Genomic DNA, 453671 nt, shown 5'->3' on the forward strand with positions numbered 1-453671 from the left:
GTAGCGGCGTTAAAAAACTGTCGCATAACTTCTAAGTTATGCGACGACTCACTCGGGCTTGACAGTAAAGGCTTTGTGATATCTCGTGACTCTGTCGCTGGTTCTCAATTATCTGCGACATGAAATGTGATAGATGTGACATTGAGAATGTTGGAATGTTAATCCGATATGCTCGTCCCCCACTCCAGGCAAAAATCTGGAGCCGCAGCAAGGCCTGCTGGCGAGTTTGTATCTGTCACGGTTGACCGGAAATGGCCGTTTTCAGCCGGCCGCGACCGACTGAAAACGCCCTATAGCAACCACTCGCAGTGGTGCGACAAATGTCCTGCGAGCTGTAATGCCTTACTGCTCCGCCTGCCCTTGCAGATGTCGGTACCCAGCCGCCTGAATGAAATCGGCCAAATGCCAAATCGCTCCGTTGGCTGCCCAGAAGCCATCTCTGACTTCATCAAGGATGATCGAAGTCATGATGATCCGCTGGTCGTCCGCTGCTTGCGACCGGGTTACTGCTTGATGCAAACGCTGCACATAGTCGCTTCGCATGGCCTCATTCAGCACACCGCCGGGGACCTTAACCTGCACAATGCAGGGGATGGCTTGAGCGCTGATATCCACTGCGCCGCATGTCCAGGAGCCAGAAGCCACTTCGTCAATGAGAGTCCAGCACAGGCCCCGTTGACGTGGATCGTCGCCGATTTGCTCGACCGCGATGGCCACTTTCGTAATCTCTTCGCACAGCAGTGCCCGTTGTTCGCAAGTAAAAGAACCTTGAGGCACCTTGATCAGGATATTTGGCATAAGGGTTAACGCTCGATGAAATGGAAGCGTTATTAAGTCAGCCCTCGACCACTGCAACCAGCGACCGATTTGACATCTTTCGTGCATAATCAGCCAATGAATGACTTCACGATTCTGGTAGTTCCAGGCGCCTTTGCCTCCAGTGTCGCACTGACTCTGGATATCCTTTCAACGGCGGCCGTACTCGCCCAGGGACTGGGCTCCGCTGTACCTCGCTGGCAAGTCTGTGGGGTGAACACGGATTGCGTGACGCTCGGCCACGGTATGCAGATTGCGGTTCAGCCCTTGGCTATCAACCCTGATGACCGCTCTTGCTGGATCATCCCCGGCATCGGAGTGGCTGACGCCCCCATGATCGAGCACCGATTACAACAGGCGGATATTGCTCTGCTGGTTCCGGCATTACGCGCGCACGTGCAGGCCGGGGGTAACGTAGCCGCATCATGTTCTGCGGTATTCGTGCTGCAGGCTGCAAACCTGCTCGCTGGGCACTGTGTAACCACTTCTTGGTGGATGGCACCCTTACTCCAGCAGTGGGCGCCGGAGTGCCAGGTAGATGCCGAGCGCATGGTAATCCTCGATCCGCCGTTGATTACTGCGGGTGCAGCGCTAGGTCATAGCGATCTGATGTTGCATCTTCTGCGAAGCCATTTCTCCCCAGCTTTGGCAGATGGCGTTGCTCGGGCGCTACTGATCGATGGTCGGCAACTGCAATCGCCTTTTATGGTTCCGGCAATGATGGCTCAGGGGAACGAATTGATCGCACAATTGACGGCTCATATTGAAGCCTCGCTACCGGCGATTATCAGCGTCAGCACACTCGCATCCGACTTTGGTCTGTCAGAGCGGACCTTGTCTCGACACATCCACAAGGCCACCGGATATAGCCCGTTGCGGCTGATCCAGCGTGTCCAGGCCAATAAAGCCCGGGAACTGCTGGCAAACAGTAAATACTCAATCGACACCATTGCCGAACAAGTTGGATACAGAGATCCCACATCCCTGCGGCGACTGATGAAAAAAATGCTGAACGCAACACCTCGGCAACTGCGTTAACTGCTGCGACGATTTTTTTTTAATTCAATTATCCGATTTGGCGCGCGACTCAGGCAGTTCAATATTGGCCGTTTGCTGCCAGTCGCGAAGGGCTGCAATTGGCCGTTACTTGCCTGTCACGACCGCAGCCGACTGCTGCTTGATGCGAAGAGCCACCCGAGCTTGTATTAATCGGAGATTGTTCATTATCGATGTGCCCGCGCGAGGCCGACTGACTCACCGGCATTGCCCCACAAGCCCTAAAACCTGAAATGGCATTTAAATTTCTGTGCCTGCCTCTCATCTCTAAAATCATCGACTCTTTGAAATCACACCACCCATGTATTCATTTAAATCGCGTAGATCTTTAATCCTCCAAGCGTACGGCGATAGCTTTACACCATTCTCTCGCAACGTTCTTGGAATCAAGTCTCCATTTGGACGAAGTATTATCGATGATACAATTACGCCCGGATAATCATTTAATCGCTTTTTGAAAGCGGATGTTGTTAGATCAGGCGTAGGAGGATTGCTTTTATTAGCCAATGGTCCTGTTGCTTTAAGATCTACTCCGTGGCACATGCTGCATCGCTGTAAATAGAGATTTTTTCCATTAACATTATCCGCGAAGGATAGTGATGCTTGAATTAGCGATGCAATTCCTAGCGAAGCGATGAGTAACACTTTCATTGTTTCTATCTTCCTTGATGGGATCAGCGCCGACTGGAGGCGATTTGGTGCGCAGGAAAGATATCAGCCATCGTGTCCGCACGCACTGTCATTTCTGATGCCCATTGAATCAACTCGTTTTCCAGGCGCATCCCGCTGACCGCTTCTGGCCGTTCTCTGCCGTACATGGTTGCAAAGCATGCTGCTCGAATCCGAAGCAATCGGTGGTCAGAACGAATGCAAATGACTGGTCAGGTCGATGCAAACGGGTGTTCAAGTGGAGTGCAATTTCGCATTCTCCACTGGGCGCCTTTATGCAAGGCATCCAAGCCTATAAAGTAGCCCCTCCAAACAAGGAGGATGGAACAGTGCTCACCAAAATTGAGCTGCTGGACGAACTGCTTCAGCGCTATGCCGGAAACCTCGGCAATGACTTCACCGGATACCGAAATCATGTGTACCGAGTCATCAACTTTTGTTGCTCGCTCAGTACGCTGGACGCTGTGAATCTAGAAAAGATAGTTTTGGCCGGGGTATTTCATGATCTTGGTATATGGACGGCCAAGACGTTTGATTATTTGCCCCCCTCAGAGCAATTGGCAGAAGACTTCCTTCAGGAAATCGACAAGCTGGATTGGGCGCAAGAAATTATCTTGATCATTCGCAACCACCATAAAATAACTCGGTCCCATCGCGATCCACAGAACCTAGCAGAGGTATTTCGCAAAGCCGATTGGGTCGACGTCTCCCGTGGTGCGGTTACTTTTGGACTCTCACGACAGAAGCGACGTGAGATATTCTCGGCCTTTCCTGATGCAGGATTTCACATTCGCTTAGTTCAGCTTTCGCTCAAACGACTGCTAACGAACCCATTGAGCCCACTGCCAATGATGCGGCTCTGAATTTAGTGAGCCCACCCAGGCTGTGGTGATCACAACGCTACCGGACTTGTGGTCGTTGCACGGCGCGCATTGCTTCCAGACATTGAGCGCTTTGGGGGGGACCGCCCATACGGGAACACCCATACCACATGATTATAGGAATACCGATTTGCAAGAGTATGGGAGCGCCCGTAATACTTCGCGGATGGAATTTAAAGAAAGACTCAAAATCGCCCGTCGCCATGCCGGTCTAAACCAGACCGAGCTTGCCGAGCGCGCCGGCCTCACGCAGACATCAATTTCCGACCTTGAGCGCGGCAAATCGAAGGCGACAGCCTTTGCTGCTCAGATTGCTTCGGTCTGTGGTGTCTCCCCTATGTGGCTCGCTGAAGGCAGTGGCGACATGCTCAAAGGTGTTGCAGTAACCGCTGAGCGCACTCAACCAAACGTGGCAATGTCAGACATTGAGACATGGGATGACGAAACCCCGCTCGATGACGACGAGGTTTACGTGCCATTTCTCCAGGAAGTGGAGTTAGCAGCGGGCTCCGGCCGATTCGCGATTGCCGAAAGCACCAGCGCCAGGCTGCGCTTCTTCAAGAAAGACCTTCGCCACAACAACGTTCAGTTCAGCAACGCGAAGTGCGTTGCGGTGAGCGGCAACAGCATGCTGCCGGTGCTGCGCGACGGCGCCACGGTTGGCGTGAACGTTGGCAAGAACACATTGAGCGATATCGTCGACGGCGAGATGTACGCGATCAACCACCACGGCCAGCTAAGGGTCAAACAGGTGTACCGCACGCCCACCGGAATTCGCCTGCGAAGCTTCAACCGAGACGAACATCCGGACGAGGACTACACGTTCCAGCAAATCCAGGAGCAGCAGATTTCAATTCTGGGGCATGTGTTCTGGTGGGCGATGTATTCGCGTTGAAGGGCTGAGTTGGCTCCAACGGTTGCAGCCTTGGCAGAACACACGCTCTGCTGGACGCCACTCCTCAATGCCTGGACGAGCTTGAGGCGTTCGTCGTACTGCGCGTGGCTGCACTCCCAAGAAGAATTTCAGCGCATCCAATCTCACCAAATACAGACCCCCTCTCCATAGGAATGTGGGAGCGGCTGAATTATGGGAATGCCCATTGACATAAATTACGGGAATACCTATATTTCAATTCAAGCCAACGCATCACTGGCCCAGCAGCACCAAACGTAAGGCTCAACTGAGCAAAGGGTGACATCAAATGAAATAGGGAAATGACCATGACCGTAGACATCAGCAACTACACAATCGCTACACCGCTTCCAATCTCCGACACCAACCCGATCGCGCTTGAATTGATCGGCTGGCGGGCACTGCTTGAATGCCCGGAAGTTGTTTCGATGCTTCCAGATGGCTCGCTGCAAATGACGGCGCCGACGCTCGGTGCTTCGAGCAAGAGCACCCTGCGGACGCGCTGCGAGTGGAAAGAGCCGGGCTATTGGTTGTTCGCCAGCGCTGCTGACCACTGGAACCGACAAGAAATGCGAGTCACGAAGGTCAACTCACTGCAGAAGGTTGTGATCAGCCAGATTCATGTTCAGGGTTCGGAAAGGCCACCTGTAAAAGTGTTTTGGAACAAAGGCCGAATCACGATGGGATTTCGGTCGAGCTATCTCCAGGAAGACCCGGTGAACACGACGATTCTGGAAGACGTGCCACTCGGTGCACTTTTCAAAATCAACATTCACGCCAATTCGAGCGGCGCTGTATCCGTCTCGGCGAGCTGTAATGGCGTCAAATCCACCTCTGCAATCATGCGCCTCGACAACACCTGGGACACGAAAACTCTCGCCTTCCACGGCGGTGTGTACAACCAGATCGATTACTCCGACACCACTGACCCGCAAGACGGTTCGGTCTGCATCATCAGCGACCTTTCCATCACCCACCTCTGAAATCGCGCATTTCGTGCGAGCAAGACAACCAGCGTCACGTCAGCCTGACGATAACTGCCCGCCCCTCTCAATGAGAGCGCATCGGAGTGTGATCTGTAGCAAAGCAGGCACCTGACCGGTAATCAGGCCAGCCACTGAGTACGCCGGGCAGAGACCGGCGCAGGCAGAGCCAGAGGTGACGACCTCGCGCAGATCCCCCCGATGCATACGGAACAGATGAGTGCAGCCGAGTGGTTTTGGATCAGTTCACGACCTGAATGCACGACTGGAAATACTGACATTATTTTGGTCTGGATCTTTGGCATTGGAAAAACTGTATCCCTCTGCCTCGTGTGTCGGGCCAAAAAGCAGCCCCTTTTCTGCAGAGGTCTCCTTGAAAGCCTGGACGTCATCCACGTCAAAAACGATTTTGACGCACGCCTGACCGTTCTTTAGGCCTTTGGCCGCCTTGTGCAGAAGTAGCTTGGCGCCACCTGCTGGCGAAGTCAGTTCTGTGATGCCATTGAGCTCCGGCAATGCGGTAAACCCAAAATGCCGAGTGTAGAAATCAGATGTTTTCGCGACATCCTTCGCATAAATGATCACCGCATTGATTGCTGGCTTCATATCACCCTCCCTGGTCGGTCTCTCAAAGCAACTAGCTATCCTAGACGTAAATCCTCAACTCGCCACCGTCCAACTCATCCCGTCACTCTGGAGGCGACCATGTCAGTACTACGCAGGCTCAGTTCCAATACGACAACCTTCTGCCGCCTCCGGAGAGCGACGACCTCTACGGCATTAAGTTCGCCACGACCACCGACGTACGCAACAAGCTGCGCAGGAAGCGCGAGAAGGAAGCAACCAAGAGCACCGCGCTGGGCGCCGAGAAGTTCTCGGTTGAGGCAGATATCCGAGCGCAATGCTCAACACGTCTCGAACTAAACAGACCACAAGAAGACTTCCCGGATGGGTCAATCATCCCGACCTTGAAACCGCAAACGATATTGCCCCGGGCTCTCCCCCGTCCATTTTTTGAAGGCGCGGTGAAACGCACTCGGCTCCTGAAACCCCAACTGTTCGGCAATATCACTGATGTTCGCCTTACTCTGGCGCAACCGTTCAAACGCCACCCCGCGCCGCACTTCATCCTTGATTTCCTGATACGAACAGCCCTCACGTCCCAGTTTCCGGCGAAAGGTACTGGGGCTCAGGTGCTGTTCCAGGGCGAAGTCCTGCAAGGTCGGCCATTCGCTGTAATGGCTATGGCGCAGGCGCTGATGAACCTGCGATGCCAGCCCATGCTGGTTTCGGAAGCGGATCACCAGCCATTGAGGTGCGGTGCGCAAAAACACTTTCAGCGAGGCAAGGTCCTGAACCACCGGCAGCCGCAAGTAGTGACTGGCGAACTCGATTTCGGTGTGTTCGGTACCAAAGGTCAGGTTGGGCCCCCAGAGCAAGGCGTCATCACGCAGCGACAAACGCTGATGACGAAAGTCCGCACGATCGATGGGAATTCGCCGCCCGCCCAGCCAACACAGCAGACTGATCATCAACACCAGAAACGTTTCTTCGCCCAGCCGGCTGACCTCGCTGTTCTGCGAGCGGGTCTGCAAGCTGATGACCGCACGCTTGCCACGCACACTCAACGTGCCGCGAAAATCACGCAGGAACAACGCGAAATTGGCCAGGCACTGACGCATGGCTTTTTCCAGCGTCGGCTCCTGAATCAATGCCCGACAGATCAAGGCAAAACTGCCCGGCGGCATACCATGGGAGTCCAACTGGAAAAATTCATCGTTCAACTCACGAATCTGCGCCAGCCACAACGCGGCGAAAGCCGTGGCCGGCACCCGTGCTGTCGGCTGATCCATCAGTGCCGGATCAATTCCCACCTGTTCAAGGAGTGACCGCAGACGCTGCGGCTTCTCACGCAACGCATGGATCATGGGATACATGAAGTAAACCGCCACCGAATCCGTTTCCCGCATTTGAATGCCTCTCTCCTCACATCTGAACATGGCAAAAAACGCCATCACCCTTGAACAGTTTTGGCATAGGCCAGTGGCGCTGCTGATTCTAGACTCGTGCTCAACAAAAAAGACCTGTTCAAGAGAGCCAACATGAACCATTCCGATATTTTTGTAGTGAGCGCCGTCCGTTCTGCCATCGGCAGCTTTGGCGGTTCACTCAAGGATGTACCGCCTATTCAGTTGGCAACCGATGTTTGCCGCGCCGCTATCGAACGATCTGGCCTGGCGCCCGAGCATATCGGCCACGCGGTGATGGGACATGTGATCCCGACCGAGGCACGCGATGCCTACATCTCCCGGGTCGTAGCGATGAATGCCGGCCTGACGAAAGAGACTCCCGCCTTCAACGTCAACCGTCTTTGCGGTTCGGGTTTGCAGGCGATTGTCAGTGCCGCGCAAAGTTTGATGCTGGGGGATGCGGGCGCTGCGCTGGCAGGTGGCGTCGAGTCCATGAGCCGCGGCGCGTACCTGTTGCCGCAGGCGCGCTGGGGCGCACGAATGGGCGACATGCAGGCCGTCGACTACATGCTTGGCGCACTGCAAGACCCGTTTGCCGGTTTCCATATGGGGATCACCGCTGAAAATATCGCCGAGCACTATGGCATCACGCGTCAGGCCCAGGATGAGTTGGCGCTTCTCAGCCAACAGCGTGCTGCCCGGGCGATTGCCGAGGGGCGTTTTTCCGGGCAGATCGTGCCGATCGAAGTCGCGACCCGCAAAGGGACGGTTTCCTTTGCGACGGATGAGCATGTACGGGCTGAGGTCAACGTCGAGCAATTGAGCCGCATGAAACCCGCCTTCAAAAAGGACGGTACCGTCACCGCCGGCAACGCGTCTGGTCTCAATGATGGTGCCGGCGCACTGATCATGGCCACCGGTCAAACTGTTCAGGAACAGGGTCTCAAGCCCATGGCTCGACTGGTGGGTTATGCCCACGCAGGCGTTGAGCCCTCAATGATGGGGCTGGGACCGATTCCCGCCACCCGTTTGGTGCTCAAGCGCGCCGGCCTGACCGTTGCCGACCTTGACGTGATCGAGTCCAACGAAGCCTTCGCCGCCCAGGCCTGTGCCGTAGCGCAAGAGCTGGGCTTCGATCCGCAGAAGGTCAACCCCAACGGTTCGGGCATCTCGCTGGGCCATCCGGTGGGCGCCACTGGCGCGATCATCGCCACCAAAGCCATTCATGAACTGCACCGCTGTCAGGGCCGTTATGCCCTGGCGACCATGTGCATCGGTGGCGGCCAAGGCATCGCCGTGTTGTTCGAACGGGTTTGATCACAAGGACATACGCATGAACCTACAGAACATTGGCGTTATCGGCGCCGGCACCATGGGCAATGGCATCGCGCAAGTCTGCGCCCTGGCCGGCTTCAACGTGACCTTGATCGACATTTCCGAGAGCGCTCTGCAAAAGGCAATCGCGACCGTCGATAAAAACCTTGATCGGCAGGTCGCCAAGGACGCGCTGACGCAGGAGCAAAAGCTCGCCGCCCTCGACAAGATTCGCACCAGTACCGATTACAACAGCCTGCAAAGCGTACAACTGGTGATCGAAGCCGCCACCGAAAACCTCGATCTGAAACTGCGCGTGTTGCAACAGATCGCCGCGCAGGTCAGCGCCGAGTGCGTGATCGCCTCCAACACGTCATCGCTGTCCATTACCCAACTGGCGGCCAGCGTGAGCCGGCCTGAACGCTTCATCGGCCTGCACTTTTTCAACCCGGTGCCGGTGATGGGCCTGATCGAAGTGATTCGTGGCCTGCAAACCAGCGATGCCACCCACGCCCTGGCGCTGGACATGGCAAAAACCCTCGGCAAGACCGCGATCACCGCGGGCAACCGTCCGGGCTTCGTGGTCAACCGGATTCTGGTGCCGATGATCAACGAAGCGATCCTGGTGTTTCAGGAAGGCCTGGCCAGCGCCGAAGACATCGACGCCGGCATGCGCCTGGGTTGCAACCAGCCGATCGGGCCACTGGCTCTGGCGGATCTGATCGGTCTGGACACGGTGCTGGCCATTCTCGAAGCGTTTTACGACGGCTTCAATGACAGCAAATATCGCCCTGCACCGCTGCTCAAGGAAATGGTCGCCGCCGGTTACCTGGGGCGTAAAACGGGACGTGGCTTCCATGCCTATGCCTGAGCGTTGCTCACGGTTTGCCGAGTACCGGGGCAAGGTGCTGGAGCTGTTTGCCAGCAAGGGTTTCGGTCAGGTCGGCATGCGTGAGCTGGCGACAAGCCTGGGGCTCACTCCAGGCTCGTTGTATCACCATTACCCCAGCAAACAGCACTTGCTGCTCGACTTGATCGAGGAGTTCTACGAAGAGCTGTTGGCAACCTTGGGGCGCCTTGAACAACAGGCGCCGGCAAAACGCGACAGGCTCAACAGCCTGATCCGCGCCCACCTGAATCTGCACCAGGAAATGCCCTGGCATTTTCGACTGGCGGAGCGCGACAGTGGCTGCCTCAACGAGGAGCAGCAGGAACAGGTTCGCCACTTGCGTGAGCAATACGAACGCAAATTGCTGCTGATGCTCGGAGCCAAACCCCGCGTGAGCGAACCGGCGCAACGGGCCGCGGGTCGAGCCATTGCAGCCTTGCTCAATAGCGCGCCCAGTTGGCTGATGCAACATTCGCTGGAGGAACAAGAGCGCGATAATTTGATGGAAAACATGGTGAGTGGCGCCATCGAGCGATTATTGGCGCCAAAGACGCGTAATTGGGCGACGACTGCCAACGCGGGCGACAGTACGAAGCAGCCAACTACGAAATAACAAGCCTACGCGGCTCTTCCTCGAACTGAGTCGTCAGCAGATTCCGTACGACAAAGCCCCGATTATTCGGGGCTTTGTCATTTCTGGGGATACCTGCTGGTTGAGCCGGCAGACGTCGGAACAGTCGAAGGCTGCGGTCTTTTGACCTTCCAGCGCCCTTTGTTTACTGGGTGACCACAATCTTCCCGATCATCTGCGGGTGCAGCGCACAAAAATACTCGAACTCTCCCGGTGTATTGAACACCCAGGAAAAACTGTCATTCGTATCCAGCGCCCCCGAGCGAAACACCTTGTGGGTTTCTGCCACCGTGTGCGGAATCTGGTCGTCATTCACCCACGTCACTTTGGTGCCCACGGCCACGGTCAAATCCTTGGGTGCAAACATGAACTCCTTGATATCGATCTTCACCTCCTGAGCCCACGCCGGCATCGACAGCATCAGGCACACCACCGCCAACAGTCGCGTTTTCATCTGACCGCCCTCCCCTAGACCAGTGTCGAATCAATCAGCGCCAGCGGATGATCGCCCTGTGTCGCTCGCACATCGGTGATCCCCAGGTAATTGCGCAATTGATCGGCGGCCACCATCATCGGCCCCGGTGCCGGCGCCGCACCCGGTGCAGGTTGTGGGTAAGCCGTGCCACGGGCGGTGTGGAAGGTGATGTTGCCTTCGACCTTCTGGATGACTTGATGGATGTGGCCGTTCAATACCGTCACTGAACCGTACTTGCGCAGCATCGCAATCGCTTGATCACCATCCTCGGTGCCCCAGCCCCACGGCTGATAAATCGTCCACAGCGGAATGTGGGTAAACACGACGATGGGTGTACTGGTCGTCACCGCCCGCAAATCATCGGCCAGCCAGGCCAGTTGATCGGCGCCAAGGGTGGCTTCGTGACCGGCCTGGAAGTTGAAGACGTTTACCAGTGCGATGAAATGCACGCCGTGGTCATCGAAGCTGTACCAGCCATTGCCTTTGGTGCCCTTGCCGTATCGCTCCAGGTAAAGCTTGCCGCCGCCCTCATCTAGGGTGTCGTGTTCACCCGGCACGTAATGCACGGTGGACGGCAGCCCCTTGAGCAACTGTGCCGCAGTGTCGAACTCCTCAGGCTTGGACAGGTGCGTGATGTCGCCGGTATGCAGAATCAGCGACGGTGGTTTTGGCAGCTTGATGACCTTGTCGATCGCCACCTGCAATGTCTTTGCCGGCTCCGGGTTGGCTTCCTTGTTGAAGCCGATGTGCGAGTCGCTGATCTGCACGAAGTGAAACGTGCTGGCCAGTGCCTTGGGGTCGGCGACGTTGCCTGCCTCATCCAGCGCAAAGGCCCGGGGAATGCCGCCGCTCAGGGCCCAGATAACCCCTGCCCCGGCCCACGCCGAGCACTTGAGCAGCGTTCGGCGGTCAGGGTTCAGCAAGTCGTCGGTGCGCAATGGGTGTTTTGATTGAATGTCCATCGGTATGTCCTCGCTGGCGGACTACAGTGATGTAGCTGACACGAGGTAAACCTTGCGGGATGAGTGTTTATTCCGTGCTGGAAAACAAATTCTTTTCAGGGAATAAAAGACCACGCACCACGGTTATAGGGGTGTGACAGTGCGGAAGCCACCATGAAGCGATTTGAGGACCTGATTGCGCCCCATCTGGACGCCGCTTACAACCTCGCGCGCTGGCTCACTGGCAACGACGCCGCCGCACGCGATGTCGTGCAGGAAAGTGCCCTGCGCGCCTTCAGGTTTTTGCAGCGTTTCGCCGATGGCAACGCCAAGGCCTGGTTTCTGACCATCGTACGCAATGAAAGCTACACCTGGCTCAAAGCCTCGGCCGGGCGCCATTGGGTTGCTTTCGATGACGACATTGGCGATGACGAAGGGGCACTGAGCCACAGCCAGACCCCGGAATTGCTGGCTATTCACACCGAAAACGCGGCGCTGATCCAGCAAGCGCTGTGCGCCCTGCCGCCAGTGTTTCGTGAGGTGATTGTGCTGAAAGAACTCGAAGACATGCCTTACAAGGACATCGCTTTGGTGGTCGATATCCCCATCGGCACCGTCATGTCGAGACTGGCCCGGGGGCGCGCGATGCTCAAGCTCGAACTACTGAAGTTGCACGATCATGAATGAACTCGACTGCACGGTTTGCCAGACACGGCTGCATGGTTATCTGGATCACGAACTCGATCCTGCGACGGCTGCGGATGTAGCTGCGCATCTGGCCGCATGCCCCGAGTGCGCGCGGCTGCATGATGAAGTGAAACTGCTGAAGGTCAGTGTGAAGCGCCAGGCGCCGTATTACCCGGCGCCGACATCGTTAGCGGCCAGCGTGTTTGCCACAGGTACTCCCGCGACTCGCGCCGTCGAGCGCTGGCAGAAATGGTTCGCACCGACGTTTTCCGCGGCGGCGCTGGCCTTGGCGGCAGTGCTTTATGTGATGACGCCGGGCAGCGAGCAACCTCTGATGGACGAGGCTGTCTCCAGCCATGTCCGCTCGTTGATGGGCGAGCATCTGAACGATGTGGTGTCCTCCGACCGCCACACCGTGAAGCCCTGGTTCACCGGCAAACTCGACTTCTCGCCGCCGGTGTTCGATTACTCGGCGCAGGGATTTCCATTACTGGGCGGACGGCTGGATTATCTGCAACACAAGACCACGGCAGCGCTGAGTTATGGGAGGGCCAAGCACATCATCAATGTGTTTATCCTGCCCGTGCCAGAGGCAGACAAGCCGCGGCAGACCCAGACGATTCGCGGCTTTAACGTGGTGTCCTGGCAAGCCAACCACATGCGTTTCGTGCTGGTTTCCGATGTGGAAAAAAGTGAACTGGAGGCGTTCAGCCAGTTGCTCAGGGACGGTGCCTGAAGGGAGCATGGTTTCGCGTACGCCGTCATTCTCTCTGTCGAGAACAATCAAAAATGGGTGCTCGCCCAACCAAGGCCTAGCACTCCGTGCCTGGTAAAGAACCGAAGCTGGGTGAGCGGTGAGAACTCTATCCAGAGTTGCGCCCTGTGTCCCGAACACAATTCTGAATAAACCTGAACAGCCTGCGTCCGGCATAATCAGGTTTTACTCACTGCCAGTGCGCGACCACTCATCATCCATAGCGCCTGCTGTGCTGGCGACTATCCACGCCACTGCACAAGCCACTAACGAGAACACGGCAAAAGCACCCATCACATGCAAGTAAGGCAGCACGTGATTCCACGCTCGAGCCACCCCCAGGAATGCGGCAAATAACCAGCCACTCATAGAGAGAGCGCCCAACAGTGCAAGGCGAGTCCGGGCGCAGCTGTGTAACAAAACAAAGGGGGCCTTCTGCAGCAGCGGAAAACCGATTCGATGCAACAAAGCGCCGTTGAGGCTAAGCAGCGCAACAACACTCACCTTGGCCCAGAGCTTTTGATTGAGCAGATACGTGGTCCCCTCATAGAGGTAACCCTGGAGCACCAGCAGCAAGCCACTTCCCCAAAGAGCCAATAGCGCGAGCGTGACGATTTTTTGAGTCTCGTCGAGATACTCACGTTGCACCTGGCTCAACACATCCTTGCGCCAGCTCCATAGCTTTTGATCTGCCTGCAGCACCCTCCCCAGAGCAATACAGGTGGCAATCAGATGACCGTACACGAGTAGCATTTTGAGCATTACCTGAACCTTATTTTTATGTGGGTAATGCACTCCCTCGCACCCTTTATTTGAAACTAAATGATACAGATTCATATTTGTATCGAGCAAGTTACAAACTCAACCATCCATCCGAAGCCGCCTGCCCTCTCGCACGTTTGCGGTGTTGCGCTGTTCCTTGAGCAACGCCCGAATACGAAAACGCCGCTCAATGAGCGGCGCTGGAGAATCCCGGTTCACCACGATGACGAGCGGAGACAAAACATTCTGAACCCTGTACATCCCCTCCAAGTCGAAAAATAGACAGTCAGTAATCACTGAAGCATCCCTTTAAAAGGAGTCTTTTTCATGAAGATCTCGGAAGTTATGACGAAAGATGTTTTAACAGCCAAACCAAGCCAGACGATCCAGGAGGCTGCAAGCATGATGGCCAGGATCGATAGCGGCGCCATTATGGTTGAAGAGCAAGAGCGCCTGATTGGCATGATCACGGACCGGGACATCGCCATCAGAGCAGTCGCCGAAGGACTCACCGGAACAACCCCTATCAGTAAAATAATGAGTGGCGGCATCCGCTATTGCTATGAGGATGAAGACATCGAGCATGTCGCTAGAAACATGGCGGACGTCCACCTCCGTCGCCTGCCCGTGCTTAACCGAGACAAGCGTCTGGTTGGCGTCGTGTCGCTGGGAAACATTGCCAGCACACGATCTCAGTCCGCCGCCGCGACTGTTTTGTGCGGCGTGGCACAGGCTCATTAACCGATTGGATAATGAGCCGTTCAAGTGTTCATCAGGATTACAGCCCCATGGATCCGACACGCTCGCCTGACCTGGAATCCGTTGGAAATTCGGCTTCAAGGCCAGGCGAGTCCTTCTGTAAATAGTCGCTGCCCCTTCCCCACGCAACGCACCCTTCGTTGAACTGCATTCGCGTTGCGCGACACGTTAGCCCGGCTCAATGAGTAGGTCTTTGTCTTCCGGGCCTAGCGCCGGCTCTTGATCCTCCAATTTGCCGGTTTCACGCTTCTTCTTCAGGCGGGTTCGAGCGAGCTCGGTGTCATAAGACTTTCCTTCAGCCAAGGCATGCAGGGTCGATGAAATTCGATAGAAACCACCACACGGTTCGCAATGAATGCGCAATCCGCCCCCGAACGAACGATCTTCCAGCGCATTAGTATTGCCACACAGCGGACAGTTCATAACCACCTCCTGAACATTCAGCTATAGCCGCTTTCAGCCCGCCATAAACGCTGACAACCTGGACAGGTGTGATGACGAATAGCGCGGATATGTTGATATCGACACGGGCGATCCAAGGAGGTTGCTTGTTTTTACATGACGGTCGAACGTTAGGCGTCGCTCGGCAGCTGCTGCATCTCTTGATCGTTCAGGAACCGCTGAAGATCAAAAGATCGCAGCCTTGGGCAGCGCCTACCGAGGGTGGCGTTACAACCGGGCGGAATCTAATCCGACGTCAGCGGTTGCCTGGAGCGACTCGGCGCGATGACCGACTTCTCCCCGGTGTCGCGATGCAACAAGGCAACGTTGTAGTCATAGCGGGATATCAACGGCACCGGCTCGTCATTGCGGGACATCTTGAGCCATTGTCTTGTGCGCTCGATGTCAAAGGATTCGTTCCTGCCCTTCATGCTTTTAATCAGGTTGGCCGAGACCCTGAAGCGTCCACATCCAGCCGAGCATGCAACTTCTGACCAGTCTTCAGCCACATGAACAGTGTTAGAGACAGCGTGACAAATTAAGCACTTCATGTTCGATCTCCGTATCCATGAATTACCAACTGTAGACGATCCACGAACAAAGAACTCAGCGCCCAAAAAAACCGGGGCAGTCCATCGCGCCACCCAGTGACAGCCTGGCCAGGTGACCTGTCAAAGGGGCGATAAGTGAAGAGCCCGGCCGCAATGGCCGGGCTCCGTTTTATCTTCTGTTTTCAAGCATCTTGTCGGCGAGCGCTTTGGCTCTTTGGATCAGCATGTTTTGCCTGTCTTCGTGGGTGGTTTCTCCTACCACCGGTGCCGTCAGATGGCTTTCGGCAATCAGCGCAGCACAGAAATATTGGTCCCAAACAGTGCTTTGCTCCGACGCCTGTCTAATCGTTTGGTCGGCGATCATATGCGGCTCCTTTTGATGAGGTAGCCTTTTCAGTTTACGCCCGAATCACCAACAACCTACGTTGTGCAGGACAGTCGGCACTGCCAATCGCTGGCGACAAATCGTTTCCTCGACTAGGATCTTTATCGCACAGGACTTCGCCCACTGTGTTGTCGGGCGACTCACAAGGGAGAGATAGATGACGCCTACTCGTATTACCGAGCAAACCTATCGTGGCTGGTCCAGCCCCATCTTGCTTGAACTCAAGGAGAGAGAACATCAACTGGATCCTTCGGCACGCCAGGCCCTGCGAAATGTCCTGGTCGAGAGAAGGCTTATAAACACTGGCAATCCTTCTGGCAGTGATCGGCGCAAGGCTGATCCGGCCGGGTAACAACTGGTTTTAGCAATAGCGCTTACCCACCTCATCACCTACGCTGCTGGCGCTCTGCCGGCAGCGTGCTTGTAAGCCATCCCTAAATGCCGGTGTCTAGTCCTGAAATAGGTTTACACCTGTTTCACCCTCAAAACGCCCGATGCACCGCATCGGGCGTTTTGCATTTCAACGATAGGTGCGGACGTTTGCTGTTGTAGATGCTTATCGACTCGTCGACCATTCGAATCGCCTCGGCCAGATCTCTAGGTCGGTGAAGCAGAAACTCTGTCTTCAAGATCCCGTTTACACGCTCCGCCAAAGCGTTCTGATAACAGTCGTACCCGTCGGTCATGGAGCACCTGACTCCATGCTTGGCATGCAACTTCTGGTAGAGATCAGAGCAGTATTGCGAGCCGCGATCTGAGTGGTGCACCAGCGCCTGATCCGTTCTTCTGTTCCTTAGAGCCTTGTTCATTGCCTGTATGACCGATTCGGTGTGCAGGGTTTCATGCACGTGATGGCCGACGATTTTGCGAGAGTAGGCATCGGTCACCAAGCTCACATAGGCAACGCTTTGTTGGGTCGGCAAATAGGTGATGTCCGCCACCCAGACCTGCTCGGGGCCCGTAGCAGTCACTTGATCAGGGCCAGGTTTTAACCGATTCGGATGTCGGCGGAAGCGATGATGGCTGTCAGTGGTCTTGTGATAGGCGCGCTTGCGAGGAACCAGTTGCCGATTGTCTCGCAAGATATCGAATAGCCGATCTCGACCTACCGTTTGCGTCAGCTCAGGCTCCGCCTGCATAAGGCCATGCAGCTTACGAGTGCCCAACCGGGGCATCTGAAGACGTGTTTCCAGGACAAAACCCAGCACTTTCTGAGCATGACTGGCTTGCGCGTCATGAGCCCGGTTTCGTTTGTAGTACGCCTGCCGGGATATACCCAGAAACTGGCAAGCCCTCTGAATGCTCAGGCCTTGGACTTGCCCTTGGGTGAGGACTTGCCGGATCGCTTTTTTACGATAGAAACCCCGTAATCGTTCTTCAACACGTCAACCACCGCTTCGAAGAATTGGGCTTTCTGATTGGCAAGGGCTAGCTTTTCCTCCAGCTCCTTGATTCGCTGCTCAGGCGTCAGAGGCAAACTTTGTTCGTCCATCGGTCGGCTCCTCTGGGTGCGAATAGAGGCGCCTTGGCTCCAGTCCTGCCGCCCATGCTTGCGTAACCACGCCAGCACAGTCGACCGCCCCTGAATCCCATAGCGCCGTTGAGCCTCTTTATAACTCAACTCGCCTTTTTCGACCTGATCGACGACTGCCAATTTAAAGCCCAGCGTGTAATCACGTTGGCTGCGCCTTTTTCCCGTATCCATTGGTTCCTCCTGAAGATAAGTCAGAAGGTGTAAACCTTATTCAGGACGAGACACGGACAAAAAAAAAGCCCAGGCAGCTGATGGACGCCTGGGCTTAAAAAATGCATAAACCGTGGTGGTGAACGCGGGGCAATATTACCCAATCAATTGATCTGTAACAAGATATTTTGATTCACTATCCAGTTACTAAATCTCGTAACTCATTAAATATCCACACTATTTTTGAGTCATCTACTGAAGAAGCCGTTACAGACAATCCCGAACAGCCTGGCGCAACGCTCCTGACTTGGCCCATGGCGGCCCTTGGTAAAGCGATACCCGGCTGCCATCCTTCGACTTCACGATATCCAGAATTTCGTCAGCTGTGATGACGCTCGGTGCAGTAATCCGATAGCCATTGGAAATCGCGGTTTGCGTCGTTCCCGCAATCTCCTGACGCCACAATGGCAATACACACCCGGCATATTCCTTGGGCGCCTTATCGCTGTATTTGCTGACATTGGGCTCACCGGGCACCAGGGATGCGGGCAATGAACAGCCCGCCAACGCAGCCACCGCTACTCCCGCTATCAACATCCGCATGATGCTTCTCTATCCTGAAAAACGGGAAATGTAGCCTGTACTTGGGCAGACATCCAGCAAACGCTGGCGTTACGCCGCTATAAAGGAGCTTTCTTATACAGAGGCTTCTATACAGAGGCCTCGCCCTGCCCCGGATCGACCCCCGAGCCGGAATCGGTATACGAACTCGCATTCAGATACTTCATCCACCGCTCGTACGCTTCATGCTGCCATTTCGTGACCCGTTCCCATTCCGGCCCACTGAGCTGATGGGCTGAAATCAACTTCATCATTTCCGTGGTGGCCGCATCCAGGTCCGCGATCAGTTCATGCGCATGGTGTCTGAAATCATCAGTCGCCGTCATTTGAGATACCTCGCCCCAGCGAATAGATCACTACCTCCATACGACAGCAGAGTTGTCCACTCCCGTTGACTTTCCCGACCAGCGGACCTCCCATCCCTACCCCTTCACGCACACCACCTGTCGCAACGTATGCAGCACTTCCACCAGATCACGCTGGGCGTGCATGACTTTGTCGATGTCCTTGTAGGCCATCGGGATCTCATCGATGACCGCCGCATCCTTGCGGCATTCCACATGGGCGGTCGCGCGGATCTGGTCGGCGACGGTGAAGGTGTTCTTGGCTTTGGTGCGGCTCATGGTGCGACCGGCGCCGTGGCTGCAGGAACAGAACGATTGCTCGTTGCCGAGGCCGCGAACGATGAAGCTTTTGGCCCCCATGGAACCGGGAATGATCCCCAGCTCGCCCTTCTTCGCCGACACCGCGCCTTTGCGGGTGACCAGGATGTCCTCGCCGAAATGCCGCTCTTTCTGCACGTAATTGTGGTGGCAGTTCACAGCCTCCAGCGCAACCTCGAAAGGTTTGCGGATCACCTGCCGCGCCGCGTGAATCACCGCTTGCATCATCAAGGCACGGTTCTGCCGGGCGAAGTCCTGAGCCCAACCCACCGCTTCGACGTAGTCATCGAAGTGCCGGCTGCCCTCCTTGAAGTAGGCCAGGTCACGGTCCGGCAGGTTGGCGATGTGCTGGCGCATGTCCGCCTGGGCCAATTGAATGAACAGAGTACCGATGGCATTGCCCACGCCGCGAGAGCCGCTGTGCAGCATGAACCACACGCGATTGGCCTCGTCCAGGCAGACCTCGATGAAGTGGTTACCGGTGCCGAGGGTCCCCAGGTGCTGGCGGTTGTTGGTGCTGGCGAGTTTCGGGTACTTGTCGGTGATCGCCTTGAACCGAGGGTTCAGCGCCGCCCAGGCCTGATCGGCCTGCTGTGGAACGTGTTCCCAGGCGCCTTCGTCACGGCGGCCATGGCTCAAGGTGCGGCCATGGGGCACGGCCTTTTCAATGGCAGTGCGCAGACCATGCAGGTTATCCGGCAAGTCGGCAGCGGTCAGCGAGGTGCGCGCGGCGATCATGCCGCAGCCGATGTCCACGCCCACGGCCGCCGGAATGATCGCGCCCACGGTGGGGATCACGCTGCCGATGGTGGAACCTTTGCCCAGGTGCACGTCCGGCATCACCGCCAGGTGCTTGAAGATGAACGGCATCTTCGCGGTATTGATCAGTTGCTGCCGGGCTTCGCTTTCAACCGGCACGCCTTCGGTCCAGAGTTTGATCGGCTTGCCGTTGGCGACTTCCAGCAGTTGGTAGGCAGGTTGTTGCATGATTTCGACTCTCTTTGGGTCAGACGAACATAACGCTCCATCGAGGTAAATGGGATTACTATTTCGTAGCGGGGAATTGCAGGAGGTCATCATGTGGCTTAACGAATATGAACAGCAACTACGGCGCGATCTGCAAGGTGTGGCGTCGGATCTGAGGTGGTCGGCGGTAGAGCTTTTGCGCATCGCAGAGCAGTTGCGCCTGGCCGGCAATGATGTGGACGCAGAGGCGACGCTCAGGCTGTGCTCCTTGTTCCAGGGCGATGAAGAGCGGCTGGCTGGCTATGCTGAAGAAGTGAAAGCAAAAACCATCACTCGAACGAAAGTTCACTAGAGAGCATTGCCATGAACAAGCCTCTATGCGCGCTGATCGCCGTGCTGGCGGCGACAGGTGGCTGTAACACGGAATCGCATATCTACCGGGACCAACCGCTGGTCGCCAAGGTCGAAGCCGGCATGACCAAGGATCAGGTCGAGCAGATTGGCGGCAAGCCGCTATCGATCACCGATCGCACGGTGGAGCCAGGCGCTTGCTTTGATTACAAGTTGACCCAGGCCGGCAATCAGCAGCCGTACAGCGTCAGTTTTGATGGCAGGGGCCAGGTCGACCATAAAGCCTTCATGACCTGCGCCGAGTGGAGTCGCGTCCAACAAAAAGCCAGAGCGTATTCCCCGTCCACGGGCGGGATGGGTGGTGGTTACTGAGCCCACGACTTTAATAACGAGAAGCCCCGGCGTACCGGGGCTTCAGGCACACTATTTGTCTGATTTGTGGCTACGCGATGATCTGCCCGACCGGGCTCTGTAGGCGGGAAGCGCAGCCGCATAGGCCAGTGCTTCTTCTCGGCTGCCAAAGGATCCAAGCCGGTCACCTTTGGTGCACACCCGCCACGGGCCACTGTTCACGCTGAGTACGTCATAGCCGTTCATGTGCATTTTGGTCAGCATCGGAACGCTCATTAGTCACCTCCATTTCGGCAGTGATAGTCCAGGGTCCACTCAGCTACCTTACACCCGACCTTCACTGAAGTGCCGACCAGACGTCGCGTCAGGATTCCGGCATTCCATTGCACTTTCAACCGCCCTGTCGACTCTAACCCTTGAAGCAGACACGTCTGCGGATTGCGGTCTGAATATTGCATTTTTATGACTGTTTTATGACAACCGGCAGTCAGGTAATCCATGAAAGTACGCGCAACCGTCATTTGCGAGCAGGACCGGCACATTCTCCTGGTGCGCAAACCCAGGGGGCGCTGGACCCTGCCGGGTGGAAAAATCGAGCCTGGCGAAACCATCGCGGGCGCGGCCACAAGAGAGCTTTATGAAGAAACCGGGCTTGGGGTCGACAGCCTGCTGTACTTGATGGAGTTGGACACGACCAGCACCAGGCATCATGTCTACGAGGCATCGGTCATAAACGTGGCCGAGGCGCGGCCCCAGAATGAAATCTTCGACTGCATCTGGTACCCGCTGGACGCCGTCCAGAACCTGAACACAAGCGACGCCACACTCAGAATCGTCAGAGCATTTCAGCGTCGCTTGTAGCTCAATACAGCCGACGCCCTCCTGAAAGGTCAGCCCAGATCGCCGCCACCGACCGGCATGACCATGCCGGTGATATAGGAGGCTTCGTCGCTGGCCAGAAACAGGATAGCGCTGGCCTGTTCATCCAGTGTGCCGTAGCGCTTCATCAAACTGCTGTCGAGGGTCTGGTCGACGATCTGCTGATACCACAGCTTTTCCTGAGCGCTTTGTTCCGCGGTGTTGCGCGGGATCAGCCGCGGCGGCGCTTCGGTGCCACCGGGAGCGGTCGCGTTGACCCGTACCCCACGGCCGGCGGTTTCGAACGCCAGGCACGCGGTCAACGCGTTGACCCCACCCTTCGCCGCACCGTAAGGCACGCGATTGACGCTGCGGGTGGCGATGGATGAAACGTTGACGATGGCGCCGTTGCCTTGCTCAAGCATGAACGGCAGCGCGGCATGGCAACACCACAGCGTCGGGAACAATGAACGTCGGACTTCGGCCTCGATCTGCGACTCTTCATAGTGCTCGAAAGGCTTGGCCCAGATCGTGCCGCCGACATTGTTGACCAACACATCGAGGCGCCCGAAGCGCTCGACGGCGGTGCGCATCACGCGGCTGCATTCGTTGTATTGCTCAAGGTCGGCGGTCAGGGCGAGCACCTGGCTGTCCCGCCCCAGTTCTTTCTGCAACTCGAACACCAGATCGGAGCGGTCGACCAGAATCAACCGCGCACCTTCAGCGGCCATGCGTTCCGCCACACGCCGGCCGATGCCTTGGGCGGCACCGGTAATCAGCGCGATTTTTTCGTGGAATCTGTTCATACATACCCTCGTTGCGAAATCGCTTTCGCGGGAAACACGATCTGTAGCAGCTGTCGCGGCTCAGGCCGCGCTGGCGGCAAATTTCTCGTAGTAGAAGTTCGCAGGCGCGATGCCTTGCTCGCGAATGAACTGGCTGACCGCTTCGACCATCGGCGGCGGGCCGCACAGGTAGACATCGACGTCGCCATCGTTCAGATGCCGTGGCTCGATGTGCTGGGTCACGTAGCCCTTGAGCGGGTGCCGACTGTCGGGGTTGGCCACGCAGGCGCTGAAGCTGAAGTTCGGGATTCGTGCGGCAAAGGCTTCCAGTCGATCGATTTCCACCAGGTCGAAATCGTTGGTCACGCCGTAGATCAAATGCAGCGGATGATCGCTGCCCTGCTCGGCGATTTTTTCCAGCATCGCGGTAAACGGCGCCAGACCGGTGCCACCGGCCAGCAGCAACAACGGCCGGCGAATATCGCGCAGATAGAAACTGCCCAACGGTCCGGCCAGGCTCATGCTGTCGCCGGCCTTGGCCATGCCGGTCAGGAAACTGCTCATCAAGCCGCCGGGCACGTTGCGAATCAGGAAACTGACTTCGCCGTCACGCTGCAACGAGCTGAACGAATACGCGCGGGTCTGCTCGCTGCCCGGAACCCCGAGGTTCACATACTGCCCCGGCAAAAACGCCAGTTTGCTCAGGGCTTCGCCCTTGATCGACAGTGCGATGGTGCTGTCGGACAGCTGACGCACGGCGCTGATGGTCGCGTCGTAACTGGCCTGACGAGTACGGCAGACATCCGATGAAACCGGCACCCGCACCACGCAATCGCTCTGCGCACGCATCTGGCAAGTCAGGACAAAACCCTGCTGCGCTTCGTCAGCGCTGAGGGCGTCTTCGATGTAGTCCTCGCCCAGGTCGTAGCGCCCGGCTTCGGCGAAACACTTGCAGGTGCCGCAAGCGCCGTCGCGGCAGTCCAGCGGAATATTGATGCCCTGGCGGTACGCAGCATCGGCCACGGTTTCGCCGGCGTTGGCGTCGATGAACCGGGTGACGCCGTCTTCGAAATTGAACGCAATGGAATGAGTCATGACGGCCGCCTCAGAGGTGGTAAACATCAATGACCTGGCGAACGTAGTCGTTCTTCAGGATCACTTTCTTGGCCAAGATCAGCGGGTTCTCGCCGCGCACATCCAGGGTGTAGAAACTGCTGCCGAAATAGCTGTCGACGGTCTTGTAGCGAAAGCTCAGGGTGTGCCAGTTGAAACGCACCTTGCACAGGCCGTCGGCCTGTTCGATCAGCTCGATGTTGCTGAGGTTGTGCGAGGTGCGGGTGTCCGGCACGCTGGCACTGGAACGCTCGGTCTTGATACGGAAGATGCGGTCTTCCAGGCCCGTGCGGTTGCCGTACCAGATCAGCGAGATTTCCCGCTGCGGATCGATGGTCAGCTCGTCGTTGTCATCCCAGGACGGCATCCAGAAAGTGGCGTCCGGTGCGTACAACTCCAGCCAGTCATCCCATTGCTTGTCGTCGAGGTAGCGCGCTTCGCGGTAGAGAAAATCGCGCACCGCGTCATAGGTCATGGTCATTGCACGGCCTCCACTGCAATCAGTTCGGACTGTTCGGCGGCCAGGGCCTTGAGCATGGTCTGCTGCCAATATTTGTGTTGCAGCACGAACAGGCCTTCGTCTTCGGTACGCACCCCGCTGAGCAATGGGTGCAGGCCAATTTCCTTGGCCGCGTCATCGGCGCCTTCAATCCAGTGTTCGGCACCACGGGACATGTCATTCCAGGTGGTGACGCTGCCCTGGTAACCGGTCTGGCAGGAGCGAAACTCTTCCAGATCGTCTGGAGTGGCCATGCCACTGACGTTGAAAAAGTCCTCGTACTGCCGAATGCGGCTCGATCGGGCGTGGTCGCTTTCACCTTTGGGGGCGATGCAGTAAATGGTGATTTCGGTGCGGTTGACCGAGATCGGCCGGGCGATGCGAATCTGCGAGCTGAACTGGTCCATCAGGTACACGTTCGGGTACAGGCACAGGTTGCGCGAGTTCTCGATCATCCAGTCGGCGCGAGCCTGGCCGAAGTCCCGGGCCAACTCGTCGCGACGCTCGTACAGCGGACGGTCCTCGGGGTTGGACCAACGGGTCCAGAGCAGCATGTGGCCCTTGTCGAAGGAATAGAAACCACCGCCCTGCTTGGCCCAGGTGCCGGCGCTCATGGTGCGGATGTCTTCGCCCGCTTCGCGCTGTTTGCGCTGATTCTGGGTGGCGGCGTAGTTCCAGTGCACGGAGCTGACGTGATAGCCGTCGGCGCCGTTTTCGGCGGTGAGTTTCCAGTTGCCTTCGTAGATGTAACTGGAGGAACCGCGCAGCACTTCCAGGCCATCGGCGGACTGGTCGACGATCATGTCGATGATCTTCGCCGACTCGCCCAGGTGCTCCACCAACGGCACCACGTCGGCCTTGAGACTGCCGAACAGGAAGCCGCGATAGGACTCGAAACGCGCGACTTTGGTCAGGTCGTGGGAGCCTTCGCAATTGAAGCTCGCCGGGTAGCCGGCCGCCGCCGGGTCCTTGACCTTGAGCAGCTTGCCGGAGTTGTTGAACGTCCAGCCGTGGAATGGGCAGGTGTACGAACTCTTGTTGCCGGTCTTGTGCCGGCAGAGCATCGCCCCGCGGTGGCTGCATGCGTTGATAAAGGCATTCAACACGCCATCCTTGTTGCGCGCGATGAAGATCGACTGGCGCCCCATGGTGGTGGTGTAGAAATCGTTGTTGTTGGGGATCTGGCTTTCGTGCGCCAGGTACAGCCAGTTGCCTTCGAAGATGTGTTCCATCTCGAGGTCGAACAGCCGCGGATCAGTGAACATCTCCCGCTTGCAGCGATAGATACCCTGTTCAGGGTCTTCTTCAAGCAGGGAGTGAAGGTATTCGGGTCGCAGGGACATGGCCGCCGCCTCCATTGTTTTTATTCAGGCAGGGCCATGCTAGGACGTGGGGATGGGGCGGACTATCCGCCGGGTGCAGACCTGTATCCGTTTTGTGCAAGGGGCGGTCGGTTGTTGATGATTGCCAATGTGGCGAGGGAGCTTGCTCCCGCTGGGCTGCGAAGCGGCCCCCGGCATTCTGTCAGGCACACCGCGTCGGCAGGATTTACGACTGCTGCGCAGCCGAACGGGGGCAAGCCCCCTCGCCACAGGTTATTCGTCAAACGTCTTGGCAATCAATGACGGCGCTTGAGGGTGTCCGAAGGCAATTCGCCGAACTGTTTGCGGTAGCTGTCGGAGAACCGGCCCAGGTGCAGGAAGCCGTAATCCATGGCCACCTCCGTGACGTTGCGCACATTGCAGGTCGGATCGCTCAGGTTGGCGTGAATGCGCTCGAGCTTCTTCTGCCGGATGTAGTTTTTCGGCGTGTCCCCCGCATTGCGTTCGAACAGCCCGTACAGCGAACGCAGGCTCATCCGCGCCTGGCGCGCCAGTTCTTCGCTGTCGATGTCTTGCTTGAGGTTGCAGGCGATGTAATCGACCAGCGCCTCGAACGTGGCCGAGGCTGAGCCGGGATCGGTGCGCATGACGTTGGTTTTCATCAGGCCCAGCATCTTGCTGACCACGATTTGCGCATAGTGCTCCTGCACGCGAGGAATCGGCTCGGAAGCCTCAGCTTCCTGGCAAATCATCGCCAGCAGACCGACGAAACCTTCCAGTTGATTGAGCTGATAACGGTTTTCCAGAAACCGCACGCCCTGCCCCGGATACCGCCAGCGCTGCTCCTCGCACACCGACTCCAGCAGCCGGGTGGGGACTTTCAGGATGAATTTTTCGCAATCACTGGAATAGGTCAGATCCACCGGATCGTCCGGGTTGATCAGCAGCAACTCCCCGGGCGCGAAGTAATGTTCCTGACCGTGGCCACGCCACAGGCAATTGCCGCGCAACAGCACTTGCAAGTGATAGATGCTGTCCAGCGCGCCAGAGGTAACCCGCACGCTGGCGCCATAACTGATGCGGCACAGATCAAGGCTGGCAAACTTGCGATGATCGAGGCTGGCCAGCGGCCGGCCGGCCCTGGGCATCTGCAGGCAATGGTTGCCGACATGCTGATTGACGTAGCCCGACACCGCATACGGGTCGGCATGGTCGAAGATTCTGCTGCGATGACTCAACAATTGCGCTTGCATCATCGGTTCACTCTCATTGTTGTTATCAGTGGCGCCGCCATTCTAGTGTCCTGCCCGAAACACAGAAGGCCACGAGATAAACGGTCGGTTATCTCGTGACCCGGTTCGGCTGCTCGAGAGGTATCAGTCCTCGAGCGCACGCACCCGCTCGTGGCGTTGCTGCTCCTCAGGTTGGGCGGACGACTGCAGGGTGAAGTCGAAATCGATTTCGGCAAAACGACCGCTCACGCCATGGGCCGCTGCACGCTGCGGATCGTCGCTGAAGGTGATCTTGGCGATCAGTTCGTCACGGGTGGCGTAGGCGAAATCGTCATGCAGGTACTGATCGCCATCGAGGTTGATCTGGGTGGTCAGGTGACGATGATCCGGTGCCGAAATGAAGAAGTGAATGTGCGCCGGCCGCTGGCCATGACGGCCCAGTTGATTGAGCAGTTGCTGGGTCGGACCATCCGGCGGGCAGCCGTAGCCCGACGGCACGATGCTACGGAAGCGATAACGACCCTCGGCATCGGTGACGATCCGGCGACGCAGGTTGAACTCGGACTGGGTGGTGTCGAAGTACGAATAGGTGCCGCCGGTGTTGGCGTGCCAGACATCCACCACCGCCCCGGCCAGCGGTTCGCCGGCGGTGTTGAACACCCGGCCCTGCATGAACAGAGTCACACCCGGATCGACGCCGTCATCGAGACGCGCTTCGCCTTGCGACAGCGGCGCACCCGCCACATACAACGGCCCCTCGATGGTTCGCGGGGTGCCGCCGGATTTGCCGGCCTGCTCGTCTTCGGCATCCATCAACAGGTCGAGGTAATGCTCAAGACCGAGCCCGGCAACCAACAGACCGGCCTCCTGCCGCGCGCCCAGCACGTTGAGGTAATTGACGGCTTTCCAGAATTCTTCCGGGGTCACGGCCAGGTCTTCGATGATGTTCACCGAATCACGCAGGATGCGGTAAACCAGCGCCTTGACCCGCGGATCGCCGGCTTCATTGAGCAGGCCGCTGGCTTCTTCGAGAAACTTCTGGACACTGGCGGTGTGGGAAATCTTGACGTTCATGGTGGATCCTCATCTTGTAATTATTAGCGTAGCGAACTGAACAGGCTGGGTTCAGCGGTCATCCTCGCGAATGGAAGAAGGATGCCGGCACAGCGCGTTGACCTCGATGGCCATGTACGGGTACAGCGGCAATTGCATCAGTAAGTCGTGCAGTTCCTGAACGCTGTCGACATCGAACACGCTGTAATTGGCATAGAGCCCGGCGATGCGCCACAGATGACGCCACTTGCCTTGCTCTTGCAGGCGCTGGGCCAGGGCTTTCTCGTCGGCCTTGAGTTGAGCGGCGCGCTCCGGGTTCATGTCGACCGGTAAATTCACGGTCATTTTTACGTGAAACAGCATGATGCCCTCCTCAGGCTTGATGAACGACAGTGGAACTTTTGTCCCGACGGAAAAACGCCAGGCGCTCTTCATCCAGGGTCAGGCCCAGCCCCGGTGTTGACGGGACGTGCAGTTGGAAATCGCGGTAGACCAAGGGCTCGCTGAGGATGTCTTCGGTCAGCAGCAGCGGGCCGAACAATTCGGTATCCCAGCTCAATGTATTCAGGGTGACAAAGGCATGGGCCGAGGCCAGCGTGCCGATTCCGCCTTCGAGCATGGTGCCGCCGTACAGGCCGATACCGGCCGCCTCGGCAATCGCGGCGGTTCGCAGCACGGCGCGCGGGCCGCCGTTCTTGGCGATTTTCAGAGCGAACACCGAAGCGGCGCCTTCCCGTGCCAGGTTAAAGGCATCTTCCACGCACTCGATGGATTCATCGGCCATGATCGGCGCCGGGCTCATGGCATTCAGGCGCACCATGCCGGCGCGGTTATTGCGCGAGATAGGTTGTTCGATCAGGTCGATGCCGTTGGTGCCGAGGATCCGGCAGGCCCGCAGAGCGACTGCTTCGTCCCAAGCCTGATTGACATCGACCCGCACGCTGGCGCGATCGCCCAAGGCCTTTTTGATCGCAATAACGTGAGCCAGGTCGCGGTTGACCTCGCCGGCGCCGATTTTCAGCTTGAAGATCCGGTGGCGGCGCAGGTCGAGCATTTTTTCCGCTTCGGCAATGTCCTTGGCGGTGTCGCCGCTGGCCAGGGTCCAGGCCACCGGCAATGCATCGCGAACCCGTCCACCCAACAGTTCGCTGACCGGCAGGCCAAGGCGCTTGCCCTGGGCGTCGAGCAAGGCGCTTTCGATACCCGATTTGGCGAAGGTGTTGCCACGAATGCTGCGCTCCAGGCGCAACATCACGGCATTCACATTGCCGCTGTCCTGGCTGATCAGCAGTGGCGCGAAGTGTTTGTCGATGTTGGTCTTGATGCTGTCCGGGCTTTCGTTGCCGTAGGCCAGGCCGCCGATGGTGGTCGACTCACCGATACCCTCAATGCCATCGGCACAGCGCACCCGAATGATCACCAGAGTCTGGTTCTGCATGGTGTGCATCGCCAGCTTGTGTGGGCGAATGGTCGGCAGATCGACGATGATCGTCTCGATCGATTCAATGGCTGTTGCAAGCATGTCGCGATACCCGTCAGGTTCTTAAAGTTCTGGAACCGATTCTGGTACGGCTTTTTTCGGGAAGCCAATATAGAATTGGTCTGACTCGATACCTTAAAGGTATTTAACAGATCGACGTCCGGAGGCCCCATGGAACTGCGTCACCTGCGATATTTTCAGGTGCTGGCTCAAACCCTCAACTTCACCCGCGCCGCCGAACTGCTGCACATCGCCCAACCGCCGCTGAGCCGGCAGATCCAGCAGCTGGAAGACGAACTCGGGGTACTGCTGCTGGAGCGCGGCCGACCGTTGAAGCTGACCGACGCCGGGCGTTTTTTCCATGAACACTCCACCGCCCTGCTCGAACAACTGGGCAAGGTCTGCGACAACACGCGGCGGATCGGCCTGGGCGAAAAGACCTGGCTGGGCATCGGCTTTGCGCCCTCGACCCTCTATGGCGTGCTGCCGGAACTGATTCGCCGGTTGCGCAGCGGCGAGCCTCTGGCGCTGGAGTTGGGGCTCTCGGAAATGACCACGTTGCAACAGGTGCAGGCGCTCAAGGCCGGGCGTATCGATGTCGGCTTCGGGCGCATCCGCATCGACGACCCGGCCATCCTGCAGACCGTGCTCACCGAAGACCGACTGGTGGCCGCCCTGCCCGCCGGCCATCCGCTCCTCGCCAGACCCATCAGCCTTCGGGAACTGGCCAAGGAACCCTTTGTGCTCTACCCCGGCAATCCGCGCCCGAGTTACGCCGACCACGTGATCGCATTGTTCGAAGCCAGTGGCGTGCACATCAAGGTGGCGCAATGGACCAACGAGCTGCAAACGGCGATTGGTCTGGTGGGGGCGGGAATCGGGGTGACGCTGGTACCGGCCTCGGTGCAGTTGCTGCACCGCGACGACATTGGCTTCACTCCGGTACTGGAAGACAACGCGATCTCGCCGATTATTCTCAGCAGGCGCGTGGGCGATGTGTCGCCGGGGTTGAATCATTGCTTGCAGATGATCGATGAACTGCTGCCGCGCGACAGTTGAGCCGTAAATGCAATCCGTAGCAGCTGTCGAGCCCCAGCGAGGCTGCGTAGCGGTCGTGAATCCGGCTAATGCGGTCTGCCTGATGTATCGCGATCTCCGATTTTACGACTGCTACGCAGCCGAACGCAGCCTTCGGCAGCTGCTACAAGAAGTCGCGGTTAGGCCACGACACCGGCGAACGCTCGGCGACCGGCACGCATTTCTGTGCGAAGTTCGCCGATCAGGTTGGAAATATCGCGAACACTGATCAGTTTGTCGGGGGATACGCCGGTGATCAACAATTCAATCCGCCCGGTGCTCTGATCGAAAACCTTGATCCGCAAGGTTTCATCATGGTTCACGGTGCATTCGCAGGAGAGCGGCTTGAAACCGGACTCGACAATCTGGCAAAGCTGCTCAATTGAAACCATGACAGACGCCCTCCCTGGACGGCCTCCCGATTGGATCCACTAAGATTAGTCCAGCTTGCGCAATGCGCCAGCGGGTTCAGTGAGCATCCCCATCCCATATCCAATTCCAGATCCCCGGCAAACGAACAGGCTCGGAACTCTGCTTGACGGTGCGCGCCATGGCCGCCCGCTGTAGCGCTGCCGTGTCGTCGTAAAACGGTTTCTGCGCCGTGGCCAGACCGGTGGCGTTGGCACTGTCGAGGAGGATTTGCAGGTATTCGCGGGCATGCCGGGCGGTGTAGCGGTTGAGGTCGTGAAAGGTCACCACCACCGGAATCACCCCATCCACCGTCGGCAACTCGCCAAGGGCTATGCGCTCGCGGACTTCGGACAGCTGCCGCAGCATATTGGCCCGCCGCCGAGGGCTGGCGTTGAAGCCCCAGATCTTGCCGTCATTGGCGCTCAGGTCGGTCAGCAGTACATGCATGCCATGCTGCTGATAAGCAGCGAAGGTGCGTTTGTCGTAGTTCCAGAACGGTGGACGCACCAGGATCGGCGAGGCGCCAGTGATCGCAGCAATGTCTGCGCTGCCGTTGGTCAGCGACTGTTCCAGTTGTTCTGGCTCCAGGGAGCGATGGTTCGTGTGGTGGGGAGTGGCCGTGTGGAAGCCCAGTAGATGCCCTTCGGCCTGTTCGCGCCGCATGAGTTGGCGCCCCACGTCACTGCCGCCGGCGCCCGAGGCTCGGGTCTGCACGAAGAACACGGCTTTGATGTCCGGTTGCAGCGGATTGTGCGCCAGGCTGTCGAGTACAGTGGCGGTCGGGTTGTAAAAACCGGACGCGCTGGGCCCGTCGTCGAAGGTCAGCAGAAAGCGGATCGGCGCCTGCGCTTGCAGACGCTGTTGCGTCTGCGGCGTCATTTCAATGGGCGCGGCGATGCAGCCAAACAGGCCGACAGCGATGGCGAATACGGATAGAACCTTGATCAACTGCTTCATGTTTTGCCTTGGGCCAGACCTTGCGACCGTCACGTTTAATGGCAAAAACCCCTCGCCCATTCATCCTTCGACCGGCCCGCCAATCGCTGCGAGCCGAGGTTGGATAAGGGTACACAGTGTTTGGTTCCAGCGCCTGCTCCCCAGGTGATTGCATTTCAAACTACAAAAACTAAAAAGCCCCGCCATCTATTGGCGGGGCTTTGGGGATGTGCAAACCGATCAGGGCTTCAGCGGGTGTTCCTGGTCGCGGTCCGACAGCTCTTTGCCGTCGTCGGGGTGCTTCCAGTCCGGCGTCGAACGCTTCTGCCGCTCGATTTCTTCCTCTGTCGGTTCATCGGTCTCATCATCCAGGTCCGGACGCTTTGGTTCAGTGGCCATGTCCACCTCCCGTCCTCAAGGGATCATCCGTTAAGCGTAGAACAGTTTCGCGCCGGACGACTCAGAGCCACCAGCGCAGCAAAAAGAAAAAGCCCATGCTCAACAACATGCTGAGCAGAGTATTGCGGGTGTAAAGCACCAGGCCCACGGCCGCCAGCGAACTGATCAGGTAGGGGTTGTCCCACTGCAGGTTCAACTGTTTGTCGGGCATGAACACAATCGGCCCGCAGATCGCGGTGAGCATGCCCGGCACCGCGAAACCGAGGAACTGCCGGGCATTGCTGCTCAAGCGCACCGGCAGCCGAGGTTCGAGAAATACGTAGCGGTTCAGGAACACCAGCAGGCCCATCCCGATAATCACAGCCCAGACCATCATGTGCGCCCCACGTAAAGTTTGTTGCAGATGAACCCTGCGGTCATGCCCGCCAATCCCGACAGCACCAGCGCCGAGCCCCATTGCCAATAGCTGAACAGCACCGAACAGAACAGCGAGACTGCCACGCAAACCACTGTCGGAACGTTGCGCACCACCGGCGTGATCAAGGCGATAAAGGTCGCGGCGATGGAGAAATCCAGCCCCAGGTGTTCAAGGCCCGGAATGCTGCTGCCCAGCACAATGCCCGCCAGGGTGAAGAGGTTCCATGCGATGTAAAACGTCAGGCCCACGCCGAGGGCGTACCAGCGATTGAACTGCTGTTTGTCATGCTGGCTGGTCAGGGCGAACAACTCGTCGGTGAGCAAAAAGCCCAGCCCGATACGCCAGCGGCCCGGCAACGGGGAAATCACCGAACGCATGCTCATCCCGTACAGCAAATGCTGGGAGGTCAGCAGCAACGTGGTCAACAGAATCGAAAAGACCCCGGCGCCGCCCTTGAGCATGCCGATGGCGACCAATTGCGCCGCGCCGGCAAACACGATGCTCGACAGCCCCTGGCCTTGCAGGGGCGTGAGGTTGGCCTCGATGGCCATGGAACCGGCCAGCAACCCCCAGGGCGCGGTCGCCAGGGACAACGGCATGATGGCCGCGGCGCCACGAAGGAATGCAGTACGCGGCATGAATGAGTTGGACATAACGCTCTACAATCAGGAAAAGACTTCAGACTGTGCCAGCAGTCATGGCCGATGGCTTGAACAATCTTGCGCACTTGCAACGACTTCACGATTGACAAATACCCCGTCGGCTTTTAAAACTGGGCGCCTCATTCAGGGTGTAAGCAACCATGTCCGCAACCTTCAACCTCAACACTGTCGTCATTGGCTTGATTGCCAAGGCGCAAGGTTGCGTTGCGCACGCCCCTAAATCGAAGAAACAGTCGCTCATGTGACCGGGGCGCGCTGTCCCGTCAGATGAGCTGACAGGACATTGAGCGCGACGGACACCCCTCCTCTTGCTGACTTCCTTCTACGCTTCTGACGGTGACGAAATCGGTCAACCTTCAGGAGAAAGTGCATGTCATCGTTTCAAGGTATCTGGGTTCCCATCGTTACGCCGTTTCACAATGGCGCGATCGACTTCGCCGGATTGCGGCGGCTGGTCAGTCATCTGCTGGAAAAAGGCGTCGATGGCATAGTGGTCTGCGGCACCACCGGGGAAGCCGCGGCGCTGGCCAAACATGAACAACTGGCGGTGCTCGATGCGGTGCTGGAACAGGTTCCACCAGAACGCGTGGTCATGGGCCTGGCCGGCAACAACCTCACCGAGTTGCTGCACTTTCAAAGCGAAATCCTGAAGCGTCCCCTGGCGGGCTTGCTGGTGCCGCCGCCCTACTACATCCGCCCTTCCCAGGCCGGCCTCGAAGCCTTTTTCAAGACCGTCGCCGATGCGTCCAGCGTCCCGATTATTCTCTACGACATCCCCTATCGCACCGGCATAGCCTTCGAGCAGGCGACCCTGCTCCGGATCGTCGCCCATGAGCGGATCGTCGCGATCAAGGACTGCGGCGGCAACCCAGCCAACACCTTGGCACTGCTCTCCAGCGGTAACGTCGACGTGCTGTGCGGCGAAGATAATCAGATCTTCGGCGCGCTATGCCTGGGGGCCAAAGGCGCAATTGCCGCCTCGGCCCATGTTCATCCCGAGCTGTTCGTGACGCTGTATCAACAGCTTCGCGACAACCGCTTAGCGGCCGGCCGAACGACCTTCTTCCAGTTGCTGCCGCTGATCCACAGCCTGTTCATCGAGCCCAATCCCGCCCCGGTGAAAACTGCCCTGGCCCTTGAAGGATTGATCCGCGACGAGCTGCGAGCGCCGATGCAACGCAGCAGTGAAAGCACGACGGTGCGTTTGAAAGAAGTACTGGCAGCGCTTGAAGGCGGCAATCGATAGAGCACAAGCGTCCAGCCCGAGTACCATGGAGCGATTCACCCAACACGTCAGGGAATCGACATGCTTTACCGAATCGCCGCCGACGGGCTGGTGCTGTCTCACTTGTTGTTCATTCTGTTCGTGCTGTTCGGCGGGCTGCTGGTGCTCAAATGGCGCCACCTGATCTGGTGGCACCTGCCCGCCGCTGCATGGGGTGTGATCGTGGAAGTCTTCCACCTGGCGTGCCCACTCACCGAATGGGAAAACCGCATGCGCCACGCGGCCGGGCAAACCGGTTACGGCGGCGGTTTTATCGAACACTACGTGTGGCCGATCATTTATCCGGCCGGGCTGACGCCCACGATTCAACTGGCACTGGGCAGTGTGGTGTTGGCGCTCAACGTGCTGATCTATGTGCGGTTGTTCCGGCACTGGAAGCATCCGACCCGTTCAGGCAGTAACCACCGGTCCGGTTGAACTCAGTTGGCGATAACACTCATGTTCCGGCCACTGGCCTTGGCCACATACAGCGCCTTGTCCGCGGCGCCGACAATGTCGTCGGGCTGGGCTTGCGAGGCCGGGTCGTAAGCGCAGACACCCACGCTGACCGTGACCACGCCCTCCACACCCTCAACGTGTTTGATGCCGGCCTGCTGAACCGCACGGCGGATGTTTTCCGCTACCAGAAACGCCCCCACGTAGTCGGTACCAGGCAGCACCACCGTAAACTCCTCACCACCGAAGCGAGCCGCGAGATCGCCGGGGCGTTTGATGTTTTCGGTGATGATCGTGCTGATTTTGCGCAAACACTCATCGCCCGCCAAATGACCGTAGTGATCATTGAAGTTCTTGAAGTGGTCGACATCGATCATCAACAGCGCAAGATGGGCCTGGCTACGCCTGGCGCGGCCCATTTCCGCGAGAATGAACAGGTCGAATTGACGCCGATTGGAAAGCCCGGTCAGTGCATCCTCCAGTGCCAGCAACTCCAGGCTGCGGTTGACCTCAATGAGTTTGTCCTGAGTCTCCAACAGATTGTTCTGAATATGATTCTGCTGCTTCATGAGGCGGATCAGGCGATAACCGAGAGCCCCCAGAAACCCCAGCAGCAACAGGACGATGCCCGCACTGAATATTGATTCCTGCCGCCAACTGGCCAGGACTTCATCCTTGTCGAGCCCGGCAAAGACGACAAGCGGATACCCCTCGACCCGTCGAAACCCCACGACCCGCACCACCCCGTCGACAAAGGACCTGACCGTTGCCGTACCGGAATCGCCCTTGGGCAACAGCTGGGTAAACAGCGGCCCTTTGGCAACACTGGTGCCAATATCGGCTTCGTTGAACGGGCGCCGAACGACAATGGTGGCGTCATCGGAGATCAGGTTGATCACGCCGTTATTGCCCATGTCGATGCTGTTGTACAAATCCAGGAAATGCTTGAGGTAGATCGATGCCACCACCACGCCGGCAAACCGGCCATCAGGGTGATTGATCCGGCGTGACACGGTCATGATCCACTCACCGGTCGAGCGACTTTTTATCGACGGACCGATATGAGGACCGCGGTCGGGATGATCACGGTGGTAGATAAAATATTCACGGTCGGAATTATTGGCATTGGGCGGTATGACGTTAATGGCGTTGGCGAGCCAGCGTCCTTCTTCGTCGAACACGAACAGCCCATGGATCTGTACCAACTCACTGCGCTGAGCCTGGAGCAAACGTTGCAGTCGGGGAAATTTTTCCGGTTGCATGCCATCGATTTCGAGGCGGTCCACCAGGGAGAACAGCAGCGTGTCGGCCTGTTTGATCGATGCCTGCGCCTGCGAGGCCAGGGTTTGCGCCAGGTTGGACATCGCCACTTCGCTCTCACGCAGATGGTACTGACGCGAGTTCCAGCTTTCACCGATCACAATGGCCATCAAGGACAGGCACACCGCAATCAGCAGAGAAACCGCGTATCGAACTTTGAGCGTTGTCTCAACCGGCTCGGGCACCCAAGGCGTGGCGAACCGGGTGTGTTCAATACGATCTTTGACGGACGGATGCCCCATGACGCTCCCTGAATCCCTTATGACATGGCGAATTTTCCCGTTCGCCCTTTTAGCGCCAGCCAGCCGTGACCGGCGCTCAAACCATTACAACCCGACACGATAGGTAATTTGCACGAAAACGGTCATCGCAATCATCCGCCGGATCAACGAGGATGATAGCACCCGTTACTTAAGGCTTCCCGCCAGAAACTGCTTCAACCGCTCGCGCCGAGGCTGCTCCAGCACACAGCTCGGTGCTCCCTGTTCCTCCACCCGTCCCTTGGTGGCCAGGGTGCCCGACAGGATTTGCGGGCCAAAGCCTTCCAGAAGCATTTCGCTCTCCTTGTTTTTATTAGTGAAGAGGATGGTCAAACAGAGCGGCCCGGACGGCCGCCCTGTTTCAGGTATCGAGAGGCGTCATTTCGCGCCGTAGACGTCGAAATCGAAGTACTTTTTGTTGATCCGTTCGTAAGTGCCGTTGGCCAGAATCGTCGCCAGCGCTTTGTTCAAGTCTTCGCGCAGCTCGACATCACTCTTGCGCAAGCCGATGCCATCACCGACGCCGAAAAAACCGGGGTCATCCAGGGTGGCACCCGCAAATTCATAGTCCTTTCCCCGCGCAGTGTTCAGAAACCCGTAACTGGCCTGGATCGCGCCCTGCAGCGAGGCATCGAGTCGCCCCACTACCAGGTCGGCGTACACCTGGTCCTGATTCTGATAGGAGAGAATGTCCACGCCCTTCGAACCCCAGACAGCTTTGGCATAAGCCTCCTGGGTCGACCCCTGCTCCACGCCAATACGCTTGCCCTTGAGCGACTCCAGGGAGGGCAGCAAGCCCGATCCACGCCTGACCACCAAACGCGCCGGCGCATTGGACACCTTGTCGGTAAACGCAATCTGCTCCAGGCGCTTGGGCGTAATGGTCATCGACGAAGCCACCGCGTCGAACTTGCGCGCCAGCAGGGCCGGGATCATGCCGTCCCAGCTGCTTTCAACCCAGACGCAGCGAGCATGCAACTCGGCGCAAAGCGCCTCGGCGATGTCGACCCCGAAGCCGGTCAGCGTGCCATCCTGGTTCTTGTATTCCAGCGGTGGGTAGGTCGGGTCGACGCCCAGCCTCAACACTTTGCCGGACCAGTCGGCCGCTCCGGCCAGGCCGGATGCCGTGAACAACACCAGTGATACAGCCGCGATCATTTTTTTCATTGTTATTTTTCCTCTATAGGCTCGCCGAGCCAGGTTACCGACAGCTTTTTGTACAGCCGCAGCGCTTGAAAACGCCGCCGCTCAACGCAGAAAACCCTCGACCAGCTTCACCCAATAACTCGCCCCGATCGGCAGGCAGGCATCATTGAAGTCATAGCCGGGGTTGTGCAGCAGACAGCCGCTGTCGCCCTGGCCATTGCCGATCACCAGATAGCTGCCCGGGCACTTTTCCAGGATGAAAGCGAAGTCCTCGCTGGCGGTGAAGGGGCGCAGGTCGTCAATCATTTGTCCTTCGCCCAGCCAGTCCTGCGCGACCTGACGGGCGAACGCTGTCTGCTCGGGATCATTGATCAACACCGGATGACAATGCTGATAGTCGATATGGGCCTGTGCGCCGAAACTGGCGGCCTGGCCCTCGACCAGCTCGGTAATTCTGAGTTCGAGCAGCCGGCGAACCTCAGGGGTCAACGCTCGCACGCTCAGACTCATTTCGGCGAACACGGGAATGACATTCGAAGCGCTTCCGGCATGTATGGAACCCACCGTGATAATTGCCATGTCCTGCGGATTGACGTTGCGCGACACGATGCTTTGCAAGGCAATCACGATCGAGGCGCACACCACCACCGGGTCGATGGCCTTGTGCGGCACAGCGCCGTGGCCGCCGTGACCGATGATTTTGATCGTCACCGTATCGGCAGACGCCATGAACGGGCCGCTGTAAAACCCCAGATGCCCGACGGGATAACCCGGTACGTTGTGCATGGCAAACACCGCATCACACGGGAACCGTTCGAGCAGGCCGTCTTCAAGCATTTTCCTGGCACCGCCCAGCCCTTCTTCGGCCGGCTGGAAAATCAGATGCAATGTGCCGTTGAACGCCCGGGTCTGTGCCAGGTATCGAGCGGCCGCCAACAGGGTTGCGGTATGCCCATCGTGGCCGCAGGCATGCATCACACCGTCAATCCGGCTGGCATACGGCAGGCCGGTGGTTTCCTGAATCGGCAGTGCATCCATGTCGGCGCGCAAGCCAACGGAGCGCCCCTCACCATTTTTCAGGGTGGCGACAACTCCGGTCCGGCCCACACCGGTGCTGACCTCAAACCCCCACTGCGTCAAAGACTGTGCAACCCGCTCACTGGTGGCGAATTCCTCAAAGCCCAACTCGGGGTGCGCGTGAATGCTGTGCCGCAAGGCGATCATTTCATCCTGGATCGCGGCAATACCAGGCAAGACAGGGCCGGCGTTCATCGTTGTATTCCCTCGATAGGTCTGGGCGGCTGTTGGGGTCGATCTTAGGGAACGGAGTCCGGGCTGGGGAGACGCAGTTTGGTTATGATGACAACCATTGGTTGTCGTCACGGTGAGCATATGAAACTGCATCAACTACAAGCACTGATCGCCAGCGCCGAAACCGGCAGCATCCGCGCGGCCGCTCGCTCGCTGGATATGTCCCAGGCCGCGGTAACCAAAGCACTTCGCGAACTGGAAACCAGCCAGCAGTTGCCGCTGTTCACCCGAACGCCCAACGGTCTGAACTTCACCGAGTACGGCAAAGTGCTGCTGACTCACGCCCGGCTCGTGATCAAGCAACTCGAACATGCGCAGACAGAGCTCGATCACCTGCGAGGCAAGGCTCAGGGGCGGCTCTGTGTCGGGATCACGCCATGGATTGCCTTGACCTTCTTGCCCGAAGTGGTACTGGCCTTTCGGGAGCGAATGCCGGAAATCCGGCTGGAATTGTTCGAAAGCCTGATGGCCGTGGCCCAACCGCTGCTGCGCGATGGCAGCATGGATTTTGCGATCGGCCAGCTTCACCCGACGCAATCAACCCAGGAATTTGCCTGCCAAACCCTGCTCGATTACCAAACGTCGGTGTTGGTCCGCCAGGGCCATGCACAACAGAATGCTCGGTCGATCCATGAGCTGCTGGAGCAGAACTGGACCTTGAACTATGCACCGGACGGTCACGATGGGCTGATGCAGGAGTTGTTCTGGAAACACGGAGCACAAATTGATGAGAGCCGAATCGTCCGCGCCCATTCACTGGCGATCCTGCAGATGATGGTCGAGCGGGCCGACATGTGCACCTGGGGCCCCTCCATTGTGAGTATCGCCCCGCCCTTTCTCGGCCGAGTGGTTTCCCTGGGGCTGACCGAACAATTCGAACCCAGGCAGTTGGGCATCGTGACACGCCGCAATGGTGCGCTGAGCAATCCGGCACTGTGCTTTACCGATTGCCTGTTGCAGGTCATTCGGCGTCATGCCCGCTCGGCCAAAAAGGAAGACCGACAACTCTTTGAAACGCTGCACCTGCGGGTTTGAGAGGGATCAGGCGCGCGTCTGTTTCAATGCCTCAAGCCAGGCCGGATTCAATTGCGTCTGCTCAGTATCGATGCCCAGTGCTTGCATCCGCGCCGCGTGTTGATCCATCTCTCGGGCCAGCTGACTATGGTCGCTGGAGTTGCCGTCCAACTGGTGCATCTGGCTCAGCCCCAAGTGATAAAAGCGCAGCAGCTTCATGGCGCTCGGATCGCTCTGCTCCACCGCCGTCGTCACCTGGTGCATGACGTTGGTGACGCTCATCAGGCTGCGCTTGAGCTGCCAACCATAGACCGCTGGCGCCATCCACTCCTGGCTCCAGAACTTGCCGCGCATCAGCGCCACCGTCAGCAACAACGCGGCAAACACACCGCCCACGTTGAACCGCAGATTATCGCCGCCGGGTTCACCGAACAACGTCACCGCCGCCGTCGACAGCACCATCGCCAGCGCCAGGAACATCAGGGCGATGATCACCGTGCTGCGCCGCGTCTGGCGTCGATAGGTTTCGGCATTCATTGGCTGGATTTCGAACATCGCGACGGGGTTCCTTGCATCGATGGTAAAAGGCGCTGTGACAAAAAGACTGCGAGGCATTATCGCCTCCCCGAAGGATTTAGCTATGCTGGAGCTCCTTTTCATCTTTTCATCGTCAAACGGGAGCATGGCGATACAGCGCAGTTCGTGCCATCTTCATCATGGATACACACTATTCGGATGCCATGCGCCGTTGCTGGCGGGTGACATCGTTTTAAGGATCATTGAATGACCCAACGACATGTAATCAACGCCTCGGTCAGCCCTAAAGGCAGCCTGGAAACGCTCTCCCAGCGTGAAGTGCAGCAACTGAGCGAAGCCTCATCCGGCATCACCTATACCCTCTTCCGCCAGTGCGCCCTGGCCATCCTCAATACCGGCGCCCATGTCGATAACGCCAAGACCATTCTGGAAGCCTATAAAGACTTCGAAATCCGCATTCACCAGCAAGACCGTGGCGTACGCCTGGAACTGCTGAATGCCCCCGCCGACGCTTTCGTCGATGGCGAAATGATTGCCAGCACCCGTGAAATGCTCTTTAGCGCCCTGCGCGACATCGTCTACACAGAAAACGAACTCGACGCCTTGAGCATCGACCTGAGCACCTCCCAGGGCATCAGCGACTACGTCTTCCACCTGCTGCGCAACGCCCGCACCCTGCGCCCCGGCGTCGAGCCGAAAATCGTGGTGTGCTGGGGCGGCCACTCGATCAACACCGAAGAATACAAATACACCAAGAAAGTCGGCCACGAACTCGGCCTGCGCAGCCTGGACATCTGCACCGGTTGTGGCCCTGGCGTGATGAAAGGCCCGATGAAAGGCGCGACCATCGCCCATGCCAAGCAACGCATCCACGGCGGCCGTTACCTCGGCTTGACCGAGCCGGGGATCATCGCCGCCGAAGCACCGAACCCGATCGTCAACGAACTGGTGATCCTGCCGGACATCGAGAAACGCCTGGAAGCGTTCGTGCGGGTTGGCCACGGCATCATCATTTTCCCGGGTGGCGCGGGCACGGCCGAGGAATTCCTGTACCTGCTCGGCATCCTGATGCACCCGGACAACCAGGACCTGCCGTTCCCGGTGGTCCTTACCGGGCCGAAAAGCGCCGCACCGTATCTGGAGCAACTGCACGCCTTCGTTGGCGCAACCCTCGGTGAAGAAGCGCAGCAGCACTACGAGATCATCATCGACGACCCGGCCGAAGTGGCGCGGCAGATGACTCAGGGCCTCAAAGCGGTCAAACAGTTCCGCCGCGAGCGCAACGACGCGTTCCATTTCAACTGGCTGCTGAAGATCGACGAAGGCTTCCAGCGCCCGTTCGACCCGACCCACGCCAACATGGCCAACCTGCAATTGAGCCGCAACCTGCCGCCCCACGAACTGGCCGCCAACCTGCGCCGCGCGTTCTCCGGCATCGTCGCCGGCAACGTCAAGGACAAGGGCATCCGCCTGATCGAAGAACACGGGCCGTACCAGATTCGCGGTGATGCCGAGGTCTTGCAGCCGCTGGACCACTTGCTCAAAGCCTTCGTCGCCCAGCACCGGATGAAACTGCCGGGCGGCGCAGCGTATGTGCCGTGTTACCAAGTAGTGGCTTGATACGCAAAACCCTGTGGAAGCGGGCTTGCCCGAGATGGCCCGCTTGCAGAACCACCGGAAACAAGAAACCCCGCGTGATGCGGGGTTTCTTGTTTTTGGGGACTGAGTCAGTGGAGCCCACTGTGGCGAGGGAGCTTGCTCCCGCTGGGTTGCGAAGCGACCCCAAATCCAGCAACCGCATTTTTCTGGCACACCGCATATGCCGGTTTTGCGACTGCTGCGCAGCCGAGCGGGACGGTGCGGCGATCCGACAAGCTCCCTCGCCACAATGGGTCACTCAGTTCTGAGTGATCGAGGTTATCCAGCACCCGGTTCACCGCCAACTCCCCAAGCATGACCACCGATTGAATCCCCAACATCACATTGCGATGTGGCATGTCCATCAGTCCGGCGAACTCACTGAGCATCATGCTCGCTGACGCCAGGGATTCGCAGGCGTTGACCAGCAGGGTTTCGTTATCGACCTTCGTACCCACATGGTAAATGGTGCTGGGTTTGCGCTTGGTGGCTTTGGGGATGGGTGGTTTGAGGTAGTGGTCGAGGGCGCGGTCGGCGGCTTCGTGGAGTTTTTTCGAATCGAGGGATTCGTAGGGGGAAATGTCGTCGGTTTCCGGAGGATTTGGTGTTGGTTTGAACATAAATGAAGCTCCTTGATCAGTGGAGCCGACATCTACCGCTGCTAAACGAAGAAGGTGGCGGCTGTACGCGGGTTAGCAGACCAGGGATCAAGGAACCCGGCGCACCGAAGTGCCCCACGCATAGCCGCCATAACGCGAATGGCGACACTGACGTGCCTTGATATTCATCGAGCTGCTAAACCCGATCGCTGATTCGTCAGCGACCCGGAAACGATAGAGCCCGGCCTCAAGGCGCACAAGCCGGCGGATTCTGGCGTAGTCGTAGGCAACGGCGCAAGGCTGTGTAGCCTGAGTGAGTATCTGGAGATGTCGATTAAACATCGCCTGTTTATTGGTCTTACTGTGGATTTTGCGGTGGATGGGCTGGCCTCTTCGCGAGCAAGAGACTTGGCCTGCCCGTAGCAGCAGCCTCGCGGGCTCGGCAGCTGCTACAACAGATCGCTTACTAATCGCGCCGCAAGAGACTTGGCCTGGCTCGCCACATCAGTTACCGCCGTGCTCTCCCACCACATGCCGCGCAACGGTGGCCCCATGGCGAACAAACGGCTGGCGACCTGCCCGTCGGCGCTGAGTACCGCGCCATCCACCGCCGCAGCAATGCCCAACGCCAACGGCCCCGGCCGTACCAGCCCGCGAGCGAGCAATTGCTGGGGCAACGGCCGCGCCACCCGGCGCCAGTCGTATTCGATGCCGCTGGAGTTGATCAGCGCCGCGCCATGCACCACGCAGGTTTGCGCCTCACCACGACGACGAATGCGGATGGTGGCCTCACCGTCCGACGCAGGCTCGAGCCCCTTGAACGATGCGGCATGAATCCGCAACCGCCCTTCCCCATGCAGCCGCGCCACCAACTCGGCACTCAACGGCGGCGAGCGATGGTGATGGCTTTCCCACCATGGCCGCACATGCCGCACAAATTGCCGGCGTTGCACATCGGTCGCCTGACTCCACAACCGCCCGATGTGCGCTCGCACCGTGTCCAGCGGCGCTTGCCAGTCGATGCCTTGAGCAATGGCATCGCGACAATGCCGGCGCAGTTCGCGCACCAGCTGACGCGGTGTGCGAATACTGTGGTCCTCGGCGAGAAAATCCACCCACGCCGGCGGTTGTCGGCGCACATGCGGCAGCAAACCATGACGGGAGAACACTTCGATCGGCCCACGATGCCCGGCCTGCTCCAGCGACACCACGGCATCGACCATGGTCAGGCCCGAGCCGATGATCAGCACCGTCGACTGTGGATCGAGTTGACGCATGGCGGCCACATCCCACGGGTCGAGTGCAGCTGCATTCAAACCGCTGGACTCGGTCTGCGGCGTGCGGGCGGCGGGAAACATTCCGGTCGCCAACACTGCGTAAGCGCCCTGCAATTGTTGCCCATCACTCAGGCTCAACCGCACCGAATCGCTCAACGTTTCCAGGTCCACCACCTCGGCCCGCACATGTTCGACACGCGCCCCCTTCAATGCGCCCACCGCCTGCGCTTCAGCCAGACGCTGCTGCACATAAACGCCAAACAACCCGCGCGGCGGAAACAGTTCACTGACCGGCACATGTTGCTCATCCGACTCCGGCCAGCCACCGGCGGCAATGTGTTCGGTCAGCCAGTGGGTCAGGTCATCGGCGTTGTCCGGGTCGACGCTCATCCGCGCCGCGTTACCGTTGAGCGTATGGCCCAGCTCCACCGCACTGTAGGCTTCGCCACGGCCCAGTTCTGCTCGCGGCTCGATCACCAGAACCCGGCGTTGACCGGGCAAGCGCAACAACTGCGCCGCCAGCATCGCGCCACTCAGGCCGCCACCGATGATCAGGATGTCAGCGTGGCGGATGGCGTCGCTCGCCTGTCCGCGTGGGGTCTCAGTCATGGCGTTCTCACTGGTCAATGTTTACCTGAATAGAAGTCGTGCGGATCGCCCCGTGTCAGTCACTCACCGGACGCTAGCCTGTGAAGCGTACTTGAGTGCCACGTTAATATTTTGCTCGGCCATCAGGAAGCTCACCTGCTCGTCTCGATGCCATCCCCACTGTTTCTCAGGAGCCGAACCTGAATATAATTTTCTTTTATTTCAACAGGTTGAATAATTATTCAAGAAACACTTGCAGCTTTAAAACAGCAAAGTGTTTATCCAGTGTTAGCCGGTAAACAGTCAAATCACCACATTACGCACAAACCGCGCCGCCACGTCCCCATCATTGCGATAAGAATGCGGTTGATGACTGGCAAACATAAAGAACTCGCCAGCCGCAATTTTCTGCGGCTGACCGCCAAGCATCAGGGTCAGGCAACCTTCGAACACATAAAGCTGTTCGCTGTAGCCTTCGGCATCCGGCTCCGAGGGGTAATGCTCGCCTGGTTCCAGGCGCCATTCCCAGAGTTCTACTTCGCGGGTGGCGGTGGCTTTGGCCAGCAGCACCGCTTTACTGCCCGGGATCGTACCGGCCCAGGCCAGTTCGTTGATGCGGCTCGGGTCGCGGGCGTCGGGGGCCTGGATCAGGTCGCTGAAGGCCACGTCCAGCGCTTCGGCCACGCGGTCGAGCGTGGTCAGGCTGACGTTCTTCTCGCCGGCCTCGATGGCCACCAGCATCCGGCGGCTGACCCCGGACTTTTCGGCCAGGGCGCTCTGGCTCATGTCGGCGGCGTGGCGCAGACGTCGCACGTTCAGGCTGACGTGCTGGAGGACTGAAGCCCGTTGGGTGGAATCTTTGTGCACTATATTGCTCACTGGGTGGCGTTGCGCAGTATACTGCCCAACTTCGGGCGCATTGTGCGTCTCCCTCAGATGGCGCGCAAGGTCATGACGTCAATGAACGCTTCTCATACTTCCCCCCGTTTCTCCCGGTTCAGCAAGGCCGAGTGCGTGCTGGTGCTGATTACCATGGTCTGGGGCGGGACCTTTTTGCTGGTGCAGCATGCGATGACCGTCAGCGGGCCGATGTTCTTCGTCGGGCTGCGTTTTGCCGCGGCGGCGAGCCTTGTGGCGCTGTTCTCCTGGCGCCATCTGCGTGAACTGACGCTGTTCGAACTCAAGGCCGGGGCGTTTATCGGTATGGCGATCATGCTTGGTTACGGCTTGCAGACCGTGGGTTTGCAGAGCATTCCCAGCAGTCAGTCGGCGTTTATTACCGCGCTGTATGTGCCGTTCGTGCCGCTGCTGCAATGGCTGGTGCTGGGGCGTCGTCCGGGGTTGATGCCGAGCATCGGGATCATGCTGGCCTTTACCGGGTTGATGTTGCTGTCGGGGCCTTCCGGCGCGTCGTTCAATTTCAGCCCCGGTGAAATCGCCACATTGATCAGCGCCGTGGCGATTGCCGCGGAAATCATTCTGATCAGCACCTATGCCGGCCAGGTCGACGTGCGCCGGGTGACGGTGGTGCAATTGGCGGTGACGTCGGTGCTGTCGTTCCTGATGGTGGTGCCGACCCAGGAAGTGATTCCCGACTTCTCGTGGTTGCTGTTGTGCAGCGCTTTGGGCCTGGGCGCGGCGAGTGCGGCGATCCAGGTGGCGATGAACTGGGCGCAGAAGAGTGTGTCGCCGACTCGGGCGACGTTGATCTATGCCGGGGAGCCGGTGTGGGCCGGGATTGCCGGGCGGCTCGCCGGGGAACGCTTGCCGGCGATTGCGCTGGTTGGGGCGGGGTTGATTGTGGCGGCGGTGATTGTCAGTGAGTTGAAGACCAACGGGAAAGTTGTTCCCGAGATCGAAGAAGATTCGGTACAGGAAACCGAACACTGATCGTTCCCACGCGTGGGAACGATCGCGATCTCCTTTGAAACAATGATAAACAGGGTTTCTGCGTCTATCTTGTAGGATTCTGCGACAGCTTGGCGTTTGGTGATCGGGGAGCTGGCACGTATGATGCCTCATAAACTTCCGCAGATTAGAAGCCTATGTCCCTGATAGTTCTACTGCTTCTGCCTTTTATCGGCAGCTGTCTGGCAGCCTTGCTGCCGCACAACGCGCGTAATACCGAATCGCTGTTGGCTGGTCTGGTTGCCTTGATCGGCACCGTCCAGGTCGCCCTCTTGTACCCGCAAATCGCCCATGGCGGCGTGATCCGTGAAGAGTTCTTCTGGCTCCCCAGCCTGGGCCTGAACTTCGTGCTGCGCATGGACGGTTTCGCCTGGTTGTTCTCGATGCTGGTACTGGGCATCGGCACGCTGGTTTCGTTGTACGCCCGTTATTACATGTCACCAGACGATCCGGTGCCGCGCTTCTTTGCGTTTTTCCTGGCGTTCATGGGCGCCATGCTGGGGTTGGTGATTTCCGGCAACCTGATCCAGATCGTGTTTTTCTGGGAGCTGACTAGCCTCTTCTCGTTCCTGTTGATCGGCTACTGGCACCACCGCGCCGATGCGCGACGGGGTGCTTATATGGCACTGATGGTCACCGGCGCGGGCGGTTTGTGTTTGCTGGCGGGGGTCATGCTGCTCGGCCATGTGGTGGGCAGCTATGACCTGGACAAGGTCCTGGCCGCCGGCGATCTGATTCGCGCGCATGCCCTCTACCCTATTCTGCTGCCCCTGATCCTGATCGGCGCCCTGAGCAAAAGTGCGCAATTTCCCTTCCACTTCTGGTTGCCCCACGCGATGGCGGCACCGACACCGGTCTCGGCGTATCTGCACTCGGCGACCATGGTCAAGGCCGGGGTGTTCCTGCTCGCGCGCCTGTGGCCGTCGCTGTCCGGCAGTGAAGAATGGTTCTACATCGTCAGCGGGGCCGGCGCCTGCACCCTGTTGCTCGGCGCTTATTGCGCGATGTTCCAGAACGATCTCAAGGGCCTGCTGGCCTACTCGACCATCAGCCACCTGGGTCTGATCACCCTGCTGCTGGGCCTGAACAGTCCGCTGGCCGCCGTGGCCGCGGTGTTCCACATTCTCAACCACGCCACGTTCAAGGCCTCGCTGTTCATGGCCGCCGGGATCATCGACCACGAAAGCGGCACCCGGGACATTCGCAAACTCAGCGGCCTGGTCAAACTGATCCCGTTCACCGCCACCCTGGCCATGGTTGCCAGCGCCTCCATGGCCGGCGTGCCGCTGCTCAACGGCTTCCTGTCGAAAGAGATGTTCTTCGCCGAAACCGTGTTCATCAACGCCACGGCCTGGATCGAGATGACCCTGCCGATCGTCGCGACCATCGCCGGGACGTTCAGCGTCGCCTACTCCCTGCGCTTCACCGTCGACGTGTTCTTCGGCCCGACCGCCACCGATCTGCCGCACACCCCGCACGAACCGCCGCGCTGGATGCGCGCGCCGGTGGAGTTGCTGGTGCTCACCTGTCTGGTGGTGGGGATTTTCCCCGCTCAAGTGGTCGGCTCGCTGCTCGCCGCCGCCGCATTGCCGGTGGTGGGCGGCACGCTGCCCGAGTACAGCCTGGCGATCTGGCACGGCTGGAACGCACCGATGTTCATGAGCCTGATTGCCATGTCCGGCGGCATCGTGCTTTACCTGTTGCTGCGTAATCAACTCAAGCAAGGACGCTTCACGCACCCGCCGGTGATCAGCCGTTTCAATGGCAAGCGGCTGTTCGAGCGCAGCCTGGTGGTCATGATGCGTCTGGCCCGACGGCTGGAGCGGCGGATCAGCACCCGGCGCCTGCAAACCCAACTGTTTCTGGTGGTGCTCGCCGCCGTACTGGCCGGGGTGATCCCGATGCTGCACAGCAGCCTGAGCTGGGGTGACCGGGCGAAAATTCCGGGCTCGATCGTGTTCGTGATCCTCTGGCTGCTGGCGATTGCCTGTGCCCTCGGCGCGGCGTGGCAAGCCAAGTATCACCGGCTCGCGGCCCTGACCATGGTCAGTGTCTGCGGCCTGATGACCTGCGTGACCTTCGTCTGGTTCTCGGCGCCGGACCTGGCCCTGACGCAACTGGTGGTCGAAGTGGTGACCATGGTGCTGATCCTGCTCGGCCTGCGCTGGTTGCCGCGACGGATCGAAGAGGTGTCACCGTTGCCGAGCAGCCTGCGCAAGGCGCGGGTACGGCGGGTTCGCGACTTGCTGCTATCGACAGCGGTCGGTGGCGGCATGGCGCTGTTGTCCTACGCGATGCTGACCCGCCAGACGCCCAACGACATTTCTTCGTTCTACCTCAGCCGCGCCCTACCCGAAGGCGGCGGCAGCAACGTGGTCAACGTAATGTTGGTGGATTTCCGTGGCTTCGACACCCTCGGCGAAATCACCGTGCTGGTGGCCGTGGCCCTGGCGGTGTTCGCCCTGCTGCGACGCTTCCGCCCTCCGAAAGAAAGCCTGCAGCTGCCGGCCCAACAGCGTCTGCTGGCGCCCGATGTGGTCACCGATCTGGTCAACCCGCGTCACGCCAGCGACACCGCGCTCGGTTTCATGATGGTGCCGGCGGTGCTGGTGCGCTTGCTGTTGCCGATCGCCCTGGTGATCTCCTTCTATCTGTTCCTGCGCGGGCACAACCAGCCGGGTGGCGGTTTCGTCGCCGGACTGGTGATGTCGGTGGCGTTCATCCTGCAATACATGGTCGCCGGCACCCAGTGGGTCGAGGCGCAAATGAGCTTGCGGCCGCTGCGCTGGATGGGCACCGGGCTGTTGTTCGCCACCGTTACCGGGCTCGGGGCGATGGCGGTCGGGTATCCGTTCCTGACCACCCACACCTGGCATTTCGAGCTGCCGCTGCTGGGTGACATTCATATCGCCAGCGCGCTGTTCTTCGATATTGGCGTGTACGCCGTGGTGGTCGGTTCGACGCTGTTGATCCTCACCGCCCTTGCCCACCAATCGGTACGCGGTCATAAAACCAGCGCGCAAATCAGGCCCGCGGCCAAAGCCGTTGTCACCCAAGGAGCCATCTGATGGAAGAAGTCATCGCAATCGCCATCGGTGTGCTGGCCGCGTCCGGCGTATGGCTGATCCTGCGGCCACGGACGTTCCAGGTGGTCATGGGCCTGTGCCTGCTGTCCTATGGCGTCAACCTGTTCATCTTCAGCATGGGCAGCCTGTTCATCGGCAAGGAGCCGAACATCAAGGACGGCGTGCCTCAGGATTTGCTGCACTACACCGACCCGCTGCCGCAGGCGCTGGTGCTGACCGCAATCGTCATCAGTTTCGCCATGACCGCGCTGTTTCTGGTGGTGCTGCTCGCCTCCCGGGGCCTGACCGGCACTGACCATGTGGATGGCCGGGAGCCTAAAGAATGATGGCGATGACTCACCTGATCGTTGCACCGATTCTGCTGCCACTGCTGACCGCCGCCGTGATGCTGATGCTGGGCGAGAAACACCGCCCGCTAAAGGCCAAGATCAATCTGTTCTCCAGCCTGCTGGGACTGGGCATTGCCGTAATGCTGCTGCAATGGACGCAGACCACCGGTGTGCCAGGCTCCATCGGCGTGTACCTGCCGGGCAACTGGCAGGCGCCGTTCGGCATTGTGCTGGTGGTTGATCGCCTGTCGGCGTTGATGCTGGTGCTGACCGGGATCATCGGCGTCAGCGCCCTGCTGTTCGCCATGGCCCGCTGGGACGGCGCCGGTTCGAGTTTCCACGCACTGTTCCAGATTCAGTTGATGGGCCTGTACGGCGCCTTCCTAACGGCGGACCTGTTCAACCTGTTCGTGTTTTTCGAAGTGCTGCTCGCCGCCTCTTACGGGCTGATGTTGCACGGTTCGGGCCGGCCGCGGGTGTCGTCGGGGTTGCATTACATCTCGATCAACCTGCTGGCCTCGTCGCTGTTCCTGATTGGCGCGGCGCTGATTTACGGCGTCACCGGCACGCTGAACATGGCCGACCTGGCGCTGAAAATCCCGCTGGTGCCGGAAGCCGATCGCGGCCTGCTGCATGCCGGCGCGGCGATTCTGGCAGTGGCGTTCCTGGCCAAGGCCGGCATGTGGCCGCTGAACTTCTGGCTGGTGCCGGCGTACTCCGCGGCCAGCGCGCCGGTAGCGGCGATGTTCGCGATCATGACCAAGGTCGGCGTCTACACCCTGCTACGCCTGTGGACGCTGCTGTTCTCCGGTCAGGCCGGGGCCTCCGCGTACTTCGGTGGCGACTGGCTGATCTATGGCGGCATGGCGACGATCGTCTGCGCCGCCGTGGCGATCCTCGCCGCGCAACGCCTGGAGCGCATGGCCAGCCTGAGCATCCTGGTGTCGGCAGGCATTTTGTTGTCGGCCATCGGTTTCGCCCAGCCGAACCTGATCGGCGCGGCGCTGTTTTACCTGGTCAGCTCGACCCTGGCCTTGAGCGCGCTGTTCCTGCTGGCGGAGTTGATCGAGCGTTCGCGTTCGGCCAACGAAATGCCACTGGACGATGACGGCGAGCTGCTGCCACGGCCCCTGGAATCCTTGCAGCCGCCCAAAGGCTTCAACCTCGATGACGACCAGAAAGCCGTGGTCGGTCAGGTGATTCCCTGGACCATGGCCTTCCTCGGCCTGAGCTTCATCGCCTGCGCTTTATTGATTATCGGCATGCCGCCGCTCTCCGGTTTTATCGGCAAACTCAGCCTGCTCAGCGCCCTGCTCAACCCGCTGGGCCTGGGTCATGGCAGCGACGAGCCGGTATCGAACGGCGCGTGGGGGTTGCTGGCGTTGTTGATCCTGTCCGGATTGGCCTCGTTGATCGCTTTCTCGCGTGTGGGTATCCAGCGTTTCTGGACCCCACAAGAGCGGCCATCGCCCTTGCTGCGTCGTCTAGAATGCGTGCCGATCATGGTTCTGCTGGGGCTGAGCATTGCGCTGACGTTCAAGGCTGAACCGCTGTTGCGCTACACCCAGGCCGCCGCTCAAGCATTGAATAACCCTCAGCAATACGTGATGGCGGTGCTCGGCACCCGTGCGGTGCCGAGCCCTGAAGCCAGGGCAGCACTGGTGGAGGTGCAACCATGAAGCGTCTGTTTCCTGCGCCGTGGTTGTCACTGTCCTTGTGGCTGCTGTGGCTGCTGTTGAACCTGTCGATGAGCCCCGGCAATGTGCTGTTGGGCGCGGTATTGGGCCTCTGTGCCCCACTGATGATGCGCAAGCTGCGGCCGTTGCCGATCCGCATTCGTCGCCCCGGGGTGATTTTGCGTTTGTTCTTGCTGGTCGGGCGCGATGTGCTGGTGTCCAACCTCGCCGTGGCCTGGGGCGTGCTCAATGCCGGGCGGCGTGCGCCTCGCTCGCGGTTCATCAAGGTGCCGCTGGACTTGCGCGATGCCAACGGTCTGGCGGCGCTGTCGATCATCTGCACGGTGATTCCCGGCACGGTCTGGTCGGAACTGGCGCTGGATCGCAGCATTCTGTTGCTGCACGTTTTCGATCTGGATGACGAAGGCCCATTCATCCAGCACTTCAAGGCGACCTACGAGCGCCCCTTGATGGAGATCTTCGAATGAGCGCATTGCTGTCGAACGCGATCCTGCTGAGCCTGTTCATCTTTTCGCTGGCGATGATTCTGACCCTGATCCGCCTGTTCAAGGGCCCGTCAGCCCAGGACCGGGTTCTGGCCCTGGATTACCTGTACATCATCGCCATGCTGATGATGCTCGCGCTGGGCATTCGTTATGCCAGTGACACTTACTTCGAGGCGGCGCTGCTGATCGCCCTGTTCGGCTTCGTCGGCTCGTTTGCCCTGGCCAAATTCCTGTTGCGTGGCGAGGTGATCGAATGAACGCTGAACTGTCTTTGTGGGTGGAAATTCCGGTGGCGATTCTGCTGGTGCTCAGCAGTCTGTTTGCACTGATCGGCGCGGTCGGGCTGCTGCGGATGAAGGATTACTTCCAGCGCATGCACCCACCGGCGCTGGCCTCGACTTTGGGCGCGTGGTGTGTGGCTCTGGCTTCGATCATTTACTTTTCGGCGCTCAAGTCGGGGCCGGTGTTGCATGCCTGGCTGATTCCGATTCTGTTATCGATCACGATGCCGGTGACCACGCTGCTGCTGGCCCGGGCAGCGCTGTTCCGCAAGCGCATGGCGGGGGATGATGTGCCGGCGGAAGTGAGTAGTCGGCGCACGGAACCCGGGAGTTAGTTCAGGGATTTGTGTTGATTGGCGGGATCTCTTCGCGGGCTTGCTCGCGAAAGCGATTGACCGCCCCCCTCAGATCCAGGCCACTGCCAGCAACCCGGCCCCCAACACCAAGCACAACGGCGAATACGCCCAAGTGTCGAGCCGGGCAAACTTCGAATCCTTGACCTGCTTGAAGAACCCCACCAGATTCGAATCGCCGATCGCCCGAGCGAACATCAGCAGAGCAATCGCGCTAATTACCCATTGCAACGACCAGTGATGCACCGTGGGCAGATACAGTCCGACCCGCAGGCACACCAGCATCGCTATCAGCAGCAAACCCACCGCCACCAGCAGCGTGCCAAAGCCCGATGGCTTGAACGCCGGCCTTGATGCCTCACCGTCCTCCCCGGGTACGCTCGGTACCACCGCCTCGCTACCCCACTTGCCACCCGCCGCCCAATACAGGTGGATCAGGCTGATGACCAGAAAGATTGCAGCAATCCATTGCGCGACCAAAAGGCTCATATTCAGACGTCCCGTGTGAAATGTTGCAGCAGAATGAACTTCCTTGCGCGATTTTAAAAGCGCCCGGCACAAGCTGGCGAAGCCTGCAATCTTTTGACTTTGCTTCCAACGGCAAAATCAAAAGATCGCAGGCTTCTACGAGTTTCATGTACACCCGAGCAGTTTATTTCAGCTGGGCAGCGACTTTATCCGCCACATCCTTGGGCACCCAGGCCTGCCACACCTGTGGGTTCGCCTTCATGAACGCCTCGGCCGCTTGACGTGGCGGAGTGTGTTTTTCACTCATCTCGGCCAGGGCCTTGTTCAACGCTTCGATCGGTAAATCGACCTTGCTGAAGAACTCGGTGAGCTGCGGGTACTGTTTCTGGAACGGCGCGGACACGCCGATGGACAGCTTCGAGGGCAGTGAGCGAGTCGGTTTCGGATTGGGGTTGTCAGCCTCGGTCAGGGTTTTCCAGGCTTCGGCGTCGAATGGCGGCTCTTGCAGTTGAATCAGCTTGAAACGGCCGAGCAATGGCGTCGGCGACCAGTAATAGAACAGGACTGGTTTGCCGCGACGAATCGACGAACTGATCTCCGCGTCCAACGCCGCCCCCGAACCACTGCGAAAGTTCACGTAGCTGTCGTTCAGCCCATAGGCCTTGAGCTTCTGCTTGTTGACCACCTCCGACGTCCAGCCGATCGGGCTGTTCAGGAAGCGCCCCTTGCTCGGGGTTTCCGGGTCTTTGAACACATCCTTGTAGCGCGGCAGATCACTGACACTGCGCAGCCCCGGCGCCAGCGGCTTGATGCCCTTGGCCGGGTCGCCCTTGATCACGTATTCCGGCACCCACCAGCCCTCGGTGGCGCCCTTGACCGTATCGCCCAGGCTCGCGACTTTGCCCTCGGCCTCAGCCTTGACCCAGACCGGACTGCGGCCCGCCCACTCTTCGCCAATGACCTGAATGTCATTGTTGGCCAAGGCGGTTTCCAGGGTAATGGTCGTTCCGGGCAAGGTATCGGTCGGCAAGCCGTAGCCCTGCTCGACGATGATCCGCAGAATCTCGGTGATCAGGCTGCCACTTTCCCAATTCAGGTCGGCAAAGTGAATCGGTGCCTGGGCAGCGAATACCGGAACGGGTGAAACCAACAAGCCGAACGTGGCCAGGGTAGCGGCCAGTAACCGTCGTAATCCCTTCATGCTCTTGCACCTCGTGCTGTTCACAGCAATAGCAGGATGGCCTGACAAAGAAGACCACAAGCCTCTGAATACTCAGTCAACTGACTGTAGTAGAGGTTTCTGCTTTCGAGGGGCGAGGATTATTTTTCGGAAGGTTCCTGCAAGCGCGCAAGCTCTCTTCTGACCATGCTGGCGTACGCCGCCGGGCGCAACATATAAATCTGTGACGCTACCCAACTCAGCCAGGCTCCCTGCAGAACGGCCTTTTCAGCCAACAGGCGCTGGGCCTCGGCGTGTGCACTGGCCTGGTTCTGTTCATGGAAATCGGCGCGGGTCTGGGTCATTACTCGCTGGCCTTGAAGGTCACCAGTTCGCCTTTGCGCCACTTGGCGGCCTTGGCAGTCACGGCTTTCAGTGTCTTGGTCAGGCCTTCCTGCAATTGTTGGTGGGCCGCAAACACCATCACCACGCTATGACCTTCCTTGAACACAATGCCGTGGCCGTCTGCGGTGGTCACGAACGCGTAATCCCCCAGTCCGTACACCGTCAATTTGATTTCGCGGAACTTGATATCCAGTTTTCCGCCTTCGCGGCTGGGCAATACGGAAGCGCTGAAATGATCGCCGACCTTGAGTTTCAGCCCGGGCTTGTCGTCTACCACCAGCGCGGCTTCGGTGTCGATCTCGGCAATGTAAATGCCTTCAGCGTTCTGTTCGGTGATGTAGACGAAACGTGACTGAAACTGTTTAACCAGCTTTGCGCGCAAATCACCCAGTACGAACAAAGCATGCATATCGAGATTACTTACTGCCAAGGAAACATCCCCACATCTGAAAATGATGCCGTACGCAGGAAACGCGCACAGCAGAAAAAAGCGGCAATGCCGAGGTTTAGCCAAATGACCCGGGTCGTAATCCTGGAACGAGCAGAGGGCTCATTCATCGCGAGGTTTGGGAAGATTACTGGAACATCCCCCGCGTCGTCTTGCCTGGCGGTCGTCAGAGGTTGAAGGAAAACGCCCTTCTGACGGCCAGAAAAACCGGATCACCAACTTTAGGGAAAAATCTCTTTAAAAAAAGCACTTTTCTGACATATCGCCAGTAAAAAATTGCTTTAGATGGGCAGCAATCGCCAACCAGTGAGAGCGATTCTAGAGCAGCCATGCTCACCGAGACTACCCAAAACAACGTACGCACGTCGGTAAAACCACGAAAAGGACTTCATATGTGCACACTGACTCACTTCGCCCAGCCTCACACACACCACACAAACGGCTCGTCACTTCTGCAATCGATAGTACTCCGCCAGCAGGATTTCCTCCCTGAGGCGCATCTGCTCCCGCGTTTTCAGGTGGTATTGGCCGGCAACGCCTTTTTCCACATCAGGGAAATATCCACCGGACGTGTCAGAGGTTTCCGCGCCGACCATAACGAAGCCTGCGCCCTTGCCCGCTCGCTCGAGTCTCGCAACTGACTCATCTTGCGGCATTCACATTTATAGACGTTTCGTCACGCCGGCGACTTAACTCAGCCGCCGGCAGGCAACTACTGCCATACTGCCCGCCCCATGAAACCCGTCTCCAGGGTGGACGGCGCTCAATACAACATAATATTTCAAAGGGAAGACTGCTACGTGACGGAATTTGATATCGGTGAATTTTTTATCCGGGGCGAAGCCAGAGAGGTCGACGGTGAATTCCAGGCAGTCATTATCATGCGCGCCAAACCACCGCTGACCACGGTGTCGTATCACCAGGTCGAAAAGGATCGCTGGTTCAAGACCGCGGAAGTCGCGACGATTGCCGCCCAGGAGTCCGCCAAAGCCCTGAAGCTTGCCGTCGATGAGGGTGCGTTGAAGGGCTGACCATCGGGTTTACAGTCTATGCTCATCCCTGCTTTGAACATCGTTATCGAACTCCCTGGCGCGCGGCTCCCTCAGATGCAATGAAGCCGCACCTCAGACCTCACGCCCGAGGCGATTGATTATCTGCAAGGAGATGAAGATGGATTCACCCACACATGACTTGAAAGGCTTGTTCGACCAGCTCGGCCTGGACTCCAGCGAAAAGGCCATCGACGATTTCATTGCCCTGCATTCACCGTTGCCCGATGACAAGAAACTCATCGATGCCGAGTTCTGGACTCCGCAACAAGCCGGCTTCCTCAAGGAACAACTGCGTGAAGACGCCGATTGGGCGCACGTGGTCGACGACCTGAACCTGCGCATGCACCAGATTCACTAGCTGAGGCTCAATGCAGGCTGTCGGGCATTTCGGCGTTCAATTGTGCCAACCAGGCAGCCCTGCACTCCTCGGCTTCATTACGACTGGAGAACACCGTCCCCCGGCGTTCACCGTTGAGCAGCACCACCCAACAGACGCTCTGCCCCATCGCTCGCAAACTGGCGGGCACGCCGCTGCCAATCATGACCGCGACATCGACTTTGCTTTGCATGCTGACCTCTCGAATTTCATTAGCGACCTAACTATGCAGGCATGTTAATGAGTTCATCCTCGAGGAAACAGCAACGGCGTTGCACAGCTTCGTTGCATATGCGGTAACAATTGCCAGGCTATCAGCGAGGCTTTTCCGGTTTGTAGCCCAACCGCAATCCACCCCAGTGGCGCCCCTTGAGCATGATCGGCACCGAGAGGTCGTGCATCAGTTCACCGGTGTCGCGGGTGTAGGTCTGCAACAGTACGGCCTGCTGGTGGCTGCCACAGCGAATCCCGGTGCGGTCGGCGAACTTGCGCTTGGTGCGGTTTTGCAGGGTATCGACCTGCACGTCGCCGGTCAGTGGCTGGCTGAACACCGTGTTGTGGGTCGGCACATACCCCTGCTGCGTGCAGGCAATGGCGAATACCAGGCCTTCGTGACGCGGCAGCAACGGTTCCTGAATCGCCGGCAAGACCTGATCGGTGTAACGGTCGAAGCGGGTCTGGTATTTGGTCGGGCTGGTGTTGGGGATCGTCTGATAATTGCGATCAAACAGGTCGTCGAGGCTGATCCGGCCCTGGTCGATATCCGCCTCGAAACGCGCCGCAATCTGACTCGCCCCTTCGCGGGCCAGGTCGTAAATCCGCTGATGATAGTCATCCAGCCCGACTTCGGCGAGACGTTCACTGATGGTTTCGGCCTGCCCTTCCATTTGCACCGCCGCCTGGGCCAGGCGCTGGGTTTGCTGGTCACTGATCGCCAGGTCGCTGCGCATTTGTTCGATGGCGTGGAACAGGCTGTCGAGTTGTTCGCGATTAGTGTCCGCGCCCAGAGCGATTTCCCCGACCTGCCTTTCAACACCGGCCGCCAGGCGCGCGATGTTTTCCAGGTGCTGCCCCGTGTGCTCGACCTGCGCAACGCCAGTATTGAGGTCGCTGGCCAACTGACGAATCTGCTCCACCACTTGCGCGGTGCGTTGTTGAATATCGGCGACCATCTCCCCGACTTCGCCGGTCGCCGTCGCCGTGCGCGCGGCCAGGCCACGAACCTCATCGGCCACCACCGCAAACCCGCGACCGTGTTCCCCGGCCCGCGCCGCTTCGATGGCCGCGTTCAGCGCCAACAGGTTGGTCTGGCTGGCGATGGACTGGATCACCAGCGTGACCCGCTGGATATCGTCACTGCGCAGGCTCAGGGCTTCGATCAACTCGCGGCTGTTGCTGGCACGCTGACTGAGTTGATGCATGCGCGCGATGGACTCGATCAGTTCCGTACGCCCTGCCGCGCTGCTCTGATGGGCTTCGCTCGCCGCGCTCAAGGCTTCCCGGCTGAGTGTCGAGGTAGCCTGTTCGGTGGCGATCATCACTTCAGCGCTGCTGACAATCTGTGCTGCGGCGCCGAGTTGCGATTGCAGCTTGTCGGCCAGCTGCTTGACCGAAAAGGCCACGCCGGCGGCCGACAAGGCGTTATGACTGGTGGTGTAGGAAAGATCGCGAGTCAAACCGGCGATGGCGCTGGCGTTGTCAGCCGGGGTTGCCTGCGGCAGCGTGCGCGAGCGCAGGCGCGGCAGCCAGATAATCAGCACAGCCAATGGCAGGCCAAGGTAAAGCGACCAGCCAGCCAATGCCATGCCACACAGCAAGAGCATCAGGGCGATGCTTTGCAGAGTCGGCGTGAGCCACTGGTTTTTCGGCAAAAGTACGGCTGCGGGCACTGCCCCAGCCAGAGACCCGTCTCGCATCATCGTTTGTCACCCCAGGCATCTTCTAATTGTTGTATCCGCATTAAACGCCACCACAAGGCCATTATCTATGGTCCGTTAGTAGTGGGGGGTTGCAGCAGATCAATAGAAGTGCACGGGTGTTTTCGCAGACGTCGAAAAGCAAAGATCGCAGCCTTCGGCGGCTCCTGCACGGGTTCACATAAACCTGTAGGAGCTGCCAAAGGCTGCGATCTTTTCAAGGCAGCCAGTTATTAGCTGGCTGCCTCACAGAATCAGGCCTGACGCTGGTGCTTGTCGATCTGCTCGTGACGTTCTTGAGCTTCGATGCAGTACTTGGTGGTCGGGCTGATCAGCAGGCGCTTGAGGCCAATTGGCTCGCCGCTGTCATCGCACCAGCCGAAGCTGTCTTCCTTGATGCGTTCCAGGGCCTGTTCCAACTGAGGCAGCATGCGCTGGTCGCGATCGATCGCGTTCACCAGCCAGGTGCGCTCTTCTTCGACAGAAGCTGCGTCAGCCGGATCGGCCGGGGTGTCCAGGCTCTCGATGGCGATGCGATTCTGTTCGATGCGCTCATGGGTTTCGACTTTCATGTTCTGCAACAGCTCAGAGAAAAAAGCATGTTGCTCGGCATTCATGTAGTCATCCGCCGGCATGGCCAGCAACTTGTCCTTTGTCATTGATATCTCTATAAAAAAACGTGCATTAAGGCGAATTAGGGAGCGTTCCGTTGAGCCTTGTGCGGTCATTGGAACGGCGCCGTTTATTCCAAGCGCCACCCGGCACTCAATTTACGAGGGGCGGCAGTCTAAGGCCGACTTGAGGCCTCAGCAACTGAAAAGACAGCAAATCTGTCCGACAAAGCCCTGAAAGTGCTCTATGGCGAGCTTTGAGGCGCTTATCGGAGTGCGTTTATAGCAAGAAATTCAGTCCAGCGGCTGTATATAGAAGACAAACGGCTGCGCCACGCGGGTCAGGCGTGGCGCAGTTTCGTCTTTCGTGTGGTTTAGCGCTTGAGTTTGCGCTTGTTGCGGTACTGGTCGATGACCACCGCCACCACAATAATCAGCCCCTTGATAATGTCTTGAATATAAGCGTCAACACCGACAAAGGTAAAGCCGCTGGCCATGACCCCGAGAATCAATGCCCCGATTACGGTGCCAGTGATGCGCCCAACGCCACCGGCCAGGCTGGTGCCGCCGATGACCGCCGCGGCAATCGCGTCCAGTTCATAAGACATGCCCATCCCGGCCTGCCCGGTCGCGGCCCGTGCCGACGCCACCACCCCGGCCAGGCCGGCAAGCAACCCGGCGATGCTGTAGACAATCACCAGATGCCGCTTGACGTTGATCCCGGAGGTACGCGCCGCCTGCATGTTGCCGCCAATGGCGTAGGTGTATTTACCGTACTTGGTGTAGCGCAGGGCAATGTGAAAGATCACTGCCACCACCAGAAAGATGATCACCGGCATCGCGCCGTGCCCTATGGCTGTGTAGGAATCCGAGAGCATGCTCACCGGCTGACCTTCGGTGTAGTAGCGCGCCAGACCGCGCGCCGAGACCATCATGCCGAGGGTGGCAATGAACGGTGGAATCCCGGTGATCGCAATGATGCTGCCGTTGATCGCCCCCGCCAGCAATCCCACCCCCAGCCCGGTGATCACTGGAATCCACACCGGCAAGTCAGTCAGGGACGGAAACACCGCCCGGGCAAAGTCCGAGGTCTGGGCCAGGCTGGCGGCAATCATCGCCGACAGCGCCAGCACCGAACCCGAGGAAAGGTCGATACCGGTGGTGATGATGACCTGGGTTACCCCGATTGCCAGCAGGCCGATGATCGACACTTGCAGGATCATCAGCACCAGGCGCTGAGAGTTCATCAGGAAGCTCTGGTCCCGCACGATCCAGCCGAACAGCTCGAAGACCAGGCCGATGCCGATCAGTACCAGGAAGATACTCAGCTCGGTCGGGAAGCGCCGGCGACTCTTGACCGGTGCCATTGCAGGCTTGTTTTCCAGTATCGCGTTCATAACCACTCACCCTTCTATTGCGTCGTCGACGGCGGCCACGGCCACCGCCAGCATCCATTAGTGAACCGCGGACATGCCCGAGGCCAGTTGCATCACTCGTTCCTGGGTCGCTTCGCTGCGGTCGAGGGTGCCCATCAGGTCGCCCTCGTGCATGACCATGACCCGGTCGCTCATGCCCAGCACTTCCGGCAGTTCCGAAGAAATCATGATCACCGCCATGCCTTCGCTGGCCAGGTACGAGATCAGCCGGTAGATCTCGGCCTTGGCGCCGACATCGATGCCCCGGGTCGGCTCGTCGAGAATCAGGATTCGCGGGTTGGTCATCAGCCAGCGCGCCAGCAAGGCCTTCTGCTGATTACCGCCGGACAAGGTATCGATGCACTGCTCCAGCGACGGCGTTTTCACCCGCAGCTTCTTGCACATGTCTTCACACAACGCGCGCAGGGCTTTCTGCTGGATGAAGCCGTTGCCGACGTAATGGGGCAATACCGCCATTTCCATGTTTTCCAGCACCGACAGGCACGGGAACAGGCCGCTGAGCTTGCGATCTTCGGTCAACAACGCGAAGCCCTTCTCGATGGCCATGTGCGGATCGGTGATGCGCACCACCTCGCCGTCGAGCCGGATCTCGCCACCGTCACTCGGAGTGATGCCGAAAATCGCCTCGGCGACATTGGTCCGCCCCGAGCCCATCAATCCGGCGATGCCCAGGATCTCCCCGGCATGCAGGTCGAAGGAGACGTCCTTGAAAATGCCGTCCAGCTTGAGGTCGCGTACCGACAGCAACAGATCGCCGATCGGCTTCTCGCGCACCGGGAACAACTGGCTCAGTTCGCGACCGACCATCATCGAAATCAGGCTGTCGCCGTCCATGCTGTCGGCCCGTTGCAGGCCGATGTAGGCGCCGTCGCGGAACACCGCCACTTCATCGGCGATGCTGAACACTTCGTTCATTTTGTGAGTGATGTAGATGATGCCTTTGCCCTGGCTCTTGAGGTCGGCAATGATCGAGAACAGGTGGGCGACTTCCTTATCGGTGATAGCCGAAGTCGGTTCGTCCATGATCAGGATGTCGGAGTCGTAGGACACCGCCTTGGCAATCTCGACCATCTGCCGTTCGGCGATGCTCAGGTTGCCCACCTGCTCTTCCGGGTCGAGATTGATCCGCAGCCGCTCCAGCAGTTTGGCGGTGCAGCGGTGCATTTCGCGGTGATCGATCATGTGCAGGCCGTTGAGCTGCTCCCGGCCGATCCAGATGTTCTCGGCGATGCTCATGTGTGGCATCAGGTTGAGTTCCTGGTGGATCATCGCAATCCCGGCCTGGAGCGCGGCCAGTGGCGTTTCGAAGACCACCGGCTTGCCCCGCAGGCGCAACTCGCCAGCGTCCGGCTGGTAGATGCCGGCAATGATTTTCATCAGGGTGGATTTGCCGGCACCGTTTTCGCCCATCAGCGCCAGCACGGAACCGGGACGCACCCGCAGCTGTACGTCGGACAAGGCCACCACACCGGGAAAACCCTTGCTGACGTTGATGATCTCCAGCAGGTACGGCTCATCGACAGATGTTGCGGTTGGCTGGATACCCACCAACGGGGTGCTCGAAGCAGTCGCTGAAGCGAACATGATCAGGTACTCCATCAGCAAGGTCGCATCGCAACCTTGCGTGCTTATTGTTGTTATCGAACGGACGGACTATTTGAACTGGTCAACGTTTTGCAACGTGATCAAGCGATACGGCACCCACACCGCCTGCTCGACCGGTTCATTCCTGGCCATTTTCACCGCGGTGTCGATCGAACCGTCCGCCTGCCCCTTGGCATCCTGGAACACCGAGACCAGCAGAGAGCCCTTCTTCACCGCGTTCAAGCCGTCGGGCGTACCGTCGACACCGGCGATCAGCACACTGCCTTTGGCGACACCCGCCTGTTGCAGGGCCATGGCCGCGCCAATCGCCATCTCGTCGTTGTTGGAGACGACCGCGTCGAACTTGCGGCCCTGGGTCAGCCAGTCGTTGACCAGGGTCATGCCCTTGTCCCGCGACCAGATGCCGCTCTGCTCTTGCTCGATCTTGATGTTCGGGTACTTGGCCAGCACCTCTTTTACGCCCTTGGTGCGGTTGGTGGTGGAGTTGTTGGCCAAATCACCGAGCAGAATCACGATGTCGCCCTTGCCGCCCATTTTTTCCGCCAGGTACTGCATCTGCATCTGACCGGCCTCCAGATCGTTGGAGGCGACAGTGACCACGCCTTTGGGCAGGTTCATGTCGTCGGGACGACGATTGACGTACACCAGCGGAATACCGGCCTTGACCGCTGCTTCAGTGATTTTCTTGGTGGCGGCGGTATCCACCGGGTTGACCACAATGGCGTCGACCTTCTGGCTGATGAAGCTTTCTACCTGGCTCAACTGCCTGACCACGTCGCTGCGCGCATCCTCGAACTGCAGCTTGACGCCATCGGGATAGGACTTGGCTTTGGTGTCCATGGATTCGCGCAGGTAGGTCAGCCAAGTGTCATCGAACTGCGCCATGCTGACGCCGATCTTCATGTCAGCGAGTGCGGCACCGCTGGCGAGCATCAGGGACAAGGCGAGTGAGGCGAAACGGGTCTTGGTCTTCATGAAAGGTCTTTCTCCACATTCTTGTTGGTTTTATGGATAAGGCGTGACGATTTCAGTAAGCGGGCAAGCGGACTATCGGCGCTCCCGGAATGCAGCAGACCAGGGCGCCCTTGCGTTCGACGCAAAGCAAGCGAGAGACGGAATGAAACGAGACGCGAGGCAGGTCGCGAGAGAGGTGCAGCGCGGAACGTAAAGCATGCAGAGTAGAGTTGAAGGTTTTCATCGACGGTACCTGGCTTTGTTTCTTGTTTTTGGTGCGTCCTTCACTCGTTCAAGGCCTGCTTGAGCGTGATCGGACGTTGATAGTCGGCAACCTGGAAACGACTTTATTGGAAAATAATTTCTATATCAACTCATTTTAGAATTTTATTCTGATTTTATTCCATGGCTTTCAAATGCGCTCAAAGTCACCACTTGATGGCGCTCGAAACTGAGCCGCGCAGCGTCTAGCACGCGGGTGGTCGCCAGTGCATCACGGGGCTCGACCGGCAGTGGGCCACCGCTCTGTAACGCGGTTTGTAGCTGCAAATAGAACTGGTTCCAGCAGCCTCGCTCGGACGGCACCCGCTCGCGCACCTCGCCCTGCTCGAACCAGCCCCAGCGACGATGCTCTTCGACGCCCCAGCGCTCGCCCTCGGATTTGGGTGTGAGCCCGGCCAGGGCCGACGCCTCTTGCCCGTCCAGACCGTCGACGCTGTAGCAGCCCTGGGTGCCGGTCACGCGAAAACGCGGGCCGGGGGTGTTTTGCAGGCAACTGCCACTCAGGTGCGAGATCACGCCACTGGCATGGGTCAGGGACATAAAGAAGCCGTTGTCGAAGGTCTGGCCTTTTTCGAGGTAATCCAGTTCGGCGTAAACCCGGGTGACGGGGCCAAACAACAGCAACGCCTGATCCACCAGATGGCTGCCCAGATCGCGCAGGAAACCACCGCCGCTGCCGTTGTTCACCGACTGTGGCGAGTAGCGTTCGATCCGCGACTCGAAACGGGTGACCTGGCCCAGGGCACCAGACCCGATGAGTTTGCGTACGGTGAGGAAATCCGAATCCCAGCGCCGGTTCTGGTAGACGCTCAAATGTACGCCCTGACGCTCGGCCATGGTGATCAGGGTTTGCGCCTGTTGCGTATCGGCGGCGAACGGCTTGTCGCTGACCACCGCCACCCCGTGTTCGATGGCGTCGAGCACCAACGCCGGACGACCTTTGAGCGGCGTGGACACCACCAGCACATCAACCCCGGCTTCGACCAGTTGGCCAATGCTGTCGAAGGCCGGCACACCGGGATGTTCCGTGGCCAGCAGTTGTCGGCGCTCGGCGGAACGGGTGACCACGCCCACAAACGTCGCCGCCGGCAAACTGCTGATCAGCGGCGCATGGAAAAACCGGCCGCCATGGCCGTAACCGACAAGTCCGATACGCATAATTAATTCCTGTGTTCACATGATCCGTAGGAGCGAGGCTTGCCCGCGAAGCTTTTAGCGATCTTGAGGGCCTCTTCGCGGGCAAGCCTCGCTCCTACAGGGGGTGGGGCTATTGGCAGAGTTCGCGGGTCACGCGTTCGAGCATCATTCGGTTGGACTCGTCCGGCCGGTCTTCCCAGGCGAATACCGAGACGGTGGCGATGCCATCGAACTTGATCTCGCGCAAGGTGCCGAAAAACGCTTCCCAGTCGACCTCGCCCTGGCCGATGTCCAGGTGCTGATGCACGGTGGCAGTGACACCTGGCGGGTTGACGATGTAGCGCAAGCCCGAGGAAGCCTTGTGGTTGTAGGTGTCGGCGATGATCAAGTGACTCAGCTTCGAGCCGGCGTACTTGAGCATCGAGGCGATGTCACCCACGCCATCGTCATAGAAAAACGTGTGCGGCGCGGCGTAGAGGTAGTTGATCCAGTCGCGGTCCAGACCGCGAATGATGTCCACCGACTCGTTGTTGCGCTCGCAGAAATCATAAGGATGGGCCTGGATATCGAGCTTGATGCCTTCGCGTTCGAACTCGGGGATCAGTTCGTCCATAGAACGCATGAACTGGTTCTCGCAGACCAACGGGTTGTCCGACTGACCGGTGAACTCGGTGTTGACCAGCTCGCAGTCCATCTCCACGGCAATCTGGATCGCCCGCTTCCAGTTGCGCACGGCGGCCACGCGCAAACCTTCATCGGCGGCGGCCCAATGGTACATGGGTAATAAGGAAGAGAGTTTGACCCCGGTATCGCTCAGGGCTTTGCGAAATTCCTTGATCCGCGCCTTGTCGACTCGCGGGGCTTTATAGAACGGCAGGAAATCTTCTCGGGGCGACAGCTCGATGTGTTCGTAACCGAGCTCGGCGACCTTGTCGACCATCTTGCCCAGGGACAGGTTGCGGTACATGTAGGGGTCTAGTGCGATGCGCATGTTTTTTTGTTCTCCTTAACCAGAAATCGACACCATCCCCTGTAAGAGCGAGGCTTGCCCGCGAAGACGGACCTTCAGCCGACATCAATGTTGAATGTGTCGACGTCTTCGCGGGCAAGCCTCGCTCCTACAGGGGTCAGTGGTTAACCGTAGAAGCGTGGGCGATCAGGGAGTGCGACTTTGACAATCTGGCCGCTGTTCTGCGCCTCGATGCAGGCATCCGCAGCGACGGCGGCGGCGAAACCGTCCCACGCCGATGGCCCGCCGACCTGCCCGGCGCGCACGCCATCGATGAACGCCTGCAACTCGACGTCGTACGCGGCGATGAACCGATCCTTCCAGTCCATCAGAATCGCATTGGACAGTTTCGCTCCGCTGCGCAGTTGAACCTGCGACGGCTCCGGCAGTTTGGCGATGCCGGTCTCCCCTACCACTTCGCACTGGATGTCGTAGCCGTACTGGCAGTTGACGAACACTTCCACGTCGATGCGCGTGCCCTTGGCGGTTTCCAGCAACACGATCTGCGGGTCTTTCAAATGGGCGTGGGCCTTGCTGGTCTTGCGCGGGAACACCACTTGCACCGACACATAGTCGTCGTCGAGCAACCAGCGCAACACGTCCAGCTCATGGATCAGCGTGTCGGTGATCGCCATGTCGGTCTTGTAGTTTTCACCTACGGTCGGGTTGCGGTGTGCGCAGTGCAGCATCAGCGGCTCGCCGATCTGGCCACTGTCGATCACCGATTTCAATGCCCGATAACCTTCATCGTACGGGCGCATGAAACCAACCTGCACCAGTCGCTTGCCGTGGGCCACTTCGGCCTCGACGATCTTGCGGCAGCCTTCGGCGGTGACCGCCAGCGGTTTCTCGCAGAACACCGGTTTGCCCGCCGCAATCGCCGCCAGCACGAACTCTTCGTGGCTCGGGCCCCAGGAGGTGACGAGGATTGCGTCGACGTCCGGCGCCTTGATCAGCGCGTGGCCATCGGGATAGACCTCCGCGGTCAGTTTCAGATCGGAGACGACCTTGGCCGCTTGCTGCAAATTGATGTCGGTGACCGCGACAACCTGACTGTTGAGCAAGGTCTGGCTGCAACGACGGATATGGTCCTGGCCGATGGCCCCGGTGCCGATGACGCCGATACGCAACGAATTGGAAAGCGAAGACATATAAACACTCCTGTTGTTCGTTTCAGGGCAATCAGTATTGACGGGCCTTGGCCAATCGTTCGTTGAGGGTCTTGGCCACTGCGTCAGTGCGTGCGCTGGTGGAGACTTGCGCCACACCGACCCGCCACCACGACAGGTATTTGTGAATCATGGTTTTGGGCAGGACCTTGATGTCGATCAGCGTCGACACCGTCTGCAACCGCCCATCCGCCAACGCGGCTCGCAGCTCTTCAACCGTGTTCACCTTGTAGGTCTTGCAGCCGTAAGCCGCCGCGCTCATGGCGAAATCCACCGGCACGAAACCGCCATCGAGCTTGCCGGTTTCAGGATTGCGGAAACGGAACTCGGTGCCGAAGCTGTCCATGCCGTGTTCCATTTGCAGGTTGTTGATGCAGCCGAAGGTCATGTTGTCCAGCAACACTACGTTGATCTTGCGGCGCTCCTGGATCGAGGTCGCCAGCTCCGAGTGCAGCATCATGTAGGAGCCGTCGCCCACCAGCGCATAGACCTCGCGCTCAGGCTCGGCGAGCTTCACCCCCAGTGCGGCGTTCACCTCATACCCCATGCACGAATAACCGTATTCGACGTGGTAGGTGTTCACGCCCTTGCTGCGCCAGCTGCGCTGCAAGTCGCCGGGCAGACTGCCGGCGGCGGCGACGATCACCGCATCATCGGCCAGGGTTTCATTGAGCACACCGAGCACCCGGCTCTGGGTCAGGCAGGAACCGGTCAGCTCGATGAATTCGCGCAGCACCGCCGGGTCCAGGTGATCGTTGATTTCCGGGACGAAGTCTTGAGTCTGGTATTCGACCTGATAGATTCGGTCGACTTCCTCGTCCAGCTGCGCCCGGGCCTGTCGGGGTTGATCGCCCCAGCCGGAGCGATAGTCGCCCAACACAGCGGCCAAGGCGTTCAAGCCGGTTCTGGCGTCCGCCAGCAGTTGCACGCCATCGAGTTTCAGGGCGTCGCAAGGGCTGATGTTGAGGTTGAGAAATTGCACGTCCGGGTGTTTGAACAAGGATTTCGACGCGGTGGTGAAATCGCTGTAGCGGGTGCCGATGCCGATGATCAAATCTGCGTCCCTGGCCAACAGGTTCGCCGCCAGGCAACCGGTTTCGCCGATCCCGCCGACGTTCAGCGGATGGCTCGACACCACCGCGCTCTTGCCGGCCTGGGTTTCGGCGAAAGGAATATCGAAGCGCTCGGCAAAGGCCTGCAACGCTGCATTGGCACCGGAATACTTGACCCCACCGCCGCAGATGATCAGCGGTTTGCGCTTGCCTTCAAACAACGCCACGGCATCGTCGAGCATCGCTTCGGTGGCCGGACGGCGCTCGATGCGGTGCACGCGTTTTTGCAGGAAGTAATCGGGATAGTCGTACGCCTCGGCCTGCACGTCTTGCGGCAAGGCCAGGGTCACGGCGCCGGTTTCGGCGGGGTCGGTGAGCACGCGCATGGCGTGGATCGCCGCAGTCATCAGTTGCTCGGGACGGTTGATCCGGTCCCAGTATTTGCTCACGGCCTTGAACGCATCGTTGGTGCTGATGCTCAGGTCGTGGAACTGCTCGATCTGTTGCAACACCGGGTCTGGTTGGCGGCAGGCGTAGACGTCGCCGGGCAACAGCAGCAAGGGAATACGGTTGGCGGTGGCCGTCGCGGCAGCAGTCAGCATGTTCGCCGCGCCCGGGCCCACCGATGAAGAGCAGGCGTAGATCTTGCGCCGCAGGTGTTGCTTGGCAAAACCAATGGCCGCGTGGGCCATGCCTTGCTCGTTGCGGCCCTGATGGACGATCAGGTCGCCGCTGTCCTGTTCCAGGGCTTGCCCCAGACCCAGCACATTGCCGTGGCCAAAAATGGTAAAGATCCCGGCGACGAATTTGCTCTGGACCCCATCGACCTCGATGTACTGGTTATCGAGGAATTTCACCAGGGCCTGGGCCATGGTCAGTCTTGTTGTGGTCATGCTCGCACCTTTTCCGTATGCAAATCCGATGTCAGCTCAGGGATTTCTGCAGGTGATCCATACTCGCGCCGATCGCCGTCTGGATATCCGCCAGGCCATGGACGCTGTCGGCAAACGGTTCGAACGACAGGTAGCCGCTATAGCCGCTACTGAGCAAGGTGTCGATCTGCGCCGCATTGCCGAGGATGTCGCCCTCGCCCACCAGCACCCGATGGCCGTCACGAATGGTCGCCAGTGGCGCCTCGGCATCTTCGACGCCGGAGATGTGCACCAACCCGGTCAGTTCAGGGAAGAATTCATGCTCGCTGGCCAGGTGATGGTGGAAGGTGTCATGCACCAGACGAAACACATCCAGCCCTCCGATGGCCTTGATCGCATCGACTGCCGTGCGTTTGCGCCGCAGCGAGCATTCTTCGAAACCCAGCGGTTCGATGAAGCCGAGAATGCCGTGATCGCGCAGGATCGGTGCCAGTTCACTCAACGCCGTGCGCAGGCCGGACGCACGCTGCGCTTCGGTTCGTGGATCGGCGCGGTCGTTCAATGGGCACATCACCAAGCCCCGTGCGCCACAGTCACGGGCATAAGCGGCAAGCTTCAGGGCATGTGCGCGGCGCTCGTCATTCCAGACATCGAACGGATACAGCGCGTTGATCGACAGCACAGTGATGCCTTTGGCCGCGCACAGCTCACGGACGTGTTCGGGTGCGGTGCCATCCTCGATCTCGACGCCTTTGAGGTCGTTGCGAATCTCGATGGCGTCGGCCTTGAGGGTCACCGCCAACTCGATGAACGCCGGCAGGGACAAACGTGGGGCGACCATACGGTTCAAGGCGAAACGCAGGGGTTTGCTCATTTTTTGTTGTTCTCCGCACACGTGAATTATTTGGCTGTCGGCATGCTGAATTCAGGGCCCTTGGCGATGCTGTCGGGCCAACGCTGCATCACGCTTTTGTAGCGGCTGTAGAAGCGAATGCCTTCTTCGCCATAAGCGTGGTGATCACCGAACAGCGAGCGCTTCCAGCCGCCGAACGAGTGCCAGGCCATGGGCACCGGAATCGGTACGTTGATGCCGACCATGCCGACCTTGATGCTGCGGGCAAACGAGCGGGCGATGCCGCCGTCGCTGGTGAAACAGGACACGCCGTTGCCGAATTCATGGGCGTTGATCAGCGCCACGGCGCTGGCGAAGTCCGGCACGCGCACAATGCCCAGCACCGGTCCGAAGATCTCTTGCTGGTAAATGCTCATCTCGGTCGTGACCTTGTCGAACAGCGTGGCGCCGACGAAGAAGCCTTTCTCGGCGCCCGGCACCTTGAAGTTGCGCCCATCGACAATCAGCTGCGCGCCCTGGGCCACGCCTTCGCCGATAAAACCCTCGACCTTGGCCTTGTGTTCGGCGGTCACCAGCGGCCCCATGTCGCTGTCGCCCTGCATACCGTTGCCGACCTTCAGTTGATCGATGCGCGGCAGCAGTTTGGCAATCAACTGGTCACCGACATCACCGACGGCCACGGCAATCGAAATCGCCATGCAACGTTCACCGGCCGAGCCGTACGCCGCGCCGATCAGCGCGTCCGCCGCCTGGTCCAGATCAGCATCGGGCATGACGATCATGTGGTTCTTCGCCCCGCCCAGCGCCTGTACACGCTTGCCACGCGAGGTGGCTTGCTGGTGGATGTACTCGGCAATCGGCGTCGAGCCGACAAAGGAAATCGCCTCGATGTCCGGGTGTTGCAGCAAGGCATCGACCGCCGCCTTGTCGCCCTGGACCACGTTGAACACACCGTCCGGCAACCCGGCTTCGGTGAGCAAACGAGCCATCAACAAACTGGCGGATGGATCACGTTCAGACGGTTTGAGGATGAAGCAGTTGCCGGTGACCAGCGCCAGCGGGATCATCCACAGTGGCACCATCACCGGGAAGTTGAACGGCGTAACGCCGGCGCAGACGCCCAATGGCTGGCGCAGGTTCCAGTTGTCGATGCCACCGCCGATGTTGTCGCTGAAATCGGTTTTCAGCAGGTTCGGCGCACCGCAGGCGTATTCGACGATTTCGATGCCACGGGTCACTTCGCCCTTGGCGTCGGAGAACACCTTGCCGTGTTCGCGGCTAATGATTTCGGCCAGTTCGTTGTGATGGCGGTCGAGCAATTCCTTGAACTTGAACATCACCCGCGAACGGCGCAGGGACGATTGCTCGGACCAGGCCGGGAACGCCTTCATGGCCGAAGCGACGGCCTCGTCCACGGTCTTCTGGCTGGCCAGCCCGACCCGCGCCTGAACGCTGCCAGTGGCCGGATTGAAGACATTGCTGAACCGCTCGCTACCGCTGTCCTGCACCTGACCGTCGATGTAATGACCTATGACCGGGGCGTCGCTCATTGTTCTTGTTCTCCCTTTGAATGTTGGAATTTAGAGATCCAGAAGCCAGCTGTGCTGCGGATCGTTATGGAACTGCCAGACGCGTTTCGGGCCGGCCATCACGTTCAGGTAATACGACTCATAGCCGTAGGGCACGCTGACCGGGTGATAACCCTTGGGCACCACCACCAGGTCGCTGTTTTCCACCGCCATGGCCTGATCGATACTGCGATCGTCGGTGTAGACCCGCTGGAACACGAAGCCCTGGGGCGGGTTGATCTGGTGGTAATAGGTTTCTTCGAGAAAGCTCTGGTGCGGCAGATCGTCGGTATCGTGCTTGTGCGGCGGGTAGCTCGACGAGTGACCGGACGGCGTACGCACTTCCACCACCAGCAGCGAATGGGCGGGCTCGGTGTCCGGCAAAATGTCGCAGACATAACGGGTGTTGGCACCCTTGCCGCGCACGCTGCGTTTCATGCTGTCGGGTTTGATCAGCCTTGGGACGAGGTTTTCGGTCGTCGAACCGGGGGCCGCGCACACGGCGATTTGCACGTCGCTCAACGCCACCACCTGGGCCTGGCTGCCGGGTGGCAAATACACGGCGAACGGTGATTTGTCTTCGAACACCGACTGACGATCGCCGATGTTGTCCCAGTCGAATGCGCCCTGCCCCGGTGCTTCACCCTTGATGCCGACCCGACCGCTGAGCAGTACCAGGCACAATTCCTTGTCGCCCGCGCTGACCGGTAGGGTTTCGCCAAGACTCAGGCGGTAAGCGGCAAAGCCGACGTATTCCAGCTCACCCTGCCCCAACTCGACCATGGTCCGGCCACGGGCATTGCTTTTGACCAGCAGGCTCATTGCGCGGTCCTCTCGTCGAGCAGCGCACGCAAGGTGTCGTAGCCTTTTTTCGCGTAGACGTAACTTGGTGCCACCGCCGGATCCTGCTCGGCTTCCACCACCAGCCAGCCGTGGTAGTCGGCGCCCAGCAGCACGTCGAGCAAGGTGCTGAAGTCGATGTCGCCATCGCCGGGCACGGTGAAGGTGCCGTTGATGATGCAGTCCGGGAAGCTCCAAAGATTGTTGCGCGCCAGTTGCACCACCGGTTTGCGCACGTCCTTGAAATGCACGTGGCAGACCCGTTCGATGTGTTTGCGCAATACCTGCAACGGCTCGCCGCCGCCCATGTAGCAGTGGCCCGAATCGAACAGCAGGCCGACTTCGCTGCCAGAAAACGCCATCAGTTTGTCGATGTCGGCCGGGGATTCGACGTAGGCCCCCATGTGATGGTGATAGGCCAGACGCACGCCCTGAGACAGGGTGAAGCGCGCCAGTTCGGTGAGTTTGTCGGCGTATTCTCGCCAGGCCTGCTCGGTGTGGAAACGTGGGCGCTCGACCAATGGAATGCGCTGGCCTTGAATGGAGTCGGCGACTTCGCCATAGACCAGCACCTTGGCGCCGTTCTTCGCCAGCAGCTCGACATGGCTGCCGATGGCGTCGATTTCCTCGGCCACGGAACGGCGGGCCAGACGGCTGGAATACCAACCGGACACCAGCGCCAGGTCATACGGGCGCAATACATCGCCGACGCCCTTGGCGTCCTTGGGAAACTTGCCGTTGAGTTCGAAGCCTTCGTAGCCGATGTCCTTGCCTTCACTGAGGGCGGTGCTCAACGGCGTCTCGCCACCGAGGGACGGCAGGTCGTCGTTGCTCCAGGAGATCGGGTTGATGCCAATTCGGATAGCGGGCATGGCTGCACCTTTTATTGTTTTCTCAAAAATGTTCAACCGATCACCTGTGGCGAGGGAGCTTGCTCCCGCTGGACTGCGAAGCAGTCCCGAATCAATCAGCCCGGTGTATCAGGTAAACCGCATTCACAGGTTTGCGACTGCTTCGCAGCCGAGCGGGAGCAAGCTCCCTCGCCACAAAAGCCTCATCAATCAGCTAATTTTTTCAGGCTCGGGCCGTGCGCCAGGCATCGATCAGTTCGACGAAGGTGCCCTGCACCTGGCGAATCAGTGCCTCGTCGTCGATTTCACCGGCCAGCCACGCGCGGCTCGGTTCCTGGAAGATCGTCCGGCCCACGGCGAAACCACGGCAGGTCTGGCTCTGGCTGGCCTGTTGGAACCCTTCGGCCAAGGTCGCCGCCGGGGCATTCAGGCCCAGCAGCACCACGCCACGGCAATACGGGTCGCGTTCCTGGATCAGCTCGTCGAGTTGTTTCCACTCCTCGGCGCTTTGCGCTTCGATCTTCCACCACGCCGGGTAGATGCCCAGGTTGTAGAGGCGTTTGAGGGCGCGATAGAGCACGTCTGGATGCGGTGATGGGTGATCCTTGGGCGGAATGATCTCCAGCAGCAATTCATGCCCGCTGACCTGCGAGGCCTGGTACAGGCCCTTGATCTGCGCCTCCTGCTCCAGACGCAGCAGAGGCTCGTCGTCGGGATGGAATTGCACCAGGCATTTGATGATCTGTTCTTGCGGCCAGGCGATCAGGTTGCTGCCGATCGAGCGCCCGTGTTCGAACGCCAATGGCCGCGAACCCTGCACTTCCACTGGCCGCGCCACCCACCAGCCACGACCGGTGGCGGCGTTCAGCGAGTCCTGACCGAAACGTTGATCGGCCAGCAAGCCGACATCGGCGTCGACGCCCTGCTCACGCAAATCCGCCTCGACCCGTTCCACGGCTTTGATAAAGAGTTGTTTGAGTTCGCAGATAGCGTTCAGGTCGCGCCCGCCCTTGTGGGCCAGCTCCACCAGTTGCCTGCGATGATCGAAGGCAAAGATGAACAGCTGCTTCCACTGTTTGCGCGGCACGCTGACCTGATGCAGACGCTGCAATGTCACGTCCTGATCCGGCCGGGTGATCGGCACCGGGCTGTTGAACAGGTAATCGAGTTCGGCGCGGGTCGGCATCGCCGGGGCGCAGGCATGGCGCGACACCACCAGACCGCCGCAGGCATTGGCCAACTGGCAGCAGCGCTCGTCGCTGGCGTCCTCCAGCCAGCCACTGAGGAAACCCGACATGAAGGCATCGCCGGCCCCCAGCACATTCAGCACTTCGACGCGCACACCGGGATAGATCGCGCCGTCTTCGAGACGCGCCGGGATCGCCCCGTGAATCACCGTGCAACCTTGCGGGCCGAGCTTGACCACCAGGGTTGCCGCGCTCAGGCGCCGGACATTGCGCAGCGCGGTAAGCAGATCCTCGGCGCCGCCGGCGATCAGGAATTCTTCTTCAGTGCCGACGATCAGGTCGAAACGCGGGAGGATTTTCTGCACGTGCTGGCTGACGTTCTGGTCGGCGACGAAACGGGTTTCGCCGTCCGCCTTGCCGGCCAGGCCCCAGAGCACCGGGCGGTAGTCGATGTCCAGGACCCGCTTGACGTTGTGCTTTTCGGCGTAGTCCAGCGCCTGAATGCTCGCCTTGTAGACACCGTCGGTGGAGAAATGGGTGCCGGTGATCAGCAGGGCTTTGCTGGAAGCGATAAAGGCTTCGCTGATGTCTTCGGCGCGCAACGCCATGTCGGCGCAGTTTTCGCGGTAGAACACCAGGGGAAAGGTTTCGCGATCCTTGAGGCCCAGCAGGACCATGGCGGTCAGGCGTTCCGGATCGACCTTGATGCCGCTGACGTCGCAGCCTTCACGGACCAGGGATTCAACGAGGAAACGGCCCATGTGGTCGTCCCCTACCCGGCTCAACATCGCCGACTTCAGCCCCAGTCGCGCGGTGCCGAAGGCAATGTTGGCGGACGAACCGCCCAGGTACTTGGCGAAGCTGCTCACATCCTCCAGCCGCGCCCCGACTTGTTGCGCATAAAGATCGACGCCAAGGCGTCCGAGGCAAATCAGATCCAATTGACGCCCACTGGCAAAACGAGTCTGGCCCATGCTGGCTCCTGTTATTTTTATCAGCCTGCGTCCGGGGCGATGAAGGCGCCGAACACTCTTGGTGGATGCAGACTAAAACGACCGGGACCGAACAATCAATATTTATTCTATATATTTTTTACGTGGAATATTTTTTCCAATAAACTTTGATACAAGCGTTCCAGACACCGTGCATCGTTTCAGCAGGCCCCAGGCCGATTGCAAGCTCAAGATTTTATTCCGGCCTACCCTGTAGACTGCGCACAGCCAACCTATTGTCAGGGGGTGACGAGAACCGTCATCCCTATAAGAACAAGCCAGAAGGATTTCTTATGTCCCGCACCGATCAGCCGGCTACGACCGAGAGCTCGCCCGACAGCGATCTCGCCAGCCCTCCGATCAATGCCGAGCGTCTGTTGCAGCTGATCACCGAGGAGTACGAAAGTCTGCCGCGCCAGCTCAAACGCATCGCCAGCTACATGAGCCAGCAGAGCGACCGGATCATGGTTGACCGCATCAGCGACATCGCTCGCGAGTGCGAAGTGCACCCGTCGGCCATCGTGCGCTTTTCCCAGCGCTTCGGCTTCAGCGGGTTCAGTGAAATGCAGGCGCTGTTCCGCGAGGCCTACACCCACAAGACCACGCCGGTGCAGAACTACCAGCAACGCATCCGCAGCATGATCGCCAACAAGTCACAGAAGGCCAGCGGCGGCGACCTGGCGCGCGAATGCATCAACGCCACCCTGTCAGGCATCGAACGATTGGGGCTGGAACTCGATGACCAGGCTTTCGACAAGGCCGTGGACCTGGTGGTGAATGCCGACAACATCTACGTGGTCGGGGTGCGCCGCTCGTTCGCGGTGGCCGATTACCTGGTCTACAACCTGCAACACACCAACAAGCGCATCCACCTGGTGTCGGGCCTTGGCGGCAGTTACCGCGAGCAGATGCGCAGCGTGCGCGCCAACGACCTGGTGATCGCCATCAGCTTCACGCCCTATGGCAAGGAAACCCAGCACTGCCTGCGCATCGCCCAGCACCATCAGGCGAAAACCCTGATCATCACCGACAGCAACCTCTCGCCATTGGCCAAGCGCGCCAACACCGTGCTGCTGGTCAACGAGGGCAGCTCGTTTGCCTTCCGTTCATTGAGTGCCACCTTGTGCCTGTGCCAGGCGCTGTTCATCGCCGTGGCTTATCGACTGGAATTGAAGGTCGATGAGATTCATGAGCAGGCAGGCTTTGAGGATTAGCCTTCGAGGATGAACGATAGGCCTGAGGATTAGCGCGAAACCGCTTGCAGGTCGCTGAACCTCGGCTAAGGTTGTCCATCCCCAAGGACCGTCTGTAAGGAGAGGCTCAATGAAACTGATCGGCATGCTGGATTCGCCCTACGTGCGGCGCGTCGCCATTTCCGCCAAATGCCTGGGCATCCCGCTGGAACACGCGTCGGTTTCGGTGTTCAGGCACTTCGAGCAGTTCCAGCAGATCAACCCGGTGGTGAAGGCGCCGACGCTGGTGCTGGATGACGGTGAGGTGTTGATGGATTCAACGCTGATCATCGATTACCTCGAAGCCTTGGCCGCTCCGGGTAAAAGCCTGATATCCGACAATCCGGTTCAACGCTTGCGCTCGCTGCGGCTGATCGGCCTGGCATTGGCGGCGTGCGAGAAGTCGGTACAGCTTTACTACGAACGCAACCTGCGGCCAGCGGAAATTCAGTACGCGCCTTGGGTGGAACGGGTCGAAGGACAATTGGCGGCAGCGTATTCGGCGCTGGAGCGGGAGCTGGAAAAGCAGCCGCTGAAGACCGATGGCTCGATTGCTCAGGATGGGATTAGCCTGGCGGTGGCCTGGAGTTTTACCAACCTGGTGGTGCCGGATCAGGTGGATGCTGCGCAGTTTCCACTGATCAACGCGTTCACGGCGTATGCCGAAGGGCTTGAGGTGTTTATCGATACACCGATCGAGTAGGCGGATGGGTTGCGCCTGAACTGCCGTCTTCGCGGGCAAGCCTCGCTCCTACAGGATTTTGCGCATAACTTGTAGGAGCGAGGCTTGCCTGCGAAGTTTGTCGATCAGCGGGCAGTGTGGCTTATTGCTTGGCCAATTCCATAATCATCCGCGACAGCAAATAAATCCGCGGCGCCACGCTTTCGACCTCGGCGTACTCTTCAGGCGTATGGATATTGCCGCCGACAATCCCGAACCCGTCCAGCGTCGGCGTGCCAACACCCGCGGACAAACTCGCATCTGCCGCCCCGCCGCTGCCTTCTTCCGTCAACTTGCGGCCAATTTCGCCGTAAATGCCTTGAGCCATGGCCATCAAGCGATCCGATTCCGCCGTTTGCGGCATCGGTGGCAAGCCGCGCTTGAGGCTGGTGGTGACTTGCGTATCGGCAATCAGTTTGTCCTTCGACACCCGCGCCAGGTCCTTTTCGATCCGGTCGAACTCCTCCGGCACCGCCGCCCGCACATCAGCCTTGGCCGTAGCCTGATCCGGAATCACGTTGGTGCGGTCGCCGGCCTTGAGCACAGTGAAGTTGATGGTGGTTTTCTTCGCTTCATCGCCCAGTTTGCCGAGTTGCAAAATCTGGTGCGCGGCTTCCATGGCAGCGTTACGCCCCAATTCCGGGGCAACGCCCGCATGCGCAGCCTTGCCTTTGACCTCGACCACGGCAGTGGCGCTGCCTTTGCGCCAGACCACCAGGCCATCGGCCGGGCGGCCCGGTTCGAGGTTGAGGGTCACATCGTGGGCCTTGGCGGTTTTCTTGATCAGGTCGGTGGCGACGTCCGAGCCGGTTTCTTCACTGGCATCGAGCAGGAAGGTGATCTGCGCGTAGTCCTTGAAGTCGAGGTTCTTGAGGACTTTCAGCGCGTAGATCCCGGCGACGACGCCGCCCTTGTCGTCCATCACGCCCGGCCCATAGGCGCGGCCGTCCTTGATGTGGAACGGGCGCTCGGCGGCGGAGCCTTCCTTGAACACAGTGTCCATGTGCGCCATCAGCAGAATTTTCGCCTTGCCGGTGCCTTTGAGGGTAGCCAGCACATGGTTGCTCTCGTCCGGGGTGTTGGCCACCAGTTCGATGGTGGCACCCAGTTTCTTCAACTCTTCGATGGCGATGTCACTCACCTGGGTCAGGCCCGGTTCATAGCCGGAGCCGGAGTCGATGTTCACCAGCCGTTCCAGCAGTTTCAGGGCTTCAGCCTTGTACTGTTCTGCATCGGCGAGGACTTGTTTGTGGGGTTCGGCGAAGGCTGCGGGGGTGAAGGCGCCGAGGGCGAGGGTCAGGCCAAGGCTGGTGGCCAGGAGGGAACGCGGGAGCTTGAACGTCATGAATCGATCCTTGTTTCGTGTCGGGGTCTTTAGACCCTACCTGACTACGACGCAAGGCTCTACACCGGATGCGACACATACAAACCTGCATGACCACACATTCCCTGTGGGAGCGGGCTTGTGTGGTTATTGGGTTACACAGAATCAAGCAACTCTTTACGCGGCTTTCCGTCGCCATGGCAAATGACGCGGTTACGGCCGGTGCTCTTGGCTTCGTAGAGCGCCTGGTCGGCGTCGTTGAGCCACAGGGTCGCTTCGTCGTGGGCCGGGTTGAAGGCCGCCAGGCCGATGCTCAAGCTGACCTTCAGCGCCGGGTTCTGCTCGTAACCCAACGTGGCGAAACGAGCACGCAGCGCATCCATCGCCACGGCGGCACGTTCCAGCGGCAGGTCCGGCAGCAGCACGCAGAATTCGTCGCCACCATAGCGGCCGGCGACATCGGCTGCCCGCAGGTTCTGCTTGAGGATTTTGCTCAGCTGACGCAAGACGATGTCCCCGGCGACATGGCCGTAGGTGTCGTTGATGGTCTTGAAATGGTCGATATCGATCAACGCAATCGCCCCGCCCTTCTGTTGGCGCCGGCAACGCTGAAACTCGATTTCCAGCTGGTCTTTCCAGGCGCCGTGATTCAGCAGGCCAGTCAGGCTGTCGGTGCGGCTCAGGGCCAGCAACTCGCGCTTGTGTCGGCCCAGAGTGTGGGCCTGACGGAAGCAGACCCAGCCCAGGGACATCGGATAAATCGACAGTAAAGGTAAACAGGCGTATAGCTGAAATGGACTGGTTTGCGGGACAAAAGCCGGCATGAACACCAGCAGCCCGAGGCCGATCCCGAGGATCTGCGCGACGGCGCCCGCCAACAGAAAACGCAAGCCACCGATGGCCACGTTGTGCATCGCCATCATCGACAGCGTAGCTGCGCTGGGCAGCGGATTGAACTGCATGGCGGCCACCCAGAAACCGCCGAGAAACGCGTCCACCAGAATGTTGCGGTGTTCGGCGTGATAAGGAATTTTCGCCCGACGCGCCCATTGATAGGCCACATGCGGCCAGATGACGCCGTTGAACAGCATCACCACCCAGACCCAGGGCGCGGGGTCGAGTGGATACATCCCTGCACCGACACACAATAGTCCAAGGGCCAGACCCAGGATGCGCGACCCATAAAGCCTCCTGGCCAATGAAAGTCCCTTTCCTCCCTTTTTTTCCATAGAGGCCTCTGTACTACTGAACCGAGCCTGACATCACATGGGTGAAAGTGATTGAAGTCTATCAGGGGAACGGCGAATAGCCATCACCGGATGACGGTCTGACAGCTGGTAGCTCCAATAGTGTGGTATCGCGATGAGGCGAGTGCCCAATGTTTGTCTATACATGAAGTAAGGGATCGATAAACCACGATAAACAGGAGGCCGCTGCAGAGGCTCCGCCAACCACCTTCCGTCCTGATCACTGCAAAAGGAATAGCCTGATGCTTTTGTTGGTTGTCGCTATCGCCGTTTTCGCGGCCTGGAGCTGGTTGAGCTACCCGGCCATCGGTTACTGGCTCTATGATTTGAACATGGCGCTGGAGGCCCGGCTGTATCGGTTGCACAAGCTTATTGTGCCGATCACCGAAATGACCGTCTCGACCTGGCAAGGCGGCCCCTACGAAGCCTCCAGCAACATACTGATGCTGCACGGCTACAGCGCCGACAAGAATATCTGGCTGCGCTTCGCCCGGCATTTCGTCAACGACTACCGGGTGATCATCCCCGACCTCGCCGGCCATGGCGAAACCGGCTTCAAGGCCGGTGGTGGCTACGACATTCCGGTCCAGGCCAAACGATTGATCCAGTTGCTCGATGTCTGCGGCGTCGAGAAGGTGCACGTGATCGGCAATTCCATGGGTGGCTACATCGCGGCATGGCTGGCGGTCAATTACCCCGAACGTATAGTCTCGCTGGCGCTGCTCGACCCGGCCGGCGTCACTGCCCCGGAACCCAGCGACATGGAGCGCCACCTGGCTCGCGGCCATAACCCGTTCCTGATTCATTCCCGTGAAGAGTTTCAGCATTTCTACGCCATGACCATGGCTTCGCCGCCATGGGTACCGGGGATCGTGCTGGACGCTGTCGCCCAGCGCTATGAACAGCAGCGCGACGAGCTGGAAGAAATCTTCAGGGACTTCCGGGCCAGCCCGCCGATGGAGCCAAAACTGCCCGATATCAAATGCCCGGCGCTGCTGCTGTGGGGGCGCAAGGACCGCTTGATCGACGTCAGCAGCGTGCCCGTCTGGAGCAAGGGCATCGCCGATCTGCGGGTGGAAATCTGGGACGGTGTCGGCCACATGCCGATGGTTGAGCAGCCGACCAAAACCGCACGCTTGTACCGGGAGTTTTTGCGGGCGCATCACATGACCCCCACCGCCTCATAGCAGCTGCTACGGGTTGGCAGATAATTCGGGGGGGATGCTCGGCGATTCATACGAGGCGCGATTGATGAACATTCTTTACGACGAACGCATCGACGGCGCCCTGCCCAATGTCGACAAGGCGGTGCTGCTCAAGGCCTTGCAACAGGAGGTGCCGGACCTGGACATTCTCTGGCGCGAGGAAGAACTCAAGCCCTACGAATGCGACGGTCTCTCGGCCTATCGCACCACGCCGATGCTGGTGGCCCTGCCCCGGCATCTTGAACAGGTGCAGGCACTGCTCAAGCTCTGCCATGCCCGGAACGTGCCGGTGGTGGCGCGCGGGGCCGGCACCGGGTTGTCCGGCGGTGCGCTGCCGCTGGACAAAGGCGTGTTGCTGGTGATGGTGCGATTCAACAACATCTTGCACATCGACCCCGCCGCCCGCACCGCACGGGTCCAGCCAGGGGTGCGCAACCTGGCGATTTCCCAGGCAGCGGCGCCCTTCGGGTTGTATTACGCACCGGACCCGTCCTCGCAAATCGCCTGTTCCATCGGCGGCAACGTCGCGGAAAACGCCGGTGGCGTGCATTGCCTCAAGTACGGCCTGACCGTGCACAACCTGCTGAAACTCGAAATCCTGACCCTTGAAGGCGAACACCTGACCCTCGGCGCCGACTCGCTGGACGCGCCGGGGTTTGACCTGCTGGCGCTGTTTACCGGCTCCGAAGGCTTGCTGGGGATCATCACCGAAGTCACGGTCAAACTGCTGCCCAAGCCTCAGGTCGCCAAAGTCCTGCTGGCCAGTTTCGATTCCGTGGAAAAGGCCGGTCGCGCGGTGGCCGAGATCATCGCCGCCGGGATCATTCCCGGTGGCCTGGAGATGATGGACAACCTGGCGATCCGCGCCGCCGAGGATTTCATCCACGCCGGTTACCCGGTGGAGGCCGAGGCGATCCTGCTGTGCGAACTGGACGGCGTCGAAGCCGATGTCCATGACGATTGCGAGCGAGTCCGCGAGGTGTTGCAACAGGCCGGCGCCAGCGAGGTGCGCCAGGCCCGGGACGAGGCCGAGCGCGTGCGGTTCTGGGCCGGGCGCAAAAACGCCTTCCCGGCCATCGGCCGTCTATCGCCGGACTACTACTGCATGGACGGCACCATCCCCCGTCGCGAACTGCCCGGCGTACTCAAGGGCATCGCCAACCTGGCGCAAGAATACGGCTTGCGGGTGGCCAACGTGTTCCATGCGGGTGACGGCAACATGCACCCGCTGATTCTGTTCGACGCCAACCAGCCCGGCGAACTGGAACGGGCCGAAGCCCTCGGCGGCAAGATCCTTGAACTGTGTGTGAAAGTCGGCGGCAGCATCACCGGCGAGCACGGCGTGGGCCGGGAGAAAATCAATCAGATGTGCGCGCAGTTCAACAGTGACGAGTTGACCTTGTTTCACGCGGTGAAAGCCGCGTTCGACCCCCAGGGTTTACTCAACCCAGGCAAGAACATCCCGACCCTGCACCGCTGCGCGGAGTTCGGTGCGATGCACATCCACGCCGGGCAATTGCCGTTCCCTGAGCTGGAGCGTTTCTGATGGCAGATTTCGATGCCAGTGCAACCCTGCTCGAGCAGGTCAGGCAGGCGCGGGAAAACGCCACGCCGCTGCGCATTCAGGGAGGGAACACCAAGGCGTTTCTCGGCCGTGAAGTGGCCGGCGAAGTGCTCGACACCCGCGCCCACTGCGGCATCGTCAGCTATGACCCGACGGAACTGGTGATCAGCGTTCGCGCCGGCACACCGCTGAGCGAACTGTTTGCCGCGCTGGATGCCGCGGGGCAAATGTTGCCCTGCGAGCCGCCGTCGTTCGGCGAAGGCGCCACCGTCGGCGGAATGATCACCGCGGGGCTGTCCGGGCCGCGGCGCCCGTGGTCCGGCGCGGTGCGGGATTTTGTCCTCGGTACGCGGGTGATCAGCGGTCTGGGCACTCACCTGCGCTTTGGCGGCGAAGTGATGAAAAACGTCGCCGGTTATGACCTGTCGCGCCTGATGGTCGGCAGCTACGGCTGCCTCGGCGTGCTGACTGAAGTCTCGCTCAAAGTGCTGCCCAAACCCCGGCAATGCCTGAGCATCAGCCTGGACATCGACTGCGCCCGCGCCTTGGCCAATCTGGCGCAATGGGGCCAGCAACCGCTGCCCATCAGCGCTGCCAGCCACGATGGCCAGCGTTTGTACCTGCGCCTGGAAGGTGGCGAAGGCTCGGTCGCGGCGGCCCATCAACGGCTCGGCGGCGAACCGTTGGACTCGGCCTATTGGTCCGACCTGAACGAACAACGACTAGACTTTTTCAATGAAGGCCTGCCGTTGTGGCGCTTGTCATTGCCCAATAACCTCGGGCCACTGGACTTGCCCGGCGAGCAGTTGATCGACTGGGGTGGCGCGCAACGCTGGTTGAAATCAGCAGCCGATAACATTCAATCACTGGCTCAGCAGCACGGCGGCCATGCCACCTGTTTCAGCCATGGCGTCACAGAAATGCCTTTCCAGCCCCTGGCCCCGGCGCTGCTGCGCTATCACCGGCAACTCAAGGCGCAACTGGACCCGCAAGGGTTGTTCAACCCTGGGCGGATGTACGCGGAGTTCTAGCATGCAAACCAACCTAAGCGAGCAGTCCAAATTACTGCCCCGCGCCGAAGAAGCGGACAAGATTCTGCGTACCTGCGTGCATTGCGGGTTCTGCAACGCGACGTGCCCGACCTACCAACTGCTCGGCGACGAACTGGACGGGCCGCGCGGGCGCATCTACCTGATCAAGCAAGTGCTCGAAGGCGCCCCCGCCACAGCCAAAGCCCAATTGCACCTGGATCGCTGCCTGACCTGCCGCAACTGCGAAACCACCTGCCCGTCCGGGGTGGATTATCACAACCTGCTGGACATTGGCCGCGCCGTGATCGATCAAGCGGTGCCACGCCCAGCCAGTCAACGACTGTTGCGTCAGGGCCTGCGGGCATTGGCGCCAAACCCGAACCTGTTCAAGACCCTGCTGCAGATCGGCGCCACTTTCCGGCCGTTGCTACCACGGGGGGTTGAGGCGAAGTTACCCCACGACCTCCCTGCTCCGGGCGAACGCCCCGTCCCTCGGCATGCGCGCCAGGTGTTGATGCTCGAAGGCTGCGTACAACCCGGTCTGTCACCGAACACCAACGCCGCGACGGCGCGGGTGCTGGATCGGCTGGGAATCAGTGTGATTGCGGTGCCGGAAGCCGGCTGCTGCGGTGCGCTGGACTATCACCTCGACGCCCAAGCCGTGGGCCTGGACCGCGCCCGACGCAACATCGACGCTTGGTGGCCGTACCTGGAAAGCGGCGCCGAAGCCATCGTGCAAACCGCCAGCGGCTGCGGCGCATTCATCAAGGACTACGGGCATCTGCTGGAGCGCGACCCGGTTTATGCGGCCAAGGCACGGCGAGTCAGCGAAATGGCCCTGGACCTGGTGCAAGTGCTGGCCGATGAGCCGTTGGAGCGAGTTTGCGCCGCCACCGACCGACGGATCGCCTTTCACTGCCCCTGCACCTTGCAGCACGCACAGAAACTCGGCGGCGCGGTCGAGGCCGTGTTGACGCGGTTGGGCTTCAATCTCACAGCTGTACCCGACAGTCATTTGTGTTGCGGCTCGGCGGGCACCTATTCGATCACCCAACCGGAGTTGGCCCGGCAACTGCGCGACAACAAACTCAACGCCCTGGAAAGCGGCCACCCAGAAGTCATCGCCACCGCCAACATCGGCTGCCAGAGCCACCTCAACAGCGCCGGGCGCACCCCAGTCAGGCACTGGATCGAATTGGTGGACCAAGTGCTGCGTTGACCGAGCAGCCTGAGTGGCAAGAACAGTCCTTGGCAGAATGAAGTTCGTCAGAAACTTCGTTTGTCGGCGCCGCCGAAGGCTGCGATCTTTTCCGGCATCCGTTACGTCACTGCGCCAGGAATTTTTTTCATGAGCCACCCGAATTTCGTCAGCCCTGACCTGATCCGCCAACGCTTCTCCAAAGCGATGTCCGACATGTACCGCGAAGAAGTGCCGCTGTACGGCGCGCTGATGGAACTGGTGGAACAGACCAACCGCCACGTGCTGGACAGCGACCCGCAAATCGCCCGCCAGCTGCACAGCACCGGGGAAATCCAGCGGCTGGACCTGGAGCGCCACGGTGCAATCCGCGTCGGCACCGCCACTGAACTGGCAACCCTCGCCCGCCTGTTCGCGGTGATGGGCATGCAACCGGTGGGCTATTACGACCTGACCCCGGCCGGCGTGCCGGTGCATTCCACTGCATTTCGTGCCGTGCATGAGGCGGCGTTGCAGGTCAGCCCGTTCCGGGTGTTCACCTCGCTACTGCGCCTGGAACTGATCGAAGACACCGAACTGCGGGCCTTTGCCCAGTCGGTACTGGACCAGCGTTCAATCTTCACCCCGGCCGCGCTGACGCTCATCGAACGCGCCGAAACCCAGGGCGGCCTGACCGAATACGAGGCGCAGGACTTCGTCGCACAAGCCCTGGAAACCTTCCGCTGGCACCACAGCGCCACCGTCACCGCCAAGCAGTACCAGCAACTCAGCGCCCAGCATCGACTGATCGCCGACGTGGTGGCGTTCAAAGGCCCGCACATTAACCACCTGACGCCGCGCACCCTGGACATCGACATCGTCCAGGCACAAATGCCCGCCCATGGCATTACCCCCAAAGCGGTGATCGAAGGCCCACCCCGCCGCCAATGCCCGATTCTGCTGCGTCAAACCAGCTTCAAGGCGCTGGACGAGCCGATTGCTTTTACCGATCAAGCCGAGATGCGTGGCAGCCACAGCGCCCGCTTCGGTGAAATCGAACAGCGCGGCGCAGCGCTCACGCCCAAGGGCCGGGCACTTTACGACCGTTTGCTCAACGCTGCCCGGGATGAGCTCAAGGAGTTCCCCAACGAAGCCAATGCCGCACGCTACAACGCGCTAATGACGCAGCATTTTGGCGAATTCCCTGACACCGTAGAAGAAATGCGCCAACAGGAACTGGCGTACTTTCGCTACTTCGTGACCGAAAAAGGCCTGGCGGCGGATGGGCTGAAAGACGCGTCGCTGGAGGATTTGCTCCGTGACGGGTATGTGCGGGTAGAACCGCTGGTGTACGAAGACTTCCTGCCGGTCAGTGCGGCGGGGATTTTTCAGTCGAACCTGGGGGACGCGGCGCAAACCCACTATGGTGTGCACTCGAACCAACAGGCGTTCGAAAAGGCGCTGGGACGGTCGACGATTGATGAGTTGGGCTTGTATGCCGAGACGCAGCGGCGATCGATCGAAGAGTGTTTTGCAGCATTGGGCTTGAAGGTGACCGATTAGGCGTTATGGCCGCGAAAAAGATCGTGGGCCTCGCCAGCTCCTGCAGAAATACGTATTTCATGCAGGAGGGGGGCCGCCCCGTCGTTCGTCGCGTCGTTGCCGGCACGGCACGTTTTCGACCTTTTAAGCCGCACCGCCCTTGGCCTGTTGCTCCAGGTGCAGTTGCAGCTCTGGATCGATCTTCAGCGCAGCGGCCAGTTCGTCCAGATAATTGCGCTCGGCATCCTGCTGATCGTCCACCAGCATCACGCTGGCCAGGTACATCTCGGCGGCCATGCCCGGGTCCTGGGCGGACTGCGCCACATCGGCGGCATCCAGCGGCCGGGCGACTTCGTCATCGAGCCATTGTTGCAGTTGCGGGTCGTCGGTATGGCGGCCGATTTCAGTGCTGATCATTTGTTTCTCGGCGTCGTCGATACGGCCGTCGGCCTTGGCGGCGGCGATCAAGGCGCGAAGGATGGCGTGGCTGTGGTCTTCGATTTCCGGACCGGACAACAGATCAACGGTACGCGGCGCCTGTTGGGGTGCCGAGGCCTGGCTGCGTTGCCATGCCTGATAGGCCTGGAACGCCATCATCCCCAAAGAGGCCAACGCCGCATAGTTGGTGCCGCCCGAGCGCGTTTGGCTTGAACCGCCCGAAGGGGAACCGCCGCCCAACAGACCACCGAGCAAACCTCCCAGACCTCCGCCGCCAGCACCTCCACCCGCACTGCCACCCAACAGGCCACCGAGCAAGCCACCCAAATCGCCCAAGCCGCCCAAGCCGCCTTGAGTCGACGCCGCACCACCACCTTGTTGCGACAACGAGCCCTGGCCGGCCCGCAGTAATTGCTCAAGCAAATCGCTGGTGTTCATGACGACGTCCTCATTGATGGGCAGAAACCAAGTCAGGCAACGATAGTCCTCGCCGGACATTCCGCCAACTCCGTCTGGCTGACGCCAAAAGGTGCCCCTTCACACTCCTGACAGAAACTGACAGCGCCTCCTTTTATGCTGCGTCCACCTTCTAATGGAGCAACCCCATGATCACTCCCCGTTTCATTTTGCTTTTCGTGGACAACCCCGCCGTCAGTGCACGGTTTTATGAGTTTCTGCTGGAGCGCAAGCCCGTGGAAGAATCGCCGACCTTCGCCCTGTTTGTCCTGGACGACGGCTATAAACTGGGGCTTTGGTCGCGGCATACCGCCGAACCTGCAACGACTGTAACGGGCGGCGGGACCGAGCTGGCGTTCCCGGTGGAGTCTGCCGAACAGGTCGATGCACTGTTTGCCAAGTGGAGCGCCCTGGGGCTGACCATGCTGCAAACACCGACCGAACTCGACTTCGGTCGGACCTTCGTCGCCCTTGACCCGGATAACCATCGGCTGCGTGTGTTCTTTCCTCATTAAGCTGACAACACTGGCATACAACGCTCATGACGTACCCCGGATATTTCCGGGGTATTTTTTTGCGCGGCGTCTAAGATTCAAAGGTGGTGAACCTTATCCCCGAAAATCCGGTCGATACCTGCAACCCGATCCGGTTTGCCGACGCCCTCAATAGCGGGGTGATAACTGGCTTGCTTCATTTTCTGGAGAACGCCCCCGTGATATCCACCGTACACATCGCCAGGCTCAAAGCATGGGGCGCCCATGGTTTTACCGCCACCGGCGTGGTCACTGCTTTCCTCGCGACCCTCGCCCTGCTGGAGAACCAGCCCACCCATTGCCTGCTGTGGCTGGGCGTGGCGCTGATCGTCGACGGGCTGGACGGCGCGCTGGCACGCAAGGTCAATGTGCAATCGGTGCTGCCAAGTTTCGACGGCTCGATCCTCGATCTGGTGATCGACTACCTGACGTATGTGTTTATCCCGGCGCTGTTCATCTACCGTTACATCCCGTTGCCGGACTACACCCTGCTGCTGACCGTGTCGCTGATTCTGGTGTCGTCGCTGTTCTGCTTCTGCAACGTCAACATGAAGAGCAAGGACAACTACTTCCAGGGCTTCCCCGCTGCGTGGAACGTGGTTGCGCTGTGCCTGTACATCATCGGTCCGTCGCCGTGGATCACGTTGCTCACCGTGATCGGCCTGGCGCTGTTGACCGTGACTCGAATGAAATTCCTGCACCCGTTCCGCGTGCGCCGCTTCATGCCGATCAACATTGCCGTGACGGCCATCTGGTTGCTGTGCAGCTTGTCGCTGGTGCTCAACCATCCGGTCATCAATCCACTGGTGATGGGCCTGTGGCTGCTGATGTCGGCGTACTTCCTGGGGATCTGCATCTGGCGCACGGCGCTGGAGTGGTTCGACGGCTCGCGGCTCAAATAGGCACTGCATTCATGCCCATCCATATCGTGCGACTCGGTTCGCCTCGCACCGCAAATGAAGGCCTGCGCCTGGGCACGGTACGCCGCCCGCCCCGTGGCGTACCGAAGGCCGAATTCGCCAGCCGTGATTTCTATGATGTGTGGCAACCGCTGCTGTCCCCCAGCCCCGAACTGGTGGCCGAAGCCAAGGCGGCAGAAGATGCCAAAGCCTGGGAGAGCTTCAAGCGCAAGTTCAAGGCCGAGATGAACCATCCCGCGCCCAGTCAGCTGCTGGACCTGCTGGCCGCCCTCTCCCATCAAACCTCACTGGCCGTGGGGTGTTATTGCGAAGACGAAGCGCACTGCCATCGCTCCGTATTACGGGAGTTGCTGGAGGCACGGGGCGCAAAAATTGTTTAGCCAAGATGCAGATTTGATCGCTCGCCCGAATGTTCACGGGCAAGCTGAATACACTTCATAGCCAGAATGGTCGTCGGGTCGATCAATGCCACTTGATGACCTTTGATCATGAAGGCCTCGCTATGCTGCAGCACCAGCGGCAACTCCGTGCATCCCAGGATAAGCACATCGGCGCCCAGTTCACACAAGTGCTCGGCGGCGATCAGGAGTTGGTCCCTGCAAAGGCCCTCGGTGAACCCGGCCTTGATCCCGAGCGACCCATAAATCGCTTCCATGACCAGCGCCTGGTAATCCACCCCGGGGGCGACTATGTGCAACCCGACTCGCCGGGCCGCCTCGTGGTAGACCTGACTCTTGATCGTGCCCGACGTCGCCAGCAGCCCCACTGTTTTCCCGGCGCCATACCGCTGAACGATGGCCTCTACCGTCTCGGCAAGCATGTTCACAATGGGTACGCGCAAGTGTGCCTGGATGCGCTCGACGAATGCGTGGGCGGTGTTGCACGGGATCGCAATGGCATTGGCTCCAGCGCTTTCAAGCCGCTTGCAGGTGGCATACATCGCCATCGTCGGATCAGTTTCGTCATTCAACAAATTGGCGGTGCGATCAGGAATCTGGGGGTTTTGTTCGACCACCATCTTGATGTGCTCCTGGTCACGGCCGGCCGGTGTATGCGCAACCACCTTGCCCATGAAATCGACCGTTGCCGCAGGCCCCACCCCGCCGACGATCCCAAGCTTGAAGGGTGGGCGATTCGACTGACCTTTCTGCTGAGTCGCGAAGCCGGCATAAATCTCATTGATATCCAGCACCGTGATGCCCCGACGCTGCAGGTCGCCGCAGACCAACGAGAGCTCGGTCATGCCCGGCAAGACCATCGTGGCCCCCTGCTCCTGAAGTGACAGGCAGGCCTGATACACGCATTCCAGCGGTACACCGTCAAGGTAGCCATCCTTGATGCCGTTGACGCCATACATCGCTTCCATCAACCCCGATTGTTCGTCGGCACCTGGATAAACGAGTTTGAAGTCGGAGCCGAAGTAGCGTTCGAACAAACCGGCGTGACGAACATAGTCTGAGGCGAGAATGCCCAATACCGTGCCGGGTTCAACAACATGGTCGATGTGCCTGCGCAATGCGGCCATCATGTCCAGAACCGGTATGCCTATCTCCTCCTGTATCTCTTCGCGGAAAGTGTGACTGGCAAAACACGGCAGTACGATCGCGCTGACCCCGCTGGCCTCGAAAGTCTGACAGACCTGGAAAACATAGAACTTTCTGGAGGTCATGCTCGCGCCCCGATCCAACGGCATCAGCACATCTTTGAACGGGTGCTGCTCGAACAGGAAGTGATAGCGGCCTTGATCCTCCAGTACCGCCCTGGACTTCACCAACTTATAGAAAAGATCGCCGCCGGCCAGTGAGCCAAGCCCGCCGACGATGCCCAGTTTGTGTACCAATGAAGACTCACGGGATGGCTTCGATTTCGTTTTCATGGTGATAGCGCTCAGACGGTGGCTACAGAGCGAACAGGCAGTGGGGACACCTCGGTTTGCGGCACGTCGTCCGGCTCTTCGAGAGGCTCGGATTTAGCGATCACGGCTGTTGCGATGCTGTTGCCCACCACATTGGTGGCCGTCCTGGCCATATCGAGGAACTGATCAATACCGATGATCAGCAAAATGCCAGCCTCTGGCAGATTGAACATGGGCAACGTCGCCGCCACGACCACCACCGAAGCCCGGGCAACACCCGCCATGCCCTTGCTGGTAATCATCAGCGTCAGCAAGATCAGCAGCTGCTGCGTAAAGCTCAAATCAATGTTGTAGGCCTGAGCGATGAACATAATGGCGAAGGCTTGATACATCATCGAGCCGTCGAGGTTGAATGAGTACCCCAGTGGCAGTACGAAGCTGGATACCCGCTTGGGTGCGCCGAACTTCTCCAGGGCTTCCATGGTTTTTGGATAGGCGGACTCACTACTGGCTGTCGAGAATGCCAGCAGAATGGGTTCGCGGATCAACTTGCCCAGGGTAAAGACTGAACGCCCCAGAAACAGGTAGCCGGCAGCGAACAACACACCCCATAGAATCACAATGCCCAGGTAGAACTCGGCAATCAGTTTTCCATAATCGACCAGCAAGCCGAGACCTTGGGTGGTGATGGCCGAAGCGATGGCGGCAAAGACACCGACTGGCGCAAAGGCCATGACATAGTCAGTGATCTTGAACATCACCTTGCCCAGTTCTTCAATGCTGTCGGTGATCTTCGTATAGCCAGCGCGCTTGATGCCTGCCAGCGCAAAGCCGAAAAACAAAGAGAACACTACAATTTGCAGAATCTCATTGTTGGCCATGGCTTCTGCGATGCTTCGAGGGAACACGTGACTGATGAATACCTTGAGGCTGAAGTCACCCGTGCTGACAACGGCCGTCGCCGCTGCGCCTTGAGTCACCTGCAGATCCAGACCCGCGCCAGGCTGGAACACATTCACCAGCAACATGCCAATGAACAGCGAAATGATTGAGGCCGACACGAACCAGATCATCGCCCTGGCGCCGATCCGCCCTACGGATCGGGAATTACCCATGCTGGCAATACCACCGACCAGTGTGGCGAACACCAAAGGCGCGATGATCATCTTGATCAACCGCAGGAAAATGTCCGTCACCATCGAGAAGTAGGAGGCGATCTCCCGGGCGGCTTTCTCATCCGCTGCGAAATGATGGCAGGCCCAACCTGCAAGGACGCCCAAGGCGATAGCCATCGCAATCTGGCGGGGTAGTCTGTTTCTTTTCACGGTGCATTTCCTCAAGTGGTTTTGTAGGTCTTTTTACTTGGCAGGAGACAAGATTGAAGTGCCCCGATGTTCTGCGGCAGCGGGGTTGTGGCACCGATTCTAAGGACGCCCTTCACGCCGGATGATGAGTAATCACCATAGGCTGATGCGTTTTTGGAATAGTTTGCGAAATTCCCTCAATGGCGCCATCGCACCGCAGTAAACTCTTCGCCAGAGACGCAATGAGGTGCCAGCATGCAAACCAAATGGTTGGACGATCTTCTGGCGATTGCCGAATGGAAGAACTTTTCCCGAGCGGCGGAAGTGCGTTGCGTCACGCAGTCCGCGTTGTCCCGGCGGATTCGTTCACTTGAAGAATGGGTGGGCGCCGAACTGGTGGATCGCGGCACTTATCCTGTCCAGCTGACTCAAGCGGGCCGCAGCTTCTGTGAAGAGGGGCGCGAGGCGCTGTCGGCGTTGCTGCAATTGCGCCTGGCCCTTCGCGAAGGCGAACGAATGCCGGGACGCTCGATTCAGGTCACTGCCGGGCACAGTCTTTCAATGACCTTTCTGCCTAAATGGCTCACCCAGTTTCAACAGCAGAATGAGCCCTTTAATGCTCGCGTGGTGGCCGCGAACATCCACGATGCGGTGATTGCGCTGGAGGAAGGCAGCTGCGATTTGATGATCGTCTACCACCATCCCCTCGCCCCGATCCAGCTCGACCCCGAGAAGTTCGGCAGCTTGACCCTGGGGCATGATTCGTTCGTTCCATTGTGCGCGCCGGACAATAACGGCAAACCGTTGCATCGGCTGCCGGGGACGGCCGCCAAGCCAGTGCCGCACCTGGCCTATACCGCGACCACTTTTTTGGGTCGCGTGGCCGATATCGTCATCAAGAATGCACCGACTGCTTGCGTGCTTGATCGTTGCTTTGAGGCGGACATGGCCATGTTGCTGATGAGAATGGCGATCGAGGGCTACGGCGTTGCCTGGCTGCCCCTGAGCGCCGTGACCGATGAGCTGGAGCGAGGGCAATTGGTGCTGGCCGGCGGCGATGAATGGAAGACCCGGCTGGAGATTCGTTCGTATTGTTCGATCGCCAATCAGAACCCGACGATGCGCGAGCTTTGGAAAACGCTTGAAGTCGCATCGCGAGCAGGCCCATTCGAGCGACCAGACGCCCCTTAGACTGATCATGGTCAATAATCAAAGGATTGAGATGTATCGAACGACCACCGTCTGCTCGCTTACCCACGGGAGGTTTGTCATGTCTGGTCAACCGCGCTTCATGCTGGTCGCCTCACCGCTGATGGAACACAGCCCCGCCTTCGACCGGGCCGCGATGCTGGCCAAGGCCGAGGGGGCGGCCCTGCACATCGTGGCCTTCGACTATCTGGAAGGCCTGGCGACCGCCAGCCTGGTCAACGAAAAGGCCATGGAGCAGATGCGCTTGGGCTATGTCGAGCGCCACCGCCAGTGGCTTGAAGAACAGGCCCACCCCTTGCGCAAGATAGGTGTGAACGTCACCACCGAGGTGGCCTGGGTCGAGAATCCGCTGGAGGAGATCCTGATTCACCTCAAAGAGCAGCCGATGGACGTACTGATCAAGGCGCTGGATCATCCATCGCGGCTGTCGCGGCTGGTGTTTACCCCCCTCGACGTGCATTTGTTGCGCGAATGCCCGGTGCCGCTGCATTTCGTCAGCCATGCCACTCGCGCGTTGCCGCGCAAGATCGTCGCGGCGATCGACCCGTTTCACCGCGATGATCAATACAACAGTTTCAACGACCGGATCCTTCACGAAGCCTCAAAACTGGCGAGCGCCTGCAATGCCGAACTCAATGTGGTCTACGCCTATGACCTTTCATCCATCAGCGCGGATGAGTTCAACTTCTACAACGGTTCGGCGCTTTTCTCTTCGGACCAGGTCAAGACCCTGTTCGACCTCCAGGAGAATGCCTTCAACGAACTGGCCGCGCGCAACGGCATCGCGCCGGAGCAGCGGCACATGATCATGGGCAACCCCACCAAGGTACTGACCCACTACACCGAGACCCATGATGTGGATGTGATCGTCATGGGCCGGATCGGCCATCGCGGCATGGGCCGGTTGATCGGCAGCACGGTGGAGCATGTGCTGTACAAAATGCCATGCAGCGTGTGGGTGGTGTACACCGAGTCACTGGATGAGTGACTGCAACGGCTGAATACCAAATTGTGCACATACCTTTGTGGACGCGACCCCTGTGGCGAGGGGGCTTGTCGGAACGCCGCACCGCCCCGTTCGGCTGCGAAGCAGTCGCAAAGCTTTTGGGGCCGCTTCGCGACCCAACGGGGGCAAGCCCCCTCGCCACAGGGGTCGCGCACACGGGGATTTTGTGTTCTCGACTCAGCGCCGGGTGATCACCACCTCCAGGTATTCGCTTGGCACCACCAGCGACCGCTCCCCCGCTCGGTTCAGGCGCTTGAGCAGTTCCGTCAGGTCGTGTTCCAGGGCGGCGGACCCTTCGGGTGGCAGGGTCGCAAAAGCCTTGTGAACCGGGCCATACCAGGTGCGGAAGGTGTCGATGAAATGGGCGGCCGAACGATAGCGGAAGTTGAATAAGCGTCGTGTCACCTGAAGCACGAAGTCGCGCTGATCGAAGTGCGAGTGCAACCACGCTTCGGAGCCCCAGTTTGAAGGTGGTTGAGCCCCTACGGGTGGCGGCATGTGGCGCCCCAGGACCTTGAACATCTGGCCGACAAAGCCCTCGGGCGTCCAGTTGGCAAGGCCAATCCGACCTCCCGGACGACACACCCGCGCCAGTTCCGCAGCCGCCTTGGGTTGATCCGGGGTAAACATCACCCCAAAGGTCGAGAGCACGGCATCGAAACTGGCATCCTCGAAAGGTAGTGCCTCGGCATCGGCCACCTGAAAGGTCACGTTCAGGTGTTCCGCCCGTGCCCGGTCTTCGCCACGCTCAAGCAGCTTGGCCACATAGTCGGTGGACGTGACCTTACAGCCCCGGCGCGCAGCGGCAAGCGTGGCATTACCGTTGCCCGCAGCGACGTCCAGCACCCGCTCATCGCAGAGCAGGTCGCAGGCTTCAGCCAGTTGTTCGCCGACGATCTGTAAAGTGGTGCCGATCACGGCGTAGTCGCCGCTGGCCCACGCAGTCATCTGACGGTTTTTCAGGGCGGTGAGATCAATGGGTGTGCTCATGAAGTCTGCTCCGCTGCGGGTTGGAACGCGTCCCGGCTTACTCCGCCGTGGTGGGATCGATGATGTTCACAACTCGGGAAACGCTGTTGATCGGAAAACCACCTTGTTTGGCATGCTCCCTGATGAGCTCCTCGCTCGGCGCGATGTACACGCAGTAAATCTTGTCGCCCGTGACGTAACTCTGCTGCCATTGCACTTGCGGCCCCAATCCGCGCAACACATCGCAGGATTTTTGCGAGATCGCTTTGAGTTCCTGTTGTGGCAGTGCGCCGGCTCCCGGAAGCTCGCGTTCAATAATGAACTTAGGCATAACCCTCTCCCTTTCATGATCGTGATGGCAGGGTCGCAAGTGACCCCGTCCACAAACTAAAGCTCCCGGACAGGTATCCGTCCTGCCCGGTCGTCCGGCAGACTCACGAAACACACCGGTCTCCGATGCATGGTCATGCGTTTGTAACGCAGGATTAACACCCGGCCCCCGGGATTGCCGATGCGCCATGAATCAGCTCGTATGGGCCACCGTCTTTTGAAAGGATTCCCCCATGCCTCGCCTGGACTGGCTCGCTCACCACATGCACCACAGCGACATCTTTGCTTCATGGATTCACCAACAATTCCACTATGAATACGCCGACCAGCCCTTGCCTCAGTGGCAACGGGAATTCGCTGACGGCCAATTCGACGGCACATGGCAATGTTTGATCGCCCTGGATGAAGACCGCCTGCTGGGTGGTGCGGCACTGGCCGCCGCCGACCTGGCTCACCGGCCTGACCTGGGTCCTTGGCTGGCCTGTGTGTTCGTCACCCCCCAAGCAAGGGGAAAAGGATTGGCGGAGCGTTTGATTGAGGGGATATGCGCGCAGGCCAGGGAACGTGGCGTGGCGAAGATCTATTTGCACACCCGGGACCAAAGCGATTACTACGCCAGACGCGGATGGACAGTGCTGGAGCGTTTTCAGGCCTGGGAAAACGACCAATGGCTCATGGTGCGCAACCTGTGAGCCATTGATTGGAAAGGTTACGCAGCAGGCGCCTTGGCCTCTTCCAACAGCTGCCGGATCATCTGCTCCTGAGTCTCGTAGCGACCCTCGCCAAAGTGGCTGTAACGCACCTGCCCCTTGGCATCGATCAGGTAGTGAGCCGGCCAGTATTGGTTGTCGAAGGCGCGCCAGATCGCGTAGTTATTGTCGATCGCCACCGGGTAGGTGATACCGAGTTTTTTCACCTGATCGCGAACGTTGTCGAGGATGCGTTCGTAACCGTATTCCGGGGTGTGCACGCCGATCACCACCAGGCCGTCCTTTTCATATTTTTTCGCCCAGTCCTTCACGTAGGGCAAGGTGTGCTGGCAGTTGATGCAGTCATAGGTCCAGAAATCCACCAGCACCACCTTGCCGCGCAGGGAGTCGTTGCTCAGCGCTGGCGAGTTGAGCCATTCGACCGCGCCGGAGAGTGACGGCATCGCACCTTTGGCCGCGTCCATCGGGTCGGCCTTGACCTTGCTGACCAGGTAATCGACCACTTTCGGTACGGTTTCCAGCACCTGCTGTTCAACGGTCGTGACGCCTTCGGACGAAGTGCCGGCGAGCAGCCTGTTATCGGTTCCGGTGGCGATGACTGCCGCCGCGACCAACACCCCGGCACCGGCGCCGCGACGCAGCCAACCGGTGACCGGAATCGACGGTTTCAAGCGATTGACCAGGCCGCGACCGGCGAAGATCAAGGTGCCCAGTGACAACGCGCTGCCCAGGCCATACGCCACCAGCAGCAGACTGGTCTGCACGTTGGCGCCTTGCAGCATGGCGCCGGTGAGGATCACCCCGAGGATCGGCCCGGCACACGGAGCCCAGAGCAGACCGGTGGCGACGCCAATCATCACCGAGCCCAGCGGGCCGGACATTTTGCGAGTGTTGGGGTCGAGGCGATTGCCCAGCAACACGAACGGTCGCGCCAGCCAGCCGCCGATGCGCGCGGAGATCAGCGACAGCGCAAACAGCACCATCACGATCAGCGCCACATGGCGGCCGGTGTTGTTGGCTTGTATCACCCAATCGCTGCTGACCACGGCCAGGCTGGAGATCAGGGCGAAGGTCAGGGCCATGCCACCGAGGGTGAGCAGGATCGAGGTGCGTGTGCGTTTAACACCGGCAAACAGAAACGGCACGACCGGGAGGATGCAGGGGCTGAGGACGGTCAAAATGCCGCCCAGGAATGCGATGAGAAACATGGGGATCACCTTGAATATACGAGTCCGATGTGGGAGCGAGCCTGCTCCCACACTGGGAATATCGAGTTCATCGGAACAGTGCCTGGCCTCAAGCCATCTGGTTTTCCAACTGCTGGCCCTGTGGCGTCCGGCTGGAGCCGTTCTCTGCAACCAATTGCCCCTGCGGTGTGCGGCTGGAACCATCCTCAGCCACCAGCGGCGTCAGTTGGAAGCAGGTGCTGCTGACACAGCTGCTCTGTTCAACAGCCGCGTTGGCATGAGCGGCGACGCCGGCTATGGAAAAGACGATGGCGGTCAAAAAGCGGGTGGCGTTGTTCATGGAGTTATTCCTGTTTCAAAAAAGGGATTGATAACGGGTGAGCAAAGGACTCAGTTGTCTTCGTTGCAGTTGTCAGCGAATTTGCGGTAATCAAGGGCCTGGGTTTTGCCTTGGGAATCCAGGTAGGTCATCCGCGCATTCACAATCCCGCAGGAAGGCGTGGCGTCCTCTTTCATCGACAGCACTTTCTGGATGTCCAGGTGCGTGCCATAGGTGTAGGTTTGCGGGGTGACATTGGCTTCGGCCCGGGCCGACAAGGTGCAGATGTTCAGGGCGGCAAACAGGCAGGCGGCGTAGACGGCTTTGGTATTCATGGTGGTTTCCTCGGGGCTTCAATGGGTCAATCGTTGCCAAATCGTTGATGGGGCCGAGGCGGTTTGGGTTCGCCTCGATGGAAGCCATTAGAAGCCCGCGAGGTATCCCGTCTGTGTCTGGAACAGGCGCGAGTAAATTGCTATGTATCAGCACCGGCCGGCGATACACAGCGATACAAACCCCCTGAAACCGGCTGTTTTTGCGTCCCCGTGTATCCGCCGACAGGCCAGATACACTGCAATACAAACCGCTGCGGGCGAGCGAGCCTTGACTCGGTAGACTGCGCGAAAACTCCTACTCAAGAGGCATGGCGACCATGGAACACGTCGATCACATTCTCATCGTGGACGATGACCGCGAGATCCGGGAACTGGTAGGCAATTACCTGAAGAAGAACGGCCTGCGCACCACCGTGGTGGCGGATGGACGGCAGATGCGCGCGTTTCTGGAGACCACGCCGGTGGACCTGATCGTGCTCGACATCATGATGCCGGGCGACGATGGCCTGCTGCTCTGCCGCGAGCTGCGTGCCGGTAAACACAAGGCCACGCCGGTGCTGATGCTCACCGCGCGCAACGATGAAACCGACCGCATCATCGGCCTGGAAATGGGCGCCGACGACTACCTGGTCAAACCGTTCGCCGCCCGTGAACTGCTCGCCCGGATCAACGCCGTGCTGCGCCGTACGCGGATGCTGCCGCCGAATCTGGTGATCACCGAAAGCGGTCGCCTGCTGGCGTTCGGTCGCTGGCGCCTGGACACCTCGGCCCGGCATCTGCTGGATCAGGATGGAACCATGGTCGCCCTCAGCGGCGCGGAATACCGTTTGCTGCGGGTGTTCCTCGATCATCCTCAGCGGGTGCTCAATCGCGACCAGTTGCTCAACCTGACTCAAGGTCGCGACGCCGACCTGTTTGACCGCTCCATCGATTTGCTGGTCAGCCGCTTGCGTCAGCGCCTGCTCGACGACGCCCGGGAACCGGCCTACATCAAGACCGTACGCAGCGAAGGCTATGTGTTTTCCCTGCCGGTGGAAGTGCTCGGTGCGCCGTCATGAACCTTGCGCTGCACTGGCCCCGCACGCTGGCCTCGCGGCTGTCGCTGATTTTCCTGATCGGCCTGATCCTCGCCCAGGCGCTGTCCTTTGGCGCGCAGTACTACGAGCGTTATGAAAGTGCGAAAAATACGATGTTGGGCAATCTGGAAACCGACGTTTCGACCTCCCTCGCCATCCTCGACCGCTTGCCCGCCAACGAACGAGCGAGCTGGCTGCAGCGCCTGGAACGCACCAACTATGGTTATCTGCTGAATGAAGGTTCGCCCGGCACACCGATGGCGCCCAGCGATGTGCCGATTGCAGTCCCCTCGATTCAGGACGCCATCGGCCATGAGTATCCGCTGACTTTTACCAACATCCCCGGCCCGAAGAAACACTTCCAGGCCCATCTGAAACTGAAGGACGGCAGCCCCGTCACGATCGACGTGCGCCCCGCGATGGTGCCTTTGTCCCCGTGGTTACCGGCGGTATTACTGGGGCAACTGGCGCTGCTGATCGCCTGCACCTGGCTGGCCGTGAGAATCGCCATCCGCCCGCTCACCCGTCTGGCCCAAGCGGTGGAAACCCTCGACCCCAACACCCACGCCGTGCACCTGGATGAAAAAGGCCCGACCGAAGTCGCCTACGCCGCCAGGGCGTTCAATGCGATGCAAGCGCGTATCGCGGCGTATCTCAAGGAGCGCATGCAACTGTTGGCGGCGATTTCCCACGACCTGCAAACCCCGATCACGCGCATGAAACTGCGTGCCGAATTCATGGACGACTCCAGCGAAAAAGACAAACTGTGGAATGACCTTGGCGAGATGGAACACCTGGTGCGCGAAGGCGTGGCCTACGCCCGCAGCATCCATGGCGCCACCGAGGAAAGTCGCCGCACCGATCTGGATTCGTTCCTCGACAGCCTGGTGTTCGACTATCAGGACATGGGCAAAGACGTGCAGCTGGGCGGCAAAAGCGCCGCAGTGATCGACACCCGGCCCCATGCCTTGCGGCGAGTGCTGGTGAACCTGGTGGACAACGCGCTGAAATTCGCTGGCGCGGCTGAGTTGTGGGTGGAAACGAAGGCGGACGGCAGCTTGTCGGTGAAGGTCATGGACCGAGGGCCGGGGATTGCCGAAGAGCAATTGGCCCAGGTGATGCAGCCGTTCTACCGCGTCGAAAACTCACGCAACCGCAGTACCGGCGGGACCGGGTTGGGGTTGGCGATTGCCCAGCAATTGGCGCTGGCGATTGGCGGGGCGCTGACCTTGAGCAATCGCGTGGATGGTGGGTTGTGTGCGGAGCTCAAGTTACCGAAGCCCCAATAAACACCGCCAACCCCAGTGGGAGCAGGCTTGCCCGTTCCCACGGGGATTGGTGTTTGGGGGATTGCGTACGGTCAGGCCGCTATGCCGATTACCCCCTCCCCATGCATCTGCCGCAACAACGCCAATCCACTATCGATAAAGGCCTGCGCCCCCGCCATCCCCGCCTCCACCGCCAGCCCTTCCAGTTGCGACCGGCCATCGAGCTGAGGAAATTCCCCGATCCGCTGCAACAACCGCCACGCCAACGGGCTCAGTTCAGAGAAGCGCACACTCCAGTCTTCAGCCCGACGCACCAACAGCAACGTCGGCTGAGTCGGAGGCACTTGCGGCCGATAATCCGGCCCCACTTTTTGCACCGGCCAGCCATAGGCCAACGGCCAGGCCAGTGGCGAAACCTGCAACGGTTGATCCAGCAGCAGCCCTGCATCGCTGGCGGGTAGCGGCTCGGCGTTGGATTGTTGCAGGGCCATTTCGACCCATTCGTAATGCGCCAGCTCGACCATGAACGGTGGCCATGGCCCATCGTTCAGCGCCAGCGGCATCGATGCGAGGAACTCGACAAACTCCCGGGCGATCTCGCCGAATTTTGGCGTGTGAGCACGGTAGTCCCGCAGGAAGATTCGCACCAGAGAACGCCAGTCACTGTCCCCCAGTATTCTCACCAACACCGGAAAGGTGCCGCTGAGCAACGACGACAGGTTAGAGAACACCAGGTCGCGATAAACCTGCGCCCGTGCCACGTCCATCCCGGCAGGCGGTGCGCAGTGGTCGGGGTCGCGCAGGTAGCGAGTCAAGGTGTCTTGCTGCTGATACAGCGTCGGTTTATCCACGGTCCGCCTCCTCCTGCAGTCGGCGGATGGTCTGCAACTCGCTCACCAGTTCAGAGAACGCCGGGTAATTGAAGTCCCGTTCAAGCAGCGTCGGCTGTACGCCGAACCGCGCATACGCTTCGGCCAGCAATGCCCAGACCACCGGTTTGACCGAGGCGCCGTGGGTGTCGATTTTCAGGGTGTCGGATTCGTCGAAATGCCCCGCCACATGCATCGCGACTACCCGCCCCGTGTCGATGCCCGCCAGAAACGTCTGCGGATCAGAACCGTGATTGATCGAGTTGACGTAGACATTGTTGACGTCCAGCAGCAGGTCGCAATCGGCTTCGCGCAGCACTGCGTTGGTGAACGTCAATTCGTCCATGTCCTGCTGCGGCGCGGCGTAGTAGGAGACGTTTTCTACCGCCAGGCGCCGACCGAGAATGTCCTGTGCCTGACGAATTCGGGCGGCGACGTGATGCACCGCTTCCTCGGTAAACGGCAACGGCAGCAGATCGTAAAGATGCCCGTCATCGCTGCAGTAGCTCAGGTGTTCGCTGTACAGCGGCACCTTGTAGTGATCGAGGAAAACCCGCACTTCCCACAGAAACCCGACGTCCAGCGGCGCCGATCCGCCCAGCGACAAGGACAAGCCGTGACAGGACAACGGATAACACTCGGCCAGGGCACGAAACGCCGCGCCATGCGCGCCGCCGATGCCAATCCAGTTTTCCGGCGCGACTTCCAGAAAGTCGAAAGCGCCCGCCGAGGCTGCTTGAAGGTCCTTCATCAAACCGCGGCGCAAGCCTAGCCCGACGGTCGCCTGCGCAGATGTGAGGGGAATTTGCATGGTGTCGATCTCATCCTGGGATCCGGTCTCCAGCGCCTGAAAATCAGTGCCGGCCGGCAGGCCCAGTCAAGCGCCTCGGTGTGTCGGGTCTGTGTGCGCAAACACCCCTCTTCTCAGCGCACTGTATCGGACAGGCAGCCAGATACAGAGGGATACACGAACTAGACTTGTTGATTACCCCCCGCGGGGGGGAGCCAGGACGCGGTTATCGTCCTGTTCATTCCCACGATCACCGCCCACAGGCGCATGCCTCGACAAACAATGCCTGCGGGCTGTGATCCTGCTGAAGGAGCACACATGATGGACGAGGCCAGACTCAATGATTTCATGGGCAAACTGGTGAGCGACATGGGTGGCGCGGCGATGCTCGCCAACGTCATCCTCGGCGAAGAACTCGGCCTGTACCGGGCCATGGCCGACAGTCAGCCAGTCACCCCCGAAGCACTCGCCGAGAAGACCGGCTGCAACACTCGCCTGTTGCGTGAATGGCTCAGCGCCCACGCCGCCTCCGGTTACATGGAACACCGCGACGGCCAGTTCCGCCTGCCCGAAGAGCAAGCCCTGGCGCTGGCGATCGAAGACTCACCGGTTTATGTAGCTGGCGGTATGGCGGTGGTTGCGTCGTTTTTCCATGACAAGGACAAACTGGTCAACGCCATGCGCGGCAACGGCGCCCTGCCCTGGGGCGATCACCATCCGTGCATGTTCAGCGGCACCGAGCGGTTCTTCCGCCCAGGCTACAAGGCGCATCTGGTCAGCGAGTGGCTGCCGGCGCTCGACGGGGTGGTCGCCAAACTGGAAGCCGGCGCGAAAGTGGCAGACATCGGCTGCGGCCACGGCGCCTCGACCGTGATCATGGCCCAGGCTTTCCCCGAGTCGCGGTTCGTCGGTTTCGATTACCACGCGCCTTCGATCACCGTCGCCACCCAGCGCGCCGAAGAAGGTGGCGTGTCCGGTCGGGCGCGGTTCTTCCAGGGCAACGCCAAGAGCTATCCGGGCGACGACTATGACCTGATTTGCTATTTCGATTGCCTGCACGACATGGGTGACCCGGTCGGTGCCGCAAAGCATGCCTATGAATCGCTCAAACCCGACGGCACGGTGCTGCTGGTTGAGCCCTTCGCCAACGACACGCTTGACGAGAACACCAACCCGGTGGGACGGCTGTTCTACGCCGCCTCGACCTTTATCTGCACACCCAACTCGCTGTCCCAGGAGGTCGGCCTCGGGCTCGGTGCCCAAGCGGGCGAGGCACGGTTGCGCAAGGTCTTCACCGAGGCGGGGTTCACCCAGTTCCGGCGAGCCACGGAAACGCCGTTCAACCTGATTCTGGAGGCGCGTAAATAAGGGCAGGCGCATCACCCAGGCAGGCTAAACCCACCCTGTCGGGGTGTGCTTTTGTGGCGAGGGGGCTTGCCCCTCGCCACGGTCCATTTCAACAGGTGACCGTGATCAGCTCAGACGCTCACCCAGGTTTTCGGCCTTGAGAATATCGAACAACGCCTGCGCCGCCGCCGACAGTTCTTGCCCCGTCGTCAGTACCCCGATCGCCCGTTCCACCACCGGGTCGCGCAGGGTGATGCAACGCGCGCCCAGCTCGCGCATCTGCCCGGCGCACAACGCTGGCACCGCGCTCACGCCCAGTCCGCTGGCCACCATCCGCCCGACCGTTGCCAACTGATGACTTTCAAACTCCACCGGCAATTTCATGCCCCGCGCTTGCAAATGCTCTTCGAGCATCACCCGCACCGTGGACGGTCGCTGCAAGGTAATGAACGGTTCCTTGAGCAAGGTCTGCCAATCGATATCGCCCAGGTCCGCCAGCGATGAATCAAGCGGCACCACCGCCACAAACCGGTCGATGTACAACGGGGTGAATTGCAGCGACGAACTCTGGGTCGGCTCAAACGCCACGCCCAATTCCACCTGACGGTCGCGGACCATTTCCAGCACCTGCTCGTTGATCACGTCGTTCACCGTGACGTTGACCTTGGGATAACGCGCGCGGAAGGTCTTGAGGATCGGCGGCAGCAGGTTGCCGGCAAACGATGGCATCGCCGCGAGCGTCACGCGGCCACGCTGAAGGGTGAAGCGTTGGCGCAGTTCATCCTCGGCATTGTCCCAATCCGCAATCAACCGACGGGCCAATGGCAGCAGCGATTCACCCTCGGCGGTCAGAGCGACGTTGCGGGTATTGCGGGTGAACAGGCGCCCACCCAGGCCCTCCTCCAGCGCCTTGATGGTCAGGCTCAACGCCGACTGGGACAGGTGCAATCGCTCGCAAGCCACGGCAAAGCTCAAACTCTGGGCCACGGCCAGGAAGGCGCGGATCTGTTTAACGGTCATGGCCACTGTCTCCAACGTAGCGCGCACTCATTGGTGAGTTTTATCTATCAATCAACCTTAAAAATCAACTTAACAAATAAATCCTGTGGCGAGACACTCCCTCCCCATCCGGCTAGCCAGCCGCCCACAAAGAATAAAAGAGGTGCATATGGCAGGGTTCGACAAGCGCGTGTATTCCTATGAGGAAGCGATGGCCGGTCTTGAAGACGGCATGACCGTGATCTCCGGCGGCTTCGGCCTGTGCGGGATTCCGGAAAACCTCATCGCCGAGATCCAGCACCGGGGCACCCGTGACCTCACCGTGGTCTCCAACAACTGCGGCGTCGATGGGTTCGGTCTCGGCGTGCTGCTGGTGGACCGGCAGATCCGCAAAGTGGTGGCCTCCTACGTCGGCGAGAACAAACTGTTCGAAGACCAACTGCTTAAAGGCGAAATAGAAGTCGTCCTGACCCCCCAAGGCACCCTCGCCGAGAAAATGCGCGCAGGCGGCGCCGGCATCCCGGCGTTCTTCACCGCCACCGGCGTCGGCACTCCAGTCGCTGAAGGCAAGGAAGTGCGCGAATTCAAGGGCCGCCAGTACCTGATGGAAGAATCCATCACCGGTGACTTCGCCATCGTCAAAGGCTGGAAAGCCGACCATTTCGGTAACGTGGTCTATCGCCACACCGCCCAGAACTTCAACCCGCTGGCCGCCACCGCCGGCAAGATCACCGTGGTCGAAGTCGAAGAAATCGTCGAACCCGGCGAGCTGGACCCGTCGCAGATCCACACCCCTGGCATCTACGTCGACCGGGTCATTTGCGGCACGTTCGAAAAGCGCATCGAACAGCGCACCGTGCGTAAGTGATCCCCTGCCCCCGGACCGAATGAAGGAATAACAACAATGGCACTTTCCCGCGAACAGATGGCTCAGCGCGTCGCCCGCGAAATGCAGGACGGCTACTACGTGAACCTCGGCATCGGCATTCCGACCCTGGTCGCCAACTACATCCCTGAAGGCATGGAAGTCATGCTGCAATCGGAAAACGGCCTGCTCGGCATGGGCGCCTTTCCGACCGACGCCGAAGTCGACGCCGACATGATCAACGCCGGCAAGCAAACCGTGACCGCGCGTATCGGCGCGTCGATTTTCTCCTCCGCCGAATCGTTCGCGATGATCCGCGGTGGCCACATCGACCTGACCGTGCTCGGTGCGTTCGAAGTGGACGTCGAAGGCAACATCGCCTCCTGGATGATCCCCGGCAAACTGGTCAAGGGCATGGGCGGTGCGATGGACCTGGTGGCCGGTGCGGACAACATCATCGTCACCATGACCCACGCCTCCAAGGACGGTGAGTCGAAACTGCTGCCGCGCTGCAGCCTGCCGCTGACCGGCGCCGGTTGCATCAAACGCGTACTGACTGACCTGGCCTACTTGGAAATCCACAACGGCGCGTTCATTCTCAAGGAACGCGCACCAGGCGTGAGCGTTGAGGAAATCGTCGCCAAGACCGCCGGCAAACTGATCGTGCCTGACCACGTCCCGGAAATGCAGTTCGCTGCCCAGTGAGGAATCCGTCCATGCAAGACGTTGTGATTGTTGCTGCCACTCGCACTGCCATCGGCAGTTTCCAGGGCGCGTTGGCCAATGTGTCCGCGGTTGATCTCGGTGCGGCGGTGATCCGCCAGTTGCTGGCGCAAACCGATCTGGACCCGGCGCAGGTCGATGAAGTGATCATGGGCCAGGTATTGACCGCCGGCGCCGGGCAAAACCCTGCGCGCCAGGCTGCGATCAAGGCCGGCCTGCCCCACGCCGTACCGGCCATGACCCTGAACAAGGTCTGCGGCTCGGGCCTCAAAGCGCTGCACCTGGCAGCGCAGGCGATTCGCTGCGGCGATGCCGAGGTGATCATCGCCGGTGGCCAGGAAAACATGAGCCTGGCCAATTACGTGCTGCCGGGTGCCCGCACCGGTCTGCGCATGGGCCACAGCCAGATCGTCGACACGATGATCAGCGACGGGTTGTGGGATGCGTTCAACGATTACCACATGGGCATCACTGCCGAGAACCTGGTGGACAAGTACGGCATCAGCCGTGAAGCCCAGGACGCCTTCGCGGCCGCTTCGCAACAGAAAGCCGTGGCCGCCATCGAAGCCGGGCGTTTCGTCGATGAAATCACCCCGATCCTTATCCCCCAGCGCAAGGGCGATCCGCTGGCCTTCGCCACCGATGAACAGCCGCGTGCCGGCACCACCGCCGAGTCCCTGGGCAAGCTGAAACCGGCCTTCAAGAAGGACGGCTCGGTGACCGCCGGCAACGCCTCTTCGCTGAACGACGGTGCGGCCGCGGTGATTCTGATGAGTGCAGAGAAAGCCAAGGCCCTCGGCCTGCCGGTGCTGGCGAAAATCGCCGCGTACGCCAACGCGGGCGTCGACCCGGCGATCATGGGCATCGGCCCGGTCAGCGCCACCCGTCGTTGCCTGGACAAGGCCGGCTGGTCCATCGATCAACTGGAGCTGATCGAGGCCAACGAAGCCTTCGCCGCGCAATCCCTGGCGGTGGCCAAGGACCTGGAATGGGACCTGAGCAAGGTCAACGTCAACGGTGGCGCGATTGCCCTGGGTCATCCGATTGGTGCATCGGGTTGCCGGGTGCTGGTGACCTTGTTGCACGAGATGATCAAGCGTGACGCCAAAAAAGGCCTGGCCACCCTGTGCATTGGTGGTGGTCAGGGCGTGGCATTGGCGATCGAGCGCTAGCCCGAGACCGCGTTGTCGTTCATCGCGAGCAGGCTCGCTCCCACAGGTGACCGCATTCTCCCGAGAGCACTCGGTTACCTGTGGGAGATTCTATGGTTGAGGGGAAACCCTCAACTTGCTTTCGGCTGGTATTCGCTCTGCCCCTTCAGTAGTGCGAATACGACCCGAGCAAGTTTACGGGCCAGAATCACCAGTGCCTGAGTGGTGCTGAACCCTTTAGCTCGTTGCTCTTCATAAAAACCTTTCCAGGTTGCCGTTCGGCTGGCCGACATGGCTGCATTGTGCAAAAGTCGGCGCGCCTCCGGATCACCTCGTTTTGTCAGACTGCGGCGACCGTCCTTCTGTCCCGACTGTGAAACCCGTAAATCCATCCCCAAAAAAGCGATGAATGCGTCAGCGTTTTTAAACTCGCCCCGCTGAAACGCCGCGATCAGGCGAGCTCCAGTCAAAAAGCCTATGCCTTCAACTTTCATGCAGCGCCTTAGATGGGTAAGTAAACCGGCCTCTTTAAGGAGGTCGTTGATCATCTTCTCGACCAGCACTTCAAGCCTCTGCATTGAGGCTATTTGCTCGGCAAAAGCGGCTTTGAGCAGCGGCTCACTTGCCCAGCTCTGTACCAGGCCAACTCGTGCCTGAACCAGCGCGGCGCGCCGGCGGAAAAGGCTCAAGAGCTGACGATACAGCGGCGATGGTGGAGTCCATGGGTGAAGCTCTTCATATTCGTTTTTCAGATAACGGGCGAGCAGCTTTGCATCCAGCGCGTCGGTTTTGGCGCGAACCTTCACACCTTTGCGGTAGTGGCTTAGTTCATAGCCACCGACCATGTAAATCGTGCAGCCGGCATCATGGGCCAGGTCGGCGAATTCCAAGTGATAGATATTGGTCGACTCAATTGCTACGTCGACCGGTTCCGGCAAGGCTTTCAGCCATTTCTTGATGGCTGGCTTGTTATTGGGAAGCGTCTCCAGCAGATCCAGTTCGGTCTGGTAGATCACCAGTTCATTTTTGGCGACATCCACGCCCACGATTGGCTTGGAAACAGAAACCGACATTGCCATTGAACACCCCCCCGAGATATGGTTTTGAGCACTTGAAGGGCTCACCCAGAGGCGCAGGCTTGTTCCTATCGTCGGTCTAGCCAGATGCATTCTTTATCGGCGCTTGGGTGAAAGGAGGAGGGGCGAAATCTCCCACGGATCTGTACTGCGCCAACAGTCAGAATCGAGCCTTGTCCCTCCTCCTCCCTTCAAGTACCAGCATACAAGCGTGGCTTGCCCGCGACGACGGCGGCACAGTCAACATTGATGTCGCCTGACACACCGCTTTCGCGGGCAAGTCCCCTCACCACAACGGCTGGAAACCTCTGGCCCTCAGGCAAATTTCACCAGGTTCAAGACCGGCAACGGACCGCCCGGGAACTGCACCAGCCGCGCCCCGACACTCAGTTCGCCCAGATCGATTCCAAAGAAGCCCAATCGCTCGATCAGCGCTGCCACTTGAGCCTTGGCCTCGGCATCGTCACCAGAAAGAAACAACACTCGCCGCCCACCCTCCGCCGCCGGATCACTCTCAAGCAGATGCGCTTGAAGGTGATTGAAGGCCTTGACCACCCGCGCGCCAGGTACCCATTCGGCAAACACTTCACTGGACGGACGGCCCTGCAAATCCACCGCTTTGAACGATGGCGCCTCGATCGAATTGTTCGCGTCGATGACAATTCGCCCGCCGAAATCCGGCAATCCGGCCAGTGCCGTTGGCAATTTCGACCAGTTCACCGCGACCAGAACGATCGGCTGCGCGGCCGCTTCTTCACGGGTGCCGGCCCGCGCCGTCGGCCCGAGTTCTTCCACCAGTGAGGCCAGGGTTTCCGGGCCGCGGCTGTTGGCGATGACGACTTCAATGCCCTGACGGGACAATGCTTTGGCGAAGGCTGTGCCGATGGCGCCGGCGCCGATGATTCCGATAGTGCTCATGGTGTTCACTCCGTAGTGGGTTGGTGGAGTGAATACTGCGCTTGCCATTACTACTTTATTAGACGGTAATGAGTTGAATGATCTTCAAGTATTAATATCAGGTGTCTGAGATGGAAACACTCGCCAACCTCGAATCTTTCGTGCGCAGCGCTGAAACCGGCAGCTTCTCCGCCGCCGCACGGTTGCTCGCACTGACGCCCGCCGCCGTCAGCCGCAACGTGGCGATGCTTGAACGCAATATCGGTGTGCGGCTGTTCCAGCGCTCGACCCGCAAGCTGTCACTGACCGAAGCCGGAGAACGCTTTCTAGCCAGCATCGGCGGCAATCTGCAGGCGCTGCAGACGGCGATCAGTGCAGTGTCCAGTGATCGCGGGGAGCCGGCGGGGGTGCTCAAGGTCAGCTTGGCGCCGACGTTCGGCATTGACCACGTGTTGCCGCTGTTACCGGAATTTCTGGCGCGCTACCCGCTGATTCGCTTGGAATGGCACTTTGAAAACCGCCAGGTCGATCTGATCGCCGAAGGGTATGACGCCGCCATCGGCGGCGGTTTCGAGCTGACACCCGGGGTCGTCTCGCGGACGTTGGCAGCGGCGGATGTGGTGGCGGTGGCCTCACCGGCGTACATGGCCGGACGCACCCTGCCCAGCAGCCCGGCGGACCTGGCTCAGTACAACGGCATTGTGATGCGCGGCATTCGCACCGGGCGGGTGCGCCAATGGGTGATGCGGGATAGCGTGGGCAATGAAGCCAGCGCCGAGCTGAGTGAAAACATCGTGCTCAATGACCCTGCCGCCATGCGTGAAGCGGCCCTGCTCGGCCTTGGTGTGACGCTGCTGGTGTCGCCCGATGTCATCGCCCATATCCAGCACGGCGAACTGCTGCGCTTGTTGCCGGACTGGCATGCCGACGCGGGATCGATCTCGCTGTATTACCCGAGCCGCACGTTGATGCCGGCCAAGACCCGGGTGTTTATCGATTATCTGGTTGAGGCGTTTGAGCGGGGGTGAAGATCAAAAGAATGACTCAGCCCACAAACTGCAAAATCAACCAGCTGTTGGCCGCACTGATTACCGTAAACAATCCCCACGCCAACACCCGAGTTGGCAGCCGATTCACAAACGGCCCCATGAGCGTCTGATCGTTGGTCATGCGAATCAACGGGTACAACGCGAACGGCAGTTGCAGGCTGAGTACCACCTGACTCAACACCAGCAGTTTGCCGATTGCCCCGTCGCCCATCAGCCACACGCCGATAAACGCCGGGATCAGCGCCAGCCCGCGAGTGATCAAGCGCCGTTGCCAGCAGGGCAAGCGCAGGTTCAGGTAGCCCTCCATGATCACCTGGCCCGCGATGGTGCCGGTGAAGGTCGAGCTCTGCCCCGACGCCAGCAACGCCACACCAAACAACACGCTGGCCAACGCCCCGCCCACCAATGGATCGAGCAAGTGATAGGCATCCTGGATGTCCACCACGTCGGTGTGCCCGGTCTTGTGGAAGGCCGCGGAAGCAAGAATCAGGATCGCCGCGTTGACCAGCAGTGCCAGGGCCAGAGAGCCGATGGTGTCGATGCGCGCCAGTTTGACCGCGTCCTGCTTGCTGGCCAGGTCTTTGCCGATCATCCGCGTCTGCACGATCGAGGTATGCAGGAACAAGTTATGCGGCATCACCGTGGCCCCGAGAATGCCGATGGCCAGGTACAACGGCGCCGCATCGCCAATCGCCGAAAGTGACGGTGTGAAACCGCGAGCGACATCCGGCCAATAGGGTTTGATCAGCCACAGTTCGACAAAGAAACACGCGCCGATCGTGCCCACCAGCACCAGCATGATCGCCTCCAACCGGCGGAAACCCCGGTTTTGCAGGGCCAATACCAGCAACGTGTCGAACGCGGTGAGCGCAATGCCAAACGTCAGCGAACAACCCAGCAGCAAGTGGAACGCCAGGGCGCAGCCGAGCACTTCGGCGAGGTCGGTGGCGATGATCGAAATTTCCGCCAGCAGCCACTGGGTCCGTGCGGTCCGCGTGCTGTAGCGCTCCCGGCATAACTGCGCCAGGTCGCGCCCGGTGGCGATACCCAGACGCGAGCACAAACACTGCACCACCATCCCCGCCATGCTCGCCAGCAACACCACGAACAACAGGCTATAGCCAAACCGCGAACCGGCCTCGATGGCCGTGGCCCAGTTGCCCGGGTCCATGTAGCCGATGGACACCAGCAAACCGGGGCCGGCAAAACGCAGAACGCGCTTGTAGAACGAAGCACCAGGGTCAACGGCAACCGTGCCGGCCACTTCCGGTGGGCAAAACGGCGCGGTGCCGACTTTGGGCAAACTGAATTTCACGCAAGCATCCGTCAACAGGTGGGAGCGCGCAGCTTAGACGTTTCGCGCACCCGGGTGTAGGCGCTCAACGCTTGCGCAGAGACCGCCTTAAGCAATCCATCGCCCGCAATGCTAACGTGACCGGCACACACAAATGGAGATGCGTGCGTGCTGATGCTCAAGCTGCTGGTGATCCCGGGGTTTCTGCTGCTGATTTCCCTGGCCGGTAAACGCTGGGGACCAAGCGTGGCCGGTTGGCTGTCGGGGTTGCCGGTGGTGGTCGGGCCGATTCTGTTGTTCCTCGCCATCGAGCAAGGCCATGTGTTCGCCGCTCAAGCGGCAACGGCGGCGCTGTCAGCCATGTTCGCGATGATTGCCTTCTGCGTGACGTATGCCCAGGTCGCACAACGCTTGAGCTGGCCGTGGGCGCTAACGATGGCGGTGCTGGTCTGGGCGTCGGTAGCTGCTGTGCTGTCGCTGATCCCGCCATCGCTGGCGCTCTCAATGATCGCCGCCGCCACCGCGTTGCTGGCCGCGCCGTACCTGTTTCCCTCGGTGCAACCCGTCATTTCAGGCCCGGCGCCCAAATCCGACAAACTGCTGCTGCGCATGATGGCTGGCGCCCTGCTCACGTTGGCCGTGACGCTGCTGGCCAGCACCGTCGGCGAGCGCTGGAGCGGATTGCTTGCAGTGTTCCCGGTGCTGGGCAGTGTGATGGCGGTGTTTTCCCAGCAGACTCGCGGTCCGGCATTTACGGCGGCGTTGCTCAGGGCCACGGCAACCGGGATGTATTCGTTCGCGGCGTTCTGTCTGGTGCTGGCGTTGGCGTTGCCGAGGTTCGGCTGGACGGGATTTGCATTGGGGATAGGCGCCTCGCTCGGGATGCTGTTAGTGACTAAACAACGGGCATTGCGCCCGGCGCCTTATCGTTTCAACGAACGGCAACGATGATCACCACACGCCTTGTGTAGCAGCTGTCGAGCTTGCGAGGCTGCTGCTACAAATCGCAATCCATGGGATGATCGCCGTCATAGCGCGACCATCCCACGGAGAGTTTGAATGTCATTGTTGAGTAAAAAAGCCGTTGTTCTGCTGCTGACAGCGGCTGCCAGCCTGGGGGCCTTGAATGCGCAGGCGGCCAAGGCCACTACCAGCGACAAAGCGCCGACCCAGAAGGTCTCGATGCTCGGCGGCAAGTTCACCTTCACCCTGCCCAAGGGCTTCATCGCCAATCCGCTGCCGGCCGGCGACGCGGCCACCGGCACCGCTGGGGCGACGGGCACGATGTACACCAACCAGACCAGCAAAACCGTGGTGATCGCCGCCGAAAACACCATTCCCGGCGGCGCCAACGTCAAGGACAACGACGGTGAGTTCCTCGACGCCACCGTGTCCGCCTTCGCCACCGAGCAACGCAATGCCTTGCCGGACTTCAACAAGCTGAGCGAAAAAAGCCTGACCCAGAAAGGCACGGGGCTGGGCCTGCGACAGATCGACAGCACCGCCACCCAGGGCGGCGGCATGACCCTCGACACCTCGCTGATGGCCGCTTCTGGCACTCGCATGGCCATCATTCAGGTCATCTCCCGCCCCAACGACAAAACCGGCCACGAAACGCTGGTGAACCAGATCATCACCGGCAAATAAACCCTACCGGCTCAGGGATTGAGGCGCTGCAACCAGGCGCTCAAATCCTGCATCTCGGTGGCGCTGATACTGTGGCCGACACCTTCGTAGGCATGGAACTCGGGCTTGAGTGACAGGCTTTGCAACAGGCTGTCGGCCTCAGTGCCGTCGGTGTAGGGCAGGCGTTTGTCGGCGGTGCCATGACCGATGAAAATCGCCAACGGCTGGCGTTTTTCATCCGGTTTGAGTTCGGACTTGAGCACCGGCAGGATGCGCCCGCTCAACGCCGCAATGCCGCCTACCGCCTCAGGATGACGCAACGCGACTTCATAGGACATGATCGCGCCCTGGCTGAAACCCACCAGGAATACCTTGTCCGTTTCGGTGTGATATTTCTTTGCCGCTTGTGCGACGAAATCCAGCAGCACCTGGCGGCTGGTTTTCAGGTCGTCAGTCTCGCCGTTATAGGCGCCCTCGCCCTTTTTGCGAAACCACTGGTAACTGCCCTCTTCCAACGTCATCGGCGCCCGCACCGACAGGTAGGTGTACTGCGGCGGCAATTCATCCTTGATGCCGAACAGGTCCTGCTCGTTGCTGCCGTAACCGTGCAGGAAAATCACCAAGGGCTGGTTACGGGATTCAACGTTGGCCTGTTCCAGGTACTTGAGCGGCAGATCGGTGTGTAGCGGGATTTCAGCGTGGACGGCGGTGGACGCCAGGAGCGTGAGCAGAGCGAGAAACTTCAACATAAACCTTCCTTCACAGCGCGCAGGATTCGGGGCAGAGCCTAACATCTCTTCCCGCCGATGCACCGTTTCCCTCTGATGCACCGCGCCCCCGCAAGAGGCAGCGCCTACATGTTGAATCGCGTCGGGACGTCAGTCGTTGACCAGTTTCCCAACCCGGATCGGCTCACGTCCGGCGACTTTCGCCTGCCAGGTGCCCGGTTGCGTGTAGCGCCCGCGATCGATGGCAAACAGCACGCCGCTGGTTCCGGCGCACACGGTGGTGGTCCGGTCGCTCAACGGATCGACTACTTCAAACAACGCATCGCCCCGCTCCACCCATTCACCTGAATTGCGCAGGAAACTGACCACCCCGTGATGCGGTGCAAACAGGTACTCGGTGCCTTCGAACGGCAGGCCCTCACAGCATTCGCTTGGCGCTGCCGGCCAGGTGCCGGTGATGAAACCCTGTTCGGCGAGGAACCCCAGGATCGCCTCGCAGTTGGCCTGGGCCTGATCGACCCGTGTATCGCCCATGCTGCCCAGCTCCAGCGTGGTCGCCAGGTTGGCCGGCGGGATCGCTGCCTCGGGAAAGGCCCGTGCCAGGCGCAACCACGGCGTAGAGCACGACTCATCGAAAGAGCTGCCGCCGGAATCCTCACACAACAACGCCACCCCGGCCTTCAGGCGAGCCGCCAGGGAGCGCCATTGCGGCCAATGCTGCGGCAAGGCATACAGGTGAATCGCCGCGTCGAAATCGCAATGCAAGTCGAGGGTGATGTCGGCCTCGCAGGCGTGGCGCAGCAGCAAGCGGTGCATGGCTTCCAATTGCGAAAGCGGTGCCGGCAGACCGCCGAGCACCTGCCCCATGGTCTGGCGAATCAGTACGATGTTGGCCTGGGCGTCACCCCCCAATTGATCGCCGATCAACTCAGCCACCGGTGCGCTGAGTTCAACGAACGAGCGGTTGAAGTTCTTGCCGCTGCCCAATTCGAAGCGACCCATGTGGCTGCCTTGCAGGTGCTGATCGAGGCCGATGGGATTGGCCACCGGCACCAGTTCGATGATGCCCTGAAGTTGCCCCTGGGCTTCGAGCTCGGCCAGACGCTTCTTCAGTTCCCAGGCGGTGCGCATGCCCGGCAGTTCGTCCGCGTGCAGGCTGGCCTGGATGTAAACCTTGCGAGTACCCGCGCCATAACGAAACACGCTGAGCGTGCGTTCAGTCCCCAGATGGCTCCAGGGCAGTGAATGATCGATGCGTTGCATGGGGACTCCTGAATATCTGTGCGATGAGGCCATTCTTGTGGGAGCGAGCCTGCCCGCACCCACAAAGTCCAGCGTGAAAAAATGGCCACCGCATCCACGGTGGCCACTTCTCTACGGCGTATTAATGGCCGTAAACATCGAAGTTGAAGTACTTGTCCTGCACTTGCTTGTACTTGCCGTTGGCGCGAATTTCAGTGATGGCAGTGTTGAATTTGTCTGCCAGCTCTTTATCGCCCTTGCGCACGGCGATACCGGCACCACCGCCGAAGTACTTGGCGTCTTCGTAGGTCGGGCCGACAAACGCGAAGCCTTTACCGGCGTCGGTTTTCAGGAAACCGTCATCCAGGTTGACCGAGTCGGCCAGCATCGCGTCAAGGCGACCGGCAACCATGTCCAGGTTGGCTTCCTGCTGGGAACCATAACGCACCAGGTCGATGCCGGCCGGCACCAGCACTTCGGTGGCGAAGCGGTCGTGGGTACTGGCGCGCAGTACACCCACTTTCTTGCCCTTGAGCTCGGTCAGTGGATCCTTGACGTTGGTGCCTTCCTTCATCACGAAGCGCGCCGGGGTGTGGTAGTACTTGATGGTGAAATCGACGTTCTTCTTGCGGTCGTCGGTGATGGTCATGGACGACAGGATCGCGTCGATTTTCTTGACCTTCAGGGCCGGGATCAGGCCATCGAACTCTTGCTCGACCCAAGTGCACTTCACTTTCATCTGTTCACACAGCGCGTCACCGATGTCCACGTCGAAACCGGTGAGTTTGCCGTCGGGGGTTTTCATCGAGAATGGCGGGTAACCGGCTTCGATCCCGAGGCGAATCGGTTTGGCGTCTTCGGCCACGGCGGTCAGGGACAACATCGACAGTGCCAGGGCACCGAACATCACTCGCTTCTTCATTTATAACTCCTGTGTGCGGAGGCTTTTATTGGCAGCTTTCGATTGGCAACTTTCGGCTAGTGAAGACCGAAGTGGCCGGCAGTCTAGAGCGGCTACAGGAGGGCAAATTGTGTTTAGGCGACAAATACTTATAAAAAAGAAGCCGAGGGATTCGACGCACTTGAAGTGTGCTCCGAGGTGGTGCAAGGACTGTAGGACAATCCTTTGCTTCAGACAAAACCTACACATTTTCGGGTACTGATCCGATCGAAGATTCGCACTGGCGATGAACCTTTTTTTGCCTCACATTGACCCGCCAACCGCCCCCACAAGAGAAACGTGATGCCCGCGCTGAGTCTGATCCAACACCATCCTGCCGAAGGCCCCGGCGCCATTGCCGAATGGGCCCGATCCCGAGGCATCACCCTGAACGTGTTTCGCGCCGACCTCGGTCAGTTGCCGCCGGTGAGCGCGGCACCGCTGATTCTATTGGGTGGGCCTTATGAATCAGGTGCCGGACCGTTATGGCTGGAAACAGAGCGTCAGTGGCTGGCGGGCAGCCTGGATCAGGGCGCGGCGGTGTTCGCGATTTGCCTGGGGGCGCAGTTGCTGGCGCTGAGCCTGGGCGGCAATGTGCGGCGGATGGCTCACACCGAAACCGGCTGGACTACCGTGACCTTTGCCGATGGCCAGACGCTGAAGGTGCTGGAATGGCACGAAGACGCGATCGATCTGCCGCCCTCTGCGCAGTTGCTGGCCAGCAGCGAGGTTTGTGAGCAGCAGATGTATCGCGTTGGCCCGACGCGGGTGGGGTTGCAGTTCCACCCGGAATGGAATGCTGAATCGGTGGCGATCCTCAATGAGCACTTTGGCGAGGAATCACCGTTGCCCCGGGAGCCGCAAGACAGTGCCGCTTATGCAACGGTGTTTGACTGGTTGCGGGTGACGCTGGATGCATGGTGGAGCGCTTCATCAGCTAATCGCCACACTTAGTCAGCATTCACACCTAATGGTCAACGCAACGGCGGGTTGCACCGCAACACTCAACTCAAACCCTTCATCCAGCCACCCGGTCACCCCGCCGATCATCTCCTTGACCGGGTAACCCAGCGCCGCCAGCTTCACCGCGGCCTTGTTGGCGCCGTTGCAGTGAGGTCCGGCGCAATAGACCACAAACAGCGTGGACTTCGGATAGGCCGCCAAGCCATCAGCTGTGATCAATCGACTCGGGATGTTGATCGCGCCTGGCACATGTCCGCGTTCGAACGCCAACGGTCCGCGCACGTCTACCAGAACAAAATCCACCTCGCCGGCCTCTTGGCTGCTATAGACGTCGGAACAATCGGTTTCGAAGGTCAGACGATTGCTGAAGTGCATCAGGGCGATGGCGGACGGGGCTGCGGGAATCTCGCGAACCAGGCTAGGCATGGGCTGTACTCCAAAGTCTCAGTGGGTGTGAGAAAACTTTATCTGCTCCGGCCTTGCCGCTACAGTGGCGCACAAGACACTCACCGGGAATTTTCCGCCAAATGCAGCCCACCCCAGGTTTAGTCGCGATTCTGGCCTACGACGGCCTCTGTACCTTCGAATTCGGCATTGCCGTGGAGATCTTCGGCCTGGCGCGGCCAGAGTTCGATTTCCCTTGGTATGAGCACCGCATCGTCGCCGTCGACCAAGGGCCGATGCGCGCCATGGGCGGCATTCAGGTGCTGGCCGACGGCGGGATGGAACTGCTTGAGCGCGCCCGAACCATCATCATCCCCGGCTGGCGCGACCGCAGCGCACCGGTGCCGGAGCCCTTGCTCGCCGCGCTGCGCCAGGCCCATGCCCGAGGCGCGCGGTTGCTGTCGATCTGTTCCGGGGTATTCGTACTGGCGGCCACCGGTTTGCTGGACGGTCACGGCGCCACCACCCATTGGCGCTACACCACTGAACTGGCCGAGCGCTTCCCGAACATTCTGGTGGATCCGGACGTGCTCTATGTCGATTCGGGTCAGTTGATTACCTCGGCCGGCAGCGCCGCCGGCATCGATGCCTGCCTGCATCTGGTCGCGCGGGATTTCGGCACGCAGGTGGCCAACTCGGTGGCGCGGCGGTTGGTAATGTCGCCGCAACGCACCGGCGGCCAGGCGCAATTCATTCCGTCACCGGTCAGCCCGACGCCGCGCAGCGACCTGTCGCGGGTCATGCAGTGGGCACGGGAACGTCTGCATGAACCGCTGGAGGTTCGCGACCTCGCCAGCGAGGCGGCCATGAGTGAGCGCACGTTCCTGCGGCGGTTCACCGAAGCCAGCGGTATGCCCCCCAAAGCGTGGCTGCAGCATGAACGCCTGGCCCGGGCCCGCGAGCTGCTGGAGAGTACGAATCAAAACACCGACCAGATTGCCCAGCACTGCGGTTATCGCTCGGTGGAGAGTTTCCGGGTGGCATTTCGCAGCGTGGTCGGCGTGCCGCCTTCGGTGTATCGGGAACGGTTCGGGCACAAGGTCAGCGCTGTTTGAATGATCTCAGTCCAGGGCGTTACAGACCGCCCCAACACTCTTTATCAATGGCGATAAAAACAATAAGGACTCATGAGGAATCGCACTAACTTATCGCCAATCTTAATATCAAATATCTCGACTGCTCACCCGCCGCGATAAATAAAACGATATTAAAAATTACTCTTGCACAGCCCATTGCATATTTATCGGCGCCTGCTTAACTGCAAAAACTGCTGATGACAGCAGTGCCCGCAAACACCACGGAAGGAATCGTTATGAGCACTTCAACTCGCCATAGCATGCCCCCCTATGGGGTGGCCATCCAAGGCGCGATCAAGGCAGGCGACCTGCCGCAAATGAAGACGCTGTTGAAACAACGCGATGCATCCACACCAGAAAATAAAGAGCTAAAAACTGCTTACGAGCAGTTGGTTAAGGAAATCGCACGCCTGGAAAAGCACTAATAGCTATTTCCGCGCCCCTTATTGCAATGGAGGCAATAATTATGTCTGGTTCCAATCAACAACCTGTCAGCTTGTTCCCACTCTGCTACCGAATTGGTACTTCGGCCGCGGGCGCACAAAACCTGGCACTCAATCTTCTGGTTTTTACCCCAGATCAAACGGTAAGCGGCACTGCCGAAATTACTCAAGCCACTAACCCGCCACTGGATGTGCACTCCGATGTCTGGGGCGAATACACCTACCTGACGGTCATGAGCCCTGGCGTCAGCAAGATCCTGATCACCGCTCAAGGCAATAACGGCGGCCCAGGCTCGAACTCAATCGTGAATTTCAAGTTGCATCTGGTGGTCGGTAGCGACTGGAGAGAAGGCGTCGCCAATTACGAGTACTTCAATGGTGAACGGTGGGTCCAGGTCACCGCTCCCGCTCATCTTGTCGAGGCGGTACCCTCCAACGCTTATAAATCAGTGCCTTTGGAGCCCGGCCCGGTCATTCCAGCCTATCCACCGATCATGCCGCTGTACGCCGCACCGATTCAAAGTGCCATTGCCAGCGGTGACCTGGCCCAGATGAAAAACCTGGCCCGCCTGGCCCAACAACAACTGGATCAGCAACCCCAACTGCAGAGCGCGCTTGAAACGGCCAAGGGCGAAATCAGCCGGCAGGAACGCCGCTGACCCGCTCACGAAACATGCCCGAGTTGTCCTGAATACAAATAAGGGAGTAGCACCATGTCAATCGGACTATTTCATACCCGCCTGAATGTCAGTAGTCACCTATTGGGCGCACCGGTTTTAACCCTGGATCTGCTGGTAGATACCGTAAAGAAAAAAGTCAGCGGGGTTGCCAGCATTTTCCAAAGCACCTATCCGCCTCTCAACTTCCGTGCCCGTGTATGGGGTGAATACTCCGAGGCCAAACTGGTGCCGACGGCCGAAAACCACATCATCCTCACCTTGGCGGGCAGCCCGAGCGGCCCTCTCAGCCAGATCGCCCAGACTTTCGGCTTGAAAGGCATTTTAGGCGCCGACTGGGCGAGCGGTTATGTCGACTACAAGTACCAGGACCAGGGTATCTGGCATTACGTGAAACACGCAGCTGTCAGCCAGGCCCCAGTGATTGAGCGCCCAGAGCATCCGCACCATGCGGTGCCGCTCTATGCCGTCGCGGTACAGCAAGCGCAAACCAGCGGTGACCTGGCGCAACTGAAGTCCGTGGTGAGCCAGGGTGAACAGCAATTGGCCAACAGCGGTGCCCTGCGCAGCGCTCTGGAGCAGTTGAACGCTGAAATCGCCCGCCTGGAGGCCCGCTAACCCCAGGCAGTTAAGCGCAACCCCCTGTGGGAGCAGGCAAGCCCGCTCCCACAGACTCCGCGCTATAGACCAACAACAAAAGGTAAATCCGGTCGCGCCATTGACTCAAGGAAGGCGCGAACACTTCGATGGATTCGTGCCGCGCACGCGTTGGTGCGCAAGGATTTCCCATGTCAGACAGTCGCCCTGCCCGCTACCTCAGTGAAACCGACCTCAAACGCTACGTGCCGGTGCATGTGGTCTGGGAAATCACTCTGGCTTGCGATCTCAAATGCTTGCATTGCGGCTCACGCGCCGGCCATCGACGCCCCGATGAACTGAACACCCGGGAGTGCCTGGACGTTATCGATTCCCTGGCGGCACTCGGCACCCGCGAGATCACCCTGATCGGCGGTGAAGCCTATTTGCGCAAGGACTGGACCCAACTGATCCAGGCTATCCACGATCACGGCATGTATTGCGCGATACAAACGGGTGGGCGCAACCTGACGCCCGCGAAAATGCAGGCAGCGGTGGACGCCGGACTCAATGGCGTCGGTGTGTCACTGGATGGACTGGCCCCACTGCATGACGCAGTGCGCAATGTCCCGGGCTCGTTCGACAAGGCGGTGGACACCCTGCGACGCGCCAAACAGTCCGGGCTTGCGGTGAGCGTCAACACACAAATCGGCGCGGCCACGTTGCCCGACCTGCCCGAGCTGATGGACCTGATCATCGACCTCGGCGCCACTCATTGGCAGATCCAGCTGACGGTCGCCATGGGCAATGCCGTCGATCACCCGGAGCTGCTGTTGCAACCCTACCAACTGCTGGAAGTAATGCCGTTGCTGGCGCGCCTCTACCGCGAAGGGGTTGATCGCGGCCTGCTGATGAACGTGGGCAACAACATCGGTTACTACGGCCCTTACGAGCACATGTGGCGTGGCTTCGGCGACGAGCGCGTGCACTGGAGTGGCTGCGCCGCCGGCCAGACTGTGCTGGCGCTGGAAGCCGACGGCACGGTAAAGGGTTGCCCGTCATTGGCCACGGTGGGGTTTTCGGGCGGCAACGTACGCAACATGAGCCTGCACGATATCTGGCATTACAGCGAAGGCATGCACTTTGGCCGCCTGCGGTCGGTCGACGACCTGTGGGGCTACTGCCGAGGCTGTTACTACAACGACGTCTGCCGTGGCGGCTGCACCTGGACCTCGCACTCCCTGCTCGGCAAACCCGGCAATAATCCCTACTGCCATTACCGCGCGCTGGACCTGCAAAAACGCGGGCTACGCGAGCGCATCGTCAAACTCGAGGACGCGGCAAAAACCTCCTTCGCCGTCGGACGTTTTGATCTGATTACCGAGCGCATCGATACCGGTGAGAAGGTGAACAGCGTCAGCGACAGCGGCCAGGTGATCAAACTGGCCTGGGCGAACCAGGGCCAGAAATCGCCTGACGAAGGACGTGTTCCACCACAACTGGCGCTGTGTCGTGGCTGCTTGCAGTACATCCATGCACACGAAGTGACGTGCCCCCACTGCGACGCTGATGTCGCCGCCGCGGAAGCCGTGCACCAGACAGACCGTGCCCGGCAACAAGCGATCATCAACACCCTGACCGGCCTGCTGGGGTTGCCGCAAAATAACTTGATGTGACGTTTATGCCGACGCATCACCAGGGAAGCGACCTCGAAGATCGCTTCCCTGGCACATCACCCGGCATGCGGGTCTGCGCGTTGCGAAAAGGACGGTTACTGAGCCGTCGGGTGTTCGACGATCAGCGATTCGATGTTCATCTTTTTCGCCCGGGTCAGCGCCGCCGTTATTTCAGCTTGCCTGACCTGCGCCTCGGCTTGCGAACCGAACGGCCCGACCAGAATACGAACCTTTCCATTTTCCTTCACGACGTTGGGAACGAAGCTGTGCTCAATCAACCAACCGCTCAGGTCACTGACCGCCTGGGGTGTCTCGCCGCGCACTTCGACGTCCCACTGCGGGCCCGTTACCGCCGCGGGAACGGAGGCGACTGCCGGTTGCGGCTTTTGAGCGTCAACCCCTTTATCCTCACCGCATCCGGCCAGCGTCAGTACCGCGATTACCAAGACTATTTTGCGCACAACGCTTTCCTCCGAATGCTTAAAGCGGCGATTTTAACATCCATGGATCCATCCCGAGTGCCGCAAAATGGGCTCAAAACAACGAGAATGATGGTGGCGGCCTCTGTATAGTTACACCTTGGGAATTAATGCAGCATCTGCGCGTCAGAAAGAGGCACCCAAACCGTGAAACTTCGCACTAATCTATATCTAATACCGACCTCTGCACTGTCCGAATCAGGTGCCCTACAAAGCAATCAAGGAGAAAACCATGCTGATACTCACCCGCAAAGTCGGTGAAAGCATAAACATCGGTGATGACATTACGATCACCATCCTGGGCGTTAGCGGCCAGCAAGTCAGGATTGGCATCAACGCCCCGAAAGACGTTGCGGTGCATCGCGAAGAAATTTATCAACGCATCCAGGCTGGCCTGACCGCCCCGGACAAGCCGCAAACGCCCTGAATCCTGCTGCAGTCAGTAGCCAGCCCATTCTGCCTCGAGTAACGGCTGGCTAAGATTCAAGTGCCGCATCGTTCTGCGCTCCGTCTCTCTTTGCGATGCCATCGCAACACGGAGCCGATACTACTGCCCTGGCTCCTGCCATGACTGTCAGACGTTTCGGATTTGCAGCGAGAAAGAGCGCTCCCCTGCCCGGTTAGCCAAACGTCACACCACGCGCCATGCCCGTGGCCGCCACGACCATTAGCACCAGCAACAGCGCCTCGATATGACTGATACGGGCAAACAGCGTTGCGCGGCCGGTATCGATAGCCGCGCCGCGCCCCAGCGCAATCCGCCATTTGATCAGCGTCACCATCGGTGCAATCTCAAGCAACAGGATGAACACCAAGAGCGTCATCTTGAGATGAAACAGGGGTTGGTGAAGATAGTAATCAGTGCCTTTTTCGTACCCGCCAAAGGCTCGTAGCCCACCCGTGATCAGCAGAGTGACTGCAGAGATCCCCCACAGATTATCTGCAATCAAAACACGGCGAGCGTCCCCTGCCCCGGCACTCAGACGACGTAACGCCGTACCGCGGGTCAGTACAGCCCAAAAACCCAGACCAAAGGCCAAGAGGTGAACCGCCGCCAGAAACCAGTGAGCCAGCATCGACATACTCCCATCAGGACAAAGTTGAATCAGCCTTACAGTAGTAGTCCATCGTGTCGGATTTGCTCACGCATGTAGCTGGGCTGATCTCCCGCACCTCGCCATCGGGCAAATTGCAGGCGAAAAAAAACCGGGTTCCTGATGGATACCCGGTTTTTGAGAGTCCTGGACTTAATCCAGTCGTTTCGAGATCGAAGTACGAGCGCTGCTCAACCCTTTCGTGTTGTGATCGCCAGGCGTAGTGGCCGAAATGGCAGAGGCCTTGGCAACTCCTCGCGTGTCCCTGGAATGCGCAATGCCCGAAGTGACTGCGCCATGGCCACGGTCACTGTTACGTTCGCTACCAAAGTGGTTGCCATTGACGCCACGGTCCCGGACGGCTTTGCCGGCGTGATCACTGCTCAAGCCTGCGCCACGGCCGACATGGGTGCCACTCAAGCCTGCGCCACGGCCGACGTGGTCGCTGCTCAAGCCTGCACCACGACCGACATGGGTGCCACTCAAGCCTGCACCACGGCCGACATGGGTGCCACTCAAGCCAGCACCAAGGCCGACATGGTCGCTACTCAAGCCTGCGCCACGGCCATTGCTACTGACGCCGCCGGAATGGCCGGAACCGCCGTTGCCACCATGACCACCGCCGTTACCGCCGCCATTGCCACCACCGTTACCACCGCCGCCACCTCCATTGCCACCATCCTTCGCGTAGGCGGAGCTCATGATGGACAGTTCAGCGGGCAATAACGGGGCGGCTGCAAGCATCATCACGCAGGACATGACGGCAACAAAACTCTTGTTTTTTAATAGCATGGTGAAGTTCCGTGGAGGTTGATATTGCACGGAATAATTGACCGTCTCCACCCCACACAGTTCAAAGGCCGGCGACCAGCGGGCAAGCAATGTGCAGTGATCGAACCGGCACACTGCTGCCCGCGATGTTGCTGGTCGTTATGCGGCAAGGGCGCAATTGAAATTTATCGCCCTCACATCAATCGAACGCACCATTGAGCACCTCGTAGATGATCCCGGTAGCGATGGCCACCAAAATCAAGTCAGTGCCAGCCTGCTGCCACTCATAGCCATCGTAGTGGGGAAGCTGGCCGAGCAGACGGCCATCGAGTTTTTTGGCGATCCCCGGCGGCAGAGGTTTACCGCGCGCGAGGTTTTTCTGAATACCGGGTGGCAAGGCGGGCCCGGGGCTCCAGTAGCCACGATAACCACCCACGATGCCAAGGACGTTACCGTGGTCGATGCTCGGGCCGTGACTCCAATCGCCCCCCCCTGAACCTTTCCCCTTGTTTCCATGGCCGGAGTTGCCATGGTCCTGGTTGTATTGTGGATTTCCCTTGCCACCTCCCTGGCCTTTCCCGTTTCCCGGGTCGGCCAATGCAGTCACTGAACCAGACACCAAGGCAAGACACGTCATAGCGGCGATCAACGAGCGAGATCTAAACATATCCATTCTCTCCGAAAGGGGATGTCCCCTGAAGAATGTAGACGGCTATGGCGGTATTAGTTCAGCAACAGTGTTTACTGGAAGTGAGGCGCCGAGTTGGCGTTTTTGAGGATTTTGCAAAAGCCAGGTAAATCGCAGACAACAAAAAAGGGCCCACCTTTCGGTGAGCCCTTCTAGACCGCCCAGCAGAGCGGATTTTGTTTGGTAGGCGCGATTGGACTCGAACCAACGACCCCCACCATGTCAAGGTGGTGCTCTAACCAACTGAGCTACGTGCCTGCTGTGAGGCGGCATTCTACGGAATTCCGGAGGGGTGTCAACACCTTTTTTTCACCTAACCCTATGAATATGCAAAATATTTAATTTCTCTGTGGCAAAGAAGATTTTCCGGTGGCTGGCGGTCGTTTTTTAACTCGGGTAGGATCAATGCACTCGTAAAATATATTAAACAGAGGCTGCAGGATGGCGAACACTCCCTACCCAGAGTCCTATTACGCCGCGTCGGCCAATGCGGCGCCAGCGCGCCCGGCCTTGCAGGATGATGTAGAGACTGATGTCTGTGTAATCGGCGCCGGTTACACCGGCCTGTCCTCTGCCCTGTTCCTGCTGGAAAACGGTTTCAAGGTTACGGTGCTGGAAGCCGCCAAGGTCGGTTTCGGTGCGTCGGGACGCAACGGTGGCCAGATCGTCAACAGCTACAGCCGTGATATCGATGTGATTGAGCGCAGCGTCGGCCCCAAGCAAGCTCAGTTGCTGGGGCAGATGGCGTTCGAAGGTGGGCGGATCATTCGTGAACGAGTGGCCAAATATAATATCCAGTGCGACTTGAAGGATGGCGGTGTGTTCGCCGCCATTACCGACAAGCAGATGGGCCATCTGGAGTCTCAGAAGCGCCTGTGGGAGCGTTTCGGTCACACGCAGCTTGAGCTGTTGGATCAGCGTCGCATCCGCGAGGTAGTGGCTTGCGATCAATATGTCGGCGGCATGCTCGATATGAGTGGCGGGCATATTCATCCACTCAATCTTGCCTTGGGCGAAGCAGCAGCCGTGGAGTCGTTGGGCGGCACTATTTACGAACAATCGCCGGCAGTGCGCATCGAGCGCAGTGCCAACCCGGTGGTGCATACGCCTCAGGGCAAGGTCAGGGCCAAATTCATCATCGTCGCCGGCAACGCGTACATCGGCAATCTGGTGCCGGAGCTGGCGGCCAAGTCGATGCCCTGCGGGACTCAAGTGATCACCACCGAACCCTTGGGCGATGAATTGGCCAAGCGCCTGCTGCCTCAGGACTACTGCGTCGAAGACTGTAACTACCTGCTCGACTACTACCGCCTGAGCGCCGACAAACGCCTGATATTTGGTGGCGGCGTGGTGTATGGCGCGCGGGACCCGGCGAACATCGAGGCGATCATTCGACCGAAGATGCTCAAGGCCTTCCCGCAACTCAAGGACGTGAAGATCGATTACGCCTGGACCGGCAATTTCCTGCTGACCCTGTCGCGTCTTCCTCAGGTCGGGCGACTGGGCGATAACATCTACTACTCCCAGGGCTGCAGTGGCCACGGCGTGACGTATACGCACCTGGCGGGCAAGGTATTGGCCGAAGCATTGCGTGGTCAGGCTGAACGCTTCGACGCCTTCGCCGACCTCCCCCACTACCCGTTCCCCGGCGGGCAATTGCTGCGCACACCGTTCGCAGCGTTGGGCGCCTGGTATTACGGATTGCGGGACAAGCTCGGGGTCTGATCGACCGACTCAGGAGCGGCGACTTCTTGTAGCGAAGTCGCCGTCGAAGCCCAACAGATGTCAGTGGCGCGCAAAGTGACTCGGCCGTTGTAGCGCCGAGGCTGGATGCAGAAGGATCAGAGCGCAAAGGCGCGAAAGAAGAAAAAGCCAAATCGCAGACACAAAAAACCCCGGTCTTTCGACCAGGGTCTTTGCTATCGACTCGAAGATTGCCAACGGCCTTCTTCGTAGCTTCAAGGCGTTCAGTGGGCCTTGAGGCAGATATGGCGCAGCGGACGGGACTCGAACCCGCGACCCCCGGCGTGACAGGCCGGTATTCTAACCGACTGAACTACCGCTGCGTATCGCTTTGAGCTGACGCTCAAGTAACTCGTCTGATTGAAACTTCGAGACTTTTCGATCTCGCTTTTCAATCTCGAACCAGGGTAAACCTGATTCGGAAAATATGGCGCAGCGGACGGGACTCGAACCCGCGACCCCCGGCGTGACAGGCCGGTATTCTAACCGACTGAACTACCGCTGCGCGTCGGTGGAGGCTTTTCAGCTTCCCTCTTGCTTACACAAGAGTCTCAAGAGTTGGTGGGTGATGACGGGATCGAACCGCCGACATTCTGCTTGTAAGGCAGACGCTCTCCCAGCTGAGCTAATCACCCTTTGCATCTCTGAGGCCGCGAAATTTACGCAGGTACCGAAGCTAAGTCAATACCCCGCTTGAAGTTTTTCTAAAAAAGACAAAATCGTGTCATTCCGGACGAGGCCGACAACCGCCAGACCGCTTTCGCGAGCAGGCTCGCCCCCACAGTGGACCGCGCCTCTTCAGACAACAGGTTTTCTAATGTGGGAGCGACCCGACTCTCGGCGGCGAGCCGACGATGATGGCAACACATTCAACATCAATGCCGGGGACAGCGCCCCTGCCCTGTTACTCGCTGTAAATCATCTTCTTGGTCATGCCACCATCGACCACAAACTCCTGGCCCGTGACGAAACCAGCGTTCTTCGACAGCAACCAGGCCACCATCGCCGCCACGTCTTCGACGGTCCCTACCCTGCCCGCCGGATGCTGCGCATGATCGGCGTCAGTCAGCGGTTCGGCGCGCCGTGCCGCTGGATCCCGTGCATCGATCCAGCCGGGACTGACCGCATTGACACGAATCTCTGGCCCCAAACTGATGGCCAGGGCGTGAGTCAGGGCCAACAGGCCGCCCTTGCTCGCCGCATAAGCCTCTGTGTCGGGTTCCGACTGCGCGGCGCGGGTCGAGGCCAGGTTGACGATCGCGCCGCTGTGAGCGCGCAGGTACGGCGCACAGTGCTTGGCCAACAGCATCGGCCCACTGAGGTTCACTGCCAACACCCGGTTCCAGTAAGCCAGGTCGAGGCTTTCCAGGGTGATGTTGTGCGGATCGGCCACCGCCGCATTGCACACCAGCGCATCCAGACGCCCGAACTGCCCCAGCACCTCGGCCACACCCAGCGCCACCTGCGCTTCATTCGCTACGTCCATGGCGATGAACCAGGCGTTTTCGCCGAGCACCTTCGCCACTTTCGAACCACGCTCGCGATCCAGATCGGTCAACACCACCTGCCAGCCTTCGCTGATCAGCCAGGCCGCAATGCCCAGGCCAATGCCGCGCGCGGCACCGGTGACCAGCGCGACGCGGCCATGGGTACCCGTGGTCGGCGACGACAACTCAATCACAAGGCAGCCAACCCGCGCGCCAGATCGGCTTGCAGGTCTGCCACGTCTTCCAGACCGACCGCAATGCGAATCAGGCTGTCACGAATCCCCGCAGCTTCACGCTCTTGCGGCGCCAGACGGCCGTGAGAGGTGGTGCTCGGGTGCGTGATGGTGGTTTTGCTGTCGCCCAGGTTGGCGGTAATGGAGATCAGGCGAGTCGCATCGATAAAGCGCCAGGCGCCCTCTTTGCCGCCTTTGACCTCGAAGCTCACGACCGCACCGAAACCCTTCTGCTGACGCTGGGCCAGTTCGTGCTGCGGATGGCTCTTGAGGCCGGCGTAATGGACTTTCTCGATGCCGTCCTGCTGCTCCAGCCACTCGGCCAGTTGCTGGGCATTGGCGCAATGCGCCTTCATGCGCAGGCTCAGCGTTTCCAGGCCCTTGAGGAAAATCCAGGCATTGAACGGACTCAGGGTCGGCCCGGCAGTGCGCAGGAAACCGACGACTTCCTTCATCTGCTCGCTGCGACCCGCCACGACACCACCCATGCAACGACCCTGGCCGTCGATGAACTTGGTCGCCGAGTGCACGACAATGTCCGCGCCCAGCTTCAGTGGCTGCTGCAGCGCAGGCGTGCAGAAGCAGTTGTCGACCACCAGCATCGCGCCCTTGGCGTGAGCGATTTCCGACAGGGCGGTGATATCCACCAGCTCGGCCAGTGGGTTGGAAGGCGATTCCACGAAAAGCAATTTGGTGTTGGCCTTGATCGCCGCATCCCAGCCGGACAAGTCCGCCAGAGCTACGTAATCGACTTCGATGCCAAAGCGCTTGAAGTACTTCTCGAACAGACTGATGGTCGAGCCGAACACGCTGCGCGACACCAGCACGTGATCGCCGGCACTGCACAGGCTCATTACCACCGCCATGATCGCGGCCATGCCAGTCGCCGTAGCCACGGCTTGCTCGGCGCTTTCCAGCGCGGCAATGCGCTCTTCGAATGCGCGCACGGTCGGGTTGGTGTAGCGCGAGTAAACGTTACCCGGCACTTCACCGGCAAAACGCGCAGCCGCGTCGGCGGCGGTACGGAATACGTAGCTGGAAGTGAAGAACATTGGATCACCGTGTTCGCCTTCCGGCGTGCGGTGCTGACCGGCGCGTACGGCCAGGGTATCGAACGCTACGCCTTCGAGGTCGCTGTCCAGCCGACCGGCATCCCAATCCTGACTCATGCTGTCACTCCTTGCCTTGCTCTTTATTTAATAGATACAAAACCGGCCCCTCAGGGCCGGTAGTTACTCAGTTGTTGTACAGATCAATGATCGCACTGACTGCCTGGGTCTTGACCTTGGAGGCATCGTTACGTGCCTGCTCGATCTTGTTCAGGTAAGCCTCGTCGACGTCGCCGGTGACGTAATGGCCATCGAACACCGCGCAATCGAACTTGTCGATCTTGATCTTGCCGCCACCGACCGCTTCGATCAAGTCAGGCAGATCTTGATAGATCAACCAGTCAGCGCCGATCAGGTCGGCCACGTCCTGGGTCGAACGGTTGTGGGCGATCAGCTCGTGAGCGCTCGGCATGTCGATGCCGTAGACGTTCGGGTAACGCACGGCCGGGGCCGCGGAGCAGAAATAGACGTTCTTGGCGCCGGCTTCGCGAGCCATCTGGATGATCTGCTTGCAGGTGGTGCCGCGAACGATGGAGTCGTCCACCAGCATCACGTTCTTGCCGCGGAACTCCAGTTCGATGGCGTTGAGCTTCTGGCGTACGGATTTTTTCCGCGCAGCCTGACCCGGCATGATGAAGGTCCGACCGATGTAGCGGTTCTTCACGAAGCCTTCGCGGAACTTGACGCCCAAGTGGTTCGCCAGCTCCAGGGCCGCGGTGCGGCTGGTGTCCGGAATCGGGATGACCACGTCGATGTCGTGGTCCGGACGCTCGCGCAGGATCTTCTCGGCGAGCTTCTCGCCCATGCGCAGACGGGCCTTGTAAACCGAAACGCCGTCGATGATCGAGTCCGGACGTGCCAGGTAGACGTGTTCGAAGATGCACGGGGTCAGCGACGGGTTGGTCGCGCACTGACGGGTGTGCAGCTTGCCGTCTTCAGTAATGTAGACCGCTTCGCCGGGTGCCAGGTCGCGAATCAGGGTGAAACCGAGCACGTCCAGCGAAACGCTTTCGGAGGCGATCATGTACTCGACGCCTTCATCGGTGTGACGCTGACCGAAAACGATTGGGCGGATGCCGTGCGGATCGCGGAAACCGACGATGCCATAACCGGTCACCATCGCCACGACCGCGTAACCACCGACGCAACGGTTGTGCACGTCGGTGACGGCCGCGAACACGTCTTCTTCAGTCGGCTGCAACTTGCCACGCTGGGCCAGCTCGTGTGCGAACACGTTGAGCAGCACTTCCGAATCGGAGTTGGTGTTGACGTGGCGCAGGTCAGATTCGTAAATCTCCTTGGCCAATTGTTCAACGTTGGTCAGGTTACCGTTGTGCGCCAGGGTGATGCCGTACGGCGAGTTGACGTAAAACGGTTGAGCTTCGGCCGAGGTCGAGCTGCCCGCGGTCGGATAACGCACATGGCCAATGCCCATGTGGCCGACCAGGCGCTGCATGTGACGCTGATGGAACACGTCACGCACCAGGCCATTGTCCTTGCGCAGGAATAACCGGCCATCGTGGCTGGTCACGATACCGGCAGCGTCCTGGCCGCGGTGCTGGAGGACGGTTAGCGCGTCATACAGCGCCTGATTGACGTTCGACTTACCGACGATACCGACGATGCCACACATGCGACGCAACCCCTACTTAATGGATCTGAACTGAACACAACTCACTGAGGCGTTTTGGCCGTCGGCAAGAGGTGCTCCTTGAACGGAATATCAGCGGGTACGCTGATTCCGCTGGCAAGCCACTGACCGCTCCACCCGAGGATCAGGTTTTTGGACCAGTCTGCGACCAATAGAAATTTTGGCACGAGCTGTGACTCTTTCCACCACTCGTCCTGCTGTACCGGCCCCAGGCTCAACAGCCCGACCGCCACGACCACCAGCAACACGCCACGCGCCCCGCCGAAAGCCATGCCGAGGAATCGATCGGTCCCGGATAGCCCGGTGACGCGAACCAACTCGCCGATAAGATAATTGATCATTGCGCCTACGATTAAAGTGGCGACAAACATGATGGCACAGCCCGTGATAACACGAGCCGACGGCGTAGCAATGTATCCGCCCAGGTACTCGGACAATGAACCACCGAACATCCAGGCAACGACTCCTGCGATGATCCAGGTCAGCAGCGAGAGTGCTTCCTTGACGAAGCCGCGGCTCAGACTGATCAAAGCGGAGATGGCGATGATTGCAACGATCGCCCAGTCAACCCAGGTAAATGGCACAGTGCAGCCTACAGACAGATGAGGCGGCGCATTTTAGCAGAGCCCATGGCTGTCGGTAAGCTGAGATTGTCAGTGCTTTTCAAATCGGGGTGATAGATTTAGCCGCGCTCAGGCTGGAAACGCACCACAAAACCCTTGAGGTTCTGCTGGCGACTCAACAAATCACGCAGACGATCGGCTTCCGCACGCTCGATCAGCGGCCCGACGAACACTCGATTCTTGCCATCGGCGGAGCGAATGTAGGCGTTATAGCCTTGGCTGCGCAGGGTTTTCTGCAAACTTTCAGCGCTCTCACGGCTCGCCAGGCTGGCCAGTTGCACCGACCAGCTGACCGACAGGCCATTGGCATCGACGCGACTTGGAGTAGCGACCGGCTTGGTCGGTGCAACCGCGATTGGCTGGGCAGGTGCCGGCACAGGCTTGGCAACTGGCGCTGCTGGCGGCGCGACTGGCTTGGCAGCCGGCGGCGCTGGCGCTACGGGAGCCGTTGGTGCAATCGGTGCCGACGGCGCTTGCTGCTCGGCAATCTCGTCGTCGCTTGGCACAGGCTCTTGCGGCAATGCCTGTGGTTCAGGCACCGCGACCGGCTCAATCTGCACTTGCGGTAACGAGGAGGCATGCGGTGCGGCAGGCGCGTCGACCCTTACCTGGCGCTGTTCGTCCTGACGGGAAAACAGCATCGGCAAGAAAATCACCGCCAGCGCCACCAGCACCAAGGCACCGACCATGCGCTGCTTGTACGCCTTATCCAGCAAAGCCATTTGCCGCTTCCTCCGTGGAGTGCCGGGCCAGCCACTCAAGGGCCTCGGCGACACAATAAAATGATCCGAATAACAGAATCTCGTCGTCGCTCGTCGCCTGCGCGCACTGCCCTTCCAGGGCAGCGGCCACGCTGTCATAGGACGTAACCGAGGCGCCAAGGTTCTGCAACGCTGCGTGCAACTGAGCTACCGGCCGTGCCCGCGGCGAATCCAGCGGCGCGACGGCCCAATGCTGGACACTAGCATTCAATTCACCGACAACACCATCCAGGTCCTTGTCCGCCAACAACCCGAACACCGCCAGACGCTTGCCGGCCAGCGGTCGACTGGCCAGACGCCGAGCCAGATATTCTGCCGCGTGAGGGTTGTGCCCCACGTCCAGCAGCAGATTCAGACGCTTGCCCTGCCAGTCGAACTGCCGACGATCAAGACGACCGACGATCCGCGTCGCTTTCAACGCTTCAATAATCTGCGCATCCACCCAAGGCAAACCGAGCAGAAGGTAAGCCTGCAACGCCAGTGCAGCGTTTTCCATCGGCAGATCGAGCAATGGCAGATCGTGCAATTCGACCGCACGCCCTTGAGCATCAACGCCGCGCCATTGCCAGTTGTAATCGGTGATACCGAGGTCGAAATCGCGCCCACGCAGGAAAAACGGGCAATTGAGCTCGCGCGCCTTATCCAGCAGAGGTTGAGGAGGATTCAGATCGCCGCACAGTGCAGGAGCGCCCTGGCGGAAGATTCCGGCCTTTTCGAAGGCCACGGATTCGCGGGTATCACCCAGGTAATCCGCATGGTCGACACCAATGCTGGTGACGAGCGCGATATCGGCATCCACCACGTTGACCGTGTCCAGGCGCCCGCCCAAGCCGACTTCCAGCACCACTGCATCGAGACCGGCCTGTTGAAACAGCCAGAACGCCGCCAGGGTGCCCATTTCGAAGTAAGTCAGGGATGTTTCGCCGCGACCCGCCTCGACCGCGGCAAAGGCTTCGCACAGCTGCGCGTCAGTGGCTTCGACACCATTGACCTGCACCCGCTCGTTGTAACGCAGCAGGTGCGGAGAATTGTAGACACCCACGTTCAGGCCCTGCGACCGCAGCAATGAAGCCACGAATGCGCAGGTAGACCCTTTGCCGTTGGTGCCGGTGACCGTGATCACCCGAGGCGCCGGCTTGCCCAGCCCCATGCGGGACGCTACCTGCTGCGAACGCTCCAACCCCATGTCGATGGCCGAAGGATGCAACTGTTCAAGGTAGGCGAGCCACTCGCCAAGGGTGCGCTCGATCATAGGTTCGCAGGTACCGGTGGGACCACGATCGGCTCGACTGGCGCAGCGACGAATTTAGGCGTCGGCTTGCCGGTCAGTTGCGCCAACAGGTTGCCCAGACGCGGACGCAGCTCCTGACGAGGGATGATCATGTCGATCGCGCCGTGCTCCAGCAGGAACTCGCTGCGCTGGAAGCCTTCCGGCAGTTTTTCGCGAACGGTTTGTTCGATCACGCGCGGACCGGCGAAACCGATCAGGGCTTTCGGCTCACCGACGATCACGTCGCCGAGCATCGCCAGACTGGCGGAAACACCGCCGTAGACCGGGTCGGTCAGCACCGAGATGAACGGAATGCCTTCTTCGCGCAGACGTGCCAGCACCGCGGAGGTCTTGGCCATTTGCATCAGGGAGATCAGCGCTTCCTGCATCCGTGCACCGCCGGAAGCGGAGAAGCAGATCATCGGGCAACGGTTTTCCAAGGCGTAGTTGGCGGCGCGCACAAAGCGCTCACCGACGATGGCACCCATCGAACCACCCATGAAGGAGAATTCGAAAGCCGACACCACGACCGGCATGCCCAGCAAGGTGCCGCTCATGGAGATCAGTGCGTCTTTTTCGCCGGTCTGCTTTTGTGCAGCGGTCAGGCGATCCTTGTACTTCTTGCCGTCACGGAATTTCAGACGGTCAACTGGCTCCAGGTCCGCGCCCAGTTCGGCACGACCTTCAGCGTCGAGGAAGATGTCGATGCGCGCGCGTGCGCCGATACGCATGTGGTGGTTGCACTTGGGGCAAACGTCCAGGGTCTTTTCCAGCTCCGGACGATACAGCACCGCCTCGCAAGACGGGCATTTGTGCCACAGACCTTCAGGCACCGAGCTCTTCTTGACCTCGGAACGCATGATCGAAGGGATCAGTTTGTCTACTAACCAGTTGCTCATGCTTTCTTTCTCCAGTACCGGCGGCCCGAACGCTCTGGTTCGCAGCCCCGCGTATGCCCTTGAGCTAAATTCATATGTGTAGCGATGATCGATGGATTGCCGGGTCAGCGAGACGCTGACCTGCGTACGACCCAAAAATTCTCAGCCATGCCTGCTTTGTGCAGGTGCACCTCTTTTGTACAGAGCAGTGGACGGCGGCAGTCTGCCAGCCGTCACATCAACGACGTGCTACCGCGTACCGCTTTGATGAATGCCTGAATCTTTGCGTGATCCTTGATGCCCTTGCTCGCCTCTACCCCTCCGCTGACGTCCACCGCGTAAGGCCGAACCCGGGCAATCGCCTCGGCGACGTTATCTGGCGTCAAGCCACCCGCCAGGATGATCGGCTTGCTCAAGCCTTGCGGTATCAGTGACCAATCGAAGGCTTCACCGGTTCCACCAGGAACACCTTCGACATAGGCGTCGAGCAAAATACCGCTGGCACTTGGGTATGCGTCACAAGCTGCCGCGATGTCATCACCGGCCTTGACCCGCAATGCCTTGATGTACGGTCGGTGCCAGCCTTCGCAATCAGCGGCGGTTTCGTCGCCATGGAACTGCAACAGGTCCAGTGGCACGGCGTCGAGGATTTCCCCCAACTCGCAACGGCTGGCGTTGACGAACAAACCCACGGTGGTCACGAACGGCGGCAAGGCCTTGATGATCGCCCTCGCCTGCTGGAACGTCACGGCCCGCGGGCTTTTGGCGTAGAACACAAATCCGATGGCATCGGCCCCGGCCTCAACCGCCGCCAACGCATCCTCTATGCGGGTAATCCCACAAATTTTGCTGCGAACGGCCGACATGTCGATAGAACCTCAGGGCTATTGCGGGAAAGTCCCGGATGGTATCAAAAGCGTTCGAAGGCGTCAGCCGTCAAGTTCCGAGAAGCCGGTGAGGAAGTGTGGGCCGATGTAACGCTCGGGCAATTCGAACTCGTCGCGATACTCGACCTGCACCAGATACAGACCAAACGGATGAGCCGTCACCCCACCGGAACGGCGAATGCGACTCTCCAGCACCTCTTTCATCCACTCCACGGGACGCTCGCCAGCACCGATAGTCATCAAGACGCCTGCGATGTTGCGCACCATGTGGTGCAGGAACGCACTGGCACGGATATCCAGCACGATCATTTTGCCATGGCGGGTAACGCGCAGGTGATGCAGCTCCTTGATCGGCGACTTGGCCTGGCACTGGCCGGCGCGGAAAGCACTGAAGTCGTGGGTGCCGACCAGATACTGGGCGGCCTCGGACATGCGCTCAACGTCCAGCGGGCGGTGGTTCCAGGTGATTTCTTCGTTCAGGTGCGCCGGGCGGATCTGATCGTTGTAGATCACGTAGCGATAGCGCCGGGCGATGGCTTTGAACCGCGCATGGAAATGCGCCGGCATGACCTTGGCCCAGCTGACGCTGATGTCGTGCGGCAAGTTGATGTTGGCACCCATGACCCAAGCCTTCATCGAGCGCTCTACCTGGGTGTCGAAATGCACCACTTGGCCGCAAGCATGCACACCGGCGTCAGTGCGCCCGGCGCAATGCAGCGACACGGGTGAGTCGGCGACTTTGGACAAGGCCTTTTCAAGAAGCTCCTGCACCGTGTCCACACCGGAGGCCTGACGTTGCCAGCCGCGATAACGCGAACCTTTGTATTCAACGCCCAACGCGATCCGGAAAAAGCCGTCGGCCGCCATTTCGGCGGCCGGATTATCTATATTTGCCAAGGGGTGACAGCCTGCTGATCTACGCAAAGGCAGGCATTATAAGGCCGCTGGACCGGGATGCCAGTGTAACTGTGACACGGCGTTGAATGTACCAACCCTATCGCATCCCCCAAACAAAAACGGCAGCCTGGATGGGCTGCCGTTTTGTTTAAGCCTTACCGACGATTCACGCCAGACGCGAGAGCATTTCCTTGGCTTCGCTCTTCTGCCCCGCATCACCCTCGGTCACCACCTCATTGAGGATGTCCCGAGCACCGTCATTGTCGCCCATGTCGATGTAGGCCTGGGCCAGGTCGAGCTTGGTGGCGACTTCGTCAGCGCCAGAGAGGAAATCGAGCTCGTCATCTGACGCGCTCAACGCATCTTCCTCGGTGAAGCTTGGCTCGCCGAGGCTCTGGGACAAACGATCCAGCTCGGCATTGACGTCGTTGAGTTCGTTTTCAAAGGCGTCAGGCTTATCCGGGGCGGCGTCCATTTCATCGGCCAGCGACAGATCGAAATCAGCCGGCAACTCCAGATCGTCGAGCGGCGCCTCAGTCACCGTTGGCGCCTCAGTGACGGTCGGCACTTCAGCGACAGGCAAGTCCTTGAGGTCGTCATCCAGGCTCAGCAGGAAGTCGTCTTCAGCCAGAGTCTCCGGGGAAGCATCGCCGCCCAGATCCATGTCCAGGTCGAAGTCCGACAGGTCGTCGAGGCTTTCCTTGATTTCAGTCTGTTGTTGCAACACCGACTCAAAGCTCAGGTCGTCGTCCAGCGGAAACTCATCCAGCTCAGCCAGAGACTCTGGTTCTGGCTCAGGCTGTGGCTGCGGTGCTGGCTCGACTGCAACCGCAGGCGTGATCGGAGTAGCCGCTTCCAGATCGTCGAGACTCAGATCGAAAGCACTGTCAAAGTCAGCCAATGCCGGTTCCGGGGCTTGCGGCTCATCCAGCAGCAGGTCCTTGACGTACTGTGCGTCCAGCTCGGCGGCGACAGCTGCGGCGGCCAGACCGCCCACCGCCGCGACCACCATGGCCGGGAAGCGGCTTTTCAGCTGTTCGACCCGGGCGAAGTTGTCGCCGTTGGCCACCAGTTGACGCTCCTGAGCGACGAACGCATCGCGATCGCCCTGCTGACCGTAGACTTCCATCAGCTTCAGGCGCAGGTCGCTGCGTTGCGGCTCTTGCTTGATAGCGTCTTCCAGCAGCGCGGCAGCCTGATTCAGGCGACCAGCCGCGATGTGCGACTGAGCCTGGGCCAAGACGTCGTCAGAGCGTTCGGCGGCAGGCGCAACCAACGGTGCAGCGATCGGTGGCGTCATCACAACCGGGGCAATCACCGGGGCCGGTGCAGGTGCAGGCGTTGGTGCGGTCGCGAGCTTCACGCTTGGCGGCGGAACCTCCAGACCTTCGAAGCTGCTTTCCGGCAGGTCGAGGTCGGCGGAGAACGCTTGTTCCTCAGCCAAGGCACGGGCCATGCGCAGATGTTTTTCTGCCTCCTGCTGAGCTTTACGGCGACGGGCCAGCAACAGCAGCAAGAGCAGCAGAACCACTGCACCGCCACCCACCAGACCCAGCAGGATCGGGTTGGTCAGCAGTTCGTTGAATTTCTGCTCGTCGGACGCCACAGGCGTCGGCTCGACGGCTGGCGCCGGAACGACTTCCGGCGCAGGAGCCGCCGGAGTCACTTCAACAGGTGTTGCCGCCGGGCTGGCTGCCAGCTCGGCCGACATCGCCGGAGCGGTCGTAGCCGCCGGTGCGCCCGCGCCGCCTTCGGCTTGCAGCTTGGCCAACTGATTATTCTTCAGTTCGATCAGGCGCTGCAGCTTGTCCAGCTGGCTTTGCAGGTCGTTCATGCGGCTTTTCAGTTCAGCGTTGTCACGGCGAGCCGTGTCGAGGCTTTCCTGGGTCACGGCCAGCTTGTTGCTCAAGGCCTTCGCATCACCGGTGGCACCTTTGCCACGGCCCTTGCCGGTGTCGGCAGAGACCAGGCTCAGCTTGTCCGTGGCGACTTGCGACGAAGCGCCGTCACCGCGAGCACGCTTGGTGGCGTCGAGTTGCTGCTGCCCGCTTCCAGGCTTCGCCACATAGCGACGACCGTGGCGCCATGCAGAGTTCTGCGCCGCGACTTCAGCGATGGCCTTGGGTTGCGGCAGGCTGGCGCTTTGCACCTGATCCGGCAGACGCAGCACCTGGCCGGCTTTCAGCCGGTTGATGTTGCCGTCGATAAAGGCATCCGGGTTCAGCGCCTGGATGGCCAGCATGGTTTGCTGGATCGATCCACCGTTACGCGCCTTCGCGGCGATTTCCCATAAGGTATCGCGCGACGTGGTGGTGTATTGCGTCGATTTGGTCGCGCCGGTGACTGGCGCGGTCACCGCCTGGGCTGGCGCCGGTTGCGCGGCGGCATCGGCGGTTTGCGGCGAGAATTTGGACGGATCGAGCAGCACGCTGTAATCACGCAGCAGACGACCGCTTGGCCACATCACCTGAACCAGGAATTTCACCATCGGTTCGGACAGCGGTTTGCTGGAGGTGATGCGCAGGATGCTTTTGCCGCTGGCGTTAAGCACCGGCGTGAAAGTCAGGTCGTTGAGGAACGCCTGACGATCGACACCAGCCTTGGCGAAATCTTCGGGCGAGGCCAGGCTCGGCACCACTTCGGCAGCCGTGAGGTCCTTGACGTCGAGCAACTCGATTTCTGCTACCAGAGGCTGGTTCAGCGTCGATTTCAGGGTCAATTCCCCAAGCCCGAGGGCATGCGCCATACCGGAGGACAGCGCCGAGGCGGCCGCTATTGCTAACACCAGTTTGCGAACTTGAACCATAGCCTCATCCTTTGTTTGAACATTCCTCGGCCAGCGAGAAGGTGTTGATTGCCGCTGCCGTAAGGCGTTGCGCGCGACGGCGAAGGGTCGTCGCGCGCGATCGTTTCATTCATGCGACGAAAGCCCTGCGGGATGGCTCGCCTCAAGCATTCCAGCCAAACATGGTGTTCGGCTGGAACCACTAGAAAAAATTGTTGCCAAGTATCTTTTACAGCAGGTCTTTTATCAACAATTCAGCCACCTGCACAGCATTGAGCGCGGCGCCTTTGCGTACGTTATCTGACGTCAGCCACACGTTAAGTTCCGCCGGGTCGTCGATCCCGCTGCGAACCCGACCAACGTAAACCACGTCCTGCCCTACCGCATCGCCTACCGGAGTCGGGTAATCGCCCGCCTCGACCAGCTCGATACCGGGCGCCGCTTCCAGTGCCGCGTTGACTTTCACCAGGTCGACAGCGCTCGATGACTGCAAGGTCACGCTATAGCTATCGCCAAAAAACACCGGGGCTTGAATGCAAGTGACGGAAATCTTTAATAAAGGCCGCGACAAGACCTGACGCAGCTCGCGCACCAGACGCTTTTCCAGCAACGTGTGGCCCTGAGCATCGGGCGCACCGACTTGCGCCAACAGGTTAAAAGCCATCTGCCGATCGAAGAAAGCCGGCTCCAGCGGACGCACGTTGAGCAGTTCGGCGGTTTGCCGGGCCAGCTCGCTGACGGCTTCGCGGCCCTGGGCGGATACCGCCAGGCACGCCGTCAGGCTGATGCGTTGCAGGTCGAGCAAGTCGAGCAGCGGCGCCAGCACCACCGCCAGCGCTGTCGCCGAAGGGCTTGGGCTGCTGACCTGGAAGGGCTTTTTCAGGCCGGCAAGAATTGCAGCATTGGCCTCGGGCACCACTTGCGGCGCCTGATCGGCCGGCAACGCGCCGGACAGGTCGATCAGCGAGCAACCGGCGGCCGTAGCGCGCGGGGCGAAACTGAGGGTCACCGCCGGACCGGCGGCGAAGAACACCAACTGGACTTTGCTGAAGTCGAACTCATCGACTTCGCGCACCCGCACGTTCTTGCCGCGAAACGGCACCGAGTGTCCGGCCGATTCACTGCTCGCCAGCAGGTGCAGATTGCCGACCGGGAAGTCGCGTTCTTCGAGAATCTGGACGAGTGTTTCGCCGACAGTGCCGGTGGCGCCGATCACGGCAATATCGAAGGACTGGCTCATGGTTCTACCTCTGGCGAAACGGGGGGAGCGGCACTTTACCGGGTGGTTGGTGGTGAGGCAATGAATGGGGAAGCCTTGTAGCAGCTGCCGAAGGCTGCGTTCGAGGACGAAGTCCTCGTCATGGCGATCCCGATCATTCAGGCAAACCCCGCGCGCAGGGTTTACGACTGCTGCGCAGCTGGACGCAGGCTTCGCCAGCTGCTACAGAAGTTGGATGGCGCGCATAAAAAACCCGCACCTCTTTCAAGGCACGGGTTCTTTCATTGCATCAATCGATCAACGCTCAAGCAGGATCCGCAGCATGCGACGCAGCGGCTCGGCCGCGCCCCACAGCAGTTGGTCGCCGACGGTGAAGGCACCGACGAATTGCGAACCCATGTTCAGCTTGCGCAGACGACCGACCGGCACGTTCAGGGTGCCGGTGACTTTCGTCGGGCTCAGCTCCTGCATGCTGATTTCACGGTTGTTCGGCACCAGCTTGACCCAAGGGTTGTGCTGGCTGATCAGCCCTTCGATATCAGCGATCGGCACGTCTTTGTTCAGCTTGATGGTCAGCGCCTGGCTGTGGCAACGCATGGCGCCGATGCGCACGCAGATACCGTCCACCGGGATCGGGCTCTTGAAGCGACCGAGGATTTTGTTGGTCTCGGCCTGGGCCTTCCACTCTTCACGGCTCTGGCCGTTCGGCAGTTCCTTGTCGATCCACGGGATCAGGCTGCCGGCCAGCGGTACGCCAAAGTTTTCGGTCGGGTACGCGTCGCTGCGCATGGCTTCGGCAACACGGCGGTCAATGTCGAGGATGGCGCTGGCCGGATCGGCCAGTTGATCGGCGACAGCGCCGTGAGTCACACCCATTTGCTTGATCAGCTCACGCATGTGCTGCGCGCCGCCACCGGAGGCCGCCTGATAGGTCATGGCGCTCATCCACTCCACCAGACCGGCTTCAAACAGACCGCCCAGGCCCATCAGCATCAGGCTGACGGTGCAGTTGCCGCCGATGTAGTTCTTGGTGCCCGCGTCGAGCTGCTGGTCGATAACCTTGCGGTTCACCGGGTCCAGCACGATCACCGCGTCATCCTGCATGCGCAGGCTGGAAGCGGCGTCGATCCAGTAACCCTGCCAGCCGGCTTCGCGCAGCTTCGGGAACACTTCGCTGGTGTAGTCGCCACCCTGGCAGGTCAGAATCACGTCGAGGGTTTTCAGCTCTTCAATGCTGTAAGCGTCCTTGAGCGGAGCAATGTCCTTGCCCACGGACGGGCCTTGGCCACCGACATTGGAAGTGGTGAAAAACACCGGCTCGATAAGATCGAAATCCTGCTCTTCCAGCATCCGCTGCATGAGCACGGAACCGACCATGCCGCGCCAACCGATCAGACCTACACGTTTCATCGCAACTACACCTTCTTGAAAAGTGGGCCGCTGCTTTCAAGGTTGAAAATTGCAGCGGGCCAGAGAGATTACAGATTCCGCAGCGCGGCGACTACTGCGTCGCCCATTTCCTGCGTACCGACCTTGGTGCAACCAGCCGACCAGATGTCTCCCGTACGCAGACCCTGATCCAAAACCAGGCTCACGGCCTTCTCGATGGCGTCGGCCGCATCCTGCAGATTGAAGCTGTAACGCAGCATCATCGACACCGACAAAATGGTCGCCAACGGGTTGGCAATGCCCTTGCCAGCGATGTCTGGCGCCGAACCGTGGCACGGCTCGTACATGCCTTTGTTGTTGGCATCCAGCGACGCCGACGGCAGCATGCCGATGGAACCGGTGAGCATCGACGCTTCGTCGGAAAGAATGTCGCCGAACAGGTTGTCGGTGACAATCACGTCGAACTGCTTCGGTGCACGCACCAGTTGCATGGCGGCGTTGTCGACGTACATGTGGCTCAGTTCGACGTCCGGGTAGTCCTTGGCCACTTGCTCGACGATTTCACGCCACAGCTGGCTGGAGGCCAGCACGTTGGCCTTGTCCACCGAGCACAGCTTCTTGCCGCGCACGCGGGCCATGTCGAAACCGACACGGGCGATACGGCGGATTTCAGTTTCGCTGTATGGCAGCGTGTCGTAGGCCTGACGCTCGCCGTTTTCCAGCTCGCGCACGCCACGTGGCGCGCCGAAGTAGATACCGCCGGTCAGTTCACGGACGATCAGGATGTCCAGGCCAGCAACGATTTCTGCCTTCAGGCTGGAAGCCTCGGCCAGTTGCGGGTACAGGATCGCCGGACGCAGGTTGCCGAACAGGCCCAGTTGCGCACGGATTTTCAGCAGACCGCGCTCAGGGCGGATGTCACGCTCGATGGTGTCCCATTTCGGGCCGCCCACGGCGCCCAGCAGCACAGCATCGGCTGCGCGTGCACGGGCCAGGGTCTCATCGGCCAGCGGCACGCCGTGCTTGTCGATGGCGGCGCCACCGATCACGTCATGGCTCAGTTCGAAGCCCAGGCTGTACTTGTCGTTCGCCAGCTCCAGCACCTTGACCGCTTCGGCCATGATTTCCGGGCCAATACCGTCGCCTGGGAGAATCAGAATCTGCTTGCTCATGCTTTCCTCATGTCATCAGTCGGCGCACCCGCGGGTGCGCCCGGAAAAATTCTATCGTTCAGCCATCAGCACCAGTACATCGGTGCTGAACGAACCATCGGCTTCAATCTCAAAATATTCGCGCACCTCGTTGCCCATCGATTGCTGCAACTCGAGGATCGCCGCGCGCATCACCTGCGGCGTACGCATGCGCTCGACCCAGGAGGTGTACTCCAGGCGCAACCGTTGGCGCGTTGTGCTGCGGGTATGCAACCCCGCTTCGCTGACCTGACGCAACCACTCGCCCGCAGAATAATCGCGCACGTGACTGGTGTCGCGCAGCACTTCGACGCTTTGCAGGTAAGTGTCGAACAACGGGCTGCCCGGCGACAACACATCGATGAACGCCGCCACCCCGCCCGGCTTCAGCACCCGGCGAACTTCGCGCAGGGCCACACCGAGGTCGCTCCAATGGTGCGCCGAATAGCGGCTGAAGACGAAATCGAACTCGCCATCGGCGAACGGCAGACGCTCGGCGGCGCCGTTGACCGTGGTCACATTACTCAAACCCCGGTCGACAGCGGCGGAGGCGACTACATCGAGCATCTGCTGGGACAGGTCGTAAGCGACTACTTCCCTGACCAGCGAGGCCACATGAAAACTCACATGACCGGCACCGCAACCCAGGTCCAGTACCCGGGCATCGCCCTGCCCCGCCAGTTCAGCCTGTAGCAGCGCGAATTCGGTGCCTTGAGCGTGTACGGCGCTGCTCAGATAGGCCGAGGCCTGTTCACCGAATTGTTTTTGGACTACCTGGCTGTGCTGCGCGGTGCTGGTCATCGGGACTTCCTTTTTAGGTTTAACCTTGCGCTGTCTGGGCCTGCCCGCGAAGAGGCCGGCCCTGATTACATCGATTCCAGATCAATCTCAGGCGTCGCGAAACAACCATGGCTGGCTCGCGCGGTGCTTGGCTTCAAACGTGGCAATCGCCTCGTGATCCTGCAAAGTCAGGCCGATATCGTCCAGGCCATTGAGCAGGCAGTGCTTACGGAAGGCATCGATCTCGAAGCTCAGCACTTTGCCGTCCGGACGGGTCACGGTCTGGGCCTGCAAATCGATCTGTAACTGGTAGCCCGGGTTCGCTTCAACCTGCTTGAACAGCTCATCGACTTCAGCGTCGCTCAGGATGATCGGCAGCAAGCCGTTCTTGAAGCTGTTGTTGAAGAAGATGTCGGCGTAGCTCGGTGCGATGATGCTGCGGAAACCGTACTCTTCCAGTGCCCACGGCGCATGCTCGCGGCTGGAGCCGCAGCCGAAGTTCTCGCGGGCCAGCAACACGCTGGCGCCTTGATAACGCTCGGCGTTGAGGACGAAGTCCTTGTTCAGCGGGCGCTTGGAGTTGTCCTGATACGGCTGGCCAACGTCCAGATAACGCCACTCATCGAACAGGTTCGGACCGAAACCGGTGCGCTTGATCGACTTCAAGAACTGCTTCGGGATGATCTGGTCGGTGTCGACGTTGGCACGATCCAAAGGCGCGACAAGACCAGTGTGCTGGGTAAAAGCTTTCATGCTGCGCTCCTTTAGATCAATTCACGGACGTCGACGAAACGACCGTTCACCGCGGCGGCGGCGGCCATGGCCGGGCTGACGAGGTGGGTACGACCACCGGCGCCCTGACGGCCTTCGAAGTTACGGTTGGAGGTCGACGCGCAATGCTCGCCCGACTCCAAACGGTCCGGGTTCATCGCCAGGCACATCGAGCAGCCAGGCTCACGCCATTCAAAACCGGCCTCGATAAAAATCTTGTCCAGGCCTTCGGATTCGGCCTGAGCCTTCACCAGCCCCGAACCCGGCACCACGATGGCCTGCTTGATGGTCGAAGCCACTTTGCGGCCCTTGGCGATCACCGCGGCGGCGCGCAGGTCTTCGATCCGCGAGTTGGTGCAGGAGCCTATGAATACACGGTCCAACTGAATGTCGGTGATCGCCTGATTGGCGGTCAAACCCATGTATTTCAAGGCGCGTTCGATGGAATCGCGCTTGACCAGGTCCATTTCCTTGGCCGGATCCGGTACGTTCTGATCCACGGCCAACACCATCTCAGGCGAGGTGCCCCAGCTGACTTGCGGCTTGATCTGAGAGGCATCGAGCTCGACGATGGTGTCGAACTTGGCATCGGCGTCGGAGACCAGGTCTTTCCAGGCTTCGACGGCCAAATCCCATTCCGCGCCCTTCGGAGCAAATGGACGGCCCTTGACGTAAGCCACGGTTTTTTCGTCGGCGGCCACCAGGCCAACACGGGCGCCGGCTTCGATGGACATGTTGCAGATGGTCATGCGGCCTTCAACGGACAGGTCGCGAATCGCGCTACCGGCGAATTCGATGGCGTGGCCATTACCGCCGGCGGTGCCGATCTTGCCGATCACGGCGAGGACGATGTCCTTGGCAGTCACGCCGAACGGCAATTTGCCCTCGACCAACACCAGCATGTTCTTCATTTTCTTGGCGACCAGGCACTGAGTGGCGAGCACGTGCTCGACCTCGGAGGTGCCGATACCGTGAGCCAGGGCACCGAATGCGCCGTGGGTCGAGGTGTGGGAGTCGCCGCAGACCACGGTCATGCCCGGCAAGGTGGCACCCTGCTCCGGGCCGATGACGTGGACGATGCCTTGGCGGACGTCATTCATCTTGAATTCGACGATGCCGTATTCGTCACAGTTATCGTCGAGGGTCTGAACCTGCAAACGCGAGACCTGGTCGACGATCGCTTCGATGCCGCCCTTGCGCTCCGGGGTGGTCGGTACGTTGTGGTCCGGGGTCGCGATGTTGGCATCGATGCGCCAAGGCTTGCGCCCGGCCAGACGCAGGCCTTCGAAGGCTTGCGGCGAGGTCACTTCGTGGATGATGTGACGATCGATGTAGATCAGCGCAGAGCCATCGTCGCGCTGCTTGACCAAATGCGAATCCCAGAGCTTGTCGTAGAGCGTTTTGCCGGCCATCAGACGGTTTCCTCATCAGCTTGTTTCTATGCCCCGGATCTTGAGTAATTCAATAACCCCTTGGCTTGTGAGGTCGATCCTAGGGGGTTACATTAAATAACTCAAATTCATATTTTTTATGCTTTGCATAACCAACTGGAATGCCACTGAGACCTCATTATGGACCTCGCCAACCTCAACGCCTTTATCGCGATTGCCGAGACCGGAAGCTTCTCCGGCGCCGGCGAACGGCTGCACCTGACGCAACCGGCCATCAGCAAGCGCATCGCCGGGCTGGAGCAGCAATTGAAGGTGCGACTGTTCGATCGACTGGGCCGGGAAGTCGGCCTGACCGAAGCCGGCCGCGCCTTGCTGCCACGGGCCTATCAGATCCTCAATGTACTGGATGACACCCGCCGCGCCCTGACCAACCTGACTGGCGAAGTGACCGGTCGTCTGACATTGGCCACCAGCCATCACATCGGCCTGCATCGCTTGCCACCCTTATTAAGGGAGTTCACCCGACGTTACCCGCAAGTGGCGCTGGATATTCAGTTCCTCGATTCGGAAGTGGCCTACGAAGAAATCCTCCATGGCCGCGCTGAACTGGCAGTCATCACCCTTGCACCGGAACCTCACACATTGGTCAAGGCCACGCCCGTGTGGGACGACCCACTGGATTTCGTGGCCGCCCCAGAGCATCCGCTGATCAGCAACGGTGCGGTCAGCCTGGCGGACATTGCCCTGCACCCCGCGGTTTTCCCCGGCGGCAACACCTTTACCCACCACATCGTGCAACGCCTGTTCGAGGCCCAGGGCCTGACGCCGAACATCGCCATGAGCACCAATTATCTGGAGACCATCAAGATGATGGTCTCGATCGGCCTGGCCTGGAGCGTTTTGCCGCGCACCATGCTGGATGAGCAAGTGGCGCGCATACCTTTGCCGGGCATACAGCTCACTCGCCAGCTAGGCTATATCCTGCACACCGAACGGACGCTGTCGAACGCGGCAAAGGCCTTCATGGCTTTGCTGGATGCACAAATCGATCAGCCAGGGACTCGCGGCTAAGCTGTGCTTCTTCTTTTGTGCTACGCCTATAGAGCCCCAAAACCCTGTGCCTAACGCCCAATTCAGCCCAAGGCCTGTCATCCATGCCCAAATCTGTTGAACGTATGCCGCCAATGCCGCGAATTCAGGCAATTGACCCAAAACGGTCCGAGCAGAGCTGGGAAAGCGCCCCACAGTTGCTCGCGGCCCTCAATGGCGCCCGACTGGGCGCCTGGTATTGGGACATCGAGCGCGGACAGATCAGCTGGTCACGGGGTACTCAGGCGTTGTTCGGCTTCGATCCCCGGCAACCGTTGCCCGAGGATCTGGAATACCTCGACCTGCTGCCCCAGGAGGATCGGGCGAAAGCCATCCGCGCCTTCAATGCAGTGATCGCCGGCGCTCCGCTGGAGCAGGCCATGCACCACCGCATCCGCTGGCCCGACGGCAGCCTGCACTGGCTGGAAATCAACGGCAGCCTGCTACCGGACAAAAACGGCCGGCCACGAATGATCGGGGTCATCCGTGAAATCACCCACCAGCGCCAGCGTGAACAAGCGCTGAGCAGCTCGGAAAAACGCTTCGCCACGCTGTTTCACCTGTGCCCGAACATGGTGCTGCTGACCCGTCAGGAAGACGGCCTGATCAGCGAAGCCAACCAGTATTTCGAAAGCCTGTTCGGCTGGCCGGTGCAAGACGCAATCGGCCGAACCACACTGGAGCTTGGCCTTTGGGTCAACCCGGAGCAACGGGCGGAACTGGTCAAGGCCACCAAGGCCAAAGGTGAGCTGATCAACATGGAGGTGCAATTTCGCGCCAGCAACGGGCAGGTTCACGACGGCATTCTCAGCGCGCAAAAGGTCGAGCTCGAAGGCCAGCCCTATCTGCTGAGCACATTCCTTGACACCACCGAACGAAAAATCGCCGAGCACGCCCTCAAAGACAGCCAGGAACGCCTCGACCTGGCCCTGGATTCAGCACAACTCGGCACCTGGGACTGGCACATCCCCAGCGGCATGCTTTACGGCTCGGCGCGGGCCGCCCAGCTGCATGGCCTGGAGCCCAAACCCTTCCATGAATCCTTCGATGCGTTTTTCGAAGGTGTACCCGGTGAAGAACGCGACACCATGCGCGACGCTTACCGCAGCTTACGCGAAGGCCCCGCCGGCAATTATCAACTGACGTACCGCGTGCAGCTGCCGGACGGTAGTTCGCGCTACCTGGAAAGCCGCGCCAGACTCTACCGCGATGATGACGGCAACCCGCTGCGCATGGCCGGCACATTGCTGGACATCACCGAGCAAGTAGAGCGCGAACAGCAACTGATAGCGTCGGAAGAGAAATTCGCCACGTTGTTCCAGGTCAGCCCCGACCCGATCTGCGTCACGCGCCAGGACACCGGCCACTTCATCGAGATCAACTCCAGCTTCACCCAGACGTTCGGCTGGAGCACCACCGACGTCATCGGTCGCAGCGCCGACGAAATCGGCCTGTGGGACGCCTCGGCGAAAAGCCTGCAAAGGATCGAGCGGGTCATCCGCGAGCAGGGCCTGAACAATGTGGCGATCATCGTTCAACACAAGGACGGGCAATCCCTGACCTGCGTGATCTCCAGCCGCCAGATCAGCGTCGGCGACCAGCCGTGCATCGTCACCACCCTGCGCGACATCACCCAACAGCAACGCTCGGAAGCGGCGCTCAAGGCCAGCGAGGAGAAGTTCGCCAAGGCCTTCCACTCAAGCCCCGACGCCATCACCATTACCGAGCGCGACACTGGACGCTATCTGGAGGTTAACGATGGCTTCTGCCGCCTGACCGGCTACCGTGCCGATGAAGTGGTGGGCCGCACGGTGTATCAGGTCGGCATCTGGGCCGAGGAGAAACAACGCTCGGCGTTGCTGGCCGAACTACAGATCAAGGGCCGGGTTCACCACCTGGAAATGCTCGGGCGCAACAAGCGCGGCGAGTTGCTGACCGTCGAAGTCTCGGTGGAACCGATCACCCTCAACGAAACCGCCTGCCTGCTGCTGACCGCCCGGGATGTCAGCCTGCTGAAAAATGCCGAAGCGCAGATCCGTCACCTGGCCTACCACGACCCGCTGACCAACCTGCCGAACCGCGCGCTGCTGATGGACCGCCTGAGCCAGCAGATCGCCCTGCTCAAGCGCCACAACTTGCGTGGCGCCCTGATGTTCCTCGACCTCGACCACTTCAAGCACATCAACGACTCCCTCGGCCACCCGGTGGGCGATACGGTGCTGAAAATCATCACCGCGCGCCTTGAAGCCAGCGTACGCATGGAAGACACCGTCGCACGCCTGGGCGGCGATGAGTTCGTGGTGCTGCTCAGTGGCCTGGAAGGCTCGCGCACCGACGTCAGCGCTCAAGTCCGGGAACTGGCGGATACCTTGCGCGAGTTGCTGTCCGAACCGATGTTTCTCGATGGACAGCGCCTGCAAGTGACGCCGAGCATCGGCATCGCGCTGATCCCCGACCACGGCTCGACCCCGACCGACCTGCTCAAGCGCGCCGATATCGCCCTCTACCGCGCCAAGGACTCGGGCCGCAACACCACGCAGATGTATCACAACACCATGCAGAAGGCCGCCAGCGAACGCCTGCGCATGGAAACCGACCTGCGCCTGGCCCTTTCCCGGGGTGAATTCAGCGTGCAATACCAGCCTCAGGTGGACGCCCGCAACAACCGCATTACCGGCGCCGAAGCCCTGGTGCGCTGGCACCATCCGCAACTGGGCGCGCAATCGCCGACCGAGTTCATCAAGGTGCTGGAAGACAGCGGGCTGATTCTGGAAGTCGGCACATGGATCCTCGACGAAGCTTGTGCGGCCTTCAAACGCCTGATCGCCAAAGGCCTGATCGACCCGCTCAATTTCAGCCTGTGCGTGAATATCAGCCCGCGGCAATTCCGTCAGAACGACTTCGTCGAACGCATCGAGCACAGCCTCGGCAGCCACGACCTGCCCTGCTCGTTACTGAAACTGGAAATCACCGAAGGCATCGTCATCCAGAACCTGGACGACACCATCAGCAAAATGCGACGCCTGAAAAAACTCGGCGTGAGCTTTGCCATGGACGATTTCGGTACCGGTTACTCCTCGCTGACCTACCTCAAGCGCCTGCCGGTCGACACCCTGAAAATCGACCAGTCGTTCATCCGCGACGCCACCACCGACCCCAACGATGCCGAAATCATTCGCGCCATCGTCGCCATGGCCCGCAGCCTGGAGCTGGAAGTGATTGCCGAAGGGGTTGAAACCGAGGAGCAACTGGAGTTCTTGCAAGGGCTGGGCTGCCATTTGTATCAGGGGTATTTGCACAGCAGGCCGTTGCTGGTGGAGGAGTTTCAGAAACTGCTCAAATGAGCCCTGCTACCAACGGACAAAAAAAGGGCGCCAGTGGATGGCGCCCTTCTCATTTGCTCTGACCGATTAGTGTTGCAGAGCCGGTTTTTCCGCCCCATTGATCGGGATGCGTTTGGCTTTCGCTTCTTCCGGAATCACCCGCAACAGCTCAATATTCAACAAACCGTTGCGCAGTTCGGCGGCCTTGATTTCGATGTGGTCCGCCAGACGGAACGACAGTTTGAAGGCGCGCTGTGCGATGCCTTGGTACAGGTAAGTGACGTTTTCGTCCGCGTCACGTTTGCCGCCACTGATGGTCAGTACACCTTTTTCTACTTGCAGGTCCAGGTCGTCTTCCTGGAAACCGGCGGCCGCCACAACGATGCGGTATTGATCATCACCGTATTTTTCAACGTTGTAGGGTGGATAGGTGCTGCCTGGCTCATTGCGCAGGGCGGTTTCGAACAGGTCGTTGAAACGGTCGAAACCTACCGAGGAACGGAACAGTGGGGCCAAGGAAAATGCAGTACTCATGATTCAAATCTCCTGAACATAATCAGCAAGTTTTTTTGTCTCCGCGACCCGAATTCGGCATCGCGTAATCCTTAGATAAGGACCGCTGATTACTTTTCAAGAGATTATTTTCAGATTTTTTTCAAGCAGACTCAGGCGGCTTCAGACACCTGCAACCCCAGTAAACGCGAGACCTGATCCAGCTCGGTTTCACGACGCAGGACGCCGAACAACTCTACTGCTTCGGGATAATTACGGGTCAGCATTGCCAGCCACTGCTTCAGGCGACCCGGCGATTGGCGTGGTGTCATCTGGGCCTTGGCTTGCAGCCAGAAATCCTGAATCAGCGGCAGCAGCTCGGCCCAGGTCATCTCGACGACCTCCTCACCGGCCCGCGCCGCAGCGATCTGCCTTGCCAGATCCGGACGCGACACCAGGCCACGACCAAGCATGATGTCTTCGACGCCGCTGATCTCGCGGCAACGTCGCCAGTCCTCCACGCTCCAGATGTCACCGTTGGCGAACACTGGCACCTTGACCACGTCCTGGACCCGCGGGATCCATTCCCAGTGAGCTGGCGGCTTGTAGCCATCCGTTTTGGTCCGCGCGTGAACCACGATGTGCGCCGCACCGCCTTCGGCCAGGGCTGTGGCGCAAACCAGCGAGCCATCGGGACTGTCGAAGCCCAGGCGCATTTTGGCGGTCACTGGAATGTGTGCTGGCACCGCGCGGCGGACATGTTCGACGATTTCATTGAGCAGCTCAGGCTCTTTGAGCAGAACGGCGCCACCGCGCGACTTATTGACGGTCTTGGCCGGGCAGCCGAAGTTCAGGTCGATGACTTCGGAACCCAATTCGCAGGCCAGTGCAGCGTTTTCCGCCAGGCACACCGGATCGGAGCCAAGCAGTTGCACCCGCAGCGGCACGCCGGAGGCGGTACGGGCGCCGGTCAGCAGTTCCGGGCCGAACTTGTGGTAGTAGGCAGGCGTGAGCAGCTGATCGTTGATCCGAATGAACTCGGTTACACACCAATCGATACCGCCCACACGGGTCAGCACGTCCCGCAGGATGTTGTCGACCAACCCCTCCATGGGCGCCAAAGCAATTTGCATGAAAAACACACTCAACGAAAAACGTGCGGCAGTTTACTGGTTTCGGCGTGCAGAAGGTATTTCGTCAGACCGGGCGGTGGCAAATGTGCGGACTGTGTCAGCTTGGAACTTGCAACGCCGAGCCATAGCCCTCGATGAATTCCGCCGGCATGCGCTTGGGCTTGCCGGTCGACAGCTCGATGCACACGAACGTGGTCTGCGCCCGCAGCAACGTCGAGTTGTCACTGGGGCGGATCAGCTGGAAGTGTCGGGTCATTCTCAGGCGCTGGTCCCAATCGACGATCCAGGTCGCCAGCTGCAGCTCATCGCCTTCGTAGGCCGCCGCCAGGTAATCAATCTCGTGCCGCACCACCGCCATCGCCCGGTCCAGCCGCCGATACTCGACCAGGTCCAGACCCAGCCGCTGCGAGTGACGCCAGGCACAGCGCTCGAGCCAGGTCACGTACACCGCGTTGTTCGCGTGGCCCAACCCGTCGATGTCTTCGGCGCCCACTTCCAGATCAATGATAAACGGCGTTGCCCGATCCCAGCCCATGCCCCACTCCCGGTCAGATTATTTCGACCGGGGCAGTGTAACGGAAGCTCAGGCCGATTGGCGCGATTGCAGGCTGCGACCGGCCAGCAGCGAGAGCACGCCATCGATCACCCGCGGATCGGCCAGGACCCGCTGATGACCGCCCTCTTCCAGGCGCAACAAGCGACTGTCGAACCAGGCTTCGTGAATCAATTGGGACTCCTTGACCGAGACAAAGCTGTCGTCCTCGGCATGGACAATCAGGCCAGGCATGTCGAGCTGGTAGTGCGCGACATCCAGCGCAGCGGCGCGCATGCCGACGTCTTTTTCGACCTGACGAATGAACGCCGAACGGGCTTTGGGCGGCAGGCGTACATAGCGCGCAAAACCGCGCAGCACCCCAAGGATTCGCGCCGGGGCGGCGATCGAGACCAGGGTTTCGGTGCGCAAACCCAACTGCACCGCGAGCATGGCGCTGGCGCCGCCCATCGAGTGACCGATTACCGCTTGCAGCGGCGGTAGTTCAGCAGCTGCTTCAAGCATCGCCCGGGCGAACAGCACCACATTGGCTTCGCGTCCAGGCGAGCGACCATGAGCCGGGCCGTCCAGGGCGACCACGGTGTAACCGGCATCGACCAGCGCCGTGATCAGCGCGGCAAACTGCGTTGGCCGGCCCTCCCAGCCGTGCATCAACAACACTGCCGGGCCCTGTCCCCAACGCAGCGCCGAGAGGCCGAAGCGCAAAGTGATCCGCTCGGATTTCGCCAGCAGCGGCAATTCCCAATCACGCGGCGGCAACTCCCGCGGGGTCATGAATGCCAGACGCATCTTGCTCGCCACCAGCTTCGGTGCGAACCAGCCCAAGGTGCCATTAACGCCACGAACCCAGCTCAACGTGTTCATCGCCCATCTCCTCAGGCTGGATGCCTTTAGGTCACAGCACCGCCGATTTGGCGGCGCGCAGCAATCGATCGGACAACTCTCCTGGCCCCAGCGCCCGCGCCAGCGCCAAACCACCCACCATCAAGGCGATGTCGGCCAAGACCTTGTCGATGTCTTCCGGGCTGGCTGCCAACTGCGCGACCATCAATTCAATATGTTCATTCAACGCCACACGAAATTCGTCCGGCAGACGGCCCAGTTCACTGATCGACGCTGGAACCGGGCATGCCTGCTCGGTGGAATCACGGTGTTTGCGCGACAGGTAGAACGCTGCGACCAACGCGCGACGCTCTTCGCCGGTCAACTCGGCATCCATGTCGGCGATCAAGTCACGACGATGGCTGAGCAGCTGCTTGAACGCTTCCAGCATCAACGCGTCCTTGCTCTCGAAGTGCGCGTAGAAACCGCCGACCGTCAGCCCGGCCGCGCCCATCACTTCACCCACGCTCGGCTCGGCCGGGCCGCGCTGGATCAGCGCTGCACTGGCAGCCTTGAGGATGCGTTCGCGGGTTTGAGCTTTTTTATCGTTCATCGTTGCCTCCGAATATTACGACTAGAATATTATTCTCATAATAATTTTCCGCAAGTCGTGGATGTGACCGCTGGTCTGAAGAACAGTGTTGGGGAAAAAGGAGATTTGGCCAAACGCCAGACAAACAAAAGGGCCATTCAATAATTGAATGACCCTTAAAAATCCCGCAAAGCGGGTAATCGTGGCGTCCCCTAGGGGACTCGAACCCCTGTTACCGCCGTGAAAGGGCGGTGTCCTAGGCCACTAGACGAAGGGGACGCAAACCCTTCTATACAACTGATCAGTGCTGAGAGCTGATCGATTCAAGGCCGGTGTGGCCAGACCTTGAACTGTAAAATTGGTGGAGCTAGACGGGATCGAACCGTCGACCTCTTGCATGCCATGCAAGCGCTCTCCCAGCTGAGCTATAGCCCCGGATTTTTCGCCTCGCGGCGGAGCGATATCTTGCAACATCGCTTCTGTAAAACTGGCGTCCCCTAGGGGACTCGAACCCCTGTTACCGCCGTGAAAGGGCGGTGTCCTAGGCCACTAGACGAAGGGGACGCAAACCCTTCTATACAACTGATCAACGCTGAGTGTTGATCGCTTCAAGGCCGGTGTGGCCAGACCTTGAAGTGTAAATTGGTGGAGCTAGACGGGATCGAACCGTCGACCTCTTGCATGCCATGCAAGCGCTCTCCCAGCTGAGCTATAGCCCCTCATCGCTGAGGACGGGGCGAATCTTAATGGCGCATCGGAAAGCTGTCAAACTTATTTTTCAAAAAATTTAAAATTTTTTGCCGACATAACAATCACTTACCGCCCTCCCCCCGTAAATTCGGGGGAAGCGCCGAAGATCAGGATCAAAAGATCGCGGCCTTCGGCAGCTCCTACTGAGTCAAACGCCGTCAGGCAATCGCGCCCAGAAGCTTTTCCCACTCTTTGTTTTCTTTCTTCGACACGCCGCCCAGCAGGTCAATGGCCTGGCGCAGACGGAAACGGGTCAGGTCCGGACCGAGGATTTCCATCGCGTCGAGTACCGATACCGAACTGGCCTGCCCGGTGATCGCAGCAAACATCAGCGGCATGGCGTCACGCAGCTTCAGCTCCAGGGATTCGACCACCGCCTGAATCGTTGCAGTGATGCTGTCCTTCTCCCACTGACGCAGGCTTTCCAGCTTCCACAGGATCAATTGCATCAACTGACGAACCTGATCGCCCGAGAGCTTCTTGGATTCGAACAGTTTAGCGTCCGGATTCACGCCACCAGCGAAGAAGAAGCCAGCCAGCGGTGCGACCTGGCTGAAGGTTTCAACCCGGCCCTGCACGTGCGGCGCGATCTTCATCATGTATTCAGGGTTCAGCGCCCACTTCTGCACGCGAGCGGCGAACTCTTCCACCGGCAGGTCACGCAGCCACTGGCCGTTGAGCCACGACAGTTTCTCGATGTCGAAAATCGGCCCGCCAAGTGAGACGCGGCTCAAGTCGAAGTTGTCGACCATTTCCTGCAGGGAGAACTTCTCGCGCTCGTCCGGCATCGACCAGCCCATGCGGCCCAGGTAGTTGAGCATCGCTTCCGGCATGAAGCCCATGCGCTCGTAGAACGTCACCGAGGTCGGGTTCTTGCGCTTGGACAGCTTGCTCTTGTCCGGGTTACGCAGCAGCGGCATGTAGCACAGCTGCGGCTGTTCCCAGCCGAAGTACTCGTACAGCAGGATCAGTTTCGGTGCCGAAGGCAGCCATTCTTCACCGCGCAGCACGTGGGTGATGCCCATCAGGTGGTCGTCGACCACGTTGGCCAGGAAGTACGTCGGCAGGCCGTCGGTCTTCATCAGCACTTGCATGTCCATGCGATCCCACGGGATCTCGACGTCGCCACGCAGCATGTCCGGCACCACGCACACGCCTTCGGTCGGCACTTTCATGCGGATCACGTGGGGTTCGCCGGCGGCCAGGCGGCGCGCGACTTCTTCCTTGGACAGCAACAGCGCACGGCCGTCGTAACGCGGGGTCTCACCGCGGGCCATTTGCTCGGCGCGCATCTGGTCCAGTTCTTCGGCGGTGCAGAAGCATGGGAAGGCATGGCCCATGTCTACCAGTTGCTGGCAGTACTTCTGGTAGATATCGCCGCGCTCACTCTGACGGTAAGGACCGTGCGGGCCGCCGACATCCGGGCCTTCGCTCCAGTCGATACCCAACCAGCGCAGGGCGTCGAAAATCTGCTGTTCGGACTCGCGGGTCGAACGCAGTTGGTCGGTGTCTTCGATCCGCAGGATGAACTCACCGCCATGCTGCTTGGCAAAGCAGTAGTTGAACAAAGCGATGTAAGCGGTACCTACGTGGGGGTCCCCGGTAGGCGATGGCGCGATGCGAGTGCGGACGGTGGTCATGGCATGTCTCAAAAAGAATGAAAAGCGAAGATCAAACAAGGGGCGAATGGTAACAGGCGATAGCCGCCCGGCTCCAGTGAGTGCGGGATTTAAGCGCCGCAGGAGCTGCCAAGGCTGCGATCTTTTGACTTTGCCTGTAAAAACAAGATCAAAAGATCGCAGCCTTCGGCAACTGCTACAGAGGGAGCGTCAAACCGCGATCAACCGCTCCCGCAGCTTGCCGATTTCGTCGCGCAGCTGCGCCGCGGCTTCGAACTCCAGGTCGCGGGCGAGCTGGTACATCTTCTCTTCCAGCTGACGAATGCGCTTGGTGATCTCGCTCGGCGAACGCAATTCGGCTTCGTATTTGGCGCTTTCCTCGGCAGCCTTGGCCATGCCTTTGCGCTTCTTGCTGCGCGAACCCGGCACAGTCGCGCCTTCCATAATGTCGGCGACGTCCTTGAACACCCCTTTGGGCGTAATGCCGTTGGCCAGGTTGAAGGCGATCTGCTTGTCGCGACGACGCTCGGTTTCGCCGATTGCCCGCTCCATGGAACCAGTAATCCGATCCGCATACAGAATCGCCCGGCCATTAAGGTTGCGTGCCGCCCGGCCAATGGTCTGGATCAGCGAGCGTTCGGAGCGCAGGAAACCCTCCTTGTCCGCATCAAGAATCGCCACCAGCGAGACTTCCGGCATGTCCAGGCCTTCACGCAGCAGGTTGATCCCCACCAGCACATCGAAGGTGCCGAGGCGCAAGTCACGGATGATCTCGACCCGCTCCACGGTGTCGATGTCCGAGTGCAGATAACGCACGCGCACGCCGTGATCGGCCAGGTAATCGGTCAAATCCTCGGACATGCGTTTGGTCAGCGTGGTGACCAGCACCCGCTCTTCCAGGGCTACGCGCTTGGTGATTTCCGAGAGCAAGTCGTCGACCTGAGTCAGCGCCGGACGGATTTCGATCTGCGGGTCCACCAGGCCAGTCGGGCGCACCACTTGCTCGACCACGCGCCCTGCGTGCTCCGCCTCGTAATTGCCCGGTGTGGCCGAGACAAATATTGTCTGCGGACTGATGCCTTCGAACTCGTCGAAACGCATCGGCCGGTTATCCAGCGCCGATGGCAGGCGGAAGCCGTATTCCACCAGCGTTTCCTTACGGGACCGGTCGCCCTTATACATGGCACCGACCTGCGGCACGCTGACGTGGGATTCGTCGATCACCAGCAAGGCGTCGGCTGGCAGGTAGTCAAACAACGTGGGCGGCGCCTCGCCGGATGCACGGCCCGACAGGTAGCGCGAGTAGTTTTCAATGCCGTTGCAGTAACCCAGCTCCAGAATCATCTCCAGGTCGAAACGGGTGCGTTGCTCCAGCCGCTGGGCTTCCACTAGCTTGTTGTTGGAGCGCAGGTATTCCAGGCGCTCCTGCAACTCGACCTTGATCCCCTCGACGGCGTCGAGCAGGGTTTCCCGAGGCGTCACGTAATGGCTCTTCGGATAGAAGGTGAAGCGCGGCAGCTTGCGGATGACTTCGCCCGTCAGCGGATCGAAGGCGGACAGGCTTTCCACCTCGTCATCGAACAGCTCGATGCGGATCGCCTCAAAATCGGATTCCGCCGGGTGGATATCAATCACATCGCCGCGCACCCGGAACGTCGCCCGGGCGAAGTCCATGTCATTGCGGGTGTATTGCAGGTCGGCCAGGCGACGCAACAGCGCACGCTGGTCGAGCTTGTCGCCGCGATCCACGTGCAACACCATCTTCAAATAGGTTTCCGGGCTGCCCAGACCGTAGATGCACGACACCGTGGTGACAATGATTGCGTCTTTGCGTTCCAGCAGCGCTTTGGTCGCGGACAGGCGCATCTGCTCGATGTGGTCGTTGATCGAGGCGTCCTTCTCAATGAAGGTGTCGGACGACGGCACATAGGCTTCGGGCTGGTAGTAGTCGTAATAGGAGACGAAGTATTCAACGGCGTTGTTCGGGAAGAACGCCTTGAACTCGCCGTACAACTGCGCAGCCAGGGTCTTGTTCGGCGCCAGCACCAGCGTCGGGCGCTGCACTTGGGCGATCACGTTGGCGATGCTGAAGGTCTTGCCCGAGCCGGTCACACCGAGCAGCGTCTGGTGCGCCAGCCCGGCCTCGATGCCCTCGACCATCAGACGGATGGCTTCCGGCTGATCGCCGGCGGGCTCGAAGCGGGTGACTAGCTGGAATTCAGACATACATACCTCTGGTTCACTCTTGCCCGGTTAAGCCGGACAGGAACGAGAAAGACCGCAAACGACCGATGTCGCCCGAGGAAAAAACTGGATTGTGCTCAATGTGGAGCCGATTGCCATCCCTTTCAAGGCAAACGTCCTACATCGGGTAAAACCTTTGACGACGTCGCTCGACCAACGATCGAAAAATAATTGGAAAAACTTACCGTAAAAGCCGAATCGCCTGTCGCCATCAATCGCTGATGGCCTCTATACTAGCTCCCCGTTTGTGCACCGCTCTAGTGCATTCGGCTGGAGCGCGACACGTCCCTCCACACTCCATTCAGAGCCGCCGCAATAATGAGCCTGTTCTCCGCTGTCGAAATGGCACCACGCGATCCAATCCTGGGCCTCAACGAAGCATTCAATGCCGATACCCGTACCACCAAGGTCAACCTGGGGGTCGGTGTTTACTGCGACGAGCAAGGGCGAATCCCTCTCCTGCGCGCCGTTGTCGAAGCCGAGACGATTCGCGCCGCTCAACACGTTTCCCGTGGCTACTTGCCGATCGACGGCATCGCCGCCTACGACCAGGCCGTGCAGAAACTGCTGTTCGGCAATGACTCGCCATTGATCGCTGCTGGCCGGGTCATCACCACCCAGGCCGTCGGCGGTACTGGCGCGCTGAAAATCGGTGCCGATTTCCTCAAGCAACTGCTGCCGAACGCCGTCGTGGCGATCAGCGACCCGAGCTGGGAAAACCACCGCGCACTGTTCGAAACCGCTGGTTTCCCAGTACAGAACTATCGCTACTATGACGCCGCCACCCACGACGTTAACCGCGCCGGCCTGCTGGAAGACCTGAACGCCCTGCCGTCCGGCTCCATCGTTGTGCTGCACGCTTGCTGCCACAACCCGACTGGCGTCGACTTGAGCCCGGCGGACTGGAAAAACGTGCTGGACGTGGTGAAAGCCAAAGGTCACATTCCATTCCTCGACATGGCCTACCAGGGCTTTGGCGACGGTATCGATGAAGACGCTGCCGCTGTGCGCCTGTTCGCCGAATCGAACCTGACCTTCTTCGTTTCCAGCTCGTTCTCCAAATCCTTCTCGCTGTACGGCGAGCGCGTTGGCGCCCTGTCGATCGTCAGCGAATCGAAAGAAGAAAGCGCGCGCGTGCTGTCGCAAGTCAAACGCGTGATCCGCACCAACTACTCCAACCCGCCGACCCACGGTGCAAGCATCGTCGCCGCTGTGCTGAACAGCCCGGTATTGCGTGCCCAGTGGGAAGAAGAACTGGCAGAAATGCGTCTGCGGATTCGCGGCATGCGCACCCAGATGGTCGACCTGCTGGCGAAAAACGCTCCACAGCGCGATTTCAGCTTCGTCGGTCGCCAGCGCGGCATGTTCTCCTACTCCGGCCTGACGGTTGAGCAAGTGACCCGTCTGCGCAACGAGTTCGGCATCTACGCCCTGGACACCGGCCGCATCTGCGTTGCCGCGCTGAACCAGAGCAACATCGACGCCGTGACCAAGGCCATCGTTCAGGTGATCTGAGTCGTCGCGTGACATGAAAACGGGAAGCCAAAACGGCTTCCCGTTTTTTATTGGCCTCAGATAAATCTCAAAGCAGCCGCTGCGCCCTTTAAACTCCCACAGGCTTTATGTACACCCGAGAATTCTTGCGAGAACCCACATGAAAAACGACGACCTACGCGCCGACCGCGATGAACTGGACCACTTCGTGCCCCGCTCCTCGGCCAAACGCGGTAATAACCTGGTGCTGCAAGTGGCCGCGGGCGTGTTCCTTGGCGGCCTGGCCTTGTGGCTGGTGCAACTGGCCGCCACGATGCTGTATGCCAAGCTGATGCTCGGCACTATCACTTTTGGCGGTTAGGCCAATTCGCTCGCACGCTGGCTGGCCGCGTCGTCATAGGCGACATAAAGCGACTCGGCCACCTGACTTTTGATCGCCTTGGTGCTTTCCAGGCCCAGGACAAAACCTTCGGCCTTGCCGCCTGCGCGGTTCAGTTCTTCAGCGGTGCTGGCCTGAGTGATTGCGTCGAACAGTTTCTCGGCGTGCGGGCCGACACCTTTGGGCAAGCTGATCTGAGCAATGCTCATGGGAACACCCCACTGTTTCGGGGTGTGAAGGCTGGGTGATTCATGGCGCGTACCTTTTCGGCTGAGGGCCGGCAGCGCGTGTCACCACTTCCGGGCAGCCATGGTAGACCTCTCCCGCGCTTCTGGTAACCGCCGATGGCCGATAAACCTCCCTCTGATCCGATGAAAACATCAAATTGCCAACAGAGGCTTGACTTCTCTTTTTGAATCAGTAACATACACGCCATTCCGCGATAGCTCAGTTGGTAGAGCAAGTGACTGTTAATCACTGGGTCCCTGGTTCGAGTCCAGGTCGTGGAGCCAGACAGCAAAACCGAAAAAGCCCCTGAATCGAAAGATTCAGGGGCTTTTTTGTGTTTGCCATAAAGTCAAAAGATCGCAGACCGCAATCTTTTGACTATCTATCTTTAGACATGCTCACTGCTTTTCGCATGCACCGCCCGCAAATCGGCGTGCCCATGGTCCATCTCCACCACCGGAATCTCATTCCCGTCGCAGTCGCGCAGTTTACCTTCGCTGAAGTAGTCCCCTTCCCGCAGCGCCGCCAGGTCTTGATAACGCAGGACTCGTTCAGTACCGGCGGCAAATACCGATTGCTGGTCCGAGTTGCCGGCCGTGAGGTGGTTGAAGGTCAGGTTCAGCACGATGGCCATGATCGCCGAGGAGCTGATGCCCGAGTGGAAGATCGTCGAGAACCAGCTGGGAAAGTGGTCGTAGAAGTTCGGGGCGGCGATAGGGATCATGCCGAAACCGATGGAAGTGGCGACGATGATCAGGTTGACGTTGTTGCGGTAGTCGACCTTGGACAGCGTCCGAATGCCGCTGGCGGCGACGGTACCGAACAGCACGATGCCGGCGCCACCAAGTACGGAGGTTGGCACGGCGGCGATGACCCGTCCCATGAACGGCAGCAACCCAAGCACCACCAAAAACACACCACCGGTGGCCACCACGAAACGGCTCTTGATCCCGGTGACCGCCACCAGCCCGACGTTCTGGGCGAAGGCGCTCTGAGTGAAGGAGCCGAAGATTGGCGCGATCATGCTCGACAGCATGTCTGCACGCAAACCGTTGCCCAGGCGTTTTGAGTCGACCTTGGTGCCGATGATTTCACCGACGGCGAGGATATCGGCCGAGGTTTCCACCAGGGTCACCATGATCACGATGCACATCGACAGGATCGCGGCGAAGTGGAAGGTCGGCATGCCGAAATGGAACGGCGCCGGAAAGCCGAACATCGGCCCTTGGGTAACGGACGAGAAATCCGCCATGCCGAGGAACACAGCGATGACCGTGCCGATGACCATCGCCAGGAGGATCGACAAACGGGAAATGGTCGCGCTGCCGATCTTGCTCAATAGCAACACCAGCACCAGCGTCATCGCCGCCAGACCGATGTTCGCCATGCTGCCGAAATCCGGCGCATGGCTGTTGCCACCCATGGCCCAGCGCGCGGCCACCGGCATCAGCGTCAAGCCGATAGTGGTGATCACAATGCCCGTCACCAGCGGTGGAAAGAACTTGGTAATCCTTGAGAACACCGGCGTGATCAGCAAACCGATCAACGACGCGGCAATCACCGCCCCGAGAATCGACTGAAAGCCACCCTCCCCGCCACTGCTGACTATCGCGACCATGGTCGCAACGCCGGAGAACGACACGCCCTGCACCAGCGGCAACTGACAACCGAAAAACGGCAAACCCAGGGTTTGCAGCAATGTCGCCAGCCCCCCTGCAAACAATGAAGCAGCAATCAACAAACCGATGTCTGCCGGCGAGAGCCCGGCCGCCTGGCCGATGATCAAAGGCACCGCGACGATACCGCCGTACATGGTCAGAACGTGTTGCAGGCCATAAGCCATATTCGCGCCGATCCCAAGGTTTTCGTCCTCGGGCCGTTGGTGTGAAACATGGGGCGTTTTCATGGTTGGGGGGGTCCCTGGTTTTTGTTATGCGCACACTGTATTCAATACTCAGGACAACTGTCTATAGAGTTGTATACAACTGCCCAGTCAGATTATGGACACTTGTCCACGCCACCCTTTGGCCATAGCGCCTCCAACCCCAAACGTCTTGAAATACATCCCTGCGCCCCTATCCCTCCTCACCGCTAATCTTTTGCTTTCCAAGCGACCGCCGGCACGGACGCCTCCTCGCTTATACATATAAAGTATGCATAATGAAGTCATTCGAGATTCAGTATCACAGGGCAAAGAACGCGGCCAACAAACTAAAACATCAAGGCATCAGCCTCGCAGAGACAGAACCGGTGTTTTATGACGAACGAGCCCTGACTTTTCAGGACAACCATCATGATGAGCAGCGGTGGATCATCATGGGGCTGGATGCCAAAGGTCGCTTGCTGGTCGTTGCGTACACCTATCGCGACCCGAATTTCGTGCGAATCATTTCCGCACGCGTCGCCACCAAAGGCGAGCGTCGCCACTATTTGGAGGCTTGAACGATGAAAGACGAATACGACTTCAGCAACGCCAAGCGTGGAGCAATTGCCACAAGCAAAGGCAAGACCCGAATCACCATCATGCTCGACGATGTCGTCATAGAGGCTGCACGCGCTCTGGCAGAAAACGAGGGGTATGGCTACCAGACAGTGATCAACAATACTTTGCGCCAGGTGTTGCTCAGCGATAAAGGCAAAGCGGCGAAGCCCGATGAGAACACCGCAGGTACAAACGTCGGGCATTTCAAAAAAGGCATAACCGCCTCGGAGCTGAAAAGCCTGGAGAAAAAATTGTCAGAGGCCCTCAGCGAAATCCATCACGTGATGGAGCTAGAAGTTCGTTCCTAGACACAAACCGCTTGAGTCGGCCAAATAAAAAAGGGCGGATTGATCAGATCCGCCCTTCGCGTGGTGCTCAGTTTGCCTGCGGCACCGGCTCGATCAACCGCTCCAGCACCGGCTCCAACGCCTCCTTCGCTGGCACCCGAATGTCGAACTCACGTTCCAGCAACCCGATCAACTCATCCACATCCGTCACCTGCCGCCGCTCGCTCTCGCTGCCCAAGCGGTGAATGGCAAAACTGCCATTGTTCAGCGTGCGTCGCCATCCCTCCCCCGTCCGCGCCACCATCAATTGTTTGACGAAGGGCGATTCAGGATGAGTCGAGACGTACCAGTTACCGAGGGTGTAATCGATGTCTTCCTGACGTTGCAGATCGAAGATGTACATCGCCCGCCATTCACCGCCGACGTTGGCACGCAGGGTGTAACCGTCTGCATGCTGTTCGATGCGATAGGGTTCGTGGGGAGTGAGCTGTTCGTCCTCGGTGTCGAGGATCAGCGGTGCGGTGGGCACCATGCCGCCGAAGCCGACGTCGGTGATGTAGCGCACGCCGTCAAGGATCACCAGGCTCAAGCGGTGAGTGCGTGCGGTCCATGCGCCTTCGGGCTGGTTCATGACCACGCGACCGGTGATGCCGCGCGCCTCGAAACCCAGCGTCTGCAGCAAGGCCAGGAACAGGTTGTTGAGTTCGTAGCAGTAACCGCCACGGCCGTCGTGCAGGACTTTCTGCTCGATGGACGGCAGGTCGATGAGTACCGGTTGCCCTAACAGCGTGGTGAGGTTTTCGAACGGAAAAGCACCGGTGTGGCGCAACTGCAATTGACGCAGGGTTTCCAGGGTCGGCGCCGGGGGCGCGTCGAAACCCAGGCGTTGCAGGTACAGCGCAAGATTTGTCAGTCGTGGTTCGCTCATCGCTCAATCCTTATGCATGGAGCCCGCGGATCGCTCCGCCGATGGCCGCCATGTATAAGGGAAAAAGTGCTCGGGCCGATAATTGATTTCGCCAATCGCCGCTCACGCCAAAACTATCGCCGTTTGCGTGAACCCAATCGAATCCACGTCGGCGCGTGATCGCTGGCATGAGACTCGTTGCGAACCCAGGCGTCGACGCCGGCCTCTCGCAGATAAGGACTCGCTGCCTGATTGAGCAGCAGATGATCGATGCGCAGTCCCGAGTTTTTCTGCCAGTGCTGCCGGAAGTAGTCCCAGAAGGTGTAGATCCGCTCCTCTGGATACAGATGGCGCAGGGAATCAGTCCAGCCCTGATCCAGCAGACGCTGATAACACGCACGACTCTCGGGTTGCAGCAGCGCGTCCTTGAGCCAGGAGCGTGGGTTGTAGATGTCCATATCGGTGGGCACCACGTTGTAGTCGCCGGCCAGCACCACCGGATGCTCGCTGCTCTGCAGGTCCTTGGCGTACGAGATCAGCCGCTCGAACCACGCCAGTTTGTAATCGAACTTCGGCCCCGGCTGCGGATTGCCGTTGGGCAAGTACAGACACCCCACCAGAACCCCGTGCACGGCCGCTTCGATGTAGCGGCTATGGGTGTCACTGTCATCGCCCGGCAGACCACGCCGACGTTCCAGCGGTTGCGCATCGCGCGCCAGAATCGCCACCCCGTTCCACGCCGCCTGGCCCTGCCAGATAGCGCCATAACCGGCCGCCTCCAGCTCGGCGGCAGGGAATGCCCCGTCCACCGATTTGAGTTCCTGCAGGCAGGCGATGTCTGGCTGCTCCCGCGCCAGCCACGCCAGTAGATTGGGCAGGCGTGCACGCATGCCGTTGACGTTGAAGGTGGCGATTTTCAGGTTGTTCATGGTCCGACGCTCGCAACGGATGGGCGGTATCCCATTGTGACCGGGGGCCGCCCCGGCAGTTGCCGTGGCGGATGTAACAGGCGACTAAAGGTGCGCGCTCTGCAGAGGGAAATCTTCCTGCGAGACCTTGAGCAACGGCAGCAGTGCATACCTGTCCACCGGACGACTGAGGTAAAAACCCTGCACTTCATGACACTGATCCGAGATCAGGAAGTCCAGTTGCTCCAGCGTCTCGACACCTTCGGCAGTCACCGTCAGGCCCATTGCCTTGCCCAGGTTGATGATCGCCTGTACCACGGCGCGATCATTGCTGCCGCTGCTCATGGACGAAATAAAGCGTTTGTCGATCTTGATCCCGTCGAACGGATACGTGCGCAAGTAACCCAGCGAGGAATAACCGGTGCCGAAGTCGTCCATGTTCAGGCGCACGCCCAACTCCTTGAGCGCATTCATGGTCGCCAAGGCGCCATCGACGTCGATGAGCATCACGTTTTCAGTGATCTCCAGCTCCAGCCGACTGGCGGGCAAGCGGGTCTGGATCAACGCTTCGCGCACGTCCTCAATCACATCGCTACGGGCGAATTGAACCGGTGACAGGTTGACCGACACCATCATCGCACCGGGCCAGGTCAGAGCGGTCTCGCACGCCTCGCGTAGCACCCAGCGGCCCAATGGCACGATCAGATCGGTTTGCTCGGCCAGCGGGATAAACGCGTCGGGACTCAACAAGCCTTGCACTGGATGCTGCCAGCGCAGCAGCGCTTCGACCGAGACGATGCGCTTGCCATCGACGTGATAACGCGGCTGGTAATGCATCACGAATTCGTTGTTCTTGATCGCCCGACGCAGGTCGGTTTCCAGTTGCCGGCGATGCTGGATCTGATCGTTCATGTGCGCGGCAAAATAGCACCAGGTCTTCTTGCCATCGGATTTGGCCTGATACAACGCGATATCGGCACACCGAATCAGCTCCTGTGGAATATGCCCCTGGCGCCGACTCAAGGCGATACCGATGCTCGCGCCGATGTGCAGCGAGTGATGGTCGTAGTGAATCGGCTGATGCAGGCTGTCGAGCAAGCGCTCGCAAAACCGGTCGATTTCCGCGTGGCTGTCCATGCCATGGAGCACCAGCACGAACTCGTCGCCACCCAGTCGGGCGACCAGGTCAATTTCTCGTGTGCACTCGCGCAAACGGGTGGCGACTTCCAGCAATACTGCATCGCCGGCCGGGTGGCCGAGGGAATCGTTGATCGGCTTGAAGTTATCCAGGTCGATCATCAACAACGTCAGCGCCGTCGACTGCTCTTTCAGTGCCAGCGCCTCATCGAGAAAACGCGCCAGTTTGTTGCGGTTCGGCAGGCCGGTCAGGGCATCGTGCAACGACAGATGCTGGATCTGCGCATGGGCGGCGACTTCGTCGGTGATGTCGCTGGCCGTTCCGCGATAGCCCAGCACTGCGCCCTTGCGCTGGATCGGCCGTGCCGACACCCGACAGACCCGCTGTTGCCCCGATTGATCGCGGTAGGAACAGCGCAAATGGCTGACGGCTTGCTCTTCATCGAGTTTGTTCAGCCACAGCGACAACGGCGTCGTATCGCAATTGAGCAATTGCCCGATGTTCTGTCCCAGCCACTGCTGATCGGAGAACCCGGTGACGGTGCTGAAGCGTCCCGACAGATAAGTGATGCAATGCTGGTCATCGATTTCCCAGATCCAGTCGGACGCGGCCTCGGCTACCGCACGAAAACGCTCTTCACTGGCCTCCAGTGCCTGGTTCGACAAATCGAGGCTGGTGTAACTGGCATCCACATGCCCGGACGTGCGCAGGACATAGCGAAAGAAATAAGCGGTCAACAACGCCAGAACCAGCAGCGCCCCGCCCAGTGGCGGCAGCAGTGACCAGAGCAATTGATGACCCGGCCGCTGGAGCCGGGAGACCAGACTGTAACCGGTGCCAGCGAGGGCAATAGCGGGCTGACCGGGAGCGATGACGTTGTCGGGCGTCAGGCTCAAGTCGTGCAAACCGTAATCGACGCTCAAGGCGCTGAGCTTTTCAGGGTTCAGCTGGTCAACGTATATAAGCACCGAAGTGCTTTTGGGATCGACCGCCGGGCGTTCGTCATTGGGCACAATCGCGGCGGCCGACAGCAGCGCGGGTTTGCCCTCGAACAAGGTGTAGTGGCTGACGGGTTTGATGAGGTTCTCCTGACCCTGAACCTCGTCAATGAGCGTCGCCATCGAGGTCAACAGATAGGCCGCCGCCTCGTCCTGCACCTGAAGCCCACGCACCACGGCGTATTTTGTTCGCTGGGGATCGACCACGAAAACACCCTCGTAGTGGTCCATGGTGAACAGGGTCTTACCCAGGTTCTGCTCGACGTAGGCCCATTGCACATCGACCTCGCCGTTCAGGTGATCATAGGCCGACGTCCAGTTGGCATAACTGGCAATGTAGTTTTTCGTGGCGGTAATGCGGTTTTCCAGCGCGCGCTGGGTATAAAACGTGGTCTTGGCCAGGTCCTCGGCATCGAGCCGCCCGGCAATACTGAACAGGGCGATCAGCGCGATCAGCACCCCAACCACAAACAACAGACCGACCACCAACATCAGGTTGCGGGTAATCGGGGTATGGCGCGCAGGTGCAGCGGTGGTAACGGCAGACAAATCCATGCACTTGATCCTGTCAATCGATTGCTCGATCGGAATGAGACCGGTGGGCCGGTCGGTCAGGTGTGACAGCCAGGCTCTCTGCACTGACCATAGCAGGCATGCCCGATCATCGCTCCTGGATAACGCAAGTCATTGCCGCACTTGAAGAACCGGTCACAAGAACCATTGCCCATCGATGGCCGCAAGCGTCATCGATCCGAGCGCATCAGCGCCTCGACGCCCCCTTCCATCGACAACACCGCCGAGCGATTTCGCCCTGAATGCTTGGCCTGGTACAGCGCCGCATCCGCACGTTTGATCAACACTTCGGTGCTGTCGTGCGCCGTCGGCACAAACGAATAACAGCCAAGACTGACCGTCAGATAGCCCGTGGGCGAACCGCTGTGGGTGATGTTTTTGTCCATGACGCTGCGGCGGATTTGCTCGGCGATCGTCAGTGCTCCATGAATGTCGGTGTCCGGCAGCAACACCGCGAACTCTTCACCGCCGTAGCGCACCGCCAGATCGGCTTTGCGGTGGCAGCAACTCTTCAGGGCCCGCGCCACTTCAGCCAGGCAATGGTCCCCGGCCACATGACCGTAAGTGTCGTTGTAGCGCTTGAAGTAATCGATATCGAGCATGATCAGGCCCAGCGAACTCGACCGCCGGGCACCGCGCCCGAACTCTTTCTCCAGCGCCCGTTCGAACAAGCGGCGGTTGGCCAACCCGGTCAGGCTGTCGTGGGTGGCGATCAGTTCCAGGGTTTTCTGCGCCTCGCGCAAATCCGCCTCGATGCGCTCGCCCGCGCGAACCTGATGAATGAACACCCAACCGAACAACCCCACGCCGAGGACAACCAGAGCGACGATCACACCGGATTGAATCGCCGTGTCGTACCAGTCCTTGAGGACGGCGTCTCTGGAGGATGCCGCCGCGACCACCACCGGATAGGCATCGAGCTGACGGTAGCCATACAGCCGAGGGATGCCATCCACCACTGAGTCGATCATGGCGTTGCCGGACGTGGCGTTAGGCAAGAGTTTCTGAAAAATCTCGCCCTTAGCCAATGACGTACCGATCTGCGATTCCACAAACGGCCGCCGCGCCAGCAGTGTTCCATCGGTCAATGCCAAAAACATCGCGCCGTTGTCGTCGAGGCTGAAGCTTTTGAAGAACTGATCGAAGTACGACATCTTGATCCCGGCCAGCAACACACCCTGGAAATGACCGCTCTGATCGTTTATCCGCCTGGAAACCGGAATGATCCACTCGCCATTTTCCCGACTACGAATGGCCGGGCCGATGTGCGCCAGGGTTGAGATGTTTTGCTGGTGAAACCTGAAATACTCGCGATCCGCCACACCAGCCCCGCGGGGTAGATCCTCGAACGACGTCACGGCCCATTGCCCCTGCCTGTCGAACAGAAATATCCCGTGCAACTGATGCAGCGCCTGCACCCGCCGGGCGAAGGTTTTCTGCAGGCGTGGCGTCTGGGCAGCGTCGAAACCTTCAGCCTGAATCCAGTCCACCAGACTGGTCAGTACCAGATCGGCCTTCATGAACGTGTCTTCGGCCTGCTGCGCCATGGCCCGGGTCAGGTTCGACGACGACACCTCGGCCAACGCCAGGTCATGCCGACGCGACTGCTCCAGTTGCAGGTAAAGCAGCCCACAGAGACAAAGGCATACCGCCGCAATGAACAGCACCGCAGCCTTGAGCAAAGGCAGTCGCTTCAAGGCACCGCCGGACGCGTGCTGCGGATCGTGAATGGGGATAGGCAAAAGTGAGTCCTGGAAAAGGGTAAGACATGGGCAACGGCCCAAAGCCCCTATTTTTTTGAGCGTAGTCTACGGGGTTGTGCGGGATAAACAGAGGATTGAGGGATAAATGGTTGTGTTTTAATTCCATGACGCAAGGCAAAACCACATGACCTTGAAGAAGCTACGATTAACTGACATCACGACAGGAAATCGAAATGAGTAAGGTAGACGAGCTCGCCGCGAAGCTTAAACAATCCCGGCAAACCAGTGCCGACGCGACCATCGCCGATCAAGCCATCGACAGCTGGCCCGCCCAGGTCTACGAGCTGTATCACCAGATCGAAGCCTGGCTGCAACCACTGATCGAGGTGGGCCTGAAGCTGCGACGCAATTCCACCCATGTATTCGAGAGTGCGCCGGACGGCGCGACTTACGATTACGCCATCGACCAACTGCTGATCGAAGGCAACCACCACGGCATCACCTTCGATCCCGTCGCGCGCCTCACCGTCGACGGTGCCGGGCGGATCGAAATCCACTCGACAGGCAAGGAGCTCGCCTTGTTACGAACCGTGAACGAACACGGCGAGACGCAGTGGTGGCTCCAGGCGAGCGAACAATCCGGACAACAACCGGATGCGATCGCGCTGACGGAACACAATTTGCTGCTGGCCGTGCAGGAAGGCTTGGGGCTTTAAGGCCTACAACTTGCTCTGCTCCGCTGCCACCGAGGGAGGCGCCGTTCGCCTCCCGTCCAGCGCCGGCCGCTCCGAAGGCAGATTCAACGCCCGCAATACCGGGGTGTCATAGCCATACACATCGGGCTTGAATGTCACGCGCCCATCAAGACTCAGGTCCACCGTCCAGTAGGCCAACAGCACCGGCACTTTCACCGGGAGCCTGATGTTCTCTGTCTTGCCGTTGGCTAACTGTCTTTGAATCCCTTCGCTGTTCCAGTGAACCGGATCGTTGAACAACAGCTCCACCAATTGCAGCGGGTTTTCTACCCGAATACAGCCGGAGCTGGTCGCGCGATTGGATTTCGCGAACAAATCTCGATGCGGCGTGTCGTGCAGATAAATCGAATACTCATTGGGAAAACGAATCACTACCTGCCCCAGCGAGTTATCCGACCCCGCATCCTGCCGCAAGGTGAGACCGCGCGGGTTGTCCCAATCGACAGTGGACGGATCAAGCACATTGCCATCTCGATCGATCACGCGAATCCGGCTTGCCTCAAGGTAACCAGGATTGTCGCGAATCTTCGGAAGCATGTCCTTGAGCAGAATCGTCGGTGGTACGGTCCAGGTGGGGTTGAACGTGACGTAGGTGATCGCGGATTGAAAAATCGGCGTGCTGCGAAACGGTTTACCGACCTGCACCCGTGAGCGCCAGATCGGTTTGCCATCGCGATAGAACGCGACTTTATACCCGGCGATATCGACCACGACGAAGGTGCCCTGAAGCTTGTACAGCAGCCATCGCGCCCGCTCCATGTTCACCCGCACCTGATCGATTCGCGCCTCGACTGGTACATTCAGCTCCGTGAGTGTCGCCGGCCCCGCTACGCCGTCCGCCCCAAGGTATTGCTCCGTCTGAAACTTCTTCACCGCCGCGGTGACGGCGTCGTCGTAGTCGGTGCGAGCAGTTCCTTGCGCGGCGAGATAACCGCCCGCCGCCAAACGCGTACGCAGTAGAGCAACCGAGGCGTCGTCCATGCCGGGCCTGAGCGTCTGCCCTTCCGGGATCTTTGGCCAGCCACCCCGATCACGAACCTTGCGCAGTTGCGCCAGGCCATGGCGCAACGTGCCGTAAACCGCTTCTTGGGGCGGCGCCTGGGCAAAGGCGCGCGCAATGTCATGGCTATCGAGGGCGGCAAAAAACTTATTGACGTCCTCCCGAGGATCGACGCCAGCGGGGTCGAAGTTCCAGTGGATGTCCAACCGCGAAGGGTCGACCTTGCCGCGCCGCAACTGCAGCAGCGCCGTGATGAACGTCCGGGTGGCGGAGATATCAAAGGCTGCCCGTTGCCCGGGGGTTGGGGAGGTTGTCTGCATCAGCGTGTGGGCCTCGGCCAACTCGGCGATCCGGAAATCCGCGGGGTTCAGGCCATCGGCCTGGGTATCACCCAAGCTTTTCAACAACTGGGCGACATCGTCATCGTCCGTCCAGGCGGCGCGATAGCCACGATGGCTATAAAAATCCAGCACGACTCGGTTCACATCGACCCGTTGATGACGCGGCGAGGTGAGCAGCGGCGGAAACGCCGAACTCAATGGCGCCAACTCCGCCTGAATCGCTTGGCCGACATAATCACCGGGAGCCGCTTCAGCCACAGTGCTAACGGGAGATGCCGGCTCAATCGGCGAAGTTTGCGCGATCGCAGTGCCGCTTATCAGAAAGCCCATAAAAAATATGCGGCTTATGACGAATAACCTTGTTAACTGCCCCATGGATAATCCTTAATCTTCCGTTTTCAACCGGCTAGCGTCGTGCGCGCTGCTAGACTCGAAATATTCAGATGAGACTTGCATATGGCCCCACACCGCTTTGGCTGCTTAATGACGGCCCTGCTGCTGACTGCTTTTTTTTCATTACCGGCAGCCTACGCCGATTCGCTTGAAGCTGCCTTGGTCAAAGCGGCCCCCGATGCCAACGCCAAAGTCATTGCCCTGGCCGTTCGCGCCTCCCAATGCAGCCGGGCCCAAGGCACGTCCCCGGTGCAGAGACTCGCAGTGATCGATTATTCCCTGCCCTCGACGGTGCAACGTCTTTGGGTATTCGACCTTAAACAACGCAAATTGTTGTTCCATGAACTGGTCGCCCACGGTCGCAACAGTGGCGAGAACATGGCCAGCCAATTCTCCAATCAGAATGCCAGCTACGCCACCAGCCTGGGCTTGTACCGCACCCAATCCAGCTATGTCGGGCAGAACGGTTATTCCCTGCGCATGGAAGGCCTGGAACCGGGTTTTAACGACAACGCCTTCGAACGGGCGATCGTCATTCACGGCGCGCCTTACGTCAGCCCTGCCCTGGCGCGGGCCAATGGCCGGATTGGCAGAAGTCTCGGCTGCCCTGCAGTGAGGCCTGCGATTGCACATCGGCTGATCGACTCGATGAAGGATGGGCAGTTGTTATTTTCTTACTACCCGGATCAGCGTTGGTTGAAGTCTTCTTCGTATATCAATTGCGGTAACGCCACCGTGGCGGATTCGTCCAGGTCCAATAGCAGTCCTTGAACACCGCGTGAAACTGTCAAAACTGTAATCTTGGCCTCAGCCTGCTGAAAGGCACCGCCCGTTAGCCTCCTCCCCATTGAGTTCTCTTCCTTCCGCTCAGGATGGACCTGAGGGCTTCATCAGGCTGACGGACGGGATAAAACGGCATGCATTCCAACACCTCAAGACGCACCTTTGTGAAGGGCCTGGCCGCTGGCGGGGTGCTCGCTGGCCTCGGGCTGTGGCGCACGCCAGTCTGGGCGGTCACCAGCCCCGGCCAACCGAATGTGCTGGCCGGTACCGACTTCGACCTGTTCATTGGCGAATCCCCGGTCAACATCACCGGCAACCCTCGAACCGCGATGACCATCAACGGCGGCATTCCCGGCCCCCTGCTGCGCTGGCGTGAAGGCGACACCGTCACGCTGCGGGTGAAAAACAAACTCAAGGACAGCACGTCCATTCACTGGCACGGCATTTTGCTGCCGGCCAACATGGACGGCGTGCCGGGCCTGAGTTTTCACGGGATCGAACCGGATGGCATGTACGTCTACCAGTTCAAGGTCCGGCAGAACGGCACTTACTGGTACCACAGCCACTCGGGCTTTCAGGAACAGTCCGGGGTTTATGGGCCGTTGGTGATCGATGCCAAGGAGCCGGAGCCGTTCCAGTACGACCGCGATTACGTGGTGATGCTCACCGACTGGACCGACGAAGACGCCGTCGGCCTGATGAAAAAACTCAAGAAACAATCGGACTACTACAACTACAACAAACGCACTGTGGGCGACTTCATCCACGACGTCAGCGAGAAAGGCTGGGGGTCGACGGTGGCCGATCGCAAGATGTGGGCCGAGATGAAGATGAACCCCACCGACCTGGCGGACGTCAGCGGTGCCACTTACACCTACTTGATGAACGGCCAGGCGCCGAACATGAACTGGACTGGCCTATTCCGTCCCGGCGAAAAGCTGCGCCTGCGTTTTATCAACGGCTCGTCCATGACCTACTTCGACGTGCGCATCCCGGGTTTGAAAATGACCGTGGTCGCGGCGGATGGCCAACACGTCAAACCGGTGAGCGTCGACGAGTTCCGCATCGCGGTGGCGGAGACGTTCGATGTAATTGTCGAGCCGACCCAGGACGCCTACACGCTGTTCGCCCAATCGATGGATCGAACGGGTTATGCGCGAGGCACCCTGGCGGTGAAGGCAGGGTTGTCGGCGCCGATTCCAGCGCTGGATCCGCGACCGCTGCTGACCATGGATGACATGGGCATGGGCGGCATGGATCACGGCAGCATGGGCGGTGACATGGCGGGGATGGACCACGGTGCCATGCAAGGCATGAACGGTGGTGACATGCAGGGCATGGACGGCGGCGACATGCAGGGCATGGACAGCATGGCCGGAATGGATCACAGCAGCATGGCCATGGGTGGCATGGCCGGAATGCAATCCCATCCCGACACGGAAAAAAACAACCCGCTGGTGGACATGCAAGCCATGAGCACCACGCCAAAACTCGACGACCCGGGCATCGGCCTGCGCAACAACGGCCGTCGTGTGCTGACCTACTCCGACCTGCGCAGCACCTTCGAAGACCCGGACGGCCGCGAGCCCGGCCGCACCATCGAACTGCACCTGACCGGCCACATGGAGAAGTTCGCCTGGTCATTCAACGGCGTGAAGTTCTCTGATGCCGAACCCGTGCGACTCAAGTACGGCGAGCGGGTTCGAGTGGTGCTGGTCAACGACACGATGATGACTCACCCCATTCATTTGCACGGCATGTGGAGCGACCTCGAAGACGAGAACGGCCAGTTCATGGTACGCAAACACACCATCGACATGCCGCCAGGATCAAAGCGCAGCTATCGGGTCACCGCCGATGCGCTCGGCCGCTGGGCCTACCACTGCCATCTCCTGTACCACATGGAAATGGGCATGTTCCGTGAAGTTCGCGTGGAAGAATAAGGCGCTACCCATGACCAGACTCACTCCGATCACTTTGACCCTCGTCACCATGGGCCTGACGCTCTCTTCGGCCATGGCCGCCACCGACAACATGCAGGGCATGGACCATAGCCAGATGCCGGGCATGGACCACAGCCAGATGCAGAGCGAGGATTACGGGCAAATGCAGCCCGCCGCGCCGACCCAAAGCCGCACGCCGATTCCGGCATTGACCGACGCCGACCGTGCCGCCGTTTTCGTCAGCCCCGCCGGCCATGACATGCACGACAGTGCGCTCAACTATTACTTCCTAGCCGACAAACTCGAATGGCAGGACGCCGATAACGGCAGCGCATTGGCGTGGGATCTGTCCGGCTGGATCGGCGGCGACATCGATCGCCTGTGGCTGCGCTCCGAAGGCGAACGCGTCAATGGCAAAACCGAAGACGCCGAGGTCCAGGCCCTCTGGGGTCACGCGATCAGCCCATGGTGGGACGTGGTGACCGGCGTGCGCCAGGACTTCAAACCCGGCGCCCCGCAAACCTGGGCCGCGCTCGGCGTGCAAGGCATGGCGTTGTACAACTTCGAAACCGAGGCCACCGCGTTCATCGGCGAAGGCGGTCAGACCGCTGCACGCCTTGAAGGCGACTACGACATCCTGCTCACCAACCGGCTGATTCTGCAGCCGACCGCCGAGCTCAACGTCTACGGCAAAAACGACCCGCAACGGGGCATCGGCTCCGGGTTGTCCAGCACCGAAGCCGGCCTGCGCCTGCGCTATGAAATCCGCCGGGAATTCGCGCCCTACATCGGCGTGACCTGGAACCGCACCTACGGCAAAACCGCCGATTACGCCAGGGACGAAGGCGAGGACCGCAGCGAAGCCCGACTGGTCGTCGGCGTTCGGCTGTGGTTCTAAACACTTCAACTCAAAAACCTAAAAACCAACCGCTTGAAGCGGTAAGAGGCCTTGCATGCGCACCATCAAAACCACCGCTGTCGCCATCGCACTTTCCACCGGGCTGCTCATGAGCGCACTGGCTCAAGCCCACCCGAAACTGCTCTCCTCCACCCCAACCGAAGGCGCGGACGGCGCAGCGCCCAGCAACATCGAGCTGCACTTCTCCGAAAACCTCATGACCCAATTCTCCGGCGCCAAACTGGTCATGACCGAAATGCCCGGCATGGCCCATTCCCCCATGCCGATGAAAGCCAAGGTCTCCGGCGGCAGCGACCCGAAAACCATGGTCATCACCCCGCTCTCGCCCCTGCCCACCGGCAGCTACAAAGTCGAATGGCGCGCCGTGTCTTCGGACACTCACCCGATCACCGGCAACGTTACGTTCAAAGTGAAGTGATTGATGAGCGACTCGGTCGGCATTGCCCTGCGGTTTGCGTTGTATGTGGATTTGATGCTGTTGTTCGGGGTGGCACTTTTTGGGCTGTACAGCCTTAAAGGGCAGGAACGGATGTCCGGGGCGGTGCTGCCATTCCGGTCGATGCTGGCGGGGACGGCAGTGCTGGGCGCGGTGTTGTCCGTCGCCAGCATGGTGATGATGGCGAGCGCCATGAGCGGTGAAACGGACTTCGCCGAGCTGCGTCCGCACATCGAAATGATGCTGTTTGAGACGGATGTCGGCTTGGCTTGGGGGGTTCGCATTGTTGCGCTGGTGATCGCTGGCTTAGCGGTGATGCTCCGTGCGCCTGGTTTCAGTTTATGGGTCGCGGCTTTTGCCGGTGCTGTCGCCCTCGCCAGCCTGGCCTGGAGCGGACATGGGGCGATGGATGAAGGCAATCGTCGCTTTTGGCATTTCGCGGTGGACATTCTGCACCTGCTGGCGGCGGGGGCTTGGCTTGGCGCGTTGCTGGCGTTTGCGTTGATGGCGAAGATCAACGCCCTGCAAACCGAAGCGCGCCTCAGGTTGCTGGCCCGCGCGGTTAATCGGTTTGAGGCGATTGGCGCGGCCATCGTCGTGGTCATCACCGCGACGGGGGTGGTGAATTATCTGTTCATCGTTGGGCCGAAGCTGGACGAGGTGTTTCTCAGCACTTACGGGATTCTGCTGTTCATCAAAGTGGTGCTGTTTGCCGGCATGCTGGTGCTCGCCGCGTTGAACCGGTTTCACCTCGGGCCGTTTCTGGAGCGGTCGTTGCGGGACGGGCAATACACGGTCGCCGCCAATGCGTTGCGGCGCAGCGTGGTGGTGGAATTGGCGGCGGCGGTGTTGATCGTGGGATTGGTGGCCTGGTTGGGGACGTTGAGTCCGGAGATGAAAATGGGCGAATTGTAGGGGCACAAGTACCTTTAGAAGGCGCGTAACAAAAGAGGTCGCCTTCCCCGACGTCCGGTGCCCTCCTTTATTTGCCTAGGTGAAAATCCCCTACTACCGTCAACAGTCAGAGGCGGCATTTACCGCTGTGGGCACTCGACATCAGGGAGCGAAATCGGGATGGCTGACAATTTAGCGTTGGTGAACCCCTTTAATGCAAAGGAATCAGCGGATTACGACGAAATATCTAGAAGCTGGCTTGATGCCTGGAAAGAAAAGTCCAAAAAAATAATGCCCCCACCCTCGGAAAGCGATTCAAAAAATTCATCTCCTTCTTTCAAAGAAGATGGAATAAAAAGATTAAGAGATGACGATGAGGAAGAAAAGGCACACCCGAGCAAGACACAAAAAACTTCGACAATCATCTCTAAATACATAAGCAAAGGCTGCTTGGTGTCCGGTGGACCCGCCGCCGAGCAGCTTGTTAGTTTTATTAGAACACTGATTGGAGACGGAGATCGAATTTACGTCCTGGGCCATTGTGAACCGGGAAGCTCCGTGCTTATGTCCTCGGAAGAAAAAGGCAAAGGTCAAACCGTCAACGCCAAAGAACTGGCAAGATTCTTTGACGTGTTATTTGGACTTAATAAGAGCTATGCGGGAAAAATCAAGATATTCGGATGCCATAGCGCACTGGGTTTGGGTGATACAAAATCCTTCGCCGAACAATTCAAGGATGCAATGAGGAAACGTGAATACCATAACTGCACCATTGAAGGGTATACAGCGTCAGTCAGAGGCTACGATGGCGAGCACAAAGTTGCGTTCATCGGAACCGCCGAAGAGCTAAAACGAGCCCAGATGGCTGAAATTCTGTATGCAGAAGAAACGATCAGCAAAGCTAAGCTCGACTCTTTCTATGAAAACAAAACCGCACGTCCCAGCACCCGGAAAGTGTCCTTCGCCTAGTTTCAGATAGTTTTAAGACAATAGGCTGACGCGTCGCTCAATCATTAAAGGGCGCAAAGGCTTAAGGGTTGACACCCAAGCGCCAAGGTGAAAAAAAGCGGCGCAATTATCGAAAGGAGTTCGAAAATGGCTGACGTGATGAAAGTAGTGGATGTCGACTTAAAAATACTTAAATCAAATCCACCGCAGCTACACATATCGGCAATTGGCCTGGTGAATTCTGGTGGATGGACAAACCCGAGACTGGAGCCACGGGTTTATATCCAGTTCCCACCGGACGGCATTCAGGACTTCGATTTTGTTGCTGATCCGCCCCAAGGGGCTGCTATACAGGTCATCCTTCCCATCGACGCATCAGAACTTTGGAAAGACCCGCCACTCGATAAACTCAAGGGAGTAAGAGTCCACTCTGCTAGCAACTCGATTGAAGCTCACCTTAAGAGTTCGAAGTCCGTGGCTTGTGGATAAACAACTCATATAGAGGGATACGTGTCGGGCCTTGCCTGACACGTATCAGCCATTGGAATGTCACCCTGGCAGCACAACCAACCTCTGTGGACGTCGTTTGATATGGATCAACAACGCCCTGCGACCGTGGCGTAAGTTCAAGATCACTCCCTCTAACGGGAACACAACATACCTTGGTCCGCAGCCATCCGACGCTGCCGATCCGCGTTATCACTGTGGAGATCGCCATGCACATCGACATCAAGTCCCTCCTGGCCGCACTGGTCATCAGCAGCCCATTGCTGACGCTGGCTGCCGAATACCCCGAAACAGCGCCCGCCGCCCCCACCGATAACGCAACCCAAGCCACGCCCATGCAAGACAAGGCCATGAGCGAACAGATGAAAAAAATGCAGGCGGCCCACGACAAAATGATCGCCGCCAAAACCCCGGCCGAACGCCGGGCAGCCATGCAGGAAGCCATGACTACGATGAGAACAAGCCTCGGCATGCTGCACGACAATTGCAGAGGTATGGGGATGGGCATGGGCATGTCCGGTGGCAAGGGCAGTTCGGATACGGCGATGATGGACATGATGATGAAAATGATGGATCAGCAATCCATGATGATGAAGATGCCGATGGGCCAATAAGCATCGCGCCATAGCCCCCGTCGTAGGCGGTTGGCATTGGCCGGCATAGCCGGACGACACCCCGGAAGATTTTCGTCAGAACGGAGCGCGTCACATGAACCACTCAAACCCCTCGACACCTCCAGCCACCTCATTCTGGCGCAGCAAACCCGGCATCGCGCTAGGCATGCTGCTGGTGATCGGACTGTTCTACCTGGCCCGCGAGCATTACGGTCATATCTACCCGCTTTTGCCCTATCTGATTCTATTGCTGTGCCCGCTGATGCACCTGTTCGGGCATCACCACGGCAGACACTGACCCATGCATCGCCATCTCGATCACCTCAAATCACCTGCTTTGGCGCAGCAGGCGGCGGAGCCGACGACCGAAAAAGAGTACACCTGCCCCATGCACCCGGAGATCCGCCAGCACAGTCCGGGTACATGCCCCAAGTGCGGCATGACCCTTGAGCCGGTGTTGCCCGAACTGGAGGAATCGGACAACCCTGAGCTCGCGGACTTTTCCCGGCGCTTCTGGTGGACCCTTCCTCTGACTCTGGCGGTGACCGCACTGGCGATGGGCAGCCATGGCTTGAGCCTGTTTCACGGCGCCACACAGAACCTGGTCGAACTGGTGCTCGCCACGCCCGTCGTGCTTTGGGCCGGCTGGCCGTTCTATGTGCGCGGCGCCCGTTCGGTCATCCAGCGCAGCCCCAACATGTGGACGCTGATCGGCCTCGGCACCGCGGCGGCCTTCCTCTATAGCCTTGCCGCCACCCTGACACCCGGCCTGTTTCCAGCCACCTTCATGATGGACGGCCGGGTTGGCGTGTACTACGAAGCAGCGGCGGTCATTATTTCCCTGACGCTGCTCGGACAGATGCTGGAACTCAAGGCGCGCTCGCAAACCTCGGCCGCGATCAAATCACTGCTCGGCCTGGCGCCCAAGACTGCGCGCCGGATCAACACCGACGGCAGCGAAACAGACATTGCACTGAGCCATGTGCACAGCGGCGACACCTTGCGCGTGCGCCCCGGCGAGAAGGTCCCGGTCGATGGTGTGGTGTTGCAGGGCGAAAGCGCGGTGGACGAGTCTATGCTCACAGGCGAGCCGGTCCCCGTGATGAAACGCCCTGGTGACGGGCTGATCGGCGCCACCCTCAATACCCACGGCAGCCTGGTGATGCAGGCGCAGAAGGTGGGCTCAGCCACCGTGCTTGCGCAAATTGTGCAGATGGTGGTCCAGGCACAACGCTCCAAAGCACCGATGCAACGCCTGGCGGACGTGATTGCTGGCTACTTCGTCATGGTGGTGATCGCCATTGCCGTCCTGACTTTTGTCGGCTGGGGGTTGTGGGGGCCGCAACCGAGCTGGGTGTTCGGCCTCATCAATGCAGTGGCGGTGCTGATCATCGCCTGCCCGTGTGCCCTCGGCCTGGCCACACCGATGTCGGTGATGGTCGCCACCGGCAAGGCGGCCAGCAGCGGCGTGCTCTTTCGGGATGCGGCGGCGATCGAAAACCTGCGCAAAATCGACACCCTGATCGTGGACAAGACCGGCACCCTCACCGAAGGCCGCCCGGCGTTTCACAGCGTCGAACCTGCGCCTGGCTACAGTGCTGACGAGGTGCTGCGCCTGGCCGCCAGCCTCGACCAGGGCAGCGAGCACCCGTTGGCCCACGCCATCGTCGAACATGCACGCGCCAATGGCTTGGTGTTGAGCACAGCGCAGACGTTCGAGTCGGCGTCAGGGATCGGCGTGCGCGGCCAGGTCGACGGGCACCGTGTTCAACTGGGCAACACCGCCCTGATGGCAGAAGCCGGCATCGCCCTGGAAGCCTTGCAACCTCAAGCCGAGCAACTGCGCAGCGACGGAACCAGCATCATGTACCTGGCCGTGGATGGCGTGCTCGCGGGGTTGCTCGCCGTCGCCGACCCGATCAAACCCACCACCCGGCTCGCTGTCGAACGCCTGCAGGCCGATGGCGTGCGGGTGATCATGGCGACCGGAGACGGCCTCACCACTGCCCGTGCCGTCGCCCGCCAACTGGGTATCGAAGAAGTCCACGGCGAGGTCAAGCCACAGGACAAGGAACGCCTGGCCGCCGCATTGCAGGAACGCGGGCACCGAGTGGCAATGGCCGGCGACGGCATCAACGATGCCCCGGCCCTGGCCCGTGCCGATGTCGGTATCGCCATGGGCACTGGCACCGATGTCGCGATGAACAGCGCTCAAGTCACCCTGGTCAAGGGCGACCTGCTCGGCATTCTGCATGCCCGCAACCTGTCGGTGGCAACCGTGCGCAACATGCACCAGAACCTTGCCTTTGCCCTGGCCTACAACGCCATGGGCATCCCCCTCGCCGCCGGGTTGTTCTACCCGCTGACCGGGCATTTGCTGTCCCCGTTGGTGGCGGCACTGGCCATGAGCGTGAGCTCTGCCTCAGTGGTGTTCAATGCCTTGCGCCTGCGCCGGGCCGTGATTGACTGAGCACATTGCTGACAGCCAGGAAGCGGTTTCACTACACTGATCCAGCCTTGCCCCCCACTCCATCACAAAAGCCCGATAACGATGAAAACCATAAAAAGCACATTGCTGCTCAGTGGCCTGCTGGCGCTATCCTGCGGCGCTCAGGCAGAGCAAAGCCCTTCGCACCTGGACACCGTCCTGCAACAAGGCCAACTGCGCGTTTGCACCACAGGCGACTACAAACCCTATACCTTCAAAGGTGAAGACAGCGAATACTCGGGCATCGACATCGCCATGGCCCGCTCGCTGGCCGACAGCCTGGGCGTGAAGGTCGAGTGGGTCCAGACCACCTGGAAAACCCTGATGCCCGACATGCTCGCGGGCAAATGCGACATCGGCGTCGGCGGCATCTCCGTCACCCTGGAACGCCAGAAAAAAGCCTTCTTCAGCACCACCCTGGACGTCGACGGCAAAATCCCGCTGGTGCGCTGCGAAGATCAGGCGAAATACCAGACCCTCGAACAAATCAACCAGCCTTCGGTTCGCCTGGTCGAACCGGCCGGCGGCACCAACGAAGCCTTCGTCCACGCCTTCCTGCCCAAGGCGCAATTGCAGCTGCACGACAACGTGACCATCTTCCAGGAACTGCTGGACAAGAAGGCTGACGTGATGATCACCGATGCGTCGGAAGCGCTGTATCAGCAGAAACTCAAACCGGGGTTGTGCGCGGTCAACCCGACGCAATACATGCAGTATGGGGAGAAGGCATATCTGCTGCCGCGGGATGACATCAGCTGGAAGATGTATGTCGATCAGTGGCTGCATTTGGCCAAGGTGACGGGGAATTACCAGAAAATTCTGGGTCAGTGGATCGCGGTGCCAGAGGCTAAATAGCCCGTTAGTCCATCCCCCGTAGCAGCTGGCGCAGCCTGCGTTCGGCTGCGCAGCAGTCGTAAATCAGAACACGCGGCTCATCAGGTAAATCACGCAACGGCGAAAACACCCCAGCCGTTGCGTCGTTCCTTAGTCGTGCAGCAAGCCCGAGCTGTACTCATTAAAGCTGTTGCCGATGGCGCTCCCACCAAAGTTCACCTTGTTGGGGTTATGGCCATCGAATTGTTGGCAGCTTTCTGAAAAGCAGGAACTGGTGCTCACACCCGAACAGGCGCTCAAGAGCAAAGCACCGGTGATCAGCATGGCTTTGAAGAGGTTCGAGATCATCTTGTTGTTTCCTGTGGGCTGGAGGTGAGGCAGCACGGTCTTAGGTGGTCATCCTATGCCGCGAGCCTGCCCAACTTGATGAAACATTGCTGAGCGACAGCGTTGGTTCAGCATCCTTGTTTTCTCTGAAGCGACCCACCTGTTTAGATGAGCGTTTAAAGACACTCACCGTTACTTCACCAAGGCTACAACGCCTTGCGTCGTTGCCTACGACTGCGCCAGAATCCGCCGGCTGTGCGCCTGGCGCTCCCGCCGGTAACTTGATTCCCGTCACTGCTCATCAGTGATCGGGTCTGCAAGCCCGCCGGAATACCAGGCGCATAGCCCTACCGTAGGACACTCGTTTGTGTCCGCTCAATGGCGGCTTTGTGCGGGAGACCTTCGGGTCTGCCGGGTTCCTGGTTTCCCGGTCTTGCAGACCCGCGCATAGCTGCCACCCATCATCTGCAAGTGATGCTGGTAGCTCCTAATGAATAATCAGGAGTTTCACCACGTTCAAGGCCACACCCAGCCCGCCGGTCACAGACCCGACATCCCCTTACGAATCACTCGACTCAAAAAAACTCCACGAAGCCGCCGAACGCGCCCTCGACCACTACCTCAAACCGGCTGCTCAAATCATGGCCACGGCCAACGAGCCCGAGCGCATGTTCCTAGCCAACCCGAAGTACAACACCGAATCTCTGCTGGCCAACGCCTGCGAGTCATTGGGCTCGGCCACGGTTATGCTCAATGATTTTGCTGCGCTGCTGGAGGGGACACACCGCAAAACCCTGCTGGGTATTGCGCAGGTGGTCATGTTGGGGGAGCTGGCGGTGAATCAGGCGTTGGATAAGGTCGAGCCGTCTGAGTAATTAATGTTGTACATCGGCGCGGGGAGCGTGAGCTCCTCGCGCCTCAGCCACCTTTCAAAGCAACTCTGATACAGTCGCCCCCGGTAAATTCGTTGACAGGAAGTCAAACATGGCAAAGCCCGCCGCACGTATCACCGACCCCACCAGTTGTCCCATGCCTGGGCACGGCCCAAAAGCCATCGCCTCTGGCTCTCCCAACGTGTTCTTCGACGGTCTTGCAGCCGCGACCAAAGGCGATGCCTGCACCTGTGGCAGCGCTCTAGTCTCGAGCGTAGCAGCAACGGTCTTCATCAATGGCAAGAACGCTGCACTGGTCGGCACTGTCGGAACCCATGGCGACGTCGTGATTGGTGGGTCAGGCACTGTGATCATCGGTGATTCGCATACACCAGCACCGTTCATGCCCCCACTTCCGCTTTTACTGCAAAAAACCTACGGACACAGCTTCAGCATCGTCGATAGCGAAACCGGTCAACCTTTAGCCGGAAGAAGTTTCACTGCCACTATTAACGGTGAAAAGATCATTGGTATCACCGATGGTGCAGGAATAGCGCACGTCAAAACCCCCATCAAAGATGCCACTATTTCTGTGAGCATTTACTTTATCTCTCCTGCTCGGACGCTTAGCGAACTCACGGATTGATCAAACATGGCTGAACAATTTACTACTGAAGCAAAAGCAACCGAAGTCAAACCCAAAGAACCAGCGGCGCCCACTACCATCACCGTCAACGATAGAGCTGCTACCAGAGAAGCGATCCTCAGACTCGTCCGCAAAAATGGTGAGTTTATAGAACGATCATCTTGGGGAGCGCATAAAGCAAAAGGCGAAATGGTCGATGACTGGGACTACTCGATGATCGCACTTCACCATGCCGGTAGAAGTGTCGGCTGTGGTGCCGGCGCAGGACAGATGCGTGCGATTCAGAGCGAGCACCAGGCCAAGTTCGATGACATCGGTTATCACTACGGCATCGATTGTATGGGTAAAGTATTCGAAGGACGCGACATCCGGTTCAAAGGCTCAAGCGTACATAATTACAACACGGGCGTAATTGGCATCGTTTTGCTAGAAAATTTGACAACCCCGATGAAGGTGGCGATGTGGTTGCCCTTGCCCGTCAGGCTCTTGAAGCCATCAACGGCAATATGGACCAGAAAATCCCAGCCATACAAATCGACACCCTACTGAACTTAATTCAAGCCCTGACCAGCGTTTTCAGGGTGACGACTTTGGGTGGACACCGGGAATTTCCCATGCAAGCCGGGGAAGGAAAGATTTGTCCCGGCAACATTGGGATGGAGCTGGTGAGAAACCTTCGAATTAAAACCAAACTGTTACGACCACCCGCATCATGAAATTTCTACTTATCATTGTTCCGACCATACTCGTCGCCTTCCTCTACATCGGCTTTTACGAAAGGATGGAAGACGCCTACCCGGAAAAAGTATTTTTCATCAAGAAATACCCGACATTTCAGATTAAGTTTGAAAATATTTTCGCGTACGAATCAGATGACAAAAAATTGAGTGAGCTAAGTGACACGGAGCGACAGTTGGTCATCCAGTACTGTAAATATCGGTTAGGTGTGACTACGACATTGAAAAACCAAAACGAGCTTGAGGAATGCAAAAAAAGGTAAGATAAACCATCTTTTGGATGGTAAAAATTGGACAGATCTATTTCATACGCAAAATAAATCCGCCCCTGAGGGACGGATTTATTTACTCGTACCAAGACGCTCAACCCCTCCCCTTTCTGCTTTTCTCCGGAATTGATTTTCCACCTAGCGGTTGTCGATTTTGGCGCTGCTTTTCCTTCCTTTTTCGCTGGAGGACATCCGGCAGATCAATAGTGCATATAACATACACTTGATATTTCAATTTTTTCCAAGGGCGGCAAATTTACTGCCGCGAGGGCTTTGCGCTCACCTATACTAAAAAGATTAAATAGTGCTAATGAGCACGCTTAATAAGATATTGAAATTATTGAAATTTAAATGTGTAGATACCCTTGCGAACTACCGGTATCGCGATGAGGATTTGACATGAACGTTTTGTTGAAAGAGCTTCTGACCTATCATCACGAAGTGTCTATGAAAATTACTCAGATCAAAGAGTTGCTGAGGAAAATCAGACATGAACCCGATGGAACTGATGACTGCAAGCTGTTGTTCACGATGCTGGAGGCCTTGCATGGTGATGCAGAGCGACACCACCATGAAAATGAAGAACTTATTCGGCTGGCCTTGCTAGCGACTGAGGCGCCGATCCACCAACGGGTCAAGGATATCGAGCGAGATCATCAGGCATTTGGGCGCATTGCTGGACAGTTGAAGATGCTGAAGGATACAACTCACGAAACGAGAGTAATTGCTGACACTATCGATGACTTCATCAAAAAATATTACGATCACATGGACGCCGAGGAGAATATTTTCTTTCCGGCGGCAGATAAGTGGCTGTCAGACGACCAGTGGCAGGAAATCAAGCATCAATGGCATTAATTGGAGCTCGCCTCATACGTTAAAAAATTAGCTACTACTTAGTACTGACCTCACTAAGTAATTACGCGAACACCACGTATTAACTTACAGGGGTGTCCGTATATCGATGGCTCTTTGTTGCAAGTCACTCAACCCCTTCCGTTCCTGTTTTCACTCGCTCTCAACTACCTCCGCTAGACTCACCTGAGCCCCGCAAGCCCAATCCTGATAAACTCCCCACCTCCCAGCCTCGGTCAGGCTGGTCGTTGGTAACTCAGCATCTCTCTTTATACGCAAACACGCTTATTTGAAATCGCCCATTTATTCTCGAGGTAATGGTGACTCACTCTTCGGATCAACGTACTGACGAAAAAAGCCTGCCTCGATTATTGCTCGATCTACTTTGGCAAATCGCCGTACTGTTGATCCCGATTTTCCTCGTGGCGGTACTACCGCTGTTATGGGCACTCGGTGTGGTACTGGGTTGTACTGCCTTAATGTGGCTGACCGCGCGGGCCGGTTGGCAACGAACCGGCCGAGGGGCTGCACGGCTGATGACCTCTGCCGCACTAGGCCTGGGTTTTAATCTGGGCAGGGCTTTGCCGGCGTACTGGGATATTGCGGGGGCAGCGGCTGTGATGTTCTTCGGGCTGGCTTGCGTCAGTCACTTGGAAAGACGTTTTGGCCTGGTCGATAAAACACAGGCCAAGTCGTCACCGCTATCGCCTGATCAGTCTTCAGGCGGCGCCAGTGCCTGGGGTGGGGACGAACCGCAGCAAACTCCCGAGGGCGAGCCCATCAGGGTGTTCAACTACAGCGAAATCGCCATGGGCGGGCCCGTCCTGTGCGATTACCTATTTCCCGATGGGGTGCTGCTCCAGGGCCTTGGGTCGTCGGCTCGCTTCTCGAATGACGGACGTTATTTCGCCGCGCCTTTACCCTCGCGCCAAGCCTGGGGGTTGGTGATTCTGGATCGACAGTTGCGTCAGCTTTACCAGTGTTCGTGTGATGAATTTTGGGAACTGGATGCCTTTAACGACGGCACCCTGAGTGGGCGTTACAGTCCTCTGGTCGACAACGGCGCACGGGAGATCAGCCTGGAGCAACTGCTGACGACGGCTGAAAAGGTCAGCCTGGTGCCCGTTATTGACCTTTGGGTTGAGCCCGGTGACTGGCAAAAAAACCTTGCGCTCGACGCGTTCCGGCATACGTCTCCCGATGGTCAGCAAAGTTTGGACGCTTGTCTGGCGCTGCCGGCCAGCCTGCGTGAATTGCCACAGCCTTGCGCCCCGCTGATGAACCCGGAATACCGCGTGAGCATAAACGGTGAGCCCACTTCGTTGCTGATCAGGGCCGATACCTCAATCATCTGGAATCACGATAGTCGCTCGTTCGCTTGCCATGCACGGATGGATGATGAGCAACCGCAAGCCCTCGAATACTGGCTCTGGCACGTAGACCGCGGCTGGCAAGCATTGCCTTGTCCGTGGCTATCTGCCGACAGCGAACCTTCCGTGGGTTGGAGCGACCCCCTGGAGCTGGATGACCACTACCTGCGGCTATCGTCCTACTTCGACTACCCGCAGCCTGATCGCGGTCGCTATGGTTATGGCTTGTACAGCATACACAGCGACTGTGAGTCTCAGGTGGACCATGATCCGAACGGCCGGGGGCAGGTTGCGCAGCGGCACCTGACTCGCGTGCGGTTGGCCGTGCCTCTGGTGGGTGATGGACAGCGAGGCGCGACGATGGTCGAGTCGGCACCATTGACTGATGATACGCGGGCTCAATTTAGCTGGCGGCAAGACAACAGCCTGGGGCTCGGGGGTTATACCTGCAGGATTGGGGGCTGGGAGTTACCGGGCGTTTGGCTGCTCGATCATCGAGTTTCAGACACTGGACGTTACATCGCATTAATACCGTTCGCCCTGCCGCCCGCCACAGCAGGTCACGTGGTGGTGGTCGACGCACAGGAACGACAATTGATGAACAGCCCTCCTCTGTTGGTCGCACGATTGTTGGACTTTCGTGGGCCGAGACTGAGCCTGGCAGTGATTCGAGGTCGCCTGGATCAGGATCGGCAAAGCAGTCCATTGCAGCGCTTTGATCAATCGCCACCCGAGGCGGACGATGCCGCTGCGTTTTGCCAGTATCGACAGGACTCGCGGCTTTACTACGAGTGGTGTGAGCTCAATGTCAGCCAACAAGGCCTGAGCGCCCTCCCCGATTGGCGCCTGGTTCAACAGCCACAGTCTGCAATCGCCGATGGAAACTTTGTCCAGCCAGCACCGATGGATAAAGATGCCGCGTGGCTGTTCGGTTGTGAAACCGAATACGCCGACAGTTGGCTACGCGTCCAGAGCCCACGCCTGGGCGGGCATTTGCTGACGGCGTCCGGTTGCGCCATCAGCCATCTCGCTCCCTCGATGATCTGGTCCGAGGATGCACGTTATCTCGCGCTGACTCGACTCCATACCAACGTCGACGATGACCACGGAGGTCGCTTGGCATGGCAGATCTTGCTGCTGGATGTCCAGGAGCGAACCTTGAGGCATTCACCTCAGTGGCTCCACAATCGACCACAGTTTGAAGGTTTTAATGCCAATGTCTTGAAGGTGCGTCTATTTCTGCGCGACTGGGAAGCCGAGGATGAAAGAGACCGAGGCTCAATCAGCGCAATGAAGTTGAGCGACCTGCTGGCACTCCCCGCCGAGTCCCTGTGCCCGCACGCAGGACTCTGGCTGACGAAGGATCAACTGTGTCACTCCGAAGTGTGGCAAGCATTGGATACATCGGCTTTACGCCATTGGCGCTAGTCACGTTTATCACTGGCGCTGGCATGGCGCGCGAAAAGAGACGAAGCCGACTGAGGCACGTTCGGTTGAGTCACGTTAGATGTCGGGCCTGAGCTTAATCTTGCCTGACAATATCGGAACAGGCGTATCTGTGCCGTGTAACTGGTGCCGCCGTCGGTGCGCTTGCGTGCTCTGATCGTGGCCATAGTCAACTGGTACAATTGTTAAAGGGGTTGGTACATTGTATCAACGCCCCTCAAAACGCCCATTTACCCCCTAAACCCGGCTTTGAACACGTAGAGCGAAATGGTACAGAAATCAGCTACATACTCAGTAAATTCAAGCTCTACAGTGTCTAGACGCTTTAGCGTGGCGCCGATGATGGATTGGACCGACCGCCACTGCCGCTTCTTCCTGCGCCTGCTCTCCAAGCACGCCCTGCTCTACACCGAAATGGTCACCACCGGCGCGCTCCTCAACGGCGATCACGACCGCTTCCTGCGTCACAACGAAGCCGAGCACCCATTAGCTCTTCAGCTCGGCGGCAGCGTTCCATTGGACCTGGCCGCCTGCGCCCGCATGGCCCAGGATCACGGTTACGACGAGGTGAATCTGAATGTCGGCTGCCCGAGTGATCGGGTGCAGAACAATATGATCGGCGCGTGCCTGATGGGGCATCCGCAGTTGGTGGCCGATTGTGTGAAGGCGATGCGTGATGCGGTGTCGATTCCGGTGACGGTGAAGCATCGGATCGGGATTAATGGGCGGGACAGTTACGAGGAGTTGTGTGATTTCGTCGGCACGGTTCGGGATGCCGGGTGCACAAGTTTTACCGTGCATGCGCGGATTGCGATTCTGGAGGGGTTGTCGCCGAAGGAGAACCGTGACATTCCGCCTCTGCGTTATGACGTGGCGGCGCGGTTGAAGGCGGATTTTCCGGAGCTGGAGATTATTCTCAACGGCGGGATCAAGACGCTGGAGGCCTGTCACGAGCATTTGCAGACGTTCGACGGTGTGATGCTGGGCCGTGAGGCGTATCACAACCCTTATGTGATGGCTGAGGTGGATCAGCAGCTGTTCGGCAGCACCGCGCCGGTGATCACTCGGGCCGAGGCGCTGGCGCAGTTGCGGCCTTATATTGCCGAGCATCTGCTGGCGGGTGGCGCGATGCATCACATCACTCGGCATGTGCTGGGGCTGGGTACCGGGTTTCCGGGGGCACGCAAGTTTCGGCAGTTGTTGTCGGTGGATATTCACAAGGCTAAAGAGCCGTTGGCGTTGCTGGATCAGGCGGCGGAGTTGCTTGAAGGGCGATAAGGCCCAAGTAATTTGATGTAGCGATGAGGGGCGGACTTTTATTCTTTTCGAAGGAATGAAAGCAGCCCCTTTTTTATGCGCCACTCTTGACACGCGAAGTGTTGGCAACCCAGTGCAGGCTCGCACCCTGGTTACGCATTATGTAACACTGTAATTATGTGTTAAGGATGAGTTATCGCCATGCAAGGACAGCACCCGATTATCCAGGATCTTCACGCCTTCGTCGAAGCAGAACGCGTTGCCAACGTGCAGCAACTTCAGCAGACATGGCTGCTGCCATTGGAGCAGAAGCTAACGAAGGGTCTGACGCAAGGTTTCATTCGGCTTGAAAAGGCCGAACTCCCGACACAGCTCTGGGCTTATCTCGACGACGGCGATTCACGGTTTCGTGAAGGTGACATGTTGCGCCTGCACTTGGGTGATCCCCTGGGCCATGTACTTTGCGCAAAGATGAAGTTCGAGCGTGAGGAAGATGGTCGCTGGTTGTTGAGCGAGAAACTGGCGTCCACAGTCTGGAACCATTATCAGAACGGTGCTTGTTACGCCGATCCCGATGGAATGGACCTGACTCACTACTACGTGAAAGCGCTGAACGATATTGCAGAGAGCACTCATGGCAATAGCGTGATTATTCCGCTACTGGGTAAGTCGCCGGAGATCACGTTCAATGTCGCGGAACTTGATTATGCCGAGCAGTTTGCCTTGGACGAAGGCTGTAATGATCGCCAGGCTCAAGCCGTGGGCATGGCGTTCAGTGCAGAGCAGATTGCCTGTATTCAGGGCCCTCCGGGCACCGGAAAAACTCGGGCGCTGGCGTTGATCGTGCAGTTGTTAGTCGCACGGGGTGAGCGGGTGTTCGTGACATCACATACACACATGGCCATCAATAATGCGCTCAGCAAAATTGCCGCACGCAATGTACCGACAGTGAAAATAGGTGGCCGTCCGGAAGACCTCGACAAAGCCGTGGACTGGGTACAAGAACCCGCCAACTGGAAGGGCTGGCCCAAGAACGGAAGCGGTTACGTGGTTGGCGCCACGCCGTTTGCCACATGCAGTCGCCTGGAAAATTACTCCTTTGATACGGTGATCTTCGACGAGGCCAGCCAGATCACATTGCCTTTGGCCTTGATGGCGATGCGTAAAGCCAAACGGTTTATCTTCATCGGTGACCAGAAACAGTTACCGCCGGTGATGTTATCGCGATCTATTCTGTCAGGTGACTCAATGTCGATTTTCGGCCTTTTGACAGCCCAAGATGCCGATCACACAGTGATGCTTGAAGACACCTACCGCATGAATCATTGGTTGACTGAATGGCCGAGCAACACCTACTACAGCAATCGGCTCAAGGCGGCAGGTCCCAATAAACTTCGACGCTTCCAAAGCGCAGACCTTGAAGGACCGTTTTCACAGGTGTTCGATCCCCTGGCCTGCGCCGTGTTCATCCCCACTGCGGACTCCGGCGCAAAAAACCGCAATCACAGCGATGCTGAACGCGTCGTGCAGTTATGCCAAGCCGCCGAGGCTCTGGGCCTGCCACTGCATGAAATTGGCATCGTGTCGCCCTATCGAGCTCAAGGGCGCGCCATCAGGAATTTACTGGTCAAGCGCTTCGGTCGAGACGCAGCCAAATTGGTGGTTGCCGATACGGTTGAGCGGATGCAGGGCCAGGAACGTGAACTAATCATTCTCTCGCTGGCCAGCGGCGACGAAGTGTTTATTGGGGCTGTAGCCGAGTTTTTCTTTCAGCCCGAACGGTTGAATGTCTCTATTACACGCGCAATGACCAAACTCATCATTATCGGGCCTGAATTGGAACGGGGCATTGTTTGTGCCAATGACACTATCCAGCAGTGGGCGGAACAATATCGCGATTTGATCAGCCAGTGCCGCAAAGTCGAGTTCAACGCATGACGACCTTGTTTATCCCGGAGTGGCATCGCAGCAGCGGCCCCTATGTACACATCAAACGCCTGTTCAGGAAACTCGAAGGCGACTGCGTAGTGCGCAAATGCATTACTACCCTGCCGTGGGTGCCGGATTTTTTCCTGCAACAGGCCGAACACCAATGGTTGGCCTTGGTCCTGTGTGAAATGCCTTATGAAGCACTGGATCCTGGTCAACTGTTTGGAGCTAGCCAACAACAAGATTTTATAAACCTGCTTTTGTCCCTGAGCGCTATTGATGATCCCGAGTATATTGGCGAGCAACGCATAGGCAAACTCGTGGTGATGTGGAATTGCGATTCCGATCAGTCCAAATCGCTGTGGGAGCATTATGGCGCGTCACGCGGGATACGCCTGATGTCGAAAAAGACCTTTTTGGACAGCGGTCATGAAGTGCTGCCCAGATTGCTCACTCCGCTTAGCCAGGACACCAGCCAGAATGTCCTGAGCCATTACTTCCCGGAAGCAGAAATACCCGGTATTTGCACCACTCGCCGACATTTTGCACGAGACAACTCAGCGAAAACCCTGCGCTACTTCCTGGACAACCAGCAAGAGTGGGCCAGTAAACTCGATCTGGAGTTACCGGAAGAGCAAACGGAAACTGTCAGCGACTTTTCAGTACGGCTGGTGAACGGTGTTGCGGGCAGCGGTAAGACGCTGATTGCGGCGAACCGTGCGCTGATTCTGGCAAAGCGGTTTCCAGAACAGAAAGTATTGATGCTGATTCATAACGTGCCGGTGGTCAAAGACCTCAATCATCGCCTGGAGCGCGCGCACGGCAAGCTTCCCGGCAACTTGACGGTCATTACTGCACTGGCATGGATACGCCAACAATGGGTGAATGTATTCAAATGCGATCCTAAAATGCCTCCAAACTCGAAAGTGATCGGACTGATCAAGCACTACCGCCAGGAGTATCCTGAGCTCAAACCCAGTGATGAGCAGTTGTTTGACGAGTTTGAATTTATTAATGAAAACCTGATCGAAACAGTCGACAGCTATCTCGCGGCCGAACGTGCGGGTCAGGGTTTTGCACTGCGTAAGGAAGAGCGGGTTCAAGTATGGTCACTTTTTAACTACGTAATCTTGCAACTCGGCCAAGAAAAACTGCGCTTATGGAGCTCACTGTCCCGCGACCTGTGTCTGAAAGATCAATGGGAAAAACTCGACAACTATCACCATATCCTTGTAGATGAAGCTCAGTTCTTCGCCCCCACCTGGTTCCAGTTGGTCAAGCGCACGCTGGAAAAAACCCAAGGCAGCCTGTTTCTATGTGCAGACCCTAATCAGGGTTTTCTGAAAAGCCGACTGAGCTGGAAACGCGTGGGTCTGGACGTAGCCGGTAAAACCAAAAAGCTGCGCAAGTCTTATCGGACCACGCAGGCTATTCTTAGCGCGGCCAATCAGGTGCTGGCAGAGTTCACCCAAACCGATCCTGACGATTACTTGCAACCGGACTTCGAGGGCATGGAAGCGGGCATCGCGCCTTTATTGATTATCTCCCAATCACCACAAGACGCGATCGAGCAAACCTGCAACGAAATAGCCGCGCACTTGGATTCCCAAGTGATTGCTTTGTCCAACATGCTCGTCATTCACGGCCGAAGCGCAGACAAAAAGTTGCTGCTCCGCTCATTGCAGGATCGATTCAGCGCAGCAAAAATCTGGGATTTGAATGGTAAAGACTTGGCGCAAGATCCTCTCGATAACTTGCGAGTCTCCAGCGTCGAGACGGCTACCGGACTGGAGGCCAGCATAGTGTTTCTAGTGGGATTCGAGAAACTGCTCAGAGATACTGTGCAGACTGAATCGGTTTCCGCCGACGACCTTGAACAGAGTGCACGTAAACTCTACATGGCTATGACGCGAGCAGGACAGCGCCTGATTCTGGTCTCATCCGCCGAACTACCCACGCGAATTGCTCAGCTATTCACAGTTGCCAATGCTGAATGAAAAAACTGGCCGTCAGGTAGTTTGAACCTGCCCCACATTTCAGCATCGTATCTACCAACACCATGCCCCGCCTTTCAAACATCCGTTTCCAGGATGTTGCCACTGGGGCCTTCGATACGCACATGCACCCTTGAGTGGCTGTCAGCGCTCGGGTAATGTCATTAGACCCATAGGACAGAGCACGCCCATGACTTCCAAGCTGGAACAACTCAAACAAATGACCACCGTGGTTGCCGACACTGGCGACTTCGAAGCAATCGCTCGCGTTAAACCCGTGGACGCCACCACCAACCCTTCCCTGCTGCTCAAAGCGGCGGCCATTCCCGGTTATGCCGAGTTGCTGAACGCTTGCGTCAGCGACTGCAAGGGCGATGTGGGCCTGGCCAGTGACCGTTTTGGTGTGGCGGTAGGACAAGAGATTCTGAAGGTGATTCCTGGCCGTATTTCCACTGAAGTGGATGCGCGCCTGTCGTTCGACACTGACGCCGTATTGAAGCGTGCGCACCGTCTGATCGACTTGTACGAGAAAGCCGGCGTTGGCCGTGACCGTGTGCTGATCAAGATCGCTTCGACCTGGGAAGGCATCCGCGCTGCCGAGAAGCTGGAAAAGGAAGGCATTCAGACCAACCTGACCTTGCTGTTCTCTTTCGCTCAGGCGGCGGCATGTGCTGACGCTGGAGTTTTCCTGATTTCGCCGTTCGTAGGCCGTATCTACGACTGGTACAAGAAGGCCACCGGCAACGACTACACCGGCGCGGATGATCCGGGCGTGCAGTCGGTGACGCGCATCTACAACTACTACAAGGCCAATGACTACAAAACCGTAGTGATGGGTGCCAGCTTCCGTAATCTGAATCAGATCGAGCAATTGGCCGGTTGTGATCGGTTGACCATCAGCCCTGATCTGCTGGAGAAACTGGCGGCGGATACCGGCAAGCTGGAGCGTAAATTGGTGCCGGGGCATACGGGTGAAGCGCGTCTGAGCTTGAATGAAGCGCAGTTCCGTTGGTTGTCCAACGAGGATGCGATGGCGACCGAGAAGCTGGCTGAGGGCATTCGTCAGTTTGCTCGGGACCAGGAGAAGCTTGAGGCGTTGTTGCAGGCCAAGCTGTGATTTGAGTTAGCTGGATGCAAAAAGGGCGAACCATGGGTTCGCCCTTTTTTTGCGTTGAATTCGGGTAATGGGCTTAGCACTGGAAGATGTGGTGATTGTTAGGGCGCCTTCGCGGGCAAGCCCGCTCCCACAGGGAATTAATCAGTGACGCTCCAGCGCGTTCACCAGGTCATGAAACGCCTCACGGTTGGAGTCGTTCAGGCCCATGAGGATTTTGTGTGCTTCGAGGACTTTGATCCGCACCACTTCTTCGGACTGGTCCTGGTCTGGCAGGTCGGTCAGGCATTCAGGGCATGGGATCGGGCGGTCAACGATGTTGAACACTTGCTCGAAGCCCATGGACTGCAGCAGCCGGGTGATGTCTTCGTGGGTGGTGACGACAGTCGGCAACAGGCCGACTTTTTGCCGCGACAGGATCGACAGCTTGGCCAGCAGGCCCAGGGTGGTGCTGTCGATGCTACGGGTTTCAGTCAGGTCGATCACGATGGCGTTGAAGTTCAACGCAGTGAAGATCCGCTCAATAGTCGCATCCAACGCCGAACACAAGGTCAGGCGAACTTCACCGACGAACTTCAGGACGAAGGTGCCGTCCTGCTCGGCGAACTGGATTCTACCGGTACTCATTAAAGATTCCTGCTCAACACCAACAGGGCGATATCATCCGGCATCTCCCCTAGCGTGGCCAATCCAAAAACCTGGCGCAGACCATCCAGGCTGCCGCCCGCCGCTTTCACCCGTTGAGGCAAAGCAGCTTCTTTATCTTTGAGTGTGGGTTCTGGCAAAAGGTCCAGAATGCCATCAGACATCAGCGTCAGGCTGAATACCGGCGGCAGCTCCAGTACGTGGTCTTCGTAGGTGGCTTCATTGAAGAGGCCCACCGGCAGACCACGCCCTTCCAGGTAACGAACACTGTCTGGCGTGTACAACACGGGCAACGGCAGATGACCGCCGATGCTATAGGTCAACAAACCTGTCTCCTCGTCGATGACTCCACCGACCATTGTGACGTGTTTACCCAGCTTACAACTGATCAGGCCCCGGTTGATATGACCAAGGACTTCTGAAGGCTTGAATTCCGGCAATGTGCCGTTGCGCTTGGATTCGAACAGCAAGCGCGTGGTCATGAACTTCAGCAGCACGGTGACGAAGGCTGAAGAGGCGCCATGACCGGAAACGTCCGCCAGGTAGAACGCTACCCGACGCTCGTCGACCCGAAAGTAGTCGACGAAATCGCCCGACAGGTACAGCGACGGGATGATCTGGTGCGCAAACTGGAACTCGTTGATGGTCCAGGGGCTCACCGGCAGCATGTTCATCTGCACCTGGCGACCGGCGTTCTGGTCTTCCTGGAGCAAGTTCAGGCTGGCTTCGAGCTCGCGGTTGGCCTTTTCCAGCTTCTCGCGGTAGCGCTGGTTTTCCAGCAGCAGACGCGCACGATCCAGGGCACGGCGCACGGAGTGCTCGAGTACGGCGAGATCTTCGAGAGGCTTGATCAGGTAGTCCGCTGCGCCCAGGCGCAGGGCCTCGACGGCGTCGTTCATCACACCGGCGCCCGAAACCACGATTACCGGGGTTTGCGGCGACAGTTCGGTGACCTGGCGAATGAGTTCGAGTCCGCCCATCTGCGGCATGCGCAGATCGCAGATGACCAAGTCGGGCTTGTCTTGCTCGAATACCTGAAGACCCTGCTGGCCATTGCTGGCCTGCAGGACACTGAAACCACTGTCTTCCAAGTAGGCCGCGAGGCTCGCACGCACTACTTCGTCATCATCGATTATCAGCAGCGTGGCACTGGTTTTTGGCATGTGGGCAAACGGCGCCAGAATTAGGTTGGCGTAGCAGGCTGGGCATTTGGCCCTGCACACACTACTGGATTCGCTTTCTAGCCTCTCTGCTGCACCGTTTTCGAGCGTTTGCCCTACTCACTGTTCCACCAGAGGTGCCCTTCTAAGGCGCAGACGGTACTCCCATCCGCGAGGCGTTTCAAGCTCACGCCGATGGTCGCTTGACGTCTTTACTTGTCAAATCACCGAGAGTTATAAGAACAGGCAAAACCGTAACCCAAAGGAAGGATCGAGCCCATGAGCCAAACCGATCGGGACTACAGCGAAAAGCGCGATTTCATCCGCATGCGGGTTGATGCCGATGTGTCGCTGATTCATGAAGGCGATGAGGTGCAAGCCGTCTGCATCGACCTTTCCAGCAGTGGCATGCAGCTGGAAGCGCCCCGCTCATTCAAGGTCGGTGACCGGCTCAGCGTGCGGATCGATTCCGATCACGCAGCCCTCAAAGGCCTTGAAGCCGACACCGAGGTGGTGTGGGTGAAAGCACAGGACGGTGGCGGCCAGAAACTCGGGCTTACAATCCTGAAGATGAAATAGCCCTGACTTAACCCCGCAAGCCAAACGAAAGAAGGCGGCCAATTGGCCGCCCTCTTCGTTTTACCGGTCGAGATTAAAAATCGTCTTCGACCTTACCGTCCTTGACCTTGAATTCGCGGTTTTGCAGGTATGCATTGCGAATAAAGGTGTATTTGTCGCCAGTGATCAGTTTCTCGGCCGACAACAGGCTGGCGCGAGTGTCGACGATGTTCAGGCCGTAAATCGAGTTACGTACCGGTATATCGTTGATGTAAGGGTACGGACCGGTATAGCCATCGACATACTTGGAAGGCGTATCACGCAAGGTGCTTGGACCCAGCAGCGGCAGCATCACGTACGGGCCGCTGCCCACGCCCCAGTAACCGAGGGTCTGGCCGAAGTCTTCGTCGTTGCGGTGCAGGCCCATCTTGGTGCCCACGTCGAAGAAGCCCAGCAGGCCGAAGGTGGTGTTGAAGATCAAACGCGCGGTGTCGACGCCAGCCGCAGCGGGCTTGGCCTGCAACACGTCGTTGGCGAGGTTGGTCACATCGCCGACGTTGCGGAACATGTTGTGGATGCCGTCTTCCAGGAACTGCGGTGTGACGAACTGGTAGCCCTGAGCCAACGGCTTCAGTGCGTAGGTGTCGACAAAGTCGTTGAATTTGTAGATCGGGCGGTTGATGCTTTCCCAAGGGTCTTCTTCCGTGGCGGCCTGAGTCGCAAACGGAACCAGCAATACACTGGCACACATACAAAGCTGAGCGAGTCGATTGCTCCAGCGCATAGAAAAACTCCTTGGATTGTACTGACGCGGGCGCTTGGCCCAGCCGCAAAGACCGCTAGTATATGACGGAAAACCCGGTTTAGGCAGCATCGTGCACGATGGTCTACGAACGACGCCTCCTGACGGCGAGCGATTCACATCCGTGTCACTCGATTGTCATCGTCCATGAATAGCCTTGTCGCTATTTCAAGGACGTTTCCATGCCGCACGCCGAAGTCTTGCCCCTTGCCGCACCGAATCTGACCGCCGTGCTGTTCGGTCTCAGTGGTTGCCTGGTGGATTTCGGCGCGCGCACGCATCAGCACGGCGCCGTTTCTGCCGAGCATGCCGAGGTCACGCCCGGCGCCCTGGAGAGCCTGTCCAGCTTGCAGCGACAACGGATTCCCTGCGCCTGGCTTGATGAACTACCCCCTGCCCTCAGCCATTCTCTGGCCGTCGCACTTCCGGCCTGGATCAAATCTTTGCAACACTCGGAAACAATCAATCCATGGCCGGCCCCGAATGCCTGCTGGCAAGCCTTGATGGCGTTGAATGTCGAGCGCCTGGACGGTTGCGTGCTGGTCAGCGGCGAGCCGCGACTGCTGCAATCGGGCCTGAACGCCGGGCTGTGGACCATCGGCCTGGCGTCGTGCGGCTCGCTATGCGGGCTCGCGCCGAACGAATGGCAAGCCTTGAGCCAGAAGGAACGGGAACACTTGCGCGGCAAGGCGACGGTGCAGTTGTTCGGCCTGGGCGTGCATTCGGTGATCGATCATCTGGGCGAGCTCGATACCTGCCTGGCCGATATCAGCCTGCGTCGGCTCAAAGGCGAAAAGCCCTGACTGAGATCATGCAGGTTGCGCGCGAGTGGATTAATCTAAAGGTCAGCCATAGACCTTTTGGCGCGCCGCTGCGGTCTATGCCAGTGCCTATTGATAAAAGGAAGAACGCCATGCCCGCCCGCGAACTGCAAGATCAGCTCAATAAACTGCGCGAGCAATTGGAACAGAATCCGCCACTGACCGAAGCCGAGCGCGAAGACCTGCACGCGCTGATGCAACAGATCCAACTGGAGCTTGAGCTGGAAACCAAAACCCAGGACACCAACCTCGCCGACAATGTGAATCTGGCCGTCGAGCGCTTCGAACTCGAACATCCCACATTGGCCGGCACCTTGCGCAACATTGTGCAAGCCTTGGGCAATATGGGGATCTGAACCTGCCAGATGCAAAAAAGCCCCGCTATCGATAGCGGGGCTTTTTCATATCCGGGATGTGCAAATGCAATCCCACACTGGCTCTTTATTGTCGGACCAAGCGATGGTTCGGCAGTTGCACCTCTTCGGTGCTGCGATACGGGTTGATGTCCAATCCACCACGACGCACATACCGCGCGTACACCGTCAATTTCTCCGGCTTCAGCAACCGCTGCAGGTCGAGGAAAATCCGCTCTACGCACTGTTCATGGAAGTCCGAGTGCTGGCGGAAGCTCACGATGTATTCCAGCAAACTCGCGTGATCCAGCGCCGCGCCACGATACTCCACCACCACGCTGCCCCAGTCCGGCTGACTGGTGACCGGGCAGTTGGATTTGAGCAAATGGCTGTGCACGCACTCTTCAACGATGCGCGACTCATTGCAACGCAGCAGTTCCGGACGCGGATGCTCATAGTTGCTGACACTGATGTCCAGGTCATCGATGCACACGCCCGGCAACGCCACGACGCCTTCCGCCTCTACCTCTTTCAGGCTGCGAACCCGCACGCCCACCGGTTTGCCGGCAGCGGCCGAGAGATCTTTCACCAGCGTCGCTTCAAGGCTCGCGGTGTCGGCAAATGGCGTCTGGTTCAGCGAGTTGAGGTACAGCTTGAACGACTTCGACTCGATGATGTTCGGCGAATCCGCCGGGATGCTGAATTCGCCGATCGCCACCACAGGCTTGCCGGACGGCAACAGCCACGACAGCTCGAAGCAGTTCCAGAAGTCCACGCCCTTGTACGGCAGGGTTTGCGCGGTCAGGCCCAACTCGGCCCATTTCGCTGTGCGCGGGATCGGGAACAGCAAGGACGGCGTGTAGGTGGCGATGTATTCGCTGGATTTGCCCAGCGGCGAATGTTCGGCTGCGGGATGCATGGCGGAAACCTGACTGAAGAATCAGCGGATTCTACCAGCCTTTGCTCCCGCCTTTGAGTGCTTACTGACTGACTGTCAGTTTGCCGACCATGCCGGCCTGGTAATGGCCGGGAATGTTGCAGGCAAATTCCAGGTTAGTGGCCTTGGTGAAGGTCCAGGTCAGCTCGGCGGTTTTACCCGGCTCCACCAACACACTATTGGGGTCGTCATGCTTCATGCCGTGATTCATGGCGCCATGATCCATTCCGGCCATGGAACCGTGGTCCATGGCCTTCATGCCTGTAGGCATCAGCATGCCGCTTTGCTGCATCTGGAGCATTTCCTGCTGATGCCTGGCATGCATCTGTGCATCGCCGAGGTTGAATTCATGCAGCAACTGGCCTTTATTCACCAGTACGAGACGCACGGTTTCCCCGGCCTTGATATCGATGGTCTTGGGGCTGAAGGTCATATCGCCCATTACCACTTCAACGCTGCGGGTGGCCTGGGCGGCCGAGGCTGGTTGACCGAAATCGTAGGTCTGCGCCGGTGAGGCTTCCAGCCCTAAACTCAGAGTCAGCAAACAAGCGGCCAGTGCCAGACGCTTTTGCAAAAACATAGTCGTACTCCAACAAGATGAGGTTCAGCTTGTGGGAAACTCTACCAGCCGGCTCTGCCAGCTACCTGACAGGCAGATTACAACTTTGTCAGATTGGCCAGCTTCCTCGCCGCCCACGGTATAACGCACCTGTTCAAACTGCCCGAGTCGCCCATGAAACTGCTGATCGTCGAAGACCAACCGAAAACCGGCCATTACTTACGCCAGGGCCTGACCGAGGCTGGCTTCACCACCGAACTGGTGGCCGATGGCACCACCGGCCAGCAACTGGCCTTGAGTGGCGATTACGCCTTGTTGATTCTCGATGTGATGCTCCCCGGTCGCGATGGCTGGCAGATTCTGCAAGCGGTGCGCAGTGCAGGCCTGGACACGCCGGTACTGTTTTTGACCGCACGAGACGCGGTGGAGGACCGAGTCCATGGCCTGGAACTGGGCGCCGACGATTACCTGGTCAAACCTTTCGCCTTCTCCGAACTGCTGGCCCGGGTTCGCAGCCTGCTGCGTCGCGGCAGCGCCACGCCCCAGGAAACCAGCCTGCAACTGGCCGATTTGCGCCTGGACCTGATCCGTCGTCGGGTCGAGCGTAACGGTCAGCGCATCGACCTGACCGCCAAGGAATTCGCCCTGCTGGAAATGCTCCTGCGGCGCCAGGGCGAAGTTCTGCCCAAGTCGCTGATCGCGTCCCAGGTGTGGGACATGAATTTCGACAGCGACACCAACGTCATCGAAGTGGCGATCCGCCGGTTGCGCCTGAAGATCGACGACGATTTCCCGAACAAGTTGATTCACACCGTGCGCGGCATGGGTTACGTCCTTGAAGAGCGCCCCGCCTGATGCGCCGGCTTTCATTAAGCAACCGCCTGGCACTGCTGTTTGCCGCCTGCACTGCGGTGGTGTCGTTGTTCGCCGGGGTGTTGTTCAGCCGCGCCAGCGAGGCGCACTTTGTCGAGTTGGACCAGCAGTTGCTGGATGACAAATTGATTGGTTTACGCCGGGCGCTGGATGACATTCAGGCCGGCGACGCCGAGGCCAGGCTGGCCGATGAATTGAGCCGACAGGCCGATCTTTCGCTGCGCATCATTAGCAGTGACGGCCAACGCATGTACGACAGTTCGCCCAGCGTGCCCAAAGATTTACCGCGCAAGCGTGGCCTGTCGACAGTGAGCGACGACGGCACCGATTACCGCGTCCTGAATGCGCCGCTGTTCCTCGACAAACCCGACTCACCGCAACTGACCTTGTTGCTGGACATCACCCATCACCAGCACTTTCTGCAGCGCATGCAGCACCTGATCTGGCTGACGGTCGGCCTCTCGGCCCTGGCCACCGCCCTGCTCGGTGCCTGGGCGGCGCGCAGTGGTTTGCGTCCGTTGCTGCGCATGAGTGCGGTCGCCAGCGGCGTATCGGCGCAATCGCTCAACGCCCGCCTGCCGGAAGCAGACATGCCGCCCGAACTCGCGGAAATGGCCCACAGCTTCAACGCCATGCTCGGACGTCTCGATGACTCTTTTCAGCGGCTCTCGGCCTTCTCCGCCGACATCGCCCATGAACTGCGCACACCGCTGTCGAACCTGCTGACCCACACCCAAGTCACCCTCACCCGCCCTCGCCCCCTTGAGGATTACCGCGAGGCGCTGCACAGCAACCTCGAAGAACTGCAATGGATGGCGCAACTGGTCAACGACATGTTGTACCTGGCCAAGGCTGATCACGGTTTGCTGATGCCCAAGCGCGAACCGCTGGACCTGGCGGAAGAAGCGGATGTGCTGCTGGAGTTTTTTGCGCCGCTGGCTGAGGACGCCCGGGTGAAGTTGAGTCGTGACGGCCACGCGAGCATGCAGGGCGATCGCAGCATGTTGCGCCGGGCACTGTCCAATTTGCTGGACAATGCGTTGCGGTTTACCCCGGCCGGTGGTGAGGTGCGGGTCAAGATTGTCGAGCAACCGGCAGGCTTGAGCCTGACCGTTGAAAACAGTGGTGAAGGGATTTCCGAGGACCTGGTGCCGCGTTTGTTTGACCGTTTTTACCGGGCAGACCCCGCGCGCCGTGAAGGCAGCAGTGAGCATGCGGGATTGGGATTGGCGATCACCCAGTCGATCATCCGCGCCCATGGCGGGCAGATTCGTTGCGAATCGGCCCAGGGGTGGACGCGGTTCATAATTGAGTTGCCAAGAAAGGACTGAGGCCAGCAGGACTGGCCCCCTCGCGGTCTAACGGACTCACGAATACCGCAACGCGGTAGCCGGCTCGACTTTCGCCGCCCGCCACGCCGGATAAACCGTCGCCAGAAAGCTCATGATGAAACCGGCGGAGCAGATCAACAGCACATCCGCGCCCTGCAATTCGGACGGCAAGTTGCTGACGAAGTACACATCGGAACTGAAGATGTGCTGCCCGCTGACCCGCTCCATCCAGCCCACCAGTTCACTGACGTTCAACGCCGCGATCACGCCCAGCACACCACCGATCAAGGTGCCGACAATCCCGATCACCGTGCCCTGCACCATGAAGATCGCCATGATCTGCCGAGGTGTGGCGCCGATGGTTCGCAGGATCGCGATGTCCGCGCCCTTGTCGTTGACCACCATGATCAGGGTGGCGATGATGTTGAACGCCGCCACGGCGACGATCATCAGCAACAGCAGGCCGATCATGGTTTTTTCCATTTTCATCGCACTGAACAGACTGCCCTGGGTGTGGGTCCAGTCGTCAGCCTTGTAGGCGGCGCCCAGACCGGTCGCGATGTCGCTCGATACTTGCGGCGCGGCGTACAGATCCTTCACCGCCAGGCGCACGCTCTGCACCTGATTCGGTTGCCAGTGCTGCATCTGCGCGGCATCGGCCATGTGGATCAGCGCCATCGAACCGTCCAGTTCGGCGCCGACCTTGAACACGCCCACCACGTTCAGCCGCTGCATGCGCGGGGTGATGCCACCCGGCGCATTGCTGACTTCCGGCACGATCAGGGTGATCTTGTCGCCGACGTTCAAGCGAAAGCGCCGCGCGGTGATCTCGCCGATCACCACGCCGAATTCGCCCGGCTTCAAGGCGTCGAGACGCCCCTGAACAATGTGCTTGGCAACGATCGAGACCTTGCTTTCCAGCGCCGGATCGACCCCGCTGACCTGGATCGGCTGCATGGTGCCCTTGTAGGACAGCATGCCTTCCATCTCGGTGAATGGCACGGCGGCGGTGACTTCAGGATTCTTCATCGCCGCGGCGGCCACCGGCTGCCAATCGTCGATAGGGTTCACGCCGACGATGGTCGCGTGGGGCACCATGCCGAGGATGCGCGAGCTCATTTCGCGCTGGAAGCCGTTCATCACCGACAGCACCACGATCATCGCCAGCACGCCCAGGGCGAGGCCGATCATCGAGGTCATCGAGATGAAGGAAACAAAGCGATTGCGGCGCTTGGCGCGGGTATAGCGCGTGCCGATAAAGATCGATAACGGTCTGAACATTCGCTGGGGCACCGTATAAAAATAAAAGACCCGACGCACTGTTCAGTGTGCCGGGTTTTAGCCAATCAGATGGGGGTCAGGCAACCTTCCTGCAAATGCAGGACGCGATCCATCTGGCGAGCCAGGTTCATGTCGTGGGTCACCACCAGGAACGCCGTGCGCATCGAGGTGCTGAGTTCCAGCATCAAATCCTGAATACCCTGGGCGGTGTGGGAGTCGAGGTTGCCGGTCGGCTCGTCGAGCATCACCAGGCCTGGCTTGTTCACCAGGGCGCGGGCAATGGCCACACGCTGGCGTTCGCCACCGGACAATTCCGCCGGCTTGTGCTCCAGGCGATGGCCCAGCCCTACCCGCTCCAGCAACGCCGTCGCACGCTGACGCGCTTCCGGGATCGCGGTCTTGCCGATCAGCAGCGGCATGCAGACGTTTTCCAGTGCGGTGAACTCAGGCAGCAAGTGGTGGAACTGGTAAACGAAACCCAGCGACCGGTTGCGCAACAGGCCACGGGCCTTTTCGTTCAGGGCCGAGAGCTCTTCACCGGCCAGCCAGACGCTGCCCTTGGTCGGCGTATCGAGGCCGCCCAGCAGGTTGAGCAAGGTACTTTTGCCCGAACCCGACGTACCGACGATCGCCACGCGCTCACCCGGATGCAGTTCCAGTTGCAGACCGGCCAGAACCTCTACCGATTCCGGGCCTTCCACGTAGGATTTGCCCAGGTTGCGGCAGCTCAAGATTGCTTTATCACTCATGCCCGACTCACTCATAACGTAGCGCCTCCGCAGGCTGGGTGCGCGCGGCACGCCAGGCTGGATACAGGGTGGCGAGGAAACTCAGGACCAACGCGGCGGCGCAGACCATCAACACGTCCTGGCTCTGCACTTGCGACGGCAGGTAATCGATGAAATACACGTCGGCATTCAAGAACTTGTGGCCGATCAGCCCTTCCAGGGCCGCGATCGCGGCGCTGACGTTCAGCGCGGCGAAGATCCCGACCACGGCGCCGATCAGCGTACCGACCACACCAATGACCGTGCCCTGGACCATGAACGTCGCCATGATCGAACCCGGCGTGGCGCCCAGGGTACGCAGGATCGCGATGTCGCCCTTCTTGTCGTTCACCACCATCACCAGCGTGGAAATGATGTTGAACGCAGCAACGGCGACGATCAGCAGCAACAGCAGGCCGATCATGGCTTTTTCCATGCGGATCGCCTGATACAGATTGCCGTGGGTACGAGTCCAGTCGCGGGCGTAGTAACGGTCTTCGCCGAGCTGCTGGGCGATGGTCCACGCGGTGCGCGGTGCCTGGAACAGGTCGTCGAACTTCAGTCGCAGGCCCTGGACCTGATCCGGTTGCCAGCGGTGCAACCTGGCCAGATCCTGCAGATTGGTCAGGCCCAGATAGCCGTCCAGCTCACCGGCGCCGACATGGAAGATGCCGACCACGGTAAAGCGCTTCATGCGCGGGAACATCCCGGCCGGGGTCACGGTGACTTCCGGCGCGACAAACGTCAGCTTGTCGCCAACCGCCGCGCCGAGCTTGGCTGCCGCCTTGTCGCCGATGACGATGCCGAAACTGCCCGGCGCCAGGTCGTCGAGTTTGCCCTGCTGCATGAAGTTATCAATGATCGACACCTGCCGTTCCTGCACAGGGTCGATGGCATTGAGCAGCACTTTGGAAACCTTGCCGTTGTTGGTCAGCAGGCCCTGCATCTGGACGAAGGGCGCAACCGCCGCCACCTGCGGGTTCTGCTTGACCTTGGCGGCCAGGCTTTGCCAGTCGCTGATCGGCTCGCCGGACTCGATAGTCGCGTGGGGCACCATGCCCAGCACACGGGTACGCATCTCATGATCGAAGCCGTTCATGACCGATAACACAACGATCATCACGACCACGCCGAGGGCGAGTCCGATCATCGAGGTCAGGGAAATGAATGACACAAAATGATTGCGACGTTTTGCACGGGTATAACGCGTGCCGATAAATACGAAGAGAGGTCTGAACATGTCGGGGCTTGTTCGGAGGGAAAAGGAACGTCCTTGTGGCGGGGGTCGATAACCAGCTTTACACTCAGACCACCGCCGCTACCATGGGTTCGCCATGTCGACATTAGATGAAGAAGATCGCCGCGAATACTACCGTATCGAGGACACGATCGCACTGGAAATTCGGCCCCTGTCTGCTCCCGAAGCAGCAGGCCAGGAAGTGTTGCAGGATGCTTCCCCGCTATTCAACCTGCTCAGCGAACTGCACCTGAGCGAATTCGAGTCGCAACACCTGTTGCGCCAGATCAACGAACGCGACCGAGCCATCGCCGCGTTCCTCAAATCACAGAACAAACGCATCGATCTGCTGAGCCAGGTGGTCGCCCTGACCGTGCTCGGACAGATCGGCGAACCGCAGCCGGTGATCATCTCCGAAGGCGGCATCGACTTTCAGCATCCGACGCCCATTGCCGTCGGCGCGCACCTGTCGGTCAAGCTGGTGCTGATGCCACAAGCCCTCGGCCTGTTGCTGCGGGCCCGCGTCACCCATTGCGACCGCAAGGGTGGCGGCTACGACGTCGGCACCGAGTTCGAATACCTGTCCGATGCCCAGCGACAACTGCTGGCCCGCTACATCTTGCAGCGACAGGCACAAGAACGACGCCTTGCGCGCGAACAAAACGAAAACGGCCATTAATTAAGGAAGAACCGTGACTCTCATCTACGGCCATCGCGGCGCCAAAGGCGAAGCACCGGAAAACACCCTGACCAGCTTTCAGCAATGCCTCAAGCACGGCGTGCGCCGCTGCGAACTGGACCTGCACCTGTCCAAGGACGGCGAGTTGATGGTGATCCACGACCCGACCCTCAAACGCACCACCGACCGCCGCGGCAAAGTGGCCGAACACACGGCTGCGGAACTGGTGACCTACGACGCGCGCAAGGGCGGCCCGGGCTGGATCAAACCCTGCCCGATCCCGACGCTGGAAGAGTTGTTCGAAAAATGCGATTTCGAGCACTGGCAGCTGGAAGTCAAAAGCGCATCACGCACCCGTGCCGCAACCACCGTGCTGGCGATTCGCGAAATGGCCCAGCGTTTCGGCATACGGGACAAGGTCACGATTACCTCGAGTTCACGCGAAGTGTTGAAAGCCGCGCTGGACCTGGTGCCGGACGTGTCTCGCGGACTGGTGGCCGAGTACGCCTGGCTCGACCCGCTGAAGGTCGCGCAAAACTATGGCTGTGAGATGCTGGCGCTGAACTGGACCCTGTGTACGCCGGAACGCCTGCAGAAGGCGCAGCGTCAGGGGCTGCATGTGTCGGTGTGGACAGTCAACGAGCCCGCGCTGATGCGCAGGCTCGCCGACTTCGGCGTTGACAGCCTGATTACAGACTTTCCCGGTTTGGCCAGCGCCACGCTCGAGAATTGCTGAAATCGGTCTCCCCGGCCGGCTCAGGCCACCGGCCGGAGCCGCTCAAAAAAGCCGGTTGAGGCCATCGTACGCCGCTACCCGATAGGCTTCAGCCATGGTCGGGTAGTTGAACGTCGTGTTGACGAAGTACTTCAGGGTGTTCTGCTCGCCCGGCTGGTTCATGATCGCCTGACCGATGTGCACAATCTCCGACGCCTGATAACCGAAGCAGTGAACGCCCAGCACTTCCAGCGTCTCGCGGTGGAACAGGATCTTCAGCATGCCCTGAGGCTCGCCGGCGATCTGCGCACGCGCCATGCTCTTGAAGAATGCCTTGCCCACTTCATACGGCACCTTGGCCTGAGTCAGCTCCTGCTCGTTCTTGCCGATCGAGCTGATCTCCGGAATCGTGTAGATGCCGGTCGGCACGTCGTTGACGAAGCGCCAGCTGCCGTTGTCGACGATGCTGCCAGCGGCCGAACGGCCCTGGTCGTGGGCGGCACTGGCCAGGCTTGGCCAGCCAATCACATCACCGGCGCCATAAATGTTCGGCACGCAGGTGCGGTAGTTCTCGTCGACTTCGATCTGGCCACGGCTGTTGACCTTCACGCCGATGTTTTCCAGACCCAGCTGATCGGTGTTGCCGGTACGGCCGTTGCACCAGAGCAGGGCGTCGGCCTTGATCTTCTTGCCGGACTTGAGGTGCAGGATCACGCCGTTGTCCACGCCTTCGACGCGGTCGTAGTCTTCGTTGTGGCGAACCGTGATGTTGTTATTGCTGAAGTGGTAGCTCAGGGCCTGGGAGATTTCCGAGTCGAGGAAGCTCAGCAACTGACCACGGTTGTCCACCAGCTCAACCAATACACCCAGACCACTGAAGATCGAGGCGTATTCGCAGCCGATCACGCCGGCGCCGTAAACAATGAGTTTACGCGGGGTGTGGCCGAGGCTGAGGATGGTGTCGCTATCGTAGATACGCGGGTGATGGAAATCGATGTCCGCCGGGCGATAAGGACGCGAACCGGTGGCGATGATGATGTGCTTGGCCACCAGTTTTTCGACCACGCCGTTGGCGCAGACGACTTCGATGGTTTGCTCGTCGGCGAAGCTGCCGGTGCCGAAGAACACGTCGACGCGGTTACGGGCGTAGTAGCCGGTGCGCGAGGCGACTTGTTTGGAGATGACTTTTTCAGCGCTTTTCAACACGTCCGGGAACGAGAACCAACGCGGCTCACCAATGGCCCGGAACATCGGGTTGGTGTTGAACTGCATGATCTGCCGGACCGAGTGACGCAAGGCCTTGGACGGGATGGTGCCCAGGTGGGTGCAGTTGCCGCCGACCTGGCGACGGCTATCGACCATCGCCACCTTGCGCCCTGCCTTGGCAGCGTTCATTGCCGCGCCTTCTCCCGCCGGGCCGGAACCCAACACCACCACATCGTAGTTGTAGACAGCCATGCGTACTCCTCAGAACAGGCCGCGACACCCTCGGCGCCTGCGGCTAAATCACGCCGATCGGCGGCGTGAAGGAACAATTTGGGGCCAGTGCAGAACCCGGACACAGTCTATAGAAGCGTCAACGCCGCGCACATTAACCCTTGGTCGCGTCGTAGGCTAGTTTTGCCTGCACTACAAAGCCATCGAAAAATGCTTTTGCAGCCGCAATCACTCGGTTTTCTCACCGGCCAGGCGCTCAAAAGCCTGATTGGTGCGTGTGACAAAACCTGTATCGGCACGAATCACAAAGAATGCAGCAATGTCATGCGTTTGGGCATAGTCCCAACCCCGTTCAGGGCCAAGAATCAGCAACAGCGTCGATAAGCCATCGGCCATCAACGCTGAAGGATGAATCACCGTGACTGACGCCAGGGTGTGTAGGACCGGTGTTCCGGTGCGGGCATCGAAGGTGTGGGAATAGCGCCGGCCACCCTGCTCGAAATAGTTACGGTAATCACCGGAGGTGGACACGCCGTAGCCGTCGACGGCAATGATGCGCTCGGCCACTTGCTGATCATCACGGGGTTCTTCCAGGGCGATGCGCCACGGTGAGCCGTCGAGTTTTTTACCGACGGCCTTGAGTTCACCGGTGGCTTCAGCGAGGTAGTCGTGGATGCCCAGCGCTTCGAGTTCGGCGGCAATCGTGTCGACCGCGTAACCGGCAGCGATGCTGTTGAAGTCGACCTCCACTGCGGCATCCTTGCACAACTGGTCACCTTCGATGCGCAGGTGATTATGACCGACACGCTGCTGCACCTCGGCCAGTGCTTCGGCGCTCGGGACTTTTTCCTCACGCGCCTGCGGGCCAAATCCCCAGAGGTTGAGCAGCGGTTCCACCGTCAGGTCGTAGGAGCCGTCACTTTGCAAAGACAAGCGCTCGCCGACGCGGACCAATTCGAGGATCGGCGCAGGCATTGTCTGGCAGTGGTTGGCGGGCAGGTTATTGAAGCGTTCGATGTCGGAGTCACTGCGATAGGTCGACATTTGCCGATCGACATCAGAGAGTATTTTTTCGACCTGGACGCGGACTTCCGCCGGTGCGGGAAGACCGGCATGGCGCACGTACTGGATCGAATAGCGACTGCCCATGGTCGGGCCGTCGAAGCGTTCCAGGCTATCGCCGTTGCCACAACCGGACAAAATCCCGACCACTACCACAAGCCCTCTCCATCGTCCAGTTAACAAATCTTCATCTCCCCTCAAAACCGCGCCCGCCATTATGGGCTTCAGAGCGCATGGGAGCGAGCCTGCTCGCGATAGCGGTGACCGGTTTTACGATTGCTGCGCAATCGAACGGGAGCAAGCTCCCTCGCCACATAGGTGCAGCGCTTTCAAACAAGATCGACCAGAGTGAGTACCTACACATGTCTTCCAATACGAGCAAAGGCAAAGCGATTTTTCGCGTTGTCAGCGGTAACTTTCTCGAAATGTTCGACTTCATGGTCTACGGCTTTTACGCCACGGCCATTGCCAAAACCTTCTTTCCCGCCGATAGCGCGTTTGCTTCCCTGATGCTGTCTCTGGCCACTTTCGGGGCCGGTTTCCTGATGCGTCCGCTGGGGGCGATTTTCCTCGGTGCCTACATCGACCGCCACGGCCGCCGCAAAGGCCTGATCATCACACTGGCGTTGATGGCCGCCGGCACAGTGCTGATTGCCGGTGTGCCGGGTTATGCCACGCTGGGCGTCGCGGCGCCGCTGATCGTATTGTTCGGTCGTCTGTTGCAGGGCTTTTCAGCAGGCGTGGAACTGGGCGGTGTGTCGGTGTACCTCGCCGAAATCTCCACACCGGGCCGCAAAGGCTTCTTCGTCAGTTGGCAGTCCGCCAGCCAGCAAGCCGCGGTGGTATTCGCCGGCCTGCTCGGCGTGGGTTTGAACCACTGGCTGAGCCCCGACCAAATGGGTGAGTGGGGCTGGCGCGTGCCGTTCCTGATCGGCTGCATGATCGTGCCGGCGATCTTCGTGATCCGCCGTTCGCTGGAAGAAACCCCGGAATTCCAGGCACGCAAACACCGCCCTACCCTGCGGGACATCGTCCGCTCGATCAGTCAGAACTTCGGCATCGTCCTCGCCGGCATGGCGCTGGTGGTGATGACCACGGTGTCGTTCTACCTGATCACCGCCTACACCCCGACCTTCGGCAAAGCCGAGCTGCATCTGTCGGATCTGGATGCGTTGCTGGTGACGGTGTGCATCGGCCTGTCGAACTTCTTCTGGCTGCCGGTGATGGGCGCGCTTTCCGACAAGATCGGCCGCAAACCTCTGCTGCTGGGCGCGACGATTCTGGCGATCCTCACGGCTTATCCGGCGCTGTCGTGGCTGGTGGCGAACCCCAGCTTCAGCCACTTGCTGATTGTCGAACTGTGGCTGTCGTTCCTGTATGGCTCGTACAACGGCGCCATGGTGGTGGCCCTGACCGAGATCATGCCGGTAGAAGTGCGTACGACCGGTTTCTCCTTGGCCTACAGCCTGGCGACCGCAACATTCGGTGGTTTCACCCCGGCGGCCTGTACGTACCTGATCCATGTGCTGGACAACAAGGCGGCGCCGGGGATCTGGCTCAGTGGTGCGGCGGTGCTGGGGTTGATCGCGACACTGGTGTTGTTCCGGGGCAATCGGCATGCGTTGCGCACGGCGCAAGCGGCTGTCATCAGAGGCGCTCACTAAAAGGAACGCAGTCAGGTGCAGAACCTGTAGGAGCGGGCTTGCTCGCGAAGAGGGAGTGTCAGTAAACACTGATGTTGCCTGACACACCGCCTTCGCGAGCAAGCCCGCTCCCACATTTAATCGGCGTGCCCCATAGGTTTTAGTTCGCTTCGGTCCACATGCAGCCAAGGCGGCCCCTCTGCAAATCTGGCCTCCAGCCATGTCTTGAACGCCATGAGCGTCGACTGCGCGATGTTCAGGCAGTATCGGTATTCGATTTTAGATGAACAATATAGGCTCACTGCAGTTCATTACTGCACACAGTGCAGCAGTCAGAAACCTTCGGCAACAGGGCCACAGCAAGGGCCAGGAGAATCAGTGCCGCGGCGACGGCAAACGTTATCCGCATGCCGCTGGCGACGGCTGCGGGAGACGCGCTGGTGATGTCTGTCGTCGCCGAAGCAAGCGCAAACACCGCGCCCATCACCGAAGCTCCAGTGATCAGGCCGAGATTGCGTGACAGGCTGAGCATGCCGGAAATCACGCCGCGCTGGTCCGGGCGGATGTCGGTCATGATCGCGGTGTTGTTGGCCGCCTGAAACAACGCGTAGCTGGCCGTGATCACCGCGATGGGCGCGAGGTAACCGAGGAGGCCGAACCCCGCTGGCATCATTGATAAAGCACTCGCGCCGAGCGCCATTGTCGCGAGCCCGAGACGGGTCATGCGCCGAGTGCCAAAACGGTCCACCAGGCGACCGGCCGGCACGCCGGTCAATGCAGCCACCAACGGTCCGACCGACAAGGCGAAACCGACAAGTGCCGTGCCGAGGCCAAGCGCACCCGAGAGATAAAACGGCCCGACCACCAGCGTCGCCATCATCACCGTCGAAACGAGCGCGCTCATGGCCAGGCTGGCGCTCAATCCCTGTTGGCGGAACAGCGCTAATGTGATCAATGGCGATGCGACCGTGGCCTCGACGAAGATGAAAAGCCCAACGCCGAAAACAGCCGCCAGTAGCAGCGCGACATTGAGCGTTCCAAAATCACCGTGCCCGAGCGTCATGGCCAGCGCGTACGCCGCGAGCGTCAGCGCCAGCAGCAACGTGCCGGCCTTGTCGAACCCCACCCGCCCTGCTTTCGCCCGCTGAACATCCGCCGGCAAATAGCGATATGCGAGCCAGATGTTCAGCACACCCAACGGTATGTTGATCAGAAAAATCGCCTGCCAGCCAACGCTGGCAATCAACATCCCACCGAGCGACGGCCCCAGCGTGGTGCCGATCGCCGACATCGTTCCGAGCAACCCCATGGCGCTGCCGGTCTGCGCTTTCGGCACCGTCTCACCGACAAACGCCACGGTCAGCGCCAGCATGATCGCCGCCCCAAGCCCCTGCACCGCCCGGGCGCCGACCAGCCACCCAAGCGACGGCGCGACACCGCAGGCCAGCGATGACAGGGTAAAAATGGCGATGCCCACCAGTAGCAAACGCCGACGGCCAAGCATGTCGCCGAGCTGTCCGACGCTGACGATCAGCGTGGTGATCGCCAGCAGATACGCCAGAACAATCCACTGCACGTGTTGGAAGGAAGCATCGAACGCCTCGGCCAACGTCGGCAATCCCGCATTGGCGATGCTGGTGTCGAGTGAAGGCATCAACATCGACAGCGAAAGACTCGCAAGCGCCCAGCGCACCGAACCTGATTGAGTGATGGATTTCATTGTCTGGCCACGTCTGAAAGGTAGAGCAGCAGCGTATGCCCGTGCGTGACAAGGCGGAAGGCGCAGCATTTGCACTTGATAGATGCGTTTGACGCCATGTCAGCCCCGCGCCGTGCTAACGTTGCGGCATGACCACTCCCGATCTCAATCTGCTGATTACCCTGGACGTGCTGCTCGCCGAAGGCAGCGTCGCCCGCGCCGCCCAACGACTGCGGCTGAGCCCGTCGGCCATGAGCCGAGCGCTGGCGCGGTTGCGCGAAACGACAGGCGACCCGCTGCTGGTCCGGGCCGGACGCGGCCTGGTGCCGACGCCACGAGCGCTTGAATTGCGCGAACACGTCAGTCGATTGGTGCAAGACGCCGAAGCGGTTTTGCGCCCCGCCGAACAGCTCGACCTCAAGCAACTGGTTCGAACATTCACGCTGCGCACCAGTGACGGCTTCGTGGAAAACTTCGGCCCGGCGCTGATCGCCCGCGCCGGTGAGCAAGCCCCCGGCGTGCGTTTGCACTTCGTGCAGAAGCCGAGCAAGGACAGCGCCGCACTTCGCGACGGCTCGGTCGATCTGGAAACCGGTGTGGTCGGCGGCACGACCAGCCCGGAAGTGCGCACCCGTGCATTGTTCGAGGATCGTTTTGTGGGCGTCGTTCGCACGGGGCATCCGCTGAGCGAGGGCGAGATCACTGCCTCCCGTTACGCCGCTGGCCGGCACATCCTGGTCTCACGGCGCGGGCTCGATAAGGGGCCGATGGATGAAGCGTTGGAAGCGCTGGGACTGCAGCGGGAAATCATCACCGTCGTCGGCGGTTTCTCGGCCGCCCTGGCGCTGGCTCGCGCCTCGGACCTGATCGCCACCGTGCCTGCCCGACATACCCAAAACCTGCGCACCGGCCTGCACAGTTTCGAGCTGCCGTTCGAACTGCCGCCGATCACCATTTCGATGCTGTGGCATCCACGGATGGATGCCGATTCGGCGCATCGGTGGCTGCGTGAATGTGTTCGAGAGGTTTGTGCGCGGCCCTGAGGAACCCTCAACCCTTCCTTTTCTGAAGCCCTTTCAACCGCACACTCGCCCGCTGCGCCGCCGCCATTTTTTCCGGACGCTTCATGCGTTTCCATTTTCTGATGTCATCCTTGGTGCGACCACAACTGACACACAGCTCACCACTGAGCTGGCAAACGGAAATACACGGATTTTCGATATCCTTGGCCACGTTTCAACCCCGCGTCGAGCGCTTGGGCGCCAGGCGTTGCTGCCAGTTGCCGCCATTGGCGCGCTGACATTGTTCTTCAGAATCAAACTGCACATGGGCCGCGACGGGGCTGACGAGAACGTCCGCTTCATTTAATGCTACGGCCGTCAGTTCGACCATGCGCTCGCCCTGCCCGCTCGCCAGCGCCTGATCCTTATGGGCCTGCGTATCGAAGACCCAGATCACCCGCAGGCTGGATGGAAAGGCGTCGTAATCGATTTCGTGGGTCAACCAGCAAAACCCGACTATTTCCGCCTTGGCTGTTTCGCACGCCTCGGTCAGAGTGGCGACCAGGCGACGTTCGATGTGTGCCTGATCGCGTTTGCTTAAAGACATCGGGTGGATCCTTGGGTGGCGGTCAACGGAAAAGGCCCAGCATACCTTTTGATCGACTCCATCTCGACGGCTCAGATAAAAGACTATCCCTATCACCTCCCAATACTCCCCCTATTAGCTGACTGCTTTATAGGCGTCTACCCTTACTGGAGCGCTGGCATCAGCCGGCCGGTTGAGACCTGAGAAGAGATACGAATGAGTCAGGAAACGTACTAGGCTTGCCGTGGGCCACCGTGCTGGCAACTCGATTGCCGCTATCCGGATTTCCCGTGTGACCACGACGATCAATTGATCGCACGGCTGCAGCCTATGTCATTGATTCCGCTCGTCGCTATTGCGTGCCCAACCCCGGGCCGGATAGCCGGATGAACACGACCAAAGGTAGCGCACACATGGCAAATGAATCGAAATGCCCGTTCAATCACGCCGCCGCTGGCGGTGGCACGACGAACCGCGATTGGTGGCCGAACCAACTGAATCTGAAGATCCTGCACCAGAACTCGCGGCTGTCCGACCCCACGGACGAGGGTTACGACTACGCCGAAGCGTTCAAAAAACTGGATTTTGCGGCGGTCAAGCAAGACCTGCATGCACTGATGACTGATTCACAAGACTGGTGGCCTGCGGACTTCGGTCACTATGGGCCACTGTTTATTCGCATGGCCTGGCACGCCGCCGGCACGTACCGCGTCGGTGACGGTCGTGGGGGTGCCGGCTCCGGTCAGCAGCGCTTCGCCCCGCTCAACAGTTGGCCGGACAACGTCAGCCTCGACAAGGCGCGCCGGCTGCTTTGGCCGATCAAGCAAAAGTACGGTCGCAACATCTCCTGGGCTGACCTGATCGTCCTCACCGGCAACGTTGCACTGGAGTCGATGGGCTTCAAGACCTTTGGCTTTTCCGGCGGCCGGCCAGACGTCTGGGAACCGGATGAGGCCGTCTACTGGGGCTCCGAAAACAAGTGGCTGGCAGGTGACACCCGCTACGAAAAAGACAAAAAAGAACCCATGCAAGAACCCGGCGAAGGTCCTCTCGTCGCTGAGCCGGGGAAAAATGAGGACAGCCGCACCGAGGGCGAACGCAACCTGGAGAACCCGCTCGCCGCCGTGCAAATGGGCCTGATCTACGTCAACCCCGAAGGCCCGGAAGGCAACCCGGACCCGGTCGCTGCGGCGATAGACATCCGCGAAACCTTCGGGCGCATGGCAATGAATGATGAAGAAACCGTGGCGCTGATCGCTGGCGGCCACGCTTTCGGCAAAACCCACGGCGCCGGCCCTGCCGACAACGTCGGTCCCGAGCCCGAAGCCGCTGGCCTTGAACAACAGGGCCTGGGCTGGAAGAGCACTTTCGGCAGCGGCAAAGGCGGCGACACCATCACCAGCGGCCTGGAAGTGACCTGGACCACCACGCCGACCAAATGGAGCAACAACTACCTGGAAAACCTGTTCGGCTTCGAGTGGGAACTGACCAAGAGCCCTGCGGGCGCCAACCAGTGGACGGCGAAAGGTGGTGCCGGCGCGGGCATCATTCCGGATGCTCACGACCCGTCCAAGCGGCGTAATCCGACCATGCTGACCACGGACCTGTCGCTGCGATTCGACCCGATCTATGAGCCGATTTCGCGGCGCTTCCTCGCCAATCCGGACCAGTTGGCCGACGCCTTCGCCCGCGCCTGGTTCAAACTGATCCACCGCGACATGGGCCCCCTCTCCCGCTACCTCGGCCCGGAAATGCCCAACGAAGTACTCCTGTGGCAAGACCCGATACCACCGGTCGACCATGCCTTGGTCAACGACAGCGACATCGCCGCACTCAAGGGCAAGCTCCTGGCCAGCGGCCTGACCGTCTCGCAACTGGTGTCGACCGCCTGGGCAGCGGCCTCCACCTTCCGCGGCTCCGACAAACGCGGCGGCGCCAACGGCGGACGCCTGCGCCTGGCCCCGCAGAAATCCTGGCAGGCCAACCAGCCTGAGCAACTGGCGAGCGTGTTGGCGAAACTCGAAAGCATCCAGAACGAGTTCAACAGCGCGCAAACCGGCGGCAAGAAAATCTCCCTGGCCGACCTGATCGTACTGGCCGGTTGTGCCGGCGTCGAACAAGCGGCAAAAAATGCCGGCCATACCATCACGGTGCCTTTCACACCGGGACGCATGGACGCCTCGCAAGAGCAAACGGACGTTGAATCCTTCGGCTACCTCGAACCCGCCGCCGATGGCTTCCGCAACTACCTCAAAACCCGCTACAGCGTACCGGCCGAGGCCCTGCTGATCGACAAGGCCCAACTGCTGACCCTCACCGCGCCGGAAATGACCGTGCTCATTGGTGGCCTGCGCGTGCTGAACACCAACGTCGGCCAAACCCAACACGGCGTGTTCACAAAACAACCGGGAGCGTTGACCAACGACTTCTTCAAAAACCTGCTCGACATGGGCGTGGAATGGAAACCGGTCTCTGAGGCCAATGAAGAGTTCGAGGGGCGCGACCGCAAAACCGGCGATCTCAAATGGACGGGGACGCGTGTTGATCTGGTGTTTGGCTCGAATGCACAGCTGAGGGCGTTGGCTGAGGTTTATGCCAGCAACGACGCGAAGGAGAAGTTTGTGAAAGACTTCGTGGCAGCCTGGGTCAAGGTGATGAATCTGGATCGGTTTGATCTGAGGTGATGCTGGCGCTCAATCCAGCGTGAAAAAAGCCCACTGACCGTTACTGGTTCAGTGGGCTTTTCAAGTCTGGGTACACGACGGCTGTCACGCCATCAACGTCGCCCTGGCTCAAGCCAAAGTGGAACCGAATCACTAGCGATATAGGTATTTCCCAACTAGGGTTCTCAGTAGCGCATCACCGACGTGGCGAACCGAAGGAGCCAGATCAATTGATGAGGTCTTTTTGTGTCGCGGTCGCATTCGTAGCGCCCATCGTGTTGTCCACCACGGTCACGGCTGAAGTACTTGCGCATAAGACAGCGCTCGCTTTTGTTGCTCAAACCCATGTGGGTGACAGCCTGCCAACACTGGCACTGCTGGCGGCAAAGAAAACCCAAACCTTTGCGATGCTCATTGAAAAGTTAGGAAGTGAAAAAGCACACAGTGCCGTATCGAGCGAAATTGACGCGCTACTTCCGCAGTACCAGCCGAAATGGAATCAAAATCTTGCTGCGGCTTATGAGAAGTCTTTTACTGAAGAAGAGCTGTTATCACTCGCGTCTGAAGGCCAGGCATCCAAATACGCTGGCAAAGTGCTGGAACGGCGAACTGACATCGGCAGAGACATGCAGTCCAGCTCTACCCCGATACTGATTGCCCTTGTATCCGAGGCACTTAAAGCGGCCTATTCCAAGCATATTCGTTGAGGCGGTCTTGGCCCCCCCTGCCATCAGCTTGTCCGAAGAAAACCAACGCCTCCCAGTGTGGAGGCGTTGTGCTTTTTGCTGATCGCAGGACGAGACTAAACGGGAGAAATCGTAGCCAGCGCACCAATCAAAATGGTCAACACCAGAAATCCACCCAGGAAAATTGCCATCTTGCCCATGGGGCCTCCTACGCTATGAGTTTGCGGTGCAGCGGTTGGCGTAACTGCTGACCGTGCTGCCATTGTGAGCCGCAGGCTGATCCCATTACAGATGCAGATAGCCAAGAAAAATACGGATCAGATCCGCGATTCACGCCCCTGTAGGAGCCGCCGAAGGCTCGGGCCGCGTTCGAACGATCTTTTGATCTTAAACACGTCGCCCTGGCTATGTGGCATCTGCTAATGATTTCACATGAGTCGCAAAATCATCGTGTATCTGTTGAAACCCGCAGCGAAGGTAAAATGCCGATCCCTCTGGGGTATCCGTGGATAGGCGCACGACAAGGAATCTCTTAGCCGCATATTCCAGAAGCCGCTCCACCAGAGCTTTACCCACATTCTGGCCCCTTGATGCGCGCGCGACGTATACCCGCCGTAGTCTCCCGATATCCGACCCGGCATATGGATCATATGAAAGACCACCGATGGCCATCAGTTGCCCGTTGCGGAAGGCTCCCAAAAGACATTCACCTGGTTGATCGAATCGATTCGACCCGTTTTTCCAATCTGCAACCAAGCGCGTGAGAAACCTGAAACCCTCTGTAACGGCCTCCGCTTCCAGTATCAGGATTTCCGGAGGAAGTGCTGATATCTGACGTATCGTCAGTTCGCCCGTTGACGTAATCACTCGATATCCCTTGTTTGCTTTGGCACCCTGCCTGACTCATCTATGTGGACACCACGGCGTCAGGTGTTTTACACACAACCTCGTAGGAACTGCCGAAGGCTGTGATCTTTTGATCTGACCCGAGACCTCAATCCACAATGAACAACTTCGCACCGCTGGTGGTAAACGAGCGATGTCCCTCGGCATCGTTGCCCACCTGATAGCTCATTCCGGCAGTCAGCGTGAACTGGCGGCCATCTTCCAGTTCTGTGTGTAACTCGCCTTCCAGGCACAACAGGATATGACCTCTCCAGCACCAGTGATCGGCCAGATATCCGGGGCTGTATTCAACCATCCGCACACGCGTTGAACCAAACTGGCAGGTCCGCCAATAGGCCATGCCCGTCTGGCCGGCATGTTCGACCGGTTCGATCTTCGACCAATCGGTAGTCCCAAAGGGGATGGCGGTAAGGTCCATTATTGCCTCATCAACTTGAAGTGAATACGGACCCTATCAACCGGGCCACGCTGCCGATAGACACAGATAGCCCACATTTACGGAATACAGGCTTGAGAGCAAAAACTAGTTGCCCCGCCCGCCACCAAACGACCACTCATCTGCCGCGGTCGTGGTAATCACCACCATCACGTCCTCAGAATCGATGCCCGGCGCTCGGCCCAGTTTCTCGACCAGGTTGCGATAAAAACGCTGTTTCGTCTCGATGTCTCGAGGGCGACCGGCAGTAATCACGATCAGCACAAAGTCATCACTACGAGGACCGCCCAGGTAGTCGGGATCAAAGATCAGCTCGCCCGTTTCATGTTGGTGAATGACCTGGAATCGATCAGCCATCGGCACTTCGAAGCTTTCTACCAAGGCGTCGTGCAGCCCTTGTGAGAGGGCCTGTAAATACTCGGCAGACTTTCCCCGGTGCAGTGAAATACGTGCAAATGGCATTAAGACCTACTCCTGAAAATCCAACTGACAGGGGAAAACTATCAAGTCGCGATCATTCCGAATATCAGATTTAATAGCGGCCTTAGTCCCGAATTAATGGATGATTCGATGCGCCGTCCGACCTTCGATCTTGATGTGCTGCGTACTTTCGTGACCGGCGTGGAGTTCAACAGCTTCGCCAAGGCGGCGGATCGGCTCAATCGCTCGACGTCTGCCGTGAGCGCACAACTCAAGAAGCTTGAGGAACAGGTAGGCACGCCAGTGCTGTCAAAATCCGGTCGAGGGCTGGTGTTGACGCCGGTGGGTGAAACCCTGCTCAGCCATGCACGCCGACTGCTTGAACTGAACGACAGCATTTTCCAGACCCTGCACGAAAGCCAGACCGCCGCCACGGTACGCCTGGGGCTTCAGGAAGACTTTGGCGAACACTTTCTCAGCGACATTCTGCGACGCTACGTCAAGATGTACCCGATGGTGAGGCTCGAAGTCAGGATCGCGCGCAATGCCGAACTGCTTGCATTGATCGACAGCGGCGGCCTGGACCTGGCCCTGTCTTGGGACACAGGGCACAAGTCCCCCTACGCCACGCACCTGGGTGAAACGCAGATGCACTGGATCGGGCCTCGTGACTCGCCCGCCATCAACCGCTCTGTCGATTCCCCCCTGCCATTGATCATGTTCGACGCCCCTTGCGTGTTGCGCAGCGCGGCCACCCAGGCACTGGATGAGGCGCGGATTCCCTGGCGAATCGCGCTGACCAGCCCCAGCGTCGGTGGAATCTGGGCGGCCGTTGCGGCCGGTTTGGGCCTCACGTTGCGAACCCGCATTGGTCTGCCAGGGCATCTCGCCGTGATTGCCGGTCTACCCCCGCTGCCGACCCTCGGCTATGTGCTTTATCGAGGGGCAGAACACTTGGCGCCTGCCCCCCGACAATTGGCTGCGTTGATACAAACGAGTCTGCAAGAGCAGGCGTTCAGTATGACTAGAGACTCCCCCGCTTGATGCTGCCTAAAGCAGGTCGCTCAAAGTGTCGTACTTGTAGTACTGGCTGTAATTCAGAACATCTCGAGGTGTCACCTTTTCCGGAAAAGGGCTGTACATCGGGTCATCGATCCGATGGAACTTGAGCGTATCGGGAGCCGCTGCGTCAGGTACGTAAGCGGCGGCGGGATGCTTCGCTTGCCATGCCGCCCAGAGCCGGTCGACATTGCAATGATGCAGAAAGAACACCGGGTCGTTTGGCGAAGACGACAACCCCATGTCACCGCCGACCCACACATGGACGTTGTTGTGAATGCGTTCTTTGCCAGTCCATCCCTCGATGTAGTTGCGCGCACCACCGGTGGATTGCGCCGCGTCGTAGGGCACTTTGTCATACAGGGTATTTTCCTGGATGACCTTGCGTACATTGGCTCGGCTGGGCAGCGCCCCACCTCCCCCCAGATAACGCACCAGGGGGCGGTTTACCCGGCCCAGTTCCATGGTGCGGCCATCACCCATCAGTCGTACCCGCCACTTCCCGTCCACGAACTGTCCAAGGTACTGATTCGACCAGATGACTGATGTCCTGGGGTCCTGAAGTTCCGCGTCAGTGTTCCAGTCCCAATATGGAATTCGAAAGTGTGGGTCATTTACCGCTTTGCGAAGCAACGATTCCAGCCGCACTAGAAAGTAGCGATGCCACGGTAAAAATGATGGGCCTCCATGCGCAGCATTCCTGGCCATCTGCCCCGCAGGCGTTGAAATCATCATGGCCCGGTGGTGCCAGGCCACCAAGGAGTCATAAATCGAGAGATTGGCCTGCCCAGGCCAGGGATTCAGCGCAGGATCCTTGAGCAGCTTCACCCCTTCGACGTATTTCTGAAGCGCCGCGAGATCTTTGACAGCATTAGACCTGATCATGATGTGCTCCGTGATCATGGTGAACGGGATGGTCGGAGTGCTCTCCCCCGTCGCCATTGCCCTTGGCGAAAGACTCGGGATAGGCATCGATCACCGCTGTCATCAAATCGAGAGCCGATCCGTAAGAAACGAATGGAGTGGCATGCGTATGGACCTGTCCAGCATCGTCCACAAACAGATGCGCCTGGACCGGGGCCCCATCCACCTCCACCTGGTAGGTGGTCACGATCCGGACAACGTGCCCTTTGTGATTAATCTCGCGAACCGTCCTGGCCTCATGGCCTGCATGCGGGTCCACGTACTCGGGAAACTGCTCCTTGATCCACGCAGGGTGCATTTTGTCAGGATCAGTGATGGATATCTCGGCGAGAGCAGCTATGTCGGGCGGGCTCAACAGCACGTTGGCTTCGGTAGCTGAGGGTTCAGGGCTGGAGACATTTTTCCTTGTCATGATTCCTCCTGGAGTGTGCCCCCGGACGATTGCCCGGACTGGCTGGAGAAAGTGTAGTTGGTGATGGGTAGAGATGCTGTTGAAGCCAGAATAATGGGACCGGATGCATCTCTCCTGGGGGGCGGACATTCAGTTTGAACACGGCTGCCAGTCCTCTGATCCCTTGCCAGGAAAGAATGATCAGTGGTGAGCCTTGACTTCATGGCTACCAGTTATATGCCTGGACTGGTTGAGCACAGGCAGTTGGTGACCGTAGATACCGCCTTGAACTTCACCTACTCCTGCGGATCAATCTGACCCAACAGGATATTGACGTCAAAAAACAGAAGTCGCGCGATTACAGCTAAGGGGTTGGGCGTGAAATATAGGCCTATGATTTATATAGACTTTTAAAAAAGTCGGAATTGGTAGCGCAGAGTTATCTAGAGGCTTCTATTATTTCGTTATCGCCGAATTCGGCCCAATCATTATTATGCGTCAACGACAACGCAAGCCCTTAATCAACAATTATGGGAGGGTAACATGTCGACAAAAAAAATAACTGCCTTACTCGTGCTGGCTTTTAGCTTTTTCGGAGTGACGAGTTGTGCCAACATAAGAAATTATTCAGAAGTCTCAAGCGAAAGAAACAAGAGCATTGTTCCTGATATCGACTATTATGACCTTGCATACAATGTAGATGTTATTGTGCTTCCTGCAGAAATAAAAACCAAAGAAAATGCAGATACAGACAACAACTTTCCAGGTGAATTACAAATTTCAAACTGGGGAAATTCCATCAAGAATGCGACCCAGAAAGAAATTCATAACAGTGATCGCTTTATCGAATTTGGACATTACAGCGGCCGCATTGAAATAAGTACAGAAATATCTTCAGTATCTATAAGCAACGCCCGAGGCGGGACTCGATCGAAATGCAATGTTGTTTACACATATAAAGATTTAGCGGCAGGAAAAATACTCTCCAGGCATGACAGTGCCATTGAATTAATAGCGCCCCCCTCTGCCATACCAAAAACCAGCAATAGCTTTTCTTACAGCCTTGATCAACTGACATATGCTATTGCTCGCGAGGCGATTTCTGGCCTCATTCGATTGTCGCCTGTTGCCGACATCCAGCTAACACAGAAGCAAGTGAAATTTTATAATTCAAATATCAAAAGAAAACCCAACCAAATTATTAGCTACGTGCCGATTGACAGTCTTATCCACAAGAACAAAAAAGAACTGAACTCTGCTTTTTCAATGGCCAAGAAAACGCAAAAAAACAGCAATAAGCCGACAAAGAAAAACAAGCCAACAGTTAAATTAGACACCGTCTCCGCTCCCGCCGCCCACCCTCTGAAATCTAATAAAGCTAGTGATACACCCACCGCAAACACCGTGACATCGAGTGAAAACACTGTCAGTCAGAACTCAAGCCAGGCTGCGACTGAAAACAAGAAAGACGATAGTAATTCAAGCAAAATAGCTAGTTCATCGGAGCGCTTGAAGGATGGGGCCATTAAAAACAATGAGCCCAATGATGACAGCAGTGGATATATAGCCACCCCGGAAAACCATCAACCTCAAATCGATGTATCGGCAGAGCAAGAAAGAGCATTGGATGAATGTTTGAAGAAGGAAAAAGAAAAGTTACAGGGAGCGACTGACAATGTCGCTTCACGTACCGGATATACAACCGTGTCGGGACTCTATCAACCTCAAAACAAGATATTAGCAGCGCAAGAAAGAGCAATGGATGAATGTTTGAAGAAGGCAAAGGCAAAGTTACGGTGAGCGACTGGCAATGCTGCTTCACGTACCGGATATACAGCCGCGCCGGGACGGCAGCAGAAGAAATCGCGCAGGCGTTAAGCCAAGCCAAAATACCCGGGCTGCACGCCATCAAAAAGATAAAGCCAAAGGACTTCGAAGATGATCTTGAAGGGCAACAAGGCATCATTTTCTTCAAGGATTTCTGGCGCCGAGGCAACGAGACCTTCGGCAATCGCAGCGGCGATCATATTGACCTATGGAACGGGCGTAGACTCACGGACTGGCTGAGCTACCCTCGTATTCAGTTGGGTTTTTCCATTGAGGGCAGTTTCTCCGACTACCACGAGTCGAAGGAAATATGGTTTTGGAAGGTCATATGAAAATTGTTAAAGGGACATTGTTCGTCATCCTTGTTGTTGCCCTGGCCGTTGGGGCGTTTAATTTGATATTCGTGGCAGTGTCTGGCTACTTTGAGCCGTTCTACGAGAGTGAGGCAGACCAAAGTCGAAACTTTGCGATTTGGCTTTTGGGTAATGCGGGGGTTGGGTTGCTTTCGGCTGTCATGGGTGTCGTTTTGTATCGGCGATATCTGCGACACGCGAACACCACGAACACGTAGGAGCTACCGAAGGCTGCGATCTTTTGATCTTTCGCCCACAAAAAAGCCCACTGACCGTCACCGGTTCAGTGGGCTTTTGACAGGGCTTCTAGTTACAGAGCCATATCCGTCGCAGCATTGGCCTTCGGCGCCTTAGCCGGAGCAGCCGGAGCAGCAGCCGGAGCCGCCACCTGACCAATCACCGGCGGCGGAGTCAGCTCCAACACCTTGGCGGTGTAAGCCCACTCTTGAGCCACTTTCTCAGGGCTGTTGTTCAGCTGAGTGCCGTAGCTAGGCACGATCTGGTGCAGTTTTTCCTGCCAGGCTGGGGTGGCAACCTTGTCCTTGAACACTTTCTGCAGCACGGTCAGCATGATCGGTGCGGCAGTCGACGCGCCTGGCGATGCGCCCAGCAGGCCGGCGATGGTGCCGTCTTGCGAAGCAACGATTTCGGTACCCAGCTTCAGCACGCCACCGGCGGCTTCATCACGCTTGATGATTTGCACGCGCTGGCCGGCTTGCCACAGGCGCCAGTCTTCGGCTTTGGCATTCGGGAAGTATTCTTTCAGGGCATTCATGCGGTCTTCGTCAGACAGCATCAGTTGGCCTGCCAGATACTCGACCAGTGGGTATTCCTTGATGCCGACGCGGGTCATTGGCCACACGTTGTGCGTGGTGGTGGTGCTCAGCAGGTCCAGGTACGAGCCTTCTTTGAGGAACTTGGTGCTGAAGGTCGCGAATGGGCCAAACAGGATGACGCGCTTGCCGTCCAGGACACGGGTGTCCAGGTGCGGAACCGACATTGGCGGTGCGCCAACGGAGGCTTTGCCGTAGGCCTTGGCCAGGTGTTGTTCGGCGATGGCCGGGTTATCGGTGACCAGGAACGAGCCGCCAACCGGGAAGCCTGCGTATTCCTGAGCTTCAGGAATGCCGGACTTCTGCAGCAGGTGCAGTGCACCGCCGCCCGCGCCGATGAACACGAACTTGGCGTCGGTTTCGGTTTTGGTGCCGTCTTTCAGGTTTTTGTAGCTGACGCGCCAGCTGCCGTCTGCGTTCTTGGTGATGTCTTGCACTTCGCTAGACAACTTCAAGTCGAACTTCGGCGTGGTTTGCAGGTGCGCGACGAACTGGCGGGTGATCTCGCCAAAGTTCATGTCGTTACCGAGCGGGCTCCAGGTGGCCGCGACTTTCTGGTTCGGGTCACGCCCTTCCATCATCAGCGGAACCCATTTCTTGATCACTGCCGGGTCTTCGGAGTACTGCATGCCGGCGAACAGCGGGCTTGCTTGCAGGGCTTCGTAGCGCTTCTTCAGGAACTTGATGTTGTCATCGCCCCACACAAAGCTCATGTGCGGAGTGGAGTTGATGAACGAACGCGGGTTCTTCAGCACGCCTTGCTGAACTTGCCAGGCCCAGAACTGACGGGAGATCTGGAAGGCTTCGTTGATTTCAACGGCTTTCGTGATCTGAACTTTGCCCTTGTCGTCTTCCGGGGTGTAGTTCAACTCGGCCAGGGCGGAGTGACCGGTACCGGCGTTGTTCCAGCCGTTGGAGCTTTCCAGGGCGACGCCATCGAGGCGCTCGACCATTTCCATCGACAAGTCGGGTTCCAGCTCATTGAGCCACACACCCAACGTTGCACTCATGATGCCGCCGCCAATGAGCAGCACATCGACTTTCTTTGCCTCCGCGTAAGCGGACGTGATCCCCATCGACAAAGCCAGCCCCAGCAGGGCTGTGTTCAGTTTCTTAAACATTTGTAGCACCTATGATAAACGCCATCCGCCTCCAACCCTCATTCATGAGCAACCCAGGTTCACGGGTACGCAGGCAGCGTGCCGCGGGTTTCTGCATTCAGAAAGATTTGAAGGTGGGCACACAAGGCCGACGTGTCTCCATCGACCTCAGTTATATGTCCCTCGTGCACTGACTTCTTATCATTATTGGCTCAGCTACTTGAGCGACATTGATTCTGCCGCACGTCTGTGGACGTACGAACCGAATAAGTCAAACCAAGTTAATGCGACAGAATATCACGCCTCGGCCAGCCTGCGCGCCCGAAAGGACTCGACAGTCTAGACGGGACGAGGCCCGTGCTCAGCGTTTTTGCTCAAACGATCCAGCACAAACGCCTTGGCGTTGCGCGTCATTTGGTCGAGATGCCGGTCGCGCTGCTTTTCCGCATCGATCATTGCCCGCTTGCCGTGTTTTTGCAGCAGATACGTATGTATCTGCCGCACCTCCAAAGAACTGTAGATCGAGGTGACATCCAACAGACCCATCAGGCCTTCAGTGCCGTGATCCCGGGTGTTCATCAGCACCTGAGTGCCGCGCACGCCCAGCACTTGAAAACCCATCGACTCGAACCAGGGCACCTTGGCGACGGTGCATGTCAACTCGGCATGGGGGTAGCGACCGAGCATGTCTTGCAGCATCGCCCGCGCGACACCCTGTCGCCGGTGACTGGCCTGCACCGCCATGTACGCCACGCCGCAGGCCTCGGGATCGTCCTTGACCGGCAGGTACAGCAAAAACCCGATGACCTTCTCGGGATCTTCATCATCCATGGCGACGATCAACTCGACCGCAATGCCTTTGGCGCCGCCGAGCGCTTCCAGGTAGAGATGAACCTCATAGCCCACCGCGTATTGATAGACGTTGTACAACGGGTTGCTCGGCGCGATGCCTACCATGCTGATGTCGGTCAGGTTGTCGACGACCATCTGCAGAATCTGGCTGTTGATGGGCTCCGGGCATGGAGTGGCAAAGTGGGTGAGCTGGGGCATTGCGTTTCTGACTCCGGGTTAAGGCTTACTGAGCATCAGCCCGGCCATTGTCACAGATCGAGCCCCTCGCAGGAAAATCAACGCTGCGGCGCGACGATGCGGAAGCGGATGTCGATGTCGTTGGAGACCACCGTATCGGCCCACTCCCCCTCCCCGATCTTGAAGTCACTGCGTTTGAGAATGATGTTGCCATCGAAAATCCCGATGGCCTGCTCCGGCTTCAACAGCACCTTCACCTGCAACTCGCGCGTCATGCCCCTGAGGTTAAGTTTGCCGGTGATCAGATAGCGTTGATTGCCCAGCGCTTTCACCCGGGTCGATTCAAAGGTCGCCACCGGATAGTCCGCCGTGTTGAACCAGGCAGGCTTTTGCAGCTCGGTATTGGCATCGCTGCTGCCGGCGTCGATGCTGGCAAGGTCGATGGTCATCCTGGCATGGGCCGCGGTGGGGTTTGCCGTGTCGAAATCGAGCGTGGCGTCGAATTTGCCGAAGGTGCCGTACACCCTGGAGCCGAACTGGTTATAGGTGAAGGAGATCTTGCTGGCGGTGGTGTTGACCCGGGTGTATTCAACGGCTTGGGCACAGGGCAAGACGCCGATCGTGAGGATGGCGAGCAATGCGGCGAAACGCGGGAATCGAAGAGGCATGGAATTCTCCGGGTGGAATGCCCTTCAGGGATTGAAGTGCAGCACCCGTGTGGCTGCGATAGCTGGACTTAAGCAAATATTCGAGGGTTATTCCAGCCCAGCAGAGCCCCTGCTCCTCAAAAGCCCGGCCCCACGGGTCTTTGGACTCGCCGGAAAGCCCGATGTGCCTAAAGTTGTGCTCTTGGCCGCCGACTCCCTTTTACTAACTCCTCTTACGAAGGACCGTAAAGTAGTGAACCTACAGCGTGAAATTGACGAGGTTTACGAAAGAAAAGCCTTCGAACGGCCACTGTTCTATTCCTACCCGGGAGGTTTGCGATTCAGCCTTTCCGAAAAGGGAACTGCCATTGAACAGTTTCTCCTGGCGCTTCAAAAAGCACGGTGCATTTGCGAGGACATATTCTCCGAGGAAGGATCGCTCGTTGTCTGTCTTCGTGTTCGTTCCAGAGCAAATCCATTTGCACACCGACCTGTTCTAGCGGAGCTTCGGGCGGCCGGTATCAAGATCCCCTCGAATCATTCCCGATGGCTTAACCCCATTCATCCGGACAATTGGTTTAATGAACATGAAGAAGAGCATTGGGCAAATGTCGCCTTTCATGCCCCATTGTCGCTACTTCAGAACTTTCTATGGTGTGCATTGGCGAAGGACATTGGAGACATTCGGCCCCGCCCGTTTTGTGACATCTACTTTTTCAACCTGAACCTGCAGGTTATGGCATTTCCCTACGATGATCGCGGCATGGATGTCGTCGGACCGAACAGGACTGCCCTGGCGCAGCTGTATCAGAAACATCAGCGTTTTTTACTAACCCATGATAGACCAGTGATGGATGAGGTATTCGGAGTCCAGGAACCCCATTGTAGATAACGCTGACAGCGACGCCTGGACTCCAAAAAATTTGGGCTCGATGGGGCGTGAAACAACCCGAACTGCTCTTCGATAAAGGAAAGTGCAATGCCACCGCTGATATGGGACCCGTTTGACCTTTTCAACGTACTTGGGGTTGCTCCTTCTGAAGGAGAGTCCGGGATCTCGCACCAGTACATCGTCGAACAGGGCGCTGTCAGACTGCAATTGACCATTTGGCAATTTGATTGCGATGTTGAAGTCCAGCTGTGGGCGGCTCCGCTACCAAACCCAATAGTGCGGTACTCAATGCTCGATTGCCCGGGTATACGCGTCGTTAACGATAAACGTGGTCGTTTTTTAGAGTTCGCTGCGTCTAATACCTTCTCGGGTCGCTACGACGGCTATTCAGTCATTCCTTACGGTTTAAGACTCTGGATTGATCCGCAAATTTTTCTTGAGCCATTCACCTACTCGTGATTGGTGCTCCCACGTCTTTACCCAGCCTGCCATTACTGGATAATGGCCCCCTGCCACAACCAGGCTCTGACCTTGATTTCTCAAGGTTTTATATTGCTACAGCCTGACAGTCACCTTCAAGGACGGACGATCGGCTACGGAACAAGGAATCAGCACCGTGATATCCCAGCAAGACTCAGCAATACCGCTTACCCGCACTCAGAAATTCACCTCGTTGATCACCCGCGGCATGGCAGGCCTCAGCGTCGTGCTGGGCGCCATGTGGGCGTTAATCACCTATGCCGTGCCGGACCCGAGCGTGTTCGGTTTCAGCTTCATCAGCTGGAAAAACGTGGTCCTGCTGGTGAGTGCATTCATATTTCTGGGAGCCGTTTCAATCGGCTGGCAGATTCGTAATTTCACGCCGATGCTCCGCGGCGCGTTGCAGTTTTTCATGATCGCCGGCTTGTCTTTCGGCTTCTTCATCCTAGGCACCGAATACGCCAAGCCCTCTTTCGAGTTCGCCAAACTGCAAGCCAAAATAGTCGAAAACGAAGGCAACAACCTGCTCGGCAAACGCATGGAAGTGCTGGATAACATTCGCATCGAACTGGAGGGTTGCGAGAACATCGGCCGTCTGCCCACCTGCACTTTTGAACTGACCAATCTGAACGTAGACCGCAGCTTTCGCTTCGACGACGGCACCCGGCTATTCGACGAGTCTGGCGGTCCACTGAAGTTCGAGTCGATCCGGGTGGGCCAGGTCGAGGACAACGCCTGGCTGCGCTTTCAGCTGATTCGCAACGTACCTACACGCGTTACGCTGATCTTCCAGCAGAGCAACAGCAAACTCAGCAAAACACCAGCGATCAAGTTGGTGTTTCGAGATGGGAATGATGAGACGCTTACCGTCAAATTCAGTGAGATTGTAATGCGCTAGTTGTTGGAATAAAGGCTCTCTACTGACCACTACGGCGCAGGCACATACTCTTCGGTAATAACGAGACTATGTATAAGCCCCAACCACCCACTTCACTTTCTCCAGCGCCTCCCTGAGCGCCCCCATCTCCACGGAGCCCAGCGCCAGGCGAAACGCATGTGGAACGTTGGCCGACGTGGCAAACGGATCGGCGGTTGAAACCGAGACGTTTTCCCGCATCAACGCCATGGCGATCTGGTCGGCCCGTGCGTCTTCCGACAATGGCAGCCAAAGAAAATACGACGAGGGGTGGCGAATACAGCGCAGCCCCGCCAGTACCTCGCCGGCCACGATTTGCCGGGCCTGCGCGTCCCGGCGCTTTTCGGCTTCCAGTTGCATGACGGTGCCGTCGTCAAGCCAGGTGGTGGCAATCGCCGTCATCACACCCGGGGTATTCCAGGTGGTCGCTTTGATTGTGCGTTCCAGCGCTGGCACGTTCTGCAGGGGGGCGGCGACGAAGCCGACGCGCAGTCCGGTGGCCACGCTTTTGGAGAGCCCTGACACGTAAATCGTCCTCTCGGGGGCGAGTACCGCCAGCGGCGCGGGTGGATTTTCGGCGAGGAAGGCGTAAGCGGCGTCTTCTATGATCAGCAGCCCATGCTGGCGCGCAATCGTCACCAGGTGTTCCCGTTGCTCGGCACTCATCACCCAGCCCAGCGGATTGTGCAGGGTCGGCATCGTGTACACAGCCCGCACGCGTCGATGCCGGCACAGGCTTTCCAGCGCTTGCAGATCAGGCCCGTGATCGAGCACCGGAATGGGCACGATTTCAAGGTGCAGCGTGTCGGCCAGGACCTTGAACCCCGGGTAGGTCAACGCGTCCGCGGCAATCACGTCACCGGGTTGCAACAGCGCCATCATCGTCACCGCCAGCCCTTGCTGGGCGCCGGTGACGATCAGCACTTGCTCAGCCTCGACCGTCAGCCCTCGAACGCGCAGATGGCGCGCTACAGCGGCGCGCTCATGGGGTCGCCCGGCGTGTGGCTGGTAGCGCAGCAACGCTTCCAGATCACCGGCCGAGGCGAGCTGACGCAGGGCATTGCGCAACAGTTCTGCCTGCCCAGGTAGCGCCGGATAGTTGAAGTTCAGGTCGGTCATGCCGGCGGCAACGCTGTGTTGATCGATAGCCTGGTTGGGCGACCACGAGGTTTCCCTGACGAACGTCCCCCGCCCCGTCTCCCCGCTGACCAGGCCCATGGCTTCCAGCTCCGCATAGACCCGGCTAGCCGTCACCAGGGCCAGGCCTTCCGTGGTCGCCAACTGACGGTGAGTCGGCAAGCGTGTGCCCGGCAACAGGCGCCCTGAACGAATATCCGCGGCAAACGTATCCACCAGTGATTTGTAGCGGGAACGAGGCATGAGCAGATGTATCCATGACAATATTTTGATTGTATTGAGTTTCGTCCATACGATGCCTTCCATGCAACCTGAGCATGAAGGGGATCCAGAATGGAACGCACATCGAACCTGCAACAGCACACCACGGAAAAGACCGCGAGCGGATGGCTCAACGGGTTCATTGGCGTGCTCATCTTCAGCGGCTCGCTGCCGGCGACACGGGTGGCCGTTCTACAGTTCGACCCGGTCTTCCTGACGGTTGCCCGGGCCAGTATCGCTGCCATTGTGGCGCTGTGCTTGCTGTTGCTGTTCAAGGAAAAACGCCCGGCCAGGCATCAGTTGCTCTCCCTGGCCATCGTGGCCCTGGGCGTTGTATTAGGGTTTCCGCTGTTGACCGCACTGGCGCTGCAATATGTAACGTCTGCGCACTCCATCGTCTTCGTTGGCCTGTTGCCGCTCGCCACCGCAGCGTTCGGGGTCTGGCGCGGCGGCGAGCGGCCCCGGCCGGTGTTCTGGTTCTTCTCGGTGCTGGGCAGCCTGCTGGTGGTGGGGTTTGCCGTCTCCCAAGGCCTGACGGCCTCTCCTGCGGGGGACATTCTGATGTTGCTGGCGATCCTGGCGTGCGGGTTGGGCTATGCCGAAGGTGCGAAGCTTTCCAAGACTCTGGGAGGCTGGCAGGTGATTTCCTGGGCGCTGGTGCTGTCGCTGCCCGTCATGGCGCCGTTGACCTGGTTGCTGGCCCCGCCTTCGCTCTCGGCAATTACCCCGCCTGCGTGGTTGAGCCTGGCTTACGTGTCGCTGTTCAGCATGTTGATTGGCTTTGTGTTCTGGTACCGCGGGCTGGCTCAGGGCGGGATTGCCGCCGTCGGCCAGCTTCAGTTGCTGCAGCCGTTTTTTGGCTTGGCACTGGCGGCCACGTTGCTGCACGAGCAGGTCAGCGTTGCCATGCTGGGGGTGACCGTGGCGGTGATTCTTTGCGTGGCCGGGGCACGAAAGTTCTCGAAATAGACGGCTCGCGTGGCGAAACAAATCGGCCAGGGGCTTTTTTTAGAGCCCCTTTTCTATAGTGGCCAGAGCACTAAAGAGGCCCCGTCAGCTCCACGCTGTCGCGGTACTCCGGCACCGAGACCGACCAGCCCAGCTCCAGGCTGATGCGCCGGCGCAATACATCCGAGGCATTGGGTTCGCCATGTACCACATAGGTGTGTTTCGGCGGCCGCTTGAAGCCGCGCAACCACAGCATGATTTCATCGCAGTCGGCGTGTGCGGACAGGGTTTCCATCGGCACCACTTCGGCGCGAATCGGCACGTCCTTGCCGTGAATACGTACCGACGGGGCGCCTGCGATGATCTGCGCGCCGCGGGTGCCGCCCGCCTGAAAGCCCGGCACCAGCAGCGTATTGAGCGGGTTGGGCGCCAGCGCCTTGAGGTGGTGCAGCACCCGCCCGCCAGTGGCCATGCCGCTGGCGGCGATGATCACCGCGGGTGTGCGCTGCTGGTCCAGCTCGATGGAGTCTCTGGTGGAGCGCACAAAACGCGTGACACGGCACATGCCTTCGCACTCTTCCAGGGACAACCGGTGTTCACTGCGAAAGCGCTGGTACAAGCGCGTGACGTCGGTGGCCATGGGGCTGTTGAGGTAGATCGGCAGGTCGGGAATCGCGCGTTTTTGTTGCAAGCGATACAGGTGATACATCAGCAACTGCGCGCGACCGACCGCGAACGATGGCACCAGCGTGATGCCATGGCGCAGCGCGGTACGGGTGATGACCTCGGCCAGTTGATCCTCCGGGGATTCGTCGGGATGCCGACGGTCACCATAGGTCGACTCCACCAGCAGATAATCGGCCTGCTCGATTGTCTCCGGGGCAAACATCAATGGATCGTTCGGCCGCCCCAGATCCCCGGAAAACACCAGGGTCATGCCATCGGCGACGACTTCCACGGTCGCTGCGCCCAGAATATGCCCGGCACCGCGCAACAGAATGCTCATCCCCGGGACAATGTCGACCCGGTGGTGCAACTGCACCGGCCGCAGCAATTTCAATGCCCGCTCGGCGTCTTGCTCGGTGTACAGCGGCAAGGCCGGAGTGTGTTTGGAGAAGCCGTGGCGATTGGCGAACTCGGCCTCTTCTTCCTGCAAGCGGCCGCTGTCGCACAGCAGGATTTTCACCAATTCACAGGTGGCTGGCGTGGCATATACAGGGCCGCGATAGCCGTTGCGCACCAACACTGGCAGGTAGCCGCTGTGATCCAGATGAGCGTGGGTCAGCACAATGGCTTCGAGGTCGCGAACCGGCAACTGGAACGGGTCCCAGTTGTGCAAGCGCAGTTGTTTATAGCCCTGGAACAGACCGCAATCGATCAGCACATGCTGGTCGCGATGTTCCAGCAAGTACTTGCTGCCCGTGACCGTGCCCGCAGCACCGAGAAATGTCATTCGCATGGCCGTTTCCTTGAGCATTCATGGAGCACTATTGATCGCTCCTTTGCGCTTGTGGGCAGTTGATTTTTATCAATCTAGGTCACACTGGTTCATCTTCTTTGTCGAGCCGGGGCAATGGCTTGATGATCGTCAGGCTGCAGGGCGACCGGTTCAATACGCTTTCCGCCGTACTGCCGATGAATATATCGATCCCGCGATGGTAGGTCGTTCCCAGCACCACCATGTCGAAGGCATGTTGTTGCGCGAAATGGGCAATGACCTTGGGAGGGATGCCAGGCAGCAGATGGCGCCGTTGTTTCTCGACTCCGTAGCGTTCGGCAAGCGCTTCAAAGGCCTCCAACTGGGCATCGTTGACGGCGTCTTCCAAACTGCCATCGAGAGTCGCCGTCGGCACATTCACTTGCGCCTCCCCCAACTCCGACCAGCCGCTGACATTGAGCAGGTGCAAGGTGGCGCCGCAAGATTCGGCCAGGCTCGAAGCCAGGTCGAGAATCCGGTCATTGAGCCCTTGGGTCAGTTCCTCCAGATGGGACAAGTCGATGGTCGCCAGTATGCTCAACGGCTTGGGATTTGTGGCATCGATGACCAGGTGCAAGGGCGCCGGACAGTCGCGCAGCAACTGCCAGTCCAGCGGACGATGGAAAGCGCGATCGAGCGCTGATACGCGGTGGGTGTCCTTGATCACCAAGTCTGCATGGAAGTCATTCACGTACTCCAGCAGATGCGCCAGGGTCGGTCTGGCCCACACCACTTCAGTGCTCACTTGCACGCCTTCGCGTCGTTGAAACCGGGCTTGCTGCTCCAGCCATTGACGATGTACCTGCAAGTAACCTTCCCGCGCCTGGGCCATGGCGTCGTGGTCAAACAGGCCGGCCGCCGCCAGCGCCTGGACATAATCGAAAGCGACAATGTGCAGCATCGCACCGGTTGCACAGGCCAGGGCCCGCGCCCGATCGAACGCCGGGGTGCGGACCATTTCGGTCGGGGCAATCAATAGCAAACGTTGAATTTTCACCCTCACCCACCTCATCTGGATAGCTTCAGGTTGTGGCTCAAGTATCGGGGGGCTCTCGCCAGGCGGCTCTGATTTTTATCAACTAATGGCCGGCCAGCGATCGGCTTACCGCGCGACGCTCGAACCCGGCTGCCTGACCGCCAGAATGCTGCCCGGTACCGAGTACAACGCCCGCTCGGTGTTGCTGCCAATCAACCGGTCGATCCCCACGCGATGCACAGTGCCCATCACCACCACATCCGCCAGGTATTGCTCGACAAACTCGCTGATCACCGGCACCGGCAGGCCCATGACAAAGTGCCGACGCTCGGGAGGAACACCGTAGCGATCCGCCAGGGTGATAAACGCCCGGTGCAGGGATTCGCGCAACTCCTCGACGAAGTCCATGCCCCAGCCACCGGCGATCAGCGGCGCATCACCATTGAACGCCGGCGACAAGTCATAGGCGTACAGCAGGTGCAGCGGTGCATCGCATTGCAGCGCCAGTGCGTTGGCCGTCTGGATGATGGTGTCGTTCAGGCCACTGATTTGCGTCGCCGGATCGAACGGGTCCACGGCGGCCACGACCCGGTGCGGCAACCCGTAACGGACCTGATTGACCAGGTGCACGGGGATCGTGCATTCGCGCAGCAAATGGCAATCGAGCGGAGTGATGAACACCCGTTTGAGCGCCGGTTCCAGGGTGACATCCTTGATCAGCAGGTCGGGCTTGAGGTCTTCGACTGCCTTCAAAATGTCCAGCAACGGATGGGTGGTGAAGACCGCTTCAACCGTCACGTCCACGCCCTGCCCGCTGAGCCGCTCGACCTCGTCGGCCACCCAACGATGACAGTGGCGCAGATAACGCTGATACCCCGCCTCGTCGATTTTTTCTTCCCATAAATGAACAATCGGTGCCGGATCGACAAAGGCCCGCACATCCAGCGCGGCCCCGCTCGCCTTGGCCAGCGCGATGGCCCGGAGCAAGGCAGGAGACTGATGCAGGGTCCGGTCGGCGATCAGTAACAAACGTTGATATTGCCCCATCTCACACCTCCGCTCGAAACCGGTCCCTTACCCGCCGGCATGGGCCAAGACTGCGCTCGTTGCCCCCTCCCCGAGGTTGATTTACATCAAATACCCGCAAATGAACGCCCTCGTGACGGGTGTCTGATCCAGATCAGATTCAAGGGCTGCCAGTGGCGTAGAAAGGAATCAACCGCGTGATGGGTGAATACGCACCGACCTTTCAAACAAGATGGAGGATCATCCATGCTCACTGTCAAAGACCATAATGATCGGGCCGCGGCCGCCTATGCCGCAGTCCCCGGAAAATACTGGATCGAAGCGCTCAAGGACGGCCGCCATGTGCTGATCCGGCCACTGCTGGAAAAGGACCGCGAACTTGAATACGCCTTCATCAAGCGCCTGTCGCCCGAGTCCCGGCACATGCGTTTTCTCGCGCAGGTCAACGAGCCCGGTGCCGCCATGCTCGATCAGTTGATGGACACCGATAACAAACAGCGCATGGCTTACATTGCGCTGGTTCACGAAAACGGCAAATTGATCGAAATCGGCATCAGCCGCTACGCCGCCACGTCGGAACATGAGTGTGAGTGCGCGGTGACAGTCGCCGATGAATGGCAGCATCTGGGCCTCGGCACCGCCTTGATGGAGCATCTGATCAAGGCCGCCCGCAGAAACGGTTTTAATCAGATGTATTCGATCGATGCCGCAAGCAATACCCCCATGCGCGACCTGGCCAAAGCCTTGGGTTTCGAGCGGCACAATGACCCCAACGACAGCCGCCAGGTCATCCATCGTCTGTATATGTCATAAAAGCCGATTGCCCCACGACGTACCGGCCAACGGTCCGCCGTGGGGCAAGTCTACGTTCAGGATTACAACGACCTGTCGGGTTTGATCGCCAGCACACTGCAAGGGGCTCGGTGCAAGAGCTGTTCGGCAGTGGTCCCCAATAGCTTGTTCAACCCCGAGTGCTGCACCGTCCCCATCACAATGACATCGGTGTGATGGTCCTCAACGAACTTGCAAATACTCGGCACTGGCGCACCTTCGATGAAGTGCCGACGCTGCGACGGCACGCCGTGACGCTCGGCCAGTGCCGTGAACGCCTGGTGTTGCGCCGTGCCCATGGCTTCGTAAAGACCGGAGGCCAACGGGAGTGCGCCAACGCCCATGTCCAGGGCATACACGGCTGTCCAGTCATACGCATGCACCAACTCGATCTGCGCCTCACACTGTTCAGCCAGCTTGGTGGCGGCGTCGATAATCTGGTCATTGAACACCAGGTCCTGCTCTTCGCTGCGCAGCACATCGACGATGGCCAGCACGTTACGTGGCCGCGCGTTCCGGGCGTTGGTCACCAGATGCACCGGCACCGGGCAATCGCGCAACAACTGCCAGTCCAGCGGGGTGAAAAATACCCGTTTCAACGCCGACTCTTCCTGGGCGTCCTTGATGATCAGACTCAGCGACATCTCGTTGACGAATTGCAGGATTTCCTCGTAAGGGTGCTGTACCCACACCACCTCGCTGGTGACCTCGACGCCGTGCTTGCTTATCAAATGGGCTTGCTCGGCAAGCCATTGCCGATGGGTTTGCAAATAGCCTTCCCGGGCCTGGGCAATTTGCTCGGGGGCGAACAGGCCGGCGACGGCCAAGGCCTGCAAGTAATCGAATGCCACGATGTGCAGCGGCGATTGCATCGCGCGGGCCAACGCGGCGGCCCGGTCGAACGCCGGAGTACGGGTCATGGAATGGGGGGCGATCAACAGTAAACGCTGAGTCTGCGACATGGGACACCTCGGCACGCGGCCATCTCGATGCAATGAGTAGAACCCTAGAGTGATCGCAGCAGATTCAGGCGACTTGATCTTTGTCAGCTACAGCGCGCGTATGCCCGTTAATGCAGCAACATGCCCGCCCACATCGCCAACGTCAGCAAGACCTGGCCGGGAATGACATACGCGGCGAACCGTCGCCCACCACTGACCCAGGCCACCAGGCATTTGCTCAGGGAGTTACTGCTGATGGCAACCAGCGTGGGCCCGGCAATGGCGTCGAACGGCAACAGTCCGGCCTTGGCCAGGGCGCCAATGGACGCCGTCGAAGAATGGGCATCGGCGAAACCGGTGAGCGTCGTCGTGACCATCACGCCCACTTCGCCAAAGTGATTGAGCACCATCGAAGACACAAAGGTAACGCCGGTCATGGTCAGTGCGATGACCAACGCCAGCTTGAGGTTGAACGCACCGCCGACCTTGACCGGCTGATTGTCGCCACTCGCAGGTTTGGGCAACATCAGGCTCAAGCCATACAGGGCCGTGGCGGCGGCACCCAACAACAGCGGCCCCCACATGTAGCGCAATAGACCGATGTCGACCGCCCCCAGGATCAGGCCGACCTGAATGATGGTCGCCAGGTTGGACAGCATCGCTGCCGCACTCAAGACTTTGATGTTGCCTGGCTCCTTGGCGACAAGGTGCCCCATCGCGGCGATGGTCGCGATGCTGGAAGCAAACCCGGAGGCGATGGCGCTGACCACATAGCCGTAACGGGCACCCAGAGTACGAACGGCAATATGCCCGACCGCCCCGACGGCCATCAGCAACACCGTCAGGGTGCAAATGGTGCGCAGATTGATGGCGGCATAGGGGCCGATAAAGCGATCCGGCGCCAATGGCAACACCACCAGGGCGGCGACCAACAGCACCAGACCGTCGCGCATCTCCCCTTCAGTCAATTGGCTGCGCGCAAAATGATGCAGTTTTTGGCGATACGTCAGCAGCCCCGCCACCACCACGCCAATGGCGATGGCCAGTTCGGGCGCGCTGTTACACAACGCCCCCAACGCCAATACCGTGAATAACGCCACTTCACTGGTGACACCTGGGTCAGTGCCCAGGCTTCGCCAGTAAGCCACAGTGACCAGCAAGGCCACCGAAACCGCCATGATGCCCACCAGCAAACCACCACCGATTTGCATCGCCACATAACCCAGCAACGCAGTGATCGCGAACGTACGCAATCCGGCACAGGCGCGACTGTCCCCACGCCCCTTGTGCCGTTCACGTTCAAGGCCGACGAGCATGCCGATCCCCAGCGCAGCTGCCGCCCCTGTCAGGCCCAAGGTTTCGTTCATATGACTCCTGTCCGGGTAAGCCACAACCCCAAGACTGCACCGGCATGACGTAGGAGAGATTGATAGTGGTCAATGTTTTATAGATGGACCTGGCGCCCCCCGCCACACGTCGGGCAGCAAGCTGGATCACTCGCCAGATTGATAAAGATCAATCCCGGCCCCCCGGTCAGCGGCAGGATAAAAGCCAGAGAACCACTGCCCAAACGCAGGGGTGTCAGTGAGTACAGGAATATCTACGATTATTGACGGGAGTTTGGTCATGTCTGAGCAATCACGCTTCATGCTGGTCGTCTCGCCCCTGATGGAAAACAGCCCCGCGTTCGACCGCGCCGCTGCATTGGCCAAGGCCTCGGGCGCGGCCCTGCATATCGTCGCCTTCGATTACCTGCAAGGGCTGGCAACGGCGAGCATGGTCAACGAACAAGCGCTGGAGGAGATGCGGCTGGGGTATGTCGAGCGCCATCGGCAATGGCTCGAAGAACAGGCCCGCCCCTTGCGTAAAATCGGGGTGCCCGTCACCACGGAGGTGATCTGGGTTGAACGACCTTTGCAGGAAATCCTCATTCATCTCAAAGAACAGCCGATGGCGGTACTGATCAAGGCACTGGAATACGAGTCGCTGCTGTCACGGATCATGTTCACGCCCCTGGATATCCATTTGCTGCGCGAATGCCCGGTACCGCTGCATTTTGTCAGCCACGTGAAGCACGCGCTGCCGCGCAAAATCGTCGCCGCGGTCGATCCCTTCCATAGCAATACCCAGTACAAGGATTTCAACGACAGGATTTTGCGCGAGGCCTCGAAACTGGCCAGCACCTGTAACGCCCAGCTCGACGTGATCTACGCCCACGATCTTTCATCCCTCAGTGCGGACGAGTTCGATTTCGACAGTAGCTCAGCGCTGTTTTCCCCAGGCAAAGCCAAGACACTGTTTGATGCTCAGGCCGATGCCTTCCGTGAACTGGCCGAGCGCAATGGTATTGCGCCAGAGCAACAGCACATGATCATGGGCAACCCGACCAAGGTTCTTACCCAATACGCCGATGCCTACGACATCGACGTGCTTGTCATGGGCCGGGTCGGCCACCGGGGCGTGGGCCGACTGGTGGGCAGCACGGTGGAGCACCTGCTGTACAAAATGCCGTGCAGTGTCTGGGTGGTTTCACCTGAGGAACTGTAGAGGGCTGTTTCGCACCTGGCCTACCAACCTTTCAGACAAAGGACATCACCATGAACGACTTGAGTCTGCGTCAGAGCATTATGGATGAGCTTGAATTCCAGCCTGAGATCGATGCCGCCAACATCGGTGTGACCGTGGACAATGGCGTCGTCACGCTCACCGGGCACGTTAAGAGCTACGCGCAAAAAGTCAGCGCGGAACGCGCGGTAAAAAGCATAAAAGGGGTACGCGCCGTGGCCGAAGAAATTCAGGTCAGGCCGATGAAAGGCGCCGGCACGGCGGACGATGCCATTGCCTCCCGCGCCTTGAATATCCTCACCTGGAGCTCCGACATTCCCGAGCAGGACATCAAGGTCATTGTGCAGAAAGGGTGGATCACCCTTGAAGGCGAAGTGGACTGGCAGTACCAGAAAGAAACCGCCGAGATGGCCGTGCGCAAGCTGTCGGGAGTGGTAGGTGTGGACAATCGGCTCGTCCTTCGTCCGCAAGTGAACGTGGACGATATCCAGCGTCGTATCGAAGAAGCCCTCAAGCGCAATGCCGAAGTCGATGCCCAGGCAATTCACGTCAAGGTCGAAGGCGATGTGGTGAAGCTGGAAGGCAAGGTTCATTTGTGGCGCGAACGTAAGATCGCCGAACGTGCCGCCTGGTCAGTACCGGGGGTGAGGCAAGTGGATGATCATCTGCGCATTGCCTGAGTCAATGGGCCCGGGGAGCCTGTAATTCCCCGGGATACCAAGCACTTGCGACGGGCCAACGGTTCTCCGTTTGTCGATTGCTTCCGGCGATCTTCCGAACGGAATCCGTGCCCTGGCGCACAACACCTATGCTTTATATATAACCCCCATGGCGCCATTGACATGACCGAAGTCCGCCTGCTTCAGGGTCAACACCTCAAGGCTGCCTGTTCCAATTGCAGTGTATTAGAGTTTTGCCTGCCTTTTGGTCTCGACAAACTGGAACTCGAGCGCCTGGACAAGCTGATTTTGCAACGGTTCAAGGTCAGGAAAGGCGCCCCCCTCTACCGCGCAGGCGATCCCTTGCACTTGCTGTATGCGATCCGTATTGGCTCATTCAAGACCAGCGTGCTGTCGCTCGATGGCCGCGAGCAGGTCACCGGATTCCAGTTGCCCGGCGAGATGCTCGGCCTGGACGCCATTAGCGCCGAAGAGCACACCTGCAATGCATTTGCTCTGGAGGACAGTGAAGTCTGTCCCATCCATTTTTCTCAGCTGGAAAAACTCGCCCGGGAGCTGCCGGCACTGCAACACAACCTGAACAGGTTTCTGAGCCGTGAAATCGTCCGCGATCACGATCTGCTGATGATGTTGGGCAACATGAACTCGGATGAGCGTCTGGCCGCCTTTCTGCTGAACCTGTCGCAGCGCTTGAGCATGCGAGGCTACTCATCGAACCAATTCATACTCAAGATGCGGCGCGACGAAATAGGCTCCTACCTGGGGTTGCGCCTGGAAACCATCTGCCGGGGTATCTCCCACCTGCGGGAACAGGAACTGGTGGAAATAGCCGGTCGTGAAGTCAAGGTGCTGAACATGCACGGGCTCAAGCAGCTGGTCGCCGGTTGCCATTCAGCGATCCTCCACTGACGCTGCACGGCTTTTCAGCGCTTATCAAGGTAACGAAACAACTCTTCCTCCTGGTCGAAGTGCAGCCGCACGAGGGTATCCAGGCGGATCAACTGATGTTGGATCTCATCGACAGAAGCTGTTGCAGGGTCGGCACTGAAATCCGTGCTCATGCGCGCCAGCAAATGGATCAGGCGAAAGATCTCGCGGTGGACGTGGCTCATCGCCGACATGGGGTCCTCGCCGGGCAGGCTTTGCGTCAACAGCGGATACAGGTTTTTTTCGTCGTCCCGTTCATGGCGGGCCAGTGATTCCTGCAGGTTTTTTACCAGCGCCAGCAAGTCGCTCTGCGCTTGCTCGAGTGGGCGCTGGGCGAAGTCGCTTGCCAGTTGATGCAGATCGCTGAGTACCGAAGCGAGCTGGTCGTGTTCGTCTTGCAGATGATCGATATGCTCGGCGGCCAGCTTGCGTTGGCGCAAACCCGGTAACGGCCCCAATGCACGCAAGGCATTGAAGATGATCACCACGTCGATGCCCTCCTGCACCACGGCACCGACCAGCGGCGGCAAGTAGCCGAAGGCGGCTACCCCCATGGCCAGCACCGACATGCCCATGCCGGCCAATACGCCTTGACGGGCGATGTGGCGAGTCTGACGGGCGATGTCCAGCGCCTCGACCAGACGGTCCAGACGATCCACCAGCAGCACCACGCCCGCCGCTTGCGCGGACGCCGTGGCACCGCTCGCCCCCATGGCCACCCCGACATTGGCCGCCGCCAGGGCGGGGGCATCATTAATACCATCACCGACCATCAGTGTGCTGGCGTGCTGGCAGGCATCCTGTACCGCACGCACCTTGTCCCCAGGACTCAACCCGGCACGCAACTCGTCGATCCCGGCCGACAATGCAATCATCTCGGCGGTTTCCACGCGATCGCCCGTGAGCATGACGATCCGCTCGATGCCTCGGTTGCGCAGTCGGCGCAGGGTCAGCGGGGTTTCCCGACGCAGCTTGTCGGAGAAGATCAGCAGGCCCGCGAGTGCCCCATCCACTTCAATGAAGCTGCCGCTGCACGCCAGGTAATCCATGCGACGCAGCATGCTGGTGGCCCAGTCGCCAACCGGCGATTCATTTTGAACAAACGACAACGTGCCGAAGCGCACCCGCAGACCATCGATCAACCCGCAAAGACCGGAGCCCGGACTTTCCTCGACCGCCTGCGGCACGCTGAGCGGCAATCCACGCTGACAGGCCGCCTCGACAATGGCTTGGGAGATGGGGTGCGTCGAGGCCTGTGCCAGCGAAGCGGCGAGACCCAGCAGACGCTGCGGATCGAGCGCTCCGTTGGTCTCGATCGACTGCAAACGGGCGTGGCCGCTGGTCAACGTGCCGGTCTTGTCGAGAAACACTTGCTTGACCTCGGCCAGCGCTTCCAGGGTGACGCCGTCCTTGATCAGGATCCCGCGCCGCGCTGCCCTGGAAATACCTGACATGATCGAAATCGGTACAGCCAGGATCAACGGGCAAGGCGTGGCCACCACCATAACTGCCAGCGCGCGCAAAGAGTCGCCACTCAGGTACCAGGCGATGCCGGCAATCAGCAATGTCAGCGGTATGAAGAACAACGCGTAACGGTCGGCCAAACGCACAAAAGGCGCGCGCGATCGCCGTGCGGCTTCAGCCAGGCGCACGACCCCGGCGTAGGTGCTCTGCGCTGCGGTTCGAGTGGCTGTCAGCAGCATTGGCGTACCGACATTGGTCACCCCGCTGGGCAGTAGCTCTCCTTCCAGGCGGGTGACCGGCAATGACTCGCCGGTGAGTGCCGACTCGTCGAGAATCGCCGTGGGGCTGAGTAAACGGCCATCGACCGGTACCACTTCCCCCAGGCGCACAAGCAGCGTCTGATGCGGCTGGATCTGCTCGACCGGAATCTGCCGTAAATTGCCGTTCTCCTGCAGCCAGGCAACGCGTGGCGCCCGGTCGACCAGCGCACGCAGTTCGCGTTCGGCGCGTTGTTGGGTGAAGAACTCCAGGATGCGCCCCGACGCCAGCATCAAGGCAATCACCGCCGCCACCAGCGTCTGCTGAAAAAACAACGCGGCGGCAATCGACAGCAGAGCGATAAGGTCCACACCCGCTTCGCGCCGGGCCAGGCGCCTGACAATCTCGACGAGCAGCACCAGGGCCATCACCAGACTGCCCGCGGCCCAGCAAATCGAGGCCCAGTCAGACTTGTGAGCAACCTGCGCAATGCCCCCGGCCAGCAGGGTCAGGGTGGTGAGCAGCAATAAAACCGGGTCCAGCCACTTACTGAACATCGATGTGGGTTCCTCAAGAAACGCTGCGCAGCCCTCGTTGTACAAATGCCTGCGGCTCATCGCCGTCATGGGTAGAGCTTAGGTCTGGAATGCCCGGCATGTTCGCTGCGCGCTATCAATTGAAGCCTCACCAGGCGTTAGCGCAATGGCCGCTGCGGGACAAAATCGCTGTGTGCTTTCTTTCTGATTTAAATCAAACAGCCAGGGGCCGTTCACGTAGACATTTAGAGTCAGCGTTCACACCGTCGTATCTGCGGTCAGCGCTCATTCTTTCGTTTCGTGGAGGCCTGACATGGCGACTCATCTGCACGGCACGCAACCGATTCTCCCGCCGACTGCCCCCCAACCCCTGGCCGGCAGTTGGCGACAACTGGAGCCTAAACGCCTGTCCCTGAGCCTGCTGACGGCTCTGGTGATCGGCTCGATGATCGGCAGCGGCATTTTCAGCCTGCCGCAAAACATGGCCGCCAGTGCGGGTGCCGGTGCCATCCTGATTGGCTGGCTGATCACCGGCGTCGGCATGCTGTCGCTGGCACTGGTCTATCAAACCTTGTCCAGCCGTCAGCCGACCCTGGACAACGGCGTGTTTGCCTATGCCCGGGCGTTGGGCGGTGAGTTCCTCGGCTTCAACTCCGCCTGGGGCTATTGGATCAGCGCCTGGGTCGGCAACGTCAGTTACATGGTGATTCTGTTTTCCGCGCTGAGTTTTTTCTTCCCGCTGTTTGGCGAAGGCAACAACAAAGCGGCGATTGTCGGGGCGTCCGTGGTGCTCTGGTCATTGCACTGGATGATCCTGCGGGGCATGCGCACCGCGGCCAAAGCCAACGCCCTGACCACACTGGCCAAAGTCGTGCCCTTGCTGCTGTTTATCGGGCTGGTGATCGCGGCCTTCCAGCGTAAAACCTTCATGGTCGACTTCTGGGGCTCTCCCGCACTGGGCAGCACGCTGGATCAGGTCAAAAGCACCATGCTGGTGACCGTCTGGGTGTTCATCGGGATCGAGGGTGCCAACGTGTTTTCCGCCCGAGCGGCAGAACGCGTCAATGTCGGCCGTGCCACCGTTATCGGTTTCGTCATTACCTTGTTGCTGCTGATTGCGGTGTCCCTGTTGTCGCTGGGCATTCTCGGACAACCGGAGCTGGCGACCCTGAAAAACCCTTCGATGGCGGGCGTACTTGAGGCAGTTGTCGGGCCGTGGGGCGCGATGCTGATCAGCATCGGCTTGATCATTTCAGTCGGTGGCGCCCTGCTCGCCTGGACGCTGCTGGCAGCCGAATCGATATTCACCCCGGCCAAGGAAAAGGTCATGCCGGGTACGCTCGCCATGGAGAGCACCCGTGGCGTGCCCGCCAATGCGCTGTGGATCACCAACGGCTGCATACAGCTGTTCCTGCTGCTGACGCTGTACTCGAGCGCCACTTACCTGACCCTGATTTCCCTGGCCACTTCGATGATTCTGCTGCCGTACCTGTTCAGCGGTTTGTACGCATTGAAACTGACCTGGCAGGGCCAGACCTACGCCGGTCACCGTGGCCTGCAACTGCGTGACATGGCCATTGCCTCGGTCGCCACGCTGTATTGCCTGTGGTTGCTGTATGCCGCCGGGCCTAAATACATGTTGCTCAGCGCTTTGCTCTACGCCCCTGGCTCGTTGATTTACCTGGGCACCCTGAAGGCTCGTCAGGGACAAGCGCTCAACGGCCCCGAGACGGGACTGTTGATCATTATCTGGGTGGCGGCAGCCATCGCCGGCTGGATGTTGTGGTCCGGAACACTGGCCTTGTAAGGGCGAGTGCCGGGTTGTTGTTTTGTCGTGGTGGGCCAAAACCAATGCTCGCGGCTCACCTTATTCGCCAAGAGGAGAAAAGAAAATGAGCAACTCCGTGAAGAAAGTACCCGTTCATACCGAAGCGAAAACCGCTCTGCGCCCAAAGACAGCTGAACTGATGCGCCCCTTCGAAAAGCTTCGGCAACAGGTCGACCATCTGTTCGAAGACTTCAGTCTTGGCTCGGGGTTGTCGCTGTTCAACCGTGGACTGTTCGATGTCGCCCCCCTGTGGGACCGGGAGTTGATCGGTCAGAGCATGCCTGCGGTAGACATCGTCGAGAAAGATAAAAGCTTCGAAATCACTGCCGAGCTTCCCGGCATGGATCAGAAGGACATCGAGATCAAACTGTCCAATGGCAGCCTGATCATCAAAGGGGAAAAGCAAGAAGCGAAGGAAGAAAAAAAGAAAGGCTACTATCTCAGCGAACGTAGCTATGGCTCCTTCGAACGGATGTTCAACCTGCCCAAAGAGGTGGATGCCGATAAGATCGAAGCCAGTTACAGCAAAGGCGTACTGAGCATCTCGCTGCCGAAAAAGCCTGAAGCCCTGAAGGCTGACAAGGTCGTGCAGATCAAAGGCAACTGAGTCCCGGGCAGACCTGCCCCTTGTCGGGAAACCGACAAGGGGTTTTTTATGGGTACCAGACAACCTCGCCCTTCATCTCCTGAACGTTGTGGGGCTCTTATCGACCAACCAATGCCTTGAGCTCGGTCAGCGAGCGGGTATTGATCACGTTGTGTTTTTCCAGCCAGCCACGGCGTGCCTGAGCGACGCCATAACGCAAGTTGGCGAAATCAGCAGTGCGGTGTGCATCCGAATTGACGCTGATCAGCACACCTTCATCCTTGGCGTACTGGCACTGCAGGTCGAACAGATCCATGCGTTGCGGTTGCGCGTTGAGTTCCAGGCAGCAACCACGCTGAGCGGCAGCCTTGATGATTGCCGGCAGGTCCAGGTTCAGCGGGTCGCGTTCATTGATCAGGCGACACAGGGGGTGGGCCAGGATGGTGAAGTAGCGATGGTCCATGGCCCTGAGAAGGCGTTGGGTCTGTTGACGCAGCGTCAGGCCGAAATGACTGTGGACGGCGCCCACCACCAGATCCAGGCGTCCCAGGATATCGTCGGGTAAATCCAGGTGGCCGTCTTCGAGAATGTCCACCTCGATACCCTTGAGCAACGTCATGCCCTGCAAGCGACTGTTAAGCGCATCGATTTGGTCGATCTGTTTCAACAATTGCTCGACTCCCAGCCCATGGGCCACCCTGAGGGACTGTGAATGGTCGGTGATCGCCAGGTATTCCAGCCCGGCCTCCCGGGCCGCCAGCGCCATCTCTTCCAGGCTGTTGCCTCCATCCGAAGCGCGGGTATGCGCATGAAGGTCGCCTTTGAGGTCGGTCAACTCAATCAGCCCAGGCAAATGGCCGGCCAATGCCGCAGCGACTTCGCCACGGTCTTCGCGCAGTTCCGGCGTGATCCACGGCAAGCCCAATGCCTGATAGACCGAAACCTCGGTGGTGCTGGCCAGGCGATTTTTGGCCCGGAACACGCCATATTCATTGAGCTTGAGCCCCAGCTTCTGAGCCCTCTGACGAATCGCGATGTTATGAGCCTTGCTACCGGTGAAATACACCAGTGCAGCGCCATACACCGCCGGCTCGACGACACGCACATCCACTTGCATGCCTGAGTTCAGCATGACGCTTGCACGCGTGTGCCCCTTGACCAGTACGGTGGAAATGTCCGGATGGCTGATGAACTGCGTGGTGACATCCACCGAAGGCGCTGCCGCCACCAGAATATCGATGTCGCCGACGGTGTCGCGCATGCGTCGCAGGCTTCCGGCAGTGGTTGCTTGCTCGACTCCCGGCATCTGCTGCAGGTATTCGGTCAGTCTGCGCGCCATCGGCTCAACCAAAGCCAACGGCAAACGGCGATCCTTTCCGATCCCCTTCTGCGCGGCACTCAACAGCCGCGCTTCCATCCGCTCACCGAAGCCGGGCAAATGGCGAATGCGACCCTGTTGAGCGGCCAGACAGAGCTGCTGCGCAGTTTCGATACCCAGGTCGTGATAAAGGTTTTTGACGCGCCTGGGTCCCAACCCGGCAATGGAAAGCAGCCCGACCAGCCCGGGTGGCAATGTCGAACGCAAGCGTTGGCGTAGCGAGCAATCACCGGTGGTCACGATTTCATTGATCTTGCCGGCAAGATCAACCCCGATCCCGGTCAGTTTGGGTAGCGGCTCGCCACGAGCGAGGGTTTTCGCCACATCAAAGGTCAGCGCCCTCAGGGTCCGTGCTGCATTGCGGTAAGCCCGGATCCGGAAGGGATTGGCGTCCTCGATGTCCAGCAGGTCAGCGATTTCATCAAAAACCGCAGCGATATGATCGTTGTCGACCACCTGACTGCCGCTGGTCGGGGGCGACAAGACCGCCAAAGGTGCCTGCAAAGGTATGGCGGTGTGCTTCATGGCGTGACTCCCATCGCACAGGCTTCATGAAATCAGCATTACCGATCCAGCCTTCCCGGCATTGATATAGGTCAGACAGCAACCGAACACTCATCGGCCACTTCGTGCACCGACTATTGATAAAACTCAAATGCTCGACTGCATTCAGGCGTAGGAATGATTGAAGAGGCGGTACAGGCCCGCGACGTCGAATGGATCGAAAACAACCCCGTGCGAGCCCTGCCCTGACAGTCGACGTGATGCCGCGCCGCATCGCACGTCGGGCAATCCACCCTTATGGGGATGACGTTCATGAACACACCTTCCCAGAACATGCTGAACCAGCTGTATGGCACGCATACCCACATTGACGAGGCCTCCATCGTCCCGCTCTTGCGCCAATACGCCGAACCCCTGCCGGAACTGAGTTCACCGGCCTTTGGCGAAATGTTCGACCGCTTCGCCGATGCGCGCGTGGTGATGATCGGTGAAGCCAGCCATGGCACCAGTGACTTCTATCGGACCCGGGCGGCGATTACCCAACGGCTGATCGAGCAACACGGATTCAATATCGTGGCCGTTGAAGCAGACTGGCCGGACGCGGGCCATGTAGACCGTTATGTCAGAGGGTTGGCGCGCTCGGCGTGGACGCGGCACATTTTCAGCCGGTTCCCGACCTGGATGTGGCGCAACACCGATGTGAGAGCGTTCACCCATTGGCTGCATCAATACAACCACCAACACGCACCTGAACAGCGCGTCGAGTTTCGCGGTCTGGACGTTTACAGTTTGCGCAATTCCATCCATGAGGTGCTGAGCTATCTGGACCGTGTCGACCCGCAACTGGCACACGAAGCACGGCGTCGCTATGGCTGTTTGACCCCGTGGCAGGATGATCCTGCGCTGTACGGCCACTTCGTCGAACGCGACGGCATAATGCCCTGCGAGCATGCGGTGGTCGAACAGCTCAATGCCATGCTGGCCGAGCAACTGGCCGGGGATATCAAGGACGATGAAGCGTTCTTCGATGCGACCCAGAACGCCCGGGTCATCCTGGCGGCGGAACAATATTACCGAGCGATATATCGAGGTTCGACGGCCTCCTGGAACCTGCGTGACAGGCACATGTTCGACACGTTACGTGTGTTGCTCGAACACCGCGGTCCGCAAGCCAAGGCCGTGGTGTGGGCGCACAACTCCCATATCGGCAATGCGGCCGCGACCGAGATGGGCTGGAAAGGTCAGTTCAATATCGGTCAACTGTGCCGCAATGCCTACGGGCGCGATGTGGTTCTGATCGGCATGAGCACCGACCGTGGCCAGGTGGCCGCGGCCGACGACTGGGATTGCGAGATGCTCATCAAGGACATCCGGCCGTCCCGGCCAGACAGTTGGGAGCGTAAGTTCCTCGACGCCGGCGTCCCGGCTTCATTGACCGACTGGCGGGATCCACAGCGAAAAGAGCTGCGCCGGGCCCTGTCCAAACCGCTGCTGGAACGGGCCATCGGTGTGATCTATCGACCCGCGAGCGAACGCTTCAGCCATTACTTCGAGTCAGTGTTGACCGAACAATTCGACGCCATGGTCTGGATTGAACAGACGCAACCGGTAACCGCGTTGCCCCTGCCAAAAAGCCAGGCGCTGGAACCGGAAGACGAAACCTTTCCATTCGGCATATGACAGGCATCGGACGGTGGTCGTCTGCCTGGGATGACTACCGTCGCAAATACTGCTCGAACCAGTCGCCGGCCAGTCTGGCGACTTCTTCGAGGGCTCCTGCTTCTTCAAAAAGATGTGTCGCGCCCGCGACCACTTCCAGACGCTGCTCGCACTGCAGGGCGCGACTGCTTTGCACATTGAGGTTGAGCACTACCGGATCCAGCTCACCGACAATCTGCAAGGTCGGCGCCTTCACTCGGGACAGCGCCTCACCCGCCAGATCGGTCCGCCCTCCCCGGCTCACCACCGCATGCACCACGTCCGCCCGCTCGGCCGCTGCCAACAGTGCCGCCGCAGCACCGGTGCTTGCGCCGAACAATCCGATCGGTAGCGGTTGCAGTTCGGCGTCCCGACCAATCCAGTCGATCACCTTCACCAGTCGGTTGGACAGCAGCGCAATATTGAAACGCAATTCCCGGGTCTGGTTGTCCAGGTATTGCTCTGGCTCCGTGAGCAGATCGAACAGCAACGTGCCCAACCCCCGCTCAGCCAGCGACAGCGCAACCTGTTGATTACGCGGGCTTGAACGACCACTGCCGCTGCCATGAACGAACACCACCAGGCCGCCAGCGTGCACCGGCAGACGCAAGTCGGCAGACAGCTCCACGTTCCCCAGGTCCAGCTTTCGATAGCGAAGCTCAAACATCGGAGTTCTCCTGACCGGAAGCACTCGTGCCGGATTCTCTGCGCCAGGCCCGATGCAAAAGATCGATGACTTCTTCGTCCGAGGTCTGGGAAAAATTCAAATACCAATTGCCGATCGACATCAGCCACTCGGGGGTGAGCGGGCAGATCACCTCATCGACTTCGCTAAACAGCGCCTCTACCGTCTCCGGTGGCGCCACCGGCACGGCGACGACAATCCGCGACGGCGCTTGCAGGCGCGCCGCCTGGACCGCCGCCATCATCGAGGCCCCGGTCGCCAGGCCATCGTCGACCAGAATCACCACCTGATCCTTGAGCGCCAAGGGGGCACGCGAGCCCCGGTACAGGCGCTCACGACGCAACAGCTCCTGGGTTTCCCGTGCCACCACGTTATCGAGCGTGCGCTGATCGATGCGGTTCGCCCGCAGCGTATCGTCATTGACGATCTGGATACCGCCACTGGCAATCGCGCCCATGGCGAACTCCTGATGGAATGGCACCCCGAGCTTGCGGACCAGCATCAGGTCCAGGCGAACCTCCAGGGCCGTGGCAATTTCATAGGCCACCGGCACGCCGCCACGGGGCAAGGCGAGAACGATGACATCGGGTCGATGAGCGTATTTGAGCAGCGGCTCCACCAGCCTTCGACCGGCATCAACCCGGTCACGCAGGAGGGTTTGCGTTGAGGGACTATAAATCACTTGAAAACCTCCCCAGGCGAGCACACCTGTCGGTTCGTATCACACAGCCTTGACCTCTCCACGTCCTTGCGGGATCAAGCATCAGTTTTTATTAAAAATCCTCCGCTGGAGTCTCCTTGTCGTTGATTTTTATCAAGCTCGCGCGCAAGGCCAACCCTGTCCGCGCAAGGGACCGGGCATTTCATTTCGCCGTTGTTGATCAATATCAATCAGGCTGGGGCCCAATGGATTACGTTGCCAATAGTGGACAGCGCCGCCCCGCAGCGGCGCGCTATGGGAGACTGTCATGCCGACCTTATTTGCGAGCCCGCGATTGCGCTTGTACGACAGCGATGAACTCGATTCGGTGTTGCAGGCAATGGCGCGCCAGGCCGCGGCACTGTTGCCGCCCACTCAAACGGCACTGATTGGCATCCAGCGCCGCGGCGAACCTCTGGCGCAGCGTTTACAGCAGCATCTGTCACATCAGACCGGCCAGCCAGGACTGCCGCTCTACCCCTTGAAGGTCAAGCGCTATGCCGATGACCTCAAAGTGCTGCATGCCCACACCGAACTGACCGAAAACCCGCAGCTGGGCGAGCTGGACCTTGCCAGCACCACCCTGCTCGTTGTCGACGATGTGCTGTTTGAAGGCCATTCGCTCCTGCGTACCTGCGCGTATCTGGCGCAACTCGGTGCTCGTCGGGTCTACACGGCCGTATTGGTCGACCGGCACGTCTGCCAGCAGCCGATCCATGCCGATATCGTCGGCGTGCATCTGCAAGTGGCCGCCACTGACATCGTCGAATGCAACGTGCCCCCTTACGAAAGGGAGTTTTGTATTGAAGTCTGGCGGCATGGCGCCGCGCGATGACGGCGCAACATGCGTAATCGAACAGAGAGTAGCGCTTACTGTTTGCTTTTTTCGTCCTGGTCGCCTTCCATCATTCGTGGTCTGACCATGTGCATCGGCATCTGCCAACGGTCATTGCCGTAGAGCCGGTGATGCACCACCGTCCAGAACAGGTCGAAAATGGTTTTCTGCTCAGCATCCAATACCCCGTAGAAAGTTTTGGTACGCACCAGCGCAGCATCCATGCGCTCCAGATGCGCCTCCATCCACTTGGTTTGTGTGCGCAAACGCTCTATCTCTCTGGCCATTCTTTCGGGGGTCGTTTCATCCGTCGACGCCCTCTTCGTGCTCGCGCTTTCATCACGTTCGGCCTTGGCCTTTTCCTGATGCTGATTGGCGTCCGCCATGACCCCCGTGGCCCATGTGTCCCAGGCAGCCATTTGCTCCGGCTTAAGATTGAGCTTGCCCTTGAGATCGTCCAGGGTTTGTTGCGTGTATTTGACCCAGTCGAAATCCTGAAAACGATGATACATACCACCTTGCGCAGCAGACGTCGGCGGGTTGGCGAAGACGCTGGTAGAGGGCACCAGCAACACGCTTGCCGCCATCAAAATGCATTGGCCGATCAGGCTTGATCTGTTCATTTCAGTTCATCTCGATACCGTGGGTTGATTCGAGAATAGGAGTCGGCCTGGGAGCGTATCTGATCCACATCAGAAAACAGGCAGACCGTCGGGCGAGTGGATAAACGGTCGAGCTGCCCCGGAAGAGGAGCGGCCAACAATCGTTATCCACGGTGCTGTCACCCAATCCAGCGGATCACGGGTTCATTCCGGGGCACGGGCGCGGGCGCAGATTTCGGGTGACCCACGATGATCGGTGCCACTGGCGTCCACTCGGTGGGAAGGCCAAGTGCATGCTTTCCTTGCGCAGTACCGAGAAACCCCTGGGCAAAACCGATCCAGCAACTCCCCAGCCCTTCAGCGTACGCCGCGAGCATCAGGTTCTCGGCAGCCAGTGCGCAGTCTTCGACAACCCACTGACCCGGCGCGGTTCCCGAAATCAGGATGAGTACCGGCGCGTGGTAGAAGATTTGATAGTTTTCATCATCGAGCAACGTATGGAAGTGCTCGGGCTGGGCCTCGGGGGGTATCGTCGCCAACAGGTGAGCCTTCGCTTCGCGCGAGACCCGATCCAGCAGGCTCTGGTCGCGTATGACGGTAAATGTCCACGGTTGTTGGTTCATCGCGCTGGGCGCCTGCGCAGCGGCACTGATCAAACGACGAATGATGTCTTCATCAACCGCTTCTGTTGTGTACTCCCGTGTCGAGCGACGGCCCAAGATCGCCTTATTGATGTTCATGAGGGGCATACCTCAAAAGAGTGTCATATCCTTTATAAAGTCATCCGCCCACGAGGGCTTGCTGTTGATCTAAATCAAATCAAGGCACAACCGGCCTCCCGTTTTGTCTGACGACTCGCCCCCTCGGAGCGGACCACATTGCGCGAAATTGATCTGCATCAGATAGACGATGAACGCTCAATACACACTGCAAGCGTCTGGCTCGCGCAGGAGCGCTGACATGTGCGGGAAAATCATGGCGTGTATCGGTGGGAGTGTCGCGTTCCGGCTGCTGATCCGCGTCATGCTGATAGGCGTCTGCGCACTGGCCTGGAGCACGGGCGGCGCCGCACAGAGCGCCGCACAGAACGTCGAACCACGCGTCACGATCCTCGTTTACCACCGTTTCTCGGACACGGCGGACGACTCGATGACCGTGCGCATGAGCACCTTCGAAACTCAGTTACGCGTCCTGCGCGAGCACGGTTATCACATTGTGTCGCTACGCGAAGTGGTCGACTGGCTGCGCAATCCCGATGCGACACTAGCGTCGAAGCCGGTGGCGATCACCATCGACGACGGGCATCGTTCGGTCTTCGACAAACTGCTGCCCGTCATCCAGCGCGAACGCTTTCCGGTGACCCTGTTTATCTATCCATCGGCCATCTCCAACGCGTCCTATGCGCTGACCTGGGAGCAGTTGCGAACCCTGAAGCAGACCGGGCTCTTCGACATCCAGTCGCATACGTACTGGCATCCCAATTTCAACGTCGAGCGCAGGCACCGCACGCCGGCGGATTTCCAGCAATTCGTCCGAACCCAACTGCAAAAATCACGTCAACGCATCGAGTCGCAAACCGGTGCGCAGCAGGTCGACATGCTCGCGTGGCCGTTCGGTATCTATGACGACGAGTTGATCGCACTCGCCTCCGAAGAGGGTTACGCAGTGGCCTTCACACTAGACGCGCGCAAGGCTGACCGGCACGTGCGACTGCTCGCCCTGCCGCGCTTTCTGATGAGTGATGCCTATGGCGCACACGCGTTCGCGCAGTTGCTCGGTGAACCGGACACTCAGCCGACAACAGGGAACCCGCGATGACCGTTATCCGCGCATTGAGGCGCTATGCGATCCCGGCGCTATTCGTCGTCACGGCCCTGCTGACCGGGCGAAGCGCACTGGCTGTCACCGGTGTCGTGCTCGACTCGAGCACGCAGAACCCGCTCGCCGACGCAATCATCACGACCTCGGCCGGCGTGATGCGTACCGACGAAAACGGGCGGTTCGAGACGGCCGAGGCGGTCGAGAGTGTCGCCGCCCGCGCCCCAGGGTATTTGCGCACCGAGGCCAAAGTGAGCGACGAAACGCCCGTGACGCTCGCACTGACCCCGTTTCGCCCCAAAGCGGTCTATCTGTCGGTGTTCGGTGTGACCAGTTCGACCCTGCGCAACAACGCTGTCAGCCTTGCTGAAAACACCGAGATCAATGCATTGGTGATCGACGTCAAGGGTGACCGTGGCCTGACGCCCTATCGCAGTGCGGCGCGCGAGGCGATCGGCGCAACGGCCCACTTGACCACACGGGCACCTCAGATGCGCGACTTTCCGGCGCTGCTTGCCAAGCTACGCGCGCAACACCCGTACCTGATCGCGCGCATCGTGGTGTTCAAGGACGATCCATTGGCCAGTGCGCATCCAGAGTGGAGCGTGCACACCGCTGACGGCCAGCCGTGGCGGGATCTCGAAAAACTGCAATGGATGGATCCGTTTTCGCCCGAGGTCTGGCAGCACAATCTCGATGTCGCCGAGGAGGCTGCGCAGATGGGTTTCGACGAGATCCAGTTCGACTATGTGCGTTTTCCCGACAAGAGCGGGCTACGCTTTGCCCTCCCCAACAACCGCGCCAACCGGACCGCGGCGATCATCGGTTTTCTGCAGGCCGCACGCGCACGACTCGCCCCCTACAATGTATTTGTCTCCGCGGACATCTTCGGCTACGTCTGCTGGAACCTCGACGATACGGCGATCGGCCAGCAAATCGAACTGCTGGGCGCGGAGCTCGACTACATTTCGCCAATGCTGTACCCGTCCGGTTTCACATGGGGGCTGCCGGGCTTTACCAACCCGACAGCCGACCCCGGCCAGATTGTCAGGCGTACCCTGGCGGAGGCGATGAAGCGCACCCACCTGCCGGGCGTGCGCTTTCGTCCCTGGTTGCAGGCCTTTCGTGACTATGCCTTCGATCGTCGCCCGTTTGACGCGGCCGCGATCAGTGCTCAGGTTCACGCCGCCGACGCAGCCGGCACCGATGGATGGATGTTATGGAACCCACGCAATCACTACGAGGCCGCCGATTTGCCACAGCGCTGAAGCGCTGGGCGATGCTGCTTGGCCTGGCGATGGCGGCGCACATCGCATGCGCCGCTGATCTCGATGCGACGACGCGCCTGCAAGCCGCACAAATCGTCGAGGGCCAGATCGCCGCCGGACGCGTTCCGGGGGCGGTTGTCCTGATCGGTGACGCCACAAAGGTGTTCTATCGTCAGGCCTTTGGACAACGCACGACGACGCCCCCCCGCGAGCCGATGACGCTGGACACCGAGTTCGATCTGGCATCGCTGACCAAAGTCATCGCGACGACCACGGCCATCCTGCAACTGGCCGAAACGGGCCGCCTCAACCTGGACGCCCCCGTTGCACGGTATTGGCCGGCCTTTGGGGCGCAGGGCAAAGAGGAGGTGAAGGTGCGTGACCTGCTTGCACACACGTCCGGGCTGCGCCCAGATTTGCCTGGGCGGCCACCCGGTGCGGGCCGCAAAGGTGTGTTGAGCGCCATCGCGGCGCAACGGCTGCGCAACGCGCCGGGTGCCCAAGTCATCTACAGTGACCTGAATTTCGTGGTGCTCGGCGAGCTGGTCGAACGCATCACCCACAGCTCGCTCGACGCCTATTGCCAGGCTCACATCTTCGGGCCGCTGGGCATGCGCGATACGGTTTTTCTGCCGGATACCCTGCGAGCGATACGCAGCGCACCGACACTCGCCACCAAGGCCGGCACGCTCCGGGGGCACGTACACGATCCGACGGCGCAATGGATGGGCGGTGTCTCCGGCAACGCCGGGCTGTTTTCCACGGCGGACGACCTTGCGCGTTTCGCGCAGATGGTGCTGAACCAGGGGCGCGCAGGCAGCCGGCAGATTCTGCGGCCGGCGAGCATCGCCGCCCTCGCGAGCGCCGTTTCACCGCTCGACAGCGTGCCGTGGCGCGGCCTCGGCTGGGAACTGGCCGCACCGTTCGTATCGAACCATGATCGTCTACCGCCGATTGGCGTCATCGGCCATACCGGATACACCGGCACGGGGCTGTGGATTGATCTGGTGACCCGCCAATTCATCGTCATCCTGAGCAACCGGGTGTATCCCGATGACAGCGGTGACGCGCGCCCGCTTCGTGCGCAATTGCTCGCATTGATGGCCAGTCGCGGGGCGCCTGCAAGCGGCGCGCAAATCGGCCGGTTGTTGCCCTCAGCGTTGCCGGCGCTGCGTGCCGCCGATCGCCTGCCCACCTCGACGGGCCCGGTGCAGACAGGCATTGACGTGCTTGAGGCACAGCAGTTTGCCCCGCTCGCCGGCCTGCGCGTGGGCCTGATCACCAATCGCAGCGGATTCGACGCCAAAGGCCGACGCACCGTCGACGTCCTCGCCCACGCGCCAGGTGTCAGGCTGGCGGCATTGTTCTCACCGGAGCATGGGCTGAACATCGACGTGGACGAACGAGTCGGCGACACCCGCGACCCGGCGACGGGCCTCACCGTGCACAGTCTCTACGGCGCAACGCAGCGCTTCCCGGCCGGTGCGCTCAAAGGGCTGGATGCGCTGATCTTCGATATTCAGGACGCCGGCGTGCGCTTCTTCACCTATGAGACGACACTCGGCTACGCACTCGAAGCCGCCGCGGCGCAAGGCATTGCGCTGTTCGTGCTGGACCGGCCCGACCCACTCGGCGCACAACGTTTCGGCGGCCCGGTGATGGACAGTCGCCGTGAATCGTTTACCGGCTATTTCCCTGCACCGCTGCAGCCCGGCATGACCGTCGGCGAGCTGGCGCGTCTATTCAATCGCAACAAGCACATTGGTGCGGATCTGCGCGTTGTGCCGATGCTGGGATACCAGCGCGCGATGACCTTTGCCGACACCGGGTTGGGATGGGTGCCGCTCTCACCGAACCTGCGCACGCTCTCCCAGCTGGACCTGTACCCGGATATCGGTTTACTCGAAGGCGCAAATCTGAGTGTGGGGCGTGGCACGCCGCATCCGTTCGAGTGGGTCGGCGCGCCGTGGATCGACGCGACCCGGCTCGCAAACGCACTGAATGCGTTTGACGTCGGCGCGCATTTCGAGCCGGTCGACTTCGTCCCCACCGAATCAAACTGGCACGGTCGGCTCTGTCATGGTGTGAGCATCACCCGCCTCTCAACGCCTGCGCAACGCCCTGTAGCCAGCCTGGGGCTGACCCTGCTCGCCACCTTGCACACGCTCTATCCCCATATACTCGACCTGGCGGCGACCCGTGATTCAATCGGCTCGCAAAGCGTGTGGCAGGCGATTCGCGATGGCGCGACACCTGACGCGGCGCAAGCGCTCGACGCGGTGCCACTTGCGCGCTTCGCGCGGCTACGGCAGGAGAACTTGCTGTATTGACCTGCCCGACAGCGTCATCGACTACCTATCGATGGCGCCTGTCCGCCGGTTTTTTCCTTTTGCATCAGATACGCGACGAGCTTGTCCAGGGTGTCCACCCGTTGGTAATCGATTTCAGGAATGACCACCCCCAGGCTCCGATTCAGGGCCTCGATGAGGCGAAGCCAATCCATGGAGTCCAGATCAACCTCCTCGCGTAGCGGGCGGTCACCGGGTAATTGCTCGGGGTCGACTTCAGGAGCGATGCGCTTCAACGCGTTCAACACCTGATTGCGTACCGATAGCGGGTCCATGGGCTCACCCTCACAAATTCTCTGGGGTTTGTAACAAACGACGGACTTCCCCCAGGAAGCGTGCGCCGTAGTGACCATCGCTGACCCGATGGTCGGCTGACAAGCTGCTGACGACGGTGGGCATCACACACAACTGGCCATCTTTGACCCAGGGCCGCTCGCCGATACGGCCGAAACCGACCAGGGCAACCTGGGGCGGGTAGATCACCCCCAGTACGCTGTCTACGCCCTGATCGCCGAGCTGGGTGACCGTGATGCCGGCGCCACCCAGTTCGGAGCTGCGCAGAGAACCGCTGCGGGCGCGCTCCACCAGGCTGGACAGTTCACGCATCAAATCGGTCAAGGACGTGTCGGCCACATGCCGCAGGACCGGGGCGACCAGCCCGCCCTGGCGCAAGGTGATTGCCACGCCAAGGTCTGTATCGGCTGCCGGTTTAAAGCCGTTGTCCTGCCAGGAACCGTTGAGTTGTGGATAGTCGCGCAAGGCCAACGCCACCGCTTTGAGCAGCAAGACACCGGGTAACAGGCGCTCCGGCAATGGGCTTTGCGCGTTGTGTGCCTGCAGCCAGGCCATGGCCTTATCCAGGGCAATGGTTTCGCTCAGGTAGTAATGGGGAATCTCGCGTTTCGAACGACTCATCGCCGCCGCGATCGTGCGACGCATGGCCTGGTTGCGGTCAGGTTCCGGCGCCACACGGGCGGCTGCTTCGACATCTTCCAGGGTCACCACGCCGTGTGGACCATGACCCTGCAACTGACTGGCATCGAGCCCCAGTTCGGCCGCGCGCTTGCGCGCTGCGGGGGAAATCTTCGGCCGCTGCGCAGAAAGGTTTTCCACCTCACGCGGCACAGGCGCGGGCGTCGCTGTCCGTCGCGCGCTCTGCGGACTTTCACCCGGTTCCAGCAACTGCGCGATGACGGTACCGACAGGCACCTTGGCGCCGACATCGATCAGCAGTTGCAACACCGTGCCATCGTGCCAGCACTCCACATCGATAGCCGCCTTGGCCGTATCGACGACGGCAATCACCTGACCACGCTTGACCGCATCACCGGGATGGACTTTCCATTCCAGCAACGTGCCTTCATCCATATCAGCTCCCAGCGACGGCAATTTGAATTCGATCATGGTTGCCCCTCCTGGCCCGATACCTGGACGCGGTACATGCCTGTCATCACGTTGCATTCCCCTCGCACAGCTCATGTGCGGCGGCGACGATCGTCGACACTTGAGGCAGTGCGGCTTCTTCAAGATGCCGGGGATAAGGCATCGGCACTTCGGCGCTGCACACCCGCGCTGGCGGTGCATCCAGTTCGTAAAAGCCCTGCTCGACGATCCGCGTGATGATTTCCGCTGCCAGGCTGCCGCTGCGCCAGCCTTCATCGACGACGAGGGCGCGGCGGGTTTTGCAGACCGAGGTCATGATTGTGCTGTCATCCAGAGGGCGCAGAACCCGCAGGTCGATGACTTCACAATCAATGCCCTCCCCGGCCAGTTGCTCAGCCGCTGTCAGGGCTTTGCCGAGGGTGCCGCCATACGCAATCAGGGTCAGGTCCTTGCCGACTCGACGGACCTTTGCGGCACTGATATCCAGAGCCTTCCAGTCGCCGGTATCACCCTCCATGTTGTAGAGCTGGGCGTGTTCGAAAATCAGCACCGGGTCCGGATCCAGCAGCGCAGGCCAGAGCATGCCGCGTGCATCCTCGACGGTCGCCGGGGCGAGAATTTTCAGCCCGGGGATATGCGCATACCAGCCTTCGAGGCTGTGAGAGTGTTGCGCCGCAAGCTGACGTCCCGCGCCCGTCGCCATGCGCACCACCAGAGGAACCGAGAATTGTCCGCCGGACATATGCCGCAGGGCAGCAGCGGTGTTCATCAGAGGATCGAGGGCGAGCAGGCTGAAGTTCACGGTCATGATTTCTACGATCGGCCGCATGCCCCCCAGCGCCGCCCCGATACCGGCCCCCACGAAGCCCAATTCGGACAACGGCGCATCTCGAATGCGTTCCGGGCCGAATGCTTCAAGCAGCCCCAAAGAGACGGCATAGCTGCCACCGTAACGGCCGACATCTTCGCCCATCAGAAACACCCGAGGGTCGCGTTGCAACGCTTCACGCAGGGCCTCGCGCAACGCATCGCGGTAGGTCATGCGAGTGCTCATGGCGCGGCCCTCGGGGTGTAGACATCGCGAGACAGATCCTCCAGCGGTTCCAGGCTGGCGCTTTCGGCATAAGCGATGGCGGCCTCCACTTCAGCGTCCACCTGGGCCAGGATCGCCAGAAAACCGGGTTCGTCTAACAGGCCTTCGGCCTTGAGCCGGGCACTGTAGGTGTGAATCGGTCCGCGGGTCTTCCACTGCTCCACCTCGGCCTTGTCGCGATACAGCTGCGGGTCGAACATCGAGTGGGCGCGAAACCGATAGGTACGAAACTCCAGAAAAAAAGGCCCGCGCCCTTGCCGGATATGTTCAACCGCTTCACGGGTAGCTTCGTACACCGCGACCACATCCATGCCATCGACAGACCGGGTCTGGACCTTGTACGCCGAAGCTTTGGCACACAGGTCGGTTTGCGACTGCGAACGCTCCAGGGCCGTGCCCATGGCATAGAGGTTGTTCTCGCAGCAAAACAGCATCGGCAACTGCCACAGAGCGGCCAGGTTGATCGACTCGTGAAATGCCCCCTCTGCCATGGCACCTTCACCAAAAAAGCACGTGGAGAGCCGTGATCCACCCTGCATACGCTCGGCCAGCGCCAGGCCGACGGTGAGCGGCAAGCCGCCGGCGACGATGGCATTGCCGCCGAAGAAACGTGTACCGGCATCGAACAAGTGCATCGAACCGCCACGCCCTCGCGAGCAGCCTTCCTGGCGCCCGTACATCTCGGCCATGATGGTCTTCATGGGCACTCCCTTGATCAGGGCATGGCCATGTTCGCGATACGTCGCGACCACCGCATCGTCGGCTGCCAGCGCATGCAAAGCGCCGACCGCCACCGCTTCTTCACCGATGTACAGGTGCAGGAAGCCACGGATCTTGCCCTCCCCGTACAGCTCGCCGGCGCGCTCCTCAAGGCGACGGATGCGCACCATGTCTCGCAGCAAGTCGAGAGCAAAGTCCTTGGGCAACGATTGCAGGCTCATGACGGATTCTCCAGGCTGGAAGTATCGCCCTCCGGCAAACCCAGCTCCCGGGCCTTGAGCAGACGTCGCATGAGCTTTCCGCTGCGGGTGTGCGGCAGTGCCTGCATGAACGCCAGTTCCTTTGGCGCGACCACGGCACCGAGACGCTTGCGTCCATGGCCCAGCAATTCATCGTGCAGGGCCGGGCTGGCGGTGAATCCGCTCTTGAGCGAAACAAACGCCTTCACGGTTTCACCCAGCAGAGGATCGGGCTTGCCAATCACGGCAGCCTCGGCCACCGCCGGATGTTCCATCAGTGAGCTTTCCACCTCGAACGGGCCGATCAGGTGCCCGGCCGACTTGATGACGTCGTCGCCGCGGCTAACGAACCAGTAATAACCGTCGGCATCGCGACGCACCAGATCGCCACTGAGGTACCACTCACCGACGAAGCTCCGTCGATAGCGCTCCTCTTGCCCCAGATAAGTACGGAACATGGCGGGCCACGGTCGTTTCAGAGCCAGTTCACCGACTTCATTTGCCTCGAGAAACACCAGCGAACCGTCCGCCTTGCGCTCGACGATGGCTGCCTCGACACCGGGCAAGGGTTTGCCCATGGAGCCCGGTTTAATGGCCATCGAGACCGTGTTGGCAATCATGATTCCGCCGGTTTCGGTCTGCCACCAGTTGTCGTGGATCGGCAGCCCCAACACCTCTTTGCCCCACCAGACAGCCTCGGGATTGAGCGGCTCGCCGACACTGGCAATAAACCGCAGGCAGGGAAAGTGATGGCGGCGCGCCAAGGCGTCACCGGCTTTCATCAAGAGGCGAATGGCCGTCGGTGCCGTGTACCAGACCGTCACCTGTTGCTCTTCGAGAATCCTGTACCAGCGTTCGGCATCGAATTCGTTGCCCTCGACCACGCTGGTCACCCCCATCAGCAGCGGCGCGAAAATCCCGTATGAAGTCCCCGTGACCCAGCCCGGATCGGCGCTGCACCAGTAAATATCTTCAGGGTGTAAATCCAGGGCGTATTTGGCGGTGGCCCGGTGCGTCAACGCGGCGCCGTGCACATGCAACACGCCTTTGGGGGTGCCGGTCGTCCCGCTGGTGAAGTGTAAAAGTGCGGGGCTGTCGACCGTTGTCCGGGCGATGTCAAAATCGTCAGCAGCTTCGGCCAGCAATCGATGCACGTTGAGGGTGCCCTCAACAGCGTTCGTATCCCCACCCTCGGCGTCATACAGCAGTACATGCTTGAGTGCCGGCAAATGCTCACGAACCGCCGCGATCTTGCGTCGATAAAGAGTTTCGCTGGTCAACAGCACGCTGCCTTCACCAAGACGCATCCGGGTTTCGATGGGCTCGGGGCCGAACGCGCAGAATAACGGCGAAACCACGCAACCGAGCTTCAAGCCACCGAGCACGCCCAGATACAGCTCCAGCCCTTGGCCACAGAGCACAAACAAGCGTTCACCGGGGGCCACGCCCAATGTTTTCAGCACATTGGCAAAGCGGTTAGTCAGCGTGCTCAGTTGCCCGTAGCTGATGTCGCGGTGCCCGCCATGGCGATCGAGAATGCGCAACGCCGTATGTTCACGCTCCCCTCCCATTGCATGCCGATCCACCGCCTCATAGGCGAGGTTCATCCCGCCCCCTGGCAATCCGGCCAATTCGAGCGCCTCCACCTGCCATGAAAAGGCTGCGCGGGCTTGCTCGCTGTCCAGCCAATTGGGCTTTGTCGGCAAACGGGTGAGTTTCTTTTTGATCATCGGCAAATGCATGGGCTTCACCTCAACGGCTGTTCATCACAACCCGTCACCCAGGGGTGTGATCAACCGTGAACGGGACTGTCCCTAGACCGCCAGGACGCTGCATGGCACCTGATACAGAATATGTTCGGTCGTGCTGCCCACCAGTTTGTTCAATCCATGGGACTGGACTCTGCCCATCACGATCACGTCCACCTGATTTTCCTCGGCAAACTCACTCAGCGCCGAGACCGGGTGCCCCAGAATGAAATGCCGGCGGTCAGAGGCCACACCGTACCGACCGGCCAGCGCCAGGAATGATTTCTCCAGTTCCCTGCGCAACTGCTTGGTCAGCTGCGACAGAGTCAGGCCGCCGCCGCCCATATCGCCCAGATAGTCTGTCGTGTCGCAGGCATACAGCAGGTGCAACTCGGCATTGCACTGCAGCGCAAGGCCATTGGCCTGCTGGATGATCCGGTCATTCAACTCTTTGTCGGCATCGGTACCCGAAGCGTCAACGGCGGCCACGATCTTGTGCGGCAAGGTATGGCCACTGCCGCCAATCAGATAGACCGGCACTGGACAGTGGCGCAGCAAGTGCCAATCCAGCGGAGTGAAGAACGCGCGCTTGAGCGCCGATTCATGCTGAACCTCCTTGATCAACAGGTCGGGCTGCATTTCCGTGACGTGATCCAGAATGTCCTGCTGCAGGTCATCGGCCCAGGCCACTTCTGCCGTCACCTCGATCCCCAGGCCACGGATATTTTTTGCCTGATACTTCAACCAGTCGCGGTGGTCCTGCAGGTAGGTTTCCCGCGCCGTTTCCCGCACGCCCTCTTCAAGCAGCGACAGAATATCCAACGACTTTATCAAGGCAGCGATATGCAAACGTGCCCCGCTGGCCTTGGCCAGGGCCGCCGCATGTTGTATCGCAGGAGACTGGCGCAGGGCCGGGTTGATGATCAATAACAACCGTTGATACTGGCTCATGATCTGACTCCAGGCAGGTGGACTTCAACGCGCCATGGCCTGTTGCGAGGGCGCGGTCGTTGCGCCCTCGCTGGACCAGGCACCAGCGTCACCTCAGACTCCTCCGTTGGAATCGCTTTGGCGTTGATATAAATCAAATACCTTCGCCGGGCAGGCTACCGGCAGCAGCCCTCCATCATGGGTCGCTCTTGTTCATGGTTTTCAACCATTCCTGGTGGGCTTGACGGTATTTGTCATCCGCCAGTTTTTTCGCTGCAGAAAATCGTTGTATCGTCTGGGTCGAAACAGGCTCGTTCAACAACGCATAGGCTTGCTTGCTCAGTCGGTCGGCTTCGGAAAAGAGCTCCGCGCAACGATTGATTGACTCAGAACAGGCGGCGGATTTTGTCGTTGAATCATTGGCGATCATGGTCGTACTCCTCGATCCCGACCTCCTGTCATTTCTTCAAGTTTTGTAGCGTCGAGTACACCTTCCCCCGGCTCTACTCGTCACGCCTCCAGTCGATGTTCACCCCGAACTCATCATCGCTGTACTGATAATCGGCGTGCCCTTTGAAGGCCGCTTTCAGTGCATGACCCAGGCGGTTCGCGAGATGGATGCCTGTGGTGGTCACAACCAGCGCCCCCTCCGAATCGGTCAGGCTGATGATGCGCTCCAGGGCATGCTCCGCTTTTTCCTTTTTCTCGGTGTTTTCGATCAGGTTGATGATTTCGTTTCGATGCGCGGGCAAGAAGCTGCCCGATAGCGTGAGCGTACCCGCCGGCTTGTTGTCATTGGTACGCTGACAGGCTGGACAGGTCACTGATTGCGCATCATGAACCACCGTGTTTTCAGGAACTTTCCAGGTCCAGTTACCTGCCTGGTAAGCGGCCCCACACTGCGGGCAGACGGCAGAGCCTTCGATTTTCGGCAAGCAATAAGGATCATGGGCCGGTGTTTTGAACAGCTGGTTTTTCTGACTCTGCTGAAACTTGTCCATGGTCTTTCCTCGCAAATGAGTTGGCTAAAAATCCCACGCGAACCGTGTTTTCAAATCGCCCCCCCTTCCAGTCAGGTCCACTGAAAACACGGTGGATTTGAAGATTTCATTTGGGCCCGGTTTGCTGCGGCGCAGGTTGATATTTGTCAATTCGGGCCAACAACCGACGGTCGACCATCCGAACGGTACGTACTGCGACTGCACGCCTGCCTGTGTGACTTTGTTGATAAAAATCAACGCTGCACGTGCCATTTCATAGAAGCTGAAACAATGCAGAACTCTTCAGGAGAACAACCTGATGGCTCACACTAAAATCCTGTTTCGTGCTGGCGCTCGCGAGAAAATCCTCAGCGGAGCCACACAATTGGCGGACGCTGTCCGGGTGACCCTGGGACCGAAATCGAAATCGGTGTTGATTCAGAATAAATGGGGCAATCCGACGGTCTGCAACGATGGCGTGACGATTGCCAAACGGATCGACCTGCTGGACCCCGAGGAGAATCTGGGTGCGCAAATGCTGCGTCAGGCGGCGGAACGCACCGGCGAGGCCGTGGGGGACGGGACCAGCACATCGACGGTCCTGGCCCATGCAATCCTGGCTGACGGCATCCGCAACGTCGTCGCCGGTGCCAGTGCGATCGACCTCAAGCGCGGTATGGACCGGGGGCTTTCTCTGGTCATGCAATCACTGCTGGCGCAATCGCGCCCGGTCAGCACGCCTAAGGAAAAGGCCCAGGTGGCCACGCTTTCGGCCCACAACGACGCGGTCATCGGTCAGCTGGTGGCCGACGCTCTGGAAAAGGTCGGCATTGAAGGTGTTGTCAGTGTCGAAGAGTCCAAGACCACCGAAACAGTGGTCGAGGTCATGGAAGGGATGCGCCTGGACCGTGGTTATGTCTCGCCCTACTTCGTGACCGATACCGAGAAGATGCAGGCCGAACTCGACGATGCCTACCTGCTGCTCTGTGACCATAAGATCGGCGTGCTCAAAGACCTGCTGCCATTGCTGGAACTGATTGCCAAAAGCGGCCAGCCACTGGTCCTGATCGCCGACGACATAGAGGGTGAAGCGTTGACCACGTTGGTGGTCAACCAGATTCGAGGGGTATTGCGCGCGGTGGCGATCAAGGCGCCAGGCTTCGGTGATCGACGCAAGGAAATGCTTCAGGACATTGCCGTTCTGACCGGCGCAACCCTGATCTCCAATGAGTTGGGGATCAGCCTCGAACAGGTGGAATTGAGCCAGTTGGGCCGGGCTCATCGCGTCGTGGTGCAAAAAGACAGCACGGCGCTGATTGGCGGCGCAGGTAAACGCGAAGCTATCGAGGCGCGCCTGCAACAGATCCGCGTGCAAATGGACAACACCACCAGCGATTACGACCGGGAAAAACTTCAGGAACGCCTGGCCAGGCTGTCTGGCGGCGTGGCAGTGATCCGCGTCGGCGCGCCTTCCGAAGCGGAAATGAAATCGCGCAAGGATGCACTCGACGATGCGATTTCCGCGACCCGGGCAGCGATCGCCGAAGGCATTGTTCCAGGTGGCGGCCTGGCGCTGCTCAAGGCGGTGCCGATGATCGCAGCCGAGGAAGCCAGCCATGAGGGCGATGTCAAAACCGGCCTGCAGATTCTGCGCCGGGCTCTGGAAGCACCGGCCCGGTTCATCGCTGAAAACTCGGCGGTGGATGCCGGCGTGGTCATTGCCCGCATGCTCGCCGAACCGGGCAACGTGGGCTTCGATGCGGCAGCCAATTGTTATGTGGACATGTACGAAGCCGGCATCATCGACCCGACCAAGGTGGTGCGTATTGCCCTGGAAAATGCCGTGTCGGTTGCCAGTGTCCTGCTGCTCACCGAGGCGACCATGACGGATATTCCAGAAAAGGAATCGCCTGCCCAGCCACCGTTTCCTGAATGACCGGCACGAGGTGAGGTGATCCAGACCCGAGGTCTCTGTGCACATCATCCGGCGCCCTGCGCGAGGGAGAAGCTGAAGCAGGCTATCTTTATAGTAAACGGGATGGCCGCTGGCTTACCGATATGCGTTCACACTCTGAGCCAAGGCCATGAAAAAGAACGACCGGTGGAACCTGTCCTACTTCGCGATCGCTTTTATCGTCATGGGCCTCATGCAGGTCTTCTTTGTCGAGCGCCAGGCCGTGCAGCCCCTGCCCTACAGCCAGTTCATGCAATTGTTGAACGAGCAAAAAGTCAGTGACTTGCAGATCGACAAGGACCGGATCAGCGGCAAATTGGTGGAGCCCATCGACGGACGTGACCGGTTCTCCACGGTGCGGGTCGATCCGGCGCTGGCGACCGAACTCTCCCAATCGGGCGTCGGTTTTACCGGGGTCAACGAAAACACCTTTATGAACAGCCTGTTGGGCTGGTTGTTGCCGTTCATAATGATCATGGTGTTCTGGCATTTCCTGTTTCGCGGGATGGCGGACAAACAAGGCCTTGGCGGGTTGATGAATGTCGGCAAGTCGCGGGCCAGGATCTTTGTCGAACGCGACACTGGAGTGACCTTCGCCGATGTCGCGGGCATTGACGAAGCCAAGGCCGAACTGGTGGAAATCGTCTCGTTCCTCAAGGACAAGGCCCGATACGCACGCCTGGGCGCGCACATTCCCAAGGGCACCTTGCTGGTGGGCCCGCCCGGCACCGGCAAGACCCTGGTGGCCAAAGCCATCGCCGGTGAAGCCGGTGTGCCGTTTTTCTCGATTTCGGGGTCCGAATTTGTCGAAATGTTCGTCGGGGTCGGTGCGGCCCGCGTCCGCGACCTGTTCGAACAGGCACGCCAGGCGTCGCCCTGCATCATCTTCATCGATGAACTCGACGCACTGGGCAAGATGCGTGGCGTCGGCGTGTTAGGCGGCAATGACGAAAAAGAACAGACCCTCAACCAGTTACTGGCCGAACTGGACGGCTTCGATCCGCGTGAGGGCGTGGTATTGCTGGCTGCGACCAACCGGCCGGAGGTCCTTGATCCGGCGCTGTTGCGCGCAGGGCGCTTCGACCGGCAGATTCTGATCGACCGTCCCGATCGCAAAGGGCGGCAGTCGATTCTTAAGGTTCATCTGAAGAAAATCACCGTGGAACCAGGCCTCGATAGCGCACGTATCGCCGAAATCACCACTGGTTTCACCGGCGCCGACCTGGCCAACCTGGTGAACGAAGCGGCCATCGTCGCCACCCGTCGCGGCGCCGAGGCGGTCAGCCTGAACGACTTCACCGCCGCAGTGGAACGCCTTATCGCGGGGCTTGAACGCAAGAGCAGCCTGCTCGATGCCGACGAGCGCCGGGTGGTGGCCTATCACGAGATGGGGCATGCCCTGGCCGCGAGCAGCCTGCCGGCCATGGACCCGGTGCATAAAGTTTCGATCGTGCCCCGGGCCATCGGCTCGCTGGGCTATACCTTGCAGCGACCGACCGAGGATCACTTCCTGATCAGTTGCCAGACACTCAAGGACCGGATTGTCGTGCTGATGGCCGGACGCGCCGCCGAGGACCTTGTCTACGGCCAGATCTCCACCGGGGCCGCCGACGATCTGGGCCGCGCGACCGATATCGCCCGGCAACTGATCACCCGCTTCGGCATGAGCCCCGAGCTCGGACAATCGGTGCTGGAAAAGCAAACCCCAACGTACCTGGGAGATCGCATGGCCACGATGGGCGAAAAGGATTACTCGGAACAGACCGCCCGGGAAATCGACCTGGGTATTCGCGCCCTGCTCGATGAAGCCTACCAACGGGCCAAGGCGCTGCTTCAGAGTCGTCGGGCCGACCTGGACGAGGGCGCCCGCCTGTTACTGGAAAAGGAAACCCTCACGCCCGAGGAGTTCCCGGCGCTGATGCCATTCAAGCCCACCCCGGCATTACCAGCCCCATGACGCTGCGAACAATCGCCCGCAGACGGCGCCCTGCCCCCATCGCTGAAGGCCCATCATGTTCGCAGTCACGCTAATCAACACGTTGGTGGTGGTCATCACGGTGGTGATTCACTACGAATGCCTGCTGCGTCTGAACGATTGGCTGCCCAGGCTCAAACTCTGGAGCCGCTTTCGGATCGTCGTCGGGGTATTCGGCGCGATGGTGGCTCATGCGGTAGAAGTCTGGTGTTTCGCGCTGGTCTATTACCTGCTGATCCGTTCCGGCGAATGGGGCAGCCTGAGCGGCAATTTCGATGGCTCGTTCATGGACTGCGTGTACTTTTCCTTCACCACGTTCACGACCATCGGTTTCGGCGACATTTCACCCATGGGAAACCTCAAGTACCTGACCGGATTGGAGGCACTGACGGGGCTGGTGCTGATTTCCTGGACCGCTTCGTTCCTGTTCCTGGAGATGCAGAAATACTGGAAGAACAAATAGCGCCCGACGCCTTCCATCAACCCTGATTGCCCGGCGCAGGCGTCCATTGCCACTCCATCACTTCGGGCATGTCCTGCCCGTGTTCGATAAGGTAAAGCTTGTGTTTCTCCATCGTCGCCCAGTAGCGCGCCCGGGCGGTCTGGAGTTGATCGTGCAGCCTGGGCACGCGCTCGATGACATCCAGGGCCAACTGATACCGATCCAGATTATTGAGCACTGCCATGTCGAACGGCGTGGTGGTCGCCCCCTCGTCCTTGAAGCCGCGAACATGGAAGTTTTCATGATTGGTGCGCTTGTACAGCAGCCGGTGGATCAGCGCGGGGTAGCCGTGGAAGGCAAAGATCACCGGCCGGTCGACGGTAAACAATTCATCGAAGGCGCTGTCGGGCAAACCGTGGGGATGGTGGTACGACGGCTGCAGGACCATCAGGTCGACGACATTGACCACCCGCACCCGAAGATCCGGCACGTATTCGCGCAGCAAAGTGACCGCCGCCAGGGTTTCCAGGGTCGGAACGTCGCCGGCACAGGCCATCACCACGTCCGGATCGCTGTCATCGCGGCAGGCCCAGTCCCAGCGTCCGATACCGGCCTGGCAATGACGAATGGCGGCATCGATGTCCAGCCACTGCCACTCCGGTTGCTTGCCGGCCACGATCACGTTGATGTAGTTGCGGCTCCTGAGGCAGTGATCGGCCACTGACAGCAGGCAATTGGTATCGGGCGGCAGGTAGATCCGCACCACGTCCGCCGTTTTGTTCGCCACCAGATCGATGAACCCCGGGTCCTGATGGGAAAAACCATTGTGGTCCTGGCGCCAGACATGGGAGGTGAGCACATAGTTGAGCGAGGCCACCGGTTTGCGCCATGGCACTTCGGCGGCGGTTTTCAGCCATTTGGCATGCTGGTTGAACATCGAGTCGACAATGTGGATGAACGCCTCGTAACAGGAAAACACCCCATGCCGGCCGGTCAGCAAATAACCTTCGAGCCAGCCTTCGCACACCTGTTCGCTCAGAATCTCCATCACCCGGCCATCGGCCGACAGATTGACGTCATCAGGCCCCAGCGGCTCCATCCACGCCTTGGCACTGACTTCATACACCGCATCCAGCCGGTTCGAGGCGGTTTCGTCCGGGCCGAACAGGCGAAAATTGCTCGACGTCAGATTGCATTTCATCACGTCGCGCAAAAACCGGCCCAGCACCCGCGTGGCCTCAGCCCGCAGGCCACCGGGCGCCTCGACGTTCACCGCATACTGGGTGAACCGTGGCAGATCCAGCGCGCGCAACAGCAGCCCACCGTTGGCGTGGGGGTTGGCGCTCATTCGCCGATGGCCGGTCGGTGCCAGCGCCGCGATCTCGGGCAACAAGGTGCCATTGGCGTCAAACAATTCGTCGGGGCGGTAACTGCTGAGCCATTCCTCCAGTTGCCGCAAATGCTGCGGCTGCTGGAAGTCGGCCAAGGGCACTTGATGCGCCCGCCAGGTGCCTTCGACCCGCTGGCCATCGACGAATGTCGGCCCCGTCCAGCCCTTGGGCGTGCGCAAGATCAGCATTGGCCACAGGGGTCGCTCCAGCGTCCGGGACGACGATCGTTGACGCGCGCCCCGCTGAATGTCGCGAATTTCCTGCACGATGGTGTCCAGCGTTCTGGCCAGGGTTTGATGAACCTCGGCCGGGTCATCGCCTTCGACGAAATACGGATCGTAGCCATAGCCGTACATCAACGCCGACAACTCCTCCTCGCTGATGCTGGAGAGCACCGTCGGGTTGGCGATTTTGTATCCGTTCAAATGCAGAATCGGCAGCACCGCCCCGTCACGCGCCGGGTTGAGAAACTTGTTGGAATGCCAACTGGCCGCCAGCGCCCCGGTTTCCGCCTCGCCGTCGCCAATCACACACGCCACGATCAGGTCCGGGTTGTCGAACGCGGCACCGTAGGCATGGGCCAGGCTGTAGCCCAGCTCGCCGCCTTCATGGATCGATCCCGGAATCTGCGCCGACACATGGCTGGAAATGCCATACGGCCAGGAAAACTGCCGAAACAGTCGGGCCAGGCCATTGGTATTGCGCCCCACCGACGGGTAGAGCTCGGTGTACGTGCCTTCCAGGTAGGTCTGGGCCACGATGGCCGGCCCGCCATGCCCGGGGCCGGCGATGAAGATCATGTTCAGGTCGTGGGCCGTGATCAGGCGATTGAGGTGCGTATAGATCAGGTTCAACCCCGGCGTCGTGCCCCAGTGCCCCAGTAACCGTGGCTTTACATCCGCCAGCGTCAGCGGCACCGCCAGCAGCGGATTGTCCTTGAGGTAGATCTGCCCGACCGCCAGGTAATTGGACGCCCGCCAGTAGGCATCCAGCCCTTCCAGTTGCTCGGCACTCAGAAAATCGCTCATGACGTCCTCCGCCAGGGGCCCCGGTAAACCGGGAGACATGCGTCGATTCTGGGTGTCTGCACGGCCTAAGACTTGATTTACATCAAGTCTTGGGCCGTCTATCCCGGCTCAACAGGAACAAGATTTTCCCCGCTCATCGATTCTATCTGTAAACGCCCGATTGAAACGGGGGATCCGAACTATGCTCTAAGCTCCTGTCAGGGGGAGTTTTTGCGATGCCTGAAACCCGGCCATATCAACATCACTATCTGAAAGCCGCGTGCTCCAATTGCAGCGTTCTGGAGTTGTGTCTGCCGATTGGCCTGACCAGCAACGAAGTCGAACGACTGGATACCCTGATCATTCAGCGTGTAAAGGTTAAAAAAGGTGCAGCCCTGTACCGGGCCGGCGATCCGTTGCGCTCGCTCTACGCGGTGCGGATCGGTTCATTCAAGACCAGCATGCTGTCGGTCGACGGCCGCGAGCAGGTCACCGGGTTTCAGATCCCCGGCGAGATGCTCGGTCTGGACGCTATTAGCGACGATCATCACACTTGCAGTGCCTTTGCCCTGGAGGACAGTGAAGTCTGCCCCTTCAACTTCGCCCAACTGGAGAAACTCGCCCTGGAGCTGCCCTCGTTGCAGCACAACATGAACAAGATCCTGAGCCGGGAAATCGTCCGTGAGCACAACCTGCTGATGATGATGGGCAACATGAACTCCGATGAACGCCTGGCCGCCTTCCTCCTGAACCTGTCGCAACGGTTGAGCATTCGGGGTTACTCGTCCAGAGACTTTGTGCTGAAGATGCGTCGCGAAGAGATCGGCTCCTACTTGGGCCTGCGTCTGGAAACCATTTGTCGGGGCATCGCTCATCTACGGGACTCGGAACTGGTCGAGATTTCCGGGCGTAACGTCAAAGTGCTGAATCTGGACGGGCTCAAGCAACTGGTCGCCGGCTGCCACCGGGAATCCCCCCTGTAACGCCTTGCGGTGCATCGGCTTTTGGAGAATCGTCATGCGCGCCATGGTTCTGCATGCCCCCGGCCAGCCGCTGCAACGGGAAGAACGTCCCGTGCCGCAGCCCGGCGCGCAGCAACTGTTGATCAAGGTTTTGGCCTGTGGCGTGTGCCGCACCGACCTGCATTTAGTGGACGGTGAACTGCCGCAAGCAGTGCTGCCGCGGGTGCCGGGCCATGAAATCGTCGGTGAAGTGACGGCGGTGGGTGGCGACGTTTCGCCCGACTGGGTCGGTAAGCGCGTCGGCGTTCCCTGGCTTGGCTGGACGTGCGGTGAGTGCACGTTTTGCTGCTCGGGCCGTGAAAACCTCTGCGACCGGGCACAGTTCACCGGCTGTCATCGGGATGGCGGTTATGCCGACTACACGGTTGCCGATGCCCACTTCTGTTTCCCCCTCCCGGACGCGCTCTCGACCACCGAAGCCGCACCGCTGCTGTGTGCCGGGCTGATCGGTTTTCGCGCCTTGCAAATGGCCAAAGGTGCACGCCACCTGGGCCTCTATGGCTTCGGCGCGGCGGCGCATCTGGCGATTCAGGTGGCGCGGGGCCGGGGGCAGCAGGTGTACGCCTTCACTCGACCGGGCGACAGCGAGGGCCAGGCTTATGCCCGGACTCTGGGAGCCGTGTGGGCAGGCCCTTCAGATCAGCCACCACCGCATCCGCTCGACGCCAGCCTGATCTTCGCCCCCGTCGGTGCGCTGGTGCCGCTGGCGCTGGAGGCCAGCGTCAAGGGCGGTTGTGTGATTTGCGCCGGCATCCACATGAGCGACATCCCCAGCTTCCCCTATCGACTGTTGTGGGGCGAACGCAGCGTCCGCTCGGTGGCGAACCTGACCCGCGAAGACGGCACCGCGTTTTTTGCCGAACTGCGCCATACGCCCGTGCACAGCGACGTCACCTGTTTTGCCCTGGACGATGCCAATCAGGCGCTGGCAAGCCTGCGGGCCGGTCAGGTCAAAGGGGCGATCGTGCTCGTCCCCTGACGCTCGCCCCTGCCGTTCGGTGTTTTTTCCGGCACCGTCCACCAACAACGCTAGGCTTACGGATGACGTGGCGATGCCTCGTCATTCTGCAGGGAGCGCAAAAAATGGAATTAATTGACCGTTGGCAGCCTCTCTCTCTCAGGACAGCCTGTATCAGGGAGGAATGCCGCCATGCAGATTTCTAATCATTACAAATGGTCTGCCTTGGCAGCCATTGCACTGACCCTCTTCAGCGTACTGATATTTTTGCTGATCAAATCCTACTCGTACGACACATCGACCTACTTCGAATCGCGCGACTTCGTTCGTCAACTCAAGCAATACGATGCCAATTGGAACGTGAAGCTCCTGCGAGCCAAAATCGGCATGAACAACAACCTGTTGCTGGTGGCGCCGCCTGAAGCGGAAGAGCGCTGGCAACAGCTCGATAGCCTCAACGCTGTCGGCCCGCTCCCGACCCTTTGGCAAACCCGACGCCAGGGCTATCTGGAGGCGGTAGAAAACAAAGCCCGGTTGGTTGAGCAATTCAAACAGCACAACACGGCCTTGCGAACAGCATTCGAGGCCCTGCCTACGCTGGAAGATGCCATTCGGGTGTTGCAGGAAGATTCCAACGACAAACTCTCGTCGGTGGATGCTCGGGCGGCCTCAGTGGTGTTCGACCTTACCTTGGACACCCTTGAATACGCCCTCTATGTCAGCAGCGAACGGGCTGAGGAAATCTCCGGGCATCTGGAATATCTGAATGAGTACATCAATCAACTGCCGCCTGAACGGCGCCCGACTTTCACTGCACTTGTAGACGCTGTGAATGCCATTGTGCGAGAGCAGCCCATCGTCAATGACCTGGTTGATCGCATCAGTGTCATTCCGGTCGCACAGCAACTGGACAGCATCAACGAGTTATTGAACGAGACACAACGGCGCACAGCCGCGACAGATCGCCAATACCACCTTTACCTGGGGATCTGCGCTGGCATCATGGCGCTACTGCTGCTGTACTTGGCCGCCCGTCTGATTCGCAGTTATGCGCTGATCAATAAGATGAACAACCAATTGCAGACAGCGAACGAGCGGCTGGAGCAACGCGTCGAGGAACGCACCCATGAACTGTTGGAAGCCGAGCGCGAACTGATCGACGCCGCGCGGATGGCCGGTATGGCAGAGATCGCGACCAACGTGCTGCACAACGTCGGTAATGTGTTGAATAGCGTTAACGTCTCCGCGGAATTGATCACCCGCAAATTGTCGACCAGCAAAACCCTCGGCCTGGGCAAAGCGGTAAAAATGATCAATGAACATGCCGAAGACCTGGGGCAGTTCATGACGCACGATGAAAAAGGCAAACTGCTGCCCCTTTACTTCAATCAACTGGTCGATTCCATCGCGACCGAGCAATCGAGCATCGTTGACGAGCTGGCGCAACTCACCAAGAGCATCGATCACATCAAGGATATTGTTGCCACCCAACAGGCCTATGCCGGCGCCGCCCGGCTGGTCGAGCCGTTGAATGTCGTCGATCTGTTCGAAGATGCGTTACGCATGAATTCCGGCGCCTTGAGCCGGCACCATGTCACCGTCATCAAAGACTACCAGGCCACACCGACCATCATCGGCGACAAACACCGACTGTTGTTGATCCTGATCAACCTGATCAGCAATGCCAAATATGCGATGTCCAGGGTCAGCGATCATCAGCGCCGTATGACGCTGGGCGTCAGGATTATCGATAACGCAACGCTGCGCTTCAGCGTAGAGGATCAGGGCGAAGGGATCGCCGCCGAGAACATGGCCCGCATCTTCAATCACGGCTTTACCACGCGCAAGGAAGGTCATGGTTTTGGCCTGCACAGTTGCGCACTCGCGGCGGTGGAAATGAACGGGCACCTTCGCGTCCATAGCGATGGACCCGGCCAGGGAGCGATTTTTACCCTGGAAATTCCGCTGGAGATGGCGCAAGTAATGCCAGCCGCCGTAAGCCTGTAGCAGCTGCCGAGCAGCGGCTGCGTTCGCTGGTAGCAGCTGTCGAGCCTGCGAGGCTGCGTTCGGCGGCGAAGCCGTCGTCAAACCAGAGCTTGCGGTGCATCAGGCAGACCGCGTCAGTCGGACTCACGACTGCTGCGCAGCCGAACGCAGCCTCGCGCTGCTCGGCAGCTGCTACAAGGTAGCCGTCACCCCACCAGCGCAATCAATTGCTGGCGCTGTGCATCCGTGAGCATCGGGCCGAAACCTGCACCGGCGTTTTCCGCCATGTAGCGCGGGTTGCCAGTGCCGGGGATGACGCAGGTCACCGCCGGATGAGCCAGCAGGAACTTGAGCGCCAGTTGCGCCCAGCTGTTGATCCCCACTTGCGCAGCCCACCCCGGTAGCGGTTTGCCTTTCAATCGAGCGATCAGGCCGCCGCCACCGAAGGGCCGATTGCAGATCACCGCCACACCGCGCTCACGACACAGCGGCAGGATTCGCTTTTCGACAGCGCGGTCGTCCAGGGCATAGTTGATCTGCAAAAAATCCATCGGCTCGCCTTTCAACACCGCCTCCACTTCGTCGTAGGCCGACGCCGTGTAATGGCTGATGCCGATGTAGCGGATGCGCCCTTCTGCCTTCCATTGACGCAAGGTCGGCAAATGGGTTTTCCAGTCCAGCAGGTTGTGAATCTGCATCAGGTCGATCCGGTCGGTCTGCAACAGTTTGAACGACTGCTCCATCTGCGCGATGCCTTCTTCGCGGCCACGGGTCCAGACCTTGGTGGCCAGGAAGGCCGGCGAGCGAGGGCGATGGATCGACAGCAGCTCACCGGTGGTCTGCTCGGCGCGACCGTACATGGGCGAACTGTCGATCACCTTTCCACCCTTCTCGAACAACGCGCTGAGCACCGCCTGCAGTTGCTTGTAAGCAGCGTCGGCTGGCGTGACATCAAAACCGCGATAAGTACCCAGGCCGACGATGGGCAACGGCTCGTTGCTGGAAGGAATGGCTCGGGTCAGCATGTTCTTGCCTCCGTGTGGCGAGGGGGCTTGCCCCCGTTCGGCTGCGCAGCAGTCGTAAAACCATTGCATGTGGTGTACCGCGATTGCAGGTTTTGGGGCCGCTTCGCGACCGAACGGGGGCGAGCCCCCTCGCCACAGGTGCTCGCACCCACACGGGCATTGGGCGGCGCTTCTGCACAGCTGAAATTGCTGGACTACACTCTGGCGACGCTCCAGCAATAGCTGTCTCAAGGCCCGAAGCAGTCCATGCCGTCCACTAAACTTAGCCGAATGTCGCGAACCCTGGTGTCTATCTTCGCTTTCATTGCCGTTGCATACCTGCTGCTCTGCGTCGCGCTGTTCGTGTTTCAACGGGCCCTCATCTACTACCCGCAACCTCGCGCCATCGACACACCCGAATCGCTTCTTACCTTGTCAGTCGCCGACGCGCAGGTGCTGGTGACCGTCAGGCCGCACGACGGGCCGAAGGCGTTGATCTACTTTGGTGGCAATGCCGAGGACGTTTCCCGCAGCCTGCCCGGGTTTTCGCAAGCGTTTGCGGATCATGCGATCTACTTGCTGCATTACCGAGGCTACGGTGGCAGTACCGGGTCGCCGTCCGAGGAGGCGATTCAGCGTGACGCCATGGCCTTGTTCGACTATGTCTACAACAGCCATCCCGATATTGCAGTGATCGGACGCAGCCTGGGTTCAGGCGTTGCCGTGCGCCTCGCCAGCCAGCGCCCGGCGTCGCGGCTGATCCTGATCACGCCCTACAACAGCCTTGAAGACCTCGCCGCCCGCCAGTTTCCCTGGTTCCCGGTGAAATGGCTGTTGCAGGACAAGTTCGAATCCTGGAAATACGCCGCTCACATCACCGTCCCGACGCTGTTGGTTGCGGCCGAGCACGACGAAGTCATACCGCGCGCAAGCACAGACCGGCTCTACACCCATTTCGCCAAAGGCGTGGCCTCGCTGCAGGTCATACCGGACACGGGCCACAACTCGATCTCCGAGAGCCCCAACTACCTGCAAATGCTAGGCGCCGCGTTGTGAGTACCCTCATACCAGCACGCCTTTAAGCAGGTGGTCAGAAAAACGAAGTAATTACTTAACGTTTTTTTTACAATCCAACTGGCAGGGTATACGGCTGCCATTTCTGCGGCTCATGATGTGCACTGCACAGAACTTTACCAATACAATGGAGCAAGGCATGGAGCCAATGGTGGCAAAAAGCCCAAAAAATATACTGATCAGCGAGTACTTACAGGGGATTGTGATGCAAAAGCGCCCTTTGCGCAGAATCGGAATCAGTCACGCACAGGCGCAGGCCTCATGACGGTTCTGGTTACTGGCGCCGCCGGTTTTATTGGGTATCACACCGTCAAGCGTTTGTGTCAAGAAGGCCTTGAAGTCGTCGGTATCGACAATCTCAACGACTATTACAGCGTAGAACTCAAACACGCACGGCTCAAAGAGCTTGAATCCTTGCCGGGCTTTCGTTTCCAGGCCTTGGACATCGTCGACAAACCGGCCTTGATGGCCTTGTTCAAAGAACATGCTTTCACCGAAGTTGTGCACCTGGCCGCCCAGGCGGGTGTTCGCTATTCACTGGACAACCCGGATGTCTATGCGCAGTCCAATCTGGTGGGCTTTCTGAATGTGCTGGAAGCTTGCCGGCAACATCGCCCCGCGCATTTGATCTATGCCTCGAGCAGCTCGGTGTATGGCACCAACAGCAAAATGCCGTTCTGTGTCGAAGACACCGTCGATCACCCCATTTCGCTGTACGCCGCCAGCAAACGCGCCAATGAACTGCTGGCGCACAGCTATTGCCACCTTTATGGCCTGAAGGCCAGCGGCCTGCGCTTTTTCACCGTTTACGGACCTTGGGGGCGCCCCGACATGGCGCTGTTCAAGTTTACCGAGGCGATCCTGAAAGGCTTGCCGATCGACATCTATAACCATGGCCAGATGTCGCGCGATTTCACCTATGTCGACGACATCGTTGAAAGCGTCGCCCGCCTGCGCTCCAAGCCACCGGTGCCGAACGAGCCGGGCGCTGGCGTAAACCGGATTTTCAACATCGGCCGTGGCCAACCCGTGCCACTGCTGGAGTTTGTCGACTGCCTGGAATCGGCGCTGGGCATCAAGGCCCAACGCAATTTCATGCCGCTACAGGCAGGCGATGTGATCAAGACCTGGGCCGACATTTCGGCGCTGGCCGAGTGGGTCGATTTCCGCCCTCAAGTGGCGGTTGAAACTGGCGTAGCGGAATTTGTGAAGTGGTATCGCCACTTCTATCAGATATAAAACGTTAGCCCTTGATAAAAATAGACCAGGGAGCAAGGGAGAGGACTCTATGAGCCAAGACATTTTTGTATCTGTATTGATTCCAGCAAAGAATGAAGCAAACAACCTCAAGCCGTTACTTGAGGAAGTCCACGCCGCATTGAACGGTGAGGCCTACGAAATCATTGTGGTGGACGATGGCAGCACCGACTCCACCCTGCATGAGCTGCGGCAGCTGAAAAACAATGGCCTGGACGCGTTGCGCATCCTGCGCCATGAGCGCTCGCTGGGGCAAAGCACCTCCCTCTACCACGCGGCAATCGCCGCCCGGGGGCAATGGCTGGCCACGCTTGATGGTGACGGTCAAAACGACCCCGCGGACATCCCCGGGATGTTGGCGCTGGTGCGCGGTGAAAAGGGTCTGGTCGACGTTCAGCTGGTAGCCGGGCACCGGGTCAACCGCCGCGATACCGCAAGCAAACGCTGGGCTTCGCGTTTTGCCAACGGGCTGCGTCGCCGCCTGCTCAATGACGATACCCCGGACACCGGCTGCGGGCTGAAGCTGATCGAACGCGCGGCGTTTCTGCGCCTGCCGTACTTCGACCACATGCATCGGTACATTCCCGCGCTGATCCAGCGTCACAACGGCCGAATGATCGTCCACCCGGTCAACCACCGGCCCCGCACCGCGGGCGTGTCCAAATACGGCAACATCGACCGCGCCTTGGTGGGCATTCTCGACCTGTTCGGTGTGTGGTGGCTGATCAAGCGCACGCGGTTGAACACCAACGCGCAGGAGATCGAAGGATGAACCTCTCCCGCGAAACCCTGTGGCTGGTGGTCGGCTTCGCTGGCCAGATCGCCTTTACCGGTCGCTTCATCCTGCAGTGGCTGTATAGCGAGTACAAAAAACGCAGCGTGATCCCGGTGAGTTTCTGGTACCTGAGCATTGTCGGCAGCGCCCTGCTGCTCGCTTATGCCATTTACCGGGCAGACCCGGTGTTCATCGCTGGCCAGGCCTTTGGTTCCATCGTCTATCTGCGCAATTTGCAATTGATTGCCCGCACCAAACACCTGAAGGACTGAGCCATGCGTAAAACCCTGTCGCCCAGCATCGAATGCCTGGGCCTGGTGCTGCTTGCCTTGCTGTTGATCGGCGCTGGCCTGGGGCTGCGTCAACCGCAAAACGTCGACGAGGAACGTTTCCTCGGCGTAGCGCTGGAGATGCTGCACAACGGGTCATGGTTCATCCCTCACCGCGCTGCGGAGATCTACGGCGATAAACCGCCGGTCTTCATGTGGATGGTGGCGTTCTTCGCGTGGCTCACCGGCCTGCCCGCCCTCGCCCTGTATATTCCGGGGATGTTGTCGGCGGCGACGGTCACGGCCGTGGTCTACGACCTGGGCCGCCGGCTGTGGAATCAGCGCATCGGTCGAATAGCCGCGCTGTTGTACCTGGCCACCTATCAGACTTACAGCATCCTGCGTACCGGCCAGATCGACAGCCTGTTGATTCTGTTCACCTCCCTGGGTCTGTACGGACTGGCGCGGCACCTGCTGCTCGGGCCAGCCTGGCGCTGGTTTTACGTGGGCTGCGCCGCCATGGGCATTGGCATAATCACCAAAGGGGTCGGCTTCGTCCCGGCCTTGATGCTGATTCCGTATGCCTACGCGGTGCGCAAAAACTGGTCCGGCGTGGTGGCCATGCCCGGCCAGAAGCGCAAATGGTTCCTGGGCTTTCTGGTGGCGCTCGGGGCTATCGCGATATGGCTGCTGCCTCTGGCACTGTCCATTGTGCTCAATGGCACCGCGGAAGAAGTCGCCTATGCGCGAGAAATCCTGCTGCGCCAGACAGCGGGACGCTATGCCGCCGCGTGGGACCATCGCGAACCGTTCTGGTACTTCTTCGTCAACGTGATCCCGCAATACTGGCTGCCGCTGGTGCTGGCCCTGCCGTGGCTGGTGCCGGCCTGGCGCAAGCAACTGCGCAAGCACGACGGTCGAGTGCTGGTGCTGTTGAGCTGGGTCGTGCTGGTGGTGCTGTTTTTCTGCCTGAGCACCGGCAAGCGCAAGTTGTACATCTATCCGGCATTGCCCGGTCTGGTGCTGGTGGCGGCGCCGCTGATTCCCTGGCTGCTCAAGCGCTGGTTCGGAAAACGTCCGCGCGGTATGCGGGTATTCCAGGCGCTGGTGGTGAGCTGGTTCGTTCTGTGGTTCGCCCGCGGGTTCATCGAGCCGATCAAGGAAGGTCCGAACCCCCACGAAGCGATCATGGCGCAGGCGGCGACCATGACCCACGGTGCCGAGCTGGTGCTGGTCGACTGGCGCGAGGGCCACTGGTTATTCGCCCGGCAGCCGATCGTGCATTTCGGGATGAGCAGTTCCTCGGTCGAACAAGCGGCGCAATGGCTACGCGAACACCGTGATGCCTACGCCCTGGTCCCGGACGAAGTGCTGAGCAAGTGTTTCAATCCCGAGGCCGCTCATGAGCTCGGCGAAACGTCTCGCGCGCAATGGTCGATCGTCGGCGCCGATGCCGATAACGGCCAATGCCAGCCCGGACAACCCGCCAAGGTCTATCGCTTCAGCTGGGACAAGGACAAGTCATGAGCAAGAGAGGGAAGCTGGGGATATTGTTCATTGTTGTATTGCTTGGCGCCTACGTGGTTTCTGCACATTTCATGGTTCACCAGCAGCTGTATGCGTACTGGAAAACTCTTTGGCATGGTAATCAGGCGCCCGATAAAAATATCTGGCTGCCGGACTATAAAGCCGTGATCCAGGCCAAGCCTGTCGCGGACATCACCAATCTGTCCGGCATCGCCTATGACCCGGACCATGATCGACTGCTGGGCATCACCAATGGTGGGCCCATGCAGATTGTGGCCATGAACCGCAACGGCGATCTGCTTGAACGTTACCCGCTGATCGGCTTCCAGGACACCGAAGGTCTTGCTTACCTGGGTAACGGACGCGTAGTGATCGCCGATGAACAGTTGCAGCGACTGTACGTCATCACCTTGCCGGACAGCCCTGGCCCGATCCATGTCGAGAACGCCCCGTTCGTTGCCATCGAGATCAACCTGAGCGAACACAACAAGGGCTTTGAAGGCGTGACCTATGATGCGGCCAATGATCGTATCTTCGCGATCAAGGAGCGCGATCCGCGGCAGCTGTTTACGGTCACGGGCATGCTGGCATCCATCGGCAGCCCGTTGCAGGTGCACATCCAGGACTTGACCCACTGGATTGACCGTAGCGTCTTCGGCCTGGACCTTTCCGAGGGTTACTATGACCCGCAGACCGGTCACTTGCTGTTATTGAGCGAGCAATCCAGCAACGTGACCGAACTGGACCAGGACGGCAACTTCGTCAGCTTCCGCTCCCTGCTCGGCCTGAATGACCTGAAAAAAACCATACCGCAAGCCGAAGGCATGACCATGGACACCTCCGGCGAGCTGTACATTGTGAGCGAGCCCAACCTGTTCTATCGGTTCTCCAAGTCCAAAGCTGCGGTGGCGGAGAATCAGCAGAAGCCTTAATGGGTTTTGTGCTGGGTGGGCCGGCCTCTTCGCGTGCAGGCCTGATGCAGCACCAACACTGCGCTCTGAAATGGTCGAGTCGAGCCCGGCGATCCGGGATCGACTCGGCAGGTCTGCAAGTCCGTCTCCATCTCCAGATTCTTGGCTATATTCCAATTCGAGCCCCATACCACCGTTTCAGCACATTCAGAACTTGGGAGAGGACATGGAAAAGCCTACCTACGATGACCAAATCACCGGCCCAGAGGAACAGAAGGATCTGATTGTGCTGTTTCATGCCATGGGCGGCTCCGAAAAACAGCTGCAACATCTTAAGACTGCGGTTCTGCAAGCCTGGGAGCAGCGTAAAGCTCCAGCGCCGATTATCTTCATCCCTAACTTACCGATTGGAACCTTGTCTTTCGCGGATCCTTGCGACATCACGCTATCTGTAATGGAACAAATCGATGGGTTCTGGCAAAACTCGGAACACGGTTTTGCAGGTATTTACCTGATTGGGCACAGCATGGGCGCTCTGCTGGCACGCAAGGTTTATGTATGCGCCTGCGGAGAAACGCCGGAAGCGCCTTTTGAGCCTCAGCTAAAAGGTTCTGTAAAACGCCCGTGGGCTTCGCGCGTCAAGCGGGTGATCCTGCTTGCAGCGATCAATCGAGGCTGGCGTCTGTCCCCTCACCTTTCCTTTATTAATTTTCTGCGGTGGGGGGCCGGGGTTGCACTCGGTAACATGGTAATGGCGATAACCATGGGCCGATTAACGCCACTGGCCTTCACCACTCATCACGGTGCGCCCTTTTTGACACAGCTGCGCCTTCAGTGGATGGCGATGCGCAGGCAAGCCAAAAGTGAATCATCAACGTCTGCCATCACCGTTCAATTACTGGGTTCTACCGATGACCTGGTTTCTCCCGAGGACAACATCGACCTTGTCGCCGGCGATGACTTCTATTATCTCGACGTGCCCAAGTCAGGCCATGTCAACGTGGTCGACGCCGATGACACCGCGGCGGGTCATCTACGGCGACAAGTGATAATCAAAGCCATCAATTCATCCCGGCAGGAACTCAGTGATTTATCTATCCTTCCGACAGACCAGAATCTGCCAAAACCCGACAAATCCATCACCGATGTGGTGTTTGTCATTCATGGAATCCGTGACCAAGGCTACTGGACGCAGAAAATCGCCCGACGGATTGTTGCCCTGGCTCGCCAACGGAACAAGATCATTGACCGTCATATCAACACCAATACTGTTGGGCCGACACCGCAAAAACAAATCATCAAAACCGAGACGTCCAGTTACGGATACTTCGCCATGCTGCCCTTTTTGCTACCCAGTATTCGGCGAAAACGAGTGGAGTGGTTGATGGATCGCTACGCGGAGAACAAAGCGGTCTACCCTGATGCCTCATTCTCCTATGTTGGGCACAGCCACGGCACCTATATGCTGGCCAAAGCCCTCAATACTTATTCATGTTTGCGCTTCAAACACATTGCTTTCGCCGGAAGTGTGGTGAACGTCAATTATGACTGGAAGACCTTGACCGGTTTGGGTCGGGTCAAACGTGTCGTGAACTTCGTTGCCAGTGCCGATTGGGTCGTTGCCATATTCCCCCGCACTTTCCAGATGCTCAGGTTGCAGGATCTTGGCAGCGCAGGCCATGACGGTTTCGAACAGAAAGACAAAGAACTCTTCGAATCGGAATATGTGAAAGGAGGTCACAGCGCTGCGTTGAAAGAGGAAAACTGGGACGTCATCGCCTCTTTCATTCTCGATGGAAACAAACCCGCGGAACCCGATCTTGCCCGTGAAAGAAGCCCGTGGACTGTAGGGCTCGGACACTATGCACCTCAACTCATGCTGTTGGTGCTGTTCCTGGTTGTCTTGGGGGGATACTTCTTACTGACACCGTTACTGGACATGGATCGTGGGCAATGGCACAGCGTGATTGCCTTCATGCTGTACGTGCTAGGAGTGTGGAAAGTGCTGACATGGTTTTGAAAAACCGCAGCATCTGACTAATGCCTGCCAGTTAAGTGAAGGCCAAGCCCCTCGCCACAGGTCTGCACTTGGTACGTCCTTTTCTTAACTGACCGGCATTAGCCCATTCGACCACCTATCGGACAACAAAAAGATCTTCCCGCCACTGCTGCCATTGAACGAATTCAGGAGCTTTAATGGTTGCAGGATTCCAAGCCAGCCCCCCCACTCCGACCAGAAATACGACGTCCAAGCGGGGCTGACACCTCGCCCCCCACTGCGCACGCATCGGGAGACTCGTCATGAAAATCGTCGTGATTGGCGGTACCGGGCTGATCGGCAGGCAGCTCTGCAAAAACCTGCAAGACCTGGGGCATGAAACCCTGGCCGCATCACCGAGCACCGGCGTCAACGCCCTCACCGGCGAGGGCTTGCAAAACGCCTTGCAAGGCGCCGATGTGGTGGTCGACGTGGCCAACTCGCCCTCCTTCGAAGATGCTGCCGTGCTCGAGTTCTTCGAAACCTCCGGGCGCAACCTGCTCGCCGCCGAGAAGGCCGCCGGGGTCAAACACCATGTCGCGCTGTCGGTGGTAGGCACCGAGCGCATGCTCGACAGCGGCTATTTCCGGGCAAAAATGGCCCAGGAACAACTCATCAAGGACTCAGGCATTCCTTACACAATCCTGCGGGCCACGCAGTTCTTCGAATTCATCGGGGCCATTTCCCACTCGGGCGTACAGGAAGGCGACACCGTGCGCTTGACCTCCGCCGCGTTGCAGCCGATTGCCGCGTTCGATGTTGCGACGGCGCTGGCGAAAGTCGCCGTGCAAGCGCCGAGCAATAACACTCTGGAAGTGGCCGGGCCTGAGCGCTGGCCGCTGGTGGAGTTCGTGCGCTTGTTTTTGCAACACACCAACGACCCGCGCCAGGCCCAACCGGATGACACGGTCCCCTACTTCGGTGCGCCGATCGATGACCACTCGCTGACGCCGGGAGAGCACCCCATCGTCGGGCCGACTCGCTTCGAAACCTGGCTCAAGAGCAATAGTTGAGGGGCCGTCAGGGGCCTACACCAACCGCTCGATCCGCTGATGCTGCCAGACCATTTTGTAATACAGCGTCTGCAGCATCAGCATGCCCAGATACGCCACCGGAAACGCCATCCACACCCCTGGCAGCCCGAAGCGCGTATCCAGCAGATACGCCACCGGCAACTGCACCCCGACCACGCAAACGATCGACACCGCTACCGGCACCAATACCGTGCCGCTGGCGCGCATGATGCCGCCGACAATCGCCTGAAAACCAAACACCAGCAGGCTCCAGAGCATGATGTGCAACAGGTGCTCGGCCATCGCCCGGGTGGAATCATCCGTAAGAAACAACCCCAGCAACCAGTGCGACAGCAGATAACCCAACAGCACCAGGCCGCCGGTCAGGCACACGTTGATCAACAACCCGGTGCGCAAAATCTCCCCCATGCGCTCAAGGCGCCCTGCCCCGATCGCCTGCGCGCCAAGGATCGACGCCGTGATCGCAATCGACAGCGCCGGGAACTGCACGTAGTTGACGATCTGCGTCACCGCCCCGTACGCCGCCGTCGCCTGGGACCCGTGCTGGTTCACCAGCGCCAGAATCACCAGCTCCGACAACGACAGCACCACCATCTGCAACCCGGTCGGCAGCCCGATGCGCAACACCTTGCCGAGGATGACCCTGTCGAGCCGCATCGCCGCAAACATCTCCCGATCCGGCGCCAACGGATGTCCCTTGCGAATCAACCGCCACGCCAGCCACCCCATCGCCGACAGGTTACCCGCCAACCCCGCCCACGCCGCACTCTGAATCCCCATCGGCGGCAACCCCAACCACCCGAGAATCAACGCCGGCGTCAGCGCCAGCCCGACACACGTCGACACCACCAGCGCCAACAACGGCGACAGCGTATCGCTCACCCCGCGCAGTAACTGCGTGAACAACACAAACACCAACAGCGACGGCAAAATCCACATCATCACATGGGCATACGCCACCGCATCGTCCAGCACATCCCCCGGAGTGCCCAACCCCTGCAACGCCGGCCGGGCAAACACACTGCCCAACACCGCCGCCACCAACCCGATCATCGCCCCCAACAGCAACGTCGAACCGGCGATGGCCTTCACCAGATGCGGCTCACGGGCGCCCCAGGCCTGACCGATCAACACCCCAGCGCCCGCACCGAGGCCGATAACCAGGGCGATGAAGAAGAACACCACGGGGAACATGCCCGATACCGCCGCTAATGCCTGAGTGCCGAGCAATTGGCCAATGTAGATGCTGTTGACGGTGCCGGACATGGACTGGAGGAAGTTAGAGAGGACCATGGGGGCGAGGAACAGGAGGTAGGTTTGCCAGAGGGGGTGTTGAGGTTTGGCTGGGGTTTGCATTGAGGGTCCGTCTCGGGTGGGGGCTGGCGTTTTGGAAATTCTACGCTAGGGGACTGGGAATAACGCGCTCCCATTTTGAGGGGTTGGGTAGCATAAGGAATGCCTGCTATCGGCCGAGGGCTGTGTAAAAGCGACCAATAATGGCGAGCGGAATCGGGTCAAGTGACGCGATTCTACGCAAATTTCAAGTCTCTGACTGAGCAGAAAACTCCGGCAGATTTCACGTAGCAACGCAGACCTAAAAGTGACGGTTGCATTTTTACACAGCCTGAGCCAAGACCGGTCGTACAACATCGTCAATGTAGCGCCCACCTGTATCGACGTTTTATAGATGGAAAGTGGCTCAGTGTTTGCTGGCTTATTTAGCGGACCTGAGTCCGCCTTGCAGATAAATGCTAACCATTACTAGGCTGAAACTAATTTACCTCCTTGTCCCGTACGACAATCAATTCATATTTAAATAACATTCCACACAACTAAATTGGAAACCCCGCAATCTCTTCTTTTAACTTTTTCAGCGAAGAAGGAAACCTTCGAAGATATGCACGAGAAAATGATGCAAACTTTGCGCTAACACGAACCTTGGCCTTAATCAATTCCCCCAAATACTCGCGAGCCTCCTTATCCTCTTCAGCCTCTTCAAACTTAACCACCAAATCATTTAAATCGACAAGTTGTCGAGAAATTTTTTTACGGAGCTCGTTTGACTCTATTTTTTTTAGTATGGTAGTCCCATTATAAATACCGAGAAGCAACTTAGCAGTTAATTTTGACTCCGCTCCTCCTTGCAGATCATTAATGATAACGCCTTCAGACGGAAAAGGGGAAAAAACATATTCCAATTTTTCTTCAATATCAATGTCATTTGCGCAATTCAATATCCCATCAAAACCTCCCCCTTTAATATTATTACAGTGACCACATGCCCAAAAAAGATTGGACCAAGAAAACTTCAAATCCAAATTATCTTTATGCGGAACAAAGTGCTCAACATTTACAGACTGGGGAGAGTCTTCGCACAAATAGCACTTATTATAAAAATCCTGTTTTAACTGGCTAAGCACGGATTGAATTCGATAGGTACCCGATGTTTTTAGCTTTTCCGTTTGAAGGTCCGACTCCGGACCAGGCATAGTTTTAGGCATATATAGCATGTCGTCACTCTATATTCTTCAATGCCAACTTTATGGAATTCAGTTCAAGTGCCAACTCTGCGGACGCATGAACAGAAAACTCGGACATTTTTAATTTCTGCAACAAATCATCCAGCAGACTTTGCGCCTCCGATGCGTCCCCAACAGTCAAAAATTTTTTTATGTCTTCAACCTGCCTCTTAACGTCGACAGAGTATTTATCTACTTGCATATACTCTTCAAGAATTGCCTCATAAGAGAAGGATGAAAAGTCTTCGTATACATTTCCGTCTTCGAGATTGAGTATTTTTGTGTTTTGTAGGGATGATATTATAAATGGCGAGTGCGTTGTGACTATAAACTGAAACTGGGGAAAAGCCTTAACAAGAAATGCTAGTATTTTTTTCTGAAGGGACGCATGAAGATGATTTTCTGGCTCATCTATCAGGATCACACCACTAATATTTTTATTGCCCTGCGCCGCAGCTTCTACGCGCAACAATAGCTCAGCGTAGATACTAAGAATTGCCGACTGACCACTAGACAACGTATTAAGCGAGTATTTTTTATCTCCATCAACAACAGAAAAACTTAGAGCCTGCCGATCAAACTCGAGACTTATATTGCGATTTTCAAAGGCATCCCGCAGCGCCTCCTCAAACGATTCAAACCATGTATCAATAATACGAACTGAATCATCGTCACTATCATCCCTAGCAAAAGCTCGCTGAGCCTTCATATTCACCAAATATTGCAATATCATTGTATTTACAACCGGCACATTTCCTGCCATAAGAGGTAGAGACGGGGCGGTTATTGAAGAAGGGATGCTTGGATCCAAGGCACGGTTTGCGGAAAAGAAAATACAAATTTCTTGTTCTTCAATAAAGCCGTGACTTCCGGCAAGACTTAACGAAACCTTAGCATCCTGATAAGATTTAAATGTATTCAGCTGGGTTAAATTACTAGCAACCGGGCTTTCCAGATATGCCTTCTCTGCATTTCTCCTAGCATCTCGAAAGGTATGAATCTTTCCATTCGTAGACTTTATAATGCTCAACTCCTCTTGTATGGCCTTTAAAATTGAAGTTTTACCACTCCCATTACGCCCAGTAATTATCAAGTGCGTTTTATTTTCACCCAGAGAAACAGAGACGGGCTTTACGTTTCTTATATCATTAACAACGAAAGATTTTATAAATGCAGTATCCGACACTTTTTACCCCCTACACTCTCTAATTAACCATAATTTATAGCTGAGCCACACCTAATTCCTAACAATTGCCATCCATGCTGTAGCCAAAATACCCCATTAAACCAACAACCATACCCAAGATGATCGTAATCGCCCCTGAAGTCGTTGAGCTGAAGTCAATTTAACAGCCTTCGTTGCTCCAAAGAAGCGAAGCAGTCCCTATTAATCCCAAACATCCGATTGTAGCAGTCGAATACGTCACAGTTTCGCGTGCGAGGCCGGTCTAAGCAGGCTTTGCGCGCTCCCCTACAACGTACGCGTATGGTTGCGTAGTGAGGACTAAGACCGCTCTGGCTCGAAAGCAGACTCGCTACGCTTTGTTTTTAGTGTCTAAATGCTCTCCGGTATCTTGCCTGCTTTCCATACCAATCCTACAGCAACCTCGGAAATCATCCCTATCTCCATAAAGCGATAAAAACTATAGTCACCCCGTCGCCACGAAGCGACCAGGTTTGGCGACCTGCAGATCGGATCAGTCCCTTTAAATCTGATTCGGAGTTTCACCTATGGATAGATACATGCCCCTCACCGGAATCGACCTGATCCCGGCCTCCCTGCTCATCGACACCCAGGCCCCACTCGACGTCCTGTAAGCCATGGCCGACTACCGCATCCGCGCGGTCACGCAGGTGCTGGAAAACATCGCCTTCCGCGCCGAGATCGGTTGCGACACGGTGGTGCTGTCGGATTTTGCCAAACTGCTGGCCATACCGTTGCGCGATGGTTGTGATTTGATGGATGTGATCGGCAGACGCTTGCGGGCGCAGGCCGCGGAGTAAATGAAAACGGGCGCCTTGTCAGGCGCCCGTTCTGTTTTTTTCGAACCCGGCCAACACACAGATGTCGAAACAAGTGATGACATTGCCACTGATCACAGGCCTCTGGCCTGCTTCATTCAAGGGCGACGCCAGTAGCTCACACCACTTTAGGGTGCGCCGGATAATTTCAGCAGGCCCGGATTCTGCCGGGGCAAGTGCTGGCTGCTGCTGACATCCAATGCTCCCGTATTGGAGTACCTGACATGACTCAGTCAATGCGGTTCTTCTTATCGATCGTCCTTGCGACAGCTTCACTGGTATCGGCAAGTTTCCTGAACACCGCAGGTGCGGCAACCGCTGAGGATCTGAATGCCGACTCTCAGCAAGCGTTGCAAACTCTTTACAAGTCCACACCACTGGCCGAATCCATTTCGCACAATGCCAAAGCGATTCTTGTCTTCCCGAATATCGTCAAGGCGGGCCTTGTATTCGGCGGCAGCTACGGCGAAGGCGTATTGTTGAAGAACAAGAAAGTAGAGAATTACTACAACACCGTAACCGGGTCCTGGGGACTACAGGCAGGTGCACAGTCGTATGCCTATGCGGTTTTCCTGATGACCGACAAAGCCGTGGACTATGTCCGTAAAACCAAGGGTTGGGAAATCGGCGTAGGCCCCACTGTTGTATTGGTTGATGCGGGGGTGGCGAAAAATCTGTCCAGCACGACGCTGAAGGGCGATGCCTACGCGTTCATTTTCGACCAGCAAGGGTTAATGGCTGGGGTCAGCATCGAAGGCACCAAGATTTCCCTGATCAAGCGTTAGAACCGGTCGTTTGGCGCTTGCGCGCAAGCGATGGAGCAAATAAAAACGGGCACCTGAAGGGGCGCCCGTTTTTTGTGTCCGCGATTGGTGATGCATCAGCCACCCTGGAGCGTTACTGCATGCTTTCGATCAAGACTTTCACCAAAACCACGGATCATCTCCAGCAACGACTTCACCCGCAGCGGCAGATTGCCGGCCGGGTACACCGCGTGCATCTGCGGGCTCTCACCGCTGCTGGAGGTGAGTTTGTACTCGGGACAGACCCGCAGCAGGCGCCCCGCTTGCACTTCGGGCTCTGCCAGCCAGTCCGCCAGGCGGGCAATGCCGAGGCCTGCCAGGGCCGCCTGGAACACCGCCGAACCGGAGTTGAAACGAAACTTGGGATGAGCCCGAACGCTGATGGCCTGCGCCTCACTGCGAAAATTCCACTCTTTGAGAATCCGCGGCGCCGTGTGCAGGATCAGCGAGTGCGCCTCCAGCGCCTCGATGGAGTCGGGTATCCCGTGCCGCTCCAGATACTCGGGGCTGGCGTACAGATAACGTGAATAACTCCAGAGTGGAAAGCCGATCAGGTCACTGGATTGCGGATACCCGCCGCGAATCGAGAAGTCCAGTTTGCTCTTGGCCGGGTCGATGGTTTCATCGGTGAAAATCCCATCGACGTTCACGTCCGGATAACGCTCGGCGTACTGCGCGATCAGCCGGGGCAATACCCCGTGCCCGAGAAACTCGGGGGCGGAAAAGCGGACCCAGCCGTAGGCCTGGCCACTGATGCCGGCCAGGTCTTCATCCGCCTCACGTTGCAGATCCAGCATTTTGTAAGCGTGAGGCAACAAGCGCTCACCCGCCTCGGTCAAGCTCACGGCATTGGAGGAGCGATTGAACAACTTGACTCCGACACTTTCCTCCAAGGCCTGAACTGCGCGGGTCAGCGCGCTGGGAGAGCGCCCCAGAGTTCGTGCTGCCGCGACGAAGCTGCGCTTGCGAGCCACCGTCGCGAAGGCTTCAAGTTCCCCCAACATATCCAATGCCATGCGCCACCTCGTTGCACTTTTCACAACGTGGCATTGCAACACAAAAAAAGCGCTTTGGTTAACCTTCCGTTCAACCCCGGACTCTCACCCATCTTTCACCGTCAGAGCCTGATTCCATGATCGATATTGTCATCCTTTGCGTATTCGCCTTCTCTGCCGGCCTGATCGATGCGGCGGTGGGCGGCGGTGGACTGATCCAGATTCCCGCGCTGTTCAACGTGCTGCCCACGGCACAACCGGCGGCGCTGCTGGGGACCAACAAAGTTGCGGCAGCCTGCGGCACTGCATTCGCCGCCCGATCCTTCGTGCGCAAGGTAGTGATCAACTGGAGTCTGGTGATCCCCGCCGCCAGTGCGGCGTTTGTCATGTCCTTCTTCGGAGCGGCCACGGTGTCGTTCGTGCCCCAGTCGGTGATCCGGCCAGCGGTGCTGGTGTTGATCGTGCTGATGGCGATCTACACCTTCTGGAAAAAGGACTTCGGCGCCCTGCACAAGCCCATGCACATCGGCACCAAGGAAAAACTGCTGGCGATCGTCATCGGCGGCGCCATCGGCTTCTACGACGGACTGTTCGGGCCCGGCACTGGCAGCTTCCTGATCTTCCTGTTCATCCGCTGCTTCGCCTTCGACTTCCTGCATGCCTCGGCGTCGGCCAAGCTGGTGAACATCGCCACCAACGTAGCAGCGCTGATGTTCTTCATTCCGACGGGGAACGTGCTCTACCTGATCGCCATCCCCATGGCGGCATTCAACATCCTCGGCGCGCTGACCGGCACCTGGCTGGCGGTACATAAAGGCGCGCCCTTTGTCCGGGCGTTGTTCCTGGTGTTGCTGCTGATCCTGATCGGCAAACTGTCTTATGACCTGTTCGTGTAAGCGCGTTTTCTGCCGCTACACTCAAGCGGAGCAAGGCATTACACATGGGCATTACGCCATTTCCATCGTCTATTGAGAGTGAGTCGTTCATGAACCGTCGATTGCTCACCGCTTTCATCGCGATGTCTCTTTCATGGGCAAGTGCACAGGCCGGCTACTGGAAGGATTCAAACGGCAATCCAATCCCGGACACTGAATCAAGACGAACCATCGGAGAGTTTGGTGGCTCGCTGTTAATCACTTCCGATCCCGACTGGGAGAAAAAGTGGAATACGCCGGCCGAAACCACTCCAGTATTTACCGAAGCCCAAATAGTCAGCCGAGGTGAAAGGATCTTCGCGCTTACGTTTTTTGCAAACCCGAAGCTCAATGCCAATCACGAAGCCAACATCACGTGCGATTTGAAAGCCACAAGGCCGAACGGTACAGAATCGATCAATCAGCGAGATGCCGTTTGTTTTCAAGGGCGTCTTAAAGGGGATCCGAACAACATGTATCTCGCAGCCCCCGTGATCGGTTTCATCGGTGAGCCTGACGATCCCGTAGGCGTCTGGACGCTGGAAATCACCCTCAAAGACAACTTGCGCAAGGTAGTCATGCCGCTCAAAGCAACATTCACGCTGAAGTAAGTGGTTCTTTACACCGCTGACCGCCGTTGTCAGCCTGGCTGTCGCGGCATAGAGCATCACTCCCAGCACCGCCAGATTGGCTGGGGTTGTCCACCACGTTTCAACCATTGCTGGCGTCGATAGTCACCATCACGTCAATGAAGTTCTCATAAAAAATCCTCGGCGTAACATCCGCTCCATACCCAGCCAATAACACCCCGGAGCACACCATCATGAAACGCCAAACCCTTCTCAGCATCGCTTTCTCGGTTTTTGCAGTAAACGCTTTCGCCGCTTCCCCTGCTCACCCGGTCGTCGCTGAAGGCGGCTCGGATCGCCTGATTGAAAGCCGTGTGGCTGAAGGTGGTTCGGATCGTCTGATCGAGAATCGCGTCGCTGAAGGTGGTTCGGATCGTCTGATCGAAAACCGCGTCGCTGAAGGTGGTTCGGATCGTCTGATCGAAAACCGCGTCGCTGAAGGTGGTTCGGATCGTCTGATCGAAAACCGCGTCGCTGAAGGTGGTTCGGATCGTCTGATCGAAAACCGCGTCGCTGAAGGTGGTTCGGATCGTCTGATCGAGAATCGCGTCGCTGAAGGCGGCTCGGATCGTCTGATCGAGAATCGCGTCGCTGAAGGTGGTTCGGATCGTCTGATCGAAAACCGTGCAGCATGAGTGAGTGGCTTTACCGCAACACTCGACCAAAGAACCCGGCCTCATCAGCCGGGTTTTTTCATGCTTTTTTTAGTACCCGACTGCATCGATGTTCGCCCGAAGCAGCATAGATGCGGGTTTCAGCGAATTAGCGCCCGCGCTGAATCATCAACAACGACCGTCCGTAACCCCGCCCCGACGCCCTCTCACCCTTCGCTATTCTTAACCACACACACCGCGGGCACGGCTTGCGGCATCAAAACCAGGAGTAAGGATCCGGGTAAGGAGTGCGCCACTTCAAACTGAGTATCAAATAATGAAAATGCTACTGATGGTCGAGTTTCCCCATGAGCCTTTCAACGCGTTTGTCAGGTCGGGGAAGGTCGGCGAAATCATGAACCGTATCCTGGACACCATTAAGCCCGAGGCGACTTATTTCACTGAGCAAGATGGCATGCGAAATGGGATTTTTTTGATCGATATCGTGGATCCCTCCGAAATACCCGGGTATGCGGAACCCTTCTTCCTCAACTTCCAGGCCAACTGCAAATTCCGTGTGGTCATGAACCCGCAGGACCTGCAAAACGCCGGTCTGGAGGAACTCGGAAAAGCGTGGGCGTGAGGCAATGATCAATGAGTGAGAAACCTGTGGCGAGGGAGCTTGCTCCCGCTTGAGTGCGTAGCACTCACAAGAACCGGCAATGGTTGCCAGATTTTTTGGGGCCGCTACGCAGCCCAGCGCGAGCAAGCTCGCTCGCCACAAGGTAGCCGACTAAATCCGGCTCGTTCATGTCGAAGCGCGTTCACCACAAAGGCGAAGCACTGACGCTTACTGAACGGTTTTCAGCTTGACCACATCACCGGAGATTTTGGTGGTGTAGCCGGTCAGGACCCAAGCCCAGAACCAGTTTTCCTGCACTTGGGTGTTGATCATGGCATCGCCGCCCTTGGCTTTGATGGCCGCGTCCTGAGCGCGGATGAAGCGGTTGTTCTGCTGGATCGGGATGACGCCGAACAGCAGCAGGCCAGTGGCGGTCGCTTCACTGTGGCCGACAACGGTGTACTGGCTGCTGTCGTATTGCTGGGTCTTCATCGGGGTGCCGGTGCAACCCGCCAGAACCAGGCCAAACAGGGCTACGGCAACCGCTTTGCTGAGGTAATTCACTGTGTCACTCCATTAGAAATACCCGGGATCCATCTCTCGGGCGGCGCATACTCTAACGGATGAAGTGGCCCATTGATATCACTCAGCACTGAAAAAAGCGGATCGATAAGGCTCCGATCATTGCGGCTGAAACGTCTGCAGATAGGCCAACAGGTTTTCGATCTTTTCCGGATCGCTGAGGCCCCAGAAAATCATGCGGGTGCCGGGGACCACTGTTTTTGGCGCTTCGATGTAGGCGGTGAGAGTTTCGCGGGTCCAGACGACGCCTGATGATTTCATCGCGTCTGAGTACTGGTAGTCCGCCGTGCTGCCCGCAGGGCGCCCGAAAATCGCATTGAGTTGCGGACCAAAAAAACCTCGCGCCGAACTCCCTACCTGGTGGCAGCCGCCACAGATTCGCTTGAACAGTTTCTCGCCCGCCTCAGCATCACCGGCCGCTGCTGCTTGCGTACTGAACAACCCCATGTTGAGCATCAAGGCCAAGGTGAGTACGACGGCGTTTTTCATGTTCGGCTCCAAATCAGGCGTTGCTGACAGCAAAAGCGGGCGGCTATTTCATCATGACTGGCGGCTACGTCGAAACACTGATCTGGACCAGACGTGTCACTCAACCCACACTCGCTTGAAACTTCTTCCGGTAAGCCGCCGGCAGCAGGCCCACGCGCTGCTGGAAAAGCCTGCGAAATGAGTTGCTGTCCTCGTAGCCGACTTTGTAGGTGATGCTGTCCAGGGTCATTCGTGTGGATTCGAGCAACTGCTTTGCCTTTTCCAGACGCAGTGTTTGCAGATAGGTCAGCGGCGTGTAACCGGTGGCTTCCTTGAAGCGCCTTTTGAAGTTCCTGACGCCGAATCCGAATCGCTCGGCCATGTCATTGATCAGCAGCGGCTGATGGAAGTGATCTTCCAGCCACGCTTGAACCTGCAGGATTTCGCCATCCCCATGGTTCTTCGGCATCGACCACATGACATAGACCGATTGCTCGCTGCGCGCATTGTCGACCAGCAAGTATTTGCCGCACTTCTGCGCCAGCTCCAGTGATGCGAAGCGGCGGATCAGATGCAGCAACAGGTCCATGGCAGCCGTCGCGCCGCCGCTGGTGATTACGCGATTGTCCTCGCAGAGGATCTGCGCCGCCTCCAGACAGGCGTCTGCATACCGGCGACGAAAAAGATCGGCAAAGGCCCAGTGCGTGGTGGCACGAACGCCGTCCAGCATTCCCGCCTCTGCGAGCATGAACGTCGCCGTACACATGGAAGCCACGACGGCACCCTGCGCGTGCTGTTGACGCAGCCACGGCCCATAACCGGAAAATGCCGGCAAGGCGTCTTTCAGGGTAAAGAGAAACCCCGGGATCAGCACCAGATCGGTTCGGGTGATGTCGGCGATGGATCGGTCCACGCGCAGCGTTTGCCCTCCCCATGCGGCGACATTGGCGCCATCCAGCGAGGCGGCAACCACCTCAAACGGCGCGCTGGCGGTATCGGCGAACAGGTTGGCGGCACTGAGCACCTCCAGCGCCAGGGTGGCGCTGGCGGCGGAGCATTGATCAGCCAGTAGCAGGGTGACGTGCATGAATCATCCAGATTGCGCTTTTCGCATGAAAAAAGTCATTTGTGCACCTACCTTATCCGATTTCCGCCCCCTAAAGTTCACCGGTCATTCAATCCTCGGCGTACTTATGAATCTCTGGTTTCGACTTATCCTCATGCTGTTCCGTCGCCCATGGCGCAAACCGGTGGACGGTCTGGCCACCACCGTCATCCGCCTGCGCGTCTGGCCGCTCGACCTCGACCTCAACCGCCACGTCACCAATGGCCGCTATTTCACCCTGGCCGACGTAGGCCGCATGGATTTCACGCTGCGCAGCGGCGCCTTTCGAGTAGCCTTGCGCAACAAGGCTGTACCGATCGTTGGCGATACCTGGGGCAAGTTTCGGCGTGAACTGAAGCTGTTCGAATCGTTCGAGATTCATACCCGCATACTCGGCTGGGACGATAAATGGAGCTTTATGGAGCACCGCTTCGTGAGCAAAGGCCGGGTAATCGGCGTCGTCATCATGCGGGGTCTGTTCCGCTCGGCCAAAGGCACGGTTGCACCGGTCGAGTTCGTCCGCGAGCTGGGGTTGGCCGAACAGTCTCCCGAGATGTCGATGTGGCTGACGGCCTGGTCGCAAAGCTGCGATGACATGAGCCGTCAGCTGCGAGGGGAAGAAGCTAGTTGCTCAACCGCCCTGCTGTCATCGATGAAGGAACAGCAATAACGTCCGCCTGAACCATCTCGGGCTTTGCCTCCGCGCCCTCCCCGTTCAGCGCCTTGTTCATCTTCACCGTATCCAACGCGCCGACCCATTTGGCAATGGCCATGGTGCCGACGCCGTTGCCGATGGTGTTGGTGATCGCGCGTGCTTCCGACATGAACCGATCGACGCCCAGCAACAGCACCATGCCCGCCACCGGGATGGTGCCGAGGGAGGACAGCGTCGCCGCCAGGATGATGAACCCCGAACCGGTCACCCCCGCCGAGCCTTTGGAGGTGAACATCAGCACCGCCAGCACGATCAACTGGTCCATGAGGGTCAGCGGCGTGTTGGTCGCCTGGGCAATGAAGATCGCGGCGATGGTGTAGTAGATCGCCTGGCCGTCCGGGTTGAAGGTCCGAACACTTTTGCGCGCGGCCCGACATGCGCCAGGGCAACACCCAGCAGAATGGAGAACAGCAAGATTTGCAGGACGTTGCCTTTGGCGAAGGCATCCACGATGGTGTCGGGGATGATGTTCATCACAAAGTCCATGAACGACGCATGTTTCACCGCCGTGGTGTAGGTCGCCAGGCTGGCGTGCCGCAACGCCTGGCGGATTTACAGCAACACAACTGCATCTTCCTGCGGCAAAACGAAACGCCCTACGGCGTATGGAGCTTTACCAACGGCGGGCGCACGCAAAACGTCAAAGTGCGTGGCGCGTTAGGCTGCAACGACGGTGAAGTGGCCCTCAATTGGGCGCTGGAAGGTCATGGGATTCTGCTGCGGGCCGAATGGGACATCGCCCGCTACGTGCGCAGTGGTCGCTTGCGCCTGGTGCTGGAGGACCAGACACCGACCCGCGCCGATGTCTATGCCATCTACCCGCAACAGTTGCACCTGTCGGCGCGCGTGCGCAGCCTGATCGATTTTCTGGTCGAGCGTTTCAAGCACATCGATCACCTGGATGAACCGGAATCTGTGCTCGACTGAACGGCGCTACGACAGATTGAGTGCCACGGCGGCGCGGATCAGCGCCTTCAAGGCTGTTTCATCAATCCGGTCGCCCTCATGAATATCGATGGCACGCCGGGTGTTGCCATCGAGGCTGGCGTTGAACAGTCCTGAAGGGTCTTCCAGCGAGGCGCCCTTGGCGAACGTCATCTTCACCGCATTCTTGTACGTCTCGCCGGTGCAGATGATGCCGGCATGGGACCACACCGGAACACCCCGCCACTTCAACTCCTCGACCACATCGGGGTCGGCCTGTTTGATGAGCGCTCGAACCCGAGCGAGCGTCTCGCCCCGCCAATCATCCAGTGCCTTGATTTTCGCCTCGATCAGCGCAGAGGCAGAGCCTTGCCCCTCAGTGTCCTTTGAACCGGCCGTCTCCTTGCTCATGGTGGTTATCCCTCTTCATAATGATTGTCGCTCGCCTGCCTCTGGAGTATCGCTGACAGAACTACAACGCAGGCATTGCAGTTTGACCCACAACGGGGCGTTTGCCTTCAAATCTCCGATGGGTGCAACCACTCACGGAATAGCAAAACAAGGACGTAGTAACAGTGGAAAAGGAAATCATCTTGATGCGTCATGGCCAGCCAGATCTGGCCGTGCAAGACAAAGTTTCAGCGCGCGATATGAAACGCTGGATCGAGCAATACGACCTGTCAGAAATCATCGACCAACCCGCCCCGCAATCGAGTGTGGCGCTGGCGCGTACCGCCAGAATGATCGTGTCGAGCAGTGCGCCCCGGGCGCTGACGTCGGTTCGAGCGCTAGGCCTTCAAGCCAGCGTTGTCGATGATATGTTCTGCGAAGCGCAACTGCCCCATGGACGATGGACACTGCCGCGCCTTTCACCGTTTACGTGGGCATTTATTCTTCGTGTTTTATGGTTGTGCGGTTTCTCGGGGAAGGTCGAGTCAGCCAGTAAGGCCAGAATGCGCGCCAATACGGCAGCTCAACGGCTTCAATCCCTTGCCGACGAAGGGCCTGTTTTACTGCTCGGTCATGGAATAATGAATCGAATGATTGCCAAGCACCTGGAGGCTACCGGATGGATTCGCCATACCAGCAATGGTAACCGGTACTGGAGCGCGACGGCCTATCGAATGAAACCGCGTTAAGGTACGACGACAGCCACAGACTGAATCCTGGCGCCCTGGCTGGTGGTCAAATTGGAGCTAATATTCATCTGTATTCCTCTGCAAAGGACTGCAATCAGGAGCCGGCTCAAGTTACTGACCAAATGGAGTCGCATGATCGTGCGGTTGCAGATCGAGCACGAAATCAGTGCCCGGGATTTCGAGAAGTTCAGCTGGAAACTGGGCATCCCTTGAGGAGACTGGGTGATGTTCGCATCCACCCGGAGACACAGCCAGAGGAGCAGGAGATCGTCCCGGCTTGAATAGAGGCCCGATGCCGGTCCGCGACATCGTGACAGGAGGCGTTTGAGATGCAACTCATCACGTTGAAAATCGACAAACCGGAAGCGACGAATTTCATCTTTGGTCAGACGCACTTCATCAAGTCCGTTGAAGACCTCCACGAAGCGTTGATAAACGCCGTGCCAGGTATCCAGTTTGGCGTGGCTTTTTGTGAAGCCTCCGGCAAATGCCTGGTGCGATGGTCTGGCACCAATACCGCCATGATCGAGCTTGCGCAGAAAAACGCGCAAGCCATCGCCGCCGGCCATAGCTTCATCATTTTCCTCGGCGACGGTTTCTATCCGCTGAACGTGTTGAACGCCGTCAAAATGGTGCCAGAGGTGTGCCGCATTTTTTGTGCAACAGCCAATCCAACCGAAGTGATTCTTGCCGAGACGGAGCAGGGACGCGCGATCCTGGGCGTCGTGGATGGCTTCTGTGCCGATGGCATTGAAGGCGACGAAGACATCCTGTGGCGCAAGAATTTGTTGCGGCAGATTGGCTACAAGCTGTGAAACACGTTTCGCGGCTGAGCTAACGACGGGCTGCCGCCGTCGACAGCCTCACCTGCCGGAATTATGCACGAGTTGCTCAACGAAGAACTCCACGTGCCCTCTCGGATGAGTCGGCAATGGCCAGCTGTCGACGTTGTGAGCAAGAGCCTGGAAAGCTTGAGCACACTTGGAACGAGGGAAGGCTTCAAACACTGCGCGTCCCTTCTGCACGGCTTTGTGCGCACTTTCGTCGTTCGGCACCGCGCCGACGTATTGCAGCGAGACATCCAGGAACATTTCGGTAATCTTTTCCAGCTTGGCAAACAGATTGCGGCCTTCCGCCGGACTGCCCGTCATGTTGGCCAGCACGCGAAAACGCTGCAGACCGTAGTTCAGGTTGAGCAATTTGATCAGCCCGTAGGCGCCGCTGATCGAGGTGGGTTCATCGCACACCACCACCAGCACTTCCTGAGACGCGCGGATGAAGTTGATCACTGAGCCACCGATACCGGCGGCCGTATCGATGATCAGCACATCCAGTTTGTCGCCGATATCGCTAAAGGCCTGGATCAGCGCGCGGTATTGCGCAGGCTCCAGATGAGTCATGTTCTGCAAACCAGAAGAGGCCGGGGCCACACGAATGCCTCCAGGCCCAGGCATGAGTGCCTCGGACAGCTCGCAACGCCCTTCGAGAACATCGGCCAGTGTGTAGCGCGGAGTCAGCCCCAGCAGAATATCGATATTCGCCAGGCCAAGATCGGCATCCAGCAATACGACGCGCCGCCCCATTTTTGCCAACGCCAACGAGAGGTTAACCGCTACCGTTGTCTTGCCCACGCCCCCTTTACCGCCAGTCACAGCGATAACTTGCACGCAATGCACATCATCCATTTGTCTTTCCCTTCCCTGCGCATCGTGTGCCAGCACGTAATGGCACCCTCCAGATGCCGCAAGAATAGCTGAAAAGCGCGCAATAGCTGCTTTATCTCCCGACGAGAGGCATTTTGCCGGCCTCCATCGAATCGTCTCAACGAAAAGGCCGGCAAAAACCACCAAAACGTCTAGATCCACACATCATTCATTGCGGTTCTTTCCCCGGCTTGATCACCGGTATTCAGCACACCTCGCGGCTCGATCAGCAACAGTTTCACCTCGCGTTCTGCATAAGGCTTGTGTTCGACGCCCTTGGGGACAACGTACATTTCTCCCCGCCCAACCACGACGGCCCGCTCCCGAAGATCGATGCGAAGCTCGCCTTCAAGGACGATGAAGGCTTCATCGGTATCGGCATGGGAATGCCAGACAAAGTCGCCTTCGATTTTCACCACCTTGAACTGATAGTCGTTCATTTCGGCAATCACCTTTGGCGCCCATTGCTCGCTGAAAAAGGCATATTTTTCGGCAAAGTTAATCGCGGTGCAGGCCTGGGAATTCATTTAAGTCACCCTCATTGGACAAGATATCGAGCCCTGACTCTAGGGATGACCTAACGCTGCGTATTGCATGATTGTGCAAGTTGGCCGGGACCCTGCTCAATCAAGGCCCAACCTCTTCAGCCACCGGCCGGGGGAGACGCCGTAGGTCTGGACGAATTGACGCGTCATGTGGCTTTGGTCGAAAAAACCTGCGCATACGGCCGCCTCTGCCATCGAGTGGCCCCCAATCATCAATGCTCTTGCCAGGTCGAGCCGGCGCTGGGTCATGTACCGATAGGGGCTTGTGCCGTACAGCGCCCGAAAATCACGGCTCAGGCTCCACCGGTCTCGACCACTCGCCTGGGATAACTCATCCAGGGTAATGACTCGATCCAGCGAGTCATGAATCAGCGCACGCGCGCGCTCGGCCGCTGCAAAATCAAATGACTTGCGCCGCCCACGCTGACCAGAGAGCGTATCCAGCGCCTGCGCGAGATCGTAAATGGCATCGTCTTCTTCCAGGGGTTCGATGCAAGCGTCGAGGTTTTGCAGCAGTACCTGGGTTGCGGCACCCAGCCGTGGGTCGCTCGATAAGCCACCCTCGATAAATGGCAACGGCTTGCCGCCCAGCACCTGCTGAATCAGGGCAGGTTCGATGTAGATCATCCGGTAATGAAAACCCGCTTCGGTACCGGCCTCACCGTCATGCACCTCGTCCGGGTGCAAGACGATGGTTTTACCGGGCAGGCTGTGGCGCTGGGATTTGCGGTACTGGAAACTTTGTACACCCGACAGCGTTCGCCCGATGGCGTAAGTATCGTGGCGATGCGGCGTAAAGCCATGGCCGCCAAAAAAGGCTTCGATGCGCTCCATCTTCAACGGCTGCGCCGAGCGCTTGACCCAATCCTTGTTGCCCTTGGTCTTAGTCATGTCCCTGTACCACTCGAATGATGTCAGTACGTTACCAGTGCGAGCGTCTGCTGTCCCAGACTCGTGACCCGTCTGAATCGGCCCTCTCAGCGTAGCCGTCAAATTTGTCTGTTCCCCTCGTGAACCAGTTTTGAGACCCGCAGTCATAGCCGTGCCGTAAAAGACGCTCGCCCAATGAAGCGCTCATGCGGTTATTGCTCATCTTTATCCCACCCTTATCGTCGTCAACTCATCAGAGCTGTCTGTTCATGCGCCCGACTGTCCGCTGCTGCCGCTTTATTTCGCTGTGCCTGATGCCTTTGTTTCCGCTGTTCGCCAGCCCCGCCCATGCCAGTGGGGAACGGCAACTGGTGGAAGTCATCAACGATTACCGCGCCGATCCCGACCGCTGCGCGGGGCGTGCGGTCAGGCCGTTACGGCCACTGGCGCTGAAATCGGACTTGTCCTTGCCGATCGGCTATGGCGGTGGTTTGCGGGAGGGGTTGAAGGCTAACGGCTATCAGGCTGTAACGGTACGGACCATCCGCCTGGTCGGCGCGCAAGATGCCGATGAGGCGTTCGACATGCTCCAGAGCGACTACTGTGGGGCGCTGCTCGATACCCAATACGCCGACATCGGTGTCACTCGTGCCCGCAGCGAATGGCGGGTGGTGCTGGCGCAACCGGTGCTCGACGGGCGTATCGGCGATTCGCGCGCTGCGGGCAAGACGTTGCTGGCGCAGGTCAACGCGGCAAGAGCCAGGCCACGCATGTGTGGGCGCCAACGCTTCGCCGCCGCACGGCCATTAACCTGGAACGCCGCCCTGGGCGCCGCCGCGCAAGGGCACAGCAAGGCAATGGCCTACGGCAACTACTTCGCCCACCAGGACCCCGACGGTGATATGCCGGCGGATCGCGCCAGAGCCGCCGGTTACCGCGGCCGGCAGATCGGCGAGAACATCGCCGCCGGGCAAGGCTCGCCCAGCCAGGCGATGTCCGGCTGGCTGGCCAGCCCCGGGCATTGCGCCAACCTGATGAACCCGATGTTTACCCAGGTCGGCGCGGCGTACGCCAGCGATTCGCGCAGCAACAAAGGGGTTTATTGGACGATGCTGTTTGGCGCGCCTTGAGTGAGGGTTTCGAACCGTCCATAGAAAATGGCTGGCGCTGGGGTCACAAGTTTGCGCCTACTTCAAGTCGAGACAGTAGGTGTAGTAACCCGTATCGCGCACATAGCCCAATGATTCATACAACCGTTGCGCGAGGTGATTGTCCGTGGCCGTTTCCAGCACCATGCCCTTGGCGCCGGTCAACAGCGCAAAGGCTCGGGCGGTGTTCATCAGCAACGTCCCTACCCCTCTGCCGCGGGCGGCAGGTGTGGTGAAGAGGTCGTTGAGCAGCCAGGTGCGGTGGGCGTCGATGGAGGAGAACGTCGGGTACAACTGGACAAAGCCGAGCGCTTCGCCCGTGGAGTCCTCGGCGAAGAAAATCACCGATTCGTCCCTGGCGATGCGCTCTGCGATGAAAGCGCGAGACTGCATCAGGTTCGAGGGCTGGCCGTAAAAGCCTCGATAGGCGTCGAAGAGGCTGGCGACTTTATCGATGTGGGTTGCATCAACGCGCAGGACCTGGACGGCCATGTGGGTGGTCTCCGAACAGATGAGTTACTTCGGTTGCGCCACGGTGCGCAAATAAGGTTTCAGCGTCTTGAAGCCATCCGGGTATTTCTTCCTGGCGTCCTCATCGGAGACCGAAGTGGGAATGATGACGTCCTCGCCCGGACGCCAGTTCACCGGCGTGGCAACGGTGTGCTTGGCGTTCAGTTGCAGAGAATCGAGCAGACGCAGAACTTCATCGAAGTTGCGCCCGGCACTCATCGGGTAGATCAGCATCGCCTTGACCTTTTTGTCCGGGCCGATAATGAACACCGAACGCACCGTGGCGTTGTCCACGGCAGTCCGTGCGCCGCCACTGGCATTCGGATGAATCATGTCGTAGAGCTTCGCCACCACCAGGTTCTCGTCGCCGATCATGGGGTAGTTGACCGCATGCCCCTGGGTCTCTTCGATGTCTTTGGCCCAGGTCTTATGGTTACTGACAGGGTCGACACTGAGCCCGACGATTTTGGTGTTGCGCTTATCGAACTCCGGTTTTAGCCCTGCCATGTAGCCAAGCTCAGTGGTGCACACCGGAGTAAAGTCTTTGGGGTGCGAGAACAGAATCGCCCACTTGTCACCGATCCACTCATGGAAATGCAGCGGGCCTTCGGTGCTTTCAGCGGTAAAGTCCGGTGCTTCGTCGCCAATACGGATTGCCATGTTCGTTCTCCTTACTGTTGAGTCGTAGGGAAGTCGCCGGAGCGCTGGCTGCTGTTCCGGCGGCATTCGGTGTCTGTGTTAAATCGTCAACGCGGATCAGTATAGGAGACGCTCGAGGACCCGGCAGTTAGCCGCGCGCCCCCTGCCCCTTTGATGACCGGGCATTCAAGCCTGCGAACTGCGCTCGACCGACACCGCAAGCGCAGATGTCCTGGCCAGCCAGTAATAGAGCATGCCCGGCACCACCAGCCCGACGATCCAGGAAATATCGACACCACCGAGCTGCGCGACCATTGGTCCGGAGTAGAAGTGAGTGTCGACAAAAGGCAGCTGGACCAACACACCGAGCACATACACGCTGATCCCCAACGCATTCCAACGGCCATAACGCCCCGCCGGGTCGGACAACGCCGGAATGTCATAGCGCTCCTTGTTGATGAAGTAGTAATCCACCAGGTTGATCGCGCTCCACGGCGTGAAGAACGTCAGCAGAAAGAGGATGAAGTACTTGAACGTGCTCAGGAACGAGTACTGCCCCAGCAGCGCCAGCGTGGTGGACGCGCCGACAATCACCAGCACAAACAGCATGCGTTTACCGGCGGATATTTCGAAGCCACGACGAAAGCCACTGATGATGGTGGCCACGCACATGAAGCTGCCATAAGCGTTGAGGGTCGACACCGTGACCTTGCCGAACACCACGCTCAAGTACAGCAGGGAGGCCATCACCCCGGTACTGCCCAACCCGACGATGGTGGCGACCTCATGTCCACGAAAATTTGCGCCCGCCAACGCAGCAGCGAACACTCCCAGCACCATGGAAGCCTGGGCCCCCACCACCGTCCCCAGGCCGACGGCGGTGAACGTCTTCCAGGACGAGGTCTTGCACGGCAGGTAGCGTGAGTAGTCGGCCACATAAGGGCCGAACGCGATCTGCCAGGATGCGGAAAGAGACACCGCCAGCAAGAAAGTACTCCAGCCGAAATGGCGGTTTTCCAGCAACAGACCGATATCGTTGAGCGTCATCAACCGGGTAAACAGATAGACGAAGGCGATGATGCCCAGCACGCTCGCCACCCTGCCCACCAGGTGGATGACCCGATAACCGAAGAGGGTCAGAAGCGCGATGCAGGAGGCGAAAATCAGGATGCCGGCGCTGTCGCTGACATGGACCAACTGGGCAATCGCCTGCCCCGACAGTACCGCGCCGGTGGCGCTGAAGCCGAGGTACATCAGGCACACCAGCACAATCGGAATCGCCGCCCCATAGACCCCGAATTGCACACGACTGGAGATCATCTGCGGCAGCCCGAGCTTGGGTCCTTGTGCAGCGTGCAGCGCCACCACCGCGCCGCCGAGCAACTGGCCGACCAGCAAACCAATGAGTGACCAGAACACATCGCCACCCAGCACCACGGCCAGCGCGCCGGTCACAATCGCCGTGATCTGCAGATTGGCGCCGAGCCACAGGGTGAACTGGCTGTAGAGGCTGCCATGGCGCTCGGCTTCCGGGATGTAATCGATCGAACGAGTCTCGATCAGGGGACTTCGCTGCTGGGTATCGCTGACCTTGGTCATTTTGTGTTCTCTTCTTATGGGGTAGACGCTAATGCCAGTGAGCCAAAGTGCAGAACCTGTGGGAGCGAGGCTTTCGTCGCTCAAATTTCTTAACTTACCGGCATTAGGGCGTGCTTTTATTTCTGTTGTTCCGTTACCGCCCACTTCTATCGAGCCAACAACCGAGTCTAGACATAACTACTCGTCAGCGTCGCATTAGCGCGGTCGCCAACGAGATTGCATTAAGGCATCAGATCCAACGGCATCACCTGCCCTTTCGTTCGCTCGTCATACCAATGCTGCAGCACATCGGGTAAGCGGCCTTTCCAATCCGACGCGTTGGTGTAGTAACGGGCTCGGGAATTGTTCTGCTCATCGAACACCAGCAGCACTAGCCAAAATCGAACGTCCGCTGTACGCATGAGGATGGCGGCGTTGGTATTGCCCAGCCCGCGTACCCACATTTCAGTCACTTCGGCGCCCGGCAGGTCATTCGACTCATCGCCGATCAGCCTGGAACTGCTGCTGTCCACCAGCGTCTGGTAATCGTCCTTGAGCAATTGCCGCAATGCATCGTCTTCTTGCTGTGTACGCGCCAACCCCAGACTCAGCAAATCGTTGTCCAGAGCCAAGGGCTGTTCCGACGCGACATAGCGCCCGGCATAGAACACGCCCATGCCAGCACCACAATCGGCATCGGCGCCGTCCTGGGTGACATCAAGCACGCCGTTGATGGCTTGGAAGGTCAACGCGCATGCACCTTCGACGTAATGCGCCTGAGTGCCGTCGAGTTTGGCGATGCCATCCAGGTCGCCAGAGTTGGCGCCGCTCGCGGCAGAAACTTCGAAGACGAGATGAGTCGAATCCCGGCGCTTTGTCTTCAACTCGGCTCCCGTCGAAACGCCCCAGGGAATACGCTGCCAAGTGGCGTCCCAGGTAAACGGAATGGCCGCGTGCTCGAGTTCAGTGATGCGCATCAGGTACTGCTGGCGCAGGCAATCGATTTGGTCTGCGCAGCGATTACGTTGTTTCAACCACTGACGCTGGTCTGCTTTTAACGCTTTAGGGTCGGTGACTTTTTCCAGCGTCGAGCGCCAGACCGCTCCCAGTTTTTGGTCCAGCTTCGACGTGTAAGCGTCGGCGCAAATGGCTTTTTCACTGGAGCTGGCGGCGCTGGTGCAATCGAAGCTACTGGCATGGGCTGCGGCAGAGAATGCGAGAAACCCCAGCAGTAAAGCGCGGCGAGCGTTAGAGCAGAACAAGGTCGGGGGCATGGGCAGATTCCATTCTTTGAGCGCGCCAGTATGCCGAGACAAATGTGAAAAGGCGCTTGTTTTGGTATGGCTCGCTCGCCACAAATCCAGCAGGAAGCGTAAAGGAGGACGCGGATCCGGACTGGATTGCGTCGGAGCGTTTTCAGGCGGTGGTGCGGCGGCTACAGACGGATTGAACAAAAAACGGGCGCCATGATCGGCGCCCGTTTCATTTGAAGCGAGAGGGAAATACATCCAGGAACCACCGATGCTTTCAGATATTGATTTCGCTGGCCGGCACGACATCGATCCGCGCCACGGAACCGGTCAGGTGCGCCAGATCCTTGTTGTGTTCGGTGATGATGTCTTCGGCGCTCATCGTGCCATTGTCGATCGTGGAATGAGCATCGGACGCCAGCACCACGTCGTAGCCTCGCGATAATGCCTCACGGACCGTCGCGTTGACGCAGTAGTCGGTTTGCAGGCCGCAGATAATCAGGCGTTCGACGTCCAGCTCTTGCAGATGTTCATGCAGGTGGGTCTGGTAGAACGAATCCGGGGTGGTTTTGCGCACGCGCAGGTCTTGGGGTGACGTCTTCAGGCCGTCGGCCAGTTGCCAGCCTTCGGCGCCGTATTGCAGCAGGTCACCCTCTTCTTCGTGCTGGATCAGGATGACCGGAATATTGGCGACTCGGGCTTTGGTGCTGAGGCCGTTGATGGTGTCGATGACGCGCTGGATGTCGAAGCATTCATACTCGCCGGTGCACAGCGCGCGTTGGACATCGATGATCAGGAGTGCGGTGCTCATGGCTTCCTTCCTTAGACAGGTCGCTGGAACGATGGATTTCAACTCCCTTCTAGCCTGTAGCAACTTGCGAGGCTAAGTTTTGCGAGGATACGTTCAAGGGTCGGGGATCGAGGCCACCCAGGGAGTCGGGGTGGCCGATGATCGCCTGTTTCAGTAACCGAGCGACAGCCCGGTATTGCGCCGTGGATCGTTCGCCCCATAGAAGCGGTTCTTGCCCACGGGTTTGCCTTCCAGCGAAGGCGCACCTACCAGAATAGCTGCAATATGGTTGGGGTCCTGCGGGCCGGCAAACTTGTGGCCCCAACTTTCGAGCATCTTCTTGGTGTCCGGGCTGGTGGCGAAGTTCTCCAGGTTGGTTTCTTCCGGCAGCCATTGCTGATGGAAACGCGGCGCATCCACCGCTTCCTGAATGTTCATGCCGTAGTCGATCACATTGAGGATGGTCAGCAGGGTTGCGGTGATGATGCGACTGCCACCGGGGGTACCGACGACCATGACGACTTTGCCATCCTTGGTGACGATGGTCGGGCTCATGGACGACAGCGGCGCCTTGCCAGGGGCGATGGCATTGGCTTCGCCCTGCACCAGGCCGTACATGTTCGGCACGCCGATTTTCGAGGTGAAGTCATCCATTTCATCGTTGAGGATGACCCCGGTTTTGCTCGCCATCACGCCGGCGCCGAACCAGTCGTTGAGGGTGTAGGTCACCGATACCGCGTTGCCCCATTTGTCGACGATCGAGTAATGGGTGGTGTTACTGCCTTCGTGGGGCGCTACGCCAGGTTTGAGCTCGCGGGACACGCCGGCCTTTTGCGGATCGATGGCGGCGCGGATTTTGGTCGCGTAGTTTTTATCCAGCAAATGGGCGATCGGATTTTTCACGAAGTCCGGGTCGCCGAGGTAGCTGTTGCGGTCCACATACGCGTGGCGCATCGCTTCGATCTGGTAGTGCATGGCCTGCGCCGAGCGGTAGCCGAGGTCTTTCATCGGGTAGCCGTCGAGGATGTTCATGATCTCGCAGATCACCACACCGCCGGAGCTTGGCGGCGGCGCCGAGACCACGTGGTAGCCGCGGTAGTCGCACTCGATGGGTGCCAGTTCGCGGGTCTGGTATTTGTCGAGGTCGGCCTGGGTGATGATGCCCTTGTTGGCCTGGCTGGAGGTGACAATGGCGTCGGCCACCCAGCCTTTATAGAAGCCGTCGGCGCCCTTCTCGGAAATTTCCCGCAGGGTTTTGCTCAAGTCTTTTTGCACGAGTTTCTGCCCGACCTGCATCGGCTCGCCATTGCTCAGGAAGATCGAGCCCGAGTCGCGCATGTCTTTCTTGAAGACGTCTGTGGCGTACTCCAGCAAATCGACATCGCCCTGCTCCAGCACAAAACCGTCTTCGGCAAGCTTGATCGCAGGGGCGATCACTTCCTTGCGGGGTTTGGTGCCGAATTTCTTCAGCGCCAGCTCCATGCCAGACACAGTGCCCGGCACGCCGACGGCCAAATGGCCGCGGGTGCTGAGATCAGGGATGACGTTGCCCTGTTTGTCGAGGTACATGTCGGCCGTGGCGGCCAGAGGTGCTTTTTCACGGAAGTCGAGGAAGGTCTTGCGCCCGTCCGCCAATTGAATCGTCATGAAACCGCCGCCGCCCAGGTTGCCTGCAGCGGGGTACACCACCGCCAGCGCATAACCCACCGCCACCGCCGCATCGACGGCGTTGCCGCCATTCTTGAGGACATCGACGCCAACGTGGCTGGCCAGATGCTGGGCGGTGACAACCATGCCGTTTTCGGCCGCGACCGGGGCAACGGAGGCCGCGTGAGCCGTCAGGCAGCTCAGCGCCAATGAGGTCGCCATGAGCGATTTGGCAAAAGGTTCGAACTTCATGGGTCGGTCTCTTTTTTGTTTTTAGGCTCTGTGGAAAAACAGAGGGAACGGTTCAAAAGCAGTTGGCAAGTATGGCTGCTATTGCGTATTGCGCCTCCCCGGCGAGGCAGTATGCTGGGCCCCTGTTCAGCACGTGTGCGGAGTCCGCCGGCATGACCTACACCTTTACCACCCTGGCGTCGCCGGTCGGCGAGTTGAAGCTGGTCGCGAAAGGCGCGCGTCTGGCGGCCATCCTCTGGGAAAACGACAAACCCGGCCGGGTAAGACTGGGGCCGATGAGTGAAGCGGCGGACAACCCGATCCTGATACGCGCCGCACAGCAGTTGCGGGAATACTTTGCCGGCACGCGTAATCAGTTCGAGCTGGAACTGGACTTTGCCGGGACGGACTTTCAGAAGCAGGTGTGGCAGGCATTGCTGACGATTCCGTTTGGCGAGACGCGCAGCTACAGCGAGATAGCCCGGCAGATCGGCAATCCCAGCGCGGTTCGGGCAGTGGGCGCGGCCAACGGCAAAAATCCGATATCGATTGTCGCGCCGTGTCATCGGGTGATTGGGGCGTCGGGGAAATTGACGGGGTTCGCCGGGGGGCTTGAGGCGAAAGAACGGTTGCTGACGCTGGAAGGCTGTTAATGGTCGGGGGCCGGCAGGATGGGGGATTTGTTTTGACTGAATGGGCACCGACACGAGCAGCCTGACTTATTCATTCTCCAGTGCAAACGCCTCGACAATCTGCTCAATCACCGCCCGCACCCGCGCGGTGTGGCGCAGGTCCGCATGGGTCACCAGCCACACTTCATACGGCAGCGGGCGCGTGCGTTCCGGCCAGAGCCTGACCAGCCCATCGCGCTCGCCCATGTACACCGGGATCTCTCCCACCCCGAGACCTGCAGCAATCGAACGACGCACCAGCAGGCTGGAACTCAGGCTGGCGACAATCCGCCCACGGCTCAGGGGTTCCGAGACCAGGGTCATGTTCTTGTTGCCCTGCAAGTACGGCTGATACACCACCAGATCATGCCCCTCGAAGGCCGAGCCCGGTTGCGGCATGCCGTTGGCCTCGACATAACTTCGCGAGGCGAACAGCCCCACCGGCCAGCGCGCGATGCGCCGGGCGATCAGGTCGGGGTTGTCCGGCCGGGTGTTGCGCACGGCGATGTCGGCTTCACGCTTGGCCAGGCTGAGGATTTGCGTGGAGGCGTCCAACTGCACCCGCACGTCGGGGTGCACCGCATGCAAACGAGCGATAGCCGGGATCAGAAAATCGATGGCCAGAGAATCGGTAGTGCTGACGCGCACATTGCCGATCAATCGTTCGTCTAGGCCCTGAATCTGTCGCTCCAGCTCAAATGCCGAGTGCTCCATCTTTTCCACGGATTGCAACGCCGCTTCGCCGACCGCTGTCAGCGCATAGCCCTCGGATGTGCGCAGAAACAGGGTCGCGCTCAACGATTTTTCCAGCGCGGCGATTCGCCGGCCGACGGTTGCCTGATCGATCTTCAGCACCCGTGCCGCGCCGCGTAGCGTCGATTCGCGACAAACCGCCAAAAACACTCGCGCATCATCCCAATTCATGGCGTTTCCTGTAGCGATGCATATACGCATCATTGTAGCGCGAAATCGCAGCAATATTGCATCAGCGTTCCTCGATATGCTGGAGGCCAAGCACAAATTCACAGGACCGCTCCCATGCACAGCACCTCCCTCGACACTGGGCGCAGCGCGATCTGGCTGCCGATCTTCGCCGGCCTCTGCGCCAGCCTGGTCAGTATTGGTCTGGCGCGTTTTGCCTACACGCCGTTGATACCGTCGTTGATTCAGGCCCAGTGGTTTTCCGCCAGCGACGTGGTGTACCTCGGCGCCGCCAATCTGGTGGGCTACTTGATCGGCGCACTGATCGGCCATCCGCTGGCCCGTCGCACATCCAACAAAGCCGCTTTGCGGATGATGATGCTGGCGGTGACACTGGCCTTTTTTGCCTGTGCCTTTCCGTTATCGGTGAGTTGGTTCTTCGGTTGGCGATTGCTGTCGGGGATTGCCGGTGGCGCGATCATGGTACTGGTGGCGGCGACCGTGTTGCCCCATGTGCCCGCCTCGCGCCGAGGCCTGGCCAGCGGTGCGATTTTCCTCGGCATCGGCTTGGGCATCGCCGGCTCAGGCACCCTCGTTCCGCCGCTGCTGAGCCTTGGCTTACAGAACACTTGGCTTGGGCTCGGCGCCTTGGCCTTGATTCTGACCGCCGCCAGCTGGTTTGGCTGGCCGTCATCCGTTGCCAATGAAACGGCTGCACCACACGCTCAGCACACCAAATCGCCGTTTGATCCCAACCTTTATCTGCTGTTTGCACAGTACGCGTTCATGGCTGCCGGGCTGGTGCCAGCCATGGTGTTTCTGGTGGATTACGTGGCACGCGGCCTCGGTGCCGGGCCCCATGTCGGTGCACTGATTTGGGTGATGTACGGCCTCGGCGCGATAGTCGGGCCGGTGAGTTATGGCTTTCTAGCCGATCAACTGGGGGCGAAGCTGAGCATCCGCGTGGTCCTGGTGGTACAGGCGATTGCCGTCGGCCTGCTGGCTATATCGAGTTCGTTCACCGCCCTGGCCCTGCTGGCAGTCATCCTCGGTTCGTTCCCACCGGGCATCGTGCCGCTGGCGCTGGCCCGAGTGCATGAGCTGGTGCCACAACACCATCACCAGCAAGTGGCCTGGAGCCGCGCCACGGTTTCATTCGCAACCTTTCAGGCCATCGCCGGGTTTGCCTACTCGGCGCTGTTCAACGCCAGCGGCGGTCATCACGGGTTACTGTTCGTCATCGCGGCCGGGGCCATCGTCGTCGCGCTCTTGCTGGAACAGGCTTTGCGCTTGCTGAACCTGCGCGACCGGATGATGCCGGTGGGTTGTTCATGATCGCGCAACCCAAGTTTGCGGCTATCGATAACCACGCGCCTGCACGTTGAACAACTGCGCATAGCGCCCACCCGCCGCGACCAGGCTGTCGTGATCGCCTCGCTCAAGGATCGACCCCTGGTCCAGCACGATGATGTGGTCGGCATTGCGCACGCTGGAGAAGCGGTGAGAAATCAGCAACGTCATGCGCCCTTCGGTGTGTTGGCTGAAATGCTCGAACACCGCCGCTTCCGCCGCCGGATCCAGGGCCGAGGTCGGTTCGTCCAGGATCAGGATATCGGCGTCGCGGCGCATGTAGGCGCGAGACAAGGCGATCTTCTGCCATTGCCCACCGGACAGTTCCTGCCCACCGGCAAACCACCGTCCCAATTGCGTGGCGTAACCACGATCCAGACGCTCGATGAAAGGCGCGGCCATGCCTTCGGCGGCCGCTTGCTGCCAACGGGTTTCATCGTTGAACGCCAGGGTGTCGCCCACACCAATGTTCTCGCCGACGGAGAACTGGTAGCGAATGTAGTCCTGGAAAATCACGCCGATGCGCCGTCTCAGCGCCTCTTCTTCCCAGGCCTGCAAATCACTGCCATCCAACAGAATGCGGCCCTGATCAGGGCGATACAACCGCGTCAGCAACTTGATCAGCGTGGTTTTGCCCGAGCCGTTTTCCCCCACCAGCGCGACACTGTGTCCGGGCAACAGGTGCAGATCGATGCCCTGCAAAGCAGCGCGGCTCGCCCCCGGATAACGGAAACCGACACTCTCGAAACGCAACCCATCGCCGGGCACCGCACCCACTGTAAGGCTTCCGGCATCGGCCACCACCGGTTCGGCCAAATACTCATAGAGGCTCGACAGGTAAAGACCATCCTCATAGAGACCGCTGATCGCGCTCAAGCTGCTGCTCACCGCCGTCTGCCCCTGCTTGAACAGCACCAGGTACATGGTCATTTGCCCGAGGCTGATGCTGCCGTGAACGGTATCGACCACGACCCATGCATAGGCCAGATAAAACGCCGCGGTGCCCAGCAGTCCCAGCACAAACCCCCAGCCATCGCGACGCAACGTCAGGCGCCGGTCTTCGGCGTAGAGACGAGCAAACGTGTCCCGATAACGCTGCAACAACAGCGGCGCGAAGCCAAACAGCTTCACCTCTTTGATGTAGCCCTCATGGGAGAGCAGTGTCTCGATGTAGTTCTGCTGCCGACTCTCCGGCGCCCGGCGCGTGAACAGCCGAAAGGCATCCCCGGAAAAGTGCGCTTCGGCAAAGAACACCGGCAACGCCCCGACCACCAGCAGTACCAGCGCCCAGGGCGAAAAATGCACCAGCAACACGCCAAAGCTGATCAACACGATCAGGTTCTGGATCAGCCCCAGCGACTTCATCACCAGCGCCAATGGCCGGGTCGATGCCTCGCGCCGCACCCGAACCAGCTTGTCGTAGAACTCGGAGTTCTCGAACTGCACCAACGATAACGTCTGGGCCTTCTCCAGAATCATCGTGTTGACCTTCTGCCCCAACTGCACCCGCAACAGCGACTGCTGCACCGACAGCGCACGCTGCGTCCCGGACAGCAACGCAAGCACGCCCGCTTCAAACAGCACATAACGCACGACCGGCCACAACGGTGCGCTGCCCTGTTGCGCGTGCAACTGCATCGCGGTAACTACCGCGTCGACAATCCGCTGCCCCAACCAGGCTGCCAGTGCCGGCAGCACACCAGCGATCAGCGTCGCCAGCACCAACCCCAGAAACAGCCCGCGGGACGTACCCCAGACCAGCAACAAGGCACGCCTCGCCTGGTCGAGCAAAGAGGCGAAACGGGTAAGGACAGGCATGGGCGATGGACTCGGTGGCGGATGTAAAGGGGCGCGGCAGGTCATACGGCATGGGGAATGAGCAACGCCCACTTTACGTGGATATGAGGCGATAAGCCTCGCCTCGCCCATAGGAAAAACATCTAAAAAAGTATCGTCGCTCACCACGTTTTAGCGCTTTGCTATGAGGAGTCAATGCCTATCGGGATTGGTAGACGAACCTGAACGTCCAACCAATGTGCCCCACTCCATCACCGGGAGCAGAACATGAAAATCAATCCCTACCTGATCTTCAACGGCGACTGCCAGGATGCCTTCAACTTCTACGCCAAAAGCCTGCCTGGCCAGATCGAAGTCATGATGACCTTCGGCGAAACTCCGGCTCGCGACCATGTGCCAGCGGACTGCCACAACCTGATCATTCATACGCGCCTGTTGGTCGGGGATCAGTCGATCATGGGGTCGGATACCACACCCGATCGCCCCAGCGCCGGCATGAGCGGTTGTTCGGTGTCATTGAATGTCGACCGTGTGGTTGAGGCAGAGCGAGTGTTTGCGGCATTGGCGCAAGGCGGGAGTATTCAAATGCCATTGGAGACGACGTTCTGGGCGGCACGCTTCGGGATGCTGGTCGATCGGTTTGGCGTGTCATGGATGATTAATTGCGAAAAAGTCCAATGAACGGATCCCCCTTAGACTAATACTTTAGTATAATGGCCATTTAATATCAACCTTGGCTTTTTGTATTCAATCACCAGACGGAATAACTACACTGTTCACAAAATCAGCTCTTGACATAAAATATTACAAATATAATGTAAAAGGAGTCAATTAATATCCCCCCCGCTCTCATCTGCCCTAAAAAGAGGCGACAGTTGAACTGGCGCCTTTCGAGCGCGCACCTAGACTGCCATAGAACACCGTGGAATATTCTTATAAATCAACTCCAGAAATCAAAAATGCGGACTTCCGCACAATTTATACGCAAGACTTCTCAGTGATGCCTCATTCTGTAGCCCGGTCCGCGGATCAGCCTCGCTTCAGTATTGATCATAGAAAAGTCAACCTAGAGGGCCTAGTCCGACGCAAAGGCGCTCACCAACTAAATCGGATATCAAAAAATCAAATTGGCTAAAGCCTCCACAGTTGGCTATGTCATTGATTCAACTGAAACTACTGGCAATCAAATGGCACCTGCTGACAAGCTCAAAATGTTATAAAAAGTCAGATAATTTCAGTATTTTGTGTATTAAGATTGCAGCGCCAGCACATATGAGTAATTTGCACGATGAGTACTGAGAGCAAAATCGAAAATAGCCAGAGGGGTATTCTCGCTATTGGGCGCACTTGGCGCTCGGCAGAGAAACTTCGACAGTTATTTGCACCAAATCTCACACATATATATACATTAGATTACACAAACCCATTAAACCCAGATAGCGAAACTCAAGCCCACGATGCCGTACTAATCGACATTGAAAGCCCTTCCATTCTTAATGACTGCCTGGCGCTCATCAAGAAACTACGTACGAGCCCAACAGAACTGTCCATTATCGTTGCAATCAATTTTCGCGCTCCGCAAACCAAAATTGAATGTTACCTGGCCGGTGCAGATCATTGTATCAATGTACCTAACGACCAGGATGAAAAAGCCAGGTTAATTTCAGAGTTGCTCGAAACACCTGAATGGCAGCCTGCCATTAAGTTGACCTTGGACCAAACATGCCTGCACTTATACAACGATGAGCTCAAACTGGATCTGGCTTATCAGGAAATGAAAGCCCTGGATGCGCTTATCAATGCAGAAGGTAATATCCTGCACCATGACTCCATGGCCGAATCCATGGGTTTGAATATCAAACTCTATGACTCACGTGTTCTGGAGAAATCCATAAGCCGCCTTCGAAACAAAATCAAAAAGCACTTCGGCATTAACATCATTCATAGTGTTCGCGGTTATGGCTATCGATTGCTCCGAGGGGTCGTTTCAGTAAAGCAAGCAAACTTTCATTCTTAAAGGGACTAAACGATGGAGTCCAGCAGGCAATATACCGTGCAAGATAACTTCGCAATGGTTTTCTTCAGGCAATCAATTCTCAAGCGAAACGATGAATTGTTCGGCAGTGAGATTTATGCCAAAGCGACCAAACAACAGACACCTCTGAACAAGGGGTATCAGCCATTGCATCCCGATCACCCGCTGGCGATTTATCGTGAAGTACTGATGCGGATCCAATTAAATGCCCTTTCACAGATCGAGGCCACGTCGTCCCCATCCGTACAGACACCCAATAAATTATTCGTGACCATGAACCAATCCGCGTTATTGGATAAAGCGTTCATCCGAGAACTGAACGACGCTCAAACGACACTCAAGAAGCATGAACAACAGTTAATCCCCAGCATTAACGGCAGTTCGCTCCTTTCGTTCAATCTCAAAGAAAAAAGAACTATTATCAATCATATTCATTTATTGAAGGACAACGGAATCGAGATCGCTTTCGATGGCTATGACTTAAGCGATGACAGCGCTGACAAACTGATCAGCCCGAAGCTGTTCGATTACATAAAAGTGGACCTGACCCGGTCCAACTTCGACATCATGGTCGATAACAGTCAGGACTTTTTCAACAGGTCTTACGACTGCCTGAGCAGCATGATCCATGACAGCAAGATCAGGTTCATTGCGGACCGGGTCGAGCACAAAGCACTGCACACACTGGCCCGCAGCATGCCTTTCGATTTTTTCCAGGGCAGGTACTACTCGCCTACCGAGGTTATTTAAGCTTAAAAAATTTCACCAAACTAGGAAGGAGCCTTATTGTGAATACGCCAAACAACAGCTTTCTAATTTTCACCCGAGATCAACTGGCACGACAAGCTATAGAATCGCTTCTCGCACAACGCCTGCATCTATCTTTTGAAATCGAATCTGGCAAACTCAGCAGCGAACGCATCCGAAAGAGTCGATTCACGCACATCCTGCTCGACCAGGCCGATATCTCGCTGAGCGATGTCAGCTTTATCCGCAAAAATCAAAAAGATGCGGAAATCATACTCATAACTCCCAACTCGGAGCATTCAGAACTTCATCACTTCTCGCACTTCGGGGTTGATGGATTTCTCAAGAAACCGGTGGCAGACGAAGAGTTCATCTCTGCAGTCAGCCGGGTTAAAGAGTCGCAGGGTAACCCCGACATCTGGTGGTTTAATGCCGACGACAGAACATTAATCAAGGAAGATATAACCATCCCATTGACCGGCACCGAATCGTTAATGCTCACCCAACTGGTCATCAGTGATCGACGGGTACTCAGCAAGAACGATCTTATTCTACGTATCGATAAAGACCCGGAGAATTACAGCGGCCTTGAAATGTGCTTGAGCCGACTGCAGAAAAAATTCAAGACTGCCGCCAACGGGGAACGCCTGATTCGCTCGGTCAGAAACCGTGGTTATTGCCTGGCACAAAGGATCAGAATCGCATACTGATTGAAATCGCAAAAACAATAACAATAAATGCGATTTCCCGCTCAACCCGATACCGCTTGACTGCCTAACCACCTCACCTCGTACTTCCCGCCGCCTGTCCCTCGCACATATTTCTCTCCATAGTTCCTGCCGGATCCCTCCCCATGGCGGGCAAGCGCTTATCGGAATGCTGCAATTTTATAGACGATTTAGTGATGCCCTCCTAATAAAAGAGCACGACCTTTTATAACATGAGCCCTGGAAGTGGTGTCCGTTATAATTCGTCAGACACCCACAAAGATTAAGGTACTAGTATAAAAACCGGACACTGAGACAACCGTATCAGCTGACTTGAAAACAACATTCGGATGGCCAGCCATAGCCCGCGTTATTCCCTTCCAATAATAAAAATAATCTCTGACCGAACTGCGCTCGCTCAGCCTTTGCGCGCGGCTGCCATTTATTAACCGTCGACTGATACACAACGTGGCGCACGCCCGAGGGACACCGCGATGGTACATAATCGTATTAATCGAAACAGCATATCCAAAGGACTGACCTTCTGGGGGCAATGGATAATTGCCATCACTTCGGTCAATGCGTTGTTATTTGCTCTGGCGTTGTACCAGACAGGAGAAATCGAAGCTCATTATCGTGTGCTTGCCGTGCTGACGTTCCTGGGTTCGGTCCCTTCTTACTCCCTGCTGCTGGTCTATCACAAGCAGCATGGATACCTCTCCGGCCTGGGTCGACTGCTGCTGGGGTGGCTGCTGACACTGACCGGCCTGACCAGCATCGGCTTTCTCAGCAAGACCAGCGAATTGTTCTCCCGGGAAATCATCATGGTCTGGGCTGTGGCAGGTTATTGCGTGCAGGCCTTGCTGTACCTGCCTCTGCATAGTTTTTCCAGACACTACCACCGGCAATTGCACAGCCAAAATAACACCCTGATCATCGGCACCGACCAACTGGCGGTGAATCTGGCGGACAAACTGGCCAAAACCGAGTATCCGCCGCTGGTCGGCCTGATCAGCTCAAAACCCAACGAGCTGTCGACCAACGTCAATACCCACCGGATCGTGGGCCAGTTGCAGGAGCTGCGCGAGCTGATCCGGGTGCACGATGTCCGGCGGTTGTACATCGCGCTGCCCTTGAGCGAAGCCAAACAGGTCGAAGCGCTGTACATCGACCTTCTCGACTCGAATGTGGATGTGGTCTGGGTTCCCGACCTGGGCAGCATGACGTTGCTCAATCATTCCGTCAGCGAGCTGGATGGCCTGCCCGCCATCCACCTCAATGAAAGCCCGCTGACCAGTTACCCGACAGCGGCACTCAGCAAGACCCTGCTGGACAGAGGTCTCGCCGCCCTGGCGCTGATCGCCTTCAGTCCACTGCTGCTGGTGATTGCCGTCGCAGTGAAGATCTCCTCCCCGGGGCCGATCATTTTCAAACAGGAACGGCACGGCTGGAACGGCAAGATCATCAAGGTCTGGAAATTCCGCTCCATGCGCCTGCACGACGACCATCAAGTCCGCCAGGCCGGCCGTGAAGACCCTCGCATTACCCCGGTTGGCCGTTTCATTCGACGCACGTCCATCGATGAACTGCCGCAGTTCTTCAACGTACTGCAAGGCCATATGGCGCTGGTCGGGCCGCGGCCGCACGCGATTGCCCATAACGACTACTACACCGGCAAGATCCAGGCCTACATGGCCCGTCATCGAATCAAACCGGGCATCACCGGGCTGGCCCAGATCAGTGGCTGCCGTGGCGAAACCGAGACCCTCGACAAGATGCAAAAGCGCGTGGAGATCGACCTCAACTACATCAATAATTGGTCGTTGTGGCTCGACATCAAGATCCTGATCAAGACGCCCTTTACGCTCTTTTCCAAGGACATCTATTAACCGCTGCGATTCGCCCCCCGCCTGTTCTTCAGCCTGTGGCTAACAGGGCCGCAGTCCGGGCAGTCAGATCTCTGACTGCCCGGAGCCCCTCTCCCCGCCTCACCCCATTTACCCTTTGTTTTGTAGCAACTGCCGACGGCTGCGTTCGCCCGTAGCAGCTGTCGATGCTGCGAGGATGCGTTCGGCAGCAAGGGTCAACGGTTACAACATGCCGACAAACTGCCGGGTACCTAACGCCTTTTCAACGTACCCAGTACCTTGAAATCAATTATCCCATCAACACGCCGATACAATTTGCCAGCATGTCGTAGGGCGAAGCCGTGCGCAGCGGTATCAAACCTTGCGCAAGCTCAATGAGTACGCCGGTGAGCAAACACCCCAAGGCTGTCCAGACAAACTTCACATTGGGAAAAGGCAGACGGCAACCGCACGCAAACACCAGAAAGCGTATCCAGTGCTGCGTTCGACTGCGCAGCAGTCGTCCAGCCAGAACTTGCGGTGTATCAGGTAGATCAATCACGACTGCTACGCAGCCGAACGCAGCCTCGCAGGCTCGGCAGCTGCTACAGATTGCATTACGGAACATATGCCGGATGGAGTGGCAAGAGAGGTGTTGCTGGAGGGGGATATAGCGAGGATCAACGGTTACAACATGCCGACGAACTGCCAGGTGCCTAAAGCCTTTTCAGCGTACCCAGTACCTTGAAATCAATAACCCCATCAACACGCCGATACTATTTGCCAGCATGTCGTAGGGCGAAGCCGTGCGCAGCGGCATCAAACCTTGCGCGAGCTCAATGAGTACGCCGATGAGCAAACACCCCAAGGCTGTCCAGACAAACTTCACATTGGGGAAAGCCAGACGGCAACTGCATGCAAACACCAGAAAGCCGATCCAGTGATGGATCTTGTCCTCTTCGGCAAACAACTCCGGGATCGGCTTAGCGCGCAATCCCGCGAACAGCAGTATCGCCGTCACCATGGCAAAGGCCAGGCCCCTGAGCCAGAACGGCAACTCGATCAAGCCTTTGAGCCACGTGATCATTCGGTAATTTTCTCGAAGTTGTTGTAGAACAAGCTGCTGTCACGCCCGTCGGTCATGGTCTGCAATGAGTAGGCACGGTTCAGGCGCGCACCACCATCGCGAGTCAGTGGCGCCCAGACGATATTGGCACGACGCATGGTCGAGGTACTCAACAGCTCGTCGAACGGGATGGAAATGTAGATGCCTTTGTCAAAGCTACCCTCGCCATATTCCGCCTTCGACGCAGTGGTCAAGGTGACCCAGCCGCCAAACTTCACGCCGTTCTTGAACTCCCGTGACAAGTCGACAGTGGTGCCCCAGTCCCGTGCCAGGTAACGCCCGACGCTGACCGCTGCAAGCATGTCATTGGGCAATTCAGTATAGCTGGTGACATGACCCGTTATGGTCTGGTAATCGCGCAGGCCAAAGCCCTGATCAAAATCCCGCTGGCGCACAAAGTTCAGATCGGCGCCCAATGACCAGCGTTTCCCCGTGGGTCGATACAGCACTTCGCTGCCGACCCCGGCATACATGGATTCCAGATACCCGCCATAGACCATGCCATACCAGTCCCGATCCAGCTGCGCCGCGTGGTTGAACTGGAACGTCGGCATCGTCACATCGGAGGTGGTCAGGTATTGACGCAAATCGGTGCGCACTCGCGGCAACCCGCTCGGTGCGTCGTAGGTGAACTTGTCGTAGTTGTTCAGCAGGTTGACGCTGAGCAGGCCGCTCCACCAGGTGTTGCGGGTGAAACGGTACTCCGCATCGGCATCAGCGGTGAACTGATAGAGCAAGCCATTGGGGCCGCCAATATTCTGTTTGTAGCCCAGGCCCAAGCCATAGCTGAACGGTTCCAGCGCCTGGGTATAGAGCGTGGTTTCCCGGTGTGCAGTCGCCGGGTTAACCTCGGTCGTACGGTGCAGATCCTTCAGCGGCTGGTCGTTGTTCACCACCGCGCGGAAGGTTTCTCGCGGCACGCTGGTTTCTTCGATAGACATGTCATAACGCTGATTCACCAGGGTGAACCAGTCGATGTCCTGATTGACGCTGTTATCGAGAATCCGGCTGGCCCGCCCGACGGCCTTGGCCGAATAAAAATAGCGAGATTGCTCGCCATACACCATCAACTCCGAGCCGCGCTGGGTAATGCGTTTGACCTTGTAGCCGGCATTTTGCTGCAGCCGGTTGGAGACATCGGCCCAGTTGACTTGATCGGGCGGAGTCGACGGTGCCTGCGCGGGCAGCCGCTCGGCGGGAGGATCATAGGTCTTGACCGGTGCCTTGCGGCTGACAAAGTTGGTGTGCAGGGTGATGCCGAACATCGCCGTATTGCCACGCTCCCATCCGGCGCTCAGGTCGACGCTGTCGGCCAGCTTGTAGACCACGCCGACGTTGATCGGCAGGTCTTGCTTGAGCGGGTTGTCCAGTGGCTCATTCTTGTAATCGTTGCCCTCGTACTCGATCTTCAGGCTCAGTGGTTCCCAGGGCGTTTGATAGGCAATCCCGCCAAACAACGAAGGGCGGCCCCTGAAGTACGCGTTGGTGTTCACGTCCCCTGCCCTGGCCACAGCCGCCGTGCTCTGTGGCCGGTCGTTGAATTGGCTGCCCAATACCGACAGCGGGTTACTGAAATCCCCACGATTACCCAGATAACCCCAGGCAATGCCGAGGCTGAAATCCAGGTCGCCATAACGCTTGTTGGCGACGAAATACTCGCTGGAAAACAGCCCGGTACCACCGATATCCCGGGCGCCGATAGCGACCTGCGGGGCCCAGTGAGTTTCTTCCCAAAGCCGCGCTTTCAAGTCGATGGCCTTGTCTTTGAAGCTCTGGCCGTCGCTAAAGTCCTCGGGGCCGTAATTACGGTTGGTGATCGCTGTGTAACGAAACGACCCTTCCAGCCAATCAAGCGGCTGCAAGGAAAAACTGTAGCGCGAATAAGGGTCGGTACGGCTGGCCGTAACGCTCAACTCCCCCGCCGGGGCCATGCGCGCGGTGGGGGTCTGTAACAGACCAACGCCACCAAAATCACTCTGTGTGTAGCGCGGTTCGCCGTGAGCCAATCCGCAGGGCAGGAGCAATGCAGCAGCAAAACGTAACTTCAACGGGCACTTCAAGGGGCCACCTCAGCCAGCGGTTGAGTGGCGAGAAACTCGGCCAGTTGTTGATTGAGCTCAGGGGTCGGCGTCTCGAGATCGTCGCTCCTGATCGGCACCAGGATCTTGCTGCCGGGCGCCACAATGATGCCGTCCTCACGATTCCATGCCGCCACGCCCACGCGCCGAACCTGGCCGTCAGGCTGGATCAGCCACAGATAGTCGCCCTCGGCGTCGCCAAGAATGGCGCAGTCACGGGCATAGGCACGCACTTCCTGCAGGGCTCGGTAAGGCACCTGGCAAGGCTGCGCGACCGCCCCGAAAACTTCCACGGTGGACGGCCGCTGGGGGTAAATCAGATGGTCGCCATCATCCAGCAGCGCGTTACGGGCGAACCCCGTTTCCACAGCGATCGGATCGAGCACCGCGACCTGACGTCCGGTGACCGGCAGTTGCGCGACCTGCTCATATAGGCGCGCGCTCAATTCTGCTCGCGTGTTTTTGCCATCGAGCAAGGCCCCCCGTTGCAGCAGTTTCAGATCGAACAAAACACCTGCCTTCAAGCGCGTCTGCTTGTCCACTAATGAACGGTGCAGCCACGCCGCGCCCAGCCAGTAACTTTCGGCATTGGGTTGGGCGTTACGAATGACATCCAGCAAGCGCGCACCGGGCTTGATTTCGAATTGGCCAGGGCTGCGCACATCACCGCTGACCGTGACGGCCGCTTGGCCCACGCCCGGGCCGATCAACAGCAGGCCAAGCAAAAAAAGGTTTGAACACTTCACCGGGCAGCTCCCCGATCACGGCGCACCTGCACGATTTTCAGAAACAGTTGCGGCGTCAGATGCTGCTCGCTGCGCAGGATGAAACCGTCCTGGGGGTCGACCCAGTAGCGGTTGGTGGCGCGGAAATTCAGGGTGGGTGCATCCACCTGCTCGTCGATACGTAGCAAGGCGTAATCCTTGTCCAGAATGCTGATGGTCTCGATACCGTGAGGACTGAAACGGCTGTTGACCGCGATACCAATGCGGTTGCCGTTATAGATGTCGATCCAGCGCGTGCTGGTATAGCCGTCAGGCAAATGCTGAAGGCCGCGCTTGAAGGGCGACTCATCATTGAAACGAGTACCATCCAGGGAAGCGCCCAGCCCGACAGTGCGCACCACCAGGCCGTCGCGCATCAGCAGCACTTGCTTGCCGGAAGCGACCCAGAACTGCAGGTCGCCCCGCCGACGAGCCATGGCCATCACGCCCTCACTGGAGGGGGTGGTGACCAGGATCTGCGGATATGGCACAGCGTCGACCTGAGCACGGGTCAAATTGATGGAGGCAGGCCCCGCGACAGATGTTTCAAGGGTGTCCCAGGAGGCCTTCATCAACGGGTTACACCCGCACAACAAGAGCGCCATCGTCAGGCCGGCGCAGGTAGGCAAAGTTTTCACGGCGGGATTGAGCCTTATCTGCTGTTGGCTTCGCTGAGATCGTTAAGTGAGCTGGCACCGGTCCCCAGGATAGTGGCCGTAGGCAGAAGCTGGCTGATCAGACGGTTCCAGCGCGTCACGCCGGCCGGGCCGACATAGACGATGTCTTGCGGTTGCAAGTCGAAACGGGTGGCCAGTACCAGGGCCGACGGGGATTCGGCGTCGAGCTGGAACACCTTGGCCGGTTCAGTTTCCAGATGGTCGGCGCCGCGAATCACGTACACCGCATTACCGTTGGAGGTGGTCTGGTTCAAGCCCCCCACTGTGCCCAGCGCATCGGTCAGGTTGATCGATTTGCCTTTGAAGCTCAGCGCGCGAGGCGCGTTGACCTCACCCATGACATAGATCCGCTTTTGGTCGTTATAGGGCAGGTACAGCCGGTCGCCGCCCTTGAGGTAAACACCTTGCAGCTGTGAATCCTGGCGATTGAGGGTGTCCAGATCGAGCTTGTATTCGCGCCCGTCCCGGGTCAGCGTCAGGCCTGACAGGTCTGCGTTCGAGGGGTCCACACCGGCCGCGCCAACGGCCTCCACCACGCTCAGCGGCGTGGTAGTGATTGGCTGCTGCCCAGCTTTGAGCACCGCACCGGAAATCACCACGGTCTGGCTGGCGAAGCGCAATACGCTGACGTCGACTTGGGGGCTTTCGACAAATTGCGACAAGCGCTCGGCAATAAAGGCCCGCAACTCTTCGATGGTTTTACCGGCGGCCGGGATATTACCGATATAGGGATAAAACAACGTACCGTCCGGACGCACCAGACGCCCGTTGGCATCGATTTGCTGTTGCGGCCCCGAAGGCGCCGTCAACTCGGGGTGATCCCAGACCGTGATAAATAGCAGGTCGTTGGCACCCACGCGATAACCGCCTGGAACGTAGGACAACAACGCTGGGGGAACGGGTTCGCGAACTTGCGTGGCCGCATCCATGGCAATCAATTTAGGCGTGATGGGAACAAGCTCTACCCGGCTACTTTCCGGAGAGCCGTCACTGACCATTTGACTGGTGTCCATATGTTGACCAGGCGAAAACATACAGCCGTGCAAGCTGATACTTGCCAGCATAACAACAGATAATCTACGGATCATAAGGGCACTACGCTAGTCGAGGGCAAATCTAAAACAAGATCACCCAGAAAGTTCTGAGTGATCTTGAACAACATACTTCGCGGGGTTTAGTTGGTACCCGTCGTACCACTAGTACCGGTTGTGCCACCTGTTCCAGAGGTACCGCCATTGGAACTGCCTCCAGAGTTTGAAGCGGCCGCCGCAGCGCCGATAATGGCCGCGCCGATCACCACGGTTTCTGCGACCGTCACTCCCCCAACCAGCGGGGTACTCAAGGACAATGGCTCGCTCACCTCTTCGCTCACTGCTTCGCTCGCCGTTTTGCTCGCCGTTTTGCTCGCCGGCTCATCCGCCGCCAACGCTGCAGTGCTCATGACAGCCAGCAAGCCGGCCGTAAGTAGTTTCTTCATATCAGACTCCTTCTCGACATCAACTCTGCATTAGATTTGAGACTAAGGGACCGGGAATGGAACAGCAGGTGAATGAACTGACACCCGTCAATTGAACGAGACAGTTCATGCACATTGCCTCCTTTGGAGAATGTCATTTATAGAGAGTGCATGCCATACGCCAAACCTCGTCACATCATGGACAAAAGCGCTTGCACCGAGCAGGACTTATTGACGGAAAAAGGCAATTTTCCAAGATGTTTGCTACATGAGAAGGCATTTTCGGCACAAACTCCCGAGCAAAAGTCACTCCCCCTTCACGCCTATTGTTATTATTAGTCAGGATTTTCCCGGTATCCTGTCCCGCTAGGTTCTATTGTGACTGAACATTCAAGGCTAAATAACATCAGGTCATAAATAGTTAATGTTAACTATAGACCAATATTAACCCGTCATTCCCCGTTCAACACCGCGCGCAAGCGTGGGTTGCGCAAGTCTTTTTCCGAGAGTTGAGGCGATTCAACGGGCCAGGTAATGCCCAGCTCCGGATCATTCCAGAGCAGCCCACCCTCATCCTCGGGGAAATACAGATCGGTGCATTTGTATTGAAAATCGGCGGTATCGCTGAGCACGCAGAAGCCGTGGGCATAACCCGGCGGCACCCATAGCTGCAGATGGTTGTCGGCGGTCAACTTGACCCCTACATGTTCACCGCAAGTGGCCGATTCGGGATTGATGTCCACCACCACGTCGTACACCGCACCTTGGGTAACCCGCACCAACTTGCCCTGGGGCCGGGTCCGCTGGAAGTGCAAACCGCGCAATACGCCATACTGCGAGCGTGAGTGATTGTCTTGGACGAAAGGCAACTCGATGCCGGCGTCGCGATAACGCTGTTCGTGATAACTCTCGAGAAAGAACCCACGGGCATCGCCAAACACCTTGGGCTCGATAATCAGTACGCCGGGCAATCGGGTGTTGATGACATTCATTTCGAAGGCTCCGTCGTTAGTACGCGCGCCAGGTATTGTCCGTAACCGGTTTTGTGTAACGCGGTGGCTTGTTTATCCAGTTCCGCAGCCGACAACCAACCCTGGTGATAGGCCACCTCTTCAAGGCAGGCCACCTTCAAGCCCTGCCGCGCTTCGATGGTCTGGACGAAATGCCCGGCCTCCATCAACGAATCATGGGTCCCGGTGTCCAGCCAGGCAAAACCACGCCCCAGCACACTGACGTGCAGATCCCCGCGTTGTAGATAAGCATTGTTCACGTCGGTGATTTCAAGCTCACCGCGTACCGAAGGCTTGACTTGCTTGGCGATGCTCACCACGTCTTTGTCGTAGAAATACAAACCGGTGACAGCATGGTCGGACTTCGGATGCGCAGGCTTCTCTTCGATCGAGATCGCCTTGCCGCTCTCGTCGAACTCGACAACGCCAAAACGATCCGGGTCGCTGACTCGATATCCAAAAACAGTGGCACCGGTCTGTCGTTGTGACGCTTCGCGCAACAAGGCGCTGAAGCCATAACCGTAGAAAATGTTGTCGCCCAGAATCAGCGCCACATTGCTGTCGCCGATGAACTCCTCGCCGATCAGAAAGGCCTGCGCCAGGCCATCAGGAGAAGGCTGTTCTGCATAACTGAGTTCAATGCCGAAAGAAGAACCATCACCCAGCAAGTTCTGGAAGTTGGGCAAGTCCTGGGGCGTGGAAATAATCAATATCTCGCGAATGCCCGCCAGCATTAATACCGACAGCGGATAATAAATCATCGGCTTGTCGTAGACCGGCAGCAGCTGTTTGGACACACCACGGGTAATGGGATGCAAGCGGGTGCCGGAGCCTCCCGCCAGAATGATACCTTTCATAGGGGATTCCCTTCGAAGTTAAATAGAGGCAAGTTTTGAATGTTTCAGCCAACGTGGCCAAGACGCTCGGACCGGTATTGGCCGTTGAGTATCCGTTGCCACCAATCTTGATTATCCAGATACCACTGAACCGTTTTGCGTATACCGCTTTCAAAGGTTTCCTGTGGTCGCCAACCAAGTTCACGCTCAATCTTGCCTGCATCGATGGCGTAACGACGATCATGCCCAGGGCGGTCGGTGACGAAGGTGATCAACTCCTTGTAAGAGCCCTGCCCTTCATCGCGGGGGCGCAACTCATCGAGCAGCTCACAGATGGTTTCCACCACTTGCAGGTTGCGCTTCTCGTTGTGTCCGCCGATGTTGTAGGTTTCGCCCACGATACCGCGCGACACCACTTCGACCAGCGCTCGAGCATGGTCTTCAACAAACAGCCAGTCGCGGATCTGCGAGCCATCGCCATATACCGGCAACGGCTTGCCGTGGATGGCATTGAGAATCACATGAGGGATCAACTTCTCGGGGAAGTGGAAGGGCCCGTAGTTGTTCGAGCAGTTGGTGACCAGCACCGGCAGGCCATACGTGCGGTGCCAGGCGCGCACCAGATGGTCGGAGCCGGCCTTGGACGCCGAGTACGGCGAGCTCGGCTCGTAGGGCGTAGTCTCGGTGAACAGATCGTCGGTGCCTTCCAGGTCGCCATAAACTTCATCGGTGGAGATATGGTGGAAGCGAAAGCCCTGTTTCTGCTCCGCCGCCAACCCTGACCAGTAGCGGCGGCTGGCCTCCAGCATGCTGTAGGTGCCGACGATGTTGGTCTGGATGAAATCCGATGGGCTGTCGATGGAACGGTCCACATGGGATTCGGCCGCCAGGTGCATTACCGCATCGGGCTGGAAACGCGCGAACAGCTCGTGCAGCGCCGCTGTGTCGCAGATATCCACCTGCTGGAATTCATACCGGGGGCTACCCGCCACCGACGCCAGGGACTCGGTATTGCCGGCGTAGGTGAGCTTGTCGATATTGAGCACGCTCACATCGGTGTTGTCGATCAGATGGCGAACGACGGCGGAGCCGATAAAACCAGCACCGCCGGTGACGATAATACGTTGGGTCACTTGCTGTACTCCTTGGGATACCACTGGATCAGTAATTTTTCGTACTGGGAAAGGATGTTTTCCCAAGTGAATTTTTCGTTGAAGCGGCGGGTGCTTTCAGCCTTCATCGCCGCGATCAAATGGCTGTGGTCATCGCGCAGGTACTTCTCGAACAACTTGGCGCAGTCGTGCTCGTCATCGAAGTACACCGCCGCATCACCGGCGACCCAACGGTTGAAATGGTTGTTATGGGCAATCACCGAGCAGCCGGCGCCCAATGCCTCCACCAGCGAAGGGTTGGTGCCTCCTACTTGATGGCCATGAATGTAAAAGCGGCTGAAAAACCGCAGCGCCCGAACCACCGCCGCCTCATAGATGGCACCGGGGAAGATCACTTCCTTGCCGGCCGCGTCCATCACCCGCTTGTGGTACTCGTTCTTCTCTGGCGTGAAGTTGCCCAGCACCACCAACTTATGGTTACGGCGCTTGCTGCTGAAAGCCTTGACGACCTGCAGAAAGGAGTTCTCCGGCTCCGGCCGGGCGATAACCACCGAGAAACCATGGGGCTCCAGGCCATAATCAGCCAGGGCGGTCGGGTCTGCTTCGTTCACCCGGTCCCCGCCATAAGGGATCATGGTGATCTTCGAATCCTTGACCCGGGTGGCCAGGTGATCCTTGATTTTCGGGTGGTCGGCCACCAGGTGGTTGCCGATCCAGCAACCTGCTCGCTCGTTTAGCCAGAACCAGGTTTTGGCAATCAAACCCCACTTTTCGCGCTTCCATTCGATGCCATCCATATTGATGACATTAGTTTGACCCTTCATGCGCTGAAGAATATTGAAGACAGCTGTGTTGTAACCGAGGGTCAAAAAAAGACCATCTTGGCCCAATGCGTGAATAGTGGCTTTCCAGTCGAAGATCATGGTTCCAACGACCCCCGTATTGGCGGACGGGATATGTACTCGTTTAACGCCACGCCATTCGGTAGTGGAGATCCCACCAGTGCCTTCTTCCTGGCAATAAACGACGACCTTCCAACCGTTATTCGTTAAGTAAAGTGCGAGTTTCTCTGCGAAGGTTTCGAATCCACCATGCTGGGCTGGAATACCTCGTATGCCCAATATATGAATTTTTTTATTACCCCCCATACACCCCCCCAAATTATCGATATAAACAACAAACCTTCATTTTAAAAAATTTCTTTTTATCGCATCCAAATATCTAAACCGATATTTTTTCGTTGGCTCTATATACGAACCCTCACCATACTCATTCCAACAACATATAATCACAGTATTGTGAGTTTTCTCTTTATTGGAGCGAGCAGTAGTTATAGCTTCATGCATATGACGATCAAATTCTTCTGGCGTACTGATAGAACTATCGTGTAAAGGATCAGTACTCCCCCCCCACGGTCTTCGATCCCACCCGGAAGTAGCTGGCACAAGGTACGGCAGTGGCGAATTGTTAATCATCCAACTCCAATTTTCCTGATAAGCATCAGACAACTCAGCATAAGAGCGAGATTGCTTATATAAATGCTGCCTTAACGAAGGAGCAGATTGGTAGTTATAAGCAGTTAGCGCATCATAAGTTGCATCAGGTAGTATTTTTTTAACAACGTTATCGATCGGCGCCGTATTGGATATAAAATATATACCCTTAAAGCCTTCATTTCTTGCTTGTTGGCGAGCTCTGGCCAACAAGCTTTTGGTAGTCTCTCCAAATTGCTCCGCATGTTTTTCAAGAGACTCTGGTGAAAAAATTACTACGACCGGCTCACCATTGATTTTTTTATAATTACTATTGACAAAATATTTTTTCAACCAATATGCAACAACCTCATCAAACTGTCTTAAACTTGATGGTGTATCAGTGTGGTTTGCCCATAAGATAGCAAAATCAATATCTGTTGTTTTACTGTGTTCTATAAATGAATCAATAGCATGATTTAGAGTCACCCCATATTTCGGGACCCAATACCAGTCATATACTACGAAATCAATGTGATTGTCTTTCATCCACCTTAATTGCTTAGAAGTGACATCTTTCGATCCATCCTTATACCAGCCAAGCAATGGTTCTTTATCGGGGAACCTTTTTATTAAATCCCATGGCGGACGCTTGATCAATGGAGCCTCTTGCTTCCAACCTGGAAAATAATACACGCCAATACTGGTAACATCTTCACCAAAGCAACTGTTGAGCAAAATAAAAAATATCACGACAGCGCGAAAAAACTGTTTCGCAAAAAAACTAACAACCCTTACACCAAAGCTTTTCACAGGCTAACTCTCCACAGTTTTCCGGTCTTCCAACCTTCCGAAAACAAAGGACAATAGCAGAGCTACATTTCGATCTAGTTTATGCATACTAATACCAGAGAAAAAACATCTCGATAAACCTAAAACAACTGAACCACTTCTCAATTCAACAGTTAAAGATAACAATTTTTGTTGAGAAGGTGTTACTCTCCAACCGTAACATTCATTAAAACTAGCAGCCTGCAACACAACTCTATTTAGATATTTTTGAGCTTTCAACCAAGGCTTTTGATTATATAAAAGTCTTAGATAATGCCGAAAACCGGAGTCTTTGGCACCTAGACAATTACCTCCATGCTGGCGATAAAGAATAGTAGGCTTATCTAAATAAGTGATTTTACCTAAACTAGATGCAACCAACGCCAACCACCAGTCATGCATCATTATGTTATTCGGTGCAGCAGATGCGGATAGTTTACTTTCTTCAAGTAGTTTTTTATTCGCCGCAATCGTGCACCCAACAACAACGTTCTGAATTAATAGCTTTGAGAAATTGACTCCTTTTATAGGATCAAATCTACTTTTGTCCATAAACGAGCTTGATATCTCCCTCAAACGCTCGTCCACGACCTTTAGATCAGTAAATACCAAATGTGGTCCATCATAGGACTTAAGAATTTTTATGCTGTCACAAACCTTATTCGGCAACCAAACATCATCTTGATCGCAAAACATAAAATATTCTGTTTCAACACAAGCCAAAAGCTTAATAAATGACCCGGCAGGGCCTTGATTTCCATAACCATCAGCAATTATCTGCACCCGTGCATCTTTCGCCGAATAAGATTTCACAATTTCAAGCGTGCTATCAGAAGAACCATCATCCCTTACAAGCAACACCCAATCTTGGTATCGTTGTTGAACAATAGAATCTATCTGCTCTCTTAAATACTTCTCACCGTTATATGTTGAAAGCAGAATAGTCACAGAACCACTTGAATTAGCCATCTCGTCGCCCCTTACTAAAAAAATTATGAACCTTTGTTTTTTGAAAGACTTCAAGTTTAGTTAGAAGCGCAAAATATACATATGCCAACGTAAACACCTCAAAGGTGCTTAATACAGCACAAAATATTAAAAAACCAAACAATGATATTGAAAGACCGTCCGACACACTATTATACGGCGACTCCAACTTAGCAGTAAGCTTTCTTGCCTTCCGATAATAAGCCACCACCATACAAACAAAAAATATAAACGCAGGCAATCCGGAATCAGCTGCAATTGTTAGATAGTAGTTATCAACTGACTTTTCACCCGTTGTGACATTTGAACTTGCAACATGATCCACAGCCAACCCAGGCCCCCATCCTACCAGTGGATGCTTCTCAAATGTATCCAACCCAAGATTAAACTGATCAATTCTCGCTTGAGTACTCATTGATTCAGAATTACTTTGCCCTTCAAGTGCAAGACTCGCAAAATTATATGCGACCGGAACACCAGCAAATAAAACAGCAATCATGACAAACGATCTAACAACCGGCATTATCTTTCGTTGATTTTTTAGATCGCGGATCAATTTAAACAGAAACATAAGCCCAAGCTGAAGTACAAAAACAAGAACTCCCGCTCTCGACCCAGTAGAAATCAGGGTATACATCCCAAGCAACAAAACTGTGACAGAAGCAAGCTTTATATGCCTGCCGACTTTTATTTTTAAAAACAAAATTGCTATTGGAATAGTTAATATCAAGTACTCAGCCAATACTAACGGATGCAAAAAACCAGCCTGGGCCCGGTAAGTCCCTCTAATTTTTTCCGTTAACGCCGATGCAACATACCCCGTTTCCATTGCGCTTCTAGGAACTAAGCTATAAAACATATTAGCTTTAATTAAAGACTCAACAACTCCAATCACAGAGACTATGACCGCACCATATAACACAAACCTAAGCGCTTCAATTACCCTCTGCTTACTTGTCACCAACAAAATGGTTATTACAAAAAAAGAATACTGCAAGAGAACATCTAAAGCAGCAATAAAAACTGAATATATAGGATCTTCCGAAAAAACAGATGATATTAAACGCCACAAAAAAAACAAACTTACAAGAACTACCGAACGGGAGCTTTCGCGAAAACTTCTATACGCGATCGTCATATTTTTTGGCGAAGCCAATATTGAAAATACCGTCAACACTATTAACAGTAAGGCGTACACCCTCTGAATATTAAGTATAGGTAGACCCGAAACTTTAAGACCCGCATACGTTGGCCACAAAGTGAACAACGTGAGGTATGCCAAGTATAGTCTATATAACATACTCAGACATTCTTCCTATTTTCTCTCATCTTGAGCCCACGCTTTACTGTACCTGCAAATGATCTTAATAAAGACACGGGCGTAGCGAGCATAGTTGCCCTCAACAGAAGGCTTGTATTATATCTTGGAACGGCTAAGCCAATCAGCCTTAGAGCCAAGAACCTAAGCAACAATGTTTTCTTTCTATATGCTTGGTGAAACTGAACTTTTTCTACTCTAGAACAATCCACTTCGCTGGAAACGTTTATATATCCACTTTTAATACATTGTTCTAAGAGATTTTGCCCTGCTTTATTTCTAGAAATAATAAAGCTCTGACCATCCCTCTCTGAGAAATCAGGCGATCCATCCTCCGCAACATGCCAGGCATCAGCGCCTGTAATATCTGAAAATTCACCTGTACCATCGGGACATAACTTACAACGCCATTGTACTCTCGGACTAAGAACATATCTCCATGACTCCTCATAGGACATAGATCTTGTGGTATCGTCCTTGAGTGTGACTGTAGCAGAACCCGGCCAACCATCGCCTCTGTATCTAAAGTCTTTAACTTCAGACTCCTCTACTCCTAAATCTTTAACAATTTTAAGAGTACCTTTTTTACTGGGAACACCGGCGCACATAAACGACAGCATATATTTAATTTTGTCGTTTACTCGCTTGTCGTGCTTTGCCAATCTTCTCAAAGCTGCCACATCACAAGGCTTGCCGACGAAAGCAAAGGTTCCCGGCCTGTCCAACAAACTAACAATAGTATTTAAAGGAGCCGAGGGCGAGTATCTAGAACCAGTAGCACTTAATATTTCCGCTCTATTTTTTGCTATATTAACTTGTGTATCGAACGGATTCTCATCACCCACACAAGTATTCACGACGTAATCTACTATTTTTTCCTCTAGTAGATATATTTGGAGTGCACTCAAGACTCCACCAGATGACCCTTTTAGACGAACCTCGCTATCTGACGCAGCACCAATAGAAATTGTATCGACAACACCCCACAATGGGTGATGATCTTTACTAGCAGTAGCGTGACTAACATTCAATCCTGGACAAACATCTTTTATAACCATTGAATCCGACAGCTTCAGATCGTTATAAATTGTTGGCCTTAAGTATCCTTCATCATTCATTGCAACCTTAATATTACTGGCACCCGCGATACTCTCACACAGCCCGCACCCAGTACATAGATTGTTTTTCTCTACCAACTTAATGATATTCGAGCTCATTTATTCATAGCTCTCAAATTTTCTTTTAAGGAAAGTTTTATATACACCGAGCTTAGTTTGCGCCGAGACATTACTTTTGTTTATTTCTTTGGCAAGATTTGCTCTATCAGCGTAACCTTCTAAAATTGTATCAATAGCGGCTTGAGTTGTATCAGATTGGCCATCTACTAAATTTTTGTACCCTAATGTCCCATATAACCCGCTAAACTTACGACTGTATGCCACCGGAACTACGGGCACCCCACTAGAAAAGGCCGCAATTGTTGCATGCATACGCGCACCGGTAAAAAAGTCCAAATTCGAAATATAACTTTTCGCCTCTACAGGTGAAGAAAACTTAGGCGCCAATACACATTCCGGAAACTTACTCTTAACACTCAAGCTAGCGCGATAATCATCTTCAATTGCATATCTATCAGTTATAACATGCGAGACCAAGTGCACTCTAACATTGCCATCCTTCGAAAACTCCTCAATAATACTCTCAATCAAACTCGGATAGTTAATCGTTAATCCGAATTGATTCTCCCCGTTGTACCCTCCATTCATTAGCAATCCGGAAATATTGATCCCTACATCTATATTTTCTTTTACTTTTTGAACATTTTCACGGTTATACGGTAGTGCAAAAGCCAGGTCGGTTACTACACTTGAGTTCCGCTGATGTCCATTTTCTACTAGATAACGATAGGACTGCTCATCTCGAGCAAACACCGCACTTGCTTTCTTTAGAATGAAATTTGATACAACCTTTCCATACCCCTTGTTAAAGGGCCCAATAGTTTGGGGGCTAAGCACAAGTTCTTTACCGCAATTAATCACCAGCGCCTTACTCAATGCCTGCTGAAGAAACCTTTTAAAACCGTATATATCCGTAAAACTATCACCCTCACTCAAATCAAATACAATAAAGCATTCAGATATCGCCTTCTTTATCTCAAGTAGCTTTAACGGATTTTTAGCTATTTGCCTTATAGAAAATTGAGAATAACTTACTTTGCGTGCCGTAGCTTTTTGAAATTCATTATCCGTCGACGGCATCATTCCAATGACGTGGTAACCGACATCTAAATTAAGGTCTTTAAGGGCCTCTTCAATCAAACAAAAATGACTGTAACTTAAAGCTCCCACGCCTAAATTTTCAGAGGGATAATTATGCCATAAAAGTCCAATTTTTTTCATTACGCAATTCTTTCAAAGTAGTTAATAAAAAAGATAGCTATAAGCATATAGAATCCGATGGTTAGTGCTATGTTTTGTTTCGACAGCCCCAATGGTACGTTACTGCTAACCAGCCTAAAAACATAAAGCATGTGCAGCACCAAAATAGAAACCAGAAGAGAAACTACAATTCCCTTTATCCCCAAATATGGCGCAACCAATACAGATAACGCTAAAAAAATGAGCATGCTTAAAACATTATAAAAAGCCCGATAACTTTGATGCCCCAAGCTAGATAAGACTATCCCGTGTGCTGCCGCCAAATATCTCTGCATCAGCAAAACACCTACAAGAGGAAGTAAGCTTACTAGCTCTACGTATTTTTCTCCGTAGATTACGCGCGTCATTAATGCCGAGCCATATATGAACAGCACCGCTCCTAGACCGCCTAACAACTGCATCTTAAAATACAGCCGGACTATCAGAGCTTTTAACTTGTCGTCATCAGCGTTATGCCTTGAAAGACTCGGGAGATAAACATTAGACAGGACTTGCGCCCCCGTATTTGCACCTTGTAATAGGCGCATTCCTGCCTGATATATACCCACTGCGTTGTGCCCTAGCAAATACCCCACAATCAGAGTATCAACACTGGTCACCAAGTTAGTTAAAAACGCGTCTATTCCAAAAGCCGTATTTCTTTTTATATCGCTTATGGTCTTTCTCAGACTGCCCCGAATCATCTGCTGGTAGTCTATAAATTTATAGATAGTACAAGACAAAGCAAGCTGTACTACTTTGCAAAAGAGCATACCCAATGCAACACTTTCCGCCCTCCCTCCCACAATCAAAATCATTATGAGCACAGAAAAATACACACAATTGCTGATCAGTGTAATTGCAGCTTCGTAATGGTACTTATTAATACCCCTATACACCGCATTCATAGATTCGGAAAACGAGGTCATAACACATGAAGCTAAAACAATAAAAAACAAAATCACCTGGTACATATGAAGCTTCAAGCACATTACCGTTAGCGCTGAAACAAGGAGCAATACCAGTGACAACGCCAACTTAGCATTTATAACATCAGCAAGTATCCGCCCTTCTTGACCCTTGTTAATCCCTATATCACGCAAGATACTTTGAGTGAACCCAAAATCCACAATCAAACATGCTATCGTTGCGGCTGTATATATGTATATGAATTCACCAAACTCAGATACATTCCAATAACGCGCCATAAAAACGAATAGCGCGACGTTAGTTAACAATCGAACAAATACGGTAACACCCATGAAAAATATTTTTCGAATCACTGACAAACCCTTTGGCCTTTACAAGCTCTCTAGAGAGCGCGGGCACGCTACCGCCCCAGGATTTTTCGTCTTATTCCTCAGGACGTGATGTTTCCATGAAATATCGGATTGATCATGCCTATTGGCTGATGATCCGGAGCAGCAGTAAACGATAGAACCCAAGAATAATAGGAGCGCCGTCAAGCATCTGAACTTATAACGCGACCTTTCGAACTTCGTCAGTTTTTGTCGGAGGCGTAGGCATAGTGGTAATAACCATAATCACTGTAGCCATACCTGTTGGAGGCTTTTTTCTCCACGCCGTTGAAAATCGCACCTTTAATGGCAACGCCATTCTGGGAGAACCGACGGACCGTCAACTCGATTTCTTTCGCCGGATTCAGTCCATAGCGCGTCACAATCAGGTTCGTCCCGGACAGGCGCCCGACAATCGCCGCATCTGTCACAGCCAGGAGTGGCGGCGTATCGAGAATCACCAGATCGTATTGCTTGCTCGCCTGCTCCAATAACGCGCTGAAATTGGCGTGCATCAGTAGCTCGGAAGGATTGGGCGGGATTTGGCCTCGACTGACAAAATCGAAGTTGTCGATTGCGGTCTTATGAATAGCCGTGGCCACATCGCAGCGCCGGGCCAGGATATCGGAGAGCCCATTGTCTGAAGTAGCACCCAACACTTTGTGCAGATAACCCTTGCGCATGTCGACGTCGATCAACAATACCCGCATACCGGTTTGTGCTATCACCACCGCGAGGTTGACCGACACGAACGTTTTACCCACCTGAGGACTGGGCCCGGAAATCATCAAGCGGTTATTGTCGGCCTCATGCATGGCGAAGTGCAGACTGGTACGCAAGCTGCGCAATGCCTCGATTGCCAAATCGGTAGGATGAGTGACGGCCAGCAATGAGGTCCCATTGGAACGCCCTCGTCCGCGGGAGACTTTGTCTTCTTCGGTTTTCTGCAGAATGCTGTAGGGAATCGACGCGTAAACCGGCAACCCCAGTTGCTCGATGGCTTCCGGACTTTCGAGCCCCCGGTTCAGAGCCCTGCGTACCAGCACCAAGGCCACTGCCAGGAGGCCGCCAAAAATCGTAGCAACCAATACAATCAAGGCTTTTTTCGGTTTGACCGGTTTGAGGAAATTAACGTCCGCAGTATCGATCACACGCACGTTACCCACGGTCCCCGCTCGCATCACATCCAGTTCCTGAGACTTATTCAGCAGCTGGGTGTAAATGGCCGTACCGACCTCTACATCCCGGGTAAGGCTAAGCAATTCTTGTTGGGTAGAGGGAAGGCTCTCCACTTTGGACGCCAAACTTTTCTGCTTGCTGCTCAACTCACCGATCTGGGTCAACAATGCGCGATAGGCAGGATGTTGACGGGTGAACTTGCGGTCCATCTCGGCTTGCTGCAACTTCAATTCGGAAATATTGGTATCGAGCCCGACTATTTGATCAAGAATGGCTTTGGTTTCTAGCGTGATATCCACGGACTTGCTGCGCGTCTGGTATTCATTCAAGGCATTCCCGGCTTTTTCTAGGTCCTTTTTGACCACCGGAAGTTGCTCTTTGAGAAACGTCAGGCTCTGCGCCGCCTCAGCTGAAGTGCGCTCTACGTTCTGCCGCACATAAATAGCGGCTATTTCATTGAGTGTTTCAATGGCCTGATTCGGATCTGTGCTTTCCAGCGCCAGCCCGATCATGCCCGACTCTTTTCCGCGCTCGGATACATCCAAATCCTCTTGGTAGTCGAGGATGCTGGTCAAGCGAGAATTGCGGATGACTCTGAAGCGAGTCCCAGGATTGGCATGCATTTCCTCTATTTGAAACGTTACGCCATTTTGCTCGAAAAGCTCTCCGGCCCGACTGGCGGCCAATAGGTTGTCATCTTCATCCACCAACGTGAAATGACCATTTTCACCCGCAGTCAGGGTCAATTTCTTGCCCAGTTGCGAGTCGGGGAGATCCAGTTTGAATATCTTCAGCGACTCCCCTCCCCACGCGAAACTGTTCAACCCCAACAAGGGTTCGGCTATTTCACCGGGATTTTTATTCTGGAATCGACGCGCCAGGAACTCACCGAAAACCGGGAAATACATTGGTCGTATGACGATATCAAGTTTCAGGTTATCGACCGTTTTACCAATCACCGCACGAGACTTGATCAGCTCGATCTCGGTCACCGAAGGCGACTCTTTTCCCAACATGCTGCTGACATCGGAGAAACCTAACAGATCGTTCTTCTTCGCTTCGACCTGCAACAGCGCATTCGCCTGAAATACCGGTGTAGCCAGCACTGCGTACGCGGCCCCTGCGACCATGAAGGCGCCTGTAACCGCGGCAATCAGCCATTTATGGTCGATGAGTGTTCCAAACAGGCCGAGAAGATCAATCTCGTCATTGTCGTCGTCCCGCACGTTGACTACCGGTGCTTGCTGCATAAGTCGGATTCTTTGCCTTGATTACGATTCAAAAAGGAGTGGCCATCAGCGTGCCAGACGCTGTGCCCATGCGTGTACGGCTTCTTCGATCAACGCATAAGCGTGCACAAAAGCAGGTTTGCCTTGACGGTAGGGGTCGCTGATCTCTCGATCGTCCTGCCATTTGCCCAACAACAACACTTTGCCCCGCGCTTCAGGCGCAATGTTGAGCACGCCACTGACATGCCGTCGCTCCATCACTAGAATCAAGTCCGCCTCACTGACGGCTTGAGAAGTGAGCTGAACGGCCTGGTGCTCACGGGGCAGATGACCATGCTCCGTGAGTACGGCGTGTGCTGTCGCCTCGATGGGCTTGCCCGTCAGGGCGGCAAGGCCGGCTGAACTGACCTGAATATCGGAATGGACGAGTGCCCCACGCAGCAAATGCTCCGCGGTGGGACTGCGGCATATATTGCCAACACAGACAATCAAAACCCTTTTAAGCAAGATGACCTTCCCCGTCTTGTCAACATTGGCGGTGACCTAGCACTTGCCGAACATAAGAGCTTTAAATTACGAATGAGCCCGGGCACTTATAATGGCCAGGAACTGCGACTGAAACCTTCAGACAATCAATGCGTATTTATTACCATGACGTTTGAACAGCCCCCAACTTTTTATCCCGACAAAAAATAACATCACACTCTTCAGGGTATGAAAATAACAGTTAGCGAATTTATCCGGACAAATTCTAACGGTTGTCGTTTTCTGGCGACCGTTCAATCTAAATTACACTGAAATAGCGAATGACTAATGTATAGCCGTTCCGCTAATGCATTGCCAGGGTGTCGAACATTTGGTTAGTAGTTGGGTAAGGGACGCCTCGGGCAATAACTCTATTTACAGCGGGTTACGTCGCGAGCTTACCGTGGAACAACCGGGCATGCTCGCCGGCCAATCGGCTGCTCAATGCCTCCCCTACCCGCGCCTGGCGAGAAGCATGGCGTGCAGACCATTCGCAGCCCCTGACGCGTTGCGAACATTTTTCTCGAGTGACCGGACCGCTTCGAGCCCGCACTCCCCAGCGTGACCGGTTCGGCCAGCCTGGATCGAACCTTTCCTACTGCCATTAGCCACTCCGTCAGTCTACTTTCAAGGACGCTTCCATGATTCGTAAATGCCTGTTCCCCGCCGCCGGCTATGGAACCCGCTTTTTACCCGCCACCAAGGCCATGCCGAAGGAGATGCTGCCGATCGTCAGTAAGCCGCTGATCCAGTATGCCGTCGAGGAAGCGCGTGACGCCGGCCTGCAACACATGGCCATCGTCACCGGTCGCGGCAAGCGCGCGCTGGAGGATCATTTCGATACCAGCTACGAGCTGGAGCACCAGATTCGTGGCACCGATAAGGAAAAGTTCCTGCACGGCACTCGCGAGCTGATCGATACCTGCAGCTTTTCCTACACTCGTCAGGTGGAAATGAAAGGCCTGGGGCACGCCATTCTCAGCGGCCGCTCGTTGATCGGTGATGAGCCATTCGCCGTGGTGCTGGCCGACGACCTGTGCCTGAACCTGGAGGGGGATGGAGTTCTGGCGCAAATGCTCAAGCTTTATGAGCAGTTCCGCTGTTCGATCGTGGCGATCCAGGAAGTACCCCGCGAGCAGACTCAGAAGTACGGCGTGATTGCCGGCGAGTTGATTCGCGAGGGGATTTACCGGGTCAACAGCATGGTCGAAAAGCCCCGTCCGGAAGACGCTCCGTCCAACCTGGCAATCATCGGTCGATACATTCTGACCCCCGACATCTTCGACCTGATCGCTGACACCGAACCTGGCAAGGGCGGTGAAATCCAGATCACCGATGCGCTGATGAAGCAGGCCCAGAACGGCTGCGTACTGGCTTACAAGTTCGAGGGGCGACGCTTCGACTGTGGCGGTGCCGAAGGTTATATCGAAGCCACCAACTTCTGCTTCGAGCATCTGCATCAAAACGCCCTGTGATGTTGCTGTCCCCCGATATGGTCTTTATCACCTTATGGACGAAGCCTCTATGAATACGTTGAGCGGTTTCAAGGCAGATGACAGTCGCCACCCGTATAGCGCTGACCTTAAGCACAACCTCGCGTACCGCATCGTGCGCGCCTATGCGTCGGAACTGATTTTCCCCCGCGTGCGAAAACCACCGGTACTGCTGGTGGAACGCATCGGCGCGTTCCCCTCCTCCGGGGAGATCCGCCGCCAAGTCAAGGATGGTCCGGCGCTGCTGGCGAGCATCAAGCAGCGTTATGCCCGCGATGCCCTTGACCTCAACGAAAGCAGCGGGCTGAACCTGGTCTTTGCCGACTGGCGCTTCAGCTTGCGCCTCTCGGGCGAGGGTTGCGTAGCTTGCCTGACCGTGGAAAGTCGGGGCGACAGCTCGCTCCTGCAGCGCAAAACCGCCGAGCTGCTGGGGCAGATCGATGCAGGGAGGGCATTTGAATGAACGCGATTGCCGAACACTCCACCAAAGCCTGGTACCTGGTCCAGTGCAAGCCCAAACAAGATGAGCGCGCCGAAGAACATTTGCAGCGCCAAGGCTATGCATGCTTTCGCAAGACCTACAGACGTGAGCGCATGTTGCGCGGGCAACGTCGAGTGATCAGCGAGTCGCTGTTTCCGGGCTACCTGTTTATTCAACTGAGCCTTCAGGACAGCTGGGGTCCACTGCGCTCGACCCGCGGCGTTTCGCGGGTCGTCGGGTTTGGCGGTCAGCCATTGCCGATCCGCGATGCGCTGATCGACGAACTCCAGGAACCAGACAGCCAGGCGATCGTGACCACGCTGTTGAAACACGGAGATGCGGTGCGCATCACTGAAGGTCCGTTCTGCGATCTCGAAGCGGTGTTCCTGGCCATGGACGGTGAAGAACGGGTACTGCTGATGATGAATTTGCTGCAGCGTGAACAGCAAATCAGCCTGCCACTGGCGCGGGTCAACAAGCTTTAGATGCTTTTAGCTGCTTACACAAAAACGCCGCTCAACAACAAGCGGCGTTTTTTATCAACACAGGAAAACCTACGCCCCTTCCGAGAGGTGATTCCAGTCCACCCAACCCAAAAACCACGTCGCCAGAATCAGTAAACCGAAGGCGATCCGGTACCAGGCAAACACCGCATAACTATGGTTGGCGATGAACTTGAGCAACCCGCGCACGGCAATCATCGCAAAGACGAAAGCGGCGACAAATCCCAGGGCAAACACCGGCAAATCTGCGGCCTGGAACAGGTCGCGATATTTATAGCCCGAGTACACCGCGGCCCCCACCATTGTCGGCATCGCCAGGAAGAACGAAAACTCGGTGGCCGTCTTGCGTGACAGGCCAAACAGCAACCCGCCGATAATCGTCGATCCCGAACGCGAAGTGCCGGGAATCATCGCCAGGCATTGTGCACATCCGACTTTCAAGGCATCGGTCCAGCGCATCTCGTCAACGTGATCGACCACTACCACGTGCTCACGCTGTTCAGCCCACAACATGATGATCCCGCCGATCACCAGCGCCACGGCCACGGTGATCGGGTTGAACAGATATTGATGGATTTTGTCGGCGAACATCACCCCCAGCACCACCGCCGGCAAGAAACCGATCAGCAAATTCAGAGTAAAACGTTGCGCATTACGCTGGGTCGGCAAACCCGTGGTGATGTCCAGAATCTTGTGACGGAACTCCCAGACGACCGCCAGAATAGCGCCCAACTGAATAATGATATTGAACGCCATGGCTCGCTCACCGCCAAAGTCGAGCAAGTCCGCGGCAATAATCTGATGGCCTGTACTGGAGATCGGCAAAAACTCTGTGAGTCCTTCAACCAGCCCTAGAATCGATACTTGCGTGGTGGTCCAGAAGTCCATTAATCCCCCGTTAACCCCTTTCGGCTGAAAGGTCTGTTGTTGGTTCCGAGCAGCTGTCGGGTCAACGGAGAATTAAAACGCATTACCTGCCGGCTTGAGGCAAACGTTATAAAACGTCCATGACCAGGGCTATGACCACCTCGACAGCCCTACCCGCCTGCTACGCTTTGCGTTCATGACTGGAGGAATAACCATGCCGGACGATCCTCCCCCCGCCCTGCTCGACGCCGGATGGGCGCCTGAAGAAGAAATTGACCCGGAAGACTGACACTTGTGTATCGCGAATCCATGGCTGCCACTCATCGTCAGCTCGTTGACGTTTTGAGTTTGGACGCGCGCAATGTCTACCCCAAAAATGATCGCCCAAGAGAACATTCCACATGGCAAAGATCATAGTGCTCGCTGGTGACTTCCCGCAGTGCGACGGGGAATATCACTCGGGTACCATCACGCTCAAAACGGCCCTTAAGCCACGACTGGGGAAAAGCTTCCCGGTCTCGGAATTTAAAGATCTAACGATCCAGAACACGGACTCCAACAAGAATATAAAGAGCGCCATCGGCCTGGGCATTGCGGGCGCGATGTTGTTGGGGCCGGTCGGTGCCATCGCTGGCTATCTGCTCGCGGGCAACAACACGGAAGTGACCTTCATGGCCACCCTGAAGGACGGTGGCAAGCTCCTGGCGGCAACCGATAGCGATACCTTCGAGGACATCTCGGCACGCGCCCACAAAAAAAACCGCCCCGGTCGCCGAGGCGTCCCTCGCGAATCATTTAACAACGACTCCATTCACTGATCCGCTGCCCCCGTGACCGCGAAGATGTTGCAGGGCACTCGATACAGAACATGCTCCGTCGTACTGCCCACCCACTTGCCCAACCCCTTGCGATGCGCATTGCCCATGACGATCACATCGGCCCGGTGATGCGCTGCAAAGTCAGCCAGCGCTTTGCCGGGCGGGCCCGCAACGAAGTGTTGTCGCTCGGTGGGCACGCCAAAGTGGTCGGCCAATGCGATGAATGACTGATGCAGAGACTTGCGCACGTCACTGTTGAAGCCTGGCATCGTCACTGCACCCGCGCCTGCGTCGGCTATATGCGTCAGCGACAGATCATAGGCATGCAGCAAATGCAGTTCTGCGTTGCATTGCATGGCCAGTCCGTTCGCTGCCTGGATGATGCGGTCGTTGATGCCGGTGATCTGCGTCTCGGGTTGCGACGGATCGACCGCCGCCACGATCACCCGCGGCAGCGGACACCTGACTTCGCTGACCAGATGCACAGGCACCGGACATTCGCGCAACAGGTGCCAATCCAGAGGCGTAACGAAAACACGCTTGAGTGCAGACTCGTGCTGCACGTCCTTGATCACCAGATCCGGCTGCATTTCTGCCACGTGCCGAAGGATTTCTTGCAACGCGCTGCGGGTTACAAGCACTTCGGTGCTTACCGTGACCCCGCGCCCGCGTATCAGATCTGCTTCATCCTTCAGCCACTTTTCGTTCTCTTGCTGACAGGCCTCACGAAACCGCGCACCGGCGCTCATCAACCCCAAAAGGTGAGAGTCTTCGATAAACACCGTGATGTGCAGCGCTGCGCCAGTGGCTTCGGCGATGGCGACAGCTCGTTCCAACGCCGCGGTGTGACGCATGGCTGGGCCGGCTATCAGAAAGAGTCGTTGATATTGGCTCATGTAACACCTCCAAACGTTCCGGGATATCTAACTCCCCCCAACGCTCTCGCCTGTCACACCACCGACGATTGGCTATCGCCTCAACTAACGGGATCGACACTATCAATATACGCCTTGATTGAATAAGCGAGTGATAGACGCGCCACGTCACACCGAATCCGATGTTCCGGATTCGGTGATGACCCAACACTACTTCTGCGCGTATTTCGTGCCGTGCGAATCGTTAAGCTGTGCCTGCATCAGCCCCCACTCACGTTGAATGATCGAGTAAGGAATAAAGATACTGATCCGCTCAGCGCCCTTTACCCCAGGGTGAAAACTCACATCGTGAAGTGTGGTGGAGAAGAATCCGACATTAATACCGACAATGCTGCCGTCATTGGCGATAACCGGCCCACCCGACATCCCCTTGATCATCGGGGCATCATGGATGGCATAGCGTTCGCCGCTGCCTTCATCACTGTTGATGAAAGGCGCCGGATACACCTTGCCTTGCCCGCTGACCGTTGTCATATACGGGCTCGTTCCCACGGCAGTGATGTGCTCACCCACGCGCGGCGCGCGCCATGACGGATAATGGCCGTCAGCCTTGTGCTTGATGAAGACCAGGTCGCAACCGGTGCTGCAGCTGTATATCACGTTGCGGATAAGGGGTGTGTGGCGGGTGGTGACGGCGTAGTCTTCGTTCCATTGCACGGCCGAGGCGGTGTACAGATAGGGCAAGGGAAAGCCTGAGAAGACTGAGAAATATGAATCGTTGGCAGGTCCCGACAAGTCGGGTTTTACCATACCGTTGCATCCTGCAATACCAGCTCCTATTAAAAAGTAGGCCATGATTTTAATCATGATGTTCACCGACTTATAAGGAGATTTTAGTTTTTGTTGTGTCAGGTTTTTAGTGATCAGGTTGTTGTAGTTGTTCCTCGCTGCCTGTTCTGGTGGGTAATGTATGGCCTAGGTTGTAAGCGTGTGTATGAATTTATTGCGCTAAGAACAATCGCTTTTCGTTACATATAAAAAACTTCAAATATTTGGCGCCTGAAAAATGTCACATGCGCCAAAATAAATATAAATGGAAGTTGCACTTAATAAGTGTAAAACGCGTGAAACAGTACTTTTAGAGCGATTTAGAGCACGTTGGAATGCCGCGGCAACCTAACAGAAATCAGTGCCGCGAAAATAACAAATGCGCTGGATATCCATAAACACGCTTCCAGCCCGAAGACCTGAAAAACCCAACCGGAGAGCACGGTGCCGATCAGCCGTCCCATGGCGTTGGACATGTAGTAGAAGCCCACATCCAGCGATACGCCGTCTTCCTTGGCGTAGGACACGATCAGGTAGCTGTGCAGCGAGGAATTCACCGCGAACAACGCACCAAAGATCATCAGACCGCCCAACAGCACCCACTGTGGCGACAACCCGGTGTTCAGCCCCAGCGCGATTGCCGCCGGCAGGCCTGCCAAGGCAACCGCCCAAAGAAACGCCGCGCGGCCATCCGGGACATGCCCTCGTTGCTTGCCGGTGATCCGCGGCGCGAGCGATTGCACGATGCCGTAGCCAATCACCCAGGCCGCCAGGAATCCACCGACCTTCCAGAAGTCCCAGCCAAAAACGCTGCTCAAGTACACCGGTAAAGCCACGACGAACCAGACATCGCGGGCACCGAACAGGAACATCCGTGCCGCCGACAAGATGTTGATGGCCCGGCTCTTGGAGAGAATGTCGCGGAACCTGGGCTTGGCTTTCGCCTTGCCCAGGTCCTTTTTCAACAGGATCAGGCTGCCGAGCCAGATCAGCGAAAGAACGCCTGCCATGGCCAGCAGCGCCCCTCTGAAACCGATCAGGGCGAGCAATGCCCCGCCGAGAAAGAAACCAACGCCCTTGAGGGCATTCTTCGAGCCGGTGAGGATGGCTATCCATTGATAAAGCGTGCCCTGTTGCCCGTCGGGCACCAGAAGCTTGATCGAGCTTTTGGCGCTCATCTTGTTCAGGTCTTTGGCGATCCCCGACAGTGCCTGCGCCCCCATCACCCAAGGAATCGTCAGCCAAGCGACTGGCACCGTCAGCATCAATAGCGCCACCACCTGCATCCCCAGCCCGATGTTCATGGTCCGGTTCAACCCCAGTCGCGCGCCGAGATAACCGCCCAGCAGGTTGGTGATCACGCCAAAGAGTTCGTAGAACAGAAACAACGCCGCGATTTGCAACGGGCTGTAGCCCAACCCGTGAAAGTGCAGCACCACCAACATGCGCAAGGCACCGTCGGTAAGGGTAAAAGCCCAGTAATTGCCCGTAACAAGCAGGTATTGCCGCACTGACGGCGCGAGGGCTGACAAGGCTTTCATCAACGCTCCTTAAACGGCCAGACCGACCATCCTGGCCAATTCGACGGTGCGGTTCGCGTAACCCCATTCGTTGTCGTACCAGGCATAGATTTTGACCTGGGTGCCGTTGATGACCATGGTCGACAGCGCATCGATGATCGATGAGCGCGGATCGGTGCGGTAGTCGATGGACACCAGCGGACGCTCCTCGAAACCGAGAATACCTTTGAGTTCGTTCTCGGACGCGTCCTTGAGAAACCGATTCACTTCGTCAACCGTGGTGACGCGCTCGACCTCGAACACACAATCAGTCAGCGAAGCATTGGCCAACGGTACGCGCACCGCGTGGCCATTCAGACGCCCGCGCAGCTCCGGGAAAATTTCCGCGATGGCGGTGGCCGAACCGGTGCTGGTCGGGATCAGGCTCATGCCCGAAGCCCGCGCACGGCGCAGATCCTTGTGGGGTTGGTCGAGAATGCTTTGGGTGTTGGTCAAGTCGTGAATGGTGGTGATCGAGCCGTGGCGAATGCCTAGCGCTTCATGGATCACCTTGACCACTGGCGCGAGGCAATTGGTGGTGCACGACGCCGCGGTAACGATGCGATGTTCCGCCGGATTGAACAGTTGATGGTTGACGCCCATGACGATGTTCAGCGCGCCCTCTTCTTTCACCGGAGCACTGACCACCACGCGCTTGACGCCCTGGTCGAGGTACGCCTGAAGCACCGCGACAGTCTTCATCTTGCCGCTGGCTTCAATCACCAGATCACAGCCCGACCAATCGGTATCGGCAATCGCCTTGTTGGCAGAAACCTTGATGCGCTTGCCGTCGATGACAATGCAGTTACCTTCGGCGCTGGCTTGATCATTCCAGCGACCATGCACCGAATCGAAGTTCAGCAGGTGCGCATGCGTCGCCGCGTCGCCTGCCGGGTCGTTGATCTGCACGAACTCAAACTCCGGCCAGTGCCAGGCGGCGCGCATGGCGAGACGACCGATGCGGCCAAAACCATTGATGCCCACTTTGATAGTCATGTTGGTGTGCTCTGTATCTGTTGTCAGGGATAGGCTTTTGAAATTATCGAACCGGACAGCAGGCGGCTGCCCGTTCAGGGCGCTCACCCATGTCTTCAAGACGTTTGGCATCAGCGCTTAGCCAATGCTGGTTGGTTTCAAGCACGACAGTCAGCATTTGAAGCACCCAGTCAGGAAGACTCGGGTGCAACCGGTAGTAAACCCATTGGCCTTGTCGACGGTCCGACAGCAATCCGCTGGTGCGCAACTGCGCCAGGTGCCTGGAGACTTTCGGCTGGCTCTCATCCAACGCACAGGTCAGCTCGCAGACACACAACTCTCCCTCGCGGGCGATGAGCAGCATCATGCGGACCCGGTTGTCGTCAGCCAGGCATTTGAAAACAGTGGTCGGCGTCAGAAAGTCAGCCATTTCGGGTCTCGGCGTTTGGGTTTCATACAGCAACACGGGCTTTGCGACACAGGCAAGCCTCATCAATATGCGTTTTGCCGAATATATGTTTTTCCGTATATGCGGTAAAGCAGCAAATCTTCGACCAACACAACCAGCGTCCTGACGTTCGTGCGGTCCCGGGAAGATCAGCGAAAGGATTTCGTATACCCTATCGCTATCTCACTCCAAACGATCGCCGCCGTGAACCTACCCAAACTCAACGCTCCCGACCTTGGCAATACGCCTTCGACCTCGGAAATCATCACCCGTCATCTGCGCGACGCGATCGTCGCCGGGCATTTCGCTGAAGATGAGCCGATTCGCCAGGACGACATTGCCCGCCAGTTCAACGTCAGCAAGATTCCGGTGCGCGAGGCCCTCAAGCGGCTGGAAGCCGAAGGGTTGGTGATGTTCCAGCGCAATCGCGGGGCGATGGTCACGCGGGTTTCCGATGCCGAGCTGGCGCAGATGTTCGAAGTGCGCATGTTGCTGGAAGACAAAATACTGCGCCTGGCCATCCCCAACATGACCGAAGAAACCTTCGCCCGTGCCGAGCGCATCTGTCAGGAATTCATCGGCGAGGACGACGTGGGCCGCTGGGCCGAGCTCAATTGGGAGCTGCACGCCTGCCTCTACGAACCGGCACAACGGCCGTTTCTGGTCAGCCTGATTCGTTCGGTCAACGACAAGCTGGAGCGCTACCTGCGCATGCAGATGAGCCTGTCGGCCGGCAAGGAACGGGCCGATCACGAGCATCGCGAAATCCTCGCGGCCTGCCGTGCCGGCGATGTGGAGCTGGCGGTGAAGCTGCTGGACGAACACATTGCCGGGGTCTGCAAGACCCTGTTCGAGCACCTGCCTCACGCCCACTGACCGCTGTGCCGATTTCGTCATCGGCACAGGATAAATCCATCAAGCCGCCCCCCCGCTACACAGGCCACTCTTGCGTTCACTCATCTGAACGGACGTGGCCCTCCCATGAAACGCATCACCGTGATCGACTCCCACACCGGCGGCGAACCGACCCGTCTGGTGACCGCCGGTTTTCCTGACCTGGGCACCGGCAGCATGGCTGAACGGCGCAAGCGGCTGGCCGACCATCATGATCAATGGCGCGCGGCCTGTGTGCTGGAACCACGAGGCAGCGACGTGCTGGTGGGTGCCCTGCTCTGCACACCGGTAGACCCGAGCGCCTGTGCCGGAGTGATTTTCTTCAACAACAGCGGTTACCTGGGCATGTGCGGCCACGGCACCATCGGCCTGGTGGCGTCGTTGGCGCATCTGGGCAAGATCGGCCCCGGTGTGCACCGCATCGAGACGCCAGTGGGGACGGTGCAGGCGACCCTGCACGAAGACCATTCGGTGAGCGTGCGCAATGTGCCGGCCTACCGTTACCGCAAGGCGCTGGTGTTGCAGGTGCCGGGCATCGGCCAGGTGGTCGGCGATATTGCCTGGGGCGGCAACTGGTTTTTCCTGATCGCCGAGCATGGCCTGCGGGTGGCCGGCGACAACCTTGACGCGCTGACTGCTTATACCTACGCCGTGCAACAAGCGCTGGAAGCCCAGGGCATTCGTGGCGAAGACGGCGGGTTGATCGACCATATCGAACTGTTCGCCGATGACGATCACGCCGACAGCCGCAACTTCGTGCTCTGCCCCGGCAAGGCCTATGACCGCTCACCGTGCGGCACCGGCACCAGTGCCAAACTGGCCTGCCTGGCCGCCGACGACAAGTTGCAACCGGGGCAGATCTGGCGTCAGGCCAGTGTCATCGGCAGCGAGTTCGAAGGTTCTTATGAATGGCAAGGCGAGCGCATCGTGCCGACCATTCGTGGCCGTGCCTTTATCAGCGCCGAAGCCAGTTTGATCATCGAACAGGATGACCCGTTCGCCTGGGGCATTCGCCCATGAGCGAGGGCCTGGTGGCCGATGTGATCGTGATCGGCGCCGGCATCATCGGCGCCGCCTGCGCCCAGGCACTGGCCCGTCGTGGCTTGCAGGTGCTGGTGCTGGACGCCGGCCTGCACGGTGCGACGGCGGCGGGCATGGGCCACCTGCTGGTGCTCGATGACAACCCAGCCGAACTGGCCCTGAGCCAATATTCCCTGCAACGCTGGCGTGAACTGGCGCCGGACCTGCCCGACGGCTGCGCTTACCGCAACAACGGCACACTGTGGCTGGCAGCCAACGCCGAGGAAATGGCGGTCGCCCACAGCAAATACCTGAACCTGAAAGCCCAGGGCGTGGCGTGCGAACTGGTCAGTGCCAGCGCCTTGCGTCAGCGTGAACCGGAACTGCGCGAGGATCTGGAAGGCGGCTTGCTGATCAATGGCGACGGCATTCTGTATGCGCCGGCGACGGCCCGCTGGATGCTCGACACACCGAACATCCGTCAGCACCGGGCGCGGGTCAGCGCGGTCGATGGCAATCGCGTTTACCTCGATGACGGCCATTGGTTGCGGGCCGAAGCCGTGGTGTTGGCCAACGGCATTCAGGCCAGCGAACTGTGCCCGGAGTTGCCCATCGAGCCGAAAAAGGGCCACCTGCTGATTACCGACCGCTACCCCGGCACCGTCACCCACACCTTGGTGGAGCTGGGATACGTCACCAGCGCCCACAACGCCACCGGGCCATCCACCGCCTGCAATATTCAGCCGCGCCCGACCGGGCAATTGTTCATCGGTGCCTCACGGCAATTCGGCACCACCGACCCGCAGGTCGAAGGCTGGATGCTGGCGAAAATGCTCAAGCGTGCCGCCGAGTACATGCCAGGGCTGGCCCGGCTCAACGGCATCCGCGCCTGGACCGGTTTTCGCGCCGCCAGCCCCGACGGCCTGCCGCTGGTGGGCCAGCACCCACAGCAGCAGGGCTTGTGGCTGGCGGTCGGGCACGAAGGGTTGGGCGTCACCACGGCCCCTGGCACGGCCGACTTGCTGGTGGCGCAGCTGTTCAACGAAACCCCGCCACTGGCCGCGCAACCCTACCTGCCCCAGCGTTTCCTCGGAGAACCTGTCTATGCCTGAATTATTGCTGGACGGCCGCGCCTTGAAGGTGGCCGAGGGCACCAGCGTCGCCGCAGCCTTGGCGCTGGGCAGCGACGGATGCACACGCACTTCGGTCAGTGGCCAACGCCGCGCACCGCTGTGCGGCATGGGCATTTGCCAGGAATGCCGGGTGACCATCGACGGCCGGCGACGCCTGGCCTGCCAGACACTGTGCCGTGACGGCATGCAGGTGCAGACATGCCCATGAACGAATACGCCGATCTGCTGATCATCGGTGCTGGCCCCGCTGGCATGGCCGCTGCTCTTGCCGCTGCCCCCAGTGGCGCACGCATCGTCATGCTCGACGACAATCCGCTGCCGGGCGGGCAAATCTGGCGTGACGGCCCTCAAGCCAATGTGCCCGATCAGGCCCGTCGCCTGCGTGAGCGATTGCATGCGTGCAGCAACATTCGCCGTCACGCCGCCACCCGGGTGATCGCCAGTCCCGGTCCGAAACAGCTGCTGGTCGAAAATGACGATGACGGCTGGCTGATCAGTTATCACCGATTGATTCTGTGCACCGGCGCCCGCGAGTTGCTGCTGCCCTTCCCCGGCTGGACGTTGCCCGGCGTGACCGGCGCTGGTGGCTTGCAGGCGCTGATCAAGGCGGGCCTGCCGGTGCAGGGTGAGCGCGTGGTGATCGCCGGCAGCGGCCCGTTGTTACTGGCGACTGCCGCCACCGCGAAAAAACACGGCGCGCAGATCCAGCGCATCGCCGAGCAAGCCTCGCGCACCGCCGTCGCCGGTTTCGCCGCACAACTGCCCCGCTGGCCTGGCAAATGGCTGCAATCGTTCAGCCTGTTCGACCGCCATTACCGCACCGCGACGCATGTGCTGGCCGCCCTTGGCACTGACCGACTGGAAGGTGTGCGCCTGCAACAGCAGGGCAAAATCGTCGAACTGGCCTGTGATCGGCTGGCCTGTGGTTTCGGCTTGATCCCGAACATTCAATTGGGCCAGGCACTGGGTTACGCCATCGAGGGTCAGGCGTTGGCCGTGGATGCCTGGCAGGCCAGTCGCGTCGATCATTATGCGGCGGGAGAATGCACCGGGTTTGGTGGCAGTGAACTGGCGTTGGTCGAAGGTGCCATTGCTGGGCACGCGGCGGTCGGTGACCTTGAAGCGGCACGCCAGTTGTGGCCACGTCGAGCGCGCTGGCAGGGTTTTGCCAAGGCACTGAATCAGGCCTTCGCCCTCGACCCACAACTCAAATCCCTGGCCCGCCCCGACACCCTGGTCTGCCGCTGCGAAGACGTGCCCTACGGCGCATTGACCGGGCACACCGACTGGCGTGAAGCCAAACTGGCCAGTCGCTGTGGCATGGGCGCCTGTCAGGGCCGGGTGTGTGGTGGCGCGGTGCAGCACCTGTTTGGCTGGCAACCCTCGGCGCCCCGTCCGCCCTTCAGCCCGGCCCGAATCGAGACCTTGATGTGCCTGGACGACACCCCGCCAGCCTGAAACCCCCTCGGGGGTTTCAGCCGCGCTGTCGAGCCTCTATGATCCCGGGGTCGCCCTCAGACCCCAGCGCCATGTACCCCTCGCTCAGCACCTTCAAACCCTGCGATCTGCCCACGCTGTTGAACAGCCTGCAGCCGATTGCGCCGCTGCTCGACACCCTGGCGGACGTGGTGTTTTTCATCAAGGACCGCGAAGCCCGCTACGCCTTCGTCAACCAGACCCTGGCCCGGCGTTGCGGTTTCAAACATCGCGAGGATCTGCTGGGGCTCACCGCCGAGATGGTCTTCCCGGAACGCTTCGGCCCGCTGTACACCGAACAGGATCGGCGGGTGCTGTCCAGCGGCCGCGAGATGGCCGACCAACTGGAACTGCACCTGTATTACGGCAACCAGCCGATCTGGTGCCTGACCCACAAACTCGCCTTGAAGGATGAACAGGGTCACATCGTGGGCCTGGCCGGGATCTCCCGCGACCTGCAATCGCCGCAGTCCAATCACCCCGCGTTCCAGAAACTCGCCGCCGTGGACGCGCACATCCGCAGCCACTTCGCCCGCCCCATCAGCCTCGCCGAACTGACCGCCATCGCCGGTTACTCCGTGGCGCAACTGGAGCGTCACTGCAAACGGGTGTTCCAGCTCACCCCACGGCAGATGATCAACAAGGCGCGCCTGGATGAAGGTTCTCGGCTGTTGCTGCACAGCGACCTGCCGATCACCGAGATCGCCCTGCGCTGCGGTTACACCGACCACAGTGCGTTCAGCCGGCAGTTTCGTGCGTTGACCGGTCTGTCACCGAGCCAGTATCGCGATACTCAGCGCTAAGGATCGTTCCCACGCGGAGCATGGGAATGATCAACCCACAGTAAGACCAATAAACAGGCGATGTTTAATAGACATCTCCAGACACTCACCCAGGCTACACATCCTTGCGCCTCTGCCTACGACTACGCCAGAATCCGCCGGCTAGTGCGCCTGTGGCCCGGGCTATATCGTTTCCCTGTCGCTGAAAAAAACAGCGATCGGGTTTGGTAGCCCGGTTTTCTGGCGCATAGCGCGACCTAATGCAGAGACTGTTTTCGTCTCCTGTTTTTATGGTGGCTATGCGTAGGGCGCTCTCGGGCGCGCCGGGTTGCCAGATGACCGGTCTACCAACCTGCGTATGGCCACCACCTCTTCGTTTGGTAGCGAAGGTGATGGCTCCACTTTTAATATCTGGAGCTCCATCTATGTTCAAACCAACGCCAAATCCTCCGGAAACCGACGACGTTTCCCCCTACGAATCCCTCGATTCGAAAAAGCTCCACGCAGCCGCCGACCGCGCCCTCGATCACTACCTCAAACCACCCACCCCCAAAGACACCCAGCGCAAACCCAGCACCATTTACCACGTCGGCCCCAAGGTCGATAACGAAACCCTGCTGGTCAACGCCTGCGAATCCCTGGCGTCAGCCAGCATGATGCTCAGTGAGTTCGCCGGGTTGATGGACATGCCCCATCGCAACATCATGTTGGGGATTCAATCGGTGGTCATGCTCGGGGAGCTGGCGGTGAATCGAGTGCTGGATAACCTCGATCCGCAGGGCTGACGAAAGTCTGTAGTGAGAGCACTTATTGTGGCGAGGGAGCTTGCTCCCGCTGGGTTGCGAAGCAGCCCCAAATCCAGCAACCGCATTTTTCTGGCACACCGCATATGCCGGTTTTGCGACTGCTGCGCAGCCGAGCGGGAGCAAGCTCCCTCGCCACATGGGTGTGTCAGAGCACGGGGTGATCGCAGGGCGCCGATGTTCCCTAAAGGGGCGCCCCGCACAACCATTGCTCCCATCTGTAACACCCACCATCGCGGCCCCCGCCCCTCACGGCGTCACTCTGACGCACCGCAACACCTCTACTCCAAGGTCTGCCAACAAATTCACGCCTCGGCCTGGAAACGGGCACGTTGATTGCTATATTTAATATCGTATACGAAATCCCCAATACGATATCCAACAGCACTTCACATCAACGAGGCCTCTATGAAAAACCCCGCATTTGCCGTAGCCCTCAGCGCTGTTCTGAGTACCTCCTTCATTGCCACCGCCCAGGCCGACAAGCTCGACGACATCATCGGTTCAGGCAAGCTGCGCTGCGCCGTGACCCTGGACTTCCCGCCCATGGGTTTCCGCGATGCTGGTAACAACCCGGCCGGTTTCGACGTGGACTATTGCCATGACCTGGCGAAAATCCTCGGGGTCGAGGCCGAAGTGGTCGAGACGCCGTTCCCGGACCGTATTCCGGCGCTGGTCTCCGGGCGGGCCGATGTGATCGTCGCCTCCACTTCCGACACCCTCGAACGGGCCAAGACCGTCGGCCTCACCGTGCCCTACTTCGCCTTCCAGATGGTGGTGCTGACCCGCGACGACACCGGCATCAACAGCTTCGATGACCTCAAGGGCAAACCCGTGGGTAACACCAGCGGCACCTATGAGGCCATCGCGCTAGAGAAAGACGTGAAGAACTGGGGCACCGGCACCTTCCGCGCCTATCAGTCGCAGAACGACACCCTGCTGGCGGTTGCCCAAGGCCATATCGACGCCACCGTGGTCACCAACACCGTGGCCGCCGCCACCCTCAAGTCGGGCAAATACAAAAACCTGAAAGTCGCCGGTAACGCGCCGTACGTGATCGACTACGTCTCCCTCGGCGCCAAGCGTAACGAGTATGGCCTGCTCAATTACCTCAACCTGTTCGTCAACCAGCAGGTGCGCACCGGTCGTTACAAAGAGTTGTTCGTCAAATGGGTCGGCACTGAAATCCCGCCGACCAACCTGACCGTGCCACAGGTCTACTACTGAGGTGTCCGGCATGCCTAGGCCCACTTCTCTGACCGGTCGCAGCCTGGTCGCGGGCGCCGCCGAGGGCGCCCTGCTGTTCGCCGATATCGGCTTGAGTTTCTGGGGCGGGGTCGATCCGTTTAGCGGCGAGATCATTGACCGTCACCACCCGCTCAGCGGCGAATACCTGGCCGGCCGCGTGCTGGCTATTCCCAGCGGACGCGGCTCGTGCACCGGCAGCAGCGTGTTGATGGAACTGATCAGCAACGGCCACGCACCGGCCGCATTGGTGCTGGCCGAACCCGATGAGATCCTGACCTTGGGCGTGCTCGTCGCGCAGACGATTTTCGAGCGCTCCCTGCCGGTGCTGTGCATCGGCCGGGAGGCCTTCGCCGCGTTGCGCGGCAAGGCCTTCGCTCGGGTCGACGGCGCCTCGGTAACCGTGTTCGAACACCTGCCGGGCGATGCCTGGCAGGCACTCGACAGCCCGTTGCAAACGCAAGACCCAAGCGCCCCGCTCGAACTCACCGAACACGACCGGGCGCTGCTCGACGGCCAGCATGGCAAGGCTGCACAAGTGGCCATGCAGATCGTCCTGCGCATGGCCGAACTGCAAGGTGCCCGCCGCCTGGTGGATGTCACCCAGGCGCACATCGACGGCTGCATCTACACCGGACCTGCGAGCCTGCGCTTTGCCGAACAACTGGTGCAATGGGGCGCCAACGTGCGGGTGCCCACCACCCTCAATTCAATTTCCGTGGACCAGCGCCGCTGGCGCGAATTGGGCATCGACCCGGCGCTTGGCGAACCGGCCAGTGCCTTGGGCGATGCCTATATGGCGATGGGTGCGCAACTCAGTTTCACCTGTGCGCCCTACCTGCTCGACAGCGCCCCCAAGGCGGGCGAGCAGATCGTCTGGGCCGAATCCAACGCGGTGGTCTACGCCAACAGCGTGCTGGGGGCACGCACCCTGAAGTACCCGGACTACCTGGATATCTGCATCGCCCTGACCGGCCGCGCCCCGTTGATCGGCTGCCACCTGGACGCACAACGCAAGGCCCGACTGCAGGTCGAGGTGCCCGCCCTGGGCGAACTGGACGATGCCTTCTACCCGCTGCTCGGTTACCACATCGGCGCGCTGGCGGGCAGCCGGATTCCACTGGTGCGCGGGTTGGAAAACCGCAAGCCGAGCCTGGACGACCTCAAGGCGTTCGGCGCGGCGTTTGCCACCACCTCCGCCGCCCCGTTATTCCATATCGCCGGGATCACCCCGGAAGCTATCGACCCGGCGCAGGTGCTGGAGGGAGATGTAGCCCTACCCGTGGAAACAATCCGCCTGAAGGATCTATTGGTCAGTTGGCGCGAACTCAACAGTGCCCGCGACAGCCGGGTGGATGTGGTCTCGCTGGGTAACCCGCATTTCTCCCTCAGCGAGTTCGCTCACCTGGCGCGACTGTGCCTGGGTCGGCACAAACACCCCGACGTGGTCCTCGCCATTACCTGCGGCCGCGCCGTGCTGGAACAGGCTCGCGAAGCCGGGCATATCGCCGTGATCGAAGCCTTCGGCGCGACCCTGGTCACCGATACTTGCTGGTGCATGCTCGGCGAACCGGTGATCCCGCCGGGCGCAACAACCTTGATGACCAACTCCGGCAAATACGCCCATTACGCACCCGGCCTGGTGGGCCGCAAGGTGCATTTCGCCAGCCTGGCTGAATGTGTCGATACCGCTTGCAGTGCCACGGCCAGCGGTCGTCTGCCGGCCTGGCTGCAAACCGCCGCCCCTCTGGAGACTCTCGCGCATGTTTGATTACACCTTCCAATGGCGCGCCACCCTGCGCGCCCTGCCGGACATGCTCGCCGGCGCCTGGGTCACCTTCGAGACCGCCGCGCTGTCGATGATCTTCGGCGTGCTGATCGCCCTGGCCCTGACGGTGATGCGCGAAAGCAAAACCCCGCTGCTGCGCGGTATCGGCAACGGCTGGGTATCGATCGCGCGCAACACCCCATCGCTGTTCCAGATCTACGTCCTCTACTTCGGCCTCGGCTCGCTGGGCTTGCACGTCAGCTCATGGTTCGCCCTGCTGGCCGGGATCACCTTCAACAATGCCGGGTATCTGGCGGAGAACTTTCGCGGCGGCCTCAAGGCCGTCCCCGACACTCAAGTGCGCGCCGCGCGTTCGCTGGGCATGAGTGCCTTCCAGGCCTACCGCATGATCATCGTCCCGCAGCTGTTGCGGATCGTCTTCTACCCGCTGACCAATCAGATGGTCTGGGCGGTGCTGATGACGTCGCTGGGGGTGATCGTCGGGCTGAACAATGACCTGACCGGGGTGACCCAGGACTACAACGTCAAAACGTTCCGCACCTTCGAATACTTCGCTATCGCCGCCGCGCTGTATTACCTGATTGCCAAGGCGATCGTCGCGTCAGCCCGGCTGATGGCCTGGCGGTTGTTCCGTTACTGAGGGCTTGACCATGTTTTCCACCAGTTTTTCCTGGAATGACCTGCTGTTCCTGCTCGACGGCGCCTGGGTCACCCTGCAACTGACGTTCTGGTCGATCATCCTCGGCTCCTTCGCCGGGCTGTTGTTTGGCCTGCTGCGAGCGCTGTTGCCCCGCGCCAGCCTGCCCCTGGCCTGGGTGCTGGACGTGTTTCGCAGCGTGCCGCTGTTGATCCAGTTCGTGCTGTTCAACTCGCTCAAAAGCATCGTCGGCTTGAACATCAGTGCCTTCAGCGTCGGCTGCATTGTGCTGGGGGTCTACACCGCCGCGTACTTCACCGAGATCGTGCGCAGCGGCGTGCTGTCGGTGCCGTTCACCCTGCGGCGGGCCAGTCGTTCGCTGGGCCTGAGCTTTTTGCAGGACCTGCGCTGGATCGTCCTGCCAATGGCCACCCGCGTGGCCTTCCCCGGCTGGCTGAACCTGGTGCTCGGGGTGATGAAAGACACCGCGCTGGTGATGTGGATCGGCATCGTCGAACTGCTGCGCGCCTCGCAAACCATCGTCACCCGCATTCAGGAACCGTTGCTGGTGCTGTGCGTCGCGGGCCTTATCTATTACGTCATGAGCCTGGTGGTTGCACGCCTGGGCGCTCGTCTGGAAAGAAGGTGGCAAGAAAATGATTGAGATCGACAACGTACATAAATCCTTCGGCGATCTGGCCGTGGTCAAGGGTGTCAGCCTGACGGTGGACAAGGGCGAAGTGGTGTCGATCATCGGCGGCTCGGGCTCCGGCAAATCGACCCTGTTGATGTGCATCAACGGCCTGGAGCCGATCCAGAAAGGCAACATCCGCGTCGATGGCGTCGAGGTTCATCACAGCGCCACCGACCTCAACCGCCTGCGGCAGAAAATCGGCATCGTGTTCCAGCAATGGAATGCCTTCCCGCACCTGACCGTGCTGGAAAACGTGATGCTGGCACCGCGCAAGGTTTTGGGCAAAAGCAAGTGCGACGCCGAGGCGCTGGCGGTGCAGCAACTGACCCACGTGGGCCTTGGCGACAAGCTCAAGACCTTCCCCGGCAAGTTGTCCGGAGGCCAGCAGCAACGCATGGCCATCGCCCGCGCCCTGGCCATGTCACCGGACTACATGCTGTTCGACGAAGCCACCTCGGCCCTCGACCCGCAACTGGTCGGCGAGGTGCTGGACACCATGCGCATGCTCGCCGAAGACGGCATGACCATGGTGCTGGTGACCCACGAAATCCGCTTTGCCCGCGATGTGTCCGACCGTGTGGCGTTCTTTCGCAATGGCCTGGTGCACGAGATCGGCTCGCCGGATCAGGTGATTGGCAATCCGATACATGCGGAAACGGCGGCGTTTCTCAAATCAGTGAAATAACGACCGGCGATAAAAGGAGTCAGCCATGCGTTCATCGAAAGTCATTCATGTGGTCAGTTGCCACGCCGAAGGCGAAGTCGGCGATGTGATCGTCGGCGGTGTCGCCCCACCGCCCGGCGCCACCGTGTGGGAGCAATCGCGCTGGATCGCCAAGGATGAAACTCTGCGCAATTTCGTCCTCAACGAACCCCGTGGTGGCGTGTTCCGCCACGTCAACCTGCTGGTGCCGGCCAAGGACCCTCGAGCGCAAATGGCCTGGATCATCATGGAACCAGCGGACACGCCACCGATGTCCGGCTCCAACTCGCTGTGCGTCGCCACGGTGCTGCTCGACAGCGGCATCCTGCCGATGACCGAACCGCAAACCCGGCTGGTGCTCGAAGCGCCCGGCGGCTTGATCGAGGCCGTGGCCGATTGCCGCGACGGCAAGGTCGAACGGGTGGAAATCAAGAACGTGCCCTCCTTCGCTGATCGCCTCGACGCCTGGATCGAAGTCGAAGGCCTCGGCTCGTTACAGGTCGACACCGCGTACGGTGGCGACAGTTTTGTCATCGCCGACGCCAAAAGCCTGGGCTTTTCCATCCGCCCTGACGAGGCGGCCGAGCTGGTCGAGGTCGGGTTGAAAATCACCCGCGCGGCCAATGAACAACTAGGCTTCGTCCATCCGCTGAACCCCGAGTGGTCGCATATTTCCTTCTGCCAGATTGCCGCGCCCATCGTGGTTGAAAATGGCATCGCCACCGGGGCTAACGCCGTGGTGATTCAACCCGGCAAGATCGACCGCTCGCCCACCGGCACTGGTTGTTCGGCGCGTATGGCAGTGTTGCAGGCCAAGGGATTGATGCAGGTTGGCGAGCGCTTTATCGGCCGTTCGATCCTCGGTTCCGAATTCCATTGCCGCATCGATTCGATGACCGAAGTGGCCGGCCGCCCGGCGATCTACCCGTGCATTTCCGGCCGGGCCTGGATCACCGGCACCCACCAATTGCTGCTCGACCCCAGCGATCCCTGGCCACAGGGCTATCGCCTGTCAGACACCTGGCCCGGCGCCTGAAACTCCCCCAGACCAACGGCTATAAAAAACCCTGATTGATTGAAAAAACCACTGGCCGAGTATCGGCATTTAAAATATCGTATACGAAATACAAAAACGAACCGGAGGCAACAATGAGCAAGCGCATTAACTGGAGTGGCGTCTTCCCCGCGGTGACCACTCAATTCAACGATGACTTCTCCATCAACCTGGAAAAAACCCACCAGGTGATTTCCAACGTGATCCGTGACGGCGTATCGGGCCTGGTGGTGTGTGGTTCGGTGGGGGAAAACACTTCATTGACCGCCGAAGAAAAAATCGCCGTGACCGAAGTTGCGGTCGACGCTTCCCGCGGCCGCGTGCCGGTGATTTGCGGTGTGGCCGAGTTCACCAGTGTGCAAGCGGCCAAGGTGGCCAACGCGGTGCGCAGGGTCGGTGTCGACGGCGTGATGCTGATGCCGGCGCTGGTCTACGGTTCCAAGCCGTTCGAGACCGCCGAGCATTACCGCTACGTGGCGAAGAACGCCGACGTACCGTTGATGGTTTACAACAACCCGCCGATCTACAAAAACGACGTCACCCCGGACATCCTGATTTCCCTGGCCGACTGCGACAACGTGGTGTGCTTCAAGGATTCCTCCGGCGATACCCGCCGTTTCATCGACGTGCGCAATGAAGTCGGCGACCGTTTCGTGCTGTTCGCAGGTCTCGATGACGTGGTGCTGGAAAGCATCGCGGTGGGTGCCGAAGGCTGGGTCTCGGGCATGTCGAACGTATTCCCGAAAGAAGGCGAGACCATCTTCCGCCTGGCCAAGGCCGGTCGCTTCGCCGAAGCCATGCCGATCTACGAATGGCTGATGCCGATCCTGCACCTCGATGCCCGTGCCGACCTGGTGCAGTGCATCAAACTCTGCGAAGCCATCGCCGGTCGCGGCAGCGCCCTGACCCGTCCGCCACGCCTGGCACTGCCGCAAGCTGATCGGGAGTTCGTCGAACAGATCATGGCCAAGGCCATGGCCAACCGTCCGGAGTTGCCGGACGTCGGTCTCTGAGTGATTGCCGGGCGGATCCTTGCGGGTCCGGCCCGGCTACCTGTTTTCGCGCCTCTACAGGAAACGTCAGCATGTCCAATCCTCACAGCACCTCCAGCGCAACCACACCCTCGGGACTCAAACGCGTAGTGGCCGCCGCCATGGCCGGCACTGTCGCCGAGTGGTATGAATTCTTTCTCTACGGCACCGCCTCGGCCTTGGTCTTCGGCCAGCTGTTCTTCCGTCAGACCGACAGTCCGATCGACGGCATCATCGCCGCCTTCGCCCTGTACGCCGTCGGCTTCCTCGCCCGTCCGTTGGGCGGTCTGGTGTTCGGTCACTACGGTGACAAATTCGGCCGCAAGCGCCTGCTGCAACTGAGCCTGGTGGTGGTTGGCATCACCACGTTCCTGATGGGTTGCCTGCCCGGCTTCGACAGCATCGGCTATGCCGCGCCAGTGTTATTGGTGCTGCTGCGGCTGATTCAGGGCTTTGCCTTTGGGGGCGAATGGGGTGGCGCGATTCTGCTGGTGTCCGAACACTGCCCGGACAATCGCCGGGGCTTCTGGGCCAGTTGGCCGCAAGCCGGGGTGCCGGCCGGCAACCTGGTGGCGACCGTCGCCCTGCTGCTGTTGTCGTCAAACCTGTCGGAACAACAATTCCTCGCCTGGGGCTGGCGCGTGGCGTTCTGGTTCTCGGCGGTGGTGGTGCTGATCGGCTACTGGATTCGCACCAGCGTCGATGACGCGCCGATTTTCAAGGAGGCCCAGGCCCGGCAAGCGCAGACCAAGCAGCAACAACTGGGCGTGGTGGAAGTGTTGCGTCATCACTGGCGCGCGGTGCTGGTGGGGATCGGCGCGCGGTTTGCCGAGAACATCCTCTATTACACGGTGGTCACCTTTTCGATCACCTACCTGAAACTGGTGGTGCACAAGGACACTTCAGAGATTCTGTTTTTGATGTTCGGCGCGCACCTGCTGCACTTTTTCCTCATCCCACTGATGGGCTATCTGTCGGATATCGTGGGCCGCAAACCGGTGTACCTGATCGGCGCGGTGTTCACTGCGTTCTGGGGCTTCATCGGCTTCCCGATGATGGACACCGGCAACAATTGGCTGATCATCGGCGCCATCACCCTGGGCCTGGCCATCGAGTCGATGACCTATGCGCCCTACTCGGCGCTGATGGCCGAAATGTTCCCGACCCACGTGCGCTACACCGCCCTTTCGCTGTGCTACCAGGTGGCGCCGATCTTCGCCGGATCCCTCGCGCCGCTGATCGCCATCACCCTGCTCAACAAGTACCACAGCTCGACACCGATCGCCTGGTACCTGGTGGGCGCTGCGCTGATCTCCATCGTGGCTGTCGGCCTGACCCGGGAAACCCGTGGCAAGTCTTTGCACCAGGTGGATGCCGAATCCGCTGCGCGAATTGCCGCCCTGGACAACGCCGTGCCGGCCGCTGCGCGCCGGGGTGATTCGCTGGCTTGAACCTGACACACCCCACACCCTGTGGCGAGGGAGCTTGCTCCCGCTCGAGTGCGCAGCACTCGCAAAATAGGCAATGGTTGCCACTATTTTGGGGCCGCTACGCAGCCCAACGCGAGCAAGCTCGCTCGCCACAAAACAGCGCACGACTCCATACCCTTGATTGACCTACAAGGGGCCTGCCCCACCTTTTTCGACAGGAGTTTTCCATGCCCCAGATCATCGGCCACAACTACATCGGTGGTGCCCGCAGCGCCGCTGGCAACATCGCGATGCAGAGCCATGACGCCAGCACCGGCGCAGCGCTGCCCTATTCGTTCATGCAAGCCACCGCCGAGGAAGTGCACGCTGCTGCCCAAGCCGCCGCTGCCGCTTACCCCGCCTTTCGTAACTTGCCGGCGACACGCCGTGCAGAATTTCTCGAGGCCATCGCCGCGCAACTGGATGCCCTGGATGACGAATTCGTCGCCCTGGTCACCCGCGAAACCGCCCTGCCGACCGCACGCATCCAGGGCGAACGCAGCCGTACCAGCGGCCAGATGCGCCTGTTCGCCCAGGTGCTGCGCCGGGGCGATTTCTATGGGGCGCGTATCGACCGCGCGTTGCCCGAACGTCAGCCTCTGCCACGGGTCGACCTGCGCCAATACCGGATTGGCGTCGGTCCGGTGGCCGTGTTCGGCGCCAGTAACTTCCCGCTGGCCTTTTCCACCGCTGGCGGTGATACCGCGGCTGCTCTGGCCGCCGGTTGCCCGGTGGTGTTCAAGGCCCACAGCGGACACATGGCGACCGCTGAACACGTGGCCGACGCAATCATCCGCGCCGCCGAGCAAACCGACATGCCTAAAGGCGTGTTCAACATGATCTACGGCGCGGGCGTCGGTGAAACGCTGGTCAAGCATCCGGCGATCCAGGCCGTCGGTTTCACCGGCTCGCTCAAAGGCGGTCGCGCCCTCTGCGACATGGCCGCCGCACGGCCACAACCGATTCCGGTGTTCGCCGAAATGAGCAGCATCAACCCGGTGCTGGTATTGCCTGAAGCCCTGCGCGCACGGGGCGAAAAAATCGCCGGTGAACTGGTGGCGTCGGTGGTTCAGGGGTGCGGTCAGTTCTGTACCAATCCGGGGTTGGTAATCGGTATTGGCTCACCACAGTTCAGCGCGTTCACCGCTCGGCTCAGTGCCTTGATGGCCGAACAGCCGGCGCAAACCATGCTCAACGCCGGCACCCTCTCCAGCTACGAAAAAGGTGTGCAGGCGTTAGTCGACCATCCAGGGATAAGCCATCTGGCAGGCCAGGACCAGCACGGTAATCAAGCCCGGCCGCAACTGTTCAAGGCCGACGTCAGCCTGCTGCTCAAGGGTGATCCGCTGTTGCAGGAAGAAGTGTTCGGCCCGACCACCCTCGTCGTCGAAGTGGCCGATAAAGCCGAGTTACAACAAGCGCTGAACAGTTTGCACGGTCAACTCACCGCCACTTTGATTGGCGAAGAGCAGGACCTGAAGGAACACGCCGATCTGCTGGTGCTGCTGGAACAAAAGGTCGGCCGGGTACTGTTCAATGGCTACCCCACCGGCGTTGAAGTGTGCGATGCGATGGTGCATGGCGGTCCTTACCCGGCGACCTCCGACGCCCGTGGCACGTCGGTCGGCAGCCTGGCCATCGAGCGTTTCCTGCGCCCGGTGTGCTACCAGAACTGCCCGGATGCCTTGCTGCCCGACGCCCTGAAAAACGCCAACCCGCTGGGCATTGCCCGCCTGGTTGATGGCAACATCCAGCACGCCTCGCTGTAAAACAATCTGTAGGAGCGAGGCTTGCCCGCGAAGAATGCACCGCGATTTTCAGGTATTACGCGTCGTCGTTCTTCGCGGGCAAGCCTCGCTCCTACAGGATTTTCATCGCATTCAAGTCAGCAGTGCTTTCAGATCGTTGTACAGCGCCTCGGGAATCTGCACGCCCTCCACCAAACTGTGCGCCCGCGCCGCATAACGCCGTTGCGACGGCAAGCGCGCCCCCTGCCCTTCAATCCCTTGAAACAACACTTCGGCCCGGGCCAAGTGCTCTTCAGTGGCCGCTCCCAGAAAACGTCGCGGATCCAGCGCGATGATCAGCTCGCCGTGGTAGGGCGATGACTTGCTGCCCGCGTCGTAAGCCAGTGACTCGGCACTGGTCAGGTCACCGATCAAAGGCCCGGCAATCAACTCCACCATCGCCGCCAGCGCCGAGCCCTTGTGCCCACCGAACGTCAGCATCGCGCCGCTATCGAGCACCACGTTGGCATCGGTGCTCGGCCGCCCCTCGGCGTCCACGCCCCAGCCCTCGGGAATCGCCTTGCCGGCACGCCGATGCAACTCGATATCGCCACGGGCAATCGCACTGGTGGCGAAGTCGAACACAAACGGATCCTGCCCCACGCGTGGCCAGCCAAAGGCTATGGGATTGGTGCCGAACACCGGCACCCGTCCCCCGGCCGGCGCCACCCAGGCATGACTCGGATTACACGCCAGCGCCACCAGCCCGGCGGCGGTCAACTGTTCGATCTCCACCCACAGCGCCGAGAAATGCACACAACGATTGATCGCCAGCGCCGCAATCCCATTGGCCCGGGTTTTCTCTTCCAGTAACGGCAGCCCCGCCTGGAACGCCAACTGCGAAAAACCACCCCCGGCATCCACCCGCACAATCGACGGTGCCTGGTCGATCACCCGTGGCTCGGCGTCGGCCGACACCTTGCCGGCCCGCAGGGAATTCACGCAGCCCAGAATCCGGTACAAACCGTGGGACGCACAGCCATCGCGCTCGCCAGCGATCACCGTCGCCGCCACCGCTTGCGCATGGGCCAGGTTAAAACCGTTGTGCAACAGGATCGATTCGGCCAATTCACGGGCTTCGATCAGGGTCAGTCGAATCATGGTCATCTCCTTGGACAGACCGTTCAGCGTGGTCTATCCAAGGAGCGGTGGCTTGATCGGTTTAGGGACGGAGGGTGACGAAATGGGCACAGTGCCCTTTCGATCAGAACTGCGCTGCTTCCAGTTCAAAGAGGCATTCGCTACCGGCCCTGGCCGATGCACTCAGCGAGTGGATGCGCGGCAGCAGGCGGGCGAAGTAGAAGCGCGCGGTGGCCAGTTTACTGGCATAGAAAACGTCCTTGGAGTGCGTACTCATCGCAGTCTTGGCCATTCGCGTCCACATGTAGGCGTACGCGGTGTAGCCGAACACATGCAGGTACTCGACCGAGGCCGCGCCGATTTCATTCGGGTTGCTCTGGGCTCGATCCAGCAGCCACGCGGTCAGTTCGTCAAGGGTGTCCATCGCGGCGTTCAACGGTTTGGTGAACTCACCCAGGTCAGCGCAGGCGTTGGCGGTGTAGTGGCGAACTTCGGCGGCGAACAAGCGGTAGAGCGCCCCGCCGCTGGCGACTATTTTGCGCCCGACCAGATCCAGCGACTGAATGCCGTTGGTGCCTTCGTAGATCTGAGTGATGCGCACATCGCGAACCAATTGCTCCTGGCCCCATTCGCGGATGTAACCGTGGCCGCCGAAGATTTGCTGGCCGTGCACCGTGGTTTCCAGCCCCATGTCGGTGAGGAACGCCTTGGCCACAGGTGTCAGCAGCGACACCAGTTCCTGGGCGCGGGTGCGGGTTGGCGCGTCATCGCTGTACCTGGCGGTATCCAGTTGCAGGGCCACGTAGCTGGAAAACGCCCGCCCGCCTTCGTTCAAGGCCTTCATGGTCAACAGCATCCGCCGTACATCCGGATGCACAATGATCGGATCGGCAGACTTGTCCTTGCTCTGCGCGCCCGTCGGCGAACGGCTTTGCAGACGGTCACGGGCGTATGCGACCGCATTCTGGTACGAGCGCTCACCCAACGCCAGGCCCTGGATACCCACGCCCAGGCGTTCGTAGTTCATCATGGTGAACATCGCCGCCAGCCCCTTGTTCGGCGCATCGACGATCCAGCCAGTGGCCCCGTCGAAGTTCATCACGCAGGTCGCGGACGCCTTGATGCCCATCTTGTGTTCGATTGAACCGCAGGACAGCGCGTTACGCTCACCCAGCGAGCCATCGGCATTCACCAGCACCTTGGGCACCAGGAACAGTGAAATGCCCTTGGGGCCGGCGGGTGCATCCGGCAGTCTGGCCAACACCAGGTGAATGATGTTTTCGGTCAGGTCGTGCTCGCCGCCGGTGATGAAAATCTTGCTGCCACTGATCTTGAAACTGCCGTCGGCCTGAGGCTCGGCTCGGGTGCGGATCAGGCCCAGGTCGGTGCCGGCATGCGCCTCGGTCAGGCACATGGAACCGGTCCAGGTGCCGGCATACATGTTCGGCAGATAACGCTCCTTGAGTTCCTGGCTGGCATGGGCATTGATCGACAGGCACGCCCCGGCGGTCAGCATCGGGTACAGGCCGAACGACAGACTCGCCGAGTTGACCATCTCCTCGACCTGAGCCGAAATGGCCTTGGGCATGCCCATGCCACCGAACTGCGGATCACCGCCGACACCCACCCAACCGCCTGCGGCGAACGCTTGATAAGCCGCGACAAAACCTTCGGGAGCGATGACGATGCCATTGCTCCAGGTGCAGCCCTGCTCATCGCTGCTGCGGTTTAGCGGTGCGACCACCTCGGCGCTGATCTTGCCAGCCTCCTCAAGGATCGCGGCGGCCGTCTCTTCATCGATCACCTCGGTCAGGCCAGGCAATCTGGCCCAGAGCCGGGACACCTCGAAGACCTCGTTGAGTACGAAGCGCATGTCGCGCAAGGGAGCTTTGTAATCAGACATAGTTGGCTTACTCAGAAGTGGTCAGGGCATGCGACATGGCCTGACGTTGGGTTGTATCGGTTTCAGCGGTTTGCGCCACATCAGCTTGCGCAACGGGGTGACGCAGCAAGAAGTACGACAGGGCCGGGATCAGGATCAGCGCGCCGAGCATGTTCCACAGGAACATGAAGGTCAGCAGGATGCCCATGTCGGCCTGGAACTTGATCGGCGACCAGACCCAGCACACAACGCCCGCCGCGAGGGTGATGCCCACCAGGCCCACCACCCGGCCAGTGAACGACACGGCGCTGCGGTAGGCCTGGCTCAGCGGCAGGCCCTGGCGCTGGAAATGCAATTGCACGCTGAGCAGGTACAAGGCGTAGTCCACGCCGATGCCCACGCCCAGTGCGATCACCGGCAGGGTCGCGACCTTCACGCCTATGCCCATGGCCACCATCAGCGCCTCGCACAGGATCGAGGTCAGGACCAATGGCAACAGGGCGACCAGGGTTGCGCGCCAACTGCGGAAGGTGATCAGACAGAACAGCGTCACCGCCGCATAGACGTAAAGCAGCATGGTGCGATTGGCCTCGCGCACCACAATGTTGGTCGCCGCCTCAATCCCGGCCGACCCGGCCGCCAGCAGGAACTGGCGATCGTCGCTGTTGTTCTCCAGGGCGAATTTTTCGGCGATGCCCACCACGGCATCCAGGGTCTCGGCCTTGTGGTCCTTGAGGAAAGTGATCACTGGCATCAGCGAACAATCGGTGTTGAACAACTCCGGGGAGTTGACCGAGGCTTGCTGCGCGGCGTAGTTCAGCACGTCCTGATTGCGCTGGATGCTGTTGAGCTTGGGGTTGCCTTCATAGGTGCCGGCGGTGATCTGGCGCACCGCGTTAACCAGCGAAGTCGTGGCCTGTACGCCCGGATACTGCTGCAGCTCCCAGGCCAGGCGATCGGCGAGAATCAGTGTCTTGTAGCTCAGGCAGCCTTCCGGCGCGGTCTTGATCATCACCGCGAACAGGTCGCTGGACAGCGCGTAGTGGCTGGTGATGTAGGCGTTATCACGGTTATAGCGAGAGTCGGCACGCAACTCCGGTGCGCCACTTTCCAGATCGCCGATCTTCAGCTGCTGGCTGATCATGAAACCGCCGATGCCCATCAGTACCGCGACCACTACCGCCCCCGTGGCCCATTTGGCCGTGGTGAAGCGGTCGAGCAAGTCCCACAGTTTGCCGAAGCCTTTGTGCCCTTCGGCGCGCGTGTCGATGTTCAGCGCACGCTCGGCAGCCCTGGCGCCCACGCCGACATAAGACAGCGCCACCGGCATCAGCAACAGCGAAGTGAAAATCAGCACCGCCACACCGATACTGGCGGTGATCGCCAGATCCCGGATCACCGGAATATCGATCAGCATCAGTACCGCGAAGCCGACGGCGTCGGCCAGCAGCGCGGTAACGCCGGCAATGAACAGGCGGCGGAAGGTGTAGCGTGCGGCGATCAGTCTGTGGGTGCCACGGGCGATGTCTTGCATGATGCCGTTCATCTTCTGCGCCGCGTGGGACACGCCGATGGCGAAGATCAGGAAAGGCACGAGCACCGAGTACGGGTCAATGGCATAGCCGAGCCAGGCGACGATGCCCAGCTGCCAGACCACCGCGATCAGCGAGCAGCCGACCACCAGCAAGGTGCTGCGCACGCATCGGGTGTAGGCGTAAATGATGATCAGCGAAGTGACGACGGCCAGGCCAAAGAACATCATCACCTGGATCAACCCGTCGATCAGGTCGCCCATCAGCTTGGCGAAACCGATCACCCGGACTTTGTACGGACCCTTGCCCTCCTCCCCGGCCTTGCGTGCAGCACTGTCACCGGCAAACTCGATCTGGTCGCGCAACTGCTCTTCGAGCATTTGCGAAAAGGCGTGGTAGTCGATGCGCTGACCGCTGGCCGTGGCCTTGTCCAGCAGCGGCACGATCAGCATGCTCGATTTGTAGTCGCTGGCCACCAGACTGCCGACGATACCGGCGCGGGAAATGTTCTGGCGCAGCTGTTCTATTTCTGCCGGCTTGCCCTGGTAGGTATCGGGCATCACCGGGCCGCCCTGGAAACCTTCCTCGGTGACTTCGGTCCAGCGCACCGCCGGGCTCCACAACGACTTCATCCAGGCACGGTCGACACCCTCGGCAAGGAACAATCGGTCGTTGACCTGTTTGAGCACGTCCAGGTAACCGGGGTCGAAGATATCGCCCTGAGTGTTCTCCACCACCACCCGTACCGAGTTGCCCAAACCGCGCAGCGACTGGCGGTTTTCCAGGAAGTTCTGGATGTACGGCTGGCTCTGCGGAATCATCTTTTCGAAGCTTGGACGCAGCTCCAGGCGAGTCACGGCCATGTAGCCCAGCATCAGGGTGACCAGCGCCATCAGCAGCATGAACAGCGGACGGTAGTTGAACACCAGCCGCTCCAGCCGATTGCCGGAATGGCGGTCGAAATCCCGCAGATCGCGGATCACCGGCATGGTTTCTTGTTTGGTATGGCCCATGTCTGGGTTCTCGCTCTAAGGGTTCGAGGACTTAATCAACGGACAGCGTCCGTGCACCACGGCTGCCAACCAGCACCAGCGCACCGTCGGCGGACTGAGCGGCGCCGGTCACCGGGGTCGATGCCGGTTGCTGAACCAGGTGCAATTGCGCGCCTGTGCCCTGGCTGACCAGCATCTGCCCGCCCTGGGTGAACAAGCGATAGTTGCCACGGTTATCGACGAGGCCGGCGGTGATGCTGACGTGCAGGCCACTGTCCAGCGGGGTCCAGTTGAGGCCGCCGTCGGTGCTGCGCAGCACGTTGCCGCGCAGGCCGTAGGCAATCACTTCGCCGGGTTTGCCGAGCACGCCGAAAAAACTGCCCTGATAGGGTGTCGGCACGGCGGCGAAGCGCTGATCGGCGTTGTTCCATTTGAGCAACAGGCCCTGCTCACCGGCGATGTACAGCCCATCGCCGGTGGAGGCGATGGCGTTGAGGTGAAAGCCCTGCGGGTTGTCGGTGCGGTCCTGGAACGGTGTCCAGTTCTGGCCGCCATCCTCGGTGCGCAGGATCAGGTTGAACACACCGACCACATAACCGAGACGGTCGTTGGCGAACCAGACATCGAGCAAGGGTTTGTCGGCGCCCTGCGCCACCAGGCGTTCACCTTCGGCGACCAGCAGCGGCCATTGTTCATTGCCCGGTTCTGCACCGGCTAACGCCTGGTAATGCTTGACCAGTAAGGCGCCGATCTCGCGGCCGTCCAGTTGCTTGCGCCAGGTCGCACCCGCGTCACTGCTGTGCAACACCACACCGTCGCCGCCCACTGCCCAGCCTTGGGTGGCGGAGGGAAAACTGACGGCATTGAGGTCGGCACTGACCGGCACGGCGGCCTGCTGCCAGTGTTTGCCGGCATCATCGGAATACAGAATGTGCCCACGCTGCCCGACTGCAACCAGACGATCGCCGGCGCGGGCCATGCCCGATAGCGGGCTGTTGATAGCCAGGGCGCTGACCCTGGCCGGCAGATCCAGCACGTCGACATAACCGGAGGCCTGGCTCAAGCCCTGCAACATTGCAAGCAGTGCGCCGAGCGCCAGCCGCAGATAATTTTTGTACGAACACATACCGCGTCCTCTTCGGATAACCGCGCCGGGACACACATCCGTGTGCCTGACTTTCAAACCTGGCGCCCGAAACGATCGGCATAAGCCGACCGTCGTGCGCTCCCTTGCCTTGCGGGCAACGGAACGCACGGACGCGTTGTCACGGTTTGCTTAGCGAATCCCGCTACCTGCCAGGGATTCCGACGACCACTGCGCCTTGGAGAGCGGCTCGATGTACTTGATCCCGCCGTAAGGGCCCACCACACCGTTGATGTTGTAGGAGCCACCCACCAGGTCGTAGATCATGAAGGGCGTGGAGTCCGGGACTTGCTTGTCGTAGCTCTGGCTGAGGAACGCGAAAGAGCCACGGTACAGCTGACCACGGGCGTCGTACTGGTCAGAGGCCAGAGCGGTCCAACTGTCTTCATCGAGGTAGAAGCGACGCTTCTGATAGATGTGTCGGGCGCCAGCCTTGAGATTGCCCTCCACCACCCAGACGCGATGTTTTTCCCAACGCACATAATCGGGTGCCAGGTGATTGGCAGTGGTCAGCGACTTGGGGTCCTGGGCGTAGGTCAGCTTGTAGGTGTTGTAGGGCACGATCATTTCCTGCTTGCCCACCAGCTTCCAGTCGTAGCGGTCCAGTGCACCGTTGAACACGAAAACATCGTCGTAGGTGCCCGCGCCGGCGGTGCCGGGGTTGGGCGTGTCGTAAGCCAGGTTCGGTGCCAGCTTGACCCGACGCTGGCCAGGCAAGTATTGCCAGGCACGGCGCGGTTGCTGCAGCGGGTTGGCGGCGTCCTTGAGCATCACCGCTTCACCGGCCCGGCGCGCAGGGCCGGTGTAGGACAGCTTCATCTGGTAGTACACGTCGGCGCTGCTGATCGGCTGCGCCAGGTTCTCGTAGATCGGATAGGAAATGAACGCCTGCCCGGTGGTCGCCAGGCTCGGAATGCCTGCGGAGTCGACGTTCCAGGAGTCGTACTTGGAGTTGATGCTGACGCCCTGATAACGCAACAGGAAGTTCCACATCGCCTCGTTACCCGTCTGCGGAATCGGGAACGGCACGCCGGGCAGCACGTTATCGACGGCCAATCCGCCCTCGAGGGACTTGGCGCCGGTGGCATTTTTCACCCCGTTGTCCAGCACCGCCTTGGGCAAAGAGACGGTACGGTGGGTCGGGTAGACATTGACGTGGAAACTTGGGAACCGCTTGGCCAGTTCCGCCGTGGTTGCACTGAGCAAGCCCTTGTACTGATCGACGTTCTTGCCGTCGATCACCAGCAGCGGCTTTTCGTTGGCGAAGGGATCCGGGCGCATGCTGTCACCGGATTTGAAGCTGGCCGGCGGCGTGGTCAGGCCACCGTCATAGGCGGGGATGGATCCGTCGGCATTCCCGGCTTTTTCAGCCCCGACCAGGGTCAGGCTGGTGCCGAGCCTGGCGGCTTCCTGAGCCGATACAGCGGCCTGTGCCTGGGAGGCAATAACCATCGCCAACGAGGCGGCTAACACGGTTTGCACACATTTCATCTTGTTATTCTCCTGCTTACTTTGCGTAAGCCAGTGGTGAATCAAAAAGTGGTTTTCATCGTCAGGTAAACGGCGCCACGGTCCTCAGTCGTGGCACCACCACCGGAGAAGGCCGAGTAGCCACCGCCGTAACACGCGTAGTTTTCATTGCCGCTAAAGGCATTGGGTGTGGAGCCGTCTCCGCTGCCGGCATTGGCCGCGCCGGTGCTCAAACCACTGACGTCGCACTTGTCGGTCTTGCCGAAGGAGTCCACGTACTTCAGGTCGATGAAGTATTTGTTGTACACAACAGCACCCACGCCCAAGGCATAGTTGCCGGTGTCTTTGGCACCGCCACCGGACACCGGTGACACGCCGGCGAGGCCGACGTTGATGGACATCGGGGCGTTGAGATCGACCCCCGGGAATACCTGGTACCAGGTCGGTGTGAAGTTGACCGCGATGCCCCAGTTGTCCCGGGTCGGCTGGTCGATGCCGCGATAGCTGTCCTGGCCCTTGTAGAGCGCTTCGTTCTTGCTATCGAGCTTGAGCAGGTTGCTGTAGTACAACTCGGCGAGCAGGTTGGCCGAATCGAACACCGGTGTTTTCGGGAATGTCATCAGGCCGTTGAGCGTCCAGTGCAACGTGTCACCGGTGGCACTCAGGCTGTCGCCCTTTTGCGGGGTGTCATAGATCACACCGGTGGCCACCGTACGGGCCGGCAGCAGGCCCAGACCGGCGCCGAAACCCTGCGGCCCGGTCGAGCTGACAATCGCCGGAATACTGGCCAGCGGCATGTTGTGACGAATGTTCAGGTCCGAACCCACACTGATACCGCGCACATCCTTGGACAGGCTCAGGCCAAAGATCTGAATGTTGTCGGCATAGGCCAGTTGATAGGTGCTGGTGCTCAACGAATTGAGGGTGTTGACCACCGCCGGCACCATGCCGGCAGGCGGGGTGCCGTTGGGATTGGCCGACGTCAGCCCGGTGGCGTTCAGCCAGGCTTGCGGCAGGATTTCCGAGGTATTGCGGTAATAAACACCGAGGGTGCCATCCAGCCAGGCCGGCGACCACTTGGCCATTACCCCCCAGTCGCCGCGCTTGTCCGGCGTCAGGTCATGACCGCGACGCACATTGGTCAAACTGTTGCAGGGCGCCAAACCACAACCCAACGGGCTGCCCGGCACCACGCCATTGGTGTTGCCCAGCAGGAACGACTGCGCACCGAAGCCGACCAGATCGGAGCCGCCATAGTAAGTACCGGCTTCCGGTAGGCGGGCGGCATCCCAATCGAGGAAGTACTGAGCGGCCACGGTCAACTCGGGATTGACGGTGAACGACATCGACAGCTGGTTACGCGGAACGAACAGTTCCTTGGCTTCGGTTCCCGGCGAGGCGGCCAGTTTGGCCAGGTCCAGCCCGGACTGGCCGTAGCTGATCGAGTGCACCGGGTTGAGGATGGTCTCGCCCCAGAACACGTTGTGTTGACCGGCCTTGACGCTCAACAGCGACTCCTCGCCCACTTCGGTGCTGTAGAACACGAAGGCGTCGAGGATTTCGCCGGAAGGACCGGTGTAGTAACGCTCGGCGTAGTGGCTCAGGTGGGGGCTGCCATTGCCGACATTGTCGCCCGTGACCCCGGCCAGGCGCGGATCGTTGGCGACCAGACCCGACCTTGCGTCATTGCCATTGACGAACGGGTTGGAATTGGAACCGGTGTTCTCGTAGGCCTTGTCATACCAACTGGCGGCGCTGACGCGAAAGCCCATGTGGTCCTTGTAGACCACATCCATTTCGGTCAACAGGTCAACGCGGTTGGTGATGTTGGTTCCGGCCTTGCGGAAGTTGTAGTCGCCATCGTTGTTGTTCGGTGTCGCCAACAGGCGCTTGTCGGCGCTTTCGGTGCGCACACCGTAGTTGTACTTGACGGTGTTATCCAGGCGCGCGGTCCAGTCCGGGTTACCTGTGTCCAGCTCGACCGCCTGCGCGACCGGCACGGCGGCGCCCAGAATGGCCGAGGCCAACAAGGTGCATCGCGAGGGGGCGAACCCGTGACTCTTATTGTTGTGCATTGCGTTGTCTCCGCCTTTTTGTATTTGTTTTAAGCGCAGCCGCCCTCACACCCCCTTGTTCCAGGGGTTTGCGTTTTTCAGGAATGAGGGCAAATGCCGGATGACTGGGGGCCACCCGGCGCCTGAACTAGCGGTCCAGCTCCAGGATGAGAGCTTCGGCTTGAGGCCAGTGGCCAAAGCCTGCAGCCGGATTGAGATGACCTGCGTCGCCCACGTTGAGCAGTTCACTGCCCCAGCCTTCAGCCAGCTGAGTGACGGCGGCCAGGCTGGCGAGGTGGTCGTTGGTACTGGCGGCCACCAGACTGCGGAACGGCAGCGGCCCTTTTGGCAGGGGGTTCCAACCCTGGGTACGCAGGGTTTCAGCGGATGGGTAGCCTTGCGGCCAATCAGCATCGAGATCCGGAGGAGTGGCCAGCAGCGCGCCCTTGATCGGCCGGCTGTGTTGCGCAGCCCAATGTGCGACCATCAACACGCCCGCGCTGTGGGCCACCAGAATCACCGGCCCATCGATCTGCTCCAGCTGGTGTTGAATCGCATCGACCCGCTTGGCGCAATCGAGCTTGTCGGTTGCCTGCGGCGGCACACTGCGCACCTTGCACAACCTGGCTTCAAGCAGCGTTTGCCAATGCTCGGCAACGTGCTCGCGCAGGCCCGGTACGATCAGAACGGTTGCGGCAGTTTGCAGTTTGTCCACGTCAACACCTTCGCTTTCTCGATGACTCGACTGGCTCTATTGGCCAGGGGCTTTTTGTAGGACTGACATTAAAGAGCGCCCACCCGAAGCGCTTTTCATTGGACGTCAGGCACTTTTCTTTTCATGACAAATTTCCAGGGATCGGCACGCGGCGACCATTGGTCGTAAATCCCCTCAGGTTCTCTGCGGGTCACTGTAATCAACGGGTGAGCGTCGATTGCGCCACGACAACGGAGGTGATCCTGGACAGATTTGAGCGAGCGCCCTCGACAACCTCGCAACTGTTCAATTGCTGATGTGCTGGATATAGTCGCCACGCTCATTTGAATCGCAACCGGCCCAGGAAAGACTTTCGCATGCCCAAGCTTGTTCGCGCCGCCGTCTTGACCAACTACCTGGAAGTCACTCAATACCTGGGGTTCAACCCGCGCGATGTACTGGCCGGCGTCGGCCTGAGCAAAGCCCTGCTGCAAGCGCCCGAACACCGCATTCCCATTGATGCCGCCGTACGCCTGCTGGAAGACTCGGCCGCCGCCAGCGGCTGCCAGAATTTCGGCCTGAGCATGGCCGAGTCGCGCCAGCTCTCGGACTTCGGAGTCGTCAGCCTGCTCCTCAGCCACCAACGTACGCTGCGTGATGCCTTGCAGGTCGTGGTGAATTACCGTCACCTGATGAATGATTCGCTGGCCATCTTCATTGAAGAGGCCGACAAGATGGTGATCATTCGCGAGGAGGTAGTCACTGAATCGCCAATGCCTTCCCGCCAGGCCACTGAGCTGGCCATCGGGGTCATGTTCCGCCTGTGCGCTGCCTTGCTCGGTACACACTGGCACCCCTACAGCGTCAACTTCACGCACCAGCCCCCGGACAACCTGCAACTGCATCGCCGCCTGTTCGGCTGCACGCTGGAGTTCGGCAGTGAGTTCAATGGCATTGTCTGCTCCGACGCCAGCCTCGACATGACCAACCCCAATGCCGACCCGGCCATGGCGCGCTACGCCCAGAGTTACCTCGACTCGCTGCTCAACCACGAAGGCCCGTCGATACTGTTCGAGGTGCGCAAAGCCATCTACCTGCTGCTGCCGATGGGACGCGCCACCATCGAGCAGATCGCCCAGACCCAGGGCATGAATGTCCGGACTCTGCAGCGCCGCCTCAAAGACGACGGCTGCGCCTTCAACGACCTGATCAACGACGTGCGCCGCGACCTGGTGCTGCGCTACCTGGACAATCCGAATTACTCGCTGGGCCGGATCGCCGACATGCTCGGCTACTCCATGGCGAGCTCCTTCACACGCTGGTTCATCACCCAGTTCGGCATGCCGCCCGCTACATGGCGCAGCGCACAAAAACACACCGTCAAGTCACCGACTGCCCCAACCACCCTGCCCGCACCGCAAAAAACCTGAGCCAAAAAAAACGGCGACTGCTGGCACAGTCGCCGTAAAAGAACCGGTATCAGTGACACCGGCCGAGAGTCCCGTGGCGAGGGAGCTTGCTCCCGCTGGGGTGCGAAGCAGCCCCTTTTTTAAGACCACTGCATTTTTTCAGAAAGTACGCGGCGAGCCGTTTTGGGGCCGCTTCGCACCCCAACGGGAGCAAGCTCCCTCGCCACAGGATTTTGTGTGCCTACAGCCCCCAGCGCAGCAACAGCAACACCAGCACGACCAGGAACACCGTCTCCCCCACCATCAGCAGAATGGGTTTGATACCGACCGCCGCCAGCTCCTTGAGCTGAGTCTTCATACCCAGGGCGCTGATGGAAACCACCAGGCACCAGCGCGACAGTTCATTGACCGAACCTTGCACCACCGGGGCGATCCAGCCGGTGCTGTTGATACAGGCCAACAGCAGAAAACCGACGGCGAACCACGGTAGCAGCGGTGGCCGCTTGCCGGTCGGATCGGCACCCTGCATGCGCGTGACCATCGCCGCACAAACGATCACCGGCAGCAGCATCGCCACCCGCATCAACTTGACCACCGTGGCGGTATCGCCGGTCTCGGTCGACAGGCTGTAACCAGCGCCGACGACCTGGGCGACATCGTGGATGGTCGCCCCCAGGAACACCCCCGCCACTTGCGGCGACAACGACAGCCAATTGGCAATCATCGGGTACACGATCATTGCCAGGGTCGACAGCGCCGACACCCCGATCACCGTGAACAACGTCGCACGTTCTTTCTGTGGATGATTGGGCAACGCCGCCGCCAGCGCCAACGCCGCCGAGGCACCACAAATCGCAGTGGCGCCACCGGTGAGCATGCCGAACAAGCGCTGAAACCCCATCGCCTTGGCCGCGATCACCGAGACGCCGATCGTCACCACCACCAGAATCACCACCAGCGCCACAGGCTTCCAGCCCAGCGCGGCAATCTGCTCAAGGGTGATGCGCATGCCGAGCAAGGCCACGCCAATGCGCAACACAGTGCGTGCAGTGAATTCGATGCCAGCCTTGCAGGCACCCTCACTGGCCAGGAAGTTCAGCGCCATGCCCAACAGCAAGGCAAACAGCATCACCGGCGCACCGTAGTGCTCGGACAAAAAGGACGCGGCGGCCGCCACGATCAAGCTGACGATAAAGCCTGGCGCCAATTCGCGCGTTCGGCTGTGGATACGGGTAAGCGCGATAGCGTTCATGGCGCGGGCTCCTCGCAAGCGATGACGATGAATGCCTGGCCGTCAATTGTCTCGACCGGATAGTTGGCAACTTTGACCTGGGTTGAATTGAGCAAGTAACCGCTGCGCAGATCGAAGCGCAGGCCATGGGCGCAGCACTGGATCACTCGCCCCTCAAGGCGCCCGCCACACAACGAGGCGCCCTGGTGCGGGCAACTGTCGTCAATGGCGAACAGGTCCCCTTCGATGTTGAATAGCGCCAGGCTTTTGCCATCGCATTCGAACAGCGCACGACCGCCTGCCGGCGGGAGTTTTCCAGCGGGCACGGGGATTCGAAGACTCATACCGGTTGCCGCGCGCGATGACTGTCGAGCAAGGCTTCGCCCATGGCGTCAAATAGCGCCTCGGCAGGCTGAGCGCCCACCACTGTCAGGCGACCATCGAACTGAAAACTGGGCACGCCGCTGGCGGCTTCCGCCTCGTTGCCAATGTAAGGATCGCCGTCGCCTTGCAGGCAGGAGGCCATGGCATCAGGGTCGAAGCCACACGACCGGGCGATGGCAAGCAAGGTCTCCTGGCAGCCCAGATCCTCACCGCTCTCTGATCCCTGGAGCTGGAAGTAAGCAGCGAACAAACGCTCAAGCAAAACATCGCATTGGGCGCTATTGCCGAGCACCCTCGCATGCTCCAGCAAGCGATGGGCGTCGGCGGTATTGGGCATGCGGACGATACGACTCAAATCGATGGGCACGCCCACCGCCATCGCAGCCTGCTGCACCTGGGCCAGGCGCATCGCTACGGCTTTAAGACTGCCCAGGCGCTTGAGGTAAAAATCGACAAAGGGTTCACCCTGTGCCGGCAACTGCGGCAGCAATTGCACCCCGTGCCACACCGTGGTGATTTCCACGCCGGGTTGCCGGACACGCAGCAGGTCTTGCGCGCGCGCAAGTTGGCGCTTGCCGATCAGGCACCAGGGGCAGATGAAATCGAAAAACACATCAATACGTAAACGACCACTCACAACTTCACCTCTAACACCGCTTTGCCAATCGAATCGTGGACTTGCTCGCCCTGAAGCCGGGCCATGTCCTTGTGGTAATGACACTTGGCGTAAAAGAACACGGCCGCTGCCGCGATACTGACCAGTGGCACCATTTGAAAAGCCGCCTGCAAGCCGATGAGGTCGGACACCCGGCCGGTGATGAACGGCCCAGGCGCCAGCCCCAGCATGTTGTTGGCCAAGGTCAGCGTGGCGAAGGCCGTGCCATGGACCGAGTAATGGGTCAGGTTGGCAACCATGGCTCCGCAAGGACCGGTCGTGCCGGCGGCAATCAACATCCCCAGGCAGATCAGCACCAATTGCACAGGCCCTGGCGGCAGGGCGAAGGCCGTCGACAACAGCAGACAACTGCCCAGGCAATAGGCGATGGCCAAAGCGACTTTGCGCTCCGGCGAAGGGCGACACAGTCGATCGCTGAGCATGCCGCACAGGATCATCCCCGCGCCGCTGCACAGCACGATGATCGCCGCGACGCCGCCCGCCTTGTCCGTGGCCATGTCGTAATAACGATTGAGGTAGCTGGGCATCCACACGATCACGGTGCCGCCGACGAACAGTTGCAAGCCACTGCCGATGTAGGCAGCGATCACCGAGCGGCTGGAAAACAGCGTACGTAGCGGACGCTTGACCGCGGCAGCCGCCTTGTTCGCCGCCTGCGCGGCACGTTGCGGAGCAATGCGTGCTTCCTTGACGATGATCGGGTAAAGCACCGCCAGCAGCAGGCCGAACAGCGCCATGCCGGCGAACGACCAGCGCCAGCCCAGTTTGGCGGCGATGGCACCGCCCAGCGCCATGCCTAATACCGAACCAAACATGCCGCCCGCCATGAAGGCACTGGCCAGCGTTGCACGCATGTGTTTGGGAAACACCGAAATCACCACCGCGATGCCGACGCTGCCATAGGCCGCCTCACCGACCCCCACCATGAAGCGGGCGATAAACATCTGCTGGTAGTCCTGCGCCAACGCGCAGCCCAGTGTGGCCAGGCTCCACAACAGCGCCATCAACGCCAGGCTCTTGACCCGACCGAAGCGATCCGCCAACAACGACAAGGGGAAGGTGAGCAGGCCGACCATCAGGGCGACAACGCCACTGAGCAGACCGAGCTGACCGTCGCTCAGGGCCCACTCGCCCTTGAGCATCGGGAACACCGCATTCAGTACCTGGCGCGACATGTAATCGGAAATCAGCAGGCCGAACGTCAGTGCGAAGACGATCCAGGCATACTTGCGCGCAACGCCGACGCCACTGCCGTCGTCATCGTCTGCGGCGATTGGGTGAAAGGCCATGCAGCCTCCTCAAAGCTTCGTTTTATTGTTGTTATCAAGCGTGTTGCCATGCAGCGAGCGGGAGGCGTTTAACCGCCCGCTTCGTCTGCCGATCAGTCGATCAGTCGATCAGCCGCGTTGCGGCACACCCTTTTGTCCAGCCTTGCGGTTGGGGGCCATGCCATTGGCCAACAGGGTTTCTTCGATGCTTTGGTACTGCACACCGATGCGATAGATCTCGCGGGCTTCTTTACCGGTGGCGATTTCGCGACCCAGTTCATGGGCAATGCGTACGGTTTGCTCGATTTGCTGCACCGAGCTGAAACGCTTGCCCTTCTGATCAATGATCGTGTCTTCAATCCCCACGCGAGGGTGCAGCCCCATCGCCAGCGCCATGGTATTGAACGGCAGTACGTTCTTGAGCAGCGATTCAGCGGTCAGGGTGCAACCGTCCGGCGCGCGATGGATGAAGTTGAAGAAGTTGAACGGATTGGGGCCATCGAAACCGCCGCCGATGCCGATCCAGGTCAGGTTCAACGGCCCCCTGTACACGCCTTTGCGTACCAGGCGTTCAAGGGTCTCCATGGCATGCATGCCGGTCAGTTGGAAATGCGGCTGGATGCCGTTGTCCATCAGGCGCTTGAGGTGTTCGGCGACCCAGGCCGGGCCTGCCGGTACGGTCATTTCGCTGTAGGCCGCCTGATAGGCAGGGTTGGCCAGGGACGTACCTTCCAGGTATTCCGGATACAGCAGCTCCATGATGTTCATCTGGGTGGTGTTGATAGCCACCGTGACCTGATCCGGTTTTGGCGTCAGCTCCGCGAGCATGTGGCGAGTGTCGTCAGACAGCCACTTGGCCGCTTCACCATCGCTTTCGGGTGCGAAAGAAATCGAACCACCAACCTGGATGATCATGTCCGGCACGGCTTCACGCACACCGGCGATCAACTCGTTGAACTTGGACAGACGCTTGGAACCCTTGCCGTCCAGTTCGCGCACGTGCAGGTGCAAAACCGTGGCACCCGCCTCATAACAATCGACCGCTTTCTGCACCTGCTCATCCATGGTCAACGGGATGTCTTCGGGAAAGTCTTCCGGCATCCACTCGGGGCCATACGGGGCCACGGTGATGACCACCTTTTCCATGTTTTCCGGGTGCAGGGAATCGTCGAAGAATTGCATGGGTTACTCCTATTATTATGGTTGTCCACACGCCCGGATCGCGCCGGGCAGACGTGTCTGTGAGAGCGAATGCAGCTGCGGTCGATCGTTAAGTCTTGTCGCCGATGATGCCGGCGCGTTCCATCTTGCGATGGCACGGCGGGTAATCCATGACGGCGTAGTGCTGGGTACTGCGGTTGTCCCAGATGGCGATGCTGTTGGGTTTCCAGCGCCAGCGCACCTGGTACTCGGGGATGTAAGCCTGGCTGATCAGGTAGCGCAGCAACTCACTGGCACCCGGGTTGGCGTCCTGGCCAAAGCGCACCCGCTCGGGGGTGTGGTAGTTGCTCAGGTGGGTAGTAAAGGCGTTGACGAACAGCACCTTTTCGCCAGTCTCCGGATGAGTACGGACCACCGGATGCTCGGCATCCGGGTACATCGCCTTGAGCGCCAGACGCTTTTCAATCGGCATCGCGGCACCGAAACTCGCTTCGATGCTGTGGCGCGCACGCAGGTCGGCGATCTTCGCCTTTACGTCATCCGGCAACCGCGCGTAGGCCTCCACCATGTTGGCCCACATGGTGTCGCCGCCAACTGGCGGGCATTCCACGCAACGCAACACACAGCCCATTGGCGGCACTTCGCGCCAGGTCGCATCGGTGTGCCAGGCGTTCTCGTAACGGTCCATCGGCTGGTCCGGGCGCTTGTAGATGCGCACCAGCCCTGGATGATCCGGGTCACTGCCGGCCACCGGGTGATCCTCCAGTTCGCCAAAGCGCCGGGCGAAGGCCACGTGCTCGGCGCGGGTGATCTCCTGATCACGCAGGAACACCACGCGATGCGTGAGCAACTGAGCACGGATCTCGGCAAAAAGACCGTCGTCATGCACCGCATCGGCGAGGTTGACGCCCAGCAGTTCCGCGCCAATGCTGCAAGTCAACTGTTCGACTTTCATGGAAGACGACTCCCTTAAATGACGAAAATCGATGAGCCCGTGGTCTTGCGTGATTCCAGGTCGCGATGGGCCTGGACGGCATCCTGCAGGGCATAGTGCTGGTTGATCTCGATCTTGATCCGGCCGCTGCCGACATGGTCGAACAGCTCATTGGCCAACGCGGCTTTTTCCGCCGGGTCGGCGATGTAGTCGGCCAGGGCCGGACGGGTCATGAACAGCGAGCCTTTCATCGCCAGCAGTACCGGATCGACAGCCGGGATCGGACCGGAGGCCGTGCCGACGCACACCATCAGGCCGCGACGCTTGAGCGAATCCAGGGAACCCATGAAGGTGTTCTTGCCGACACTGTCGAACACCACGTTGACACCAACGCCGTCCGTCAACTCGCGCACACGCTGGGCGACGTCTTCATGGCTGTAATTGATCACATGGTCGCAGCCATGGGCCCGGGCGATTTCGCCCTTGACCTCGGTGGACACGGTGCCGATGACGGTCAGGCCGAGCAGCTTGGCCCACTGCGCCACGATCAGGCCCACACCACCGGCGGCAGCGTGCAGCAGAATGCTGTCGCCGGCCTTGAAATCGTAAATGCGCCGCATCAGGTACGACGACGTCAGGCCGCGCATGGTCATCGCCGCGGCGGTCTCGAAACTGATGGTTTCCGGCAACTTGATCAGCGGTGCGGCCGGGATCAACCGTTCGGTGCTGTAGGCACCCAATGTATTGAGAAAACCGGTGTAGGTGACGCGATCCCCCACGCGCACGTTGGTAACCCCCTCGCCGATCGCCTGGACCACGCCGGAGGCTTCGACCCCCATGCCATTGGGCATCGGGATCGGATAAGTGCCATTGCGAAAGTAGGTATCGGCATAGTTCAGGCCCACCGCCACATGACGCAGACGAACCTGGCCTGGACCGGGCTCACCGACTTCGACCTCCTCATAACGGAGGACTTCGGGACCACCGGTTTCGTAGAAGCGTACGGCTTTGGCCATGTTTTCTTATTCTCCAGTCTGCAAGGTTGGCGTGCAGCGTCGATTTGCGCTGACTGGACTGTAGGACGCCGCCTGACGAGCCGCTTCTCATCAGACGACAATGGCTTTTCATTTCATGACAGTAAGCCGGCAGGCAGGGGTGGCATCCACAGGCCACTCGTCGGGCGACGCAACCCGACTGATTGACAGCGATGGGTGCCTGCGCAATTATTATTACATCGCATGCGATTCAAACGTATACGACACACAAATCACATCATTCGAAACGTTGAGGATCCACCCCATGAGCAAGATCGAAAAAGTCCTGATGACCGGCAAAACTCACACCACCGCCAGCGCCGCTGGCAACACGTCGCGTGGCCATAACGGCAGCCTCGACATCACGCTGTCGTCGCCTGGAAGCGCGAAACCGGCGCACGTGTTCGCCGCTGTTCAGCCACACCCGACCGCCGAGCAATTGTTCGCCGGTGCATGGTCGGCCTGCTACACCGCCGCTGTCGGGCTGGTGGCCAATGACATGAACGTGGTGCTGCCGTCTGATCTGTCGGTCGACATCGAAGTCGATCTGGGCCAGACCGGTGCGGCGTACTTCCTTCAGGCTCGATTGACGCTCCGCGTGCCGGGGCTGGCGCACGACGTTGCGACGACACTGGCGCACACCGCCGATCAGATTTGCCCGTACTCGAAGGCGACGCGCGGCAATATCGACGTGGCCCTGAACGTCCTCACGGTTTAACGCACCGCGATTGGCATTTTTTTTACTCACATACATCGCATGCGCTTTAAGCGCATGCGAATAACAAGGCCAACCCCATTCCGACAAAATCGTATACGAGGTATATTTTGCCTTTGCGAGCCTTCTACTTTGGCCAACGAGGAAGCACATGAAACGCACTGACAAGACCGTCCCCGCTGATCTGAAGCTCTCCGACTTCCTGTGTTTTGCGGTCTATTCCACGAACCTGGCCTTCGGCAAGGCCTACAAGCCGATACTCGAGCACTTGGGGCTCACCTATACGCAATACATCACCATCGTTGCGCTATGGGAGGAAGACCACCAAACCGTGGGCAGCCTTGGCGAGAAGCTGTTTCTCGAATCGAACACGCTCACACCGATCCTGAAAAAGCTGGAAGCGATGGGCTATCTGCAGAGGCAGCGTGATCCCGAGGACGAGCGGCAGGTGCGGATCAGCCTGACGAAAAGCGGTCGACAGCTACGCGAAGACCGCCCCGAAACGGGCCTTTCCCACGCAACGGGTCTGGAACCGGACGAGTTCACACAGTTGCAGAACGCGATCGTGAAACTGCGCAACAACCTCATCAAATCGACGAAAGCCGAGGGATGAGCAAAACAAATACCTTGATACCGAAATGAAAAAACGGGCGCCCTGATCGGCGCCCGTTTTTTATTCAAAGGCTCGCTGGCAGGGCTGCGGCTACTGCCCATGAGTACTCCGCTTGTCGCCCCGCGTTGATATGTTTATTTTCACACGATTGATTTGTGAAATATTTTATGTCATTTATAGCCTCGCAAATCATCAGGACAGTCCACCTCGCCAGACCGGACGGCAGCCCCGTATCACCAACGCCCCATCCAAGGAGTCAACAATATGAACAAGACAGAACTTCTAGGTGCTCTGGCACTGTGCGCCGCAAGCTTGCTGGCACACGCCGACGAGGACAGCCTGCATATCGGCATCGAAGCCGCCTACCCGCCCTTCTCCTTCAAGACGCCGGAGGGCAATGTCAGTGGTTTCGATTACGACATCGGCAACGCGCTGTGCGCAGAGATGAAGGTCAAATGCGAGTGGGTCATCCAGGAATTCGACGGCATGATCCCGTCGCTCAAAGTGCGCAAGATCGACGCTGTGCTGTCGTCGATGTCGATCACTGAAGACCGGATGAAGTCGGTCGACTTCAGCAAAAAGTACTACCACACGCCGGGCAAGTTCGCGATGAAGACCGGCAGCGTGATCAACGACCCGCTGGTCGATCTCAAAGGCAAGAAAGTCGGCGTGCAACGCGCCTCGACCTACGACCGTTTCGCCACCGAGCAACTGGCGCAAGCCGGCGTCGAGGTGGTCCGCTACGGCTCACAAAATGAAGCCTTCCTCGATCTGGCATCAGGTCGCCTGGACGCCACCCTCGCCGACATCGTCAACACCGATGAGAGCTTTATCAAAACCCCCATAGGTAAAGGTTTCGCTCTGGTGGGGCCGGACATCAACGACCCGAAATACTTCGGCAGAGGCGCCGGGATCGCGGTGCGTAAAGGCGACAGTGCGAACGTTGCACGCCTGAGCGCAGCGATTGACGCCATCCGCGCCAATGGCAAGTACCAGCAAGTGATGGCCAAGTACTTCGCCTTCGATATCTACGGCGAATAAGCCGTTACCCGAAACCCTGGCGCCGGCGTTTGCGGGTGCCACTTCTGGCTTGTCTCGCGCGCCTCCCGGCGCTCGCTTGAGGAACTTCATCATGCTTCACGGCTACGGATCGAGCATTCTCGATGGCGCCTGGCTGACCATTAATCTGGCCCTGACTTCCATGACCATGGCGATTGCCCTGGGTCTGATCGGCGCCGCCTTTCGTTTGTCACCGTTCAAATGGCTGGCGATGCTGGGCGAAGGCTATACCACCCTGATTCGCGGTATTCCCGACCTGGTGTTGATCCTGCTGATTTTCTACGGCGGCCAGGATCTGGTGAACCGCATTGCCCTCGCGCTCGGTTACACCCGCTACATCGACATCAACCCCTTTATCGCCGGCGTCTGCACCATGGGTTTCATTTTTGGTGCCTACCTCTCGGAGACCTTTCGCGGCGCCTTTATGGCAATCCCCAAAGGCCAGGGCGAGGCCGGTGTGGCTTATGGCATGAGCGGCGCTCAGGTGTTCTGGCGGATTCTGGTGCCGCAGATGATTCGTTTCGCCATTCCGGGGTTCACCAACAACTGGTTGGTGCTGACCAAATCCACCGCGCTGATCTCGGTGATCGGGTTGCAGGACATGATGTTCAAAGCCAAAAACGCAGCGGACGCCACCCATGAGCCGTTCACGTTTTTCCTCGCGGTGGCCGCGCTCTACCTGATGCTGACCAGCGTGTCATTGCTGGTGCTGCGCTATCTGGAAAACCACTACTCGGTCGGCGTCAAAGCCGCCGAACTGTGACGGGGAGCACAGCCATGATTCTCGACTACAACCTGATCTGGGAAAACCTGCCGCTGTACCTCAATGGCGCCTTGTTGACCCTCAAAGTTCTACTGATTTCCCTGGCCGTTGGCCTGGTGCTGGCGATTCCTTTAGCGCTGATGCGCGTCTCCCGATCGCCGTTGATCAGCTTCCCGGCCTGGCTCTACACCTATGTGATTCGCGGCACCCCGATGCTGGTGCAATTGTTCCTGATCTATTACGGCTTGGCGCAGTTCGAAGCGGTACGCCAAAGCGTGCTCTGGCCTTACCTGTCCAGCGCAACCTTTTGTGCCTGCCTGGCCTTCGCGATCAATACCAGCGCCTATAGCGCGGAACTGCTGGCCGGCAGTTTGAAGGCCACGGCCCACGGCGAGATCGAAGCCGCCAAGGCCATGGGCATGTCGCGCTTTACCTTGTACCGCCGCGTGCTCCTGCCGTCGGCCTTGCGCCGGGCACTGCCGCAATACAGCAACGAAGTGCTGATGATGCTGCAGACCACCAGCCTGGCGTCGATCGTCACCCTGGTCGACATCACCGGAGCCGCTCGTACGGTCAGTTCGCGGTTCTATCTGCCATTCGAGGCGTTCATCACCGCCGGCCTTATCTACCTGGCCCTGACTTTCATCCTGGTTCGTCTGTTCAAGCTGGCCGAGCGCCGCTGGCTGGCGTATCTGGCACCGCGCAAGCACTAAGGAGCTGTTATGGAGCACATTGAATACCTGTTGCCGTGGGGGGCCTCGGGCACAGAACGACGGCTGTCGCTGTTTCGTTTTGGCAGCGGGCCACGCAAGGCCTACATCCAGGCCTCCCTGCATGCCGACGAGTTGCCAGGGATGCGCGTGGCGGTTGAACTTAAGCAGCGTCTGCGCGTGCTGGAAGAACAAGGTCGCCTGAATGGGGTCGTCGAGTTGGTGCCGATGGCCAACCCGATTGGCATCGCCCAGATGTTCCAGGCCACCCATCAAGGCCGTTTTGAGTTCTCCAGCGGGAAGAACTTCAATCGTGATTTTCCAGAGCTGGCCGAAGCTGTGGCGGCGCTGGTGAAAGGTCAACTGGGCGCCCACGCCGACGTCAACACCGGGCTGATCCGCCGCGCCATGGCCGATGTTCTCGCCGACATGCCACCGCCGACCTCGGAACTCGATGGCCTGCGCCGCCTATTGCTTTCACATGCCTGTGACGCCGATGTGGTGCTGGACCTGCACTGCGATTTCGAGTCGATCATGCTGCTTTACGCCATGCCGCAACACTGGCCGCGCCTGCGCTCATTGGCCGCTCGACTGGGTGCCGGCGCCGCATTGTTGGCCGAGGATGCGGGCGGCAGTGCCTTTGATGAAGCCTGCGCGATTCCCTGGTTGCGTCTGGCCGAACTCTTTCCTGAAGCCGATATTTCTTTGGCCTGTGTGGCGACCACCATTGAACTGCGCGGCATGGCCGATACCGAACGCGAGCCCTGCATCGACAGCGCGCAGGCCATTCTCGGCTATCTCGCCGAGCAAGGCCTGATCAGCGGTGACTGGCCCGCCGCGCCACCGACCGAGTGCGAAGCGACACCCTTCGCCGGCGCGCAGTACGCCTATGCGCCGCACCCCGGCGTGGTGAGTTTTCTGCAACCGCTGGGTGCCCGGGTCAGGGTCGGCGACCCGCTGTTCGAAGTGATTGATCCGCTGACCGATCGCCACAGCATCGTGCGCGCCAGCACCGACGGCATCCTCTATGCCCGTGAACGTCTGCGCTTTGCCCAGCCCGGTTTGTGGCTGGCCAAAGTGGCCGGTACTCGCCCTATTCGCCAAGGCCGCTTGCTCAGCGACTGATTCCAGAGAGTTGAAACCATGTACAAACTTGAAATTCAGAATCTTCACAAAAGCTACGGCAGCCACGAAGTACTCAAGGGTGTGTCCCTGGAGGCGAAGGCCGGTGACGTGATCAGCATCATCGGCTCCAGCGGTTCCGGCAAAAGCACCTTCCTGCGTTGCATCAATCTGCTGGAACAGCCCAACGCCGGCAACATCGTGCTCAATGGCGAACCGCTCAAGCTGGTGACCAACAAACTCGGCGGGCTCAAGGCTGCCGAGCCCAAACAGCTACAACGCATGCGTTCGCGACTGTCGATGGTGTTTCAGCATTTCAACCTCTGGTCGCACATGAGCGCCCTTGAAAACGTCATGGAGGCCCCGGTACATGTGCTGGGCATGAACAAGAAACAAGCGCGGGAAAAGGCCGAGCATTACCTGAACAAAGTCGGCGTGGCGCACCGCATGGACGCCTGGCCGGCGCATATGTCGGGTGGTGAGCAGCAGCGGGTAGCGATTGCCCGGGCACTGGCCATGGAGCCGGAAGTGATGCTGTTCGATGAACCGACCTCAGCCCTCGACCCCGAGCTGGTCGGCGAAGTGCTGAAAGTCATGCAGGACCTCGCACTCGAAGGCCGCACCATGGTGGTCGTGACCCACGAAATGGGCTTTGCCCGCGAGGTCTCGAACCAGCTGGTGTTCCTGCACAAGGGCCTGGTCGAAGAGCGCGGCAATCCGCGTGAAGTGCTGGTCAATCCACAGTCCGAGCGGCTTCGGCAGTTTCTGGCCGGCAGCTTGAAATAATCATACACTCCAGCCAACTTATGCCCCCGCGCAAAACCCCGTAGGAGCGAGGCTTGCCCGCGAAGCGAACACCGCGGTTTTTCAGGCATTGCGCGTTATCGTTCTTCGCGGGCAAGCCTCGCTCCTACAGGTTATGCGCCTGCCCCATCTCCAACCCTCAGGAACTGTAGAGCCGGACATGCCGACCCCTTCGAAAGACACCACGGTCTATGCCGCGCCGGTGATGCGTAAACTGGCGGAAATCGTTTCCGATCTACAGCCTTCACTGCGCAAGGTGGCGGATTTTATCCTGCGTCACCCGCTAAGGGCCGCGACGCTGACCATCGAAGAAATGGCCCATGAAACCTCCACCTCGCCGGCCGCGGTCAATCGTCTGGCCAAGGCACTGAACCTGGGTGGCTACACCGGCATGAAGGCCGAGCTGGTCGCGACGTTGCAGCAGATGGTGTCGCCGGTCGACAAACTGCGCAACGAACTGGCGCATCGTCCTGGCGGTGCATTTGGCCTGCATGAGCAAATCCAGAGCGCCACCAGCAACCTCGCCACGGCAGCCACCAACAACCACGCCGACACCTTTGAAGCGTTCGTCACCCGCCTGATCGAAGCGCGCAAAATTTACATCCTGGGCTTTGGCAACAGCGTCTACTTCGCCGGCCTCGCCGCCTCGACCCTGATGCCCTTCTGTGCAGACGCCACCGCCATCAGCATGGAGGGCGGCAACGAAAACGCCGCTTACCGCCTGGCTGCCATCACCGATCAGGATGTGTTGCTGGCGATCTCCCTGCCGCGCTATTCCCTCGACACCCTGCAACTCGCCCGCTTCGCCAATGAGCGCGGCGCCTCGGTGCTGGCGATCACCGACTCACCCGCATCGCCGCTCACCAGCATTGCCGAACACGTGCTATTTGCCCCCGCCGACCATCCGGTAATGACCAGCTCCAACATCGCCGTACTCGCCTTGATTGAAGGTTTGGTGGCGGGTGTGATGGCGCGCAATAAAGAAGCGGTCAAGTTGGCGACCGAGCTGACCGAGAGCGTGATGTCTTATTTGCATATTCCTGCCAGCAGCAAATCGTCGAAGAAGTGATATCTGACGAGGGGTAATTGTCCCTTGTGGCCGATACTCTTGGGCTAGAAACTGAAGGCAAGTACTGCCCTGCAGATAGGTTATCTCAATGCTGAAGAAACAGCTGGAAAGCAAAGTAGCGACTGCTGCTGAAATTGAGCGCTCCATCCAGGCCCTGAACAAAATGGCAGAACGCCTTTGGGGGGATGGCCGGGAAGCTGAGGCGAAGGCTCTCCTTGATGCCTTGGACGCACTAAACCGGGCGCTTGACCGGATCAGGATTGGAGAAAGTCGAAGGATTGCGACTCTGCATTAAGACGCACGAGTCAATCGGCGGTTGAAGTTACTCTCCAATGCAGTGGCTTTGACTTTGCAGCCTGGTACGGGCACATTCTGGCGCTACGTGAGGATGGATGCCTCGGTGAGGCTTAAGGAGAATGCCGTGTTTCCGATCAATATCTGGCTTGCCTATACTGCCGCGTGCTTGCTATTGGTGCTCGCACCAGGCCCGGACAATCTGCTGGCCGTAGGCCGAGGACTCAGCCAGGGCAAGATCGCCGCTATCGTGTCGGGGATGGCATCCGGGGCGGGAATTCTCTTTCATGTGGCAACCGCTTCGCTAGGACTGACTTTGCTGATGCAGACGTCCGCCGTTGCCTTCTGGGTCGTCAAGCTTATCGGCGCCGGTTATTTGCTTTGGCTTGGCATAAAAGTCCTACGCTCCCGTAGCCTGATCAGCTTCCAGCCAGCGACTCGGCAATCACTGCCGAGCATTTTCCTCACGGGATTACTCTCGGCAGCACTCAATCCGAAGCCTGGGTTTTTCGTCCTTGCGTTCATCCCGCAGTTCGTCGACCCACAACGCGGCTCAGTGAGCGTGCAGATGCTGGTGTACGGCATATGGTTCGCCGCCCTTACGGCAGTGGGATTCGCACTTATGGGCGTATTTGCCACTGTACTGTCCCGTTTTTTGCGTCAGAGCCCACGGCTGGTAAATGGCCTGAACGTAGGGGCAGGACTCACCTTCGTCGCTTCGGGAGTATCGATAGCGACGCTTAGCCAAAAATAGGATCAATGTCTTGGCGCTGCGGGGCTGGAATTCCAGCCTCGCTGGGTTTCTGTGATTATGAGGCTGACGACTTTAAGGCTGATCTTTCGTAAGCAATGGGATGGACACCCCCCACCCATAATCGCATCGCTGTGCCAGAGTGGATGCGTCCAGCCAATACACTTTAGCTGTCAGGTTCAAACGAATATTCAAATGACACTTGTGCCGGCTCACCATGACCAGCAACGTAGTTACCATTACCGCTAAGATTGACTAGATCCCCCGTGCCTGCCCCCTTCACGACACTCCAAGTGCTGCGTGCCTTTCCCTCCGAAAATGATCCCGAATGCCGAACAACAAATGTTCCGCTCTTACCTGCTACCACACCACAAATCCGCTCAAAACCAACAAAGCTAGCTGTGCCGTCGACGCTATAAGACATGAGGTATTCGACGCTACTTGTTCCCTCGATGGCGCCAGCATAGGACTGCGTGACTTTGGCGTGTGAGAGTTTCGGAGTGCCCTCAAGTTCTTGAGACGGCTTCTCGTCCCAGCCAGTTATCTGAAACGTGCAGCTATCAGTCATTTTCATGGGGATTTAGCTCTTTCGTCATAGTAGGGGAATGTGCTGGTCTGATGTGCCGGGAACACCGTTCTGCCTAATTATACCCGTTGCACCTATACGGCAGCAGTTGCTGAATATCACCAGCCTGGTGCGTAGGCAGGACGTAGCTCTGTATATCCGCTCGCCTTACCCTGGATGTTTAGCTGCGTGTTTAAGTACACCCGGTGTTACTTCATCGAGGCTACAACGCCTTGCGTCGTTGCCTACGACTGCGCCAGAATCCGCCGGCTTGTGCGCTTTGGGCTCGGGTTTTATCGTTTCCCGGTCACTGAAAAACAGTGATCGGGTTTGGTAGCCCGTTCGTATCACGGCGCACGGCATCACCTATTATGGTGGCCATGCGCGGGGCTCTTTCGAGGGCGCCGGGTTCCTGATGCGACCGGTCTACCAACCCGCGTATGGCCATCACCCTAATTCGTTTGGTAGCGAATGTGATGGCTCCCATTTAAATAAACTCGCATCAGGAGTTTCATCCATGTTCAAACCTACACCCAATCCGCCTGCCACAGACCCGACATCCCCCTACGAATCCCTCGACTCAAAAAAGCTCCACGAAGCCGCCGAACGCGCCATCGACCACTACCTCAACCCGGCCGCTCAGATCATGGCCTCCACCAACGAACCCGAGCCTATGTACTTCGCCAATCCGAAGTACAACACTGAATCCTTGCTGGCCAACGCAAGCGAAACACTCGGCTCGGCCACCCTCATGCTCACCAATTTCGCGGCGCTGCTGGAAACCTCACATCGCAAGACCCTGCTGGGCATTGCGCAAGTGGTCATGCTCGGTGAACTGGCGGTGAACCAAGCACTGGATCACGTCGAATTGAAGGAGTAATCGTCGTGCCCTGTGGCGAGGGTGCATACCATCGCCACAGAATATTCTCAAAATCAGCCTCGCCGGTGGCGCGGATGTTTCGGAATACGAGTTTGGTCGAGCTGAGACGCGATACTGGTGCCGAGCACTTCGCGCCATTAGTGTGATCAGTTACCTCGGCTAAGTTGCACATTCTGGCTCGTGCATTCGGTAGTGCTGACAGTACCCATGAAAGCATTCATCTTCACGGCGCACTTCTCAATGTTCAAGCCGTTACGCCCATCACTCGAGATATTGGTGACATATGGACCGGCGGTTGTGCAGCCAGCCAGAACAGCGAGCATGCTCAGAGCAATGATATTTAGTTTCATGTGAGTCCTTTCGAGCAGTGGCCTGAGCCAATCGGTTCGCCGAAACCGGCATTTGGGGGGCGGTTAAATTGTGCTTATTTGGAGCCCTTCAAAACCCGCCCGCTTCGTCACTATGCCGCGATCTAATCGTCATGAAGGAAAAGTGGTCGCTACAGCTTAAAGTGCTCTCACAGAAAGGCGTCGAAGCCTTATACCGCGACGCCCTACATATCTATCGCGACGATTAAACCGAGCGGATATGGCTGCGATTATTTTCACAGTGCGATGACCAGCGACCAGCTGCAGCAGTGGCCTCGGCCTGCAGGTCGCAAAGTTTTTCGTAAGCTTCGTCGTCTGCAAGATCAGGTTTGGTTTTCATGTAGTCATCGACTGCCTTGACCTTATCTGCAAAATCATCAGAAAGCCTTGCCGCTTCCAAAAAATATGCCTGCCTATTCATTTCCTCTCCTTAATCCGATCCAGCGTCGGATCAGAACAAATACTCCATTCGCCCCTGAACTTCCACCACCCCACTGTCGCATTCGGTCATGGAGGGCGGCGCCTACCCGAGGTAACCGCAAAACCGCTAACCCTTGCGGCCCACGGGCGGCATGATTACTAACTCATTGTGGTGTCGCAGGAACAGGAGATAGCGGCTCTATTCCCTTTTCGATATTCAGCAAGTCCTTAATTATCCGATCGGTATCAATCGGCTTATTTTTAGACGTACTCCCCTTAGTAGTAGAAGTCGCACCGCTACCTACACTCGTATACATATATGGAAGCTCAGCCTCAATCAGTTTCGATGCGGAATTAAATACCTCCAGCTGGTACCGAAGAAGTTGCTCTTCATTGATCGCCTTATTCATGTACATCTGACAAACAAAGTACGAATTTGAAAGAAACAACTGCATACCTTGGGTGCGACGATTCAAAACGGAATTAGAGCTCGCTAAAGCTGCAACCGCGCCAATCTTTGCCTTCACCTCAGCCGGAACATCAGCCTCAGCAGCTGCCTGCATGACCCTCGATAGATCTGTTCCGACCTCAGTAGGCGCTTCGGCGCAAAACCGATTGGACTCATAATTTACGAGTACCACTCGCCTGTCGGGGGTCAGACTTAATGTCCCGACGGCGGCATTTCCGTTCAATTTCGGGGAAAGCGAAGCTTGAATAACTGGTTGCTGTAATGGAGGCGTAAAGAGCGTACATCCACTTAATGATATCGCACTGAACACTGCGTAATACTTGATTAGCTTTTTCATACACGGCTCCCTGCTTTTATGAACAAAATTCCATCAGTTCAATGATAGCAGAAAGGCATCAAAGTCAAGTCTGGCGACATTCGTCCTGCACCTAACGATTACACCCTGATCCTCTAGCACAAAAAACAAATTAGTGAGTGCCGGGAACAGCAACGCGGTCACCGCAGTTCGCTGGATGCGGATCCTGCGGCAGATCAAAACCAGCCAGTACGTCGAATCACATCAGCCAGGCGGATTACCGCCGCGACTAGGTTTATCCACTCAGTCAGTCGTTTCATGCAGTAGCGCTCCAGCTTATTAGTTAGCTCAAGGATGCGGATGGTCACATCTACTCGCAAATGACTTTGTAATTAGTTGAGAATTACCGTTCGTCCCCCCAGACACCACCCGGGCTTGACCCGACACAGGACGCCCCATGCCCAAAGAAAACAAATTCCCCCGGAAGCAGCAGCGCGCTGAGCGCGTCAATCAGGCAATCCGAACATCGTCGACCACGGATGCCGGTTCTTCCACAGCCAAACGGTAAATCGCTACGCCTGCATGGAAGTCGATCAGCGTGGCAAGGTCTGGTACATCGAAGACTACAGCGGGAAACAGATATTCATGAAACGGTATAGGGAGGCCGGTTGCGAGGCTTCACTCACTGCGGCGCATTGCGAGGGTTAGTCAAGCCTTTCGTGATTACATCCACACCAGCACACCACTAAGCCCTTTCTACTTGCCCCCCCGAGCAGTCGTTCGATGAATGCAACATCTGTGAGACATGCAGCTTGTAGGCAGACCGGCGCCTTCCCGTGTTTCGTCAGCCAGTCGCGGAGACTGCGTGATGGTAGTGAATGCCCACGACCGAGTATCAATGGGAATCGTAGTCTGGTCAGTCCTGTTTCTTGCTCCAGTAATCCATTCGTGTCACCGGATCAGCAACAGTTTCACTGCATTGATCTGCATACTGGTTTAGGAGAATCGAATAGTTCACGACGTCATTATCGATCTCTTTAAGCATCGACTTAATTGCCATTTCAGTTCTGGCGTGAGTCAGCTTCTCACTGGTGAGAGCCTTGGAGTAAGCCAGCGCGCTTACTGCGGCTTGTCTGCTCTGCTCAGCCAACTCAGGCTTCTGCGCCTGGATAAGCTTTGATGAGAGCAGATAGAAGCCAGCGCACTCAGCGAGCTCATGCGCAAGATTGTTTACTGCTCGCTCAGACTCATACGCGAACGCAGAATCCAGCGGAAGCAACAGAGCAAAAAGAATGTATCGAACCAATGCAGAGTGTCCCTTCACGGCCTGCGGTATGCAGGCATTGTAAGACACCAGTAAAGCACAGCAGTAACTCCCTCCCCCTCAAAGTCAGCCGCTATAGCGGCAAAGGACAGCTATTGCCCATGGAAAACAATAAGCCTTCCCGGATCACTTCCACTACGTCGATGAGATGGCAAGGATCACCTTGTAGCGCTGAATAGAGTCGCAAAGTCGGTCATCAACAAGCAGCGTGGCCGAAATAAGGAATGGGTTCTCCCTTACGACTACAGCGCAATGCACAGAATGAATGATTCGGCTTGGAAGAATGCACAGATTCGCGCGGGCAAGGTCTGGCAGGAGAAATATCTGCGGCCGGCTTTGCCTGGTTTTTGTCGATACGAGTGCACGACCTTTGGCAGAAGGCTATGTACAGCGCGCGTGACTCTGGAAAATCGAGCTTTGCTCGGTCACAAGAACAGCAACATCACGAGCCACTATTCCACTGCAGAGCTTGGGCATTTGATGACGCGGCAAACAAAGTGTCAGCCACCGATTCGCGAGGACCGGTACTGACCATCTTGAGGAGGAAAACGGGATGATCCCCCCGCAAAAGTCCCACGCGTAAAAAAGCCGAACTGGCTAGAGTTCGGCTAAGTTACTGATAAATATGGTCGGGACGGAGTGATTCGAACACTCGACCCCTAGCACCCCATGCTAGTGCGCTACCGGACTGCGCTACGCCCCGACTAGGCGTTGACTCTGTCCCTCATCTCGAGGAACGCTCAAGAATATATCGCAAGCTTTTGAAAACTGGAAGTATTTAAAAGCAGGAATTTATTTCTTGAGGACCACCAGAACATCTTCCAGCTCGGCGATCATCTGGCGGATCATTTGTTTGTATTGGGTGGTGTCGTCTTTGGCTTCATCGCCGGACAAACGCAAGCGTGCGCCGCCGATGGTGAACCCCTGATCGTAAAGAAGCGCGCGGATCTGCCGGATCATCAGCACGTCCTGGCGCTGATAATACCGGCGGTTGCCGCGGCGTTTGACGGGGTTGAGTTGAGGAAACTCCTGCTCCCAGTAGCGCAGCACGTGTGGTTTTACCGCACACAGCTCGCTGACTTCACCAATGGTGAAGTAGCGTTTGCCCGGGATGACGGGTAGTTCGTCGTTATGACTTGGTTCCAGCATAAGCCTCAACTCGGGCCTTCAACTTCTGCCCTGGACGAAAGGTGACCACACGGCGAGCCGTGATCGGGATTTCTTCTCCCGTTTTCGGATTGCGGCCAGGCCGCTGGCGTTTGTCCCGAAGGTCGAAATTGCCGAAACCGGACAATTTGACTTGTTCGTTGTCTTCGAGCGCGTGCCTGATTTCTTCGAAAAACAGTTCGACCAATTCCTTGGCCTCCCGCTTGTTCAGGCCCAGCTCTTCGTACAGACGTTCCGCCATCTCAGCTTTCGTCAAAGCCCCCATACGTCACTTCCTTAACGTGGCGTTCAACCTTTGTTCGAGCGAGGTGAGGATGTTTTGCGTTGCGGTATTCACCTCATCGTCATTAAGAGTGCGCGATGGATGCTGCCAGGTCAAGCCGACCGCAAGGCTTTTTCTATCAGGATCAATGCCTTTACCCTGATACACGTCAAATAGCCTGAGGTCCGTGAGCCATTCGCCTGCATTTTCACGGATTACATCCAGCACAGCAGTGGCTGCCACGTCCGTGGCCGCAATCAATGCCAAGTCACGACGCACTTCAGGAAAGCGCGACAACTCGCTGAATTTTGGCATTTTGCCCGAAGCCACTTCGGCCAGAACCAGCTCGAAAACGAAGACCGGACGGTCGAGACCGAGGGTTTTCGACAATTCAGGGTGGATAGCACCGACATAGCCGACCAGGCGACCATCACGCTCGACGCGCGCGGTTTGACCCGGGTGCAACGCAGGGTGTTTACCCGGCACAAACGTGAACGCATCCAGTGCACCGGCGAAGCCCAGCACCGCTTCCACATCGGCTTTGACGTCGAAGAAATCCACGACATCGCGACCTTGCGCCCAGCCTTCCGGCAGACGGCTACCGCACACCACACCAGCCAGCATCGGCTCTTGCTTCAGGCCTTCCAGCTGACCAACGAAACGCAGGCCGCTTTCGAACAGGCGGACGCGATCCTGCTGGCGGTTCAGGTTGTGCTGAAGCGCCTTGACCAGGCCCGGCCACAGGGACGAACGCATGGCCGCCATGTCATTGGAAATCGGATTAGCCAGCAGCAGCGGCTCGACACCCGGATTAAACAACTCGAACTGTTTCGGATCGATGAAGCTGTAGGTGATCGCTTCCTGATAACCACGGGCCACCAGCAGACGACGCAGCTCAGGCAGATCGCTACGCGCTTCAGCCTTGGCTTGTGGTGCCAGACGGGCTTGCGGGTAGCGAACCGGCAGACGGTTGTAGCCGTACAGACGGGCCAGCTCTTCGATCAGGTCGACTTCCAGGCTGATATCAAAACGGAAGCTTGGCACTTCAACGCGCCACTGCCCTGCCCCATCGGCAGTAATGGTCAGGCCCAAAGCGCTGAGCAGACGCTCGACTTCGGCCGAATCCATTTCCATGCCCAGCATCTGGGTGATGCGTTGAGCACGCAGGGTGATCGGTGCGATCGATGGCAGGTGCTGTTCGCTGACAGTTTCGACGATCGGGCCGGCTTCGCCACCGGTGATGTCCAGCAGCAGGCCAGTGGCGCGCTCCATGGCTTCACGGGCCAGCTTCCAGTCCACGCCACGCTCGTAGCGATGCGAAGCGTCGGTGTGCAGGCCGTAGGAACGAGCCTTGCCAGCGACGGCAATCTGGTCGAAGAACGCGCTTTCCAGGAAAATATCGCGGGTGGTCGCGGTGTTGACGCCGCTGTGCTCGCCACCCATGACGCCGGCGATAGCCAAGGCACGGGTGTGGTCGGCGATCACCAGCGTATCGCTACGCAGGCTGACTTCCTGACCGTCGAGCAGCACCAGCTTCTCGCCATCTTCAGCCATGCGCACGCGGATGCCGCCATTGATTTCGGCGAGATCGAATGCGTGCAGCGGTTGGCCCAGTTCCAGCATCACGTAGTTGGTGATGTCGACGGCGGCGTCGATGCTACGCACGTCGGCGCGACGCAGGCGCTCGACCATCCACAGTGGCGTAGGCTTGGACAGGTCAACGTTACGGATCACGCGACCCAGATAACGCGGGCAAGCGTTCGGCGCCAACACTTCGATCGAACGCACTTCGTCGTGCACGGCAGGAACGCTGGCAATGACCGGGCGCACCACCGGGGCAGCATAAAGCGCACCAACTTCGCGGGCCAGACCGGCCAGAGACAGGCAGTCACCGCGGTTCGGGGTCAGGTCGACCTCGATGCTGGCGTCTTCCAGGTTCAGGTATTCACGAATGTCCTGACCGACCGGCGCATCGGCCGGCAATTCCATCAGGCCGTCGTTGCCTTCGCCAATTTGCAGCTCAGCCTGGGAGCACAGCATGCCGTTGGATTCAACGCCACGCAGCTTGGCTTTCTTGATTTTGAAATCGCCTGGCAGTTCGGCACCGATCATGGCGAACGGGATCTTCAGGCCAGGGCGCACGTTTGGCGCACCGCACACAACCTGGAAGGTCTCCGCGCCACTGCTGACCTGGCAAACGCGCAGCTTGTCGGCGTCCGGGTGTTGCTCGGTGCTCAGCACCTCGCCCACCACCACACCACTGAATTCACCGGCGGCCGGCGTAACGCTATCGACCTCAAGACCGGCCATCGACAGACGAGCAACCAGCTCGTCGCGATTTACCTGCGGGCTTACCCAGCCACGCAGCCATTGTTCACTGAATTTCATCCTGCTCTCCTAAGAATTCGTTACGACTAGCGAAATTGCGCGAGGAACCGCAAGTCGTTGTCGAAGAACAGACGCAAGTCGTTCACGCCGTAACGCAGCATGGCCAGACGCTCAACGCCCATGCCGAAGGCAAAGCCCGAAAACTCTTCCGGGTCGATCCCGGACATACGCAGCACATTCGGGTGAACCATGCCGCAGCCCATGACTTCCAGCCAGCCAGTCTGCTTGCAGACACGGCAGCCTTTACCGCTGCACATCACGCATTCCATGTCGACTTCAGCGGATGGCTCGGTGAACGGGAAGTACGAAGGACGGAAACGCACGGCCAGTTCTTTTTCGAAGAACACGCGCAGGAACTCTTCGATGGTCCCTTTCAGGTCGGCGAAGTTGATATCGCGGTCGACCAGCAGGCCTTCGACCTGATGGAACATCGGCGAGTGGGTGATATCGGAGTCGCTGCGGTACACACGGCCTGGGCAGACGATGCGGATCGGCGGCTGTTTCGATTCCATGGTGCGGACCTGTACCGGCGAGGTATGGGTGCGCAGCAACATGTTGGCATTGAAATAGAAGGTGTCATGCATCGACCGGGCCGGGTGATGGCCTGGGATGTTGAGCGCTTCGAAGTTGTGGTAATCGTCTTCGACCTCAGGGCCTTCGGCGATGCCGTAGCCAATGTGGGTGAAGAACTGCTCGATACGTTCCAGAGTCCGGGTAACCGGATGCAGACCGCCTGAGGTCTGGCCGCGGCCAGGCAGGGTCACGTCAATGGATTCGGCGGCGAGCTTGGCCGCAAGATCGGCCTCCTCGAACAACGCCTTGCGCGCATTGAGAACCTCTGTGACACGCTCCTTGGCAACGTTGATCAGCGCACCGACTTGCGGACGCTCTTCTGCCGGCAAATTCCCCAGGGTCTTCATCACCTGAGTCAATTCACCCTTTTTGCCAAGGTAGTGAACCCGGATTTGCTCCAGGGCATTGATATCTTCAGCGCTTTGCACAGCCTCTAGTGCTTGAGAGACGAGCGCATCCAGGTTTTCCATGTACAGACTCCAGATACAAAATAGGGGAAGAGCTTGAAGGCTCTTCCCCTATTTATGACGTTTAACACCTGGCCCCACAGAGGTGAGACCGGGTGACTGTCGGGGGTACTTAAGCCAAGGTGGCTTTAGCTTTCTCGACAATCGCAGCAAACGCCGCTTTTTCGTTCACTGCCAGATCAGCCAGAACCTTACGGTCGATCTCGATGGACGCTTTTTTCAGGCCGGCGATGAAACGGCTGTAGGACAGACCGTTGATACGTGCACCAGCGTTGATACGAGCGATCCACAGAGCGCGGAACTGACGTTTTTTCTGACGACGGTCACGGTAGGCGTATTGGCCTGCCTTGATTACCGCTTGCTTGGCAACACGGAATACGCGCGAGCGAGCGCCGTAGTAGCCTTTAGCAAGTTTCAGAATTTTTTTGTGACGTTTACGGGCAATGACGCCACGCTTTACACGAGCCATGAGTTACTTCCTCTATTCTTGACTAAAATTAACGAAGGCGCAGCATGCGCTCGACTTTTGCCACGTCAGACGGATGCAGCAAGCTGCTACCGCGCAGTTGACGCTTACGCTTGGTCGACATTTTAGTCAGGATGTGGCTCTTGAAAGCGTGCTTGTGCTTGATACCGTTAGCAGTTTTCAAAAACCGCTTAGCAGCACCACTTTTCGTTTTCATTTTTGGCATGTTCGGATACTCCGCATTCAGTTGATAAACATAATCAGAAGGCCTGCCGTGCCCTGTTGATTACTTCTTCTTTTTCGGGGCGATGACCATGATCAGCTGGCGTCCTTCCATCTTAGGATGCTGTTCGACCGAACCGTACTCGAGCAAGTCACCTTCAACTCGCTTGAGGAGTTCCATCCCCAGCTCCTGGTGGGCCATCTCACGGCCGCGGAATCGCAAGGATACCTTGGCCCTGTCCCCGTCACTCAGGAAACGTACCAGGTTGCGCAGTTTTACCTGGTAATCCCCTTCCTCCGTCCCTGGACGAAACTTGATTTCTTTAACCTGAATCTGCTTCTGGTTTTTCTTGGCCGCGGCAATCTGCTTCTTCTTTTCGAAGATCGATTTGCCGTAGTCCATCAGTTTGCAAACAGGGGGTACTGCATCGGCGGAAATTTCCACCAAATCCAGTTTGGCCTCTTCAGCCTTAAGAAGCGCGTCTTCAATTGACACAATCCCAAGCTGTTCACCTTCAGCCCCAATTAACCGAACCTCGCGTGCCGAGATATTCTCGTTGATCGGGGCTTTCGGTGCAGCTCGTTTATCTTGTCTCATTTCACGCTTAATAATAATTACTCCGAATCTGGGCGACCACGCCGGGAAACCGCTTGCGCGAGAAACTCAGCGAACTGGGCGACGGGCATCGAGCCCAGGTCAGCACCTTCACGAGTACGCACAGCGACAGTCTGCATCTCGACTTCCCGATCTCCGATAACCAAGAGATAGGGAACCTTGAGCAAAGTATGCTCGCGGATTTTAAAGCCGATCTTTTCATTTCTCAAGTCAGACTTGGCACGAAATCCGCTTTCGTTGAGAGTTTTTTCAACCTCTGCGGCAAAATCGGCTTGTTTATCAGTGATATTCATAATCACTGCCTGGGTCGGCGCCAGCCACGCGGGGAATGCACCCTCGTAGTGCTCGATCAGAATTCCGACGAAGCGCTCGAAGGAACCCAGGATCGCCCGGTGCAACATCACCGGGTGCTTGCGACTGTTGTCTTCGGAGACGTATTCGGCTCCCAGACGGACAGGCAGGTTAAAATCGAGCTGAAGGGTACCACACTGCCAGACACGGCCGAGGCAATCTTTCAGCGAGAACTCGATCTTCGGACCGTAGAACGCACCCTCGCCCGGCTGCAGATCGTACGGCAGGCCCGCACTATCAAGGGCTGCGGCCAATGCCGCTTCGGCGCGATCCCACAACTCGTCGGAACCGACGCGTTTTTCCGGACGAGTGGACAGTTTCATTTCGACTTCTTTAAAGCCAAAGTCGGCATAAACGTCCATGGTCAGCTTGATGAACGCGGCGGATTCGGCCTGCATCTGCTCTTCAGTACAGAAGATGTGAGCATCGTCCTGAGTGAAGGCGCGAACACGCATGATGCCGTGCAGTGCACCCGACGGCTCGTTACGGTGGCAGGCACCGAACTCGGCCAGACGCATCGGCAGCTCGCGGTAGCTTTTCAGGCCCTGATTGAACACCTGCACGTGGCACGGGCAGTTCATCGGCTTGATGGCGTAGTCGCGGTTTTCCGACTGCGTGGTGAACATGTTGTCGGCGTAGTTGGCCCAGTGCCCGGATTTCTCCCACAGGCTGCGGTCAACGACTTGTGGAGTCTTGATCTCCAGGTAACCGTTGTCGCGCTGAACCTTGCGCATGTACTGCTCGAGCACCTGGTACAGCGTCCAGCCGTTCGGGTGCCAGAACACCATGCCCGGCGACTCTTCCTGGGTGTGGAACAGGCCCAGACGCTTGCCGATCTTGCGGTGATCGCGCTTTTCAGCTTCTTCGATGCGCTGGATGTAAGCCGCCAGCTGCTTCTTGTCCGCCCATGCGGTGCCGTAAACGCGCTGTAATTGCTCGTTCTTGGCATCGCCACGCCAGTAGGCGCCGGACAGCTTGGTCAGCTTGAAGGATTTCAGGAAGCGCGTGTTCGGCACGTGCGGACCGCGGCACATGTCGACGTATTCTTCGTGATAGTACAGGCCCATGGCCTGCTCGTTCGGCATGTCTTCGACCAGGCGCAGTTTGTAGTCTTCGCCGCGAGCCTTGAACACTTCGATCACTTCGGCGCGCGGAGTGACTTTCTTGATCACGTCGTAATCTTTCTCGATCAGCTGCTGCATGCGCTGTTCGATGGCGGCCAAGTCGTCAGGCGTGAAAGGACGCTCGAAGGCGATATCGTAATAGAAGCCTTCTTCGATGACCGGACCGATGACCATCTTGGCCGTCGGGTACAGCTGCTTGACCGCGTGGCCAACCAGGTGGGCGCAAGAGTGGCGAATGATCTCCAGCCCCTCTTCATCCTTTGGCGTAATGATTTGCAGCGAAGAATCGCTGTCGATGATGTCGCTGGCGTCGACCAGCTTGCCATTGACCTTGCCGGCTACGGTGGCCTTGGCCAGGCCTGCACCGATGGATGCGGCGACCTCGGCTACGGAAACCGGGTGATCGAATGAACGTTGACTGCCGTCGGGAAGAGTAATAGTTGGCATGGCGCCTCCTCTCCTAGTGGTGACCCCTACCAAAGGTCACGTGGGTTGGGATGAGCCAGTACAAGATCCGATCCAGGCCATTCAATGACGAACGCCTGCCTTACAGCGGCAGGAGCCTTGCGGCCAACCGGAAAACCGAACCAGAGTGACTGGGATTCAAATCAGGGTTATTCGCGCATTTGCCGCTGCCGGGACGGAAGGTCATCCGGAGCCTGCAAACACCCGAGCCAGGCATGCTAGCACAGATGAACGGTCATCGATGCACCGAGGTTTTCTGCTGGGGCAAATCAGGCTTTTTTGTGCCAGAGTGCTGAACTTGAACCCCGTGTCACCCATCAGATAAAAGACATTGACCCGAAAGGAGCATCTCAGCATGCGTCTGAATCGTTTATTCGCAGTAGTCGCACCCGTCGTCCTGTTGCTGCCGCTGGCGGCCCACGCCGACTGGCCAAAGGGTGAGCGCGAGAAGTACATGGCTCAGTGCACACAGGCGGCTTCCCCTCAGATTGGCGCTGCTGCGGCAAAATCCCACTGCGCTTGTGGCGCCGACGCGATCAAATCCTACCCGGCCAGCGATATTCAGTCGCTGATGGACAACAAGGCCACCCCGGAACTGCAACAAAAGGCACTGGGCGAGATCGCCAAATGCAAGGCCAATGCACCGGCGAAAAAGTGAGGAAAAAGTCCTTTTGACTCGCCCCAACGCTGATAAAAAGTGATGGATTTCAGCTTTTTCGTACGATTTATGCAGGTTTTACAGCTTTTTTTATTGTCTTTACTTTCGGCTGAAAGCCTTTTAAAACGGGGCTTTCAGCCATACAGAGCAACAAAGAGAACGCGACTGTAGGGCAAACAGCACGTCCGGGGGGCTCCCAAAGCGAACATTTCGACTATGATACTCCGGTGTGCCCAGTTGGCCTGAGCAGCACAGTACTACTGAAAATATATGTTTCTTGGAGATACACCATGTCTAATCGCCAAACCGGCACCGTTAAATGGTTCAACGATGAAAAAGGCTTCGGCTTCATCACTCCTCAAGGTGGCGGTGACGACCTGTTCGTACACTTCAAAGCTATCGAAAGCGACGGTTTCAAAAGCCTGAAAGAAGGCCAAACCGTTTCCTTCGTGGCTGAGAAAGGCCAAAAGGGTATGCAAGCTGCACAAGTTCGCCCAGAGTAATTTTCTGGCGCACTAAAAAAACCCCGTCCATGTGACGGGGTTTTTTATGGGTGAAACAAAAACAATCAGCCGCAGTTGACGCGGGTGACCACCAGATTGCTGTCGGTGCTCAGGTTCAGGCGATCGGAGCGGTACTCCAGAGTCACCATGTCATCAGGCTTGAGAAACCGGGCATTCTGCGCGCCTGCACGGGTACGCGCCTGCTCCAGCAATTCGGGCGAAGCCTTTTTGCCAATGGTGAATTCGGCAGCCTTTGCTTCACAACGGCTGTGGCCGGTATCGGTCGCCACAGGGTCCTTTGCCGACTCGGTGGACGTACTGCTGCAACCGGCCAGCAGAGTGGCGGCCAACAACGTACCCAATGATGCGAGCTTCCAAGGCATGAAGCCTCCTTTCTTTCAAAAATTAAGCAGAGATCGTGCGACCGTCATTTTGGTGTTTGGTTTCAAGGCGGGCGCTATCGCCCTGCCCTCGATCTGGACGAGTGGCGAGTTTGCCTGAGCATCGCCCTGGCGTTCATCCCGCAATCGTCACTGAATATGAACAGCGTTCAATAGACGTCGATGTAGTCGTACGGCGGATTCGGCCAGTTGTCTTTCAGCGCGTTGAAGATCTGCATGACCCACACCTCATCGCTGGCTGCGACCCGTCCGACATAACCCGAGCCCTTGGCCCATGTTTCCAGGCGAAACCGCAGCCCGTCGATATCAGTACCACCCACGACACCCGACGAAATGTAAGCGATGCCGCCCTTGGTGACCCGCAACTGAGTGTGCTCATCGTCGCTGGCAGAGGCCAGTAGCTGACGCACTGCTTCGAGGGTCAAGCCGTCAGGAGTGTTCAAATCGATCTGCACAGCACAATCCTTGAAAATTCGTCAAAGACCAAGTGTCGCATAGCCCTCTCCTGATGCCTAAGTCGGAGTGCCAAACGTCCTGCAAAATGGTTAACTCGACACTCAGACTTTCCCGACTTCACGAGCGCCATCATGACCACCGTAAGCATCGACGCCAATATCACAATCAAGTGGCCACAGGGCCACAGCTCTTACAGCCCGGGCAGTCCGGAGGAGCTGGCAATCATTGGTATCGATTTGCTGGTCAAGGAATTGGGGACACAGGCCGCCCAGACCTTCATAACCCAGGTTCTCGAGAAGTACTCCGACGACTATAAGGGCATGAGTGCAACGGATACCGAGTAGCGGAAAACCCCGCAGGCTGGCACCTGCGGGTCTATGGATTACTTCAAGCGAGCCAGGCGCTGGGTCAGCAGATCGAAGAAGCCCTGGGCGTCGCCATTTTCAACCCAGAAGGCATTCTTCGGTGCCTTCAGGCCGTCATACCAGTCGACAACGGTCTGACCGAAGGTCGGCCCTTCTCGACTGTCGACCACCACGTTTACCGAGCGACCGGTAAACAGTTCCGGCTTGAGCAGGTAAGCGATGACCGTAGCGTCATGCACCGGGCCACCCGGAATGCCGTAGTGCTCCATGTCACCTTTGACGTATTCGTTGAGAATATCGCCCACCAGCTTGCTGGCATTGTTGTCCAATGCGGCGATTTGCTGCAGGCGCGCTTCACTGGTGAGGATCTTGTGGGTCACGTCCAGCGGCAGATAGGTCAGTTTGACGCCACTCTTCAGCACCACTTCCGCCGCCTGCGGGTCAGCGAACAGATTGAACTCGGCCACCGGGGTGATGTTGCCACCATTGAAGTGCGCACCGCCCATGATCACCACTTCCTTGATGCCCTGAACGATTTCAGGCTCCTGGATCAGCGCCAAGGCCAGGTTGGTCTGCGGGCCGAGCATGGCGATGGTGATGCTATGGGGTTTGGCGGCCTTCAGGGTATCGATCAGGTAGTTGACTGCATTGCCTTCGGCCAGGCCTTTCTTCGGCTCATGCACGGTGACACCGGACAGACCTTCCTTGCCGTGGATGTTTTCGGCATAGATCGGCGTGCGCATCAGCGGTTTCGGCGCCCCCGCGTACACCGGCACCTCCTCACGCCCTGCCCATTCACGGGCCAGACGCGCATTACGCGAGGTCTTGTCCAGACGCACGTTGCCAGCGACGGTGGTCAGCGCACGAATGTTCAACTCTTCCGGCGAGGCCAGGGCAAACAGCAAGGCGACCACGTCGTCAGCACCTGGATCGGTGTCGATGATCAAGTCGATCTTTTCCGCCGCGTAGGCGCTTGTTGCGGTAATCAGGGACAAAAGCAGCAGACTCCGAAGCAGGTGATGCAGTTTCTGAGCATAGCGATGCATAGCGCACTCCTTGTGCGTGGGAAGAACGGGAAGTTAGAACGTTACGCCAGCCACCAAACCGATGTTGCAGTACGGCTGACATTCGCCTGTACGAACAATCGCCCGTGCCTGTCGGCTGAGCGCCTTGAATTGGTCATGGCTGAGCAGTTCGCGACGGCCCAGTGCGCCGTCGGCATTCAGTTCATCCAGCGCGCTCAAGGCCGATGGCTTTTTGTCCAGAATCTCATGGGCCAGTACATGGCTTTCGACCTGCATTTCGCTGAGCACAACCTTCAAGGTACTGATGAAATCCGGAATGCCGTGGGTCAAGGCCAGGTCAATCAACTCGACGCCGGGCGGTACTGGCAAGCCGGCATCGCCGATCACAACGGTGTCGCCATGACCCAGGGATGCGATCAGCCGCGACAACGCGACGTTGAGCAAAGGTGTCTTTTTCATGGTGCTTTAAACGCCTGTACGTCGGACAAGGTAGGAATCGAAGGTTGCGCGCCAGCCCGGGTGACCGACAGCGCAGCGGCGACCTGACCGAAACGGATCGCCTCGGCCTCGCTCTTGCCGGCCGCCAGGGCCGCTGCGAAACCACCGACAAACGTGTCGCCGGCCGCGGTGGTATCGACTGCTTTCACTTTCGGTGCCGGGAAATGCTCGAAGGTGATGCCATTGGCGAACAGCGATCCCTGAGCGCCAAGGGTGATGATCACCTTACCGGCGCCCATGGCGATCAAGCGGGTCGCGGCGGCTTCGGCAGTGCTCAGGGAATCCACCGGCAAACCGCTCAAGGCCGACGCTTCGCTTTCGTTGGGGATCAGGTAATCGATGGCCGCATACCAATCCGCCGGCAGCGGGCGACTGGCCGGCGCCGGATTGAGGATCACGGTCTTGCCCAGCTCACGACCGCGTTTCAAAGCATGGCCGACCGTGGCATCCGGCACTTCCAGCTGGCAGATGATGACATCCGCCTTCTGCAATACGTTGTCGAAACGGTCGATCACCTCAGGGGTCAGCGCGCCGTTGGCACCGGCAACAATCACGATCGCGTTCTGACTGTTGTCATCGACCACGATCAACGCCACGCCGCTGGAATCCTCGACCGTAGTGACGGCCTGGCAATCGATCCGCTCGGCCAACAGTGCTCCGCGCAGCGCTTCGCCATAAGCATCGCTGCCGACACAACCGACCATCGACACCTGCGCTCCCAGCCGCGCCGCGGCCACGGCCTGGTTCGCACCCTTGCCGCCGGAAACCGTGGCAAATGACTGGCCGATCAGCGTTTCACCACCACGGGGCAGCCGTGGCGCCCGGGTCACCAGGTCCATGTTCAGGCTGCCTATTACCACTACTTTTGCTGGCATACATCTTTACTCATCAATTCGATTTCAGCGGTGCTTTTTTGTTTAGCGGTGCTTTCGGCTCAGCGATATTGGGCAAACACACCGGCCAGCGGCGCGGTCGATTCCCGCAGGACAATACTGGGCGTCACGATGCGCTGATCGGTCGCCAGATCCGGCGCGGCGATCCGACGCAGCAACACCTCGGCCGCCATCTCGCCAAGTTGCAGGATTGACTGGCCCACGGTGGTCAACGCCGGATAGACGTAACGGCTCATCTGGATATCGTCGAAACCAATCACCGACAACTCGGTGGGCACACGAATATTGCGCTCGGCAGCGGCACGCAACACACCGATGCCGATCATGTCGTTGCCGGCGAAGATCGCGCTGGGCGGGTTCTTTTCCAGCAGGATCGCGGCGGCGTTGTAACCGCCGGTGCTGGTGAAGTCGCTTTCCAGCATGCGCTCGCGCGGCACCTCGACGCCCGCCTCTTTCAACGCCCGGCAATAACCGGCCAGACGCATCTGCGCCACGCTGGTACTCGCCGGGCCGCCAATCGTGGCGATGTCCCGATGCCCCAACTCCAGTAAGTGCCGGGTCGCCAGATAGGCACCGTATTCGTGATCGATGCGCACCAGGTCCGCATCGACACCCTCCAGGTCACGGTCGACGATCACCATCGGCGTACGCACGCCTGTCAGGCCTTCGGCCAGGCTGCTGTCACCACCGGCGGACGCAACGATCAAGCCGTCGATGCGTTTTTCCAGCAGCACGCGAAGGTAGCTGCGCTGTTTATCCAGGTTGTCGTCGGAGTTGCAGAGAATGACGCAATAGCCATTGCGCTCGCAGTAATCCTCGATGCCACGGGCCAGCTCGGCGAAGTACGGGTTGAGGCTGTTGGGCACCAGCAGGCCGATGGTCGCTGTGGTTTTCGCCTTCAACGAGCGAGCCACGGCGCTGGGCACGTAGTCGAGGCTTTTGATCGCCGCCTCGACCTTGATCCGCACTTCTTCACTGACCGGCCGCGTCTTGTTCACCACGTGGGAAACCGTGGTGTAAGAAATGCCCGCGAGTGCCGCTACATCCTTGATCGTTGCCATGACTCAGGTCCGCCGGCTTGCGCGCTGACTGCGATAGGTATCGAGCACCACCGCCACCACGATAACCGCACCGGTGATGATGCGTTTGGTTGGCTCTGTCGCGCCGATCTGCGCCAGACCGGCCGCCAGCACGGAGATGATCAGTACACCGAAGAACGTGCTGATCACCGAACCGCGCCCGCCCATCAGGCTGGTGCCGCCGATCACCACCGCAGCGATCACTTGCAGTTCCAGACCGGAGCCGGCATTCGGGTCCGCCGCTTCCAGGCGAGAAATCTGAAACAGTGCAGCAATACCGGCCAGCAATCCCATCAGACTGAAGACCAGAATCTTGTAGGGCTTCGGATTGATCCCCGCCAGACGTACCGCCTCTTCATTGGTGCCGATGCCGATCAGGTAACGACCGAACACCGTACGCGTCAGTACAGCCTGGGCGATGAAGATAATCAGCAAGGCGATGATGAACGATGGCGAGATGCCGAATGCGATCGGATTGGACAGCCAGGCGAAGGCATCACCGATATAGGCGGTGCGCGAACCGGTCATTTGATACGCCAGCCCCCGCGCCATTTCCAGCACACCGAGGGACACGATGAATGACGGAATCCGCCAGGCCACGGTAATCGAACCGGTGATAGTGCCCGCCAGTGCCGCGGCGCCCATTCCCAGCAACGCTGCCGGCAGCACGCTCCAGCCCCAGCCGAGAATCGCCACGCTGACTGTCGACGCCGCCAGCGCCAGCACCGAACCCACCGACAAGTCGATTCCGCCGATGATCAATACGAAGGTCATGCCGACCGCCAGCACCATCAGATCGGGAATCTGGTTGGCCAGGGTGCTGAAGGTGTCGTAAGACAGGAAATGGCTGCTCAACACAGAGAACAGCGCGACCATCGCCAGCAAGGCACCGGCCAGGCCCAGGTAAGTGCCGAGGCCGTAAAAATTGCCACTACGTTTGCCGACCAGAGTTGCAGTATTCATGGAAGATCCCTAGGCGCTGCTTCGTTGAGCAACGCATCACGTTTTTGGTAGCCGGCGAACGCGGCGGCAAGCAAATCATCCTGGGTCCAGCTGTCACGCTCGAAGGTGTCGATCAGACGCCCTGCCGACAGCACGCCAATGCGGTCACAGATCAGCATCAGTTCGCGCAGGTCGCTGGACACCACCACCAGTGCTTTGCCCTGACGGGTCAACTCACCGAGCAATGTATAGATGTCGAACTTGGCGCCGACGTCGATGCCTCGGGTCGGCTCGTCGAACAGCATCACCGTGCAGTCGCGTTCGAGCCAACGGCCGATCACCACTTTCTGCTGATTGCCGCCGGACAATTCCGAGACCAATTGCGTCGGGCTGGAGCTGCGAATGCGCATGGCGTCGATCTGACGCTGGGCCAGCGACATCTCGTCACCGTTGTTGACGAAGCCGCCGCTGGAAATCACCGGCATATTGCCCAGGGCAATGTTGGCGCTGATCGATTGCGTCAGCAGCAGGCCTTCGCCCTTGCGATCTTCGGTGATCAGCGCGATGCCATGACCGACCGCGTCGGCCGGCGAACGAATATCCACCACCTGAGCCGGCGACCCCAGCGCGACGGTGCCGCTGTCAGCTGTATCGGCGCCGAAGATCAGGCGCAGCAACTCGGTGCGCCCTGCCCCGATCAAACCGGAGATCCCGAAGATCTCGCCGGCGCGCACCTCGAAGGACACATCGCGAACCTTGTCGGAACGGGTCAGCCCTTTGACCGTCAAGGCCGGAGCACCGATATTGCGCGGGCCCATGTCGATGTGCTCGCCCAGCTCACGGCCGACCATCAGGGTGACCAGTTGCTCGCTGTTGTAATTGGCCATCGGCTCGACACAGACCAGGTTGCCGTCGCGCAATACCGCGATGCGCTGGGCCACCCGTGCCAGTTCTTCGAGGCGGTGGGAAATGTAGATGATCGCCACGCCGCGCGCCTGCAGGCGAGTGATCTGCTCGAACAGCATTTCAACTTCACGGGCCGTCAGCATCGCGGTCGGCTCGTCGAGGATCAGCACATGGCAATCGCCGATCAGGTTGCGGGCGATTTCCACCATCTGCTGGTGACCGATACCCAGCTCACCGACCAGGGTGTCCGGATCGATGGCATCGAGGCCGACCTGAGCCATGGCCTCGATCGCCGCCCTGCGCAGTTGCTTGCGACTGATCCAGCCACCGAGGCTGGGCAGGTTGTCGAGGAACAGGTTTTCCGCCACCGACAATGTCGGCAACAGATTGAGTTCTTGCATGACCATGCGCACGCCCAGCTTTTCGGCCTGGCTGCGGCTGCCGGGACAGTAATCCTGACCCTGGAATTGCATCTGGCCGGTGGTCGGCGTGACCAGCCCGCCAATGATTTTCGACAGCGTACTTTTGCCGGCGCCATTCTCGCCGGTCAGCGCCAGCACTTCGCCGCGCATCAGCGTCAGGTCGATGCCGGTCAGGACTGGTTGAGCGTAGGTCTTACCGATACCGCTGACCGAGAGGACAGCGTTCGGGGCGGAAACTGACATAAAAACTCTCCATGCGCCCGCCCCAAGGGGCGAGCACCGTTGTGTCGCCAGAAAGACTACTTGGTAACCAGCTCTACCGGAGTTTCGATGACGCCGTTGGCGCCGCTATCGACTTTCTCGCCTTTGATGATTTTCAGCGCGGTCTCGATGCCGAACACTGCTTGCCGGGCAGCAAACTGGTCGGCGGTGGCCAGGACGCGACCGTCCTTGAGCATTGGCTTGATCGCATTGATGTTGTCGTAACCGACCACTTGCACCTTGCCGGCCTTGCCGGCGGCACGTACGGCAGAGACCGCGCCGACCGCCATGCTGTCGTTGCCGGCCAGCAGGGCCTTGATGTTCGGATATTCGCTGAGCATCGAAGAAGCTACCTTGCCGCCCTTGTCGATTTCCCAATCACCGGACTGCAGGGACACGACTTTGATCTGCGCCGCTTCCATCGCATCCTTGAAGCCGGCAGTGCGCTGCTGGGCGTTGGTGGTGGTGGAAACGCCTTCGATGATGCCGACTTCGTCACCGGCCTTCAGTTGCTTGGCCAGGTACTCACCCACCAGGCGCGCGCCTTTGCGGTTGTCCGGGCCTACGAATGGAACGGTGATGTTTTTGCTTTTGACGACAGCCGGATCCAGCTGATTATCGATGTTGATCACGGTGATGCCGGCATCGACTGCTTTCTTGATGACCGGGACCATGGCCTTGGAGTCTGCCGGAGCGATAACCAGTGCGTTGACCTTGGACAGGATCATTTGCTCGACGATGCGCGTCTGGCCGGCCGTGTCCGTTTCGTCCTTGATGCCGTTGGAGATCAGCTCGAAGTCGCCGGAGTGGTCTTTCTGGTAGGCCTTGGCGCCGTCTTCCATGGTCAGGAAGAACTCGTTGGCCAGGGATTTCATGACCAGCGCGACTTTAGGTTTTTCAGGGGTTGCGGCGAATGCCGAAGAGACAGGCAACGCGGCGGATGCGGCAGCCAGCATAGCGACAGCGAGAAGACGTCCAGCGAATGGCAGCTTCATGGGTTCACTCCGATCTTATGATTATTCTTAGCAACGCTTGCGCTGGATCATCAATGGATCAACCCATCGACGGCGACCGCGCAAACGTTTGCGTAGACCGAACTATGCGAACCCTGCCGAGATTTGTCAACGCCCCGTTCCGTGTCTCGGTTGGCAAAAGCCAACCCCGTTTTGCCTCACGCCGTGGTGTTGACCAGACCGCCGCCGCTGGAATCCTTGGCCAGCTCCTTGACCAGATTGCCGGTCACTTGCGCCAGCGCAGCGCTGGTATTGGCGATTTGCCCCTGGATTGTCATGACTGCGCTGGCCTTGGCTTCCGGGGTCGAATAATTCGCCGCCTGAGCGGCCGCCAGTTGCTGTTGCTGTTCGCGCAGTTGCTGCTGCAGTTCCTGCATGCGCTTGAGCAATACCTGCACCGCAATACTCTGACTGCTGGTTTTCTCGGATTTGCTTTCGCTCTGAGCCGTCGCGCCGCCAGCGGTTCTGACCTGCTTATCGTCGCCCTGCTCTTCGCCCAGCGCCTGGGCCGAGGCGTCGGATGTTGCTTCACTCAAGTCGTTGATGGTCGCCGGGGATTTACCCCCGATAGTGATTGCGCCTGCATTTGCAAAACCGACAGTAAACGACATGTGAACTCCTGAAAAAATAGATCCTTTAAAGGAGCATCGACCTGTGCGGGGTTTTCTTTAGCACCGATTTTCGATTTTGCAAGGCGACCTTCTCAATGAAGGTCGGTGAGCCGAACATAAAAGCTGAACATATTCGGAAACCCGGACAGCCAGGCGCGAAGTATCGCCAGCCACGGCAACAATATTGATAAAAATCATCAGGTTAAAAGATCACCTTCTCCAGCGTCCGACTGGTACAGATCCTGCTCTTCTTCCACACCCCCGGCGTTCAGATCTGCTTGGGGCGCTTCTAGATGAACTTGCATCTGCACCGCCTCACTACTAGAGAAAACAATAATGAAATCTGCCTTCAACACTTTTATTCCGGGCGCCTTGGCCCTGCTTATGCTTCTGCCTACAGCCCTTCAGGCAAAAGAAATCGAAACCCAACAGAAACTGGCGAACGTGGTGATCCTGGCCACCGGCGGCACCATTGCCGGCGCGGGCGCCAGCGCCGCCAACAGCGCCACCTACCAAGCGGCGAAAGTCGGCATCGAACAATTGATCGCAGGAGTTCCGGAACTGAGCCAATTGGCCAACGTTCGCGGCGAACAAGTCATGCAGATCGCATCCGAAAGCATCACCAACGACAACCTGCTGCAACTGGGACGTCGCGTGGCTGAACTGGCCGACAGCAAAGACGTCGATGGCATTGTCATCACCCACGGCACCGACACCCTGGAAGAAACTGCTTACTTCCTGAACCTGGTGGAGAAAACCGACAAGCCGATTATCGTCGTCGGCTCCATGCGCCCTGGCACCGCCATGTCGGCCGACGGCATGCTGAACCTGTACAACGCCGTCGCCGTGGCCAGCAGCAAAGACGTGCGCGGCAAAGGCGTGTTGGTGACCATGAACGATGAAATCCAGTCGGGTCGCGATGTCAGCAAAATGATCAACATCAAGACCGAGGCGTTCAAAAGTGCCTGGGGCCCGTTGGGCATGGTGGTCGAAGGCAAATCCTACTGGTTCCGCCTGCCGGCCAAGCGTCACACCATGGACTCGGAATTCGACATCAAAACCATCAAGAGTCTGCCTGACGTCGAAATTGCCTACTCCTATGGCAACGTCAGCGACACCGCCTACAAAGCCCTTGCGCAGTCGGGCGCCAAAGCCATCATCCACGCCGGCACCGGCAATGGCTCGGTATCGTCCCGCGTGGTTCCCGCCCTGCAGGCCTTGCGCAAAGACGGCGTACAAATCATTCGCTCTTCTCACGTCAATGCCGGCGGTTTCGTGCTGCGTAACGCTGAACAGCCTGACGACAAGTACGACTGGGTTGTTGCTCACGACCTGAACCCGCAAAAAGCCCGCATCCTGGCCATGGTCGCACTGACCAAGACCAACGACAGCAAAGAGCTGCAACGGATGTTCTGGGAGTACTGATTCGCCCGCGCCCGACCCGTTCGCGGTCGGGCACCGCTGTCACCACTCGCCAGTCCTGGCGAGTGGTTCACGACCTCTTTCCGATAAAAAATCTCCCTTCGCCCTACACCAAACGGAAAAAACCACTGTCAGAGGATTTTCTTGAATTTTAAGCAGTTGCGAAAATGCCTACAGTTAAATACTGTATGCACGTACAGCTTAATAAGGATAACTCCGTGGCCACTACCTCTGCCTCTCCTGACGCTTACGAACGCCTGGGTATGCGCGTTCAGAAAATCATCAATTCCCCCACAGCTCAGAAAGCCAAAGCCGCACTGATCTTCCGTCTTCCGGACGAACCCGTGGATGAGTGGGAGCGCTTGCTCGAAGAAATCGATGAGAACGACAACGTCACCCTCGCCCATCGCGATGACGGCGGTGTGCAGATTTTCTGGGTTGTGCCGAAGGAAGATTGAGTCAATGAGTGTCCGCTGGCTTGCTTTGCTGTTTCTGCTCATCACCCTTGGCGCCCAGGCTGGCGCCCCACGCACCTTCAACGAAGCCAAGAAAGTCGCCTGGAAGTTGTACGCTCCGCAATCCACCGAGTTTTATTGCGGCTGCAAATACACCGGCAACCGCGTGAACCTCGCCGCCTGTGGTTATGTGCCACGCAAAAACGCCAAGCGCGCCTCGCGCATCGAGTGGGAGCACATTGTCCCGGCCTGGCAGATCGGCCATCAGCGTCAATGCTGGCAACAAGGAGGTCGCAAGAACTGCACGCGCTACGATCCGACCTATCAAAAAGCTGAGGCCGACCTGCACAATCTGGTACCCAGCATCGGCGAGGTAAATGGCGATCGGAGCAATTTCAGTTTCGGCTGGCTACCCGTGCAATCGGGTCAATATGGCTCGTGCCTGACTCAGATCGACTTCAAGGCGAAGAAGGTCATGCCCCGCCCTTCCATTCGCGGCATGATCGCCCGAACGTATTTCTACATGAGCAAGCAGTACGGCTTACGCCTGTCGAAACAGGATCGGCAATTGTACGAAGCCTGGAACAAGACCTACCCGGTTCAGGCATGGGAACGTCAGCGCAACCAGAGCGTGGCGTGCGTGATGGGCCGCGGCAACGAGTTTGTCGGCCCCGTAGACATGAAGGCTTGCGGCTAACCGGCTGCCAGCACTTTCTCCCGGCAGATTGCGCCCTGCACAAACAAAAACGCCCCGACCAAAGTCGGGGCGTTTTCATGTGCGGCTAAGGCTTAGCGCGGGAATGCTGGCGGGTTTACACCGGCCATGTCTTCCATCACGCGAACTACCTGGCAGCTGTAACCGAATTCGTTGTCATACCAGACGTACAGAACAACGCGGTTGTCGTTGCAGATGGTCGCTTCAGCGTCCACTACGCCTGCGTGGCGCGAGCCCACGAAGTCGGTGGAAACCACTTCCTGCGAATTGACGAAGTCGATTTGCTTATGCAGATCGGAGTGCAGCGCCATGTAGCGCAGGTACTCGTTCATCTCTTCACGGGTGGTGGCTTTCTCAAGGTTCAGGTTGAGAATGGCCATCGACACGTTTGGCGTCGGAACGCGAATCGCGTTACCGGTCAGCTTGCCGGCCAGTTCAGGCAGCGCCTTGGCGGCAGCAGTGGCAGCACCGGTCTCGGTGATCACCATGTTCAACGCAGCGCTACGGCCACGACGATTGCCTTTGTGGAAGTTGTCGATCAGGTTCTGGTCGTTGGTGTACGAGTGAACCGTTTCAACGTGACCGTTGACGATGCCGAACTTGTCGTTGACAGCTTTCAGCACCGGCACGATAGCGTTGGTGGTGCAGGAAGCGGCAGAAACGATCTTGTCGTCAGCAGTGATTTCACCGTGGTTGATACCGTGAACGATGTTCTTCAGCTTGCCTTTGCCAGGCGCGGTCAGAACAACGCGGTCGATACCCGGGCAGGCCAGGTGCTGGCCCAGGCCGTCGGCGTCACGCCATACACCGGTGTTGTCCACCAGCAACGCGTTTTTGATGCCGTACTGGGTGTAGTCCACTTCAGTCGGGTTCTTCGCGTAGATAACCTGGATCAGGTTGCCGTTGGCGGTGATGGTGTTGTTGGCCTCATCAATGGTGATGGTGCCGTTGAACGAGCCGTGCACCGAGTCGCGACGCAGCAGGCTGGCACGCTTGACCAGATCGTTCTCGGCGCCCTTGCGGACAACGATGGCGCGCAGACGCAGGCCGTCGCCACCACCGGTTTTCTCGATCAGGATGCGCGCCAGCAGACGACCGATACGACCGAAGCCGTACAGGACAACGTCGGTGCCGGTACGGCCGGAACCATTCTGCTTGCCGACCACATCAGCCAGTTCGTCACGGACGAACGCTTCGGCGGTACGGCCATTGCCTTCGGCCTTGAACTTGACGGCCAACTTGCCCAGATCTACCGAAGCAGCGCCGAGCTTGAGCTCGCTCATTGCCTTGAGCAGCGGGAATGTTTCGTGGACGGACAATTCGCTGTCATCGGACTGGCGATGGCGAGCAAAGCGGTGAGCTTTGAGAATCGCGATGACAGACTGGTTGATCAGACTGCGGCCATAGATCGAGCTCACCACGTTGTTATTGCGGTAGAGCTGACCGATAAGCGGAATCATCGCTTCTGCGAGTGCTTCACGGTCGATCCATTCACCAAGACACTGGTCGGGCTTCTGAGTCACGGGAACCTTCCACATGTAGGGGCAGAAAAAAGGGGCTACATTATGCCGCCGAGTGCCTCCCGTAGCAATGCGCGCCTGTCGCACTAGCGGTAACAAAATTCCGTTCAAAAAAATCACGCCCCGCGCCAGCCCAGTAAATACGGGGCTTTCAGCACAGTCAATTTTTCGACGATCACGCCACAGTGTCCGTAACCATCCGTAACACCGAGCGGTTTTGGCACTACATTTCCAGTATTAAATCGCCAGTTTTTGTCATTACCACTACATTTTGCTCACCCTGTGTATATAGACACAGTCTGCAACTGACAGCCGGCACCCGAGACCGTTACAATTACCGACTTTGTCGCAACGCTTGGAGCTCAACCTTCCGTGCCCGTTCTGCGTCTACCGCTTCTCCCTGCCGCGGCAGGTAAACAGCACTGGGGCAACCTGCCCGGTGCCGCCCTGAGCCTGGCCATCGCCGAGGCCGCCAGCGCTGCCAAGCGCTTTACCTTGCTACTGACCGCCGACAGCCAGAGTGCCGAACGGCTGGAACAGGAGCTGAGTTTCTTCGCCCCGGATTTGCCTGTTCTGCACTTCCCCGACTGGGAAACCCTGCCCTACGACCTGTTCTCGCCGCACCAGGACATCATCTCGCAGCGTATCGCCAGCCTGTATCGGTTGCCGGAGCTGGCGCATGGCGTTCTGGTGGTGCCGATCACCACTGCCCTGCACCGTCTGGCGCCGACCAAATTCCTGCTCGGCAGCAGCCTGGTGCTGGATGTCGGCCAGAAACTCGATGTCGAGCAGATGCGCACCCGGCTTGAGGCCACCGGTTATCGCTACGTCGATACCGTGTACGAGCATGGCGAATTTACTGTGCGTGGCTCGCTGATCGACCTGTTCCCGATGGGCAGCAAGTTGCCTTATCGCATCGACCTGTTCGACGACGAAATCGAGACCCTGCGCACTTTCGACCCGGAAAACCAGCGCTCCATCGACAAGGTCGACTCGGTCAAGCTGTTACCGGCCAAGGAATTCCCGCTGCAGAAAGAAGCCGTGACCCGCTTCAAGGCGCGGTTTCGCGAGCGCTTCGATGTCGACTTCCGTCGCTGCCCGATTTTCCAGGATTTGAGCAGCGGGATTACGCCGGCGGGCATCGAGTACTACCTGCCACTGTTCTTCGAGGAAACCTCCACTCTGTTCGATTACCTGCCCCAGGACACGCAAGTGTTTTCCCTGCCGGGCATCGAACAGGCTGCGGAAAATTTCTGGAACGATGTGCGCAACCGCTATGAAGAGCGCCGCGTCGATCCGTCCCGTCCTTTACTGCCACCGGCCGAGTTGTTCCTGCCGGTGGAAGACTGCTTTGCGCGCCTGAAGAGCTGGCCCCGTGTGGTGGCCAGTCAACAAGACGTCGAAACCGGTGTCGGCCGCGAGCGCTTCCCGGCTCAGCCGCTGCCGAACCTGGCCATCGAAGCCAAGGCCACTCAGCCGTTGGCGGCGCTGGCCAGCTTCCTCGACGAATTCCCCGGCCGCGTGCTGTTTACCGCCGAGTCCGCGGGCCGTCGCGAAGTGCTGCTGGAATTGCTCGAACGCTTGAAGCTGCGACCGAAAACCGTCGACAGCTGGCCGGACTTTGTCGCCAGCAAAGAGCGCCTGGCGATCACCATTGCACCGCTCGACGAGGGCCTGTTGCTGGACGACCCAGCGCTGGCACTGGTTGCCGAAAGCCCATTGTTCGGTCAGCGCGTAATGCAGCGCCGTCGTCGCGAAAAACGCGCCGACGCGAACAACGATGCGGTGATCAAAAACCTCACCGAGCTGCGCGAAGGTGCGCCGGTGGTGCACATCGATCATGGTGTCGGCCGCTATCTGGGGCTGACGATCCTGGAAATCGACAACCAGGCCGCCGAGTTCCTGACCCTCGAGTACGCCGAAGGCGCCAAGCTGTACGTGCCGGTGGCCAACCTGCACCTGATCGCCCGCTACACCGGCAGCGACGATGCCTTGGCCCCGCTGCACCGCCTGGGCTCCGAGACCTGGCAGAAAGCCAAGCGCAAAGCCGCCGAACAGGTGCGCGACGTGGCCGCCGAGTTGCTCGACATCTATGCCCGCCGCGCCGCTCGCGAGGGTTATGCCTTCGCCGACCCGAAAGCCGATTACGCGACCTTCAGCGCCGGTTTCCCGTTCGAAGAAACTCCGGACCAGCAAACCACCATCGAAGCGGTGCGCGAAGACATGCTCGCGCCCAAACCGATGGATCGGCTGGTCTGCGGCGACGTCGGTTTCGGCAAGACCGAAGTGGCCATGCGCGCGGCGTTCATCGCGGTGCACGGCGGTCGTCAGGTGGCGATTCTGGTGCCGACCACCCTGCTCGCCCAGCAACACTACAACAGCTTCCGCGACCGCTTTGCCGACTGGCCGGTGACGGTGGAAGTGATGAGCCGTTTCAAGTCGGCCAAGGAAGTGAACGCCGCAGTTGCGGACCTGGCCGAAGGCAAGATCGACATCGTTATCGGCACACACAAGCTGCTGCAAGATGACGTAAAAATCAAAAACCTGGGGCTGGTAATCATCGACGAAGAGCACCGTTTCGGTGTCCGTCAGAAAGAACAGCTCAAGGCACTGCGCAGTGAAGTCGACATCCTGACACTGACCGCAACGCCGATTCCGCGCACGCTGAACATGGCGGTGTCGGGCATGCGCGACCTGTCGATCATCGCCACACCGCCGGCCCGTCGTTTGTCGGTGCGTACCTTCGTCATGGAACAGAACAAGAGCACGGTTAAAGAGGCCCTGCTGCGTGAGTTGCTGCGTGGCGGCCAGGTCTACTACCTGCACAATGACGTGAAGACCATCGAGAAATGCGCCGCCGACCTCGCCGAACTGGTGCCGGAAGCGCGGATCGGCATCGGCCACGGGCAGATGCGCGAACGTGAACTCGAACAGGTGATGAGCGACTTCTACCACAAGCGCTTCAACGTGCTGATCGCCTCGACCATCATCGAGACCGGCATCGACGTGCCGAGCGCCAACACCATCATCATCGAGCGCGCCGACAAGTTCGGCCTGGCCCAGTTGCACCAGTTGCGTGGCCGGGTAGGTCGCAGTCACCACCAGGCGTATGCTTACCTGCTGACACCGCCACGCCAGCAAATCACTCCCGACGCGGAAAAGCGTCTGGAAGCGATCGCCAACACCCAGGACCTCGGCGCGGGCTTCGTGCTCGCCACCAACGACCTGGAAATCCGTGGCGCCGGCGAACTGCTGGGCGACGGCCAGAGCGGGCAGATCCAGGCCGTGGGTTTCACGCTGTACATGGAAATGCTCGAGCGCGCGGTGAAGTCGATCCGCAAGGGCGAACAGCCGAACCTCGATCAACCGCTGGGTGGCGGTCCGGAAGTCAATCTGCGTGTACCGGCGTTGATTCCCGAAGACTACCTGCCGGACGTTCATGCTCGACTGATCCTCTACAAACGCATTGCCTCGGCCACCGATGAGGAAGGCCTCAAGGATCTGCAAGTGGAGATGATCGACCGCTTCGGCCTGTTGCCGGAACCGACCAAGAACCTGGTGCGGATCACGGCGCTGAAATTGCAGGCCGAACAGCTGGGCATCAAGAAAGTCGACGGCGGCCCGCAAGGCGGTCGTATCGAGTTCGCGGCACAGACTCCGGTCGACCCGCTGACACTGATCAAACTGATTCAGAGCCAGCCCAAACGCTACAAGTTCGAAGGCGCCACGATGTTCAAATTCCTCGTACCGATGGAACGCCCGGAAGAACGCTTTAATACTGTAGAGGCGCTATTCGAGCGCCTCATTCCGACCACTGCTTGAAGGACGCCGCATGCGCCTGTTTCGCTCACTGACCTTGCTGATGACGTTGTTGATGTCGCTGCTCGCCTCGACCGCGTTTGCCGCTGATCTGTATCAGGTTGAAATGATTCTGGTACGGCAAAACGCCGTGCCTGCCATCGTCAGCCGAGCCGCGCCAGAAGACTGGGCTGCCGGTGCCCAACGCATCAGCCCCGACAGCTTTCGTACGCCAAGCCTGAATGCCGAAGTGGAAAAGCTCACCGCCAGCAACGAGTACACGGTGTTGCTGCACAAGGCCTGGCAACAGAACCTGGGTGAAGAAGCCAGCAAAATCGCGATCAGCGAAGGCAAGGAACAGTTCGGCCAATTCCCGATCGAGGGCACGTTGAACCTGAAACTGGGGCGTTTCACTGACGTCGACGCCGACTTCTGGGTCAATCAGATTGACGCCAACGGCATGGTCACCGCCAGCGAACGCCTGAAGCAGGAAAGCCACACCAAGAACGGCCTGCTGAACTTCCTCGACAATGGTCACCTGGGCCTGTTGATCAAAATCACCTCGCTGACCGCCCCTGCACCTCGGCCAGTCCCTGATGAAATTCCGGACTGATTGAATCCCTTATGTCCTCCGCGACCCTGAGCAAACCCCTGGCAACATCCTGGGTCAGCCGATTCAAGGAACAGAGCCTGGAACGTGGCCGTCGCTACGCACTGGAGAACCGCGTCAGGATCGTCGAAGTCGGCGACGCCACCATCACCGCCAGTTGCGAAGGCTCTGGCGGTAACGTTTACCGTCAGACCATTCGCCTGCGCGAGTCGGCCAAAGGCACCTTGCTGATGATCGACGCCACGTGCACCTGCCCGGTTCACAGCAACTGCAAACATTGCGCAGCGGTGCTACTGCAAGTGCAGGAAACCCTCGCGTATCCGGCGGCCGCGAAAGACGCCGAACTGCTGGAAAAACTTCAGGCCGTATTGGAAAACCGTAGCCCGAAAGCGCCGCCGCAAGTGCTGGTGGACAACGTGCAACCGGTGCCGCGCTTGTGGCTGGCGAGCATCGAGTTCAGCGCCTTCGAACCGCGCAACGGAAAAATGCAGCGTTACATTCAGCATCGCGCGGCGCTGTCCTTCAGCTATCTGGACGAATACGTCAGCGGACAGAAAAACGCTGACATCCTGATTCGTCAGGAGACACAGACGCTGCGGATAAAACGTCACCCGGAAGTCGAACAGACCTACAGGGAGCAGCTGCGGATCCTCGGTTTCAAAGTCGCCACCCGACAAAGCAAGGCCTTGCCGGAAAGTGCCGGCGAACTCTACGAGATGGTCAACGACAGCGCCTGGCTGACCTTCACCCTCAATGAGCTGCCGAAGTTGCGCACCCAAGGCTGGGAGTTGCAGATCGACGAGGATTTCGGCTTCGACCTGACTGCCGTGGACGATTGGTACGCCACCGTTGAGCAGGCGCCGGAACGCGACTGGTTCGACCTGGAACTGGGGATCATCGTCAACGGCGAACGCCTGAGCCTGCTGCCGATCCTGTTGAACCTGATGCGCTCCCACACCGAAATCCTCAACCCGGAACGGCTCGCCCGACGTCGTGACGACGAACTGATCCTGGTGAACATCCCACAACGTCGCAGCACCGACCAGGGCCCGCTGCAGGTCGCCCTGCCCTTCGGCCGCCTGAAACCAGTGCTGGCCACCCTTGGCGAGTTTTACCTGCAAGAGCCCGGCGAAACCACGCTGCGCCTGAGCAAGGCCGACGCCACGCGACTGAACCCGCTGGAAGGCCTGCCGCTGCTCTGGGAAGGTGGCGAGCAGATCCGCACCTTTGCCCAGCGCCTGCGCGACATCAAGGACCACACCGCCGCAGCGCCCGAGGGCCTGAATGCCACCTTGCGCCCGTATCAGCTGGAAGGCCTGAGCTGGATGCAGTCGTTGCGACAACTGGAAGTCGGCGGGATTCTCGCGGACGACATGGGCCTGGGCAAAACCCTACAGACCCTGGCACACATTCTCAGCGAGAAGAATGCCGGGCGCCTCGATCGGCCGTGCATGGTGGTCATGCCCACCAGCCTGATTCCGAACTGGCTCGACGAAGCGGCGCATTTCACGCCGCAGCTCAAAGTGCTGGCGCTGTACGGCGTCAGTCGCAAAAAGTATTTCGATAATCTGGCCGATTACGACCTGATCCTGACCACCTATGCACTGCTGCCCAAGGACGTCGAACACCTGGCCGCGCAGCCGTTGCACGTACTGGTGCTGGATGAAGCGCAGTACATCAAGAATCCCAACAGCAAGGCCGCTCATGCCGCCCGTGAGCTGAATGCTCGCCAGCGCCTGTGCCTGAGTGGCACGCCGCTGGAAAATCACTTGGGCGAGCTGTGGTCGCTGTTCCACTTCCTGCTGCCGGGTTGGCTCGGTGACGTGAAAAGCTTCAACCGCGATTACCGCGTGCCGATAGAAAAGCGTGCCAGTGAAGTACGACTTCAACACCTGAACGGTCGGATCAAACCGTTCCTGCTGCGCCGGACCAAGGAACAAGTGGCCACCGAACTGCCGCCGAAAACCGAAATCGTCCATTGGGTCGAGCTCAACGAAGCCCAGCGCGATGTGTACGAAACCATGCGCCTGGCCATGGACAAGAAAGTCCGCGACGAGATCACCCGCAAAGGCGTGGCACGCAGCCAGATCATCATTCTTGAGGCACTGCTGAAGCTGCGTCAGGTGTGCTGTGATTTGCGCCTGGTCAACGATGCCGCCCTGCCCACTCGCGGCAGCACCTCGGGCAAACTCGATAGCCTGATGGAAATGCTTGAAGAGCTGTTCGAGGAAGGTCGGCGGATTCTGCTGTTCTCGCAGTTCACCTCAATGTTGTCGCTGATCGAGGACGAGCTGAACAAACGCGGCGTGGCGTATGCGATCCTGACCGGCCAGACCCGTGACCGACGCACGCCAGTCAAGGAATTCCAGAGCGGCAAGCGTCAGATCTTTCTGATCAGTTTGAAGGCTGGCGGTGTGGGCCTGAACCTGACCGAAGCCGATACGGTGATTCACTACGACCCTTGGTGGAACCCGGCGACGGAAAATCAGGCGACGGATCGTGCGTATCGCATTGGTCAGGAGAAGCCGGTGTTCGTCTACAAGATGATTGCCAGGGGCACGGTGGAAGAGAAGATTCAGCATCTGCAGAAGGAAAAATCCGATCTGGCCGCAGGCGTGCTGGATGGACGCAAGACCGGGGACTGGAAGTTGCAGAGCGATGATATCGAGGCGTTGTTTGCGCCGTTGCCGGAAAAAATCGATAAGTAGCAGGGATAGTCAGATCGCGATTGCGAGCAGGCTTGCCCCCACAGGGTGAGCAGCAATCCTGCGGGAACTTGCTCGCGAAAGGGGTCTTCTGAAATCGGACATGTCCTCCTGCAGGCGCGAGGCTTGCCCGCGAAGGCGGTGTGTCAGTCAACGTCGATGTTGAATGTGCTGACGCCTTCGCGGGACAGCAAAACCATGGTGTCGATGACAGAGTTTACGATATGTAGGACTCGCGCTGGGATTCGATCAGGGTCAGAGCAGCCTCCCAGGCCAGGTCGATGATGTTGTCCTGTTCATCGCGGTCAAACTGTTCGGCGGTGTGCGCACAGACTTCCGGAGACGGGTAATGCAGCGCCGAACCACCGGCCAGCGCTTGAACCTGTGCCTGACAGGCACGCTCCAGGAAGTGAATTTCCTGAAATGCCTGGGCCACGCCGGAGCCACCGACCAGTAGGCCATGATTACGCAGGATCATCGCCCGATGCGGCCCCAGATCGGCAATCAGACGCTCTCGCTCATCCAGCGAAAGGGCAATGCCTTCATAGGTGTGATACGCCAACTTGCCGTAAAACTTCAACGCGTGCTGACTGATCGGCAACAAGCCGTGCTTCTGCGCGGCGACGGCCATGCCGGCGGCGGTGTGGGTATGGATCACACAATTCAGGTCAGGGCGAGCCATGTGGATTGCCGAGTGGATCACAAAGCCTGCTGCATTGACTCTATGACCTTCATAGGCCGGATCGACCACTCGCCCTTCCTGATCGATGCGCACCAGATCCGAGGCGCGCATGCGGTCGAAAAGAACCCCGTAGCGGTTGATCAGAAAGTGATGCTCAGGCCCTGGAATCCGCAGGGTAATGTGGGTGTCGATCAGGTCGGTCATGCGAAAGTGCGCGACCAGGCGATACAGCGCGGCCAGTTCGCAACGGGCTTGCCATTCAACCGTGCCGATGTGTTCAGGTTTACTCACGAATACACCTCTTTAGCAGCGCACTCTGTGGCGCTTGTGGGCTTTATCGCTGTCATGACAGGATTAGTCAATTTTCATAATCTTATATTTACTATTAGTACTGCTACTAAATGGAATCCTTATGCCCTCCACTTCGAACCCGTGGGTTGGTCGCCGCTTTCTGAATGACCGTCTCGACTGGAACCTGCTGCGCACTTATCTGGTGATCAGTCAGGAAGGCAGCATGAGTCGGGCCGCCGCGCGGCTGCATATCACCCAGTCGGCGGTTAGCCAGGCGTTGAAGCGTCTGGAAGAACAACTGGAATGTGTGTTGATCGCCCGCAGTGGGCGACGGTTCGACCTGACGGAGACCGGGGAAGAAGTCCTGCGCATTGCGACAGACATTTACGGCGATATTTCGCGCCTGGGAACGGTGCTGGAGAGTCGGCACGACGACGTGATCGGCAAGATTCGAATCCTCACCGTCAGCGGTGTGCAAGCACGGCACTATGATGAGTTCCTCGCCGATTTCCACGAAACCCACCCGAAAATCGAGCTGGAAGTCGAGGTGATGGGCAGCTCGAACATCATCAGTTCGCTGCTGCAAAAAACCGCGACCATCGGCGTCGGATTGTGTCGTTTACCACAGCCGCGACTAGAACAGCGAGTGCTGCTTCGCGAGCGCTATGCGTACTTTTGCGGACAGCGTCATCGACTTTTCGGACAAAGGAATCTGACCCTGGATCAACTTGCTACGGAGAACTTCGTCAGCTTCACCAGCGATCAGCTCGGCGGCAACCTTTCACCCCTGACACTGTTTCGCGACCAACAAGGCTTTACCGGCAAGATCGTTGCCTCATCCACCAGTTTCGAAGAGATTTACCGCTTGACTTGCGCAGGGTTTGGTATTGGGTGTCTGCCGACTCATCTGGTGCGCAGGGATGTCGAGCAAGGTTTGCTCTGGCGATTGCCGCCGGAAGATGGCGTGGTGGATTTCGATATCCAGCTGTTGTGGAATCGCGAGCAGAAGATGAGTCAGGCCGAAACCGTGTTCCTGGAAAGCTTCCAGCACATGCTCAGTATTCGTGAGCCTGTGCTGTGAAGCCTTGATCCTTAAACGTGAGGGTCGCCCGGGGCTTTGCTCGGCGCGGCGTATTGCGGCTTCAGGTGGCCGCCCTGATCGAGTAGCCAGGCATCCATGATCTGCCGCACCACAGGGCCGGCGACGCGACCACCGGCCTCGCCGTTTTCGATCATCACCGAGATGACAATCTGCGGATGTTCGGCCGGAGCAAATCCGACGAACAAAGCGTTGTCGCGGTTGCGCTCCAGGGTTTTCGCCCGGTTGTAGCGTTCACCCTGCTTGATCGCCACCACTTGCGCGGTGCCACTTTTGCCGGCGATGCGGTACTGCGCGCCCTGCGCCGCCGCTCGGGCAATCCCGCGGGCGTCGTGCATTACCATCTGCATGCCGTGATTGACCTGCTCCCAGTCACGCGGATCCTTGAGCAGGATGTTCGGCATCGGATGCTCGTCCACCGGCGCGACGCCATCCACGGTCTTGGCCAGGTGCGGCCGGTTCCATACACCTTTGTTGGCGATCAGCGCGGTGGCCTGGGCCAATTGCAGAGGGGTGACCTGCATGTAGCCCTGGCCAATGCCAAGGATCACTGTCTCGCCGGGGAACCACGCCTGTCGCCGCGTGGCTCGCTTCCAGGCCTGAGACGGCATCAACCCGGGAGACTCTTCGAACATGTCCAGCGAGACCTTCTCGCCCAGGCCGAACATCGCCATGTAGTCGTGCAGACGATCAATGCCCAGCTTGTGGGCCAAATCGTAGAAGTAGGTGTCGTTGGAGCGCATGATCGCCGTGTCCATGTTCACCCAGCCATCACCGCTGTGATTCCAGTTACGGTACTTATGATCGAAATCCGGTAACTGGTAATAGCCCGGATCGAAGACGCGGGTCTGCGGGGTTACGACTCCGGCGTCAAGGCCGGCGATCGCCACTTCCGGCTTGATGGTCGAACCTGGTGCGTAGAGCCCGCGCAGCACGCGGTTGAACAGCGGCCGGTCGATGGAGTCGTGCAGTGCCGCGTATTCCTTGAAGCTGATGCCCGTCACAAACAGGTTCGGGTCGAAGCTTGGCTTGCTGACCATGGCCAATACTTCGCCGGTCGACGGATCGAGAGCGACCACCGAGCCACGCCGATCGCCCAATGCCTCCTCGGCGGCTTCCTGAAGCTTGACGTCGAGGCTCAGGACGATGTTTTTGCCGGGGATCGGGTCGGTGTGCTTGAGCACTCGCAGCACGCGGCCCTGGGCATTGGTTTCGACTTCTTCGTACCCCACATGGCCGTGCAATTCTGATTCGTAGAATTTCTCGATACCGGTTTTGCCAATGGATTGGGTGCCACGGTATTCCACCGTGTCCAGGGCTTTGGATTCTTTTTCGTTAATGCGACCGACGTAGCCGATCGAATGCGCAAAGTGCGCGCCCATGGGGTAGTGGCGAACGAACTGCGGCTCTACATCGATTCCGGGCAGACGGAACTCGTTGACCGCGAGTACGGCGATCTGTTCTTCGCTGAGCTCATAGAACAGCGTGACCGGGACGAAGGGGTGCCTGGCCTGCTTCATCGCCTTGTCGAACAGTGTACGGTCCTCGGCCGGCAGGTGCAGGAGGTTGACCACTTCATCCAGCTCGCGTTTGACATCGGAAGCGCGTTCGCGGGTGATGGTCAGGTTAAAGCTGGGTCGGTTGTCTGCCAGGACCACACCATTGCGGTCGTAGATCAGCCCACGAGTTGGAGTGATCGGCAGGACATGGACGCGGTTGTTTTCGGAGATTGTCGAGTGATAGTCGAACTCGACAACCTGCAGGACGTACATGCGCACCACCAGCGCGCAAGTAATGGCGGCGACGAACAAGGCGCAGGCCATCAGTCTTTTGTTGACCAGGAGCGTCTCTTTCTCGTGGTCCTTGATTGGTATCGGTTCGGGCATTTCTGCAGCAACTCTTTGACTATAAACGGGAGTACCGATCCGTAGGCTTGCAGTCAGTCCGTTGAAACGAGCTGCACCATACCAAAAACGGCGTGGTTTTTAGCGCGCTCTGCCGAAGTTTCACGAACGATGCGACCGTTACCAGGGATGGCCATCCGCTAGCCCTCTGTTGCCAAAGCACTTTCCTACGGGCAAAACAAAACCCCTACCTGCATACGCAGATAGGGGTTTCGGAATTTAATCTTGACGATGACCTACTCTCACATGGGGAAACCCCACACTACCATCGGCGATGCATCGTTTCACTTCTGAGTTCGGGATGGGATCAGGTGGTTCCAATGCTCTATGGTCGTCAAGAAATTCGGGTACCGAACCGTCTTTCGACGCTTCAGCAAATTGGGTATGCGATAGTTTGTGCGGTTTTTGTGAATGCTTGCGAACTTTCGGTTCATTGCGTCTTCACACACCGCAATCTGGTGTCCTTTCGGATCAGCAAATTGCTTGGGTGTTATATGGTCAAGCCTCACGGGCAATTAGTATTGGTTAGCTCAACGCCTCACAGCGCTTACACACCCAACCTATCAACGTCGTAGTCTTCGACGGCCCTTCAGGGAGCTCAAGGCTCCAGTGAGATCTCATCTTGAGGCTAGTTTCCCGCTTAGATGCTTTCAGCGGTTATCTATTCCGAACATAGCTACCCGGCAATGCCACTGGCGTGACAACCGGAACACCAGAGGTTCGTCCACTCCGGTCCTCTCGTACTAGGAGCAGCCCCTCTCAAATCTCAAACGTCCACGGCAGATAGGGACCGAACTGTCTCACGACGTTCTAAACCCAGCTCGCGTACCACTTTAAATGGCGAACAGCCATACCCTTGGGACCGGCTTCAGCCCCAGGATGTGATGAGCCGACATCGAGGTGCCAAACACCGCCGTCGATATGAACTCTTGGGCGGTATCAGCCTGTTATCCCCGGAGTACCTTTTATCCGTTGAGCGATGGCCCTTCCATACAGAACCACCGGATCACTAAGACCTACTTTCGTACCTGCTCGACGTGTCTGTCTCGCAGTCAAGCGCGCTTTTGCCTTTATACTCTACGACCGATTTCCGACCGGTCTGAGCGCACCTTCGTACTCCTCCGTTACTCTTTAGGAGGAGACCGCCCCAGTCAAACTACCCACCATACACTGTCCTCGATCCGGATAACGGACCTGAGTTAGAACCTCAAAGTTGCCAGGGTGGTATTTCAAGGATGGCTCCACGCGAACTGGCGTCCACGCTTCAAAGCCTCCCACCTATCCTACACAAGCAAATTCAAAGTCCAGTGCAAAGCTATAGTAAAGGTTCACGGGGTCTTTCCGTCTAGCCGCGGATACACTGCATCTTCACAGCGATTTCAATTTCACTGAGTCTCGGGTGGAGACAGCGCCGCCATCGTTACGCCATTCGTGCAGGTCGGAACTTACCCGACAAGGAATTTCGCTACCTTAGGACCGTTATAGTTACGGCCGCCGTTTACCGGGGCTTCGATCAAGAGCTTCGCGTTAGCTAACCCCATCAATTAACCTTCCGGCACCGGGCAGGCGTCACACCCTATACGTCCACTTTCGTGTTTGCAGAGTGCTGTGTTTTTAATAAACAGTCGCAGCGGCCTGGTATCTTCGACCGGCGTGGGCTTACGCAGTAAATGCTTCACCCTCACCGGCGCACCTTCTCCCGAAGTTACGGTGCCATTTTGCCTAGTTCCTTCACCCGAGTTCTCTCAAGCGCCTTGGTATTCTCTACCCAACCACCTGTGTCGGTTTGGGGTACGGTTCCTGGTTACCTGAAGCTTAGAAGCTTTTCTTGGAAGCATGGCATCAACCACTTCGTGTTCTAAAAGAACACTCGTCATCAGCTCTCGGCCTTAGAATCCCGGATTTACCTAAGATTCCAGCCTACCACCTTAAACTTGGACAACCAACGCCAAGCTGGCCTAGCCTTCTCCGTCCCTCCATCGCAATAACCAGAAGTACAGGAATATTAACCTGTTTTCCATCGACTACGCTTTTCAGCCTCGCCTTAGGGACCGACTAACCCTGCGTCGATTAACGTTGCGCAGGAAACCTTGGTCTTTCGGCGTGGGTGTTTTTCACACCCATTGTCGTTACTCATGTCAGCATTCGCACTTCTGATACCTCCAGCAAGCTTCTCAACTCACCTTCACAGGCTTACAGAACGCTCCTCTACCGCATCACCTAAGTGATACCCGTAGCTTCGGTGTATGGTTTGAGCCCCGTTACATCTTCCGCGCAGGCCGACTCGACTAGTGAGCTATTACGCTTTCTTTAAAGGGTGGCTGCTTCTAAGCCAACCTCCTAGCTGTCTAAGCCTTCCCACATCGTTTCCCACTTAACCATAACTTTGGGACCTTAGCTGACGGTCTGGGTTGTTTCCCTTTTCACGACGGACGTTAGCACCCGCCGTGTGTCTCCCATGCTCGGCACTTGTAGGTATTCGGAGTTTGCATCGGTTTGGTAAGTCGGGATGACCCCCTAGCCGAAACAGTGCTCTACCCCCTACAGTGATACATGAGGCGCTACCTAAATAGCTTTCGAGGAGAACCAGCTATCTCCGAGCTTGATTAGCCTTTCACTCCGATCCACAGGTCATCCGCTAACTTTTCAACGGTAGTCGGTTCGGTCCTCCAGTCAGTGTTACCTAACCTTCAACCTGCCCATGGATAGATCGCCCGGTTTCGGGTCTATTCCCAGCGACTAGACGCCCTATTAAGACTCGCTTTCGCTACGCCTCCCCTATTCGGTTAAGCTCGCCACTGAAAATAAGTCGCTGACCCATTATACAAAAGGTACGCAGTCACCCAACAAAGTGGGCTCCCACTGCTTGTACGCATACGGTTTCAGGATCTATTTCACTCCCCTCTCCGGGGTTCTTTTCGCCTTTCCCTCACGGTACTAGTTCACTATCGGTCAGTCAGTAGTATTTAGCCTTGGAGGATGGTCCCCCCATATTCAGACAAAGTTTCTCGTGCTCCGTCCTACTCGATTTCATTGACAAGAGATTTTCGCGTACAGGGCTATCACCCACTATGGCCGCACTTTCCAGAGCGTTCCGCTAATCTCAAATCAACTTAAGGGCTAGTCCCCGTTCGCTCGCCACTACTAAGGGAATCTCGGTTGATTTCTTTTCCTCAGGGTACTTAGATGTTTCAGTTCCCCTGGTTCGCCTCTTGCACCTATGTATTCAGTACAAGATAACCATCTTATGATGGCTGGGTTCCCCCATTCAGACATCTCCGGATCAAAGTCTGTTTGCCGACTCCCCGAAGCTTTTCGCAGGCTACCACGTCTTTCATCGCCTCTGACTGCCAAGGCATCCACCGTATGCGCTTCTTCACTTGACCATATAACCCCAAGCAATCTGGTTATACTGTGAAGACGACATTCGCCGAAAATTCGCATGCTCAATTAAGAGCAACTCACAAATTTTACCTTAGCCTGATCCGTTACCAGTGAAAGTAACGTTCAGTCTATCTTTCTATCACATACCCAAATTTTTAAAGAACGATCTAGCCAAAGACTAGAAATCAACATTCACCATCATCACGATGGAATGCTCATTTCTAAGCTTTCAACAACAGAAGCAGTAGTGGTGGAGCCAAACGGGATCGAACCGTTGACCTCCTGCGTGCAAGGCAGGCGCTCTCCCAGCTGAGCTATGGCCCCGTATTTCTACAGGTATTCCAACACAAAATTGGTGGGTCTGGGCAGATTCGAACTGCCGACCTCACCCTTATCAGGGGTGCGCTCTAACCAACTGAGCTACAGACCCAATTTCGAGCTACTAAGGCCGACCTCACCCTGCTCTTTACCACACAGCATGGGGTGCGCTCTAACCAACACAGCTACAACCTGATACAGGCTGCTTCATATCGTCTTCTTCAATGAATCAAGCAATTCGTGTGGGAACTTATGGAGCAGCTGATGTCGTCGATTAAGGAGGTGATCCAGCCGCAGGTTCCCCTACGGCTACCTTGTTACGACTTCACCCCAGTCATGAATCACACCGTGGTAACCGTCCCCCCGAAGGTTAGACTAGCTACTTCTGGTGCAACCCACTCCCATGGTGTGACGGGCGGTGTGTACAAGGCCCGGGAACGTATTCACCGCGACATTCTGATTCGCGATTACTAGCGATTCCGACTTCACGCAGTCGAGTTGCAGACTGCGATCCGGACTACGATCGGTTTTGTGGGATTAGCTCCACCTCGCGGCTTGGCAACCCTCTGTACCGACCATTGTAGCACGTGTGTAGCCCAGGCCGTAAGGGCCATGATGACTTGACGTCATCCCCACCTTCCTCCGGTTTGTCACCGGCAGTCTCCTTAGAGTGCCCACCATTACGTGCTGGTAACTAAGGACAAGGGTTGCGCTCGTTACGGGACTTAACCCAACATCTCACGACACGAGCTGACGACAGCCATGCAGCACCTGTCTCAATGTTCCCGAAGGCACCAATCCATCTCTGGAAAGTTCATTGGATGTCAAGGCCTGGTAAGGTTCTTCGCGTTGCTTCGAATTAAACCACATGCTCCACCGCTTGTGCGGGCCCCCGTCAATTCATTTGAGTTTTAACCTTGCGGCCGTACTCCCCAGGCGGTCAACTTAATGCGTTAGCTGCGCCACTAAGAGCTCAAGGCTCCCAACGGCTAGTTGACATCGTTTACGGCGTGGACTACCAGGGTATCTAATCCTGTTTGCTCCCCACGCTTTCGCACCTCAGTGTCAGTATCAGTCCAGGTGGTCGCCTTCGCCACTGGTGTTCCTTCCTATATCTACGCATTTCACCGCTACACAGGAAATTCCACCACCCTCTACCATACTCTAGCTCGACAGTTTTGAATGCAGCTCCCAGGTTGAGCCCGGGGATTTCACATCCAACTTAACGAACCACCTACGCGCGCTTTACGCCCAGTAATTCCGATTAACGCTTGCACCCTCTGTATTACCGCGGCTGCTGGCACAGAGTTAGCCGGTGCTTATTCTGTCGGTAACGTCAAAACAATTACGTATTAGGTAACTGCCCTTCCTCCCAACTTAAAGTGCTTTACAATCCGAAGACCTTCTTCACACACGCGGCATGGCTGGATCAGGCTTTCGCCCATTGTCCAATATTCCCCACTGCTGCCTCCCGTAGGAGTCTGGACCGTGTCTCAGTTCCAGTGTGACTGATCATCCTCTCAGACCAGTTACGGATCGTCGCCTTGGTGAGCCATTACCTCACCAACTAGCTAATCCGACCTAGGCTCATCTGATAGCGCAAGGCCCGAAGGTCCCCTGCTTTCTCCCGTAGGACGTATGCGGTATTAGCGTTCGTTTCCGAACGTTATCCCCCACTACCAGGCAGATTCCTAGGCATTACTCACCCGTCCGCCGCTCGCCACCAGGTACAAGTACCCGTGCTGCCGCTCGACTTGCATGTGTTAGGCCTGCCGCCAGCGTTCAATCTGAGCCATGATCAAACTCTTCAGTTCAAACATCTTTGGGTTTTTAAGAAACCCTAAACTTGGCTCAGCAATCGTTGGTTACATCTTTGATTTCTCGCGGAGTAACTTGTGATGCTGATAATCTTGTTGACTATCAGTCTGACTCCACAAGCACCCACACGAATTGCTTGATTCAGTTGTTAAAGAGCGGTTGGTTAAGAGCTTTCGTCTCAACCGAGGCGCGCATTCTACAGCAGCCTCTGTTGCTGTCAAGCGGTTATTTTCAGAAGCTTTCAAAGTTTCCTTTGCAACTTCAACCACTTGCGCTTCCGATCTCTCGTTAGCGGGAGGCGAATTCTACAGCGTTAGTCGCTGCTGTCAACACCTCTTTTTCTCCGCTTTCGACCGAGAAGATCGAACCGTCAATAAGGCGACAATACCCTGCCTTACCAACTCCTTCTGGCTTCGATGAACTGAAGCGTAACCGCTGTCGAAAACTGCGTAACTCGTTGTTTACCAAGGAGTTTTCCGTTTCGACTGCGCCGGAAGTGGGGCGAATTATAGACGTCCAGAATCTGCCGTCAACCCCTGATTACGCTTTTCTATCAGGATGTTCAAAATCCCTGCTTATATATAGACGCAACCGCAACGAATGCGCAGTATATTGCCCAACACATTACACACTACTCTCGTTTCTCACCTCGGACGATGCCACGCAATGAATGACCACCCCCGCAGCCTTGCCTCGACCCTGTTCTCGGTAGGCCTGCTCTTGATAGCCATGGCATCGATCCAGTCCGGAGCCTCCCTGGCCAAAAGCATGTTCCCGGTTATCGGCGCTCAAGGGACCACCACCCTGCGGCTGATCTTCGCCAGCGTGATCATGCTGCTGCTATTGCGCCCATGGCGAGCGAAGCTCACCGCAAAATCCCTGCGCACGGTAATTGTCTATGGGATGGCGCTGGGCGGCATGAACTTCCTCTTCTATATGTCCTTGAACACTGTCCCTCTGGGTATCGCGGTAGCCCTGGAGTTCACCGGCCCATTAGCGGTCGCTATTTATGCCTCACGTCGGGCGATCGACTTTCTGTGGATCGCTCTGGCGGCAGTGGGTTTACTGCTGTTGATTCCAACTGGCGCCACGAGCGCAGGTATTGATCTGATTGGCGCAGGTTATGCCCTTGGCGCCGGTGTCTGCTGGGCGTTGTACATTCTGTTCGGCCAGAAGGCCGGTGCCGACAATGGCGTGCAGACCGCCGCATTGGGCGTGATGATTGCTGCACTGTTCGTAGCCCCCATCGGTATCGTCCATGCTGGTGCTGCGCTGCTGACACCCTCGCTGATTCCCGTGGCCATCGGGGTCGCGATTCTGTCCACTGCCCTGCCCTACACCCTGGAGATGGTCGCCCTCACACGGCTGCCGGCCCGGACCTTCGGCACATTGATGAGTATCGAGCCCGCGTTCGGTGCACTGTCCGGCCTGTTGTTCCTCCATGAATACCTTTCCCTGTCTCAGTGGATGGCAATCCTGTGCATCATTCTGGCGTCCGTCGGCGCAACCATGACCATGGGGAGCACCGCCAAGCCCGCAGTTGCGGCGGATTGATACGAGATTTGACGAGGGTCTAGTATTTACCGCTCATTTAGGCCATGTTTAGGCCACGTAACTCAGTGTCAGACATGGATTTTTTCAGATAGGGATATCAGAACGCTTCAAGCAAAAGCGAATGCAGGCAGACCCGGGCACAAAGATCCGGGGCCTCAATAAGGACAGCAATGAAACGAATTTTGATACTGATCGCCGTGCTTGCAGTTGCGGGCTGCGCGGCGACCTCGAAAACCCAGATCAAACACGGCAAGAAAGGGCTGCATATCAACTGTTCCGGGCTGTCGTCCTCCTGGGACCAGTGCTACACCAGCGCTGCCAACTCGTGCGCGCCCAAGGGTTACAAGGTGATTGCCAAGTCTGGGGATGCGGTCGAAGAGCCCGGAGATTATCCGTTTGGCCTTAACCCGGCCGGCTATACCAGCCGCAGCATGATCGTCATCTGCAAGTAATCCTCCAACCCTATTGGGCTTGCGTAGCCCGATAGGCGCCTCGCCCGGGATGCTGCTAACGTTCGTCAGTCACTGACCGTTCAGCAAAGGGCGACATCCATGACCACCGCTATCAATAGCAAGAAAATCGTATTGGTCGTCGGCGCAGGCGATGCCACCGGCGGCGCCATCGCCAAGCGTTTTGCCCGAGAAGGCTACGTCGCCTGCGTCACACGTCGCAGCGCAGACAAACTTCAGCCACTGGTAGATGCCATCACGATCAGCGGCGGCGAGGCTCATGGTTTTGCCTGCGATGCGCGCAAAGAAGAGGACGTGATTGCGCTCGTCGAGCAGATCGAAACCGCGATCGGCCCCATCGAAGCGTTCGTCTTCAATATCGGCGCCAATGTGCCCTGCAGTATTCTCGAAGAAACCGCTCGCAAGTATTTCAAGATCTGGGAAATGGCCTGTTTCTCAGGGTTTCTCAACGCTCGCGAAGTGGCCAAGCGCATGGTCACCCGCCAACGGGGCACGATCCTGTTCACCGGGGCCACCGCCGGTTTGCGCGGTGCCGCAGGTTTTGCTGCCTTCGCCGGCGCCAAGCACGGGATTCGCGCCCTGGCCCAAAGCATGGCCCGCGAACTGGGGCCGATGAACATCCACGTCGCCCATGTGGTGGTCGATGGTGCCATCGACACCGACTTTATCCGCGACAGATTTCCGGAAAAATACGCGACCAAGGATCAGGACGGCATCCTCAATCCCGAGCACATCGCCGAAAACTATTGGTACTTACACAGCCAGCCACGGGACGCCTGGACGTTCGAGCTGGATCTGCGCCCCTGGAGCGAACGCTGGTAAGCCTTCCCCTACGACAAAAAGAAGAGCACATCGACATGAGTAAAACCGTGGAGTTCTTTTTCGACCTCGGCAGCCCCGCCACCTACCTGGCCTACACCCAACTGCCGAAAATCTGCGCGCAGACCGATAGTCAGCTGATCTACAAACCGATGCTGCTGGGCGGCGTCTTCAAAGCCACCGGCAACGCCTCCCCGGTGACTATTCCGGCCAAGGGTCGCTACATGTTTCAGGACCTGGACCGCTATGCCAAGCGTTACGGTGTACCACTGAAGTTCAACCCGCACTTCCCCATCAATACCCTGATGTTGATGCGCGCGGTCACGGGTATGCAATTACGTCATCCCGAACGCTTTCAGGCGTTTATCGATTGCCTGTTTCACGCCCTGTGGGTGGAAGGGTGCAGCCTCGATGATCCCGCGACCGTTGCCGCCGTGCTGACGCAAAACGGTTTCGATCCGAATGAAGTGCTGGCACTGACCGCCGATGAGAACGTCAAAGCCGCCCTCAAGAAAAACACCGAGGAAGCAGTACAACGCGGTGTATTCGGCGCACCGAGCATGTTTGTCGGGAATCAACTGTTCTTCGGCCAGGATCGGCTGGACTTCGTCCTTGAAGCCCTGCGGGCACAATAGCCAGGCATGAGCCAGGCGCTGTTTCCAGCGCCTGAACTCAAGCCGATCAAATAGCCGCGGTCCGGGTGTTCAACCACTCAAGGGCCGCGCCATCGAGCAACGGGCTCAGGCGCTCGCGCACTTCGGCATGGTAGCCGTTGAACCACTGCTTTTCGTCTTCGGTCAGCAGCGACGGTTCCAGGCAACGGGTGTCGATCGGGCACAGGGTCAGGGTTTCGAACTTCAGGAATTCACCGAACTCGCTCTTGCCCGCCTCGCGGTTCAACACCAGGTTCTCGATCCGCACGCCCCAGCGGCCCGGACGGTAGGTGCCCGGTTCGATGGAAGTGATCATCCCTGGCTGCATTGCAGTTTGCGGCGCGGCTGCCGCCTGATAGGCGATCACTTGCGGGCCTTCGTGAACGTTGAGGAAGTAGCCGACGCCGTGACCGGTGCCATGACCGTAGTCGACACTTTCGGCCCAGATCGGTGCGCGGGCAATGGCGTCCAGCAACGGCGACAGAATGCCCCGCGGGAACTGCGCGCGGGAGAGTGCAATCACGCCTTTGAGTACGCGGGTGCAATCGCGCTTCTGCTCGTCAGTCGGCGTCCCCACCGGCACCATCCGCGTAATGTCGGTAGTGCCGCCCAAGTATTGGCCGCCGGAGTCGATCAGCAACAGGCCGTCACCCTCGATGACCGCGTGCTCTTCTTCGGTGGCGTGGTAATGCGGCATCGCACCGTTGGCGTTAAACGCAGCAATGGTGTTGAAGCTCAGTGACACATAATCCGGACGCCGGGTGCGGGCCGCGGTCAGGTGTTCGTCGATGGTCAGTTCGGTGATGCGCTCACGCCCCCATGCTGCCTCCAGCCAGGCGAAGAATTCGCACAGCGCCGCGCCATCCTGCTCCATGGCCCGACGGATGTGTTCGGCATCGGCCAGGCTTTTTTGTGACTTGGCCAGGGTGGTCGGGTTCAAGCCTTCGACCAGTTTCACATCACTGTTCAAGTTATCCAGCAGACCTGCCGTGACCCGCGCCGGATCGACTTGCAGGCTCGCGCCGCTTGGTATGGCGCGCAAGGCGGCGGCCACTTCGCTGTAATCGCGCAGGGTCACGCCGTCCTGTTCAAGGATGGCACGCAGCTCGGCGCTGACTTTACTCAGGGCGACGAACAAGGTGGCCTGTTGCTGGCTAATGAGCGCGAAGGACACAAACACCGGGTTGAACGACACATCGCCGCCGCGCAAGTTGAACAGCCAGGCGATGTCATCGAGGGTGGCGATGAAATGCCAGTCGGCACCGCGCTCTTTCAACACGTCACGCAGCTGGGCGAGTTTTTCGCCACGGCCGACGGTCGCCTGAGGCGGTAAGTGTTGATAAATCGGCTCGTTCGGCAAGCTCGGGCGATCACTCCAGACTTCGCTCAGCAAATCGATGTCAGTGCGCAGACGTGCGCCGCGTTCTTGGAGTTTGCAGCTCAGGGTACGCGCCGACGCCACGGCCATCACCGCGCCATCGACTGCGACGACACCGCCTTCAGGCGTTTGCTCGGCCAGCCAATCAAGCGGGCCGGGTTGACCCGGTTGCAGCTTGACCAGCTCGATACCGCTGCCCTTGAGTTCCTTGCTCGCTTGTTCCCAATAGCGGCTGTCGGCCCAGACGCCGGCGAAATCCGGTGTGACGATCAGCGTGCCGACCGAGCCATGGAAACCCGACAGCCACTGCCGCCCCTGCCAATAGCCCGGCAGGTATTCCGACAGGTGCGGGTCGGCCGACGGCACCAACAGAGCATGAATGCCCTCCCGGCTCATCAGCTCGCGGGTTTGCGCCAGGCGCCGGGGTACCAATCCATTGATCGAAGGCTGCGTACTCATCGTGTCTCCTGCTAACCACTTCATCATTATTGTTGGGTGCCGATCAGAGTCGGCGCTTAAGGACCTGTCGCCCAGAATGCCGGAGCACTGGCGGTGGCCGTTTTGATCAGGTGCGCAGCCTGGTCGATATCTTGCTCGGTGGTGAAACGCCCCAGGCTCAGGCGAATGGTGCGACTGGCCGAGCGCGCGTCATGCCCCAGCGCCAGCAGCACATGAGATGGCGCATTACTGGCGGAGTTGCAGGCCGACGTCGCGGAAAACGCGATCGAGGTGCTCAACACCGCGGAATTGAACTCACCTTCGTTGAAGGTCAGGCTCAGGGTATGGGGAATGCGTTGGGTCGGACTGCCATTGACGCGAATACCGGAAATGCTCAGCAGCTGATCGAGCAAGCGTTCACGCAGGCGCACGATGGTGGCTTTTTCTTCATCGAACAAAGCGGCCGCCAGTGCGAAAGCGGCGCCCATGGCTGCGATCTGGTGCGTCGCCAGAGTACCGGAACGCAACCCGCCCTCATGGCCGCCACCGTGGATCTGCGCCTGCAGGCGCTGTTGCGCACGAGGCCCGACGTACAGCGCGCCGATGCCTTTGGGGCCGTAGACCTTATGCGCCGAGAACGACATCAGATCCACCGGCCACCGGGCCAGGTCGATCGCTACTTTGCCCGCGCCCTGAGCCGCGTCAACGTGGAACAACGCATCGCGATCACGCACCACCTGGCCGATGGCCGGGATGTCGTTGACGGTGCCCAGTTCGTTATTGACCAGCATCAGCGACACCAGAAAGGTGTCTTCGCGCATCGCCTCGCTGACTGCTTGCGGAGTTATCAGGCCTTCGGCATCGGGCACCAGATACGTCACGGCAATGCCGGCATCCTGCAATTGTTTGGCGGTGTCGAGAATTGCCTTGTGTTCAATCTGGCTGGTGATGATATGGCCGCCGGACACACCGCGGGCCTGGGTAACGCCCTTGAGTGCCAGGTTGTTGGATTCGGTGGCTCCGGAGGTCCAGACGATCTGCTCGGCCTGGGCGCCCACCAGTTCGGCGACCTGGCGCCGTGCGTGCTCGACCGATTGCCGGGCCTGTTGACCGAAGGCGTGGGAGCTGGACGCTGGATTGCCGAAGTTACCCGTGAAACCCAGACACTCGACCATCACCTTGATGACCCGCTCATCCACCGGCGTGGTGGCGGCGTAGTCGAAATACAACGGACGTTTATTCATAGAAGACTCGCAGAGCGTGTTCCGGGATCAGGAAGCTCGTCACTGGAAATATCAAAGCGCCGCCTTATGAGCGGCGCCGAATTTGCAGAACGATAGCAATACCTGATCGGAGGCCGTTAAAGAAGAACAACTTCATTTAAAAGTGCGTAGGAACGCTCCTGAAGTCGAGCTTAACAGGCATCAGGCAACCGGTTGAAGCAATGCGTCAGCTAAAACTTTCAAGCAACAACGGATACATGGAAGCCACCAGCAACGAGGCCATGCCCCAGTTGAACAGGCGTAGCCAGCGGCGATCGCGCAGCACATTGCGCAACAGCGTGCCACAACCGGCCCACACACCGACGCTCGGCAGGTTGATCAGAGCGAAGACCGCGGCAATCACAATCACATTGGTGAAATAGCCCTGCATCGGCGTGTAGGTGCTGATGGCACCGATGGCCATGATCCAGGCCTTGGGGTTGACCCATTGAAACGCCGCCGCGCCCAAATAACTGATCGGCTTGCCCTCGCCCTGCTCCCCCTCGGCGACCGGCCCGGAATGCGCAATCTTCCAGGCCAGGTACAGCAAATACGCCGCGCCGACATAACGCAGCACGGTGTAAAGCAGTGGATAGGTTTGAAACACCGTGCCCAGGCCGAAACCGACGGCCACCACCAACACGAAGAAGCCACAGGTAATGCCCAGCATGTGAGGGATGGTGCGGCTAAAGCCGAAATTCACGCCCGAGGCCAGCAACATGGTGTTGTTCGGGCCGGGGGTGATCGAGGTGACAAGGGCGAACAGGGCAAAGCCCAGCAGCAGGTCGAGCGAGAGCATGGGGGGCAGTCCATCAGAGTCAGTCAGGTGTTGACCCTATCGCACGCCTTGAGGGAAACCCATGGACAGTTGCGTGAAAGTTAGAGCAGTACAGTTGTCGCTCAGCTTTGGCGACCGTGCATCTGTACTGTGCGCTCGGCGTTCATCTCGCCTTGCTTGTCAAAACTGATCGATTTGGTCGGCTGGCCGAGCAATTCGGCTTTCTTCGCGTGGTACTCCTCGAAGGACAAGCCCCGACGGTTCAAGGCTTCCAGCGCCAGTTCCCGGGTTTCTTCAGCGGTGTAGGGGCGTAGTTCCGGTGAAACATGACTGGCACATCCGGCGAGGACGGAAACGGCGAGCAACAGAAAAGTGGTGAGTAGAGTTTTCATTTCGAAAGTCCGGATAGCTGGGTTCGGGGCAATGAACACAGGCTACCGACGCGCCCCGACGGGCAGAAATCAATGCTCTCGATAGTGGGTATCGGGAATTGGTGAACTGGCAGTGAACAAGCGTCGCGCCACAGAGAACCTGTCGATCCAGGTTCTTACCGCTGATGCACCAAAATTGCAGTGCGGCGCGTTGTCGTGACTGCGGCTACTCGTCGGGCACTCAGTTGTGGCGAAGGGGTTGACCTATAGTTATCCGACCGGAAAACGGCGAAGGAACACCTTAACTCCACAACAATAAAGGGAGAACCGTCATGAGCGTCAAACCTATTCCAGAGGGTTATCACAGCATCACCCCTTATCTGGGCATTCAAAAAGCTGCCGAAGCCATCGACTTCTACAAGAAAGCCTTTGGCGCCACCGAAGTCATGCGCCTGGCCATGCCCGACGGCGGCATCGGGCACGCCGAACTGCGTATCGGCGATAGCCCGATCATGCTGGGCACACCCTGTGACCAAGGGCCTTTGAGCAACCCGGACAAATCGCCGTCCGTGGGCCTGCATTTGTATGTGAACGATGTGGACAAGTCCTATAAACAGGCCATCAATGCCGGTGCCACGGTGGTGTCCGAGGTCAAGGATCAGTTTTATGGCGACCGCACGGGGACCTTGAAGGATCCCTATGGGCATGTGTGGTTTCTGGCCACGCGCAAGGAGGATCTGACGCAGGAACAGATCGAACAGCGGGCGAAGGAGATGTTCAAGCAGGGTTGATAGCTTCGGTATGTGATCAGCCCCCATCGCGAGCAGGCTCGCGATGGGGGCATCACATTCAACATCAATATTGGCTGTTCCCACACAGCGCAGAAACACGAAACATTTACTTTCATATCCCCTTTCGGGATTTCCGATGCTCATACGTCTTATTTAGATGCAGCCGGTCGCGTAGGCAAAAGCCACGACCGGGCCTTTCATGGACCTCAACGCTGGGAAGCCCGCAGCAGAGGTCCTCTCATCGAAACAAGACCTTTAATCATGTCGAAGAAATCCCGCTCAAAACTCTGGTTTCTGGTCCATAGCTGGCTGGCCCTGCCCATCTGGTTCTTTGTATTGATCGTCTGTGTGACCGGCACATTGGCGGTGGTCAGTCAGGAAATCGTCTGGCTGGCCAACCCGCAAATGCGCGCCAGCCCGCCTTCGGACGACGCGCCGCTGCTCAGCTATGACCAGATCATCGCCGCCATCAAAAAGGCCGAGCCCCAAACGCTGGTCGAAAGTATCAACCGTCCCGACGAGTCGCATTTCGCCCTGGACGTGAAGGTCAGCTACCCGGACGGACGCTCGGTGACGGTCTATGTGAACCCCTACAGCGGGGCGATTCAGGGCACCGCTCCACCCTTCAACTTCCAGGCCTTCACTCGCGCGCTGCATGGCTGGTGGCTGGTGCCATTCACCAACGGCTACAGCTGGGGCTGGTATCTGGTGTCGTTCCTCGGCTTGCCGATGCTGGTTTCACTGGTGACGGGGCTCGTGGTCTACAAACGGTTCTGGAAAGGCTTCTTGCGACCGACCCTGCGCATTCGTCATGGCGCGCGGATTTTCTGGGGCGACTTTCACCGGCTCAGCGGCATCTGGTCGATCTGGTTCATTGCGGTGATTTCCGTCACCAGCACCTGGTTCATGATTGAAGCGATCCTGTCCGATAACCACATTTCGATTTCCACCGCGCCGGTCGCCCCCGTCGTCCCGCGTGAGAGCGTGCCGCTCACCGTCGATGGCGCACCGGCGCCGATGATCAGCCTGGAAAGCGCGATCCGCGAGGCCAAGGAACGCATTCCTGGCCTGGAAGACAGCTCTGTCAGCCTCCCCGCCAATGCCTATAGCCATCTTTTGGTGAGCGGGCGCAGTTGGTACCCGTTGATCTACCAGAGCGCCGAGGTCAACCCTTACACCGGTGACATTTCCACCACGCGCCTGCTGTCGGATCGTTCGGGTCTGGAGCTGGTGACCGAATCCATGCGTCCGCTGCACACCGGCGATTTCGGCGGTATCTGGATCAAGCTGATCTGGTTCTTCTTTGGTCTGATCCTGAGCATGATGGTCCTCAGCGGCCTGTTGATCTGGACCAAACGCACCGCCCTGGCCACGGCCAATGCGCTCAAGCGCAGCAACAAGCGTCCACGGGCTGCGCTGACCGGCCAGCCGGCCCCGGCCATGAGCCGCGAAGCCACGGAGGGCAGCCGATGAGCCAGGTCGCAGCAGAAAAACCACGCTCGCCGCTAAGCCGCTTCTGGCACACATGGCGTTTCCACATCAACGTGCTGCTGTTGCTGGTGCCGCTGGGATTCATGCCCAAATACTTCGCCGACGCAGCGCTGTTTCGCGGAGACACCGGCCTGGGTGAGCGTGAAGTCGGAGAAGTTCAGGTCGGCCCCTGGAGCCTGCGCCTGGCTGAATTACGCAACGCTGCCCCGGTATCCGATGGCCCTGCCGGCTACTTGAAGTCCTTCAATGCTGCGCTCTGCGACAGCTGTCGCGATCAGGTCAAGGCGACTTACCTGCGCATTGGCAAACCGCGCAGCCTGCGCGCCGCCGGGGTGATTTTCTTTGGCACGCCCTACCACATGGGCGCCGCGCTACCGGTACCCGAAAAGACCAAAAACGACGCTGAACTGTGGATCACCATGGAAGGCTGGGACGGCGCCATGCATCAAGCCTCCATCCCCCTGAGCCAGGCGTCGCCGGCCACCGTCGCATGGCTGAACAGACAAGGAGGCAAACCATGACCAGCGTTTTTCGCCCCGTTTTACTGGTGCTCTGCACCGTCTTCAGCACCAGCGCTCTGGCCCACAACCCGATGTGCGAGTGCAAGGCCATCGACGCCGAACAGATCCGTTGCACCGGTGGTTTCTCCGACGGCAGCGGCGCGCCGGGCGTGACCCTGGATGTGATCGGCTACGATGAAACCATTCTGGTGCCAGGCAAGCTCGGCACCGATTCGACCCTGACGTTCAAGAAGCCCGGCGCTGAATTCTACGTGCTGTTCGACGCCGGTCCCGGCCACGTGGTCGAGATCGACCAAGCCGACATCGAGGCGCCCTGAGCATGAGCACGCCAACCACCCAAGTGGTGCGCCCGGCCGGAGCCGGCCATGAAACCCTCTATGTGTTGCTGTTGTGCCTGATGATCCTGGCGGTGGCCGGCTCGGTAGTCGCCTGGCGCGGCGAGTCCCGGGAAGTGAGCAGCGTCGGCAGCCATCAACTGGATGCCCGCCGCGACCTGAGCGCATCCGAGCAAGGTATTTACGCAGACCTGCGGGTCACGCTGGATGAAATCCATCTGTTGCGCGAGGAACAGCAAGCGCTGCCCACACCCGCCACCCTCGCCGAGGAAGGTTTCGCGCCGTTTGCCCAAGACGCCAGTTCTGTCAGTCGAGGCGGTCATGCCTGGCAATTGCTGGACGCCAAGGCGTACTTCGGCCAGAGCCAGGCACCCACCGTGGCCGGCTCATTCCTGATGCGTTTGACTGCTGACGACGATGCGCCAGACGTCTGGCTCAACCGCGGCAAAGCCCTCGCGCGCCCGGCTGATCTGACTGACGCCGCGCTGGAAAGCGCTGGCTGGCAGCAGATCGTCGCGCAGTTCGATGCCGGGGTCACCCGCCAGCATCGGCACTGAACCCTCGCCCTCACCCGAGAGAAGACCGCTTTCCCATGCCTAGTTCATCTCAACGTCGTTTTTTGCGCCTGCTGCTGGTCGGCCTGCTTGCCTGTTTGCTGACGCCTCTGGCCAGTGCCGACGAAGCCAAGCGCCTGCGAATCGGCATCACCCTGCACCCTTATTACAGCTACGTGGCCAATATCGTCGGCGACAAGGCCGAAGTGGTGCCGTTGATCCCGGCCGGTTTCAACCCGCACGCCTATGAGCCCCGCGCCGAGGACATCAAACGCATCAGCGGGCTCGACGTGATCGTGCTCAACGGTGTGGGCCATGACGACTTCGCCGACCGCATGATCGCCGCCAGCGAAACCCCGAATATCAAAGTGATCGAAGCCAACGAAAACGTGCCACTGCTGGCCGCCACCGGTGTCGCCGCTCGCGGTGCCGGTAAAGTGGTCAACCCGCACACGTTCTTGTCGATCAGCGCTTCGATTGCCCAGGTCAACAACATTGCCCGCGAGTTGGGCAAGCTCGACCCGGCCAACGCTAAAACCTACACCCAGAATGCCCGCGCCTACGGTAAGCGCCTGCGGCAGATGCGCGCCGATGCCCTGGCCAAACTGACCCAGGCGCCGAACGCCGAGCTGCGCGTGGCCACGGTCCATGCCGCCTACGACTATCTGCTGCGCGAGTTCGGCCTGGAAGTCACTGCCGTGGTCGAGCCGGCCCACGGCATCGAACCCAGCCCCAGCCAACTGAAAAAGACCATCGATCAACTGCGGGAGCTGGACGTGAAAGTGATCTTCTCGGAGATGGATTTCCCGTCCACTTACGTCGAAACCATCCAGCGCGAATCGGGGGTGAAGCTGTATCCGCTGTCGCACATTTCCTATGGCGAATACACCGCCGACAAGTACGAAAAGGAAATGACCGGCAACCTCAATACCGTGGTTCGGGCGATTCAGGAGTCTGGCGCATGACCGCTCAAGAAACCCTGACCGTACAAAGCGCCGGCCCGACCCTCGACTTCGCCGAAGTCAGCCTGACGCTGGGGCGCACGACCATCCTCGACAACGTAACTTTTCAGGTCCGGCCCGGCAGCGTGCATGCCCTGGTCGGCCCCAACGGTGGCGGCAAGAGTTCGCTGATCAAGACCCTGCTCGGGCAGATGCCGCATCAGGGCCGTTTGAGCCTGCAATGGCCCGACGAACCGGGGACGATCGGCTACGTGCCGCAAGCGCTGGAGTTTGATCGCGGTTTGCCGATGACCGTCGACGACTTCATGGCGGCCATGTGTCAGCGACGTCCAGCGTTCCTCGGTTTGAGCAAGCATTACGCAACAGCCATTGGCGAGGCGCTGGAACGGGTCGGCATGCAGGACAAACGCAAACGGCGCATGGGCGCGTTGTCCGGCGGCGAACGCCAGCGGGTTTTGTTGGCCCAAGGGCTGATTCCGGCGCCGCAATTGCTGGTGCTCGACGAACCGATGTCGGCCCTCGACGAGGCTGGCATTCAAGTGTTCGAACGGCTGCTGGGCGGTTGGCGCCAGAGCGGCATCACCGTGCTGTGGATCGAGCATGATCTGGAAGCGGTCGGGCGTCTGGCGGACCGGGTCACCGGGCTCAATCGCCGGGTGTTGTTCGATGCCACGCCGAAACAGGCGCTGACCCCGGAGCGACTGCTGACCTTGTTCTCGACCCATCCCCGGAGCGCTGCCTGATGAGCTACGAAGCCTTTCGTTTGATGGTCCAGGGTTGGGCCTCGTCGGGTTACCTGCCGGAAGCGCTGGCCTATGGATTTGTGGTCAACGCCCTGCTCGCTGGATTGCTGATCGGCCCGGTGCTGGGCGGTTTGGGCACGCTGGTGGTGGTCAAGCGCTTCGCATTTTTCTCCGAAGCGGTGGGTCACGCGGCGTTGACTGGCGTGGCCATCGGCATTCTGCTCGGTGAACCTTACACCGGGCCTTATGGCAGCCTGTTCGGTTACTGCCTGCTGTTCGGGATTTTGCTGAACTACCTGCGCAACCGCACGGGTCTGGCGCCGGATACATTGATCGGCGTGTTTCTGTCGGTGTCGTTGGCGCTGGGCGCGAGCCTGCTGTTGATTCTGGCGGGCAAGATCAATGTGCACATTCTGGAAAACGTGCTGTTCGGCTCGGTACTGACGGTCAACGGCAACGACCTGCTGGTGTTGGCCATCGTCGGCTCGCTGGTCATGGCACTGGCCCTGCCGCTGTACAACCGCATCATGCTCGCCAGTTTCAACCCGCAACTGGCGGCGGTACGTGGCGTGGCGGTGAAAACCCTGGACTACCTGTTCGTGATCCTGGTGACGCTGATCACGGTGGCAGCGGTGAAAGTCATCGGCGCGATTCTGGTCGGCGCCCTGCTGGTGATTCCAGCGGCGGCCGCGCGGTTGCTCAGCCAGTCGTTGAAGGGTTTTTTCTGGTGTTCGGTGCTGATTGCCACGGTGAGCACCTTGTGCGGAATTCTCGCGCCGATTGTCTTTGACCTGCCCATCCCGTCCGGTGCCGCGATCATTCTGGTGGCCGGTATCTCCTTCGCCCTGGCCGCGATCGCTCGCGGCATCCTCCCCAGCCTGAAAGGGAACCTCGGATAAATGTGCTTTTCTCTGCGTCAACTGACCCTGGCATTGACCTTCACATTGCCCCTGTGCGGTCTGGCCAATACTTGCGCTGCGGCGGACAGCGCCAAACCGCTGCACGTGCTGGCGTCCTTGCCGATCACCTATGGTCTGGGCGAAGTGTTGCTCAAAGGCACCGAAATCAAACTGGAACGGGCCGCTCCAGAGAATCTGCCCGGCAGCCGACAGACCGCCTATTTCACCGGTCGTGGCGCTCCGGCGCTGGCCAAGCTGGCGACCGACGCCGATGCCGTGATTGGTCTGCGTTCCCTGTGGGCGGATGATCCGCTGTACCCGATATCCCGGCGCAGCAATATTCGTATCGTCGAAGTCGACGCCGCCCGCCCGGTGGACGGCGCCCTTCCCGGCATCGCCGTGCAGCCCGGCAGCAAGGTCGACGGGTTGAACAGCCAGCCGTGGCTTTCCAGCAACAACATGGGGCGCATGGCAGACGTGATGGCGGCGGACCTGGTGCGCCTGGCGCCGGCGGCCAAACCGACCATCGAGGCCAATCTCGCAGCGCTCAAGCAGCGCCTGCTCAAGCTCAGTGCCGACAGCGAAGCGCGGCTGGCCAGTGCCGATAACCTGAGCGTGATGAGCCTGAGCGATCATTTCGGCTACCTGATCGGCGGCCTCAACCTGGAGCTGATCGGCCTCGATGCACGGCCAGATGCCGAGTGGACGCCTGAAGCGCTCAAGCAGTTGAGTGCGACGCTCAAGGACCATGACGTGGCGGTGGTGTTGCATCATCGACAGCCGTCGGAGGCGGTGAAAGCGGCGATCTCGCAGTCAGGCAGTCGGTTGGTGGTGTTGAGTGTCGATGCGGCGGATCCGGTGGCCGAGCTGGAAGGGAATGTGGATCAAGTGATCAAGGGGTTGAGCGGGGCATAACGTCGGTTAAACCCGCGATGGCAGCCGCGCAGACAACAGAGATTTCAAACGTGAAAAACCCGCTGACCGTCACCGGTTCAGCGGGTTTCTTTTTGCGCGGCGACTCAGTGAGCCACGGCCGCCTGCTCTTCCATTTTCTGGCGCAGGCTCAGTGGACGCATGTCAGTCCAGACCTCTTCGATGTAGGCCAGGCATTCCTTTTTCAGGCCGCTCTTGCCCACGGTGCGCCAGCCTTGTGGCACGGCTTTGTAGTCGGGCCAGATCGAGTATTGCTCTTCGTGGTTGACCACGACCTGAAAGAGGATGTCCTCGCGGTCGAATACTGACGTCATGCTGTCTCTCCATCGCTATAGGGTGGGCTGCACACCGCGCGCAGCCGTTATGTAGAAGGAACGTTAAAGGCGCTGAAAAATTTAGAGGCTGGCGACGGCTGCGGCCATGGCCCTGCCGAAAATGTCGGCCACCCGATCGATTTCGGCAGCGGTGATCACCAACGGCGGCAGGAAACGCACGACACCGCCATGACGCCCGCCCAGCTCGAGGATTAACCCACGCTTGAGACATTCGCGCTGCACCAACGACGCCAGACGACCGAATACCGGTGGATGGCCTTGAGCGTCCGGCGCACCAGCCGGGTCGACCAATTCGACACCCAGCATCAAGCCACGTCCGCGAATGTCGCCCAGCTGCGGGAAGTCCCGCTGCAGGATGTGCAGGTGTTCGCTCAAGCGCTCGCCCATGGTGGCGGCGTGCTCGCAAACCTTGTGTTCGGTCAGGTAGCGCATCACCGCAGAGCCTGCGGCCATGGCCATCTGATTACCGCGGAAGGTTCCGGCATGGGCACCCGGCAGCCAGGTGTCGAGCCATTCGCGATAGACCACCACTGCCAGCGGCAGGCTGCCGCCGATGGCCTTGGACATCACCACCACGTCCGGAATGATTCCGGCGTGCTCGAAGGCGAACATCTTGCCGGTGCGGGCAAAGCCGCTCTGAATCTCATCGACGATCAGCGCCACGCCGGCCTGCTCGGTGATGCGCCGCAAACCGCGCAGCCAGTCGAGATCGGCCGGAATCACCCCGCCCTCGCCCTGCACCACTTCGACGATCACCGCAGCCGGCAGTTGCACGCCAGCCTCTGGATCGTTCAGCAGGTTCTCCAGGTAATTCAGGTTGACCTGCACTCCCTGCACACCACCGAGACCGAACGGGCAACGGTAATCGTAGGGATACGGCATGAACTGCACGCCATTGCCGAGCAAGGCACCCAACGGCTTTTTCGGTCCCAGACTGCCCATCAGGCTCAGCGCGCCCTGACTCATGCCGTGGTAACCGCCCTGGAACGACAAGACGGTGCTGCGCCCGGTGGCGGTACGCACCAGCTTCAGCGCGGCTTCCACGGCATCGGTGCCAGTGGGGCCACAGAACTGAATCTTCGCTTCAGCGGCCAATGCCGGCGGCAGCAGGCCGAACAGGTCCTGGACAAACCGGTCCTTGACCGGCGTGGTCAGGTCGAGGGTGTGCAGCGGCAGTTCATCGCTCAGCACTTGCTGGATCGCTTCGATCACCACCGGATGGTTGTGCCCCAGGGCCAGGGTCCCGGCACCGGCCAGGCAATCGATGAAACAACGGCCTTCGACGTCTTCGACATAAATGCCCTTGGCACGCTTGAGTGCCAGGGGTATGCGTCGCGGGTAGCTGCGGGCGTTCGATTCCTGTTGGCTCTGACGGGCCAGCAGCGGCGATTCGTTGAACTGATAAAGCGTCTCGGCAGGCGTCGGGGCAATCCGGGCCGGCTGATCTTCGATAAGGCTGGTAGCGACTGACATCTCTCGACCCCTGTTGATAGTGACCAAAACTGCACACCGGGCAGGTGCGCATTCC

General features: G+C 58.7%; 443 protein-coding genes, 12 tRNA genes, 3 rRNA genes and 6 pseudogenes. 206 read left to right on the forward strand and 258 right to left on the reverse strand.

The window, feature by feature from the left end:
- Positions 1–342 precede the first annotated feature (342 nt).
- The gene (locus ACEN8R_RS13255; protein ID WP_064617066.1) at positions 343–798 is read right to left on the reverse strand and encodes a tautomerase family protein; all 456 of its coding nucleotides are present in this window, start codon (positions 796–798) and stop codon (positions 343–345) included.
- A gap of 96 nt (positions 799–894) precedes the next feature.
- Here ACEN8R_RS13255 and ACEN8R_RS13260 point away from each other — a divergent pair, with 96 nt between their 5' ends.
- On the forward strand, positions 895–1854 hold the full coding sequence (locus tag ACEN8R_RS13260) for a GlxA family transcriptional regulator (protein ID WP_495624958.1): 960 nt from the start codon (positions 895–897) through the stop codon (positions 1852–1854).
- Between the two features lie 291 nt (positions 1855–2145).
- Here ACEN8R_RS13260 and ACEN8R_RS13265 read toward each other — a convergent pair whose 3' ends face one another.
- The gene (locus ACEN8R_RS13265; protein WP_495624959.1) at positions 2146–2523 is read right to left on the reverse strand and encodes a c-type cytochrome; all 378 of its coding nucleotides are present in this window, start codon (positions 2521–2523) and stop codon (positions 2146–2148) included.
- A 104-nt stretch (positions 2524–2627) separates the two neighbouring features.
- On the opposite strand from ACEN8R_RS13265, the gene ACEN8R_RS13270 reads away from it, so the two are divergent.
- From ACEN8R_RS13270 to ACEN8R_RS13280, 3 genes are all read left to right on the forward strand, one after another.
- Positions 2628–3404 carry an HD domain-containing protein gene (locus ACEN8R_RS13270; protein WP_495624960.1) on the forward strand — a complete coding sequence of 259 codons (777 nt, stop codon included), beginning with the start codon at positions 2628–2630 and terminating at the stop codon, positions 3402–3404.
- 184 nt (positions 3405–3588) lie between these two features.
- On the forward strand, positions 3589–4317 hold the full coding sequence (locus ACEN8R_RS13275; RefSeq protein ID WP_018927969.1) for an XRE family transcriptional regulator: 729 nt from the start codon (positions 3589–3591) through the stop codon (positions 4315–4317).
- 326 nt (positions 4318–4643) lie between these two features.
- Positions 4644–5318, forward strand: a complete 675-nt coding sequence (locus tag ACEN8R_RS13280; RefSeq protein ID WP_026286569.1) for a polysaccharide lyase family 7 protein — start codon at positions 4644–4646, stop codon at positions 5316–5318.
- Between the two features lie 246 nt (positions 5319–5564).
- Here ACEN8R_RS13280 and ACEN8R_RS13285 read toward each other — a convergent pair whose 3' ends face one another.
- Both ACEN8R_RS13285 and ACEN8R_RS13290 read right to left on the reverse strand, forming a co-directional pair.
- Positions 5565–5924 (reverse strand): VOC family protein, encoded by a 360-nt coding sequence (locus ACEN8R_RS13285; RefSeq protein ID WP_495624961.1) that lies wholly within the window; start codon positions 5922–5924, stop codon positions 5565–5567.
- A 347-nt stretch (positions 5925–6271) separates the two neighbouring features.
- The gene (locus ACEN8R_RS13290; RefSeq protein WP_018927971.1) at positions 6272–7288 is read right to left on the reverse strand and encodes an AraC family transcriptional regulator; all 1017 of its coding nucleotides are present in this window, start codon (positions 7286–7288) and stop codon (positions 6272–6274) included.
- Between the two features lie 132 nt (positions 7289–7420).
- Between ACEN8R_RS13290 and ACEN8R_RS13295 the strand changes: the two genes are divergently transcribed.
- Genes ACEN8R_RS13295 through ACEN8R_RS13305 form a run of 3 tightly spaced genes read left to right on the forward strand, consistent with a single transcriptional unit; the run spans position 7421 to position 10104 of the window.
- A complete protein-coding gene (locus tag ACEN8R_RS13295) occupies positions 7421–8605 on the forward strand; it encodes an acetyl-CoA C-acyltransferase family protein (protein WP_064617060.1) in 1185 nt (394 codons plus the stop codon).
- 16 nt (positions 8606–8621) lie between these two features.
- Positions 8622–9473 carry a 3-hydroxybutyryl-CoA dehydrogenase gene (locus ACEN8R_RS13300; RefSeq protein ID WP_018927973.1) on the forward strand — a complete coding sequence of 284 codons (852 nt, stop codon included), beginning with the start codon at positions 8622–8624 and terminating at the stop codon, positions 9471–9473.
- Positions 9460–10104, forward strand: a complete 645-nt coding sequence (locus ACEN8R_RS13305) for a TetR/AcrR family transcriptional regulator (RefSeq protein WP_495624962.1) — start codon at positions 9460–9462, stop codon at positions 10102–10104. Before ACEN8R_RS13300 ends, ACEN8R_RS13305 begins: the two co-directional genes overlap by 14 nt.
- Positions 10105–10267: 163 nt before the next feature.
- Here the strand turns inward: ACEN8R_RS13305 and ACEN8R_RS13310 are convergent, their stop codons facing one another.
- The gene (locus tag ACEN8R_RS13310) at positions 10268–10576 is read right to left on the reverse strand and encodes a cupredoxin domain-containing protein (protein WP_007941931.1); all 309 of its coding nucleotides are present in this window, start codon (positions 10574–10576) and stop codon (positions 10268–10270) included.
- A 14-nt stretch (positions 10577–10590) separates the two neighbouring features.
- Positions 10591–11559, reverse strand: coding sequence for a metallophosphoesterase family protein (locus ACEN8R_RS13315; RefSeq protein WP_495624963.1), 969 nt, complete (start codon positions 11557–11559; stop codon positions 10591–10593).
- Positions 11560–11712: 153 nt separating this feature from the next.
- On the opposite strand from ACEN8R_RS13315, the gene ACEN8R_RS13320 reads away from it, so the two are divergent.
- Together ACEN8R_RS13320 and ACEN8R_RS13325 are read left to right on the forward strand one after the other, a co-directional pair.
- Positions 11713–12225 carry a sigma-70 family RNA polymerase sigma factor gene (locus ACEN8R_RS13320; RefSeq protein WP_007941935.1) on the forward strand — a complete coding sequence of 171 codons (513 nt, stop codon included), beginning with the start codon at positions 11713–11715 and terminating at the stop codon, positions 12223–12225.
- Entirely contained in the window at positions 12218–12961 is a 744-nt protein-coding gene (locus ACEN8R_RS13325; protein WP_495624964.1) for an anti-sigma factor family protein, read from the forward strand. The genes ACEN8R_RS13320 and ACEN8R_RS13325 overlap by 8 nt, the downstream gene beginning before the upstream one ends.
- Before the next feature lie 204 nt (positions 12962–13165).
- Here the strand turns inward: ACEN8R_RS13325 and ACEN8R_RS13330 are convergent, their stop codons facing one another.
- Positions 13166–13741, reverse strand: coding sequence for a hypothetical protein (locus tag ACEN8R_RS13330; protein ID WP_495624965.1), 576 nt, complete (start codon positions 13739–13741; stop codon positions 13166–13168).
- Positions 13742–14068: 327 nt separating this feature from the next.
- Between ACEN8R_RS13330 and ACEN8R_RS13335 the strand changes: the two genes are divergently transcribed.
- Positions 14069–14482 (forward strand): CBS domain-containing protein, encoded by a 414-nt coding sequence (locus ACEN8R_RS13335; protein ID WP_018927979.1) that lies wholly within the window; start codon positions 14069–14071, stop codon positions 14480–14482.
- Positions 14483–14668: 186 nt separating this feature from the next.
- On the opposite strand, the gene ACEN8R_RS13340 is transcribed toward ACEN8R_RS13335, so the two are convergent.
- From ACEN8R_RS13340 to ACEN8R_RS13350, 3 genes are all read right to left on the reverse strand, one after another.
- On the reverse strand, positions 14669–14923 hold the full coding sequence (locus ACEN8R_RS13340; RefSeq protein WP_019582782.1) for a hypothetical protein: 255 nt from the start codon (positions 14921–14923) through the stop codon (positions 14669–14671).
- Between the two features lie 263 nt (positions 14924–15186).
- Positions 15187–15318 carry a hypothetical protein gene (locus tag ACEN8R_RS13345; RefSeq protein WP_280630368.1) on the reverse strand — a complete coding sequence of 44 codons (132 nt, stop codon included), beginning with the start codon at positions 15316–15318 and terminating at the stop codon, positions 15187–15189.
- Between the two features lie 343 nt (positions 15319–15661).
- Complete coding sequence (locus ACEN8R_RS13350; protein ID WP_018927982.1) at positions 15662–15856, reverse strand: hypothetical protein; 195 nt, start codon at positions 15854–15856, stop codon at positions 15662–15664.
- Between the two features lie 178 nt (positions 15857–16034).
- Here ACEN8R_RS13350 and ACEN8R_RS13355 point away from each other — a divergent pair, with 178 nt between their 5' ends.
- A complete protein-coding gene (locus tag ACEN8R_RS13355; RefSeq protein WP_081625797.1) occupies positions 16035–16229 on the forward strand; it encodes a hypothetical protein in 195 nt (64 codons plus the stop codon).
- A gap of 130 nt (positions 16230–16359) precedes the next feature.
- Here ACEN8R_RS13355 and ACEN8R_RS13360 read toward each other — a convergent pair.
- The 4 genes from ACEN8R_RS13360 to ACEN8R_RS13375 form a co-directional block, all read right to left on the reverse strand.
- Positions 16360–17582, reverse strand: a protein-coding gene (locus ACEN8R_RS13360) for an IS3 family transposase (RefSeq protein WP_495624367.1) whose coding sequence is annotated in 2 segments (ribosomal slippage) — positions 16360–17231 and positions 17231–17582 — 1224 coding nt in all. Because the reading frame shifts where the segments join, the coding sequence is not laid out codon by codon here.
- A 246-nt stretch (positions 17583–17828) separates the two neighbouring features.
- Positions 17829–18164: a hypothetical protein gene (locus ACEN8R_RS13365; protein WP_018927983.1), complete on the reverse strand. Its 336-nt coding sequence runs from the start codon at positions 18162–18164 to the stop codon at positions 17829–17831.
- A 107-nt stretch (positions 18165–18271) separates the two neighbouring features.
- Complete coding sequence (locus ACEN8R_RS13370) at positions 18272–18508, reverse strand: hypothetical protein (RefSeq protein WP_018927984.1); 237 nt, start codon at positions 18506–18508, stop codon at positions 18272–18274.
- 96 nt (positions 18509–18604) lie between these two features.
- Positions 18605–19831, reverse strand: a complete 1227-nt coding sequence (locus ACEN8R_RS13375) for an RtcB family protein (protein ID WP_018927985.1) — start codon at positions 19829–19831, stop codon at positions 18605–18607.
- Between the two features lie 91 nt (positions 19832–19922).
- On the opposite strand from ACEN8R_RS13375, the gene ACEN8R_RS13380 reads away from it, so the two are divergent.
- Together ACEN8R_RS13380 and osmE are read left to right on the forward strand one after the other, a co-directional pair.
- Positions 19923–20162 carry a hypothetical protein gene (locus ACEN8R_RS13380; RefSeq protein ID WP_018927986.1) on the forward strand — a complete coding sequence of 80 codons (240 nt, stop codon included), beginning with the start codon at positions 19923–19925 and terminating at the stop codon, positions 20160–20162.
- Positions 20163–20173: 11 nt separating this feature from the next.
- On the forward strand, positions 20174–20533 hold the full coding sequence (osmE, locus tag ACEN8R_RS13385) for an osmotically-inducible lipoprotein OsmE (protein ID WP_018927987.1): 360 nt from the start codon (positions 20174–20176) through the stop codon (positions 20531–20533).
- 51 nt (positions 20534–20584) lie between these two features.
- On the opposite strand, the gene ACEN8R_RS13390 is transcribed toward osmE, so the two are convergent.
- Positions 20585–20788: a hypothetical protein gene (locus ACEN8R_RS13390; RefSeq protein WP_007941550.1), complete on the reverse strand. Its 204-nt coding sequence runs from the start codon at positions 20786–20788 to the stop codon at positions 20585–20587.
- 222 nt (positions 20789–21010) lie between these two features.
- Here ACEN8R_RS13390 and ACEN8R_RS13395 point away from each other — a divergent pair, with 222 nt between their 5' ends.
- Positions 21011–21373, forward strand: coding sequence for an NUDIX hydrolase (locus ACEN8R_RS13395; RefSeq protein WP_018927988.1), 363 nt, complete (start codon positions 21011–21013; stop codon positions 21371–21373).
- Between the two features lie 29 nt (positions 21374–21402).
- Here ACEN8R_RS13395 and ACEN8R_RS13400 read toward each other — a convergent pair whose 3' ends face one another.
- From ACEN8R_RS13400 to ACEN8R_RS13435, 8 genes are all read right to left on the reverse strand, one after another.
- On the reverse strand, positions 21403–22176 hold the full coding sequence (locus tag ACEN8R_RS13400) for a 1,6-dihydroxycyclohexa-2,4-diene-1-carboxylate dehydrogenase (protein ID WP_018927989.1): 774 nt from the start codon (positions 22174–22176) through the stop codon (positions 21403–21405).
- Positions 22177–22236: 60 nt separating this feature from the next.
- A complete protein-coding gene (benC, locus tag ACEN8R_RS13405) occupies positions 22237–23250 on the reverse strand; it encodes a benzoate 1,2-dioxygenase electron transfer component BenC (RefSeq protein WP_018927990.1) in 1014 nt (337 codons plus the stop codon).
- A 10-nt stretch (positions 23251–23260) separates the two neighbouring features.
- Positions 23261–23749, reverse strand: a complete 489-nt coding sequence (gene benB / locus ACEN8R_RS13410; protein ID WP_018927991.1) for a benzoate 1,2-dioxygenase small subunit — start codon at positions 23747–23749, stop codon at positions 23261–23263.
- Entirely contained in the window at positions 23746–25110 is a 1365-nt protein-coding gene (gene benA, locus ACEN8R_RS13415; RefSeq protein WP_018927992.1) for a benzoate 1,2-dioxygenase large subunit, read from the reverse strand. Before benA ends, benB begins: the two co-directional genes overlap by 4 nt.
- Positions 25111–25385: 275 nt before the next feature.
- Positions 25386–26345: an AraC family transcriptional regulator gene (locus tag ACEN8R_RS13420; RefSeq protein ID WP_018927993.1), complete on the reverse strand. Its 960-nt coding sequence runs from the start codon at positions 26343–26345 to the stop codon at positions 25386–25388.
- A gap of 120 nt (positions 26346–26465) precedes the next feature.
- Positions 26466–27395 carry a catechol 1,2-dioxygenase gene (gene catA, locus ACEN8R_RS13425; RefSeq protein ID WP_018927994.1) on the reverse strand — a complete coding sequence of 310 codons (930 nt, stop codon included), beginning with the start codon at positions 27393–27395 and terminating at the stop codon, positions 26466–26468.
- 51 nt (positions 27396–27446) lie between these two features.
- The gene (catC, locus tag ACEN8R_RS13430; protein ID WP_007936026.1) at positions 27447–27737 is read right to left on the reverse strand and encodes a muconolactone Delta-isomerase; all 291 of its coding nucleotides are present in this window, start codon (positions 27735–27737) and stop codon (positions 27447–27449) included.
- A 10-nt stretch (positions 27738–27747) separates the two neighbouring features.
- Positions 27748–28896 carry a muconate cycloisomerase family protein gene (locus tag ACEN8R_RS13435; protein ID WP_018927995.1) on the reverse strand — a complete coding sequence of 383 codons (1149 nt, stop codon included), beginning with the start codon at positions 28894–28896 and terminating at the stop codon, positions 27748–27750.
- Positions 28897–29025: 129 nt separating this feature from the next.
- On the opposite strand from ACEN8R_RS13435, the gene ACEN8R_RS13440 reads away from it, so the two are divergent.
- Positions 29026–29913: a LysR family transcriptional regulator gene (locus tag ACEN8R_RS13440; RefSeq protein WP_018927996.1), complete on the forward strand. Its 888-nt coding sequence runs from the start codon at positions 29026–29028 to the stop codon at positions 29911–29913.
- A gap of 158 nt (positions 29914–30071) precedes the next feature.
- On the opposite strand, the gene ACEN8R_RS13445 is transcribed toward ACEN8R_RS13440, so the two are convergent.
- From ACEN8R_RS13445 to ACEN8R_RS13465, 5 genes are all read right to left on the reverse strand, one after another.
- Entirely contained in the window at positions 30072–30323 is a 252-nt protein-coding gene (locus tag ACEN8R_RS13445; protein WP_018927997.1) for a DUF1652 domain-containing protein, read from the reverse strand.
- Positions 30324–30399: 76 nt separating this feature from the next.
- Positions 30400–31299: a polysaccharide deacetylase family protein gene (locus tag ACEN8R_RS13450; protein ID WP_018927998.1), complete on the reverse strand. Its 900-nt coding sequence runs from the start codon at positions 31297–31299 to the stop codon at positions 30400–30402.
- A 219-nt stretch (positions 31300–31518) separates the two neighbouring features.
- Complete coding sequence (locus ACEN8R_RS13455; RefSeq protein WP_018927999.1) at positions 31519–31677, reverse strand: hypothetical protein; 159 nt, start codon at positions 31675–31677, stop codon at positions 31519–31521.
- 61 nt (positions 31678–31738) lie between these two features.
- The gene (locus ACEN8R_RS13460) at positions 31739–32050 is read right to left on the reverse strand and encodes an AzlD domain-containing protein (RefSeq protein WP_167331190.1); all 312 of its coding nucleotides are present in this window, start codon (positions 32048–32050) and stop codon (positions 31739–31741) included.
- On the reverse strand, positions 32050–32748 hold the full coding sequence (locus ACEN8R_RS13465; RefSeq protein ID WP_018928001.1) for an AzlC family ABC transporter permease: 699 nt from the start codon (positions 32746–32748) through the stop codon (positions 32050–32052). Before ACEN8R_RS13465 ends, ACEN8R_RS13460 begins: the two co-directional genes overlap by 1 nt.
- A 379-nt stretch (positions 32749–33127) precedes the next feature.
- Between ACEN8R_RS13465 and dapA the strand changes: the two genes are divergently transcribed.
- Together dapA and ACEN8R_RS13475 are read left to right on the forward strand one after the other, a co-directional pair.
- Positions 33128–34003, forward strand: coding sequence for a 4-hydroxy-tetrahydrodipicolinate synthase (dapA, locus tag ACEN8R_RS13470; protein WP_018928002.1), 876 nt, complete (start codon positions 33128–33130; stop codon positions 34001–34003).
- A 60-nt stretch (positions 34004–34063) separates the two neighbouring features.
- Positions 34064–34459: a DUF2784 domain-containing protein gene (locus ACEN8R_RS13475; RefSeq protein WP_258613732.1), complete on the forward strand. Its 396-nt coding sequence runs from the start codon at positions 34064–34066 to the stop codon at positions 34457–34459.
- Between the two features lie 2 nt (positions 34460–34461).
- Here the strand turns inward: ACEN8R_RS13475 and ACEN8R_RS13480 are convergent, their stop codons facing one another.
- The 4 genes from ACEN8R_RS13480 to ACEN8R_RS13495 all read right to left on the reverse strand — a co-directional run bounded on the left by ACEN8R_RS13480 (position 34462) and on the right by ACEN8R_RS13495 (position 38475).
- Complete coding sequence (locus tag ACEN8R_RS13480) at positions 34462–36039, reverse strand: sensor domain-containing diguanylate cyclase (RefSeq protein WP_495624966.1); 1578 nt, start codon at positions 36037–36039, stop codon at positions 34462–34464.
- Between the two features lie 165 nt (positions 36040–36204).
- Positions 36205–36351, reverse strand: a complete 147-nt coding sequence (locus ACEN8R_RS13485) for a hypothetical protein (RefSeq protein WP_495624967.1) — start codon at positions 36349–36351, stop codon at positions 36205–36207.
- Positions 36352–36435: 84 nt separating this feature from the next.
- Positions 36436–37215, reverse strand: a complete 780-nt coding sequence (locus ACEN8R_RS13490; RefSeq protein ID WP_374707279.1) for an ABC transporter substrate-binding protein — start codon at positions 37213–37215, stop codon at positions 36436–36438.
- Between the two features lie 90 nt (positions 37216–37305).
- Positions 37306–38475 carry a M20 aminoacylase family protein gene (locus ACEN8R_RS13495; protein ID WP_495624968.1) on the reverse strand — a complete coding sequence of 390 codons (1170 nt, stop codon included), beginning with the start codon at positions 38473–38475 and terminating at the stop codon, positions 37306–37308.
- Positions 38476–38559: 84 nt separating this feature from the next.
- Between ACEN8R_RS13495 and ACEN8R_RS13500 the strand changes: the two genes are divergently transcribed.
- A complete protein-coding gene (locus tag ACEN8R_RS13500; RefSeq protein WP_169342477.1) occupies positions 38560–39549 on the forward strand; it encodes a LysR family transcriptional regulator in 990 nt (329 codons plus the stop codon).
- A 6-nt stretch (positions 39550–39555) separates the two neighbouring features.
- On the opposite strand, the gene ACEN8R_RS13505 is transcribed toward ACEN8R_RS13500, so the two are convergent.
- The gene (locus tag ACEN8R_RS13505; RefSeq protein WP_495624969.1) at positions 39556–40083 is read right to left on the reverse strand and encodes a DUF3087 domain-containing protein; all 528 of its coding nucleotides are present in this window, start codon (positions 40081–40083) and stop codon (positions 39556–39558) included.
- Positions 40084–40311: 228 nt separating this feature from the next.
- On the opposite strand from ACEN8R_RS13505, the gene ppnN reads away from it, so the two are divergent.
- Positions 40312–41685 (forward strand): nucleotide 5'-monophosphate nucleosidase PpnN, encoded by a 1374-nt coding sequence (gene ppnN, locus ACEN8R_RS13510; protein WP_018928007.1) that lies wholly within the window; start codon positions 40312–40314, stop codon positions 41683–41685.
- A 290-nt stretch (positions 41686–41975) separates the two neighbouring features.
- On the opposite strand, the pseudogene ACEN8R_RS13515 reads toward ppnN, so the two are convergent.
- The 4 genes and pseudogenes from ACEN8R_RS13515 to ACEN8R_RS13530 form a co-directional block, all read right to left on the reverse strand.
- Positions 41976–42323 (reverse strand): annotated as a pseudogene (locus tag ACEN8R_RS13515) (DUF6124 family protein); the annotation flags it as partial.
- A 428-nt stretch (positions 42324–42751) separates the two neighbouring features.
- Positions 42752–44188 (reverse strand): FAD/NAD(P)-binding protein, encoded by a 1437-nt coding sequence (locus ACEN8R_RS13520; protein WP_495624970.1) that lies wholly within the window; start codon positions 44186–44188, stop codon positions 42752–42754.
- A gap of 59 nt (positions 44189–44247) precedes the next feature.
- Positions 44248–44338 (reverse strand): annotated as a pseudogene (locus ACEN8R_RS13525) (ABC transporter ATP-binding protein); the annotation flags it as partial.
- A gap of 132 nt (positions 44339–44470) precedes the next feature.
- Positions 44471–45034 (reverse strand): helix-turn-helix domain-containing protein, encoded by a 564-nt coding sequence (locus ACEN8R_RS13530; RefSeq protein ID WP_018928010.1) that lies wholly within the window; start codon positions 45032–45034, stop codon positions 44471–44473.
- Here ACEN8R_RS13530 and ACEN8R_RS13535 point away from each other — a divergent pair.
- From ACEN8R_RS13535 to ACEN8R_RS13565, 7 genes are all read left to right on the forward strand, one after another.
- A complete protein-coding gene (locus ACEN8R_RS13535; protein ID WP_018928011.1) occupies positions 45029–46057 on the forward strand; it encodes a DMT family transporter in 1029 nt (342 codons plus the stop codon). The two genes, ACEN8R_RS13530 and ACEN8R_RS13535, sit on opposite strands and share 6 nt — an antisense overlap.
- Before the next feature lie 155 nt (positions 46058–46212).
- Positions 46213–49143 carry a monovalent cation/H+ antiporter subunit A gene (locus ACEN8R_RS13540; RefSeq protein WP_018928012.1) on the forward strand — a complete coding sequence of 977 codons (2931 nt, stop codon included), beginning with the start codon at positions 46213–46215 and terminating at the stop codon, positions 49141–49143.
- On the forward strand, positions 49143–49487 hold the full coding sequence (locus ACEN8R_RS13545) for a Na+/H+ antiporter subunit C (protein WP_007935994.1): 345 nt from the start codon (positions 49143–49145) through the stop codon (positions 49485–49487). Before ACEN8R_RS13540 ends, ACEN8R_RS13545 begins: the two co-directional genes overlap by 1 nt.
- On the forward strand, positions 49484–51169 hold the full coding sequence (locus ACEN8R_RS13550; RefSeq protein ID WP_018928013.1) for a monovalent cation/H+ antiporter subunit D: 1686 nt from the start codon (positions 49484–49486) through the stop codon (positions 51167–51169). The genes ACEN8R_RS13545 and ACEN8R_RS13550 overlap by 4 nt, the downstream gene beginning before the upstream one ends.
- Positions 51166–51654 carry a Na+/H+ antiporter subunit E gene (locus tag ACEN8R_RS13555; protein ID WP_064617038.1) on the forward strand — a complete coding sequence of 163 codons (489 nt, stop codon included), beginning with the start codon at positions 51166–51168 and terminating at the stop codon, positions 51652–51654. The genes ACEN8R_RS13550 and ACEN8R_RS13555 overlap by 4 nt, the downstream gene beginning before the upstream one ends.
- Positions 51651–51929 carry a K+/H+ antiporter subunit F gene (locus ACEN8R_RS13560; protein WP_008151692.1) on the forward strand — a complete coding sequence of 93 codons (279 nt, stop codon included), beginning with the start codon at positions 51651–51653 and terminating at the stop codon, positions 51927–51929. Before ACEN8R_RS13555 ends, ACEN8R_RS13560 begins: the two co-directional genes overlap by 4 nt.
- A complete protein-coding gene (locus ACEN8R_RS13565; protein WP_018928015.1) occupies positions 51926–52288 on the forward strand; it encodes a Na+/H+ antiporter subunit G in 363 nt (120 codons plus the stop codon). The genes ACEN8R_RS13560 and ACEN8R_RS13565 overlap by 4 nt, the downstream gene beginning before the upstream one ends.
- Positions 52289–52357: 69 nt before the next feature.
- On the opposite strand, the gene ACEN8R_RS13570 is transcribed toward ACEN8R_RS13565, so the two are convergent.
- From ACEN8R_RS13570 to ACEN8R_RS13585, 4 genes are all read right to left on the reverse strand, one after another.
- Positions 52358–52795 (reverse strand): DUF3995 domain-containing protein, encoded by a 438-nt coding sequence (locus tag ACEN8R_RS13570; RefSeq protein ID WP_018928016.1) that lies wholly within the window; start codon positions 52793–52795, stop codon positions 52358–52360.
- Between the two features lie 163 nt (positions 52796–52958).
- Positions 52959–53975, reverse strand: a complete 1017-nt coding sequence (locus ACEN8R_RS13575) for an ABC transporter substrate-binding protein (protein ID WP_064617035.1) — start codon at positions 53973–53975, stop codon at positions 52959–52961.
- Positions 53976–54094: 119 nt separating this feature from the next.
- A complete protein-coding gene (locus tag ACEN8R_RS13580) occupies positions 54095–54298 on the reverse strand; it encodes a hypothetical protein (protein WP_007935975.1) in 204 nt (67 codons plus the stop codon).
- Entirely contained in the window at positions 54298–54768 is a 471-nt protein-coding gene (locus ACEN8R_RS13585) for a hypothetical protein (RefSeq protein ID WP_026286571.1), read from the reverse strand. Before ACEN8R_RS13585 ends, ACEN8R_RS13580 begins: the two co-directional genes overlap by 1 nt.
- 410 nt (positions 54769–55178) lie before the next feature.
- On the opposite strand from ACEN8R_RS13585, the gene ACEN8R_RS13590 reads away from it, so the two are divergent.
- The 3 genes from ACEN8R_RS13590 to ACEN8R_RS13600 all read left to right on the forward strand — a co-directional run bounded on the left by ACEN8R_RS13590 (position 55179) and on the right by ACEN8R_RS13600 (position 56196).
- On the forward strand, positions 55179–55427 hold the full coding sequence (locus tag ACEN8R_RS13590) for a hypothetical protein (RefSeq protein WP_081626538.1): 249 nt from the start codon (positions 55179–55181) through the stop codon (positions 55425–55427).
- A gap of 159 nt (positions 55428–55586) precedes the next feature.
- On the forward strand, positions 55587–55817 hold the full coding sequence (locus ACEN8R_RS13595) for a hypothetical protein (RefSeq protein WP_018928020.1): 231 nt from the start codon (positions 55587–55589) through the stop codon (positions 55815–55817).
- A gap of 139 nt (positions 55818–55956) precedes the next feature.
- Positions 55957–56196, forward strand: a complete 240-nt coding sequence (locus ACEN8R_RS13600; protein WP_018928021.1) for a DUF2789 domain-containing protein — start codon at positions 55957–55959, stop codon at positions 56194–56196.
- Between the two features lie 7 nt (positions 56197–56203).
- Here ACEN8R_RS13600 and ACEN8R_RS13605 read toward each other — a convergent pair whose 3' ends face one another.
- The 15 genes from ACEN8R_RS13605 to ACEN8R_RS13675 form a co-directional block, all read right to left on the reverse strand.
- Positions 56204–56407, reverse strand: coding sequence for a hypothetical protein (locus ACEN8R_RS13605; protein WP_018928022.1), 204 nt, complete (start codon positions 56405–56407; stop codon positions 56204–56206).
- Between the two features lie 121 nt (positions 56408–56528).
- A complete protein-coding gene (locus ACEN8R_RS13610; protein ID WP_064617033.1) occupies positions 56529–58133 on the reverse strand; it encodes a methyl-accepting chemotaxis protein in 1605 nt (534 codons plus the stop codon).
- A gap of 251 nt (positions 58134–58384) precedes the next feature.
- Positions 58385–58789: a TraR/DksA family transcriptional regulator gene (locus ACEN8R_RS13615; protein ID WP_007935965.1), complete on the reverse strand. Its 405-nt coding sequence runs from the start codon at positions 58787–58789 to the stop codon at positions 58385–58387.
- Positions 58790–59115: 326 nt separating this feature from the next.
- Positions 59116–60138, reverse strand: coding sequence for an ABC transporter permease (locus tag ACEN8R_RS13620; protein ID WP_018928024.1), 1023 nt, complete (start codon positions 60136–60138; stop codon positions 59116–59118).
- Between the two features lie 57 nt (positions 60139–60195).
- A complete protein-coding gene (locus ACEN8R_RS13625) occupies positions 60196–61761 on the reverse strand; it encodes a sugar ABC transporter ATP-binding protein (RefSeq protein WP_064617032.1) in 1566 nt (521 codons plus the stop codon).
- Positions 61762–61830: 69 nt separating this feature from the next.
- On the reverse strand, positions 61831–62757 hold the full coding sequence (locus ACEN8R_RS13630; protein WP_086945496.1) for a sugar ABC transporter substrate-binding protein: 927 nt from the start codon (positions 62755–62757) through the stop codon (positions 61831–61833).
- Positions 62758–63123: 366 nt separating this feature from the next.
- On the reverse strand, positions 63124–64176 hold the full coding sequence (locus tag ACEN8R_RS13635) for a Gfo/Idh/MocA family protein (RefSeq protein WP_495624971.1): 1053 nt from the start codon (positions 64174–64176) through the stop codon (positions 63124–63126).
- Positions 64177–64285: 109 nt separating this feature from the next.
- Complete coding sequence (locus tag ACEN8R_RS13640) at positions 64286–65146, reverse strand: sugar phosphate isomerase/epimerase family protein (RefSeq protein ID WP_007939382.1); 861 nt, start codon at positions 65144–65146, stop codon at positions 64286–64288.
- 143 nt (positions 65147–65289) lie between these two features.
- Entirely contained in the window at positions 65290–66315 is a 1026-nt protein-coding gene (iolG, locus tag ACEN8R_RS13645; RefSeq protein WP_018928028.1) for a bifunctional inositol 2-dehydrogenase/D-chiro-inositol 1-dehydrogenase, read from the reverse strand.
- A gap of 31 nt (positions 66316–66346) precedes the next feature.
- On the reverse strand, positions 66347–68278 hold the full coding sequence (gene iolD / locus ACEN8R_RS13650) for a 3D-(3,5/4)-trihydroxycyclohexane-1,2-dione acylhydrolase (decyclizing) (RefSeq protein ID WP_495624972.1): 1932 nt from the start codon (positions 68276–68278) through the stop codon (positions 66347–66349).
- A 31-nt stretch (positions 68279–68309) separates the two neighbouring features.
- On the reverse strand, positions 68310–69131 hold the full coding sequence (locus ACEN8R_RS13655) for a TIM barrel protein (RefSeq protein WP_018928030.1): 822 nt from the start codon (positions 69129–69131) through the stop codon (positions 68310–68312).
- Between the two features lie 26 nt (positions 69132–69157).
- The gene (locus tag ACEN8R_RS13660; protein WP_064617027.1) at positions 69158–70660 is read right to left on the reverse strand and encodes a CoA-acylating methylmalonate-semialdehyde dehydrogenase; all 1503 of its coding nucleotides are present in this window, start codon (positions 70658–70660) and stop codon (positions 69158–69160) included.
- 30 nt (positions 70661–70690) lie between these two features.
- Positions 70691–71500, reverse strand: coding sequence for a 5-deoxy-glucuronate isomerase (iolB, locus tag ACEN8R_RS13665; RefSeq protein WP_433786127.1), 810 nt, complete (start codon positions 71498–71500; stop codon positions 70691–70693).
- Positions 71497–72390 carry a myo-inosose-2 dehydratase gene (gene iolE / locus ACEN8R_RS13670; protein WP_495624973.1) on the reverse strand — a complete coding sequence of 298 codons (894 nt, stop codon included), beginning with the start codon at positions 72388–72390 and terminating at the stop codon, positions 71497–71499. Before iolE ends, iolB begins: the two co-directional genes overlap by 4 nt.
- Before the next feature lie 202 nt (positions 72391–72592).
- Complete coding sequence (locus ACEN8R_RS13675; RefSeq protein WP_495624974.1) at positions 72593–74530, reverse strand: bifunctional 5-dehydro-2-deoxygluconokinase/5-dehydro-2-deoxyphosphogluconate aldolase; 1938 nt, start codon at positions 74528–74530, stop codon at positions 72593–72595.
- Between the two features lie 311 nt (positions 74531–74841).
- Here ACEN8R_RS13675 and ACEN8R_RS13680 point away from each other — a divergent pair, with 311 nt between their 5' ends.
- Positions 74842–75762 carry a MurR/RpiR family transcriptional regulator gene (locus tag ACEN8R_RS13680; RefSeq protein WP_007939390.1) on the forward strand — a complete coding sequence of 307 codons (921 nt, stop codon included), beginning with the start codon at positions 74842–74844 and terminating at the stop codon, positions 75760–75762.
- A gap of 109 nt (positions 75763–75871) precedes the next feature.
- Positions 75872–76483: a glutathione S-transferase gene (locus tag ACEN8R_RS13685; RefSeq protein WP_086945487.1), complete on the forward strand. Its 612-nt coding sequence runs from the start codon at positions 75872–75874 to the stop codon at positions 76481–76483.
- Positions 76484–76604: 121 nt separating this feature from the next.
- Here ACEN8R_RS13685 and ACEN8R_RS13690 read toward each other — a convergent pair whose 3' ends face one another.
- Positions 76605–77846, reverse strand: coding sequence for a M20/M25/M40 family metallo-hydrolase (locus ACEN8R_RS13690; RefSeq protein ID WP_495624975.1), 1242 nt, complete (start codon positions 77844–77846; stop codon positions 76605–76607).
- A 134-nt stretch (positions 77847–77980) separates the two neighbouring features.
- Complete coding sequence (locus tag ACEN8R_RS13695) at positions 77981–79054, reverse strand: diguanylate cyclase (RefSeq protein WP_026286574.1); 1074 nt, start codon at positions 79052–79054, stop codon at positions 77981–77983.
- A 260-nt stretch (positions 79055–79314) separates the two neighbouring features.
- Here ACEN8R_RS13695 and ACEN8R_RS13700 point away from each other — a divergent pair, with 260 nt between their 5' ends.
- The 5 genes from ACEN8R_RS13700 to hglS all read left to right on the forward strand — a co-directional run bounded on the left by ACEN8R_RS13700 (position 79315) and on the right by hglS (position 85612).
- Complete coding sequence (locus ACEN8R_RS13700) at positions 79315–80259, forward strand: alpha/beta fold hydrolase (protein ID WP_018928038.1); 945 nt, start codon at positions 79315–79317, stop codon at positions 80257–80259.
- Between the two features lie 64 nt (positions 80260–80323).
- Complete coding sequence (gene glcD / locus ACEN8R_RS13705; RefSeq protein WP_495624976.1) at positions 80324–81823, forward strand: glycolate oxidase subunit GlcD; 1500 nt, start codon at positions 80324–80326, stop codon at positions 81821–81823.
- Positions 81823–82872, forward strand: a complete 1050-nt coding sequence (glcE, locus tag ACEN8R_RS13710) for a glycolate oxidase subunit GlcE (RefSeq protein WP_495624977.1) — start codon at positions 81823–81825, stop codon at positions 82870–82872. Before glcD ends, glcE begins: the two co-directional genes overlap by 1 nt.
- 1 nt (position 82873) lies before the next feature.
- Positions 82874–84091, forward strand: a complete 1218-nt coding sequence (glcF, locus tag ACEN8R_RS13715; RefSeq protein WP_495624978.1) for a glycolate oxidase subunit GlcF — start codon at positions 82874–82876, stop codon at positions 84089–84091.
- Between the two features lie 129 nt (positions 84092–84220).
- On the forward strand, positions 84221–85612 hold the full coding sequence (hglS, locus tag ACEN8R_RS13720; RefSeq protein WP_495624979.1) for a 2-oxoadipate dioxygenase/decarboxylase HglS: 1392 nt from the start codon (positions 84221–84223) through the stop codon (positions 85610–85612).
- A gap of 123 nt (positions 85613–85735) precedes the next feature.
- Here hglS and ACEN8R_RS13725 read toward each other — a convergent pair whose 3' ends face one another.
- Positions 85736–86527 (reverse strand): tellurite resistance TerB family protein, encoded by a 792-nt coding sequence (locus tag ACEN8R_RS13725; protein ID WP_495624980.1) that lies wholly within the window; start codon positions 86525–86527, stop codon positions 85736–85738.
- Between the two features lie 107 nt (positions 86528–86634).
- Between ACEN8R_RS13725 and ACEN8R_RS13730 the strand changes: the two genes are divergently transcribed.
- The 3 genes from ACEN8R_RS13730 (at position 86635) to ACEN8R_RS13740 (ending at position 88318) form a co-directional block, all read left to right on the forward strand.
- Positions 86635–87000: a VOC family protein gene (locus tag ACEN8R_RS13730; protein WP_064617017.1), complete on the forward strand. Its 366-nt coding sequence runs from the start codon at positions 86635–86637 to the stop codon at positions 86998–87000.
- 197 nt (positions 87001–87197) lie between these two features.
- Positions 87198–87920: a phosphatidylcholine synthase gene (gene pcsA, locus ACEN8R_RS13735; protein ID WP_018928045.1), complete on the forward strand. Its 723-nt coding sequence runs from the start codon at positions 87198–87200 to the stop codon at positions 87918–87920.
- Between the two features lie 11 nt (positions 87921–87931).
- Positions 87932–88318 carry a DUF488 domain-containing protein gene (locus ACEN8R_RS13740; RefSeq protein ID WP_064617016.1) on the forward strand — a complete coding sequence of 129 codons (387 nt, stop codon included), beginning with the start codon at positions 87932–87934 and terminating at the stop codon, positions 88316–88318.
- On the opposite strand, the gene cuyB is transcribed toward ACEN8R_RS13740, so the two are convergent.
- On the reverse strand, positions 88315–89814 hold the full coding sequence (gene cuyB, locus ACEN8R_RS13745) for a cysteate racemase (RefSeq protein ID WP_495624981.1): 1500 nt from the start codon (positions 89812–89814) through the stop codon (positions 88315–88317). The two genes, ACEN8R_RS13740 and cuyB, sit on opposite strands and share 4 nt — an antisense overlap.
- 11 nt (positions 89815–89825) lie before the next feature.
- On the reverse strand, positions 89826–91118 hold the full coding sequence (locus ACEN8R_RS13750; RefSeq protein ID WP_495624982.1) for a dicarboxylate/amino acid:cation symporter: 1293 nt from the start codon (positions 91116–91118) through the stop codon (positions 89826–89828).
- Positions 91119–91352: 234 nt separating this feature from the next.
- Between ACEN8R_RS13750 and ACEN8R_RS13755 the strand changes: the two genes are divergently transcribed.
- Positions 91353–92288, forward strand: coding sequence for a LysR substrate-binding domain-containing protein (locus tag ACEN8R_RS13755; protein WP_495624983.1), 936 nt, complete (start codon positions 91353–91355; stop codon positions 92286–92288).
- A gap of 79 nt (positions 92289–92367) precedes the next feature.
- Positions 92368–93294, forward strand: coding sequence for a universal stress protein (locus tag ACEN8R_RS13760; RefSeq protein WP_019649299.1), 927 nt, complete (start codon positions 92368–92370; stop codon positions 93292–93294).
- Between the two features lie 195 nt (positions 93295–93489).
- On the opposite strand, the gene ACEN8R_RS13765 is transcribed toward ACEN8R_RS13760, so the two are convergent.
- Together ACEN8R_RS13765 and ACEN8R_RS13770 are read right to left on the reverse strand one after the other, a co-directional pair.
- Positions 93490–94302 (reverse strand): class I SAM-dependent methyltransferase, encoded by an 813-nt coding sequence (locus tag ACEN8R_RS13765; protein WP_018928051.1) that lies wholly within the window; start codon positions 94300–94302, stop codon positions 93490–93492.
- A gap of 37 nt (positions 94303–94339) precedes the next feature.
- Positions 94340–94612, reverse strand: a complete 273-nt coding sequence (locus ACEN8R_RS13770; RefSeq protein WP_495624984.1) for a DUF4242 domain-containing protein — start codon at positions 94610–94612, stop codon at positions 94340–94342.
- Between the two features lie 232 nt (positions 94613–94844).
- Here ACEN8R_RS13770 and ACEN8R_RS13775 point away from each other — a divergent pair, with 232 nt between their 5' ends.
- Positions 94845–95303, forward strand: coding sequence for a GNAT family N-acetyltransferase (locus tag ACEN8R_RS13775; protein WP_018928053.1), 459 nt, complete (start codon positions 94845–94847; stop codon positions 95301–95303).
- Positions 95304–95320: 17 nt separating this feature from the next.
- Here ACEN8R_RS13775 and ACEN8R_RS13780 read toward each other — a convergent pair whose 3' ends face one another.
- The 3 genes from ACEN8R_RS13780 to ACEN8R_RS13790 form a co-directional block, all read right to left on the reverse strand.
- Entirely contained in the window at positions 95321–96529 is a 1209-nt protein-coding gene (locus ACEN8R_RS13780; RefSeq protein ID WP_086945477.1) for a cytochrome c biogenesis protein DipZ, read from the reverse strand.
- Between the two features lie 88 nt (positions 96530–96617).
- The gene (locus ACEN8R_RS13785) at positions 96618–96848 is read right to left on the reverse strand and encodes a hypothetical protein (RefSeq protein ID WP_138867214.1); all 231 of its coding nucleotides are present in this window, start codon (positions 96846–96848) and stop codon (positions 96618–96620) included.
- A 50-nt stretch (positions 96849–96898) separates the two neighbouring features.
- A complete protein-coding gene (locus tag ACEN8R_RS13790) occupies positions 96899–97162 on the reverse strand; it encodes a DUF2790 domain-containing protein (protein WP_019649304.1) in 264 nt (87 codons plus the stop codon).
- Between the two features lie 317 nt (positions 97163–97479).
- On the opposite strand from ACEN8R_RS13790, the gene ACEN8R_RS13795 reads away from it, so the two are divergent.
- Both ACEN8R_RS13795 and ACEN8R_RS13800 read left to right on the forward strand, forming a co-directional pair.
- Positions 97480–98220 (forward strand): response regulator, encoded by a 741-nt coding sequence (locus tag ACEN8R_RS13795; RefSeq protein WP_026286577.1) that lies wholly within the window; start codon positions 97480–97482, stop codon positions 98218–98220.
- On the forward strand, positions 98217–99527 hold the full coding sequence (locus ACEN8R_RS13800; RefSeq protein WP_086945475.1) for an ATP-binding protein: 1311 nt from the start codon (positions 98217–98219) through the stop codon (positions 99525–99527). Before ACEN8R_RS13795 ends, ACEN8R_RS13800 begins: the two co-directional genes overlap by 4 nt.
- Before the next feature lie 71 nt (positions 99528–99598).
- Here ACEN8R_RS13800 and ACEN8R_RS13805 read toward each other — a convergent pair whose 3' ends face one another.
- A complete protein-coding gene (locus ACEN8R_RS13805) occupies positions 99599–100357 on the reverse strand; it encodes an HvfC family RiPP maturation protein (protein WP_495624985.1) in 759 nt (252 codons plus the stop codon).
- Entirely contained in the window at positions 100350–101186 is an 837-nt protein-coding gene (locus ACEN8R_RS13810) for an HvfB family MNIO-type RiPP peptide maturase (protein WP_018928060.1), read from the reverse strand. The genes ACEN8R_RS13805 and ACEN8R_RS13810 overlap by 8 nt, the downstream gene beginning before the upstream one ends.
- Before the next feature lie 300 nt (positions 101187–101486).
- Here ACEN8R_RS13810 and ACEN8R_RS13815 point away from each other — a divergent pair, with 300 nt between their 5' ends.
- Entirely contained in the window at positions 101487–102533 is a 1047-nt protein-coding gene (locus ACEN8R_RS13815; RefSeq protein ID WP_026286578.1) for a class I SAM-dependent methyltransferase, read from the forward strand.
- Between the two features lie 105 nt (positions 102534–102638).
- Here ACEN8R_RS13815 and ACEN8R_RS13820 read toward each other — a convergent pair whose 3' ends face one another.
- Positions 102639–103532, reverse strand: a complete 894-nt coding sequence (locus tag ACEN8R_RS13820) for a LysR family transcriptional regulator (protein ID WP_018928062.1) — start codon at positions 103530–103532, stop codon at positions 102639–102641.
- A gap of 148 nt (positions 103533–103680) precedes the next feature.
- Between ACEN8R_RS13820 and ACEN8R_RS13825 the strand changes: the two genes are divergently transcribed.
- Genes ACEN8R_RS13825 through ACEN8R_RS13835 form a run of 3 tightly spaced genes read left to right on the forward strand, consistent with a single transcriptional unit; the run spans position 103681 to position 106271 of the window.
- On the forward strand, positions 103681–104379 hold the full coding sequence (locus ACEN8R_RS13825) for a CoA transferase subunit A (protein WP_018928063.1): 699 nt from the start codon (positions 103681–103683) through the stop codon (positions 104377–104379).
- A 36-nt stretch (positions 104380–104415) separates the two neighbouring features.
- Entirely contained in the window at positions 104416–105081 is a 666-nt protein-coding gene (locus ACEN8R_RS13830) for a CoA transferase subunit B (RefSeq protein ID WP_018928064.1), read from the forward strand.
- An 11-nt stretch (positions 105082–105092) separates the two neighbouring features.
- Complete coding sequence (locus ACEN8R_RS13835) at positions 105093–106271, forward strand: acetyl-CoA C-acetyltransferase (RefSeq protein WP_018928065.1); 1179 nt, start codon at positions 105093–105095, stop codon at positions 106269–106271.
- A 110-nt stretch (positions 106272–106381) separates the two neighbouring features.
- Here ACEN8R_RS13835 and ACEN8R_RS13840 read toward each other — a convergent pair whose 3' ends face one another.
- Together ACEN8R_RS13840 and ACEN8R_RS13845 are read right to left on the reverse strand one after the other, a co-directional pair.
- Positions 106382–107329: an IS110 family transposase gene (locus ACEN8R_RS13840; protein WP_495624416.1), complete on the reverse strand. Its 948-nt coding sequence runs from the start codon at positions 107327–107329 to the stop codon at positions 106382–106384.
- A gap of 312 nt (positions 107330–107641) precedes the next feature.
- Entirely contained in the window at positions 107642–108244 is a 603-nt protein-coding gene (locus tag ACEN8R_RS13845) for an NADPH-dependent F420 reductase (RefSeq protein ID WP_018928066.1), read from the reverse strand.
- Between the two features lie 110 nt (positions 108245–108354).
- Between ACEN8R_RS13845 and ACEN8R_RS13850 the strand changes: the two genes are divergently transcribed.
- Positions 108355–109251 carry a LysR family transcriptional regulator gene (locus tag ACEN8R_RS13850; RefSeq protein WP_018928067.1) on the forward strand — a complete coding sequence of 299 codons (897 nt, stop codon included), beginning with the start codon at positions 108355–108357 and terminating at the stop codon, positions 109249–109251.
- 16 nt (positions 109252–109267) lie between these two features.
- Here ACEN8R_RS13850 and ACEN8R_RS13855 read toward each other — a convergent pair whose 3' ends face one another.
- Complete coding sequence (locus ACEN8R_RS13855) at positions 109268–110587, reverse strand: Nramp family divalent metal transporter (RefSeq protein WP_018928068.1); 1320 nt, start codon at positions 110585–110587, stop codon at positions 109268–109270.
- Positions 110588–110734: 147 nt separating this feature from the next.
- Here ACEN8R_RS13855 and ACEN8R_RS13860 point away from each other — a divergent pair, with 147 nt between their 5' ends.
- Positions 110735–111517 (forward strand): hypothetical protein, encoded by a 783-nt coding sequence (locus tag ACEN8R_RS13860; RefSeq protein ID WP_018928069.1) that lies wholly within the window; start codon positions 110735–110737, stop codon positions 111515–111517.
- A gap of 108 nt (positions 111518–111625) precedes the next feature.
- A complete protein-coding gene (locus ACEN8R_RS13865) occupies positions 111626–112213 on the forward strand; it encodes a DcrB/PsbP domain-containing protein (protein WP_018928070.1) in 588 nt (195 codons plus the stop codon).
- An 11-nt stretch (positions 112214–112224) separates the two neighbouring features.
- On the opposite strand, the gene ACEN8R_RS13870 is transcribed toward ACEN8R_RS13865, so the two are convergent.
- The 3 genes from ACEN8R_RS13870 to ACEN8R_RS13880 form a co-directional block, all read right to left on the reverse strand.
- On the reverse strand, positions 112225–112941 hold the full coding sequence (locus ACEN8R_RS13870) for an alpha/beta hydrolase (protein ID WP_018928071.1): 717 nt from the start codon (positions 112939–112941) through the stop codon (positions 112225–112227).
- A gap of 129 nt (positions 112942–113070) precedes the next feature.
- Positions 113071–114183 carry a succinylglutamate desuccinylase/aspartoacylase family protein gene (locus ACEN8R_RS13875; RefSeq protein ID WP_018928072.1) on the reverse strand — a complete coding sequence of 371 codons (1113 nt, stop codon included), beginning with the start codon at positions 114181–114183 and terminating at the stop codon, positions 113071–113073.
- 121 nt (positions 114184–114304) lie between these two features.
- Positions 114305–115084 (reverse strand): ABC transporter substrate-binding protein, encoded by a 780-nt coding sequence (locus ACEN8R_RS13880; RefSeq protein WP_018928073.1) that lies wholly within the window; start codon positions 115082–115084, stop codon positions 114305–114307.
- Positions 115085–115405: 321 nt separating this feature from the next.
- Here ACEN8R_RS13880 and ACEN8R_RS13885 point away from each other — a divergent pair, with 321 nt between their 5' ends.
- Complete coding sequence (locus ACEN8R_RS13885) at positions 115406–116056, forward strand: type 1 glutamine amidotransferase (RefSeq protein WP_018928074.1); 651 nt, start codon at positions 115406–115408, stop codon at positions 116054–116056.
- Here ACEN8R_RS13885 and ACEN8R_RS13890 read toward each other — a convergent pair whose 3' ends face one another.
- Positions 116057–116491 (reverse strand): rhodanese-like domain-containing protein, encoded by a 435-nt coding sequence (locus tag ACEN8R_RS13890; RefSeq protein ID WP_018928075.1) that lies wholly within the window; start codon positions 116489–116491, stop codon positions 116057–116059. It abuts the gene before it with no gap.
- A 101-nt stretch (positions 116492–116592) separates the two neighbouring features.
- Between ACEN8R_RS13890 and ftrA the strand changes: the two genes are divergently transcribed.
- The 5 genes from ftrA (at position 116593) to ACEN8R_RS13915 (ending at position 120957) form a co-directional block, all read left to right on the forward strand.
- Positions 116593–117564: a transcriptional regulator FtrA gene (ftrA, locus tag ACEN8R_RS13895; RefSeq protein WP_018928076.1), complete on the forward strand. Its 972-nt coding sequence runs from the start codon at positions 116593–116595 to the stop codon at positions 117562–117564.
- Positions 117565–117821: 257 nt separating this feature from the next.
- Positions 117822–118010, forward strand: coding sequence for a DUF1843 domain-containing protein (locus tag ACEN8R_RS13900; RefSeq protein ID WP_018928077.1), 189 nt, complete (start codon positions 117822–117824; stop codon positions 118008–118010).
- Between the two features lie 41 nt (positions 118011–118051).
- Positions 118052–118687: a DUF1842 domain-containing protein gene (locus ACEN8R_RS13905; RefSeq protein WP_495624986.1), complete on the forward strand. Its 636-nt coding sequence runs from the start codon at positions 118052–118054 to the stop codon at positions 118685–118687.
- A gap of 54 nt (positions 118688–118741) precedes the next feature.
- The gene (locus ACEN8R_RS13910) at positions 118742–119323 is read left to right on the forward strand and encodes a DUF1842 domain-containing protein (RefSeq protein WP_018928079.1); all 582 of its coding nucleotides are present in this window, start codon (positions 118742–118744) and stop codon (positions 119321–119323) included.
- Between the two features lie 170 nt (positions 119324–119493).
- Positions 119494–120957, forward strand: coding sequence for a GDL motif peptide-associated radical SAM/SPASM maturase (locus ACEN8R_RS13915; protein WP_018928080.1), 1464 nt, complete (start codon positions 119494–119496; stop codon positions 120955–120957).
- A gap of 95 nt (positions 120958–121052) precedes the next feature.
- Here the strand turns inward: ACEN8R_RS13915 and ACEN8R_RS13920 are convergent, their stop codons facing one another.
- The gene (locus ACEN8R_RS13920) at positions 121053–121418 is read right to left on the reverse strand and encodes an SPOR domain-containing protein (protein WP_018928081.1); all 366 of its coding nucleotides are present in this window, start codon (positions 121416–121418) and stop codon (positions 121053–121055) included.
- A gap of 250 nt (positions 121419–121668) precedes the next feature.
- Between ACEN8R_RS13920 and csrA the strand changes: the two genes are divergently transcribed.
- Positions 121669–121863 (forward strand): carbon storage regulator CsrA, encoded by a 195-nt coding sequence (gene csrA / locus ACEN8R_RS13925; RefSeq protein ID WP_007938114.1) that lies wholly within the window; start codon positions 121669–121671, stop codon positions 121861–121863.
- A gap of 193 nt (positions 121864–122056) precedes the next feature.
- On the opposite strand, the gene ACEN8R_RS13930 is transcribed toward csrA, so the two are convergent.
- From ACEN8R_RS13930 to ACEN8R_RS13945, 4 genes are all read right to left on the reverse strand, one after another.
- On the reverse strand, positions 122057–122512 hold the full coding sequence (locus tag ACEN8R_RS13930) for a DUF2214 family protein (protein WP_018928082.1): 456 nt from the start codon (positions 122510–122512) through the stop codon (positions 122057–122059).
- Positions 122513–122683: 171 nt separating this feature from the next.
- Positions 122684–123322, reverse strand: coding sequence for a hypothetical protein (locus ACEN8R_RS13935; RefSeq protein WP_245220341.1), 639 nt, complete (start codon positions 123320–123322; stop codon positions 122684–122686).
- 178 nt (positions 123323–123500) lie between these two features.
- On the reverse strand, positions 123501–123968 hold the full coding sequence (locus ACEN8R_RS13940) for an anti-virulence regulator CigR family protein (protein WP_026286579.1): 468 nt from the start codon (positions 123966–123968) through the stop codon (positions 123501–123503).
- Between the two features lie 202 nt (positions 123969–124170).
- A tRNA-Val gene (locus ACEN8R_RS13945) sits at positions 124171–124247 on the reverse strand.
- A 183-nt stretch (positions 124248–124430) separates the two neighbouring features.
- Here ACEN8R_RS13945 and ACEN8R_RS13950 point away from each other — a divergent pair.
- Entirely contained in the window at positions 124431–125714 is a 1284-nt protein-coding gene (locus tag ACEN8R_RS13950; protein ID WP_018928085.1) for an NAD(P)/FAD-dependent oxidoreductase, read from the forward strand.
- Between the two features lie 264 nt (positions 125715–125978).
- On the opposite strand, the gene ACEN8R_RS13955 is transcribed toward ACEN8R_RS13950, so the two are convergent.
- The 19 genes from ACEN8R_RS13955 to leuC all read right to left on the reverse strand — a co-directional run bounded on the left by ACEN8R_RS13955 (position 125979) and on the right by leuC (position 145074).
- Positions 125979–126055, reverse strand: a tRNA-Asp gene (locus tag ACEN8R_RS13955).
- 105 nt (positions 126056–126160) lie between these two features.
- Positions 126161–126237, reverse strand: a tRNA-Asp gene (locus tag ACEN8R_RS13960).
- A gap of 54 nt (positions 126238–126291) precedes the next feature.
- A tRNA-Val gene (locus ACEN8R_RS13965) sits at positions 126292–126367 on the reverse strand.
- A 269-nt stretch (positions 126368–126636) separates the two neighbouring features.
- Positions 126637–127413 (reverse strand): SDR family oxidoreductase, encoded by a 777-nt coding sequence (locus ACEN8R_RS13970; RefSeq protein ID WP_018928086.1) that lies wholly within the window; start codon positions 127411–127413, stop codon positions 126637–126639.
- Positions 127410–128621: an O-succinylhomoserine sulfhydrylase gene (locus ACEN8R_RS13975; RefSeq protein WP_018928087.1), complete on the reverse strand. Its 1212-nt coding sequence runs from the start codon at positions 128619–128621 to the stop codon at positions 127410–127412. Before ACEN8R_RS13975 ends, ACEN8R_RS13970 begins: the two co-directional genes overlap by 4 nt.
- Before the next feature lie 67 nt (positions 128622–128688).
- On the reverse strand, positions 128689–130194 hold the full coding sequence (gene purF, locus ACEN8R_RS13980) for an amidophosphoribosyltransferase (protein ID WP_018928088.1): 1506 nt from the start codon (positions 130192–130194) through the stop codon (positions 128689–128691).
- Between the two features lie 41 nt (positions 130195–130235).
- Positions 130236–130796 carry a CvpA family protein gene (locus tag ACEN8R_RS13985; protein WP_495624987.1) on the reverse strand — a complete coding sequence of 187 codons (561 nt, stop codon included), beginning with the start codon at positions 130794–130796 and terminating at the stop codon, positions 130236–130238.
- Positions 130797–130894: 98 nt separating this feature from the next.
- Positions 130895–131557: an SPOR domain-containing protein gene (locus ACEN8R_RS13990; protein WP_018928090.1), complete on the reverse strand. Its 663-nt coding sequence runs from the start codon at positions 131555–131557 to the stop codon at positions 130895–130897.
- Positions 131541–132848 carry a bifunctional tetrahydrofolate synthase/dihydrofolate synthase gene (folC, locus tag ACEN8R_RS13995; protein WP_018928091.1) on the reverse strand — a complete coding sequence of 436 codons (1308 nt, stop codon included), beginning with the start codon at positions 132846–132848 and terminating at the stop codon, positions 131541–131543. Before folC ends, ACEN8R_RS13990 begins: the two co-directional genes overlap by 17 nt.
- The gene (accD, locus tag ACEN8R_RS14000; RefSeq protein ID WP_007935172.1) at positions 132845–133765 is read right to left on the reverse strand and encodes an acetyl-CoA carboxylase, carboxyltransferase subunit beta; all 921 of its coding nucleotides are present in this window, start codon (positions 133763–133765) and stop codon (positions 132845–132847) included. The genes folC and accD overlap by 4 nt, the downstream gene beginning before the upstream one ends.
- A gap of 212 nt (positions 133766–133977) precedes the next feature.
- Entirely contained in the window at positions 133978–134610 is a 633-nt protein-coding gene (locus tag ACEN8R_RS14005; protein ID WP_018928092.1) for a phosphoribosylanthranilate isomerase, read from the reverse strand.
- 63 nt (positions 134611–134673) lie between these two features.
- On the reverse strand, positions 134674–135498 hold the full coding sequence (gene truA, locus ACEN8R_RS14010) for a tRNA pseudouridine(38-40) synthase TruA (protein WP_018928093.1): 825 nt from the start codon (positions 135496–135498) through the stop codon (positions 134674–134676).
- A gap of 196 nt (positions 135499–135694) precedes the next feature.
- Positions 135695–138334: a motility hub landmark protein FimV gene (locus ACEN8R_RS14015; protein WP_018928094.1), complete on the reverse strand. Its 2640-nt coding sequence runs from the start codon at positions 138332–138334 to the stop codon at positions 135695–135697.
- Between the two features lie 208 nt (positions 138335–138542).
- Positions 138543–139553 carry an aspartate-semialdehyde dehydrogenase gene (locus ACEN8R_RS14020; protein WP_018928095.1) on the reverse strand — a complete coding sequence of 337 codons (1011 nt, stop codon included), beginning with the start codon at positions 139551–139553 and terminating at the stop codon, positions 138543–138545.
- A 276-nt stretch (positions 139554–139829) separates the two neighbouring features.
- Entirely contained in the window at positions 139830–140942 is a 1113-nt protein-coding gene (gene asd, locus ACEN8R_RS14025) for an aspartate-semialdehyde dehydrogenase (RefSeq protein ID WP_007935182.1), read from the reverse strand.
- Positions 140943–141010: 68 nt separating this feature from the next.
- Positions 141011–142093 carry a 3-isopropylmalate dehydrogenase gene (gene leuB / locus ACEN8R_RS14030; protein ID WP_007935187.1) on the reverse strand — a complete coding sequence of 361 codons (1083 nt, stop codon included), beginning with the start codon at positions 142091–142093 and terminating at the stop codon, positions 141011–141013.
- Positions 142094–142144: 51 nt separating this feature from the next.
- Positions 142145–142912, reverse strand: a complete 768-nt coding sequence (locus ACEN8R_RS14035) for a class I SAM-dependent methyltransferase (protein ID WP_018928096.1) — start codon at positions 142910–142912, stop codon at positions 142145–142147.
- A gap of 87 nt (positions 142913–142999) precedes the next feature.
- Positions 143000–143644: a 3-isopropylmalate dehydratase small subunit gene (gene leuD / locus ACEN8R_RS14040; RefSeq protein ID WP_018928097.1), complete on the reverse strand. Its 645-nt coding sequence runs from the start codon at positions 143642–143644 to the stop codon at positions 143000–143002.
- Between the two features lie 11 nt (positions 143645–143655).
- Complete coding sequence (leuC, locus tag ACEN8R_RS14045; RefSeq protein ID WP_018928098.1) at positions 143656–145074, reverse strand: 3-isopropylmalate dehydratase large subunit; 1419 nt, start codon at positions 145072–145074, stop codon at positions 143656–143658.
- Between the two features lie 159 nt (positions 145075–145233).
- Here leuC and ACEN8R_RS14050 point away from each other — a divergent pair, with 159 nt between their 5' ends.
- Together ACEN8R_RS14050 and ACEN8R_RS14055 are read left to right on the forward strand one after the other, a co-directional pair.
- Positions 145234–146124 carry a LysR family transcriptional regulator gene (locus tag ACEN8R_RS14050; protein WP_018928099.1) on the forward strand — a complete coding sequence of 297 codons (891 nt, stop codon included), beginning with the start codon at positions 145234–145236 and terminating at the stop codon, positions 146122–146124.
- Positions 146125–146207: 83 nt separating this feature from the next.
- On the forward strand, positions 146208–149486 hold the full coding sequence (locus ACEN8R_RS14055; protein WP_026286580.1) for a sensor domain-containing protein: 3279 nt from the start codon (positions 146208–146210) through the stop codon (positions 149484–149486).
- Positions 149487–149552: 66 nt separating this feature from the next.
- Here ACEN8R_RS14055 and ACEN8R_RS14060 read toward each other — a convergent pair whose 3' ends face one another.
- The 11 genes from ACEN8R_RS14060 to uvrB all read right to left on the reverse strand — a co-directional run bounded on the left by ACEN8R_RS14060 (position 149553) and on the right by uvrB (position 157652).
- Positions 149553–149999 carry an Hsp20 family protein gene (locus ACEN8R_RS14060; protein ID WP_018928101.1) on the reverse strand — a complete coding sequence of 149 codons (447 nt, stop codon included), beginning with the start codon at positions 149997–149999 and terminating at the stop codon, positions 149553–149555.
- Positions 150000–150130: 131 nt separating this feature from the next.
- Complete coding sequence (locus ACEN8R_RS14065; protein WP_064616984.1) at positions 150131–151090, reverse strand: tRNA dihydrouridine synthase; 960 nt, start codon at positions 151088–151090, stop codon at positions 150131–150133.
- A gap of 97 nt (positions 151091–151187) precedes the next feature.
- Positions 151188–151625 (reverse strand): acyl-CoA thioesterase, encoded by a 438-nt coding sequence (locus ACEN8R_RS14070; protein WP_019582115.1) that lies wholly within the window; start codon positions 151623–151625, stop codon positions 151188–151190.
- Positions 151626–151673: 48 nt separating this feature from the next.
- Positions 151674–152507 (reverse strand): alpha/beta fold hydrolase, encoded by an 834-nt coding sequence (locus tag ACEN8R_RS14075; protein WP_018928104.1) that lies wholly within the window; start codon positions 152505–152507, stop codon positions 151674–151676.
- Positions 152508–152538: 31 nt separating this feature from the next.
- On the reverse strand, positions 152539–153078 hold the full coding sequence (locus tag ACEN8R_RS14080; protein WP_019582113.1) for a TetR/AcrR family transcriptional regulator: 540 nt from the start codon (positions 153076–153078) through the stop codon (positions 152539–152541).
- Positions 153079–153260: 182 nt separating this feature from the next.
- Positions 153261–153336, reverse strand: a tRNA-Glu gene (locus ACEN8R_RS14085).
- Positions 153337–153416: 80 nt separating this feature from the next.
- A tRNA-Ala gene (locus ACEN8R_RS14090) sits at positions 153417–153492 on the reverse strand.
- Positions 153493–153545: 53 nt separating this feature from the next.
- Positions 153546–153621 (reverse strand) — tRNA-Glu (locus ACEN8R_RS14095).
- Positions 153622–153700: 79 nt separating this feature from the next.
- Positions 153701–153776: transfer RNA gene (locus tag ACEN8R_RS14100), tRNA-Ala, on the reverse strand.
- A gap of 189 nt (positions 153777–153965) precedes the next feature.
- Complete coding sequence (gene gltX, locus ACEN8R_RS14105; RefSeq protein WP_018928106.1) at positions 153966–155447, reverse strand: glutamate--tRNA ligase; 1482 nt, start codon at positions 155445–155447, stop codon at positions 153966–153968.
- A 189-nt stretch (positions 155448–155636) separates the two neighbouring features.
- Complete coding sequence (gene uvrB / locus ACEN8R_RS14110) at positions 155637–157652, reverse strand: excinuclease ABC subunit UvrB (protein WP_018928107.1); 2016 nt, start codon at positions 157650–157652, stop codon at positions 155637–155639.
- A gap of 336 nt (positions 157653–157988) precedes the next feature.
- Here uvrB and ACEN8R_RS14115 point away from each other — a divergent pair, with 336 nt between their 5' ends.
- Positions 157989–159185 (forward strand): amino acid aminotransferase, encoded by a 1197-nt coding sequence (locus ACEN8R_RS14115; RefSeq protein WP_018928108.1) that lies wholly within the window; start codon positions 157989–157991, stop codon positions 159183–159185.
- A 139-nt stretch (positions 159186–159324) separates the two neighbouring features.
- A complete protein-coding gene (locus ACEN8R_RS14120; RefSeq protein ID WP_007935214.1) occupies positions 159325–159525 on the forward strand; it encodes a hypothetical protein in 201 nt (66 codons plus the stop codon).
- Here ACEN8R_RS14120 and ACEN8R_RS14125 read toward each other — a convergent pair.
- Positions 159522–159752 (reverse strand): hypothetical protein, encoded by a 231-nt coding sequence (locus ACEN8R_RS14125; protein WP_018928109.1) that lies wholly within the window; start codon positions 159750–159752, stop codon positions 159522–159524. The genes ACEN8R_RS14120 and ACEN8R_RS14125 overlap by 4 nt on opposite strands.
- Before the next feature lie 227 nt (positions 159753–159979).
- Here ACEN8R_RS14125 and ACEN8R_RS14130 point away from each other — a divergent pair.
- Positions 159980–160055 (forward strand) — tRNA-Asn (locus tag ACEN8R_RS14130).
- A gap of 104 nt (positions 160056–160159) precedes the next feature.
- On the opposite strand, the gene ACEN8R_RS14135 is transcribed toward ACEN8R_RS14130, so the two are convergent.
- The gene (locus tag ACEN8R_RS14135) at positions 160160–161677 is read right to left on the reverse strand and encodes a nucleobase:cation symporter-2 family protein (protein WP_026286581.1); all 1518 of its coding nucleotides are present in this window, start codon (positions 161675–161677) and stop codon (positions 160160–160162) included.
- A 254-nt stretch (positions 161678–161931) separates the two neighbouring features.
- Between ACEN8R_RS14135 and ACEN8R_RS14140 the strand changes: the two genes are divergently transcribed.
- The gene (locus ACEN8R_RS14140) at positions 161932–162213 is read left to right on the forward strand and encodes a BrnT family toxin (protein WP_111453785.1); all 282 of its coding nucleotides are present in this window, start codon (positions 161932–161934) and stop codon (positions 162211–162213) included.
- Between the two features lie 3 nt (positions 162214–162216).
- On the forward strand, positions 162217–162561 hold the full coding sequence (locus ACEN8R_RS14145; protein ID WP_064616981.1) for a BrnA antitoxin family protein: 345 nt from the start codon (positions 162217–162219) through the stop codon (positions 162559–162561).
- Between the two features lie 67 nt (positions 162562–162628).
- Here the strand turns inward: ACEN8R_RS14145 and ACEN8R_RS14150 are convergent, their stop codons facing one another.
- The 4 genes from ACEN8R_RS14150 to ACEN8R_RS14165 form a co-directional block, all read right to left on the reverse strand.
- Positions 162629–163468 (reverse strand): arylamine N-acetyltransferase family protein, encoded by an 840-nt coding sequence (locus ACEN8R_RS14150; RefSeq protein WP_018928113.1) that lies wholly within the window; start codon positions 163466–163468, stop codon positions 162629–162631.
- Between the two features lie 113 nt (positions 163469–163581).
- Complete coding sequence (xth, locus tag ACEN8R_RS14155) at positions 163582–164376, reverse strand: exodeoxyribonuclease III (protein WP_138867195.1); 795 nt, start codon at positions 164374–164376, stop codon at positions 163582–163584.
- Positions 164377–164460: 84 nt separating this feature from the next.
- Positions 164461–167046: a bifunctional diguanylate cyclase/phosphodiesterase gene (locus ACEN8R_RS14160; protein WP_495624988.1), complete on the reverse strand. Its 2586-nt coding sequence runs from the start codon at positions 167044–167046 to the stop codon at positions 164461–164463.
- A 188-nt stretch (positions 167047–167234) separates the two neighbouring features.
- The gene (locus ACEN8R_RS14165) at positions 167235–168806 is read right to left on the reverse strand and encodes a sensor domain-containing diguanylate cyclase (protein WP_495624989.1); all 1572 of its coding nucleotides are present in this window, start codon (positions 168804–168806) and stop codon (positions 167235–167237) included.
- Positions 168807–169000: 194 nt separating this feature from the next.
- On the opposite strand from ACEN8R_RS14165, the gene ACEN8R_RS14170 reads away from it, so the two are divergent.
- Positions 169001–169483, forward strand: a complete 483-nt coding sequence (locus tag ACEN8R_RS14170) for a hypothetical protein (RefSeq protein WP_064616977.1) — start codon at positions 169001–169003, stop codon at positions 169481–169483.
- A 3-nt stretch (positions 169484–169486) separates the two neighbouring features.
- Here the strand turns inward: ACEN8R_RS14170 and ACEN8R_RS14175 are convergent, their stop codons facing one another.
- Positions 169487–171238, reverse strand: a complete 1752-nt coding sequence (locus ACEN8R_RS14175) for a L,D-transpeptidase family protein (protein WP_495624990.1) — start codon at positions 171236–171238, stop codon at positions 169487–169489.
- 81 nt (positions 171239–171319) lie between these two features.
- Here ACEN8R_RS14175 and ACEN8R_RS14180 point away from each other — a divergent pair, with 81 nt between their 5' ends.
- From ACEN8R_RS14180 to ACEN8R_RS14230, 11 genes are all read left to right on the forward strand, one after another.
- Positions 171320–172027: a murein L,D-transpeptidase catalytic domain family protein gene (locus ACEN8R_RS14180; RefSeq protein ID WP_018928119.1), complete on the forward strand. Its 708-nt coding sequence runs from the start codon at positions 171320–171322 to the stop codon at positions 172025–172027.
- A gap of 146 nt (positions 172028–172173) precedes the next feature.
- The gene (locus ACEN8R_RS14185) at positions 172174–173982 is read left to right on the forward strand and encodes a copper resistance system multicopper oxidase (protein ID WP_477745934.1); all 1809 of its coding nucleotides are present in this window, start codon (positions 172174–172176) and stop codon (positions 173980–173982) included.
- A 10-nt stretch (positions 173983–173992) separates the two neighbouring features.
- Complete coding sequence (locus ACEN8R_RS14190; protein ID WP_111453779.1) at positions 173993–174880, forward strand: copper resistance protein B; 888 nt, start codon at positions 173993–173995, stop codon at positions 174878–174880.
- 55 nt (positions 174881–174935) lie between these two features.
- Complete coding sequence (gene copC, locus ACEN8R_RS14195; protein ID WP_018928122.1) at positions 174936–175319, forward strand: copper homeostasis periplasmic binding protein CopC; 384 nt, start codon at positions 174936–174938, stop codon at positions 175317–175319.
- Positions 175320–175322: 3 nt separating this feature from the next.
- Positions 175323–176252, forward strand: coding sequence for a copper homeostasis membrane protein CopD (copD, locus tag ACEN8R_RS14200; protein WP_495624991.1), 930 nt, complete (start codon positions 175323–175325; stop codon positions 176250–176252).
- A 159-nt stretch (positions 176253–176411) separates the two neighbouring features.
- Positions 176412–177200 (forward strand): hypothetical protein, encoded by a 789-nt coding sequence (locus ACEN8R_RS14205; RefSeq protein WP_495624992.1) that lies wholly within the window; start codon positions 176412–176414, stop codon positions 177198–177200.
- Positions 177201–177326: 126 nt separating this feature from the next.
- Positions 177327–177668, forward strand: coding sequence for a hypothetical protein (locus ACEN8R_RS14210; RefSeq protein WP_495624993.1), 342 nt, complete (start codon positions 177327–177329; stop codon positions 177666–177668).
- Positions 177669–177895: 227 nt separating this feature from the next.
- Entirely contained in the window at positions 177896–178300 is a 405-nt protein-coding gene (locus ACEN8R_RS14215) for a hypothetical protein (RefSeq protein WP_495624994.1), read from the forward strand.
- Between the two features lie 94 nt (positions 178301–178394).
- Positions 178395–178598, forward strand: a complete 204-nt coding sequence (locus tag ACEN8R_RS14220; RefSeq protein WP_018928127.1) for a DUF2933 domain-containing protein — start codon at positions 178395–178397, stop codon at positions 178596–178598.
- A gap of 90 nt (positions 178599–178688) precedes the next feature.
- Positions 178689–180770, forward strand: coding sequence for a copper-transporting P-type ATPase (locus ACEN8R_RS14225; protein WP_245220349.1), 2082 nt, complete (start codon positions 178689–178691; stop codon positions 180768–180770).
- A gap of 81 nt (positions 180771–180851) precedes the next feature.
- Positions 180852–181643, forward strand: coding sequence for a transporter substrate-binding domain-containing protein (locus ACEN8R_RS14230; protein ID WP_018928129.1), 792 nt, complete (start codon positions 180852–180854; stop codon positions 181641–181643).
- 129 nt (positions 181644–181772) lie between these two features.
- On the opposite strand, the gene ACEN8R_RS14235 is transcribed toward ACEN8R_RS14230, so the two are convergent.
- A complete protein-coding gene (locus ACEN8R_RS14235; RefSeq protein WP_018928130.1) occupies positions 181773–181970 on the reverse strand; it encodes a hypothetical protein in 198 nt (65 codons plus the stop codon).
- 476 nt (positions 181971–182446) lie between these two features.
- Here ACEN8R_RS14235 and ACEN8R_RS14240 point away from each other — a divergent pair, with 476 nt between their 5' ends.
- From ACEN8R_RS14240 to tal, 10 genes are all read left to right on the forward strand, one after another.
- Entirely contained in the window at positions 182447–182824 is a 378-nt protein-coding gene (locus ACEN8R_RS14240; protein WP_032833998.1) for a DUF6124 family protein, read from the forward strand.
- A 109-nt stretch (positions 182825–182933) separates the two neighbouring features.
- Positions 182934–183467 carry a PAAR domain-containing protein gene (locus ACEN8R_RS14245; protein WP_018928132.1) on the forward strand — a complete coding sequence of 178 codons (534 nt, stop codon included), beginning with the start codon at positions 182934–182936 and terminating at the stop codon, positions 183465–183467.
- Between the two features lie 6 nt (positions 183468–183473).
- Positions 183474–184016: a peptidoglycan recognition protein family protein gene (locus tag ACEN8R_RS14250; protein ID WP_245220342.1), complete on the forward strand. Its 543-nt coding sequence runs from the start codon at positions 183474–183476 to the stop codon at positions 184014–184016.
- 163 nt (positions 184017–184179) lie between these two features.
- Positions 184180–184467 carry a hypothetical protein gene (locus ACEN8R_RS14255; protein ID WP_018928133.1) on the forward strand — a complete coding sequence of 96 codons (288 nt, stop codon included), beginning with the start codon at positions 184180–184182 and terminating at the stop codon, positions 184465–184467.
- Between the two features lie 405 nt (positions 184468–184872).
- The gene (locus tag ACEN8R_RS14260; RefSeq protein ID WP_018928134.1) at positions 184873–185331 is read left to right on the forward strand and encodes a hemerythrin domain-containing protein; all 459 of its coding nucleotides are present in this window, start codon (positions 184873–184875) and stop codon (positions 185329–185331) included.
- Between the two features lie 314 nt (positions 185332–185645).
- Positions 185646–188126 (forward strand): hypothetical protein, encoded by a 2481-nt coding sequence (locus tag ACEN8R_RS14265; RefSeq protein WP_495624995.1) that lies wholly within the window; start codon positions 185646–185648, stop codon positions 188124–188126.
- A gap of 285 nt (positions 188127–188411) precedes the next feature.
- Complete coding sequence (dusA, locus tag ACEN8R_RS14270; protein ID WP_026286585.1) at positions 188412–189422, forward strand: tRNA dihydrouridine(20/20a) synthase DusA; 1011 nt, start codon at positions 188412–188414, stop codon at positions 189420–189422.
- 180 nt (positions 189423–189602) lie between these two features.
- Entirely contained in the window at positions 189603–191339 is a 1737-nt protein-coding gene (locus ACEN8R_RS14275) for a DEAD/DEAH box helicase (protein ID WP_018928137.1), read from the forward strand.
- Positions 191336–193327, forward strand: a complete 1992-nt coding sequence (locus tag ACEN8R_RS14280; RefSeq protein ID WP_018928138.1) for a DEAD/DEAH box helicase — start codon at positions 191336–191338, stop codon at positions 193325–193327. The genes ACEN8R_RS14275 and ACEN8R_RS14280 overlap by 4 nt, the downstream gene beginning before the upstream one ends.
- Positions 193328–193514: 187 nt before the next feature.
- Positions 193515–194441 carry a transaldolase gene (tal, locus tag ACEN8R_RS14285; protein WP_018928139.1) on the forward strand — a complete coding sequence of 309 codons (927 nt, stop codon included), beginning with the start codon at positions 193515–193517 and terminating at the stop codon, positions 194439–194441.
- Positions 194442–194582: 141 nt separating this feature from the next.
- On the opposite strand, the gene rssC is transcribed toward tal, so the two are convergent.
- Positions 194583–195065, reverse strand: coding sequence for an anti-sigma factor antagonist RssC (rssC, locus tag ACEN8R_RS14290; protein ID WP_007935262.1), 483 nt, complete (start codon positions 195063–195065; stop codon positions 194583–194585).
- Complete coding sequence (rssB, locus tag ACEN8R_RS14295) at positions 195065–196246, reverse strand: two-component system response regulator RssB (RefSeq protein WP_018928140.1); 1182 nt, start codon at positions 196244–196246, stop codon at positions 195065–195067. The genes rssC and rssB overlap by 1 nt, the downstream gene beginning before the upstream one ends.
- A gap of 276 nt (positions 196247–196522) precedes the next feature.
- Between rssB and ACEN8R_RS14300 the strand changes: the two genes are divergently transcribed.
- The gene (locus ACEN8R_RS14300) at positions 196523–196822 is read left to right on the forward strand and encodes a PilZ domain-containing protein (RefSeq protein WP_007935265.1); all 300 of its coding nucleotides are present in this window, start codon (positions 196523–196525) and stop codon (positions 196820–196822) included.
- Positions 196823–196895: 73 nt separating this feature from the next.
- Here ACEN8R_RS14300 and ACEN8R_RS14305 read toward each other — a convergent pair whose 3' ends face one another.
- On the reverse strand, positions 196896–197585 hold the full coding sequence (locus ACEN8R_RS14305; protein ID WP_018928141.1) for an MlaA family lipoprotein: 690 nt from the start codon (positions 197583–197585) through the stop codon (positions 196896–196898).
- A 200-nt stretch (positions 197586–197785) separates the two neighbouring features.
- Here ACEN8R_RS14305 and pcrP point away from each other — a divergent pair, with 200 nt between their 5' ends.
- Together pcrP and ACEN8R_RS14315 are read left to right on the forward strand one after the other, a co-directional pair.
- Positions 197786–198406 carry an HAD superfamily inactivated hydrolase PcrP gene (pcrP, locus tag ACEN8R_RS14310; RefSeq protein WP_018928142.1) on the forward strand — a complete coding sequence of 207 codons (621 nt, stop codon included), beginning with the start codon at positions 197786–197788 and terminating at the stop codon, positions 198404–198406.
- Between the two features lie 110 nt (positions 198407–198516).
- The gene (locus tag ACEN8R_RS14315; protein WP_018928143.1) at positions 198517–198780 is read left to right on the forward strand and encodes a DUF4404 family protein; all 264 of its coding nucleotides are present in this window, start codon (positions 198517–198519) and stop codon (positions 198778–198780) included.
- An 85-nt stretch (positions 198781–198865) separates the two neighbouring features.
- Here ACEN8R_RS14315 and queF read toward each other — a convergent pair whose 3' ends face one another.
- Both queF and copI read right to left on the reverse strand, forming a co-directional pair.
- Entirely contained in the window at positions 198866–199696 is an 831-nt protein-coding gene (gene queF, locus ACEN8R_RS14320; protein ID WP_018928144.1) for an NADPH-dependent 7-cyano-7-deazaguanine reductase QueF, read from the reverse strand.
- Positions 199697–199757: 61 nt separating this feature from the next.
- Positions 199758–200294, reverse strand: coding sequence for a copper-resistant cuproprotein CopI (gene copI, locus ACEN8R_RS14325; RefSeq protein WP_018928145.1), 537 nt, complete (start codon positions 200292–200294; stop codon positions 199758–199760).
- A 153-nt stretch (positions 200295–200447) separates the two neighbouring features.
- Here copI and ACEN8R_RS14330 point away from each other — a divergent pair, with 153 nt between their 5' ends.
- Positions 200448–201128, forward strand: a complete 681-nt coding sequence (locus tag ACEN8R_RS14330) for a heavy metal response regulator transcription factor (RefSeq protein WP_018928146.1) — start codon at positions 200448–200450, stop codon at positions 201126–201128.
- Complete coding sequence (locus ACEN8R_RS14335) at positions 201128–202477, forward strand: heavy metal sensor histidine kinase (protein WP_018928147.1); 1350 nt, start codon at positions 201128–201130, stop codon at positions 202475–202477. The genes ACEN8R_RS14330 and ACEN8R_RS14335 overlap by 1 nt, the downstream gene beginning before the upstream one ends.
- 36 nt (positions 202478–202513) lie before the next feature.
- On the opposite strand, the gene ACEN8R_RS14340 is transcribed toward ACEN8R_RS14335, so the two are convergent.
- From ACEN8R_RS14340 to ACEN8R_RS14350, 3 genes are all read right to left on the reverse strand, one after another.
- Positions 202514–203758 carry a lipoprotein-releasing ABC transporter permease subunit gene (locus tag ACEN8R_RS14340; RefSeq protein ID WP_018928148.1) on the reverse strand — a complete coding sequence of 415 codons (1245 nt, stop codon included), beginning with the start codon at positions 203756–203758 and terminating at the stop codon, positions 202514–202516.
- 65 nt (positions 203759–203823) lie between these two features.
- Positions 203824–204507, reverse strand: a complete 684-nt coding sequence (gene lolD / locus ACEN8R_RS14345; protein ID WP_018928149.1) for a lipoprotein-releasing ABC transporter ATP-binding protein LolD — start codon at positions 204505–204507, stop codon at positions 203824–203826.
- 7 nt (positions 204508–204514) lie between these two features.
- The gene (locus ACEN8R_RS14350; protein WP_018928150.1) at positions 204515–205765 is read right to left on the reverse strand and encodes a lipoprotein-releasing ABC transporter permease subunit; all 1251 of its coding nucleotides are present in this window, start codon (positions 205763–205765) and stop codon (positions 204515–204517) included.
- Between the two features lie 94 nt (positions 205766–205859).
- Between ACEN8R_RS14350 and ACEN8R_RS14355 the strand changes: the two genes are divergently transcribed.
- Complete coding sequence (locus tag ACEN8R_RS14355; RefSeq protein WP_028939700.1) at positions 205860–206441, forward strand: PilZ domain-containing protein; 582 nt, start codon at positions 205860–205862, stop codon at positions 206439–206441.
- 13 nt (positions 206442–206454) lie between these two features.
- Complete coding sequence (locus ACEN8R_RS14360) at positions 206455–207177, forward strand: glycerophosphodiester phosphodiesterase (RefSeq protein WP_018928152.1); 723 nt, start codon at positions 206455–206457, stop codon at positions 207175–207177.
- A gap of 42 nt (positions 207178–207219) precedes the next feature.
- Here the strand turns inward: ACEN8R_RS14360 and sthA are convergent, their stop codons facing one another.
- Positions 207220–208614: a Si-specific NAD(P)(+) transhydrogenase gene (sthA, locus tag ACEN8R_RS14365; RefSeq protein WP_007935284.1), complete on the reverse strand. Its 1395-nt coding sequence runs from the start codon at positions 208612–208614 to the stop codon at positions 207220–207222.
- Positions 208615–208821: 207 nt separating this feature from the next.
- Entirely contained in the window at positions 208822–209871 is a 1050-nt protein-coding gene (locus ACEN8R_RS14370) for an FAD:protein FMN transferase (protein ID WP_495624150.1), read from the reverse strand.
- 146 nt (positions 209872–210017) lie between these two features.
- Here ACEN8R_RS14370 and ACEN8R_RS14375 point away from each other — a divergent pair, with 146 nt between their 5' ends.
- Positions 210018–211319: an MFS transporter gene (locus ACEN8R_RS14375; RefSeq protein ID WP_064616948.1), complete on the forward strand. Its 1302-nt coding sequence runs from the start codon at positions 210018–210020 to the stop codon at positions 211317–211319.
- 277 nt (positions 211320–211596) lie between these two features.
- Here the strand turns inward: ACEN8R_RS14375 and ACEN8R_RS14380 are convergent, their stop codons facing one another.
- On the reverse strand, positions 211597–213018 hold the full coding sequence (locus ACEN8R_RS14380; protein WP_495624151.1) for an MFS transporter: 1422 nt from the start codon (positions 213016–213018) through the stop codon (positions 211597–211599).
- Between the two features lie 128 nt (positions 213019–213146).
- Between ACEN8R_RS14380 and ACEN8R_RS14385 the strand changes: the two genes are divergently transcribed.
- Complete coding sequence (locus ACEN8R_RS14385) at positions 213147–214040, forward strand: LysR family transcriptional regulator (RefSeq protein ID WP_495624152.1); 894 nt, start codon at positions 213147–213149, stop codon at positions 214038–214040.
- A 7-nt stretch (positions 214041–214047) separates the two neighbouring features.
- On the opposite strand, the gene ACEN8R_RS14390 is transcribed toward ACEN8R_RS14385, so the two are convergent.
- Together ACEN8R_RS14390 and ACEN8R_RS14395 are read right to left on the reverse strand one after the other, a co-directional pair.
- The gene (locus ACEN8R_RS14390; RefSeq protein ID WP_081626539.1) at positions 214048–214230 is read right to left on the reverse strand and encodes a DUF1289 domain-containing protein; all 183 of its coding nucleotides are present in this window, start codon (positions 214228–214230) and stop codon (positions 214048–214050) included.
- A 3-nt stretch (positions 214231–214233) separates the two neighbouring features.
- Complete coding sequence (locus ACEN8R_RS14395) at positions 214234–214605, reverse strand: hypothetical protein (protein WP_028939704.1); 372 nt, start codon at positions 214603–214605, stop codon at positions 214234–214236.
- 365 nt (positions 214606–214970) lie between these two features.
- Here ACEN8R_RS14395 and katG point away from each other — a divergent pair, with 365 nt between their 5' ends.
- Positions 214971–217268 carry a catalase/peroxidase HPI gene (gene katG / locus ACEN8R_RS14400; protein WP_018928158.1) on the forward strand — a complete coding sequence of 766 codons (2298 nt, stop codon included), beginning with the start codon at positions 214971–214973 and terminating at the stop codon, positions 217266–217268.
- 212 nt (positions 217269–217480) lie between these two features.
- The gene (locus tag ACEN8R_RS14405; protein ID WP_018928159.1) at positions 217481–217954 is read left to right on the forward strand and encodes a hypothetical protein; all 474 of its coding nucleotides are present in this window, start codon (positions 217481–217483) and stop codon (positions 217952–217954) included.
- A gap of 384 nt (positions 217955–218338) precedes the next feature.
- Here the strand turns inward: ACEN8R_RS14405 and ACEN8R_RS14410 are convergent, their stop codons facing one another.
- The 3 genes from ACEN8R_RS14410 to ACEN8R_RS14420 all read right to left on the reverse strand — a co-directional run bounded on the left by ACEN8R_RS14410 (position 218339) and on the right by ACEN8R_RS14420 (position 219737).
- On the reverse strand, positions 218339–218800 hold the full coding sequence (locus ACEN8R_RS14410) for a GNAT family N-acetyltransferase (protein ID WP_018928160.1): 462 nt from the start codon (positions 218798–218800) through the stop codon (positions 218339–218341).
- 127 nt (positions 218801–218927) lie between these two features.
- Entirely contained in the window at positions 218928–219257 is a 330-nt protein-coding gene (locus ACEN8R_RS14415; protein ID WP_018928161.1) for a DHCW motif cupin fold protein, read from the reverse strand.
- 105 nt (positions 219258–219362) lie between these two features.
- A complete protein-coding gene (locus tag ACEN8R_RS14420; protein WP_018928162.1) occupies positions 219363–219737 on the reverse strand; it encodes a tautomerase family protein in 375 nt (124 codons plus the stop codon).
- A 108-nt stretch (positions 219738–219845) separates the two neighbouring features.
- On the opposite strand from ACEN8R_RS14420, the gene ACEN8R_RS14425 reads away from it, so the two are divergent.
- Positions 219846–220739, forward strand: coding sequence for a LysR substrate-binding domain-containing protein (locus ACEN8R_RS14425; RefSeq protein WP_018928163.1), 894 nt, complete (start codon positions 219846–219848; stop codon positions 220737–220739).
- A 6-nt stretch (positions 220740–220745) separates the two neighbouring features.
- On the opposite strand, the gene ACEN8R_RS14430 is transcribed toward ACEN8R_RS14425, so the two are convergent.
- Both ACEN8R_RS14430 and ACEN8R_RS14435 read right to left on the reverse strand, forming a co-directional pair.
- The gene (locus tag ACEN8R_RS14430) at positions 220746–221639 is read right to left on the reverse strand and encodes a tyrosinase family protein (RefSeq protein WP_018928164.1); all 894 of its coding nucleotides are present in this window, start codon (positions 221637–221639) and stop codon (positions 220746–220748) included.
- Complete coding sequence (locus ACEN8R_RS14435) at positions 221626–222090, reverse strand: hypothetical protein (RefSeq protein WP_018928165.1); 465 nt, start codon at positions 222088–222090, stop codon at positions 221626–221628. The genes ACEN8R_RS14430 and ACEN8R_RS14435 overlap by 14 nt, the downstream gene beginning before the upstream one ends.
- Positions 222091–222612: 522 nt before the next feature.
- Between ACEN8R_RS14435 and ACEN8R_RS14440 the strand changes: the two genes are divergently transcribed.
- From ACEN8R_RS14440 to ACEN8R_RS14450, 3 genes are read left to right on the forward strand one after another with little or no spacing between them, the layout of a single operon-like run.
- Positions 222613–223869: a hypothetical protein gene (locus tag ACEN8R_RS14440; protein ID WP_018928166.1), complete on the forward strand. Its 1257-nt coding sequence runs from the start codon at positions 222613–222615 to the stop codon at positions 223867–223869.
- The gene (locus tag ACEN8R_RS14445) at positions 223836–224228 is read left to right on the forward strand and encodes a T6SS effector amidase Tae4 family protein (RefSeq protein ID WP_018928167.1); all 393 of its coding nucleotides are present in this window, start codon (positions 223836–223838) and stop codon (positions 224226–224228) included. Before ACEN8R_RS14440 ends, ACEN8R_RS14445 begins: the two co-directional genes overlap by 34 nt.
- Positions 224225–224467: a hypothetical protein gene (locus ACEN8R_RS14450; RefSeq protein WP_018928168.1), complete on the forward strand. Its 243-nt coding sequence runs from the start codon at positions 224225–224227 to the stop codon at positions 224465–224467. Before ACEN8R_RS14445 ends, ACEN8R_RS14450 begins: the two co-directional genes overlap by 4 nt.
- Before the next feature lie 92 nt (positions 224468–224559).
- Here the strand turns inward: ACEN8R_RS14450 and mqo are convergent, their stop codons facing one another.
- The 3 genes from mqo to ACEN8R_RS14465 form a co-directional block, all read right to left on the reverse strand.
- Positions 224560–226203 (reverse strand): malate dehydrogenase (quinone), encoded by a 1644-nt coding sequence (gene mqo / locus ACEN8R_RS14455; RefSeq protein ID WP_018928169.1) that lies wholly within the window; start codon positions 226201–226203, stop codon positions 224560–224562.
- A gap of 318 nt (positions 226204–226521) precedes the next feature.
- The gene (locus tag ACEN8R_RS14460) at positions 226522–227232 is read right to left on the reverse strand and encodes a GNAT family N-acetyltransferase (RefSeq protein WP_018928170.1); all 711 of its coding nucleotides are present in this window, start codon (positions 227230–227232) and stop codon (positions 226522–226524) included.
- 77 nt (positions 227233–227309) lie between these two features.
- Positions 227310–227879, reverse strand: a complete 570-nt coding sequence (locus tag ACEN8R_RS14465) for a YceI family protein (RefSeq protein WP_018928171.1) — start codon at positions 227877–227879, stop codon at positions 227310–227312.
- Between ACEN8R_RS14465 and ACEN8R_RS14470 the strand changes: the two genes are divergently transcribed.
- The 3 genes from ACEN8R_RS14470 to ACEN8R_RS14480 all read left to right on the forward strand — a co-directional run bounded on the left by ACEN8R_RS14470 (position 227878) and on the right by ACEN8R_RS14480 (position 230128).
- On the forward strand, positions 227878–228750 hold the full coding sequence (locus ACEN8R_RS14470) for a DUF3885 domain-containing protein (RefSeq protein WP_245846272.1): 873 nt from the start codon (positions 227878–227880) through the stop codon (positions 228748–228750). The genes ACEN8R_RS14465 and ACEN8R_RS14470 overlap by 2 nt on opposite strands.
- 87 nt (positions 228751–228837) lie before the next feature.
- On the forward strand, positions 228838–229209 hold the full coding sequence (locus ACEN8R_RS14475; RefSeq protein ID WP_018928174.1) for a hypothetical protein: 372 nt from the start codon (positions 228838–228840) through the stop codon (positions 229207–229209).
- 157 nt (positions 229210–229366) lie between these two features.
- Positions 229367–230128, forward strand: coding sequence for a hypothetical protein (locus tag ACEN8R_RS14480; RefSeq protein ID WP_018928175.1), 762 nt, complete (start codon positions 229367–229369; stop codon positions 230126–230128).
- A gap of 66 nt (positions 230129–230194) precedes the next feature.
- On the opposite strand, the gene ACEN8R_RS14485 is transcribed toward ACEN8R_RS14480, so the two are convergent.
- Positions 230195–231526, reverse strand: coding sequence for an aminotransferase-like domain-containing protein (locus tag ACEN8R_RS14485; protein ID WP_018928176.1), 1332 nt, complete (start codon positions 231524–231526; stop codon positions 230195–230197).
- Positions 231527–231616: 90 nt separating this feature from the next.
- Between ACEN8R_RS14485 and ACEN8R_RS14490 the strand changes: the two genes are divergently transcribed.
- On the forward strand, positions 231617–232513 hold the full coding sequence (locus ACEN8R_RS14490) for a DMT family transporter (RefSeq protein ID WP_018928177.1): 897 nt from the start codon (positions 231617–231619) through the stop codon (positions 232511–232513).
- A 70-nt stretch (positions 232514–232583) separates the two neighbouring features.
- Here the strand turns inward: ACEN8R_RS14490 and ACEN8R_RS14495 are convergent, their stop codons facing one another.
- The 3 genes from ACEN8R_RS14495 to ACEN8R_RS14505 form a co-directional block, all read right to left on the reverse strand.
- The gene (locus ACEN8R_RS14495; RefSeq protein WP_495624153.1) at positions 232584–233951 is read right to left on the reverse strand and encodes an MBL fold metallo-hydrolase RNA specificity domain-containing protein; all 1368 of its coding nucleotides are present in this window, start codon (positions 233949–233951) and stop codon (positions 232584–232586) included.
- Between the two features lie 79 nt (positions 233952–234030).
- The gene (locus ACEN8R_RS14500; protein WP_086945374.1) at positions 234031–234966 is read right to left on the reverse strand and encodes a universal stress protein; all 936 of its coding nucleotides are present in this window, start codon (positions 234964–234966) and stop codon (positions 234031–234033) included.
- A gap of 105 nt (positions 234967–235071) precedes the next feature.
- Positions 235072–235992, reverse strand: coding sequence for a universal stress protein (locus tag ACEN8R_RS14505; RefSeq protein WP_495624154.1), 921 nt, complete (start codon positions 235990–235992; stop codon positions 235072–235074).
- A 225-nt stretch (positions 235993–236217) separates the two neighbouring features.
- Here ACEN8R_RS14505 and ACEN8R_RS14510 point away from each other — a divergent pair, with 225 nt between their 5' ends.
- Complete coding sequence (locus tag ACEN8R_RS14510) at positions 236218–236784, forward strand: GNAT family N-acetyltransferase (protein WP_495624155.1); 567 nt, start codon at positions 236218–236220, stop codon at positions 236782–236784.
- 62 nt (positions 236785–236846) lie between these two features.
- Here the strand turns inward: ACEN8R_RS14510 and ACEN8R_RS14515 are convergent, their stop codons facing one another.
- The gene (locus ACEN8R_RS14515) at positions 236847–237764 is read right to left on the reverse strand and encodes a universal stress protein (RefSeq protein ID WP_018928182.1); all 918 of its coding nucleotides are present in this window, start codon (positions 237762–237764) and stop codon (positions 236847–236849) included.
- Positions 237765–237871: 107 nt separating this feature from the next.
- The gene (locus ACEN8R_RS14520; RefSeq protein ID WP_018928183.1) at positions 237872–239110 is read right to left on the reverse strand and encodes an MgtC/SapB family protein; all 1239 of its coding nucleotides are present in this window, start codon (positions 239108–239110) and stop codon (positions 237872–237874) included.
- A 259-nt stretch (positions 239111–239369) separates the two neighbouring features.
- On the opposite strand from ACEN8R_RS14520, the gene ACEN8R_RS14525 reads away from it, so the two are divergent.
- The 3 genes from ACEN8R_RS14525 to fnr all read left to right on the forward strand — a co-directional run bounded on the left by ACEN8R_RS14525 (position 239370) and on the right by fnr (position 241897).
- Entirely contained in the window at positions 239370–240290 is a 921-nt protein-coding gene (locus ACEN8R_RS14525; protein ID WP_018928184.1) for a universal stress protein, read from the forward strand.
- A 50-nt stretch (positions 240291–240340) separates the two neighbouring features.
- Complete coding sequence (locus tag ACEN8R_RS14530) at positions 240341–240988, forward strand: BON domain-containing protein (RefSeq protein WP_018928185.1); 648 nt, start codon at positions 240341–240343, stop codon at positions 240986–240988.
- A gap of 162 nt (positions 240989–241150) precedes the next feature.
- Complete coding sequence (gene fnr / locus ACEN8R_RS14535) at positions 241151–241897, forward strand: fumarate/nitrate reduction transcriptional regulator Fnr (protein WP_018928186.1); 747 nt, start codon at positions 241151–241153, stop codon at positions 241895–241897.
- A 14-nt stretch (positions 241898–241911) separates the two neighbouring features.
- Here fnr and ACEN8R_RS14540 read toward each other — a convergent pair whose 3' ends face one another.
- Entirely contained in the window at positions 241912–244194 is a 2283-nt protein-coding gene (locus ACEN8R_RS14540; RefSeq protein WP_495624156.1) for a heavy metal translocating P-type ATPase, read from the reverse strand.
- 292 nt (positions 244195–244486) lie between these two features.
- Here ACEN8R_RS14540 and arcD point away from each other — a divergent pair, with 292 nt between their 5' ends.
- Both arcD and ACEN8R_RS14550 read left to right on the forward strand, forming a co-directional pair.
- Positions 244487–245980: an arginine-ornithine antiporter gene (gene arcD / locus ACEN8R_RS14545; RefSeq protein WP_018928188.1), complete on the forward strand. Its 1494-nt coding sequence runs from the start codon at positions 244487–244489 to the stop codon at positions 245978–245980.
- An 85-nt stretch (positions 245981–246065) separates the two neighbouring features.
- On the forward strand, positions 246066–246608 hold the full coding sequence (locus tag ACEN8R_RS14550; RefSeq protein WP_018928189.1) for an Hsp20/alpha crystallin family protein: 543 nt from the start codon (positions 246066–246068) through the stop codon (positions 246606–246608).
- Between the two features lie 97 nt (positions 246609–246705).
- Here ACEN8R_RS14550 and polX read toward each other — a convergent pair whose 3' ends face one another.
- Entirely contained in the window at positions 246706–248490 is a 1785-nt protein-coding gene (polX, locus tag ACEN8R_RS14555) for a DNA polymerase/3'-5' exonuclease PolX (protein WP_495624157.1), read from the reverse strand.
- Between the two features lie 291 nt (positions 248491–248781).
- On the opposite strand from polX, the gene ACEN8R_RS14560 reads away from it, so the two are divergent.
- Positions 248782–250149 (forward strand): erythromycin esterase family protein, encoded by a 1368-nt coding sequence (locus ACEN8R_RS14560; RefSeq protein WP_018928191.1) that lies wholly within the window; start codon positions 248782–248784, stop codon positions 250147–250149.
- Positions 250150–250183: 34 nt separating this feature from the next.
- On the opposite strand, the gene ACEN8R_RS14565 is transcribed toward ACEN8R_RS14560, so the two are convergent.
- Together ACEN8R_RS14565 and ACEN8R_RS14570 are read right to left on the reverse strand one after the other, a co-directional pair.
- On the reverse strand, positions 250184–250834 hold the full coding sequence (locus tag ACEN8R_RS14565) for a dienelactone hydrolase family protein (protein WP_018928192.1): 651 nt from the start codon (positions 250832–250834) through the stop codon (positions 250184–250186).
- Positions 250827–251531, reverse strand: a complete 705-nt coding sequence (locus tag ACEN8R_RS14570) for a phosphoribosyltransferase (RefSeq protein WP_032834042.1) — start codon at positions 251529–251531, stop codon at positions 250827–250829. Before ACEN8R_RS14570 ends, ACEN8R_RS14565 begins: the two co-directional genes overlap by 8 nt.
- 289 nt (positions 251532–251820) lie before the next feature.
- Between ACEN8R_RS14570 and ACEN8R_RS14575 the strand changes: the two genes are divergently transcribed.
- The gene (locus tag ACEN8R_RS14575; RefSeq protein ID WP_018928194.1) at positions 251821–252387 is read left to right on the forward strand and encodes a phosphoribosyltransferase family protein; all 567 of its coding nucleotides are present in this window, start codon (positions 251821–251823) and stop codon (positions 252385–252387) included.
- Between the two features lie 35 nt (positions 252388–252422).
- On the opposite strand, the gene ACEN8R_RS14580 is transcribed toward ACEN8R_RS14575, so the two are convergent.
- Together ACEN8R_RS14580 and ACEN8R_RS14585 are read right to left on the reverse strand one after the other, a co-directional pair.
- Positions 252423–253010: a Spy/CpxP family protein refolding chaperone gene (locus ACEN8R_RS14580; protein WP_018928195.1), complete on the reverse strand. Its 588-nt coding sequence runs from the start codon at positions 253008–253010 to the stop codon at positions 252423–252425.
- Between the two features lie 158 nt (positions 253011–253168).
- On the reverse strand, positions 253169–253729 hold the full coding sequence (locus tag ACEN8R_RS14585) for a nitroreductase family protein (protein ID WP_028939730.1): 561 nt from the start codon (positions 253727–253729) through the stop codon (positions 253169–253171).
- Positions 253730–253949: 220 nt separating this feature from the next.
- Between ACEN8R_RS14585 and ACEN8R_RS14590 the strand changes: the two genes are divergently transcribed.
- Genes ACEN8R_RS14590 through ACEN8R_RS14600 form a run of 3 tightly spaced genes read left to right on the forward strand, consistent with a single transcriptional unit; the run spans position 253950 to position 258405 of the window.
- On the forward strand, positions 253950–254807 hold the full coding sequence (locus tag ACEN8R_RS14590; protein ID WP_018928197.1) for a polysaccharide deacetylase family protein: 858 nt from the start codon (positions 253950–253952) through the stop codon (positions 254805–254807).
- The gene (locus ACEN8R_RS14595; RefSeq protein WP_018928198.1) at positions 254804–256075 is read left to right on the forward strand and encodes a putative glycoside hydrolase; all 1272 of its coding nucleotides are present in this window, start codon (positions 254804–254806) and stop codon (positions 256073–256075) included. Before ACEN8R_RS14590 ends, ACEN8R_RS14595 begins: the two co-directional genes overlap by 4 nt.
- On the forward strand, positions 256027–258405 hold the full coding sequence (locus ACEN8R_RS14600; protein WP_495624158.1) for an exo-beta-N-acetylmuramidase NamZ domain-containing protein: 2379 nt from the start codon (positions 256027–256029) through the stop codon (positions 258403–258405). Before ACEN8R_RS14595 ends, ACEN8R_RS14600 begins: the two co-directional genes overlap by 49 nt.
- Before the next feature lie 14 nt (positions 258406–258419).
- Here the strand turns inward: ACEN8R_RS14600 and ACEN8R_RS14605 are convergent, their stop codons facing one another.
- From ACEN8R_RS14605 to ACEN8R_RS14640, 8 genes are all read right to left on the reverse strand, one after another.
- Complete coding sequence (locus ACEN8R_RS14605) at positions 258420–258698, reverse strand: acyl carrier protein (protein WP_495624159.1); 279 nt, start codon at positions 258696–258698, stop codon at positions 258420–258422.
- A 10-nt stretch (positions 258699–258708) separates the two neighbouring features.
- Entirely contained in the window at positions 258709–259827 is a 1119-nt protein-coding gene (locus tag ACEN8R_RS14610) for a dihydrolipoamide acetyltransferase family protein (protein ID WP_495624160.1), read from the reverse strand.
- Positions 259828–259873: 46 nt separating this feature from the next.
- The gene (locus tag ACEN8R_RS14615) at positions 259874–260860 is read right to left on the reverse strand and encodes an alpha-ketoacid dehydrogenase subunit beta (RefSeq protein ID WP_026286590.1); all 987 of its coding nucleotides are present in this window, start codon (positions 260858–260860) and stop codon (positions 259874–259876) included.
- Positions 260857–261840, reverse strand: coding sequence for a pyruvate dehydrogenase (acetyl-transferring) E1 component subunit alpha (gene pdhA / locus ACEN8R_RS14620; protein WP_018928203.1), 984 nt, complete (start codon positions 261838–261840; stop codon positions 260857–260859). The genes ACEN8R_RS14615 and pdhA overlap by 4 nt, the downstream gene beginning before the upstream one ends.
- Positions 261837–263600, reverse strand: coding sequence for an acetate--CoA ligase (gene acsA / locus ACEN8R_RS14625; RefSeq protein ID WP_457326931.1), 1764 nt, complete (start codon positions 263598–263600; stop codon positions 261837–261839). The genes pdhA and acsA overlap by 4 nt, the downstream gene beginning before the upstream one ends.
- Before the next feature lie 72 nt (positions 263601–263672).
- Complete coding sequence (locus ACEN8R_RS14630) at positions 263673–264557, reverse strand: universal stress protein (protein ID WP_111453733.1); 885 nt, start codon at positions 264555–264557, stop codon at positions 263673–263675.
- Positions 264558–264732: 175 nt separating this feature from the next.
- Positions 264733–264966: a hypothetical protein gene (locus ACEN8R_RS14635; RefSeq protein WP_495624161.1), complete on the reverse strand. Its 234-nt coding sequence runs from the start codon at positions 264964–264966 to the stop codon at positions 264733–264735.
- 73 nt (positions 264967–265039) lie between these two features.
- Complete coding sequence (locus ACEN8R_RS14640) at positions 265040–265537, reverse strand: BCAM0308 family protein (protein ID WP_018928207.1); 498 nt, start codon at positions 265535–265537, stop codon at positions 265040–265042.
- A gap of 298 nt (positions 265538–265835) precedes the next feature.
- Between ACEN8R_RS14640 and groL the strand changes: the two genes are divergently transcribed.
- From groL to ACEN8R_RS14655, 3 genes are all read left to right on the forward strand, one after another.
- The gene (groL, locus tag ACEN8R_RS14645; RefSeq protein WP_064616909.1) at positions 265836–267452 is read left to right on the forward strand and encodes a chaperonin GroEL; all 1617 of its coding nucleotides are present in this window, start codon (positions 265836–265838) and stop codon (positions 267450–267452) included.
- A gap of 148 nt (positions 267453–267600) precedes the next feature.
- On the forward strand, positions 267601–269427 hold the full coding sequence (ftsH, locus tag ACEN8R_RS14650; protein ID WP_018928209.1) for an ATP-dependent zinc metalloprotease FtsH: 1827 nt from the start codon (positions 267601–267603) through the stop codon (positions 269425–269427).
- Positions 269428–269482: 55 nt separating this feature from the next.
- Entirely contained in the window at positions 269483–269908 is a 426-nt protein-coding gene (locus tag ACEN8R_RS14655; protein WP_258613451.1) for a potassium channel family protein, read from the forward strand.
- Positions 269909–269924: 16 nt separating this feature from the next.
- On the opposite strand, the gene ACEN8R_RS14660 is transcribed toward ACEN8R_RS14655, so the two are convergent.
- Positions 269925–272306, reverse strand: coding sequence for a phosphoketolase family protein (locus ACEN8R_RS14660; RefSeq protein ID WP_258613449.1), 2382 nt, complete (start codon positions 272304–272306; stop codon positions 269925–269927).
- A 215-nt stretch (positions 272307–272521) separates the two neighbouring features.
- On the opposite strand from ACEN8R_RS14660, the gene ACEN8R_RS14665 reads away from it, so the two are divergent.
- The 3 genes from ACEN8R_RS14665 to ACEN8R_RS14675 all read left to right on the forward strand — a co-directional run bounded on the left by ACEN8R_RS14665 (position 272522) and on the right by ACEN8R_RS14675 (position 276272).
- Entirely contained in the window at positions 272522–273268 is a 747-nt protein-coding gene (locus ACEN8R_RS14665; protein ID WP_111453726.1) for a cyclic nucleotide-binding domain-containing protein, read from the forward strand.
- A gap of 34 nt (positions 273269–273302) precedes the next feature.
- On the forward strand, positions 273303–274286 hold the full coding sequence (locus tag ACEN8R_RS14670; protein ID WP_028939745.1) for a zinc-dependent alcohol dehydrogenase family protein: 984 nt from the start codon (positions 273303–273305) through the stop codon (positions 274284–274286).
- 171 nt (positions 274287–274457) lie between these two features.
- Positions 274458–276272 carry a DAHL domain-containing sensor histidine kinase gene (locus tag ACEN8R_RS14675; protein ID WP_064616905.1) on the forward strand — a complete coding sequence of 605 codons (1815 nt, stop codon included), beginning with the start codon at positions 274458–274460 and terminating at the stop codon, positions 276270–276272.
- A gap of 185 nt (positions 276273–276457) precedes the next feature.
- On the opposite strand, the gene ACEN8R_RS14680 is transcribed toward ACEN8R_RS14675, so the two are convergent.
- Positions 276458–277276 carry an aldo/keto reductase gene (locus ACEN8R_RS14680; protein ID WP_018928215.1) on the reverse strand — a complete coding sequence of 273 codons (819 nt, stop codon included), beginning with the start codon at positions 277274–277276 and terminating at the stop codon, positions 276458–276460.
- 246 nt (positions 277277–277522) lie between these two features.
- On the opposite strand from ACEN8R_RS14680, the gene ACEN8R_RS14685 reads away from it, so the two are divergent.
- The 8 genes from ACEN8R_RS14685 (at position 277523) to ACEN8R_RS14720 (ending at position 286119) form a co-directional block, all read left to right on the forward strand.
- The gene (locus ACEN8R_RS14685) at positions 277523–278311 is read left to right on the forward strand and encodes an alpha/beta hydrolase (RefSeq protein WP_026286591.1); all 789 of its coding nucleotides are present in this window, start codon (positions 277523–277525) and stop codon (positions 278309–278311) included.
- 279 nt (positions 278312–278590) lie between these two features.
- Positions 278591–279568 carry an NAD-dependent epimerase gene (locus ACEN8R_RS14690; protein WP_495624162.1) on the forward strand — a complete coding sequence of 326 codons (978 nt, stop codon included), beginning with the start codon at positions 278591–278593 and terminating at the stop codon, positions 279566–279568.
- Between the two features lie 49 nt (positions 279569–279617).
- Positions 279618–280358 (forward strand): glycosyltransferase family 2 protein, encoded by a 741-nt coding sequence (locus ACEN8R_RS14695; protein WP_018928219.1) that lies wholly within the window; start codon positions 279618–279620, stop codon positions 280356–280358.
- Positions 280355–280633, forward strand: a complete 279-nt coding sequence (locus ACEN8R_RS14700; RefSeq protein ID WP_018928220.1) for a lipid-A-disaccharide synthase N-terminal domain-containing protein — start codon at positions 280355–280357, stop codon at positions 280631–280633. The genes ACEN8R_RS14695 and ACEN8R_RS14700 overlap by 4 nt, the downstream gene beginning before the upstream one ends.
- Before the next feature lie 3 nt (positions 280634–280636).
- On the forward strand, positions 280637–282157 hold the full coding sequence (locus tag ACEN8R_RS14705; RefSeq protein ID WP_018928221.1) for an ArnT family glycosyltransferase: 1521 nt from the start codon (positions 280637–280639) through the stop codon (positions 282155–282157).
- Positions 282154–283089: an SdiA-regulated domain-containing protein gene (locus ACEN8R_RS14710; protein WP_018928222.1), complete on the forward strand. Its 936-nt coding sequence runs from the start codon at positions 282154–282156 to the stop codon at positions 283087–283089. Before ACEN8R_RS14705 ends, ACEN8R_RS14710 begins: the two co-directional genes overlap by 4 nt.
- A gap of 205 nt (positions 283090–283294) precedes the next feature.
- On the forward strand, positions 283295–285088 hold the full coding sequence (locus ACEN8R_RS14715; RefSeq protein WP_495624163.1) for an alpha/beta fold hydrolase: 1794 nt from the start codon (positions 283295–283297) through the stop codon (positions 285086–285088).
- Between the two features lie 281 nt (positions 285089–285369).
- Positions 285370–286119 (forward strand): SDR family oxidoreductase, encoded by a 750-nt coding sequence (locus ACEN8R_RS14720; protein WP_018928224.1) that lies wholly within the window; start codon positions 285370–285372, stop codon positions 286117–286119.
- Between the two features lie 15 nt (positions 286120–286134).
- Here ACEN8R_RS14720 and ACEN8R_RS14725 read toward each other — a convergent pair whose 3' ends face one another.
- The 3 genes from ACEN8R_RS14725 to ACEN8R_RS14735 all read right to left on the reverse strand — a co-directional run bounded on the left by ACEN8R_RS14725 (position 286135) and on the right by ACEN8R_RS14735 (position 289845).
- Positions 286135–287496: an MATE family efflux transporter gene (locus tag ACEN8R_RS14725; RefSeq protein ID WP_018928225.1), complete on the reverse strand. Its 1362-nt coding sequence runs from the start codon at positions 287494–287496 to the stop codon at positions 286135–286137.
- A gap of 476 nt (positions 287497–287972) precedes the next feature.
- Positions 287973–288650, reverse strand: coding sequence for an HNH endonuclease (locus tag ACEN8R_RS14730; protein ID WP_018928226.1), 678 nt, complete (start codon positions 288648–288650; stop codon positions 287973–287975).
- Positions 288651–288654: 4 nt separating this feature from the next.
- Entirely contained in the window at positions 288655–289845 is a 1191-nt protein-coding gene (locus ACEN8R_RS14735; protein ID WP_177325194.1) for an AAA family ATPase, read from the reverse strand.
- A 545-nt stretch (positions 289846–290390) separates the two neighbouring features.
- Here ACEN8R_RS14735 and ACEN8R_RS14740 point away from each other — a divergent pair.
- A pseudogene (locus ACEN8R_RS14740) lies at positions 290391–290663 on the forward strand (hypothetical protein).
- Between the two features lie 242 nt (positions 290664–290905).
- Positions 290906–291466, forward strand: a complete 561-nt coding sequence (locus ACEN8R_RS14745) for a lipid-binding SYLF domain-containing protein (protein ID WP_018928229.1) — start codon at positions 290906–290908, stop codon at positions 291464–291466.
- Positions 291467–291561: 95 nt separating this feature from the next.
- Here the strand turns inward: ACEN8R_RS14745 and ACEN8R_RS14750 are convergent, their stop codons facing one another.
- The gene (locus ACEN8R_RS14750; protein WP_018928230.1) at positions 291562–292500 is read right to left on the reverse strand and encodes a LysR family transcriptional regulator; all 939 of its coding nucleotides are present in this window, start codon (positions 292498–292500) and stop codon (positions 291562–291564) included.
- A 116-nt stretch (positions 292501–292616) separates the two neighbouring features.
- Here ACEN8R_RS14750 and ACEN8R_RS14755 point away from each other — a divergent pair, with 116 nt between their 5' ends.
- From ACEN8R_RS14755 to ACEN8R_RS14770, 4 genes are all read left to right on the forward strand, one after another.
- Positions 292617–293375, forward strand: coding sequence for a sulfite exporter TauE/SafE family protein (locus ACEN8R_RS14755; RefSeq protein ID WP_018928231.1), 759 nt, complete (start codon positions 292617–292619; stop codon positions 293373–293375).
- Positions 293376–293464: 89 nt separating this feature from the next.
- A complete protein-coding gene (locus tag ACEN8R_RS14760) occupies positions 293465–294004 on the forward strand; it encodes a hypothetical protein (protein WP_026286592.1) in 540 nt (179 codons plus the stop codon).
- Between the two features lie 212 nt (positions 294005–294216).
- Positions 294217–294657 (forward strand): hypothetical protein, encoded by a 441-nt coding sequence (locus ACEN8R_RS14765; protein WP_064616890.1) that lies wholly within the window; start codon positions 294217–294219, stop codon positions 294655–294657.
- 295 nt (positions 294658–294952) lie between these two features.
- On the forward strand, positions 294953–295258 hold the full coding sequence (locus ACEN8R_RS14770) for a hypothetical protein (protein WP_018928234.1): 306 nt from the start codon (positions 294953–294955) through the stop codon (positions 295256–295258).
- 207 nt (positions 295259–295465) lie between these two features.
- On the opposite strand, the gene ACEN8R_RS14775 is transcribed toward ACEN8R_RS14770, so the two are convergent.
- The 3 genes from ACEN8R_RS14775 to ACEN8R_RS14785 all read right to left on the reverse strand — a co-directional run bounded on the left by ACEN8R_RS14775 (position 295466) and on the right by ACEN8R_RS14785 (position 297374).
- Complete coding sequence (locus tag ACEN8R_RS14775) at positions 295466–295801, reverse strand: hypothetical protein (protein WP_018928235.1); 336 nt, start codon at positions 295799–295801, stop codon at positions 295466–295468.
- Between the two features lie 117 nt (positions 295802–295918).
- Entirely contained in the window at positions 295919–296308 is a 390-nt protein-coding gene (locus ACEN8R_RS14780) for a c-type cytochrome (RefSeq protein ID WP_018928236.1), read from the reverse strand.
- A 100-nt stretch (positions 296309–296408) separates the two neighbouring features.
- Positions 296409–297374, reverse strand: coding sequence for a GlxA family transcriptional regulator (locus ACEN8R_RS14785; protein WP_018928237.1), 966 nt, complete (start codon positions 297372–297374; stop codon positions 296409–296411).
- A gap of 106 nt (positions 297375–297480) precedes the next feature.
- Between ACEN8R_RS14785 and ACEN8R_RS14790 the strand changes: the two genes are divergently transcribed.
- A complete protein-coding gene (locus ACEN8R_RS14790; RefSeq protein WP_050438300.1) occupies positions 297481–298062 on the forward strand; it encodes a thioesterase family protein in 582 nt (193 codons plus the stop codon).
- Here the strand turns inward: ACEN8R_RS14790 and ACEN8R_RS14795 are convergent.
- Positions 298016–298650: pseudogene (locus tag ACEN8R_RS14795) on the reverse strand (cation:dicarboxylate symporter family transporter); the annotation flags it as partial. The gene ACEN8R_RS14790 and the pseudogene ACEN8R_RS14795 sit on opposite strands and share 47 nt — an antisense overlap.
- Between ACEN8R_RS14795 and ACEN8R_RS14800 the strand changes: the two are divergent.
- Positions 298636–299034 (forward strand): annotated as a pseudogene (locus tag ACEN8R_RS14800) (LysR substrate-binding domain-containing protein); the annotation flags it as partial. The pseudogenes ACEN8R_RS14795 and ACEN8R_RS14800 sit on opposite strands and share 15 nt — an antisense overlap.
- 6 nt (positions 299035–299040) lie before the next feature.
- On the opposite strand, the gene ACEN8R_RS14805 reads toward ACEN8R_RS14800, so the two are convergent.
- Positions 299041–299442 (reverse strand): DUF1801 domain-containing protein, encoded by a 402-nt coding sequence (locus ACEN8R_RS14805; protein WP_018928241.1) that lies wholly within the window; start codon positions 299440–299442, stop codon positions 299041–299043.
- A 164-nt stretch (positions 299443–299606) separates the two neighbouring features.
- Between ACEN8R_RS14805 and ACEN8R_RS14810 the strand changes: the two genes are divergently transcribed.
- Complete coding sequence (locus ACEN8R_RS14810) at positions 299607–300170, forward strand: histidine phosphatase family protein (RefSeq protein WP_018928242.1); 564 nt, start codon at positions 299607–299609, stop codon at positions 300168–300170.
- A gap of 329 nt (positions 300171–300499) precedes the next feature.
- The gene (locus tag ACEN8R_RS14815) at positions 300500–300985 is read left to right on the forward strand and encodes an adenosine-specific kinase (protein ID WP_018928243.1); all 486 of its coding nucleotides are present in this window, start codon (positions 300500–300502) and stop codon (positions 300983–300985) included.
- A gap of 48 nt (positions 300986–301033) precedes the next feature.
- Here the strand turns inward: ACEN8R_RS14815 and ACEN8R_RS14820 are convergent, their stop codons facing one another.
- The 3 genes from ACEN8R_RS14820 to ACEN8R_RS14830 form a co-directional block, all read right to left on the reverse strand.
- Positions 301034–301855, reverse strand: coding sequence for a MinD/ParA family ATP-binding protein (locus ACEN8R_RS14820; RefSeq protein ID WP_018928244.1), 822 nt, complete (start codon positions 301853–301855; stop codon positions 301034–301036).
- A 170-nt stretch (positions 301856–302025) separates the two neighbouring features.
- Positions 302026–302400 carry a cupin domain-containing protein gene (locus ACEN8R_RS14825; protein WP_018928245.1) on the reverse strand — a complete coding sequence of 125 codons (375 nt, stop codon included), beginning with the start codon at positions 302398–302400 and terminating at the stop codon, positions 302026–302028.
- A 96-nt stretch (positions 302401–302496) separates the two neighbouring features.
- Positions 302497–303309: an AraC family transcriptional regulator gene (locus ACEN8R_RS14830; protein ID WP_018928246.1), complete on the reverse strand. Its 813-nt coding sequence runs from the start codon at positions 303307–303309 to the stop codon at positions 302497–302499.
- A 248-nt stretch (positions 303310–303557) separates the two neighbouring features.
- Between ACEN8R_RS14830 and ACEN8R_RS14835 the strand changes: the two genes are divergently transcribed.
- A complete protein-coding gene (locus ACEN8R_RS14835) occupies positions 303558–304418 on the forward strand; it encodes a CAP domain-containing protein (RefSeq protein WP_018928247.1) in 861 nt (286 codons plus the stop codon).
- A gap of 57 nt (positions 304419–304475) precedes the next feature.
- On the opposite strand, the gene ACEN8R_RS14840 is transcribed toward ACEN8R_RS14835, so the two are convergent.
- The 6 genes from ACEN8R_RS14840 to ggt all read right to left on the reverse strand — a co-directional run bounded on the left by ACEN8R_RS14840 (position 304476) and on the right by ggt (position 311102).
- Complete coding sequence (locus tag ACEN8R_RS14840) at positions 304476–304928, reverse strand: GNAT family N-acetyltransferase (protein WP_018928248.1); 453 nt, start codon at positions 304926–304928, stop codon at positions 304476–304478.
- Between the two features lie 24 nt (positions 304929–304952).
- Positions 304953–305606, reverse strand: a complete 654-nt coding sequence (locus ACEN8R_RS14845; protein WP_018928249.1) for a peroxiredoxin — start codon at positions 305604–305606, stop codon at positions 304953–304955.
- 165 nt (positions 305607–305771) lie between these two features.
- A complete protein-coding gene (locus tag ACEN8R_RS14850; RefSeq protein WP_495624164.1) occupies positions 305772–307184 on the reverse strand; it encodes a purine-cytosine permease family protein in 1413 nt (470 codons plus the stop codon).
- Between the two features lie 221 nt (positions 307185–307405).
- A complete protein-coding gene (locus tag ACEN8R_RS14855) occupies positions 307406–308437 on the reverse strand; it encodes a lysozyme inhibitor LprI family protein (protein WP_495625016.1) in 1032 nt (343 codons plus the stop codon).
- 253 nt (positions 308438–308690) lie between these two features.
- Entirely contained in the window at positions 308691–309224 is a 534-nt protein-coding gene (locus ACEN8R_RS14860) for a cysteine hydrolase family protein (protein WP_018928252.1), read from the reverse strand.
- Between the two features lie 150 nt (positions 309225–309374).
- Entirely contained in the window at positions 309375–311102 is a 1728-nt protein-coding gene (gene ggt, locus ACEN8R_RS14865) for a gamma-glutamyltransferase (RefSeq protein WP_018928253.1), read from the reverse strand.
- Between the two features lie 152 nt (positions 311103–311254).
- On the opposite strand from ggt, the gene ACEN8R_RS14870 reads away from it, so the two are divergent.
- Complete coding sequence (locus tag ACEN8R_RS14870; RefSeq protein WP_018928254.1) at positions 311255–311734, forward strand: methylated-DNA--[protein]-cysteine S-methyltransferase; 480 nt, start codon at positions 311255–311257, stop codon at positions 311732–311734.
- Between the two features lie 66 nt (positions 311735–311800).
- Here the strand turns inward: ACEN8R_RS14870 and ACEN8R_RS14875 are convergent, their stop codons facing one another.
- On the reverse strand, positions 311801–312676 hold the full coding sequence (locus tag ACEN8R_RS14875; protein WP_018928255.1) for a LysR family transcriptional regulator: 876 nt from the start codon (positions 312674–312676) through the stop codon (positions 311801–311803).
- Between the two features lie 114 nt (positions 312677–312790).
- Between ACEN8R_RS14875 and ACEN8R_RS14880 the strand changes: the two genes are divergently transcribed.
- A complete protein-coding gene (locus ACEN8R_RS14880; protein WP_230138981.1) occupies positions 312791–314008 on the forward strand; it encodes a YbfB/YjiJ family MFS transporter in 1218 nt (405 codons plus the stop codon).
- Between the two features lie 21 nt (positions 314009–314029).
- On the opposite strand, the gene ACEN8R_RS14885 is transcribed toward ACEN8R_RS14880, so the two are convergent.
- Entirely contained in the window at positions 314030–315841 is a 1812-nt protein-coding gene (locus ACEN8R_RS14885; protein WP_018928257.1) for an ABC transporter ATP-binding protein, read from the reverse strand.
- Positions 315842–316087: 246 nt separating this feature from the next.
- On the opposite strand from ACEN8R_RS14885, the gene ACEN8R_RS14890 reads away from it, so the two are divergent.
- The 5 genes from ACEN8R_RS14890 to ACEN8R_RS14910 all read left to right on the forward strand — a co-directional run bounded on the left by ACEN8R_RS14890 (position 316088) and on the right by ACEN8R_RS14910 (position 321198).
- Positions 316088–316501: a VOC family protein gene (locus ACEN8R_RS14890; RefSeq protein ID WP_495624165.1), complete on the forward strand. Its 414-nt coding sequence runs from the start codon at positions 316088–316090 to the stop codon at positions 316499–316501.
- Positions 316502–317108: 607 nt separating this feature from the next.
- Positions 317109–317837 carry a winged helix-turn-helix domain-containing protein gene (locus tag ACEN8R_RS14895; RefSeq protein WP_495624166.1) on the forward strand — a complete coding sequence of 243 codons (729 nt, stop codon included), beginning with the start codon at positions 317109–317111 and terminating at the stop codon, positions 317835–317837.
- A gap of 12 nt (positions 317838–317849) precedes the next feature.
- Positions 317850–318605, forward strand: a complete 756-nt coding sequence (locus ACEN8R_RS14900) for an EAL domain-containing protein (RefSeq protein WP_495624167.1) — start codon at positions 317850–317852, stop codon at positions 318603–318605.
- A gap of 38 nt (positions 318606–318643) precedes the next feature.
- Entirely contained in the window at positions 318644–319312 is a 669-nt protein-coding gene (locus tag ACEN8R_RS14905; RefSeq protein ID WP_018928261.1) for a winged helix-turn-helix domain-containing protein, read from the forward strand.
- 491 nt (positions 319313–319803) lie between these two features.
- The gene (locus tag ACEN8R_RS14910) at positions 319804–321198 is read left to right on the forward strand and encodes an undecaprenyl-phosphate glucose phosphotransferase (protein WP_018928262.1); all 1395 of its coding nucleotides are present in this window, start codon (positions 319804–319806) and stop codon (positions 321196–321198) included.
- A 685-nt stretch (positions 321199–321883) separates the two neighbouring features.
- On the opposite strand, the gene ACEN8R_RS14915 is transcribed toward ACEN8R_RS14910, so the two are convergent.
- From ACEN8R_RS14915 to ACEN8R_RS15000, 18 genes are all read right to left on the reverse strand, one after another.
- On the reverse strand, positions 321884–322243 hold the full coding sequence (locus tag ACEN8R_RS14915; protein ID WP_495624168.1) for a VanZ family protein: 360 nt from the start codon (positions 322241–322243) through the stop codon (positions 321884–321886).
- Positions 322240–324330: a YjbH domain-containing protein gene (locus ACEN8R_RS14920; protein ID WP_495624169.1), complete on the reverse strand. Its 2091-nt coding sequence runs from the start codon at positions 324328–324330 to the stop codon at positions 322240–322242. The genes ACEN8R_RS14915 and ACEN8R_RS14920 overlap by 4 nt, the downstream gene beginning before the upstream one ends.
- Positions 324331–324338: 8 nt before the next feature.
- The gene (locus tag ACEN8R_RS14925; RefSeq protein ID WP_495624170.1) at positions 324339–325106 is read right to left on the reverse strand and encodes a capsule biosynthesis GfcC family protein; all 768 of its coding nucleotides are present in this window, start codon (positions 325104–325106) and stop codon (positions 324339–324341) included.
- Complete coding sequence (locus tag ACEN8R_RS14930; RefSeq protein WP_428635541.1) at positions 325103–325762, reverse strand: YjbF family lipoprotein; 660 nt, start codon at positions 325760–325762, stop codon at positions 325103–325105. Before ACEN8R_RS14930 ends, ACEN8R_RS14925 begins: the two co-directional genes overlap by 4 nt.
- 14 nt (positions 325763–325776) lie before the next feature.
- Positions 325777–326889, reverse strand: coding sequence for a polysaccharide biosynthesis/export family protein (locus ACEN8R_RS14935; protein ID WP_258613398.1), 1113 nt, complete (start codon positions 326887–326889; stop codon positions 325777–325779).
- Positions 326890–326975: 86 nt separating this feature from the next.
- Complete coding sequence (locus ACEN8R_RS14940; protein WP_258613397.1) at positions 326976–327278, reverse strand: hypothetical protein; 303 nt, start codon at positions 327276–327278, stop codon at positions 326976–326978.
- Between the two features lie 431 nt (positions 327279–327709).
- Positions 327710–328249, reverse strand: a complete 540-nt coding sequence (gene rfbC / locus ACEN8R_RS14945; RefSeq protein ID WP_064616871.1) for a dTDP-4-dehydrorhamnose 3,5-epimerase — start codon at positions 328247–328249, stop codon at positions 327710–327712.
- Complete coding sequence (gene rfbA, locus ACEN8R_RS14950; RefSeq protein ID WP_064616870.1) at positions 328246–329124, reverse strand: glucose-1-phosphate thymidylyltransferase RfbA; 879 nt, start codon at positions 329122–329124, stop codon at positions 328246–328248. Before rfbA ends, rfbC begins: the two co-directional genes overlap by 4 nt.
- A 44-nt stretch (positions 329125–329168) precedes the next feature.
- On the reverse strand, positions 329169–330236 hold the full coding sequence (gene rfbB / locus ACEN8R_RS14955) for a dTDP-glucose 4,6-dehydratase (protein WP_064616869.1): 1068 nt from the start codon (positions 330234–330236) through the stop codon (positions 329169–329171).
- Positions 330233–331363 carry a DUF1972 domain-containing protein gene (locus ACEN8R_RS14960; protein WP_258613396.1) on the reverse strand — a complete coding sequence of 377 codons (1131 nt, stop codon included), beginning with the start codon at positions 331361–331363 and terminating at the stop codon, positions 330233–330235. The genes rfbB and ACEN8R_RS14960 overlap by 4 nt, the downstream gene beginning before the upstream one ends.
- A gap of 36 nt (positions 331364–331399) precedes the next feature.
- Positions 331400–332500: a glycoside hydrolase family 99-like domain-containing protein gene (locus ACEN8R_RS14965; RefSeq protein ID WP_495624171.1), complete on the reverse strand. Its 1101-nt coding sequence runs from the start codon at positions 332498–332500 to the stop codon at positions 331400–331402.
- Between the two features lie 3 nt (positions 332501–332503).
- A complete protein-coding gene (locus ACEN8R_RS14970; RefSeq protein WP_258613394.1) occupies positions 332504–333487 on the reverse strand; it encodes a glycosyltransferase family 2 protein in 984 nt (327 codons plus the stop codon).
- Positions 333480–334661: an O-antigen ligase family protein gene (locus tag ACEN8R_RS14975; RefSeq protein WP_258613393.1), complete on the reverse strand. Its 1182-nt coding sequence runs from the start codon at positions 334659–334661 to the stop codon at positions 333480–333482. The genes ACEN8R_RS14970 and ACEN8R_RS14975 overlap by 8 nt, the downstream gene beginning before the upstream one ends.
- A gap of 146 nt (positions 334662–334807) precedes the next feature.
- Positions 334808–335941, reverse strand: coding sequence for a Coenzyme F420 hydrogenase/dehydrogenase, beta subunit C-terminal domain (locus tag ACEN8R_RS14980; protein ID WP_258613392.1), 1134 nt, complete (start codon positions 335939–335941; stop codon positions 334808–334810).
- A 99-nt stretch (positions 335942–336040) separates the two neighbouring features.
- On the reverse strand, positions 336041–337222 hold the full coding sequence (locus ACEN8R_RS14985) for a polysaccharide pyruvyl transferase family protein (RefSeq protein WP_258613391.1): 1182 nt from the start codon (positions 337220–337222) through the stop codon (positions 336041–336043).
- A complete protein-coding gene (locus ACEN8R_RS14990) occupies positions 337222–338502 on the reverse strand; it encodes an oligosaccharide flippase family protein (protein WP_258613390.1) in 1281 nt (426 codons plus the stop codon). The genes ACEN8R_RS14985 and ACEN8R_RS14990 overlap by 1 nt, the downstream gene beginning before the upstream one ends.
- Positions 338503–338741: 239 nt before the next feature.
- Positions 338742–340967, reverse strand: coding sequence for a polysaccharide biosynthesis tyrosine autokinase (locus ACEN8R_RS14995; protein ID WP_258613389.1), 2226 nt, complete (start codon positions 340965–340967; stop codon positions 338742–338744).
- Between the two features lie 45 nt (positions 340968–341012).
- Complete coding sequence (locus ACEN8R_RS15000) at positions 341013–341453, reverse strand: low molecular weight protein-tyrosine-phosphatase (RefSeq protein ID WP_258613388.1); 441 nt, start codon at positions 341451–341453, stop codon at positions 341013–341015.
- A gap of 659 nt (positions 341454–342112) precedes the next feature.
- Between ACEN8R_RS15000 and galU the strand changes: the two genes are divergently transcribed.
- Genes galU through rfaH form a run of 3 tightly spaced genes read left to right on the forward strand, consistent with a single transcriptional unit; the run spans position 342113 to position 343930 of the window.
- Positions 342113–342946, forward strand: coding sequence for a UTP--glucose-1-phosphate uridylyltransferase GalU (gene galU, locus ACEN8R_RS15005; protein ID WP_018928284.1), 834 nt, complete (start codon positions 342113–342115; stop codon positions 342944–342946).
- 49 nt (positions 342947–342995) lie between these two features.
- Positions 342996–343427 (forward strand): hypothetical protein, encoded by a 432-nt coding sequence (locus ACEN8R_RS15010; protein WP_018928285.1) that lies wholly within the window; start codon positions 342996–342998, stop codon positions 343425–343427.
- Positions 343424–343930 (forward strand): transcription/translation regulatory transformer protein RfaH, encoded by a 507-nt coding sequence (gene rfaH / locus ACEN8R_RS15015; protein WP_018928286.1) that lies wholly within the window; start codon positions 343424–343426, stop codon positions 343928–343930. Before ACEN8R_RS15010 ends, rfaH begins: the two co-directional genes overlap by 4 nt.
- 69 nt (positions 343931–343999) lie before the next feature.
- On the opposite strand, the gene ACEN8R_RS15020 is transcribed toward rfaH, so the two are convergent.
- Positions 344000–344836, reverse strand: a complete 837-nt coding sequence (locus tag ACEN8R_RS15020; protein ID WP_018928287.1) for an undecaprenyl-diphosphate phosphatase — start codon at positions 344834–344836, stop codon at positions 344000–344002.
- Between the two features lie 380 nt (positions 344837–345216).
- On the opposite strand from ACEN8R_RS15020, the gene ACEN8R_RS15025 reads away from it, so the two are divergent.
- Positions 345217–345633, forward strand: a complete 417-nt coding sequence (locus ACEN8R_RS15025) for a hypothetical protein (RefSeq protein ID WP_018928288.1) — start codon at positions 345217–345219, stop codon at positions 345631–345633.
- Here the strand turns inward: ACEN8R_RS15025 and ACEN8R_RS15030 are convergent.
- From ACEN8R_RS15030 to ACEN8R_RS15050, 5 genes are all read right to left on the reverse strand, one after another.
- Positions 345627–346529, reverse strand: coding sequence for a universal stress protein (locus ACEN8R_RS15030; protein ID WP_495624172.1), 903 nt, complete (start codon positions 346527–346529; stop codon positions 345627–345629). The genes ACEN8R_RS15025 and ACEN8R_RS15030 overlap by 7 nt on opposite strands.
- A 189-nt stretch (positions 346530–346718) precedes the next feature.
- Entirely contained in the window at positions 346719–347318 is a 600-nt protein-coding gene (locus ACEN8R_RS15035) for a trypsin-like peptidase domain-containing protein (RefSeq protein ID WP_018928290.1), read from the reverse strand.
- Positions 347319–347656: 338 nt separating this feature from the next.
- Positions 347657–348877 carry an organoarsenical effux MFS transporter ArsJ gene (arsJ, locus tag ACEN8R_RS15040; protein ID WP_064616862.1) on the reverse strand — a complete coding sequence of 407 codons (1221 nt, stop codon included), beginning with the start codon at positions 348875–348877 and terminating at the stop codon, positions 347657–347659.
- 9 nt (positions 348878–348886) lie between these two features.
- The gene (locus tag ACEN8R_RS15045) at positions 348887–349891 is read right to left on the reverse strand and encodes an ArsJ-associated glyceraldehyde-3-phosphate dehydrogenase (protein WP_019581962.1); all 1005 of its coding nucleotides are present in this window, start codon (positions 349889–349891) and stop codon (positions 348887–348889) included.
- Between the two features lie 43 nt (positions 349892–349934).
- A complete protein-coding gene (locus ACEN8R_RS15050) occupies positions 349935–350300 on the reverse strand; it encodes a metalloregulator ArsR/SmtB family transcription factor (protein ID WP_495624173.1) in 366 nt (121 codons plus the stop codon).
- 222 nt (positions 350301–350522) lie between these two features.
- On the opposite strand from ACEN8R_RS15050, the gene ACEN8R_RS15055 reads away from it, so the two are divergent.
- From ACEN8R_RS15055 to ACEN8R_RS15130, 16 genes are all read left to right on the forward strand, one after another.
- Positions 350523–351194 (forward strand): GntR family transcriptional regulator, encoded by a 672-nt coding sequence (locus tag ACEN8R_RS15055; protein WP_007935506.1) that lies wholly within the window; start codon positions 350523–350525, stop codon positions 351192–351194.
- 105 nt (positions 351195–351299) lie between these two features.
- Positions 351300–352232: a 4-hydroxyproline epimerase gene (locus ACEN8R_RS15060; RefSeq protein ID WP_019649542.1), complete on the forward strand. Its 933-nt coding sequence runs from the start codon at positions 351300–351302 to the stop codon at positions 352230–352232.
- The gene (locus ACEN8R_RS15065; RefSeq protein ID WP_495624174.1) at positions 352229–353344 is read left to right on the forward strand and encodes an NAD(P)/FAD-dependent oxidoreductase; all 1116 of its coding nucleotides are present in this window, start codon (positions 352229–352231) and stop codon (positions 353342–353344) included. The genes ACEN8R_RS15060 and ACEN8R_RS15065 overlap by 4 nt, the downstream gene beginning before the upstream one ends.
- On the forward strand, positions 353337–353573 hold the full coding sequence (locus ACEN8R_RS15070) for a (2Fe-2S)-binding protein (protein WP_008074690.1): 237 nt from the start codon (positions 353337–353339) through the stop codon (positions 353571–353573). Before ACEN8R_RS15065 ends, ACEN8R_RS15070 begins: the two co-directional genes overlap by 8 nt.
- Positions 353570–354823 carry an NAD(P)/FAD-dependent oxidoreductase gene (locus tag ACEN8R_RS15075; RefSeq protein WP_192351519.1) on the forward strand — a complete coding sequence of 418 codons (1254 nt, stop codon included), beginning with the start codon at positions 353570–353572 and terminating at the stop codon, positions 354821–354823. The genes ACEN8R_RS15070 and ACEN8R_RS15075 overlap by 4 nt, the downstream gene beginning before the upstream one ends.
- A 71-nt stretch (positions 354824–354894) precedes the next feature.
- Entirely contained in the window at positions 354895–355644 is a 750-nt protein-coding gene (locus ACEN8R_RS15080; protein ID WP_019581955.1) for an AraC family transcriptional regulator, read from the forward strand.
- Between the two features lie 404 nt (positions 355645–356048).
- On the forward strand, positions 356049–356408 hold the full coding sequence (locus tag ACEN8R_RS15085; RefSeq protein WP_019581954.1) for a DUF6124 family protein: 360 nt from the start codon (positions 356049–356051) through the stop codon (positions 356406–356408).
- A gap of 426 nt (positions 356409–356834) precedes the next feature.
- Complete coding sequence (locus ACEN8R_RS15090) at positions 356835–357653, forward strand: ABC transporter substrate-binding protein (protein ID WP_018928300.1); 819 nt, start codon at positions 356835–356837, stop codon at positions 357651–357653.
- Between the two features lie 10 nt (positions 357654–357663).
- Positions 357664–359442, forward strand: coding sequence for a cis-3-hydroxy-L-proline dehydratase (gene lhpI / locus ACEN8R_RS15095; RefSeq protein ID WP_477759632.1), 1779 nt, complete (start codon positions 357664–357666; stop codon positions 359440–359442).
- Positions 359435–360100 (forward strand): amino acid ABC transporter permease, encoded by a 666-nt coding sequence (locus ACEN8R_RS15100; RefSeq protein WP_018928302.1) that lies wholly within the window; start codon positions 359435–359437, stop codon positions 360098–360100. Before lhpI ends, ACEN8R_RS15100 begins: the two co-directional genes overlap by 8 nt.
- A gap of 10 nt (positions 360101–360110) precedes the next feature.
- Positions 360111–360761 (forward strand): amino acid ABC transporter permease, encoded by a 651-nt coding sequence (locus tag ACEN8R_RS15105; RefSeq protein ID WP_064616855.1) that lies wholly within the window; start codon positions 360111–360113, stop codon positions 360759–360761.
- Complete coding sequence (locus ACEN8R_RS15110) at positions 360754–361476, forward strand: amino acid ABC transporter ATP-binding protein (RefSeq protein ID WP_064616854.1); 723 nt, start codon at positions 360754–360756, stop codon at positions 361474–361476. The genes ACEN8R_RS15105 and ACEN8R_RS15110 overlap by 8 nt, the downstream gene beginning before the upstream one ends.
- A gap of 25 nt (positions 361477–361501) precedes the next feature.
- The gene (locus ACEN8R_RS15115; RefSeq protein ID WP_064616853.1) at positions 361502–362530 is read left to right on the forward strand and encodes a trans-3-hydroxy-L-proline dehydratase; all 1029 of its coding nucleotides are present in this window, start codon (positions 361502–361504) and stop codon (positions 362528–362530) included.
- A gap of 113 nt (positions 362531–362643) precedes the next feature.
- Positions 362644–363561: a dihydrodipicolinate synthase family protein gene (locus tag ACEN8R_RS15120; protein WP_018928306.1), complete on the forward strand. Its 918-nt coding sequence runs from the start codon at positions 362644–362646 to the stop codon at positions 363559–363561.
- Between the two features lie 71 nt (positions 363562–363632).
- Positions 363633–365030: a fosfomycin efflux MFS transporter AbaF gene (abaF, locus tag ACEN8R_RS15125; RefSeq protein WP_495624175.1), complete on the forward strand. Its 1398-nt coding sequence runs from the start codon at positions 363633–363635 to the stop codon at positions 365028–365030.
- Between the two features lie 206 nt (positions 365031–365236).
- Positions 365237–366817 (forward strand): aldehyde dehydrogenase (NADP(+)), encoded by a 1581-nt coding sequence (locus ACEN8R_RS15130; RefSeq protein ID WP_495624176.1) that lies wholly within the window; start codon positions 365237–365239, stop codon positions 366815–366817.
- 111 nt (positions 366818–366928) lie between these two features.
- Here the strand turns inward: ACEN8R_RS15130 and ACEN8R_RS15135 are convergent, their stop codons facing one another.
- The 7 genes from ACEN8R_RS15135 to ACEN8R_RS15165 all read right to left on the reverse strand — a co-directional run bounded on the left by ACEN8R_RS15135 (position 366929) and on the right by ACEN8R_RS15165 (position 377704).
- The gene (locus ACEN8R_RS15135; RefSeq protein WP_457326885.1) at positions 366929–367936 is read right to left on the reverse strand and encodes an Ldh family oxidoreductase; all 1008 of its coding nucleotides are present in this window, start codon (positions 367934–367936) and stop codon (positions 366929–366931) included.
- Positions 367937–368039: 103 nt separating this feature from the next.
- A complete protein-coding gene (locus tag ACEN8R_RS15140) occupies positions 368040–369818 on the reverse strand; it encodes an acyl-CoA dehydrogenase C-terminal domain-containing protein (RefSeq protein ID WP_495624177.1) in 1779 nt (592 codons plus the stop codon).
- A 7-nt stretch (positions 369819–369825) separates the two neighbouring features.
- Positions 369826–372342 (reverse strand): efflux RND transporter permease subunit, encoded by a 2517-nt coding sequence (locus ACEN8R_RS15145; RefSeq protein ID WP_495624178.1) that lies wholly within the window; start codon positions 372340–372342, stop codon positions 369826–369828.
- Positions 372343–372373: 31 nt separating this feature from the next.
- Positions 372374–373447: a WD40/YVTN/BNR-like repeat-containing protein gene (locus ACEN8R_RS15150; RefSeq protein ID WP_495624179.1), complete on the reverse strand. Its 1074-nt coding sequence runs from the start codon at positions 373445–373447 to the stop codon at positions 372374–372376.
- Between the two features lie 150 nt (positions 373448–373597).
- Positions 373598–374956 carry a DUF1329 domain-containing protein gene (locus ACEN8R_RS15155; protein WP_111453677.1) on the reverse strand — a complete coding sequence of 453 codons (1359 nt, stop codon included), beginning with the start codon at positions 374954–374956 and terminating at the stop codon, positions 373598–373600.
- Between the two features lie 41 nt (positions 374957–374997).
- A complete protein-coding gene (locus tag ACEN8R_RS15160) occupies positions 374998–377010 on the reverse strand; it encodes a DUF1302 domain-containing protein (RefSeq protein ID WP_258613381.1) in 2013 nt (670 codons plus the stop codon).
- Positions 377011–377137: 127 nt separating this feature from the next.
- On the reverse strand, positions 377138–377704 hold the full coding sequence (locus tag ACEN8R_RS15165; protein ID WP_018928315.1) for an RBBP9/YdeN family alpha/beta hydrolase: 567 nt from the start codon (positions 377702–377704) through the stop codon (positions 377138–377140).
- Positions 377705–378060: 356 nt separating this feature from the next.
- On the opposite strand from ACEN8R_RS15165, the gene ACEN8R_RS15170 reads away from it, so the two are divergent.
- Complete coding sequence (locus tag ACEN8R_RS15170) at positions 378061–379113, forward strand: AraC family transcriptional regulator (protein ID WP_018928316.1); 1053 nt, start codon at positions 378061–378063, stop codon at positions 379111–379113.
- Between the two features lie 220 nt (positions 379114–379333).
- On the opposite strand, the gene ACEN8R_RS15175 is transcribed toward ACEN8R_RS15170, so the two are convergent.
- From ACEN8R_RS15175 to ACEN8R_RS15205, 7 genes are all read right to left on the reverse strand, one after another.
- Positions 379334–380344: a YeiH family protein gene (locus tag ACEN8R_RS15175; RefSeq protein WP_064616844.1), complete on the reverse strand. Its 1011-nt coding sequence runs from the start codon at positions 380342–380344 to the stop codon at positions 379334–379336.
- Complete coding sequence (locus ACEN8R_RS15180) at positions 380341–380667, reverse strand: Rieske (2Fe-2S) protein (protein WP_026286598.1); 327 nt, start codon at positions 380665–380667, stop codon at positions 380341–380343. Before ACEN8R_RS15180 ends, ACEN8R_RS15175 begins: the two co-directional genes overlap by 4 nt.
- Positions 380664–381344, reverse strand: coding sequence for a DsbA family oxidoreductase (locus ACEN8R_RS15185; protein WP_258613380.1), 681 nt, complete (start codon positions 381342–381344; stop codon positions 380664–380666). Before ACEN8R_RS15185 ends, ACEN8R_RS15180 begins: the two co-directional genes overlap by 4 nt.
- Positions 381341–382672, reverse strand: a complete 1332-nt coding sequence (locus ACEN8R_RS15190) for an MFS transporter (RefSeq protein ID WP_018928320.1) — start codon at positions 382670–382672, stop codon at positions 381341–381343. The genes ACEN8R_RS15185 and ACEN8R_RS15190 overlap by 4 nt, the downstream gene beginning before the upstream one ends.
- 108 nt (positions 382673–382780) lie before the next feature.
- Positions 382781–383833 (reverse strand): beta-keto acid cleavage family enzyme, encoded by a 1053-nt coding sequence (locus ACEN8R_RS15195; RefSeq protein WP_086945292.1) that lies wholly within the window; start codon positions 383831–383833, stop codon positions 382781–382783.
- 88 nt (positions 383834–383921) lie between these two features.
- Positions 383922–384767 carry a TauD/TfdA dioxygenase family protein gene (locus ACEN8R_RS15200; protein ID WP_258613379.1) on the reverse strand — a complete coding sequence of 282 codons (846 nt, stop codon included), beginning with the start codon at positions 384765–384767 and terminating at the stop codon, positions 383922–383924.
- Positions 384768–384781: 14 nt separating this feature from the next.
- Entirely contained in the window at positions 384782–385762 is a 981-nt protein-coding gene (locus ACEN8R_RS15205) for a quinone oxidoreductase family protein (RefSeq protein ID WP_111453671.1), read from the reverse strand.
- 283 nt (positions 385763–386045) lie between these two features.
- Between ACEN8R_RS15205 and ACEN8R_RS15210 the strand changes: the two genes are divergently transcribed.
- The 10 genes from ACEN8R_RS15210 (at position 386046) to ACEN8R_RS15255 (ending at position 393683) form a co-directional block, all read left to right on the forward strand.
- Positions 386046–386498 (forward strand): Ohr family peroxiredoxin, encoded by a 453-nt coding sequence (locus tag ACEN8R_RS15210; protein ID WP_086945290.1) that lies wholly within the window; start codon positions 386046–386048, stop codon positions 386496–386498.
- Between the two features lie 148 nt (positions 386499–386646).
- On the forward strand, positions 386647–387108 hold the full coding sequence (locus ACEN8R_RS15215) for a MarR family winged helix-turn-helix transcriptional regulator (protein WP_018928325.1): 462 nt from the start codon (positions 386647–386649) through the stop codon (positions 387106–387108).
- Positions 387109–387372: 264 nt separating this feature from the next.
- A complete protein-coding gene (locus ACEN8R_RS15220) occupies positions 387373–388149 on the forward strand; it encodes an ABC transporter substrate-binding protein (protein WP_495624180.1) in 777 nt (258 codons plus the stop codon).
- Positions 388150–388240: 91 nt separating this feature from the next.
- On the forward strand, positions 388241–388930 hold the full coding sequence (locus ACEN8R_RS15225; protein ID WP_258672969.1) for an ABC transporter permease: 690 nt from the start codon (positions 388241–388243) through the stop codon (positions 388928–388930).
- A 14-nt stretch (positions 388931–388944) separates the two neighbouring features.
- Positions 388945–389643, forward strand: a complete 699-nt coding sequence (locus ACEN8R_RS15230) for an ABC transporter permease (RefSeq protein WP_018928327.1) — start codon at positions 388945–388947, stop codon at positions 389641–389643.
- A gap of 9 nt (positions 389644–389652) precedes the next feature.
- Positions 389653–390765 carry a succinylglutamate desuccinylase/aspartoacylase family protein gene (locus ACEN8R_RS15235; RefSeq protein WP_105347755.1) on the forward strand — a complete coding sequence of 371 codons (1113 nt, stop codon included), beginning with the start codon at positions 389653–389655 and terminating at the stop codon, positions 390763–390765.
- 18 nt (positions 390766–390783) lie between these two features.
- On the forward strand, positions 390784–391548 hold the full coding sequence (locus ACEN8R_RS15240; RefSeq protein WP_230138947.1) for an ABC transporter ATP-binding protein: 765 nt from the start codon (positions 390784–390786) through the stop codon (positions 391546–391548).
- Between the two features lie 178 nt (positions 391549–391726).
- The gene (locus ACEN8R_RS15245; RefSeq protein ID WP_007940239.1) at positions 391727–392635 is read left to right on the forward strand and encodes a MurR/RpiR family transcriptional regulator; all 909 of its coding nucleotides are present in this window, start codon (positions 391727–391729) and stop codon (positions 392633–392635) included.
- Between the two features lie 88 nt (positions 392636–392723).
- Positions 392724–392930, forward strand: coding sequence for a hypothetical protein (locus ACEN8R_RS15250; RefSeq protein ID WP_086945286.1), 207 nt, complete (start codon positions 392724–392726; stop codon positions 392928–392930).
- 126 nt (positions 392931–393056) lie between these two features.
- A complete protein-coding gene (locus tag ACEN8R_RS15255) occupies positions 393057–393683 on the forward strand; it encodes a LysE family translocator (RefSeq protein WP_204124452.1) in 627 nt (208 codons plus the stop codon).
- Positions 393684–393846: 163 nt separating this feature from the next.
- Here ACEN8R_RS15255 and ACEN8R_RS15260 read toward each other — a convergent pair whose 3' ends face one another.
- Positions 393847–394254, reverse strand: a complete 408-nt coding sequence (locus tag ACEN8R_RS15260) for a DUF3224 domain-containing protein (protein ID WP_138867076.1) — start codon at positions 394252–394254, stop codon at positions 393847–393849.
- A gap of 508 nt (positions 394255–394762) precedes the next feature.
- On the opposite strand from ACEN8R_RS15260, the gene ACEN8R_RS15265 reads away from it, so the two are divergent.
- Positions 394763–395125 (forward strand): DUF6124 family protein, encoded by a 363-nt coding sequence (locus ACEN8R_RS15265; protein ID WP_018930271.1) that lies wholly within the window; start codon positions 394763–394765, stop codon positions 395123–395125.
- Between the two features lie 573 nt (positions 395126–395698).
- Here ACEN8R_RS15265 and ACEN8R_RS15270 read toward each other — a convergent pair.
- The 3 genes from ACEN8R_RS15270 to ACEN8R_RS15280 form a co-directional block, all read right to left on the reverse strand.
- Positions 395699–395914 carry a hypothetical protein gene (locus ACEN8R_RS15270; protein WP_018930273.1) on the reverse strand — a complete coding sequence of 72 codons (216 nt, stop codon included), beginning with the start codon at positions 395912–395914 and terminating at the stop codon, positions 395699–395701.
- 163 nt (positions 395915–396077) lie between these two features.
- Complete coding sequence (locus tag ACEN8R_RS15275; protein ID WP_018930274.1) at positions 396078–396719, reverse strand: hypothetical protein; 642 nt, start codon at positions 396717–396719, stop codon at positions 396078–396080.
- A gap of 874 nt (positions 396720–397593) precedes the next feature.
- The gene (locus ACEN8R_RS15280) at positions 397594–398031 is read right to left on the reverse strand and encodes a hypothetical protein (RefSeq protein ID WP_019020956.1); all 438 of its coding nucleotides are present in this window, start codon (positions 398029–398031) and stop codon (positions 397594–397596) included.
- Between the two features lie 117 nt (positions 398032–398148).
- Here ACEN8R_RS15280 and ACEN8R_RS15285 point away from each other — a divergent pair.
- Positions 398149–398558, forward strand: a pseudogene (locus ACEN8R_RS15285) (tyrosine-type recombinase/integrase); the annotation flags it as partial.
- Between the two features lie 69 nt (positions 398559–398627).
- On the opposite strand, the gene ACEN8R_RS15290 reads toward ACEN8R_RS15285, so the two are convergent.
- The 9 genes from ACEN8R_RS15290 to thrS form a co-directional block, all read right to left on the reverse strand.
- Positions 398628–398704: transfer RNA gene (locus ACEN8R_RS15290), tRNA-Pro, on the reverse strand.
- Positions 398705–398793: 89 nt separating this feature from the next.
- Positions 398794–399150, reverse strand: coding sequence for a MerR family transcriptional regulator (locus tag ACEN8R_RS15295; protein ID WP_003179985.1), 357 nt, complete (start codon positions 399148–399150; stop codon positions 398794–398796).
- Complete coding sequence (ihfA, locus tag ACEN8R_RS15300; RefSeq protein ID WP_002553164.1) at positions 399131–399433, reverse strand: integration host factor subunit alpha; 303 nt, start codon at positions 399431–399433, stop codon at positions 399131–399133. Before ihfA ends, ACEN8R_RS15295 begins: the two co-directional genes overlap by 20 nt.
- A 3-nt stretch (positions 399434–399436) precedes the next feature.
- The gene (pheT, locus tag ACEN8R_RS15305) at positions 399437–401818 is read right to left on the reverse strand and encodes a phenylalanine--tRNA ligase subunit beta (protein ID WP_495624181.1); all 2382 of its coding nucleotides are present in this window, start codon (positions 401816–401818) and stop codon (positions 399437–399439) included.
- 26 nt (positions 401819–401844) lie between these two features.
- Complete coding sequence (pheS, locus tag ACEN8R_RS15310; protein WP_007940232.1) at positions 401845–402861, reverse strand: phenylalanine--tRNA ligase subunit alpha; 1017 nt, start codon at positions 402859–402861, stop codon at positions 401845–401847.
- Positions 402862–402970: 109 nt separating this feature from the next.
- On the reverse strand, positions 402971–403327 hold the full coding sequence (gene rplT / locus ACEN8R_RS15315) for a 50S ribosomal protein L20 (protein ID WP_007905879.1): 357 nt from the start codon (positions 403325–403327) through the stop codon (positions 402971–402973).
- A 28-nt stretch (positions 403328–403355) separates the two neighbouring features.
- Positions 403356–403550, reverse strand: a complete 195-nt coding sequence (gene rpmI / locus ACEN8R_RS15320) for a 50S ribosomal protein L35 (protein WP_002553160.1) — start codon at positions 403548–403550, stop codon at positions 403356–403358.
- A gap of 60 nt (positions 403551–403610) precedes the next feature.
- Entirely contained in the window at positions 403611–404162 is a 552-nt protein-coding gene (gene infC / locus ACEN8R_RS15325; RefSeq protein WP_172435341.1) for a translation initiation factor IF-3, read from the reverse strand.
- On the reverse strand, positions 404162–406084 hold the full coding sequence (gene thrS, locus ACEN8R_RS15330; RefSeq protein ID WP_007940231.1) for a threonine--tRNA ligase: 1923 nt from the start codon (positions 406082–406084) through the stop codon (positions 404162–404164). The genes infC and thrS overlap by 1 nt, the downstream gene beginning before the upstream one ends.
- 373 nt (positions 406085–406457) lie before the next feature.
- Here thrS and ACEN8R_RS15335 point away from each other — a divergent pair, with 373 nt between their 5' ends.
- Together ACEN8R_RS15335 and ACEN8R_RS15340 are read left to right on the forward strand one after the other, a co-directional pair.
- Positions 406458–406760: a hypothetical protein gene (locus tag ACEN8R_RS15335; protein WP_018930277.1), complete on the forward strand. Its 303-nt coding sequence runs from the start codon at positions 406458–406460 to the stop codon at positions 406758–406760.
- 290 nt (positions 406761–407050) lie between these two features.
- A complete protein-coding gene (locus ACEN8R_RS15340; protein WP_003179963.1) occupies positions 407051–407263 on the forward strand; it encodes a cold-shock protein in 213 nt (70 codons plus the stop codon).
- A 65-nt stretch (positions 407264–407328) separates the two neighbouring features.
- Here ACEN8R_RS15340 and ACEN8R_RS15345 read toward each other — a convergent pair whose 3' ends face one another.
- Positions 407329–407646 carry an I78 family peptidase inhibitor gene (locus ACEN8R_RS15345; RefSeq protein ID WP_018930278.1) on the reverse strand — a complete coding sequence of 106 codons (318 nt, stop codon included), beginning with the start codon at positions 407644–407646 and terminating at the stop codon, positions 407329–407331.
- Between the two features lie 167 nt (positions 407647–407813).
- A complete protein-coding gene (locus ACEN8R_RS15350; protein WP_018930280.1) occupies positions 407814–408119 on the reverse strand; it encodes a hypothetical protein in 306 nt (101 codons plus the stop codon).
- A gap of 132 nt (positions 408120–408251) precedes the next feature.
- On the opposite strand from ACEN8R_RS15350, the gene ACEN8R_RS15355 reads away from it, so the two are divergent.
- Positions 408252–408464, forward strand: coding sequence for a hypothetical protein (locus ACEN8R_RS15355; protein WP_018930281.1), 213 nt, complete (start codon positions 408252–408254; stop codon positions 408462–408464).
- 38 nt (positions 408465–408502) lie between these two features.
- Here ACEN8R_RS15355 and ACEN8R_RS15360 read toward each other — a convergent pair whose 3' ends face one another.
- The 9 genes from ACEN8R_RS15360 to ACEN8R_RS15400 all read right to left on the reverse strand — a co-directional run bounded on the left by ACEN8R_RS15360 (position 408503) and on the right by ACEN8R_RS15400 (position 416488).
- Positions 408503–409531, reverse strand: coding sequence for a nucleoside hydrolase (locus tag ACEN8R_RS15360; protein ID WP_086945278.1), 1029 nt, complete (start codon positions 409529–409531; stop codon positions 408503–408505).
- Positions 409532–409564: 33 nt separating this feature from the next.
- Positions 409565–409969 (reverse strand): D-ribose pyranase, encoded by a 405-nt coding sequence (gene rbsD, locus ACEN8R_RS15365; RefSeq protein ID WP_495624182.1) that lies wholly within the window; start codon positions 409967–409969, stop codon positions 409565–409567.
- Positions 409966–410883, reverse strand: a complete 918-nt coding sequence (rbsK, locus tag ACEN8R_RS15370; protein ID WP_495624183.1) for a ribokinase — start codon at positions 410881–410883, stop codon at positions 409966–409968. Before rbsK ends, rbsD begins: the two co-directional genes overlap by 4 nt.
- 59 nt (positions 410884–410942) lie before the next feature.
- Positions 410943–411962 (reverse strand): LacI family DNA-binding transcriptional regulator, encoded by a 1020-nt coding sequence (locus ACEN8R_RS15375; RefSeq protein WP_019649606.1) that lies wholly within the window; start codon positions 411960–411962, stop codon positions 410943–410945.
- A gap of 3 nt (positions 411963–411965) precedes the next feature.
- Positions 411966–412943, reverse strand: coding sequence for an ABC transporter permease (locus tag ACEN8R_RS15380; RefSeq protein ID WP_007940220.1), 978 nt, complete (start codon positions 412941–412943; stop codon positions 411966–411968).
- A complete protein-coding gene (locus ACEN8R_RS15385; RefSeq protein WP_111455369.1) occupies positions 412940–414493 on the reverse strand; it encodes a sugar ABC transporter ATP-binding protein in 1554 nt (517 codons plus the stop codon). The genes ACEN8R_RS15380 and ACEN8R_RS15385 overlap by 4 nt, the downstream gene beginning before the upstream one ends.
- A gap of 56 nt (positions 414494–414549) precedes the next feature.
- Entirely contained in the window at positions 414550–415506 is a 957-nt protein-coding gene (locus tag ACEN8R_RS15390; protein ID WP_019582837.1) for a sugar ABC transporter substrate-binding protein, read from the reverse strand.
- A 176-nt stretch (positions 415507–415682) separates the two neighbouring features.
- On the reverse strand, positions 415683–416135 hold the full coding sequence (locus ACEN8R_RS15395; RefSeq protein ID WP_495624184.1) for a hypothetical protein: 453 nt from the start codon (positions 416133–416135) through the stop codon (positions 415683–415685).
- Positions 416136–416332: 197 nt separating this feature from the next.
- Entirely contained in the window at positions 416333–416488 is a 156-nt protein-coding gene (locus tag ACEN8R_RS15400) for a hypothetical protein (RefSeq protein WP_177325214.1), read from the reverse strand.
- Here ACEN8R_RS15400 and ACEN8R_RS15405 point away from each other — a divergent pair.
- The 3 genes from ACEN8R_RS15405 to ACEN8R_RS15415 all read left to right on the forward strand — a co-directional run bounded on the left by ACEN8R_RS15405 (position 416472) and on the right by ACEN8R_RS15415 (position 418709).
- Positions 416472–417560, forward strand: coding sequence for an asparaginase (locus tag ACEN8R_RS15405; protein WP_495624185.1), 1089 nt, complete (start codon positions 416472–416474; stop codon positions 417558–417560). The genes ACEN8R_RS15400 and ACEN8R_RS15405 overlap by 17 nt on opposite strands.
- 164 nt (positions 417561–417724) lie before the next feature.
- Positions 417725–418015, forward strand: a complete 291-nt coding sequence (locus ACEN8R_RS15410) for a DUF1654 domain-containing protein (protein WP_007940214.1) — start codon at positions 417725–417727, stop codon at positions 418013–418015.
- 4 nt (positions 418016–418019) lie between these two features.
- Positions 418020–418709 (forward strand): endonuclease, encoded by a 690-nt coding sequence (locus tag ACEN8R_RS15415; RefSeq protein ID WP_018930291.1) that lies wholly within the window; start codon positions 418020–418022, stop codon positions 418707–418709.
- Positions 418710–418801: 92 nt separating this feature from the next.
- Here the strand turns inward: ACEN8R_RS15415 and ACEN8R_RS15420 are convergent, their stop codons facing one another.
- Positions 418802–420265, reverse strand: a complete 1464-nt coding sequence (locus ACEN8R_RS15420) for a glyceraldehyde-3-phosphate dehydrogenase (protein WP_026286742.1) — start codon at positions 420263–420265, stop codon at positions 418802–418804.
- Positions 420266–420619: 354 nt separating this feature from the next.
- Here ACEN8R_RS15420 and mfd point away from each other — a divergent pair, with 354 nt between their 5' ends.
- The 3 genes from mfd to ACEN8R_RS15435 are packed head-to-tail and all read left to right on the forward strand — an operon-like array spanning position 420620 to position 427363.
- Entirely contained in the window at positions 420620–424069 is a 3450-nt protein-coding gene (gene mfd / locus ACEN8R_RS15425) for a transcription-repair coupling factor (protein ID WP_018930293.1), read from the forward strand.
- A 10-nt stretch (positions 424070–424079) separates the two neighbouring features.
- Positions 424080–424658 (forward strand): CsiV family protein, encoded by a 579-nt coding sequence (locus tag ACEN8R_RS15430; RefSeq protein WP_018930294.1) that lies wholly within the window; start codon positions 424080–424082, stop codon positions 424656–424658.
- 11 nt (positions 424659–424669) lie between these two features.
- On the forward strand, positions 424670–427363 hold the full coding sequence (locus ACEN8R_RS15435) for a DEAD/DEAH box helicase (protein ID WP_018930295.1): 2694 nt from the start codon (positions 424670–424672) through the stop codon (positions 427361–427363).
- 214 nt (positions 427364–427577) lie between these two features.
- Here ACEN8R_RS15435 and ACEN8R_RS15440 read toward each other — a convergent pair whose 3' ends face one another.
- Positions 427578–428333 carry a class II aldolase/adducin family protein gene (locus ACEN8R_RS15440; RefSeq protein ID WP_018930296.1) on the reverse strand — a complete coding sequence of 252 codons (756 nt, stop codon included), beginning with the start codon at positions 428331–428333 and terminating at the stop codon, positions 427578–427580.
- A 121-nt stretch (positions 428334–428454) separates the two neighbouring features.
- Here ACEN8R_RS15440 and ACEN8R_RS15445 point away from each other — a divergent pair, with 121 nt between their 5' ends.
- Positions 428455–429414 carry a LysR family transcriptional regulator gene (locus tag ACEN8R_RS15445; protein ID WP_018930297.1) on the forward strand — a complete coding sequence of 320 codons (960 nt, stop codon included), beginning with the start codon at positions 428455–428457 and terminating at the stop codon, positions 429412–429414.
- Between the two features lie 11 nt (positions 429415–429425).
- On the opposite strand, the gene mrdA is transcribed toward ACEN8R_RS15445, so the two are convergent.
- From mrdA to ACEN8R_RS15475, 6 genes are all read right to left on the reverse strand, one after another.
- Positions 429426–431318 (reverse strand): penicillin-binding protein 2, encoded by a 1893-nt coding sequence (gene mrdA / locus ACEN8R_RS15450; protein ID WP_018930298.1) that lies wholly within the window; start codon positions 431316–431318, stop codon positions 429426–429428.
- 241 nt (positions 431319–431559) lie between these two features.
- Positions 431560–431675 (reverse strand): 5S ribosomal RNA (gene rrf / locus ACEN8R_RS15455).
- A 155-nt stretch (positions 431676–431830) separates the two neighbouring features.
- Positions 431831–434722: ribosomal RNA gene (locus ACEN8R_RS15460) — 23S ribosomal RNA — on the reverse strand.
- Positions 434723–434968: 246 nt separating this feature from the next.
- Positions 434969–435044: transfer RNA gene (locus tag ACEN8R_RS15465), tRNA-Ala, on the reverse strand.
- Between the two features lie 29 nt (positions 435045–435073).
- Positions 435074–435150 (reverse strand) — tRNA-Ile (locus ACEN8R_RS15470).
- Positions 435151–435313: 163 nt separating this feature from the next.
- Positions 435314–436852 (reverse strand): 16S ribosomal RNA (locus tag ACEN8R_RS15475).
- Together the 16S, 23S and 5S rRNA genes with 2 tRNA genes alongside form the textbook arrangement of a ribosomal RNA operon.
- 670 nt (positions 436853–437522) lie before the next feature.
- Here ACEN8R_RS15475 and rhtA point away from each other — a divergent pair.
- The 4 genes from rhtA to ACEN8R_RS15495 all read left to right on the forward strand — a co-directional run bounded on the left by rhtA (position 437523) and on the right by ACEN8R_RS15495 (position 440334).
- Positions 437523–438410 carry a threonine/homoserine exporter RhtA gene (rhtA, locus tag ACEN8R_RS15480; RefSeq protein ID WP_018929954.1) on the forward strand — a complete coding sequence of 296 codons (888 nt, stop codon included), beginning with the start codon at positions 437523–437525 and terminating at the stop codon, positions 438408–438410.
- 170 nt (positions 438411–438580) lie between these two features.
- On the forward strand, positions 438581–438862 hold the full coding sequence (locus ACEN8R_RS15485; RefSeq protein ID WP_018929955.1) for a hypothetical protein: 282 nt from the start codon (positions 438581–438583) through the stop codon (positions 438860–438862).
- A gap of 99 nt (positions 438863–438961) precedes the next feature.
- Positions 438962–439702, forward strand: a complete 741-nt coding sequence (locus ACEN8R_RS15490) for an SDR family oxidoreductase (protein ID WP_018929956.1) — start codon at positions 438962–438964, stop codon at positions 439700–439702.
- A 35-nt stretch (positions 439703–439737) separates the two neighbouring features.
- Positions 439738–440334 (forward strand): 2-hydroxychromene-2-carboxylate isomerase, encoded by a 597-nt coding sequence (locus tag ACEN8R_RS15495; protein WP_495624186.1) that lies wholly within the window; start codon positions 439738–439740, stop codon positions 440332–440334.
- Positions 440335–440380: 46 nt separating this feature from the next.
- On the opposite strand, the gene ACEN8R_RS15500 is transcribed toward ACEN8R_RS15495, so the two are convergent.
- The 4 genes from ACEN8R_RS15500 to ACEN8R_RS15515 all read right to left on the reverse strand — a co-directional run bounded on the left by ACEN8R_RS15500 (position 440381) and on the right by ACEN8R_RS15515 (position 444600).
- Positions 440381–442189 (reverse strand): aminopeptidase P family protein, encoded by a 1809-nt coding sequence (locus ACEN8R_RS15500; protein ID WP_230139292.1) that lies wholly within the window; start codon positions 442187–442189, stop codon positions 440381–440383.
- Between the two features lie 56 nt (positions 442190–442245).
- Positions 442246–443412, reverse strand: a complete 1167-nt coding sequence (locus ACEN8R_RS15505; protein ID WP_086944687.1) for a cysteine desulfurase family protein — start codon at positions 443410–443412, stop codon at positions 442246–442248.
- A 205-nt stretch (positions 443413–443617) separates the two neighbouring features.
- Entirely contained in the window at positions 443618–444229 is a 612-nt protein-coding gene (locus tag ACEN8R_RS15510; protein ID WP_018929960.1) for a LysE family translocator, read from the reverse strand.
- 101 nt (positions 444230–444330) lie between these two features.
- Complete coding sequence (locus ACEN8R_RS15515) at positions 444331–444600, reverse strand: hypothetical protein (protein WP_018929961.1); 270 nt, start codon at positions 444598–444600, stop codon at positions 444331–444333.
- Between the two features lie 311 nt (positions 444601–444911).
- On the opposite strand from ACEN8R_RS15515, the gene ACEN8R_RS15520 reads away from it, so the two are divergent.
- The 9 genes from ACEN8R_RS15520 (at position 444912) to ACEN8R_RS15560 (ending at position 451790) form a co-directional block, all read left to right on the forward strand.
- Positions 444912–445370 (forward strand): VOC family protein, encoded by a 459-nt coding sequence (locus ACEN8R_RS15520; RefSeq protein ID WP_018929962.1) that lies wholly within the window; start codon positions 444912–444914, stop codon positions 445368–445370.
- A 261-nt stretch (positions 445371–445631) separates the two neighbouring features.
- Complete coding sequence (locus tag ACEN8R_RS15525; protein ID WP_495624187.1) at positions 445632–446843, forward strand: PepSY-associated TM helix domain-containing protein; 1212 nt, start codon at positions 445632–445634, stop codon at positions 446841–446843.
- Complete coding sequence (locus ACEN8R_RS15530; RefSeq protein WP_064616800.1) at positions 446840–447382, forward strand: PA2404 family protein; 543 nt, start codon at positions 446840–446842, stop codon at positions 447380–447382. The genes ACEN8R_RS15525 and ACEN8R_RS15530 overlap by 4 nt, the downstream gene beginning before the upstream one ends.
- Positions 447379–447699, forward strand: a complete 321-nt coding sequence (locus ACEN8R_RS15535; protein WP_111454979.1) for a hypothetical protein — start codon at positions 447379–447381, stop codon at positions 447697–447699. The genes ACEN8R_RS15530 and ACEN8R_RS15535 overlap by 4 nt, the downstream gene beginning before the upstream one ends.
- Before the next feature lie 2 nt (positions 447700–447701).
- Positions 447702–448274 (forward strand): DUF6162 family protein, encoded by a 573-nt coding sequence (locus ACEN8R_RS15540; protein WP_018929966.1) that lies wholly within the window; start codon positions 447702–447704, stop codon positions 448272–448274.
- Positions 448275–448309: 35 nt separating this feature from the next.
- A complete protein-coding gene (locus tag ACEN8R_RS15545) occupies positions 448310–449236 on the forward strand; it encodes a metal ABC transporter substrate-binding protein (protein WP_019582483.1) in 927 nt (308 codons plus the stop codon).
- Positions 449233–449976, forward strand: coding sequence for a metal ABC transporter ATP-binding protein (locus tag ACEN8R_RS15550; protein WP_495624188.1), 744 nt, complete (start codon positions 449233–449235; stop codon positions 449974–449976). Before ACEN8R_RS15545 ends, ACEN8R_RS15550 begins: the two co-directional genes overlap by 4 nt.
- Positions 449976–450875 (forward strand): metal ABC transporter permease, encoded by a 900-nt coding sequence (locus tag ACEN8R_RS15555; protein WP_495624189.1) that lies wholly within the window; start codon positions 449976–449978, stop codon positions 450873–450875. The genes ACEN8R_RS15550 and ACEN8R_RS15555 overlap by 1 nt, the downstream gene beginning before the upstream one ends.
- Positions 450876–451790, forward strand: coding sequence for a metal ABC transporter substrate-binding protein (locus ACEN8R_RS15560; protein WP_495624190.1), 915 nt, complete (start codon positions 450876–450878; stop codon positions 451788–451790).
- Between the two features lie 104 nt (positions 451791–451894).
- On the opposite strand, the gene ACEN8R_RS15565 is transcribed toward ACEN8R_RS15560, so the two are convergent.
- Both ACEN8R_RS15565 and ACEN8R_RS15570 read right to left on the reverse strand, forming a co-directional pair.
- Positions 451895–452122, reverse strand: coding sequence for an MbtH family protein (locus ACEN8R_RS15565; RefSeq protein WP_007934245.1), 228 nt, complete (start codon positions 452120–452122; stop codon positions 451895–451897).
- An 81-nt stretch (positions 452123–452203) separates the two neighbouring features.
- Entirely contained in the window at positions 452204–453616 is a 1413-nt protein-coding gene (locus ACEN8R_RS15570; RefSeq protein ID WP_111454986.1) for an aspartate aminotransferase family protein, read from the reverse strand.
- Positions 453617–453671: the final 55 nt, after the last annotated feature.

This window comes from Pseudomonas sp. Pseusp15 (assembly GCF_059492165.1).

Coding starts and splice junctions, on each gene's coding strand:
- ACEN8R_RS13255 (WP_064617066.1), bottom strand. CDS start 798: ATGCCAAATATCCTGATCAAGGTGCCTCAAGGTTCTTTTACTTGCGAA.
- ACEN8R_RS13260 (WP_495624958.1), top strand. CDS start 895: ATGAATGACTTCACGATTCTGGTAGTTCCAGGCGCCTTTGCCTCCAGT.
- ACEN8R_RS13265 (WP_495624959.1), bottom strand. CDS start 2,523: ATGAAAGTGTTACTCATCGCTTCGCTAGGAATTGCATCGCTAATTCAA.
- ACEN8R_RS13275 (WP_018927969.1), top strand. CDS start 3,589: ATGGAATTTAAAGAAAGACTCAAAATCGCCCGTCGCCATGCCGGTCTA.
- ACEN8R_RS13280 (WP_026286569.1), top strand. CDS start 4,644: ATGACCGTAGACATCAGCAACTACACAATCGCTACACCGCTTCCAATC.
- ACEN8R_RS13285 (WP_495624961.1), bottom strand. CDS start 5,924: ATGAAGCCAGCAATCAATGCGGTGATCATTTATGCGAAGGATGTCGCG.
- ACEN8R_RS13290 (WP_018927971.1), bottom strand. CDS start 7,288: ATGCGGGAAACGGATTCGGTGGCGGTTTACTTCATGTATCCCATGATC.
- ACEN8R_RS13295 (WP_064617060.1), top strand. CDS start 7,421: ATGAACCATTCCGATATTTTTGTAGTGAGCGCCGTCCGTTCTGCCATC.
- ACEN8R_RS13300 (WP_018927973.1), top strand. CDS start 8,622: ATGAACCTACAGAACATTGGCGTTATCGGCGCCGGCACCATGGGCAAT.
- ACEN8R_RS13305 (WP_495624962.1), top strand. CDS start 9,460: ATGCCTATGCCTGAGCGTTGCTCACGGTTTGCCGAGTACCGGGGCAAG.
- ACEN8R_RS13310 (WP_007941931.1), bottom strand. CDS start 10,576: ATGAAAACGCGACTGTTGGCGGTGGTGTGCCTGATGCTGTCGATGCCG.
- ACEN8R_RS13315 (WP_495624963.1), bottom strand. CDS start 11,559: ATGGACATTCAATCAAAACACCCATTGCGCACCGACGACTTGCTGAAC.
- ACEN8R_RS13320 (WP_007941935.1), top strand. CDS start 11,713: ATGAAGCGATTTGAGGACCTGATTGCGCCCCATCTGGACGCCGCTTAC.
- ACEN8R_RS13325 (WP_495624964.1), top strand. CDS start 12,218: ATGAATGAACTCGACTGCACGGTTTGCCAGACACGGCTGCATGGTTAT.
- ACEN8R_RS13330 (WP_495624965.1), bottom strand. CDS start 13,741: ATGCTCAAAATGCTACTCGTGTACGGTCATCTGATTGCCACCTGTATT.
- ACEN8R_RS13335 (WP_018927979.1), top strand. CDS start 14,069: ATGAAGATCTCGGAAGTTATGACGAAAGATGTTTTAACAGCCAAACCA.
- ACEN8R_RS13340 (WP_019582782.1), bottom strand. CDS start 14,923: ATGAACTGTCCGCTGTGTGGCAATACTAATGCGCTGGAAGATCGTTCG.
- ACEN8R_RS13345 (WP_280630368.1), bottom strand. CDS start 15,318: ATGTCCCGCAATGACGAGCCGGTGCCGTTGATATCCCGCTATGACTAC.
- ACEN8R_RS13350 (WP_018927982.1), bottom strand. CDS start 15,856: ATGATCGCCGACCAAACGATTAGACAGGCGTCGGAGCAAAGCACTGTT.
- ACEN8R_RS13355 (WP_081625797.1), top strand. CDS start 16,035: ATGACGCCTACTCGTATTACCGAGCAAACCTATCGTGGCTGGTCCAGC.
- ACEN8R_RS13365 (WP_018927983.1), bottom strand. CDS start 18,164: ATGCGGATGTTGATAGCGGGAGTAGCGGTGGCTGCGTTGGCGGGCTGT.
- ACEN8R_RS13370 (WP_018927984.1), bottom strand. CDS start 18,508: ATGACGGCGACTGATGATTTCAGACACCATGCGCATGAACTGATCGCG.
- ACEN8R_RS13375 (WP_018927985.1), bottom strand. CDS start 19,831: ATGCAACAACCTGCCTACCAACTGCTGGAAGTCGCCAACGGCAAGCCG.
- ACEN8R_RS13380 (WP_018927986.1), top strand. CDS start 19,923: ATGTGGCTTAACGAATATGAACAGCAACTACGGCGCGATCTGCAAGGT.
- osmE (WP_018927987.1), top strand. CDS start 20,174: ATGAACAAGCCTCTATGCGCGCTGATCGCCGTGCTGGCGGCGACAGGT.
- ACEN8R_RS13390 (WP_007941550.1), bottom strand. CDS start 20,788: ATGAGCGTTCCGATGCTGACCAAAATGCACATGAACGGCTATGACGTA.
- ACEN8R_RS13395 (WP_018927988.1), top strand. CDS start 21,011: ATGAAAGTACGCGCAACCGTCATTTGCGAGCAGGACCGGCACATTCTC.
- ACEN8R_RS13400 (WP_018927989.1), bottom strand. CDS start 22,176: ATGAACAGATTCCACGAAAAAATCGCGCTGATTACCGGTGCCGCCCAA.
- benC (WP_018927990.1), bottom strand. CDS start 23,250: ATGACTCATTCCATTGCGTTCAATTTCGAAGACGGCGTCACCCGGTTC.
- benB (WP_018927991.1), bottom strand. CDS start 23,749: ATGACCATGACCTATGACGCGGTGCGCGATTTTCTCTACCGCGAAGCG.
- benA (WP_018927992.1), bottom strand. CDS start 25,110: ATGTCCCTGCGACCCGAATACCTTCACTCCCTGCTTGAAGAAGACCCT.
- ACEN8R_RS13420 (WP_018927993.1), bottom strand. CDS start 26,345: ATGATGCAAGCGCAATTGTTGAGTCATCGCAGCAGAATCTTCGACCAT.
- catA (WP_018927994.1), bottom strand. CDS start 27,395: ATGAACGTCAAGATTTCCCACACCGCCAGTGTCCAGAAGTTTCTCGAA.
- catC (WP_007936026.1), bottom strand. CDS start 27,737: ATGCTGTTTCACGTAAAAATGACCGTGAATTTACCGGTCGACATGAAC.
- ACEN8R_RS13435 (WP_018927995.1), bottom strand. CDS start 28,896: ATGCTTGCAACAGCCATTGAATCGATCGAGACGATCATCGTCGATCTG.
- ACEN8R_RS13440 (WP_018927996.1), top strand. CDS start 29,026: ATGGAACTGCGTCACCTGCGATATTTTCAGGTGCTGGCTCAAACCCTC.
- ACEN8R_RS13445 (WP_018927997.1), bottom strand. CDS start 30,323: ATGGTTTCAATTGAGCAGCTTTGCCAGATTGTCGAGTCCGGTTTCAAG.
- ACEN8R_RS13450 (WP_018927998.1), bottom strand. CDS start 31,299: ATGAAGCAGTTGATCAAGGTTCTATCCGTATTCGCCATCGCTGTCGGC.
- ACEN8R_RS13455 (WP_018927999.1), bottom strand. CDS start 31,677: ATGGCCACTGAACCAAAGCGTCCGGACCTGGATGATGAGACCGATGAA.
- ACEN8R_RS13460 (WP_167331190.1), bottom strand. CDS start 32,050: ATGGTCTGGGCTGTGATTATCGGGATGGGCCTGCTGGTGTTCCTGAAC.
- ACEN8R_RS13465 (WP_018928001.1), bottom strand. CDS start 32,748: ATGTCCAACTCATTCATGCCGCGTACTGCATTCCTTCGTGGCGCCGCG.
- dapA (WP_018928002.1), top strand. CDS start 33,128: ATGTCATCGTTTCAAGGTATCTGGGTTCCCATCGTTACGCCGTTTCAC.
- ACEN8R_RS13475 (WP_258613732.1), top strand. CDS start 34,064: ATGCTTTACCGAATCGCCGCCGACGGGCTGGTGCTGTCTCACTTGTTG.
- ACEN8R_RS13480 (WP_495624966.1), bottom strand. CDS start 36,039: ATGGGGCATCCGTCCGTCAAAGATCGTATTGAACACACCCGGTTCGCC.
- ACEN8R_RS13485 (WP_495624967.1), bottom strand. CDS start 36,351: ATGCTTCTGGAAGGCTTTGGCCCGCAAATCCTGTCGGGCACCCTGGCC.
- ACEN8R_RS13490 (WP_374707279.1), bottom strand. CDS start 37,215: ATGATCGCGGCTGTATCACTGGTGTTGTTCACGGCATCCGGCCTGGCC.
- ACEN8R_RS13495 (WP_495624968.1), bottom strand. CDS start 38,475: ATGAACGCCGGCCCTGTCTTGCCTGGTATTGCCGCGATCCAGGATGAA.
- ACEN8R_RS13500 (WP_169342477.1), top strand. CDS start 38,560: ATGATGACAACCATTGGTTGTCGTCACGGTGAGCATATGAAACTGCAT.
- ACEN8R_RS13505 (WP_495624969.1), bottom strand. CDS start 40,083: ATGTTCGAAATCCAGCCAATGAATGCCGAAACCTATCGACGCCAGACG.
- ppnN (WP_018928007.1), top strand. CDS start 40,312: ATGACCCAACGACATGTAATCAACGCCTCGGTCAGCCCTAAAGGCAGC.
- ACEN8R_RS13520 (WP_495624970.1), bottom strand. CDS start 44,188: ATGACTGAGACCCCACGCGGACAGGCGAGCGACGCCATCCGCCACGCT.
- ACEN8R_RS13540 (WP_018928012.1), top strand. CDS start 46,213: ATGTCCCTGATAGTTCTACTGCTTCTGCCTTTTATCGGCAGCTGTCTG.
- ACEN8R_RS13545 (WP_007935994.1), top strand. CDS start 49,143: ATGGAAGAAGTCATCGCAATCGCCATCGGTGTGCTGGCCGCGTCCGGC.
- ACEN8R_RS13550 (WP_018928013.1), top strand. CDS start 49,484: ATGATGGCGATGACTCACCTGATCGTTGCACCGATTCTGCTGCCACTG.
- ACEN8R_RS13555 (WP_064617038.1), top strand. CDS start 51,166: ATGAAGCGTCTGTTTCCTGCGCCGTGGTTGTCACTGTCCTTGTGGCTG.
- ACEN8R_RS13560 (WP_008151692.1), top strand. CDS start 51,651: ATGAGCGCATTGCTGTCGAACGCGATCCTGCTGAGCCTGTTCATCTTT.
- ACEN8R_RS13565 (WP_018928015.1), top strand. CDS start 51,926: ATGAACGCTGAACTGTCTTTGTGGGTGGAAATTCCGGTGGCGATTCTG.
- ACEN8R_RS13570 (WP_018928016.1), bottom strand. CDS start 52,795: ATGAGCCTTTTGGTCGCGCAATGGATTGCTGCAATCTTTCTGGTCATC.
- ACEN8R_RS13575 (WP_064617035.1), bottom strand. CDS start 53,975: ATGAAGGGATTACGACGGTTACTGGCCGCTACCCTGGCCACGTTCGGC.
- ACEN8R_RS13580 (WP_007935975.1), bottom strand. CDS start 54,298: ATGACCCAGACCCGCGCCGATTTCCATGAACAGAACCAGGCCAGTGCA.
- ACEN8R_RS13590 (WP_081626538.1), top strand. CDS start 55,179: ATGTGCACACTGACTCACTTCGCCCAGCCTCACACACACCACACAAAC.
- ACEN8R_RS13600 (WP_018928021.1), top strand. CDS start 55,957: ATGGATTCACCCACACATGACTTGAAAGGCTTGTTCGACCAGCTCGGC.
- ACEN8R_RS13605 (WP_018928022.1), bottom strand. CDS start 56,407: ATGCAAAGCAAAGTCGATGTCGCGGTCATGATTGGCAGCGGCGTGCCC.
- ACEN8R_RS13610 (WP_064617033.1), bottom strand. CDS start 58,133: ATGATGCGAGACGGGTCTCTGGCTGGGGCAGTGCCCGCAGCCGTACTT.
- ACEN8R_RS13615 (WP_007935965.1), bottom strand. CDS start 58,789: ATGACAAAGGACAAGTTGCTGGCCATGCCGGCGGATGACTACATGAAT.
- ACEN8R_RS13620 (WP_018928024.1), bottom strand. CDS start 60,138: ATGAACGCGATACTGGAAAACAAGCCTGCAATGGCACCGGTCAAGAGT.
- ACEN8R_RS13625 (WP_064617032.1), bottom strand. CDS start 61,761: ATGTTCGCTTCAGCGACTGCTTCGAGCACCCCGTTGGTGGGTATCCAG.
- ACEN8R_RS13630 (WP_086945496.1), bottom strand. CDS start 62,757: ATGAAGACCAAGACCCGTTTCGCCTCACTCGCCTTGTCCCTGATGCTC.
- ACEN8R_RS13635 (WP_495624971.1), bottom strand. CDS start 64,176: ATGCGTATCGGACTTGTCGGTTACGGCCATGGCGGCCGGTTTTTCCAT.
- ACEN8R_RS13640 (WP_007939382.1), bottom strand. CDS start 65,146: ATGCGCATCGCACTAGACCCCTACATGTACCGCAACCTGTCCCTGGGC.
- iolG (WP_018928028.1), bottom strand. CDS start 66,315: ATGTCTTCGCTTTCCAATTCGTTGCGTATCGGCGTCATCGGCACCGGG.
- iolD (WP_495624972.1), bottom strand. CDS start 68,278: ATGACCACAACAAGACTGACCATGGCCCAGGCCCTGGTGAAATTCCTC.
- ACEN8R_RS13655 (WP_018928030.1), bottom strand. CDS start 69,131: ATGAGCAAACCCCTGCGTTTCGCCTTGAACCGTATGGTCGCCCCACGT.
- ACEN8R_RS13660 (WP_064617027.1), bottom strand. CDS start 70,660: ATGAGCGACGCCCCGGTCATAGGTCATTACATCGACGGTCAGGTGCAG.
- iolB (WP_433786127.1), bottom strand. CDS start 71,500: ATGAGCCTGCTGGTCAAAAGCAATGCCCGTGGCCGGACCATGGTCGAG.
- iolE (WP_495624973.1), bottom strand. CDS start 72,390: ATGCCCGCTATCCGAATTGGCATCAACCCGATCTCCTGGAGCAACGAC.
- ACEN8R_RS13675 (WP_495624974.1), bottom strand. CDS start 74,530: ATGGGCCAGACTCGTTTTGCCAGTGGGCGTCAATTGGATCTGATTTGC.
- ACEN8R_RS13680 (WP_007939390.1), top strand. CDS start 74,842: ATGTCCCGCACCGATCAGCCGGCTACGACCGAGAGCTCGCCCGACAGC.
- ACEN8R_RS13685 (WP_086945487.1), top strand. CDS start 75,872: ATGAAACTGATCGGCATGCTGGATTCGCCCTACGTGCGGCGCGTCGCC.
- ACEN8R_RS13690 (WP_495624975.1), bottom strand. CDS start 77,846: ATGACGTTCAAGCTCCCGCGTTCCCTCCTGGCCACCAGCCTTGGCCTG.
- ACEN8R_RS13695 (WP_026286574.1), bottom strand. CDS start 79,054: ATGGAAAAAAAGGGAGGAAAGGGACTTTCATTGGCCAGGAGGCTTTAT.
- ACEN8R_RS13700 (WP_018928038.1), top strand. CDS start 79,315: ATGCTTTTGTTGGTTGTCGCTATCGCCGTTTTCGCGGCCTGGAGCTGG.
- glcD (WP_495624976.1), top strand. CDS start 80,324: ATGAACATTCTTTACGACGAACGCATCGACGGCGCCCTGCCCAATGTC.
- glcE (WP_495624977.1), top strand. CDS start 81,823: ATGGCAGATTTCGATGCCAGTGCAACCCTGCTCGAGCAGGTCAGGCAG.
- glcF (WP_495624978.1), top strand. CDS start 82,874: ATGCAAACCAACCTAAGCGAGCAGTCCAAATTACTGCCCCGCGCCGAA.
- hglS (WP_495624979.1), top strand. CDS start 84,221: ATGAGCCACCCGAATTTCGTCAGCCCTGACCTGATCCGCCAACGCTTC.
- ACEN8R_RS13725 (WP_495624980.1), bottom strand. CDS start 86,527: ATGTCCGGCGAGGACTATCGTTGCCTGACTTGGTTTCTGCCCATCAAT.
- ACEN8R_RS13730 (WP_064617017.1), top strand. CDS start 86,635: ATGATCACTCCCCGTTTCATTTTGCTTTTCGTGGACAACCCCGCCGTC.
- ACEN8R_RS13740 (WP_064617016.1), top strand. CDS start 87,932: ATGCCCATCCATATCGTGCGACTCGGTTCGCCTCGCACCGCAAATGAA.
- cuyB (WP_495624981.1), bottom strand. CDS start 89,814: ATGAAAACGAAATCGAAGCCATCCCGTGAGTCTTCATTGGTACACAAA.
- ACEN8R_RS13755 (WP_495624983.1), top strand. CDS start 91,353: ATGCAAACCAAATGGTTGGACGATCTTCTGGCGATTGCCGAATGGAAG.
- ACEN8R_RS13760 (WP_019649299.1), top strand. CDS start 92,368: ATGTCTGGTCAACCGCGCTTCATGCTGGTCGCCTCACCGCTGATGGAA.
- ACEN8R_RS13765 (WP_018928051.1), bottom strand. CDS start 94,302: ATGAGCACACCCATTGATCTCACCGCCCTGAAAAACCGTCAGATGACT.
- ACEN8R_RS13770 (WP_495624984.1), bottom strand. CDS start 94,612: ATGCCTAAGTTCATTATTGAACGCGAGCTTCCGGGAGCCGGCGCACTG.
- ACEN8R_RS13775 (WP_018928053.1), top strand. CDS start 94,845: ATGCCTCGCCTGGACTGGCTCGCTCACCACATGCACCACAGCGACATC.
- ACEN8R_RS13780 (WP_086945477.1), bottom strand. CDS start 96,529: ATGTTTCTCATCGCATTCCTGGGCGGCATTTTGACCGTCCTCAGCCCC.
- ACEN8R_RS13785 (WP_138867214.1), bottom strand. CDS start 96,848: ATGAACAACGCCACCCGCTTTTTGACCGCCATCGTCTTTTCCATAGCC.
- ACEN8R_RS13790 (WP_019649304.1), bottom strand. CDS start 97,162: ATGAATACCAAAGCCGTCTACGCCGCCTGCCTGTTTGCCGCCCTGAAC.
- ACEN8R_RS13795 (WP_026286577.1), top strand. CDS start 97,480: ATGGAACACGTCGATCACATTCTCATCGTGGACGATGACCGCGAGATC.
- ACEN8R_RS13800 (WP_086945475.1), top strand. CDS start 98,217: ATGAACCTTGCGCTGCACTGGCCCCGCACGCTGGCCTCGCGGCTGTCG.
- ACEN8R_RS13810 (WP_018928060.1), bottom strand. CDS start 101,186: ATGCAAATTCCCCTCACATCTGCGCAGGCGACCGTCGGGCTAGGCTTG.
- ACEN8R_RS13815 (WP_026286578.1), top strand. CDS start 101,487: ATGGACGAGGCCAGACTCAATGATTTCATGGGCAAACTGGTGAGCGAC.
- ACEN8R_RS13820 (WP_018928062.1), bottom strand. CDS start 103,532: ATGACCGTTAAACAGATCCGCGCCTTCCTGGCCGTGGCCCAGAGTTTG.
- ACEN8R_RS13825 (WP_018928063.1), top strand. CDS start 103,681: ATGGCAGGGTTCGACAAGCGCGTGTATTCCTATGAGGAAGCGATGGCC.
- ACEN8R_RS13830 (WP_018928064.1), top strand. CDS start 104,416: ATGGCACTTTCCCGCGAACAGATGGCTCAGCGCGTCGCCCGCGAAATG.
- ACEN8R_RS13835 (WP_018928065.1), top strand. CDS start 105,093: ATGCAAGACGTTGTGATTGTTGCTGCCACTCGCACTGCCATCGGCAGT.
- ACEN8R_RS13840 (WP_495624416.1), bottom strand. CDS start 107,329: ATGGCAATGTCGGTTTCTGTTTCCAAGCCAATCGTGGGCGTGGATGTC.
- ACEN8R_RS13845 (WP_018928066.1), bottom strand. CDS start 108,244: ATGAGCACTATCGGAATCATCGGCGCCGGCGCCATCGGCACAGCCTTC.
- ACEN8R_RS13850 (WP_018928067.1), top strand. CDS start 108,355: ATGGAAACACTCGCCAACCTCGAATCTTTCGTGCGCAGCGCTGAAACC.
- ACEN8R_RS13865 (WP_018928070.1), top strand. CDS start 111,626: ATGTCATTGTTGAGTAAAAAAGCCGTTGTTCTGCTGCTGACAGCGGCT.
- ACEN8R_RS13870 (WP_018928071.1), bottom strand. CDS start 112,941: ATGTTGAAGTTTCTCGCTCTGCTCACGCTCCTGGCGTCCACCGCCGTC.
- ACEN8R_RS13875 (WP_018928072.1), bottom strand. CDS start 114,183: ATGCAACGCATCGATCATTCACTGCCCTGGAGCCATCTGGGGACTGAA.
- ACEN8R_RS13880 (WP_018928073.1), bottom strand. CDS start 115,084: ATGAAGAAGCGAGTGATGTTCGGTGCCCTGGCACTGTCGATGTTGTCC.
- ACEN8R_RS13885 (WP_018928074.1), top strand. CDS start 115,406: ATGCCCGCGCTGAGTCTGATCCAACACCATCCTGCCGAAGGCCCCGGC.
- ACEN8R_RS13890 (WP_018928075.1), bottom strand. CDS start 116,491: ATGCCTAGCCTGGTTCGCGAGATTCCCGCAGCCCCGTCCGCCATCGCC.
- ftrA (WP_018928076.1), top strand. CDS start 116,593: ATGCAGCCCACCCCAGGTTTAGTCGCGATTCTGGCCTACGACGGCCTC.
- ACEN8R_RS13900 (WP_018928077.1), top strand. CDS start 117,822: ATGAGCACTTCAACTCGCCATAGCATGCCCCCCTATGGGGTGGCCATC.
- ACEN8R_RS13905 (WP_495624986.1), top strand. CDS start 118,052: ATGTCTGGTTCCAATCAACAACCTGTCAGCTTGTTCCCACTCTGCTAC.
- ACEN8R_RS13910 (WP_018928079.1), top strand. CDS start 118,742: ATGTCAATCGGACTATTTCATACCCGCCTGAATGTCAGTAGTCACCTA.
- ACEN8R_RS13915 (WP_018928080.1), top strand. CDS start 119,494: ATGTCAGACAGTCGCCCTGCCCGCTACCTCAGTGAAACCGACCTCAAA.
- csrA (WP_007938114.1), top strand. CDS start 121,669: ATGCTGATACTCACCCGCAAAGTCGGTGAAAGCATAAACATCGGTGAT.
- ACEN8R_RS13930 (WP_018928082.1), bottom strand. CDS start 122,512: ATGCTGGCTCACTGGTTTCTGGCGGCGGTTCACCTCTTGGCCTTTGGT.
- ACEN8R_RS13935 (WP_245220341.1), bottom strand. CDS start 123,322: ATGCTATTAAAAAACAAGAGTTTTGTTGCCGTCATGTCCTGCGTGATG.
- ACEN8R_RS13940 (WP_026286579.1), bottom strand. CDS start 123,968: ATGTTTAGATCTCGCTCGTTGATCGCCGCTATGACGTGTCTTGCCTTG.
- ACEN8R_RS13950 (WP_018928085.1), top strand. CDS start 124,431: ATGGCGAACACTCCCTACCCAGAGTCCTATTACGCCGCGTCGGCCAAT.
- ACEN8R_RS13975 (WP_018928087.1), bottom strand. CDS start 128,621: ATGAGTCAGGATTGGGATGCCGGTCGGCTGGACAGCGACCTCGAAGGC.
- purF (WP_018928088.1), bottom strand. CDS start 130,194: ATGTGTGGCATCGTCGGTATCGTCGGTAAGTCGAACGTCAATCAGGCG.
- ACEN8R_RS13990 (WP_018928090.1), bottom strand. CDS start 131,557: ATGGCTTTGCTGGATAAGGCGTACAAGCAGCGCATGGTCGGTGCCTTG.
- folC (WP_018928091.1), bottom strand. CDS start 132,848: ATGATCGAGCGCACCCTTGGCGAGTGGCTCGCCTACCTTGAACAGTTG.
- accD (WP_007935172.1), bottom strand. CDS start 133,765: ATGAGCAACTGGTTAGTAGACAAACTGATCCCTTCGATCATGCGTTCC.
- ACEN8R_RS14005 (WP_018928092.1), bottom strand. CDS start 134,610: ATGTCGGCCGTTCGCAGCAAAATTTGTGGGATTACCCGCATAGAGGAT.
- truA (WP_018928093.1), bottom strand. CDS start 135,498: ATGGCGGCCGACGGCTTTTTCCGGATCGCGTTGGGCGTTGAATACAAA.
- ACEN8R_RS14015 (WP_018928094.1), bottom strand. CDS start 138,334: ATGGTTCAAGTTCGCAAACTGGTGTTAGCAATAGCGGCCGCCTCGGCG.
- ACEN8R_RS14020 (WP_018928095.1), bottom strand. CDS start 139,553: ATGAGCCAGTCCTTCGATATTGCCGTGATCGGCGCCACCGGCACTGTC.
- asd (WP_007935182.1), bottom strand. CDS start 140,942: ATGAAACGTGTAGGTCTGATCGGTTGGCGCGGCATGGTCGGTTCCGTG.
- leuB (WP_007935187.1), bottom strand. CDS start 142,093: ATGAGCAAGCAGATTCTGATTCTCCCAGGCGACGGTATTGGCCCGGAA.
- ACEN8R_RS14035 (WP_018928096.1), bottom strand. CDS start 142,912: ATGACCAGCACCGCGCAGCACAGCCAGGTAGTCCAAAAACAATTCGGT.
- leuD (WP_018928097.1), bottom strand. CDS start 143,644: ATGAAAGCTTTTACCCAGCACACTGGTCTTGTCGCGCCTTTGGATCGT.
- leuC (WP_018928098.1), bottom strand. CDS start 145,074: ATGGCCGGCAAAACGCTCTACGACAAGCTCTGGGATTCGCATTTGGTC.
- ACEN8R_RS14050 (WP_018928099.1), top strand. CDS start 145,234: ATGGACCTCGCCAACCTCAACGCCTTTATCGCGATTGCCGAGACCGGA.
- ACEN8R_RS14055 (WP_026286580.1), top strand. CDS start 146,208: ATGCCCAAATCTGTTGAACGTATGCCGCCAATGCCGCGAATTCAGGCA.
- ACEN8R_RS14060 (WP_018928101.1), bottom strand. CDS start 149,999: ATGAGTACTGCATTTTCCTTGGCCCCACTGTTCCGTTCCTCGGTAGGT.
- ACEN8R_RS14065 (WP_064616984.1), bottom strand. CDS start 151,090: ATGCAAATTGCTTTGGCGCCCATGGAGGGGTTGGTCGACAACATCCTG.
- ACEN8R_RS14070 (WP_019582115.1), bottom strand. CDS start 151,625: ATGGGCTGGGATCGGGCAACGCCGTTTATCATTGATCTGGAAGTGGGC.
- ACEN8R_RS14075 (WP_018928104.1), bottom strand. CDS start 152,507: ATGAACACGTTGAGCTGGGTTCGTGGCGTTAATGGCACCTTGGGCTGG.
- ACEN8R_RS14080 (WP_019582113.1), bottom strand. CDS start 153,078: ATGAACGATAAAAAAGCTCAAACCCGCGAACGCATCCTCAAGGCTGCC.
- gltX (WP_018928106.1), bottom strand. CDS start 155,447: ATGACCACCGTCCGCACTCGCATCGCGCCATCGCCTACCGGGGACCCC.
- uvrB (WP_018928107.1), bottom strand. CDS start 157,652: ATGTCTGAATTCCAGCTAGTCACCCGCTTCGAGCCCGCCGGCGATCAG.
- ACEN8R_RS14115 (WP_018928108.1), top strand. CDS start 157,989: ATGAGCCTGTTCTCCGCTGTCGAAATGGCACCACGCGATCCAATCCTG.
- ACEN8R_RS14120 (WP_007935214.1), top strand. CDS start 159,325: ATGAAAAACGACGACCTACGCGCCGACCGCGATGAACTGGACCACTTC.
- ACEN8R_RS14125 (WP_018928109.1), bottom strand. CDS start 159,752: ATGAGCATTGCTCAGATCAGCTTGCCCAAAGGTGTCGGCCCGCACGCC.
- ACEN8R_RS14135 (WP_026286581.1), bottom strand. CDS start 161,677: ATGAAAACGCCCCATGTTTCACACCAACGGCCCGAGGACGAAAACCTT.
- ACEN8R_RS14140 (WP_111453785.1), top strand. CDS start 161,932: ATGAAGTCATTCGAGATTCAGTATCACAGGGCAAAGAACGCGGCCAAC.
- ACEN8R_RS14145 (WP_064616981.1), top strand. CDS start 162,217: ATGAAAGACGAATACGACTTCAGCAACGCCAAGCGTGGAGCAATTGCC.
- ACEN8R_RS14150 (WP_018928113.1), bottom strand. CDS start 163,468: ATGAGCGAACCACGACTGACAAATCTTGCGCTGTACCTGCAACGCCTG.
- xth (WP_138867195.1), bottom strand. CDS start 164,376: ATGAACAACCTGAAAATCGCCACCTTCAACGTCAACGGCATGCGTGCA.
- ACEN8R_RS14160 (WP_495624988.1), bottom strand. CDS start 167,046: ATGGATTTGTCTGCCGTTACCACCGCTGCACCTGCGCGCCATACCCCG.
- ACEN8R_RS14170 (WP_064616977.1), top strand. CDS start 169,001: ATGAGTAAGGTAGACGAGCTCGCCGCGAAGCTTAAACAATCCCGGCAA.
- ACEN8R_RS14175 (WP_495624990.1), bottom strand. CDS start 171,238: ATGGGGCAGTTAACAAGGTTATTCGTCATAAGCCGCATATTTTTTATG.
- ACEN8R_RS14180 (WP_018928119.1), top strand. CDS start 171,320: ATGGCCCCACACCGCTTTGGCTGCTTAATGACGGCCCTGCTGCTGACT.
- ACEN8R_RS14185 (WP_477745934.1), top strand. CDS start 172,174: ATGCATTCCAACACCTCAAGACGCACCTTTGTGAAGGGCCTGGCCGCT.
- ACEN8R_RS14190 (WP_111453779.1), top strand. CDS start 173,993: ATGACCAGACTCACTCCGATCACTTTGACCCTCGTCACCATGGGCCTG.
- copC (WP_018928122.1), top strand. CDS start 174,936: ATGCGCACCATCAAAACCACCGCTGTCGCCATCGCACTTTCCACCGGG.
- copD (WP_495624991.1), top strand. CDS start 175,323: ATGAGCGACTCGGTCGGCATTGCCCTGCGGTTTGCGTTGTATGTGGAT.
- ACEN8R_RS14205 (WP_495624992.1), top strand. CDS start 176,412: ATGGCTGACAATTTAGCGTTGGTGAACCCCTTTAATGCAAAGGAATCA.
- ACEN8R_RS14210 (WP_495624993.1), top strand. CDS start 177,327: ATGGCTGACGTGATGAAAGTAGTGGATGTCGACTTAAAAATACTTAAA.
- ACEN8R_RS14215 (WP_495624994.1), top strand. CDS start 177,896: ATGCACATCGACATCAAGTCCCTCCTGGCCGCACTGGTCATCAGCAGC.
- ACEN8R_RS14220 (WP_018928127.1), top strand. CDS start 178,395: ATGAACCACTCAAACCCCTCGACACCTCCAGCCACCTCATTCTGGCGC.
- ACEN8R_RS14225 (WP_245220349.1), top strand. CDS start 178,689: ATGCACCCGGAGATCCGCCAGCACAGTCCGGGTACATGCCCCAAGTGC.
- ACEN8R_RS14230 (WP_018928129.1), top strand. CDS start 180,852: ATGAAAACCATAAAAAGCACATTGCTGCTCAGTGGCCTGCTGGCGCTA.
- ACEN8R_RS14235 (WP_018928130.1), bottom strand. CDS start 181,970: ATGATCTCGAACCTCTTCAAAGCCATGCTGATCACCGGTGCTTTGCTC.
- ACEN8R_RS14245 (WP_018928132.1), top strand. CDS start 182,934: ATGGCAAAGCCCGCCGCACGTATCACCGACCCCACCAGTTGTCCCATG.
- ACEN8R_RS14250 (WP_245220342.1), top strand. CDS start 183,474: ATGGCTGAACAATTTACTACTGAAGCAAAAGCAACCGAAGTCAAACCC.
- ACEN8R_RS14255 (WP_018928133.1), top strand. CDS start 184,180: ATGAAATTTCTACTTATCATTGTTCCGACCATACTCGTCGCCTTCCTC.
- ACEN8R_RS14260 (WP_018928134.1), top strand. CDS start 184,873: ATGAACGTTTTGTTGAAAGAGCTTCTGACCTATCATCACGAAGTGTCT.
- ACEN8R_RS14265 (WP_495624995.1), top strand. CDS start 185,646: ATGGTGACTCACTCTTCGGATCAACGTACTGACGAAAAAAGCCTGCCT.
- dusA (WP_026286585.1), top strand. CDS start 188,412: ATGGTACAGAAATCAGCTACATACTCAGTAAATTCAAGCTCTACAGTG.
- ACEN8R_RS14275 (WP_018928137.1), top strand. CDS start 189,603: ATGCAAGGACAGCACCCGATTATCCAGGATCTTCACGCCTTCGTCGAA.
- ACEN8R_RS14280 (WP_018928138.1), top strand. CDS start 191,336: ATGACGACCTTGTTTATCCCGGAGTGGCATCGCAGCAGCGGCCCCTAT.
- tal (WP_018928139.1), top strand. CDS start 193,515: ATGACTTCCAAGCTGGAACAACTCAAACAAATGACCACCGTGGTTGCC.
- rssC (WP_007935262.1), bottom strand. CDS start 195,065: ATGAGTACCGGTAGAATCCAGTTCGCCGAGCAGGACGGCACCTTCGTC.
- rssB (WP_018928140.1), bottom strand. CDS start 196,246: ATGCCAAAAACCAGTGCCACGCTGCTGATAATCGATGATGACGAAGTA.
- ACEN8R_RS14300 (WP_007935265.1), top strand. CDS start 196,523: ATGAGCCAAACCGATCGGGACTACAGCGAAAAGCGCGATTTCATCCGC.
- ACEN8R_RS14305 (WP_018928141.1), bottom strand. CDS start 197,585: ATGCGCTGGAGCAATCGACTCGCTCAGCTTTGTATGTGTGCCAGTGTA.
- pcrP (WP_018928142.1), top strand. CDS start 197,786: ATGCCGCACGCCGAAGTCTTGCCCCTTGCCGCACCGAATCTGACCGCC.
- ACEN8R_RS14315 (WP_018928143.1), top strand. CDS start 198,517: ATGCCCGCCCGCGAACTGCAAGATCAGCTCAATAAACTGCGCGAGCAA.
- queF (WP_018928144.1), bottom strand. CDS start 199,696: ATGCATCCCGCAGCCGAACATTCGCCGCTGGGCAAATCCAGCGAATAC.
- copI (WP_018928145.1), bottom strand. CDS start 200,294: ATGTTTTTGCAAAAGCGTCTGGCACTGGCCGCTTGTTTGCTGACTCTG.
- ACEN8R_RS14330 (WP_018928146.1), top strand. CDS start 200,448: ATGAAACTGCTGATCGTCGAAGACCAACCGAAAACCGGCCATTACTTA.
- ACEN8R_RS14335 (WP_018928147.1), top strand. CDS start 201,128: ATGCGCCGGCTTTCATTAAGCAACCGCCTGGCACTGCTGTTTGCCGCC.
- ACEN8R_RS14340 (WP_018928148.1), bottom strand. CDS start 203,758: ATGTTCAGACCGTTATCGATCTTTATCGGCACGCGCTATACCCGCGCC.
- lolD (WP_018928149.1), bottom strand. CDS start 204,507: ATGAGTGATAAAGCAATCTTGAGCTGCCGCAACCTGGGCAAATCCTAC.
- ACEN8R_RS14350 (WP_018928150.1), bottom strand. CDS start 205,765: ATGTTCAGACCTCTCTTCGTATTTATCGGCACGCGTTATACCCGTGCA.
- ACEN8R_RS14355 (WP_028939700.1), top strand. CDS start 205,860: ATGTCGACATTAGATGAAGAAGATCGCCGCGAATACTACCGTATCGAG.
- sthA (WP_007935284.1), bottom strand. CDS start 208,614: ATGGCTGTCTACAACTACGATGTGGTGGTGTTGGGTTCCGGCCCGGCG.
- ACEN8R_RS14370 (WP_495624150.1), bottom strand. CDS start 209,871: ATGGCGGGCGCGGTTTTGAGGGGAGATGAAGATTTGTTAACTGGACGA.
- ACEN8R_RS14375 (WP_064616948.1), top strand. CDS start 210,018: ATGTCTTCCAATACGAGCAAAGGCAAAGCGATTTTTCGCGTTGTCAGC.
- ACEN8R_RS14380 (WP_495624151.1), bottom strand. CDS start 213,018: ATGAAATCCATCACTCAATCAGGTTCGGTGCGCTGGGCGCTTGCGAGT.
- ACEN8R_RS14385 (WP_495624152.1), top strand. CDS start 213,147: ATGACCACTCCCGATCTCAATCTGCTGATTACCCTGGACGTGCTGCTC.
- ACEN8R_RS14395 (WP_028939704.1), bottom strand. CDS start 214,605: ATGTCTTTAAGCAAACGCGATCAGGCACACATCGAACGTCGCCTGGTC.
- katG (WP_018928158.1), top strand. CDS start 214,971: ATGAACACGACCAAAGGTAGCGCACACATGGCAAATGAATCGAAATGC.
- ACEN8R_RS14405 (WP_018928159.1), top strand. CDS start 217,481: ATGAGGTCTTTTTGTGTCGCGGTCGCATTCGTAGCGCCCATCGTGTTG.
- ACEN8R_RS14415 (WP_018928161.1), bottom strand. CDS start 219,257: ATGGACCTTACCGCCATCCCCTTTGGGACTACCGATTGGTCGAAGATC.
- ACEN8R_RS14420 (WP_018928162.1), bottom strand. CDS start 219,737: ATGCCATTTGCACGTATTTCACTGCACCGGGGAAAGTCTGCCGAGTAT.
- ACEN8R_RS14425 (WP_018928163.1), top strand. CDS start 219,846: ATGCGCCGTCCGACCTTCGATCTTGATGTGCTGCGTACTTTCGTGACC.
- ACEN8R_RS14430 (WP_018928164.1), bottom strand. CDS start 221,639: ATGATCAGGTCTAATGCTGTCAAAGATCTCGCGGCGCTTCAGAAATAC.
- ACEN8R_RS14435 (WP_018928165.1), bottom strand. CDS start 222,090: ATGACAAGGAAAAATGTCTCCAGCCCTGAACCCTCAGCTACCGAAGCC.
- ACEN8R_RS14440 (WP_018928166.1), top strand. CDS start 222,613: ATGTCGACAAAAAAAATAACTGCCTTACTCGTGCTGGCTTTTAGCTTT.
- ACEN8R_RS14445 (WP_018928167.1), top strand. CDS start 223,836: ATGTTTGAAGAAGGCAAAGGCAAAGTTACGGTGAGCGACTGGCAATGC.
- ACEN8R_RS14450 (WP_018928168.1), top strand. CDS start 224,225: ATGAAAATTGTTAAAGGGACATTGTTCGTCATCCTTGTTGTTGCCCTG.
- mqo (WP_018928169.1), bottom strand. CDS start 226,203: ATGTTTAAGAAACTGAACACAGCCCTGCTGGGGCTGGCTTTGTCGATG.
- ACEN8R_RS14460 (WP_018928170.1), bottom strand. CDS start 227,232: ATGCCCCAGCTCACCCACTTTGCCACTCCATGCCCGGAGCCCATCAAC.
- ACEN8R_RS14470 (WP_245846272.1), top strand. CDS start 227,878: ATGGAATTCTCCGGGTGGAATGCCCTTCAGGGATTGAAGTGCAGCACC.
- ACEN8R_RS14465 (WP_018928171.1), bottom strand. CDS start 227,879: ATGCCTCTTCGATTCCCGCGTTTCGCCGCATTGCTCGCCATCCTCACG.
- ACEN8R_RS14475 (WP_018928174.1), top strand. CDS start 228,838: ATGCCACCGCTGATATGGGACCCGTTTGACCTTTTCAACGTACTTGGG.
- ACEN8R_RS14485 (WP_018928176.1), bottom strand. CDS start 231,526: ATGCCTCGTTCCCGCTACAAATCACTGGTGGATACGTTTGCCGCGGAT.
- ACEN8R_RS14490 (WP_018928177.1), top strand. CDS start 231,617: ATGGAACGCACATCGAACCTGCAACAGCACACCACGGAAAAGACCGCG.
- ACEN8R_RS14495 (WP_495624153.1), bottom strand. CDS start 233,951: ATGCGAATGACATTTCTCGGTGCTGCGGGCACGGTCACGGGCAGCAAG.
- ACEN8R_RS14505 (WP_495624154.1), bottom strand. CDS start 235,992: ATGGGGCAATATCAACGTTTGTTACTGATCGCCGACCGGACCCTGCAT.
- ACEN8R_RS14510 (WP_495624155.1), top strand. CDS start 236,218: ATGCTCACTGTCAAAGACCATAATGATCGGGCCGCGGCCGCCTATGCC.
- ACEN8R_RS14515 (WP_018928182.1), bottom strand. CDS start 237,764: ATGTCGCAGACTCAGCGTTTACTGTTGATCGCCCCCCATTCCATGACC.
- ACEN8R_RS14520 (WP_018928183.1), bottom strand. CDS start 239,110: ATGAACGAAACCTTGGGCCTGACAGGGGCGGCAGCTGCGCTGGGGATC.
- ACEN8R_RS14525 (WP_018928184.1), top strand. CDS start 239,370: ATGTCTGAGCAATCACGCTTCATGCTGGTCGTCTCGCCCCTGATGGAA.
- ACEN8R_RS14530 (WP_018928185.1), top strand. CDS start 240,341: ATGAACGACTTGAGTCTGCGTCAGAGCATTATGGATGAGCTTGAATTC.
- fnr (WP_018928186.1), top strand. CDS start 241,151: ATGACCGAAGTCCGCCTGCTTCAGGGTCAACACCTCAAGGCTGCCTGT.
- ACEN8R_RS14540 (WP_495624156.1), bottom strand. CDS start 244,194: ATGTTCAGTAAGTGGCTGGACCCGGTTTTATTGCTGCTCACCACCCTG.
- arcD (WP_018928188.1), top strand. CDS start 244,487: ATGGCGACTCATCTGCACGGCACGCAACCGATTCTCCCGCCGACTGCC.
- ACEN8R_RS14550 (WP_018928189.1), top strand. CDS start 246,066: ATGAGCAACTCCGTGAAGAAAGTACCCGTTCATACCGAAGCGAAAACC.
- polX (WP_495624157.1), bottom strand. CDS start 248,490: ATGAAGCACACCGCCATACCTTTGCAGGCACCTTTGGCGGTCTTGTCG.
- ACEN8R_RS14560 (WP_018928191.1), top strand. CDS start 248,782: ATGAACACACCTTCCCAGAACATGCTGAACCAGCTGTATGGCACGCAT.
- ACEN8R_RS14565 (WP_018928192.1), bottom strand. CDS start 250,834: ATGTTTGAGCTTCGCTATCGAAAGCTGGACCTGGGGAACGTGGAGCTG.
- ACEN8R_RS14575 (WP_018928194.1), top strand. CDS start 251,821: ATGCCGACCTTATTTGCGAGCCCGCGATTGCGCTTGTACGACAGCGAT.
- ACEN8R_RS14580 (WP_018928195.1), bottom strand. CDS start 253,010: ATGAACAGATCAAGCCTGATCGGCCAATGCATTTTGATGGCGGCAAGC.
- ACEN8R_RS14585 (WP_028939730.1), bottom strand. CDS start 253,729: ATGAACATCAATAAGGCGATCTTGGGCCGTCGCTCGACACGGGAGTAC.
- ACEN8R_RS14590 (WP_018928197.1), top strand. CDS start 253,950: ATGTGCGGGAAAATCATGGCGTGTATCGGTGGGAGTGTCGCGTTCCGG.
- ACEN8R_RS14595 (WP_018928198.1), top strand. CDS start 254,804: ATGACCGTTATCCGCGCATTGAGGCGCTATGCGATCCCGGCGCTATTC.
- ACEN8R_RS14600 (WP_495624158.1), top strand. CDS start 256,027: ATGGAACCCACGCAATCACTACGAGGCCGCCGATTTGCCACAGCGCTG.
- ACEN8R_RS14605 (WP_495624159.1), bottom strand. CDS start 258,698: ATGGACCCGCTATCGGTACGCAATCAGGTGTTGAACGCGTTGAAGCGC.
- ACEN8R_RS14610 (WP_495624160.1), bottom strand. CDS start 259,827: ATGATCGAATTCAAATTGCCGTCGCTGGGAGCTGATATGGATGAAGGC.
- ACEN8R_RS14615 (WP_026286590.1), bottom strand. CDS start 260,860: ATGAGCACTCGCATGACCTACCGCGATGCGTTGCGCGAGGCCCTGCGT.
- pdhA (WP_018928203.1), bottom strand. CDS start 261,840: ATGAGCCTGCAATCGTTGCCCAAGGACTTTGCTCTCGACTTGCTGCGA.
- acsA (WP_457326931.1), bottom strand. CDS start 263,600: ATGCATTTGCCGATGATCAAAAAGAAACTCACCCGTTTGCCGACAAAG.
- ACEN8R_RS14630 (WP_111453733.1), bottom strand. CDS start 264,557: ATGAGCCAGTATCAACGGTTGTTATTGATCATCAACCCGGCCCTGCGC.
- ACEN8R_RS14635 (WP_495624161.1), bottom strand. CDS start 264,966: ATGATCGCCAATGATTCAACGACAAAATCCGCCGCCTGTTCTGAGTCA.
- ACEN8R_RS14640 (WP_018928207.1), bottom strand. CDS start 265,537: ATGGACAAGTTTCAGCAGAGTCAGAAAAACCAGCTGTTCAAAACACCG.
- groL (WP_064616909.1), top strand. CDS start 265,836: ATGGCTCACACTAAAATCCTGTTTCGTGCTGGCGCTCGCGAGAAAATC.
- ftsH (WP_018928209.1), top strand. CDS start 267,601: ATGAAAAAGAACGACCGGTGGAACCTGTCCTACTTCGCGATCGCTTTT.
- ACEN8R_RS14655 (WP_258613451.1), top strand. CDS start 269,483: ATGTTCGCAGTCACGCTAATCAACACGTTGGTGGTGGTCATCACGGTG.
- ACEN8R_RS14660 (WP_258613449.1), bottom strand. CDS start 272,306: ATGAGCGATTTTCTGAGTGCCGAGCAACTGGAAGGGCTGGATGCCTAC.
- ACEN8R_RS14665 (WP_111453726.1), top strand. CDS start 272,522: ATGCCTGAAACCCGGCCATATCAACATCACTATCTGAAAGCCGCGTGC.
- ACEN8R_RS14670 (WP_028939745.1), top strand. CDS start 273,303: ATGCGCGCCATGGTTCTGCATGCCCCCGGCCAGCCGCTGCAACGGGAA.
- ACEN8R_RS14675 (WP_064616905.1), top strand. CDS start 274,458: ATGCAGATTTCTAATCATTACAAATGGTCTGCCTTGGCAGCCATTGCA.
- ACEN8R_RS14680 (WP_018928215.1), bottom strand. CDS start 277,276: ATGCTGACCCGAGCCATTCCTTCCAGCAACGAGCCGTTGCCCATCGTC.
- ACEN8R_RS14685 (WP_026286591.1), top strand. CDS start 277,523: ATGCCGTCCACTAAACTTAGCCGAATGTCGCGAACCCTGGTGTCTATC.
- ACEN8R_RS14690 (WP_495624162.1), top strand. CDS start 278,591: ATGACGGTTCTGGTTACTGGCGCCGCCGGTTTTATTGGGTATCACACC.
- ACEN8R_RS14695 (WP_018928219.1), top strand. CDS start 279,618: ATGAGCCAAGACATTTTTGTATCTGTATTGATTCCAGCAAAGAATGAA.
- ACEN8R_RS14700 (WP_018928220.1), top strand. CDS start 280,355: ATGAACCTCTCCCGCGAAACCCTGTGGCTGGTGGTCGGCTTCGCTGGC.
- ACEN8R_RS14705 (WP_018928221.1), top strand. CDS start 280,637: ATGCGTAAAACCCTGTCGCCCAGCATCGAATGCCTGGGCCTGGTGCTG.
- ACEN8R_RS14710 (WP_018928222.1), top strand. CDS start 282,154: ATGAGCAAGAGAGGGAAGCTGGGGATATTGTTCATTGTTGTATTGCTT.
- ACEN8R_RS14715 (WP_495624163.1), top strand. CDS start 283,295: ATGGAAAAGCCTACCTACGATGACCAAATCACCGGCCCAGAGGAACAG.
- ACEN8R_RS14720 (WP_018928224.1), top strand. CDS start 285,370: ATGAAAATCGTCGTGATTGGCGGTACCGGGCTGATCGGCAGGCAGCTC.
- ACEN8R_RS14725 (WP_018928225.1), bottom strand. CDS start 287,496: ATGCAAACCCCAGCCAAACCTCAACACCCCCTCTGGCAAACCTACCTC.
- ACEN8R_RS14730 (WP_018928226.1), bottom strand. CDS start 288,650: ATGCTATATATGCCTAAAACTATGCCTGGTCCGGAGTCGGACCTTCAA.
- ACEN8R_RS14745 (WP_018928229.1), top strand. CDS start 290,906: ATGACTCAGTCAATGCGGTTCTTCTTATCGATCGTCCTTGCGACAGCT.
- ACEN8R_RS14750 (WP_018928230.1), bottom strand. CDS start 292,500: ATGGCATTGGATATGTTGGGGGAACTTGAAGCCTTCGCGACGGTGGCT.
- ACEN8R_RS14755 (WP_018928231.1), top strand. CDS start 292,617: ATGATCGATATTGTCATCCTTTGCGTATTCGCCTTCTCTGCCGGCCTG.
- ACEN8R_RS14760 (WP_026286592.1), top strand. CDS start 293,465: ATGAACCGTCGATTGCTCACCGCTTTCATCGCGATGTCTCTTTCATGG.
- ACEN8R_RS14765 (WP_064616890.1), top strand. CDS start 294,217: ATGAAACGCCAAACCCTTCTCAGCATCGCTTTCTCGGTTTTTGCAGTA.
- ACEN8R_RS14770 (WP_018928234.1), top strand. CDS start 294,953: ATGAAAATGCTACTGATGGTCGAGTTTCCCCATGAGCCTTTCAACGCG.
- ACEN8R_RS14780 (WP_018928236.1), bottom strand. CDS start 296,308: ATGAAAAACGCCGTCGTACTCACCTTGGCCTTGATGCTCAACATGGGG.
- ACEN8R_RS14785 (WP_018928237.1), bottom strand. CDS start 297,374: ATGCACGTCACCCTGCTACTGGCTGATCAATGCTCCGCCGCCAGCGCC.
- ACEN8R_RS14790 (WP_050438300.1), top strand. CDS start 297,481: ATGAATCTCTGGTTTCGACTTATCCTCATGCTGTTCCGTCGCCCATGG.
- ACEN8R_RS14805 (WP_018928241.1), bottom strand. CDS start 299,442: ATGAGCAAGGAGACGGCCGGTTCAAAGGACACTGAGGGGCAAGGCTCT.
- ACEN8R_RS14815 (WP_018928243.1), top strand. CDS start 300,500: ATGCAACTCATCACGTTGAAAATCGACAAACCGGAAGCGACGAATTTC.
- ACEN8R_RS14820 (WP_018928244.1), bottom strand. CDS start 301,855: ATGGATGATGTGCATTGCGTGCAAGTTATCGCTGTGACTGGCGGTAAA.
- ACEN8R_RS14825 (WP_018928245.1), bottom strand. CDS start 302,400: ATGAATTCCCAGGCCTGCACCGCGATTAACTTTGCCGAAAAATATGCC.
- ACEN8R_RS14830 (WP_018928246.1), bottom strand. CDS start 303,309: ATGACTAAGACCAAGGGCAACAAGGATTGGGTCAAGCGCTCGGCGCAG.
- ACEN8R_RS14835 (WP_018928247.1), top strand. CDS start 303,558: ATGCGCCCGACTGTCCGCTGCTGCCGCTTTATTTCGCTGTGCCTGATG.
- ACEN8R_RS14840 (WP_018928248.1), bottom strand. CDS start 304,928: ATGGCCGTCCAGGTCCTGCGCGTTGATGCAACCCACATCGATAAAGTC.
- ACEN8R_RS14845 (WP_018928249.1), bottom strand. CDS start 305,606: ATGGCAATCCGTATTGGCGACGAAGCACCGGACTTTACCGCTGAAAGC.
- ACEN8R_RS14850 (WP_495624164.1), bottom strand. CDS start 307,184: ATGACCAAGGTCAGCGATACCCAGCAGCGAAGTCCCCTGATCGAGACT.
- ACEN8R_RS14855 (WP_495625016.1), bottom strand. CDS start 308,437: ATGCCCCCGACCTTGTTCTGCTCTAACGCTCGCCGCGCTTTACTGCTG.
- ACEN8R_RS14860 (WP_018928252.1), bottom strand. CDS start 309,224: ATGAGCACCGCACTCCTGATCATCGATGTCCAACGCGCGCTGTGCACC.
- ggt (WP_018928253.1), bottom strand. CDS start 311,102: ATGAAGTTCGAACCTTTTGCCAAATCGCTCATGGCGACCTCATTGGCG.
- ACEN8R_RS14870 (WP_018928254.1), top strand. CDS start 311,255: ATGACCTACACCTTTACCACCCTGGCGTCGCCGGTCGGCGAGTTGAAG.
- ACEN8R_RS14875 (WP_018928255.1), bottom strand. CDS start 312,676: ATGAATTGGGATGATGCGCGAGTGTTTTTGGCGGTTTGTCGCGAATCG.
- ACEN8R_RS14880 (WP_230138981.1), top strand. CDS start 312,791: ATGCACAGCACCTCCCTCGACACTGGGCGCAGCGCGATCTGGCTGCCG.
- ACEN8R_RS14885 (WP_018928257.1), bottom strand. CDS start 315,841: ATGCCTGTCCTTACCCGTTTCGCCTCTTTGCTCGACCAGGCGAGGCGT.
- ACEN8R_RS14890 (WP_495624165.1), top strand. CDS start 316,088: ATGAAAATCAATCCCTACCTGATCTTCAACGGCGACTGCCAGGATGCC.
- ACEN8R_RS14895 (WP_495624166.1), top strand. CDS start 317,109: ATGAGTACTGAGAGCAAAATCGAAAATAGCCAGAGGGGTATTCTCGCT.
- ACEN8R_RS14900 (WP_495624167.1), top strand. CDS start 317,850: ATGGAGTCCAGCAGGCAATATACCGTGCAAGATAACTTCGCAATGGTT.
- ACEN8R_RS14910 (WP_018928262.1), top strand. CDS start 319,804: ATGGTACATAATCGTATTAATCGAAACAGCATATCCAAAGGACTGACC.
- ACEN8R_RS14915 (WP_495624168.1), bottom strand. CDS start 322,243: ATGATCACGTGGCTCAAAGGCTTGATCGAGTTGCCGTTCTGGCTCAGG.
- ACEN8R_RS14935 (WP_258613398.1), bottom strand. CDS start 326,889: ATGATCCGTAGATTATCTGTTGTTATGCTGGCAAGTATCAGCTTGCAC.
- ACEN8R_RS14940 (WP_258613397.1), bottom strand. CDS start 327,278: ATGAAGAAACTACTTACGGCCGGCTTGCTGGCTGTCATGAGCACTGCA.
- rfbC (WP_064616871.1), bottom strand. CDS start 328,249: ATGAATGTCATCAACACCCGATTGCCCGGCGTACTGATTATCGAGCCC.
- rfbA (WP_064616870.1), bottom strand. CDS start 329,124: ATGAAAGGTATCATTCTGGCGGGAGGCTCCGGCACCCGCTTGCATCCC.
- ACEN8R_RS14960 (WP_258613396.1), bottom strand. CDS start 331,363: ATGGGGGGTAATAAAAAAATTCATATATTGGGCATACGAGGTATTCCA.
- ACEN8R_RS14970 (WP_258613394.1), bottom strand. CDS start 333,487: ATGGCTAATTCAAGTGGTTCTGTGACTATTCTGCTTTCAACATATAAC.
- ACEN8R_RS14980 (WP_258613392.1), bottom strand. CDS start 335,941: ATGAATGATGAAGGATACTTAAGGCCAACAATTTATAACGATCTGAAG.
- ACEN8R_RS14985 (WP_258613391.1), bottom strand. CDS start 337,222: ATGAAAAAAATTGGACTTTTATGGCATAATTATCCCTCTGAAAATTTA.
- ACEN8R_RS14990 (WP_258613390.1), bottom strand. CDS start 338,502: ATGGGTGTTACCGTATTTGTTCGATTGTTAACTAACGTCGCGCTATTC.
- ACEN8R_RS14995 (WP_258613389.1), bottom strand. CDS start 340,967: ATGCAGCAAGCACCGGTAGTCAACGTGCGGGACGACGACAATGACGAG.
- galU (WP_018928284.1), top strand. CDS start 342,113: ATGATTCGTAAATGCCTGTTCCCCGCCGCCGGCTATGGAACCCGCTTT.
- ACEN8R_RS15010 (WP_018928285.1), top strand. CDS start 342,996: ATGAATACGTTGAGCGGTTTCAAGGCAGATGACAGTCGCCACCCGTAT.
- rfaH (WP_018928286.1), top strand. CDS start 343,424: ATGAACGCGATTGCCGAACACTCCACCAAAGCCTGGTACCTGGTCCAG.
- ACEN8R_RS15020 (WP_018928287.1), bottom strand. CDS start 344,836: ATGGACTTCTGGACCACCACGCAAGTATCGATTCTAGGGCTGGTTGAA.
- ACEN8R_RS15025 (WP_018928288.1), top strand. CDS start 345,217: ATGGCAAAGATCATAGTGCTCGCTGGTGACTTCCCGCAGTGCGACGGG.
- ACEN8R_RS15030 (WP_495624172.1), bottom strand. CDS start 346,529: ATGAGCCAATATCAACGACTCTTTCTGATAGCCGGCCCAGCCATGCGT.
- ACEN8R_RS15035 (WP_018928290.1), bottom strand. CDS start 347,318: ATGGTAAAACCCGACTTGTCGGGACCTGCCAACGATTCATATTTCTCA.
- arsJ (WP_064616862.1), bottom strand. CDS start 348,877: ATGAAAGCCTTGTCAGCCCTCGCGCCGTCAGTGCGGCAATACCTGCTT.
- ACEN8R_RS15045 (WP_019581962.1), bottom strand. CDS start 349,891: ATGACTATCAAAGTGGGCATCAATGGTTTTGGCCGCATCGGTCGTCTC.
- ACEN8R_RS15050 (WP_495624173.1), bottom strand. CDS start 350,300: ATGGCTGACTTTCTGACGCCGACCACTGTTTTCAAATGCCTGGCTGAC.
- ACEN8R_RS15060 (WP_019649542.1), top strand. CDS start 351,300: ATGAAACGCATCACCGTGATCGACTCCCACACCGGCGGCGAACCGACC.
- ACEN8R_RS15065 (WP_495624174.1), top strand. CDS start 352,229: ATGAGCGAGGGCCTGGTGGCCGATGTGATCGTGATCGGCGCCGGCATC.
- ACEN8R_RS15070 (WP_008074690.1), top strand. CDS start 353,337: ATGCCTGAATTATTGCTGGACGGCCGCGCCTTGAAGGTGGCCGAGGGC.
- ACEN8R_RS15075 (WP_192351519.1), top strand. CDS start 353,570: ATGAACGAATACGCCGATCTGCTGATCATCGGTGCTGGCCCCGCTGGC.
- ACEN8R_RS15080 (WP_019581955.1), top strand. CDS start 354,895: ATGTACCCCTCGCTCAGCACCTTCAAACCCTGCGATCTGCCCACGCTG.
- ACEN8R_RS15085 (WP_019581954.1), top strand. CDS start 356,049: ATGTTCAAACCAACGCCAAATCCTCCGGAAACCGACGACGTTTCCCCC.
- ACEN8R_RS15090 (WP_018928300.1), top strand. CDS start 356,835: ATGAAAAACCCCGCATTTGCCGTAGCCCTCAGCGCTGTTCTGAGTACC.
- lhpI (WP_477759632.1), top strand. CDS start 357,664: ATGCCTAGGCCCACTTCTCTGACCGGTCGCAGCCTGGTCGCGGGCGCC.
- ACEN8R_RS15100 (WP_018928302.1), top strand. CDS start 359,435: ATGTTTGATTACACCTTCCAATGGCGCGCCACCCTGCGCGCCCTGCCG.
- ACEN8R_RS15105 (WP_064616855.1), top strand. CDS start 360,111: ATGTTTTCCACCAGTTTTTCCTGGAATGACCTGCTGTTCCTGCTCGAC.
- ACEN8R_RS15110 (WP_064616854.1), top strand. CDS start 360,754: ATGATTGAGATCGACAACGTACATAAATCCTTCGGCGATCTGGCCGTG.
- ACEN8R_RS15115 (WP_064616853.1), top strand. CDS start 361,502: ATGCGTTCATCGAAAGTCATTCATGTGGTCAGTTGCCACGCCGAAGGC.
- ACEN8R_RS15120 (WP_018928306.1), top strand. CDS start 362,644: ATGAGCAAGCGCATTAACTGGAGTGGCGTCTTCCCCGCGGTGACCACT.
- abaF (WP_495624175.1), top strand. CDS start 363,633: ATGTCCAATCCTCACAGCACCTCCAGCGCAACCACACCCTCGGGACTC.
- ACEN8R_RS15130 (WP_495624176.1), top strand. CDS start 365,237: ATGCCCCAGATCATCGGCCACAACTACATCGGTGGTGCCCGCAGCGCC.
- ACEN8R_RS15135 (WP_457326885.1), bottom strand. CDS start 367,936: ATGATTCGACTGACCCTGATCGAAGCCCGTGAATTGGCCGAATCGATC.
- ACEN8R_RS15140 (WP_495624177.1), bottom strand. CDS start 369,818: ATGTCTGATTACAAAGCTCCCTTGCGCGACATGCGCTTCGTACTCAAC.
- ACEN8R_RS15145 (WP_495624178.1), bottom strand. CDS start 372,342: ATGGGCCATACCAAACAAGAAACCATGCCGGTGATCCGCGATCTGCGG.
- ACEN8R_RS15150 (WP_495624179.1), bottom strand. CDS start 373,447: ATGTGTTCGTACAAAAATTATCTGCGGCTGGCGCTCGGCGCACTGCTT.
- ACEN8R_RS15155 (WP_111453677.1), bottom strand. CDS start 374,956: ATGAAATGTGTGCAAACCGTGTTAGCCGCCTCGTTGGCGATGGTTATT.
- ACEN8R_RS15160 (WP_258613381.1), bottom strand. CDS start 377,010: ATGCACAACAATAAGAGTCACGGGTTCGCCCCCTCGCGATGCACCTTG.
- ACEN8R_RS15170 (WP_018928316.1), top strand. CDS start 378,061: ATGCCCAAGCTTGTTCGCGCCGCCGTCTTGACCAACTACCTGGAAGTC.
- ACEN8R_RS15175 (WP_064616844.1), bottom strand. CDS start 380,344: ATGAACGCTATCGCGCTTACCCGTATCCACAGCCGAACGCGCGAATTG.
- ACEN8R_RS15180 (WP_026286598.1), bottom strand. CDS start 380,667: ATGAGTCTTCGAATCCCCGTGCCCGCTGGAAAACTCCCGCCGGCAGGC.
- ACEN8R_RS15190 (WP_018928320.1), bottom strand. CDS start 382,672: ATGGCCTTTCACCCAATCGCCGCAGACGATGACGACGGCAGTGGCGTC.
- ACEN8R_RS15195 (WP_086945292.1), bottom strand. CDS start 383,833: ATGCAATTCTTCGACGATTCCCTGCACCCGGAAAACATGGAAAAGGTG.
- ACEN8R_RS15200 (WP_258613379.1), bottom strand. CDS start 384,767: ATGAAAGTCGAACAGTTGACTTGCAGCATTGGCGCGGAACTGCTGGGC.
- ACEN8R_RS15205 (WP_111453671.1), bottom strand. CDS start 385,762: ATGGCCAAAGCCGTACGCTTCTACGAAACCGGTGGTCCCGAAGTCCTC.
- ACEN8R_RS15210 (WP_086945290.1), top strand. CDS start 386,046: ATGAGCAAGATCGAAAAAGTCCTGATGACCGGCAAAACTCACACCACC.
- ACEN8R_RS15215 (WP_018928325.1), top strand. CDS start 386,647: ATGAAACGCACTGACAAGACCGTCCCCGCTGATCTGAAGCTCTCCGAC.
- ACEN8R_RS15220 (WP_495624180.1), top strand. CDS start 387,373: ATGAACAAGACAGAACTTCTAGGTGCTCTGGCACTGTGCGCCGCAAGC.
- ACEN8R_RS15225 (WP_258672969.1), top strand. CDS start 388,241: ATGCTTCACGGCTACGGATCGAGCATTCTCGATGGCGCCTGGCTGACC.
- ACEN8R_RS15230 (WP_018928327.1), top strand. CDS start 388,945: ATGATTCTCGACTACAACCTGATCTGGGAAAACCTGCCGCTGTACCTC.
- ACEN8R_RS15235 (WP_105347755.1), top strand. CDS start 389,653: ATGGAGCACATTGAATACCTGTTGCCGTGGGGGGCCTCGGGCACAGAA.
- ACEN8R_RS15240 (WP_230138947.1), top strand. CDS start 390,784: ATGTACAAACTTGAAATTCAGAATCTTCACAAAAGCTACGGCAGCCAC.
- ACEN8R_RS15245 (WP_007940239.1), top strand. CDS start 391,727: ATGCCGACCCCTTCGAAAGACACCACGGTCTATGCCGCGCCGGTGATG.
- ACEN8R_RS15250 (WP_086945286.1), top strand. CDS start 392,724: ATGCTGAAGAAACAGCTGGAAAGCAAAGTAGCGACTGCTGCTGAAATT.
- ACEN8R_RS15260 (WP_138867076.1), bottom strand. CDS start 394,254: ATGAAAATGACTGATAGCTGCACGTTTCAGATAACTGGCTGGGACGAG.
- ACEN8R_RS15265 (WP_018930271.1), top strand. CDS start 394,763: ATGTTCAAACCTACACCCAATCCGCCTGCCACAGACCCGACATCCCCC.
- ACEN8R_RS15270 (WP_018930273.1), bottom strand. CDS start 395,914: ATGAATAGGCAGGCATATTTTTTGGAAGCGGCAAGGCTTTCTGATGAT.
- ACEN8R_RS15275 (WP_018930274.1), bottom strand. CDS start 396,719: ATGAAAAAGCTAATCAAGTATTACGCAGTGTTCAGTGCGATATCATTA.
- ACEN8R_RS15295 (WP_003179985.1), bottom strand. CDS start 399,150: ATGCTGGAACCAAGTCATAACGACGAACTACCCGTCATCCCGGGCAAA.
- ihfA (WP_002553164.1), bottom strand. CDS start 399,433: ATGGGGGCTTTGACGAAAGCTGAGATGGCGGAACGTCTGTACGAAGAG.
- pheT (WP_495624181.1), bottom strand. CDS start 401,818: ATGAAATTCAGTGAACAATGGCTGCGTGGCTGGGTAAGCCCGCAGGTA.
- pheS (WP_007940232.1), bottom strand. CDS start 402,861: ATGGAAAACCTGGATGCGCTCGTCTCTCAAGCACTAGAGGCTGTGCAA.
- rplT (WP_007905879.1), bottom strand. CDS start 403,327: ATGGCTCGTGTAAAGCGTGGCGTCATTGCCCGTAAACGTCACAAAAAA.
- rpmI (WP_002553160.1), bottom strand. CDS start 403,550: ATGCCAAAAATGAAAACGAAAAGTGGTGCTGCTAAGCGGTTTTTGAAA.
- thrS (WP_007940231.1), bottom strand. CDS start 406,084: ATGCCAACTATTACTCTTCCCGACGGCAGTCAACGTTCATTCGATCAC.
- ACEN8R_RS15335 (WP_018930277.1), top strand. CDS start 406,458: ATGCGTCTGAATCGTTTATTCGCAGTAGTCGCACCCGTCGTCCTGTTG.
- ACEN8R_RS15340 (WP_003179963.1), top strand. CDS start 407,051: ATGTCTAATCGCCAAACCGGCACCGTTAAATGGTTCAACGATGAAAAA.
- ACEN8R_RS15345 (WP_018930278.1), bottom strand. CDS start 407,646: ATGCCTTGGAAGCTCGCATCATTGGGTACGTTGTTGGCCGCCACTCTG.
- ACEN8R_RS15355 (WP_018930281.1), top strand. CDS start 408,252: ATGACCACCGTAAGCATCGACGCCAATATCACAATCAAGTGGCCACAG.
- ACEN8R_RS15360 (WP_086945278.1), bottom strand. CDS start 409,531: ATGCATCGCTATGCTCAGAAACTGCATCACCTGCTTCGGAGTCTGCTG.
- rbsD (WP_495624182.1), bottom strand. CDS start 409,969: ATGAAAAAGACACCTTTGCTCAACGTCGCGTTGTCGCGGCTGATCGCA.
- rbsK (WP_495624183.1), bottom strand. CDS start 410,883: ATGCCAGCAAAAGTAGTGGTAATAGGCAGCCTGAACATGGACCTGGTG.
- ACEN8R_RS15375 (WP_019649606.1), bottom strand. CDS start 411,962: ATGGCAACGATCAAGGATGTAGCGGCACTCGCGGGCATTTCTTACACC.
- ACEN8R_RS15380 (WP_007940220.1), bottom strand. CDS start 412,943: ATGAATACTGCAACTCTGGTCGGCAAACGTAGTGGCAATTTTTACGGC.
- ACEN8R_RS15385 (WP_111455369.1), bottom strand. CDS start 414,493: ATGTCAGTTTCCGCCCCGAACGCTGTCCTCTCGGTCAGCGGTATCGGT.
- ACEN8R_RS15390 (WP_019582837.1), bottom strand. CDS start 415,506: ATGAAGCTGCCATTCGCTGGACGTCTTCTCGCTGTCGCTATGCTGGCT.
- ACEN8R_RS15395 (WP_495624184.1), bottom strand. CDS start 416,135: ATGTCGTTTACTGTCGGTTTTGCAAATGCAGGCGCAATCACTATCGGG.
- ACEN8R_RS15405 (WP_495624185.1), top strand. CDS start 416,472: ATGAAATCTGCCTTCAACACTTTTATTCCGGGCGCCTTGGCCCTGCTT.
- ACEN8R_RS15410 (WP_007940214.1), top strand. CDS start 417,725: ATGCCTACAGTTAAATACTGTATGCACGTACAGCTTAATAAGGATAAC.
- ACEN8R_RS15415 (WP_018930291.1), top strand. CDS start 418,020: ATGAGTGTCCGCTGGCTTGCTTTGCTGTTTCTGCTCATCACCCTTGGC.
- ACEN8R_RS15420 (WP_026286742.1), bottom strand. CDS start 420,265: ATGTGGAAGGTTCCCGTGACTCAGAAGCCCGACCAGTGTCTTGGTGAA.
- ACEN8R_RS15430 (WP_018930294.1), top strand. CDS start 424,080: ATGCGCCTGTTTCGCTCACTGACCTTGCTGATGACGTTGTTGATGTCG.
- ACEN8R_RS15435 (WP_018930295.1), top strand. CDS start 424,670: ATGTCCTCCGCGACCCTGAGCAAACCCCTGGCAACATCCTGGGTCAGC.
- ACEN8R_RS15445 (WP_018930297.1), top strand. CDS start 428,455: ATGCCCTCCACTTCGAACCCGTGGGTTGGTCGCCGCTTTCTGAATGAC.
- mrdA (WP_018930298.1), bottom strand. CDS start 431,318: ATGCCCGAACCGATACCAATCAAGGACCACGAGAAAGAGACGCTCCTG.
- rhtA (WP_018929954.1), top strand. CDS start 437,523: ATGAATGACCACCCCCGCAGCCTTGCCTCGACCCTGTTCTCGGTAGGC.
- ACEN8R_RS15485 (WP_018929955.1), top strand. CDS start 438,581: ATGAAACGAATTTTGATACTGATCGCCGTGCTTGCAGTTGCGGGCTGC.
- ACEN8R_RS15490 (WP_018929956.1), top strand. CDS start 438,962: ATGACCACCGCTATCAATAGCAAGAAAATCGTATTGGTCGTCGGCGCA.
- ACEN8R_RS15495 (WP_495624186.1), top strand. CDS start 439,738: ATGAGTAAAACCGTGGAGTTCTTTTTCGACCTCGGCAGCCCCGCCACC.
- ACEN8R_RS15500 (WP_230139292.1), bottom strand. CDS start 442,189: ATGAGTACGCAGCCTTCGATCAATGGATTGGTACCCCGGCGCCTGGCG.
- ACEN8R_RS15505 (WP_086944687.1), bottom strand. CDS start 443,412: ATGAATAAACGTCCGTTGTATTTCGACTACGCCGCCACCACGCCGGTG.
- ACEN8R_RS15510 (WP_018929960.1), bottom strand. CDS start 444,229: ATGCTCTCGCTCGACCTGCTGCTGGGCTTTGCCCTGTTCGCCCTTGTC.
- ACEN8R_RS15515 (WP_018929961.1), bottom strand. CDS start 444,600: ATGAAAACTCTACTCACCACTTTTCTGTTGCTCGCCGTTTCCGTCCTC.
- ACEN8R_RS15520 (WP_018929962.1), top strand. CDS start 444,912: ATGAGCGTCAAACCTATTCCAGAGGGTTATCACAGCATCACCCCTTAT.
- ACEN8R_RS15525 (WP_495624187.1), top strand. CDS start 445,632: ATGTCGAAGAAATCCCGCTCAAAACTCTGGTTTCTGGTCCATAGCTGG.
- ACEN8R_RS15530 (WP_064616800.1), top strand. CDS start 446,840: ATGAGCCAGGTCGCAGCAGAAAAACCACGCTCGCCGCTAAGCCGCTTC.
- ACEN8R_RS15535 (WP_111454979.1), top strand. CDS start 447,379: ATGACCAGCGTTTTTCGCCCCGTTTTACTGGTGCTCTGCACCGTCTTC.
- ACEN8R_RS15540 (WP_018929966.1), top strand. CDS start 447,702: ATGAGCACGCCAACCACCCAAGTGGTGCGCCCGGCCGGAGCCGGCCAT.
- ACEN8R_RS15545 (WP_019582483.1), top strand. CDS start 448,310: ATGCCTAGTTCATCTCAACGTCGTTTTTTGCGCCTGCTGCTGGTCGGC.
- ACEN8R_RS15550 (WP_495624188.1), top strand. CDS start 449,233: ATGACCGCTCAAGAAACCCTGACCGTACAAAGCGCCGGCCCGACCCTC.
- ACEN8R_RS15555 (WP_495624189.1), top strand. CDS start 449,976: ATGAGCTACGAAGCCTTTCGTTTGATGGTCCAGGGTTGGGCCTCGTCG.
- ACEN8R_RS15560 (WP_495624190.1), top strand. CDS start 450,876: ATGTGCTTTTCTCTGCGTCAACTGACCCTGGCATTGACCTTCACATTG.
- ACEN8R_RS15565 (WP_007934245.1), bottom strand. CDS start 452,122: ATGACGTCAGTATTCGACCGCGAGGACATCCTCTTTCAGGTCGTGGTC.
- ACEN8R_RS15570 (WP_111454986.1), bottom strand. CDS start 453,616: ATGTCAGTCGCTACCAGCCTTATCGAAGATCAGCCGGCCCGGATTGCC.